Origin of the sequence: Balneola sp. (assembly GCA_002694685.1) — a bacterium.
Taxonomy (GTDB): domain Bacteria; phylum Bacteroidota; class Rhodothermia; order Balneolales; family Balneolaceae; genus Gracilimonas.
The window spans coordinates 461,371-898,689 of record NZMW01000001.1 but is presented as its reverse complement, the minus strand read 5'-3'; the positions used below and the strand labels follow the sequence as shown (position 1 = coordinate 898,689).

Genomic DNA, 437,319 nt, shown 5'->3' with positions numbered 1-437,319 from the left:
GATCCAAACTTTACAACGTCATCGGAGCTTATGGCCGCTCTTCCGCAGCAAGCCGAACTGCAGCAGAATTACCCGAATCCGTTTAACCCGACTACGGTTATTCGATACGGTGTTCCTCAAAGCAGTGAAGTGCGCCTCGAAGTATTCGATATGCTTGGTCGTAAAGTGGCTACACTGGTAAACAACGAGAAACAACGGGCCGGCTGGCACCAGGTGAATTTTGATGCCTCCCGTCTAGCTTCGGGCATGTATCTATACCGCATTGTGGCCGGGCAACACGTGCAAACCCGTAAGATGTTGCTGATTAAGTAATAGAAATCGAAGTCTGAAATTCTAAGTGAATTTTGGGGTACAACTTAAAGCACTCTCTTGATTTCAGGAGAGTGCTTTTTTATGGTCAAACAAACTAAAATTCTTACCAATACAGATTCAAGATTTGTAGATAAGTTGATCTAATTCAACCAAAGGAGCTCAGGAAGCTAAAACTTATCTTCGCGTATGTAAGTAACAAGCAAGGTGGTTTATGGCCATTTCTACGGTAGAAGCAATAAGTAGAAATTGGTTATTAAAGGAGACTGCCGAAGTCATACCCACAAAGGCGTTAAAAAAAACGCTAGTCACTCATTCATCCAACAATATTCAAGATATTTTCGAGTAACAGACTATAGCTTTTGACGTTCTTTTGTACGATTGCATGAGCATACTCATTAAGCTGACTTTCTTCTACAGCTGTAAGACTTTTACCTGAATAAATGATGACAGGGATATCTTTATAATCTTCGTTTTCTTTCAACCGTTGTATTACTTCTTTTCCGTCTGCATCAGGGAGATACATATCCAGAACAATACAATCAACAGCGTGAGATTCTATGGTTGAATATGCTTCTTCGGCAGATTCGGCGGTAATGCATTGATTGATTCTGAACCCTAAAAACTCTTTAAGAGCCATGTTATGGATGCTGCTGTCATCAACTAATAAAACAGTAGCGTCAAGCTTTTTGGTCGTTTTCTTAATGGGTTTCTTTTCTTCTTCATCAGATACGGATGGCTGGGTGATTTTAACTTTCCCCTTTTTAGCTTGTTTCGCTAATGCCTCAGTACCGTTTTGCGGAATTATTAATGTGAAAGTACTCCCTGCTTCAGGTTCACTTTCAAGCGTGATGGTACCTCCAAGTATTTCTGCAATCTCTTTAGAAATCGTTAGCCCTAAACCAGTTCCGCCAAATTGCTTTTCCGTAATGCTGTCGTCAGCCTGTACATAGCTTTTGAAAATTTGACTCTGTCTGCTTTTGGGGATACCTATTCCAGTATCTGATACTTCAAAAGCGATCAACTTATCGCTGGTTCCATTTTGCAAATGCTTTAGTTCTTTGTCAGGTTCAAAAATAGTTAAGTGTACGTGACCTTCTTTCGTAAACTTAAAGGCATTGGTAATAAGGTTATTTAGAACCTGATCCAGCCTGAGTCGATCCGTCTTAATAACATCCGAAATTTTTTCATCTACAGTACACTGGAAGCTGATTTTTTTTTCACTTGCAATCGGTTTGTAGAGTTGTTCTGTGCGTTTTTGAATATCATGCGCACTGAATTCCTCTACTTTTACAGCAACATTACCTGATTCAATTTTCGATAAATCCAGTACCTCGTTAAGAAGCTCCAGCATTGTATTTCCAGACTGATAAACAGCGTCCAAATACTCTAACTGATCTGTTTCAAGATTTCCTGCACGGTTATCTTTTAGCATTTTTGTGAGAAGCAGATTGGAACTAAGAATAGTCCTCATTTCATGGCTGAGATTCGCATAAAATTCGGATTTATATTTATTGTCGAGCTCAAGTTTCTTAGTTCTATTCTGTTGTTCCTGAATAATTGAAGCGTCTTTTATTTGACGGCTTATATCAAAACTTGTGCCAAGTAGTAATTGACGATGCTCTCGCTGGGTTATTTCTAAATGAATTTTGACCGGGTAGGTAGAGCCGTCTTTCCTCTTACGGTCGAACTGAAAGGCAACCGATTTTTCTTCTCCACGGTAAAGCGGAGAAACCGTTTCAAAAACAGTCTGTACATCATAGTCAGCGATAAGATTTTTGGCTGGTAGATTCTTAACCTCATCCTCTGAGTAACCAATATTTTTAAGCAGCGTGTCATTAGCATAGACCATTTTCAAAGACATTGGATCCATCAGAAAAATCTCATTATTTCCTTTGTCCAATGCCTGAGTAAAAACCTGATTTTTTGCGGCTTTATTGAAATGATTTCGATGCCTTTTCAGAGTTCGCATTTCCTTTGTTACAACAGGTATTAAGCGATCTAAATCATTCTTTAGCACATAGTCCTGAGCCCCTGATTTGAGAGCGTTATATAAAGTACTGCTCGAAATTTCGGTACCCGTTACAATCAATGGAGTAATGATGTTTGATTTGCCAATGATCTCTATAATACCATCCAGGTTCAAATCTTCATTGTCAAGGTCGGCTATAATAAGATCCCATTTGTGAGACTTAAGAAGTACGTCGAGGTTGTTATTGTTTACTTGTGAAAAGGGGACGATGATAAACTCAGAATCAGCCAGCTTTTCTTTTAGACCTTGATTAGAATCTTGTGTTCTCTCAATAAATAAAACTGAAATAAATTCTTTCATGTTACTCTCAAATCAAAAACATAAGCACTAAATATTTTTCCACTGTAGCCATTATAAAAAAAGAATTAGACGAAAGATATGTGTGAATTTAGCCCCGTTTTACTTTTTTGTATTCATTTTATTTATTGGAACAGTATTCTTTTAGTCAGAAAAAAAAGTTATCCACATTTATTACGAGAGATGTGAATAGAATTTTTAAGGTATTGTAGTGCATGGTTTTACATCGGCATAATGAGAGTTTCTAATTATTAAAAAATCTTAATTATTAAGTTTTTTTAATAATTAAGATTTACGATCTTCTATAGTGTTAAAAAATCTTAATAAAAAGATTTAACAACTTACAGATTAGCTGTTTAAGGATGACGTTGGCCATGGGGATGGATAAGAAACTCTTCCACTATAGATAGCTCAGTTACAATATTAACTATATAGGTACATATATATGAATTTAGCTGACGGTTTAAGAAGTGTAGAAAAGAAAGAGAATCAGGTTGTTGAGGACCTTGAGTCTTTGCTTTCACAAATTTTGAAAAAGGAAAAGCAAGAGGGGAAGAATAGGTTTGACAAACTGAGAGGAGTACACAAACTACAGAAAAGTATAGTTCGGCAGAACATGCATAACGCCATGTCACCAATCAGTGCAATTTCTGGATACCTGGAATTGATTAACCTTTCCCTCTCTCATGAACCGGACGTTAAACAAATAGAACATTATAGAAAACAGATAGAAGCGGGTATTGGGCAGGTGAACAAAATACTTGAGCAGCTGATGGAAATATATAGTGATGAGTCAGATTCTATTTCTGAAGAGTCCGAAGTATTATTAGATGTTGACCTGAATTGGGTTGTTCAAGAAGTCTGTAAGCAAATGCATTGTTCGGGACCTAATATTGGGTTTAATTTTTCTGCACAGCCACTTTATGTACGCACTGATCTGTTTATGACAAAGCTGATCATTTTTAACCTGATTAGTTATGTAGCGAAGTGTTCTTCAGGCAAAGATTCTATTGAATTGAAGACCAGCAAGAGTAACAACATGGCAGTTTTTTCACTGGAGTTTGAGGCATCAGAAAAAAAAGTGAATGAGTTGACAGAGATAATGTCAATGGAAATGAATGAGGGAAGCAAGGGGATAAATTCTTTTAATGAAGGGATCTTGACAAGCCGCACTCTTGTTCAACAGATAGATGGATTTCTTGATTTTCAATCTGAAAAAGATGAAAAACCTACCATAAGCTTACACATTCCGTTTTCTTGTTCTGAAAACTAAATGGCTAAAGCTGCATGTCTAGCAGTGTTCCTTTTGCGGTAAAGTCAGAACTGCCTTGGTAAAAATTATTACGCTTCTTCAGCAGTTTATCACTCAAAATGAAATCAGAAAGTTTTTCAGGGGAGATTTCGTGACTGTCTGATTTTACATATTCTGATCCAGAGCTCTGCGATATAAAAGAAACTCTCTTGCCGAAAAAGTCAGAAGAAAAATCCTTGGAAGAAGAGGGTTGGGTCTCATGCTTATCTTTAATCGAATAGTCAACTTCTTCATAAGAAGCAGTTTCAGCTGACTGATCTTTAACATTTGTCCCTAAATCTCTGTACGTCAAATATGCTTCTACAAGCCGAAAGCCATATGAAGTTTTGACTTCGGAATGCACAAATGACTGAAATGTGCTATTAATACCCATTAGATTACTTTAGACCCAAAACCTATACCATTTTATTTCATTGAATATATATAAATAAGAGAGTAGCCGAATGACTATTAGAAAACCCTAACTTTTTCTGATGTCAGTTGGAGTGACTTAGCCTTTCTATACGAAAACTCTACATCCCGCCAGTCAGTGTAGAAAAATATTAACCTTTTCTCTTAAGGAAATTCTCAAACACCCGATAACACGGAGAGTAGTGTTCTCAGATTCAGGTCTGTTGAATTCCAAAACTAGAAAACACTGAACAATACAGGTTAATTCTGGTTTCTGTAAAAGGCAGAAACTGGTTTATAGGAGCGAAAAATGAGTAAAATTAAGGCACTTGTTGTAGATGATTCAAAAATAATGAGGAGTCAGGTTAAACGGGCTCTTGATCAACTTCTAATAGCTGATTTTGAGTATGTGGAAGCTATGGATGGTGAAGATGCTCTGGAAAAGTTTGACGATGAAATCGAGATGCTTTTTGTGGATTGGAATATGCCCAAAATGACCGGGGTAGAGCTGGCAAGAGCAATCAGGGATAAAGGCTATGCCGATATTCCGATAATTATGGTTACCGCTGAAAAGTCCATGGGTAAAGTGGATAAAGCCCTGAATGAAGGCGGTGCGAATGAGTATATCACCAAGCCTTTTACAGCTGATAAAATGTCGAAAGCCATTAGCAGGTATATCGACGATGAAGGAAATGTTATTAAAGAAGAAGCAGAAGAAGAGAAGAAGAGTTTCTTCAGCAGCATTCTAAACGCTTAAGGAGAAACCATGATTGCAGAAACACTTAAGAAAGCGGATAAAATACCCGGTGAAATCGTCAAGATTGTTGAAGAATCGGTAATCAACACTTTTACCTCAATTTGTGGTGCAGAACCTAGCTGCATCGAGCTTGAGGATGAAAGTGGTCCACTAAACGGGATTATTGGAAATATCGCCGTTTTTAATTCTGATCATACTTTTTCTTTAATGATCGCTATCCCCAAAGAAACAGCCCTTAATATTTCAGAAGCTTTTCTGGGAATGGAACTGGCTTTTGAGAGCCATGATATGGGAGACTTGATTGCAGAAATCGCCAATATCCTGGCTGGTGAAGTAGCAGCAAATGTTGAGAAAGTTGGATTTCGGGGACAGTCATCCCTACCCACAGCAACACGTGGCAGCGACTTGACTCTTTTTATGCCCAATAAACCCCCTTCAGCAAAAATGAAATTTTCAAGTGCCTGTGGCGAATTTATGCTGAACATGGCACTAAGTGAATCCAGATAACGAATAGAACCATGAGCAACAAAGACCAACTTATCAAAGACCTTGAATCGATTATTAAGCTTCTTGCTGATGTTTGGCCTGCCGACCGTGAAAACGTGGCTCTGGCGGGTGCAAAGTTTGAAGAAGTAACTAATAACGTAGAGAATAACTTTGGTCAGTTTCAGAAACTGATTGACTTGTCCTGGCAGGGTATCAAGCATCTTTACGAAAAAGATGACTTTTTTATGATGGTGAAGTCTGCAACCATGCAGGCTATTAATACCATTCGTGAATATGTTATCGAAGATGGAGACATCAAGGTCGAAGAGTTTGAAAAAGCGTACGATGAGTTAGAGAAGTCTTTGAAAGGTGGTTCTGAATCTGCAGATACTGTTATTGAATTGGATGAGGAGAAGCAGGAAGAACTAAAAAAGAACGGGGAAGCGAAAAAGGCGGAGACGAAGAAGACTAAAACTGAAGAGGAATATTCGCTGAATGATTTAGCCGAATTCTTGATCGTACTGGATGAAGCTTCTGTGAATGGTAAAGATCTGCAAAAGCTTGATGCTATAGTATCCTATATCGTTAAACATTACGAGAGTGCTATTTCTGCTCCACTAAAGGAAGCAATGGCGGCTGTGGAAGCTAGCAATGGTGCTGAGGGCTGGCTAAAAATTGTATCCGATAAAACGGAAGAAGCTATCGAAATTGAGTCTCGGGAAGACTGGGATAATTCTGAAGAGGGCGTATCAGAAGAAGTTGAAAATGAAGCACAGGAAGAGATTGAGGAAAGCAATGATGAACCTGAGCTCTCAAAGGAAGTCTTTTATATCCCTGAAGATATAGAAATTGCGCTGGTTGGGGAGTTTATCACCGAGTGTTCTGAACTTATCGAAATGGCTGAAGGAGCTCTTCTCGACCTGGAGGAAAAACCAAGTGATGAAGAATTAATCAATACTGTTTTCCGTGCTTTTCATACCATTAAGGGTACTTCTGCATTTATGGGTCTCGATCCAATTTCGGAGTTTACCCATTTTGTTGAAACTCTGTTGAGTATGGTTCGTGATGGCGAACTGCCTTTTGATCGCGCATGTGCCGATATAAATTTTGAGTCGATAGACATCCTAAACCAAATGCTGGACGTGGTTGAATCGGCTGAAGGAGGAGATCCATTACATAAACCTGTACAGTACAATGGCATGATAAAAGTTCTGCATGCTATTTCTGAAGATGGAATAGAGCCAGCTAAAGCTCTGGAGAAGGTGCGGGGAGACGCGGCTGCAAACGGTCCAAAAACAAGTTCCGTACAGCCAGTTGTATCCGAGACAGATAATGTAGAAGATGAAAATGCAGTTGTCGAAAAGATAAGCAGTAAATCTGAGTCTGAGTCCTCAGTGCGCGTAAGTGTAAACCGACTAGATCGCCTAATTGATATGGTGGGAGAGCTTGTAATTGCTCATTCCGTAGTTGCTCAGGACAAAGCCATTCCTAAAGATTCTGATCTTCAGAAGAAAGTAAATCACGCTACAAAAATATTACGCGAGCTTCAGGATACAAGTTTGACCCTGCGAATGGTTCCGTTGAAAGCGACCTTCCACAAGATGAACCGACTGGTTAGAGATTTGTCAAGAAAAGCTGGAAAGCAGGTGAAATTTTCCACTTTCGGGGAAGACACAGAGATTGACCGGAATATGGTGGATGTAATTAATGAACCGCTCATTCACATGCTTAGAAATTCACTGGATCATGGTATTGAAGAGCCGGAACAGCGAACAAAGAACGGGAAAGACGCTACGGCAAACATCTCACTTTCAGCTTCTCAGGAAGGTGGAAAAGTGGTTATCGAAATTAAGGATGACGGTCGAGGTATCAATAAAGATAAGATCCTTAAAAAGGCTATCGAGAAAGGATTGGTAGATCCGGAGAAAAAGCTGTCAGAAAAAGAAATCTATAGCTTAATCTTTCTGCCGGGCTTTTCTTCCGCAGAGAAAGTTACTGATTTATCAGGTCGTGGTGTTGGAATGGATGTGGTTCGCCGATCCATTGAGCAGCTGCAGGGTAAGGTAGATGTTGAGTCGGTATTGGGTGAAGGGACAACCATCACCATAGAGCTGCCATTTACACTGGCCATAACTGACGGAATGTTGGTTCGGGTAGGAACGCAACGTTTCATCGTGCCGACCATCAATATAGACATGACTTTTCGTGCAGAGGAGCAAGACTTGTTCACTATGATGGGAGATTCAGAACAAGTCAATTTCAGGGGACACTCGGTTCCTGTAATCCGTTTGCATAAACAATTTGAGATTAATGGTGCTAAAGAAAGTCTGCTCGAAGGCACGTTGATGGTCATAAAAAATAACAATCGTCGGTATGCACTTTTAGTGGATGAAGTAATTGGTCAGCAGCAATTGGTGGGTAAATCCATACATATGCTTACTAAAATGTCTCATATATCGGGTGGTGCTATTCTTGGAGATGGAAGGGTAGGATTGATCCTTGATACTTCTGCACTAATGGATTCGGCCGCATAAAAGGGAAATATAGTAATGAAAGCATTCGCCCAGTTATCTAATTCAGTATCAACACCAAAGCTCACGATGGCTGATTTCCACCGAGTGCAGGAAATTATTTACGACTATTGTGGAATTTCGATAAATGAGGGAAAGGAAGCCTTGGTGCAAAGCCGGCTGATGAGGCGAATGCGGAAACTGGGGATCGGAAATTTTTCTCAATATCTAGACTTTATACAAAGGCCTGAATCAGGAGCTGAGTTTCTTTCTTTTGTGGATGTTTTGACCACGAATAAAACCAGCTTTTTTAGAGAATCACAGCATTTTGATTTTATCAATAAAGTGGTCATGCCTAAAATGGCAGGTCGCAATATAAAGTGGTGGTCTGCTGGCTGTTCAAGTGGTGAAGAACCCATAACTACAGCAATAACGATGTTAGAAGCGAAGCATAAGTCACCATGGTCTTCTGCAAAAATACTAGCTACCGATCTTTCGCAGGAAGTGCTTCATATTGCAAAAAATGGTGTATATCCAGGCTCGCGGATGAATGATATTCCGAATAGGCTTCAAGAAAAGTATTTCGGAGAAATAGAAAGGGATCAGTATCAGGTATCGCCTGAGGTTATGAATATGATCACCTATGGCCGGTTAAATCTACTTGCTGACTGGCCATTGAAAGGAAACTTTCAAGTGATCATGTGTAGGAATGTTATGATCTATTTTAACCGTGAGACCCAGCAAAAGGTAGTGGATAAATTTTACGACCAACTGGAGCCAGGCGGTTATCTATTCTTAGGACATTCAGAAAGTGTTTCCTCAAACAACAAAGGTTTCAAGAACATGGCCCCGGCTGTGTACCAAAAAATATGAGCACTAAATGAGAAAAGTAGTTGGCGTTAGCGACTTAAAGGTTTCAGAGAACGTGGGTGAAGTAATAATTACCTATGCACTTGGGAGTTGTCTCGGAATTACCGCTTATGATCCTGTAGCCCGGGTAGGGGGTATGGTACACGTGATGTTGCCCCTGGCAAAAGCAGATCCGGAGAAAGCTAAAACAAAACCGGCAATGTATGTGGATACTGGTTTGGCGTTACTTCTTAATGAGGTGTATAACCTCGGCGCCCAAAAGAAGAATCTTGAAATAACGGTAGCCGGCGGGTCAAGTATGAAGAAGAACGAAGAGGAGGACTATTTCAAAATTGGGAAGAGAAATTTTACCGTTTTAAGAAAGTTGCTCTGGAAAAATGGGTTTATCATCGCTAATCAATCTGTGGGAGGGGCTATTTCAAGAACTATGACACTTTCCATAGCCGATGGATTGGTAGAGATCAATAAGCAACCTATAAATAAGGCAAACCGCCCAGAAGGTGTACAGCTTAGCGGATCCTACAGACAAACAGCAACAGTATAGGAGAGTTGATATGAAAATAAATATCCTGATTGTAGATGATTGCCCCGTGATGCGGATGGTCATAAAACGAGCCATAAACCTTTGTGACTTTGACATAGGCGAAATTGAAGAAGCTGAAAATGGAAAAGAGGCTTTAAGAAAAATTGAAAAGAACACATTCAGTTTAGTCATTCTGGATTTAAACATGCCTGTGATGACAGGATCCGAGGTGTTGGCTCACATAAAGCTAAACCCGAGTATTAAGCGTATGCCAATACTTACTGTATCTGCAGAGAGCAATGGACCCCGTGTAGATATTGTGTCTGATCTAAGCTCAGACTTTTTACACAAGCCATTTTCGGTAGAAGCTTTACGAGACAAAATGCTAAAGTTATTAAAGAAAGATTCGATAACTATATCAGAAACAGGCTCGCAGTTAGTAATTAATAGTTATCTGTAAGCATTAAAAAATTGGTAACGCCGTAATGGAACATTCTTTTAAAAACATATTAGTGGTTGAGGCTAACCCAGCCGAGCGAATTAATACGATGGTGATGCTGAATAGAATTGAAACTGATATTCATGCCATCTACGAAGCTGAGCATGGAATTGAAGCCATTGACAAGCTGACTAGGTTCCCAATTGATTTAATTATAACCGGTATTGATATGCCGGTAATGAATGGCAAGGAAATGATAAATATCCTTCACAATCATTCGAAATATAGAAATATACCCGTCATCGTTATCACTGCCCTGAGTGATGAGCATCTGCGGAATATGGTGACATTTTTGGGCCACGGGTATATTCAAAAACCATTAAACAGGGATGCTTTAGAAGCAAAAATTTCCAACCTATACGGGGAAAATAATGAGTACTACTTATTCGGATAAAATCCACCAAATTGCAGTGAACACCTTTGAAATTACATGCTATATGTTCCCTCTGGAAGAATGGGAACTGGAGGATGGTGATTCTCTGGACAAGCCTGACGGTACTTCAAGATCGGTAGTTCATTTTGATGGAGCAGCCAAAGGCGGTATGGTCATTGATGCTTCCGGACATTTGATAGAGGCCATAGCCGCAAACATGCTTGGCGTTGACGCTGCATCCAAAGAAGAGAAAGAGGGTGCACTTTGTGAAATTGCCAATATTATTTGTGGGAATACAGTGCCTCTTTTTGCCAAAGATAATAACATCTGCTACATACGTCCGCCCCGGATGGCCAGTAAAGATGAAGATCTGGAGTCCACATTCAAGAACATGCGTCACGAAAAGTTGCAGGTACTCCTGGATGAAGGTGTTGCAGACATTTCTATTTATTATGATCCTGAGGAAGCATCATGATTAAAGTATTGATTGTTGATGATTCAGCCCTGGTTCGAAAACTGTTGACGGAAGAACTCAACAAGCAGAAAGATATTGAAGTGGTTGGTACAGCCATGGACCCATACATTGCCAGAGAAAAAATTATACAATTAAAGCCCGATGTACTCACTTTAGATCTCGAAATGCCCAGGATGGATGGACTTTCATTTCTATCTAAGTTAATGAAGCATTTTCCAATGCCTGTGGTTGTGGTAAGTTCACTAACGCCAAAGAACAGTACGAATGCACTTAATGCTTTAACATTAGGAGCAGTAGATGTAATCTGTAAACCGGGTTCAGCATATTCCACTCAAAATATATCAGAAGATATTGTGAAGGCGGTTCGTACTGCATCGGTGGCTTCCTTCAAAAACCATGAATATAAACCCGTTAATTTATCGGCTTCTAAAGAGACAAAAGGAGCCCATAAACAACGAAATGGTCTTCTTCATACCACCAACAAACTTATTGCAATAGGAGCCTCGACAGGAGGAACACGTGCACTGGAAGCTGTATTAACAGAGCTGCCTGAAAACCTGCCTGGCATTGTGATTGTACAGCATATGCCACCGGTGTTCACCAAAAGTTTTGCAGAAAGGTTGAATACCATTTGTCGATTGAGGGTTAGAGAAGCTGAAGACGGAGACTTGATTCAATCAGGACAGGCTTTAATAGCTCCCGGAAACTATCACTTGCTGGTTGAAAAAAGTGGGGCCAAATATTATACCCGAATTAAGCAAGGCCCACCCGTTCATCATCAGCGTCCAAGTGTCGATGTTATGTTCAATTCTGTAGCACGAGCAGCCGGGTTGAATGCCATGGGTGTAATATTAACGGGCATGGGAGCCGATGGAGCAAAAGGCATGCTCGCAATGCGTGAAGAAGGTTCATACACAATAGCACAGGATGAAGCGACCTCTGTAGTTTATGGAATGCCCAAAGAAGCAGCGAAACTGGGAGCGGCTGAAGATATACTTCCATTGCAGAGTATTTCAAACTCCATCATTCGTCATATGAAACAAAAAATAACACAACCCATTTCCTGAGGGACTTACAATGGCTATTAATATTCTTATTGTAGATGACAGCGCTGTAATGCGCAGCATGATCAAAAAAACCATCATGAATACCGGTGTCGAAATTGGTGAAGTTCATGAAGCGAGCAATGGTAAAGAGGGGCTCGAAGTTGTAGAAGATAACTGGCTTGACCTGCTTTTTATAGATGTGAACATGCCGGTTATGGACGGAATGGAAATGCTCGATCATATCCGAAAAAATCCAATCACTATGGATATGCCTGTACTTATTGTATCCACCGAAAGTAACAATGAGCGAATAAAAATTATTGACCAACAGTATGCCGGTTTTGTTCATAAACCGTTTACCCCTGAAGTACTGAGGGAGAAAATATTGTCGGTGCTTGCTGTAGCCCATTAAGGTAATGCCACCAGCTTCAATGTGAAGATTGTGTGAATTTTAAGTAATTGTTTTTTTTATTTTTATTTAAAAAATCGCTTAACTTTTCACTTCTTTTTTCCGATAACCTGTCTACACCAAGGCGGGTTTTTTTTTAGCCTAAAATCTAATATCAGTATTAGATTAATAGATTAAAGCTTGTCTTAAATAATCACATAAAAATACACTACTACTAACTGTCATAAGGGTTTCAAAATCAGCTTCTGTTTTATGCCGAATTATTGATTCACTGAGTGATAAACAAACTTGCAAATAGGTGAGACTATGAAGACAATGAATCAGCCTCCTGTAAACGGAAATAATAAAAAATGGACCATTGGTAAAAAGCTTACTACAGCTTTTACAAGTATAACACTCATAGCGTTAATACTTGGAGCATTGGCAGAATTTGGAGCAATTTCAAATCAGAAGTCAATTAACGCAATAGGTATTGTGAGACTTCCAAGTATCCAGGCTTTACAGGATATGAACTTAGCGATGGCTGAAATTAGAAGTAAAGAAGAGGCTCTTCAAAATGAAGCATTGTCAGTCCAGGATCGAAAAGAAGCGGTTGAAAGTGTTGACAATTATTGGAAACTGCTTCGTGAAGCTAAAGGTGTATACGAACCATTACCACAAACGGAACAAGAAGCTATTGACTGGAAGAGTTTTTTGCGTTCCTATGAGGAATGGATTGAAGATCAAGATCAGTACATGGTGCTGTCTAAACAATACCTTCAGGCAGACGCTGGCGAACATGAACGTATATTAGCAAGTTTACGAACTCAGTTTTTGAACCATAACCTGGAGTCGTACCGGGTTGCAAAAGAACAGCTACAAGGGTTAGTAGACCTTAATAAGAGAATTGCCGATACGGAAGTTGAGGAAGCAATAGCTGAGAATAACACTATAAGTATGTTGAGTATTATCGGCTTGGTTTTAGGAGTTATTATCGCTGGTTTGTTGAGTTATTTTATGACTCGCTCAATCAATAAATCTCTCCAAAACATCATCCAGCGGTTAAACAGTGGTTCTGAACAAGTAAATGCTTCTTCGGTACAGCTATCCGGAGCAAGTCAGGAACTTGCTGAAAGTGCCAGTGAGCAGGCAGCGAGTGTTCAGGAAACAACCTCTTCTCTTGAGGAAATGTCCTCCCAAATAAAATTAAATGCCGAAAATTCTGCTGAGGTAGAAGTGGCGATGGACGAATCTAAGCCTTTAGTTGAAAATGGAGTAGACGCCATGAAACGGATGACCAAAGCGATGAAGGAAATCAGCGAATCATCTAAAGAGACGTCTAAGATTATTAAAACGATTGATGATATTGCCTTCCAGACAAACCTGTTGGCTTTGAACGCGGCCGTGGAGGCAGCCCGAGCCGGGGAAGCCGGTAAAGGATTTGCAGTAGTTGCCGAGGAAGTTCGAAAACTGGCACAACGGAGTGCCGAAGCTGCCCAAAATACCTCTGAACTTATTCAAAAGTCACAAGTCAGTTCTGATCGCGGAAATCAGGTTTCAGCAGAAGTATCGGAAAACCTTGAGCGCATCGAAGAAAGCATTAATAATGTAAGTACGTTGATAGTAGAAATTTCAGCTGCATCGAAGGAACAGGCTGTAGGTATCCAGCAGATGAGTTCGGTGATGACTGAAATGGACAATGTAGTTCAGACAAATGCATCCTCTTCTGAAGAATCCGCCAGTGCAGCTGAGGAGCTTTCTTCACAAGCCGGCGAATTAAAGTATATTGTGAACGAGCTGGTAGAGATGGTTGGCGGGAGTCAATCGGATTCCTCATATGGAAGTGAAATACTCAAGGAAATTAGTAGTCAAGTTTCCTGGGGTATGAAAAAGAATAATTTGGAGAAACCGTCTTATAACGGAAATGGCCATAGTCACTCAGCACCAAAAGTAAAACCGAAGCAAAATGGTCATCAGCCAGAAGCAGTGAATGGCTTTGCCTATCATGATGATGACTTTAGTGATTTCTAAAGCAATCATTTATTCACAAAAAGCAGTGTGTGATATCGCACACTGCTTTTCTTATGGAATAAGTGATCGGAAAGAGTACTGTTTTTAGTTGGACTGGAAGATTTTCTTAACAAATTATAATTCTTGGTTAAGAAAAAAGAAAAGCCGCCGATAATATTATCAAATCGGCCTGAATGTGCTCGGGTTACCACAAGTAGAATAAAAAAACAGGAAATTCCAATGATCAATAAGACAATTCAAATTCTATATGTAGCTATCGTATTTGTAGCTCTTTCTTTCACTCAGGCATTAGCTAACGGTGAGAATATAATGGTTACAGCAGATTCAACAATTATATATGATATAGTAGATGAGATGCCGGAAATTGAAGGTGGTGTACAGGAAATTTATAAACACATTGATTACCCTCGGGGCGCTATGTCGGCCAAAGTACAAGGCAGGGTGTTTATAAAATTTGTTGTAGATGAAAATGGGGAAATAAAAGACCCTAAAATTATAAAAGATATTGGTGCGGGCTGTGGAGATGCAGCTGTGAAGGGCCTCAAAAAAGTGAAATTTTCCCCTGGAAAACTCAATGGAAAAGCGGTTAAGGTGTACTATACTTTACCGATAAACTTTCAGATTACTGAATAAAAATTCTTTTGACTAAGACATAACATCCCTAATAAATGGCCAAGGGCATTACTCTGATAAGGGTAATGCCTTTTTTTATTGCCTCAGAATATATGAGTATACGCTTCACCAGTAAGTCTGATCTCCTTATCCCAACTTGCATAAAAGCGCATTGAAACAGCTGTCAATAATTTGTGAAAATGGTGATTAAAAGTGCTTAAGAAATATTCCAATCAACCGATAAGTAAGTATCAACAATAACAACAGCCCTTTTCTGGCAATTGTGTTTTATGGTAATTGATTTACCATGAGAAAGATTCTAACTGCCCAAAAGGAAGCAAAAACTAAGATCAAAATGGAAGATACACTAGTTAAAGAAAAAGAGACCGAAGAGAACGGTCATGTGATAGCTGGCGGAAAATTTCTCAGCTTCTTTTTAGGCAAAGAGGAATACGCTATAGAAATATTGAAAGTTCAGGAAATAATAGGGCTTATGCCTATTACACCTGTCCCTAAAATGCCTGCTTATATACGGGGTGTTTTGAATTTGAGAGGTAAAATTGTGCCTGTAATGAATCTGCGTTCACGATTTGAATTACCTCTGGTTGAGGATACTGATGAGACCTGTGTAATAGTAGTACAGGAAGAAGATTATTTAATGGGTGTACTGGTCGATAAGGTGTCTGAAGTAGCTGACATCAAAGATGACCAGATTGAAGAAGTACCGTCATTTGGAGTAAAAGGAAAAAGTGAATATCTGGCCGGGATTGGCAAAATAAAAGAGTCTGTCAAAATGATCGTGGATATCCACAAAGTACTTTTTGATGTACCTGAAGAAGTTTTGGAAGCTAACGAACCCGCCGCGTAGCGCATAATCAAATTAAAAATTAAGGAAACAATAAAATGTCACAGATAAAAAATTACGCAAATAACATATTTCCCGGGAATGGGAATTCTGTTGGAAGTCAATGGGCAATAAGTAAAAGAATTGCTTTTTTGACAGGTTCAGCGGCTATAGTAACCTTGATACTAGGTGCGATCTCGATTTTTTCATTAAGTAAAATCAATGAGAATACGACCGCTATTTCAGAAGTCTACTTTAATGAGTGGGGAACGGCTGCTGCTTTTGAGACAGCTATTCGGAAAGCAGGTTACGAGCACCTTCAGTTTAACAAAAGTAATGACATTGCTTATATGGAGGCTGCGTTATCCCGGTTCGATAAAATATACAATGAGTACAATGAATTTGAGGAATATGCATCGGCATATGATTTACCGGTACTTGAAGAACAGATGCCTGGCCTTAAAGAACTCATAGAAGGCTATGAGCAGAATTTGAAAGATTATAGCGAAGCAACCTTAGCGCTGAATAGTAATACTGATCCAGCTGAACTTACGAAGGTAAGTAACAACCTATTTAGGTCTGAAAATGCTGCTAATGAAGCATATACCGAGTTGCTATCCCGATCTATTGAAATTAATGAAGCCGCTGAGAATGGTGCCCGTGAACTGGCTGACCAAACCATGGTAACAGTTGGTCGCTTTATGTGGATTATTAGTGTAGTAGCTATTGTTTCGGTAATTGGTGCATTGATCTTCGGGTTTCTTGTTGGTCGCTCAATTAGTACTGCACTTAAGAGTATTATTGATCGCTTAAAAAGCGGCTCTGACCAGGTTAACGCTTCTTCAAATCAGCTATCAGGTGCTAGCCAGCAGTTGGCCGAAAGTGCCAGTGAACAAGCGGCGAGTCTGCAGGAAACGACCTCTTCTCTTGAAGAAATGGCATCTCAGATTAAACAAACTGATGAGAACTCAAGCCAGGCAGAGATGGCCATGCAAGAGTCGAAGCCTTTGGTTGAAAATGGGGTTCGTGCTATGGAGCGTATGACCAAAGCGATGAATGAAATTAAAGATTCTTCGCAGGAAACATCGAAAATCATAAACACCATTGATGACATTGCATTCCAAACTAACCTATTGGCCCTGAATGCAGCGGTAGAAGCAGCCCGTGCCGGAGAGGCTGGGAAAGGGTTTGCTGTAGTAGCTGAGGAAGTACGAAACCTGGCTCAGCGTAGTGCAGAAGCAGCTCAAAACACCTCGGAGCTCATTCAGAAATCTCAGGCTAGCTCTGATCGTGGGTCTAGTGTGGCGGAAGAAGTGTCAGAAAATCTGAAAGAGATAGAGAAGAGTATTGCAAGTGTAAGCACATTGGTTGTCGAGATCTCAGCCGCTTCTAAAGAACAGGCGGTGGGTATTGAGCAAATGACTTCCGTGATGAGTGAAATGGATAATGTTGTACAAAGCAATGCGTCTTCATCAGAAGAGTCGGCTAGTGCAGCAGAAGAACTTTCTTCACAGTCCAGCGAGCTGAATAATATTATTGGAGAATTGGTTGCTTTAGTGGGGGGCGGAAGCTCAGCCAGTATCGGCAATGGATCCTTTATTCAAAATGGGAATAGCCGCTATGATGTAACAGAAGCTTTTAAATCCAGTTTTGTAAATGGTAACGGTAATGGAAGCCATCATAGCCAGAATGGAAATGGTAAAAGCAGCCACTCCAGAGTAAATGGAAGTAACGGAACAAATGGACATTCAGTCAAAAATGGTTCCTCAAAAAGAGTTGAAGCTCATGAATTGATTCCGTTTGAGGATGATGACTTCAGTGACTTCTAATCAACACACACAAATATGACTTGAACTTATAGGGGATCCAATAACTGGATCCTCTATTCAAGTACAAATAAAGAGGTCGATATGGAACGTATTCCAACAGATTTAGAAATACTTGAGGATATCTATTACAGATACTATGAAGAGTATAAAAAGTATGCGAAAGATGAACCTGATAGGATAGCACGCATTCGAGTTCCTGTGAATGTTAAGGAAATTGCTGAAGCATGCGGTGTTGAAGAAGACCTAATTTTTGGCCGGATGTTCTATCACTTCAATAAAAAGTACAGCTATAAAGATGAAAGAGGAGACATCATCACTTTCTTTATGTCTGACAAGTTTGAAGGATTGAGTGTGAATTATCCGCTTGTTTCATCAGTGATTGCCGACTTAAGCCTGGAGAGAAAAAGAATGATGCTATTCGTAACACTATCAGCAGTTGCAGTGCTACTGTCTGTAGTTTCGATTGGTATCGCCTTATTCCTTTAAACGATTTAGTAAAAAAGCAGTTTCTAACACAATACCAAGAAGGCTATGAAGATTAACATACTGATTGTTGAAGATGACCCTGCAATGCGTGTTATCCTTAGAAGTACCGTTAAAAATGCAGGACTTGAAATCGAAATTGGTGAAATATTTGAGGCTGAGAATGGCGATGAAGGCCTCAAAGTTCTGGAGAAGGAAAAAATAGGCCTTATGTTGGTCGATATTTATATGCCGGTAATGGATGGTTTGGAAATGCTGGATTATGCACGAGATAATCCGGATTGGTCTCATATACCGGCAATAGTTGTTTCATCAGAAAACAACGAAGATCGCATTGATGCTATTCTAAGACAAGGTATGGGGTTTGTTCACAAGCCTCTTACGCATTTGCTGCTAAAGGATAGGATCAAGGAGATGATTCAAAAGAAAATGATAAAAGAAGATTAAGGCTGGAAACTATTACCTGAATTGGCTTAAGTATGTACCCAGTATTATTACAGGCATGTATGAAAAGGGTATTTAATGAAATGATTATTCAGATACTTAAAGTCGCAACGTAGAGGAGTAAAGATTGTGAAAAATTCTTCGCCCAAAAAAAAGTCGCTTAAAGAACCAGGCCCTGTGTTCGAATTAAACTGGGATACAAAAGAGTCTCGAGATGCGAACCTGAAATTCATTTGCGGTAAGCTAAATGAAAATGTGGTTAGCAATACCGATCAGAATTCAGAAGAACCCGAGAACCAAAATGCAATAAGCGAGGGTGCCCACAAATCTGATACGGATAATATTCCCAAAAATGTGAACTATCTTTATCCTCATCCAAGCAATAAACTTAAAACGAAGCAGCACAGTAAAGAGTCCAAAAAAGGGCTTGATGGTATTAATAAAAGTATTGAGTACAGCTTTAGTTCGCCGTCTGGTTTGGAACAGGTCGGTGACCCTTACAAGAAATTCATAAAAGCTGTAGAGCTTAGTCCATCCATCGTGTTGATCGTGGATCGGCAGGGAATCATTGAATTTGCCAATACTAAATTTCTGGAAACCTCAGGTTATCTGTTAAACGAGGTTGTTGGAAAAGGGCTGGAATTATTTAAATCTGATTATTCCACCATCAATAAGTATAAAGAACTCCGTGATGCTGTTTTTAAAGGGGATAAGTGGGAGGGAGAACTGGTCAATAAAAAGAGAGACGGCGAATCGTTTATCTTTTCAGCATCTGTAAGTCCAGTAGAAAACGACTTTGGTTTTATCACAAACTTTGTAATTCTGGGTCAAGATGTAACTCCTTTTCGCGAAACGGAAATGAAGCTTAAATCTGCAGTTGAAGAGAAGACGGTATTATTATCTGAACTGCATCATCGTGTTAAAAATAACCTGGCTATTATCTCCGGGCTGATTCAGTTACAGGCATTTAACGAGCCTGACGAGGCCGTACAATCAAAGCTACTATCAAGTGTGGGCCGGGTTCAAACGATGGCTTCTATGCATGAACTGTTGTACGAGTCTGGAAGCTTTTCGAAAGTAGATTTTGGGCAAAACGTTGCGAAGATTGTCAACTCAATTGGCAAAATGTATTACGAAAAGAATAAGCAGATTACGGTAAATATGGATATTGAGCCCGTTAAGCTTAATATTAATCAAGCTCACCCATGCTCACTCATTTTAAATGAGGTGATTACAAATGCTTATAAGCATGCTTTCAACTCCATTGAGAAATCTGGAAGTGGAAAAATACATATTCAGATTTATACCCAAAAGAAGAGCATTTATATTTCGATTGTAGATAACGGGATTGGTTTACCCTGGGATCTAAAAGCAGATATCGAAAAGCAATCACTTCATCTTGGAAGTACATTGCTAAATACATTGGTAAGTCAGCTCAATGGATCTTACCAATACACTTCTGATAAATACGGAACAACCTTTACGTTAAATTTCAGCAGAGAAGACATTAGAGGAGCCGCAAACGCCGCTTTCGTATAACCAATCGTAAAGCAGTTGCTGGCTGGAAGATCATACAAACTAAGCTGATAATTGGATGCCAATTGTCAATATGTTAAGATCTTAAACACTTAAACACTTAAACACATGTATTGCCATCCGTGTTTTGAAGTTGAGCTGCCATTAAAACTCATCCATGTTCAACTTATATCAGAAAAAAGAAACTGAGGTTAGTCAGTTCCTTATGAAAGTGTGGGGTCAGAATTAGCTGAAGAATTACACGTTAATATCTTCAATTAAGTTTTGAAGCCTTTCTTTATAAACCGTGTACATGGTACCGGTATTTTTGTTATCGCTTACAACTTCATTGAGTTCTTTAAGGTGAGATTCAGCCGTTTCAATTTCCTGGACAAGATCCTGGAAAGTAGTTGAGAATGATTTCGCGTCATCGTTCATGCGTGCGACTTCTACCTTGCCAGTGATATGAATGAATCGAAGTACCAGCAGGAACCGCTCTATTTCTTTAACACCGTTTAGAAGCTCACGCAAATAAGCAGGCACTTTGCCAATGCCATCATGAATACTATCGAGGCGAGGAATGAAAGCATCATATAAAAGATCAGTAACTTTATCAGAGTTTATAAGCGACAGGTCTTTCTCGAGTTTTCGTTCTTCTAACTCTAACAGAAAATCAATGGTCATTTCTACCTGTAATTTTGCAGATATGATATCAAAATTGAGGCTTCCAATCAGAGCACTTAGCTCGTGAATATTCTGTTTCATATTGATGAGTCGTTTTTCCCCATCAACGGATTGCTCTCCCATCTTTTCAGCTACCACAGACAGGGATAAATCTTCCTGATCCAGCTTTGAAGATCCAATCTGAGCATTCAAAGAAAGCAGCATAATGGATCGGGCAAGTTTTAAGATATAATTAGAATGACCAACTAATGAGTTATGAATATTTTTGAGGTTTTCTAACGATAAAACCAGCTCATTCAACAATCGCTCTACTTTTACCAACACAGGAGGGATGACGTTCTTATCAAGATTATTATGAGTAGAAACAGAATTCTTATTTAAAGTCTCTTCACGGTTGGTCATTTCACTTTGAAGAGCATTCCACATAAACTCTTCGTAGTCATCAAAGCCTTCTTCTTGTAAAAGATTAAGTAAGTAGGCCTGAGCTTCATGCATGGCTAATTTCTTGTCACCCGAATCGCGCTCTTTTTTCTTCTCAAACTGAAGTGTTTTGGCATAACAATCTTTGACCTTTTCAAACAATTCACTGCCGGGTTTTAGCCTCACAGACAGATACCCGCTTTCACAAGGAAATGCTAAAGCCATTACCCAGTAATAGGAGCCATCTTTAGCCATATTCTTTACATAGGCAGCAACGGGTTTGTTGGCTTTCAGAAAATCCCAAAAAATATTAAAGACAGCACGCGGCATATCAGGATGCCGTACCAACTTATGCAGTTGGCCAATCACATCTTCTTGCTCATATTTGCTAATTCGTACAAATACTTCATTCGCAAAAGTGATATTTGATTTATGATCGGTAACCGAGAAGAATAGCTCCTCATATTTAAACGGACTTTCCTGATTAATAGGAATGGGCTTTTTTGCGTCCTTAATTTTTTTGACGGGTATCTCTTCAGTTATCATAATTCTTGTTGGTAATAGTTATGTGAATTGACTTGAGTAAAGCTATTTGTACTTATCGTCAATTTGCCGATGAACATAAGTTTTACTTTCCGGGAGGGATGGGAAAACAAAAAAAGCAGGTAAAATGTGACTTTCACCTGCTTTTAAATTCTTTGAACGGAAGTTTTTTCTAGTCAGGGAAGCAAATGCAAAATTGTACTCCTTTCCCCAGGTCGTTTTCTGAAAGAAAAATTATGCCATCAAACTGTTTTGTGTAAAGAAGCGCCAGTGTTAATCCAATACCCAGGTTATTTGCTGTGGTTGTGACAAATGGGTTAAACAGGTTTTTCGCTATTTCATCCTGTATAACTGCACCATTGGTGGTCACTGTAATGACCCTGTTAGATTCAGCTTTTATAGCAATTTCTTCACCTTTGGGAGTGTGGTCGATTCCATTTTGAACAAGGAGCGACAAAATCTGTTTCAGGTTTTTAGCACCACAGGCAAATTCAGTCTCTTGAGTTGAACTTGAATAAGTAATGCGCGTTCGAACGCCTTCAGCGTAAGTGGTTTTGATTTGGTCTACAATAGAACTCAACCCTGCAGACTGAGATTCCTTTTCATCAGCTTTTGTGGGAATATGATACAACACCTCAAGGTCATCCATCATATCATAAAGGTGATTCATGCCGTTTTCAATAGAGTCTATATACTTTTGTGGAGTATCACCCTCTATATGATCTTCCAGAAGTTCCAAGTAACCGGACATACCCGTTAGTGGGGAGCGAAATCGGTGGAGCATGACGGCAATCATATTTTTCCAAGATTCTAAAGTCTCCGTACCAGGAAAGTGTTTAGGTTCTTTGAACTCTACCAAAATGTAGCTGTTTTCTTCCCACTCAAAATTCTTTTCAGTAAGGGAAAACCAACGGGAGTTTAGAAAAGTTAATGGCAGTTCTGAAAAATCTTTAGCAACAACCTCAATAATATCATCAAAAGCTTCACCTACAAGTTTTGGGTTCTTGAAGTAAGTCCTAGCTGTTTCATTTGCATAACAAATTCGTCTGTTATGGCTGTCTAAAACTATAACAGGAGAGTTGATACTGTCTTTATGTAGCGCCTGGATGATCTTCATCAGTGAATGCTCTGGTATTTTACAATAGTAACCATCATGGGTATTAAAAGCATCTTCTTGGGTTACGTAATTTGTTGAACTGAGGTTAAGTTTCATGTAACTGTAAAATCTTACTTGGGTTAATGTGATAAAAAAATTATCAGCGCTTATCTGAACTTCTTAAGAAAAGAGATGCAGACGGAAAAATTTGCCTTCAAGCGGTCATTTCTACTCCCAACCATCTGTATAGTTCCTTCTAAATCGCTTTCTGCTTTCAATTTTTAAAGAAATTGAGTGATGGCATACCAATTGCTTTTAACGGAGCAAGTGATTTTGTAAACAAAAGAAAATTTTCAATGAACTTTATAGATAGTAATCACAGTAAAATGTTAGGTCAGGCGATGGATGCTTATTCACTTCGTCAGAAAATCACGGCCTCCAATATTGCCAATGCTGATACTCCCGGATATAAAAGGCATGAAGTTGTTTTTGAAGATGAACTTCAGCAGGCCCAGCAGATCAATGGAGTACGAGGCATGAAAGATGTATCCGGCTCCATTGTGAATACAGAGCAAAACGTTGTGCTCGAGGATGAAATGATAGAAATGGCTGATACACAAATCCGGGTGCAACTGGTTGCCCGATCCCTTCGCCATCATTTTAACCTTCTGAGATCTGGAATTACCGGAATTAACAGATAAAACTGAATCTTATGCTACCTGACAGACTTTCTTCAACTTTTCAAACAGCAGCGCAAGGTCTTGCTTTACAGCGCGAACGTATTGCGGTTGCTTCACAAAATATCGCTAATGCGCAAACATCAGCACCCAAAGGGTCTGATGCTGTTTATCGGCCAAAACGAGTGCAAACTTTAGGCCCGCAACAAGAACAATTTTTAGATGTGTTGTCGAACAGCGTTTCTTCACTGAACGTGACAAATCCACAGCACATGAGTACTGATTTAAACGGCCCGGGCTCTGGAGGAAAAAACATCGGNCTTGGCCCATCATTCCAAGTTGCGGAGCGGGAGAGTTTTAGATACGAATACGATCCCCAGCATCCAGATGCGGATGAAAATGGAATGGTTCAATATCCGGATATAGATATGGTTCGTGAAATGACCGAAATGGTTAGTGCCAACCGGTTATATGAGGCGAACCTAAGCAGCATTGAAGCAGAAAAAGAAATTATTAAACGAGCACTAGAGATTTAATCCATGAATAGCATCAATTCTATATACACCCAACAACAAACCGGACAGGTAAACCGAAGCAGCTCGTTGCGGGAAGCAGCGGGTTCAAACGATCTCCCGAAGCTGACTCAGGATGAATCTTCTTTGATTAAGGAGAAATTCACTTCTGATAAAGCGATGACACTTTACTCTGTAGATGGGAAAATGAATCAGCATCAGTTTTCGCGTGGCTCCAATATAGATACAAGAATTTAACGAACTCATAAGAATAGTAGATCATGGCAACACCAGTAGAACTTAGTGGCTTACAATTCCCCCAGGATATTGAGGTAAAGCCAAAGCATTACGAAATCGAAATTGATGGTATAGAAAACTCCTTTGCCGATATGCTCAGTGATGCTATCAGCGGAGTAGATAATACAATGAAAGCCTCTGAGCAGAATATGCAAGATTATATATCCGGAAAAACTGAAAACGTGCACGACGTCATGATCTCCATGCAAAAGGCCCAGTTGAGTTTCCAGATGATGATTGAAGTGCGGAACAAAGCGATCGAGACTTACAATGAAATTAGCAGAATGCAAATATAAAGGACCTGCATAAATGAATAATTATTTAGAAAGTTTTCAAGAATTTTTTGGTCCGTTAAGTAACGCACAGCGCGCAATGTTTGTGGGCTTGATGCTGGTGGTTCTTACCATTATTGGCGGGCTTTTTTACTGGTCTCAGCAAGAAGAAAAGGTATTGCTTTTTGGTTCTTTGCAGGCTGAAGTGGCCCAGGAAATTGTTACCGAACTTAACAATCGGGGCATTAACTATGAACTACAGGAAGGCGGTAAAGCAATCTATGTAGCAAGCGATAAAGTTCATGAGTTGCGTCTGGATCTTGCCCAAACAAGTGGCGGACTATCGGATGTAAAAGGCTATGAGCTTTTTGATACCAACGCGCTGGGTATGACCGACTTTATGCAGCAGGTTAACAAAAAGCGAGCTCTTGAAGGAGAATTAGCCCGTTCTATAAATAGCCTTGAACAGGTTGAATTTTCACGTATCCACTTGGTTCTCCCGGAGCGATCTCCTTTTGAAGAAACTTCTATTGAGGCTTCCGGTTCAGTTATTTTGAACTTGAAGAAGGGGCAAGCTCTAAAGCCAGAGCAGATTGAAGGAATTACAGCACTTATTGCAGGTTCGGTAGAAGGGCTTGAATCCGGAAATGTAACGGTACTGGATCAGGCCGGAAATCGCCTGACTGATGAGATCGATTATGACTCTGAATTTTCTTTTGGATCCACACAAATGCAGCTTCGCCAAAAGACAGAAGCTTATTTGACGGAACGTGGTCAGTCCATGCTTGACCGTGTATTAGGAGCCGGTAACAGCATCCTTAGAGTTTCGGTAGAACACGACTTCGACAGGCTTGTTAGAGAATCAGACTTAATTGACCCTGATAGCCGAACGATCATATCAGAAGAGAAAAGGGAAGAGACGAATAACGATGAGGTGATGGAGCCTATACCTGCAAACCAGCGAACAGTCAACCAACAGGCTGGCTCGGTTGTAGTGGCAAGTAATGATAATGGCTCGACCGTGCAAACCAGAAACTATGAGGTAAACCGAACTCGAGAAGTTTTTGAAAAGACACAAGGCGAGTTAAAGCTCGTTTCTGCCTCAGTGTTGATGAACTATAAGCAGCGAATCGATAAAAATGAAGATGGTGAGGACGTAGTAATAAGCGAGCCTTACTCAGAAGTTGAAGTAGAGGAATTCAAGGAAGTAGTTAAAGTCGCTTTGGGTATTCAGGACGACCGGGGCGATCAGCTTACAGTAAAACAGGTTGAATTTTTTGATAAGCATCCTATTGATGATGCCGATTTCTTCAGCGGTCAACCTGCACTGAAATTCGACATACTGCGATGGTCATTAATCGGTATCACCTTTATCGTGATCATTCTGTTGATCAATAGCATCAAGAAGAAAAACGGTGTTGATGGTATGAAGACTGTAAGCACGTTCGAAAGTGGTGACCAAATTGAAGGTACTCCTGAGAAAAATGCTCTGCCTGGGCAAAGTAGTGCCTCTAATCAACTAGATGGAGCTGGAACTGAGGGTGGAGAGCTGCCTGAGGGATCGGGAGAAAACAAACAGCTACCACAGAAGAAATACAACAAAGAAGAGATTGTGAACTTTGTGGAATTGAAACCAGCAGAAGCCGCACAAGTGATGCGGGCAATGATATCATCCGAAGAATAATAACCTAGAACTATGGCTGCGACAGCAATTAAGACAAAGAAACCCGGCGTTATTGAAGATATCTCAGATTTAACGGGTCCCCAGAAGGCGGCGGTATTTATCATGAGTATCGGAACCCGAACGGCTGCAAGTATGATGAAGTCGTTGAATGAAAAAGAAATCGAAAAGATAACGCTGGAATTAGCGAAGATTAAAGATGTAAAGAGTGAAATTGTAGATGCCATTCTACAGGAATTCTACACCTTGATGGAAGTGAAGGAGTATATGCTTAAAGGTGGTGTTGATGCTGCTAAAGATCTCTTATCGGAATTGGGAGACAGTGCAAATTCTGAGAAGATGTTGAAGCGGTTGAAGGCACAATCTGGTAGTTCGGTATTCGATGAATTCCAGCAGACAAAGATCACACAAATAGCATCCTTTATTCAAAACGAACACCCGCAGGTAGCTGCCCTGATTTTCTCACAACTCCATGTTGAAAAATCGGCTGAGATTTTAGGATACCTCAATAAAGAACTTCAAACCGAGATCGTGTACCGCCTAGCGAGTATGGATAAAATTTCCTCTGAAGTCATTGATGAAATTGAAGAAGTGATTCAGGAGCACATGGGCGGCATGGATACTATTGGAGACCGTGTTAAAAGCGGAACTAATATTGTGGCTCAGATTCTTAACGGATCTGATATCACCGTGGAGCGTCATGTTCTTGATAACATCAAGGAAAGAGACGAGCAGATGGCAAGCGATATTAAGGAGCAAATGTTCCTATTCGAAGATATCCTGCACTTCGACGACCGTACCGTTCAGCTTATCATCAACGAAATGGAGAAAGCCGATATGGTTATGGGACTTAAAGGAGTGGAAGAAGCACTGGCCAACAAATTCCTTAAAAACATGTCGAACCGAGCCGCAGATATGCTTCGAGAAGATATGGATGCACTTGGTCCTGTACCGCTGAAGGATGTGAAAGAAGCACAGCAGCGTATTATTAAGAAGATCAAAGAGCTGGAAGAAGACGGTCAGATTTCAACCCGTAAGATGGACGAAGAAGAGGTAGTTGAGTAAGCGATGAGAAATCAGAAGGTCTTACAAAACAATCAAATTAACTGGTTTGATGAAGGCAGTACCCGCCTGAATTACCAAATGATATTTAATGAGAATAACACACTAGAGGAAACCGATGAGTACCCCGAAGAATCAGCAGATGTTAATGAGTTACTTGATGAAAGAGATGCCAAGTGGAGAAGAAAAATCGAACAGGTTCGCGCTGAAGCTTACGCTGAAGGATTTGATACAGGCCGCGCTGAGGGCGTAGAAGAAGCTCGTTCTGAGTTTGATGTAAAGTTTGCTGCTATTCGCGAAGCACTTGATGCTGCTCAACTGGAATGGCAGAAACGTCAGGAATCATTAGAGCCGGGATTGATGGATTTGGTTTTTGAAATTTCGGAAGCCATTCTTGGAATTCCGGTCGAAAATCCAGCTATCCGTAAAACTCTGGATGAAAAAGTGGGATCTCTTCTTCAAAAAATGGATGAGCAATCTAAGCCCGTACTCAATGTTTCAGAAAGTGATATGGAATGGGCTAAAGAATTGAAAGAAGACTTTTCGAAAAGCCTGACGCTCAATATTCAGACTTCAGAAGAATGCCTGCCGGGTGAATTTATCCTCGAGTCTAATGAAGAAACCTTGGTGCATAGCTTCCAGGGACTGTTACAAGATTTTAGAAAAGAGCTAGCCCTTCCATCATGGAAATAACAACCCTACCCACTTTAGAAAACCACTACCGCTCTATTAAAACCAAGTTGAGTGGTGAATTCTCACGGGTAAAACGCTATGGAAAAGTCTCTACTATAATCGGGACTATTGTAGAATGCTCTGGTCTGGAGGCTTGTGTTGGTGAAGTTTACGGTATCCACACGGTGACGGGTAAAATAGTACAAGCAGAGGTGGTTGGCTTGAAAGAAGGCCGCACACTGCTAATGCCTTACGACAGGGTAGTGGGAATGAAAGCCGGCTGCAAAGTAGAATCGCTAGGTCAATCTTTGAACGTGCCGGTTGGTTTCGAAATGTTGGGTCGCGTAGTAGATACCAATGCGGAAGCAATTGACGGAAAAGGCCCTATTCGTGTAACCGGACAAATGCCCGTTCATAACGATCCTCCGGCGCCTTTAGATCGTGCACCTATTGATGATATTATGTTTACCGGAATTCGCGCTTTGGACGCCTTAAATACAGTAGGTACCGGGCAGCGAATTGGTCTGTTTGCGGGTTCGGGTGTGGGTAAATCAGTCTTAATGGGAATGATTGCCAAGCATTCTTCCGCTGACATTAATGTGATTGCTTTGATTGGTGAGCGTGGTCGTGAGGTTCAGGAATTTATTCATGACACTCTGGGTGAGGAAGGACTTGCCCGATCCATAGTTGTGGCTGCTACTTCCGACAGTGCAGCGATGAGCCGAGTAAAAGGAGCATTTACCGCTACCGCGATTGCAGAATATTTCCGCGACCAAGGAAAAAATGTCCTCTTGATGATGGATTCTGTTACCCGTGTTGCCATGGCTCAGAGAGAAATTGGGTTGGCATCGGGGGAACCACCAACAACCAAAGGGTACACTCCAAGTGTGTTCACCATCCTCCCAAAACTACTTGAAAGACCTGGTAAAACACACAAGGGAAGCATCACTGGATTGTACACGGTATTGGTAGATAATGACGATATGAACGAGCCAATTGCAGATGCTGTAAGATCGATTTTAGACGGTCATATCGTGCTTTCACGCCGTTTAGCCCATAAAAACCATTATCCGGCTATCGATATTTTGGAAAGTATTTCGAGGGTGATGACGAAGATTGTAACTAACGAACAGCGCCAAATTGCGATGAAAGCCCGGGAGCTTTTAGCTACCTATCGAGAGGCCGAAGATTTGATCAATATTGGAGCTTATGTGAAAGGCTCGAATCCAAAAATTGATGAATCCATAAAAAAACATCCGGGTTTGGAATCATTTTTGATACAGGACTTAAACGAAACGGATTTCAGTGATGATCTCTGGGAAACGCTAAAGAAAATTGTTGAATAAAAATCACGGAAGATATTTATGAAGTTCAAATTCTCTCTTGCACCAGTTCTTAAAGTTCGCGAGCACCAGGAAAAAATTCAGAAGCAGAAGCTGGCTGAACAGGTTTCAAAGAAGCAAAAGATCAGTGACTTGCAAAACGAAGTTCAGGGAAAGCTTAAGCAGTTCTTGAATGATTCTGAAGAGCAGACCGCAGCGTCTATCCATTTAATCCGCCAGCGATCTATGCACCTGGAACAAGTTCATCAAAAGATGGAGAAACTGAATAAAGAATTAGTTCAAGCTGATATCACGGTATCAGAAGAGCGTGAAAAGTTAGCCTCAGCACACAAGAAGCTGCATATCCTTGAGAAGGTAAAAGAATTTGAAAAAGGCTTGTTCTCTGAACAGGCTGCTAAAAATGAGCAGAAGTTCATGGATGAAATTGCAACCCAATCATTTAGCCGTTAACCAATGAATAAAGGATTAATCATAAAAATTGCCGGATTTATTGTAGTCCCCTTGATCATTATGGTCGTGGCCATGTTTTTCCTCTATCCATACATCAACAAAGAAACGTATCAGGATATAGTGGAGACGCAGGAAGAAAAACTGAATGCTGAATTCGATGCGATGACTTCACAAGCTTCCAGCGATATTGATACAATGACGGTAGTAGCTGATTCAATGGAAACGATGGATTCTTTGGTTGTAGCGGTTGATACCGTTGACTACAACTCACCAGAGTTCCTTAAGGAAGAAAACAAAAACCTTCATGCATTTATCGACTCCCTCATCATTCAGATACAAACTCTTAAAAAAGAAAAAGCAGAGATTGAAGAAGAGGAGCCAGAAGAAGTAGCTGGATTAACTTCGGAAGAATTTGCTCAGCGTATTAAAAGTCTATTGAATCTGGAAGAAGACGATTTAGCTCCAATACTTGATAAGATGACGAGCGAGCAACTGGTACGATTATATACAGGCGGCGGAACCATTCAGCGAGAGAAAATACTGAGATCTCTGAGTTCTGATAAAGCTGCAAAACTGATGACGGAGATTATGCTATGATAAAGCAGATGATGTCATCTTCAGAGAATAAGCAGGCTGGTTTGGGTGTAAATATCACCAAAGGAAATACAGCTGAGGATCAAAATGCGAAAGGGATTTTCGGTTCGATATTGAACTCTATTCAAGACTTTACTAAGAAAGAGGAAGACAGCAAAGACGCATTTGGTGAAGGTCTTTCTAAGGATGAACAGCAAAAAGAACAAGCAGTTGTTCAGGAAGCTGTAGTGAGCCAACAGGCCGAGCAAAAGAATGTTGGTCAGGAGATCAGTACTGATGCCCAAGAGAATCCTGAAGAAGCAGTTCTAGAGGAAGTAAATACTCAGCCTGCATTTTCCGATTCGGAAATGAAAAGTGAATCAGTTTCAAAAGAACCTATTGTAAAACAAGAAGAGATAGCTCAAGAGGGAAATAAGGTAGTTAAAACAGGGCTTGAAGGTGAAAAAAAAGCAGAGCAGGAACTCCAGGTAAAAAAATTACCTAACTATGAGGTCGGTTCTGATACTGCTAAAGAAGGGTTAAAGTCTGCAATAAAGACTGAAACCTCGAATCCTTCAAGTTCTGAATTACCTATTGAATCCGAATCAAAAGAGGTGTCAGGTTCCGTTAAGATCAAAAGCGAAATAGAGGTGCCAATTGAGGCTGAGGAATTGAAAAATCAGTCTGCACCAGCCAAAGCAAAGACTGAGATTCAGGAAGAGGTTTCAGCCGATGAAATCCTTGAAAAAGCTAAAGCAGCTGAGGCTGAAAGGACTTCTACCGAACAAAGAACAGTGGGTGATGTTCTTCAAAAAGACAATCAACCTAAGATAGAAAAACAGGTTGGGGAGCAGTCATTAAAAACAGAACAAGTCAGAAATGATCAGCCTTCAGGATCTAAAACAGATGTGCCTTTAGTGGGTAAAGTGATTTCTGAACAGGCCACTGAAGTGACAAAGAATATTGACGCTGTTCAAGAGATTCAAACCAAGAAGGTGGAAGAACTTCAGGAGAAAAAATTCCGACAAATTTATTCATTCTCTGCCAGACAAGAATTGAACACTGAAAGGCTTGAACTGGTGACAAATACTACACAGTCAGAACTCACCACGGCTTCTCTCTCGAGATTTGAAACAGCAGCGGATTTTCTGAATGCCAAAGTAAAAGGCAGTTCAGCGGGAATGCTTAGCGAAGAACAGGAACTGCTGATCAAGAATAATTTGAAAGAATCCACCGAACTTCCAGATCAAAAAGAAGCTTCGGCCATGCAGTTCATGAGGTTAGGTGAAATGCCTATTTCAAACTTTACCATTAAAAGATTAGTGATGCCCGGGTTGTCTCAGGCTGTACAGAAAACCGTTTCGGCTGGCAAAGCAATGCCTGAAACTTGGCAGAAACACAGTTTTGAGCTGGAAGATGGCAACAGTATTCAGCTATCGACACGGGAAGTAGATGGTGTGATTCAGGTGAAATTGGCTTCATCAAATGTAGAGCTTACCCGCCTGATGCAGCAATATGAAAAAGAAATTAAGGAGTATCTGCAGCAGGATTGTCAGATCGATGTAAACTTACAGTTTGATGGTGGAGAAGAAGGGCAGGAACTGGCAGGTTTCTTTGGTGATCCTTCATCATCCGGGAAAAAAGGAAATAGCAGTACAAGGGGTATGAATTCTATGATGAATTCCCCAAAAGACAATGAATCTAAGATACAGAAATCAGTCCGCCGGTTTGGGTATAACCAAATGGAATGGACAGCATAAAGGAACAAGACCATGGATGTAAATAACATAGCTTCACAAGCAAATGCAGCCTTTGGGCAGCAGAGCGTCTCAAAAAAGAGTCAGCTAGGTCAACAGGAATTTTTGCACTTGCTGGTAGCCCAGATGCGAAATCAGGATCCCATAAATCCTATGGATGGGGCGGAGTTTGCTTCACAGCTCGCTCAGTTCAACTCTGTGGAACAACTTATTGGAGTGAATGACGGGCTCAAAGTTCTGCAAAGCAGTCAGGACATGATGAGTGCCAGCCTTACAAATTCGATGGCGGCTTCATTGACGGGCAAGCAGGTTAAAGCACTGAGTAACCAAATTCATTTAGATGCCACCGGCAATTCTGAAATTCAGTTCGAGCTTAATAACTCAGCTGATAATGTAGAAGTAATTATTCGTGACGCGAGTGGATCAGAGGTCCGCCGCGAGTCTATCAAAGGTCTTTCAACCGGAGATCATAACTGGACGTGGGATGGAAAGAATTCAGCTGGCGACCGTATGGGCGAAGGTGAATATACAGTAGAAGTACAAGCAGCAAACGGCGATAATCCGGTAGGTTCTCTGGTGTTTATCGAAGGAATTGCGGATCGGGTACGGTACACCTCAGAAGGGGTTTATCTGTCGGTCAATAATGTAGAAATACCTATCGGAGATGTAGAAGAAGTAGGTACAGGGATTTTTTAAAACAACCATTTTAACAAAACAAAAAGGGCACAAAGTAGCACCGCCCGGCAGTACTAAAGGCTGCAATTTTTAAACAACAGGAGAAACTTATGTCATTAGTTAAATCTTTAAACTCAGGTGTCAGTGGTTTGAGAGCTTTTCAAACCAAAATGGACGTCATTGGTAACAACATTGCCAATGTTGAAACAGCAGGTTATAAATCATCATCAGTGACTTTTGCTGAAATGATGAGCGAGCGTTTAGGTCGTTCAGGCGGAGGCGGAGATAATGCACCTCAGCTTAGTAATCAGGTTGGTTTGGGAGTCCGTGTGTCTTCCATTAGCCGTGATTTTAGCCAAGGTGCTATGCAAAGTACCGGCCGTTCTACCGACCTTGCTATCGAAGGTGAAGGATACTTTATGGTTTCGGATGGCGGTGAGAATTTGATGACCCGTGCTGGAAACTTCGTTTTCAATAAGAATGGAAACCTGGTTGATCAAACTGGACGAAATGTACAGGGTTATATAGCTGACAGTGCCGGTAATATTTTAGGCGGGGGAACGGCTGAAAGCATCCGTATCGACTTTGAAAATGCACTGCCTCCAAAACAAACTGAGATGGTAACATTAGCAGGTAACTTGAATGCGAGTACAAGCACCAGCAAAGTACTTCAGTCTCAAAGTGGTTTCACAACAACCAGCGGAGATAATGCAAGTGCAAGCACCCCAATTAATGATTTAAGTCAAACCTTAACCGGTCTCGCAAACGGTGATGTGATTTCTTTTGACGTGACATTGAATGATGGCACTGCATCAACCATCACGCATACATACGCCGCTGGTGATACTTTGGGCGACATGGTTAACAGTTTCAACTCAGGTTTAACAGCTTCAGAGGGTGAACTAACACTTATTGATGGTGTGCTGAACCTTCGTTCTGCTGCTATGGGAGATAGCGAGCTGGATATTTCTGCAGTGTCTGTTACAGGGACCGGAGATATGAACTTTCCGGGAATGCAAATTTCACAAGAAGGGCAGACCAACAAACAAACAATGAGCACCACGGTTTATGATGACCTTGGGAAAGCTCATTCTCTGCTCCTCGAGTTTACTCAGTCAGGAACAAATGAGTGGCAGTATGACGCACGATTCCTGGACGGTGAGACCATCACAAATGGTGCAACAGGAACGGTACAGTTTGATGAACTTGGACAGCTTTCCTCCGGCGACTTACTGAACCTAACCTTTGAGCCAGGGCAGGGAGCAAGTACAACCAGCTTCTCCGTAGAACTTGGAGATTCCACAAATGGAACTCGATTTACTCAATATGCGGGATCAAACTCCGCCAAAGTAATCAGTCAGGATGGTTACACTCAGGGGCAGCTTATCGATGTTGCTATTGATGGTGCCGGTCAGGTTCAGGGAATCTATGACAACGGAAACAGTATGGTATTGGCTCAGTTGGCACTTGCTCAGGTTCAAAACCAAAACGGATTAGAAATGATTGGTGGCGGTATGTACAGAGCTACTTCAGCAGCAGGTGAAATGTTCGTGAACACAGCCGACAGCTTTGCTGGAACAGCAATTAATGCTGGTAACTTAGAAGGGTCAAACGTTGATCTTGCAAAAGAATTCACCAATATGATTACTTCTCAGCGAGCCTATCAGTCTAACGCACGAGTGATTACCACTTCAGACGAAATGTTAACTGAAGCTGTGAACCTCAAGCGATAATAGTAACTAGCAGCTAAAAACTACTTAATACATACATAGGTTAGTTAAGCCCTGTGCTCAGCAATTAAAAAAATTATTGTTGGGGCAGGGCTTTTTTTGCTTATGAAATTTCCAAAATGGTCGATACTAACTAATAACAGATGCTATACAACATCTGAACCAGTTCTGAATAAAAAATGGGGATATCCCCTTAAGAATTTTATTGATGTACCGATAAAGGAATTATGTTAGATCGCTCAACCATCATAGGATTTATTTTAGGCTTCACTCTCGTGATTGGATCAATCATGCTAGAGGGAAGTATACTCATCTTTCTAAGTTTCTCATCGCTGATGATTGTAGTTGGAGGGGCTATCTCAGCCACTATGATCAGTTTCAGTTTTGCGGATATCAAGATCAGTTTCTCTACCACAATGGACCTTATGAAAGTGAAATCGATTGACCTCCGTACCGATATGGAGCTCATTGGGATGTTTGCCCGGCGTGTGCGAACCGGTGGTTTGCTTATTCTGGATAATGATATTAGTCACCTCAAGGATCAGTATTTAAAAAATGGGCTGCAGTTAGCCGTTGATGGATTCAAGGATGAAAGTTTAGACAGTATTCTGACTGACGAGATAAAAGGCTGGGAACGTGAAGTTGAGATATCCATTGGTGTGCTTAACTCGATGTCCTCTTATGGCCCGGCTTTTGGGATGATCGGGACGATTGTGGGATTGGTATTGATGCTTCAAAATATTTCCGATCCGGAAACATTGGGAGCCGGGATGGCAGTAGCGCTGTTAACAACCCTCTACGGCAGTATGTTTTCAAATATGATTTTAGGACCACTGGCTGCCAAGCTGGACTATTTAAGTGAAATTGATCTGAACCGAAAACGGATGTTCAGAGTGGGGATTCTTTCAATTGTGGCGGGCGAAAATCCGCGCATCATGGAAAAGAAGATGCTGATTCATATTGATCCGCACAGCCGGGCTGAGTATGTGAAGCATCACGAGGAATTGAAAATCATTAAAACACGCGACGAGAAGTTCTACAAACTTTGGATCGAACAACAGGATAAAGAATGGGAAAATCTGACGGAAATTCTCAAGACTGGTTAGTCACGTACAGCGACCTGGTTACGCTGATTCTGACGTTTTTTGTGCTCCTGTATACGATGACTTCGGGAGTAGAGGAAAAAGCGTTCAATAGTTTTCTGCAGTATTTCCAGAACGACGCCGGCTTTTTACCCGAGGCTACGGCTATGACTGAAACCATCAATAACCAGGTAGATCCTGAAGAGATGCAGGAATTGGTAGAAGAACAGCTCGAACGGTGGCAATCTTTTGCTGACTTCCTCGAGGAGAACGATTTGACTGACGAGGTGGAGGTGAAAATGATTTCAGACGGGATAAAAATTACGCTGAGTGATTCCCTGACTTTTGAAAGTGGTTCTTCGGAACTGTTGCCCAATGCCAAAGACATTTTGAAACAGGTAGCAGGAATGATTGATAATAAAGTAGAAGAAATTGAGGTGCAGGGTCACACAGACAACGTGCCGATTGCCCGGGATTCCTACTACAAAACCAATTGGCATTTGGGGGCAGGGCGTTCAGTGTCAGTTGTTGAGTTTTTGCAGGAAAGTGCGAACGTAGATCCTCAGCGGTTTAAGGCAACTAGTTTTGGTGAATATCACCCTGTAGAAACCAACGAAACCGTGGAAGGAAGAAGAAAAAACCGAAGGGTAGAAATTTATTTACGGGACCTGATTATTCAGGATGATATTAACCCCATTCAGACATTAGAAGATGACGTTCCAACAACTAACAGCTCAACATTTTAAGATGTACCATCATGGCTGCAGATAAAAATAAAGACTCCAAAGAAGTAAAGCCCAAAAAGAAAAGAGCAGGTGGGCCAAAATTTCTGAAGATTGGAAAATATTTCCTTCTTCTTTTGGTTTTGGTTGGCCAGGGATTTCTCGCTTACCAAATTGTGGATAAATATTATCCCGATGTATATGCAAAAATGAATGAGAAAAGTCCGTCTGATTATGGGACTTATCTTATGGAAGAGCTCGTAGTAAATCCTGCTGAAACTTATGGTAAAAGATATTTATTAGTGGAAATAAGCCTTGAATTAGACGATAAGGACCATATTGCACTTCTTGAAAACAACATCATGAAGGTCAAGCAGGAGCTTATTGAGGCACTTTCATCCAGAACTGTTGGGCAACTTACTCAGGTTTCGGACCGGCAAGAAATAAGGAGAGAACTTTCCGGAGTAATTAATTCTTCCATCGGAGTCCGTTCGGTACGCAATTTGTATTTCACGAAATATGTAATGCAATGATCGTAAACCAAGAACGGAAATTTTTATGGAAGCGATGCTACCCAAGCCAAATTTGGGAAATGTTAAATATGTAGAATCGTACGACTTCAAACAACCGAAGCTGTTTAGTAAGGAGATAATGACTTCGCTCCATACTATTCATGATGTTTTCTCCAGAAACTTGGGGCGTATATTTTCTTCTTCACTTCGCTACAAAGTTGATGTATCTCTTCAGAAGGTTGATCAGCTTTCTTCAACCGAATTTATACAGGGAATAAAGAGCCCAAGTACTATTTACACACTATCGGTTGATAGCCTGGGCGGGGAGATAATTGTGGTATTACCTCCCGAGTTTTGTATTCACCTGATTACAAGGCAAAGTGGTGGAACCGACAGAGAAATATCAGAGAGAAGGGTTCTGACGGTTATTGAGGAAAAAATTATTTCCCGGATCATGTCAACGATCAATAATGAAATTACGATGGCATGGGAGCCTTACGTGGATATCAAAATTGATTCCAGTACTTATCAAAGCAAACCAGAGAACCTCCATCTCACCTCGGTTGACCCCAATATAGTTGTGAAGTTTTTGGTTGATCTGGGGGAAGAAAAACTGGAGTTGATGGTTTCATATTCGTACAGCTTCCTAAAAAAAGCTATGAACGACACCATTATGAGGAAAGGAATGAACTCTTCTAAAGAGCGCCTTTCCGAAGAAGAAATGGAAGCCTACCAACGCACCATCCGGAAGGCAAAAGTACTTATTCAGTCTTTGTTGGGGACAACAAGTTTGACACTGGATGAGATCATGAATTTGAAAGAGGGCGACACAATCCCTCTAAAACAAAAATCCGACAAACCTCTAGACGTACGCATTAACGGCGTAACTAAAATGGCGGCTTATCCCGGAGTGATCCAAGGGCGTCGTGCTGTCAAAATTTTTGAACTCCTCGAAGAAATTAACGAACAGGAACTGGTATAACTATGAAAAACTATCAAGAACAACTAACCAACTACCTCCCGGAAATAGAGAAGTATCTAACTTCTGTACTGCTGGAGGAAACCAAAATCGAGATTACTTCTTTTGAAACCGTTGAAACCGGGGCTTTTCTAGAAAGCATGGATAAAGACGATATCTTTATTCTTACAAGAGATGAAGTAAGTAACTCAGATGTGATTTGTATTCTGGATAAGCACTGGTTCGCGATCCTCTCGAGCATCATGCTGGGTATTGATGAAAGCTCCTTCAATGAAGTGACCAAAGATCTGTTAAAGAAATTTTCTTCAGAGCTTTCAACAACGCTTTCGAAGAAAATGACAGAAGACGGTTTTGAGCTGGATCTTCTGGAGATGGAGGTCTTAACGCTGAAGCATCTTGAGGAGAAATTAAGTCATACCGAATACTTCTTTGGACTAATGGAAGTTGAAGGCCTTTCTGATGACAAAATTAAAGCTGCGGCTCTTTTTGGAAACCCTGAAGCGGTTTTGGTTAAAGAAGAACCGGAAGAAGAAATTGAGGAGGAGGTTAAGGACGAGTCAGGCTTTGAGGAGAAAAACTCTGAGCAGATGGAAAAGATTGGTACTCCGCAAGAAGTAATTTCCGGGCGTTATATCGAATTTGAAGATTTTGACGAGACTACTCCTGCCATCAAAAACGGTGATGGCAACAGCATGGATTTGTTGAAAGACGTAGAAATGGATGTGTCTGTAGAACTCGGACGAATTGAATTGCCACTCGGAAAAGTACTACAACTGGCAAAAGGATCGGTTATTGAACTTGAGAAATTAGCCGGTGAGCCGGTTGATATCCTGGTAAATGGACAGCGTATTGCTCATGGAGAAGTAGTGGTTATTGACGAACACTTCGGCGTTCGAATTTCCAACCTGATTACAACCCGCCAACGCTTAGCTAAGCTGTCGTAATGGATTTGCAAAAAATTCTGTCTCAATCCACAAAAAAGCCACAGAACGTGCTCAAAATCGTTCTGTCGTTTTCGGTAGCCCTCTTGGTTATCTGGATGTTTCTAGTTTCACGAATGGAGTTTTCTACCCAGCAACAAGTGTCTAATCCGGAAGTGCAAGAACGTACCGAAGGGCTTAAAAAAAGCTTGTTGAAAGAAGAAGCAACACCCGTAGTTGCAGAGGGTGAACCCGCAGCTGAACCTGCAGTTTCAAAAGAAGAGGCAGATAGTCCGTTTCAAAATGCCTTTACAACCTTCATCGTGATGATGTCGCTTTTAGGGCTGGTTTGGTTTTGGTCGAAGAAAAAAGGATCTGCCGATGCTTCTGCTGAAAACTCCAGAGATATGGGAGAGCATATTTTAGGACATGGAGCTCAGCTTAAATTTGTAGAAGTCAATAATGAAGTGTGGGTTTTAGGGCTCACAGCCGGCTCTCTGAATCTGCTCCACCGTGTTGCTAAATCTGAATGGACCGAAACGAATGTAGATGAACTTCCTGAGATGAAGGCTGACTCAGCAGATTTCAAATCACTGTATAAAATGTTTAGGAACTGAGATGAAAAGCTTAAACTTGAAACGCATTTTTACGGTTAAAGTCATTCTTGTGATTCTAGGGATGTTCTTGCTGACCCCTTCAAAAGCTGAGGCAGCAGCGACACCGGCATTATCTATTTATAGCGTTACTGCTCCAATGTTCGTGCAGGCCATTCCCCAAATCGACCTTTCAGTAGGGGGCGGGAATGCCCAGGATGAGGATTTCACTCTTCCAATTCAGGCTTTAGTGCTGATTACAGTTCTGTCTTTCGGATCTGCTTTCATCACTATGATGACAAGTTTTACCCGGATTATCGTGGTCTTTTTCTTTTTGAGAATGGGGCTTGGAACTCAGCAATCACCCCCAAATCAGGTTTTGATTGGGCTGGCTTTATTTCTGACGATTTTCATCATGAAGCCGACTTTTGATAAGATAAATGAAGAAGCTATTCAGCCATACATCAATGAAGAGATGACTCAGTTTGAGGCACTAAGTGCAGCGGCCGTTCCTCTTAAAGAATTCATGATCCGCCAGACCTCAGATAATGACCTGCTTTATTTCATGGACATGGCAGAAATTCAAACAGTGGATGATGTCGAATCACTACCTCTGTACGTAGCTGTGCCTGCATATGTGCTGAGTGAACTCCGTATCGCTTTTCAAATTGGCTTTATGATTTACCTGCCTTTTATGGTGATTGATCTGGTAGTCGCTTCCATCTTGCTGGCTATGGGTATTATGTTTTTACCACCTGTAATGGTTTCACTGCCGTTCAAAATTCTTGTTTTCGTATTAACCGATGGCTGGTATCTGCTGGTCCAGTCGCTCGTTGAAAGTTTTAATTAGAAGAAAATGAATATAGATACCGCACTTTATTGGCTTCAGGAAATGTTAACAGCTGTGGTTGTTTTATGCTCACCACCCATGATAGGAGCACTATTTGTGGGTTTGGCAATAGCAATTTTTCAGGCAGCAACTTCCATTCAAGAAATGACCTTGAGTTATATCCCAAAAATGGTAGTAGTGGTTGTTGTTCTCTTTTTCTCTTTCGGGTTTATGCTTCAGTTTGCGGTCGATTTTATGCACCGTATTTTTGAATTCATCCCGTCTATCACCCAATAGAAAATCGCCCAGATTCATGGTAGCCAACCATCTAAAAGCCTGGAGGATACGTCATGGAAGCTGATCTTACGGTCGATATGATTCTATCCGTCTTTCTTGTATTTACACGGGTGGCTGCATTAATCATGACGGGACCATTTTTCAGTGCCGTAGCTTTCCCAAAGCAGGTTAAGCTGTTTTTTGCAATGGCGACCACCATTCTTCTTTTCTTCGCAATTCCGGCCGAAGGGGCTTTTGTTTCGGCGAGCGATGGGACCTTATTCATTTTTACTGCGATTATTTTAGAGGTGTTAGTCGGAGTAGCACTTGGATTAGTAGGACAACTCGTATTTGCCGGACTCGAAATGGCGGGAATGCTCATTAGTTTAAATACGGGCCTTAGTTTTGCCAATATGATCGACACCATGACTCAGCAACAAAATGCTGTATTGAGTAATCTTTTTAGCATGGTTGCTGTGCTTGTTTTTCTCTCTATTGATGGCGATAAAATCTACATAAGTGCGCTGGCACGCAGTTTTGAATTGATCCCGGTTAATGAAGCCCAAATTCATCTAGCCGGGCCATATATGCTCGAAATAGCCACATATCTGTTTACGATTGGTGTGCAAATTGCTTCACCTTTTATCATTGTTTTATTCCTGCTGGATGTATCACTGGCAATTTTTGCCCGAATTATGCCACAGGCAAACATGATGTTCATTGCTCTACCCATCAAATTCGGAGTAGGGATTGCACTACTTATGCTTGCTCTTCCATATTTGCCAACAGCCTTCGATATGATGTTCCAGCATCTCTTTGATTTTGTGGCTGAATTGATGGGCGTTATAGGGCCGGATCAGTTCTAAACTAAAAGGCTTTTTAAGAATTTAGGTTGTTAAGCCTGCAAATCAATATGCCCGCCTTTTTTATCATCTGATGTTTTTGGCTGCTTCGGCTCTTTTGCAGGGGAGTGAACTTTATACCCGGAAATAGACTGCGGGCTTAGCGTGACCTCATCTTCTACATCGATATGAAAAGGGGGATGGTCGTCTTTTCCTTGTCTGTCCTGACGTCCTTTCTTTTGCTTTTCTTCTGCTTCCTGTTTGTGTTTTAGGAGCTCCGGCAGCTTCGTAAATCGTGTTATTTTAGGCACGAGTGGCATAGTTATTACCGAAATATTAGTTGGTATTTCTATTATCGGTACAAAAATGCCAGAATTAAATTAGAATTTTCAGTGTGGGTTATGAAGGCAAAGGTTGCTAAGGTAGATTTGGTAAGCAATTCAGTGCAAAGACTCTTTACAGATGCACTCTTGATGATTAGTCATTCTGAATCATCCGCTGAACTAGATCTAGTATTTATTTCAGAATCTAGCATAAGCTATAAGCAAAGCGATTTTTCTTGTACTTATTATTGCTTGATGAAGCATAATCCTAAAGTCATTCTGAGGGTACTCTCGAAGAATCTTCACAAGCCGACTTCAAGTCCATTACTATTTCCCAAACTTGTAGACTCTTCACCGGTACACGCTGGATTACGAATTGCTAAATAAAGGTATGCTACTGGGGGAGGTGAGAAATTATTGCCAACTTTTCCAATCATCCCAGGTTACTTCCGAAGGATCTTTAAGAGAAATAATTGGCAAGCAGTAGATGACTTAAACTTTCCCGAATTCTTTGGGATCAAGATGACAATAAAGATATGCGTATATACTAAAAACTCTGGTATCAGCTGGCGTGAGCCATTTGTTCCTTATTGAGATCAGCCTTTAGCTGAAGCAGCAATTTCCCAACTATCTGCGAAATACGAGCTTCTGTAAGTTCCAGGAGCAAAGCGATTTCGCTCATCGTCATGTCTTCGTAATAATAAAGCATCAGGATGAGGCGATCTCGTTCTTTGAGCTGCCCGATTTTATGCTGTAGAGCTTGAGTTCGTTCTTTCTTCTCCAGGTTGGTATCGGGTGTTTCGCTATTGGGGTCTTCATGAAAATCATAGAAAGATCCGGAGCTTTCGTCATAAGCCGGACTATCAAGTGAAAGTACGTTCCGCTGCTGTACGTTTGATAACAGTTTGTAATAGTCATCTAAAGGCATAGCGAGCTCAGCTGCAATTTCTTCATCAGAAGGTTCGCGACCTAGTATCTGACTTTGCTGCTGTATGATTTCCTGAATCTGCCCGTAGTTTTTGCGTTGTTTACGTGGGAGCTGATCAATACTGCGAAGATAATCAACAATGCTTCCACGAATGCGGTAATAGGCAAAAGTATTGAATTGGATATTCCGGTCACAGTCGTAGGAATCCAAAGCCTGTAACAGCCCAATAATGCCTGCACTTTCCAGGTCTTCACGATGGGCGAGGGGTTGATCCGGCCTGCTCGTTTTTCCGATAATACTACGAATCAACGGAATAGACTTGCTTATAATCGAGTTTCTTAGCCCGTCTGCAGGGTTTTTGCAATATAATTCTACCAGTTCTTGAAGTGATTTATTCCCCATGACTAATTATCCTCCTTGGATTTTGAGTTTCCACTATTTGGAACAGTTACTCCTCCTGATTCTTCATTCTCCCGCAAAACATTCAGCAAGAAGATGGAAATGTACACCACAGAAAAAAGAATCATAAAAACCAGGATACTCCGATATAATGCCAGCTCAATGTTGACTCCGGATATCATCAGAAGCATGAAAAGAATAAGTGATATAACAGTTATTAGTCTTAGTAACATGGTTTTCTCCTTTATTAGTAAACAGTTTTTAAAGTGGCTTTTTCATCGCGTTGAGCATAAGCCATAATGTTTTGAGCAATAAACTCGAATTCTTTAAGTAACTCTGGTTCCGTCTCAAGATGGATCAATGGCTTTTGCTGTTGAACGGACTCCCGGATGCGATCGCTCGCAGGGATAAACCCAAGGTAATTGGTGTTCTTCTGTAAGAAATAGGTGAGTATGGTATTGAAACGCTCGTAGGTGTTTTCAGCCGTTTCTTCATTCTCAGCATAATTCACGATGCTGGCAAACCGATAAGCAGGGTCTATATTGAACACATATTTGCACAGCCGGTATACATCTGAAATAGCTGTAGGCTCATCAACCAAAACCAACACACCAACATCTGAAGTATCGAGTGCCCAAAGAGCCATATCGCCGGCTCCGGCAGGGGTGTCGATAATAATGAAGTCATGATCATCTTTGAGATAAGCTACTACCTGATCCAAAGCATCCATGAATAAATCAGTATCAAATCGATTTTGACCCGGTTCATTTGCTCCTGTTACCAGGGTGATTCCTGAAGAATAATACGGTAAATCATCAAGTCCGCAATTCCCCTGAATCCAATTACTTACCGTTGCGCTTACTGGTTCGTTCAGCAGGGTAGCACAATTGGCTAATCCGAGGTCAGCATCAAGCAGGGCAACTTTATAACCCAGCTGATTCAGCATAGTCGCAGTGTTAACACTGGCCATGCTTTTCCCGACGCCGCCTTTTCCGCTGATAACAGCAAATACAAATGGTTGTTCTAATGTGTTTGGCTTTTCCATAGTTCTAATTTTCTTGTAATACCTTTTGTGCAAACCACTGCGGGTTAAACTCATTTAAACTGTTCGACAACGAATTGCCTTTGCTCAAATATCTTGCGCTGCACCCCATTTGTTGAAGGAATGGAATAACAGGTCCCCATTTGGTTACCTCATCGAGATGCGTAATAGCCACATAATCGGGTTGAAGGGGATGGTGCGTTGCCGATGAATCACGGAAATAGAACCGGTTCATTGCGGCATTAACTACATAGTGAACTTCCAGAGGAGCCAATGGCGAAAGCATTTGGCGAACTTTCCAGAAGTCCCTGAATGAATTATTCTGTTCGATATCCAGCGATGGGGTATCAATAAATACATGGTCAAATTGGTTGAGCTCGTCAACTAGTTTCGTGACATCCAGGCTTGACTTCACTTCGAAATACGGAATCTCGCGCGAAGCACAGAAAGGCTTTAGGATGGTGAAGTACTCATCATTACTGTTCGTTGTTTTCTGAGGAAATACAGCGATTACGGCTACTCTCTTATCAAAGAGAAAGTCGGAGTGCTGGCTCAACTTCATGATTAGGCTGGTTTTTCCTGCACCCGATGGGCCGGCAAATAGCATAAACTTCTGTGGATCTTCGGTTGGTGCATCTCCAAGAGCTTTGCGGATAATACCTCCAAGCTTGGCCATAAAAAGATCGGTTTGATCATAAGGATCTATTCCCTTTTCAATAATTTCACTAAACCAACCTGCAATAACACTCGTGTTAATTCCCGTTTGTACCAGCTGTTGGAACGCGGGGTGAGAGGCATAGTCTAAATTCGCTGAAATAAGCGCTGAATCTAATAAAGCCTCAAGCTTATCAAAGCGTTTATGTAAGGCTTTAATTTCCCGCTCGTTCTGCCGCGCTGCTATTCCTTGTTGAACAGCAGGAGCCTGTGCTTTAGGTTTCGGTTTTGATGGCTTGAAATGGGTAATGAATTTGTTTCCAGAAGGCTTTTCTTCTTTCAATTCTTCCTGAATATGAGGAGACTTTTGTTCCTCATTTTTTTCTTTTGGTTTGAAAGATTTAGCGGGCCGAACCAGTGCACGGCTATAAATTAAGTCGGAAGGTTTTTCCGGCTCAGCATCTTTTATTTCCTCTGGTTGTTCTTCAACAGCAACATCCGATTCTACCGCACCATTGGTGAAACCGTTGGTATGGCCATTTGTATACCCATTGTGATGACCGTTACTGTATTCCTGTTGCTCTGCAAACTTACGCAGGGAATCGAGCTTATTCTTCTTTGCTTGTCCGCTAGATGGTAAAGCGGGTTCTGAGCTGCTTCTTTCAAATAAAACACCTTCCTCAGGAGCTTCCTTTTGTTTGGGTTGAGCCGGAGGGGTTTGCGGAGTGGAAGATTTCTTTCCATCCGAAAAAATTGTGATTTGAGCCTTTTTATCGGCTCCATCACCTTCTGAAGACTCAATCACCAAGAAATCATCCCCATACATTTGTTGGGCTGTTTTCTTAGCAGCTTCAATCGTTTTCCCAAAAATATTCTTCAGTATCATGCCAGTACGTGTTCTTCAGGTTGTGTTACCGGTTGCTCTAAATTGATCGGTGCCTGTTTCACTTTTTCCGTGTCTTCAATCTTTAGGCGGCCGTATGTTTTAAACTGTACGTCTTGACTAATGTCATTGTACGACAGCACATTTATATCTGGCAAAATTGGTGCCAAAAACTCAAACATAGTATAACGCAAGACCGGCGAAGTCAGTAAAATTGGGTCAAATCCTTGACGTATCATTCCATCAAAAGTGGTAGATGCGCTCTTATATAATTTCTCAATAGAGTCTGGTGTTAAACCCAAGGTGTTGCCGTTCAGTGTTCCTTGTTGGGCCTGGGATATAAGGTGTGACTCCAAACTCGAATCCATCATCACCACGGTAATTTCTTTCTCAGTATTAGTGAATTGTCGGGTGATGGTCTCAGCTAAAGCTGCCCGGCAGTATTCCGTAAGAACATCTGTGTTGGTAGTTTGATGGCAATGGTCAGCGAGGGTTTCGAGGATCGTAACTAAATCTTTGATAGGGACACGCTCACGCAGTAATCGCTTCAACACTTTTTGAATTTCACCGACTTTTAATCCATCTGGTATCAGCTCTTCAACAAGGGCAGGGGACTGCTCCTTAATGTTATCCACCAGTTTTTTCACCATTTGGCGGTCGACCAATTTATGAGCATTTTTCTTGAGGACTTCCATCAGGTGGGTAGTAATTACCGCTCCCGATTCAATTACTGAAAGGCCATATTTTTCCGCCTGAGACTTATTTTTTCCGCTCACCCAAATAGCATCCATTCCAAAAGTAGGATCTTTGGTTTCAATTCCCTGGATGTCGGGCTTAAAGTCGGCAGGTAAAAGCGTAAGGTGGTAGCCCGGGAGAAGTTCGCCTTCACCCTGCATAATCCCTCTCATTTTAATTGTATAGTGATTTGCATCAAGCTGTACGTTGTCTCGAATTCGAATAGAAGGGATGATGATTCCTAATTCAGAAGCAAGCTGTTTTCGGAGTGAAGTCATTCGGTCCAGTAAGTCACCCCCTTGTTCCGCTTCCACCATCGGGATAAGGCTGTAGCCAATTTCCAGCTCCAGAGTATCCATCAAGAGGTAGTTTTCAACCGGATCTTCAGCTTTACCTTCAATAGCTTTAGTTTCGGCTTTTTCCTCTTCAATACGTTCGGTTTCTTCCCGCTGGAAATTCTTATATCCCATGAAAAGGAAGAAGCCAGCTATAGACCAAAATGGTATGACTGGAAGTCCGGGAAGCATTCCCATGAAGAACACAAAAAAGGCACCGATAACTACAGTTTTGGGATTACCCAAAAGCTGGAATTTAAGCTCATCTCCCAAGTTTCCATCTGAAGCAGCACGGGAAACCATAATACCGGCAGCTGTTGAAATAAGAAGTCCCGGAATCTGAGAAACCAGTCCGTCACCAATCGTCATAAGGGTATATTTGGAGGCCGCTTCCCCGATTGGCATTCCTAACTGAACGGTTCCAATAATCAACCCGCCAATAATATTTATAAAAGTGATAAGAAGACCGGCAATTACATCCCCGCGGACAAACTTACTGGCACCATCCATCGCTCCGTAGAAATCAGCTTCTCTGGATATTTCCTCACGTTTCTTTTTTGCTTCTTCATCCGTTAAAAGTCCGGCGGCGAGGTCGGCATCAATCGACATCTGCTTACCGGGCATCGCATCCAAAGTAAATCGAGCGGCCACTTCAGCAATACGAGTAGCACCTTTGGTAATTACCACAAAGTTGATAATCACCAACACGGCAAAAATGATAATCCCAATTACAAAATTACCCTGAACTATAAACCCCCCGAACGATTCAATAATAGAACCAGCGTAACCTTCACTTAAAATGAGGCGGGTGGTTCCAACGTTCAGCGAAAGCCGGAAAAGGGTCAAAATCAAAAGCATTCCCGGGAATACCGCAAATTGCAAAGGCTTGAGGGCATAGAAAGCCACCAACATCACTATAAGGGAAAGCGAAACGTTGAGGGCAAGGAAGAAATCCATGAGTGCCGTTGGGAACGGAATAATCATGATCATCAGGATCATGATGATACTGGAGGAAATAAGGACGTCTGTTTGGAAAAAAGTTCCTTTTAAATGCTTTGCTGTTATTCCGCCAAAGGCCATGTTATCTATACTTTGTGTTTTGTTTTTAATTTGTAAACGTATGCCAGAATCTCTGCTACGGCACGATATAGGTCTGCAGGAATGGATTCGTCTTCCTCAGCCGTTGCAAAAAGTGCACGTGCCACAGGTACATTCTCTACAATTGGTATGCCATACTGCTTGGCGAGTTCTTTTATTCTTAAAGCACGGAGTCGCTGCCCCTTCACCATCACGACTGGAGCTCCGCCTTGTTCGGGGTCGTAGCGCAAGGCAACGGCATAGTGAGTAGGGTTGGTGACGACCACATCAGAAGACAAGACCGCGTGGTCCATTCGTTTTTGCTGGCGGAGTTTCATCCCAAATTTTCTTCGCTGACCTTTTACATGAGGATCACCCTCCATTTGTTTGTACTCATCTTTCACTTCCTGCTTAGTCATGCGTAAGTCTTTGTTATGCTGAAAGCGCTGGTACACGGCATCTGCAATAGAAAGGATGAGCAGGGCCGACATAATTCGGGTAACAAACATCAAGATGTAAGAGCCGGCTTCGCTCATGCTATAGTCGAGCGGAGTGATGATGAACGAAACGAAGTGATCCACGTCACTTCGAACAGTATAATACACGACAATACATACAATAAAGAGCTTGATGAATCCCTTGATTAGTTCTACTCCTCCTTTAGCCGAAAAAATCTTTTTGATTCCACTTATGGGATTCATTTTACTTCCTTTGAATTTGAGGGCTTCAAAAGAAAAAGCTCCCCCGGTTTGAAGCATATTTACCAAAACAGCAGCAACAAGAAGTACGGTCATCGTAGGCATGATCATTTCCATGCCCGCCCAAAGTGCATCTTTTAGGAAATTGATGGCTTGATCCTGATCTTCAAAACCCCGGCCTGCATTTCCTAAAAACAATTCAAACAATCTGGTAAGTCTATCCCCAATCATTCCGCTTACGCTTATGAACGATATAATAGCCGTAATCATCAGCGCAACGGAGGATACCTCCTTACTGATACTAACATTCCCTTCCTTCCTCGCATCTTCGAGGCGTTTCTGGGAGGGTTCCTCCGTTTTTTCCTGATCTGATTTATTATCTGCCATGGTCCCCGTATATCAAAAACGATACCACGAACAAACTTTCTAATAATGCAGCAATAGAGAGAGATTGATAGGGCAGAAAGGGTCAAAAAATTCTGTTTAACGGAAAACATTTCCAGCTAAGAGCAATGGTTGCTAAACACCAACTTTTCCATCATTAGGAAATTCTTTCTGTAGGGCAGGAAAATAGGTTTAGGGAGAATAGCGCTTCAATCAAAAAAATATAAAGCATCTGTAATACCCCTTTAAATAGGTGTAAAGGGACTTTATTAGCGTATTCAGCTTCACCCTAAAAAATTGAAAAAAGGAAGTGGCACAGAATTTGATAATCAGTCCGTGAGAATCGGCGGAACATGTTCAAACTGATTTTCGACCGTTTTATTGAATTCTTAAATAACGAACACAAATTAGTTAAACGGATGATTGACAGATTATACACACAGATGCAGGCCATGCAGGTTTTAAGCCGCTCCCAGGATATGACGGCTGATAACCTGGCCAACATCAACACACCGGGCTTTAAAGGGAATAAAGTTTTTTACCGCATGTTTCAGGAAAACGTGAACGGGAAGAATATTACAAGAAGTGTACCTATGCAGCAGGTGAATCTGGATCAGGGAATTTTAGAACCTACAGGGAATCAATTTGATCTCGGTATTAATGGAGAAGGATTTTTTGTGGTGGAGGAAGAAGGGCAAAAGTTTATGACCCGAGACGGACGTTTTCATCTCGATCCTGATGGATACCTGGTTAACAATACCGGAGGTAAAGTGATGGGCGATTCCGGCCCTATAAATCTTTCTGAATATATGCAGGCACAGGGTGAGTCAGGCGGGGCAGCTATGCTGGAGGTTTCAAAAGACGGGACCTTTCGCCTAAACAACAAGGTACAGGACATGCTGAAGGTTGTACGCGTTGAAGATCCTGCAGTACTGCAGCGAAAAGGTAATGCATACTTCTCAGTAGAAAATGAAGATCTGATGCTTGAAGAAGGCACCGGTATGGTGATGCAAGGATACTATGAAAAGGGGAATGTGAACCCTTTAACAGAAATGGTAGATATGATGAGAAACATGCAGGCTTTTGAAAGCCAGCAAAGAGCATTGAAGACAACAGACGAAATGCTTTCTCAGGTAACTACCAATTTGGGACGATTTTAATCAAAAACATTAGAAAACTACAGAAACATGTTTAGAGCATTAAGCACAGCTGCACTTGGAATGAGTGCTCAACAACGATCGGTCGATAACATTGCCAACAACCTGGCTAACGTTGGGACAACCGGTTTTAAGAGAAGCACTATCGCTTTTCAGGATTTGTTTTATGAGAATATCGCCGCTTCAAAACTGGGCGGTTCAGGGAATCGGGAATCGAATAGTGGTCCTTCCCTACAAATAGGGCATGGTTCGAGAGCCGTAGCCACTATCAGAAATTTTATGCAAGGTTCGGTTGCTGAAACAGGTAACGCCCTTGATTTAGCTGTGAGTGGATCTGGATTCTTTCAGGTAGAGTTACCGGATGGGAATATCGGTTATACGCGAGATGGAAACTTCAGTCGTGACTCAACAGGAATGTTGGTTAATAACTCAGGTTTACCGTTAGCCAGCCAAATTGAAATCCCAACAGATGCTGTTGCGATTGAGGTCTCCCAAGACGGGACCGTTACTGCACTAATGGCCGGAGATAATACTCAGGTAGAGCTTGGTCAAATTGAACTGGCTAAATTTGCTAATCCTGGTGGACTTGAAGCCCTGGGCGACAACCTATTTGCAGAAACAGATGCTTCTGGTATGGCTTTTTTCGGTGAGCCCGGAGCTGAAGGATTTGGAGTTGTTCGTCAGGGATATCTCGAGCAATCTAACGTAGATATTGTGACTGAGATGGTTCGCCTTATTGAAGCACAGCGAGCTTACGAAACGAATTCAAAAATGGTGCAAACGGCAGAAGATATGATGTCGGTCACCAATTCTATCAAACGATAATCAAGAAAGATTAGTAAAGAAGTGATATCGATACTCCTCATAGCTTTGTTATCCACCTTTTCGTCTGTGATACTGGCGTACTCCACAGAAAATGATGAAACCAAACAGGTCATCATTGAAAAGGCACAGGAATCAATAGAGTCCAAATATGACTCTGAGGAGTATCGGTTCACCCTTTCTGCACGGTGGATTCCCGGAAGTTTGCTCAAAACAAATTCATCAAACATTAAATCAGTAAAACTGGAAGGAGGCGTACAGCGCTACACCAACTTTGAGGTTTTATATCAGGAAGGAAGTCGATTGGAACAGGTTCAGGTTCAGCTAAAAGTTGATACCGAGCAAAAGCTTCCCGTGCTGAACCACCGCATGGTTCGTGGAGAAACTATCGAGGCTGAAGATTTAGATCAGCGCTGGGTTTCTGTGGATATGGGAAGGGAGCAGTTAGTAAACGAAGATTATATGCTGATTGGCAAAACCATCCGAAGAACATTAAATGCCGGACATCCAATCGAATACGACATTATCAGTTCACCTTACCTGGTAGAAGCTGGAGATGAGGTGGATTTGGTATTCAATGAGTTCGGAATCCAAATTGTACTTCGATGTGAATCAAGAAAAAGCGGTTCAATCGACGAAGAAATTCAAATTTATTGCAAAGAAACAAGAAAGAAATATCTGGGCAAAATTACAGGCCCGGGAGTAGCTCAATGGCAAAAAACGCATTAGTCCAACACTTTTTACCCGTGTTCCTGGGAATCACTTTTTTGTGTTCTGGGATGGCAACGGCTCAAAATTCACTCTACCGTGATGTAAAAGCAAAACGCATCGGAGATGTGATCACTGTGGTTCTACAGGAGAGTACTTCCGGAAGCTCAACTTCTGACAACAAGCAGTCTACGAGTTCTGATGGAATGGCATCGGGTTCAATGTCGGGTAGCTTTCTTCCTTTTGAGCCAACCTTTGGTTCAGGGGTGAATGTGAATTACGGGGCTGATCAGAAAAACTTGTCAAGTCAGCGGCAATTGCTGGAAGGTTATATCAGTGTGCAGATTGTGGAGGTTACCCAAAGCGGAGATTTGATGGTGGAGGGGAACCGAATGACAGAAGTAAATGGCGAGATCCACAAAATGTCGCTCTCTGGTATTGTTCGGCAAAATGATGTGGACAGTAAAAACCAGGTGCTTTCTTACCGTATTGCGAATGCCAATATCAGCTACCACAAAATGGGTGGACTACGAGATAAGAAAAAGGATCGTGGACTTCTTAAGAAAATAGTGTTTACCGGAATCACCGCAGCTATGAGTGCTTTCGTGATTATGAGAGAACTACAACGGCCTTAAACCAATAAAGAGAATAAAATGAACCCATTATCCTACAAAACACTAAAAATTACGCTGATTACTCTTTTGGCAGTCTTCTTGACCAGTGAGGTAACGAATGCCCAATCCAGGCTTTCTGACCTGGTGGAAATTCAGCATGCCGAGCGGAAGGAATTAATTGGATATGGATTGGTAACAGGTTTGGACAGAACCGGTGATCGGTCATCAAGCAGCCGTGGATCTGTATTTACGGTGCAATCCATTGCAAATATGCTGGAGAATTTCGGAATTACGGTAGATGCTGATCGCCTGCGAACCCGAAATGTGGCCGCGGTTATGGTTACAGCAACTGTCACTCCTTATCACGCAGCCGGAAGTGAGATCGACGTAACGGTTTCGTCACTGGGGGATGCAAGCAGTTTACAGGGAGGTGTCTTATTACAAACTCCGCTCTTTGATCCTGACAATCAGGAAGTGTTTGCCAAAGCTCAGGGGGCATTAATTGTAGGAGGAATTACGGCTGAAATTCCCGGCGCACGTCTTACCCAAAACCAAACGTTGACGGCTACTATCCCTAGCGGAGGGGTGGTAGAGCGAAATGAAGAGTTTAGTCTCAGCACCGAAGAACCTTTGGGTTTGGTGTTAAGAGAGCCAAATTATGCCAATGCCCGAAACATGGTGGAAGTCATAAACGAGACCTTTGACGAAGAGCTGGCCTCCATGTATCACCCAGGGCTGGTGAAAGTAGACTGGCCAGAAGCTTTCCGTGAGCGGGGATCCATGAACGTATTTACCAGCATTATTCTGGATCAGGAAATTGCGGTTGAAGCTCCTGCAAAAGTAGTTATTAATGAACGAACGGGAACCATTGTGGCCGGTGGTGAAGTGATCATCGATAACGCGATGATATCTCACGGCAACATTCAGGTTCGGACTCAGGTGAACCCATTGGTAAGTCAGCCACCTGCATTTAGCGGTGGTGAAACACAGGTACTTAATGTGCCTGAGGCTGGAATCAGTGAGCAGGTTGCCCAGACCATTATTCTGGATCCGGAGACCAATGTACAGCAACTGGCAGGATCACTAAATGCGCTGGGACTTAGTCCGCGGGATATCATTTCCATATTTCAAGCGCTTGACCGTGCCGGAGTGTTACGCGGCCGCTTAATTGTGATGTAAGAAATTCAAAATAGAAAAGAACAGCGAATCCATGAAAGTAGAAGATTCATTTTTAGATATGGCCCGCAACGAGGTTGGCAAGAAAAGAAGCCAAAACCTGGAGCGAGAAAAAGCGGCCACCGATTTTGAAGAGATATTTGCACAGCATCTGGTAAAAGAACTGACTAAAGATTCGTTTAAGATGTCCGATAACGGTAGCATGATGGGGCAATCAAACAACATATATCGCAGTTTTGTCACCGATGCACTTGCCAGTGAGCTTGCTGCACAACGAAAATTAGGGATGGCAGATTTGGTATCCAGATACTGGAATCAATCCTCTGAACCATCAGAAAAATAACGTATAACTCAGATACAAAAGCGATGTACAACATACAGGAACAGGCTTCATTACAACAAATTGCAGAATCAGTAGAACTGCTGGATAGCTGCTCGCAACAGATTATTAAAGTGATGGAGGACCAAATAGATGCCATTATAGGCTCTGATGCTGAAAAAATTGAACGGCTTTCAGAAGTACATGGAGATCTTTCCAAACAATTTAAAATCCATGAGCAAGAGTTTATTAAAGAGTTAACGTCAATCATTGGGACGTCAAAAAATCAGGAAAAAGTACGGTTGATAAGCCTGAAAATAATTTTTCCTGAGGCAGCTGAAAAAATCAGCGAATGGCATAGCAAGTTAACATCAAACACCTCTGAACTAAAACGAAAGCACGACCAAATTTTGCAGCTCTTGGAATTCGCTATGAAGCAGAACGCCCGCATGATGCATTCCATGTTTAGTGCTAGTAATGAGAAAAATACACACTATGTGGCTAATGGAACGCCTGCAGGAATCCCGGTAGGTGTAGCCATAAACCAGGAGATTTGACATGCGCTCACTGTTTGAAATTTCAAAAAGCGGATTAAAAAGTGCTGAACGCTCGTTATCAGTTACCGCCAATAATATTGTGAATGCTGATACTCCGGGATACTCACGCCAGCGGGTTGATAAGAATCCCATTGGAATGAATATGACGGGCTATAATACAGGACTGGGTGTAAATGTTTCTACGGTAAAAAGGCTCCGGAATGAGATGAATGATGTTCAGCTGAATGAGAAAAGACAGAATATGTCGTTCATGCAGAACAAAGCTCGCGTCTTCGAGCAGCTGGAAGCAAGCATGGCGTCGGATTCAGGAGCCGATTTAGACCTCAGTATAAGTTCGCTGTTAGATACTTTTTCTGAGCTCTCGACGGATCCTCAGGACATAAGTGTGCGAAATAGTTTGATAAGCGATGCCCGACAGCTTACGGTAAAGTTTGGCGACATCAACAGAAATATCAACCGTACTAGTGATTTAATCCTGGAATCGACGGAGAGCAGTATCGGGGCAGTAAACGGACTTCTGAAAGAAATACAGTCTTTGAATGAATCGATCTCTGAAGCTCAGGGAGCTGGAAACCAAGATAACTCCAGCATGGATTTGCGAGTCAAAAAGTTAGAACGCCTCTCGGAGCTGATCGACTTTGAAACACACCCAACTGATAACGGAAGGGTAGAACTCAGAATTGGCGGAGTTAAGATTCTAGATAACGAGAAAGCCGCAACGCTCAAAGCTGAAATCAATGACGTAGATAAAGTCTTTCAGCTTCGCTTGGAAAATGGAAAAACGGTGAAGCCAACGGGAGGCCAGCTGGGTGCAGAAATTGAGATGTATCAATCTGAAATTCCCGCTATAAAAGATCGCCTTGATACACTTGCAGCTACTATTATTGATGAATTCAATGCCATTCACTCTTCAGGTTTTGGGCTGAATGACGGAACTGCCAGAAATTTCTTCGATGTGACCAATAAAACAGCAGAAGGAATAAAACTCAATCAACAACTTATTGATGACCCAACGAATATTGCGGCTTCAAGTGTGGCTGGGGAAGCAGGAAATGGAGAAATAGCTACTCAAATAGCTGAACTAAGAAGTGGACAGCTCATTGGTGGGCGTAAACTTATCGACTACTCAGTAGATTTGATAAGCACGCCTGGTATTAAGCTGAGCAGCCTTAATTCACAGATAGAAGCAAGAGATTCTGAAATTCAGATGCTGGAAACCCAACAAGAACGCGAGGCCGGAGTCAACATTGACGAAGAGCTAAGCCTGATGATTCAATATCAAAACGCATATCAGGGAGCAGCCAAGGTGATGTCTGCAGCCCAAAATATGTACGACACCCTTATCGGAATTTTGAGGTAACTCATGAGAATTACACAAAAAACAATTTTCGGAAATTTTATGCGCGATGTTAATAAGAATCGCGGTGAAATGGCCAAGATCCAATCTGACCTATCAAGTGGAAGAACGGTTCGCGTACCATCGCAGGATCCTGTTTCTTTTCAGCGAAGCCGGGTGCTTGGTGAGGATATCCGGAAAGAAGAACAATTTCAGAGTAATATTGAAAGCGGACTACGCCAAAGTAGGTTAGCCCAGGATGCACTCGATGAGACTGTTGAACGGCTAATTGAAGTGAAGCAAGTAATTGTGCAGGGAGCTTCAAGTTCGATGGGGGCCAGTAACCGCGAGAATATGGCCGACCAGATTAGCGGAATCAGGGACAGCTTGATAAGCACACTTAATCTCAGTTATGGAGACCGTTACCTGTTTGCAGGTACCAACAGTGCACAAAAGCCTTTTGAACTAGATGCTACTCAACCAGGCGGCGTAGCTGATAACAGCAATGCTAAATCCCCGAAAGTACTAGCCGGCGATGGGGTGAGTATAGATATCAGTGTAACTGGCGCAGAAATGCGGAATACTCCGGAAGGTGACCTCTTTGAGATCTTAGGAAATGTTGAGCAAGCCCTTCGGAATAACGATATAGATGCTCTTAATGGAATGATCCCGGATGCCGACTCAGCTATCGAACACGTTACGGATGTAACTTCGAGGCTGGGAAATAACATCAACCGGATGGATTATATGTTTGAGCAGTACGAGGCCTCAAAAATCACCAAACAAGCAGATATAAGCGGCTTGGTAGATACCGATTATGCACAGGCGTTTTCAGATTTACAGCGTATTGAAGTCGCCTATGAATCGGCAATGGCTGTACATACCACCATGTTCAAAAATACACTGTTGGATTACCTGTAGGTAACTCAAGGTCATCCTCTATCATAACTTTTAGGAATTAATAGAATGGAATCAACTTCACCAACAATGGAAAACAATAAAGCCAAGTTTAAAGGCTGGATTGATCTGGTTGTATATCTGACGGACATTAAATATCTGAATAGAAAACAAATTGCTGAGTGGGAAACCATCTTCAATTCTGTGACGATAGCCTGTACAGAGGAAAAACCTCATGATATCTCAGAAAACATTCCATGGAGGTCTATAGCCAAAAACGAACAACGTTCTGATGTGTGGAATGAACTTCTGGACAGTTCTGAGAAAAACTGGGTGTTATTTGTGGAAGATGATGAAGTAATTCGTTTTAATGATTTCCCGGAAGAAGCAGTACATGAAAAGCAGTGGTCACCCGCGCTTATCATACACAGTCACAGTGAAAAATTGTATCAGCATTACCAAATTCGGTTGGTCCATAAAGCTGAAACACGTGTATTTGAAGGGAAGAACCTGCCCGATTGTACCCGGCATATTATCAACAATGGGATAGAGCTATCAAGTATGCCCATTTTGATTGAAAGGGGAGGAAGTCCCGTTATTGAAGTTGATCCATCTGATGAATTGACTATGCAGTCCTATTCACCACAGTTGTATTTAGTCCAAGGAGATCAATACTTTAAGCAAGGTAAATATGTGCATGCCTCAGCTCAATATCGTCAACTTCTGAAAACAAAAAGGCTATTGCCATTCGATCGCTTAGGTGCTGTTAATGGACTGGCGAGCTGCCTTGCAGAACAATATAAATGGCCACAAGCGCTAAGCTTGGTTCAAACGTCCATTGAAGCCGAACCTTTCCAAAGCCTTCCTTATTTAATTCAATTCAAGATCTATCAGCTTCAGAAAAACTGGCACGAAGCGTATCAATCCCTTAATAAATATTACGAGCGAATTGAACTCTATTCCCGTGCCAACTTTGATGTGAAGATCGGTGAAGAAGAAACATTGATGAATCTGGCTGACTTGGCTTTGAAAGCAGGACTTAGATCAGAAGCGTCAGGTTTTCTAAATGAGTTATTTACCATTAAGAATGGTGAAGTGGATCGAGCTTTTCTTCAAAAGTTATTTGTGCTATCGGTAGAGCTTTCTGATTACAATAAATCAGTATTTTTCTTTGATAAGATGTTTGATAAAGCACTGACCAAAGGAAGTATGGACGAACAAATGCGGGAAGAACTAAATGATTACATGGCGATGTTTATGCAGAAGGAGTGGTATGATTTCGCATACAACTTATATCGTGAACTCTACAACGAGCACCCTCATGATGATGAATACAGACGACGACTTATCGTAGCTTCTGTTAAAACAAACCGCGTTGAGCAAGCTCAAAAATTGGTGAGCAAAGTAGCTTAAAGCCTAAAAGGAATGTGGGCTAGTAGAGTGAAAGAACAGGTTTACTCTTCCTGTTCTTCTTCCAGGCTTTTAAGTTTATTGCGAATAGTACGGTCCGAAATGCCCAATAGCTTGGCTGCCTTCTTTTGGTTGCCTTGAGTATGATCCAAAGCTTTCTTGATCAGCTGAAGCTCCATTTCTTCAATCGACATGAGTGGAAGATCGGTAGCCAAAACTTCCTTGGTTAGATTTTCATCCACATTCGAAAACATCTCATTATCAATATGTTCCAGCGTAATCTCAGTATCTTCCTGAGCGAGGATAATTCCGCGGTGAATTTTATTATTTAATTCACGGACGTTACCTCGCCACTCTTGCTGCATCAGGTAATCCATGAGTTCTTTCGAGATCGCTTTAGATTCCAGATTATATTTCTTGGAATAGTAATCTACAAAGTGATTCACCAAGAGAGGGATGTCACCTCGCCGGTCTCTAAGCGGAGGAATCTCGATTGGAAATACATTCAACCGATAGTAAAGATCTTCCCGAAAGAGTTTCTCAGAAATAGCTTCCGCTATGTTCCGGTTTGAAGTTGCCAAAATTCGGACATCGGCTTTCACAGGTGTCTGGCTTCCAACACGGTAAAATTCATTTTCCTGCAAAACTCTGAGAAGCTTGGCCTGAACATTCATCTCAATTTCAGTGATTTCATCCAATAAAAGAGTACCCCCTTTAGCGGCATCAAATGCTCCTTCGCGATCTGATGTGGCTCCGGTAAAAGATCCTTCCAAATGACCAAAAAGTGTGCTTTCTACAAGTTCTGAAGGGAGGTTCGCACAGTTAATCTTAATGTAAGGGCCGTTATTGCGGTGACTGTTAGCATGAATTTCATGAGCAAAAACTTCTTTCCCGGTTCCACTTTCTCCCTGAATTAAAACAGGTGCTGCGTTTCGGGCTATTTGAGGTAAAATCCGCATTAATTTTTTTATCTGTGGATCATTACCAACAAACTTATTATCCGGCCGCTCGGAATTATCAACAGGACTTACCAGGTCTCCTTTTTTATCTTCGCGGGGTGAATGGGCTACAGATTTAGGCTTTTTATCGCGGTCTTCCGGTTCTGCATTGAAGTACCGGTTGATACGATAAAGAATCTCCTTACTTTTGAATGGCTTGGTGATATAATCAAAAGCGCCTTTATGGAGGGCACGTACAGCGTGATTGATATTCCCAAAACCAGTGATCATGATTACCCCAGTATCAGGATATTCATTTCGAACGATAGAGAGGACTTCATCCCCGGTCATCTCGTTCATTTTCACATCAGTGATAACCAGATCAACGGTGTTTTTTTTAAGGTATTCGGTAGCTTCAACGGGTGATTCAAAGGCCGAAACAGTAAACCCATTCTGGGTTAATATTTCCTCCATGAACCCCAAAAGCAGTTCATCATCGTCTACAACAAGAATTGTTTTACTCATAAATAATATTAGCTAGAAAATCTTAACGCTTATGATGAATAAGTTTTTTTAGAGAACCATATATAATAAAAAAGAGAGCCTGTAAGCTCTCTTAGTATATTCAATTTTGACGAAAGTAAATAAAGATAAGGGAAGTCTATTTGTCAATAATATTTTCTGCTATTTTTCCCCATACGTCTGAGTCGTTTAGCATTTTACCAATTTCTGTATTCGCGGCTGCTTCTGGAGATTCATTCTTGGCGGCCTCATATTCCTGAAGCTTGGCTTTATAAGCCTTTAATTTTCCGAAAGAAGACTGGTTTAATTTCTCCAGTTCAATCTGGGCAAAAAGCTGTTCACTTTTTTTGGCCCCTGAATTTTCCAAAGAAACTTTGTCTGTAAAGCTGTTGGATTCGTCAGCCCGAGAAATTTTAGAAGCACTTTGGCTGCTTTCCGAAGCATCAGTATTCCGGACCTGGCCGTTTACCTGATTACTATGATTGTTTAGTTTATTAATGTCCATGATATTATCCCTCTTTGTCGTCAAAAATTAAAAGTACGAAATGTCTGGATTTTTTAAAACACGATAGCTCTTCTCAACTTTGCGCTGTTTAACAGCTGTGCCTAAAATTTCCTTATGGTTATCCAGTACGTTTTGAAGTTTATTTTGGATGTTATCGTTGAGCTCAATAAAAGTGTTGAATAAGAATTTAAGCGAAATACGGTCTTCCTCGCTCATTGATTCTTTGGGGTTTGATTCTGTGATAATCCCCATTTTTTTAACCAAATCTTCTCTTTGATTAAGTTTTGTCCTAATGGCCTCAATAGACGGTTCAGGACAATCAATTTCATTAAGAATAATCTGACTACTATCGTTAAGCTGGATTATTATGTTATGAAGTGGGTTCATTGCACTAAAGTATTTTTAGTAAGAAGTCATGAAGTTCAGTACTTCATTATACTGAGCCTGTCCCTGCTCTAAAATCAGGTCGAGCTCATTAAATATCTGGCGCTGCTTCGCCTCATATTCTTCCAAGTACTGTCTTTCGGAAGCTATACGACGATCAAGCCGATCTATTTTTTGATCTAATCCATTCTCAATAGCAGATAAGATCCCATCTGATTCAGTGTATGATTCAGCCCGTGCTTTCATCATGGCAACTGGAGAATTTTCATTCGTGAAGAAATTAGCAATTTGATCTGGTCGCTCACTCAATGCTTTCTCGAGTTGGTCGCTATCATCAATCACCATTTTTCCGCTGTTCTCAAAAGTGATACCCATATCCGCAAAACTGGCTATTTCACCTTCCCCAACACCACCCAAAGAGAGGATGGCAGTTTGACGAAGGTTAATCGTTAGATTTCTTACGGATCTCATTCCCTGAAGGGGGCCTTTATTACCTGTATCGGGGTTAATGAAGGTACGCTCACGGATGGTTTCATTGAGCTCGTTGAAAGCATCAACAAAATCCTGAACGTTTGATTTTGCTGCATCTATATCTCTTTCAACCGTCATTTGTTCCTGCTCTCCGGTCGCTTTTTTCAGCGTGAAGGAGAGGCCATTAATGGCATCATCAACGGTGTTTTCACTCCGCTCAAAATTCACTCCATCAATGGTGAACTGAGCGTCTAATTCATTTTGGGGGGTTAAATGTGTAATCCCGCTTGTAATGTCAGCAAGTACTCCGGTTGCTCCGCTAAATTGAAGACGGTTATCATAGCCCGTGTTCAAGCTTTGAACTGAAAACTGGACATTTTCGCCATCAACATTAAACACACTCGCCTTGGCTTCATCTCCAAAAAGGGATTCAATTTGCTCAGCAAAAGTGGCTAATATTTCCTCATTGGTTTTATCGATGGTTCCGCCACTTCCGTCATCCTTTGTCGTTTCGACATTTATAGTTTCGGTTTTATCACCAATTGTGAGTGTGACCGATCCATTTCCAGCTGCCGCAAGCTCGTTAGTGCTTCCGTTTTGAAGGGTAGAGAGCGCGATATCGTTTTTGGCCAGCCGGTTTACCGTAATGTTGTAGTTTGAACTTCGGTCTAAACTTGAAGCTGAAGTAACTTCAACCACGGAATCATCTGTTGAACTCGTTTTGAAAGGTTCAAAAGATTTGTTGGTAGGGCTTTCCAGTTCCTTAATGATATTCTCAAAATCTGAAATGGCTTTACTTACCGTGCCTATCGCCGTTCTTGATTCTTTTTCATCCCGAACCTGGCTTTCCATCCGGAGCATTTTTTGCCCTTCAATATTTACAAGCTGCGTCACGAAACTTTCGTACGAACTTGTTTGACTCATTATGCTGGATATTGATGCCATAGCTTTACGCTAAAAAGGTTAATTAAGGTGTTAATTTGTTATTGTGAAGCCGAAAGGGCAGGTTGCTTATTATTGGCAACTTCTTCCCAGGTTTCTCTTAATGGTTCAAGGATCTCACGGATTTCACCGTACTTATCTTTACGGGCTAAATCCTGGCAATACCTATAGAGCTCAAAAAGCTGACTGGCTGGTTCATAATCAAAATTCAATCCATGGATGAGCTCTGATAATATGGCCTTAACCTTTGCCTGGTCTTCTCGGTAGGTTGCCTGAATGACCAAGTCGTACATCTTGACCACCAATCTCAGTGGTGAGGCATTTAATACGGCTTGTTTCTGGTAAACTAATTGTGGGTCTTGCATAATTTTGTCAATTAATGATGGTGACTCGAGGCAGTTATCGGCTCAGTTGCTCAAAAAGTTAAATTAAGAGTTTATAATATTTTTCAATCCGAGATCGAAAGCCTCAGAAGTTCACTGGGAGTTTGGCAACTACTATGCCAATACGGAGAATTGCTGAATTGCATCTAAAACGAAGGTTTATTCCGTAATAATGAGCAAAAGGGAGGAAAAAAATTCAAAAGCGGAAAATTTAGCCTTCCTATGGTGAGGCAAAGAATGGTATTGGTAGGAACTGGATAAGATTTTAGGGTTGGCACCATTTTTGGAAAAGCAGGGATGTTCAAATAAGTAAAAACGAATTTTCTGTTATGAAAGTAGAATTAGCCCGAGCTCAAAAAATCCTGGATCAGAGAAAACCCAATCCTGATGCTGTTATAAGACTGTTGCACCCATTATTAAAAAGAGAGTCAAAACATTGGCTGGTCTATTACTTCCTGGGGATTGCTCAGATGCAGAAAGAAAACTTTGAAAAGGCTATAAACTATTTTGATAAGTCAATAGCTGAAAATCCCGAGAATGTTCAAACCTATTTTCTGGTAGCAAAATGTTACTATGGTTTAAGAAACTTCGAACAAGCTGAGCGATATGCAAAAGGAGCAGTTCAGCTAAATCAAAAACTTCTTGAAATATGGATGTTTTTAGGAAGACTCTACTGGGATCAGGCCCTCCTTAATAAAGCAGTACAGTGTTATACCGTCGCTAATAAACTGGATCCAAAAAACTATGAGATTGCCTACAATATCGCACAGATCTACGCCGACCAGGGGGACTATAAAAAAGCGTTAGAGTTGTTTGATATCACTTTACAGATGCAACCTGATTTTATAGATGCCATCGTAAAAAAAGCACAGGTATATCAGGCAATTGCCGAACATGATAAAGCTGAGGAAGCTCTTCGTGAAGCATTAAAAATTGATCCTGAAAATTTGTTGGCGCAAAGTGTGCTGTCCTTATTATTTCGTGCAATGGGTAAGTATCAGGAGGCTATCGATTTGAATGAGGAACTTCTTGAGAAATATCCGAATGACGGAAATATCCGCGTGAACTATGCCTTATGCCTGGTTGAAACCGGGCAGTATGATGAGGCCGAAAAGAATTATTTCAAAGCACTTCAGGATACTCCCGAAACACAACAGGCGCTTTCAAATTATTTGATGGGCATTCACTACAATCCAAAACGATCTAAGCAGGATATTTTTATAGCCCACGCTATATGGGATCAATATTATGCTCCAAAAGAACGACCTGTACGGCCCATAGCAGCTAATAAGAATAAAGAGAAAACCCTGAAAGTGGGCTTTATTTCAGGAGGATTTAAAAAACATCCTGTAGGCTGGATGATAACCTCGGCACTGGAGCAACTTCCGTCAGATGAAATTGCCACATATGTATACACAACTGATAGCTACCATGATAGTTTAACCGAACGCATCCGTAAAGTATGTGCGAAATGGACTTCCGTTGTAGGGTACAGTGATGAAGTAGTTGCACAGATCATAAAGGACGATGAGATTGATATACTTGTGGAATTATCAGGACATTCTTCAGGTAACAGGCTCAAAACCATAGCGCTGGAACCTGCGCCAATATCTGTTAAATGGGTGGGGGGCTTATTCAACACCTCCGGACTAAAGTCGATGGATTACTTGTTGACGGATGCTAAGGAATCGCCGGAAGGGGAAGAAGCCTTTTATACCGAGAAACTGGTCAGAATGCCAGACGACTATGTGTGTTACACTCCTCCAAACTACGAGATTGAGGTTTCTCAACCACCGGCTTTAGAAAACGGATACATAACCTTTGGTTGCTTTAATAATCCCACTAAAATAAATACGGATTTGTTGGAGAAGTGGGCCCAAATACTTCACCAAGTACCTGAAAGCCGACTTTTCCTTAAAAGTAAACAGTACGATACCGCATTAGTTCGCAAGCGAGTGGTCGACTTCATGATTTCAAAAGGAATCGATGAGGAGCGTTTGGTTTTTGAAGGTTATTCGATGCACAAAGAACTTCTGGAAACCTACAAAAAAGTAGATATCGCTCTGGATCCGTGGCCATATTCAGGTGGTCTCACGACCATTGAAGCCCTCTGGATGGGCGTGCCTGTTATCACAAATTCAGGTCCCACTTTTGCAGGACGTCACTCAACTTCTCATTTAATAAACGCAGGATTTCCGGAATGGGTAACTGATAATTGGGAAGATTATATCGAGACAGCGGTTACACTTGCAGGTGATATTTCTGAGATCGGAACACTTAGAAAAGAGCTAAGAGCCCGGTTATTAGAATCTCCCGTTTGTAATGCACCTCGTTTTGGAAGACACCTTACAGAAGCTTTCCGCCAAATGTGGATACAGCGGGTTGAGGGATATGAAAAAGGTTTAGAAGAAGGGCAGTGGCAAGATCATATTCAGATAGAGATGAATTCAACAGAGGCGAAGACTGATACACAAGAGAGCAGCGGAGAAAATCCTCAGGAAAGAAAACCCAAAAATGGGATTTATGTTGAGAAGCCGCTGAATAACTTCAAAAATACACCTTCAGATGTAGTCGAGGCTGTAGTGAATTACCCAAACTACAATCACGGTGAGCCTATTAAAGTAGCGATTCCTAAATCAGAGATATTCCGCCTCAAAAACATCTTTGAGCAGCAAGAATATGCATTACCGCGTGGATTTCAATTGAATGAAAAAAGCGTAGTGGTTGATATAGGGGGTAATGTTGGATCGTTTTCCATGTATGCGCGTGAATGGAATGCAAAATGTCACATTTACAGCTTTGAGCCTAATCCACAGGTATTTCCACTGCTGGAGCATAATGCAAAATCATTAGGAAATATCAGCATCAATCAGGTAGCGCTTGGAAATAAAAATGGGTCTATTGACCTATATCAACATCCAAATAATACCGGACAGACTTCAACTTCATTACAAGTTAAAGATGCCAATAAGGTATCCGTACCAATGAGAAACAGTGGAGAAATGTTGGCTGAATATGGGATCAATAAAATTGATGTCCTCAAAATTGATACTGAAGGAGCTGAAGTAGCCATCCTGGCTGGCATGAAAGACCTTTTAATCAATACCGGAATTATCATGGTTGAATATCATAGCGAGCAGGATAGAAGGCAAATTGATGTGCTGCTTGCTGAATTCAGTGTTTATGCCTCAGAAGTATCAGCAAGTTGTCAGGTGGGAACGGTGAAGTATATCAACAATAGATTATTAAAATTTTAGAACAGGTGGAAAAGGCATTAGCGAAAGCACAAATATTACTGGATCAAGAGCACCCAAATCCTGATAAAGCTATCCAGATTTTGAAGCCACTTCTTGATGAAGGAGGGCACTGGTTAGCCTGGTATTTTATGGGAATTGCCCATATGCAGAAATCAGAGTTTGAGCAGGCAGTAAATTCTTTGGAAGAATCGATTTCCAGAGATGCTGAACATCCACAAACCTATTTAATGGCAGCAAGGTGTTATGCTGCTATGGCCGATTTTAAGCTTGCAGAGCGATATGGTAAAGCAGCTATACAGCTCGACCAAAACCTCCTTGATGGCTGGTTGTTGATGGGAGGAATCTATGAGCAGCTTAATGAACTTGATAAGGCGGTTCAATGCTATAGCATAGCGAATAAACTGGACCCCAAGGATCATGAGGTAGTATACAGCATTGCTAAGATTTATGAACTACAGGGAAAGAACAAACAAGCGCTTCATTTATATGAAATTATTCTGAGAATGAAGCCGGATTTCGCAGTAGCCCGGGAAAGAAAAGATGAACTCTATATCAATATTTCTTCTCAGAATGGAAATAATAAACCAAAGTTCATTCATCTCTGCTTTAACCATTTATATGCCAAATCACTTTCTGATTTGTTGAGTTTTGTGAATGAGGAATCAGATCAAAAGCACCTGTTGTATGTTGAAACTCATTGGGCCATAGAGCATTATCAGCCAGATTTTAGTAAAGATGAGCATGTTGCGTGGTTTAATCATAAAAATGATTTACAAAGCATTATCAATGCGTGCCTCGAACCCGATGTAGAAGCTGTTTTTGCACATGGTCTGTTTTACAGCTGGCAAAAGGAAATCATTACATCTATTGGTGCTCAAAAGCATATTGGGTGGATTATTTGGGGAGGGGATCTTTATAACCCTCTAAAGGTAAAGTCTCCAATTTATGATATTGTTGAACATGTGGACAGTATCTTGTCTTTGGTTCCGGGTGATGTTTCTGTATTCAGGGAAACATATGGTGAAAGACCTGCTTACAGATTTGGTTATCCTTACCCTGGACTTTACGGGGCTAAACCGGTTGTTCAGGAAAAGGCAGCCCGGCCAATTATCGTTGTTGGGAACTCGGGTGATTATTCAAACAATCATATTGATATCCTGGAAGTTCTGCGAAAGAAGAAAGACATATTCCAGTATGACATTCTATTACCGGTATCCTACAATTTGATTCCTGAATACGAGGAAGCCATTCTTCGGTGGGTGAAAGTAGCGGGGCTGACCGATATGGTGAAGCTTGAAAAAGAGTTCATCGACCCAGAAAAGTATCAGCAGCTAATAAGCAGCTCCAGCATGTTGATTACGGCTCACAACCGTCAGCAAGCGATTGGGAACAACTTGCTGTCCATTTACAGTGGCAATCCTACCATCCTTAAAAAATACATAGAGGTTAATGGCAGGAAGCAACTTAACCCGACTTGGAAAATGTTGTCTGACTATGGGCTGAACGTCTATAGTTTTGAAAAATTCAGAGATGCAAAAACAGTGACTTCGGTGAGCCAAAAATCTGAGAAAGAGATTTTAAGGCAGCAGCAGATTATTACGGATGAATTTGGGCTGCAGACGAGAGCAGAAGATTTGATAAAAGCTTCGAAGTCCATCCTGCAAGAAAAGCTTAAACCGGTAAACGCCTAGGCTCCACAATATGAAAATTGTAAAGAGTAATTCATCTAAACGATACCCTAATGTTGATGCTATTAATATCGAAATAGGAGAGGGAACCGTAATAGAAAAGTCTGCCGTTATCCGTGGTGTTAGCGGATCAGCCAGCCGTATTAAAATTGGAGATAACTGCTATATCGGTAAGAATGTGCAGATTATTTGTGATGATTTTGAACTCGGTGATTATTCTAAAATCCATCACGATACGAATGTGCATGGCTACAAACCTTGTAAAATTGGACATAATGCCTGGATCGGTCAGTATTCTATCATCGACAGTATTGGTGGCACTACCATTGGGAATAATTGTGGGATTGGAGCTCACTCTCAGTTATGGTCACACATCAAATATGGGGATACTCTTGAAGGATGTAGATTTCTGAGTGAAAACTCAATGGATATTGGTAACGATGTTTGGTTTGTAGGTCATTGTATTGTTTCTCCCATAAAAGCAGAAGATAAATCAATGGCGATGGTAGGTTCTGTGGTTACCAAGAATATGGAATACAACAAGATTTATGCAGGCTCTCCGGCGCGATCGCTTTCGGAAAAGATCGGCCCTCAGTTTCAGTTGGTTACAACTAAAGACAAGCTGAGCAGGATGAATCAGTATGTAAAGGAAGCAGGAGTTAATGCAGATCTGATTAAAGTGGTAGACAGAGTTAGTGAATTTAAACTGGACGACGAAGTAAGCTACTTCGATGTATGTTCCCGCAGGTACACCAAAAAACGATCTGCTGATGAAGTTAAATTCATGCAGTTTCTGCTTCCCGAAAAAGGAAAATTTATCCCTTATGAATAGTGATAGCTATCATATTCCTTTTAATAAACCCTTTATCACGGGGAACGAGCTTGAGTTTATTCAGGATGCCGTAGACTATGGAAAGATTTCTGGAAATGGAAAGTACACTCAGAAAATACATCGTTTTTTTGAACGGCAGTTTGGCTTCAATAAATGTTTATTGACTACTTCATGTACCGATGCCCTGGAAATGGCAGCAATCCTGCTTGAAATTGAACCGGGCGATGAAGTCATTATGCCATCCTATACGTTTGTATCTACCGCGAATGCTTTTGTGCTTCGCGGAGCTACTATCCGTTTTGTGGATTCCCGGCCAGACCATCCCGGAATAGATGAGGATAAAATTGAAGGGCTGGTGACTGAAAAAACCAAAGCCATTATTGTGGTCCATTACGCTGGCGTAGCATGTGATATGGGCAAAGTCATGGATGTTGCCAACCGTCATAATCTATTTGTGGTGGAAGATGCAGCTCAGGCAATTAATAGTTTCTATATAGATGAAGATGGGCTGAGTCACCCACTTGGATCAATTGGGCATTTAGGGGCCTTTTCTTTCCATGAGACCAAAAACATTATGGCTGGAGAGGGAGGGATGCTGGTTGTGAATGATGATCGCTTTGCCGAACGTGCTGAAATAATCTGGGAGAAAGGAACCAACCGTACCGCTTTTTTTAGGGGTGAAATTGATAAGTATGGCTGGGTGGATATTGGTTCTTCTTTTTTGCCCTCCGAATTGAACGCGGCCTTTTTATATGCACAGCTTGTGAACCTGATTCGAATTCAACAGAAACGAATGTGTATCTGGAATCGATATCAGAAGGGGTTGGAAAGTTTTTGTACCGAGTTTGGAATCAGGCAACCGGAAATCCCGGACTATGCAACCAACAACGGCCATATGTATTACTTGGTTTGCAAAGACGCTCCCCAACGCGACCATTTCATAGCTCACCTCAAGAAGAAAGGGATACTGAGTGTGTTCCATTATCAATCGCTTCATGATTCTCCATTTTTTGAGCGACAACATGATGGAAGACCTTTATTCCATTCCGATCAATACTCAGAAAACCTGGTTCGCCTACCTTTCTATTATGAGCTTTCAATTGAACATCAAGACCAAGTGATCGAAGCGATCCAAAGTTTTGGAGATGCAGAACAGATCTCAACAAAGAATTTAGTCTTGCATTTAGCTGCACCCACTTCCTCTCACTAAGCATAGTTCACGCAGTACATTTCTATGCTCTCAGAAATGAGGGATTCCTTTCTATAGAAGAAGAAATTATTTCAAGAAAATTTTAAAAAACGATGATTAGAGATTATGAGAGGCGTTTTTATTATGAATAAAAAAATTTAAGCTAAAATTTAAGAACGGGTTTTTTGCCACGATAACTTCACTAACCAAAGCAACACATAAGAAACTTTAACAAACCAAAAGGTGAATTATCATGGCAAGTTTTGGAGATTTAAACAGAGTTAATACCAATGTTCAGTCGTTGGACTCTCAGTTATCATTGAACCGAGTAAACCGTGACCTTGCAGACAGCCGTATGCGAATGTCTACCGGTCTTAAAATTAACAGAGCAGAAGACAACGCTGCTGGTTACTCGATCGCAACTAAATTAAAAAGTAGAACAGCCGGCCTTGAGCAAGGTTTGCAAAACGTAGGTGATGCCAAGTCTGTATTGGACATCGCAGAATCAAGTTTTGACACCATCATGGATGGTCTTGTTGAAATGAAAGGCCTTGCAACTCAGGCAGCTAACGATACGCTTGGCGACACTGAGCGTGGTTACATTGGCGACCAGATCAAAGCTCTTGGCGATGACATCAACGAAATCGCTAACCAGACTGTATTCCAGGATTTCGATCTATTGAACGGTGCAGATGGCGACATGTCCGGATCATTATCTCTTACTTTCCAAGTAGGCGAGCGTGCTTCTGATACGATCTCTACCGACATCGACGCGGTAAACGTAGGTACATTGTTTGCTTCTTCTGGTGATGCATCTCTCGGTGCTACAACAACCGCCGGTGGTGGTGTTGCAGCAGGTGGTGGTATTACTGCAACTGCAGCTACTACAAGTGGACAAGGTGCTCTTACTTTCTCAGCAAGTGCTACTTCTAATGACTTCCGTAGCTTCCTGAGCGCAGTTGACGGAGCTATCGACGAAATGTCTAACCGAGTGAACGACATCGGTATTACTCAGTCTTCTCTTTCTGTACGTGAAGAGACCCTTTCTGAGTCTATCAGTGCCAACGAATCTGCTAAGTCTCGTATCATGGATACCGACTTTGCGAAAGAACAAAGTAAATCTGTGAAACTTCAGATTTTACAACAGACAGCGACTTCATCCCTTGCTCAAGCTAACATGGGACCACAGTCCGTACTTGGATTCCTCGGATAATCCGAAATCCAGTAAATCGAATCTATTGATTCCAGCCCACTCCGGCTTAGTTGTCGGTGTGGGTTTTTTTATGCTGTTGGGTTTTGAATGATTTTCTGGACTCTATAAGTTCGAAGCTTTTCTGTAATCAGACATATTACGGCTCCACACAATACATCCACCTAGTTGTCATCCCTGTAGATGTTAGATAATTCGATGACAATTTTTTAGTTAACACATCTTAGTCATCCAGAATGATTACATAGTATTTTCTTAAGGAACTCAACAAGCGTTCGACCTCTTCTGTCTTCTCCTTCAACAAGGAGAAGGACGCGTTGATAAATTGTCTATACTTTAATTCGGTATAAATACTATTAATAGGCTCAGACAAGTCTCTCCTTGAGAAGGAGAGATTTAGAGAGGTCGGAGTATTGGGCTTGGAATATTTACGAGGCTTTGCAATGAATATTAACTCAAAAAAATGCAGTTCTTTTACTAAGCATTTGTGGGTACCGAAACATCACAAAATGTTGTCAACGAATTACATAACATGTACAATCCCGAGTCCATAGTAAAGAGCAAAGGGTGGAGTTATGTAACACGAGGGATCTCAAGAGCAGTACTACTTGGTAAGCTAGAACCTGAGCGAGATCCTTCGCGACAGAGGTTAGGTCCTCATCAAAAATCGCTTCGCTCAGGATGACAATATTAACTTCGTTGCGAAGGTCCATCTTAGCAACTCAGTTGGGGAAGCTTCAGCTTCCCATAGTTATAATTACCCAAAGCTCCGGTTACCCTACTTCTGGAAGCAGGAGCTTCTGAGAAGGGGTTACGCAGCCGGAGCTACGTAACTAGGCATAACCAAGAAATCTAGGAAATCCTGAAATCCTGAAAATCAAGGTTCCAAACTAATAAGAAGATGATTGGAAACTATTCACTTTTACCCTCGCTCTGAAGTAAGAATATTTTGGGACCTTTTCGCCTAAAAAGGGCCAGATATAAGGAGAGATGAAAATATTTCCATGCTTTAAATACACCTTTAAACACTATCAAACCTCGATTTTTAATTATTTCAAAAAAAATCAAAAAAAATTAAAGTAAAATTTAAGACCGCTATTTCGGGTACGATAACTGTATCAACCAAAGCAATGGAATCAATAAACAAAAATTAAAAAGGTGAATTATCATGGCAAGTTTTGGAGATTTAAACAGAGTTAATACCAATGTTCAGTCGTTAGACTCACAGTTATCACTGAACCGAGTAAACCGTGACCTTGCAGACAGCCGTATGCGTATGTCTACTGGTCTTAAAATTAACAAAGCAGAAGACAATGCTGCTGGTTACTCGATCGCAACTAAATTAAAAAGTAGAACAGCCGGCCTTGAGCAAGGTTTGCAAAACGTAGGAGATGCCAAGTCTGTACTTGACATCGCAGAATCAAGTTTTGACACTATCATGGATGGTCTTGTTGAAATGAAAGGTCTTGCAACTCAGGCAGCTAACGATACCCTTGGCGACACTGAGCGTGGTTACATTGGCGACCAGATCAAAGCCCTTGGCGATGACATCAACGAAATCGCTAACCAGACTGTATTCCAGGATTTTGATCTTTTGAATGGTGCTACTGATGATATGTCCGGATCTCTTTCCCTTACTTTCCAGGTAGGTGAGCGTGCTTCCGATACTATCTCTACCGACATCGAAGCGGTAAACGTAGGTACATTGTTTGCTTCAGCAGGTGACGCTTCTCTTGGTGCTACAACAACCGCCGGTGGTGGAGCAGCAGCAGGTGCAGCAATTTCAGCAACTGCAGCTACTACAAGTGGACAAGGTGCTCTTACTTTCGCTGCTACAGCTACTTCTTCTGACTTCCGTAGCTTCCTGAGCGCAGTTGACGGAGCTATCGACGAAATGTCTAACCGAGTAAATGACATCGGTATTACTCAGTCTTCTCTTTCTGTACGTGAAGAGACATTGTCTGAGTCTATAAGTGCGAACGAATCTGCTAAGTCTCGTATCATGGATACCGACTTTGCGAAAGAACAAAGTAAATCTGTGAAACTTCAGATTCTACAACAGACAGCGACTTCATCCCTTGCGCAAGCAAACATGGGACCACAGTCCGTACTTGGATTCCTCGGATAATCTGAAATCTAAAGAACCACATTTTAAATCCATATCGTCTGAAAGGGCGGTATGGATTTTTTGTTTAAAGCCTTTCTTTCAAAAGAATTGTATCGGGAATTTTTTTATTCTTATATTTAAGACAATTAACTCTTAAATAGAATATATGCTTTTATCTAAGTCTTGTGTATACGGTCTGAGAGCCAGTCTCTATCTTGCCTCAAGGAGGGAGGGGGACTATACTTCTATACGAGAGATGAGCGATGAACTGGAAATCTCTTTTCACTTTTTGACCAAGATCCTTCAACAGCTTACTGCCGATTCACTAATGGAATCCTACAAAGGACCTAATGGAGGCATTCGACTTTCAGCAAAAGGTGAACGAGCAACGCTGCTTGATGTCGTGATCGCTATTGATGGCCCCGGCCTATTTACCCAATGCGCACTTGGGTTACCAGGTTGTGGATCTGCGACACCCTGTCCGCTCCACGATAGCTGGTTAACCGTTAGAGAGTCAATTAAAGACATGTTAGAAAGAACCAATTTAAAGGAACTAGCCAGAGAGGGTAAAGCCAACAAGTTTCGCATCACGGCAGAAGGCTCTTTTTCCTGGCAGTAAAAAAATTTGAACTAATAAAAGATAAAATACTCTTAAATATGCTTAACAAAGAAACAGTATCCCAAAAAACAGTAGGGCAGATTGTTGCCGAAGATTACAGAGCTGCGCAAGTATTCAGGTCATATGGCCTCGATTTTTGCTGTGGTGGAAAAGTATCATTGGAATCTGCCTGTGCAAAAAAAGATCTCGACTTAGCTACCATCGAGAAAGACCTAAATGCTCTCGATTTTGATGCAGGATCAAACCATAACTACAATGATTGGTCGCTGGATTTTCTGGTGGATTATATCATAAACAATCATCACAGCTTTGTGCGGAAAATGTTGCCGGAAATTAGTTTCTACGCTGAAAAAGTAGCTCGCGTTCACGGTGAAAGAGATCCCGAACTACTCGATATTCTACAAAATGTAAATCTGCTGAGAAGTGAAATGCTTGGGCATCTTCAGAAGGAAGAGGAAGAGTTATTCCCACAAATAAAGGACCTGGTAGAGAATCAGAAGAAAGGCTCGGTGAAGGAAGCTATTGTTGAGGCTCTGGAAGATGAGCATGACAAAGCCGGTGGATTAATGGCCAAGATAGAAGAACTAACCAGAGGATTTAATCCGCCTGAAAATGCTTGTGCTTCTTACCGGGTTCTATTTCAAAACCTGGAAGGCTTTCAGCAAGACTTGCACAAACATGTACACTTGGAAAACAATATTCTCTTCCCAAAAGCCTTAGAGCTCGAAAAGCGTTTGAATTAGAAATTAGGGGGGTGACGATAAAGTCACCCCTTTCTTCATTCGGTCTTCACAAAAACAGGGTATTGTAGATTGGGGTTGATCGTTTACTTCTCCGCTAACATGCACTTAATAGAATCCTATGCAAAATTCTCTACACACTTTCTCCATTCCCGTAATGGGAACGGGGCACTCTATCGACTCGCCCATACGCGTTGCACCTTATGGTATAAATTCAGTCATTTCAATTGTTGACGATTTATTGATCGAGAGAGTCCGCAAACACTACGCAACCCTGTTTGAACTTCCATATGAGAATATCCCGAGGAATGCGGAAGACGGCAGAGCAAGAAGGATCACAGCATACCTTGACTTGGTACAAGAGATCGTGAATCAGAAATTTGAAGCGATCAAAAGTCAGCCTTTCTTCGAAAACAATGAGAAGTCGAAGTACTTTGAAATGCTTCCTAACACTTCTGATATCAAGAAAAAGTATCAGGATCTATTAACGATGAGTCCGGGGCAGAATCGGGAAGAACTAGCTTCAGAACTTAACAACAACATGAAGCCCGGCTCTATCGACGTTAACATTATGTCGAAAGTTGATGGTTTCAGTTTTCCGAATAGCGGACAGCCCATGACGGCAGAATATAGTGATGGAAGTGCGGCTCTTCGTGGTTTTGCAAACAGCGTGGTGTCCTCCAGCTTAATATTATCTGCGGGTTTTAACCCAAGGTTATACAATTATCTGGCAGAGTTTGGAGATTTTTATCGGGATGTGAAAGGCCAAATCAAAAAGAACATTATTTTAAAAGTAAGTGATTTCAGGTCGGCACTAATTCAGGGTAAATATCTTGCCAAAAAAGGTCTAGAAGTGTTCGAATACCGGGTTGAATCGGGCTTAAACTGTGGTGGCCATGCCTTTGCCTCCGATGGATATTTGCTGCCATCTCTTTTGAAAGAATTTCGGGAAAAAAAGGAAATGCTGAGTGCATCCATTCAACCTTTAATTGAAAAATTTTATGAAGAACAGCGAGAAGGTGGATTTAGTAAAGACTGGGAACCCAATCAGCCCCGAATAACTGTTCAGGGAGGGATTGGTACCAGCGGTGAAGCACAGCGGTTGCTCGAAGATTTTGGTATGCATGCCACCGGTTGGGGAAGCCCTTTCCTCATGGTTCCGGAAGCTACCACGGTAGATGATCCAACCATGAAGATTCTCCAGGAAGCTAAAGAAGAAGATCTGTATTTGTCGGGTGTGTCTCCGCTAGGTGTTCCATTTAACAATGTCCGGAACACTGGTTCTGCAAAATGGCATCAGGAACGTATAGAGAAAGGAAAGCCCGGTTCACAATGTCCAAAAGGGTTTTTGGAGTCAAATACCGAATTTACTGAGAATCCTATTTGTACGGCCTCAACCCAATATCAGCTGTTGAAGATTGAGCAGATAAATCATAGTGGAATCTCTGAGGAAAAGAAATCGAAGCAGCGGGAAAAAGTATTAGAAAAAGCCTGTTTGTGTGATCATTTAGGAAATGGAGCGTTAATCACCTTAGGTGTTTTGAAGCCAAATCGTGCGCCACAAGCTATTTGCCCCGGTCCAAATATTGCCTGGTTCAACAGGAAGTATAGTCTCCGGGAAATGGTAGATCATATTTATGGTAAGAGCGCTTCATTGGTACCAGAAGAGCGCCCCCATATGTTCGCGAAAGAGTTGGTGATGTATGTCGATTATTTTGAGGAGTTGGTGAATCAAAGTGAGAACCCTCAGGACGACTTCAAAAAGCTGAGACGCTTTAAGAAGAATCTTGAAGATGGAATGGAATATTGTCTCGAGATTGCGGAAGAAAAGGCCTATGAGTCTGAAAACTTGGCTTCAATCCCGAAAACGGTAAAAGAACAAAGCAAGCGTTTGACAAGCATATTTAATGCTTTAGAGGCATCAGCTATGGCTTTGACTTAATTACAAGGGCTTATTTATGCCATTAATAACCCGAATATTTCTTAAAACCGGATTACTATATTTTATTGGAGCTTTGTTAGTTGGGGTTGCTCTGCAGGTTGATTTCCTGGGCATCCCCAACCTTGTTCCTTTATTCTGGCACATGTTGATGCTGGGCTGGATTACCCAGATTATTTTTGGGGTTTCTTTGTGGATGTTTCCCGGCCGCATTAAGGAGGAAAGTTTCCAAAACCAAAAGTGGAGCTGGCTTACCTATATACTTTTGAATAGTGGATTGATTTTAAGGCTTATCTCTGAGCCTATGATCTTACAGTCCGAGGCCTATTTTTGGAAAGTACTGCTAACGATCTCAGCTGTTTTACAATTTGTGGCTGTTATCTGCTACGTAATTGAAATATGGCCTCGAGTGCTCTCTATAAAACAGCGACGAAAGAAGAAGAGGGCTAATAAGCTGACATGACACTTCCCTCTCGGTTACTCATAAAGTCTTCACTCATTTATTTACTGATCGGAGCTTTTTTGGGAATGATTTTACTTATCAATAAAGGGCTTAATTTTGAGCCTGCTATCTGGGTGTTCCTTCCAGTTCATATAGAATTGATGATTTTTGGCTGGATCATACAGTTTACTTTAGGTGTGGCATATTGGATGCTCCCTCGGTTTTTAGAAGGGGAGCCAAGAGGACAAACCTTCTTGGCCTACACCATGGTTTTTGTATTTAATCTGGGTATTTGGCTTTTAATTATAGCTGAATTGACGGATGTAAGCGACACACTTCGACTGTTAGCCCGAAGTCTGGAATTAGTGGGCGTACTTCTATTTGCCGGTCTTCACTGGAAAAGAGTCGTAACCTATAATAAAAAGGGAAAGCACTAAAGCTTATCGATCACCTTTTTGAGCATGTTCTGAACATCCGTAGCTACGTCGCCCAGATCATTATTTTGAATGGCTTGCATGGAAGCTACCGGGTCAACAGCAGAAACTTCTACCTCTCCATTTTCGTGCTCTTGAACAATCACATTACAGGGTAGCATTAAGCCAATATGACCTTCCGCTTGTAAAGCTTTATAAGCGTTAGGGGGATTGCAGGCACCTAGAATGCGGTATTTCCGGAAATCAACGTCCAGTTTCTTTTTTAATGTTTCTTTGATGTCGATTTCTGTTAATACGCCAAAGCCTTCTTCCTTTAATACGGCTGTTGTTTTTTCGATGGCATCATCAAAAGATAGATCTACTTTTTTACTGAAGTGATATGACATGTCAGTTCCTTATTTTGGTCCAAATTAGTTTAGTGTAGTGTAGCTATAACAACTTCTGGCTCCAATACGATCTCCGTTTTTACAGATCGGGAAATAAGACAAGCTTGGTCTGCCTTTTCTAAAATTCTAAGAGCTTTATCCTGCTGATCTTTGTCATTAATTACTAATGAGGGACGAAGAGTGATTTCAGACATCGCGAACTTTCCATCAACCCGGCTCATAACGCCAGTCGCCTTAATAGTAAGTTCTTCATATTCCAGTTTTGAATATTCCGCAATGGCCGCAAAAGTTGTCATAAAGCAACTGCTTATTGAAGAAACGAAAAGGTGTTCAGGAGACCAAATTCCTTCCACGCCACCGGGAAATTCAGGCGGTGTAGCCACTTCAATTTCTTCATCCAATTCTTCAGAACGGAGAATACCAATTCGTCCTTCTTTCCACTCTAAATCTACGTTATATAGATGTTCATCGGTGATCATAGCTGCTCCAGTTTTTGTTCAATAATTTGTTGTAACTGCGGCATTTGTACTACACCTGCTTGTTGCCATAGCACTTGTCCTTTATGGAAAAGTATTAGGTTGGGGATGCCCCGAACCTGATATCGAATAGCTACATCGGGATTTCGCTCCGTATCAATTTTGATGATGTTTATGGAATCGCCCATCTCTGATTTCAGCTTTTTTAAAATGGGTGGCATCATCTTGCAGGGAGCACACCAGTCGGCATAGAAATCCACAAGTACGGGAGTATCACCCTTTATAAGTTCAGAAAATGATTTCTTTTGTTTTTCAGTCTTGTCCATTGCGAATTATTTAACCTCTGTAAATTCTGGTTCTGATTCTTGATCGTCTGATTGATCAAAAGCATTGGTTGGTAGTCCACATGATTGGGATACCATGCATCCTTTGTTCGTCAAAGCTTGAAAGAAGAAAAATCCGCTAAACAATGCGGTTACGATTTCTTGGTCAATAATGGCCAGAGTGGCAAAGAAAATGGCAATACACAGAGCCACCCATCTCATTGTGTGCCAGTTGGTAAATAAAACTTGCTTAATCATTAAGTCTATATATCCTTTTTATGTGAAGGATATATAAAGCGTAACCAATCTATATTCCTGGAATTTGGACTAATAGAGTGGGATGGACATCGCTTAAGGTCTAACAAATCAAAAGAAAACCTCGAGCGAAGATCACTCTTCTTTAGTTACTCCTGCTACTTTTAAGGACAAGGTCAGCGTGAGTCCATAAGCAAGATGCATCAACAATCCGGCAAAAATCATCAGCCCTGGATACCATGTGTTGGAATAAAAAATACCGAAATCTTCACCTGCCGCCATCGATACAAAAGGGGAGATAATAAAACCTGCCGCAACAGTAATAATTACACCATAGATCAATCCCTGAATAATCCATTTGCCGGGAATTCTTTGCTGTAGAAAGGCTACCCAAATAAGTGCCAGCAATATTCCGCCTACATTGTAAGCAAGGTTTCCGAAAATGATATGATAGGGGTCGCCGGGCAGGGAATAATTAAAACTCGCCGTTAAAATATATCCGATATCTATTGCAGGGAATCCAACTCCCCCCAAAAGGAAGGCGATCATAGCCATCGCAAAGGTGGCAATAAAACCGGAAATAACAGTCCGAAAAAAGGTAGAAGAGCTCATATCAATCAGATTATTTAATTTTTCACTAATTACGGATTATACTAAAGTTTTACTTCTCACACTCTTTACAATTCAGTTTAGTACCTAACTTCAATTTGCGACCTTTTTCGGTAACAACCCACGGGCGTAGCTGCCAGGGAGGATCATGCCGTACATGCTGGGTGTGTCCGCATTCAAGTTCTGCAACCCAGTCATCTTTCTCGTCTTTATGGAATCCGGTAATAGCCTGCTTCATTGATGTATTGCTTTCATTTGTACTACTACAAGTATAAAAAATTATTTAAGACATCTTCATCTTAAATTCACAATACGCCTTTATTATTGAGCCAAAGGATATTTTATAAACAAATAAAAGACAAAATAGTCTTAAAACTTAAAATCAAAACTACACAATTATGAAAGTCTCAAAACTAATACTACCTATGGTGTTTGGTTTACTATTTAGTGGATTAGCAATAGCCCAAACGGCTGAATACACTTTGGATGGAAAAATATTTGGCATGCCAGAAGCAGAAGTATTCACGGAAGATTATGATGGTCCTCCCGTAGTTGGCGAATATGTTACCATGTTACCCAACTTGAAGCCTCTTGACTATGAAGGCAACAAACATCATGAAGTCCGCATAGATATTGTTGTTCAGGAAATAGAAGTAGCTGAAGGTGTTCGCTACCAAGCCTGGACATTTGGTGGGACCGTTCCCGGACCAGTGCTCCACGTAAAAGAAGGAGACCGAATTACCTTTTATATGAAGAACAGGTCGGACGAAGAAGTAACAATTACAGAGCCTAGTAAAGGAGGATCTCCTTTCATGAAGCAGGTTGCTGAAAACCCATACCAGAAAAATAAGCCGTCGATTATGCCTATGCCTCACTCCATGGATTTCCATGCAGGTACCGTTGCTAAGGATGACAAATGGAGAACTATAGGCCCTGGCGAAACCATTAAGTTTGACTGGGTTGCTAACTATCCCGGATCATACATTTACCACTGTGGAACCCCAAGTGTTTTAATGCACACATCTATGGGTCAGCACGGAATGGTGGTTGTAACACCAAAAGATGGCTATAACACCGGCTATGAAGTAGACCGCGAATATGTGATTGTTCAAAGTGAGTATTACCTGACAAAAGGACCGGGTGAATTATACACCTATGATTTTGATGCAGCTTTTAGCAACAATCCATCGCACGTTGTTTTTAACGGACACCAAACCATACTTCACGACCAGCCATTGAAAGCTAACGCCGGAGAAAGAGTACGCTTTCATGTAAGCAACAACGGTCCAAGCGGAACATCCAGCTTTCACGTAATTGGTGGAATTTTTGACCGTGTTTGGCTTGAAGGACATCCATTCAACGAAATGCGCGGAATGCAAACCGTACTTTTAGGTGCTTCAAATTCTGCAACAATAGACATGATTATTCCTGAAGAAGGAAAATACGTTCTTGTCGATCATGAGTTTGTTGATGCTGAAAAAGGTGCAACAGGAACGCTGAAAGCCGGTCCAAGAAAGAACTAGCAACCAAAAATGTGGAGGCTTTTTGACTAAGCCTCCACAATAATCATTAGGCACAAAATGATGAGATTCCTAAAGAACATAGTTACACTTTTAGTGCTGTTGATGATATGTGGCTCAAGCCTGCTTCCGGCACAAGATGTACCGCTAACAAAGAAGGTACTTGTTCCGGCGGGATCTTTTCATGCAGTACTCCCTGAAGTTGCGGGAGAACCCATCCAGGTTGATTCTTTTTATATGGATGAAACCGCAGTGACCAATGAGCAGTTTGCCGAATTTCTAAAAACCAATATAAACTGGAGGCGATCTGAAATCCCTCCGGTTTTTACTAATAAAGGATACCTGAGAGAATGGAAATCTGATCTGGATCCGGATTATGAAAATGTTGGAACGAACCGGCCTGTAACACGGGTCTCCTGGTTTGCAGCAAATGCATACTGTGATGCACAAGGTGGTCGGCTCCCCACACTTAATGAGTGGGAATATTCAGCTCAACTACTGGGGATTACCGATAAAGCGGCTATGGACAAATTCAGCAGTAGCTTAATAAGCTGGTATTCGGGAATTGATGCTCAAAACCTGGCCGAAGTAGGTACCACCGGTATTGTTACAACCAAAGGTGTAAAAGATCAATTTGGGTTAGTGATGGAATGGGTGGAAGATTTTAAACCCATTATAGCGGATGAACTTTCACTAGACTGTGGCACTATAGGACGTATGAATACCCTGAACAGCTTATACAATTATGCGGCTTCTATACGCTATATCACCCGAATGAGCTTCAATCCAAAAATTACAACAGGTATGGTAGGCTTTCGGTGTGCGTATGACAAACCAGTCGATACCTCCCAAAATCAAAACGAGGAATCATTATGAAATCGTTACGAATATATGCGCTCCAATTAATTATATGTATGCTTTTCTCTCAGAATATTTGGGCACAGCATGAGCATCAAGAACATCAGAAGTCAGCCTTAAAGGCGGGGGTGGTAACAGATCATTCTTTGTATCATTTGGAATCAAGCTTTACCAGCCATAGAAATGAGGAAATCAAACTTGCTGATTTTAAGGGTAAACCGGTGATTGTGGTTATGTTTTATGGAAATTGCACACAGGTTTGTCCCATTCTTATTAAAGATACCTGGCGTTTGTATGAGGCTGTGAATGAATCGATGAGAGAACAAGTACAAGTACTTGCTATTTCGTTCGACACAGAAAATGATAGTCCTGAAGTATTGAAAACATATGCTGATTATGAACAGCTCAATATCCCCGGATGGCATTTCCTGACGGGGAAAAACACTGATATTCGAAGTTTAGCCATGATGTTAGGAGTGAAGTATCAGCGACAAAGTGATGGTAATTTTGCTCATTCAAACCTGGTAACTGTATTGGATAAGAAAGGAGAAATCTCTACGAGGGTAGAAGGGCTAAATCAACCAATGATTGAAGCTGCTAAAGCAATTGAACAAATTATATCTGAACCCATTCAATAATGAAAATCAAAGGGTACATATTACTGGTGTTTGGGTTGATGACTGCTTCTCATGCATTCAGCTTTTCATCTGACACACTGAAGGTCCAGATTTTGGGAATAGGAGAAGACGCCAGATTCAGTCCGGTTGTTTTGCAGGTTCAACCCGGTGATGTAATCCTGTTTGAAGTTGTGGAAGGGTTACATACCGTAACTTCGTATCACCCTGACAATCGCCGTCCACTAAGGATTCCAACATCCGCACAATCCTTTGACTCTGGAATGTTAAATAAAGGAGATCGTTGGTTTTTGGAAATAAAAGAAGAGGGAGTGTACGATTACTTTTGTATTCCTCATGAACGATTGGGCCACGCCGGAAGAATTATTTCGGGGACCAGTACTTCTGCAGATTATGATGACTCACTTATACCGGTAGAGGTAGCGAAAACTTTAAAGTCCGGTGAAGTTACAGAAGCAGAATAAGTACTGAATCAGTCAGGCTGATTTCGTGTATTTAGAGCCCAATAATGCTTGATAATTTTCTTAAGTTATGGATGTTGAAACTATCATCATTGAGGTCAGAATTGCATCGTTTTTTAAAGAAGTTAATGCAGCGTTGGGAGGTAGAGAATTATTGGCAAGTTGGGCTCATCCTATTCATATTTGCCATTACCGGAAGCACAGCCCTTTACGTTAGGAAGTTTATTTTTCAGTTAATAGGTTTTTCAGAAAGCACTCCATTCTGGGAAGAAGCAGTTATGTGGGTACTTATTGTTTTCCCAGCTTATCAGGTTTTATTTCTCGTCTATGGGTTTTTACTGGGACAGTTTGATTTTGTATGGCGATTTGAAAAAAAGAATTTACTCAAGTTAAAGAAGCTATTTGTAAGGAATAATTAGTTCCTTTGCTCTTCCCAACTCATTTAAGACAATATCTCATAATAGCATGCCTGTTAATGCCAGCTATTGGTTATTGATAGTCATATTGAATTGAGCCGAAAATCGAGAATCTCCAAACAATTGAAATTCACAAGCCAAAAAATTCTATATTGGCTCAAATTAGGGTAAAAATTTGCGCAATATGAAATGCTTATTACTTCTTTCCTGCATGCTTATGGTTGGATTTGCAGCTTGTACAAACAAAAATATGAACAATAATAAGGCAAGTAATATGGAGATTTTTGGGAGCCTGGAGGGTGATCGGGAAGTACATTTGGTAACACTGGAAAACAGCAACGGACTTAAGGTAAAAATCACTAACTACGGTGGGATCGTGACTTCAATAATGACTCCAGATTCTGAGGGTGATTTTGATAACATCGTTTTGGGGTTTGACTCGTTGGATAAGTATCTGGCCGGGACTCCTTACTTTGGAGCAATAATTGGCAGGTATGGAAACAGAATAGGTGACGGTGCTTTTACTCTGAATGGTGAGTCTTATCAGTTGGATATTAATGATGGTGATAATCACTTACATGGTGGCGAAATAGGTTTTGATAAAGTGTTATGGACCATTGAAGAAGTGACGGAGAATTCTCTGGAGTTGTCATATTTAAGTGAAGATGGAGAAAGCGGGTATCCAGGTAACCTTCAGGTAAACGTTGTATATACCCTTACCCCTGAGAATGAACTGAGAATGGACTACACCGCCACCACCGATAAAGCAACACCGGTTAACTTAACCAACCATAGTTATTTCAATCTTTCAGGAAATCCAGAAACTCAAATTTTGGACCATGAGCTTACGATTAATGCCAATCAATACACACTGGTTGATAACGAGCTCATTCCAACCGGAGAAATAGCTGCCGTTGAGGGAACCCCTTTCGATTTTACCCAACCTTTCGAAATTGGAGCCAGAATTGATGAGGTAGAAGGTGGATATGATCACAACTATGTGATTAACGATGCAGACGGAACAATGAAATCTGTTGCCATCCTTTTCGATCCTCAAACAGGAAGAGAACTTGAGGTACTTACAGAGGAACCCGGAATTCAATTCTATTCAGGTAATTTCTTAGATGGCACTCTTACGGGGCCTGATGGCTCGAGTTTTATTCAGCACAGTGCTCTTTGTTTAGAAACACAGCATTTTCCTAATTCTCCTAATGAAGACAACTTTCCGTCAACCATTCTTCAACCCGGAGACACCTACCAAACATCGACTATTTATAAGTTCTCGGTTCGCAACTGAGGCTATAATAGTTAGAATTCTTTACCTCCAACATTTTCATCATGAAGAAATTATTTCTGCTTTTAGCACTTACTCTATTCCCACTGAGCGCACAGGTACTTGCACAGTCAACTATAATTGTAAATGTAGACCAAGCTGAACATACAATCAGCGAGCACATATATGGACAATTTGCAGAACATCTGGGTAGGGGAGTCTATGAAGGCATTTGGGTTGGCTTAGATTCAAATATTCCCAATACAGAGGGTTATCGCACGGATGTTTTAGAGGCCCTTCAAGAACTTCAAATCCCAAATATTCGCTGGCCCGGCGGTTGTTTTGCGGATGAATATGATTGGAGGGATGGAATCGGGCCACGCTCAGAGCGACCAAAGACTGTAAATACGCACTGGGGTATGGTGATTGATGATAACAGCTTCGGAACTCATGAATTTCTTCGCTTCACTGAGCTTATCAATGCTGAGCCATATATATCTGCTAATGTTGGAAGTGGTACGCCGGCCCAGATGCAAGACTGGCTTGAGTACATGACTTTTTCGGGAGACAGTGAGCTAGCAAATCTCCGCCGCATAAATGGCAGAGAAGAGCCCTGGGACATCAAGTTCTTTGGTATTGGAAATGAAAGCTGGGGGTGCGGAGGGAATATGACTGCAGATTACTATGCGGATCTTTACCGCCGCTACCAAACGTATGCTAAAAGCTTTAATGATACTCCATTATATAAAATTGCCAGTGGCATGTATGATGTTGAGTATGAATGGACGGAAACGGTAATGCGCGAGGCTGGAAATATGATGGACGCTATCTCTTTGCATTATTATACAATCCCGGGTGAGGGGTGGGCTGACAAGGGTCCTTCTAAAGATTTCGGAGAAGAAATGTATTACCGGGGACTCAAAGCAGCATCTCTGCTGGACGAGTTTATCACCAGACATTCTGATATTATGGATCAATACGATCCTGAAAAAAATGTAGCACTGGCCGTTGATGAATGGGGCGTTTGGACGAACCCGCTAGAGGGTACAAACCCAGGTTTTTTAGAGCAACAAAATTCTCTTAGGGATGCGCTGATAGCCTCTTTAAGTCTGGATATTATGAACGCGCATGCCGAAAGAGTGAAGCTTGCGAACATCGCCCAAACAGTAAATGTATTACAAGCTATGATTATTACCGATGGCGCTGATATGTTTCTAACTCCAACGTACCACGTATTCCACTTTTATAAAGTACATCAAAACTCAGTGTTACTGCCCATTCACATTCATGCAAAAAAATATGAAGGGCCGGGAGATAAGGAAGTTCAGGACAGGTTTGAGCTAGCAGATAGTGAACCCGGAGTGCCGGTTATAAGCGCAACGGCTTCCAGAGATAAGAACAGAGTAATGCATTTTACAGTCACCAACACTCATCCAAAAGAATCGAATGATGTTATCATAGAAATTCGCGGTGCAGAAGCAAACCGAATTGTATCCGGCTCAGGCAGGCTTTTAACAGCAAACTCAGTAGATGCGGTTAATACAGTTAATAATCCTCAACAAGTTGCCCCAGTTTCTTTTGAAAATGCAAGGTTAAGAGACGGAAAGCTAAGCTTAGAGATTCCGCCACATTCTATCGTGGTTATTAGTGTGGAATGACAGCAGGAAACAGATTATTATCCTTTTTCTTTTGAAGTGAATTATATTCTGCATATTAACTCAAAATTATTGGGTTAAAATGAAGTTTAGGAATAAAGTTTTTTATGAAGGAAGACTACTACAAAGATCATGACAAATTATTAGTTGCTCTGGATTGTATCATCTTTGGGTTCGATCGAAATGAACTGAAGTTGTTACTTATAAAGCGTGATTTCGAACCTGAGAAAGGAAAGTGGTCACTAATGGGAGGGTTTCTTAATAAAGATCAAAGTCTGGATGACGCAGCCGGGCAGATTCTAAATAACCTTACGGGCTTACAAAATATATATCTAGAACAATTATATGCCTTTGGAGATTTAAATAGGGAGCCGTTTGACCGAACCATTTCGGTAGCCTACTATGCTTTGATTGATATTCATGAACACGACAAAGAATTAGTAGAACAACATTCAGCCTCTTGGTTTTCTATACATGAAATTCCGGATTTAATCTTTGACCATGAGGATATGGTTGAAGCCGCCCTAAAGCGTTTGAGGTATAAAGCTTCTCATCAACCAGTAGGTTTTGAACTTCTACCCGAAAAATTCACGCTCCCGGAACTGCAGAACTTGTACGAGAGCATCTATGATACCAGGCTTGATAAGAGAAACTTCCGCCGAAGAATTCTGTCTATGGATGTCTTAATTAAGACAGATGAAAAACAAAAAAAGTACTCTAAAAAAGGGGCATTCTTTTACGAGTTTGACGAAAAGAAGTATTCAGAAAAAGTTACAGCAGGGGATCATTTGGTCTTCAAGCCGCTTACATCCTAGACGTTCAATTGATATTTAGCAGCAATTCACGAGTAACAATAACTTGATGTTGAAATCAAATTATTTGTGTGAAGTAAAAAAAGGTGTTAAAATAACACTTATAAACAATTCCTGAGTATTCAAGCTTAGAATGAGTGGTTCTAAGTTTAGCATTGGTTAAATAAAATTTAGGTGCAATGAGATATGTAATTGGTGTTGATTATGGTACCGATTCTGTACGCTCGGTTCTCGTTAATGAAAAAGGAGATGAAATAGCTGAAGCTGTGCATTATTACTCCAGATGGGAGAAAGGAAAATACTGTGATCCTGGCACAAATAGATTCAGACATCACCCTCTTGATTATCTGGAAGGTTTAGAAAGAACGCTAAAATCCGTTATAGCTTCGGTTTCTGAAGGGGAAGCTAAAAACATTAGAGGCATCTCAGTAGATAGTACAGGTTCTACTCCTGTAGCTGTAGACAAAACAGGAACTCCAATTTCTCTAAAAGAGGGATTTCAAGAGAATCCAAACGCGATGTTTATTCTCTGGAAAGATCACACCTCAATTAAAGAAGCCGGTGAAATCAATGCTTTATCCCGTTCTTGGGGCGGTATAGATTACACAAAATATGTGGGCGGTATATATTCTTCAGAATGGTTTTGGGCAAAAATTCTCCATGTATTAAGAGAGGACAAAGAAATACGAGAAGCCGCTTATTCCTGGGTTGAGTTATGTGATTGGATACCCTACGTATTGACCGGAGCCAATGATGTCCATGAAATGAAGAGGAGCAGATGCGCTGCAGGACATAAAGCAATGTGGCATGATGAATTTGGCGGTTTACCAAGTGAAGATTTTTTGGTCAAACTCGACCCTTTGCTTTCAGGATTGCGAGACAGATTGTATGAACACACCTACACTTCTGATAAAGCGGCGGGGACAATTTCAGAGGAATGGGCTAAAAAACTTGGACTTTCTGATGATGTAGTTATCGGTGTTGGAGCTTTTGATGCACACATGGGAGCTGTTGGGGGCAACATTGAGCCTTATCAACTGGTAAGGGTTATGGGAACCTCAACCTGTGACATGCTAGTGGCTCCGAAAGAGGAGGTAGGCTCTAATCTGGTAAGAGGCATCTGCGGTCAGGTTGACGGGTCAATTCTTCCAGAGATGGTTGGCTTGGAGGCAGGTCAGTCTGCCTTTGGAGATATATACGCTTGGTTTAAAGACCTGATTCTTGATCCATTCAAAGAAATTATTCAAGACTCACAAACATTATCCAGTGAGCAAAAAGAATCACTCATCGAAGAAGCAACGGACAAGCTAATCTCAAATCTATCGGCGGCGGCTGAGAAGATCGAGGACGTTGATACGGGGATCATTACTTTAGATTGGTTGAACGGTCGCAGAACTCCAGATGCTAATCAAATGCTTAAAGGGGCCATTGAAGGTCTTGATTTAGGTAGTAATGCCCCGAAAGTTTTTAAAGCCTTAGTCGAAGCTACATGCTTTGGTTCTAAAATGATTGTAGATCGTTTTATAAATGAAGGAATCCGAATTGAAGGTGTAATTGGGATGGGAGGAGTGGCTAAGAAATCACCGTTTGTGATGCAAACCCTAGCCAATGTTCTGAACATGCCGATCAGAGTTTCTAAATCTGAACAAACCTGTGCATTAGGAGCAGCAGTTTTTGCAGCCACAGCTTCCGGAATATTTTCAACCGTTGAAGAGGCAAAGGAAAATATGGCGAGCGGTTTTGAAACCGTGTACGAGCCAAATACCGAAAAAGTGGAAAGCTATAAGGCGATGTATGACCGCTACAAGTCATTTGGTGAAGTGATTGAAAAAAGGATTATGAATTAGGCTAGGGTAATTGACCATGAGCAAGTATAAAGATCTAAAACAGGAAGTGTACGAAGCCAATATGAGGCTCCCAGAGCTGGGTTTGGTGCTGTTTACCTTCGGGAATGCAAGCGCTGTTAACCGTAAGGATGAAGTATTTGCTATAAAACCTTCTGGTGTTCCTTATCAGGAACTGAAGCCGGAAGATATTGTGATTGTAGATTTTGACAACAATCTTGTTGAAGGAAACATGCGCCCATCATCAGATACAAAAACCCACGCCCTTCTTTATAAAACATGGGAGAAAATTGGTGGAATTGTACACACTCATTCTACTTACGGCACAGCCTGGGCCCAGAGCCAGCTGGATGTTCCAATTATGGGAACTACTCACGCAGATCATTTGACCCATGATATTCCTTGTGCGCCCCCGATGGCAGACGAAATGATTGAAGGTGATTATGAACACGAGACTGGAAATCAAATTATAGACCTATTCAAAAAGAGAAACCTTTCTTATGAAGAAGTGCCAATGGTACTTGTTGGGAATCACGCACCATTTACCTGGGGAAAAACAGTTGAAAAGGCCGTTTATAATAGTGCTGTGTTAGAAGAAGTAGCTAAAATGGCTTACCTGACTCTTCAGATTAATCCTGATGCACCTCGACTCAAAGACAGCTTAATTAAAAAGCATTATGAACGTAAACATGGTTCGGATTCATACTACGGACAGGATGAATAATTTAAAGATGTGAATGGGTTTTTGAGAGCATTACATAGTTGCCTCAGGTAACAGAATTTTTAAAACAAGCAGGGTTCGACAATGACTATAAATAAAGAAATCTGGTTTATTACAGGGAGTCAGCATCTATACGGAGAGGAAACCCTTAAACAAGTTGAAGCCCACTCCAAGAAAGTGGCAGATGGACTGGCTGCAGAGGTTAAAGCTCCCGCTAATATCATATTTAAATCGGTTTTAACAACTTCAGACGAAATTAAAAATATCTGTAGGGAGGCGAACGGCGATGACAACTGCATTGGACTTATTACCTGGATGCATACTTTTTCTCCAGCCAAAATGTGGATTAAAGGCCTTCGAATTTTAGATAAACCATTTGCACATCTTCACACCCAATTCAACAGAGATATCCCTTGGTCCGATATTGATATGGATTTCATGAACCTAAACCAATCCGCACATGGCGGACGAGAATTTGGGTTTATTAATGCTTTTATGGGGATTGACCGGAAAGTGATTGTTGGTCATTGGGAAGACCCTGATGTTATTAAAGATCTGGACACCTGGATCCGCGCTGCGATCGGTAAAGATGAGCTTCAGAACCTTAAAGTTGCTCGTTTTGGCGATAATATGAGAAATGTTGCTGTTACTGAAGGCAACAAAGTTTCAGCGGAAGTTCTTTTTGGATTAGATGTTAAAGGCTTTGGTGTCGGAGACTTGGTAGAATACGTGAATGCGGTACCTGAGGAAGACCTAGCCAAGCTTATTGATGTTTATAAGAGTAAGTATGCCATTACTGATTCCGACGCTTCTGATGAAGAATTTAGAAATGCTATCAAAGAAGCTGCTCGTATCGAATTGGGGATAAAATCTTTTTTAGATGAAGGAGGTTTCAAAGCTTTTACTACTACTTTCGAAGACCTCCACGGTCTCGCCCAGCTGCCGGGACTTGGTGTGCAGCGTTTAATGGAGCAGGGCTATGGATTTGCCGGGGAAGGAGATTGGAAGACTGCGGCTCTTGTTCGTGTAACTAAAGTTATGGCAGAGGGACTAGAAGGTGGTACATCTTTCATGGAAGATTACACCTACCACTTTAATCCGGAAAAACAGCAGGTTTTAGGAGCTCATATGCTCGAAATTTGTCCATCTATTGCAAGCGCAAAGCCTTCTTTAGAAGTTCACCCATTGGGAATTGGGGGAAAAGCAGATCCTGCGAGACTTGTTTTTACTGGTACGCCCGGCAAAGGACTAAACGTTGCACTAATGGACATGGGAAATCGTTACCGAATGGTTGTGAATACCGTTGAGGCAGTCGATACTCCCGAGTTGCCGAACTTACCTGTGGCTAGAGTGTTATGGAAACCACACCCGAATTTAAAAACTGCAGCTTCTACCTGGATTTTAGCCGGTGCAGCTCATCATACTTCATTCAGTCAGGCGTTAACGGTCGATCACATCCGTGATTTTGCTGAGATGATCGGTGTTGAGTGCTTAGTTATTGACGAAGATACAGACATTCACTCTTTTAAGAGAGAAGTACGATCTAATGAGGTTTACTATAGCAGTATGAAAGGACTTCGTTAAGTGGTTTTTTTGGCAGGCTCTGCTTAGTCCTTTAAAGGGATGCTGAAAGTTGGATTATCTGGACTAAATCAGTACTGGAGAGTAAATAAGTGAACAAACCAACAGAGATTGCAGCGTGCAAACCAACAGTCAAAGTGAGGTAAGTGAGTTTTCCCTGACCCATATTTTTTGACATATCTACTGCAGCTATATTAAATGCCGCAAACCATACAATTACGAAAACAAGAGCAATGCTTAAAAGGGAAGTAGCCCCGAAACCGGTTATATATAAAGTGAGCATTATGGTGGTCAGGATGAAGTCGATAAAGAACAGTCCGGCATAAAGGTTTATAGCTTGGCTGAAATGCTCAATATGCTTAGCAGGGATGTATAGCCATAAAAGGGCAATCACTTGTGTCAACAAGGCAATGACTATCCCAAGAAAGAAAAAGGATAAATAATTAAAACCTGTTATAGCCAAAATAGGCAGGTGATGAAAAAAGGCTTCTACTCCAACTTCAGTGAATAAAACCTTAGCTGAAATATAGGATACTATTCCTGCGAATAGGGCATGCTGCACCATGAGAAGTACCCCTCCTAAAGCCGCCCGTTCACGGTAGTGAAGAATATCATCAACAAAAAAACGATGTGCTAAAAAGTATCGTAACAGCATAGGACGAATGTAGGGCAGGAAACGAAGCTGAATGGATAGCCCCAGCCAAGAGAGCAATAGTATTAGCACCAGCCAATTGGGAAAAGGAGTGGGGTCTGGTTTGGCGTTCGGAAGTGCCAGTTGCCAATTATTAGTTTCCTTATACTCAACGATACTTTGCGAAAGCTCAGCATAGTTTTTAACAGCCTCAATCAGCCAATTACTGTTTACAAAGACTAATGAATTTCTTGAATTCATGAGTTCATCAAAGCGATATAGATCAGTCTCGGAAAAACTCAGGTGAGGTAAGTAAATAGCAAAGTGTTGCTCAGTATTATCTAAATAATACCACTTGTCAGTATTGAAGGCATAGAATGATATACTAGACATGCCAGCGAATGATGCCAGGAAAGGCTTAATAATTTCATCAAAACCTGGATGGGCTATTTGGCTGTTACTCAATAAACCAATGCCTCTGATATAAGTATTATTCTGGTACCTGTTTACATCGGAAGTTAGTTGTCTTAGAAGGGTATCTTTGTTTTCAGAAAGGTCGGAAACAGTTAAAAACTCGGGTTGGAGTCTGACGAAAACCGTAAATGAAGTACCTTCAAGCAAAGAAAGTATTTCATTATTTACAGGGTGGGAGAGTTCAATATACTCAACTCCGGAGCCTTTAAATAAATCTAACTCAGATTGAGCTTCCTCCAGCGTTTCCGGTTGGTCCCAAACAACACCTAAAGCTGGCTGTGCTACCGCCTGCATTGTTATTCCAAGCAGGAAAAAAATCAGTAGAGCTGTATTAAGATATGTTTTAATACCACCCACTTAGGCTACAACTTCCGCTCCGTAATATTCGGACAGAGTTGTTTTTCTGATGGAACGAGCAATTAATGTTGCTGAAGTTGTTTCTGTAACTTCTACTTCCACATAATCACCGGGCTCAAAATCCTTACGGTCAAATACTACCATTTTGTTGGTATCCGTTCGGCCGCTCATCTGTTCGTCTGACTTTTTACTGGTACCTTCAACTAAAACCAGATGCCGGCGACCCACTTCATCTTTATTTCGTTCTTCCTGAAGTTCACGCTGTTGAGTGATGATCTCAGTCAATCGGCGCTTTTTAACTTCCTCAGGTACATTATCTTCATACTTGCGGTGAGCAAGCGTTCGTTCCCGTTCAGAATAGGCAAACATATAGGCGAGGTCATATTCCACTTCAGCCATAAGAGACAAGGTCTGCTGATGCTCTTCTTCAGTCTCATCACAAAAACCGGTAATGATATCGGTAGAAAGAGAAACACCCGGAATAATGGACTTCATATTCTCGATCAGCTCCAAATATCCTTCCCGTGTATAAGGGCGTCGCATGCGTTCCAGCATGGTGTCGCTTCCAGCCTGAGCAGGGATGTGGATATAATTACAAAGGTTTGGTCGCTCTGCTATTAAGTGCAGTAAGTCGTTTGGAAAATCTTTGGGGTGGGGAGAGGAGAATCGGAAACGAATTTCAGGATCAACCTTACTTACCTCATCCATAAGCTTAGTGAATGTGTTCTCACCATCGAGGTAAGAATTCACATTTTGGCCTAGCAGGGTAATTTCTTTATAACCTTCGTCGCTAAGCTGCCGAACTTCCTTAAGGATCGATTCCATTGGGCGGCTTCTTTCCCGTCCACGTGTGAAGGGCACTACACAAAAAGCGCACATATTATCACATCCGCGCATGATAGATACAAAAGCGTTTACGCCATTACCGGTAGTTCTAACCGGAGCTATATCAGCATAAGTCTCTTCGAGTGAAAGGAGTACATTTACAGCTTTACGGCCGTCTTCAACTTCCTCAAGCAAACGTGGAATATCACGATAAGCATCAGGTCCGACTACAATATCAACCAAATGCTCTTGCTCAATTATACGATCTTTAATACGCTCAGCCATACAACCAAGCACACCTACCGTAAGCTCTCCATTTTCTTTTTTGATGGATCGCAATTCTTTAAGTCTGTTCCATACTCTGGTCTCCGCATTTTCACGAATTGAGCATGTGTTAACCAAAACTACGTCGGCACTTTCTGCTTCGTGAACCGGTTTCATGCCTTCTTCGAGCAAGATGGAATTCACGATTTCAGAATCCGCAAAGTTCATCTGGCAACCGTAGGTCTCTATGTAAAACTTCTTGTCTTTCACTACACTGAATTTTTTAATGAATTCGAAATATACAAATTATTGATCCGAAGGACTATCAGGCCACACATCGGGATGATCTCTCCAACTTGAAAGTAAGTCAAGATCGTCTCCATCTATGATTCCCTTTTCAACAGCTACGTTAACGAGTGTTTTATAGTCAGTGAGACTGTAAACAGGAACATTCGCATTCTCAAATCGCTGAGAAGCTTTGTCAAAATCATAGGTAAAGATTGATAGAACGGCTTCAACATTAGCGCCTACAAATTTCAGTGCTTCCACAACAGAAATAGCAGAACCGCCGGTCGAAATTAAATCTTCTATTATTACAGTTGATTCGTCTTTTTTAACACCGCCTTCAATTTGGTTGCCCATACCGTGGGCTTTTGCTTTTGCACGAACGTAAGCCATCGGCTTATTCAGATTTGCTGCAACCCATGCTGCGTGCGGAATTCCTGCTGTTGCTGTTCCCGTAATTACATCAACTTTTGAGAATTTTTCTTCTACAATTGCAGTGAATTCGTTCTCAATTTTATTTCTTATTTCCGGGAAGCGTAGCGTCAATCGGTTATCGCAATAAATCGGCGAATTCCATCCGGATGTCCATGTAAAAGGGTCATTGGGCCGTAAAACTACGGCATTAATTTCAAGCAAATGAGCAGCCAGCTCACGTGCAAATGAGGTATTGAGTATCATAAGTCTTTTAAATTCTGTTAGTGGTACCGCTGCGATGAGTGAGGTATCAGGCCATCCCTAATATTTTAGGCCAGCTAAAAATAAGGGTTTTTAAGCATATAAGCGCATATAATCCTGCCAATAAATCATCGGTTAAAATGCCCCAGCTCCCTTCTAAATTTTGGAGGCGTTTTATTCCTAAAGGCTTGAGAATATCAAAGAACCGAAAGAGCAGAAATCCGGCTGCCAGAATCCAAATATTGGTCATAATGATGTCTGTAAAAGAAATAGCAAAGAAGGTTAGAGCTTGGCCTGCCCATTCATCGCTTACCAGGCATCCGGGATCTTCTCCATATTTTTCTTCAAAAAAAGAGCCGACCCATAGTGTAATTGCAGATGAGAGTACTGCAAAAACCAGTAACAGTTCGTAAACCTGACTTTGAATGATAGCAAAGATGATGAGTAAAGCGACAAAACTGCCTGCAGTTCCGGGTGCCTTGGGAATGAGTCCGGAATAGAATCCCGTTCCTAAAAATCGTTTTAAAGCATTCACGATGGTTGCTGCTCTTTTTTGAAGAGTTCGCTATTCACCCAGATGTATTCAATGCCGGAGTAAACTGTAAGAGCAGTTACGAACATCATAACATAGAACAAAATACCCGAGTTAAAGAATAGGGCGGCTTGGTCTGCGAATTCTATATCAGCCTGTTTAAATACCCCAAGCAGGATGACGGCATACAAAAAGATCATCTGTACCATCGTTTTAAATTTAGCTGTAAACCGGGTTTTCAGGGGGATCTTTTTTCGCCCGGCATACAATCGCAAAGCAGTAATAAGCACATCTCTTATGACGATTGCAGCAACGGCCCACCATGGAAACTGAGAAGCATCTAAAAAAGGAAGGCAAAGAAAACCAGCAAAAGTGAGAAATTTATCGGCAAGCGGATCGATGAATACCCCAAAATCACTTTCCAGTTGATAGTAGCGGGCAATTTTGCCATCAAAGTAATCAGTAACGGCGGCAGTAGCGAAGACTGCGATACTAAGCGAACGCCAGATAAGTTCGTCCTGAACATACATAAACAGGAAAATGGGAGCCAGCACCATGCGTATGCTGCTCAGTATGTTGGGTAGGTTTTTCATGCGGTTTTAAAACTTCTTTTGTCAGCCAAACTTACTAACTAATTTATTCCATAACATGATTGAATTTATCTTAGCTATAATACCACAAAACAGTTGTGGAAATTGGACAGGCTAATACGGAATTTACGCCCCATGAAAGCACAGATCATCTCTATTGGCAACGAACTTCTTATTGGCGATACCATTAATACCAATGCCTCTTGGTTGGGGGAATTTTTAACAGGATTGGGTTTTACAGTCACCCAAGTTCACACCATTTCTGATGAACTTGAGCTAATTAAAAAAACGGTGAAAAATTCTCTTGAGGAATCTGATGTCGTTATATGTACCGGTGGTCTGGGCCCCACTCACGACGACATGACCAAGAAAGCTATGGTTGAGCTCTTTGATGTCGGCTACAAACTTGATCAGGAAACTCTGGATTATATTAAGTCTATTTTTGAGAAGCGGAATATTCCTTTTTCGAAATCGAATCATAGTCAGGCGGAAGTGCCTGAGAATTCGGAAGTATTGTTTAATAAAACGGGAACCGCCCCCGGGATGTGGTTTGATGTTGGAAGCTATCTCGCGGTTCTGCCCGGCGTGCCATACGAGATGAAGTATTTAATGAAGAAGAGGGTAGCTCCTAAACTGCGGGATGCGTTCGGCGATATTGGATATCTGTATTCACATTACATCAAAACTGCAGGGATTGGAGAAAGCACGCTTAGCGATCAGATCCTTGGAGATCTTTCCGGGTATTTCGAAAATGGAGTAAGCATGGCTTATCTGCCATCGCCTGGAGGTGTTACTTTTCGCCTGAATGGAAGTGGTGCAACGAAAGAGGAAGCCAAAGAAAATCTCCGGAATCTATCAAATATCATTCACCAAAAAGCCGGAAAATACATTTATGGAGAGGGTAAAGAGTTTAGTATCAGCGAGGCTGTAGGAGAACTGTTGAAGGAGAAGAGTTTGAGGATATCGGTTGCTGAAAGCTGCACAGGAGGATTAATCGCAAACACCTTCACCGATGTAGCTGGCAGCAGTGATTATTTTGACGGGGGAATTGTTTCTTATGCCGATCATGTGAAGGTAAATCAGCTGGGAGTTTTACAAAAGCACTTGGATACCGTTGGGGCCGTTAGCAAAGAGGTTGCGCTACAAATGGCTAAAGGTGTAGCTGAGAAATTGAATACTGAAATTGGGATTTCAACCACCGGAATTGCTGGTCCGGGAGGAGGAACTGAAGAAAAACCGGTAGGCACAGTTTGGATGGGTTTCTACCAAAAAGGCGGAGAGCATTTTGCCATAAAAGCGATGTTTACCAAAGATCGCCTCATCAATAAAGAAAGAACCAAGATGGTGCTTCTGGAAGTTACAAGGCGGATTCTGAAGGGCATTGAACCCATGCCTTATGATCTCAAAAAGCAGCTTCCTTGAAAAAATTCGTTGCACTCCATATCGGTTTTTTGCTGATGTCAGCTTCACTTTTTGCACAGGTTTCTGACTCTACGGCTGTTGATTCTGTCAACGTTGAAACGACTTCACCCGATTCCCTTCAAACAAAACCCAATGATTCATTAGCTCAAAAGAAAAAAGAAAAACCGAAACCTGAAGACGTTTCACCTTGGAGGGAATCCAATCCCGTGGGTTCTCATGTAATTACCAACGATAGTTTAATGCGTTGGCAGATTTGGCCAAACTGGGGCGATTTTCAGGCTTACCGCAACGATGTGATTTCATTTCGGCAAGGTACCAATGGTCGGGTAGATGCCTATCATATAAATGGGTACGAACCGCTTGAGCAGGAATTTGAGATGGAAGGAATCTCGCTCAATAATCCGATTACCGGCTTGGCCAACTTTAACCTCGTTCCCCACCGTAAAATTGGATTGGCCACAGAGAGCTATGGCGGTAACTACTATTCAGATATCAAGTTGAGAGATTATTATATCGTAAAACCCATCAGTTATTTGAATTATGATGAAGCCGGAGGAGCGTATCGAAACCTGGAATTTTTGGTATCGCAAAATTTTACCGAGCGGACAAACCTCGAACTTTCCTATTGGGATCGAAGAGGAGGGGGCTATTATCCAAACAGCAGTATAAACGGAAGTCAGGTTTTTGGGAAAGTGTATCATCATTTGAATGAACAGTTTCTGATTCGGGGAATGTATATGAGAAACCAGTTTACCAATGATGAACCTTTTGGTTATGTGGTTGGTGATCCGGTCACTTTCCCGTTCAGTGAATTTGGATCTGCTCCTCAAAGTTCGAACGGTAATTCTAAGCTCACCCGATGGGATTTAATTGGTGGAATTTATCATAGAAAAGATTCGTCATCGGTTGAAGATGCCGGACTAGAGCTATCTATTTCAAAAAATATGAAGAACCTGCGCTTCTCGGGGGATACCTTGGGATGGGATCTGCGAACTCTCAATGCCGATGTATTCAAGAGTTTTAATCTGGGTGGAATTTTACTTAGAGCAGAAGTAGGAGCACAAAACCATTCATTAGAAGGTGCTTCCACGCTAAGTGAAAGTTCCTGGTCAGAATTGAATGGAGAACTTTCTGCTTCCTATAATTTATTCAGAAGCAGCCGCATTTATGGAATAGCTAACATGGATAACAGAAATGATGGATCATTCGGTTATGATGTAACCGGAGGCTTAAAAGGAGAGCTTTTTGAAAGATTTACAGCGGGGGTAAGTGCATCAAGTTTTAGCCGTATTCCAACCATGCAGGCTATGTATTGGGAGTCTAAGAATTATACAGGAAATCCCGATTTGGAGAATGAGACAGGTATTTCTGCAGCCGGGAAAATCGATTTTAAGCTGACTCCGACTATCACCTTTGGAGCTTCCGGGAGATATAAAATCTCAGATAACTCCACGTTTCTATCACAGGATAGTTCGTTTATAAACAGTGGAAAAATTGACCACCTTGCCGGAACGGTATATGGTAGGTTTGAAAATCATCTTTTTGAAATAGAAAGTTCAGGCACGCTTCAGCAATTTAATTATGATGATCAAGATGCTCCATCTGCAGTGCTTAACCAGCAGGATCAAATTGTTTGGTTACGAAACTCAGCATTTGTGAAAGGGTATGTTTTTGATCGTGCTGCCTATCTGAAAATCGGAGTAAAAACCTTATTATCCCCATTGTATTATTCGGCACGAACATTCAATACCGAGTTAGGCTACTGGCAGGGAAATAGTACCTACCAAGAGCTTCCTTCGTTCTTTAGATTAGACGGGGAACTTTCCGCCCGTGTTCGGGGAATAATGGTTGTACTGAGATGGGAAAATGCCCTTGACGGATTAGGTCAGGCAGGGTACTTTGAGTCGGCCGGATTTCCAATGCCGCCAAGACGTTTAATTGTAGGAATAAGAGCACAATTCAGAAATTGATATGAGTTTAAAATACATTGTTCGAGAAGGATTTACCGGGATTAGACGAGCTAAACTTGCGGCTACTACTTCAATATTCTCTTTGTTTATAGCGGTGCTTTTATTGGGAATTTTAACCCGCATTGGGTTCAATGTCTACAGTCAGGCCATGTCGATCAAAGAATTGATTGAAGTAGAGGTGTTTTTGTTTGATGTGGATGAGCGAACAACCGATCAGATTCGCCAGGATTTAGAAGATGAGGAACTGGTTCAGGAAGTAACCTACATTTCAAAAGACAGTGCCTCTGCGGTAATGCGTAAAGAATTTGGGACAGGAGTTGAGGAATTAGCTGAATTAAACTTCTTGCCTGCATCATTCAGGCTCAGCGTGGATACTGATGCCGGCTCAGATAAAATTGAGACCTTGGTATCAAGACTTAGAAACCTCCGCGGCGTTGATGAAATTGAATATAATGCCGCTTTACTTAGGGTGATGGAATCAAACCTGAATACATTTTCACTGGTTGGGGGCGGACTTGGAATCCTGATACTTTTAGCCGCTTTGGTTCTTGTTTACAACACGATCCGACTTACCATTTATGCCAAGCGGGATTTGATCCGGGCTATGAAGCTGGTTGGCGCTACCAACAAATTTATCCGAAGTCCTTTTATAGTCGAAGGATTATTACAGGGACTAATTGCGGGCTCACTAGCAATACTCAGCGTTTTTGTGATTTTTGAATTTGCGATCCCGTTCTACCTGGCAGATCTTGGAACACTAAGCTGGCCATTTGGTCGCTGGTATTTTTTGGTAGGAGCAATGCTGCTGCTCTCAGTTTTGATGGGATGGTGGGGCAGCCGCTGGGCGGCACGCAGATTTATTCAGGAAACCTATATCTCAGGATAGAACCTTAGAAAGAATTCAGGATTCTTTGAGGTCAGCAGTCTTTTTATCTGTTTTCTGGCGCTCTTCACAAGCTTCTTTATTGCTGCAGGTTCCGAAGAAATGGAGAGAATGCCCGTCAATATCCATATCGTGAATTTCTGAAAGCATGCGCTGAATTTCACCAACTCTTGGGTCACAAAATTCAAGAACATGCCCACACTCTCTGCAAATAATATGATCGTGCTGTTGATAAGCATATGCACGCTCATAGTAATACTGACTTTTCCCAAACTGTTGGCGCTGAACCAAGCCACATTCAACCAGTAAATCCAGAGTATTGTAAACCGTTGCCCGAGAAACTCGAGTACCAGCTTCTTTCATTCGGAAGAAAATATCGTCGGCATCAAAGTGGCCATCGGCGGTATAGATTTCTTCCAAAACCATGAAACGCTCCGGTGTCTGGCGTTGGTTTCGCTCTTTTAGATAAGAACGAAAAATTTCCTTTACTAAATGTACGGTATCTTCTTGTGCTGGGTGTGCCATAGTATCTATTAAATTCCCTCCAAATATACGATTTGTAAACTTGCTTATGAAACTCATGCATTTGATTTCAAGAGTATTATATTTGAGGCGGAGTTACACAAGGAATAAAATAAAATCATATGCCTACTATAGTCCCTTTTGAAACACTCACAGAGTTGTTTCTAAACCTTTCGCAGAAATATAAAGGAGCAGGTAAAGCTCAATTTTATTATAAACCTAAGCCAGACGAAGCTTATCAGCCCATATACTGGGATCAGGTTACTGACGATGTGTATTCTATTGCGGCTTATTTAGTTGAGAAAGGGGTTGAGCGTGGTGACCGTGTAGGGATTTTAAGTGAAAACAGATATGAGTGGGCCGCTGTTGATCTGGCTATTCAGCTTGTTGGAGGGGTGAATGTCTCCCTTTATACCACACTTCCTTCCGGTCAGTGTGAATATATTTTGCAAGATTCCGGCGCTAAAATTTTCTTTGTATCCACCGGCCTTCAGCTCAAAAAAGCCGTCGAAGTTTTTGATAATTGTAAAGATCTGAAAGAAGTAATCGCTTTTGATGTTCCTAAGCTTGAGCATTTAATGGATGAGAATTATGTGAAGATGTTCGACGATATGCTGCTGGAGGGAGGGAAGCATCTTGAAGAGCATAAGGAGAGCATTAAGAAGCGTACAATGAAGATTGAGTCGGAAGATGTGGCCACTTTAATTTATACATCCGGAACTACAGGTAAGCCTAAAGGTGCGATGCTTACTCACCGAAATATTGTAAGCAACGTAAAAGCAGCAACCCAGCATATTTATTGGGACGACAAGGATCGCTTGCTTTCATTTCTGCCGCTTTGCCACTCATTTGAGCGCACAGCAGGCTATTATGCTATGATTTCTTCGGGTGTTGAAGTGTATTATGCCGAAAGTGTAGATACGGTTTCTAAAAATATGCCGGAAGCCAAACCTACCATCATGATTAGTGTACCTCGCCTTTTTGAGAAAATGTATAACCTAATTGTGAAAAGTGTAGAAGAAGGAAGTGACACCAAGAAGAAGATTTTCAATTGGGCGGTTGAAACCGGTCGTAAGTATTCTGAAGGCAAAAGAGGGTTTGTAACGCTCCAAAAGAAGATCGCCGATAAACTAGTCTTTGATAAGCTAAAGGAACGTACCGGTGGACATGTTCGGCTTTTTGTATCCGGTGGCGCTGCACTTCCTCCTGAAATTGATACGTTCTTCCAATGTGCCGGAATGAGCATCCTTCAGGGGTATGGACTTACCGAAACTTCTCCTGTAATGGCCGCTAACAAGCCCGGACAGGAAAAGGTTGGTGCAGTAGGGACAATCATTCCCGGCGTCACAGTAGCCATACAAGGACTTGAGAATGGAAAAATTATAGAGCAGATAAGCGGAGAAGATTACCCAACTAATAAAAGCTCCGAAGCAGGAGAGATCCTTTGTAAAGGCCCAAATGTAATGAAGGGTTACTGGAACAATGAGGATGCCACTAAAGAGATGATTGATGAAGATGGGTGGCTCCACACTGGAGACGTTGGGAAGTTTGATGAAGGATTCCTGAAAATCACCGATCGTATTAAACATATGATTGTGAATGCCGGCGGTAAAAACATTTACCCGGGACCAATCGAAGATTTATTCAAAACCAGTAAATGGATTGATCAAATTGTTGTAGTTGGAGAAGCTCAAAATTATATGGCCGCTATAATAGTGCCGGATTTTGAGGCTGTTGAAAAGTTCGCCAAACAAGAAGGCTTGAAGTTTAATGGAAACGAAGATCTTATTGAGCTTGATGAAGTGAAGAATATCTACAAGAAAGAGCTTCGGTCCTTCTCTAAAGAACTAGCTTCTCACGAGAAAATTAGAGACTTCAGGTTGGTAGCTAATGAATTTACCGTTGACACCGGAGAAATAACACCGACTCTTAAAGTGAAAAGAAGAGTGATTTCTGATAAATACGGTCACTTGATTGAAGACATATTCAGAGACGATAACGATTAATTATCGATCTCGTTAAAATTGGCATATGCTTAAAACCTGAGTTCGGATATCCTCTACTTTGTGTATCGGTAAGTAAGTTGTCACCCTGAACTTGATTCAGGGTCTGAGAAGAGTGACTTTCCGATACTGGGAAGTTTGTTCGCTAAAACCTCGTCCTTTTCAGGTGCTGAATCAATATTGAATCTACATCTACGTTCAGCACATGGTTAAGCATGGCAACCTGTTAGCTCTTCCAGCCATATCTGCCTTAGGATAACCTAAAAAGCTATACATACAGATGTGCCATTTGTAGGCTGATTGGTTTCAGCAATTGTTTTTTTAAATTGAACGCTCGTTTAAACTAAAACAGGCCTCCAAAAAGAAGCCTGTTTTTATTTAAAAAGATAAAATCGCTGGTTAGTTCTGGTCGTTCAGATTTCCAATTGAACTCGCATCAGCTTTCCCACTAGCCAGAGCTTCAAGTTTAGCTACAGCATCCCACAGCGTCATGGCTTCTTTTAGAGTGTTATCGAATACATCGTTAACGATAGGATAGAAGTACTGCATCCCCCAAACTTGTCGGGCAACTTCGGCCTTCATTCTACCTTCAATGAGGAATGCGACATCTTCGAAATGTCCTTCAGGTACAAACAGAGAATCATTTCTAAAGCTTGGGGAAGAAGCGGTGTCAGTTACAATCATCCCTCTTTCAACGAGCAGATTTTTAGCACCGTCTATATGCTCTTGATCCCAGGTGAAATTTTCTCTGAAGTTCTGGAAATCATCACCCCAACTTGCTCTGAAATCATCGCCTTGTTCATCTAGATAGTTTCTGACATAATCAAAAGCGACTCTTTCTCGAATTGAGAAATTGAATACATACGCAGATGTGGTCGTGTCGTTAGGGACGATATAATCGGGTACAATTCCACCACCGCCGTAAACAGTACGTCCGGCATCTGTGGTATATTTCAATGAGTCAGGTATATGATTTATAAATTCAGAAGCGTCATCCATTGCTTGATCACGTCGAAAAATTTCATAAGCGTACTCTTCGCCACCTTCTACAAATGGTTTCTGGATTAAACGTCCGGAAGGAGTGTAGTAGCGAGATATGGTTACCCGTACACTGCTTTTGTCAACCAGTTCATATTGTTGTTGGACCAAGCCTTTTCCAAAAGTTCGTTTACCGACAATTAAGCCACGATCATGATCCTGAACAGCTCCGCTAACAATTTCACTTGCTGAAGCGGCACCTTCATCAACAAGAATGATGACCGGCTGGTCTTTGAGTTCACCATCTTTACGAGAGAAATATTCCCCGTTAAAACGGCTGTTCTTACTTTTGGTTGAAACCAGTTCAGTTCCCTGCGGGAAAAACTCTTCAGCGATGGCAATGGCCTGACTCAGATATCCACCCGGATTTCCTCTTAAATCAAGAACCAGACGCTCCAGGCCTTTATCTTCAAGGTCGAGTACTGCCTGCATAAATTCATCATGCGTAGTAGCGGCAAAACGATTTATTTTGATATAGCCGGTTTGTTCATCCAGCATATAAGAAGTATCAATGGTATAAAGTGGAATATCGTCACGGGTAATAACAAAGTTGATTGGCTGTCTGACATTGGGTCGTTTTACTGTGACCTTAACTTTTGATCCTTTCTCACCACGCAGCCTGTTAACAACCATCTCGTTGGTAAAACCTATAGCTGTAGAATCTTCTATTTTAATTATGCGATCTCCGGAACGGATTCCAAGCTGGTCACTGGGACCACCCGATATTGCAGTTACAACTGTAATAGTATCTTTTATTACCTGAAACTGGACACCAATACCTTGAAATTTACCTGCGAATTCGGCCTGAATCTGCTCATTATCCTCAGGTTCAATATAGATTGAATGGGGATCTAAAGTTGAAAACATGCCTCTGATGGCTGACTCAGTCAGCTTAACCATGTTTTCATCAGGGCTGTTGTTTGAAACGTAGAGGTAAGCTTTCTCAAAATTGGTGAAAGAATCGCGAATGCTTCTAATATTTACTCCCTGAAAGGTAGTATCAATTGGAGTCCCATCGATTTGAAGAGTTGAATCTTCAATAGACTCCACCATTCTTTTGATACTGGCCCGGTACATCTTATTCAGATCAGGATCTTGAAAGTAATTAGCAATGATGCTTCTTTGCGCCTGATGATATTTAGTCAAATTTTTGGTGTCATCGTTATTTGACTGAAATACAGGGTCTACACCAGTGAATCTGAGAGTAGCTAGAATCAGAAATATTACAAGGTTGGGATACAAAAATTTCTTTAAGTGCATAAATATCATCTTACGTAAGTAGTGTTTTTACTAATAACCAATATTACGGCATATAGTTTCATCGCTAACGATTGTACTAAATAATGTAGTATAGTACAATTTCAAAGATATCGAACTGTAATATTAAGATGTTGAATACCAATATTAGTTATAACAAAAAAGTCAGACCAAATAAATGATCTGACTTTTTAAAATTTGTCACTTATAAAATGTAGTGACTCAAGTCTTTGTCTTTGACAATTCCAGCCAGTTGTTTATCAACGTAGGTTTTATCAATGGTGATTTCACCCGAGTTGATATCATCCGGAACGGCAAATAAAAGTTCATCAAACAGGGAAGACATGATGGTATGTAACCGTCGGGCTCCTATATTTTCAACAGATGAATTCACTTCAGCTGCAATCCGAGCAATTTCACGAATGGCATCCTCTTTAAACTCAATTTGAACGCCTTCAGTATCAAGCATTGCTATATACTGCTTGGTTAAGGCATTCTTTGGTTTAGAAAGAATATCAACGAAATCGTCTTCAGTCAGTGAGTTTAATTCAACTCTAATTGGAAAACGTCCCTGCAGTTCAGGAATTAAATCTGATGGTTTGGATACATGAAATGCACCTGAACCAATAAACAGAATGTGATCTGTTTTCACTATACCATGTTTGGTATTTACCGCGCTACCTTCAACAATAGGGAGGAGATCACGCTGCACACCTTGACGGCTTACATCAGGACCACCCTTTCCGCCACTTCCGGTAGAGGATTCGGCGATTTTGTCAATCTCATCAATAAAGACGATACCTTGTTTTTGAACGCGCTCAAGAGCTTCCTGAACAGCAGATTCATGGTCAATAAGCTTTTCAGCTTCTTCTTCAGTTAAAATCTCGCGGGCCTCTTTAATAGGAAGTTTACGCTTAGACTTTTTATTTCCTTTGCCGAGGTTGCCCAGCATATCCTGTAGATTGATGCCCATCTCCTCCATACCCTGAGGTCCAAAAACTTTCATCATTGGGTTTTTAGAAGAATTGACTTCAATTTCAATTTCACGTTCCTCAAGTTCTTCATTTCTGAGTTTCTCTCGGAATCGTTCGCGCGTGCGTTCGTTTAATTCAGAATCGCTTGCATTACCTGGATCAAAATCATCGCCATTACTGGAGCTGCTTTTAAAGCCGGCACCCGCCTTTTTAACGGGAGGGATGAGGATGTCTAAAATTCGTTCTTCAGCTTTATGAGCAGCTTTCTCTTTAACACGATCCTGCATTTCCTTTTTCACCATGCTTATGGCTACATCGGTCAGGTCACGGATCATGGATTCAACATCGCGGCCGACATACCCAACTTCGGTGAACTTGGATGCTTCCACTTTCATAAATGGAGCGTGAGCAAGTTTCGCTAAACGTCGGGCGATTTCGGTTTTACCGACACCAGTTGGTCCAATCAGTAAAATGTTATTTGGGATAATTTCATCTCTGATTTCCTCATCGGAATTCAGCCTTCTCCATCGGTTTCGAAGTGCGATGGATACAGATCTCTTTGCTGACTTTTGCCCGACAATATACTTGTCTAATGCAGCTACAATTTGCTGCGGGGTCAAATTCTTTTCTTCAATAGTTAGCATATCAGTCTTCAATTTCTAAAATCGTAATATTATGATTGGTGTAGATGTCGATGTCGGCTGCGATGTGCAGGGATTCTTCAACGATCTCACGGGCAGATAATTCTGGTGCGTGTTTTTTCATCGCTCTTGCCGCTGAAAGGGCATAGGAACCGCCACTTCCAATGGTTGCAACTTCATCGTCGGGTTCAATAACATCACCCTGGCCGGAGATCAACAATCCTTTCTCATTATTCATAACAACAAGCAGGGCTTCCAGCTTTTGGAGGAATTTATCTTTCCGCCATTCTTTGGCCAACTCAACTGCTGCGCGTTCCATATTTCCGTTATACTCATTCAGCTTCTCTTCATATTTCTCGAAAAGGGTGAATGCATCGGCGGTGGAACCGGCAAACCCGGCAAGAATTTTACCTTCATGGAGTTTGCGTACTTTTTTGACGGTGCTTTTCATGACCGTTTTATTCATAGTAGCCTGGCCGTCACTTCCAATGGCGGCTTTACCATTATGAATCACACCAACAACGGTAGTCGCATGTAAATCAGATAATTTCATAAAATAAATTTGTTCTTGATAGTTGATGGAAGAGGTACAAAAACCAAGCCAAGGGCCAAATAGAAGACTTGTTGGTAATTCGAACGGTTTATTCCGTTCGAATTGTCACTGTTACCTGACTATCTGCTTTAGCTGCTCTTCTCTTTTTTTGAGATATCAAGGTTTTCTTTGTTCCCTTTTCCGCTTTCAAGCTCAATTAATTCGCCTTCACGGTTAAGAACTTCCTCAATAGACTCATCCCTCATAACAATATCAGTGATGTCTATATCAGAACCTACAAGTGTTGCACGGAATTCATTCATGGAAACCGTCTCATCACCAATAAGAGATACTTTGATGCGGAATTTAGCCATCCACTTCAATTTTGTACTCATCAGACCTTTTGTCAGTACAGACTTGAGGTATGGATTCACATACAGGTCAACAGCTCGGTAGCTGGTGTTATGCTTGAATTTGCTCAACCAAGTTTCAAGGTCGGTTAGGATAGTGTCTTGAGTAACTACATTACCGGAGCCACCACAAACAGGGCAAACTTTTGATACGGAGTTAACCACACTTGGGCGAATTCGCTGGCGGGTAATTTGAACCAAGCCAAAATCACTCATTCCAATTACATTGGTCTTAGCCGGGTCTTTAACAAACTCTTTCTTGAGCTCGTCGTAGATTTTCTTACGGTTCTTGTCATCGCGCAAGTCAATAAAATCGACTACAATGATACCACCAATGTCTCTCAGCCTGAGTTGCTTGGCAATCTCACGAGCGGCTTCAAGGTTGGTTTTGAGGGAATTATCCTCTTGACGTTTTTTAGCGGCATAAGGCCCTGAGTTAACATCCACTACATACATAGCTTCAGTTTGTTCAAAAATCAGATATCCACCCGACTTCATTCTCACTCTTGGACTGAAGATGGAGTTCACGTCGTGAGCAACTTTCATGTAATCGAAAATATGCTCTTTCCCTTTATACAATTCCACATTTGGAACCATCTGAGGAGCTATTTGACTCACATATGATTTAATTTGACGATACATTTTCTGATCATCAATCAGTACGCGATCATAGTTTTTAGCAAATAAATCACGAATCAGGCTTTCCGTCATATTCAAATCACGGTACAAAAGAGAAGGGGGCTTGGCGTCTTCCAGTTTATCGACAATTTGCTCCCATTTCTTCAGAACGTTGCGAAGATCGTCCTCAAGAGCTTTTTTATCCTGCCCCTGAGCAACGGTTCGTACAATCACACCAAACCCATCGGGAACCATATTGTTAAGGATTCCTTTAAGGCGACGGCGTTCTTTATAATGGCCAATTTTCTTAGAAACCGCGATGTAATCACCCATAGGAATAAGAACGAGAAAACGCCCTGCAATGGTGATATCCGTTGAAATACGAGGGCCTTTAGAACCAATAGGCTCTTTAACGATCTGAACTAAAAGCTTTTGTCCGGTACGTAGAATTTTACCCGCGAGAACCTGCTTCTGTACGTTTGAAAGATTGTCCTTATTGGCAATGTCTTTTTTAGCGTGGCTAGGAATTGCGTTCTCACCATTTAGCTTGGTAACGTATTCATCCAAATGGTCGCCGGCATCCGAAAAGTGTAAAAAGGCGTCTTTAGGAGTACCCATATCGATGAAAGCGGCACGAATACCACTTAACACCTTATGAACACGGGCTACATAAATATTACCAACAGTACGCTGGTTTTCTTCCGTTTCTATGAATAGCTGCGCTAACTCGCTGTTTTCTAAAAGCGCAATTCGGGTTTGATTCCCCGAAGAGTGTATAATAATTTGATTTTTCATTGGTAAAATTCTTCCTATCCCGGAAGCCACTGCTACCCCTGCAAACGAACCATCGTATTAATTTACGTTGCAAATTGATTACGGTCTCATTATTGAGAGCGGGGTTTGAAGCAAGCGGACGAGCGGCTACTTCGGGAATAATATCTGTTAAAATTGTTTTATTAGGGGATTCCGTATCGGAATCAGAAAAGAGATTCTGGGTTAAGGCTGTAATTATTAAACCGCAGAAAAAGAAAAAATCGATGAAGGCATCGTTACAAAAGGTAATCAATGATGCCACCAAAGTTTGTTTTTGGTATGTATTCTGTGCGTTATGCAATCAAAAAATAGTTTAAAAAAGTTTGTTTAGGTCGATTTCTTCTGCGATCAATATAACTGTGAAAGGGGATTAATGTAAACGCTTTTTATTGATAACAGAAGATAAAGTAAAGGAGAAGATTATCCTTCCTCATCAACCCGCTTAATGGAAGCTCCGACAGCACTCAGTTTGTTTTCAAGAGATTCATATCCGCGATCTAAATGATAAATACGAAGTACATCGGTATGATTTTCCGCAACCATAGCCGCTAAAACCAAACTGACACTCGCACGGAGGTCGGTACTCATTACGGAAGCTCCGGTCAGTGGAGTCTTTCCTGAAATATGAACCGTATTCTTTTCTACCTCCAGCTCAGCACCTAAACGATTGAGTTCCGGGACATAGCTGAATCGATCAAAATAAACCGTATCGGTAACTTTAGATTCGCCCTCAGCTTGTGTCATCATCGTCGCCCATTGGGCTTGAAGGTCTGTTGGGAAGCCGGGGTAAATTTCAGTTTTAATGGAAACCGGTTTTAGCTTTTCGGGCGCCTTTACATGGATGGTCGTTCCGTCAACTTCAACAGAAGTACCGGTTTGCTTTAGCTTTTTCGTGAAGTTACCCAGTTGCTCAGGATTACATCCCGTGAGCGTTAACTCAGATCCGGGAAACATCGCTCCGGCAATCATAAAGGTTCCTAACTCAATTCTATCCGGATCGTTTGAGACTTCAATGCCTTGTAAAGAATCTACAGCTTTGATGGTCAACGTATCGGTTCCAATTCCTTCAATATCAGCACCCATCTTAGTTAGGAAATTGCAAAGCTGAACCACATCCGGCTCTTTAGCTGCATTATTGATGGTGAATTTCTTTGCTTTCAAAACAGAAGCCAATAATAGATTCACCGTTGCGCCAACACTACTGGGTTCAAGGGTAAAACTTCCGCCTTCAACTTTTTCATCGGCTTTGGCAATTACATAGCCTTTCTCAAGCTCGATGTTAATTCCCATGGCTTCCATGCCTTTTAGGTGAAGATCTACAGGACGGGGCCCCCATGCACATCCACCGGGAAGAGATACCTTCGCATAGCCATGTTTTCCAACCAAAGCTCCGAGCATGTAGAACGACGCACGCATCTTGCGAACTAAGTCGTAGGGTGCTTCGAGGTGATTGACGTTAGTAGGATCAATAATCAGGGTATTCTCATCTTCTTTGAAATCAACCTGAGCGCCAACAACACGAATCACATTGTTGAAGGTATAAATGTCTTTAAGCCGGGGAATGTTATTAATAGTGGATGCAGAATTTCCTAAAAGCGAAGCGGCCATGAGAGGCAAAGCGGCATTTTTTGAACCGCTGATTGGGATTGTTCCTTTGAGTGGGGTGCCGCCTTCAATAATAAATTTATCCAATGGTTTCGATCTCCAGTATGGGTGAATTTTTTTCTAATGATTGCCCGACTTCCGCCGAGATACTTGCGATGGTTCCGCTTATAGGTGCCTTTAGCTCATTTTCCGTTTTCATGGCTTCGAGGATGACGAGCGGTTGATCTTGTTCAACTTCATCGCCTTCAGCTACCATTATTTCCAGAATCTTACCGGGCATTGGGGCTTTCAGAATACCTTCAGCTGCAGCAGCTCCGGTTTTAAAGCCGAGTCGGTCGAGCAGGAGTTCTTGTTCATCTTTGACTTCAATAGAATGCCAAACGCCGTTCATTGAAAACTCAATGGCAGAACCTTCATAACTTACATTATCGATTTTGTAGGTTTTTGTTCCCGTTCTGAGAATGTGCCGGCCGTTCACAAACTCGAAGCTGTAGTTTCCTTCTTTGTCGCCGGACTTGAAGGTCCCGCTCTCAGGAGAAAGTTCAATATCATGCTCGTTTTCGCCTATAGTTGCCTGTAATTTCATTTTTGACTCTCCATATGTTTGATGCCAGATTTTGTGATTCGAAAGGTAGAATCTTTAACGTTGTCAGAATCGAAGGGATAACTTTTATTTTGGTTCGGCTCCTCCGGATTCACAGCTTCGATAAGCCGTGAATTCATCAGGTTGATAATATCATCCCGCAATTCACCATACTTAAGCTGAGTTTCGTCCTGAATGACGTCAAAAGGTTCAGGAAAAATAAGCCGGTCTAAAATTTTATGTTCGGAGGGGGTAAGTTTTCTCATACCCTTTGAAGATAGAACCGATGCTAAATTATCACAAATTATTAGATGCTAAATTTAATGAATTCCGAAAGCGCATACTTAGTCTGAAAAAACAAAAAGTTGATCTTCGAAAAGTGTCCCGCTGATTCTTATCTTGAATCATGTTCAAAGTTAAAAATACTATCCTTTCAAATGATATCGCTACCGCGAAGTTTGCGTGCGACCTTCCTCGTTGCAAAGGTGCCTGCTGTGTGGTGGGTGATGCCGGAGCTCCCGTTTCAAAAGAGGAAATTCCGGTACTTCATAAAGCCTATAAAAAGCTAAAAGGTGAATTACGCCCGGAAGCTATTGAGGTGGCTGAAAGGGATGGGGTAGTTGTTGGATCTCAGAAGGCGGGTTATGAAATTTCAACAGTTGAGAGCAACGAATGTATTTTTGTGAAATATAATGACGATGAAGTTGCTTACTGCGCTATTCAACAAGCTTACTTTGACGGAAGAATGAGTTGGGAAAAACCCATCAGCTGTCATCTATTTCCGGTTCGACTAAAGAGAATCGCCAATTTTGACTATGCGAACTTTGAATATGTTCCGAAACTATGTTCTGCTGCATGCGAAAAAGCAGAAAAGGAAAATACGTATTTGGCTGAGTTTTTAGAGAGACCATTGGTGCGCAGATACGGCGAAAAATGGTTCTCAAGTTTTATTGAAGCTTGTAAAGAGATTCGAAAAAAGGAAGGTCATGCTCCGTAACCAACAGAATTTAAATCAGAGGCAGCAGCAGAGTTTACAGCAAAAGCTATCTCCGCAACAGCTGCAGTATATCAAATTGCTGCAGCTGCCTACCATTGCCCTGGAGCAGCGTATCAAGGAAGAGATGGAGGCTAACCCTGTACTTGAGGAAGTTGACCCCGGTGAGGTCGAAATCGTAAGTCTTTCAGAAAGGGAAGAAGAGCCGAAGGAAGAAAGGGAAGAAGCCCTCGAGAGCCTGGAAGAGCATGAGGTTGACTGGGATGAATTTGAGACCAATACTGAGTACGACGGGGAAGAATTCAGTTCTACTTACAATCCGGATATGGATGAGTGGAGGGATTTGCCGAACCCTTATCAAGCTTCTTTTTTAGAAGAGATGGAGGAGCAAGTAGTATTTTTGAATCTTTCGGAAGAAGAGCAGCTCATCGCAGACCAGATTCTGGGGTCTTTGGATGAAGATGGATATTTCCGTCGGGAATTAGAAGCCGTTGTAGACAACATCGCTTTCAATAAAGGTATTCTTGTTGATGAGGAAATGGTGGATGATGTTCGGAAGCGGATTCAGCAGCTGGATCCAATCGGTATCGCTTCACAAGATTTAAGGGATTGTCTTTTGGTACAGCTAAAAGCTTCAGAAAAAGACTTACCGGGTAAAAACCTGGCAATTAAAATTGTAGATCAGGCCTGGAAGGCATTTGAGAAAAAGCACTTTTCGAAGCTGCTGCAAAAGTTCAACGTTGACCGTGAGAAATTGCAGGAAGCTTTTGAAGCCATCCGCCAAATGGATCCGCGTCCGGGTGCAGTGGCAAGCAGTATGGAAGAAACCCAGAATTACATAGAGCCGGATTTCGAAGTGTATTGGAGAGGTGCCGGTGAGGGTGAAAGTAAAAGAGGAGAGTTTGTGATTAATTTGAACCAGCGTAATGCTCCTTCGCTCCGCATATCCCCCGAGTACAAGCAGATGTGGGATGAAATTAAAGCTAAGAAGAAAAAGAATACGGACGCGGAAGCACATTCTTTCATGAAGAATAAAATTAACTCTGCTCAGTGGTTTATTGAATCCATTCGTCAGCGCCAAAACACCCTGATGAACATAATGAAGACCATAGTTGCTCTGCAGGAAGATTTCTTTAAGTATGGGGAAGGACTCAAGCCGATGATTCTTAAGGATGTTGCTGAACGAATTGGAATGGATATATCAACTGTTTCCCGAGTAGTTAATGGTAAGTATGTACAGACCCACTTTGGAGTCTATGAGCTAAAATATTTCTTTAATGAAGGTCTTGAAACTGAAAGTGGAGAAGAGGTTTCAAATCGTGAAGTGAAGAATTTCCTTGAAAAGCTTATTGATGGGGAAGACAAACAAAAGCCACTGAGTGATCAGCAGCTGACCGATTTGCTAAATGAAAAGGGATATAAAGTAGCGCGCAGAACGGTCAGTAAATATCGAGAGCAGTTGAATCAGCCTGTAGCCCGAATGAGAAAGCAGGTTATTTAATCTCTTCTAAATTGGCGGCTTAACTTGCTCCAGCAAATAGAGCACAGGTGATAAGTCATAACTGCTGTTCCTTAAATCATTAAACACCTGTTTAGCATTTTTCCAATCTTGAAACTCACCTGTAAGAAGATATACTGCCTCGTTTTCTCCCTCTGATATTTCCGTTTGTAAACCCATAAGGGAAGCTATACTCTGGGATAAATCTTCAGCGTCATTACGGTTCTCGAATTTTGCCAACTGAATTCTAAAATTAAATGAGTATGGCAGAATACTTTCTATGACGGGTTTTATAAAAATGCCCTCCGGTAAGCCTGACTTCTTAAACTCAGCCAGTTTCTCGGAAGCAGTGAAAGGACTTTGGTAAGGCCCAAGCATAACTTTATGGGAACCGTTATCTGTGGACGATATGCTTGCTAAGACAGTTAGGTTTGAAGTGATTTCTGAAATATATCTTTCTGCATTGCTTTTATTCTGAAACGCTGCCACCTGTATTTGATAACGAATAGGGTCGGGGCGAAGACCTGTATCTTCATAGCACTGATGAATCAAACCAATGGCGTCATCACCTGTGTAACTAGCAAGTTCTTTATGAATTTTGAGAGCATCTTCCAGGGAATTCCGAGGCTCAGATCTCACTGAAAACAAATTATTATTAAAGGTTATTTCGAATGAGTAGTTAGTTTTTCTTGAAGCGTCATTTGCAAGACTAAAGCTGTTGTTAAATGATTGAAATCCTCCAATCTGTACAGAATACCTGCAGTTATTATTGTCCGCAAGAACAGGAGAGATGGAACTAGTGGAATCGTGCTTGGGAACTGAAGCATAGTATAGCCTGATATCTACTCTGCGATTTAAGGCCTTGTTTCTTGGAATTGAATTTCCTGATGCATCTTCATTTGGAACCAGTGGCTTTGAATCAGCATAACCTGAAGCTTTGAGCCTGCCTTCTTCAATACCCATCCCCCTAAAGTATTTTACGACATTTGTGGCCCTAGTGGTTGAGAGCTCCCAATTAGACGGATAGGCAGAAGATGAAATAGGGGTGTTATCAGTGTGTCCTTCAACTTCTACATTAAAGTCATTAAAACGGTTGGACTTAATAGCAGAAATAACCCGGTCAAAAAGGGGTAAAGCACCTTGCTGTAGCGTAGCGCTCCCGGACCGGTAGAGATCATCACTGCTGAATCTAATCAGGAGGTCATTCAAATCACGGATTATTTCAATTTCACCACTTTTAAGATCACCAGACAAAGAGGCTTCAAGTTCACTTTGAATTTCTTCAATAGGAGTTGTAAGAAATTCTGTCTCCTGAACAGATGACTTAAATAATTGTGATACGGAAGTTAAGCTGGTAACGCTGGTAAACTCTGAAAGCGAGAGCAGAATAATTAAAAAGCCAAGAATAATAGTGATGATATCCAGGTAGCTTACCTGCCAGCTATTATCATCTTCAGTATCCAAAATTTCATTCGGATAAAGGGATTTATTATTCTGTGAAGGAGGCTGTTTACTCAAAGCAGGATGTTCAGGATTTAGAAGTTGAATTTTTGGCTGCTTCGATTCATGTGAGCCTGAAGTTTGTCGTATATCTGAAGAGATGTTTTTTGTTGTTCGATAAGTAGAATTCCTTCCAGAATAAGCTTTTCTCTAAAATACTGAAGAGAGGCAATGTTATTCATCTTCTTAGCCATTGGGTTAAAGATGAAGTTCCCAATTAAAATACCATAAAGCGTTGTCATTAAGGCGGCCGCTAATCCTGCTAATAAGGATTCAATCTCATTGAATCCTGACAAAATTACGATCAACCCAAACAGGGTGCCAAGCATACCAAAGACCGGAGCTGACTTACCCATGCTTGCTATGATTTCATTTATCTTTTGCTGCCGTATGTAGCTTTCTTCAATATTTGCCTCGCCAAGTTCGCGAAGTTCTTCCGACGAATAATTCGTGTCTAGCACAGAAAATAGATACCCTTCAAACTGACCTTCATATTCATTACTAAGTTCTGAGATAGCTCTGATTTTATTCTCTTGAATGCGTTTCTGCCAATCTAAGATATGTTTTACATCCTCATCAAGCAGCTCATTATCGATGTTACTGTAAGAAAAAAGGCGGAAACACTGCCTTACAGCCTTCATTACATTCCAAAAAGTAAAGCTGATGAATACAGAAGCTGAAATCCCTCCAAAAACGATAGCAAGGCTGGGTAAATTCAAAAACTCTAATCCTGAGGGAATAACATCATAGGTGGTAAAGCCGGTTATAATTAAAGCTCCCCACGCAAGAATTACAGCAGAGATACAAAAGCCTAAAATATTTAGAATAGATGTACGCATAGAATCAGCCTACCTAAAAATTTCGTTTAAAATCTGCATCAACCAAACCCTGATTTTGCAGTTCACTGGTTATGAAAGGTAATATGGGGATGGGAATATTCGCATCCATTTCTAATGCTTTTTTCCAGTTTTCAGTAAACTTCTCTTTGGATCCTAATCCCAGAAAAATATTCCCTTTTAGAGCATAAACGTCTGCTGTTTCTTTGATTGCCAAGGCTTTGTTAATAAGATAGAGTGCATTCTGGTACTGGGCCTGATGAAACTGCTGCTGGGCTAAAATGTAGTAGGTAGTTACTCCATTTGCTTTGGCCTGATAAGTCTTTTTTAATTCTTCTTTGTACAGCTCTTCAAGCTCTGCTTTCCTCTTATCTTCTTCGCTGTCCGTGTCAGCCACCTCACTGCTTTGTTGCTGAACCGCTTCCTGTTCAGGTTCCTCAACAGAAGCATCTTCACTTACTTTATTTGATGAGCTACAGGCAGAAAGCGCTACAAGCAGGCCGAAGAATAAAAAGATGTTGTATAGCTTCATCATCAATTTGAGTTTTGGTTAGTGAGGGTTTGTCTTATGGCCCTCATTATCGTTTTCTGCGCATGTTCGACTTGTTTTTCACTAAACTGCGGATTTTGTTCTAACTCAATCTGTAACAACTTTCTTTCCCTTGTAGGTCGGACTGAAAAAAGAGCATCAATAATATCCTGATCAAAACCTTTGGAGGCAGCCAACAGGGTAGCAGTATCTATGTTTTGTAAGGAATCCCTAAGTATGCTTTTGTCAATTTTGGGGATTTGCTCGACAGTAGTAAACTTATTTTGGAGAAAATTACCAACCGGAGATCCCATAGATATCAACTGCTCGATGTAAGATCTCTGGTCTTTAAGTGGGAGTCTTTGAAGTATAGGAAGAATGCTATCAGCGCCAATTTGCTGTTCTCTATTTATTTCTATGATATCGGTAGCTTTATCAAAAAGGTGGGTGGAGATATCCTTGTGTTGCTGATAAGAAAGCTGATTAAGGTTTGTCATACCCAGCATGATTTCTGCTGTTCTATCCTGGCTAAGTAAATCAAAGACATCAGATGCTTTTTCATTGGGAAGGTAATCCATGACCAATGCAGATGTATTCCTGTCTTCACCATTTAATAATGATACAACCTGATGGGAACTTAAATGTCTCAGGAATTTAAAAAGGTCAAGCTGACTGTGTTTTTCATTTGAAGAAGACGCTGCTCTCTTTGAGTATAAGGCTTGAATAAATTCCCCAGCAAGCTCTCTTTTTTCTTCCATGCTCATTGGCGATAGCTGTTCCAATTCCTGCTCTATCAGCTGGTATTTATCTGGATCTAATTCCTTCCTCAGTAGCTTCAGCATATGTTTATCGATACAGTCAACAATTTTGGCTGATCTTTTAGGACCATTCGATGGATCTTCTTCAAGCCAGTACTCAAATAATAAAGCGATTTCTTTAGGAGATTTGAAAAATGAATCTGCCAGCTCATCTAGTGTAGAAGATGTAGAGGTGTTATTTTTTGGCTCTGAAGTTTGCGTTTTATCAGGGCTGAAATCAGGGGTAGCTATCTCTCTTCTTATACTATCTCTTTCTGCCTGTCTTCTGTAAGAATCATCAGCATCGCTAGGTCCCTTAAAACGACTAAGCAACAATGTTATCGCAAAAAGTAGAAATAGGATAAAACCGGGCAAATACTGCTCTAATGACGCCATTAAGGTATCATTAGCAGGCTGGATAAGCTCGATCTTTTGACCTTCAGATTTAAAGCTGAAATCCGGCATCTTTAACTGATCAACAGTGACTAAGTCTCCTCTCGACTCATCCACTTTCGCGGCAATGCCTGCAATTAAAGACATGAATTCAATTTCTTGTTGGGTAAATGAGGAGTCAGCGTAAACCCGAATTCTAAGATTATTCAATCTGAGCATTCTCAGGATGTTCTCACTGATAATTTGTTCAGTTGAAGGTTCCCCAAGGCCGTTAGCCTGTAAATTCTCTTGTGGAAGGAAGGGGAGACCGGGCATTACCAGGTTTTGTTGACGCTCTCTGACAACCTGGTTCTGAGTGGTAGAGTACGTTTCTGTAATCATGTCAGCATTAACATTAACATCAACAAAGAACTTCTGCTGGTCAAAGTAGTTAGACATAATGCTAATGATTTGAGCATCGTACTTTTGCTCCAGAGATGCGATACGAAGCTCTAAAGATTCGGTCGTTCCTATCGAATTCCCCTGTGCTTGTACACCATGACTACCAAAGAAGAGGGTGGAAAAGAAAACGAGCAAAAAAATGAAATGACACAGCGAAGTACAGGAAAATCCGGTTCGTAATAATTTGATTTCCTTCCGCGGTAAATAGTAGAATCTATCGCGAATAAACTTCCCTAAAGCCATAAATAATATCTACTCTACAAGTTCAGTTGTGATCAATGTATCAAGCATTTCAATATCAGGAATATAGATATCAGGATTTAGACGTACAGCTAACTCCCAAAATTTTTCCGCTTGATCTCTTTCCCCAATCAGGTAATGTAAACTGCCTTTCAGGGCATATCCCTGGGCTGTCTCAAAAATTTCTAATGATTGCTCAACAAATGTTAGAGCTTTTTTAATTTCCTTATCGTAAAAAGCATTTTGTGCTTTTACAATAAGTCTAAGGGATTCATCCACACCTTCCGACAAAGATTTTTCAAAATTCAAAATCTCATCATTCGTTTTAATTTCTTCAGTAACTGCCTCAGCCGTTAGTGGAGCCTCAGCAGGAGGTTGATAGTCTTTTGGGACGAGTAAGAACTGAAGTCCTTCAATAAAGTCACCTTCTGGAATCGCTTCTACCTCAAACTCGATCTTCGCCGGGAGCGATTTGCTCTCCAGAATATTAAGCTGCGTGGAATCCACTTCAAGCACATATTCTCCCGGGGGTATCTCATACTCATAAAAACTACCGTCTGAGAACGATCGTAACTCTTTGTTGTAATCACCGTCTTTCTGCCTGACTAGAACTCTTAACCCTGCTACTCCTGTCTTTTTCCCATTGGCCAACTGCCGCTCTACAATCCCTTCCATAACTCCTGACATGTAGAAGGGTATTTCTACTTTTTTGAAACGGTTTGGATCGCTGATTAACCCAAACTTTTCGAATTCAGGAACCAACATTGGGTTCTTAATATTGGCCTTATTAATCTCCATGTTATAGTAGAAGTAAGGCTGCATCTGGGTGTAATAAAGTACTCCATTTTTGGTAGTACTTGTTGCACCTGACCTTTGTACGCGAACAGCATTTCCTTCAATACGGTCATCGCCTTCGTTGAAAGTACCATCACTATTATTATCAACAAAAAGTTGTACCGCAGTACCTGAGCGCCCAACTTGATCTCGGCTGGTAAAAATAAAATTATTGTAGTTGGAATCGTACCCTATAGAACCTCTTACATTTTGACTAAAATTATTGCTTCCACGGATGTTGCTAAATGTTGAACTTGATCGTGCCTTATTAAAATCAATCACTAAGCTAAAGCGGACCGTATTATACTCTCCTGTAAAATTTCTTCCCAATGAAAGTTGAAATCGACCTTGATCAAAAACGTTCTGGGAAATCAAAAATTCAGTTGACTCAAGCTGATTGAGAGTTGGTTGATAGCGCATTTGAGTTCTCAAAAAGACTCCTCTTAAATAGGAGGGGAGGTTCCTGTTTCTGGAAATATTATAAGTTGCTGAGCTTTCAACGTAAGCAGTATTAGATGGATTAAAGAGATCAATATCTCCAACAAAACGATCACTATAACCGAGCCGTATATTTAGTTTTCCAATTCTGGAGTTGGCATCAAATCGCACTGTTGTATTGTTTGTAGTGGGGCGAATTCGTGAAAAGGTAGATGCACGTACATTGAAGGGTAGACCCCAAAAATTAAATGGATAGAAGACACTCGCCACAAATCGTTTATCATCATTAGAGGGATTATAAATACTAAAACCACTGTTGAAATCAGTATAGTCAAAATTAATACTTGCTGAATTGGGGTAGATCACGCTGAGCAATCCCCTGTAATAAGCTTCACTGGCAGCTTCAAGGGTTAGAATATAATTTGAGGCGATACGTGACGAAAAGCTTGTTGTAAAAGTGGGTAGTGCATCATGGTAACCCTGATAATATTCTACACCGGCTTTAGCGGTTAGCCAGTCAGTGATACCATAAGCGCCATTTCCCTGTGCAGTGAAATCTTGTGAGGTTTCGCCAAAAATTGGATTATCAAGTCGTCCGGCATTTAGCGAATAATTAAAAACCCCTTCTGGCTGAAAAGTAAAAGGAACCTGAATACGATTGGAGCGTTCAATAATCTGTCCAGTAGGGCCATAAATTTTTAAATCAAGCTGAGAGGAACCATAGGTAATAGGAGTGAGAAAACGGTAATTTCCTAACTCATCCGCCTGTTGAAAGTCAACAAGAGCATTGTTCATATATAATTCTACTTCAGATTGAGGAATCGTTTCTCCCTGAACCACATACTCATCAAAAAGTCGGCGTGGCTCTATGGGCTCATTAGAAAGTCTGATTCCTGTATAAGTGTTTCTTGCAAAACCATCGGTAGTGGTTTGGCCTATGGTAAGATTTGTTAACCAAGATTGGTCTCGGTACCTATAGCTCCACCGCAAATTATCAGTAGCAAAATTACTATAGTCTTGCGAATAACTTCCAAATACCACTCCCTGAACATCTCCACCATATAGTTGCAACCCAATATTAGAATTGAAATTATATACATTTTGTACAGAAGAAACATTAGCGGATAGATTATAGTCCAGAAATCCACCATCTAAAAAAGGGCGTTGTCTACCGTATCTGAGATCATATTGTTCTTGTTGAAATCGATTTGCATCTGCAAGCTGTCGTCGTTGCTGTCTTATTGCTTGCTGAACAGCGGGTAGTTCTCGGTCGGTTTCCAGATTCAGCGTCAGGTTATTAAAGTCTATGGTGAAGTTGAGACCGAATGCTTCATACAATATATCGGCTCTTAAATAGGAGTCGATTTCCTTTATGAGATAATCATTAGCGTTTAATATGATGGTAGTTTCATCAAAGCTAATTTTGTTAGACTGGAGATTTATTTGGTAGGGAATTCGTTCGGTACCAAAGTATCCATCAATGGAAAGACCATTAACGGTATGGTCGATGTTGAAAAGAGAGAAGAGCTCAGAAACCGGAAGGTAAAATTCATCGTTTTTATAGTAGGAGATAACTACGGAATTTATAACTCCTCTGTGACGGAAATCGAGGTAGACTTCGAATTCATCAGAATTATTATCTTGCGCTTGTAGATTCTTTTCGGAAATCCCAAAACATAAAACAATAATTGTTATGATTGATATTGAAGATTTCCAAAAAATAGGCACCTTAAGGTATGATTACAGTGTTAGTTGATGTGACGGGTTGCATTTGGACAAGATCGCTTTGAGAAATATCGCTTCTCCGTGTTTCAAAATGAACCTGAATGGTGTATTCGCCAGAAGGTAATCCGGAAATATCCAAGGTTTCTTTTTGAGTGCCATCAAAATATAAGGTCGTTGATCGGAATCCCTGAGCCATGGTTTCTCCATTTTGATTTTTTAAAATAGTAGTAATAGAACCTAGAAAAGGAGAATTTCCCGTTCTTTGAAAATCTGTAAGTACAATTAATTGTTCACTGCCATCTCCCTGAAAAGAACTTCTTATACCATCTACTTTAATACCTGTAGTAACATCACCATTTTTATAAAACAAACCAGTAATTTGCTCAATATTAATCCCCACACTTGCCGTAACATTTTCATTTGATCCTATTTCAACAGGTGGACTTTCAGGTGTAGAATGAGTTTTGATTCTAGTCCAATATGTTCCGTCTTGTAAATCATTCGATGGAGTTAATCTAATCCTTACAACTTGTCTTTGACCTGATTGTAGAATAAAATTTCTAGGAAAAGCACGAACGTTATCAGCAATAGAATGAGTGCCTTTTAAATCCTCAGCACCTGATACATTTTGTCTTTCACCGTTTTCATCTGTAACTGCATATCCAAAGAAAAAGTCAACTGAGACCTCTTGAGGAGTATTCGAATTGTTGATAACCATATACGTCCCAAACCTTGTTTGATTATCTAAAAACATATTTGTGGGAGCGATAGTCACTTGAGCCTGAATTGAACAAGTAAATAGACTTCCAAATAGAAATAATGCCGTAATAAGTCGTTTCATAGTGTTTAGGTATTAAATCATGATGTTGTTGAAACTTAACTAAAAAGATTCAATTAGCTATGATCAATTATTGCACTTGCTCAATTTGGATATTTGATAAAAAAAAGCCACGAAGGAATTCTTCATGGCTTTTAAAATACTTTATACAGTTTTTTAATTGTAAGCAACCGTTAGAGTAATAGGAGTACCGCTGGTAGTTGAATAAGTACCTGCAGTAGCTATTGCATCAAGGGTACCACCAATTTCCACAAGTGCTGTACCTAGACCAGTTGTTCCACTTAATGTTACATTTGTACCTGACTGAGCTATTGTAGTTGAACCAACCATAACCTCAGGAGTAAAATCTACTGTATTAGTTCCATCAGACAATTGAACACCAGTATTATAGCTGATAGCAATGGAAACACCAGCATTACCTGTAACTGTAACAGAACCAGATGATGCATTAGTATTATTTGCTGGAGTTAAAGAAGTGTTTCCATTAGCTCCCTGTACTGCTTCAGTATTTTGTGTAATAACGCCGAATGTTACATTATTAACAGCGCTAAAAGCTAAGGTTGATTGAACTATTGCAGAGACTTGGACGTCTTGTTGGGCATAAGCACCGGCTGAAAAGACAGCGGCTATTGCAAGAACGGATAGAAGGTTTTTAAAAGTTTTCATAATCGTGAGATTGAGTTTTGTGTTTATTTAATTTCTGAGAGAAAATTATCGAAGTTTATTGAGTTGTCCAATTAGATAGTCTTAATTAAAACGTCTTAACTAATGGCTGAAACCTGTGTTGTTTCTGTTGTAGATGATTTATCAATTCTTGAAAATAATTAAATACAGGCAGTAGTTTATTTAATTTTCTTTAATAATTCATGTCTTTACAGTTACTACGCATTTAATTTGAAAGTAGATTGCTCCGTTCCGATTTCAATAGTGTGAAATGTCTGCGAGGAGAATTATTCTTTGGCTAAAGGCCAATAAATGCACGACGCAGCAGTCTGGTGAATGTGATTGGGGTTTAAAAAGAAGTCATCATTTGCGAGGAGGCGAGGTGCTGAATGTAAGTTTGGGAAGTATAACGACGCGGCAATCTCGAAGTGATAGCTACCAAGTGTAACAACGAGACTTTGGAGAATGAGAGAGTAGATTAACGAGATTGCTTCGGCGAATGAGTGTGCTGCTTTAGTTTGGGCATTTGGGCGCCTCGCAACGGGATGTTTTTTAAAAATACAGGCTTTATTAAATTACTGAATGGAATTAGATCAACGTTACTATGTATACATATTGACTAATAAGCGACACACCGTTCTTTATACCGGTAAAAGTTCTGATTTAGTTCGAAGAGTGTGGGAGCACAAGAATAAAGCAGTGAAAGGGTTTACAAAAAGATATAATATGAACAAGCTGGTCTATTTTGAAGAGTTTGGGTCAAGTGAAGAAGCTATATATAGGGAAAACCAAATTAAGGCCGGCTCCAGGCAAAAGAAGATTGAACTTATAGAGTCCATAAATCCGGATTGGAAAGATTTGTCCGAAGGATTTGAATATTAAAAACTACACTTCTGCGAGGAGAATATGTTGCCGAATGTAGGTTTGGATGAATAACGACCCGGCAATCTCGATGCCATGGCTATATAGTGCAACAACGAGTCTTTGGAGAATGAGAGAGTAGATCAACGAGATTGCTTCGGCGAAAGAGGGTAGTGTGCTTTAGTTTGGATATTTGGGCGCCTCGCAAAGGAGAGTTTTAAAAAAAGCAGTCATTTGCGAGGAGAGTGAGTTGTGGAATGTAGGTTTGGTTTGATTAACGACGCGGCAATCTCGAAGCCATGGCTGCCAAGTGTAACAACGAGACTTTGAAGAATGAGAGGGTGGATTAGCGAGATTGCTTCGGCGAAGGAGGGTAGTGTTGTAGTTTGAGTATTTGGACGCCTCGCAAAGGAGTTTCAGAAAATGGATTAGTCGTAATCCACACTAAGAACGATATCACCGGTGTAAACACCATTTGGGATGTTTCCAATTTCTATAGCCCCATAAACGTATAGATACATCTGTTTCCAGACATCATTTCTGCTTTCCAGAGCTGTGTATTCGTGAATGGAAATAAAGCCCCCATTTGACGGTACAGGATTAGAGTTATTTGCATTGTTAGTACCGGTATTGTTATAAGCCAAATTCAGCTCTAACGGGATATCAGAGTCAATTGCAGGATTATCATTTGACAATGCATTAGGGTAGTGCAGGTTTAAATAGACATTCTGGGTATGGAAGGCTTTGATGCTGAAAACACCCATATTTACATCCCCAAGCTGAATTTCAGTTCTACCCGAATTAGTTACTTGAGTACCAAAATTTAAATCTTGCTCTATAGTTGCACTAAGTTCGGGCTCAATTTTTAGCTGGAGGTTAATATACTGGGCATGAGCGATGGGCGACAGGCTTAAAGCAAAAAGAAATATGGAAACAAATCGCTTAGTCATAGCTAACCGTAATAGTAATTTCACCTGAGTAACTTCCGGCATCTACATTTCCAATATTCAGGGATCCATAAATGTATAAGTATGCAGTCTCATTATAAAGGGCGGGGTTATAACCTTCATAAACTGGAGTGGGAGGCGGTCCGGGTGGTCGGTTGCCGCGAGCCTCAATAGGAAACTGCGCTGAAGCTACATTAGAAGCAGTCTGCATTAAGATAGCTTCGTTAGTATTATTATTTCCTCTGTTGGCATAAGCAGCCTGAAGTGTAAAGGGAATGCAATTTGTATTACTGCCATTACAGGCAATATCGGTATCAAGGTATAAATAGTTATCAGCAGTTACATCTACAATCACATCCAGATATTTGACTCCTTCAATCATAAGTACCTTGGCATCAATAAGATCTATCGTTTTTAGTCCTTCATTCTGAATGACCATGCCAAAAGCCAAGTCTTCAGCTGGAATAAGTTCAGAAATACTTACACTGTACTTACTGCTGAAATCACCAAAATCTATTTCTTGTGCAGCAAGAGAGGGATTGAATACTGTCAGAAAACTAGTCACCATAAAAAATATAAAACACCCAAAGCCTTTCATTTGGAAAGGCTTGATCTCAGGGCAATTTCTATATTTGTTAATGATCATATGTAATCTATTTCAATCGTGAAATCTCCCTCATAATTTCCAGGAGGAGCATTTTCAATGTTTACTCTTCCGCCTACCCAAATATAATATCGACCTTCGTTGTTAAACCGAATATTACGATTATCGAGTTCTAATAATTCAGAAGTAGATTGATTCTCTTCCGAATTACCGGATATTTCGTAGGTAAAATTGAGAGTACCTTGTCCTTGAATCTGAGTGAGTTCAAGTTCTGGCAGGTAGTTAAGTCTGAATTCAGCATCGGGGGTTCCAACTGCAATCATGTAGCCGGCATTTAAGCTATTTACAGGATTGACATAAATTTCTCTTTGTCCTGGTTGTGCATTTCCAAACTGCATTGTATTCACAGTAATCAATTCTATGGACTGAATGACCTCAGCACTAACATTGATATTTGCAGTTATGCTGTTACTATCATCGATCTGGGCAAAAGCAGAAAAGCTTGAAACAATTATAAAGATTGCTATTAAAGAGTATTTCATAAATGAAATGTATAAACGGATGAAACCTAGATTGCTATGCATTAAAGTTCTTGCTTATCGCTTACTAATACCAGTTAATATATTTTAATTAGACTATTGTAACGGGCTGTACAAAGAGGAGAATACAAAATAAAACTCCTTTCCAACTATCAGTACGTAATAAGTTGAGTAGGAGATTTATAAAAAGCTAATAAAGACTAGAATTAAAACTATTCGTAGGTACTGAGGCGCTTGTAACGGTTCTGGCCTAAACGAGAAGCGGAGGCAAGCTGAGCATATTTCTCAGCTGTACAATCATACTGAATGTCTATAGTACCGCCAAGATCGATGTCCAGTCGTTCATTGGTATCATTAGCTTTTCCTACTAATACAGATCCATTAATTCGAGGTGTTCCACGTCCGGTCATATTGTAGGCATTTTCAAAGATGACTAAGCCATTAAACTTAAAATTACCGGCCACCGACAGTTCTCCCTCATACTCAAGTTCACCGCCACTTCGAACCACCATGATACCGAATCCTTCAGAGATGCCACCGGTAAGTTTGGCGTAATCTTCAACAAAAAATACACCGGGGTTATCAGCCGATCCCATGGTGCCTTTGTAGTTGCCTGATATCTTAATCACATCGCTAAGTTGAGAAAGCCTTGCCACTAAATCATCAACTGGCTCATAGGAAAGATTAGGATCTACGCCAATGGCTGTTGAGTCACTTTCCAAGTGATCTGAGTTATCTCCACCTGAGAGATATTCGAAAAGATTGTCCGCGCCGGTAATCTTATCTGCTGATTCATTATCCCGAACTGATACTGCCGGTTTAGACGGGCAGGTACCACTTGCGTCGTTTCCGGAGATAAGTGCACTGCCGCTTGCAGCGAAAGAAAAGTCATCAGCATCTACGGCGAAAGCCATGGCAGACTGAAATTCCGGCACAAAGTGCATGGCCGTTTTAACGTAGGATGTTACAATGTTGATTTCCTTACGATCGCCTGAATTTGGATCCTGATACCAGGAGGTTGCATTGATTTCAACAGTATCGCCTTCTAGTAATGAAAAAGTACCACCTGTAGAACCGGTAGATAGATCATAGAAAAGAGAGATGGAGTCACCGTCAATATCTTCAACCCAAGGGCTGTTCTTTTCTGGATGCCATGTTCCACCGCTTTCATTAATACGTTCCATCGCAAGCTGTGCGGCTGTAAATGCTTTGTTACGTATTTGAACTTCGTATGCGGAAGAAGCTGAATTTTGCACAATTCCTGTGCGTTGCCCTTGAATCCCTAGTTGGAGGATACCAAGTGCCATTACAGCTCCGATACTAATAATTAACATTGCTCGTCCCATAAATTCACCTAATTTGGTCTAAGATTGACTGGAGAAAATCGTTTTTGCCAGCTTGTTGTAATGTAGTTTTCATCATCAGAGTTTCTATAGCTCAGATCATAACTACTTTGAAGTTCCAGCTCGACCTCAATTTGTATAATATCATCAAAGTTTGAACTGCTTATTGGTGTAGCCATTGGCGTTGTAGAACCATACTCATCGTAGTAACGAATAGTGAAACTTGTAACTCCAACATTAATCTCAGTTTCATCTCCGTCAACTGTGCGTCTCAAAATATTGTCATTGGGATTTTTTGATCCAGGAGAAGGGAGGTCAGTATATTTCCAGGTAATTTGGTTTATAGTACCATCGTTATTTAAATCACTGTAAAAGGAAATCTCATCACTATCTGCAGTTACAAACTTGTTGGCAAGAACTGTTTTATTTTGATATCCGATTTTTGGAATGTCATTGACAATGATGTCCTGAATACTTCTGGAGTGTGTCTTTTTTATCAAAGTGGTAGTTACCTCCTGATTACTGAACCCCACGTTATAAGTAACCATGAGAATAGTAATGGAGAGAAAACCGGCAATGATGTAGCTGATAATAATTCCGAAATTCATATTAATCCGCGTAGTAGCTTCTTATAAAGCTAAAGTTGTAATTAGTGTTATCAGAATTCTGATTCTTCCTTAAAAAATCGGACTCCATGTTAACCGTGATTCTTTTTAAGGTAGACTTGTTGAATGACTTAGTGTAAGTCTCAAAATCACTTGTAACTACATATTCAACAACTACATTAACATCGTACTTTACGCCAGCGATACTAACAGTCTCAGAAAATCCATTAAAATCATCGAAATCATCAAATTGGGTTCTGCCTGCTTCGCCATCGGTTCCAAGGCTTGAGAATCCATTAGGAATGTAAACTGGAACCGTACTATTTCCAGTTGCGTCGTAAGTAGTGGCTTCATCGAAAGCCAATGCTCGAGATTCTTCAATGATATTCTGGGAGTAGGCAATTACCTGCTCTTCGAGCTGTCCCTCAACCATTGAATAATTGTTGACTTGAATAAACCGGTTGGCATTGAGAGCCATGGTAGAAACGATGGTCATAGCAAAGATGACATATAAAACTTCAGTGTAACCGCTCATAGATTTTGGTTTAATTTATTTTCAAAACAATATTATTAAAAACTTCTAACGTTAGGAAATTTTTAGACTGATTCTAACATTAGAATTCTGTTCTTGTACATACGAACATTGTTCTATGAGGGATTGGAAATCTTTTAAAAAAGTTTCAAATCAGGCTTTAAGATGAGGAGGGATAAAGCGGTTGGTCTTAATAAAAAAACTACCAGGCGAACGCGTTAAAATATAAAGGAGGGATTTCAGTTTCACCGGCACTAAGAGTGATCTTTCGGACCATGCTTTCTGTGTTTTTGTTGCCGTTTTCATCAACTATTTGAAAATTATATTCAAGAACTTGTCCCTGGTAGCGAGAACCAAACCTGATTTCAGCTGTGTAAATACTGTCGATTGGAGCTTCATCAAACATCTGGACTGAACGATTTACACCAAGAGGGTAGAAGTTACCTATAATAACCATCTTGTCCTGATTAGGAACAAACATGCTATCCTCTAAATTTGGCTTTAGATTTACATTAAAAATCACTGTTTGAGCCTGTGCGCCTAAAGTAAAAAATAGTGTAAATAGAAATAATGAGATTGTTTTCTTAGCCATATTAGTACTTATAGGTGTTCTTTTGAATTAGTTTTGTTGAGTCAGTTTAGAGAAAGTAAGTAGTATTAGCTCGAAGTTCTTTCTTTCCAATACACAATTGTGAAGATACTTTCTCTTGGAAACGATGGCGGTATTGTTTCTAGTAACCGTTCGTCATAAATATAGTTTTTGGAGAACCCTGAAGCTGTTCCGTAGCTATTAAAAGTTCCTACGGGTCCTCGGTTTTTCTGTATGATACCACCCAGGATATTTAACACTCCTCTGTTGCCTCCAGATGAATAATTTTCAACAGTAAATGCATTGTCTAAAGCCATGATAGACGCATGGATAGTTAAATCACTACTTCCGTTATCTTGATGTGCATACCTGTCAACAATTACATTTCCTTCACTTACCAATCCCATCAAATCATTTGAAACTACATCAGGATCTGCGGTTGGGTTTTGGTTGTAGTAGATATCACCCATTATTTCAATTTCCTGAGTAGCGTGAAGAGTAACCTGACCTTTTACTTCGCCCTTTACTTTTGCAATGCCGTTAACGCTAATTAAACCGTTGTAATCAGCTAGGTTGTATGACGTTTCACCTATTACAACCTCTACCCAATCACAGTCCCACCAGCCTTTCCATACGCATTCCTGTTGCCACTCAGTATCTGTTTCTTTTACATATCCTATATCATCAGCAACATAAAATTCCAGTTCAGCATCGCTATCAAAAGTGATGCCACCTGAAAGTGCTGCAGCCTTTAAATCATCAATTTGTTCTGGCCCCGGGAGGTTACGCGGCGTTGCCATATCAAAGTTCGCTGTTCCGTTAAATTGCGGAGTATCACTCCCGTGGCGTTCCTCTGAAGTGGCACCATCATAGTCTCCACTTTGACCAACCCAATCATTTGGGCTACTAACATCACCATTAAATGTGGGAGATCCCGCCATACTAAAGGTTCCGTTACTATGAATAGGACCAGTTAAAACATCGCCGGTGGAGAAGAATATTTGGGTATTGCTATTTGGAAGGCGTTCTTCGTTTGTGAAATAGGAAAATTTAGAGAATGAATCACGCTGCAAAAGAACCTCGATTTCAGATTCATAACCGCCATAATTACCTTCACTTACAATAAGTACCTTATATTGATCCCATTCTAGGACACTATTTTCGACAGTATCAAGCCCACTGGTACCCATGTTGTACATTCGTAAACTTCCTTCACCACTAAAATTTTCATCTGCATCAATACTGCCAGTCCACTCCATGTCCCGGAATAGATTTTGGATTGCATTATCAATCAGGCTTGTGGATATATTTTTTGCCTGTTGCTCATAATAGTACTCATTTGTTTCCTGAGGCAAGATTTCAGCTCTTCTGTTGTTAGAGTACTGTATTATTCCGGAAAGAATAACAAGTCCGCTCACTAATAATAACATTGCTCGACCCATAATAACTCCTTATTTGTTAGGTTTAATACCAGGGCTTATTAATATTTGTTGGATGAAAAACTCTATTCCACGCTGTTCTATGATATGTATCACTGATCCCAGAAGATGATTTTCTTGAGGAAGTAGGTTCAGCAGACTCCACAACTAATTTTACCTCAACGCTAAGATTCCTTTGTCTGATGGAAGATATGTCAGAAATCTCGGCTCCATCTTTGTCATAGTATTTCAGACTAAAAAAAGTGACTGGAAACCTAGCGTCTACTCCTGGGCCATCGTCTCTATACAGATAGAAATCATTGGGGTTAGATGTCGTGCTAACTTCATCAGCAGTGTTGATATACCAACGGATGTTACCGTCAGAAGTCTGGAATTCAATCTCATCATCTTCAGCAGTCATAATAGGATTGTCCATATCTACACTGGTGTCGTTATTGTAGCCAATCCTATTGATGTCGTAGGAAAGAATCTCAACCAGATTATCCATCTTCTGTTGATTAATGGTAGATAGGGTGGTTTCCTGAGTGCTTGAAGTAAGCCTCATGTTAAAGGCTAGGATAGAAAGCAACATTAAACCACCAATCACAAAACTTGTAATAATGCTCAAATTCATAGCTACACCTAATCCTTAAAGTAAGTTTTTATGTATTCCATTTGTACGGAAACAGCAGGGTTAGCATTCTCTGATTCAACTAAAATTGTAACTTTATATCTGTTTTGGTCAGAGGAATTTTCAATTTGTGTGGAAGAACGTGTAATCTCAAATGACTCAGAATATTCGTCGTCAAAGCCATATTCTATTGATTTTGTAATAACCTCGTCATTTCCACCATATAAATAATCGACACCATAAGGGTCAATCTCTTCTTCAGGGGCCCACCTAATATCATCAATCTCATCCTGAGCTATAGATATAGCTCTATATTCTAAGTCGGATCTGACTACTGTGTTAGAAGTAGATTGAAAACTTCTGGTAGTATTAATGGTGAGCATGGAAAAAATAACCATGGCTGCGCTAAGGAATAGGATATCGGAAATGTCGTTCATAACGATTCAGCTTTAAAGTTAAAAAAGCCATCACATACAAGAAGTATGAGAACATCGGTTGTTACAAAAAAAGTAGTTTTAGCTTTTTCTGTTATATAAATGAACGAATAATTAGAGGTTTTTTCGAATTAAATATTTCAAATGAAATACAGAAACTGGTAATGTGCCAAAAAAGCCTTTTTGGGCGTTAAATTAGATTATTTCTTAAAATAAAATAATGTTTATAGCGAGCTCATTTACAACTTAAGTAGATACTTTATCTTAAAAAGGGGCGAGTTAATTGAAAATGAGTTATTTAATGAGGACCATTTTATTCGTAATAACTTTCTGATTTGTTAAGATTCTGTAGAGATAAATACCACTTGCTAAATTTTTCCCGTCGAAAGGTATGGTATAGGAACCGGCCGGCATTCTTCCCGAAATGAGGGTTTGAACTTTTCGTCCGAGAATGTCAAATACCTCAAGGTTCATTTCTGACTCTTCAGATAAACCAAAAGATATAATGGTAGTTGGGTTGAAAGGATTTGGATAGTTCTGACTCAAATATACCTGTTCCGGTATGTTTGCTTCGATAGCTTCGGTAGTAATTCTTAATGTAAAGCGAGATTTTTTCTTCGTTTTTTTCTTGGCCGGACCGTTTAAAGGACTAGATTTAGCAAGTTTAGACTTTGAAGAATAATTAAAGGTATATTCTTCCTGTTCTCTGAGATTTATTTCTTCTCCGGTTTCATGATCAAGCAGTAGCACTAACCATTCTTCTGCCACATTTCTCAAACCTGGCCAGCTAAGGGTATAGCTTCCGATAGCAATCTCACCTTGTCGGTAAGCCTCAAAATGAAGAGGGATATTCTGCCGGTTCTTAAAGTCTGAAGGACGGTTGTTAATAACGAGTTCAGTTCCGTTCTCTAAAGTCGAATACAGCTCAATATGAGAGTCTGAAAAAGGAATTAAACGCAATGCGTCCTGAGTATCACGGCCTTCAGATCCTGACTTGCTTAACATCACATGTGTTACTTTAGAAAGTCCGTTTCCTTCCGCTTTAATTTCAACCACAGGAGGAGCATTTTCAAATTCTTGCTGCTCAGCTACATTCACTTTTCTTAGGAAATTACCGCCGGTTGTTTTAGCAGCATTTTTAACTTTCAAAACCGGGTTAGCATCATTTGCCTTCACCCAGAAGCCTTGGAAAGGAGGGATAATCCCGCTTCCCAACGAACCGGTAGATCCATTCCAGGTCAAAAACTCTCCATTGCCACTGTTTGCTGCAGGATCCCAAATGTAGATTGTGGACTCCATGTTAGTCTTTGTCCAGTTTGCGGCGTTATTCCAGTTTATGGCTGCGCCAAAAGGATTTCCGATAAAGTTCCAGCCTGAGTCTGCCTCAGGAGTGTAGGTTACCTGGAAGTCAACCTCAATGTCTCCAGAACCAAACTCTTGTCCTGCTACGTCCAGAGTATCAGGAAGGGGATCGTTATAAAGCGGATCAGCAGCAATATCTCCAAAGAAATACACCCAATAGCCACGACCGGCAACTACTGAATTGGTTGCGTTTGTTGGAGCTCTGAGGCGGTCATTATCGGTTGCTGGCAGGCCAAACCGGTTGGTATCATAATCTTCAAGATACCAAAGAACATTGGGCTGAAGAGTGTCACCTGGATTGGAACCTGTACTGTAAGTAGCCCCGGTGTAACCTTGGGTTAAGGTGCCATCCAAGAAATCTCCAAAAGTAGAATTTACAGGGGAAGAAAGCATTCGCCAACCTTGTACCCCGGAAATTTTTCGCTGAAAACGGATAACACCGGTGCCATAAACCTGATTATTAGCTATCAGATTTTTTCCACTTGGGATAAACAGTTCACCGTCTGTTAGTGTAAGCTGATCAGTAACGGTAAAGTTATCGGTCACAAAAACAGTATTAGGATTGTCCACTTCAAGATTGACAAATGACTGAGGGCTGTTGATGGTTTGATCAGCACCACCATTTAAAATTATATTTCCTAAGGTGATCGTAGGCAGGTCTAAATCACCTCCAATGGTTAAGGAATCAATATTACTGCCCAGCAACTCTCCATCACCAGAAACATTACCAGAGACAATAAAGTTAACACCACCTGAAACTGTTAACTCAGCGCTTGCTTCAATGGAAAGTGCAGCTATCTCGGTATCTGTTTGATCAACTACAGGGAATTCATTACCAACGGCAGGACTAGCCGGTATTAAAACTACCGATGCAGGTCCCGGAACGGAGTTTACATTCCAGTTGTCGGGGTCGTCATAATTAGATGCATCTACAACGGAACCCAACTGACTTTCCCAAATGTGGCTGAATGAGGCAAATTCGACTAAAGCATTGTCAGTGATTGCCGTGCTGTTCAAAGTACCCGTCACGGTTGCCGTAACGATGCTTGTAGAGGATGTTAAGGTTGCCGTGTAAGTACCGTTTGAATTATCTGTAACACTACCTATAGATCCCTGATCTGTACTTAAAACTACGGTTGCACCACCCGCTGTTTTATTATTACCAAAAGCATCTTTGGCCTGAACGGTAATGGTAGACGTACTTGCACCGTCGTTTAAGATTACCGTAGGGGAGGCAGTAATCGTTGAACTCCCAGCATCTACGGTACCAGAAGAAACTGAGAATGAGTTACTGACTCCGTTTTCAGATCCGGCTGAATTTGTAGCCGTTATGGTACAATTTCCGACGCTGGTGATACTCACTGTTAATGAAGAAAGTACTCCGGAACTGAAGTTTGAGGTTGTTCCCTGCCCGGTACCCATAGAACATGAAGAGGTAACGACTGTAGTACCAGAGAATGTAGTTACGGGGGTGCCGGAACCGTCAACAGCAGTAATTTTTATGTTGAAATTATTACCTGCAATTTTGGGACTTATATTTCCGGAAGGAACGCGCTCCACAGTGAAGCCTGTGAGTACGCCAGCATTGACAATACTGAAGGTAGAACTCACAGCGTCATCCAACCCAGAACTAGTTGCAGTCAGTTGTTTTGAGCCCACAGCATCAATTTGCAGGTCAGAGAAATCAGCTATACCCAAAGAGTTGGTCAGACGGGAGGTAGTCCCTGATAAAGATCCTGAGCCAGAAGTTAAAGCTATATCTACCGTTACCCCGGCCTGTTTTACGCTATTACCATACTGGTCGGTTAATTGAACACGTACAGCCGGGCTAATATTGGTGTTCACATTCGAGGTACCCGGTTGCTGAGTAATCACCAGGCTGTCAAGAACGCCGGGAACCATGGTTAAAGTCCCATAATTTGTTCCTCCACCTAACCCTGTGGTTCCTGTATTCACAATGTTTCCAGTATTTGGAAGGGTGGTAGTAGTGGGGCGAACTTCCAAGCCGCTAATATCGATTTCTCCGGGATTAGAAGTAGAGGCGGTATTTACCGTGAAAGTAACCTGAGAAGTGGTAATACTGGTAAATGAAGCAGCAAGAGTAGTAGTACCCCCATAAACTGCTGAAGTAACTACAGTAGGAGTGGCCCCGGTATTCCATTCAAAGCCGGTTGGAGCATCCAAAACAAAAGTTCCGCTAGCGGTTAGTTCGCCAGCAAAACCTTCCTTAATGATAGGCCCGGTTAGGGTTGTATAGGTAGTATTGGCATCGTCAGAAGAAATGTTTTCACCATTATCTGCTGGCGTAATCTTACGAATGGATAGGGTGTATTTCTCAGAAAGATAATCTTCTACATTTTCACGTTCTGCCTGTGAAAGCAACCTGCTGTAATAAATAAACTCAGCTACTTCTCCATCCCAGCTTTGGTTGTTTGTGTTAGGATCGTCTTTTCCGCCTTTTCCAACAATGGCTGTTGTAGCTCCAGATAAGGTTCCTGTAGGAGGAGGGCCAGCCGACGACGGGTTATTCAAAATACCGTCAATAAAAATGTCGTAAGTATTCCCACTTTGCCACTGGAAGCTGAAAATCTGTCCACTGGTAGATTGGATATCAGAAAAGCTTTCTAATTGATTGTCGGGGTCATTACCAAGAATACCGGTTTTAACTACATTCGTGAAAGAACCTCCGTTATTAGCACCTGACGCATCATACCTGAAAGTTAAACCCGCGTCTTCATTATTGGGTACCCGAGCGTTGAATAACCCTCTATCAGTATTTGTAAGATCAGATTTATAGACCATAAAGATGGTGAATTCAGATGATCCATTGATGTAATTTTCTCCATCAGAATCAACGAAATGATCTCCATTTCCAGCAAAGTTTATAGAAGGTTCGTTGTTTAGCGCAGTTGAACTGCTAACAAAAGTGGGGGCAGTTCCGGCATCGGCAACACCTACAAAATCATTGTTATTTCCACTTTGGTCTTCCCATGTAGTCACTACACTTCCGCTGGTTAATACTCCGGTATCAGCACGCAGCCAAACCTCAAGTCCACTTATGGCTTCAACCGCATTTACTTCAATGACCCGCTTTACAGTATCACTGGCAAGGTCTCCGTCATGAGCGACAAAACTGATTTCGCGTTCAGGACCAGTAGGAATGGTGGCAAAGTTTTTATACTCAACAGTTCGTAAAGCCGTCTGATAATCACTTAAAGAATTGGTTCCCTCAAGCTTTAAAATACCACTCGCATCATTGTAGGAGCCAGTAATACCAAAGATATCCGTGAATAAGAGAGAATCTTCTGAGGTCTTGAGGTTTTGCGTGATTAGAACAAATGCACTATCAAGCTGGGTGTTATCAGGGTCTGAAACTTCAATTGTTGAAGTAAGCTGAAGGGGAACATTGTCATAACTCAGCTCAGAAACTTCAAGGTTAGTTAAGATGGGTTGAGAATTTGTAGCAACTACGTCCAGACCTCTTGATTCTGTATTACTATTGCTTATACCATCATTCACCGTGAAGGAAATAGTACGAACAAGTTCTACCGGATCGGCACTGAGGTTTTCGTAGGTAACGGCTTCAAGTGCAGTTTGGTAATCAGCAAGGGATGCTGTTCCTGTTAGGGTTAGTATGCCAGTGGTAGAATTCCAGCTACCTGTGATTCCCAGTTGGTTAGGGAACCCAAGTTCATCTTCCCCTAAAAAGTAATTATTGGTGATGGCGATGGTGGCACTTTCCATATTCGTATTGTCAACATCTGAAATAGATACAGTAAAGGCTGCACTACCATCAACTGCTCCACTGCCCTCATTGTAGATCAAATCTGCACCAGCTATTCCCGAAAGAGAAGGAGTAGAGTTATTAGCGATTATATTGATATTTCGTGAAACGGTATTGCTTATATCATCCCAATCGAAAACCTCAAAATCAATTTGGCGAAGTGCTGTGGATGGACTTACGCCATTTGTGTTTTCATAAGTAACCGAGCGTAAAGCTGTTTGGTAATTAGCTTTTGTATCGGAGCCTGAAAGAGTGAGAATCCCAGTACCGGAATCATAGTTGCCTGTTATACTGCCAACTGGGGTAAAGGCCAGTACATCTTCAGACGACTCAAAGTTACTTGAAATAGATACTCTGGCACTGTCCAATACGGTATTATCACTATCAGCTACTGTGATAGAAGAAGTAATAAGAGTGGCCGCATCGCCTTCTGTAAAATCCAGGTTTGTCATTTCAATAGCAGCAAGCACCGGAGGCTCGTTGCACCATTTATCACAAAGAAAATCATACACGCTGGCCATTTGGCCACCGTTAAGGGCTGTATTCCAGGATACAAATTCACCGATAAAACCATCGAAATAATTAGTACCTCCAGGATTACCTGCAAAAGTAACAGGGTCTTTAGTACCATCTTCAGCTCCGATAACTGGTCCTCCACCATGAGTATTCATAGTTCCGGCTGTCCCGGCGCTTGATAATACGGTTCCGTCATTCAAACTAGCTTGCCAGGTGCCGGGACCGGCATCATGACTTGCTACAACGATATAACTTTCGTTGGGTTGAACAGATCCCAGATTAATAGACTGGTCATCTCCACCTGTACCGTTCCACTCGGCATTTACACTCCAAGCGTAGGCAAATGCTTCCCCATCTTTAACAGATATTTGGTATCCATTACTGCCTCCGCCTTGTTCATAAATAATTTGAAGACCGGCTGTAGAATTACCTGTTCGAAAGATAACTGCGAAAGACTTCTCTGTAAATGCACTGGTATTTAACAAGGCATCGTTACCTCTATCCAGCTGGTTTGTGGTTCCATTAAAAAATATCCCGCTTCTTTCCCCAAAATAGTTTGAATTAAAGGTAGGTTGCTCAGCACCAGTTCCTGAAAATGAAAGGTCGGTTCCGGAGCCTACAGCGTTATCAGAACGATCGCCCCATGTAGCTACGGCAGTCCCATCTCCTGGTTGATTGGCTGTTAGATCTCCATTCAAATCCTGCGCATCGAAATGAAAAACCGGATTGGATAAATCTGTTGAAAGATCCGTAAGAGTAGTAATGATATTGATGTCTCTGGTCTCGGTATTACTGTCATTGGAACCGTCATTTACAGTAATTGAAATTGTTCTTGTATTCTGATCTGGAGTAGAGGCTTCGGTATTCTCATAGGTAACCGAGCGCAGCGCAGTTTGGTAGTCGGCAAAAGAAGCGGACCCAGTTAGCGTTAAGATACCGGTACCCGAACTCCAGCTTCCGGTTATCCCATTTTGATCAACAAAGGCAAGCACATCCTCAGAAGCGTTATAATTGCCAGTGATTTCAACTTCGGCACTTGAAAGATTTGTAGTGTAAGGATGAGTTGCAGTGATAGAAGAAGTAATAAATACTGGTGAACCTCCGGCAAAGAAACTTTGTGGGGTTGATTCAATGTCAGCAAGTACAGGGGGATCGGGAATCTCAGAAATAAATGAACCCGGTGAGCCCTGATTATTAAATTCGGTTGCAATCCAGTCAGCAGAAAGAGCTACATTTGAAATCCTGACCTCATCCATCATACCATCAAACTGGTAGTCTCCACTGGAGAGGGTAAGGTTGTCACCGTTAGGGGTGAAGTTGAAGGCGGTGGCGTTGGTTACATCCTGAGCACCATCAATATAAATAGTTCGCCCATTTGTTGAGCTGTTGGTGAAGGTAACGTAATAGTCAGTGCCGTCGCTCAAGGCAGAGCCATCAAAAGCAGTTCCATCATCGTTAACCGTAATATTGTTGAAGTAGTAAACAGCATACGAACTGTTGTATGCACCTTTGGTTACCAAATCAGGGCCTACGGAATTGAGGTTGGAACCATTTACCCAAAAAGAGATCGTAATATCCCCGGTAATTTCAATAGACGGATCATCGGCAATAGTGATAATATCGGTTCCGCTTCCAGCATTAAAATCACGGCCATCTCCAATAACTCCTGTTGTTACAGAAGTTCCGCTGGTGGAACCATCGTTGCCGTTAGCAGTAGCATCGCTGAGGTCACTATCCAGATGCAATACCATCTGGTAGCCGGAGTTCCAGGTTGTATTTACAGATTGATCTGTGGTTTGGCTGGAATTTCCATAGTAGATAAAAAACTCAGTATCGGTTGTAGCATTAAGGGTAGGGAAGCGTACCCAAAAAAGAATTTCTCCGGTCGAAGCGTCATATGACTCAAGTTCATGATCTAAAACAGTGGAGCCGTCTGCAGAGGTAAAAGTGATATCATATCCATTGGGACTTTCCACATCACCGCCGTTACCGGTGCTTCGTAAATCTGCATCTGTAAGTGAGATGAGAACAGGGAAGTCGGTCAGGTCGGTAGCTCCACTGACTTGTGCATTATCGACTGCAAATTTCTTTCTAAATGTATAGCCTGAAACTTGTGCAAATAAAGCCTCAGAACTGATGATAGAAATCAACAGGATTAATAGCGCGATATGTGTGTATTTGATGATATTCACACGCGTGATTAGACTGATTTTGCATGGAATATAAAATTTGGTAAGCTAAACTAATGGTTCATTAGCTATTTCTAACTCACTGTAATATTAGTTTCTTAATAAAAATTAATGTTACAGAAATTTATTTAATCAAGGTGAGTTTTTGAGTGAACTCTTTGTCTCCGGCACGGAATATGGCAATGTAGATACCACTTGAAAATTGAGACGCATTCCAAGTTACTTTATGAAAACCGGCTTGATAATTTTCATTGGTTATAGTCGATACTTTCCGGCCAAGTATATCATAAACTTCAATAGATACTAACCCTTCCAAAGGGGTAGAAAACTCTAAAGTAGTAGAGGGGTTAAAGGGGTTTGGATAGTTTCTTTCAAGATTGTAGGAATCAGGAATACCATCCGCATCTTCACCGGGTTCAATCTTCAGGATAAATTGGGCTTTTTGAAGATTATCAGTGGAAGCCTCGTTTGTCAGTTTAAAATTTGAAATGCTGTTCCTTGTATTCAGAGTGTCTGAATGGTTAAGGTTTCGTTTTACTCGGTCTGACTTGCGTAAATCTAATGCTGATTTCTGCAGACTTTTCTTTTTTGAATTATCAATAAGTGAAAGCGTCCAGGATTCAGGCAAATTCTTCACACCTTTCCATGATAGTTCAGCAGGGCCGTTTATCGGAATACCATTTTCATAACCTCCTATATAAATCGGAATTTCGATTGGGATCCCAAAGTTCCTTGGCATGTTGTTAATGGAAACCTCAGTTCCATCACCCAGCATGGAGAAAAGTTCCAGATAGGTATTTTGCTCAAAAGGAAGGAGTCTTATCGCATCAAGATTATCTTTGCTAACCTTCCCGTCTAATGAAAAAGTGATAAAAGATCTTTTTGTTATCCCGGAGGACTCGAGAATAAGTTCAAGAGAGACTTCTTCCCTTTCTTTATAAAAAGTACCCCCGGTTGTTTTTGAGTTTTCGTTCACAGAAAGGGTAGGAGCCCCGTTGCCGTTAGCTTTTACCCAAAAACCTTGAAATGGTTTGATTGTACCGTCAGGTAACGTTCCCCCAATTCCATTCCAGTCCAAATACTCACCGGATGAGGGGTCCCAGATATAGATTACATTATCCATATTGGTTTTTGTCCAGTTTCCGTCATCCCAATCGATGGTAGCAGAATAAGGGTTACCTACAAGATTCCAACCTTCACCTCCATCAGATGTGTAAGTAATTGGGAAAGTGAAGTTGCCGCTTACTCCCTCATTCTCTTCTCCTTGAACGGAGATAGTATCTGGTAAAGGCTGATTGTATAAAGGGTCGGCAGCTATATCCCCAAAAAAGTAGATGTAGTGACCTAATCCGGCAGTAACTGTGGAACTGGTATCAGTAAGAGTTCTCCAGCGTTCATTATCGGTTGCCTGAAAAGGATTACCTGCGGCGTCCAAAGAATCACTCTCGTTATATGATTCCTCATAAAACAACACATTTGGCTGAAGAGTATCGCCGGGTTGAGTACCGGTAGCATAAAAGGCGCCGGAAAATCCCTGAGTAATAATTCCATCAATAAAGTCAGAATATTTGGTGCTCATGGGGGAAGAAATAACTTGCCAGCCCATGCTTCCGTTCGTAGCTCTAAGCATCCGAATATCTTCGGTATTCCCTTGTTTTACATTACTCGCGAAGCTGTAACCTGACCCTATAGTCAGCACTCCATTGGTAAGAAAAAGAGTATCCGTTACAGCCAGATCATTATTTACTTGTACACCGGCAACATTGTTTATGGTAAAGCTTTTGATCTCTTCAATACCATTAATTTCTTGAAGGCTGCTTCCATTGAGGGTTAAAGAAGTATTATTGAGAGTGAAGTTAGATCCGGTAATATCTCCACCAAACCTAAATGTTGAGTTATTTCCAACTAAATTACCATCAACGGTAATATCTCCAAGGGCAACTAATTCTGAGCCGGCACCCATAGTGAGGGTATTTCCTGTTTCAATAGATATTAGTGTGAAGGCTTCCAGATAACCATTGCCGTTTACATCATTCTGAACATTTAACGTATTCGCAGTAAAATCACCCGATAATGTTTGAGTGGAAGTCCCATTTAGATTTACGGTGGATGAACCTGAAATGAAATTAGCAATTTCAGAGTCACCCGCTAAATTTATAGTTCCATTATTACCAGAAAAGCTACCATCACCGGAAATTTCATTGTTAATGGTAATAGTTCTGCCCGAAAGCGTCACTGTAGCTCCAAGTTCAATACTTAAAAAATCGATTACAGGATCTTCTCCATCAATAATCGGATAATAGGTTTGACCAGATTCTATTAAGACTACCTGTCCCGTGGAAGGTAAGCTTCCCAGACTCCATCTTCCGGTGTTCCCCCAGTCAGACCGACCAGCAGGGTTCCCGCCGCTGTCTGAACCATCCCATATGTTGAACTGAGTTATTTCAACAACTTCATCATCGGTAATAGAAACAGCGTTAAGTGTTCCGGTAATGGTGGCGGTTTCAATGGAAGATGAGGCTGTTAAGGTAGCGGTATAAGTTCCATCAAGATTATCAGCAGGTTGATTTCCAGCGGTACCTCCATCTGCATCGCTTAAAGTACCAGCCGTAGTACTTAGTGTAACAGCATCACCGCCAGCGGTTAAGTTATTACCAAATTCATCTTTAAGCTGAACGGTAATTTGGGTTTGGTCAGCGCCGTCATTTTGAAGAAAGCTTTCACTAGATGTAATTGTAGATGTTGTTTCATCAGCAGAACCGGGGTTAATCGTAAAGCTATTGCTAGTTCCTGATTCTGTAGAAGCGGTTTTCCGTGCAGAGATTGTAGTAGAACCTACCGAAGTAAGAGTAACGGAGTGTGGGTCTAGGATACCGGATGTAAAAGAGGCGGTGGTGCCACTTCCTGAATCAAAAGTACCGGAGGAGGTGATTTGTACGGTCTCGTCAAAAGTTGTTACCGTATTATTAAATGCATCCTGGGCTGTTATTCGAAGATCAAAAGAAACGCCAGCTGTTTGTGTTGATATGCTGCCACCTCCGCTTATTTCTACTAAAAAGGTCGAAAGTTCGTCAAAGGTATAAACTATTTCTGGGTCTCCGCTTGTAATAGAAGATGCATTGACCGTTGCGCTAATATCAGCTGAACCTACATCGTTGGGGGCGGTTAGTGTGGCAGAATATGTACCATCCCCATTATCAGTGGTGGAGGAAAGAACACCCGTCCCGGTTCTTGAGATCACTACTGTCTCTCCACCTGAAGTTAAGTAGTTTCCAAATTCATCTTTAAGTTGAACGGTAATTATGGACTGACTTGAGCCATCTGCAATAAGTGTATCAGCGGAAACGGAAATCGTTGAGCTATCGGCATCTGCAGCGGCGGGATTAACAGTAAAGGTGTTGCTGCTACCTGATTCACTTCCAGCACTGTTGGTAGCGGTGATGGTTGTGTTATTACCGGAAAGTATCAGTTCAACATTATGTGGATCATAGACTCCATCAACAAAAGGGCCCACACTTGTAGTGGTGGTGGTTCCGGAGAACTCACTCGTTGTTGTTAAATCAACTGAACCTGTAAAATTGTCTCGGCCCATGTTACCGTCTAAAAGGTCACCAACACCATCTACAGCTTCAATACGTATGTCAAAATTATTTCCTGCAGTTTGAGTCCCTATTGCACCAGTTCCAGATATCTCAACTTCAAATCCGGCTAAAGAGCCTGCAGTTGCTACCGTAAAATTATTGCTGGGCTCTGACGCATCTAAGCCGGTAGCTTCAGCTGTAATATTTTTATTTCCAGTTTGATTAAAGGAGACGGTGCTAAAAGTTGCCTTACCAGTACCGTCGGTATTTGCAGTATTCCCACTAATATTTCCTGAGCCACTGTTAATCGATAAGGTTATTAGTGTGCCAGACTGAGCCACGTAGTTGCCATAACTATCAACAATTTGTACCTCAATTGGAGGTGTTAGATTATCATTGCGGTTAGCATTTGAAGGCTGAACCAGAAAAATAAGACTGTCTGCAGCAGCTGGACTCACAGATATGGTATTTGAAGAAATAGTCGCGAAACCTGAAGCAGCAAAATCTAAATCAATGGAATTGGCTACAAGGTGATTCAATCCAGAAAAAGTAGCTACTCCACTGCTTACTGTAGCTGTTGTTGTTCCCTGAAGGTCTCCCGAACCTGCACCACGACTAACTGATATCTCTGTGAAATTATCGCTTGTTATTACATTCGTGTAATCATCCCTTATTTCTATAACCGGTTGAGTTGAAAATGCTTGACCAGCAGTGGCTGTAGAGGAGGGTTGTGTAGATATCGCTAAGGTAGCGGCGTCTGATGGGGTTACCGAAATAGTTCCTGATGATGTAGGAGTAAGTCCTCCAAATGTGGCTTGTATATTTGCTGAGCCAACTAAATCCCCGGTAAAAGTAGCATTGCCGCCAGAAGCTGAAAGGTCTCCTGTTAATATTCCTCCGGAAATATTTTGTAGTGACCATGTTGAACTTTCATTTCTTTTGAAGTTATTAAACTGATCACGAACATTTGAGTAAACGGTGATAGAAGTCCCCGCTTCTACATTTTGGGCGCTTACAAGAGCTCCTCCAGAAGTAGGTAAAGTCTCAACACGGATCTTATTGTCCGCTCCCGCAACAGTAGAAACGGAGCCGTAATTATTGGTTCCTCCTGGTGCTGCACTTCCTGCATTCTGAATTTGGCCGGAAGAAAGAGGGGAGCCTTGGGAAGGTCGAAGTCTTATATTACCAAATTCTACACGGTGAGGGTTGTTGGGAGGTGATCCACCACTATTACCCGATACATCAAAAATAATTTCGGAGCTTGTTCTGCTATTAAGAGTTACCGTAACCCGATTTCCTTTAGGTTGTGTAACTGTTATTGTAGGAGCCGTACCGCCTGTATCCCAAATAAAACCGCTTGGTGCCTGTAACCTAATATTACCTGACTGTAACTGTCCGGGAGCAGTTTCCTGAATAATAGGGCCTGTTAATGTAGTCCATGTTCCCGTAGAAAAGTTATCAGCAGAAATACCTGTACCCCCGGTAGCAGGGGTTATCGTTTGGGCTACCATTTTTATAGGAGTTGTTAAAACCAAACATGCCAATAGCAGATATTTAAAGTTTTTCAACTTCATTATTCTTTTTTGCTGAAAATTTTTGAAACCTAAATAGTTGCTTTTTTTAGCTTCCTTAATGTCCTTAATTCAATATAATATTAAAAAACCTTAACAAGAAGAATATTAAGGCCTCTTATTTAATTACGATGTAGGGTACAGAGCAGATTGTAGAAAGGATTACTTAATCAGTGTCATCTTTTTGGTGACAATATTTTCCGGTGTTGCCAGTCTGTACAAATAAACGCCACTAGAATTGCCGGCTGCATTCCATGTATAAGTATGAGTTCCTGCAGGAAGCTCTTCACTGACGAGAGTTGTTACCTCTCGTCCAAGCATATCAAATATGGTAAGCTGAGTAAAGCTTTGAAGAGGAAGGTCAAACTGAATATTTGTAGTTGGGTTGAATGGATTGGGGTAATTTTGTTCAAGTGTAAAACTCTGTGGAAGGTCTGAGGCATCAGAGCCGGGATTAATTTTTAGTACAAATCGTGCCTTTGCACTACTGGTTTTACTGGTTACTTTTGCACGGTTTTGTGCATTACCATTTGGTGCAATCTTATTCTTGTTTCCATTATAATTGAAAGGGTAGATCCCTCCGTCAGTAACAGGAAATTCTTCCCCTGTTTTTTTATCGATGATACTTAAACTCCATCCATTGGGAATATGGTCGAAGTTCTTAAATGAAAGGTTGAGGGGTTTTGAAGTTGAGATTCCAGCTTCAAAGGATTCTACCATAATGGGGATCTCTATTGTACGGCCAAAATTGCGAGGCAAGTTGTTGATGGCGTATTTATCTCCATTCTCCGTTACAGAACTAAGCTCCAAATAATTAGTGATGCCCGGAATTGGCAAAAGGCGGTAAGCATCAGATTTATCCTTGCCTATTTTGGCATGCTCAGTAAACATAAAATGGGTAGAGACTTCATGTTTATCATCACCCAGTGATACAGAAAACGACGGATGTGCAGTGATTTTTTGGTTAGCTATCGTTTTGCCTACAAAAGTGCCACCCGTTGTTTTAGCAGTTTCTTCAACTTCAAGAGTGGGGGAAGTATCGTTAGCCTTAACCCAAAAACCTTGAAAAGGAGAAATCAAGCCATTTCCTAAATCTCCGGTAGTTCCATTCCATGTCAGGTATTGATTGCTGTCGTAGTCCCAGATATAAATGGTGTTGTCGATATTGGTTTTGGTCCAGCTGCCAGAATTGTCCCAGTTTATGGTTGCTGCATAGGGATTACCAATGAAATTCCACCCAGAATCAGCTGTGGTGGTGTAGGTTACTCCAAAGTCAACAGGCCCTTCATGTTCTTGTCCCTGAACCTCTAAGGTAGCTGGCAGGGGAAGTATGTCATTATAAAGAGGGTCCGCATCAATATCACCAAAAACATAGGTGAATAAACCCTGACCTGGGGTTAGCGAAGTAGCCGCACTTGCCGGAGCTCTCCATCTTTGATTATCGGTTCCTGGATAGTTTTCTAGGTAGTAAAGAACGTTAGGCTGCAACGTATCACCTGGATTTGATCCGGTACTGTAGTAAGCGCCGGTATAACCTTGGGTTACAATGCCGTCAAAAAAGTCATCGTAGTCAGAACTGATCGGAGAGGAAAAGAGTCTCCATCCCTGGGTTCCCGTAATGATTTGCCTCATTACTAAGTCGCCAGAGCCAATTGATTTTGTATTGGCAATAAGGTTGTTTCCGGATTCAATAATTAATGATCCATTGGTTAAGGAGAGGGTGCCATTCACTTGAAGGTTATTATCTAGCGTCACACCCGAGGCATTATTTATGGTAACATTGGCCGCGGTTGTTGGGAGACCAGTACCGGTAGCTTGTGCTGCTGAACCGTTATAAACATAAGAACCACCTGTTCCGAATGTTCGCGTTGTGGTTTGAATATTGCCTGTAGCTCCGGAAGCGCTGATTCCTCCCGGTGATCCAATCTGAATGGTTCCTGTAGTAAGCTGAAAGATTCCTGCCCCGGAAATAGTCTTAGTGCCGAGAGTAAGATTCCCCCCTGATCCAACCCGAAGTTCTGATCCACCGCTTACCTGTACCGAGGTTTGGTTGACAATTGATGTTGTACTGGAAATGGTAACTAAATCTCCATCCCCAACAATAATTGTAGCATTACTTGTACTTGAAGGATTTGTAGTAGCAGCCGGACCGGAATGACTTACTCTGGACCACGTACTGTTTGTAGCCCAGCTACCGGAGGTTCGGCTATAAAAAGTTATAGGGCCAAATTTTGTAAATCTCTTTTTGTGATTGTCTGAGAGTTCACCGCCGTCGGTACTTTCCATGGTTCCGCCAGGGTTCATGGTAATTTCATACTGAATATCTTCCGTGATAGTTGAAACGGTTAGTGTAACTACTGTACTGTCACCGCCGGTATTTAAAGAGGCATTACTTACTGTTAAGGTTGTTGCGGGGTTATTTACTCTGGCAATACTATAGTTTCCTGTTGTCTCAGCCGGACCTTGTAACATAGCCTTGTTAAAAGTTATAACTACAGTATTTAAATCTGTTGCCGTTGCCGAAACTGCAAAAGGGGAAGGGCTTTGGACGTTATCGGCACCTCCACCACCAACTTCACCTTGAACATCCAATTGATCGTCGCCCTCAACTATAACACCGCCATCTTCATCAACAATAAGATCTCCTTCAATGACTACGGTATTCTGAGTACCGCCATCTGTGTTAAAAACAGCCCCTGAGTCAACCTGAACATTATAAAAAGTAAGATCAGAACCAGAGTTTATGGTTTGAGTTGAATCACCGCTAAATACGACTGTACTAGAATCAGCCTCGAAATTACTTCCGTTTTGCACAGTGAAATCACCTTCCAGAGTGACGGTAGCACTACCGGCATTAACGGTACCTCCGGAGGTAAATGAAGCATCACCACCTACATTCAAGCTTCCTGAATTTAAGTCAATAGTTCCGCCACTACTCAAAGATGCATTCCCACCGATAGTGATCGACCCGTTATCAACCGACATATTACCATTACTAGTAAAAGCTGCATTTCCGGTAACAGTGACCTCGGCATCTTGAACGTTAAAGTAGCCGCCACTGCCAACATCCACATCAGAATTAATGTTAACAGTACCTGAGCCAAAATTGGCATAACCACTATTTCCAATGGAAGTAACATCGTTGAAATTAATGGTACCGGTATCCAAATTAATGATGCCGCCGCTTCGAACGGTTACTTCGCCATTGAAATTCGTAACCCCATCATTTCCATTGTAAGTTCCATTTACAGTGGTGCTGCCATAGATATTAGCAGTTCCATCCTGGGCATTAAATGTGTCACTGTTTGAGATATCAAAATCGCCTCGCACATTCAGAACTCCATTTCCAAGGTTAAATGTACCAATGATCTCCACATCAACGTCTTCCGAAATAGTACCGGCAGTAAAAGAACCATTTGTGATGTTAATTTCTGATTCTGCTGAATTCACATCAAAGTTGTTTTGTCCTCCTGATGTAGCCGTCATCTCAACATGCCCGTTGATGATATTTAATTTACCTGCACCATTAATTATTAGATCATCAGTTATGGTAAGCGTAGCATTGTTTCGAATTCGAAGCTGATCCCCTGGATTGCTGTACCACACATTTATGCTAACAGAGCGAACTGTCACATTGGAGGTTATTACCGGGTAGGGTGTAGTGTTCCCTCTCATACCCACAGTTTGCCCGGATGTTGGAACACCTGACGGATTCCAGTTTCCGGCGGTATGCCATGATGAATCAATCGCTCCAGTCCATATCTTATCCTGTGCACTCAGCGAAGTAGTTCCGCAGAGCACAAGAAAAAGAGTTAAGAAAAACGTTATTTGAAGCTTGATATTCATACTTATTATAAATGTAGACTAAAGTAAGCATATAAAGCTTCTTTAGTTCTTTAGAGAGCGATTATGAGCTATTTATAACCTACATTAAAAGGTCTTAACGTTATCTGGAAACACAAGGAAATAGAACTCCAAACTTAAACACAGATTGCATGTGCAAGCCATAAATTCGGTACAATTTTACTGCAGTCAGAACTGTAATAAGTCAATATTATTTTTTTATCGGTGTATTATGCAGTCTCTTAAGATTATCCTTAGGTTTAGCGAAAATTAATTCACAGTTTTTTATGAAAGGAATCATACTTGCGGGAGGAACCGGGTCCCGACTTTATCCCTTAACTAAGGTTACGAATAAACATCTTCTTCCGATTGGTGATAAACCGATGATTTATCATCCCATCGAAAAGTTAACGGAAGTTGGCATTCAGGAAATTTTAATTGTTACGGGGACAGACCACATGGGTGCTGTGGTAAATCTATTGGGTTCTGGTAAAGACTTTGGATGTCGGTTTACCTATAAAGTTCAGGATGAGGCGGGCGGAATTGCACAAGCCTTGGGGTTAGCTGAAAACTTCGCAGGCGATGAGCCGGTGGTCGTAATTTTGGGGGATAATATTTTTGAGCACTCACTCCAAAAAGCCGTAGATAATTATGACGGAAATGGCGCTCAAATCCTTATAAAGGAAGTACCAGATCCAAAGCGGTATGGAGTAGCTGAACTTGATGGAGAGAAAGTGTTGTCGGTGGAAGAGAAACCTAAACAGCCTAAATCCAACTTTGCAGTAACAGGCGTTTATTTTTATGATTCGAAAGTTTTTAACTGTATAAAAACATTGAAGCCCTCTGGCCGGGGAGAGTTGGAAATTACCGATGTCAATAACTACTACATTCAGCAGGGGGGAATGAAAAGTTCGGTTATGAAAGGATGGTGGACGGACGCTGGCACACCTGAATCATATAGAATAGCTAATGAATTAGTGCGGGGTTAGCAAATGCGGATTTTGATTACCGGAGGAAATGGGCAGCTTGGCAGAGAATGGGTGCAGTTTCTAAATAAGCAGGAAGTTGAATTTATTTCACTCCCTTCTTCAGATCTGGATATCACCAACCATGCTGATACCAATCGGGTGCTGAGCAATCTTAATCCTACCGTTATAATAAATTGTGCTGCCTACACAAAAGTGGATCAGGCTGAGGAAGAAAAGGAATTAGGCTTTAAAGTAAATGCAGACGCTGTTGAAAACCTGGCTGAGTATTGTGACTCCAACAAAATTAAATTAGTACACTTTTCCACAGACTATGTATTTCCCGGAACCGAAGGCGATATGGAAAACCTTGCTAAAGGGTATCCCGAAGAGTATAAGACCGATCCGACAAATGTATATGGCGCTTCAAAATTAGCAGGCGAAAAAGCTCTTGCTGATTCTGGTTGTGAATTTTTACTGATTAGAGTTTCGTGGCTATGTGGTAAGTATGGAAATAACTTTGTTAAAACGATGCTTAGGCTCGGCAAAGATAGAGACGAGCTTAGCGTGGTTAATGATCAATATGGCAGCCCGACTTTCACTAAGAATGTTGTTGAAAACTGCTGGCAGTTAATTAAACAAAAAGAAGAAGGGACGTTTCATGTTAGCTCTGCGGGTAAGTGCACTTGGTATGATTTTGCAGCCGAAATTTTTAAACAAACGGGTGTTGAAGTTAGCTTGAATCCGGTAGATAGCTCACAATTTCCAACAAAGGCAAAACGTCCGGCTTTTTCACTGCTAAGTACAGAAAAAATCACTAACATCTCAGGCGTTTCAATTATAGATTGGAAAGATGGGTTAAAATCATTGTTGGCAGAATTGGAGATATGAAAATTACAGAAACAAGAATACCTGCTGTAAAACTTATTGAACCTAAAGTTTTTGAAGACGATCGGGGCTACTTTTACGAATCTTACCGGGAATCAATCCTGAAAGAAGCAGGGATAACAGTAGATTTTGTACAGGATAACGTATCAAAATCTTATAAGGATGCTATCCGAGGACTTCATTATCAAATCGAAAATCCACAGGATAAATTGGTGCAATGTCTTGAAGGAACCATTCTGGATGTAGCGGTTGACCTTCGCCAGGATTCGCCTTCTTTTGGTAATTATGTGGCATTTAAGCTGTCAGATGTTAACAAGCAGATGCTATTTATCCCCAAAGGATTTGCACACGGTTTTTCGGTGCTTTCGGACGATGCCATCGTTTCCTATAAATGTTCAGATTATTACAATGCAGAAGGAGAGCGGGGAGTACGTTGGGACGACCCCTTAATCCGAGTTCACTGGGATGTTGCCCGACCTATACTTTCCGAAAAGGATCGTAAGTTGCCTTTATTTTCATCACTCAAAGAAGAAGACCTCTTTTAATATGCGCGTTATAGTCACAGGAGGAGCCGGGTTTATTGGTTCTAATTTAATTTTACGTTTAGCTGAAGCCCATCCCGAATGGGAAATTTATAACATTGATAAGCTTACCTATGCTTCGGATCAGTCTTATCTGAAGCCATTAAAAGATTCAGGTCAGTACTATTTTAAGAAGGTTGATTTAGTAAACAGGGATGAAGTGCATGATGTGGTTAATACTTTCAAACCGCAGGGAGTTTTTCACCTGGCGGCGGAATCTCATGTTGATAACTCAATTCAAGGTCCCGAGCCTTTCATACAGTCTAATATTGTGGGCACATTCAACATTTTGGAAGAATGCCGGCTGCTTTGGAAAGACGATGAAGAAGCGTGGAAGAATAACCGTTTTCTGCATGTTTCAACGGATGAAGTGTATGGTGAGCTCGAGGATGAGGGCTTTTTTACGGAAGAAACTCCATACGCACCAAATTCACCTTATTCCGCCTCAAAAGCGGGAAGTGATATGATTGTTCGAGCATATTATCACACATACGGCATGAACGTAGTAACCACCAATTGCTCTAACAACTACGGACCTCATCAACATGATGAGAAACTAATTCCCGTTGTAATTCGAAGCGCCATCAACCATGATAAAATTCCAGTTTATGGAAAAGGTGAGAATGTACGTGACTGGCTGTTTGTCCATAATCACTGTGATGCCCTAGATACTGCGTTTCTAAAAGGTGAAGCCGGTGAGACTTATACTATCGGCGGTAATAATGAGTGGAAGAATATAGAGCTGGTCCATAAAATCTGTAATATCTTAAATGAAGAAGTGGGTAATGGACCGGATGGCGATTACAAAAACCTGATTACCTTTGTAACGGATCGCTTAGGCCATGATTTCAGATATGCCATTGATGCCTCAAAAATTAAGAATGAATTAGGCTGGGAGCCTTCTCAAGACTTTGACGGAATGCTCCGCCAAACAATTTTGTGGTATGTTAGAAAGTATAATTCAAAATGAAGAACTAAAGATTAAAAATTAAGATGGAGCGAAGTGCTCATTTTTAATCTTTAATTTTAAATTTTTAATTCTAAAGAAAAAATAATGAGTGACAGAAATTATTGGCTAATGAAATCCGAACCGGATGCTTACAGCATTGATGACCTTGAACGCGATGGGGTAGAACCATGGGATGGCATTCGAAATTATGAAGCCCGAAATACTATGCGAGATGACATGAAAGTTGGGGATGGTGTCCTGTTTTATCATTCCAGAGTATCTCCCCCGGTCATTGTGGGCACAATGGAAGTTGCTAGTGAGCCCTATCCTGATCCCACCCAATTTGACCCCGACTCAAAATACTTTGATGACAAGAGTAGCGAAGAAGATCCGAGGTGGCAACTTGTTGATGTGAAGTTTGTTCAGAAGTTTGATGAACCGGTAACACGCACAGCTATGAAGAAAGAACTATCACTCGAAGAAATGGTAATTTTCAATCGGATTAGACTTTCGATTACCCCGGTAACAGAAGCCGAATGGAAAAAAATCCACGAAATGGCCGGCGCTGATATAAAGTAAACTGACCTTTTATAATGCTGAGATTAATTCATTTCTTGATCTCAGCATTACTTTCTTCAGGGAATGAATTTGTTTTACGCTCGTCTTCCAATTCTCTGAATTCTTTTATGGTTAATCCAAATCCAATCAAGAAAAGTATGGTTGTGAAGATTCCACAGAATAGTATAACTGTATTACTCATTTGGACTCCTGTAAATGTTCTTGATATAAATTCCGAAGCCTAATAGCGACGGAACCCAGATACCTACAAATATTCCTGCTTCAGGATTGGTGGTAAACCATAAGTAGATTGAAAGCAACATCGATAAGAATGCTGATCCCAGTATAAAATAGTCGGATAATTTCATTTAGTAGAATTAGTTCTGATTCGCTTAATAAATAAAAATTAAGGACTAATCATTCCGACAAATAATTCCGGAACTTTCAAAATGAAATGAAAGTTATGCCTGTACTAATCATAACTATAAAGGAGACGCTATGTTGGAACAACCAACCTTAACATTTGGCGAGTATACACTCGTCTATAACATGTTATCATTCGCGATTGCCTCGATGATATTTTCGGGTTTATTTTTTGTGCTTTCCCGCGATCGAGTAGCTCCTAAGTATAGAATTTCTTTAGTGGTCTCAACACTCGTAGTAGGTATTGCAGCATATCACTATTTAAGGATTTTCAATTCTTGGGAAGCCGCATACATGATAACCGACGCAGGTAATTATATCGCATCAGGTAAACCTTTCAATGACGCCTACCGATACATTGATTGGCTTTTAACAGTACCACTGCTAGTGGTAGAACTGGTATTAGTAATTGGTCTGGCTAAAGACAAACAAAGCAGTATGCTAACAAAATTAGTGATAGCTGCTTTTTTAATGATTCTTTTGGGCTACCCGGGAGAAATTTTAATGGATGACAGCTTATTCTCAATGCGAGGATTATGGGGTCTGTTAAGTACTATCCCATTCATTTACATAGTGTATGTATTGTGGGGTGAATTAGGAACCGCTATGGCAGATCAGACTGGTAAGGTTCAAATTCTTTTCAGAAATATCCGGTTGCTGTTGCTAGCTACTTGGGGTTTTTACCCAATTGTGTATATGGCACCATTTTTTGGATGGACTGGCGCTGAGTCAGAGATTGCTATCCAGGTTGGTTATTCCATTGCTGATGTATTAGCTAAAGCAGGTTACGGTGTAATGATTTATGCTATTGCACGAGCTAAATCTGAAGCTGAAGGCTATGAAGTAGGACAAAGCACAGTAAGTGCCTAGTTCTGATCATTCACAAAGAGAGCAATGACCCTGTCGTTTAAAAGCGGCAGGGTTTTTTTATGGACTTTATTCTTGGTGGAAGTTGCTATACATCTTTTCAACAACAAACATATGAGGGAGAGTAAGTACACTTATCAAAATGAAAAGAAGGGCTACAAGTAACTCCTCATTCCCGAATGCCTGCAGCATAAAATATAAAAAGATTAGACCAGCGTAGGAGATAACAGAGTACAGAAAGGTGCTTTTATAAAACCACATAAAAGAAACATTCTCACCAAACTTCTCTAAATAGTTTAGCATAGTTTTGGTATGATTAAAGGCATGCCAGCATCCAAAATAAACTGAGAATGCAAAAATTGGATCACAATAATAGAATAGAAAAGGCACAATGAGAGCGTCAATAGAAAATAAAGAGTAAAGGTTGTCCGGCTTTTTTAGGGTGGACAGTAACAGGTAACAAGCCGGATAGATGAGTGCCAATGTTGTGGAAAGAATATCAGGTGCTACTATCGGAAACAAAGCACCAGCGATGGAATAGCCCGTTACTTCTTCGATAATAGAAGAAGAGTAGTAAGGCTCACTGCTAAAAAGTATTAACCCGACAATTGTAATTCCGCGAGCATATAGCATAAGGTGCTTATGCCATCCCTCAAACGAAAAGCGTTCTGCATCAGCTTGTCCGAAATGGTAGAGTGTCATCAGCAGAAAAAACATAAAAGCTGCAAAAGGGGAAAACACCCAAAACAGTCCATACAAAAACATCACGCTCAAATACCCGGCGTAGAAGATAAATTGATTTCTAAAATTCTTGGGTCTATCAAAGGCTTTGAACGCAATTATATGATCTAAGGCACCATGGGGCATTCCAATCACGAGGATCACGAGTCCGAGTATCCAGAACCTTATTTCATAAATAATATCCGGGATTAAAAAGTTTATCAAAATAGAACCAACCCCAACAGCAATTTGATATTTAAGATGTGAGTTATGTGTTTTGCCCAAAAGAATCTTTATTTATGAATAGGTTCCAGAAAAACTTCAAACTTCTACAATCAGTTCCTTAGAGTAAGAGATGTTTAGCGCTGGGACTTTTTGATCTAATCGAAAAAAGAATAAGCTGAATTTATAAGTATGCGTAGCTTTCTTTAGTACTCTCTCCTTTATCAATTTTATCATACAGGGAATAGAGGTAAAGGATGATTACTCCAAATGCTACACCGGATACGAGTAATAGGATATTCGCCAAGCCATCCGTAGAAAAGGAGAGCCGGATAAGCACTGTAGTCACTACAAAACCCGTATTTCGAATGAGCAGGCTGTAACGATCGGTGTATCTGAATGAAGCCACTAAGATCAAGACGTCGACAATAATCAGGGCGACGAAAAATTCGTTGTAGAATATTTTGTTGAAATCTTTAACGGTATTGATCAATCCTAAACTGAGTTGATTGAGCTCAATAATCCAATGTGTAAAGCTATAGATGGATAGAAACAGAAATACAGGAATCAGTAGAATACAGAGTACTTTTTTATATACTATAAACCCCTCAATATTGGGCGTTACGGTATGACTCTTTCTGTTAACCAGTAGGTATCTAAATAAAAATATGAGGAAAAAGAGCACCACAAAACCGATGAGATCATACAAAAGCGGTAAGTTTTCACTACTTAACAGTTCGATATTCTGGAAATCCAAATAGGAGATGTCTTTAAAAATTCTGCGTATCAAGATTAAGGATACAATCTCATATTGCTTGGCAATTGACACTGAAAATGATCGAGGTAAGTAATAAATCAGCAGGTATACTTCATAAAAAAGTATAAAAGAAAAGGGTGTATAAAGCGCTGAAATTGGACTGGAAAGAAATCCCTGAAGTTGGCTATGAGCTGATATTACACCGCTCATATTTAAAAAAACAGCAATCAGATGAATACCAAATCCAATACTTGCGACATAAAGCGTACCGATCTCGATACGTTCTTTAATATCCTCATTGAAGAATTTTTCAAAAAGCAGCAGCACGAATTTTTTTGATATCATACCTTAACAACTTTAAAAACTTCTAAATTGTTCGTTGGTACATGAAGAAACGCAAATTACTCACTTATTTAGCCGTTGGTATACTAGTAGCTTATACGGGTATCTGTATCTATTTCTATCTGATCCAAAACACCATCATCTTCAGACCTTCTCAGCTAGATACTAACGAAAGCTATAGCTACAATTTTAAATTTGAGGAGCGCTGGTTCGAACCGGAAAAAGACGTTCGGATCCATGCCATCCATGCTTTTGCAGATTCATCCAGAGGGTTAGTGATTTATTTTCATGGTAACCGAGGCTCCAATCGAACAAACCCAACTAAAATCGAGCTGTTTCTAAATAACGGTTATGATGTCCTCTATCCGGATTATCGCGAATATGGTAAAAGTACAGGTGAGCTTTGGAATGAAGAAGACCTGGTTGGGGATATGGAGTTCATTTTTGATGAAATGGAATCCGAATATAGGGAAGAAGATATTGTGCTGATGGGCTATTCTCTGGGAACGGGGGTGGCAGCACAGGTTGCAGCAGCAAATGACCCAAAAATGCTGATTATGTGGACGCCATACTACAGCATGGTTGACATGAAAGATGCTCAGTTTAGTTTTCTGCCTGATTTCCTGGTTCGATATCCACTTCGTACCGACTTAGCTCTCCAACAAATAGAAGAACCGGTTTATATTTTTTATGCGGAAGAGGATGAAGTGCTTCCCGTCGAGCGCTCCATCAGACTCACCGATTTTTTAAAAGAAGGGGATGAACATTACGTGCTGGAGAATCAGCGCCACGGCTGGATTTACAGGAATTTTGAGCTGGTTGAAAAGATGAATGTGATTTTGAATAAGAATTAAAGTTTGAGGTGACAAAACCTGTCACTTATCATTAGTATCTTTCGAAACACAAAAGAAATTAAGAGTAAATTTTTTCATGGAATACATTTTAGCCATAGCAGGAATCATTATCGGGGGAATCGCGGGATATGCCATCGCGCATTTCAAATCTAAATCAGAAAGTTCACGGCTGGAGGAGCGAAATCAGAATCTGAGTGATCAGCTACAGGAAGCAGAGGCTGAGCTGGATAGCCTTCAGCAAAAGAAAGAAGAAGAGCTGGAGCAGGAGCGAAAGCGAGCCAATGAGCTGGATAAACAACTGGCTGAGCGAAACGCAGACTACCGGAATTTGCAGGAGCGACTGAGTGAGCAGAAGAAGGAACTTGGCGAAATGCAGGAACAACTGACAACACAGTTCGAAAACCTGGCCAACAAAATTCTGGAAGAGAAGTCCGAGAAATTCACCAAGCAAAACAAAGAGCAGATGGATCAGCTGCTGAATCCGCTGGGTGAAAAGCTTGAAGCTTTCAAGAAGAAAGTGGAAGAGACATACGATGATGAAAACCGCCAGCGTGCTACGCTAAAAGAACAGATCAAACAAATGGCAGAGCTCAATAAAACCATGAGTGAGGATGCCAAGAATCTGACCAAAGCACTTAAAGGAGATTCTAAAACGCAGGGGAATTGGGGAGAGGTGATTCTACAGCGAATTCTTGAGAAATCGGGTCTGCGTAAAGACGAGGAGTATTTTGTGGAGCAAAGTGTTACGATGGATGATGGTCGCCGTATTCGTCCCGATGTGGTTGTTCGCCTCCCGGATGAAAAGTTCCTGGTAATCGATTCCAAGGTCTCTCTTACAGCATACGAACAGTTTAGCTCAGCGGAAGATGAAGCCGATCAGGAACGAGCGTTGAAAGAACACATCAACTCTATCCGGACCCACGTGAAAGGGCTTAGCGAAAAGAATTATCAGCATATTCACGGCGACAGAAGTCCGGATTTTGTATTGCTGTTTATACCCATTGAACCAGCATTTGGCGCTGCTTTACAACACGATTCAAATCTTTACTACGAAGCTTTTGATAAAAATATCGTGATTGTAAGTCCATCTACATTACTTGCTACGCTTGCCACCATCGACAGTGTTTGGAAGCAGGAGTATCAAAATAAAAACGCTATGGAAATCGCTAAACGAGGCGGGGCTTTGTATGATAAGTTCGTGCTATTTGTGGAGAGCATGAATGATATCGGTCAGCGGATTCGCCAAACCCAAGACAGCTACGATGAAGCGATGGGAAGACTTTCTACGGGTGCCGGTAATCTAGTCCGTCAAGCCGAAATGATTCGAAAGCTTGGAGCTAAAACTTCCAAACAATTACCGGATGGGATGGAAGAAGATCAAGAGCTTATCGAGGATTAAAGCTTTAGCTCACCTGGATTGACGTCCTTCTCGCAACGAATGACAGATTTCAGATTATGAGGTCTATCATGGCTATCTATTTTATATAGTCATGCTGAGGGTACACCCGAAGCATCTTCACAAGGTTTTTCCATTTCTTCGTTTTGCAGATCCTTCGAGAGTACTCTCAGGATGACAAGGTCTTTTCAAAGAAACAAATTCTGCCAAATATGGTATCTGTACTTAAATACGATACATTTGGTTTATGGAAGAACAGCAGCAATTCAAATCAGTTGATTGGTTTAAATACACCAAGATTACCTTTGGGGTGATCTTAGGCTGGTCATTTTGGTTTTGCTTGTTGATCATTGCTCTTCGATGGATTAACCCGCCGGTTACCTCATTTATGCTCCAGCAGAATTGGAAAGAGTTGGAGCAAGAACGCTACAACCTCAGGGAGACATGGGTTCAGGGTGAAAAGCTTCCCGATTATATGAAACTGGCGGTTATAGCTTCAGAAGATCAGCGGTTTAGGCAACATTGGGGCTTAGATCTGGCTGCCATCGATAAAGCACTGGATGAGAAGAAGAGAACGGGAAGAATACGGGGAGCAAGTACCATTACCCAACAAGTGGCTAAGAACCTTTTCCTTTCCCCGGCGCAGACCTATTTAAGAAAAGGCATCGAAGCCGTGATTGCTGTTTTGCTGGAAGTTTTTTGGACCAAAGATCGCATTTTGGAGGTGTATCTAAATATCGCAGAATTTGGTCCGGCTAAGTACGGAATAGCAAGAGGAGCTGATTTCTATTACGGAAAAGCACCCGACGAATTGACTCCCAAAGAAGCGGCAAGAATGGCAACGGTGCTTCCAAACCCATGGCGGATAGAGCCGACTCCTGCATCTGAATATGTAGTTAAACGCAGTGAATGGATCTTGCGAAATATGCAGCAGTTAAGTGGAATCCGGTATCTGCCCAAACCGGAACCAAAGCCCGATACTACAGATACGCTTCAGCAGCAGCCCGTATTCCTGGATTCTCTTGAGTTAGTTAGCCTGCAAGATTCGATGGAGTTATATCTGGATTCGATCTTGATAGACCTGGAATTAGAAAATCTTGAAAATTAATGTACCAAGCATTTATATAATTACATTAACTGTCGATAAAAACACTTCAAAAGAGATTAATTTTTTAGGAATCAGTAATAATGCCAGCTATCGACTCTGCTGAAAAACAGCGTTTAGAAACTTTACTTGAATACGAAATTTTAGATACTGAAGAGTCCCGTGAATTTGACAATTTAGTGAAGCTTGCTGCCCAAATCTGTGAAGTACCAATAGCCAAGATTAATTTTTTGGATGACAAAAGAACATGGTCTAAGGCAAACTACGGCAATGATATAAAGGAATCTCCAAGGGAGATGAATTTTTGCCACACTACGATCAAGAATGATAAATTCATGGTGGTTGAAGATGCTACAAAAGACGAAAGGTTTAGGGAGTTTGAATTTGTAGCGAAGGACCCCAAAATTCGTTTTTATGCCGGGGTAAACATCAAAAAAAATAAACAAAACCTTGGTACTATTTGTGTACTTGGTATGGAACCTAAAACGCTCTCGGAAATGCAACTCAATGCATTGCACACGATAGCGAATGAAATTGAGGTTCGGTTAGAGCTCATAAAAAAGAATATTGAGTTAGAAACCACTTCCACATTTTTGAAGGCTTCCGTAGATCTAATGCTCATTATTGATCCGGAAACGTTGAAAATAAATAAGTGTATCGAAAACGGAGTTAAAATATTTTCATCACACTTAGATAGTAAAGACCAGGAAAAATCACTTACAGCGTTCCGAGGCTGGCCGCTAGTAGGTCAACTTCAGAAATATCACACGGAGGGAGTTGACGAATTTGAGACCGAGACTTCTTTGTTGTTGGACGATAAGGAGCTTCATTTAGAAATTAATGCCATAAAGAAAGACGGTAAATGGCTTATCACTGCAAAAGATATCACTGAGCGGGTTGAGGCGGAGATGGAGGTAATGAGGGAGAAATTATTTACCGAATCCATCATTAACTCTCTTCCTGTAAATTTCTTCATGTATGACGAAAATGGAGATTTTATCAGAAGGCGTGAAAGTAAATCTTCAGTAGATGGTTATCCTGACGACGAGTTCGCCAAAATGAGTCCGCTTGATTTTTTTAGTGGAGATGATGTAGAAAGGGTAGAAGAGTACATTAAAAAAACGATGAGTCAGGATGAGCCGCTGGGAGGCATTGAAGCCGATTTAATTCGGAAAGACGGAGAGAAAGAACCTCATTTATTCAACGCCGTATGTTTTAACAAAAACGGAAAGAAATACCTTGTTGGAACAAGCCAAAGCATTAAAGCTCAGCGAGACTATCAAAAGAAACTAGAGAAATTATTGACTGAGAAAGAAGTGCTGCTGGCTGAAGTTCATCACCGGGTAAAAAATAACCTGGCTGTTATTTCAGGATTTTTACAGATGCAGGAATTTATGACTGATAATGTACAGGCTAAATCAGTATTGCTCTCGAATCATATGCGTGTTAAGTCGATGGCATTGATTCATGAAGACCTGTATAAACTGGGAGATTTCGGTGGTATTAATTTCCAGGAGTATCTTAGTAATTTACTCGAATTTATTGATCAGAAGAAAAAATCTAAAGAGACAAATATAACTCTAAAGACGAATATTTCATTTCTGGAACTGAACCTTAATCAAGCGGTTCCACTGGCTTTAATTATCCATGAATTGGTCTCAAATGCATATGAATATGCTTTTCAGGGCAGAAAGAACGGGACGATAGAAATCGATCTCATTCAGCAGGGAGAAGAAGTCCATTTATTAATTCAGGATGATGGGGTTGGGCTTCCGGATGGGTTTGTATTGGAGAATAGTCCCACTTTGGGAGCTACCTTAGTACTCACTTATTCAGAACAAATTAAGTCAGAAATTAAAATTGAATCGCATCCCTTAAAAGGAACCAAATATGAGCTTATCTTTGAGAATAGAAAAGATCGCAAAGGCTCTTCAGCGAATATGATGGTTTAGAAATCTGGCTCAAGAAATGGGATCAATATTCAAACACATTCCAAGGTTGACCACTTGGCTTGGGAGCTTTGAAAATCATGAGTTCTTTTTTGGTGGGATGTTCGAGCTCTAATTTTACGGCACGTAACGCAATATCTTTCCCAAAGTTTTTATCAGGATTGCCGTACTTATGATCTCCCCAAAGTGGATTTCCTTCCTTGGCAAACTGCACCCTGATTTGGTGAGGACGCCCCGTAATCAAATCAACTTCAACCACACTAAACTTCTTGCTCTGCTTTATTGTGATGAAGTTTAGTCTCGACTCTTTCGCATTTCCCTTGGGTGATTTATAAGCTTTAACAGTGTTCGTGCGATTATCTTTATCCAGAAAATGGACATGCTCACCATAAACCGGAGACATCCCATGTACCAATGCCCAGTACGTCTTCTTCATGGTCCGTTTTCTTATTTGATAGGACAGTCGTGAAGCCGCTTTGGATGTTTTTGCCAACACCATCACACCGCTTACAGGTCGGTCGAGACGGTGGACTAAGCCCAGATAAACATTTCCGGGTTTGTTGTATTCCTTTTTGATGTAAGCCTTACAAAGATTCAGAACGTCAGGATCGCCGGTGTGATCTTCCTGAGAAAGAACTCCGGCCGGTTTATCAATCACCAACAGATGATTGTCTTCAAAAATAATGGGAATGTTGGGAGTAGTTTTTGTGGTATTCATAGACACCAAAACTAAGGATTCTTTCTCTCAATAGGCACTTAAATCAGCATAGTTTTGATAATAGACCTGACAAATGCGCTTTAGGGAGTTTTACTAAACCGGACAGCTATTGCTGCTTGTTACTAATGGGTAAAATCATGATTATGGCGTCACTAAATTTCCAGGCCCACAACTAATAATTGAAGTATGTATAACGAAAATGGAAAGCTGAATTATGACGTCTACGAATCAGAATTAGCTTCGCTGCAGGCTGAGTTAGTTAAGCTACAGTATTGGATTAAAGAGAAGGGCCTCAAGGTTTGTGTTGTTTTTGAAGGACGTGATGCCGCCGGAAAAGGAGGCGTTATAAAAAGAATTACTGAGCCATTGAATCCCAGAACTGTACGAGTTGTAGCCCTACAGAAGCCGACCGAAAAAGAACAAAATCAGTGGTATTTCCAACGGTATATAAGTCAGCTGCCAACAGATGGAGAAATGGTGCTATTCGACCGAAGCTGGTACAACCGGGCAGGTGTAGAGAAAGTGATGGGTTTTTGCAGTGAGGAAGAGTATCAGGAATTCCTGCACTCTTGCCCCAAGTTCGAAGAGATGATTATGCGATCCGGTATTATCCTCATTAAATACTGGTTTTCCATTAGTGATAAGGAACAAAAGAAACGTTTCATCGCAAGGAATGAAGACCCTATGAAGCGTTGGAAGTTAAGTCCAATGGATATTGAAGCCAGAACTCGCTGGGTCGATTATTCCCGGGCTAAAGACAAAATGTTCGAACACACTGATACCAAAAAATCACCCTGGTTTGTAGTAAATGCAGATATAAAACGTCATGCTCGCCTAAACTGTATTTCTCACTTGCTTGGCCAGATTGACTATGAAGATTTAACCCCTGACCCGATTGAGTTTCCAAAAGTGAGTAAGCATCCGGAATACGAACGACCGCCAATATCAGAAATGAACTGGGTGCCGGCTAAGTTTGGGGAGAACCCGATGGATGATGAACGTAGTTAGTTTTTTTCGACAAGCCATTAAAAATAAGTATACCCCGAACACGCTTCTCATGTTTTCATATCTTTATGATATATGAATGATTTCATCAGATCGGCTATTACAAACATCACGGGAACTTCTACCTTTACTGAAAAGGAAACCATCCAAGAATTGTGGAGCGGTTACGGGCAGATTAAGCGAATAGAGCTGGAGAATGCTCCGGCAAAAAATGTTGTCGCAAAGCATATACAGCTATCCGGAAATAATGAACACCCCCGTGGCTGGAATACCGATATTGGTCACCAGCGAAAGTTAAAATCCTATCAGGTGGAGACGACCTGGTACGAAACCTATAATTCACAAAGTAAAGCACGCCTGCCGCATTGCTTAGGAATTGAAACAGGGGAGGATGAAGTATTGATCGTACTGGAGGATCTCGATGAAGCCGGATATCCCTTACGAAAGCAGTCGGTCAGCTGGGAAGAAATTTCAAAATGCTTACAGTGGCTTGCCCAATTTCACGCTAGTTATCTCGGGCATAAGCCTGACGGACTTTGGGAAACCGGCACCTACTGGCACCTGGAAACACGGCCACAGGAATTAGCTGAACTGGATGATCAGGCATTAAAAGAAGCTGCTTCTAGTATTGATTCAAGATTAAATAACTGCACCTATAAAACATTTGTACACGGAGATGCCAAGCTGGCTAATTTCTGTTTTGCCGAAGATGGACAAGTTGCCGCTGTGGATTTTCAGTATGTGGGCGGCGGGTGTGGAATGAAAGACGTAGCCTATTTCATTGGAAGCTGCTTGAATGAAAATGAATGCGAGCGTTTAGAAGTACAAATTCTGGATACTTATTTCGGGTATTTACAGCATGAACTGGGAGAACCAAATGAGGGATTGGAACAGGAATGGCGTTCATTATATCGGGTAGCCTGGGCAGACTTTCATCGCTTTCTCAAAGGATGGAGTCCGGGTCACTGGAAGATTAATAGCTACAGCGAACGAATAACCAAAGAAGTAATCAACAATCTTTAGCAATGGATTTAATTCACCTAACTGATATCGCCATCAAAGCAGCTCTTGACGCGGGACAACACATCAAAAAGTATTTAGATGAGGAGATCGCCTTTGAAGAAAAAGAAGGAGGGGAAAGCTATGCTTCTCAGGTGGTAACTGCGATAGACAAAGAATGTGAAAATATCATACTGTCCCATCTGCTTCCAAAATGCGAAGAATTTAATATTGCACTGCTTACAGAAGAAACCGAAGATGATGGGAGTCGGTTTGAGAAAGATTATTTCTGGTGCATAGACCCTATTGACGGAACACTAAACTTTATAAATAAGGAACCTGGTTTCTCCGTTTCCATCGCGTTAATTGCAAAATATGGGACTCCATGCATAGGCGTAGTTTACGATCCGGTTACAGATACCTTATATCATGCTACAAAAGGAAATGGGGTATTTAAAAACAGATCTTCATGGCAAATAAAGAACAGTAACGACTATTTAACCTATGTAACGGATAAGAAACTAAAGGACACTCCTCGCTTACCAGAGTTAAAAGCTCTTATACAAAAGTATGTTGATGATCTTGAATTAAAAGAGTTCAAAGTCATGTCCGGTGGCGCTTCCGTGATGAATGGCATTCGGGTATTGGAAAACGGTCCGGCTTGTATGATTAAATATCCCAAAAAAGAAACCGGAGGCGGGAGCATTTGGGACTTTGCTGCTACGGCCTGCATCTTTCATGAATTAGGATTTCCTGCTACCAATTTTGAAGGTGAAAGATTAGACCTTAACAAAAAAGAAGGCACCTTTATGAATCACGAAGGAATTTTTTATGCGAATTTTAGTGGTTCATAGAAGTATTTTAATTTCAACTTAAAAAGATAGAACCGAGCCCATAAAAACCTGTAAAATGGGTTGGGAATTGGACTATTGAATCATCAAAAAACTATTATCTTTGAGGCATGAGTGATGATTCAAGTGCCGTAAGTTTAGAAGAAAAAGTAGCTAATTTACCTACTTCGCCAGGAGTCTATATCTACCGGGATAAAGGTGAATCGGTGTTGTATGTTGGGAAGGCTAAAAAGCTCAGAAACAGGGTTCGCTCTTACTTTCAGGATTCTCGTCCGCAAGATGGCCGTATTAGGACGATGGTTTCTAAGATCGATGATATTGAAGTTGTAGTCACCGATTCCGAGGCAGAAGCTCTCATTTTGGAGAATAATCTCATCAAACAATATCAGCCTCGATATAATATCATGTATCGGGATGATAAGTCTTACCCTTATATCTGTATCACCAAAGAGACGAAGCCGAGGGTGTTTCCAACCCGAACGGTAATTAAGGACGGGAGCAAATATTACGGTCCCTATGACAGCGTTGGTGCGATGAAGCGGATGCTGGAAACCATTCGTAAAGCTTTTGGGCTTTGTACCTGCGCAGTTTCCCAAAAGACCATCGACAAAACCCGGGGCGTTCCAAAGTGGCATTCCTGTTTTGATGATTACCTGGAAAACTGTTCCGGAGATTGGGATGATGAGGTGTATCAATCTACCATTTATAAAGTAGATCGTATGCTAAATGGTAAAACGGATCAGCTGATTCGTGAGCTAAAAGATGAAATGCAGATCGCTTCCGATGCTTTGGCTTATGAAGAAGCTGCTCAAATCCGAGATAGCCTTGAGGCCGTTCAGCACTACAGTAAGCGAATGAAGATGGTGGTTTCCCAAAAAGTAGACCGTGATGTATTTGCTATCCGAAAAGATGAGGAAATAGGTGAAGCTTGCGGAGTACTCTTCAAAATTCGTGAAGGTAAGATGATAGGCAAGTTTCATCGCTTCCTGAAGAACATTGAAGGATTGAGTATGGGTGAGATGCTGCAGTCGTTTGTTGAAGATTACTATACCGGACAGTACACAGCGGCCATTCCCGATGAAGTTTATCTAAGCCACGAAATAGAAGATGTTGAACCCCTTGAGCAATACCTGCATCAGGAAAAGGGCAAGATTGTACCAGTTCATGTACCACAAATTGGAGAGAAGAAGCAACTCATTAAAATGGCACAGTCAAATGCTAAACTTCATTTAAATGAGCGTGCCCTTGTGAAAGAGAAAGCCGAGCGAAACCGAATTCCTCACGCCGTTAAAGAGCTGAAAGAACACTTAAAGCTGGATCGGCTGCCTCGGCGAATCGAATGTTTTGATAACTCAAACTTACAGGGTTCTGACCCGGTTGCTTCTATGGTTTGTTTTGTGGATGCGAAACCGCGTAAGAGTTCCTACAAACGATTCAACATAAAAACGGTAGAAGGGCCGGATGACTTTGCGTCTATGAAAGAGATTTTGACCCGGCGCTATTCCCGTGTGCAAAAAGATGGAGAGCAGATTCCAGACTTAATCATAGTGGATGGTGGAAAAGGGCAGTTGAGTGCGTCAGTGGAAGCCTTAAAAGAGATCGACTTTTATGGAGAATGTGAAATTATCGGATTAGCTAAACGTCTTGAAGAAGTATTTCTTCCCGGGATGTCTGATCCTATTATGATTCCTAAAAAATCATCAGCTCTAAAATTACTTCAGCATGCCCGTGATGAGGCGCATCGTTTTGCTATCAATTTTCACCGTCAAAAAAGAAGTAAGAGAACCGTAAAAACGGAATTGTTAGATATAGATGGGGTAGGTAAAAAGACGGTACAAAAGCTACTTATGGAATTTGGATCCGTCAAGAAAATCAAGAAAGCCAAGAAAGAAGAATTGCAGCTCTCAATTGGAAAATCAATTGGTGAGAAAGTGTACAACTATTTCGCTGATTAACTCGTCTTAAGCCTGAAATGTGAATATTGGGTCACATTAACATGTTATATGATTAGCGTGCATAGCATATTAAAATAGGCACAGACCCGATGAGAAAGCATCAGGTCAGAAACGCTCTTTAATAGTAGATCGTTATTGAAACAAAAGGTCGGAGTTTCAGTTCATCTTCTGAGAGCATAACCCAAAATTAGGGTGTAATATTATGAAATTGATCAAAAGACACGTTGAGAAAACTAATTATAAAGAGCTTAAAGATCGTGAGCTTGTAAAGAAATTTAGAAAAAATGCAGATGAGTCGGCTTTTAATGAATTGATGAACCGCCATCAGCAAAAAATTTATTCCTATATATATAGCATGGTGATGAACCCAGAGATCACCAATGACTTGTTTCAAACTACGTTCACCAAAGTCATTACTAAAATGGATGACACCTACAATGAGCAAGGCAAATGGATTGCTTGGGTGATGCGTATTGCACATAATGCAACGATTGATTATCTAAGAAAACAAAAACGGTATATTGACGTTAGTGGATGGAGCGACGAAGATTCTAACACCGATTACTTTGACCGGATGGAAGATGAAAGCGTTGTGGATGCAGATGAGCAAATGGTTGAAACAGAAATGCGATCCAGCTTAATGAAACACATCGCCAAACTTCCGGAAGAGCAACGTTCGGTTGTTCTTTTAAGGCACTACTACGAAATGCCTTTTAAAGAAATTGCAGAATTAACCGATGTATCCATTAACACGGCTTTAGGCCGAATGCGATACGCGCTCATTAACCTTCGAAAACATTTTGAAGAAGAACGAGAAGAAGAGCTAAAACATGCACACAGATGAGAATAACGCTATCCGTTATCTGATGAAGGAGATGGATCCTTCTGAAGAAATGGAGTTTGAGAAGCAAATGCGGGAAGATGAAAATCTGTTGATTGAAGTTGAAAGTCTGAGAGCTACCCAAAAAAGGCTCTCAGCACTCTCAACTAAAAATCCTCCCCAAAATCTAACCAAAAAAATATCGGATGAAGCCAAACAGTTACAATCAGAAAAACTAAGATCTTCCAAAAACATCACCTTTTTCCTTAAGCGTGGCTTAGCCGCCGCGATACTTTTGGCAGCTTTCACCGGTGGTGGATATTATCTTTATTCAGGAGTAGATGTTTCCGATTCCGGGAATTCTACAAAAAGTCCGACAGAAGCTGTAGAACCATGGGTTGATAGAAATGAAGTGCTTCGATTTTCTGAGACTCAACAGGTAAGTCAAACCTCAGCAGTCGAGAACGATTTAACCCGAAGTTATGATAAACTGGAGTTAGTCAGCGATCCATCAGGGAATATAGGCGGTGGAAGTGGAATTATGCTCACCGGATCATCCAATTAAATTCAAGGCAGCCATCAGGTTGCCTTTTTAATGTGGAAAACTATTGCCGAATATGTGAATAAGTATTTTTGTATAGCAGTGCACCTCGCTTTATATTAGATTTTATCATAAAACTATATCAAGCTTAAAGCAGGTTTTTAATGGGAAAAGTCATTTCAATTGCCAATCAGAAAGGTGGAGTAGGTAAAACAACTACGGCAATTAATTTAGCCGCGAGTTTAGCGGCCGTAGAACATCCAACGCTTGTTATAGACATTGATCCCCAAAGCAACACTACCAGTGGGCTGGGCATTGATTCTAAAACCGTTACGAATTCGGTTTATGAGGTTATGATTGGGAGTACTGATATTGATGAGACTATTCGCAAGACGGAGCTCGACTTCCTCGATTTAGTTCCGGCGCATATCAACCTTGTTGGTGCTGAAATTGAAATGATTGATCGAGAAGAACGCGAGAGAATTCTGAAAAAGGCGATCGAAAGTGTTCGTGACAAATATGACTTTGTAATTATAGATTGTCCGCCTTCTCTTGGTTTATTAACTATTAATGCGCTTACAGCTTCAGACTCAATTGTAATTCCTGTACAGTGCGAATATTTTGCCCTTGAAGGATTAGGTCAGCTTTTGAATACTATTAAGATTGTTCGGCAACATTTGAATCCTGAGTTAGACATTGAAGGTGTACTTTTAACGATGTATGACACACGAACAAGACTTTCCAATCAGGTGGCTGATGAGGTTAAACGGTATTTTGATGACCGTGTATTCAAGTCTGTTATCTCCCGAAACGTAAGGTTAGCTGAAGCCCCAAGTTTTGGAAAACCTGCTCTGCTTTATGATTCTACGAGTGTGGGTTCTAAAAACTACCTCGCACTAGCTCGGGAAATCATCAAGAGAAATAAAAAAATGTTTAAGAACAGCCCGGTTCTTACTGATTAATACAGAAATTTAGATTATGGCTACCAAAAAAGTGTTAGGCCGTGGATTAGGCGCTTTCTTTCCTGAGTATCAGGAAGATGGCAAAGAAACGGATGCGAAGAGTGAAGGCGTAGAAAAGAATATTGTGAAGCCCGAAGACAGGGTGAATATCGTTCTCTTTGTTCCTGTTGATCATATCCGAAAAAACCCCCATCAACCCAGAAAAGAATTTGATGAGGAAAAACTGGAAGAGTTAGGTGCTTCCATAAAGGAACATGGGCTCATTCAACCTATTACCGTTCGATACATCGGGGAGAAACGGTTTGAACTCATTAGTGGTGAACGCCGGCTTAGAGCCGCCAAATTAGCTGGGCTAAAGGAAATACCCGCATTTATCCGCGAAGCCGATGATGAGCAAAGTATGGCTTTTGCGCTTATTGAAAACATCCAGCGGGAAGAGCTGAATCCACTGGAAGTGGCTTTAGGCTACAAAAGGCTTTTAGAAGAATTTGATTACACCCAAGCTGAAGTAGCTGATCGGGTGGGTAAAAACCGTACTACGGTTACCAATATGCTTAGGCTTTTGAATCTGCCTGATTTCATACAGTCTGCATTAAAGTCTAATCAAATTTCAATGGGTCATGCCCGCTCTTTGATTACGATTGAAGATGAGGAAGTTCAGCAAAAAATCCTCAATAAAGTAATTGATAAAGGGTTATCGGTTCGGCAAATAGAAGAAGCCGTTCGTGATATTATGAGTCCTTCAAAGTCAAAGAAGACCTCCAAGACTAAGAAAGAAAGTTCAAATCCTTTTTATGAAGAAATTTCTTCGCGATTACGACGTACATTCAGTACTAAAGTAAATGTACATCCCAAGAAGGAAGGTGGGGAAATAAAGATTGAATACTATTCGGATGATGACCTGGAACGAATTCTCAACATCTTTGACTCGATCGATTAGTCTGATTGTTCTTATCAGCTTTATAGTTGCAGTACAGGGTGTGGCGCAATCTTATAGTCAGTATCAAAAATTTGTTCCGCAAAATTATTCATTGAAACAGGAATTTGCAGATTCCGCATCAGGTCAAGGTCAATATCCGGAACCCAAAAAAGTGCTTCGACGCTCTCTGATTCTGCCAGGTTGGGGACAAGTAACAAATAAGCAGGCTTGGAAAGTACCAATTGTATACGGGTTATTAGGTGGTTTAACCTATTATAGTGTTTACCTGCATAAACAATATCATGATTACCGGGCAGCTTATTATAACTTAAATCCTGATACTCCTGATGATGGTAGATTTGGGCCAACACCGGGTTATATTTCTGCCGGTACAAGTTTAGAGTCACTTCGCCAAAACCGAAACTTTTTTAGAAATCGAAGAGATCTGGTTTATGTATTTATAGGTTTATCTTATGCATTGAATGCTATTGATGCTTATGTATATGCGCATTTAAGACCATTTGATGTATCAGATGATTTATCAATGAAAGCAACAATAAAGCCGGATGTTTTAGCAACTCGATTTGCTGATCCTGTTCCATCCATTTCACTATCCATTAAATTTTAAGAGACTATATATGAGTAAAGAGATCAGAGAATTTCCAAAACAAAATCAGAGTAACGGCTATGATCGTGATATTTGGAGCATCTTTAAGGTGATGGGTGAATTTGTTGAAGGCTATGACAAGCTTTTTCAAATAGGTCCTTGTATTTCCATTTTTGGTTCAGCCCGCACAACTCCGGATAATGAATATTATGAAAAAGCTATTGAGACGGCCGATAAAATAACCCGTAAAGGTTTTGGAGTTATAACTGGTGGCGGACCAGGAATTATGGAAGCAGCAAACAAAGGGGCTGAACAGGGTAACGGTAAGTCGGTAGGTCTTGGCATCAGTTTGCCTTTTGAGCAGGGGATCAATCAGCACGTAGACCCTGAATTATCCATCAACTTTAACTACTTTTTTGTGCGTAAGGTGATGTTTGTAAAATATGCACAGGGCTTTATCGTTTTCCCCGGCGGCTTTGGTACACTTGACGAGCTTTTTGAAAGTTTAACGCTGATCCAAACCCGTAAAATAGATGAAATACCTATAGTGCTATTTGGCAGTGAGTATTGGGCAGGTCTGGTTGACTGGATGGAAAGAACTATGAAAGAGTGGGGGACGATATCTGATAAAGACACGAAGCTATTTCATGTAACAGATTCTACTGACGAGGCTGTTGATATTATTTGCGACTTTTACAGCCAAAAAGAGCCAATGCCAAATTTTTAGTCTAATTTGGAACATGAAAGCGCTTTGCACAGTTTAAATAATACTAATTGTGTAAAAAGGTAGTTATAAATTTAATTTCAGTGTCATTTTTTATTAAATTCGGCGCTGCAACTAACGATCACAAACAACAAAGATATGAAGGTTTTAAAAAGAAGTTCGATTGCAATTGTTTTGGCTTTGATGGCGTCTACTGTTTTTGCTCAAACTAAAACAGATGCTATAAAAGCTTTTAATGCAGGATATGAAGAAGCTAAAGAGGGTAATTATGAGGCAGCAATCTCGTCTTACACCCAAGCACTGACTATAGGAAATCAGCTTGGCCCGGAAGGAGAGGATATTGTTAACAGAGCTAAGCAACAAATTCCTGCCGCATATTGGAATAAAGCCAAAGAGGTTTATACTCAATTTGCCAGTAACAAAACTCTGGATAATTTGGAGGCTACAATTAATAGTTTCCAAGATGCAGCTGAAGCAGGAGAAGAGTATGGTAATGATCAGGTTGCAGCTGCAGCAGGTGGTAACGTTTTAAAAATGATCTACCAGAAGTCAATCATTCTTTATAATAATGGAGATATGGAATTGGCGATGACAGCTGTTGACAGAGCTTTGAATAGAAATTCAAATTATGCGGCTGCTTATTATCACAAAGCAAAAATCGTTAAAAAGATGAATGATACCGACGATGACGGTATTATAGATCAGAATGTTGATGAACTATTAAACTGGTACGATCAAGCGATCCAAAAAGGTGAAGCTACAAATAACAGAGATGTTGTTGATAAAGCTCGTGAAGCAGCGCATGACGAATTGTTAGCTGTAGGAACAAGACAATCAGAGGAAGGTAATATTCAAGATGCTATTGCCACACTTACCCGAGCAATAGAATATGATGATGAATCAGCTGATGTATATTACCGTTTAGCAGAAGCCAGCAACAAAGCTAGTAATTATGATAAAGCTGTCGAATATGCTACAACCGCTCTTGATTATGAGAATGGTGGTAAAACTGACAAAGCTAAAATCTATTTTGAACTTGGTTATGCACACCAGACATTAGGTAACAAATCCGTTGCTTGTGACGCTTTCACTAATGCTCTATTTGGATCATTCAAATCTCCAGCTGAGCACAAAATGGAATACGAGCTAAAATGTGATTCAACAGCTCGATAAATGTAATGACTTTTAAAAGCCACATTGCTTATATCAATGTGGCTTTTTTTATGCGCAAAATTCTATCAAAATTTGAGCAAATTCTTATTGAAAGGTTTTTAAACATAATGCCTTTTCCTATCTTAAAGAATGCTCACAAATAATCACTTTTAAATTAAGATTAAATGCCTGCTTCCAAGCTAGATCAGCTCTGCGTAAATACAATTCGAACTCTGTCAATGGATGCCGTTGAAAAAGCTAACTCAGGACATCCAGGGATGCCTATGGGAATGGCTGATGTTGCCTATGTTTTATGGACAAAGTATTTAAAGCATAATCCGAAAAATCCTGCTTGGTTCGATCGTGATCGTTTCATTTTGTCTGCAGGACATGGGTCTATGCTACTCTATAGTTTACTTCATCTTACAGGCTACGATTTGAGCCTTGATGAGATCAAAAACTTCAGGCAAATGGGTAGTAAAACACCAGGTCATCCAGAATATGGGATGACACCGGGCATTGAAACTACTACGGGACCATTAGGTCAGGGTTTAGCAACTGGAGTAGGAATGGCGATGGCTGAGAATCACCTTGGCGCCAAGTTTAATATGGGCGGTCATTCTATTGTAGACCATTACACTTATGCCATAATTAGTGATGGAGATTTGATGGAGGGAGTTTCTCACGAAGCGGCTTCACTTGCAGGTCACCTTGGACTTGGTAAGTTGATTTACCTATACGATTCTAACAAGATTTCAATTGAAGGTTCTACGGATTTAGCTTTTACAGAAGATGTATCAAAGCGATTTGATGCCTATGATTGGCATGTAGTTGAGATCGATGGTCATGATCATGATCAAATTTCATCTGCTATTGAAGAAGCACAGAATGTAACAGATAAACCATCTTTAGTTGTCTGTAAGACAAAGATAGGATTTGGATCTCCAAACAAAGAGGGGAAAGAATCATCACATGGATCTCCTTTGGGTAGTGATGAGATCAAGCTCACAAAAGAAGCTTACGGATGGGATCCGGATAAATCTTTTTATATCCCTGATGAAGCTCTCGAAGTTTTTAGAAATTCTGTTACTGAAGGAGCTAAGGCTGAGGCAACATGGAAGAAAAAGTTTGATGCGTATTCAGCTGAATTTGAGGCAGAAGCTGAACAGTTTAGTAGTCGGATGAATCGAAAGATTCCTGAGAACCTGGAAAGTGCTTTGCCTGAATTTCCTGCTGATGAGAAGGGGATGGCTTCAAGAGCTGCATCCGGTAAAGTGATTAATGCCATCAAAGATGTTTTACCTGCTCTTTTCGGTGGGTCTGCAGATCTGGCTCCTAGTACAAAAACAGATATTGACGGGGAAGGAGAATATGGAAAAGAAACACCAGAAGGACGTACCATTCATTTTGGAGTACGTGAATTTGGAATGGCGGCAGCCGTAAACGGCATGGCTCTGCATGGCGGAGTTGTTCCATTTGGAGCTACATTCTTTGTGTTTACAGATTATCTGAGACCTGCATTGCGTTTAGCTGCTCTAATGAAGTCGCCATCTATTTTTGTTATGACTCATGATAGTATTGGACTGGGTGAAGACGGACCTACTCATCAGCCGATTGAGCATCTTTCAAGTATAAGATCAATGCCAAATGTATTGATTCTTCGTCCGGGAGATGCCAATGAAGTATCTCACGCCTGGAAAGCAGCAATTAATAATGCTTCCGGCCCATCCGTACTGGTATTGACGCGACAGAACATGCCAACTTTTGAAAGAACTGCAACCAATTCTGCTTCATTAGTTGAAAAAGGAGCTTACATCTTTTCTGATTCTGATAAAGAAACTCCGGATGCTATACTAATCGGAACTGGATCAGAGCTGCAGTTTGCTGTAGAAGCCAAGGCTAAGCTAGCTGGTAAAGGCATAGACGCACGAGTGGTGAGTATGCCTAGCTGGGAGTTGTTCGAGAAGCAAGACGCCTCATACAAAGAATCTGTACTTCCAAAAGCAGTTACAAACCGTGTGTCGGTCGAAGCCGGCTCTACTTTTGGCTGGGAACGTTATGTAGGTTTGGAAGGAACGGCAATAGGTGTGGATAGCTTCGGAGAGTCAGCGCCTTTTGAAGAATTATATGAGCATTTTGGCCTTACTACAGATGCTGTAGCAGAAGCTGCCTCTTAAGACAAATTCAGAACTTAAAAGAGTTATCAGTTGAGTCTATTTTTCTGGACGGTGTACACATGTAAATGTGACATCGTCTAGTGGACTCACAGATCCGATAAAAGCTTCAAGTGAAGACTGTACCTTGCCCACAATTGTTTTGGCATGAAGCGCACCGTAGATTTCCATTAAAGAATCGATTCGCTCTTCTCCATATTCCTCACCACGCTCATTACGGGATTCATTAAGTCCATCCGTGTAGAAAAGAACGGAATCACCCGGTTTAAAGTGAAATTTTTTGACTTCCATGTTTTGGTCTAGAAGCTTGGTCGAAGTCATTCCAAGAGCAAAGCCATTGGATTTTAGCCGGAAGGTATTGTCTCGCTCTTTGTTATAATAAACGGGGATATTGTGGCCTGCACGGATATATTCAAAATAATCTTCATCTTTAGGAAAGTAAGCGGCACAGCCGGTAACAAAGGTCTTATCCTTGCTATTACTTTTGATATAGTTATTTAATTGAAGGAATAATTCTTTTGGGGTGGGGTGATCTCTCTCCACGATAAGGTTAACCAGGGCTTGCAATCTCACCATATACAAAGCTGCGCTTAAGCCTTTACCGGATACGTCAGCAATAATCACATAAGTGCCTTGTTCAGTTTCAATTACATCGAGGTAATCACCGCCGACTTCTTTAGCGGTATGGGCAAAAGAATAGACTTCTAAGTTATCCTTGCTGAGGGAGGTTCCCGGAAGTAGACTGAGCTGAATTTCACGAGCCAGGTCTATTTCTTTTTGTACATCAGATTTTTCAAGCAACTCGATAAGTAAAAGCATAAACATGCTCAAAAAGCTAAAGGGGAGGAGTAAATCTCCAATTATGAAATACTGAATGATATCCAGAAAGTTCAAAATGTAGTAACTGACGAAGCTTATTGAACCCATTCCAAAAATAAGTCGGCGGGTAGGGTTCAGGCGTTGGGCAAGATCAGAGAAAAGCCGGAGCATTTTGATATGTCCCGGTAATTGCTGCCCTTGTTGCCGCTCAATGTCTTCGACGGCCTCTTTGTAAACCAGTTTTAGTCGTTCAGTATCTGCGGTCAGCTCTTTAGAGAATCTCTCCCGGCTCATTCCAGATACATAATCCTGATAGAATTTCTTTGTTCCGTAACCGGTTTGTGCTTCGTTTTTTAAACCCAATGCTATAACTGATCTAAATTCATATTTAGCGTTTGTTCGTAATAATAACCAAAAAGTTTAGCTTTGTCTCAGTTATTTGTGCGAACCGTACGGAACTAGAAAAAGTATCTTGTCAATGAAGAGTGTACTACTAAGAAAAAGGAGTAAAAGCTTCAGTTAGGGCACTTAAAGAGGCGCCCGCTATATTTGGGTTTTCTCCTAACGCCGCATTCAAGGTAACGAAGTGGGCAACTTCAACAGGGAAGATTTCTCCCATTCGCTGACGGGCACTTGGACTTTGAAGTTCTATCGTTGATTGCGCAAAGTAGGCTCTTGCTGCTTCCAACTCTAAAGTCATAGCAAGGCGAATAACATCAGATTCAGACGAGTTCTCATTCAAATTACTAACCAGTGGGTCAGGCCCAAAGTTAGAAAGCTCTACTTGCTGACCTTCGGCTTCCAGAATCAATTGGTTGAATATATTGAGATGTTCAGTGTGGTGATCTCGATAAAGAACAGCGCTATCAAGCACCGCCTGGGTACTTATGAGACCTGATTCAGCAGCTGCATTGTACGACTGTATTGCTACAGCTTCACGTTCTGCTGCTTCCATCAGAATTGCAACATCACCTGATACGTTTATGTCGTCATTTCCGGTACCTGTACTACATCCGGTGAGGGTTAATCCACCAGCCACTCCGATAACTGGAATAGCTTTAAGAAATCTTTTCCTATCCATTGTCATGTTTGGTTTACTGAATTTTCGTAAGGCTTTTGTCCGCCTAGAAAAAAGCACTCAAATAAAACCTTACTGCATACAATGACTGATCGAGGGGAGATTGGTCACTTATAGAGACCTTAGCGGTTACATTTCGTGCTAACTTATAGCCAACTACGGCTGATACCCTTGATACATCATCGTCCCATGATGATAAGGAAGCACTATCAGTTTCTGCTGTTAAAAAACTTAAATGTTCAACTCTTAGAGCAGCGTATGAACCGGGAAGGAAGGGGGGCTCATATTTAAAATCTACATTTACCCCGGCGTTTGTTGTTCTGTATTCTGCTAATTCACTACCATAAAAATTAAACTGCCCGCCTGTATAGCAAGGAACATTCCACCGACTGAAAATACCCTCTGCAATAATTTCAACAAAAGCGAAGGAGTATCGGACATCCAAGCCAACAAGAGCTTGTTTATACTGCTCAAAAGGATTGTCGGTCTGTAAAGCTGCGTTTCTTGGACTGCTTTGCATGAAGCCTCCATAACTAGCTGAAAGCCCAAGTTCCCAAAAGATGTTAGGGTTGTAAGTCAAGTGACTTTGAACCGCTGCATTATTTAGATTTGTGTAGTTTTGATCAGATGCTGGAGCTGCCATCGTTATGGCGGTTTGTAGCCTCAGCTTGTCATCCTTAATCGACCAATCCCACAAAGCACCTGTAGAATAGCCTCCAAAGTAGATGTTTGTCAGCCCGACATCGCCGGAAGTGTAGTTGCCCTGATCTCCGGCATTAGGCCAGAAACCTCGTTCATCAGAGATATTTATGAAATAGCTGTAATTGAGAGGAAGGTCTACGAATGTGCGGTCAATATTTAAACTCCGGCTAGAGTACTTACCAACGGGCGAAATAAAGCGGCCAAAACTCAGGGAATAGTTATTATCTGGTTTAGCCCACGTCAAATTTGCCAGTGTAAAGCGAGGCATACTTAGTTGTCCGGTTCCCCAGGTATCAGACTGAAGCCGAGCTTCAACAAAGAAAGATTCATTGATGGGAGCAAACATCAATAAATTAACTTGGGGAATAGAAATATGGGGATTCTTAAACTCTTGGTTTATGCCATTTGAAATGAATTTAGAATCTTCGCCTCCGGCAGTAAAGGCGACATCAATCGTACCATTCACCTGAACCTGTGCTACTAAAATAGCTGGTGCGAAAGCATAAAGAACAAAAATAATAAGGCCGAAATATTTACTCATAGTTTACCTCAACGATATCGATACGATTAGAAAATCCTTTTAGATCTTTGGCATTAACATCTTCCAAACTATGATAAGCAGCTAAATTGAAGGAATCGGCTAGTTTTTTTGTGATAAGTATTTGTCCAACTTTAGCTTCTGAACAGAGCCTTGCACAAAGGTTGACTTCAGAGCCAATTACAGTATAGTCAAGCCTCTCGTTAGCTCCCATATTCCCTAAAAGCATCGGTCCATGGTTTACTCCAACCCCAATTCCTTCGAAGTAGGAGTTAATACGTTTATTATTTCTAAAATCTCTTTGGATGCCGATAGCAGCGCTAATGGCCCGTTCTACAGCATCATCTCCACTGAATAACGCAATGACTGAATCACCTACAAATTTGTCAATAGATCCATTATTCTGAAGTACAATCTGTGACTGTGCTCCCAAAGTTTCATTCAGCATGTTTATAAATTCATCCGGTTTTGAACCCTCAATCTTTGAAGTGGACCCGCGGATATCGGTAAATAAAATGGCCAGATTTTGGGTAGTGGCATCTCCTAAACCAACAGTTTGGTCTGCATTGGTTTGAATCATTTGGAGTGTATGATCTCCTACGTATTTGGTAAGTGCAAAACGTTCTCTGAGTCCTATAATCATTTTATTAAAAGCACGCGTAAGCATCCCAATTTCATCTTTTGATTGGGTTTCAACAGATACATTGAGGTCTCCATCTTCCACCTTCAGCATTGCTTGGGTAAGCCGGTTTATGGGATTTGAAATAATACTTCCCAAAAATATCGCTATGGGAATAATGATGAAGAAACTAATAGCTGCAATAATGATAATGTTTCTCTGAATGCTTGAAAGGGCTTGAAATTCTCTCGAAATTGGAACCGTAGCTACATAATAAGCACGTTCTCCTATGCCAAGGGGACTTATAAATGAGAGCTGCTCTTCATCATTGATTTTAAATCGAAAGGGATCACTTATCGTACTCTTGGCAATCATAGAGTCAATTAACGCTCCGTTTTCTCGTGCTATCTGTTCGTATTCACTTTCTTCATAAATAGGACTCGAGGAGCCGATAATACTTTCATCCATGAAGAGTACGATATCGAGAGGAGTCTGCTGTTTTAACTGTTTTGCTTCAATGTCTTCGAGTACGGTACCAAGGGTCAGGGTGCCGATGATCCTATTGCCGGCATAAATTGGAACCGAAACAATTTGATATAAATTATCATCAACTTCCCACAAGAACGGCCATTCCGGCTCAAGATCGGGATAGTAACCGAGCATGGCTTGTTCTACCGTTATCACTTCAGATATATCCCGGCCCGCTCTATCGGGCTTATCTAGCCAAGCCAGAACCAATCCATCTTCATCAGTAACTACAAAAAGATCGGTTTTAGTGAAATTGGCAAACTCACCAACACTGTAAGCTACTGTAGCCGGATCTTCAGTTTGAACATTTCCTTTAAAAGTAGAATTCTCACCAATTAGGCTTGCCGACTCAGCAAGCCGGTCATACCTGAGTGCTTGCTGGTTCTTAAAAAAGCTTTGTAGCTGCTTAAAATCTAGCAGCACTTTTTGCTCAATAGTACTTGAAGAAATCTGATTTACTGCCACTAATACAACAAAGAGAACAGATATTGTAAGGCCCGACAACAACAGGAAGAGCTTGGTTTGTATGTTGAGGCCTTTAAACATTAGTTCATAAAATTAAGATCTACAGTGATATTAGTTTCACCATCGAGTGTAACTTCTTCTGAAGCTATTTCAAAGTTCGGGTTATATCCTCTGAGCTCATAGGTGCCTGCGGGGAGATCCTTTATCTCAAAAGTACCATCCTCACTTACTCGTTGAAAGTAGGGGGTGTCCAAACTCAATATTACAGCATTCATGGAGGAGTGAATATCACAGAAAAGCTGAATTTCACCCAGACCTTCAACTTTCCACTGGGTCTTGGGAATTTCTTTTGAATACACGTCGCCAGTTGGTCTTCGGCCAATGTTGAATTTTGCGCCCGGTGTCAGGCTAAATACATTATGATAGAAAGAGTCATTATTAATGAACTCAACTATAGATCCTACAATTACCGGAGTTACATGAGGAACAAAAGTAGCGTTCTCCTGATTAACCACAGAGGGTGTTTCAGAAGGTTCAGTTGACGACATTTCGTAGGAAGTAGGGTGAAGGCTGATTATGGTATTAAGTAGTGGGTTTGATTCTCCACTACCTGTAGAGCTGCTTGAACCTGAAGTTCTTCTATCTCGATAAGCGCTGCCCCGGAATGTACGCTGAGTATTGTTTGTGGGGGGAAGAGTGATGGTGCCCGATAGCGTACTCCCTTCATAGACTAAATTGAGCGATGTCGTAGAATCGGTATAATTTTCAACAGGTAAGGGCCCGACTGAGGTAAATAAAAAAGAAATTAAACCTACCACTAATATTCGTGCCATATCCTTGTATTAATTCATCACTAAATTTTGAAAAAAACTACTGAGTTTCAATAACAGCAGTATCAGCAGGTACACTTGCGGGATTAACTCTGTCATAGACAACCCAAGCATCCTTAAAGTACCGCTTTACAATATTGGAAAATGAGATGGCACGTTCTCGCTCGTGAAAATCACCAACGTGTACCCGATAATATGGAGTTCTGAAAAATGTATAGGTATCAGGTTGGTAACCGACAACTGTACTATCTGCCCAAACACGGAAATTAGCAGCCAATGTGTCTGCTGCAATCACACTTTGTCCGGAATAAATTTGAATCCTATAGCCTTCGTAAAGATCCCGTTCCACCTTTTCTTCAACTTTAACTCTATTGAAGGCTTCCGGAATTTTGTTATCACGATAAGTATAGGCATCCGATAACTGAGTACGTAAGCTTTCTAAACTCAGATTGGAAGGAAGGTTTTTAGATTCGGTCTGGAAGTTTTCTTTAGCCTCTTCTAAAGTCTCGTTAATGACCTGCTCGGAAGAAGAACAAGCTATTGCACCTGCAATTAATAAAAGTATGGTAAGATATTTCATGAATGTGTTTTAAAATCCAACGGGATGCCAGGTAGTTTTAGTTTCCTGGAAGTCGGTCAGTAAATATGGAGATTGTGCTTCCTCGGAGTACCAATCTTCAATAGGCTTTTTGATAATACGTTTCACATTTAGTGAAGCATTTTCATCAATCAGCTTTTTCATTTCCTTTGGAAGTTTATCAGTGTATAACATTGCATTTACATCCATATGAGTACTGAAATGTTCCGCTAATTCTTCACGTTTTCCGGAAAGAATGTTAACTACTCCACCGGGAACATCCGAGGAGTTTAAAACCTCAGCGAAGCTCATTGCAGGTAGCGGGTAATCTTCAGAGGCTAATATGATACACGTATTTCCACCAACAATAATAGGAGCTATTGTTGAGACTAATCCCAAAAGTGGACTTTTTTCTGGAGCGAATGCTGCAACCACACCGGTTGGCTCAAGCATACTAAAATTAAAGTGAGAACTAGCTACTGGATTTATTGAACCAAACACCTGCTGATACTTGTCAGCCCAGCCTGCGTAATAAATAAGTCGGTCTATAGAAGCGTTGATATCAGCTTCTGCTTCAGCTGTTTTAAAACCGATAGGACCCAATTCTCGCATAAACTGATCCCGTCGATCTTCCAGCATTTCAGCTATTCGATATAGAATTTGTCCACGATTATAGGCGCTTCGTGAACTCCATCCTCCAAAAGCACCGCGGGCAATTCTAACCGCATCCCGAAAATCCTTTCGGGAGCCTTGGCATACATTTGCGATTAAGTTTTTATCGCTATCAAATACTTTGTAGGTCCGTCCGGATTCACTTCTGGGGAAGTTACCGCCCACATACATTTTGTAAGTCTTTTTAACGTCAATTCTTTGGTCAGACATAATCGAAATTCTGTGCAGTTAAATTTTTGTGTAAGCAGCTAATCCGTGGAGACCGCCTTCGCGTCCCACACCACTTTCTTTGTAGCCGCCAAATGGTGAGGTTGGGTCGAACTTATTGTAGGTGTTAGCCCAGATAACTCCGGCCCTCATCTTGCTGCCCATTTTGAAAATCTTAGAGCCTTTATCCGTCCATACGCCACTAGCTAAACCATAAGGGGTATTGTTGGCTTTTTCGATACCTTCATCGGCTGTACGGAATGTTTGAACTGTTAACACAGGTCCAAAAATTTCTTCCTGAACTACGCGATTTGATTGTGATACGTTCGTGAAAAGAGTAGGGCGAATAAAATATCCATTTTCCGGGATATCACATTTACTTTGGTAGACATCTGCGCCTTCCTCAACACCCAATTCAAGATATTTATTTACGGTTTCAAACTGTTCTTTAGAATTGATGGCACCGATGTCGGTATTCTTGTCTAAAGGATCACCAACAATCAGCGTTTCCAGTCTATCTTTTAGCTTGGCGATAACTTTATCTGCCACACCTTCCTGTACCAATAATCGCGAACCGGCACAACAAACGTGACCTTGGTTAAAGTAGATGGCATTAATAATACCTTCCACAGCCTGATCAATAGGAGCGTCTTCAAAAACAACGAGGGCGCCTTTTCCACCCAATTCAAGAGTGTACTTTTTATCAGTTCCCGCGAGTGATTTTTGAATGATCTTTCCGACATTGGTAGAACCGGTGAAGGCTACTTTGTCAATATCTTTATGGTTAACAATCTCAGCACCTGTTTGACCGGCTCCGGTTACTATATTGATAACTCCGTCGGGAAGGCCACAATCCTTCACAAGTTCTGCAAACTTAAGAGCGGTCAGGGAGGTCGTTTCAGCTGGTTTTAATACAACGGTATTTCCGCAGGCGAGGGCAGGAGCTATTTTCCAAGCGAGCATCAATAAAGGAAAATTCCAAGGGATGATCTGTCCACATACTCCCAGTGGTTTCGGTTTTTTACCGGGGAAAGCATATTCCAGCTTGTCGGCCCAGCCGGCGTAATAAAAGAAGTAGGCTGCTACTAAAGGAATGTCAACATCGCGTGATTCCCGAATTGGCTTTCCGCCATCCATCGATTCAAGTACGGCAAACTCCCGAGCACGTTCCTGAAGCATACGTGCAATTCGGTAAAGATATTTCCCACGCTCTTTAGCTGAAATGCGCGACCATTCTCCTTCAAAAGCTTTTCGAGCCGCTTTTACGGCATTATCCACATCTTTTTGAGTGGCTTCTGCAAACTCAGTTATTTCTTCTTCCGTAGCGGGATTCGTACTCTTGAAATATCGGCCTTTAGAGGGCTTTACAAATTTCCCGCCAATAAAGAGATTATACTGCTCTTTAACTTCTACAAAGTCAGAACTTTGCGGGGCAGGAGCGTATTCCCAAACTGACTCGAAATCTAATTTTGAGTTAGGGGAGGTCGGTTTGTACGGTGCGTCTTTAGTTTCTGTGTTGTTAGACATAGGATATTTTTTTAATCAGCAGAAAAATAATCAAGTGATTGGTAATTGCCGGTATCTTGTTTCACGATCTGCATGAGCAAATCATTAGTCAAGGAACTGGCTCCAAATCTGAAATATTCGTTATTAAGCCAGGCAGCACCTAGTGTTTCTTTTACTATAACCAGATATTGGATAGCTTGTTTCGCAGTTCTTATTCCACCGGCTGGTTTCATGCCAATCATCTTGTCAGTTTCGTAATAAAAATCACGAATGGCTTCCAGCATTACCAAGGTTACAGGTTGTGTGGCTGCAGGACTCATTTTCCCGGTTGAGGTTTTTATAAAGTCAGCCCCGGCATGCATAGCTAAATCGCTGGCTTTGCGAACATTTTCATAAGTGTGAAGTTCGCCGGTTTCTAAAATCACTTTTAAATGAGCATCACCGCAGGCTTCTTTGACGGCTGCAATCTCATCGAAAACTAATTCGAAGTCACCTTTCAAAAAGGCACCACGGCTAATAACCATATCAATTTCATCAGCACCTTCAGAAACGGCAAACTTGGTATCTTCAAGTCGCATAGAAAGAGGAGCCTGTCCACTTGGGAAAGCTGTTGCCACACTCGCTACGTTGATATCTGTTCCTTTAAGTTCTTTCTTGGCAATACCAACCATACTTGGGTACACACATACCGCTGCAACAGTAGGCAGGTTTGGCATAGAAGGATGAGGTTGTTTTGCTTTCTTGCAAAGCTGGATGACTTTCCCTGGCGAATCTTTTCCTTCCAGGGTGGTCAGATCAATCATGCTCAAGGCGAGTTTTAAAGCCTGAACTTTTGATTCTTTCTTGATACTGCGTTTGTTCAACCTGGATACTCGTTCTTCAACTCCAACATTATCGATGGGTATCGTTTGGTTGAAATCAGGATATTTCATGCTACTGATTTTGTTCAATGATCTTTATGAGACAGAAGGTAAGAAATCTTGAGCAAAAGCTTGATCCTCTAAAAGTGATTATTCGGCATTTATTATTAGGAGAATTGTGCATGATTTATAAAATTAGTTAATTGACTGTGATTCATGGGGTAACAAGGAATCAGGTTTATTAAACACTAATTAAATAGGAAGGAAAAATGGAAATGTCTGCAATAAACTGGCTAGCTGTAGTGGCAGCCACGCTAGTTGGTTTTGGAATAGGTTTTGTATGGTACGGGCCTTTGTTTGGAAAGAAATGGATGGCCTTGGTGGGAATGACGGAAGAAGATGCTCAAAACGGAAACATGGGGAAAATCTTTGGTGTCACTTTCGTTCTGCAGTTTATAATGGCGTTTTGTCTGGCCATGTTTTTCTATGGTGATCCGACAGCAGCTGAACAGGTAACAGCGGGCACTGGGGCTTTCTATGGATTTTTAACAGGATTTGGATGGGTAGCTACAGCCATTGGTGTGAATGCCCTTTATGAGCAAAAGCCCTGGTCCTATATGTTTATTAACGGAGGCTTTTGGATTGTTGTATTTACGTTGATGGGTTTAATCCTTGGTGCTTGGAAGTAATTTTAGGCTTTAAGCAGTTAGACTTCAGCTTTCAGTAAAGATTAGATTATAATTACTGAAAGCTGATTTTATATCTATTCTTCAAAGTCGATAGGGTTTTTAGACTCTCTGAAAATTTCTGCTGCTTGAGCAAAACGGTTTGCAAGCCCAACCATTACAAGTCTGTCTCCGGGCTGGAGGGTAAAGTCTCCGGAAGGATTTCCGATATTCTTCTCTCCACGATTTACAGTGAGAACGGTAATCTCAAAATCATTTCTGAGCTTCAGGTCAGCCAAAGACTTTCCGGCTGCAAAAGATCCTTCCTTAACTACTACTGCGCGGGTATGAAGTCCTTCCTCATCTAGACCTTGCAATACCATTAAGTGTGCTTCCTGAATGCTTCCCCGCATAATCTCGTAGTCTTCCGCTCGTAATTCCCGAATATGCTGTTCAATTTCCTCGTTAGAGATCATGTATGCCTTTAAAACATTTGAAAATAGGCGGACGGTGGTCTCCATTTCTTCAGGAACTACGATATCGGCTCCAGCTTTTTCCAGGAAATCGGCTTCAGATAAATAGCGGGTTCTTACAATGATTTGGATGGTAGGGTTGAGGTAGTTTGCGAGCTTGATTATTCGTGGACTGATTGCCGGATCATTAATAGCGATCACACAAAGTTTGGCCTTCAGAACCTGAGCATGTTCTAAAATGTGAGTTCTGGAAGCATCACCATAAATAGCCGGAATGCCATTTCGATGCATTTCATTTACGGATTCTGGATTCATCTCAATCACAATAAACGGAATACCTGATTCTCTCAAAACCCGGGAAAGGTTTCGACCAGCCGGACCGTATCCAATGATGATTACATGATCTTCTAAATCCTCATGTCCTTCCTCTTCTTCAGTTTCTTTCTGCTTTTTTCCAATATGTTTGAGCGGCGTTTTGGCTAATAAATTCCCAATGTTTGGGCTGAAATGAAGAAAAAGAGGGGTGAGTAGCATTAGCAAAACGGAAACGGCAATAAAGGTTTGTGAACCCATTTCTCCAAAGCCGCCAGGAGTAAGACCTGCGACCCGTCCGGCTCTTTCCAGTACAAAAGAAAATTCCCCAATTTGAGCAAGTACAATACCTGAGGCAGCTGCAATTCGAATAGGGTAGCCAAGCGTTAATAAGCTTATAGAGCTCAAGATAAACTTCAATAATAAAACTCCGGCTGCTACTCCTAGTAGTAATAATGGATTTTCCAGTACAAACTGTAAATCGAGCAGCATTCCTACAGAAACAAAGAAAACGGCGTTAAAAATAGTTTTAAGGGGTAGAATTTCACTAATGGCATGGTCGCTGTAATGACTTTCACTAACAACTAAACCGGCAAGGAAAGCGCCGAGGGCAAGGCTGACATCCGCAAGGTTGGTAAGAGCTGCGGTTCCAAAACAGATAGCAATCACGGTAAGGAGGAAGAGTTCTTGTCGGCGGGTTTTGGCTACTTTGTCTAAAATCCAGGGGACTATTTTTCGGGCTAGCAAAACAACGACTATGATTAAAAGAATGGCCTTCCCAAGTACAACAAACAAGTCTGTAACTGATTCGCTTTGCCCTGATAAAATTGGGACCAGTAACACCATAGCGATGATGGCAAAATCCTGAAAAATAAGTACAGCCAAAGAAAGCCTGCCTACCGGGGTGTCGGTTTTTCCTTGTTCGCTGAAAAGTCCGAGAATAATAGCCGTAGAACTTAGAGCAACAAGGCAGCCGGTGTAGATTCCAACTTTCCAATCCACCCCGAAGTACATTAAAATACCGACTACAGCTCCGACACTAAGCAAAACTTGTAAGCCGCCACCTATAAAAATCGCATTTCGGATCCGTGAAAGTTTGTCTAAACTGAATTCAATCCCGATGGTAAACAGCAGAAGTATAATCCCGATTTCAGCCAGCATATCAACCAATTCCTGGTCTTGAACAATACCAAGGGCATTAGGGCCAATAATTACTCCGGCAATCAGGAAGCCGGCAATAGGAACCAGCTTAATTCTATAACAAATGTAGGCAATGAGAACGCTGACCATGAAAAGGGCAACGATTTCGTTTAAAAAGGGAAGACTAACAGCAAAGAGCATGTAGGCCTGGATAGTTTGGAGTGAGTGTGTTTGTTAAATGAGAAGCTTTCAGTAGTCAGCTTACAGCTATTAGCATTAAAACTGTAAGCAGAACTCTGAAAGTTAATTGCTATTCTTTGTACATATCGAACCAGCCCACAATGTAAGCTACTTTGCGGAAGAGGTTACTTGGTTTTCCAGCAATCCCATGACCGGAACCCTGAATGCGTACCATAGCAGCATCGACGTTTTGCAATTTTAAAGCGGCATAATATTGTTCCGTTTCACTCATCGGTGTTCTGTAATCCTGTTCACCGGTAAGCAACATGGTTGGTGTAGAAACATTTCCAACCAAAGAAATAGGAGAGCGTTCAAAGTATTGGTCCGGATCTTCCCAGGGCTTTTTGGTGAACCAATATTTGCTGTAGTAAGGACTTCCATCCGCTGTTAAGGCAAAACTAAACCAGTTGATCACGGGCTTTGCGACTACTGCTGCACTGAACCTGTCCGTTTTACCGATAGCCCATGCACTTAAAACTCCACCGCCGCTACCACCGGTTATAAATAGGTTGTCTTCATCGATATATCCTTGATCAACTACGTAATCTACGGCATCCATAAGATCGTCGTGGTCTTCACTTGGGTAATTGTGATTGATATAGGCCGCAAACTCTTCTCCATAGCTGGTACTTCCTCTTGGATTGGTATAAACAACTACATATCCACGGCTTGCCATGAACTGAAGTTCCGGAGTAAACCGGCTGCCATAGTTGGTATGCGGACCACCATGAATTTCTAAAATCATGGGGTATTTTTTGGTTGGATCGAAATCGGGTGGAGTTATAATCCAGCCCTGAACTTTGAAGTCATCCACGGATGATTCTACCCAAAACTCTTCAGTAGAGCCTACTTTAGTTGATGCAAAAAACTCACCGTTAAGATCAGTGAGCGTTCTATTCGCCATTTTGGTAGGGAAATGTCCCCCCGCTAATTCTGTAGGCCTTGTTGTTGTGATTGCCGAAAATGCAAACCGTCCGTTTTTGGATACAGAATAAGAACCACCACCGTAAGGTCGACCGGATGATGGACTTCCTAAGTTTTGAGCAATTGAAGTAATATCACCATCAAGGTTAATATTGCCCACTTTACTGTTTCCTTCTTCATCATACCTAAAGAAAAGGGACTTGCTGTTATTGGCCCAAGTGATAGAAGAAATACTTTCGTCAAAATCTTCAGAAATACTTCTTTGGTTAGAGCCATCGCGGTTCATGATGTAAAGTTCCCCTTGCTGATATCCAACAAATTCGTCTACATAGCCGGTATAGGCAATTAATTTACCGTCAGGAGAGATTTTTGGGTTTCCGTGCGGTCCTCGTTTGTCTGTGATCTGAGTTATTTCGCCGGATTCAATATTTATCTGATAAATCTGCTCGTTATTAGGATCGAGGTCTGCATCATCAGAACGATCAGAAGTAAACATGATGTGTTGCCCGTCAGGAGTCCAGGTTGCATCGTTGTAATCATAGTTTCCAGAGGTAATCTGTCGGGGGGCACCGCCTTCAGCTGAAATTAAAAATAGATGAGTATATCCGTCATCTACGTATCCGCCGCCATCTCTTCGGTAAACAGCTTTATCAATAACTACGGCTGATTTCTCCCATTTGGCTCCTTCGGGAGGAGAAGGCAGGTTAGCAATTCGAGATGATGAAGAAGCCGGAACAAATTTGGAGAACAAGATCCTGCTGCCATCCGGTGACCAACTTATGTTGCCGGGACTTTCAGTAAGGTTGGTGATGGAAGAGGTTGCACCGGAATCCATCCATCGAACAAAAATTTGGTTGGACCCTTCATTGCTGGAGGTATAAGCGATTCGATTGCCACTGGGTGACCAAGCCACATTTCCATAGTAATCGGTTCCTGAAGTAAGTGGGATATGGTTATCACCGGAAAAAGAGATGCTCCAAAGGTTCACAAACCGGCGGTCTGTCATCGCATCAAACTGATGGCGTTCGTAAATAACGGTTTTCCCATCCGGAGATATTGCCGGAGTACCAACCATCTGAAGGTCGAATAAATCCATATAGTCAAAATAGGATTCATCAACCTGGGCAGATGCTGAAATGGAGAAAATGAGAAGAAATATAAAGGATAAGATAGATTGGCGTCTTAAAAGCATGGCAGTCTTTGATTTAGTTGTCGGCAGAAAATAGGTGGTATAATTCAATTCTGAAAGAAGCTCACAAGTGTTTACAAATAGGTTTCGTCTGATTCCCCTTTAACCGGACCTACAATTTCTTTGGTAATCCAACCACCGTAGAAACCACCCGGCTGTGGTTTTACATGTTCGCCGTTTACATAGCAATCCATTTTAGATGGATAAAAAGCGAGGTAACTTTTAATTTTATAGAAATCCTGGAAAGGTTTTGGGTACGACCAAGCTCCTCGTTCGGCTTTTTCATTCTCTACCACAACATCCCAATAAGTAGCTTCTCCTTTCCATTCACATTTTGATTCGCCCACTGTTTTTTTCAGATATTTGATGTTTACATCAGTTGGAGGAACATAAAAAGTGGGGGGGCTTGCGGTTTCCAAAACACGAATGGCATTGGTGCTGTGAGCAATGATCTTGTTGGCAAATATAACCAGCACTTCTCTTTCATCAGGATCAAGCTTTGGTGGGCGAGGGTAATCCCAAACCGATTCTTGTCCTTCTTTGGGTTTGGCAGCAAATTTTGGGCGCTTTTGACCATGATACTCCCATTGTGATCGCCCCGATTGTGCCCAGCTTGGAAGTTTAGTCATAGGTAGAGAGTCCTTAATTCAGAATAACGATCGATAAATTTAGTACCGAAGCAAATGCAACCCACAGTATATAGGGAATTAACAGCCAACTCGCCCAGTATTTTATGGGCTTGAATTTCAAGAATGTGATTATAATAAGAATCAGCAGGCAAATGATTTCAGTAAAAGCCAGTGTTGGATTTTTGAGCCCAAAAAAGAGAAACGACCAAAGCCCGTTAAACAGTAATTGCAGCCCAAAGAATTGCAGGGCTTGCACTACTTCAGGCTTGTGAGTTCCGGCTTGCCAAACAGCAGCTGCAGAGATTCCCATTAAAGTGTAGAGCAGAGTCCAAACAGGACCAAATAACCAGTCAGGAGGGTTGAATGAGGGTTTATTGAGTGTAACGTACCACTCCGAGATCGCGGGGATTGTTACCGTACTGGCAGCGAGTCCGACAGCATTACAGATAAGAATCCCGAACAATATTTTTGCCCAAAAAGGTATTTTCATGGAATGCATTTAATTTATCGTCCAACATGGATAGATAAAAGGTGAATTCCTTAAAATAGTAAAAAATAGAAGTAGGTTTCAGCCGGTTACAAAGAAAAGAAGATTAGGCCGGTTAGTGAAATTACAAGCAAGGCTATTTTAACTTTGGTAACCCTACTTGAATAGTCGTTTTCCTGTTCTAAATAATCCTGAATTATTTGTTCTGAAATCATTGCTTTTCCTTTTTTACTAAAAGAGTGAAAAAAGCACTCGGTGTTACAAAAAAACCTACTCGAACGATCTATCGGGTAGGGTACCAGACATAATCGCCTGATTTATTTATGTAGCCGTAATTCTCTTCAATCTCATCTTCTACAGGAACATAGATGGTTACTCTGGCCAATCCGTTGTAGAATGGTTCAACCTCATCAAACTTTGCACTGGTAATTTGATTTCCAGATTTATCAATAAAGGTCCATTTGTTGTTGAGCATAACCGGAGCCCGTTCTTCTGAAAAGGTGCCGGCTTGTTGAAACTGCTCACTAATCACAAATTCACCGGACTTATTGATGTAGCCAAATGCGTTTGAGTTAGCGCGGGCCGGAGCGAGGCCGTCCCCAAAATCACCGACGCTTATAAAAGCAGGTGAGATAGAAACTTCACCATTATCACCAATAAAACCCCAGCGATCACTGATTTTAACCGCAGCCAATTGATTTGAAAACGGTCGGGCTTCAGCATATTTGAGATCTACAATGGTGTTCCCTGATTTATCGATGTATCCAAAGAGATCATCATCGCTAACCATAGCGCGGCCATTTCTAAACTGATTTTCTTCGATGTAATCAATGTCATCCGGGAGACCTACGGATTCAATTTTGTCTCCATTTTCATTGATGTAGTAATAGTTGGAATAATCTATGCTTCGTACAAAAGCTCGTCCATCAGAAAAGGCTGAAGCGGTTCTGAACATAGGATTGATGGCAAAATTGCCGGACTTATTGATATAACCCCATCTGCCATCGAACCGAACAGCTGCTTTGCCGCCCGAGAAATTATTTATGTCGCTGAAATTCCCTTCAATTTTGACCTCACCTTTGGAATCGATGTACTTCCAGCCCCAGGATTCACGAATAGCAGCCAGTCCCTCATGGAAAGGGCGAGCATTTTGGTAATCAGGTTCAAGTATCATCTCACCTTTTTGGTTGATATAGCCCCAGTCTCCATCTACCAAAACAGGGTAGAGTTTAACGGCTTCATCCTCATTCCCGGTTACGGAGTTGACGAGATCACAGGAAACAAAAAGTGTTGTAAAAGCTAACAGTAAAAGTAAACGTTTCATGATATTCTTAATTTATCTTGTTGGGTACCAAATGTATTCGCCTTTCTTGTTGATGTATCCATAACGAATGTTCTCATCGTTACCGAGCTGTACACGGGCAATTCCGTTGTTAAAGCTCTCGGCATCCTCGAAAGGGGTTGTAATGGAGATTAGCTTGCTATCTTTATTCAAGTAGAACCAGTCGTTACTCAAACGAATAGCAGCCATATTTTCAGAGAATGGTTTTACTTCAGCAAATTGAGGCTCTATCAAAATGTCTTCTTGTTTGTTGATGAAGCCGATATAGTCACCATCTCTGAACCAGGCCAAACCTTGAGAAAAGCGCCCCGCTTCTTCATATTTGGGAGTTATAGCAGGACTTCCGGATTTATCTATAAAACCCCATCCATCAGCAGTCTCAATAGGGGCCAGACCATCTACAAATTCACCAGCGGTAGAAAGTTGGAAAGTTGGGTTTATGGCTTCAGTTCCTTCATTATTGATATAGATCCAGCCATCAAAAGTCTCTACAGCAGCTAGTCCATTCGAAAAGGGGCGGGCGTCGCTATATTTAGGTTCCACGAGGGTACTTCCGTCAGCGTTGATGTAGCCCCAGAGTCCGTCAATTCGAACGGCTGCTTTGCCTTCAGAAATGGGTTGAGCAAAATCATATTGAGCTTCAATCACAAAAGTTCCGGTTTCATCTATAAAGCCATAGCCTTGACCAGGCAACTGAACCGGGGCTAAACCATCTTCAAAGTCTCCGGCACTCGTAAATTGTGTTTCAATTACCAGACGGGCAGGGTTAGCCTGTACATATCCCCACAGAGTTCCATTACGGACTGCGGCAAGTCCATCAGAAAGGTCCCGGGCCTGACCGAAGCGGGGCTCTAACACAATGTTTCCATCATTAGATATAAACCCCCAGCTTCCGTTGAGGAGAATTGGGTGAATCGTTTTGGACGATTTATTGTCGTCGTCGTTTCCAGTCACGGAATTAACAAGGTCACACCCTGTCATCAAAACAAAGCCAAACAGTACAATGAGTAACAGGGATAACGTTTTGGGTTTAACACGAAGCATTGAATAGGTCATTTTATCAACGTCATTTTTTTGGTTTGCACACCATTTGGGGTTTCCAATTTATACAGGTAGGTACCGCTCGATAGGTTTGAGGCGTCGAACTGAACGCTGTAGTCACCTGCCGATTTTTGTTCGTTCAGTATGGTTTTAATAAGGCTTCCTTTAACATCAAAAACCTGGAGTTTAACTTCGGCTGTTTTAGCCAGTGAAAAAGAAATGGTTGTGGTTGGGTTGAAAGGATTTGGATAGTTTTGTTCCAGCTTAAACGATTTAGGTGTTTGCTGAGACGGCTCATTGCTGGTAGCAGTAGCATCCACAAAGCCAAGATTTTGGAAACTACCATCAATAACTGAGTCTGTTTCATTATCTCCCAGACCGAACCAGTCATCTAAAATGGAAGTATAAACAGAGCGATAATCTGTACTGAAAACAGGATCGCCTGAATTATCAAGGCTGGTTAGGTCGGAGTGGTTTCCATATAAACCACCATTCACCGGACCAAAAACCATAACAGGGGCAGAAGAGCCGTGATCAGTTCCGTTTGAGGAGTTCTCGTCCAGTGTTCTTCCGAATTCGGAGAACGTCATGGTTAGAGCACGGTTATCAAGTCGGTCACTTTCTAAATCAGCATAAAAGGCGTTAACAGAATCAGCAATATCCGCTAATAAGTTTGCATGTCCGCCTTCTGGGCCACCCTGATTATTGTGGGTATCAAAACCACCCTTTGACACTAGGAAGAGTTTGGTATTTAGTCCTCCACGAATCAGCCGGGCTACAACAGATAAACTTTGAGCGAGGGATGAATTAGGATACTGCCCTAAATTGGTCGCATTATCTGCGGCGTTTTGGATGGACTCCAAATATTTAAAAGATGAGTTAGCGATTTTTCGTGCAAAGGAAAGAGAATCGCCGAAATCGTTTTGTGGGACATTGTCTTCATCATAAAAGCCACCTTGCTCCAGAAACTGGGTAAACTGACTAGCTCCTCCAAAAGTAACACCCAGGTTGCCAAATTCACTTTGGAAAAGGGTAGCAGAACCACCAATCCGAACACCGAGTGGGAACTCCGGTGGGTTAGCGATGAAGTCAGGATTGTCTTCAACTAAAAATCTTCCGGCCCAGCCGGTATTTTCAATATTATTACTTCCGCTTCCAGTAGTCCAAATATCCGTAGCGCGGGAATGGGAGCGATTGGTATTAGAGTAACCCACATTGTTGATGACAGCCATTCTTCCATCGCCCCAGAAAGATTCGAGGTTACTCATGGCAGGGTGCATTCCAATATCATCACTAAGTAATATCGAATCTTGTTTGCGGATTCCAATGGTCGGCCGTTTTTGATAATAAATATCGTTTTCAACCGGGATGATGGTATTCAATCCGTCATTACCGCCACTCAGCTGGATGAGCACAAGCACGCGGTCATTATCGGCACGGGATAAACGGTTAAAGAATTTAGAGCGGGCAAAAGTGCTTACCGGAGTACCACCCAAAAGCATGGATGAACCAATAGCTCCAAAACCAAGAGTGCTTAAAAAACTCCGTCGGCTCCAGCTCTGGTGATCATTTTGGTGAGCTTCTTTGTCTTCGAGACTGGCTCCCCGGCGATCGTGCGATAACTTTGGGTTATGATGATGATCTTTTTTACACATACTTCTTGACTGTTTCTTGAAATTAAATGAGCTGGTACGCAGGGAGTTGCTGGAGATAGGCTATGTATTGCCTGATCGATTCAGCAAAAGTCTCTTGATAGTATAAATTCCCATCCTGATCGCTGTTGGCAGTAAATTCGTACCAAGGGATGGTTCCCAAAAGGATCTTGGTAAGGTTGATTTTATGCTCCGGGAAATTGGCGAAGCCTGCTACATTATCACTGGGATGAAGGGCAGGGTTGCCGGCAAAGTCTTCATCTATTTTTCGAATACCGACCATTTCTAAAGGCAATGCGATTAGATGCTCAGCCAGATCTTCTGCCAGGGTGAATGGATTCGAAGGATCAGAAATCTTCTCGGCCAGCCTGATTGGGTTATAACTGCTTCCGGAGTTGTCATACCCATAAATAATATCGGTGAGGTTATCCCACCTTGAAGGCATTAAATTGGTATTCAGCCAAGCATAATGCCCGGGAGTTCCGTCTGAATAAGGAGGGTTATAACCGTCCCAACCAAATACCGTTTCCGGGCGAAGAAGCTCTTCGTTCAGTCCCTGCATTCTCAACCGGATATATTCTTTTAGTTGAGAAGTTGGAGTGATCTCAAGTTCCCTAAGGTAGCTTATAAAGATCTCGGTTGGGCTTTTAATCCGACTCCCATAAAATTGCTCTTCATAAAAATGAGCACTACTGAGAAGTTTCTTTAGTACTTCTGCAATATCAAAATCCTGAGCTATGCAATGATCTGCCAGGCTGGAGATGATGGCATCATTCGGTTTTGCCGAAACAAAAAACACATACAATTTTCGGCAAAGGAAATAGGCAACCTCTTGTTCTTTTTGTGTGAAGATGAGGTCTATTACAGAATCCAGGTCGTAATTACTTGCTACCCCAAAAATTGTCTTGCTGGAACTGTCAAATCGGGAATCATCAAAATACCCGCTTAAGGTAGCATCATTAACGCGCCAGCCGGTAACAGCTCGGGCTACTTCAGCTACATCATTTTCCGAGTAGTTATCATTTCCGTCTTTGTCCTGAGGCCCAAGCGTGAATAACTCCATCAACTCACGGGCAAAATCTTCATTCGGCTGCCCGTCGCGATTATTGTAATTATTTAAATAGTAGAGCATTGCCGAGTTCTTGCTCATAGTGGAGACGAACTCTCTGAAATTCCCAAAACTAAATTCATGAAGCAGCTTCCAGTATTTGTACATGTGGCTGGCGTAGCTGTTACTGGCTTTATCAGGGAGAGCATTCATATTGCTGTACGAAACGGCAAAGTGATTGCTCCAGAATAACATCATGCGCTCTTGGAGTCCGCCGTTGTACATTCCGTCCATCCATCGGAATTGAATATCGTACACATCCTGAACGTCTCCGGAATTACCTCCACTGAACCATTGAGGGTCATCAGGGATAGGGGTGCTAATGGCGTTGTCAATAATTGCTTCTGCAGCTGAGGTGGCAGAATCAAAACTGCGCGCATAATTAAGGTTATTAATCTTAAGCCCGATATGTGTTCGCCGGACCAGATGTGCAGCACGGGTTTTATCCCACGTTCCTGTGTAGGGCTCAAGTCCTGCTAATGAATTATTGTCGTTAGTCCTTGATGTAGGGAGGTTTACAGAGTCTTCCTTCACTTTTTCACTAATCATATGCTCCGAATTTTCGTCTCTTTTGTACCTATAAGAGATAGATGAAGTGTATTGTGTTACAAAATTCTCAATACTTTTTATAGGCGTCGAATTCAGGAATGTTCCTGCATAGAATCACTTTCTAATTTTTGGGAGTTATCGACGAATAAGGACGAGAGCTTAATTTTTATCATTAAGTATTTACTTAATGATGGATCTGTTTTGAAAATATTTTGTAAGGAATTCTTCTGAACTAACTCTTACATTGCAAACAAACAATAAAAAACAGGATACGTTATGAGTTCACTTAATAAAGCAATGCTGATTGGGAATCTGGGTCAAGATCCGGAAGTTCGCTACACACAATCGAACACAGCCGTGGCAACATTAAGCATCGCAACCAGCGAGCGCTACAAAGACAGCAACGGTGAGTATCAGGAGAAAACAGAATGGCACCGCGTAGTTGCGTGGGGTAGAACCGCAGAAATTTGCCAACAGTATTTAACCAAAGGTTCCAAGGTGTATATAGAAGGGCCTATTCAAACCCGGCAGTGGGAAGACAAAGATGGTCAGAAAAGATACACCACGGAAATTAAAGCGCTCCAGCTTACAATGTTAGACAGCCGCAGCAGTGGTGGCGGTAACCAGCAGATGGGTGGTGGGCAGCCTCAGCAAAACAGAGGAAACCAAAATCAGGGTAATCAAGGTAATCAGGGCGGCAATAAGCCTATGAGCAGTAATGTAGAACTGGACAGTAACTTTGATGATATGGACGACGATCTTCCGTTCTAAATACCTGCTTCTTATTATCATTTAAAACGACATGAGGATTTCTTGTGTCGTTTTTTTATTTATAGCTCAGGTTATGGTAAAATCTTTTATTTTAAGGATACGTCAAGCCTTCTTACATTCACTCAAACAATAACTTAATATAGGCATTGGATACAATCGAAGATCCTTTCAGTTTGGTTCAAGACTCTCTTCTCACAATTGGTGAAAGTTCTGTGGCACATGGATTAGATCCATTTGTTCTCGGTATACAACTTCTGGTCCTTTTTTTGGGATTAGCTTTTTCTGCGGTTTTCTCCGGTTCTGAGGTCGCTCTTTTTTCTCTTGCAAATCGGATGGAGGATTTAAAGCAAGACGAAACACCCGGTTCAGCTGACGATAGAATTATTAAGATGCTGGATAAACCCCGGCGCCTTTTGGCTACCATCCTTATAGGCAATACGTTTGCCAATATTATAGCCTCTGTGCTTGCTGCCGTAATTACTGGTGATATTGTTGCGGCTTATGGACTCTCAGAAGTGGTAGTCTATGCAATTGAAGTAATTGTATTGACCTTCATGATTTTAATTCTGAGTGAAATCACCCCAAAGATTATCGCTATTAATAATCCCCTCAAGGTTTCTCGTGGGAATAGCGCCTTTATCTACACCCTGTTTATTCTGCTTAAACCTTTCGCAAAATTGATAGCCGACAGCACAATTAGCCTTGAACGATACTTACCAAAACCTGCTAGTAAAATGACGCAGGAAGACATACGGACTATGGCAGAGGTAAGTGAACAAGAAGGCTCCATCAAAGAAGATGAACGTGAAATTATTGAAAATGTAATTGGCTTCGGAAATATCACTGTTCGTGAGATTATGACATCACGAGTGAACTTTGTAGCCGTTTCCCTTGAAGAATCCCTTCAGGACGTTTTAAAGAAAATTCGGGAAAACGGATTATCGAGAATGCCCCTCTATGATAATGATCTGGATAATATACAGGGTGTATTGTACGCTAAAGATGTACTTCCTTATTTGAACTCTAATGAAAAAGAGCCTTCACTAAATTGGAAGACTGTTTCTCGAAAAGCTTTGTTTATTCCTGCTACCAAAAAACTCGACGACTTGCTTAGAGACTTTCAGCAAGAGAAAACCCACATAGCTATTGTGGTTGATGAATATGGCGGTACGGAAGGTATTGTGACGATGGACGATATCCTTGAGGAAATTGTAGGTGACATAACCGATGACTCTGGAGATGAGGAAACACTGTTCACCCGATTCAAAAGTGGAATCTATATCTTTGATGCTAAGATTGACCTGGATGACATGGAAGAAATACTGGAATCGGATATCACTTCTGAAGAAGATGAATTTGAGACGCTTGGCGGTTTAATTTATCACCTGACTGAAAGTCTTCCGGTAGTTGGTGAGCGAATGACTTACAAGAATTTGGAACTGACGGTGCATTCTGTCAAAAATAACCGGATCAAAAAGGTTCGGGTGAAAGTTGAAAGCCCGAAAGAAGTAGAATCTTCCGAAGACAATTCATGAGTAACTTACCTTCCATCAGGGAACATGTAGATATTTCTTCCTACAATACCATGGGCATCGCTGCAAAAGCCCGGTATTTTGTTTCTGTTTCATCAACTGAAGAACTTAGATCTGTTATTGCTGATTCTGAGCTCAAAAATCTTGATAAGTTTGTATTGGGTGGAGGCAGTAACGTTCTTTTTGTGGATGATTTTGACGGGTTAATTATCCAGATGGATATGAAAGGAAAGAACGTTGTTGAGGAAAATGCAGATTCTATTTTATTAAAAATTGGAGCCGGGGAAAACTGGCACGAGCTGGTTATGTATTGCGTGGAAAAGGGATGGGGTGGAATTGAAAACCTATCTCTCATTCCAGGATCGGTAGGAGCCGCACCTATACAGAATATTGGGGCCTATGGCGTAGAGTTAGAAGAAGTATTTGAAGAACTAACCGCTGTACAGGTAGAAACGGGAGAAGAACGAATTTTTAGCAAGGCGGAATGTGCGTTCGGCTATAGGGATAGCATTTTTAAGAATAAGGAAAAAGGGAATTATATAATCACCCACTTAACCTTAAGACTTCAAAAATCACCTTCTGTTAATACATCATACCGAGCTCTTTCTGAAAAACTTGCAGAAGAAGGAATTACAAATCCTGGAATACAGGATATTAGCAAAGCGGTCATAGAGATCCGGCAAAGTAAACTTCCCGATCCTGCTGAAATTGGTAATACCGGAAGTTTTTTCAAGAATCCTGTATTGCCGAAGTCTGAGTTTGAAGAGCTTCAAAAAAATCATCCTGATATTCCGCATTATCCATCGGGAGAAGATGTCAAAGTTCCAGCAGCATGGCTTATCGATCAGTGTGGCTGGAAGGGGAAACGATTTGGCGACGCTGGTGTTCATAAAATGCAGGCGTTGGTTATTGTAAACTATGGAAACGCCACGGGTAATGATATTTGGAGCCTGGCTACCCGGATCCAGAAATCGGTAAAGGAAACATTTGGGGTTGCTTTAACTCCTGAAGTAAATATTGTGGGCTAAGATCCCTGTTTGGAAACATTTCACCCTATTTTCACTAAGATTTATTGAACTAACAGTTTTAAAATTATGAAAAGAATAAATATTCGGTCTTTTTCAATCACACTAATGCTGGCACTTGCTGTAATCGTAAGTGGCTGCGTTACTCTTGAGAAGAATCCTGTTTCGGGAAACAAACGTGCTTTCGGCTATAGCTGGGAAGAGGAAGTGAAATTAGGAAATCAGGCCGATAAAGAGATTGTGGCTCAATATGGCTTGTATCAAAATGAAGAGCTTTCGAACTATGTATCTGACTTAGGGCAGGCATTGTTAGAGGTTAGTCACCTTCGCCGTGAAGATACGCCGAAGCAGTTTCGGGAAACCGAGTTCACATTTCGCGTATTGGATAGCCCCGTTGTAAATGCCTTCGCGCTTCCGGGAGGCTATGTTTATGTAACTCGTGGCTTATTGGCTCACTTGAATAATGAAGCTCAGCTTGCTGTTGTTTTGGGACACGAAATTGGACACGTTGCCGCTCGTCATTCCTCACAAAGAGCCGTTGAGCAACAGGTGGGTCAGTTAGCAGTAATAGGTGGAGCTGTAATCGGCCAATCGCTGGGTTACGATGGAGGAAGTATCCTGCAATTAAGCAGTCAAACGGCTCAGCTTATGTTTTTGAAATACAGCCGTGATCATGAGCGCGAATCAGATGCCTTAGGGGTTGAATATTCAGCAATGAAAAACTATCAGGCAGCAGAAGGAGCAGAGTTCTTTAATTCATTGGAGCGAATTTCAAAAACCACAGGCGGTGGAGTTCCGACTCTGCTTTCCAGTCACCCGGATCCCGGTGAGCGAGAAAAAACCATTCCCGAGTTAGCTGAGAAATGGAAAGAAAAAGGATACGAGCAGACCATTCTTGATGACGAAGAATTTATGAGTATGATCGAAGGCATTATTTATGGAAACAACCCCCGTCAGGGTTTTGAAAGAGATGGAATGTTCTACCATCCGGATCTGAAATTTCAGTTTCCAGTGCCAGCCGGATTTCAAGTTTTTAACCAGCCATCTGCTGTAATTATGGTGAATGAGGAGCAAACGGCTATTAATCAGTTTACGATTGATTCAGAAAGTAACTCTCCGGAAAGTTCAGTTCAATCATTTTTAGGTCAGGAGGGCGTAACTACTCTAGACCAGGAGTCTTACTCTGTGAATGGAATGAATGGCTATCAGGCCTTTGCAACGGCTTTGTCACAAGATAGTACAGAGCTTATGATTCAGGTAACGGCGATCGAATTCCAGAATATGATTTATTCCTTCCTAAGCTACACCTCATCAGCACAATTTCCAGACTATGAAAGTAGGTTCGCTGAAATCCGGGAAGGTTTTTCTGAACTTAATGATGCATCAATTTTAGGAATCGATCCGGTTCGAATTAATTTAAAACCGGCCATTCGATCTGCTTCTTTTACAGACTTACTACCAGCTGATTTACCGATGGATATCACAGCTACAGATTTAGCTATCATCAATCAGGTTCAGCTGGATGAAATGATAGAAGAGGGTAGAGTGCTAAAGATTCCGGTTCAGCGATAAAAAGAAAGCCGGGCGCTTATAGCAGCAACCCGGCTTTAATTATCTCTATGAGATATTTTAGTCAGAAGTTAGAACGAAAGTCCGGCTAAGATATAGAGCTGCTCGGTGTCCGGATTAAAGATGACGGCTCCACTTAGCGGGATGGTAAAAGTGTCGGTGATGACGATGTCTTTGCCGGTGCTTACACCTAGATTGACCAAAGCGAATTCGCCATCTGAGCTATGCCATCCGTCTCCACCGCCTAAGAAAATACTGGCGTTACTAAATGCATAGCCTGCCTCAAAGTAGATGTCATCTCCCGCAGAACCACTTCCTGCAAATATGTAGTTAGCAGATAAGGAGAAGTCTTCGATTCCGTAGCCAACATTGAATTCGTAGGCATGGCTGTCGCCATCCAACCAAGGTCCGGATCCAGCAGCTCCGGGGTACCAGTAGTCAGTAACACCGAGGCTAAGTCCGAAGTCAAAGCTGTAGCCAGCGTATAGATCCATTTCCTGGAATCCATCATATCCTTGTGATCCCCAAGCTCCGATTGCGAAACCGCCGGAGCTGAATTCTACAGCGGGTTGTAATGATGGCCCTGAATAAGCAACTCCACGCCATACATACGTGCTGTAAAGATCAACTCCTGTGCTGACCTCCTGTGCTTCTGCTGTGTTGAAATTTGTCAGGCCAAAAGCTAAAGTCATGACCAGACCCAAAGCAAGGGTATTAATCAAATGCGATATTTTTTTTGATGTTTTCATAGTGATTTACTTCGATAAGGTTAATGAGTGAGTGTGAGTGAATCATTTTTTTCAAACTGAGTGAGAGCCTGAAAAAACGATGTAGTTTTAGTACCTGAAAAGTGAGTGAAGCTTTTCAGAGGTGATAAATAGTGGTGTATTTTTTGAGTTAGAAATTAGATTCTTCCTTACCCGGCATGCTATAAGTCCAGGTAAGGCAGAATCAAATAGAGTTGATGTTGTGACTTAGTCGGCAAATGCGCCTAACTCAGAAGTCTTAATAGGTGAGAAATCAGGATAGGCATGGTTTTTATGTTCTGATATATCTAGCCCGTCAGATTCGACTTCTTTAGAAACTCTGACACCTATGGTTGCTTTAATAATGCCAAATACAATCAGAGAGAAAACGAATGTAAATGCGGCGATAGATGCAGTACCGATAAGTTGGGTAAGGAAACTATAGTCAGAGGAGAAAATTCCAACGGCTAATGTTCCCCAGACACCACATACTCCGTGAACGGAAATAGCACCCACCGGGTCATCAATTCTAAGCTTATCAAACATCAGGATGGCTAGAACAACAAGTACTCCGGCGATAGATCCGATTAGTACAGCATCCGTCAGAGATACTACATCAGCTCCAGCAGTAATACCTACAAGTCCGGCAAGGATACCATTCAGAGCCATCGGCGCATCTAATGATTTCATTACAACTTGTGTGGTAACCATGGAGGCAAGTGCACCGGCACAGGCAGCTAAAGCGGTTGTCACAAATACGTATGAGACAGTTTCGGGATCGGCGCTTAAAACAGACCCGCCATTAAATCCAAACCATCCAAGGAAAAGTAAAAATACACCAATAGTAGCTAATGGAATGTTATGAGCAGGAATGCCATGTACTTTCCCATCTTTGTATTTACCTGTACGTGAACCTAAAAGAAGGACACAAGCGAGTCCAGCAAATCCACCTACTGCATGAACGAGCGTTGAACCGGCAAAATCATAGAATCCCATTTCTGATAACCAGCCACCACCCCAGTGCCAGCTTCCTGTAATAGGATAACTGATACCTATAAGGAGAACACCGAAAAGCATGAAAGAAGGAAGTTTAATTCTACCCGTTACACAACCTGAAACAATAGTAGCTGCAGTAGCCGCAAACATGGCCTGGAAAATAAAATCTGTCCATATGGTCATGTCCAAACCGTAAGCAGGGGTAAGCATTCCAATTGGATCTGAAGCGTCAAATCCAATGCCAAAGCCTCCAAAACCGAAGAAGCCGTTAAAGTCACCCGGGTACATAATTTGAAATCCAATAAAAGCATAAAGGATGATTCCAATGGTGAGGATGAAGACGTTTTTGTAGATGACGTTTACCGCATTCTTAGCTTGAGTAAGTCCACTTTCTACCGTGGCAAAGCCTAGATGCATCATCAATACCATAAAAGCAGCAATTAGAATCCAAAGGTTATCAACCATGAATTTGATATAATCCGTAGAAGCTTTGAACTCTTCTATAGTTGAGTATTCATTTCCATAAGCCTGGAAAGTTTCCTCTGTAACCTCTACCGATTCTTTGGCTGCATTAGCACCATCCGCCAGAGCAATAGCGGGATCTGCAAAAAGCAAAAATAGAGTGGTTAGTATTATTCCGTATCGTAACTTCATGTTATAAGTCTTTAAATTAATGTTGAGTGAGTGTGCAAGCTTAAAAGTTTCATCTAAAGCTTGGTTTAAAATAATTAGGCAAAACTAATAATCAAACATAATTTTTTAATCTTAAATAACAAATATCATTACTTAAATAACTTTAGCGCAGTACTTTATAAATTTAATTTTGGAAGCGATTCCATCTATTCTGAGCTTTCAGAAAAGCCCTTTCACTTTTTTAGGCAGAATCAGTCAAAAACCTGAAATAGAAAAGCATTATCTTATCAAACCAATTTTAATTTCAAAAAAACTATCGCATGATCGCTCGTTATTCCCGCAAAGAAATGTCAGATCTCTGGACGGACGAACAACAATTTCAAGCCTGGCTGGAGGTTGAATTAGCAGCCTGTTGGGCATGGGCCAAGCTCGGAAAAATCCCCATGGAGGATGTTGACAAACTCTACGAGAATGCCAGCTTTGATGTAGACCGTATTAAAGAAATTGAAGCCAAAACCCGGCATGATGTAGTAGCTTTTACACGAGCCGTTTCCGAGACATTGGGAGACGAAAAGAAATGGGTTCACTACGGGTTAACCTCAACTGATGTAGTTGATACCGCATGGGGTGTTCGCCTCAAGAAAGCCAATGTCATTCTACTGGAAGGCCTGGAGCGTATTGTTGATGTATTGGCTGAAAAAGCTAAAGCACACAAGTACACCGTAATGATGGGGCGAACTCATGGTATTCACGCCGAGCCAACTACTTTTGGTCTCAAATGTGCGCTTTGGTATGCGGAGATGAGTCGAAATCTTGAACGATTTAAAAGAGCAGCTGCAGATGTTGAGTTTGGAAAGCTCTCAGGATCAGTTGGAACCTTTGCCAATATCCCCCCGGAAGTTGAACATTTTACGTGTGAGAAATTAGGGCTTGAACCGGCTCCCATTTCAACCCAAACACTACAGCGGGATCGCCACGCATACTATTTGTCTACATTGGCACTGATTGGTTCTACGATGGAGAAAATGGCAGTGGAAGTTCGTCACCTTCAAAGAAGCGAGCTTCGGGAAGCCGAAGAAGCATTTAGAAAAGGGCAGAAGGGATCGTCCTCCATGCCGCATAAACGAAATCCAATCAGTTCCGAGAATATCTCAGGATGTGCAAGAGTGCTTCGCGGATATATGGTGACGGCTTACGAAAACATCCCTCTTTGGCATGAACGCGACATTTCTCACTCTTCTGCTGAACGAATTATCCTGCCTGATGCTACAACGCTGCTGGATTATATGCTGAACCGCTTTGCCGGAGTGATTGAAAATCTGGTTGTCTTTGAAGACAATATGGAATCCAACATCTGGAAAACACAAGGACTGGTATTCTCACAACGCCTCCTTCATAAACTCATTGATAAGGGAATGCCACGTGAGCAAGCCTACGATACGGTTCAGCCTCTGGCGATGAAGTCCTGGGAAGAGCAAGAGCTCTTCAAACCGATTGTTGAAGCGGATGAAAGTATCACTGAGACTTTAACTCAGGAAGAAATTGATGACGCCTTTGACTTAGATCATCACACCCGAAATGTGGATACCATTTTTGAGAGGGTGGGACTGAAGTAAATCAAAGCTGTGACTTATCCCAATATAGAGTCACAGATGTAATCGGGGATGATGCCGGAGGAGTTAATCCATAAGTCGGCATTTTCACCCCGGGTGTTTCCGGAAAGAACCAGCATGGTTTTCAGGCCAAACTTGTTGCCGCCTAAAATATCGGTGCTTAAGGTATCGCCAACCATCAGGATTTCTTCTTTCCCGTAAATAGTACCTGAGCTGTTCAAGTGCTCAAAAGCATAGGTAAACATTTGGGTATCAGGCTTACCGAAGTGGATGAATTTTTTATTCAGCATGCTTTCACAAAGTTTCGCGATTCCACCAGTTGCAACGGAAACGTCATTCTTAGAAACCGGATAGTATTTGTCTGAGTTAGCTACTATAACGGGAACGGTCTTTTTACGGAGGAAATTAACGGTGGTATCGATATCGGTGTTCCAGTCAAAGCCCTCATCATCTAAAAACACGAAGGCCGAAATATCATCCAGATCATCCAGGTCGATATCCCGCACAGCGATATGCTTCAAACCGGACTGTAGGATATATTCCGCAGAATTTTCCGTGCCGAGGTAGGCAATTTTGCCATCCTTTATTTTATGCTGAAGGAATTGCTTAGCCAGCATCCCCGAGGTAATGATTTCATCCTCATTTAAATCTTTTAAACCCAGCTGATCAAATACAACAGACTGCTGATGTTGGCTTCTGGAGGCATCGTTGGTAAGTACCCGAAAGGTGATGCCTTCCTCCCTTAAATAAGCAATAGTCTCGGCAACACCGTCAATAAGTCCTTTATGGTTTTTAAGCACACCATAAGAATCAAGGAATACGGCTTTGTAGTTTTTAACGATAGATCGGAATGAAGGTACTCTCATATTCATACTAGAGGTCCAGGGCTTTTAGTAAAGGTTCGGGATCAAATTTTTCATCAAGCTGAGGCAGGTATCTTTGGTAAGCTTCCTGCTGCAATTTGGTAGCAAAGATTTCATGGAAAAAATACTTCCCATATTTAACAACATAATTCAGAATAAAGAATCGATAAGCTTCTTTAAGGAAAAGAAGCTCTGTTTTTGTAAGCGGAAATTCTTTGTGATAAGCTTTTAAGAAGAGGATAAATCGCTCCTCCATCATTGGATCAATATCGTAGCTGAACACAGTTTTATCTCCCACATTAGATGAGATGCGGGCAAAGAAGTAGAAGTCAATCATGCGGGAGCTGATGCGGAACCAATCATAATCCCACCGGGAAAAGAGTTTGAAATCAGGCGTCACAGAGAAGTTGCCAATATTCCAGTCCACAAAAACGGGGATCGTATCGAGATCATTTGCATCCAGCTTAGCCACATTCTCAAGGAATAAATCACAGTGTTTGCGAATCTGATCGTGGTGCATTCGGTATTCGTGCTTTCCGTAATCACTATCTAAAATATCCAGTAAATGCTTTACATCAACTTCGAGTGTTTTAGAAGAAGGTGGGAGGGTATTTCGGATGGTGTGGCACGACTTATGAAACTTCGCAAATTGCTTTGCAAGCTTATTAATCTGAGTTTCATCAATCCGCTTGGGAAGCTTTCTTTTGATTTTAACCGGGCGATAGAAAACCACCCATGCATCAATAACTTCATCCTGATGACGATGCACAAACAAAGAATTCTCCTTGATCAGTGAACGAGCCAAAAAGTTCTCAAATGGATCCTGAAGGTTATTAGATAATGAGTTAATGATGGAATGATCTTCCACAAAATGCTCAAATTTCCCAAAATAGGAGAGCTTGGCAATTATGAAGTTTCCATCTTTAAAAGTAACCCGATACACGTGGTTGGTTGAAACTTTAGCACTGATATCGGTAATGGTTAGAATAGTCCTTGTGGGATCGTAAGCGCTCCAGGCTTCCTTCACAATCTCATTAAAATTAATAAAAGACATACAGTTGTTTAGTTAGATGATTTCAAAGTAGCGTTTTAATTCCCAGTCCGTCACTTTTTGGGCGAACTGTCTCCATTCCCACTCTCTTGTCTTTATAAAATGATCTGTGAATCCCTCTCCGAATAACTCTTTTGATAGATCAGAAGCTTTCATTTGTTGAGTTGCATCGGCCAGTGTTTTCGGAAGTTTTCGGGTTGATTGATTCTCGTATTCATTGCCCTGAGTCGGCTCGATATCCAGCGAAAGCTTATGTTTGATTCCGTACAACCCAGAAGCCAAACTTGCCGCCATTGATAGATATGGATTCGCATCAGCACCGGGTACTCGTGTTTCCAGCCTCATGGAATCCTCTGCATGATTGATAACACGAAGAGCTGTAGTCCGGTTTTCGACGCCCCAGCTCGCTGAGGTTGCCGCCCAGGAACCTTCTACCAATCGTTTATAACTATTTACGGTTGGTGCATACATCGGAAGGATATGCGGAAGGCAGTGAAGCTGACCGGCGATGTAATGTTCTAACAGTTCACTCATTTTATGATTTCCCTGCTCACCATAAAATAGATTCTTTTCTGACTTTTTATCCCAAAGACTCTGGTGAATATGTCCACTGCAGCCCGGAAGGTTGGTATTCCATTTTGCCATGAAGCTGGCAATAATTTCATGCCTGTACGCAATTTCTTTAACGCCTGATTTAAAAAGCACTGCCTGATCTGCGGCATCCATGATATCCGTATAGGCAATGCAGGCTTCGTAAACTCCATCTCCGGTTTCAGTATGTAGCCCCTCAATATGGACGCCAAATTGTGTGAGCAGATCAAAAAGCTCATCAAAGTATTCGTGATGCTGAGATGACCTCAATATAGAATACCCAAACATGCCGGGAGTCAGGGGAGTGGGATTAACTCCGCCTTTCTCTTTCAATGATTGGGGTGTTTCTTTGAAATTGAACCACTCAAATTCGTTAGAGAATTTGGGTTTGAATCCCATGTCTTCTGCTTGAGAAGTAATTCTTCTCAAAAGGCTTCGTGGGCAGACTTCCTTTAAGTCATCTGATTCCGAGAAATCACCCAGAAAAAATGGAAGATCGTTATTCCAGGGAATATGCCGTTGTGAGCTTAAATCAATGGTTGCCATGGAGTCGGGGAAGCCGGTGTGCCAGCCGGTGACTTCTGAGTTGTCGTACACCGCATCATTCATGTCCCAACCAAAAACCACATTACAGAATCCGAGTTTGTCCTCTGTAGCTTTTAGAAATTTATCTTTAGAGATCAGCTTACCACGGAGAATTCCATCTATATCTGTAATAGCCAGTTTAACTTTCTGGGCATCAGAATTTTTAAGGGAAGTAAGAGTGTCGCTGTTTTTAGACATGGCTGATGTTGATTAATTAACTCGGTCCAAATCTAACCAAAGCTTCAGACTTTTATAGGCTGAATTTTTATACTTAAAACTGATAGAACCGATGAGGTAGGTGGGTTCTCAAAACTTCTCTATAGTTTCTACAAATGCAACGCCAACAGAAGCACCCGGTCCCCATTCTCTAAGCAACTCTTGATTACATCTTTCTACTTCGATGGTCTTAACATTTTCGGGATATAGCTTTTCTTCGACGAATTGTAAAGTCACGATTCTACCATTAACTACGAATATAGGTTGTTGACCTCTATCAAAACCTTTCTTACAGCTTAGATTATCAACGGAGTATAACTTTTGCTTATCTGTAGTATCAGCGGGGGTTTTACAACCCGATAGGAGGAATAGAAAAGAGGCCGCTAAACATAAAACTGACAATATCAGTGAAGATCTCATAGATATAGAATTAAGCTACAAGCAATCAAGAGGAAGTTGAGTCCAGACTTTTAAATCTAAAACCAAAACTTATTGTCTCTGGATACAAGCTAATAACCATTGAGGAGTTTAAAAAAGCTACAAAAGCTTTTACATCAAACCGATTTTAATTTCCCGAATTATAAGCGAGAAAATCATTCACATCCAGCCAGTAGATAAAAGCATCAAACCAACGATTGCTTGTGCGATCTGGATTACCGAGACCAAAACCGTGACCACCATTCTGATAAAGATGAAATTCAACCGGTACGCCCGCATTATACCAGGATTCAATCACGCCGTTTTGCCCGTTATAAAGAAAGTCGTCGGTAGCAATTACGTTGAACATGGGTGGCGCATTTTTTGGCACTTCAACCGGACCCATGCCACCATAAATCGGACCAATAAAAGCAAGTTTCATGGACTTGGAATTAAGCGTTGAATGCATCGTTAGGCCAGCTCCCGCCGAAAAGCCAATCATACCAATTCGGTCAGTATCTACACCCCATTCATCGGCGCGATCCACAATCATGGCATAGGCTGCTTCAGCATCTTCTAATTGATTAGATAAATCCCATTGTGGGCGGCTGGGCAGTTCCTCTTCAGTATTTTCAGTTTCTTCAGAAGCTTCTGAAGGAGCAGGGCGTGGACCATTCATCCAGGAAGCAAATTCATCAAGAGATTCTACAGTGGGGCGGAGTCGATATTTAAGCACAAAGGCCGCAATTCCCTGTTCTGCAAGGGCCTCGGCAACTTCCCAACCTTCATTCCCCATCGATAACCACATGAAACCACCACCTGGAGCAACAATTACAGCTGTACCATTTGCTTTATCAGGATCGGGAAGAAAGGGGGTAAGCGTTGCTGTTGAAATATTTCGTGCCATAGGATCTCCCCACTGTCGGAACCAACTTTCTGGTGCGGGTTGGTTCTCTACACCGCCAGTTTTAAGGAGAATGGCATTCGGTTCATCAGGTGTTTCAAGCGGGTAGATGGTCCCGTCCTGAGCTAAGGCTGATGTTGAGATTAATAGTGAAGAGAGTGCAAAAAATATCAAAGATAAAAAGGTGGATGTTTTGATCAGATTCATATCAGCTCCATTCATTATTAAGCAATTGGTGGTTGGAAATTAAATTGTAAGGAAAATTAAGTGTAGTTGCTACACTATTTTGCAAAGCATTGAATTGCGGTAGCAATCAATTAAGACTTGAAGAAACCAATCACTTGTTTGGCTGAATTTAGTACTTGATCAAGGCTTTGCGCCAGCATTGATTAATGACCAAAAATCGACAAGGCCGATTCCAATAAGACGTCCTGGGTAGAGAAACACCTTAAAAAAGACTAGAAATCGATTGATGTCGTCGGTGTATTTAAAGGGATTATTTATAAAACCAAAGATGCCAATGTTTTGGGTTTCAGGGACAGGATTTAATCGGTAGGATGCGAATAAGTAAATGATAACAAGCACGGAATAGATACCAAAAGTACTCCAGCTAAAGCCGTTGTTCTCTGCCATGAAGTAGAAGGGGAGTATTACCGCAATTAATCCCGCCATACCTCCAGTGATAATAGATAAATGAGTTCGGTTTCTGCTGTTATAATGTGTCTCAACCGAGCCGGTTGGACCGGGATTATGACGTTCTAAGAGCCAACCGAATAATTCCATAAAAAGGCACTATTACTTTGTGAAGATATTTTAGTTGTAAAAAAATAAAGACCCGGTTCACAATGGCCGGGAACATTTAAATTTAATTAACCATGATATTTTATTATAAACAATCCTGTAAAAGTTATGATCATAATGCTCTATTACCCTCTACTTTACCCTCATTCCAAACAGAGAATTCGCCGTTGTAATAAACAGAGTATTTCCATCTTTGCCGCCAAAAGTAATTGATAAAGGACGTTCGGTAAGATTGATTCGGTTGATTTCATTCATATCCTTGTCGTACACAAAAATCTGTCCGTCCAGTACATACAGGTTTCCGTCGTTATCAATAGCTGTGTCGTACTGTCCGCGGGGGAGAACCTCTCTGAGATTCGATAGCTTGCCTTTTTCGCCCACATCCATTTTTACCGTTCGCATGGAAATTTCGTCCATGGCATAGATGGATTCCCCAGGAACTGCAGCAGCTAAGCTCGCCGTCCTGCCTATATCATATACCTCTTGTATATAAGTCATTCCATCAGGTGCGACAAAAGCCGAGTCAGGATAATAGACTGCGGCGTCATCAAAGGTGTAATGCCACCGACCGGAAGGGTAATAGGTTTTACTGAACTCTTTGATATCAGCTGTGGCAATTCTCGGCATAATCCTAAAGGTATTGTCCGGATCGTCGGGGTCGATTGAATAGGTATAGGAAGCCCAGCCGCTGTTTCCCCAGCTGCTGTAGGCCTCGTTATCATCCGGAAGTGTTTTCACCTGTTCCTGCTCCCCATTCACCAAATAACCAGGCTGGGGATCGTACCGGGCTACTACCAATAAATTATCTTCTGAATCGGTAGCCAGAGCAAAAGGCTGGAAAGGAAAATCAGCAAGCAGCGAAACCGTATTTGTTTCTGCCGACCATTTGTAGATTCGTCTCTTTTTGGTTTCACAAAAATAAATATTTCCTTCGCTGTCTGAGGTTATTCCCAGAGCAAAATCAAATCCTGAGGCCAGGCGATTTACTTCTCCAATCCGGAAATCTGAATCCAGATTAGGTTCTTCATTCCCTGTTATGGTTAACTTTGCAAAGTGCCACGGATAGGCGGCAAGTTCCTTGTTTACATCCCATACCGGAAACTCATTCACCCATAATTTCTGTGTGTAATTACGAAGGTTTCTGATCTCAATATCCCGGGAATTCCAGAGGCGCATGCCAAACCGTTTTGGAGTTTCAACCCGAATGGTTCGATACAACCACAGATTTCCAAAAAACAGATCGTGTGAGTTTGATATCTCAATTGAAATCGCATCAATGCCTTCTTTGTACTCTTCCTCAAATTGAAAAGCGTACATCTTCCAGTTTGAGACATGATCAAAACGAGCCTCGTTGCGGAGGTGATGCTCCAGAGACATCGCAAATATTCGTCCGGGAGTAGAAGTATTACTCACAAGCATTCCGCTTGCAGCGTAGCTGTTGGCGGTCCAGATATCTTTGAAAGTTCCGCCACCGTTATTGGTAATCCATAAACTCCAGAACTGATTGTCCCAGGCTTCATCCATCCCTTCTTCATAAACTGGACTTCCGGGAGCACTGATCCGCCGCTCAGACCTCCGATAACTTTCTGATGATGATGAGGGAGGAACCATAGTACCATGACCTCCCACAAATTTCACATCATTAACCAGTGAATTTTCGTTAGCCATCCATTTTAATCCAACAGCCCGATAATTATATCCACCTGTTGAAATGCCTATACCGTTCAACATATCATCACCACCTTCGTACGATTCTAACATAGGAACAGGAGCTCCGAATCCGCTAAATGCAGGTTCACTTTCTTTTATAATGAACTGAGTTGCCCACGGATGTAAACCTATCAATTTAGTTCCGGGAGCCATCTTTATGGTTTCGGTAATATGATACCAGCCTTGTGGAACATAAATGACTTTGTGCTTTTCAATGGCTTTTTTAAAAGCTTCAGTATCATCCGTTTTACCATCTCCGACCGCACCCAAATCTTTTATATTTACCCAGTTTTCCATAGGAGGGAGGGGCGGTATAGTTCGCTGAAGTTTAGTGGGGACTCTGTCCGAGGATACGATATCGGTTATCGTTTCAAATTCTGAATCTGAATTTAAATCGTCCATTACAAGACCATGGGTAAATTCTCTTACCGTGTAAGTATTATTTTCCCCTTTTATTTCCTCACCCGTATTTCTGAAGCGTGCAAATGTGGGGACATTTCGGGCATGTATATTCACCACATTAATCTGATTCGTGCTGTTATACTTCCCATTGATGAGTAATGCGGCATCACTCACATTTTCAAACAGGCTGTTTTCAATAAACAAACGGTCCGTTGAGCCTTCGCGCATCTCCAGACCTATGGGGACATTCTTTACATGCATATTCACTATTGTGAGGCCGGCATTATTTGTCTGAATAGCTGCCTTGCGCTGACCTTCAAAATAGGTATCCACCATCATCATGGGCCAGCTCGGGGAAGTTGCTCCGGATATGATTCCATACTCTCCACCCAATAAACGAACGTTTTCCATTTCATTTCCCACGTCAGAAATGCCCGCTTTACCTGATCCTATATTTATTATGGAATGACTTACAAATCCATGCTGGGCATAATGTGTTCGCAAGGCAACGGCGTTTGGGTTTCCTTCACCAATCCTGAGATTGATATTTGAAATGGCACTGTAAAAAGTACCCGGACTTGCATCGCTGGGTTTATTTTCGCTGGTAACCATATTGCTGGTGAACCAGATCATATACTTTTCTTCCGTGCTGTTCTCAGCCTGATATCCCGGGGCATTTTTCCCCAAAATGATTTCCGGACGGTTTTTTCCGTACCCGATAAGGCGCACTGCTTTAGGCACATAAATAGTTTTACTAATCAGGTAAGTACCTTCCGGTATAAACAGTATTCCGTAATTTTTCTCCTCCTTCACCTTATTAATGGCTTTTTGAAGTGCATCTGAGATATCCATTATTCCGTCTGCTTTAATACCGTAGTTTTGAGGAGTAAAATAATAGGCTTCGGAGTCAACTGGCCTTTGGGTATAAACCGACTCGGTGGTTGCAAGGTTATTGTTAAGAAGGGATACAAATCCGGCAATAATCAGATATATAGTTGGCAGCATTATAGAGTAGCTTGATGGGTTACTGTTTGGTGGAGGGTAAAGCCCCTGCTTTTAAACGGCGCGGGGATTATGATTTGGTTGAAGTAGCGAAATTAATTGCTTGCAAACAAGTTTCCATCGCACCCCGTCCGCGTCCGATTTAAAACGCATTGTTAGTGGGCTATTTGTATTTCTTTTCTAGATAATTCAATAAGAATTGTTGTAGCTCTCCATTTTTATCGTCACCGGCAAATATCTTCCCATCCGGTGTATTTACAACATTCAGATTATCTGTTAATAATCTCATTTGATTATTCTCAATATAGACCAATCTTGAAGAAACCAACTTATCTATGATTTCTTCTTTTATTAAATCATGACTTTGAATGTAATCTAAAAACTCCTCGTCATTTTCAATATCAATTGAACCTTGGCTACCCAATATTAACAGTATAACTTGTAAATTTGGGTTTATTTCAACTGGTTTCCATGGTGTAGAAGTGAGAGGTATCTCTAACTGATTTTTTGATAATTCGTGATAATAAATATCCCACCCGTGGAGATGTCCTTTTATTTTTTTATTAGTGCAAGCTAAAAATGGATGAGTTTGTTCAATACTGAAATCATCTCCAAAAATTTTAGAACTGATCCCAAATTTATATGATAATTTAGTCCAAATAATTTCAAGGAGGTTTTTAATAGGGTCACCAGTCGAAGAAGTTAGAACCTCCCAAAAAAATTTATTATCGCTAAATGGAATTCCAAAAGGCATTCCATTATTCTTAACAATACTTATGTTATTACAAATAATTAAATTAGGAAATGTTGCCGGGCTAAAACCAGATAAATAATTACCTTCATTAACTTGTTCATTTAGAAGGTTTTCAACCTTATTGATAAACCCATTTCTCAATTCATACTCATTCTTATAACCGAAATACCCAAATACTATTCTAGCCGGCAAGACAGCCTCTAACAATAATGTTGAATACGAAAGCTGTTCCTTAGCTGAATAATTATGAAGGTCCTCATAGTTGGGTGGTGGTTTAGAATTCAATAGCCTGAATGCATCGTAGAACATTTCTTTTTCGCCATCACTTAGTAATCTATCTTGTCTAAGTCTAAAAACGGAATGGAGGTTGTGGTGAGAATCAACAATGTCGTTAGCGTATAATTTTTTCTTTACTTGAATTACTGCTATGACTTGGGAGATGTGATACTTGTATTGGTTGGTAAAATTTATATGTTTTCCGTCTCCTGAAACCAACATACAGTCGATTTCATCACTTATGTTATTTTTTTCATTGTATATAAAGCTTTGACGAACAACCTTAAGATTTAAACCTTTAAAAACAGCTTGTTCTAAAAGTTCACTTGTTAATCCTTCAAAGATATTCCCAATTGTGGGTCGATGAGTAATGTCCGAATCATCCCTATTGATTTTTTCAAGTGAAACTTCTTTGAATTCATTTAGCAATTGAGCGATAGTTTCAATCATGCTACAAAATTTTAATAGAATAATGTTTGGTAATAAAATGCATTAGTTAAATAATGCCATACTTTTTGCATTGTCCTAAGACTTCGCTGTAAGACTTTGTCTTATCATCAGATACTGGAACTTTTTCTAGGTTTTCTTTTTGATTGATAAGCTGATTAATTGTTCTTTTTCTTCCGAAAATAAACCGTTCACAATTTTGTAGTTGTTGAAAGTTTGATGAAAGAGCCTCCATTTTTGCAAGAGTCCCCTTTTTAGTGTCTCTCGCTATATAGTTAACTCTACTAATATCTGATAGAGGCATTATATAAAGCAGAAAATCTTTATCAAGGGGAAGCATTAATACATTCTCGGGGTCAAAAGGGACAACAAATTCTTTGTGAGAACTTGATATTATTACGGGGTTATCACTTGTTAAGAAACTAGAATCTTGATCTGATAATTGAGTTACGAACAACCCTGATTTTTTTCTTACTTCATATAAACGATAAGCAACCTTTAATTGTGTAAGGACTTGTGACTCTCGGTTTCTTTGGAAATGTTCTTTTGTCAAGTCAGAAGCATTTTTCTCATGTATTGTTAAGTTTCTACCAAGAAAATTAAAACTATCTTTCCCTTCACTTTGACAAAGTTGTATTGCGTCTTCAAAAACCCTTTCAAGAAAGCTATTGAAAACACTAATCCATTTATAATTTCGATAGAGTAAAGTAATAACTGTCTTAATGATTAAGTCATTTTCATCATCTGTAATTTCCTTTTTGGTAGGATCGGTCAAAATGTTATAGACTTCGTCGTATTTTGCTTCTAATTCATAAGAGTAAAAGTTTTCGATGGCTTGTCTTTCTTCTTCAGTTTCACCAGTAAGCGTATATAAGTCATTTACTACACAAACCTGATTTACACTTGGAAAAATAATTTTGGAGGGATCCTCTTTGTTTAAAGCATTAATTTTATAATTCTTTTTACGCTTAATACCGAAATGCTTTAAGTAAACACGAGGCACAAAATGCTGCCTTACAGTTTCATTATTAGACATCTAAAAGTGATTTGTATATAAGCCCACTAACATAATATTATCCGAACAAGGGGTTTTTTAGGGCGCGGTGGATAAGATCCGGTGATCACTCTTCAAACTCATTATTCGGTGTTTCTTGGATGTTATCCGTCTGCTTAGTCGTATAAAGTCGCCGGATAAAATCATTCTTTTGTAAGGAATTACTCCTTAACGTTTTGCCAAGATAGAACCTTCACTAATAAAAACAAGAGCTAATCGGAGATTCCTGAATGGGTGAGCGTAACAGATATGGGATTGGAAGAAAAGTAGAGTTTGGTTATTGAAACCTCTTAACCAGTTCCCAGCGCTTGACCTTGCCGGTGTTAGTTTTTGGGAAGTCTTTCACGATCTTCAGCTCTCGGGGGATTTTAAAATCAGTGAGGGAGTCTTTGAGCTGATTCCGGATTTCAAGCAGGTCAGGAGTTTTGCCATTTTTGAGGGTGACTACCGCGGTTACTTTTTGGCCCCATTCTTCATCAGGCAAGCCAATAACCACAGCTTCTTCTATAGTGGAGAGCTTAGCCATGGCCTCCTCAACTTCGGTTGGGTTCACATTCTCACCACCGGTAATAATTAAATCTGACCTTCGGGATTCTATGAATAAATGCCCAAAGCCATTTATATGGCCAAAGTCACCGGTGTTAAACCAGCCGTCCTCATCAAAACGGCCTTCGTTTTCATCGCTGTCGTAATAGCCGTCAAAAATCTGAGGTCCGTGGAGCCAAAGTGCGCCCGACTGATTTTTACCCAGAACCTTTCCCTCATCATCCCGAATTTGCATTTTGTTAGGAGGGAAGGGCTTACCCACACTTTTCAGCGGCGTGTACATTCCGGAAGGAGCAAGGAGGGGATTAGCGATAATTTGGGCACAGGTTTCCGTCATGCCATAACTGGAAACAATGGGGATACCACGTTCAGCTGACTTCTTGAGAAGCGTTTCTGAGATAGGTCCGCCCCCCAGTAAAATTGATTTGAACTCGCGGTGCGTTTTAAAAAGCGGATCGTCTAAAAGTCGCTTGAGCATAGTGGGGACTAAAGAAGCTGCCTGAAATCGTTTATTCTCGCCCAGGAATTCTTTTACCATTTCCTCATGGAAATTTCCAAGCCTGTAAATAGCGGTGTCATAAATAACGGACCGTATGATAATCGAAATTCCGCCAATGTGATTAAGCGGGAGGCAAAGCAGCCAGAAGTGGTTGGGGTCGGGCTTAAAGTTCTGAGCTGAAGCTTTTGCTGCTGCCTTAATTTGGCGGCGTTTCAGAGGCACGATCTTAGGCTTGCTGGTGGTGCCTGAAGTAAAGAAGTATCCAAAAATTTGGGAATCGTCGATGGACTCAGGTTCAGGCAGATCAACGTTTCGCATGTCATAAGTAAAAGCATTCAGGAAAAAATTCTCATCCATCTTTATGACGTGGTCATCACCCAAACGCTGTCGGTTGGCAGTATCACAAAAAACCAGAACAGGTTTTAAAGCATCCAGATGATGTTGGAGCTCCTCATTCTTAATCTTGGGGTTGATGGGAATAAAGGGGATGCCAAGCCTCCAGCAGGCTGCGATTCCAAATATGAGCATATCGCTGGATTCCGAAATAAAGGCAACGGGCCATTTAATGGAATCGGCTTTTTTCTCAACAAGATCTTTAAAAAAAGCAGTAAAACGTTCTAAATCACTGTAGGTGTACATTCCATGCTGAGACGAAAGAAACACCTGGGGTGCTTCCTTTTTCCGAAACTCAAACATATGCAATCGCGATTTAAACATAGCTTAAAATACCTTCTTTAGTCCTTCCAAATCCAACTTAATTCCCAAACCGTTTTTTTTAGGGAATGATATAACTGGCTGATTGAGCCACTTTGCAGGGCTCACATCATGCCTGAACAAATTTCCGGTAGCTAAACCCTGAGCCCGAAACTTCCTTCCCAAGCCTGCAGCAAATGTGGCAATTACAGCTCTGCCAACAGCACTTTCTAACGAGGTAGTAAATATAGACTCAATATTATGAGTAACTGATGTCCGATTTGTTACGAATATATTATCAAATGTTCCCAATAGCATTGGTTTCAGTACGAAGAGGTCTGCTGCTTTTTTCTCTGATAGTTCCGTTGCCTGCTCTTTGTTCCTTATTGATTCATCTGCGGCAATAGGAATTTCACTGTTCTCTTTTACCATTGCTAATTCAGCTATTCTATCCTCAGCAACAGGTTGTTCGCAATACTCTATATCAAGTGCTTGTAAAGTTTTTAAATGCTTTATCGCTTCCTCTTGATTCCATGCCTGATTTGCATCGATCCGTATTTTTATGTCCGGAAATTGATTTCGTAGATCTTGCAAAAGGTTTAGTTCAGTTTCAAAATCATCGCCAACTTTAACTTTAAGGGTTTCAAATCCTTGCTCGATTAAAGACTTTGCTTTAGTTAGAGTTTTAGCCGTTTCGTTCAATGGAAGTGTAGCGTTTGCCGTAACACTTTCGGGGAAATCTTTGAACAAGTGATCTCCAAGAGAAATGCCTTTTTTCTTTGCCTCTAAATCGTGCAAAAGGGTGTCGAGCCCAAAACCCAGAGAAGGGAAGTGGTGAATCTGATCTAACATCTTGAGGGTTTCTGCTCCATTTCCATTGGCAATGGTTTCCTGCAGATGATTGCCGTTCATCTTCAAAACCTCAGTTACTTGTGCTAGCGTTTCGTTAGAAAAGCCAGGGAGAGGAGCTACTTCACCATAGGCTTCAACCTCTCCGTCATTGAATACAAGAATCAGCCCTTCCCGGTAAGCGAATTCCTTGCCGGCTGACCGGAAAGGTTGTTTGAAAGGAAGCCGATATTTGTAATAACTAAGCATTCATTCCATTCATTAAAATTCCTATGGAAAAGAGAATCCCGAAAATGACCATGTACTTGGCGGTTCGCTCCAGCATAGGGTTAAGATTCTTCTTGTCTTGCTCAGTCCAGATTTTATACACGTAATAACTTGCTATCGGCAGGGATAAATACGGAAGCATAATCCAGATATTATATCCCAACTGAACATAAAAGTGGGGAGGTATTGCAAAAGCTAAAACCACCATCAGGAGATATTCAAACTTGAGGGTGATTTCACCAAACAGAACGCCCAAAGTACGTTTGCCTGATTTCCTGTCCTGATCTACATCACGAAGATTATTCACCACTAAAATATTTACACAAAGTCCTCCAATCGCCAGGGAAGCCCAAAAAGAAGCTTCCGACCATTCGAGTGCATTAACGTAATAGGTGGTCATAACAGCTACAATCCCGAAAAATAGAAATACAAAAACATCACCCAAACCATTGTATCCAAGCGGGAAAGGACCTCCTGTATATAGAACTCCAAATATGAGTGATAAAACACCGATTGCTAATACAATCCAACCTGCGGCCCAAACCAGATATAGCCCAAAGATAAAAGCGAGTCCCATGGTGAGGATGGTGGCACTTTTCATTTGTTCGGGGGAAATAAGTCCGGCAGCGGTGGCTCGCCTGAAGCCTATACGTTCGTCGGTGTCAGAACCTTTTACAAAATCGAAGTAGTCATTCGCAAAATTAGTCCCAATCTGAATGAGCATAGCGCAAATTAAAGCAACGGAAGTGTTGGTCCAGTTAAGCAGTTCATTCTGATAAGCCAACGAAGCACCAACAAGTACAGGAACTACCGCAGCGGCTAATGTTTGGGGGCGAGCAGCTTCGACCCAAAGTGCAGATTTTGATTCTTTCACAGAGAATTTGTTAGTGATTTGGTGTGGATAACTTTGTTTGTAAAGATACGATTTTTAAGGGCGGCTTAAAAAGTGAAGTCAATGCATAAAGATTAAAAAATAAGTTAAGTGAGTACATCATTGGAAGCGGTTGCAGGTAAATAAATTAAGGTTAAGTGATAAAAATTCTATTTTATTTAATAGTTAATAAAAATTTGTCTAAATAAGTTGAGCTTTTTCTTAAAAGTACTTTATATTTGAGCTGTTTAACTTCAAACCACCAAACAACCTAAGATCGTATGGCGTATTCTAAACTCGAGTATATATGGCTTGATGGCTATGAACCAACTCAGCTTCTCAGAAGCAAAACAAAAGTCGTTCATGATTTCAGCGGTAAGCTGGAAGATTGTCCAATGTGGAACTTTGATGGAAGTTCTACCGAGCAGGCTACCGGCGGCTCATCTGACTGCTTGCTAAAACCTGTTGCTATTTTTCCTGATCCTGATCGTGAGCATAGCTTTCTGGTAATGACTGAAGTACTGAATGCTGACGGAACTCCACACGAGAGTAACGGCCGTGCCACCATTGATGATGACAGCGATGATTTCTGGTTCGGTTTTGAACAAGAGTATTTTTTAAATGACCCGGAAACAGGATTGCCATTGGGTTTTCCTGAAGGCGGATATCCTTCTCCACAGGGACCATACTACTGTGGCGTAGGTGGCTCACGAGCATTTGGACGAGATATTATTGAAGAGCATTTAGATCTTTGCCTCGAAGCAGGTCTTAATGTGGAAGGTATTAATGCTGAAGTAGCTGCCGGACAGTGGGAATTTCAAATTTTTGCCAAAGGTGCTCATAGTGCAGGCGACCAGATTTGGGTAGCAAGGTACCTTATTGAGCGAACAGCTGAAAAATATGGCATTATTGTTGACTGGCATCCTAAGCCACTTGGCGATACTGACTGGAACGGTTCTGGCATGCACGCTAACTTCTCAAATGGAAAAATGAGAGAAGAAGGCGGTGAGAAATACATGAAAGAAGTATGTGAAGCTTTCGGAAATTTCATCTCTGAGCACATTGAAGTTTATGGCGCTGATAACGATCAGCGATTGACCGGTAAGCATGAGACACAGTCTATTGACAAATTCAGCTACGGGGTTTCTGACCGCGGAGCTTCTATCCGAATTCCGGTAACAACTGTAGAAGATGGCTGGATTGGACGACTCGAAGATCGCCGTCCTGCTTCTAACGCAGATCCTTATAAAGTAGGAGCCCGAATTATTAAGACTGTGAACACAGCTTCATAACGAGAAATACAACCTATAATGGTTTTAAACCCTGTTTTCGAAAGGAAACAGGGTTTTTTTCTAATTGTTAATTTCCCCTTTTTCAAGCATATTATTCTCGGCCGTGAAAATATGTCGGTCATCAGAATAAAAAAATAGAGAGGGGTATATGTTTAAAAAAAGTACACTTTTTACTGTAGCTGGTATTTTTCTTCTTACCTTTTTTATCAGCGTAGCAGCGATAGCACAAAGCACACATCCGATAAAAGAAAAGCAAAAGAAGTCGGGATTAATCCATGAGAAATTAATCGATAAAAGATTTGCCGTTCCTTCATATATGAAATCAAAAGCTGATAATGACATCGGTGGATGGCTTGAGCAATATTATGATGGTGAAGAATGGATAGATCAATATCGTGCTGAATATGAATACAGTTCAGATCGTTTAGAAATCACACAGCACATATCTTATTTCGATGGTGAGGAGTGGGTTGAGGACGAAAGTACTACCATGACTTTTAATGCCGAAGGGTATCCGTTGAGTATTTCCTATTCACTTTTTGGGTCTTCCGTAACTCAGACTTTTCATTATTCTCCCGAAGGCAGGCTGGATTCAGCAAAGTATTCAGAAAATGAAGATGATGAGTTGATCTACCAAGAGAAAATTGAGCTGAATTACATAACACAGGATTCTATAGAAATCACAAATACCTTTGAAGAAGAAGGTGAAATCATCAGTGAAGTCGGGGGTTATTTCCTGAACAAAGACGGCAATTTTGTTGAACTATACTATGGAGAAGTATATGATGACCGGTACACTTATTCGGATGCTACCTTTGATGAATTTCTAAAATTAGCTTTTGATGAGTTCTTTTTCATAGACACTTATAACGATGAGTTTTACCACGAAACAAAGACCTGGATTCCTTACTTAAGAACCACCGGTACAAAAGAAAATGGGATGGTTACTGAGTTTTTGGAAGAATACTACAATGAAGATTTAGAAGATTGGGAGATTGAATATAATTCACTGATAACATATGATGAGGAAGACCGCGTAGACGCCGTTACCGAAGAATCCTACTTTGACGGGGAGTGGTTCATCGATTATCGAACAACCTATTCCTATGGAGCGGTGACCTCAGTGAAACCAAATGAGTTAGTGAGTGATTTTAATTTATCACAAAACTATCCCAATCCATTTAACCCAAGTACAAATATAAGCTACTCAATACCCTCAGCATCAAAGGTTGTGCTTGAGGTATATAATGTACTGGGCAGGAGGGTTGCAACGCTTGTTGAAGGTAATCTCAATGCAGGAACTCATACTACGAATTTCGATGCATCAAGCCTGCCAAGTGGTATTTATTACTACAAACTCCAAAGCGGAGATTTTGTGGAAGTAAGATCTATGACGTTGATTAAGTAGTATCAAATTTTAAGTATCACATTGAAAGCCTTGTCTCCTTAACGAGTCAGGGCTTTTATTTTGAAGTGACTTCTAAAGGCTTTTAGCTAACTTTGACCAGCCAACAAAAAACGGAATTGATTAAAGAATGAAAGAAATTAGCTGGAGTGATTTCGAGAAGGTTGAACTTAGAACCGGGACTATCATTGGGGTGAAGGAATTTCCTGAGGCTCATACTCCGGCTTATAAGTTAGAGATCGACTTTGGTAATGAGATAGGTGTTCGAAGTTCTTCAGCACAAATAACAGATTTATATAAACCGGATGACCTGAAAGGTAAGCAGGTGGTAGCCGTCGTTAATTTCCCGGCAAAACAAATAGGTCCCTTTATGTCAGAATGCCTTATTATGGGGTTCCCTGACGAAATGGGCAACGTCGTTCTAGCCGTTCCTGATAAAAAAGTACCAAACGGAATGAAACTTTTTTAGCTTATTTTGGTTTCATAAACTGATAAGCGACAACAATTTTCATCTATTTCAACTATTAGCATTTAATGAAGAGATTACTTTTTATAACTCTTTTTTTTCTGATTAACACCACTTCATTTGCCCAAGAGATTTCTTACCCCGAGAGAGAAAACGAGATATCTGTTTTTGAACTAATTGTTGAAGGAATTGACGAGGAGAGAGGTGAAATACGAATTGCTGTTTTCGATTCTGAAGAAGCCTACGCTGATAAAGAAGAACCGCTGCATGCCATTGTGTTACCTGTTGAAGAAAATAGAATTTCCTGGAAACAGGACAGTCTGCCTTATGGGAAATATGCGATAGCCGTCTATCACGATAAGAATGTGAACGGAGAATTGGATTCTAACTTACTGGGTATCCCAAAAGAGGCTTATGGCTTCTCTAATAATGCCCGTGGACGTTTTGGTCCGGCTTCCTGGAAAGACGCCCATTTCGAGATTACTTCCCAACAATACAGTATGACTATCACCATTAAATAAGTACTTTCGCTCGTCCCCGTTTGGCACATTTATATCTATAGTGATTTGAAACTATGCTCTACTGACAGCGTAATTCAGTTGACAAACTCAACCGATTATGTTTATGCAGCAGATTTTTAAATCCATCGCCATTGCCCTTCAAAATATTCGAGCCAATCCACTGCATACTTTTCTTTCAACACTCGGTATCATTATTGGTGTAGCCTCATTGGTCGCTATTCTTGCATTAGGAGATGGATTGGAGCAAACAGGAAGGGAGCAAATTGAAACTACGACTTCTATACAGATGATGTCGGTGACTCCGAAAAGCATTGATGTTGTAAACGGTGTAAGGGTGCCCAGAGATACCGTGTATGAGTTTGATATTGATGCAGCCAGACAAGTTGAAATTTTAGTTGAGCCATGGGGATTTGTTGAACTTTTAGACCAAAGCTCACGAATGGCTTCTTATAAGGATTCAGCCTTAGCCATCTATATTCAGGCCACACTCGAAAACGTGCCAGACTTCTCTGAGGCTGAAATTATTGGAAACTATTTCTCTGAATTTGATGTAGCTGAAGCATCCCAAAAAACAGTGTTAACCTTACCTCTTGCAGAAAGTTGGACAGATGATGCCAAATCTATGATTGGAGAGGTTATCAGCTTTGAGGGTAAATTATTTGAGGTAATTGGGATCTATAATGACGAATCCAGAGGGGCTCAGGCTATGATTCCAGTGAGTACCTATCTCAAGAATGTATCTGGAAGTCATCGCCCGAATCTGGCATTTAAAAGCCGGAATATTGAAGAATTGCCCGAAATGAGATCAGCTGTAGAAAATTGGCTGGATAAAAATTATGAAGAAGGCAGAGAGGCTTTTACCGTTTTTACTTATGAGGGAAGAGTAGAGCAGTTTCGGCAGGGTATTTTAGTTTTTAAGTTGGTGATGGGAGCGATAACAGGAATCTCTGTTTTAGTTGGAGGGATTGGGATTATGAATGTGCTGTTGATTTCAGTAACGGAACGCACTAAGGAAATCGGGATTCGAAAAGCGACCGGAGCTAGAAAAAAAGATATTGTGATGCAGTTTATATCAGAGTCGGTGACTATTCCTATTGTCGGATGTATTATAGGCTGGATTGTTGGAGTAATCGGAGTTTTTGGTTTGGTTGAACTAATAAACCATTTAACGGACCTAACATTTCAGGCAGGATTGAGCTTTGGGACTGTGTTTGTAGTTTTACTAATTGCTTTGCTTGTCGGAATTCTTTTTGGGACATATCCAGCGTGGAAAGCAGCAAATCTTACTCCTGTTGATGCTATTCGGCACGAATAATATATTATTGAACTCCAGCAACCCGTTGAAATTTTAGCATATCATACTCATTGATGACATTTATTCTACTGCTCACCAACCAAGTTTTGCTTCCACTGCTATTTGTGTTTTGGTTCTACCAAAATGAGCCTCAAAGTCGCTCCAATTTTATTCTGCAAACTCTTTTTACAGGATCACTGGTTGGCTTCGCGTGGATTATTGGACCTCAAGCCTGGACGAGCATTTATATAGGATTTAGTGTTTTGATCCTTTTTATAGCAGCTTTCATAAAAAGTCTCACTCAATTACCTCAAACATGGGAATTTAAGCTCGGCGATGGGTGGAAAAACATCGTGTTTACAGTGACTCAAATTCTTATCACTTTAGTTTTTTTACCTATCTGTGTGTGGGGATTAACTGGCTACTCAACCGAGAAGGAAGGTGTTGAGTTAGAGTTTCCTTTGCAAGATGGACTATATATTGTAGGTCACGGTGGCGACTCACCAATCATCAACTACCATAATGTAAGTAAGACACAAGCTTATGCTTTGGATGTTTCAAAGATAAATTCCGCAGGGATTAGAGCATGGGGTATTCATCCTGAAGAATTGGATAGATATGCTATTTTTGGAGAGAATCTATATAGTCCTTGTGATGGTCAAGTTTTAGATGTTACTAAAGGGAATCCTGATATGAACCCACCACAAAGAGGAGAAGGTCACCCGGCCGGAAACCATGTGGTTTTGGAATGTAATGAAGTTGAAGTTACCATGGCTCACTTCAAACAAAATAGCATTGTTGTAGACAGCGCAGAAAGGGTACAAAAGGGAGATTTATTAGGGAAAGTCGGAAATAGTGGAAATACTTCCGAACCTCATCTTCATATCCACGCGGTGAAAGACAGCGTAGGAATACCGATTCGATTTAAAAAAAGATTCCTTGTGAGAAACAGCTTGGTTTGGAACTAGAGCTAATCGGCTTTAGGTAACATCTCTAATCTCAGAATTTTTGCTAAATACCGACCGGGCAAAAGGGCAAAGGGGCAGAATTTTCAGGTTATTTTTCCGAGCAAATTCTACAGCTTCATATACTAATTTCTTGCCCAACCCTTGTCCGCGGGTTTCATCAGCCACATCGGTGTGATCAATAATGATTCGTTCAGCTCCTGCTTTGGAGTACGTCATTTCGGCTACCCGCTTACCTTCCATCTCTATGTAGAAAGTGCCTTTAGTTTCAGTGGTATCGTGTTTAATATCCATGATGTTAATTCTTATGAGGGAGATCGGTCAAATTTGTCCCAGTTGGGCTTACGTTTTTCGAGGAAGGCATTGCGACCTTCTTCAGCCTCGTCGGTCATATAAGCCAAACGAGTCGCTTCTCCGGCAAATACCTGCTGACCTACCATGCCATCGTCAATCGCGTTAAAGGCAAATTTAATCATTTTGATGGCAGTCGGGCTTTTCGCCAAAATTTCCTGGGCCCATTCATAAGCTGTTTCTTCCAACTCTTCATGCGGGACCACTCTGTTTACCATGCCCATTTCAAAAGCTTCTTGCGCTGAATAATTAGCTCCAAGGAAGAAAATTTCACGGGCACGTTTTTGCCCAACCTGCCGGGCGAGGAGGGCAGAACCAAATCCACCGTCAAAGCTGGCTACGTCGGCATCGGTTTGTTTGAAGATGGCGTGTTCTTTACTTGCGAGGGTGATATCACAAACCACATGGAGGCTATGTCCGCCACCAACCGCCCAGCCAGGAACAACTGCAATCACTACTTTCGGCATGAAACGAATAAGCCGCTGAACTTCTAGAATATTTAGTCTTGCGATTCCATCTTCCGCTTTATAGCCTGTCTTGGATCGAACATTTTGGTCCCCACCTGAGCAGAATGCCCACTTTCCATCTTTGGAAGAGGGACCTTCTCCACTAAGAAGAACCACACCAATGGTATTGTCCTCTTTAGCATCACTCAATGCTTCATAAAGCTCAAATACCGTTTTAGGACGAAAAGCATTTCGAATTTCCGGCCGGTTAAAGGCAATACGCGCCACGCCATTCGACTTTTTGTACGTGATGTCTTCGTATTCTTTTACCGTTTCCCAATTCATGGTGTAGTATTTTTTTGTATGAATGATTTGAGGTGTTCAACCAGGTTTTCAGGCTGATCCAAATGTACGCGGTGACCGGCTTCTTTCACAACCGCTAATTCTGAATTTCTGATTTCCTTTTTCATCTGCTGGTTAATGTGAAGAAACTTGGAATCTTTCTCTCCAACCAAAAGCTGAACAGGCATAGGCATTTCACCCAACCGGTTTCGAACACAAGGCATGGTTCCTGTTCCAAATCCTTGTAGACTGTTGGCCAGCCAAAAAGGATCCTGTTTTTGCTGAACTTCCTTGACCTGATTCAATAAACCTTCATCTGCAGAAGAAGTAGAAAACAAAGGCATTTCTGCCCATTCTTTTAGAAATCCTTCAAAGTTACCCATGATGGCATCAGAACGTCGGGCATCAAGTGCTTGACGGGCTTGGCGCTCAGTTTCTCCTTCAATACCAAAAGTGCCGCTTTCAAGAATCAAACCTTTAATTAAATCGGGTCGGAATAGAGCGAGTTGTAAAGACAGTCTTGCTCCCATGCTATACCCGTATAGGAATAGAGGAATTTTGAGTTGTTCTCCAATCAACTTAGCGAGATCGGCGATTTGTTCTTTGGTAGAAAAGCGGTAATGGAGTTCTGCTCCTTCAGTTTGCCCATGTCCCAATAAATCTATTGTTATGGGGTTGCAGAAAGCTACTAGTTCGGGAATAAGGTGTTCAAATTGGTTTCCGCTCCCCATGAAACCGTGCAACAAAACTAAAGAAGGCAAAGCTTTATTGTTCTGGTGAATTTCAACGTGATATGATATTCCCCGAACGCGAATGTCCATTAGTCGCTGTTCATCTTAAAGTTCCAAAGAGAGTGTCGTTCTTGCATCGATTCATCAGCACCGGTCATGCATTCCATAACGTGAACTCCATTTTTCTGTATGAGTTTCTCAAAGGTAGCAATAATTTGCTCCGGTCTTGAAACTAAAGTATGGTCGATACTGTGGGCGCGGCAAAGAGCAGCAACTTTAACTCGTTGAGGGGTTTCAAAATAGGTAGTGTATTTATCCTTGATCTGGTGCACCGGAAGCATCCTGAAAATAGTACCACCGCCGTTATTCAGCACAATAATTACCAGTGGGTGGTTAACTTCTTTCGCCATCAAAAGGGCATTAGAGTCATGCAAAAAGGCAATATCACCTACAAAGAGCACTCCCGCTTTGTCTGATGAAACACTGAGACCTATTGCTGTTGATGTAATTCCATCAATCCCAGCTGCACCCCGGTTAACATATATTTCTTTGCCATCAAATTCCCCGAAAAGAGACATATCCCGAACCGGGAAAGAGTTTGAAAGCATCGTAAATGTTTTTTTGGGAATGCTGTTCATAATCTTAGAAAACACGTACCCGTCGGTAATTGGAGCAGAAGGATGTAACTGTTCTTCCCTAAAAGTTTTAAAATCTTTCTCAGTTTTCTTCCACTTTTTTAGCCAGCCCTTATCGGCACCGCCGGTGACATCAGGAATATTCAAAGGTCCTTTCAGTATAATTTGTTTCTGGGAGGAAAGGCTGCCGTCCGTCCAGTGACTTTCATTCATGAAGCTGATTTGCATTACATCATCAAGCTTATCCAAATACTGGTTGACGGCTTTACTTACGGGCTGCTGCCCAAATCTTAATATCAGATCAGCGTCAAGTTCTTCCCAGTTATCCTGATTTCTTAAAAAACCATCAAACCCTTGAATAGTATGTCGGGATGTGGGAACCATAGATCCGGGTTCGGCTAAAATAGGAGCTTCTAGAATCCGGGCAAGGGGAGTAATAAATTCGAGCTGATCAGAAGTCGAAACAGGGCCGACAACAATTAATGGCTTTTCAGCTGAAATAATATCCGACCAGAAAGTTTCCCCGAGCTTCATTTTCCCGTTTTCGATCGAGTATTTGGGAGAAGGCCTCCTGGATTGTTTTTCGTTCTCAAACTCTACTTGCTTCAGATAGTCCTGGTCAGGCTCAAATGGCTTCGAGAAAGCGAAATTTAGATGTGAAACTCCTGCTTTCTCAATCGATATTTGAACGGCCTGAGATGCCGCTAGTTTTAGCCGCTTTTGGCTTCTTTCATGAGTGTCAGGTTCTCCAACTTCGTGAAAAAACACCGGGTAATTACCAAAAATCTTAAACTGATCAATAGTCTGTGAAGCGTTAACTCCACGATAGTAAGGAGGTCGGTCAGCACTTAATATAATGAGAGGTACTCCAGATTGTGATGCTTCAATTACAGCGGGAAAATAATTTGATAATGCTGTTCCTGAAGTACAAACCAGCACCGCTGGGTTTCCGGAAGCTTTGGCAATACCTATAGCCATAAAAGCAGCTGAGCGTTCGTCAATGGCAATATGCTTCTTGAAACCCGAGTGGGCAGAAAAAGCCAAGGTTAAAGCGGTTGAGCGGGAGCCCGGTGAGATTACTACATGTTTGATGCCTTCTTCAAATAGAGCCCGTACAAAAACCGTACTCCAGTTAAATGCAGCATTCTGTGGTTCATTTTCTTGCATGTTCCAACGCGGTTAACATCGGGATGAATTTTAAATTTGTTTCATCCCATTCTTTTTGAGGGTTTGAGTCCTCAACAATACCACATCCTGCGAAAAATCTCACCTCATTAGATTTAATTAATCCACTTCGTATAGCTACCACAAATTCCCCTTCACCGTTGGCATTAATCCAGCCAATTGGAGCTGCGTACCAGCCCCGGTCAAAGTGTTCGAGCTTACTGATGTATGGCATGGCTGCTTCCCGCGGATACCCGCCCACAGCAGGAGTAGGGTGAAGTTTTGATAGTACTTCGGTCCTGGAAACACCCTTTTTAATACGCGCATGTACAGGAGTATAGAGATGCTGAACATTAGATAGTTTCTTTACTCCAGGTGAAAGCGGATGATCAACTACATCAGAATAGCGTTCTAAGTTTTCTTCGATAGCGTCTAAAACAAAAGCGTGTTCACTCAAGTCTTTTTGGCTATGCAAAAGCTCATGTTCAAGCACCGCATCTTCAGAAGCTGTTTTTCCTCGTGAAATACTGCCTGCTAATCCCTCCGTCAAAACTTCACGGTCATGGAAAGAAGCGAGACGTTCGGGCGTGCTTCCAATAAAGCTAGAAGATCCATCCTGACTAATTAAAAAAGAATAACAGTCAGGATACTGGTTGCGAAGGTGGTTAAGAAGTCGGGTATCTGAAACCGGTTCCTGAAGCTGAACATTGAGCTCTCGGGCTAATACAATTTTTTTAAACTCTTCTGCCTTAATGAGATCGGTAGCTGTTTCTACTGAATGTACCCAGTTCGTGTATGCTTCAGAATCAACTCCGGGTGATTTCACTTTAGTATTGAGGGGTTTCTTTTCATCGACTTTATAGGAACCGGCATCACATATTCTGTCAAGATTATCGAGGGTAGTTACGTAAGAACGATAAATTTCTTCGTGTGTGGCAGATGGATCGATTTCTTTAGTGAGTGTCAATATTGTAAACTTTCCATCTTTAACTAACACCCATTCCGGTAAATTGAATGAGCCGGCTCCAAATTCACGCCACTCTTTGCCCACGTTGTGGTCAAAGAAGGAAAATCCACCCAAAAGATGGACAGAAGCCAAATGATGTTTGAGGTTAGAAATATGGTAAACTTGACGTAGCAGCTCTTTTCCATTGCTTGAAGCATTTCTGAAACGATCTGATCCGGTAGTTTGAATTCGTTTAATCGAGCCTGCCGCTGCTATTGCGAACTGATCTACAGGCTTTTCCCAGTAATATTGGAATGTGTCGTTTTTACCATATTGCTCTAAAACGGCAAGAGCATCAACAGTGGGTATTTGAATAGAGAAGGAGAGATACTTGTATTGTTCCGGATGCGTAGAGATATGATTAATGGCCTCAGAAAGGTCTAATTTAGACACTTGTTGCCTGAAGCACTCTTTGACATCATTTAAACCGGGATTCTTAAAGCACATGTAACTGCTGTGGTTTTGTTTTCAATATAAATTGAAAGTACGGAATTTTACAGCAATGTTAAACTAATTATCGTTCCTAATTTCTTATCTAGTAAATAAGAACAAAATAGAAGGGGGGAATGAAATTTAATTACTCAGCGTCGTCATCATCGCCAGTAGCATACGGATTGTAAATACCGTGTTCGGTAGGGTCGTACTCAGCAAGATGGAAGAAGTGGTTCCATGCAGCTTCGCTTTTGCCGTCTTTATCTACCCAGGTAGGATGGCTTTGTTTTATAAGACCGACAACTCGTTTGGCATAAGAAACACGTTCTTTAGTGTCTTCTATTCGTGGAAGAGCTGCAATCATTAAGTCGAGATTGTAGCCACAGTCAAAATCTTTAGGCTTCTGCTGGTCTATAAACATGAATTGATATAAGATTAGTTATTCTTACCAAAGGTAAATGTTAATCTAGTTACTTTAAAATGAAATATTCCAAAACTTAGGGATATTCCCAAGCCTCTGGGTGAATTATTTCTTAGTTTTGAGACTTAGTTTACAAATCATCAATACAATTAATTTCATGTATCATAATTCCATTCTGGAAGCGGTTGGGAATACACCGCTCATCAAGCTGAATCACGTTAATGGCAACTCAGAGGGTACACTTCTTGCTAAAGTAGAATATTTCAATCCCGGTCATAGTATCAAAGACCGCATTGCTATTAAAATGATTGATGATGCCGAAGAGAAAGGACTTTTAAAGCCCGGCGGAACTATAATTGAAGGAACATCCGGAAATACAGGGATGGGACTGGCACTGGTTGCAGTAACACGTGGGTACAAGTGTATTTTCACAACAACTGATAAGCAGAGTAAATCGAAAGTGGATTTACTAAAAGCTTTAGGTGCTGAAGTTATAGTATGCCCAACCAATGTTGAAGCTGATCACCCTGACAGTTATTACTCTGTTGCCAAAAGGTTGAGTAATGAAATAGAGAATTCCTACTATCCGAATCAGTACGATAACAAGAGTAACCTGGTGGCTCATTATGAAACAACGGGACCTGAAATTTGGGAACAAACGGAAGGGAAAGTCACACATTATGTAGCCGGAATGGGAACCGGAGGTACTATATCTGGAGTAGGTAAATATCTGAAAGAAAAGAATCCTGATATTAAAGTCATTGGCATAGATAGCTTCGGTTCGGTTTACAAAAAGTACTTTGAGACGGGTGAATTCGACAAGAATGAAATTAAGCCTTATATGACCGAAGGTATTGGAGAAGACATTATTCCGGGTACCATTGATTTTGACTATGTGGATGACGTCATCCAGGTGAATGATAAAGATTCTGCTTTAGTGACCCGCCGGCTTGCTCAAGAGGAAGGATTATTGATCGGTTGGTCTTGCGGCGCGGCAACCAAAGGTGCTTTAGATTACATAAAGGAGAATCCTTTAGGAAAGGATGACATAATGGTTATTATAATGCCAGACAGTGGAACCCGCTATATTCAAAAGGTTTATAATGATGAATGGATGAAAGAACAGGGTTTTCTGGATTAAGAATAGTACACACTACAAACTAAAATCAGCTTTAAGTTTAGACCAAAAATAGTATGGCTAAGAAAGATCAAACGATGAATCCGGGACAAATGGAAATCGAACTCAAGGAAGAAGAGGCTACTGGAACCTATTCCAACTTAGTTATGATCACTCATTCACCCTCTGAGTTTATATTGGATTTTATAGCAGTAATGCCCGGCGTTCCCAAAGCAAAAGTAGTTAAGAGAATGATTTTAACGCCCGATCATGCTAAGCGATTAGCTAATGCGCTAAATGATAATGTTGCCCGATACGAAAAAGAACACGGCGCCATCAGCTCAAATGATAAGGTTGATATGCACATGTACCGGGGCCCCCAGCCTGAAGCCTAAGAATTTTGAACAAGGAGCAAGGAACATTAAACCTTGAATGCAGAACGCTGAGAGTTCACTATTATCTGCAACTTCAAAACTTCGCGATTCCGAAACTCTGCAAATTCATAACTCGCTCCTGATAGGCTCTGAAATATAACAGCTTGCTCCGGACGCTCTTCGTCGGAGCGTTTTTTATTGTGGTTACTTCTTCGCTTCAAATAATAATCCCAATCCTACCAAAAAGAAGAAAATGTGGGGTAGGGTAGCGGCTAATTCAGGGGAGAGTGCTCCATAATGACCAAAGGGTTCTATTATTTTCATGAAGGCAAGATATAAGAAACTTATGGTTAGGCCAGCAGCAAGGTAGATGCCTTTACCGCCTCTGCGCCGCACACTTGCGAAAGCAAAGCCAACAATAATTACTACAATTATGGAGAAGGGATAAGCAAGCCTCCCATAAAATTGTACCTGCGGGATTTCAATTCCGCCGGCTCCGCTTCTCTCAATGGAAGCAATATAATCTACGGCTTCTTCATAGGTCAGCTGGTAGATGTCAGAGGAAGATCTGGCAAGGTCTCTGGGAAAAACATTAATTATGGTATCCTTTTCAACATAGTTTTTCTCAACATAGCCGATATCAGAAAAAATCCGCTCTTTCACGTTTTCAAGTCTCCAGCTTTGGGTTGAGTCAACCCATTCCATGCGGTTGGCATTCGTAGTTTTAACAATATTCTGGCCTTCAAATTGGACCATTCTTAACACGTAAGCGATCTGTTGATCTTTATCAAAATAATTGACTTCAAATTTCGTGTCAGCCGCAGGTTGCCGGTATATATTGCTTCTATCAATGCGTTCATTTTTACTTTGCAGGTACTCCTCTTCAAAAGCAATTCGGCCTGTATTGGCCTTTGGTATTACATATGCATCTAACAAACTTATACCAGTGGCACAAAGGGTAGCAAAAACAAGGTATGGAACTATTAATCTGTACAAACTTACGCCTGCAGCTTTAAGAGCCGTTATTTCCAGCCGATCAGACAGCTGTCCCGTCAAAAATAAACAGGCCACAAAGGCAGCGACGGGAAGAACGAGACGGGTCATTTCGGGAATATAGTTCAGGTAATAGTTTCTGAAAATCTCTCCCATCTGGGCACCTTGATCAGTAAAATCATCACTGTTTTCTGAGAAATCGATCATGATGAAGATGAAAATCAGCATCAACAAGACCACAGCTGTAATGGTGAGTAACCGCAAAAAGATATATCGATCGAAGTGTTTAATCACGCTTGGCAAAGAGTTTAGAAATTTGAATGCCGGTTGAAAGCTTGATAATCAAATATACACCAGCTAACGAGAGAACCACATTGAACGTCCACATCCCGATAAGTGGTGTTATAAAAAGTCGATCAGCTAGTTTTTCTCCCTGAATGAGTGACACCCAGTAAAAAGTTAGTACGACGGTACTTATGAGGGCTGCGAACCCAAAATTCCCTCTGCGCGTCATGATTCCAACAGGAGCACCAAATAGGATAAAAACCACACAAGCAAAAGGAATAGAAAGTTTTTTATGAATTTCAACGAGATAACGGGCAATGCGTTTTTCTCTCCATTCAATATTAGCGTTTACTGATTCCAGCTTGGTTCTGTATTCCTTCATTTGCCGGATAGATTCATTCACTAATGTGCGCTGTATCTCTGCTTTCTCAAAATAGTTGGTGACCATGTAGGGACTTTGAATAGACTGTATGTTACTCAAAGTATCAGGAAGCAATTTGTCATAATTAAAGAATGACTCTCGGCCCTGATATTTACTAGACGGAAACAGGAGCATGTTTTCGCTCATAAGTGATTGCTGATCGTCAATTTCATTGAACAAAGAGTCAACAACAGCCATCATAGCCCGGGAACTCATGGTGCGATCACTTCGATTTCTATCCTCCGGGTTTGACCTCATAAAAGAAAGGTTCGACAAATCGAGCGACATTATATGTTTCTTAAAGTGATTTCGCTCTATGATGTCATCAGACCGTCGTTTATTCCGAGTGAACTCCATGCTTGTGCCATTAATGAGGTGCAGTGTAAGCGCTTGCTCACCTTGGCTTACCAGTAACCCTTTATCTGCGACAATGTATGCCCGGTCTCGGGTTTTATCGGCTTTCTGAAATAATGTGATACTATAAAGGCTGTCAGTTTCACCATCTATTCGCTCCACAAGGAAGGTGTAGCCTTCAATGCCGTCGTAAAATATATTGGGTTTCAACTCAAAGCCGGGTTTCTTTAAACGGATATCAATAAAAAGGGATCGTGCTTTTTGATTCGCCTCAGGTAAAACATTATTTGAAAACCATGCTAATCCTATGAAGAGTAAAACGGAGGCAATCAGCACCGGACGAATTATTTTGAAGGGATTAATTCCTGATGCTCTCAAAGCGGTTAGTTCGTTGAGCTCCGAAAACTTTCCGTAAGCCATAAGTGTGGCTACAAGAACAGCCATGGGGGCAGCAAGTACAACCATGTAGGCTAAATTGGTTGCTATCAGTTCGGCAATAATAAGAATCGGAATGTCTTTACCAATCAGATTGTCGATATGAAGAATCAAAAACTGCATGAGCAGTAAAAACATCAGCGTAAAAAAACAGAAGAGAAAAGGGCTTAAATGCCGCTTTAACAAGTCTATTTGTAATTTATTTATGATTCTACTCAAAGTTTGCTCTTGCTTGGGTACTTTTCCATTTTGTCAGACGTAAATAATAGACATTTTCTATCTATAATTTAAAGGATGGATTGGCTTTTTAAACTTTCAAGATACTCAAATTAATAGTATTATCGTCCGCACCCATTCATCTACATACTAATTTTAAAAACCCATATTAGCCTATCGCACAACGCTACAGACAATAAGTAATAACCGAGTCAGTAAATAAAGCCGGTGCATTCTTTTTTTAAATTAGTTTATTACCTGCCATTCGCATGTTTAATGAATGGGTTACTGTTGATGGGTGTGTCTGCACAAGACACCAGCGATACCACAAAAACAGTTAGCGAGGCTGATAGTACCCTTGAAGGGGTGAAGTTCATCTACCGCCCACCTAAGGGACCGGTAAGCTTATCCCGAACGGTATCACCTGGGAAATTATACTATATAAATCTCTCTAAAGAACAATATGAGACCACCTGGGATTCTACTGACAACTATACCATAAGCCATAAAATTGATGGCATTGAAATTGATATTCCACAGGTTTTCAATTTTGACCAGTTTGTTCTTGAGAAAAAACGACAGCAAGAGCTTCAGATAAGAAAAACCCTTATCAACGATTATAAGGAGCAAGATCAGCAGGGGAAAGGGTTACTCGATTTTAGTCTGCAGATTCCGGGCGGGCAGTCTTCCGTATTTACAACAATTTTTGGAAAGCCGGAAGTAAATCTGCGTGTTAATGGATCGGCAAATATGAACGTAGGTGTTTCAATTCAAAACATTGATGACCCGACTATTGAGCCTGATCTGCAAAGACGTGTCGATCCCACCTTCAACCAAAACCTCCAGTTAAATATTCAGGGTACTATTGGCGATAAACTTACTATAGCCACAGACTGGGATACCGAGCGTGCATTTGATTTTCAAAACCGGTTGAGTATTGTTTATGAAGGATATGAGGATGAAATCATCAAGCGGATAGAAATGGGTAATGTATCCATGGAAACCGGTAACTCTCTGATACGTGGTGGTGCTTCTCTCTTCGGAATTAAATCGGTGGCCGAGCTAGGCTCACTTAGGCTAACATCAGTTGTCTCTCAACAAAAAGGGGAAAGTGATACTCAGACTATAACCGGCGGGTCACAAGAAACACAGTTTGCAATCCGGCCGGTTGAATATCAGAATAACCGTCACTTTTTCATCGACTTTTACAACCGGCAGACGTTTGAGCAGAATGTCTCTAACCCCCAGCAGCTAACTCAGGCTTATCAAATATCAGATTTGAGGGTTTGGATTTCAGAACCTCAGATTAATACTACAGATCCTGAAGCTGTACGTGCTGCCGCTTTTGTTGATTTAGGAGTTGTACAAAATGGCGGTCAGTATGGCCTTCCAAATCCTGATTTTGATATTATTTCAGAAGATTCCCTTTCACAAAACAGAAGTAATGTAAGTGCTTCAGCCGGGAATTTCGATGTAGCTGGTAATGACTTCTATAACGGATACTTTAGGCCTTTAACGGAAGGAGCAGATTATTCGATCAATAAAGCGCTTGGCTACATAAGCTTGAATCGAACTCTTAGTGCGGGAGCTTACTTAGCTGTCTCTTTTATACGCCAACCTGTTCAGGGAGAAGGAAACACACCCATTGAGGTAGGAGACATAGCTCCGCAGTCTTCTGGTCTCAGTTATTTCAAACTCGTCCGTACAAATAACCCAACTCCAGACTTGAAATCATGGCCGCTAACCATGAGAAATATTTACTCGCTGGGAGTTTCCAACTTAACACAAGAAGGGCTACAACTTGACGTCAAATTCACCAGTGGCAACGTCGATGATACAAACCTTCCTGGAAGAAATACTCCGCTTTTGCAAGATTTGGGACTGGATAGAACAAATACCGAAGGTGCTATTACACCGGATAACCTGGTTGACTTTTCCGGTATAGCCTTGGATGCGAGAAACGGGACCATTTTATTTCCATATTTAGAGCCTTTTGGCAACAGAATAACTGAGTTACTGGAGCAAACATCCGCTTCAGATTCTACTATTCAAGCTCTTTCCTTCACGGAGCTTTATAATGAAAAGCAAAACACAGCTGATCAAAGTACTTCTAAAAATACCCTATATAGAATTGAAGGTAGTTCTACAGGTGGTACATCTGGAAACTATACACTTGGATTTGGTATTGTAGAAGGGTCGGTGAAAGTATTTGCTGGAGGAACACAATTAACAGAAGGGGTAGATTACGAAGTTGATTACTCGTTTGGAAGCATCACAATATTGAGTGAACAATACCTTGCTTCAGGACAAGATATTCGTATCGAATTTGAAAAGAACCAGTTGAATGCCATTGGGCAGAAGAACTTTACGGGACTCCGTGCAGAATATGAGGTGAGTGACGATATCAACATTGGAGGAACCTACTTTAGGTTAAATGAACAGCCCCTTTCTGACAAAATCCGTATAGGTAATGAATCCATTAGTAACACGGTGTTGGGTTTGGATGCTAATGCAAGTTTTGATACGCCCTGGATAACCCGGTTTATTGATAAGATTCCACTTCTCCAAACAAAGGAAACTTCCAGTATTAGTGTGAGTGGGGAATTTGCTCAGTTAAGACCGGGTGTTTCTCAAACCAATGCTGTTCGTGATGCTATTGATAAGGGAGAGCTTTTTAATGATGAAGAAAACGGTCTGTCGTTCATCGATGATTTTGAGGGAACTGAGCTTAGCATTTCTTTTACCAGTCCAACGCGATGGAATTTAGCTGCTGCTCCGGCCGCTATCCCGGGATATGGGCCGGATCAGGGTTTCTTTCAAGATTCAGATATGTCATTGAATAGCTCCCTTGAATCTAAGATTGACCGCTCTGACTTAAGAGGGCAGTTCTCATGGTACAGTATTCCTAGAAATGCGGAGAGTATTCTAGCCGGTTCGAGCCGCAGGGAACCTGAAGCCGAGATTGTTCTCACTGAAGAAGTTTTCCCGGGGCGTGAAACGAATAATGCACAGGATCAGGTACTTACGCCGCTGGACATTTACTATAATCCATCTAACCGAGGCCCTTATAACTACAACTTTGATCTCAGGAACAAGCTTGAGAACGAGCCTGAGAATCAATGGGGTGGAATGACAGCGGCCTTGCCATCGGGACAGGAAGATTTAACCCAGAACAATATTGAGTTCATTGAATTTTGGGTGCAGCCTATTCTTCCGGGTGAAGCGGAGCCTACAGCTGAGGATATTGCTGCCTATGACGGGAAAATCTACATCGATATTGGAACCATTACCGAAGATGTAGTTCCAAACTTTGATCTGAATACGGAAGATGGGTTAGCCACGAACCTCGAAAATCTGGAGTTTGATACATTTCAGGAGAATCCAAGGTCTTACGTTCCTGCGAATCCGACCGCGCCTCAGGGTCAATTTTCAAATGATGACCGAGAGCTGGAGGATGTTGGATTTGATGGAGTGCCAAGTAACAATGGATTTGATGAGCAAAAAGTAGAGACCGCTTTGTTTAGTACGTTCCTCGATTCTATGCGGCAGTCATACGGAGAAGAAAGTGATGAATTTCAGTCTATTTTAGCTGACCCTTCTAACGATGATTATGTGTACTACAGGGAAAACAGCGTCCAGGATTTACCTATCCAGGAACGTTTCTATCGGGTAATGGGATACCACGAAGGGAATACACCAACCGCGGGTGGAGATGAGTCGGTAAGGGCTATCACAACACGTCCTGATACCGAAGGCTTAATAAGCCGTGCTAACATCGAGACCAATAATAATTACTACCAGTACGAGATCAATCTAAATCCGGCCGATTTCAACTCTCTCGAAATTGAAACCAATCCCGACCCTGATAACAGAACTTATATTGTAGATAAGGTTCCGAGTGATCGTCAATCGAACCGATGGCACTTAGTTAGAATACCGCTCAACGACTTTAAACGGAAAGTGGGAGATATTGATGGCTTCCAAAACATCAGTCATATCCGAATGTGGATGTCGGGTTACGAGAAACCATTCACTATGCGTTTTGCTACTTTTGAATTTATTGGTAGCCAGTGGCGTAAGGTGGAGAATATTGAGGAGAACGAGAATTTCACCGGAGAGTTTAAAGTATCAACCATCAATATTGAGGAAAATGCCAACCGTGAACCTGTTCCTTATCGCCAGCCTGACGGTTCCATTCGTGCCTTAAACAGAGGGGTTCAGGTTCAATCTTTAGCTAATGAGCAGTCCATTGTATTAGGGGTTGAGAACTTAGGTCCCGGAGAAATTCAGATGGTGAAGAAGGTGTACCCGGGCGGACTAAATCTTCTAAACTACTCCAACATGCGTATGTTTGTGCATGGTGAAGGTTATTACGATCAAACCAAAACAAATAACGGTCGGGCCAGTGCCGAGTTAGTAGTTCGTATGGGTACTGATCTGAACGCGAATTATTACGAGTATCGCCAGCCGGTTTCCCCCTCAGATCCTGAATTCCCATTCTCTGCATACAGCACTGAAGGCGGGGGAGAATTGGAAATTGATGCCGAGGAAGTGTGGCTATATGATCAGAACAGTATGAATATGGTTCTATCTGCTTTTAATCAGCTTAAACAAATAAGGGATCAGCAGGGTGTAAGTGATTTAACACAGCGGTTTGAGCAGCAGCTTTCAACCCTTTCCGTAGATGGTGAAGAAATAGCTGAAGGGGCAGTAGTGAGTATCAAAGGGAATCCATCATTAGGCCGGGTTTCTGAAATTGGAATGGGAATTTATAACCCTCATGATCCATCGGATATAAATTCCCCAGGTTCACCAAGTTTAAATGCGGAATTCTGGTTGAATGAGTTACGAGTGTCCGGTTTTGATAATGAGAAAGGCTGGAAAGCGAATGCAAATGCTAATTTTAAGTTTGCTGATTTTGCCACCTTCAATTCAAACTTCTCAAGAACCACAACGGGCTTTGGTGGCTTAGAATCACGGTTAGGTTCACGAAGTGTATCTGACCAGATTGGATATGACTTAAGCTCAACGGTTAACCTGCACAAGCTGATTCCTGACCGATATGGCTGGAACTTCCCTGTAACGGTTACCACGCGTAAGAATATTTCAACCCCTAAATTTTTACCCAATCAAGGGGATATTAGAACCGATGACTTTATTGACGCCACAAACAGTAATGATGAGCTGACGGAATCGGAAAAACAAGCACAGATAAATCAGCGCCTAAATGAAATAGAGACGGTAAGTGATAATTTCTCCGTTAACGTTTCAAATATATCCAAGCAGAATTCTGAAAGTAAATTAGCCCGATATACCATTGATAAAACCCGGCTGAGTTATGTCTATAACGAGGGGCATTCCAAGAACCCGGAAATCCAGTTTCAGGATGATTGGAACTATAGTTCATCCATTCAATATAATCTGGCGTTTAATAACGTGAAGCTATGGCAACCATTTGGATTCACAGAAGAAGTGCCGGTGGTTGGGGTACTGTCTAACCTACGTCTGGGCTATATGCCGACTTCAATAAACGCATCGGCAAACCTGAACCGTTCTTATAAAGAGACTCGCCGACGTGCAGAGTTGGACGATGATGGATTTGAAGAAATTCAACCTTTGCAGCAAAGTCAGACGTTTAATCAGCGATCCGGGTTTGGTTTTAACTATAATCTGACGCCATCTATTCCTATCTCATTCCGTACTAACACCAGCTATGATTTATCCACTGCGGGACGAGAAAACATCAATAAGACCGGGCTTGATGCCGATAGTAGTACCTACACGCTCACCCCAACATTTGAAGTATTAAATGGAATTATAACAGATACGCTTTCGGGAAGACGATCCAATTACGACGAAACCTATACGGCGAGCTGGCGACCTCAGTTTAATAAGCTCAAAGGTATGGAATGGTTTACTTATTCGGCTTCCTATGCAGGGGGATTTGGCTGGACAAACAGTCCGAGCGGTTCCGGATTAGGAGCAGGTGTATCCAACAGGTTCCGGTTAGACCATACCGTAAAACTTGGCATTGGAAGTTTGATTGACAAGATTGGATTCTTTCAGAGATTAGAAGAGGAGAATACCAAAGAAACTAAAGCAAGGAACCAGTCCAGCCCTTCAAACAGTGACGGGGAAGAAGCTGCACCAAGCCCCGATCTGGCTAAAGACGTTAGGTATCTTGGAAGGAAGGCTATTCTGGCCATTTTCAGTATGGAAAGTGTTGATATCACCTACAATCAAAATAAAACATCATCGCAGGCCGGATACAGCGGAGATTCACAGATATTTTATTCCTTAGCTGGTGAGGCTGACGGCAATTACTCGCCACCTTTAGGGTACAGACTCGGTATTGATGAGGAACTGCCTCGTTCGCAATTAATCCAGCAAAGTCCCTCGGGAAGTGCAATCACATTACCCAAGAATAACACGTATTCTGACAACATCACGATGGCTACCAAGCTCAACCTGTTTGAAAACTTCACGGTTGATTTAAGCTGGAATACAAAATGGGACGAGCGCGAAACCAACACCATTGCCTTGACTCCCGGTGGTGAATTTAACTCAACTATTTCATCAAGCGGAAATATCAGTTCTTCGGTATGGTCTTTCGGTAAAGGATATCGCGATTTATATGAACGACAGCTTCAAACAGCCTTTGATGATTTGAATGCAGAGGACGGTGTAATTAGTGATGAAGTTGAAGCAGGAGGTAACGGCGACGGTAGAATTGTACTGAACCGAAATACTCTTGAAGAAGATTTTAGGAGAGCTTATTTAGGATCTGGAACCGGCGCTATAGGGCAGAAGGGGTATACGCCTATTCCTAAGCCCAACTGGCGAGTTACGTGGTCTGGCGTGCAGGACTTGATTCCTTTTATCGGCGGGGCTATGCGGGCAGCTACACTGACTCACGGCTATACAGGAAGCTATAGACTGGGATGGAGCCTGAACACGCTTACGGGAATTCAGGACCCACAGGGACTAGGGGCGTTTAGCGTTATAGATCAAAAGGACTTATATGAACCAAATTCAATAAACGTAGAGCGTCGCTTTTCACCACTCATTCAGCTTAATGTTACCTGGGAATCTGACCTAAGAACACAAGTCAGCTTTGATAAAAGCAATACTACCAGTTTAGCTCTTTCCAGTAGAACGGTAACGGAAAGAGGGTCAAAAGGTCTGTCAGCAACTGTTAATTATACTTTCAAGAATGTCAGAATTCCTATTTTCCCGAAAATTAAAAACAATATTACCGTAGCTATAAACGGTGGTTTTGCCGACGATACTGAGAAGAAATTTTATCTGAATCAGGATGTGGATGAGGTTTTAAGTGATACAGATCTTATTCCGGAAGTCAATCAATATGATTTTACTGATCCCTTTGTTACCGGGCAGAATAGAATTAATGGCTCTTTGGTATTTGGGTACCGGTTCTCACAAACGGTAACCTCAAACTTTGAATATACATTGACTAAAGTAACACCTAAGTCATCTGCCTTCCCACCACGTACCAACCACGAAATTAGGTTCAACTTTAAGATTGCTATTCAGTCAAGATAAAATCAGTAATCACTTAAAAGAGATAGAGCTGCTTACTAAACCTGAGTTCGATTATACAAATTGAGAGTTCCTCTACTATGTGTATCGGCAAGTAAGTGGTCACCCTGAACTTGATTCAGGGTCTGAGAAGAGTGATTCTTTGATCCCGGTAAGCTTCTTTACTAACACCTCGTCCTTTTCAGAGGCTGAATCAATACTGAATCTACGTTCAGCACATGGTTCAGCATGACGACCTAGAAGTTTGACTCCCTTCGAATAAAAAAAACCTACTTGTGTGCCATTTATGGCTGAGTGATGACAGCAACTGTTTTTAAATCGAACTCAAGTGCTTACTTAATTTTCTTGTTTGCGGAATCGGAAGAAGCCAAACCCAATAACTGTAATTGAGAGGCAAAGAAGGGGAAGCCAATTCCCAAATCGTGTATAAAAAGTCTGGGTATGCAGGTTTTGAATGGTTCCGGTAAATCCGGTACGTACCCAGTAATCGGTTTTATGTTTGATAGTGCCATTAGGAGCAATAATCCCTGAAATTCCATTATTGGCGCTTCGTGCAACCCAGCGGTCAAACTCAATAGCACGGAGCCGAGCATAGGAAAAGTGTTGATAATGTCCGCTTGTGTTGCCCCACCAGCCGTCGTTAGTAATAATCGTTAAGAATGTGGCATCCTGTTGTACAAACTCACGAATCCAGGAGGGGTACACGGAATCATAGCAAACAAGGCCGCCAGTTCTGAAGCTCTCGGTGTCAATCATATCTACGGAGTTTCCTTTTCCGAAACCCGCAATTTCACCCCAGTTTACCCAACCAAAAACATCTAAGGTTGTGAGTGTAGGCAGAAAAGGTACACGTTCAACTATAGGCACCAGATTCGCTTTTTCGTAAGCTGAGATATTTCCATCAGCATCAACATACATGGTGGCATTGAAGATGTTGAATGGAGCGCCTTGGTAAAGTCCCCTGTAGAGCACATCAGTATCTTTAGGGTATGTTTTGAAGAGCCCGGTTCCAACCAGGAAATTCATATCCCAGGCCTTAGCAGAATCAGCAATTCTATCTGAAGTTGGGGAATCTAAAAAGATATATCCGTCGATGGCGTTTTCTGGCCAAATAATTAAATCGGTTGTTGGGGTGATGGTTCTTGATGTTAACGCGAAAAGGCTATCCATCACTTCCGGTAACCCGCTCATTCCACCGTAGGACTCATAAGAATCATGATTAGGTTGAATAATGGCAACTTCGGTAAGATTAGATTGACTTTCATCATTGGCGTCTTCAAAAAGTAAGAATGACCAAACGGGAAAAATGAGAAATACCGCCAAGGCTACATAGCGTATTTTTGGTTGATTATATCTCAGAACCTGATAAGCAAACGCAGAACTGAGGACTACCCAAAAGGTTATACCAATATGCCCTGTAAACGAAATGTACTGAATAACCCCAATCATATTTGACCAGGCATTACCGATAGAAAGCCAGGTCCACGATAAATCCCACTGGTGGTGGAGAAACTCATAGCCTACCCATGCGGAAGCCTGTAACAGTGCTATTAAGAGCGGAGATTTACTCTTCTGGGAAAAGAACTTGCCAAGGCATAGTGGGATCGTCATTAACACACTATTCGCGAGAATTGCGGCAATACCGGCGCCAAGGCTTGCCATCATCAACCAGTAGGTGCCAATCAAGTTCCAAACTACAAATCCGGCATAACTGTAGTAGGCCAGTTGTTTGTAAGAGTCACATTTTTGGGAAAGATGAAACAGCAGGATAAAAGCCGGAAAAGTTAAAAAAGAGAGATTGACGGGAGGGAAGCTCAATCCCAGTAAAATTCCCGCTGAGATAGACAGCACCCACTTATTTTCAAGCCATTCCTTCATCATTATTCTGAGTATCCTTTTCCTGAAATTACGACCACGATTTCACCTTTGATGGAATCCCTTTGCTCATACTCTGCCTTGAGTTCGGCTATGGTTCCTCTGGTTACTTCTTCAAACTTCTTAGTGAGCTCACGGGCTACAGCCGCCAGTCTTTCGGGCTCAAAATGTTCTTCAATTTCACCCAACAACTTTAGCAGCCTATTTGGACTTTCATAAATTATGATGGTCAGCTCTTCTTCCGAAAGTTGCCCCAATCTTTTCTGTCTTCCTTTCTTGTGGGGAAGAAAGCCTTCAAAGATGTACCGGTCACAAGGGAGTCCGCTGGCTACCACAGCAGTTGTAGCGGCGTCAGGTCCGGGTATTACACTAACAGTGTGGTTCCCGTTTTGAGCGGCGCGCACAGCCAAAAACCCCGGATCAGAAATACCCGGCATCCCGGCATCACTGATAAGTGCTACATCCTGATTAGCATCCAGAATATTCATCAGGTGCCCAACTTTTCGGTGTTCGTTGTGTTGGTGAAAAGAGAAGGTAGGCTTATCAATCTGAAACCTTTGGAGGAGGTGCCCGGAAGTTCGGGTGTCTTCGCAAGCGATGTAATCTACCGACTGTAAAACCTCAACTGCTCTGGGCGATAAATCCTGAAGGTTACCTATGGGAGTTGCTACTATAAAAAGTGTGGACACGCTTTCCTTTTGTTTGAACAATTATTTGATGAATCTAAATTACAAAGTCTGATGAATAATTGGAGACTGAATTTTGAGTTTGGAATTTCAGAGCAGGGTTGTATGTTTGTCTCATAAATTAAAAAATGAAGAATCATCTGGAAAAACGCATATGAATTTTAAACCAACAGGGTTAAACCACATTACTATTAGAGTTAACCGTATTGATGCCTCTAAGGAATTTTATGGAGATATCTTGGGACTTGAATTGGTGAGAACCATGGGCCAAAGTATGGCCGTTTATAGAATCGGTGAGAAAGATACGCTGGTAATTGTTGAAGCCGAAACCAGTTATGACCCTACTTCAAGAGATTTTAGAGTAGATCACTTCGGTTTTTATGTAGATGAGCCCAAGCAGGTTGATGAACTTGCCAAGTATTTCAGGGAGAAAGAAGTTACCATCATGAGTGGGCCTGCAAACCGTAAGAAAGGGCGATTTTTATTCGTTGCTGATCCTGACGGAAATATGATCGAGTACTTTTATGAAGAGGAAGAATGAGATAGAGAAGGAGCTGGACCAAAAAGAGTTTGAGAACGAGATTGGGCGAGATTTGGCCCAACAGTATCATCAGCTTAGCAACAAGGAAAAGCTGTTGGAAGGAAAGAATAAGTACGTAATTGGAGTTACGCACTTCTTTGTAACCATTGCCTTTTTTGAAGTTCTTTATTGGCTCATCAAGACACTAGTAAATGGTATAAGCCTAGGTTATACAGCTCCATTTTTTGAGCTTTTATTTCCATTCATACACTTTGTCTTTTTAATAATGGGGATTTATTCAGCTTATTCACTGAAATCACCAATTATATATATACTGAAGCTGACGCCAAACGGGTGGAGTTAAAGTCAGGAATAGGTTTGGAGAGCTTTCAATCTCAACGGTTTATATAGTATGATGTGCTAAGCAGAAATAAATGCTCGATTCCGCCATCACTAAAAATGTCCTGAGTTCGGTATTGGAAACCTGCTTCAAATTTTTGTTTTGAGTTGAAGTACCAGCCTAAGCCAATCGAAAATCTGTTTTCTGCATCAGCTTCATCTTTATTGAAGGCTGTCATCATCTCATCTTTTAGGATCAGGTACTTTTCTCCGGCGTCCAGTTTCTCGCCGTTTAAAGGGAAGTCATAGCTTAGCCGGTATCGCAGTCTGTTTTGATAGGAGCTGGACCGAATCCGTTGCTCAAGCCGAACTCGGTGTGCAAGTCTGCGATCTCCTAAGTAAGAGATAAACCCAATCTGCTCTAAAAACCGATGTTCATATTGATATCCATCTAAAAAGGGAGTGGAGAGCCTGTAATAGTAACCTCCTCCAATTTTAGTGCCTGCAGAAAGCCCGTATGAGAAAGACAACTGGGGTTCGATGTAATCAACAGCACCCTGATTGTCAAAATCCCGGGCAGAATTGAATATCGAGAGTTTTGCATTATACCCCATCCGGTCGGAAGTTTTCCATGAATAAGAAAGTTCGGGATTCCAGATAAGTTCTGCTTGCTGAGAAAAAACACATAATGGGGCTAACATTCCTGCAAGGAGGAATGCCCAAACTTTTGTTGAAAACATAAATTACCAAATGTTATCCAGGGAACGTCTCACAATTCTACGTTTCTGAATGAAATTACCGTTTACGTCAAACAGCAACTCAAAGGAACCAAGCTCATCTTTATTTTGTCCGTCAATTTCTATCTCATAGCGAATTGCTAAACGATCAGTTGAACCACTTTTTATGGCTCCAAGAATCGTATCATTGCTCTTCTGCTGATTCAAAAATTGGCGCTGAACTCTGGTAAATTTAAACTTCGAGTACTGCTTTTCTATTTCTTCTGTGATGGTGTTCCGTAAAGGTTCTGGGAGTTCATCAAACTCAATCAGTTGTTCTGCATCAATGAGCAGACCGGTCGAATCAAACTGGAAACTGTACAAGTGTCCTTCCCAATCAAACTTTACTTCATAGCTGATCTTTTTACCGTCTAATTGCCGGTAAAAATCTGCTTTTTTTTGCTCATTCCAAAATTCATTTAGAGCGGATAAAGCCAAGGCTGGCATATCTTTCTCGCTGATGGATTCTTCAACCTCATTTTTTGTGTCTTGGGCTACACATAGACGAGATGTGGTGAAGATAAGAGCAAGCAGAAGGAATAGTATTAGGTAATGTGTTTTCATACTAAAATATGGAAAACACGTATTACCTAATCTTTAACAGAGAATTAAATTAAGAATAACTCAAGTTGCCATTAATCAGGCAATTGCCTCTGGCACATGCTCAGGCTTCGCATTTTTGTAAGCTGGGCGGGGCTTCAATCCAAACAGCTCAAACATGTGCATGTCCTCTTCGAGCTCGTTGTTGTCGGTAGTGAGAAGTTTTTCTCCTGTGAAGATGGAATTCGCTCCGGCCATAAAGCAAAGCGCTTGTTCTTCGAAGTTCATTCGTACGCGTCCTGCTGAAAGACGAACCATAGATTCCGGCATCAGAATTCGGGCGGTGGCAATCATTCGAGCCATTTCCCAGGAAGGTACTTTCGGTTGATTTTCCATTGGCGTTCCTTCCACAGCGATTAGGGCATTTACAGGAACAGACTCAGGATGCTTGTCTAAATTTGAGAGGGTGTAGAGAAGTCCCATTCGGTCTTCATGGGTTTCACCCATACCAATAATTCCACCCGAGCAAACCGAGATGTCATTATCCTGTACTTTTTTAATAGTGTCCAGGCGATCGTCGTAGGAGCGGGTGGTAATTATCTTTTTGTAGAAATCTTCGCTGCTATCAAGGTTGTGGTTGTAGGCGTACAGACCAGCTTCTTTTAGTTTTTTAGCTTGGTCATCATCAAGCATACCGAGTGTGGCGCAAACTTCAAGACCCATGTCTGCGATATCAGAAACAACATCCAATACCTTATCAAAGTCTTTTGTTTTACGAGCGCTTCTCCAGGCTGCTCCCATGCAAAATCGAGTGCTTCCCGCTTCTTTAGCTCGTTCAGCTGATGCGAGAATCATTTCTTTAGGCATCATCTTTTGGGCGTTCACATCTGTGTCGTACCGGGCAGACTGAGGGCAGTAGGCGCAATCCTCAGAGCAACCACCTGTTTTAATAGAGAGTAACGTACACACCTGGACTTCTCCGGTTTCATGATGCTCCCTGTGAACAGTTTGGGCTCTATATATGAGCTCCATAAGGGGAGTGTTATAGATGTCAGAGATTTCTTCTTTGGTCCAGTCGTTACGTAATACAGCCATCTTGAGATAATTGATTAAAATATTTTGCCGAAATTAAAAGGAATCCCTTCAAAACCCAATTTAGATTGTGATAAATTTACAGGAGTGTTTTAGAAATTTTGTATCTACTCACTAAAGCATCCTAAAAAATTAAAATCAGCTATGCGCGAAGTACTTATTTCAGGTAAAACTTCTTTTAAAGTAGAAGTACCCTATAAATTGATCGAAACAGGTAAAAAAGGGAAGAAGCCACTTATTTTATACCTGCATGGATATAATCAAAACATTGAATATCTGGAAAAGAAAATGGATAAGATGTTGGATTTGAATGCTTATCACTTATTCATTCAGGGGCCATATCCAATTTATGATACTTCTAGAGAAGTCAATGTCTCAAAATGGGGAAGGGCCTGGTATTTGTATGATGGCAATCAGGGGCAGTTTATTAAATCGATGGAAGTTGCCTCCGAATTTATACAAGAGATCATTGATGGACTTGTAGATGTAATTGATATAAGCAGGCTTTGTGTGTTTGGCTATTCAATGGGTGGCTATTTAGGAGGGTATTTTGCATTCTCAAGATGGAAGCACGTAAATGAATTGATTGTTGTGGGAGGACGAATCAAAACGGAAGCTTTTGATGGAAAGAGAGAACAGGCGAATCATATTAAAGTTTTAGCCTTGCATGGAAAAACTGATACCAGCGTTTTTCCTGATCCTCAAGAAGAATGTATAGAGCTTTTGAAAAAAGAAGGTTTTGACGCTGAATTTAAGTTGTTAGATGCCGGTCACGAATTGTCAGATAAGTTCGTATCTGCCTCTAAGGGTTGGTTGAAGGCATTAGATTATGCTGAATGAAGTTCTTTTGGTTAGCTCTTTGATTCTAATGTTTGTTAAGTTATTTTAATCCAACTATTGAAAAGCAGTTCATAAATCATTACGATTCCGAAAACAAAGCTACAATAAAACCCCACGAAGGACATGAATATACTTGTAATTGAAGACGACCCGTCTGTTCGTACTTTAGTTAAAGCAGTGCTTGAGCATAATGGAAACTCTGTTTCTACTGCTGACAATGCCACTAATGGAGAGTCTAATGCTATAGGCGGTGATTTTGATATGATCATATTAGACCTTGGCCTTCCTGATGGCGATGGATATGAAGTTTGTAAGAATATCCGAGGTGCTAATGTGACTACACCTGTGCTAATCCTTTCTGGAGAACAAGAGACAGACGTAAAAGTTAAATGCCTGAAAGTGGGCGCGGATGATTATCTGACAAAGCCTTTTAATACTGAGGAATTGATTGCACGTATGGATGCAATCAAACGCCGTACCGAATCGGGTGGGGAGCAGCAGTTAATTTGTAAAGAGCTCAGAGTTGATTTACTAAAGCGTGAATTTTCTATCAACAGTGATAAAGTACAGCTCACAAATAATGAGTTTAACCTATTGGTTTATTTTCTGAAGAATAGAAACCGGGTGATTACACAAGAAGAGCTAGCCGAGAAAGTGTGGGATATTCATTTCGATACACAAACCAACTACATCAATGTGTACATTAGCTATCTGAGAAAGAAAATCAGAGAGCATACAGAAGTTGATTACATTGAGACCATTCGTAAAAAAGGATTTGTATTCCGCTGCGAATAATTTCACAAAGAATTGTAAAGCCTCGTTCATTAATTATATGTGCGAGGCTTTTTTTATGTTGAAGAATCTATGGATCCAAAAACTCAAAATAAGCTGACAGAACATTTACGGAAATTTGCGACAGAGTCTCGTTGGGAGAAAATCGAGGAGATTGTGCAGTTGCGAACACGCCATATTTCGGTAGTAGTAGAGGATATCTATCAGTCACATAATGCCAGTGCGGTACTACGCAGTTGTGATGGTTTTGGAATTCAGGATGTACACATCATAGAGAATCAGAATCAATTTGACGCATCAAATCAGGTAACCATTGGGGCCGATCAGTGGTTAACGCAGTTTAGATATAACGAGCCGAATACGGACAACACTGAAGCCTGTTTTAAATCATTAAAGGCAAAGGGATATAAAGTCATTGCAACCTCTCCTCATGAAAATGATTTAAACCTGAATGATTTGCCTATTGATAATAAAATGGCTCTGGTTTTTGGGACGGAATTGGACGGAATTAGTGACAGAGCTAAAGAACTAGCCGATGGATTTGTTAAAATCCCCATGGCTGGTTTCAGCGAAAGTTTCAATATTTCGGTCAGTGCCGCTATATGCCTTTATAATCTGACACGAAGGCTTAGAGACTCGGAAGTGAATTGGCGTCTGTCAGAAGCTGAAATGGCTAAGCTGAAGTACCTCTGGATAAAACAGTCCATTAAAGCAGGGGAGCAGCTCGAAAAAGCATTTCTTAAAGAGAATAAATGAAAAACAGTTATTTGGGTAACCGTTCCTCAATATCAGCTACGGCGTAGGCGAAAACAGCCATGGTAGCCACGCACTCGTTAAAGTCTTCCTTATCTAATTTATCCATAGTATCTGCATCGGTGTGGTGGTACCAAAAATATTTAGAACCATCAACAGATAAGCCCATACCCGGAACACCATCCCGCATCAGTGGACCAATATCTGCACCGCCACCGCCTTTAGAGACTTCGCCAGACTCAATAACAGAGAGAGTCTCTCCAATTTCAGAAAGAATTTCATAAGCTTCATCGCTACCTGAGAACCCAAAACCAATAGGGTCGAAAACACCCGCATCAGATTCCATGGCAAGCACATGATTTCCTAAAGATTTCTCTTCTTCTTTTACCCAGCGGTGATATTCCTCAGCTCCGCGCAAACCATTTTCTTCATTGGTCCATAAAACAACACGAATGGTTCTTTTTGGTTTGATGCCAAGCTCATTCATTAACCGTACTGCTTCCCAGGCGGCTACACATCCTCCTCCATCATCCATCACACCCTGACCAACATCCCAAGAGTCAATATGTCCGCCAAGTACTATAATCTCTTCCGGATATTCTGTGCCTTTAATTTCAGCAATAACGTTTCTGGATTCGAAATCAGGCAGTGTCTCAGCCTGAATATTCAGGTTAATCTCAATCGTCTCGCCACGATCATACAACCTCTGAATTAACATGGCGTCTTCAACGGTGATTGCAGCATGAGGTATTTTTGGAACCTCATCATCGTAGTACATGGTACCCGTATGTGGGGTCTTCATAGAATAAGGACCTATTGAACGAATTATACTCGCCACGGCCCCGTGTCTTGCCGCCTCAATAGCTCCGTTTACGCGATACTGAACCGTTCTTCCATACGATGTGAATTCAGCGTTATAGAGAACAATTTTACCTTTCACCTGGTCTTTTACCTTTTCCAGTTCCTCAAAACTTTTTACGACTATCACTTCCGCTGAAATGCCATCTTTCGGAGTAGCCACCGTGCCACCGAGACTAAGCATCGGTAAATCTTTTTCTCTGGGAGAGAGTAAAGTTGCTGATTCTTCGCCCCGAACCCAATGCGGAACCATTACTGGTTGTGTCCAAACTTTATCAAACCCATCATCTTCCATAGTTTCAACAATCCAGTCGATGGCGTCTTCCAGATTTTGGGAACCACTGAACCGAGGACCAAAGGTATCGGCCATGTACGTTAGTCGCTCCCAGGCAAGATCACTTCCCATAGCCTTATTAATGAGATCCTGAGCATGTTGCCGATGTTCTACAGTAAGAGCAGATTGTGCAGTGATTTCAGAAGAAATAGCGAGTAACAAGAATAGCAGTAAAGTGAAGATGCGTTTCATGAGATGTGATTGGTTTTGAAGTGCACCAAATAAAGGGAAAAGCAAACTTTGATGCCACAAAAAAAGCTCCTCAAAATGGAGGAGCTTGTTATAAGAAATCGATCAGCTTATTAATCCAAAGAGTTTGTATTGGTTTCTGAAATCTCTTTGAACATTGCATATTCTTCCGGAGAAGTGTCAGCAAAGAGGTAGTAGATAGGATCTACAGGCTCACCTTTGAAATGAATTTCGTAGTGGAGGTGAGGACCTTCGGAAAGTCCAGAGTCTCCGGCCATTCCAATTTGTTGTCCCCGTTCTACCTTGCTTCCTTTTCTAATACCCTTAGGTAAACCAGACAAATGAGCGTATAGAGTTTCGTATCCAAAGCCATGATCGACAATAACGATTAAACCAAGTGTGCTTTGCCGTCCCGCATATTTAATGGTGCCATTACCTGTAGTGAAAACGGGATCACCAATATCGGCGCGGAAATCAAGTCCGTTATGCCGGCGATTATATTTAAGGATTGGATGATATCGAACGCCATAACCACTTAGTAGAATACCGGAGGTTGGTTTGATGGCCGGAATATGGCTCATCTTTTCTTTATTGACGTTGTACTGACTTTTAATTTCTTCAAAGCTCAATTTCTGGATACCAATTCGTCGTTCCAGATTATCAACTTTAGAGGCGGTCCATTTTAATAGTTCAGATGTGGACTCGTTATAAACATCAAATTCATCGTAAGGGTCGGAACCACCAACACCAGCTTGCCGCTCATCATAAGAAATCTCTTCCATCCCCAGTACGGAGCGATATACTTCGTTGTCTTTCTTAGCGATTTCAGTGATTTGATCATCTAACTGGATAAGAGCTCCTCGGGTACTTTCAAGCTGTTCGTACAGGGCTTCATTCTCAGCTTGGAGGGCAAGTTCTGCAGGAGTGCCGATGTATGTAGAGAGGAGGATAATTCCTATGCCGGTAAGAACGACACCGGATAAAATCCATATAGAAAGATTGTAAACAACTTGCTCAACGCGATTGTACTCGATGGGTACAAAGTCGCAGTTTGTTTCGTCGTAGTAGTAATGATTTTTTATTGACATATACTAACCTTGTTCAAAAACTTGTCAAAGATAATGAGCTAAACAGCACATTCAAAGAGTAAGACAGAACTCTAATGTTACACATTATTCAATGTCCCCTTCAAAATATTCGATGGCGCGCTTGGGAGACATATCCCTTCCTTTTGTCTTTTCGCCAATGCTTGATTTAATACGTTCTTGGAATGCTTTTGCGGGATCATAGCCATAATGTTTCAATAAATAATTCATGGCAATAACCTCTGCAATTACAGTAATATTTTTTCCAGGAGTAATAGGTAAGTGGATAAGAGGAATGTCTAAGCCAAGCACATTTACTGAATCATGATCCAGTCCTGTGCGTTCGACCTCCCGAGTCTCATCCCAAAGCGTAAGCTCCAAGACAACTTCCAGTCTCTTTTGATAGCGAATGGCACGGATTCCAAACATAGACATTACGTCTACTATGCCAAGGCCGCGTATCTCCATGAAGTGTTTACTCATTTCGGTGGCAGATGACATCAGTACATTATTCTTTTTGGTAAGCATAACTACATCATCAGCTACTAAACGATGACCACGTTCAACAAGGTCGAGAGCAACTTCACTCTTGCCGATACCTGATTTTCCAGCAACCAAAATTCCAATTCCATAGACATCCATCATTGAACCATGCACCATGGTTTGAACGGCAAACTGATCCTCCAAAAAATCACGAAGGAGGTACATAAACCGGGTGGTTTCATATGGGGTGGAATAGACGGGAATCCCGGCTTCCTTAGCAGCATTTAGCAAGTGCTCCGGGAGTTGGTTTCCATCTGTTAAAAAAATCACCGGTATTTCGAACTGGGTGATATTCCGAAAAGACTCCAGTTGTTTATCAGTACCCATATTCCCCAAAAACTGGGTTTCTGTATTTCCAATAATCTGGATGCGTTGATAAGTAAATAAGTTGATATAACCCGCAAGGGCCAATCCCGGACGGTGTAAATCCGCCTCAACGACATAACGGTCGCCAGCGCAGTTATCTGAAACACATGCATCAATGTTGATGTGAACGCGTTCACGCAATCTGCTTACTAAATAGGAAACAGAAATATGATCTTTGCGCGGGATTGGGTCTTGTGGATTAAAAGGCATGTGCGTGATTAGTGGGTTGCGTGCATTTTCTCTTTGTATTTCTTCAACTGCCGGCTAATAACTTCTACGGCGCTATGTAAAGCCTGCTCATAAGTTGTAGCAGATTCTTTAGCTTTTAATATCTTTCTGGGTACTTTTACAATAAGCTCAGCCTGTTGAGGATTTTCATCGGCCGGGGTAGGCTGTAAAATAATATCGCACATTACAATACGGTCATAAAACTGCTCCAATTTTTCTACACTATCGCGACTGTATTGCTGTAGGTCTGCACTTGCTTCAAAGTGACGTGCTGTGAATGTGGTTTTCATTTTGAACTCCTTAATTAATAATGAATGTTATTTTACGTTTTCGCTCTTGGGTGAGCCTGCTCATATACATTCTTCAGTCTTTCCATACTGGTGTGTGTATACACTTGCGTTGCAGCAAGGTTAGCGTGGCCCAAAAATTCTTTAATGATTCGTATGTCTGCACCATTGTCTAACATATGTGTCGCAAAACTATGGCGCAATACGTGAGGACTTTTTTGTGTGACCTCACTCGTTTTTTTTAGATAATCTTCAACCATATAGCGGACAGCTCGATCATACATGCGCTGACCGCTTGCTGCAATAAACAAAGCTTTTCTGGCATCACTGTCCGTACGTTGTCCGTACAACTCTGTTCTTTTTGTTCTGAACTCTTTCAAAATAGTTACCACTGTTTTGCCCAGTGGAATAATCCGTTGTTTATTTCCTTTCCCGTGAACCGTAACCTGATTTTGGTTAAGGTCGATGTCGGTCAAGTTCAACCCGGTTAGTTCGCTGAGACGCATCCCGGTTGCATAAAATAATTCAAGGATGGCTCGATCCTGTAATCCTCTAACCGTTTCTGTGTCCACGGCTTCCATCATTCTGGTGATATCTTCAACCGTGGCCGTTTTAGGTAAGGTCTGTTCCTTTTTGGGTACCACCAAAAGGTGAGCCGGATTTTTATCAATATGTCCACGCTTAAAACAGTACTTAAAGAAAGAACGCAGTGCGGCAACCTTTCGTGCGATAGATGTTTTAGCAAGACCTTGTTCGGATAAGTCGCCCAGCCAAAGCCTTATACTTAATCTTGTGATAAGAGATATATCAACCTGTTCTGGCTTTTGCTCGTTTACTTTAGCCGTGAAATCAAGAAAAGAGGAGAGGTCATTTTCATAAGAAATGATAGTATGTTCTGAAGCATTTCGTTCTACTCTAAGGTATTTCAGGTATTTGCTGATCAATGCTTTCATACATCCTAAATATGTCTATCAATGAGCAAAAATGAAAACGAATATTTTCGAATTCGGGATTAATTTTATTCAGACTTCACGCCCTTTCCAGGTTGCCTTTTTTCCGGTGAAATGATCCCATAGACAACGTATACCTAATACTTCATACCAAAGGATGGTTAAAGGTTGAAGCAGGCTTACAAAAGGATTCCAGCCAAACCTATAATCCATCAGCCAGCGCTGTATCAGGAATACACCTATGAGAGCAGCAGATAAGGTTTGAACAAATGAATTTCCAATGAAAAGAAAGATGACCGGAAGTATAAATGTGATGACTTGCATAGTCGCCATGAAAAGAAAGAGCGGTACATTTCGGCCAAAGCCAACAAAGAAGTTTTTTCGGAGTCCCTCGAAAATATCAGAATGATTTTGATACATCCGGCAGTTTACGGTGTCGACTCCATCATACATGGTAATTGACAGCCCGTTCCGCTTTATTGTTTTAGAGAGCTCAACATCTTCCACAATTTCTTGTTTCACGGAAGTATGTCCATCAATGGTTTCATAAGCGTTTTTTGTGAAGGCTATAAACTGTCCACATGCAGCTGCGAACTGAGGAGCCATCTTTTTTCTAAGATTCTGGGGCAACCATTTTGGGCTCTGCTCAACATATTTCGCAGGGAGGAGAGAATAGAGTCCATAATAAATCATGGGGATAATCAACTTTTCCCAAAAGGTTTCTACAGCTTGCTTGGGCCAAACGGTAATGGCATTTGAGTTTTGTAGGGCATGGATAGCCTTGCTGATCGCATGCTCTTCTAACCAAACATCGGCATCAATAAAAACTAAATACTCCCCACTGGCGTGTTTGCTTAGCTGATGGCAGGCCCATGGCTTTCCAAGCCATTCATCAGGCTTAGGCTTGCCTTTGAGGTGGTGCAGGTTGTTGATGATTCCTGAAAGCTCTTCCAGAATTTCTGTAGTTCCATCTGTTGAGTTATCATCCAGCACCAAAACTTCAAAATTGGGGTAATCTTGTTTAAGGGCATAAGTCACACACTGATCTATGACAGCCTCCTCGTTACGAGCCGGAATGCAAATACTGACCAATGGCGTTGCTTTTTCGGAAGTAAAATGTGGTTGATCAGACAGTGATTTAAACTCAAACCAATTCCTTGTAAATACAAAAAGAGTGAATCCAATGTAGCTGGCTGCTATGTAAAGAAAGATTTCCATGAACGAAAGTTAGTAAACAGAGCGTTGCCGTTCACCAACACGATTAGTTTATTTGAGTATGAATATATCTACAGATGAAAGGCACATAACTCCAGATTTCAAAAAGTCGTTCGGTGGCTATGAGTGGTGGTACTTTGATGGATTAAGTGCTGATGGAAACTTTGGTTATGTGATCATCTTCTATGAACATAATCCATTCTCAACGAGATACATTAACGACTTAGAGGCAGAAAAAGCCCTACAGGACGCATATCCCGCTATAAGCGTTTCTCTCTACAAAAATGGAAAGACCATCTACTACAGCTTTCTGGAATTTGATGAAGGGGAATTTTCCTGGGATAACAATAAACCTGAATTGAAGGTCGGTAACGATACTGTGCAGTACTCAGGTAAAGGGAATGAGTTCGAGTTCAATATAAAGCTAGATCAGAAGTTAGCATCTGGTCATTCTATAAAAGGAGAGATCAAAGGGCAGGGGAACAGAACAAAGCCGGATCTAATCACTTCCGAAAGTACAGACCGGCATATCTGGAATTTGATACAGCCACGAACTGATGTTTCTGTTTTTTTTGATGTGGATGGTATCCATGGGGAAGAGGAGTTTCGTTTTGAAGGTTCGGGATACCATGATCATAATACCGGGCATGAACCAATGAAAGAAAGTTTCCGGGATTGGTATTGGGGAAGGTACCATTTTGAAGACTTCACCTTTGTCTATTACCTCATGCAAAAGCACGAGCAAACTCAGTTTGAGGGATGGATGATAGACCGTGCAAATCAAAAGGTGATGGAGCATTTTAAAGAGGCAGATCTCGACTATTTTACGAGAAATTGGTTTGGCTTGAATTCTGCCCGGAAAATAGATTTAAAAGCAGGACAAGTATCAGTAAATATTCAATGTAAATCTAAAATAGATGATGGCCCTTTCTATCAGCGTTTCTTGGGTAATTCAATAATTAAGTACAACAGTCAAGTTCATGCAGCACATGGTATTTCAGAGTTTATATATCCCGAAAATATATACTCAAGAGTGTACTGGCCTCTGGTGCATATGCGACTCAGGTATATGGATGAGCAGCCACATTGGGTGCAAAAATCAAGGCTGATGTACCCGTGGACATGGTAACCTTAATTATTTAGGCTAAAATTGAGCTTCAAAGCCCTCTTCAGAGATTCCAGCTACAGCTCTTGTTTGGGTGTTAATTTGCTGAATATCTTCTTCAAATAATTTTGTTAATTCATTCCTGCTTAGTGATTTATCATGATTAACTGATTCTCCTATTGATAAATATAGCTCCGGTTTACTGCCATTCATGAAGTGGGCGTAAATATGAATGGGTACAAAGTCGACTTGCTCGGTTTTGGTGTAAATCCAGGCGAGCCCGTCTTTGAAATTTGGAGCTGATTCGGAGGGTGGAGTTATAGATCCTTCCGGGTAAATGAACAAAGATGAGTTGTCTCTTTCCATAGACTCAACCGCATAACGCAAAGAAGAAATAGAGGCTTTAGGATCTTCAAGGTTAATTGAAAAAGCTCCGATTTTACTGAAGAATGTATACTGTCTCATCTGTTTATCTTCCATCAAAGCCCGGGCTTTTTGCTTGAAGAAATTGCGATTCAGATAAAGCGGAATCAAGCCATCCCACCAAAGATTATGGTTTAAGAAATAAACCGTCTTGGAAGCCGAAGTGGGGTGATATCCCTGTTTCACCCATATTTGATTAAAACGTCTCTTTAGCGACCAGCGGGTATATTGGTCAAAAAACCAGATGAAAAAGCGAGATTCGTCGGCAGGTATGATATTCAATGCTTTCTTTTTTTGGTGATAATAGGGTGTTGTGCCTTATCTTTCAATCATGAAGAAGCACAGAGACCAATCGATCGTTCAAATAACGGATCCTAAGATAGAAGAATATGCACGTAAGATGACCACGCAGGAGTCTGAAAGCATAAAAGCTCTTGTTACGTCATCTAGTGAGGAATTAGAGTATATCGACATGCTGAGTGGAAATTTAGTAGGTCAGTTATTAAAAATGCTCGTGCGTATTAGTGGAGCTAAGCGAGTTTTGGAGATTGGTACATTTACGGGGTATTCAGCTCTGATGATTGCAGAAGCTTTGCCGGAGGGAGGGGAAGTCATTACTCTGGAAATGAATTTGTTGTATCAGGAGCTGGCTGAGGAGCATTTCAAGCGTTTTGATAAGGATCAGAAAATTAAATTACTAAAAGGTAACGCCCAGGATTTGGTAACTGAACTTGATGGAGAGTTTGATTTAGTATTCATGGATGCAGACAAGCTTAGCTACTCACTTTATTTTGAAAAGGTGTTGCCATTACTTAAGACAGGCGGGTTAATAGTGGTCGATAATGTATTGTGGGATGGCTTTGTCTTGGAGCCTAAGGACCATAAATCAATAGCATTGGATGCTTTCAATAAAGAAATAGCCTCAGATGAGCGGGTTGAACAGTTGATGCTTCCGATACGGGATGGAGTTACAATCATTCAAAAAAAATAGTGTGGGAACAATTCTTATTAGTGGGTTGAGAGCTAATTTTTTTTTATTGTGTGCCTAATAAGAGAGAGTTAATTGCGTTTAGCTTTTCACATATCTAAATCAATAAAATCGGGATAATGAGAAAATTCACCTTACTCATCAGCTGCTTTCTATTCACACTGATTGCACTTTTGATAACTGAGCCGGTCTTTGCACAGCAAGAAGTAAATACCTACCGCGTCGTAACGAAAGATGGAAATACTTTTATTGGGACTATTGTTTCTGAAAACGCTGAGGAAATAGTTTTGGACACTGAAAATCTTGGGGAAATCACCATACAGCGGAATAGAATTAGAAGCATGGAAGTCATTGATCCCAAGCATTTGAAGGAAGATGGTGATTACTGGTTTGAGAATCCCCATAGCACCCGCTATTTGTTTAGTACGAATGCAATCGGGTTGAAAAAAGGGGAAGGTTATTATCAGAATACCTGGGTTTTCTTCAATAACGTGAACTATGGTTTAACGAATAAATTCTCAATGGGAGCAGGTGTTATTCCGACATTTTTGTTTGGGACCGGAGCTACTCCGTTTTGGTTAATGCCTAAGGTTTCAATTCCTATAGCGAGTGATAAACTTCATGTTGCGGCCGGGGGGCTTTTTGGGACGGTTGTTGGAGAGGATGATTCCGGTTTTGGAATGGCTTATGGAGTGGTTACAGCCGGAAACCGGGACAATAACGTGTCTTTAGGAATTGGCTACGGCTATGCTGATGGAAATTGGTCTGATATCCCACTGATAAACCTAAACGGGATGTATAGGATTAATAAAAAACTCTACTTGATATCCGAAAATTACTTTGTCTCGTCTGGTGGTGAAACTGTAGGTTTATTGTCAGGATCTTTACGATGGGCGCCCGAGAACTTTGCTGTAGATTTTGGTTTAATCCGGCCATTTGTTGTTGGAGAAAGCATAGGCGGTGGATTTATTGGCGTGCCTTGGCTGGGAGTTGCAATACCCTTTGGTAAATAAAACCCAACTATTCTTAAATCTGGACAGTAAAGATGCTAGCTATATGCAGAACGAGCAGATGTAAATATCTGCTCGAGGCGGCATAACCATTCTTTGATTCATTCATTAGAGCGGTCTTTTTACAACTTCCTGAACCATTGCAGAAAAGGGAAGGGCATTGGTAATAGCTCTCCATCAGCAGCAACGGCTGCAAAACCAATTTGGAATGCTTTTTCCGGACTTGAGTGTAATCTTATTGCAGGGATTATCAATGCGGCCACCTCACTGTCTTCTGTTACTACAAAAGAGTCAAAAACCAAGCTTACACGCTCACTCACTCTATTAATGCCTGCCAGTGAAAACAGTGGCGACCCGCCGGAGCTTCCGGGTCCAAAGACGGCTCCATAACCAAGCGATAAGGATACATTCTTTTCGATACTTCCATAAGTGAAAGAGCCAAATGGAACCGCAATACCGTATTCAGGAGAAGCCCATGACCCTGTTCCCAATAGAGTTCCTACAGCTACACCTATTTTCTTATCATTAACGAGACTGTACTTTGCAGAGCCAACAATTGGTGAGCCAAACCAAGTGGTCATTAGTCCAACTCCAAAATTATCACTTACTCCAAATTGAATATCAGGGCCATATAAATTCCAAATAATGTAGTTATCACCCTTTGAGACGGCCTGGGCGTTCGTTGTTATATAATAACGAGTTGAGAAAGGACTGCTGGTTTTAAGTGAACCATCTTCATTTACCTCATCAGTACTTAGCTCTCTGATTTCTTTGATTTCGTGCTTTGGAATAGCAATTTCGCCAAGCTCCTTGGTGAGCAGCACTACTTCACGGGAATCCTGAGAGAGTATTTGCCCAATATATCTTGAACCGTCATTCTTAATTACCAGATATGTTGTGGTGTCAGTGTCTGTTTGAGCATTGATTTTATCTGTGAATCCAATCAGAAGTATTAGTGAAAGAAAGGCAACCCATAGTTTTGAAGATTTCATATTGTTTCCCTGATTAATTTGTTTGTACCGACTCAATAGACAGTATTTAGACTGCTGAATTTATTAACAGTAAATAAAACGGCGCATAAATGTCTTAAATTGTATGGTTAATAAAAATAGTCAGTTTATATTATTTCATGAGTAGTAGAGAGTTAAAGGTATTGATAATTGGGAAAGTCTGGCCGGAACCTGCTTCATCGGCAGCTGGCTCGAGAATGATTGAGCTTATCGATTTTTTCCAATCTGAGGGTTATGATATCACTTTTGCTGCTGCAGCCTCAAACAAAGAATTTTCTGTTGAGCTAAATGAGTTAGGTATTCAATCAGCTCAGATTAAGCTAAACAATTCCTCTTTTGATCATTTTGTAATTGAGCTAAATCCGGATATCGTTTTGTTTGATCGTTTTATGACCGAAGAACAATTTGGATGGCGCGTTACTGAATGTTGCCCGAATGCGTTAAAGATTTTGGATACCGAAGATCTCCACTGCCTAAGACTAGCCCGACAGCAAGCATGGAAAGAAGGGAGGGAGTTCAATCAATCAGATTTGTTTAACGATACGGCTAAGCGTGAAATTGCAAGTATTCTTCGATGCGACCTCTCGCTGATAATTTCGGAGTACGAAATGAAGTTACTTAAAGAAGTTTTTCGGATTGATGAACGCTTACTTTTGCACCTTCCATTCATGTTAGATAATATTAATGAGAATACTGTAAGAAACTGGACACCAATTGATAAACGTAATCACTTTATATCTATTGGTAACTTCTTACACGAACCCAATTGGAATGCCGTATTGTATTTGAAGGAAGAGATATGGCCTTTAATAAGGAAGGAAATCCCTGAAGCTGAACTGCACATTTATGGAGCCTATTCTTCTCAAAAAGTGGAGCAACTGCATAATCCAAAGCAAGGGTTTTTAGTAAAGGGGAGGGCAGAAGACGCAAAAGAGGTGGTAGGTAATTCGAGAGTTCTTTTAGCACCTTTGCGGTTCGGTGCCGGACTGAAAGGGAAGCTGATCGAAGCAATGCAGTGTGGCACGCCGAGTGTAACAACATCAATTGGAGCTGAGTCAATGCACGGTGACCTGACCTGGCCGGGTTTTATAGAAGACGATCCCAATCTGTTTGCTGAAAAAGCAATTGAGCTGTATCTGGATGACACAAAGTTGTTAGCAGCTCAAGAGAATGGTATCCAAATTATTAACCAGAGGTACAACAAAATGGTTTGGAGAAAGCACTTCAAGAAAGGAATTGATCAAGTTTTAGATAAACTTCAAAGCCATCGGCAACAGAACTTTATGGGATCTATCTTACAATACCATATGGCTGCAAGTACCAAGTTTATGAGCAAATGGATTGAGGAGAAGAACAGGATTACAGATTAGTAGGATGTGGGGATTTCACAGATAGCAAATATTCACTTTATGAATATTCTAAAAAAATCCCATCATCCTTAAATCCTCAAAATCTGTGATCAGTACAGCTCATATTCCAGTAAGCGGGCATCTATGGTAGAGTTATAAAACTCAATGCGTTGATTGGTTCGCAATCCTATTTTCTTGGCGAGATCGAAATTTCCGGTAAATACATATCCCCACCAACCGGTAGCCTCTTGTTTGAAATAATCACCGATTCCTTCATACACCGGCTCAAGATCTTTCTCGTTTCCAATACGATCTCCGTAAGGAGGGTTCAGCATAATTACGCCCGGATCTCCTTCGGGAATCTCGGTTTCGCTGAAATCACACTTTTTCACTTCAATAAGATGGTCTAAGCCGGCAGTTCGGGCATTTTTACGAGTAGCATCAACCGCTCTTACATCATAATCAGTAGCAATGATGCGTCCTTCAAAGTCTTTGTTAGCCTTATTCTTTAAATCTGACCTTAAATCGTTCCAGCGCTCTTCATCAAAGCCAAGTATATGCTTGATACCATAATTAGGCCTTAGCAAGCCTGGAGCTTTATTCAGAGCTTGTAGCGCGGCTTCAATAGCGATAGTCCCACTACCACACATCGGATTTATAAAATGATTTCCCGGTTTCCACTTACTCGCTAAAATCATAGATGCTGCGAGTGTTTCCTGCATTGGGGCTGTGCTGGTTTCAGTCCGGTAACCACGGCGCGAAATGGATTCTCCGGAAGTATCTAAATAAATCTGTGCTCTGTCATTCTTCCAAAACACAAAAACAACACTTTTATTCAGATTAGGTCCTGAATCAGGGCGGGTACCTGTTTTGTTTCTGATACGATCCACAATCGCATCTTTTACCTTCATATTGGCGAACTGGGTGTTGGTCACCGTTTTATTATTGATGAAGGAAGTAACACTTACATATCCATGCCGATCGATATAATCTTCCCATGGGATCTTCATCAGCTCATCATAAAGCTGATCTCCATTCTGCGGTCTGCAATCTTTGAGACGATAATGAACGCGATGTGCGGTTCTAAGGCTCAGATTCAACATCATGCAGTCATTCAGCGTGCCTTCGGTCTCAATCCCTGCGTGACGTACTTTGTGAATCGGAAATCCGAGATTAGTAAGCTCATCTTTAAGGTAAGGGGTGATGCGCTTTGGGCAGGTTATGGAAATGGTGCTTTTTTGAGAAAAATCGGCCATGGAAAAGGAATTTAGGTGTTTACTACTTGTCGTCCAGAGCGCTTAGAAGTTTTTACCGAATTAAGATGCAAAACGGAAAGGATCTCAAGGTTTAAAATTACTTGATTATTTAATTTTGAGATCCCTCGTGGTCAAACTCAGAAACCTTATCTGAATTAGTTCACTCGGGATGACAAAAGTAGAGGAAAATATTTCTTTATAAAAAAAATGGAGTCTCCCTTGCGAAAGACTCCATGTAATTTGATAGAAGGTCGGGATCAGTTTACGATCTCAACAAGCTCAATATCAAAAGTCAGGTCTTTACCTGCCAGAGGATGGTTTGCATCAATCGTGATGTTTTCCTCTTCTACTTTTGTAATCTGAACCGGAACGGGTTGTCCGTTTGGTTGATTTAATTGAAGTTGCATACCTACTTGTGGCTCAACATCTTCAGGAAGCTGGTCTTTTTCAATTGATAGCTCCAGATCTTCTCTTCGGTCGCCATAAGCATCGGCAGATTCAATATTGGCTGTGGTTTTATCTCCAACTGCTAAACCAACAACAGCCTTTTCAAAACCTGGGATCAATTTGCCTTCGCCCAATGTTACTTCAAGAGGGTCTCGGGATTCAGATGTGTCAAACACAGATCCGTCTTCTAATTTTCCAGTGTAATGGACTTTTACGGTGTCACCGTCTTTTACTTTAGACAAAATAAATAAGTTATTTTTAGTTTATAGTGATTAACTGCTTTAAGATAAGGATCTTTGAGTACAATTGACGGTAATGGAGACAGGTTTTAATGATTGAAACAATTAGTAATATCAATGAGGCCCTTTCAGAGGCTAAGGTAATAGCCATGATTGGCTGCTCACCGGATATGTATCGCACAAGTAACTACGCAGCAAAATTCCTGCAGGAGAAAGGCTACAGGGTGATTCCTGTAAATCCCAAAGCCGAGGAAATCTTTGGAGAGAAATGCTACAATAGCATAAATGATATCCCTGAAGACGTCCAAATAGATATGGTGAATGTGTTCCGAAACTCAGAATATGCAGCAGATGCTGTACAAGAAGTCGCTGACTGGAAAGAGAAGACGAGCCAAAACCCAATAGTGTGGACCCAGTTAGATGTATCATCACCGGAAGCCGAACAGATCGCAGAAGAAAATCAACTCCCTTACGTCCGCAACAAATGCATTATGGTAGAGTGGGATAGGTATTTTAAGTGATATGGTGATATGGTGGGAATTAGCTACCGTATTTTCTGTGATTTGATATCATACTTTGAAGTAGCCTGGCTATGGATGTGAGCATGATTATCCGTGTTTGAGCAGTTTCTTCACCTATGATATGTCTACTCTTGAAATACCAATCCCGTGCTTCTCTTGCTGAACCGAGTGCAATTTCACAAAACCGAGCCTTTTCCTTATTTGATAGCCTCGAATAACCCTCTACTATATTTGCACTTATAGATCCAACTGACCTATATAACTGATCTGCTAGGGCAAACCTTTTTTCAGCAATAATTGAGCTGGAATCTTTCCAACAGGCATCTGATAGAAAAAGGCCAAATCTATAAGCTTCGATTTTCCAGACTATATCATTCGTGATTTCTTTTGGAACTTTATTCTCCCACTCCTTAAATGTCATTTCTCAATATTAATTCTCATTTAAAGAGTAAGAGCAAATCGAGAAGAGATCCTTACAATATTTTCAAAAAAATCACCATATATAACCGCTTCACCGAATCACTTCATATTCACAAACTGGAGAGGAACACCCATATCTTTGGATTTCAGATGTTTGATAACAGCCTGTAAATCATCAATTTTCTTTCCATCAACGCGAACCTGATCGTCTTGGATGGCTGGATTTACCTTTGCTTTCAGGCTCTTAATCTCTTTCACGATTTTCTTAGCGGTTTCCCGGTCAATTCCTTCTTTCATCGCTATATCCATTTTTAGATGCCCCTGTGAAGTGCCCTGAGGATCGCCAAAATCCAGCACTTTTGGGCTAACTCCTCTCTTAATGAAATTCTTAATCAGCATATCTTTAACTGCTTCCATTTTCATGCTTTCAGCAGCCACTAAATGTATTCTATTTTCTTTGCTGTGAAATTCTACTTCGGTATGGAGTCCACGAAAGTCGTAGCGGGTACTAATTTCTTTTAGGGTGTTGTTGATGGCGTTATCAACTTCCTGTGTGTTAACTTTATTTACGATATCAAATGAGGCCATGGGAATTCAAAATTATTGATTCAAAATTTAAAATAGATTGGAACTGGTTGGTTAGCTGGAAATATCTTACTGTCAACTGTCAATCAATCTCTTCATACTCGTCAAATTCGTCTTTCTCGAGCTTTTCGGCAATCTTTTTTGAGAGCATTTTTTCAACGAACAATTCATCTTCATCAGGAATCATCGTTTTGAAGCTACGGATTTCATCATTCAGCTTATACTCAATTTCAATAATACCTTCGGAAAACCAGGAGTAGGTAAGGAAGTCATCCCAACTAATCTTTCGATCCAGAAGTACAAGCCCCTTTTTGCGTAACTCGGGTACTAAACGGATGGTAAAACTATAGGCTCCGATTGCGATAATTGATAGTCCGGAAGTGATACGGATCGGGGTGATGGGTAAATCCGAAAAAAGAGCCGTTCGTTGCAGTCCAAACAGGATCAAGCCAATCGTTACGATATTGGGGAAGATATCTGTCCAGAATGAGCGGTTCACATAAGTAATCTCGCCATAATTACTTTTCTGATTAAACTGTTGAATAGCGGCTCCCAGAAAAAATCCAAAGGAAGAGGCATACACATTTGCCATGAAGGCTCCCGCAACAGCCTCCGGAAAATATCCGATTCTATGGAGGAATTGGAGAATCAAAAAAACAATTAAAACACCCAAAAGGGTATAGGAAAGCTTTCTTGGGTTGATTTGATCAAGATATAAAAGGCGTTTATAACCGAGCCAACTACTTATTGATGCTACTACAAATGCTGATACAACTATCCAGAGCATTGATTAATTTTGGTTAGATTTTTAACACTGAAAAATAGGTTTTGATGGACGCAACTACAACGCCAACGGGCATCGAAGTTAGCAATAAAGAACAGGTTCTGGAAATATCATGGGAAGACGGACATACTTCTGTGTTTCCTTTGTATGGTCTGCGAAAAAACTGCCCTTGTGTAATGTGCCGGGGTGGACATGGAAGTATGGGAGATTTTGAACCGGAAGCTTTTCATGAAGAGAATCCTCCGAGGATCGAGATCCGAAATATCGAACAGGTAGGAAATCACGCTATTCAGATTACGTGGGGAGACGGGCATAACAGTGGAATGTACCAGTGGCAGACTCTTAGGCGGCTGGATCCTAAAGACCATGAATAAGTTTTTACGGATGGTTAAATATTTTATTTAGAATGCATCTAAATAAACCTTAGTTTTGGGTTGCTAACTAAAAAACTCACAAATCTATTTATTTATGAAATCGTCATTTCTATCGCTTGTAATTCTTGCGATGATTTTTGTTTCTTGTTCTACACAGGAAGAAGTAAACGTATATTCAGCCCGCCATTATGATACTGATCAGGCTTTGTATGCTGAATTCACCGAACAAACCGGAATAGAGGTAAACCTTATTGAAGGTGGTTCCGATGAACTTATCGAGCGTGTGAAAAGTGAAGGACTTAATTCCCCGGCTGATATCTTGATTACCGTAGATGCGGGTCGACTTTGGAGAGCTGAAGAAGCTGATATTCTTCAACCTTTTGAATCTGAAACCTTAGCAGAACGAATTCCATCTTCTTTCCGTCACCCAGAGGGCTTATGGATCGGTCTTTCAAAACGTGTTCGTGGGATTGTCGCAAATCCGGAGACCGTAGAGAACTATGAAGAACTCACGTATGAAGATTTAGCCGATCCTCGTTTTGAAGGCCGTGTTTGTATCCGTTCTTCCAATAATATCTATAATCAGTCACTGGTTGCTTCTATGATTGAGACCATCGGAGCTGAGGCTACGGAAGAATGGGCAGAAGGAATGGTTGCAAACTTTGCCCGTGACCCACAAGGCGGAGATCGCGACCAGATTCGCGGTGTTGCTGCCGGTGTTTGTGATGTAGCCGTTGCCAATCACTATTACCTGGCGGTTATGATTACCGGAAATGACGAGGCGGATAAAGAAGCTGCTTCGAAAGTAGAATTTGTATTTCCGAATCAGGGAGAAGATGGTAGAGGAGCTCACATCAACATCAGTGGAGCCGGAATTCTGGAAAACTCTCCTAACAAAGAAAACGCGATTAAATTTCTGGAATACTTAACCACTCCGGAAGCACAAGAGTATTTCATCGGTGGAAATAATGAATATCCAATCAACGATGATGCTGAGCTTGCTGAAGTTTTAGAGAGCTTTGGTGAGTTTAAGAGCGACGCTGTAAACGTATCTGCTCTGGGAAGAAATAACCCGGAAGCCATTCAAATTATGGACCGAGCCGGCTGGAAATAAACCGGCTGCGGAATAATGAATATTGAATAAGGAACATTGAATGTTGAAGTAAAGAGCTTCGATATTTGGTGTTCCTTTTTTTGCATCAGGTCTGAAGACCTTCGCTTGTTTATGACAGAATTTGATACTCGTTACGGTGCTCAGAAGCGGTGCTCAGAAGCGGTGCTCTGGAACCAGTATTACTAGTATTAATTCGGGTCAATAATAATGGTTCATAGCCGGATTCAATTTCAATAATATATGAGCAAAGGTCTTCAGACCTGCAGCTGCTTTATGTTTTGAAGAAACTACTGCGTTTCTGATTTCCGGGATTTAGCAATGGTTCGGCTGATGATGATAACCGGAATAATCCCTACTAGAACAATCATCAATGCCGCTCCGGCGGATTCTGCCAGTCGTTCATCAGAGGCATATCTATATACCTGGACGGCAAGCGTGTCGAAGTTAAAGGGGCGCACGATAAGAGTGGCAGGCAATTCCTTCATCACATCTACAAACACCAGTAAACCGGCAGTGAGAAGTCCTCCCGACATCATTGGGATGTGAATCCTTCTTAATACTTTGCCGAAGGTGTAACCCATTCCTCTGGCGGCTTCATCCATGTTTGGGGTGATTTTTTCCATGCTGGCTTCAACGCCTCCAAATGAAACTGAAAGAAAGCGAACCAGGTAGGCGAAAACCATGGCAAACATGGTTCCACTTAGAAGAAGTCCGGTTGAAAACCCTAGTTTATCTCTAAAAAAGGCGTCTATGGTATTATCAAAGAGGCCAAATGGAATTAAAACGCCAACTGCTATAACGGATCCGGGAATAGCATATCCCAAAGAACTGATTCGATTGAACAGTTTTACAGATTTGGTTGGATTAAGTCGAGCTGAATAAGCCATCACCAAAGCCAGTGTCACTGCCAGTATTCCTGTGATTGCTGAGACCGTAAATGAGTTGAGAGCTAATTCCAGAAATTTGAAATCCAGATAATTCAGATTGGAAAAAAACATCTCCAGTAATAAAATCACGGGGAGTATAAAGCCTAATAAAACGGGCAGAAAACAAGCTGTAAATGCTGTCCAGGCTTTCAAGCCGCCTAAATCAAAACGGTTGAGTCTTTTAAAGCGTGCAGAGTTGGATTTTTCATCACTGATTCTATTTCGGGACCACCGCTCTAAAATCAATAGAACAACAATAAAGGATAAAAGGAAAGCGGCAAGCTGAGCTGCTGCTGGACGTTCACCCAACCCAAACCAAGTTCGATAAATACCGGTAGTAAACGTTTGCACACCAAAATACTGAACTGTCCCGAAGTCGTTAAGGGTCTCCATGAGGGCGAGGGCAAGTCCTGCCGCTATACCCGGGCGGGCTACAGGTAAAGCCACTCTAAAAAAGCTTTGCCAGGTAGAATATCCCATTATCCGGCTGGCTTCAAGCAGATTGGTTGATTGAGATAGAAAAGAAGATCTCGCCAACATATACACATATGGATAGAAAGAGAGTGACATGATCAAAATAGCACCCTCGATAGACCTGATGTTAGGAAACGAATAAGTATCTATGCCTAAGCCAAAGAGATTTCTGATGGTGGTTTGAAAGGGCCCGGTAATATCCAGAAAATCGGTATAGATGTAAGCCATTAAATAGGCCGGAATTGCAAAAGGGAGGATAGAAGCCCATTCAAAAAAGCGCCGCCCCGGAAACTCACACATGGTAATAAGCCAGGCAGAAGAAACCCCAACCAATATCACCCCAAAAGTTACACCAGAAATTAAAAGCAGTGAGTTTTGGATGTAGTCACTAAGCACTGTTTCAGCAAGGTGACTCCAAATTTCTCCTGCAGGAGTAAAAATTGAGAATACGACCGTGAGTATTGGAATCGAAATCAGCAGTGCAATAGCCATGCTGAATAGCGTCCATTTGGGAGATTTTTGCTGGATTTTTTTGGAATCCGGCCGCAGATTTTGAATGGTCGTATGTAGCGATTTAAGCATGGTTTAAGATACGCTTATCTCAGCTTTTATCAGACGAAATTCCAAATTCATTTTTGAGTGCAGATTGAGCTGCATGGTAGCCACACATCCCATGAACGCCACCGCCCGGCGGGGTGGAAGAAGAACAAATGTACATTCCGTCTACCGGCATCTTATAAGGGTTCCACTTCAAAACTGGCCGACCAAAGAGTTGTTTGAAATACTGTGCACCACTATTGATATCACCGCCGATGTAGTTCGAATTATATTGCTCAAAACCCTGTGCGGTAATAGTATTCTTGCTGATAATGGTATCTTTGAAACCGGGAGCAAATCGCTCTATCTGATTTTCAATGACCTCGGTTCTGTCTTCTTTGGAGTCGTTAGGAACGTGGCAATAAGCCCAAAGGGTGTGCTTTCCTTCTGGGGCACGAGTGCCGTCAAATAGACTAGGCTGAGAAAGTAAAACATACGGTTTGTCGTGATGTTTACCTTTCCAAATAACGTCTTCACCTTCTGCCACTTCATCAAAAGTGCCACCAAGATGAAGAGTGCCGGCTTTTCTGCATTCCTCATTGGTCCATGGAACCGGTTCAGATAATGCCCAATCTACCTTACAGGCACCGGGCCCGTATTCAAAGGCATCGAGTTTCTCTTTGTATTTTTTTGGAATCCGATCACCGGCAATATTAGAAATTTGTTGAGGGGTCAAATCAAATAAAACTGTTTTTGCGGAAGGTATATCATCCAAAGAATCTACTTCATGATCTGTTTGGATAATCCCGCCATTTGCTTTCAGAAGCTCAGCCAAAGCATTTGTTATGGAAGCAGTACCGCCTTTGGCGATGGGCCACCCAACTGAGTGAGCTGAACTTCCTAAAACCAATCCAAATGAAGCGCTAAAAGCATTGGTGAGTGGCATGATACTGTGCGCCGCACAACCTGCAAACAACGCTTTAGCCTTTTCTGTCTTGAATAATGAATTTGTTAAATGCTTAGCAGAATACCGGCCATACCAACCAAACCGAGCCATCAATAGCGGATGCTTAGGTAGGCGCAGAGTTCCGAAAACATCCTTAGAGAGGTAATCCCAATGGTCAACAAACTCTCCATAAAGGCGTTTGTAGGCACGGCCATCTACTCCAAGACCATCCGCAGTTTTTTCAATTGATCGATGAGCGATGGCTGCACCTCCATGATCAAGAGGGTGGGCATAGGGAATTTCAGGGTGAATGAACTCTAGCCCATACTTATCTAATCCAAGAGAGTTTAAGTAAGGCGATCCTGCCGTTGTTGGAACTACAGCTGCACAGACATCATGCAGAAAACCCGGTTCCGTTAGTTCCTGTGTTCGGGTTCCGCCACCAATGGTCGGTTTAGCTTCTAATACTATGACTTTTAAACCCTCTTGAGATAGACGAACAGCTGCACTTAGTCCATTAGGACCTGAACCGATAACTACTGCGTCATATTGTGGGTTTGAGTCTGGCAATATTCTATTGTTGAGACCTTTCTTCGGCTAGTTTTAGAGCTTCATAGGCATTGATAATTCCGCCGGTAGAAGATAGTTGAGAAAAAGGAATGCCTTCCTGAGTTCCGGGCTTATAAACAACTTGATCAACTTTGGTTACCGTTTCTAAAATAATGCTCTTAACCTCAGTTGCAGATAGTTCAGGGTAATAAGACATAATTAAAGCTGCGACACCCGCAACTACCGGTGAAGCCATGCTTGTCCCGCTTTCCATTTTATATTCGTTATTGGGATAAGTAGAATAGACATCTACGCCCGGAGCAAAAATATCTACGTTTTCTTTGCCGTAGTTACTGAAACTAGCTACCAGCATGGAATCAGATTGCCAGGAAGAAGCTCCAACACGGAGGTAATTGGTCGCAAATCCACCGTCATCATAGTAACGGGTTGGGTATGAGTCAGTAGAATCAACATTTTCACTTCCATTTCCTGAACCTGAAATCATAAGTACCCCTACGCTATCGGCATAGCGAATCGCATCATCTACATAAAATTTTCGAGGGGAGTAGCCTTTTCCGAAACTCATGTTAATCACACGGGCTCCATTTTCTGCAGCGTAGCGAATAGCATTAGCTACATCTTTATCTCGTTCATCGCCGTCAGGGACGGTACGAAGAATCATAAGCTCGATATCAGCAATACCGGTGGCGCCAAGGTTGTTATCTCTGATGGCCCCAACAATTCCTGCAACGTGTGTTCCATGATCGCTGGTGGGACCGATTACATCATTATTTCCATAAAAACGGTTTCTGAGATCGTCATAATCATCGCCGACAATATCTCTTGGGTTGAAATCCGGATTTAATCCATAATTAGCTAAGCCCTGAAGGTGCTCGTAATATTCCTGAAGTTCACTGATATCAGACTCAGTAGCACCGTTATTCAAAAGGTAGCTCATGATTTGTTTGGCCTGTTGCATTTGCTGAGTATCACCTTCTGAAATTTGCAGGTCTTCGGTAGATACGGAATCGATGTTTGAGACATTCAGTGTTTGTTTGGCAAACAAAATAGCTTGTGCTGACTGCCCAACCTGATTTAGGTTCCTGTTATTCTGTTCTACTCTTCTGTTATAGGCTTCTTCTATTTCCTGATAATATTCGTATTCCTCCAGGTTCTCTTCCGAAACTGAATCTTTACTCATACCCATATACTTATTGCTCAGCTTGGAATAGAGACGGGTGAGCTCATAGGTGTCTTTATTAACGTGCGAGCCATCCGGGCCCCCAATGAAGTTCCAGCCATAAACATCATCTACGTAACCATTTCCATCATCGTCGGTTCTGTTTCCGGGGATTTCATCTTCATTCACCCAAACATTGGCTTCCAGATCCTCATGTTCGATATCTGTACCCGAATCAATGATAGCTACAATTACCTTTTCTCCAGGAGCCTTATCGGCTAATAGCTCTGCATAAGCTTTTTCTACACCGGTACCATAATAAGGCGTGGAATTGGCAGGAGTGAGATGCCAGGTTTCAGCAGCGGAAACAGCTTCTACTTCAGTCTCCGAATTCACCTCTGATTCAGTGTTTTCGGAAGTTGTTGTTTCTGTGGTTAAAGTAGATTTAGTTCCGGCACAGCTGATTGAAAAAAGTACCAGAAAAAGAAGGGTGAAGAGCTTCGAAAAGTGATTCATAAAAAAGTATCAGGTTATTTTATTTTGATAAATACCAACGTTTAAATGTTCTGTTTCATTCTATGTAGAACAATATCTGCAGCAACAGTTGAACCAATAATAACGGTTAAAACAACAAGACTGGCAACCGGCTCCCAAATAATAAAGCCCCCAAAAGTACCGAGAACGGCTCCTAAATACTGAATGTACTGGAGCTGATCATTACTGGCATTTTTGATGAGTTTTTCAAGCTTCTTTTCGTCGTATTGCCGCAGATTGTCTTCTACAAGCGCATGTACATCAAGCTGGTTGATAAGTTTGTACAAAAGATTAGTCACCAGCTCTTCAATTACAGCGCCATGCTCATCCAGTTTGTCCGGGAGTTCATCCAAAAAGACATCCATCTTATTCAATCCATTCTCAATGCCGGTTGGGAGTTTAATAAGAGCACTTTCAACTAAATCCTGCATCTCTTGACCTTTTAAAAAACTGTAGGCTTTGAGGGCAACTTTCTCGAATGAATTTTCATCGATGGCGTCATCAATTTGGCGGATAAGTTTTTGGGCTATAGAGGATCTTACTTCAGGATCTGCAATCATCTCATCCACATAGCTAACGACCAACGCCTTAAGGTTTTCCCTGAATTCCGGGTCATCGATAATATTCTTTACGTAAACGGTAGCCTTCTCCCGATACTTTGCAATAGCTCCGGATTCCTGAATCTTATGTTTTATTATTTCAGGATTGATAAGGTCTTCAGAAACTGCGCTTGCTAAACGATAGGCAATCCGGTCTTTCTGTGCGGGAATAAGTCCCTGACCTAATATTGGCCGTCGGTGGGTGGGACGAAAGAGCATAGTGATAGCCAGCCAGTTCGTCAAAAAACCAATCAGGCCACTTATGCTAATTATGCGAAGTAGTCCTTCAAAGGAAAAGGAGAGATCAAACAGAGTAGCCGACATTCCATTAAAGTCCCAAAAGAAAGAAACCCCAAATACGGCTAATAAAATATAGGGAACTATAAACAGCAAGTTCATTAACCAGCGATGTTCACTTACTTTCTTGGGAGGGATGCTTTGTTCCGATATGGTTTCCGGAACAGAAGAATGTTTATCTACTTGTGTACGAATTAGATCCCAAAGCTGGGTTCCGTATTGTTTACTCCGCTCTTTAATGATATTTGAATTTTCTTCTTTGTCCATCCGCTTTTTTTGTGAATGCTGTACGAAGAAACACCCTATTTGTTAGCTGCTTCTGCCAATGCTAAATATTTATTCTCGAGCTTGGTCATCGCTGCTTTTTCTTTATCTGATGTGTCTTCATATCCTGCAAGATGAAGGAGGCCGTGAATAAAAATTCGTTGAAATTCACGCTCCACAGGTTCTTTAAACTCAGCTGATTGTTCTATAATACGAGGAGCACAGCAGTACAGGGTTCCTTCAATGGCCGACTGATCATCTGATTCTTGCCCGTCATCATACCGAAATGAAATAATGTCGGTTACATAATACCGGTCGAGATGTTCTTTATTAATACGAACAATTTCTTCTTCACTCACAAAAACAATTTCAACAAGAGTAAAACTTATGCTTTCCTGGTCTGAGATCATGTTAAGAATTGACTCAGCCTTCTTTTGCCGAAGCGGAACTTTTACTTCACTCTCATTAAAAATTTGAAGGGGAGAAGGAGTTTCATTGCTCAAATCATAGACCTTTAAAAGGTGAAGTCGTCATCCATAGACTCTGTCAGAGAAAGGGCAATACCGCACATCATCAAGTCTTCAGGGAGTTGAGTGAAATCGCCACTAAGTATGGAATTATCTACGTTGGCATACAGGCTACACCCTGCTGTTTTTTCAACAATCAGGCCAGATGTTTTAGATCCTGACTTCCCGAAAAAGGTAACTTGCTGAAGCATTTCACTAGCCACAAAAGCAGTGCAGTTGTGGAGTTGAAGAAAGGTATTGTAGGCATACACCGATACCATGTTCATTTGCTCTTCATTGACGTCAAGCCCAAGGTGAATTTCCAGAGCCAATTTGCGGGGCTCTTCCTCATTTTTCACTTCGAAACGGAATACATCATTCCCAAGTGGTTTTGGAGTTGTTCCAAGGACTTTTCCTATGGCGTCAATATTTTCTTTAGTAAACTGATGAATCATAAGTAATAAATTAGTGTGCCCAAATATACGGCACCAGACAATAAGTTTAAAAGAAAGACTTAATTGAGTCCATATCTGCTAATTTCTTGTTCACTGGCTTCTTTTGTATCCGGCATAGGAGGGAAACTAGATCCCATTGCTGCGTTAACTTCAGTTGCGAGTGCTTGAGCTTCCTCTGTATTGCCACTTTGGAAGTAAGCATATTGAACCAGCACTAACGACTGCCTTGCTGTACGCACTTCAGTCAGATACTGCTGAGCATCATTATTAAGTTTCTGCAGCTGCGGACGAATTTCACGCTGAGTTCGAATATCACCACGTGCTTTTGCAGTTTCTAATTCCTGATTCAGACTGTTGAATTCAGCTTCGATATTGGAAAAACGGTTTAAGTTTTTGTTCAGCATTTCAACTAAACCAGACTTGCTTGAGTTTGCAAGACGGAATGCGTCTTCTTCGAGGCCAACCTGAGCATATCGTACCGAATAAAGAAGTTTCAGTGATGTGTTAGTTTCTGAAGCTCTGAATGGAATTTTTTCTTCACCCCATTTTAACCAGTAACGAGCACTATCAACTTGTCCATCTTTCTGATACTGCTTGGCAAGTGCCATGAAGTTAAATCGGTAGTTGCTTAGCATTCTGCGAATGTTTTCATCCATATATAAATCAGGATTATTCCACTCACGGAACTGGAACTTTTCAAGACGATCTGTATAGATGTCGGTATCTATATAACCGTCCTGGCTGGCTCCAAAGTCTTTAGGAATCACGCGGTAGGCTTTACCTTCAGTACGGAAATAGTCCTGAAGATTAAGCTGACTCTGACTAGAGACCGTATTCGCAAAGTATACAGGGCGTAACCAGTTATTGGTGCGAAGTATATCAAGGATCAAACGGTCTTGAACCTGTAGATAATAAATTCGCTGACCTTGCTGATTTTGACCATAGAAACGTCCATTCACAGTCCATGAAATAGAGTCATCAAGTGAATCTACCGGCATTTCAAAATCAACACCTTTCTGTAGGATCGGGAGGGAAGTATCGGGCTTAACTCCGATTGCTTCTTTGTAGCTCATGTCTTCAGAGAATGCTTTTTTAAGCATGTCTTTATCTACGGGGATTTCAATGTCCTGAGGTTGCCACTGACTGATCCCTGAAGTAACTCGTTCCACTTCATCATCTGATAGTGAAATAGGAAGAGGTGCAGACTCATGTGACCATTGGTCACGGAGCTGCTTGATATACCAGTCTGTGTTTAACAGACTCAGACAAACAATTCGAACGTCAGTTCTTATTCCCTCCACTTCCTGAGCATACCAAAGAGGGAAGGTGTCATTATCACCATTGGTAAAGAGGATAGCATTTGGCGCCACTGACTCAAGTAAATTTCTCGCATAATCAGGTGCTACATATCGCTCGCTGCGGTCGTGGTCATCCCAATTTTGATAACCCATCCATACAGGTGAAGCCAACAGACATAAAGCCACAGTTGCATAGCCTATAAATTTATTATTGGCATATTCTTTAATCATCTCGATGATTCCAGTGACCCCCAGCCCAAGCCAAATTGCAAAGGCAAAGAAGGAGCCCACATAGGCATAATCACGCTCCCTGGGTTGATAGGGTGGTTGATTAAGGAACACAATAATGGCCAGACCGGTGACTATAAAGAGTGCGAGTATGGCTGAAGCTCGTTTCCAGTCGGAGGTGAAATGGAAAATCATTCCAAAAAGACCAAGTATGAATGGTATAAAGAAATAGGCATTACTGGCGGGGTTGTCTGGGTACTGAGGCTCCTGAATGCCGGACCTCCAGCCGGCATCTTGGATATCAGCTTCCCTTCCAATGAAATTCCAGTTGAAATACCGGATATACATATGGTTTACCTGATAATCCCAAAAGTAATCCCAGTCAGAATCGTACTGCGCATAATATTCTAGGTGATTTGGTGCAGGTGAATAACGGCGCGGAAAAAACTCTTCATTGTTGCGATCAATCTGACCGGTTTGCTCGTTGAAATTATTTCCTTTTAAAATGGGAGTAGCACCATACTGTTCCCTTTTCAGATAACTGATAAAAGCTTCTACCGTCTCAGGGTCATTTTCATCAATGGGAGGATCTGCAATAGAGCGGATCATAATTACTGAGTACGAAGAGAACCCAATCAAGATCATAGCGTAACTGATGGCAACGATATTGGCGATGCGCTTTTTGTTTTTATGGGTATAGTAAATAGCATAGGCAACGGTGGCCATAAAGAGGAAGATGAACGTAAGCGGTCCGATAAGTCCATAAGTAGCATCATCTACGCTGTTAGCGATGGTGGGTATACTTTGGATGGTAAATGGATATACCGTGAAGAAGGCTATGACTGAACCGACTCCCATCAACAAAAACGATTTCCACTCAAATTCTTTAAGCTTGAAGTACACTATGAGTGCTACAAAGAAGAGGGCCAGCAAATTCAGCAAGTGAACTCCAATAGCTATACCGAACATGTAGGCAATCAAAACCAGCCACCTTTCATTATAAGGCTTATCGTAATTTTCAGCCCATTTTAATGCCATCCAAACTACAATAGAGGTGAAGAACATCGACATGGCATACACTTCGGCCTCAACTGCACTAAACCAAAAGGTGTCGGTAACCATAAAGCTAAGTGCGCCAACCAAAGCACCGCCATACATCCCGATTTTATCCATGATATCCATTTCATCAGGATCGCCTTTCCATTCGCGTACAAGTCGTACCACAATCAGATATAAAAACATCACCGTTAATGCAGAACTCAGCGCACTTATAAAGTTGATGCTAAGGGCAATGTATTCAGTAGGCATGAACATTGAGAAGATGCGACCGACTATAGAATAAAAAGGTGCTCCCGGCGGGTGATTAACCTGAAGGCCATGTGCTACAGCTATAAACTCACCGGCATCCCAAAAACTGGCCGTAGGCGCGAGTGTTAGCGTATAAATGACAAGTGAAACAATAAAGGTAAAGAGAGCGAGGTACTTGTTGGTTGTTTTATGGTCTGAAAACATGAAATCTTGTTTAACTGCTCAAAAAAGTTTGGATATTCGTGGATAACATTTTATGATAGGCTCGCAATTATAAGCACAGCCTAATACTAATCAAAATCTAAGATACATAAGAATTTAAACTTCTCGCAGCTAAAACGGGAAAGTTCGAATGGTATTTTAAACTTTAAAACATCTTTATGTCGGCAAATTCAAAACAACGTTTTTCTTCTAAGCTAGGTATGATATTAAGTGTACTTGGTATTGCAGTTGGGACGGGTAATATTTGGAGATTTCCAAGAATCGCAGCTCAAAACGGAGGAGAAGAAGGAGCAGGAGCTTTTCTGTTTGCCTGGGCTTGTTTTCTAATCCTCTGGTCTATACCTCTTATTATCGCTGAATATGGAATGGGACGTAATGGCCGGAAAGGGGTTGTAGGTTCTTTTGTTGAATTAATCGGAAAGAAAAAAGGCTGGCTTGGTGGTTTTGTGGCATTTGTTGCCACCGCTATTATGTTTTACTACAGTGTGGTTGCCAGCTGGTGTGTCTATTATCTAATCACATCCATTACCTCAGCTTTACCCGCAGACCTGCAGCAGGCTAATATGATATGGGAAGGCTTTCAGGGATCTAACTTCCCAATAATAGGTCACGCTTTTGTGATGGGGGTCGGAGGCTTTATTGTAATTAAAGGAATCTCCTCTATTGAAAAAGTGAATAAGGTTCTGATTCCATCATTACTCTTGGTTCTTGTAGTATCACTTATTAAAGCACTTTCGCTGGAGAACAGTGGATTAGGTCTGGAATATTTGTTTACCCCAGACTGGGCAACGTTGAAGAAACCTGAAATCTGGCTGGAAGCTCTAACCCAGAACGCCTGGGACACTGGAGCAGCGTGGGGTTTGATTCTTACTTATGCGGCTTACATGCGAAAATCTGATGACGTGACCATTAGTGCTTTTCAGACGGGTATTGGAAATAACATCGTTTCTCTGGTATCAGCGATGATCATTTTCTCGACGGTATTTGGGACTTTAAGCCCACAAATGGGAAGTGGAGAGATATTGGAGGTTATGAAAACTTCAGGCCCTGCCTCTACAGGTTTAACCTTTATCTGGATGCCGCAGCTGTTTGCTAAAATGGGAGGAGGCGGCATCTTTGCTATTCTATTCTTTCTTGGTCTAACGTTTGCAGCCTTTAGCTCATTGATATCTATGATTGAAATGGCGGTTAAAGTATTTGTAGATATGGGAACCGACCGTAAGAAGGCCACATTTATTATATGTGGAGCCGGTTTTGGGTTTGGAATTCCATCAGCATTAAATCTCACTTTCTTTGCCAATCAGGATTTCGTTTGGGGAGTAGGATTGATGGTTTCAGGTGCCCTGATCTCTTATGCAGTTATTAAATATGGAACTACCAAATTCCGGGAAGAACTTATCAATACCGAAGAACGCTCAGCTACTTTAGGCCCTTGGTGGGAAATTATCATCAAGTATGTAGTGCCTATCGAAGTGGTTACTCTTTTAGGATGGTGGATGTATCTGTCAGCAACCTCATACGCTCCGGATACGTGGTACAACCCGTTGAGTGCATTTTCTGTAGCAACAGTACTGTTACAATGGGCGCTTGCTGTAGCTCTTGTATGGTTCTTTAGAAAGCGATTGATGTCGAGCAAGGAAGCTGATACCGTAGATTTCTAAAATAGAATTAAAAAAAAAGCCCCGACTTCTAATCGGGGCTTTTTCAATTAATTGCTTTGTTGTGATTCGTCCTGATTCTTGTTTCTCATCTTGTCAATAACAATAGGGACAAGGAAAAATGAGAAAGCAATAATTACGACGATCACAGAAAATAGATCGATTTCCATTTTGATAGATTATTTGGTGAAATAGAATCCCATCTTGGTCAGAACTGAAGTTCTCAACTTAACGGGTGATGTATCTTTTGGGGCCATCCGAAGAATCCGGAAAGCCAATCAAAATGGACTATAAGTGAGAGTGGAAGGGAAAGATAAGCGTTCTGATGGTTTGGCTACCATGAATCAAATCAGAAAAACCCAGATAACTTAAGCTGGGTGTCGTTAAATCTGAATCATTCAGAAAATAAGTGAAGCTGTATTCACGAGTCTCTTCTTCTGTGCTAGATTCAAGAAGATGTTCTCTTAGTTGAGTGCTGCTTTCGGCAGTGTTGGAATCAGAAAAAAGAACCCCCTGACTTTCCGGACCAAAAGGATTTTCACTACCTCCTAAAACGGCTTCAATTTCAGCTGAATGAGTTTTTTGTACAGCCTCAGCCGAAAGATTGAAGCTACTGCTTGAGACAAGCAGTAGAAGGAAAGTAAATATGGAGAGTTTCAATTTCATTAACTCAAAGATACAAAGAACTCGCTCTACTTTATAGCAGCAACGGGTGTACACATAAGTATGCTATCCAGAATAATAACTAGCTAATCATAAATAACAAGCAGTTTAGAATTATAGGCTCATTTCGGTAAGTATTTGTTCTATCTCATTCTTAAGAATTGGATTAAAAGGCCGATAATTATCCTAAGGTTTAAGAAGTCATAACTCAGCAAACAGGTTGAATAAAAATGAATGTTCTGTTGTGACAGCTATGGCCTTTTAAAATCAACTATACAGTAAGAATAGGTTAAAGCATTATGATTAAAGTGCTTATTGTTGATGATTCAGAAATTGACCGAAAACTTATTTCCTATGCACTAAATAAGGAAACAGGAATTGAGGTGGTGGGGACTGCCGAAAATCCCTATGTGGCCAAAGACCTTATCAAGCTTTTGAAGCCGGATGTCATCACTCTGGATTTACATATGCCCAGAATGGATGGATTGACTTTTCTGGCTAAGATCATGGAGCTGAATCCTTATCCGGTAATCATTGTCAGTTCTTATACTCCCAAGAATAGTTCCTATGCTCTTAAAGCGCTTCGTATGGGAGCCCTGGATACGATTTCAAAGCCGGGACTCGAGTATGACGTCAAAGAGTTTTCTAAAAGACTGATCCAAACCGTACGTGTGGCTTCAACGGCCAGAATACAGTCACCCAATATTAACAGAACAGTTAATAAAGTCTCAACAAAGGTAAGTAATGCAGGCAATAAAATTATTGCTATCGGTTCTTCAACTGGTGGGACCAGGGCGCTTGAATTTTTACTGAATGAGTTGCCTGCAGGTCTACCAGGAATTGTGATTGTACAGCACCTTCCAGAGTCTTTCACTAAAAGTTTTGCAGACAGGCTAAATAAAAATTCTGTATTAAATATAAGCGAAGCGACTGATAACGTAGAAATAAAACCCGGTTCAGTTCATATAGCAAAAGGTAACAAGCATATGGTTGTTCAGAAAAGGGGCGAGAAAAGCTATATAAGAGTGACTGGTGGAGAGAAAATTCATTATCACCGCCCCAGTGTTGATGTTCTGTTTAATTCAGTGGCTGAAGAATTCGGACCTATGGCAACGGGAGTAATATTGACAGGAATGGGCTCAGATGGAGCAAAGGGTTTACTGAAGATGAGAGAAAAAGGAGCCTATACTATTGGACAGGATGAGACATCAAGTGTAGTATATGGGATGCCAAAAGTAGCATATGAACTTGGTGCGGTTAGTAATCAATTACCTTTGGAAGAAATTCCTGACAAGATTATTGAAGCCGTAAGTAGTCCAAAAAGCAGCTCATTAAAAACTGCTTTAAGCCAAGATCTAAATTAACATTATATAAGAAGTACTGTAATGAACTATCTCGAAAACGAATTACGGAATCTAGTAAGGAAGGACGATAAGATCTTTGATTTTCTTCAGGAATCGTCCCTTGATGGACTTTGGTACTGGGATTTAACAAACCCTGAAGAAGAATGGATGAATAATACTTTTTGGGAAAGACTGGGTTATGACCCGGATAAAATGCCTCATAAATCGAGCGCTTGGATGGATATCATCAATCCTGAAGACCTTGAAGTCGCCAAGCAAAAAGTTGCCGAGCATATAGAATATCCTGATAGGCCATATGACCAAATTACCCGGTATACTCATGCTGATGGGCATACCGTATGGATCCGTTGTCGCGGTATGATTATGAGGGAAAAAGATGGAACGCCCATACGCATGCTGGGGGCACATACTGATATAACAGCGGTTAAAAAGAAGGAAAAGATACTTGAGAGATGTAACACAGCGGCGAATATTGGGTACTGGGAAATCAACATAGAAAAGAATCAGGTTACATTTAGTAACATGATGAAGCAGATTCTAGGGCTGCCTGCATCAAATGCTCCACACCGTAAAGGTCCTATTGCCTATTTCCATAATGAAAAAGAACGCTCTAAGGTAGAAGATGCCTTCGCTACTGCCAGAGAACTAAAGTCTGAGCAACAAAGAGAAGCATTGATCATGACTGAGAGTGGAACAGAGAAGTGGGTCGAGATTCTGATTATACCTGAATTTCGGGCAGACACTTACACCAAAGTATTTGGAACACTTCAGGACATAGATGAGAGGGTCAGGGCGTCTATGAAGATTGACGAGCTACTCAAAAAAACAGAAAAGCAAAATGACCGCCTGATGAATTTTGCCCATACAATTTCTCATAACCTTAGATCGCAAGTAGGCGGTGTGAGTTCTCTTGTTGAGCTCATGGAGATGGAAAACTCGAGTATTGTTGAAGATGAATTATTCAAATATTTAAAACTAGCCTCAAAAAAGCTTTCTGAAACGGTAGTACACTTGAGTGAAATTGCTGTTGGTGACGAATTCAATGAAGAAGATTATGTACCTCTTAATCTACGATCACTTATAGAGAGCTGTGTAGACAGTATCGTAACTTTTGAAGAACTCAATTCCATTGAAATTCAAAATCAGGTTCCAAATGATTTCATTATTTATGGAATAGAGGGATACGTTGAAAGCATTTTGCACAATCTCATCACTAACGCAATAAAGTATCGGGATGCTGAAAAGTCACCATTTGTGAAGATTAGTGCTGGTAAAAAAGGAAATCAGAACATCTGGTTCGCTATAGAGGATAACGGATTAGGCATAGATCTAAATAAGCACGGAAGAAAACTTTTTGGCCTGCATACTACTTTTCATGAACATGAAGACTCATCGGGTGTAGGGCTGTTTGTTACAAAGAACCAGGTCCTTGCCATGGATGGTGATGTAGAAGTAGAAAGTGAACCGGGGGTTGGATCTACTTTCAAGGTGATATTGCCACAACGTGAGACCAAGGCAGCTGCAAAAAGCTAAGTGTAGACCATTTCCGTTTCTTTAATAGGTATCCAAACTTCTTTATGAGCCTCCGGGAAGTAATCTTCCTGCATAAATCAGCGATCTTCATATTGTTTAGGAGGAAGCGAGGCAATGAAACTAAGACAAGTATCAAGCCAATTTTTTAAATCGGAGTCGTCACTTAATCCATCAGGAGAGACATAAATCATACCCTTCATAGCTTTTCCGGTAAAATCCATTTCTTTAGCATGAGGTTTTGATAAACATGCTTCATATTGATTTGGGCCAACTCGAGCCATTAGCTGATTTTTAACAATGCCAAAAGCCATATGTCCGGCAACCATAAAGCAAAGTCCGCCAAACATGTTCTTTTCAACTACATCCGTTCTTTCTGAAATCTGCTCACGTATTCTATGAGCCAGACCTTCATCGTAAGCCATTTTTGTAATTAGGTTGTTTAGCTGAATTAGCGTAATTATTGAATTATAAACAAGAGGGTAATTTATAGCTTCATTTGCCAATATCCGACATCCCGCCATTCTCCAAATTTGAATCCCACTTCCTTAAAGTGTGCGACTTTTTCCATCCCAAACTTCTCATGCAACGCAATACTGGCGTTATTCGGAAGCGTGATTCCACCGATAACAAGATGTATATCAAGTTTTTGAAGCTCTGTAAATAACGCTTGATACAATTTGGTGCCCCAGCCTTGGCCTTGTGAAGATTGATCTATATAAACGGAAATCTCTACAGAATAGCGATAAGCAGAACGCTCTTTCCATTTGGTTGCGTAGGCATACCCGATGAGCTTGCGACCTTTTTCTGCCACTAGCCATGGAAGCCCCTCCGATTTAACCTTATGAATTCGATGATCAAGTTCTTTTTCGCTGATTTCCTGTTCTTCGAAAGAGACCGTAGTCTCGCGGATGTAGTAGTTATAAATATCTATGATAGAAGAGAGATCAGTGTCTTGGACAGGACGTATCATAAATAGAAGAGCTAATTCCGGTTTAGTAGCCAAACATGTTCTTTTGCGGAGATTCCACCCAAAAAAGAAGGCAGATGTTTAGTAGTCAAATGATTCACCTTATAGCTGTTGCTGTAGTGCTCATGAATCTCATCTTCCGAAATAGAAAAGGGCGGACCACTAGCAAGCTCCTGATCATATTCGAAGGATAGAATAAGTTGTGGAGCTTTATGAGTGATATTCAGTAAGTGAACCGAGTATTGTTTGCGCATTTCATAGGGAAGGGCTACCAATGCAGCGCGATCATAAATAGCATCAATCTCACCGAGCATTTCTTTTGTTAAATCAAAAACATCACCAACAAAGATATCGATATTATTGGCTGTGTAGTGTTTAAGTTTATCATCAATTTTGATGTTTGGTTCCAGCTCTAATTCTTCAAACAATTGCAGAACGGCCATTTCATTTAGTTCAACTCCGGCAACTCGATATCCCTCAGAAAGTAGCCACCCGATATCCAGAGTTTTTCCACAAAGAGGAAGAAAGATTCGCTGACCTTTATCCAGAGAAAGCTTATCAGCATACTGAATCAAGAGAGGATGGGGAATGGGATTATGAAAACCAATTTGATTGTTTTTCCATTTTTGATGCCAAAAATCAGGGTTCATTCTATTGCTTGCTTTCTCGATGATAATTTATCGTTCATTGAATCCTTTTCCGGCAAAGATCTTAGGGGTGCATCGTTCAATTCTATCTATCCGGGTTTTAGATTGTTTGGCTCCCGAAAAGTGGAGAATGTAACCGCGTTGGCGTCCTGGTGTGAGGGCATTAAAAGCTTTATTGAAATCAGGGTCTTCATGCAGCTTTTCTTGTAACTCTACCGGCATATCAAATTCTGAGGTTTTTTTATACTCTACAGTCAAACCGGCTTTCTCTACGTCTATAGCCCTTTGTATGTACTCTCTTATTAGTGATTCTTGGTCAATAATTTCCTGCAGATCAGTAAAACGCAGATGTCTCCCTGCCTGCATGTTTTTTGTAGGTTGAATGAGATTATTCTCAGGGTCTTCTATCAATACTCCCTTAAAGAAGGAAAGGGCACAGTAGTCTTTAAAGGCACTTAGAATAATAACATTTGCTCCTTCGTAGGTATAGCAAGGCTGATACCATTTAATCTCCTCAGTAAGGTCAGATTCCAGAAGATACTGCCTGAGCTGGCGGAGTTCTTTTGGCCAGTTTTTGGCCTTGTCTAAAAATTCATCAACTTGTGGATTCATGACAATTGTTGAGTGGGTTTTCCTTTCTAACTAATGCCTAAAAAATAGTAAATCACCTAGTTCTTACTCACCTTTTCTTTGTTAGAAGCATCCAAAGCAGTTCCAACTCCAATTCCAATCGCTATACCAAGTCCCAGCCAAAGACCTAAATTATCGAGAACTACCCCAAGAGCAACTCCAATTGAAATGCCTAACGCAATACCAATATTGGTATAATTTTTTTTACCCTTTGAGTTTCGACTCATAATGGAAATTAAATTTAGGAGATGGATTCTGATAGATAAAATTTATAAGACTAAATAAGTGTCTAATTCATTACCGATCGGAATTAAAGTTTTTACTTTTTCTTATCCAAATGATACCGAAGTGCCATTTGTAAACAAATTCTGAGCTCCTTCTCTGGGAGTGGGGCATCTGCAGGTAAAAGTATAGCTCGGTTACCTTCAAAATTCAGTTCATCACGAAACATCGTTCGGTAGCTTTCAATAAGCGATGTATTGCAGCTTACGTACACTCCAATCTGTTCAGGATTTTTCTCTTTCCAGTCAATACGAACGGTGGTTCCACTTTTAGGACGTTTGGTTAGATAAGCCGGCTCGCTCCACTTCAGGGTTTCTTCGAGCTCACCCACACCTTCGGTTTGGTCAGCCACTTCATAAATAAGTTCCCGAAGCCGATCCATCTTCGGCCTAATATGATCCGGATAACCGCTGAATTTTTCTTTAACCCCGCTATGTTCAATTTCATGCATAAATATAACTCAGAACTCAAATCTCATTACTCAATACTCAATACTCAATACTCAAAACTAATCAACCCCAAATTCAAATTCCTTAGGCGGTTCCACTCCTTTTAGATGCTCCACAAAGTAATCCCATCGCTTCCGCATCATGTAATCTTCACCATAATAACCATGCCCGCGATTAGGAAACATAATCATATCAAAATCTTTATTGGCTTCAATAAGAGCATTCACAACTAACAGCGTGTTGTAAGGAGGGACGTTGGTGTCCAAAGTGCCATGCGTGATAAGCAGCTTGCCTTGTAAGCTATCTGCCACTAGTTGGTTGGCTTGGTTGTCGTAGTTGGTGGATTGATCGTCTGTAGCGCCGTCTATGTTGGTGGCTTTCAGTAATCCCTGCCATTTCTCTCCCCAAGGGTCAGCATAGTTTCTGTTATCGTGATTTCCTGCACCCGATACAGCCACATCATAAAATTCAGGATAAGCAAAAAGTGCACGGGTAGAAGCAAAGCCACCGCCGGAGTGACCAAAAATTCCAACTCGGTCTATATCCATCCAGGAGTGGCGTTCGCCAAGCTGTTTGATGGTGGTGATTTGGTCGGGAAGACCGTTGTCGCCCATGTTGCCGTAGTAAAACTCATGAAATGACTTAGATCGTCCCGGTGTGCCCATAGCATCAACTTCAACCACGATAAAGCCAAGTTCTGCCAGTGCTTGTTTATCAGATCTGGAGGCGCGGAAAGAACGGCTGCCAACGCTGCCAGATTGGGGGCCCGGATATAGGTAATTCAATACGGGGTAAGAGCTGGAGGAGCTGAAGTTCGAAGGCTTATACATCAATCCATATAAATCAGTCTCGCCATCACGTGCCTTCACGGAAAAGGGAACAGGAGGCACCCAACCATTTGCCTGCAATTTGGAGATGTCGGCGGTAGCAAGATTGACAAGTTCTTCACCATTATGATCTCTGATTACCGAAACGGGAGGAGTGGTTGGTGTAGAATAGGTATCTACGAAATAGCTCCCTGATTCGTCCATTTCTATCTCATGATTTGCCTCTTCTGGAGTGAGTAACTGTAGTTCCGAACCATCAAAATTGATGCGATAAAAATATTCAAAATAGGGATCGCCTTCTTCGCGGTTAGCTCCGGTAAAGTATATAACCCGATTCTCTTCATCTATATGCCGAACCTGATGGACAGCCCAATTTCCGGAGGTTATTTGGTTTTTTAGTTTTCCGGTTTGAAGGTCATACAGATATAAATGTCCCCAGTTATCCCGCTCAGAAAACCAGATGACTTCATTGCTTTCATTCAGTACATGCCAATTGATCAAATCATTACCGGATTCAAAAAACGTATCTGTTCCTTCCTTCAGCACAGAACGAACACGTCCGGTATTTGGATCAGCTGTTTGAAGATGAACATCCTGATGATCCCGGGAGACGGAAGCAAAAGCCAGCGTGTTGCTGTCATCACTCCATTCATTATCCAAAAAATTACCGCCCCAACCAGCTATATGATCAGTGATTGTTGAACGCTGTGGATCGGGATCTTTTCTAAGCCTGACCACACGAGGTGAAGGCTCAAGATTAATAACAACCCGGTGTATTCTGAAAATCAGACTGTCTCCCGGAAGGGGATATTTCCATGCCTGTAAGTTTGGATGTCCTACCTTTGTGGAAGCCAGATACATTTCACCAACACCGCGAGCATCCTGTTGAAAAGTAGATATTCGTTTTGAATCGGGAGACCACAGCAAAACCGGTCCGTCTCTTTTCACCCAGCCGGCATTATTGGTTGCATAGCCAAAGTCTTCCTGACCATCGGTAGTTAGTTGAGTCACTTGCCCGGTTTCCAGATTTCGCATGTAGAGGTTATAGTCCTCAATGAATACGGCTTTTTTACCATCAGGAGAAACTGATTCATTCCAATTGGGCCGTTCTGTTTCCCCGGTGACTTCGCAGTTGTAGTTTGATAACCCACAGCGATAATCATCACCGGCGGAAGAGAAGGTAATGGCTGAACCTTCATCACTAAACTCAAAGCTTCGGAATGGGAGTTCTAGAGGGGTTACTTCCTCATCCATCATTCCGGAAAGAACATCAGCCAGGCGCTCGTGATCAAAAGCTCGCTCTGCAGTTCCCTCGGCGGGATGAGCAATCATAATTTCTGTTCCTTCTTCCAAAGAATGGCGATAAACTAATCGCTGGTCCTCGAGCCACTCTTCCCCGGAAATGTTACCATAAACCAGAGAGTTGGTATGACTGGATAGAAATTTTTCAGCTCTTTTATAATCTTCTTCTGTTACTTTTTCGGAATACATTTTGCAACCCGAAGAAATTATAAGAAGAGATATGATAGCAAATACTACAGATGAGGAACGTTGAGAAAACAAGTGCATTCGAAAGGTGATTTAATTTTTTGAAGTATTGCGAATATAGAGAATCATCATAATTCTTCAAGTAAAAGGTTGTAGGGTAAAGAGGAGGATACACTAAATTTGTTTCAAGGAAAGCTGTTTTAAGAAATCATTTAAAAAAGAGTTTCTTAAGAAGGAAAGCCTGTCTATGTTAACCGCGATGAAATTTTTACGATCAATATTAGATTTCTATATACAGAGCAGTATCCATGTTGGGCTTGCTGTGATGTCGATAGCCGTGCTTTCTGTTATGCAGCTTGGCTTTGTACCCGAGCCGACTTTATTGCTGTTTATATGGCTGGGAACCATATGCGGTTATAATTTTGTGAAGTATGCCGGTATCTCCAATCGGCATCATCTTCAGAAGACCAATAACATTCTGCTCATTCGCCTTTTTTCGGTTTGCTGCTTTGCCGGCTTTTTGTATTTCGGTCAATTTTTGCCGTCAGAGGTTTGGTACACTTCTGGTTTTTTTGGAGCATTAACGGGACTCTATGCGATTCCATTTCTCTGGAAAAGAAACCTCAGAAGCATAAAAGGACTCAAAATATTTATAATCGCGACCGTTTGGGTGGGAATGGCAGTGGTAGTTCCGCTTCAATATCATCATATGGGCTTTGGAGAACGTACACTTTATCAAATGGCCGAGATATTTTTGTTTGTAGTGATGTTAATGCTTCCATTTGAAATCCGGGACTTGAAATATGATGAGCCGGAGCTTGCAACCATTCCACAAGTTCTTGGAGTAAAGAAGACCAAGTGGCTGGGTACTTTTTTAGCCGTTGTTTTAGCCGTGATAATTCTATCTCAGCAATACGTGTACGAAAACTACCTGCCCGTTAACCTGACAGTAGTTGCCGTTGCGCTACTTTTTGTCTGGTTAAGCAGTAAAAATCAGGGTAATTATTATGCTTCGTTTTGGGTAGAAGGCATACCTATAGCGTGGCTAATTGCTTATCTGTATACTTAGTTTTAACTGTCTCTGAGCTTAAGCTTTGCCACAGCCTCAATGTGGTAAGTCTGTGGAAACATATCTACAGGCTGCACTTCTTCAATTTCGTAGACCTTGTTAAGTTCTTTCAAATCACGAGCCATAGTTGAACTGTTACAGCTTACATAGACGATGCGCGGGACTTTCAACTCGGATAGCCTTTCAACTACATCAGGGTGCATTCCGGCACGGGGAGGATCTGTAATAAGGACATTTGGAGCCCCGTATTTATCCACCATTTCCTGCGTAAATACGTCTTTCATATCGCCTTTAATGAAAGAGACATTATCAACCTTGTTCTCTTTAGCGTTGAATTTGGCATTTTCTACGGCCACATCAACAAGCTCAATGCCAAGAACGCTTTTAGCCGGTTTGCTCATGAATAAGCTTAACGTGCCGACCCCACAGTACAAGTCGTACACCACATCGCCTTCTTTCAGTTCAGCATAGTCGCGGGCAATCTCATAAAGATTTTCAGCCTGTGCAGTATTAGTCTGGAAGAAAGCATTAGGGTGTATTTTGAAGGTGAATTCACCGATTTCATCAACAATGAAACCGGGGCCATATAATACTTTTTCAATTCGCCCAACGGCAGTAGGACTTTTGGTGTCGTTCACATTATTCACCACGGTTGTGATGAATGGAAATTCCTCAAGCAACGCATCAGTCATCTTTTTCATGACTTCCTGATCGTCTTGATAGGTGACCAGATTCACCATAAAATCATCGGTATGATGAGAATTACGAATCATAACGTGGCGCATGAAGCCTGTATTCTCAAAAGTATCATAAGGCTCAATTCCTTCTTTGATGCAGTAATTGCGCACAAAATCGAGAATTTCATAAGACTCCTTTACCTGAAGATGGCACTCTTTGATATTCAGAATTTTATCAAATCGCCCCGGCGCGTGGAGGCCTGCTGCAAAGGCAGAGTCATCTACATATTCATCCCGCCGGACTTCTTCTTCAGTAAGCCACCTGCGAGAACAGATGCTGTACTCCATCTTATTGCGATAATAAAATTCTTGGTCTGCACCAACGCCTTCCTTAACAATACTGCCGTCAAGTCCACCAATTCGTTCAATATGATCACGAACCTGCTGACTTTTAAACTCTAGTTGTTTAGAGTAGGGAATATGCTGCCAGCTGCATCCGCCACATACTTTAGCATGTTGGCACTTTGGGTCGATACGATGGGCGCTTGGTTCCAGCAGCTCGAGAAGTTTAGCTTCCCGGTAATTCTTTTTCTTTTTGACGATCCGAGCTTTCACTTTGTCACCAGGGGTGGTTCCCGGTACAAAAACTGCGAGCCCGTCAACTTTTGCTAAACCTTTCCCTTTAAATGCCGCTTCAATTATATCTAATTCTACTTCCTGACCTTTTTTAAGCGACATATTTATACTTTTTCTTCTCTGTTAGCTTCGTAATACGTTTGAAATTGAATGTTAAGAGCGAGTTGTTCACTCGAAACTTCGGCTAGTTTTTTTGAGGTAGTCTCAAGCTGGCGTAGTGCAATATTGGTAAGTGTCTGAAGAAACTTAACTGCAATTTGTGGATGACGGTCTCTTAAAACCTCAAAATCAGGTTTGAAAAACCCCATCAAGTCACAATCCGTAACACATTTAGCTGATGACTTTCTGCGAAGATTGTACCCGATAGACAAAGCTCCAAAACTATCAGGGGACTCCAAAGTAAGCTGAGAAATGATATCTTCCGTAGTGTTTTCATCGGGAGTACCAATGGTAAGCTCTATGGTTCCATTCTCAATAAAATACATGCCTGTTCCGGGATCGTTTTTATAGAATACAAACTCACCCTCTTTATAGCTTCTGCGGTGGCAAAGCTGCAAAAACTCGTACCGCTCGGCTGGGTTTAGATTTGCCAGGAACTTCGATTTGAAGACGATGTTCGACTGATCTTTAAGTCGTTTTACTTTATCAAACATGACATGCAATTAAGGTTAAAAGGAGTGACCAATACCAAAGCTGAAATATAGTTGCTTATTATTTAACCAACCAGCTTGAAGGTCGTGCAGGCGGAAGGTAAAATCAAACCGAACTACCACATATTCCCAATCTAATCGGAGGCCGGGTCCGCTGCCCACAGCAACTTGGTTATAAAAATTATCAAAACGAAAACGTCCTCTTTCCAGCCTATCCTGATTGTTTTGGTCACGGAAATCATTTTCAGGACCATACCAAACATTTCCGGCGTCCATATATAAGGCAGCCATCCAGTTAGCTCCTAAAAAATCCCGAATAAAAGTTTGCCTGATTTCAGTAAAAGCTGCGAGTTTAATTTCACCACCGGGTATGTTAACATTGTCTGTGGAAATATCACCCGGACCTAACTGAAAAGGAGCCCAGCCACGAATGTCATTACTTCCTCCGGCAAAAAACCTTCGGTTAAGTGGAATTGAAGTGGAGCCCCCATAAGGTTGAGCAAATCCGCCAAATAACCTCCACGCAAAAACACCAGAATTTGAAATAGGATAGTATCTGCGATAATCGGCCGAAAGTTTAATAAATCGACTGTAGCTAAGGTTGTTTTCACTGAGTCCAAACAGAGAAGGTAGATTTCCTTCCAGAGTATCAGGAGTTGATAAATAGTTATCAATGGCATAGGGAATGTTCCCGCCAATGGAGAAGGAGTACTCACTGAAATAGCCTCTATTGCGCTTGATGAGGTCTGTATTCTGGCTACGGAATGTGTAACGAACAATAGAGGAGACCTGAGGATTGAAGTCCTCCAAAATTCGTTGAAGCTCAAATGCGTCTACAATAGTCCCGTCTTGCAGGGTATCGGTTCCAAACTCATTTCTAAGATTTCGGATGTAGGAATCTGAGGGGTTTGTATCAACCAGATCCAGCTCAATCAAATCAAGGAAACTTGAAAATTTCTGGGTGTGATTAACTTCATACCGCATATTAAATCCAACGTCAGAGTTAATATCGAAAAGTAGTTGATCAGATCTGCTGTATGATAACAAGTATCTCGTAACACCACTGGTAAAGCCCGGGCGGTTGTCAAGAGATCGGAAGGGGAAGTTAAGCCGTGGCACCGAATACTCAGTTCGCAACTCGTAGCTTCTGAATACGGAGGATTGAGTTGCGGTCGTATCAATTTCTTCCAGAACGGCCGGACTCACAAACTCAAAGCTTGCATTGGCTCCAATAACGAGATTCTCTGCATTTCCGAACACGTTATTATTGTTGTAGTCAACACCAAAACCGGTACCATAGCCATACCTCTTCATCCCAAATAGTTCAGTGGATATACTATGTTTGGTCAGCGTTTGAAGATCAAAATAAACAGGAATTTCTTCTCTGGAATAATCGGCAATTGCCTGATTCTCATTTTGCCCAAATCGTTGTATATAAAGCATTCCAAGGTTCTGAAACTCGTTAATAGTTTCTAAATACAAGGAGTGATTATAGACAGACCCCGGTTTGAAAAGCAGCTGGCTCGATAGCAGATTGAAGGTAGACTGCGTTCCAGGTTCTTTAGCCAAGTAAATGGAATTGGAAGAATCTGTGGTAAAGGGTTTTCCGGAAAGGGTATCACGCTGTGTGAAATTTACTGGAGGCTCTTCATCACTTAGCTGAACCCTAATATCTCCAAACCTATAAATATCGCCTGGAGTTACCCGATACCGGATGTCTAATGCATTAGCGGCTGAGGAGTCCGTTTTTACTAAGGCAATTACTGAATCTCTTTGAACAGAAGCATATCCATTATTCTTTAAAAAAGTAATTATTCGCTGTTGTTCGTTACTTAATTCTTGAGAATTATACTGACGATTTACGGTATAGGTCGTGTCATTGATTCTTCCTCTGGTAAGAATGCTCTCCTCGAGAAAATTAATTTTCTTTTGAGGGTTTCTGAAGTCAGGCATTCCTTTGTAGGAAATAGTGTTTATGGTATAAGCATCACCCTCATCAATGATAAAAGATACTTCAATCTTATCGGTACGGTATTCTACAATAGTGGTGTCTACCTGTACATCCAGAAAACCCAACGATTCATAATAAAGTGCAATGCGCTCCATATCGTTAGCCACGGTTTGTTTATTGAGGTAAGTGGGTTCTTCCCCAAATCGACCGTTGGAGATATTCCACATGTAGTACCAGGGAGTGAAGCGGGGGATCCCTAATAATTCCCTATTCGTTCGTGTTCTTACTAAGGTCGTGAGTGTTCGATCCTTAACATTGGCATTGCCGGAAAAGCGAATGCGTCGAACTACATCTTCCGTGTTTGAATTGTCAGAAGTCTGCTGTGCATAAATATCGGTTGGGTAAATAATTCCCACCCATGTAAAAGCACATAGTAAAAAGGTGACTTTAAGTAGGCTATAGATATTTTCAAACAAGATAATACAGAAAAGCGGCCATTCCTTATTCTGAAACAACCGGGCCTCTGCTGATGGTTTATAGATTATACGTCGTCGTAGTCAAAACCTTCATCTTCCTCATTATGGAAGAAATCCTCTTTTCGGATATAATCCGGCCAGATATCTTCAATTCCTTCGTAAGTAGGTTCTTCGCCTTGTTCAATTTCTTCAAGTTCTTCAAGGTTCACAATAACCTGAGTAGGCAGGCCATTGCGCTCTGCCCATTCAATAAGTTCCTCCCGGGTAGCCGGGAATGGGGCATCATCTAAAGCTGCGGCTAATTCAACGGTCCAAATCATAGTTAAGTAATTATTTTAAAATGAATGAGTGTAATAAACGAATGTGTTGAACAAACACAAGTGAATAAATAAAATTTTTGTTCCAAATTCGTGCCGAAAATATTGTTATCTTCGCACAAATACATCAACTAAATCCTAAGAGGATTATTTTATGTTTAATAGTTTAGGCGCCCCTGAAATTCTCATAATTGCTATCGTAATACTTGTATTATTCGGTGCAAAAAGAATTCCCGAACTGGCTCGTGGATTAGGGCAAGGTATTAAAGAATTCCGCCAGGCTTCCAAAGATATTAAGAAAGAAATTGAAGACAGTTCTCGTGACATCAACGATGCTGCCAATCACGAAGAAACCTCATCTAAAAGTAAGTAAATCAATAAATTGGATTACATGACTATTTCAGAGACTCGAGAAAAAGTCTTATCAGGAGAACTAAAACTTCGCGAAATTGTAGAACAGTATATCAAAGAAATTGAAGTCCAAAATTCGGAGATAAATGCTTTCGTAGCTACCGATTTTGAAGCGTCTTTAACCCGTGCCGAGGAGATCCAAAAAAAGATCGATAATGGCACCGCCGGGAAGCTTGCCGGTGTGGTTATGGGTATAAAAGATGTAATTTCTGAGCGAGGGAAGAAGGTAACTTGTGCGTCAAAGATACTTGAGAACTTTGAAAGTGTGTATGATGCCACGGTTATCGAACGACTTCACTCCGAAGATGCCATCCTAATTGGCCGTCTTAACATGGATGAATTTGCCATGGGCTCAACCAATGAGTACAGCAATTTTGGTCCGGTGAAGAATCCACGAAACACTAGTAAAGTGCCCGGTGGTTCTTCAGGAGGAAGTGCTGCCGCTGTGGCTTCAGGAATGGCTATGACTACACTCGGCTCTGATACCGGAGGCTCCATTCGCCAGCCGGCTTCTTACTGCGGTGTTGTGGGATTGAAACCAACATACGGACGAGTTTCTCGCTATGGTTTGGTAGCATATGCATCTTCATTTGACTGTATTGGACCACTTGCTCACTCAGCCGAAGATGCTGCAAGGGTGCTTGACGTGATTGCAGGATTTGATGAGCGTGATAACACTTCTTCACATCGCGAAAAGGATGATTATATAGCCGCAGTTCAAAATCCCGATAAGAAAATTAAGATTGGCGTTCCTGAAGAGTTTTTTGGTGAAGGACTTGATGCTGAAATTAAAGAGGGTATCGAGAATGTCTTAAACAAACTGGAAGCTGATGGAGCGGAACTGGTTCCGATTCACTTACCACATACCAAGTACGGAATTGCTACTTACTATATTCTTGCTACAGCAGAGGCATCCAGTAATTTAGCTCGGTTTGACGGTATCCGTTATGGCCACCGTGCTGATAAAGATGAAATGCTTGACGGCCTGAAGAAAGAAGAAAAAGCACTTAAAGAGGCTTTTGAAATAGCGGAAGGCGAAGAGAAAATCGAACTTCAGCAGAAATTGGCTAAGCTGGATTCCCCTTTAGTACGTCTCTATAAGAAGTCTCGTACTGAAGGATTTGGAACCGAAGTAAAACGGCGGATTATGTTAGGGACTTATGTATTGAGTGCCGGGTATTATGACGCCTACTATGGCAAAGCACAGAAAGTTCGCCGCCTCATTCAAAATGATTATAAAGAAGCCTTTAAAGAAGTGGACGTGGTAGTTACCCCAACTGCACCCACAACGGCTTTTGATATTGGAGCCAAGGTTGATGATCCGGTTCAAATGTATCTGAACGATGTTTATACAATTACGGCAAATCTTGCTGGGATTTGTGGCATTAGCGTACCTGCGGGCACCCATAGCAACGGACTTCCATATGGAATTCAATTTATGGGAGATAGCTTTCAGGAAGCTAAAATTCTGAATGCAGCCCGGTTGGTAGAACTTCAATCCGAATAAATTTTATTCTTTATGAACAGGCTTAAAGGCAAAACGGCAATTGTAACAGGAGCTACAGCAGGAATCGGTTACAAAACAGCTGAGTTGCTTGCTGAACAGGGCGTGCACTTGGCCCTGACAGGACGCAGAGAGAATCGTCTTCAAGAGATTAAGAAAGAATTTGAAGCAGCGTACTCTGTAAATGTTCAGATTGCTTCCTTTGATGTACAAGATCCTACAGCTTGCGAAGATTTTGTGGAGTCATTATCCGGATCTGTAGATATCTTGATAAATAATGCAGGACTAGCAAAAGGTACTGATCCGGTATTTGACGCCGACCTAGATGACTGGAACACCATGATTGATACCAATGTGAAAGGATTGTTGTATCTGTCTCGTTTGATTATTCCGCAAATGAAAGAGCGTAATACCGGGCATATCATTAATATTGGCTCAACAGCGGGACATGAATCTTATGCAGGGGGAGTTGTTTACTCAGCAACAAAACATGCGGTGAAGGCGGTTACCGAATCAACCAAGAAAGACCTCCATGGCACGAATGTTCGTGTAAGTATGGTTTCCCCGGGTTTGGTAGAAACTGAATTCAGTGAAGTCCGGTTTGATGGGGATAAGGAAAAGGCGGCAAGTGTTTATAAAGGTCTTGATCCCCTCGTAGCCCAGGATATCGCCGAAATTATTGTGTTCGTTGCAAACCGGCCTGCCCACGTGAATATTATGGATACAATTATTTATCCTGTTGCTCAATCCTCAGCCACTATGGTATATCGAAATGAATAAATGGTTTTTAGTTGCTCTGCTTTTTCTCTTTTTTGGATGTTCAAATTCAGATAACCCCGGACTTAAGTTTTCAGAAAAGGGAAGAGAGGTTCCGAGTTTTAATTCTGACTCAGCTTATCACTTTGTACAGCAGCAAGTAGATTTTGGGCCCCGTGTTCCTAATTCTGAAGCCCATAAAGAAGCGATGAACTTTTTTAAGGAAAAGTTGCAGAGCTATGCAGGAAATAATGCTGTTTTTGTTCAGGAATTTAATGCAGAAGGTTATGATGAAGATCTGGAGCTTGGAAATGTAATTGCAGCATTTAATCTGACTTCTCCTGACCGGATCATGCTAAGTGCACATTGGGATAGCCGTCCTCGGGCTGATATGGATTCAACCCGAAAAGATGAAGGTATTCTTGGCGCTGATGATGGAGGTAGCGGAGTAGCTGTTTTATTAGAATTGGCAAGAATGTTTCGTGACAACCCACCACCAATTGGTGTTGACATTGTTTTGTTTGATGGGGAGGACTATGGCGAGTCGGGAAGCTTAGAGAAATACTTTTTAGGATCTCGGTATTGGTCTAACAATCCTCCGGTACCCGGCTACAGTCCGCGTTTTGGGATTTTGCTTGATATGGTTGGCGCAGAAGGGGCTAAATTTCCCAAAGAACAATACTCTGTTCGATATGCCCCGAACCTAGTGGATGAAGTTTGGAATATTGCAGAAGAGAAAGGTTATGATAATTACTTTTTAAATGAACAGGGAGCCGCAGTTTCAGACGACCATGTTATTGTGAATGAACAAGCCAAAATTCCCATTATTAATATCATAAACCATAGTCGCACTGAGCGTGGAGGCACGGCATTTGCACCCCACTGGCATACTCACGGCGATAATATGGATATAATCAGCCGGGAAACTATGCAAGCTGTTGGCGATGTTGTGGCTGAACTCATTTATAATCGATTATAATGGAATATGTTGAGCTTCGAATATCCCTTAAGGATGATTTTCATGAACTGCTGATTGCCGAGCTGTTTGATCTTGATTTTGAAGGTTTTGAGCAGGAAGATGATCTGTTGGTAGCCACTATCCCTACCCAACGATTTGATGATACCAAGAGGGAAGACATTGAGAAAATGTTGATGAAGTTTGGCGGTGAATCCTCCGTCTTAAGTGAGAAGATCATTCCCGATCAGAATTGGAATGAGACGTGGGAGAAAACTATACAGCCTCAAATAATCGGTGAATTTTACATTCACCCAACTTGGTCAGCTTCCATCCCGGATACAGCAGACAAAATCGAATTGATGATTGATCCCAAAATGGCTTTTGGAACCGGTTATCATGCCACAACAAGGGTTATGCTAGAATGGCTTCCTGAAGTTATTGAGGAAGGAGATAAGGTACTGGATGCCGGAACGGGGACAGGTATTCTTGCTATTGCAGCTTTGAAATTGGGAGCTAAATCAGCTTTTGGTTTTGATATTGATGAGTGGAGCGAAACCAATGCTCATGAAAATATTCTGTTGAATGAAGTTGAGAATTTTGATGTGAAACTTGGCTCAACAGAAGTCATTCCGGAAGGAGAGAAGTACGATGTGATTTTAGCTAACATCAATCGAAATGCATTGATTGATTTAGTTCCGGTTCTCCTGACATTTCTTAACGAAGGCGGAAAGCTACTACTATCAGGACTCCTTGAGGAAGATGAGCCTGTTATATTAAAACAGGATTCCCTGCAGAAGTTAAATCATAAAGGCACCCATCAACACAAAGAATGGATTGCAATACTATTTGAATCATGAAAGCAGCCATCGATATAGGTACAAATACGGTTTTACTCCTGGTTGCTGAATACGAGAACGGGGTGATCAAGAATGTTCATGAAGAACACCGAATTCCCCGGCTAGGCAAAGGTGTTGATGCGGATAAGAATATTAATCAAGCTGCAACTGACCGTGTCATTGATGCACTTTCGGCCTATAAAAAAATATTAGATGCCGACTTCCCAAAGGTTGAAGAAGTTATAGTAACAGCTACAAGTGCTGTGCGTGATGCAAACAACAGAGACGACTTCATTGCCGAGATAAAGGAAGCCACAGGTTTTGAAGTACGACTCCTTTCGGGAAAAGAAGAAGCCGAATGTACCGCAGCCGGAGCCTTATCTGTTTTGCCGGATATTGAGAATCAAGAAACGCTGATTTTGGATATTGGCGGAGGGAGTACTGAAGTAGCCCAGTTTAAGGATGGAAAAGTTATAGACGGTCATTCTTTTGATATGGGCTCTGTTCGTTTTACAGAACGTTTTATGTCCGATAATCCTCCATCTGCTTTAGAAATCTCGGAATGCCGTGAACAAGTTAAGGAGTTTTTCGAAAGCCGGTTGTTTGAAACCGGAGCAGACTGTAAAGCAGTTGGTGTTGCAGGAACGGTTACTACATTAGCAGCAATGGTTTTAGATCTCACAACGTATCAACCGGAAAAATTAAATGGATATACATTGCTGCCGGATCACGTGAATAGTTTTATTGATGAATTTAAAAAACATACTCACCAGGAAATGTTGGCTCGAAATCCTGTGTACTTGCAGGGGAGAGAAGATATATTCCTAGCCGGCATGCTTATCCTGGAAGGATTCATTAATCAATTTCAGCTAAAAGAAATTGTAGTGTCAACGGGTGGAATTCGCCACGGAGCTATTATTACCCTATAAAAAAAGCACCATCTCTTTAGAAATGATGCTTAGTTCCTAATTCAGGAATCCACTTTATTCACCGACAGCAAAGCGAAGCCCAAAACCAATATTCAGTTGTTCGAATCCACCGATATCATACTTTATCTCTGCGAATAGCTTAGCAAAGTCGAGAGCATACTCTCCACCAGTACCAATATTAATTCCCACTTCACTGTCAGAGGTGTTGTTCCCTCCGCCGTCAACACTCACACGGGCAATATTTAACCCAGCTAGAGCATAAGCCATTAACCCTTTTTCTGAATCTTTATAGTAGAAATAGTTTCCATTTACATTAAACTCTAAAAAGTTTGACGTAACCGTAGTAGAACTCCCAAAAAAGTTAAAAGTTTGTTTGTCAGGCAAGTATAGGCCTAAATCTGTGGTGACTCTAATATCTTCATTGATTTGATAGGAGCCATCTAGTCGTAAACCCGGTTGTTCAACTTCAGTACCAAACATAAGTCCAGCACCTACTTGAATTCCTCCGTAAGAATTCTCGGTTTCTTGTGCATAGGTGTAATTTGTCAAAGACAATGAAATAAGTATAGCCGTTATTAATAAGATGATTTTTTTCATAGGATTGATTTTTATGATGGTTGTTTTACTCAAAAAAGATGGTCTTCATCAGTATATGCGGGATAGAGAACAAAAAAGGGTCAAAAAAGATATTTTCATTTGTCTCAGGCTTTGTATTTTAAGGGCTGAATAATATTCGATATGTCTGAAGAAAAGTCTGAAATTAAAAATAATTCACCGCGCGAAAATGCGTCCGCAAGTAGTCTCGAAGACGACAAATTTGTGACGGAGGCATTAGCCGGAAAGGAAAAATCGTACAAGAAATTAGTCGATAAGTATCAGAAACCACTGTACTTCCATATTAGGAAAATGATTAAGGAAGTAGAACTGGTTGAAGACTTGGTACAGGAAGTCTTTATGAAAGCTTTTCATAATTTGTCTTCCTACAGCAATGAATATGCATTCTCAACCTGGCTGTATAGAATCGCTACAAACCACACGATCGATTATCTCCGCAAGAAGAAACTGAAGACGCTTTCTATCAACGAACCATATAAAACCAAAGACGGGGATATGGAAATTCAGCTGCCGGATGAAAGCTTTTCAACCGACAGTCCGGTCATCAAAAAGGAGAGGAAGGCTATTGTTCAGCATGCCATTGAAAATCTTCCGGAGAAATATAAAGCTGTGATTGAAATGCGGCATATGGAAGAAAAGTCATATCAGGAAATTGCGGACGTTTTAGATCTTCCATTGGGTACTGTGAAAGCTCATATTTTTCGGGCAAGAGAGCTGCTCTACAAAGCTTTAATTGATAAAAGAGATAAGTTTTAAAAGTTTTTTGACCGGATTTTGATAGTTTTTACGCATTAGATGAAAAATTAAACATAAACATTAAATGCAGAGAGATGAAGCAATCAAGAATCATTAAATTATTATCAGGAATATTAATCATATCGCTAGTCACTATTTCATGTAGTGATGATCCGGCCTCTTCAAATGAAGATCCACCGCAGTTACCTGAGTTTCAGACCGCAGAACCAGATATTTCCTATTTTCAGAATAATACTCCTCAAAACAGCAATTCAACCTATTACGAAGCCTATTATTATGGATTAGGTCTGAGTAGTTTTGCTACTTTAATACAGGGATATACCGGGTTTTTTGCACAGGCTAACTCTGAAGACGTAGACTTTAAAGACGGTAAGTGGACCTGGGAGTACAGCTTTTCAGCACAAGGTCAATCCGGTTCAGTAAAACTAATAGCGGAAGAAAACGGAAATTCTATCAATTGGGAAATGCTTTGGTCTTTCGACGATGGGCAGGGTAATTCTTATACAGATTATAGGATTATCGAAGGAAGCATAGCAAAAGATGGGGATTCCGGAAGCTGGACCTTTAACTCCCTCGACCCTGATTCAGGAGAAGAAGAGCCGGTGCTGATAACGGAATGGAGTAGTTCAGGAGATGATAATCTTGAAACCCAGTCAGATTTCTACACCGACGGAACTCTGGAAAGCACCTACACATATTCTCAGAACGACAATGAGTTCATGATTACACTTTCCAATGAATCAGAGCAAGAAGATTTCGTAGTCTTTTGGGATGATGAAGCCATGACAGGCTACCTTCAGGAAGAATCTGATCCTACTTCCAGAAGATGCTGGGATAGTAATTTCGAAGATGTGCTTTGTGCAACGGTAGGTTACTAAGAGAAGATTTACTGTTCTAAATAATTGTAAAAGCCGACTAATTAGTCGGCTTTTTTATTTTGCAAGTTATTGGAGACAATTGAAACGGTGGATTTGAACTTATCATACTTGGCCCGTCGAATTGCACTCCCTTCAAAAGTCTCATCATATTGTTTGGGTGTAAGGTTTTTCCAGAAGTCTAAGTCACGATCTACTACATATTCTCTTGGATGTAAATCCTCAAACTGAGCGATTACCGATTTACTATTCCAGGGACAAACATCCTGACAGATATCACACCCATAGATCCAGTTTTCAATGTTGGTTTGATATTGCTTATCAATTTCTTCCTTTAGCTCGATGGTTAGGTAAGAGATGCATTTGGTCGCATCCACACGATAAGGCTCGTAAATGGCATCTGTAGGGCAGGCATCAATACAATTGGTGCAAGAGCCGCAGTGATCGGTTACGGGAGCATCGTAGCTTAATTCGGCATCAATAATCATCTCCCCGATAAAAAAGAAAGAACCGATGTTTTTATTAAGCAGGTTTGAATTCTTCCCAATCCAGCCAAGCCCAGCTCGCTGTGCCCATACTTTATCTAACACCGGAGCGGAGTCGACGAATATTCTTCCTTCAAGTCCACCCAAAAGTTCTTCTGTAAAATTGAATAATTTCTTCAGCTTTTTCTTAAGGACTTTGTGATAATCCCTGCCGTGCGCGTACTTGGCAATCAGAGGCTCATTCTTAACTCCAATTTGCTTGTCGTGAGAGGGGTGATAATAGCTTGCTAAAACAGAAACCACCGTTTTTGAACCGGGAACAAGGAGGGTAGGATCCACTCTTTTTTCAAAGTGATTTTCCATCCAACTCATAGAGCCGTTCTTATTTTGGGTAAGCCATTCATCCAGGCGGCGGGCTTCATCAGGCAGATGTTGGGCTTGGGCAAAACCACAGGCATCGAATCCTAACTGAAGAGCTTGGGATCTGATTCTTTCTGTGAACTTTTGTTGTTGAAGCATTCCGAATTAAGATTTATCCGGAACCAGTTTTTCCCCTTTCCAGATTAAGTTTTGAGTCTTGCCATCAACCATTCTAACGGTTCGTGCCCGGTACTTTTTGACAACTGCATAATCATGAGTGACCATCAGGACGGCCATTCCACGGTTGTTAATACTTCTCAGCAGCTCCATAATTTCTTTGGTGGCTTTGGGATCAAGGTTTCCCGTAGGCTCATCCGCCAATAATATGCGTGGTTCATTTGCTAAAGCTCGTGCAATAACGACACGTTGTTGCTCCCCGCCGGAAAGGTCTCTTGGCATATGTTTTCTGCGGTGACTAAGGCCAACCATTGTTAAAACTTCCAGCACTCTTTGTTTGATAAACTTTGGCTTCTCTCCGGTAACCTGAAGGGCAAAAGCTACATTGTCGTGAACATTACGGTCGGGCAAAAGTTGGAAATCCTGAAAAACGATACCAAGCCGCCGGCGAAGCATGGGGACTTCACGTTCTGATATTTTGTTAACCGGATACTCAGTTACACGAACAACACCCGTATCTGGTACAACATCTCTATATAACAATTTCAGAAAGGTGCTTTTTCCAACCCCGGTTGGACCAATTAAGTATGCAAACTCACCGTTGTGAAGCTTGAAGTTTACATCGTCTAAAACCCTGTTATGGTCAAATCTCAGGGTTACATTCTTAAGTTCAATTACTGCTGTTTCTGACATCTAAGTACCATCGTTACTCGTGTGCTGTTATCGTCTGCATCTACTAAATCAAAGCCCTCATATTTGGCTACCTGATGATAGGATGTTTGTTCCAAAATTGACAGCATTTCCTTTAAAGGATAAATGCGTTGTTTGTGAATCTCATGATAGCTCTCCAATACGGTTTTACCGTCTTTAGCCATCTTATCAATTTCGAATTCATTAAAATGAAAATTCTCGCCCGGTTCGTAGCGGCTTTCTCTGAAATAGCGATAATTCTGGAAGCTGCCTTCTTCATTATTGAGATAATCTACTGCTTCAAGAGAGTTTTGCGGAGTTGAGAAATCGAAAATTAGCAATCCCCCCGGATTTAGAATATCCCAGCAACCGGCCAGCATTTTTAGAATGTCCTCTTTAGAATGGAGGTAATTCACACTGTCGAAAACAGAAAATATGATATCGTAGGTTTGAGTGCTCTCGATTCGGGTAAAGTCCAGTGTATGAAATTGGATATCGGCTTCTTGTTCAGCAGCTTTCTGGCGGGCTTTCTCAACCATAGCTGCAGATTGGTCAGTGGCGGTGATGTTGTATTCATCAAAAGAAGCTAAGTGCAGGGAAATGGCTCCGGTTCCGCAGGCTAACTCTAAAACATCCAGAGGGTCGGGGTGGTGTGTTTGGATGACTTCATCGATAAAATCGGCCCACATCTCATAATCCACATCTTGCATGAGAGTGTCATATAAATGAGCCAAGACGGAATAAATTTCTGTCTGTTCAGTTTTCACGAATTCGTTTGTTTGCAAGTTCAACAGCCAACGTAAAGGCTTCATTAAATGAGGATGGATTGGCGACGCCTTTTCCCGCTATATCAAAAGCAGTGCCATGATCCGGTGAAGTGCGGATGATAGGGAGTCCGGCAGTAAAGTTCACCCCTTTGCCAAAAGAAAGAAGTTTAAAAGGAGCCAGTCCCTGATCATGATACATTGCTAAAATAGCATCATGTTCGTTGTGAAGCTGTTGCCCGAAAAAACCATCTGCCGGGTACGGACCATGAATCACAACATCACTCCGATTGGCTTTAATTTCCTTGAGAAGGGGTGAGATGGTTTCAATTTCCTCAGTGCCAATCACACCTCCATCTCCAGCATGGGGATTTAAACCAAGTACTGCAATTTTTGGCTTACTGATGCCAAAATCCCTAATCAAACTATCAGCCAAAAGTTCAAGTTTCGTTTGTATTAGCTCCCCAGTAATTGTTTGGGCAACCTTGCGGATAGGGGTATGAGCCGTTACCAGGGCAACTCGAAGGTTTCCACTTACCAACATCATTAAGACGGACTCTGTATTAGTTTGCTCTGCAAGAAATTCAGTATGTCCCGGAATTTTATATCCGGCCAGGTTTATAGCTTCTTTCGAAATGGGGGCCGTTACCATTGCATCAGATGAGTTTGAAATACAAAGCTCAATACATTTTTCAATGGATTTCATTGCTACCAAACCGCTTTGAGCTGTAAGAACACCGGGAGTGCTTTCAAGCTGATCAGTTTCAATTTCCAGAATATTTATAGCGCCATCTTTTATGTCGGAGCTGTCAGTGGTTAGATGAAAGTTGATGGGAGTAGATAATAACTCTGAAGCTTCCTGAAGAACTTGCTTAGGGCACGCTACTATGGGTGTAGACTTGTCTAAGTCTTTCTGAGCGAGACTTTTTAAAATGATTTCAGGACCAATTCCATTGAAATCACCAACAGAAATTGCGATACGTGGTATTCTTTGTGTACTCATTGCACCTGTAAATTACAGCTAATTGAAAGCAATAAACAGAATTAACGAGTAGCAACTAAAACGAAATCCCCAAAGCCTGTACTTGCTTCAAATACAAAGGTACGGCTAGGATATTTCCATACTTCCAGCGTTTTACCACTTTCAGGAAATCTGCGTTCTTTATCTGATGGAGGGCCGTATTTGATGTACACTTCACCCTGATCACTTTCATGACCTAATGGGTTTTCCTGGCTTCCAAATTCTTTAAAGGCATAGTCGATACGGCGGTAATATTCAGCCATTAATTCATTGTAGACTGTCTTGGGAGTGGGATCTTTGCTATCCCAAAACTCTCTGAATTTTTCTTCTCTTTTCCTGTCGTTGCCTTCATTTAGTTTCTCAACTTCTTTCTCCGGAATTATATAATGAAGGTTGCTAATGGCTACATCAAGGTTGTAGAGACTTGCAGGCATATCCGGCCAGTAGGAACGGAAGAATTTTCTGGCTACAGGATTTTCATCGCCTTTCTTGCTTACAGATAAAAAGTAGGAGTCATTTTCTAAAGTACTTCCTGGAATATTGATGACTGCATAGGTGTAATCATTATTCCCTTGAGTCAACTGAAGAGTTGGCCGGTCTTTATTGATTAATTTCACGATAGAATTGGTAAAAATATTCTCCGTTTTTAAATCAGATGAAAAGATATTGTTACCCGAAGTAGTGTCTTTTCTGGAAGTTCTTGCTCGATTGACTTTAACCTGGTATTCGTCTGATTCTGAATACTTAGGCAGGCGAACAAGAACAATAAAGTCATCACCAAAAGGAACATTATCTTCCATATTCAATAATTCCAGCTGATTGTTATTTCTGGACCTGATGAAGATGATCTCGCCTGTTTCTTTGGTTGAAAGGTCAGGGATGCTAATTCCTTGTCTGGTCGTGTTTCTCTCATTTACTTCCTGCATCATTGCAAGCTGTAAGATGTAGTTATAGTTACCTGGCGCCAGTTGAGAGGTTAGATATCCGGAAGCATATTGTTTAGCAGATTGAGTTTGATCAAAATTCGATGCAAATAGGGTGTCCGTCCAGACATCTCTGGATACCGAATTTGCTGAAGGTTCGCCTCTTCGCTTTAGTTTGCCTTCAAAAATCTCATTGCTTAACCGAATAGTTGAATAAAATTCAGATCCCTCGGGAGCATCCAGATTATTATTTAAGGGCAATTTCTTAAATGGAATAAAATCATTATTGAATCTGAAGACGAAGGCAAGGGTTGAATTTCCATTCTCACCGGGAAGAATAATATCATCTATAAATATTGTAGGGCTTTGCGATCTCATTACCAGCTGGCGATAAGATACTCTTTGCGCAAAAATTGAGGTGGAAATTCCAATAAAAAGAAATAATACTATTAACCGCTTGCTCATGAAAGTCGCTTTTTTGAATGAATTAGGTAAATATCGGGGTTTACTCATTAAATATAATCCCTATTTTCAACGCAGCATTCGAATCAACATTATACAAACAATAAAGATAATAGAACATGAGCAGTGAATCCGGAAGCGCTACCAAGCATTGGTTACATAAAATAATTGAAGAATTTGGAGAACAGGAAGGTGAAATAAAGCTCGGAGGCGGTCAAAAGAGAATTGACAAAGAACACGGCAAAGGAAAATTAACTGCTCGTGAGCGAATCGAGACTCTCACTGATAAAGGCTCACGATTTTATGAACTGGGGCTTTGGGCTGGTTATGAGATGTATGAGGAACAAGGCGGATGTCCTTCCGGTGGTGTTGTCACTGGAATTGGAGAAGTAAGTGGGCGAAAATGTATGATCGTTGCCAACGATGCGACGGTTAAGGCAGGAGCCTGGTTTCCAATAACGGCGAAGAAAAATTTACGCGCTCAGGAAATTGCCATCGAAAACCACATTCCTTTAATCTATCTGGTAGACTCTGCAGGAGTTTTTCTGCCAATGCAGGATGAGATCTTTCCTGACAAAGATCACTTTGGACGCATGTTTAGGAATAATGCCATCATTTCCGCAAAAGGAATCCCGCAAATCGCGGCCATTATGGGAAGCTGTGTGGCCGGTGGCGCTTACTTACCCATTATGAGTGACGAAGCTCTGATTGTTGATGGAACAGGAAGTGTCTTTTTAGCCGGAAGCTATTTAGTGAAGGCGGCTATTGGTGAAGAAGTGGATAATGAAACACTGGGTGGAGCATCAACTCACACAGAAATTTCTGGAGTTACTGATTATAAAGTAGAAGATGATCAAGAATGCCTTTCTACCATCAGAGATTTGGTTGATAAGTTCGGGCCCTTTGAAACGGCAGGATTCAATAGATCTGAAAGTAAAGAGCCTGAACGTCCAGCAAGTGACGTTTTTGAGATTTTACCTGAGGCTCGGACAAGTCCTTATGATATGAATGAGCTTCTCAAGTGTATTATTGATGAGGATAGCTTCACAGAATTCAAGAAAGGATTTGGGCAAACTATTATTACTGGTTTTGCTCGCATTGACGGATGGTCGGTAGGAATTGTCGCTAACCAACGTACGGTGAGTCGTACCAAAAAAGGAGAAATGCAGATTGGGGGAGTGATCTATTCTGACAGTGCAGACAAAGCTGCCCGATTTATTATGAATTGTAACCAGAAGAAGATCCCGTTAATCTTTTTCCAGGATGTATCCGGATTTATGATTGGCAAACGAAGTGAGCATGGAGGTATCATAAAAGATGGTGCCAAAATGGTTAATGCGATGAGCAATAGCACCGTACCTAAAATCACTATTGTTGTGGGTAACAGCTATGGAGCAGGTAACTATGCCATGTGTGGGCGAGCTTATGATCCGCGATTCATGTATGCCTGGCCAACAGCTAATATTGCCGTGATGAGCGGTGCTTCGGCTTCGAAAACCCTGATGCAAATTCAAGTAGCTGCCATGAAGAAAAAAGGAAAAGAAGTCAGCGAAGAGGATCAGGAAAAGATCATGAAGAAAATTAGTGACCGCTACGATAAGCAAACAGACGTTCGGTATGCAGCTTCTCGTTTATGGGTTGATGGTATCATAAATCCACTGGAAACACGTGAGCGGATTTCGAGTGCGATTGAATGTGCAAACCTGAACCCCAACATCGAAGAGTTTAAGACCGGAGTGATGCAGACCTAAAATATCTGCTTTCTTATGATTTATGGGAATCTTATGGGTTCCCGGACACGTACCACAGTAAGAATTCAAATCGCTAAAAACTCTCAGATTGTACTACGACCTGCACAAACAAAATAATTTAGTATTTCTGGGAGTGGAAGCGAGCTTCACACTTATTGATTTTCTGCTGTTTTTTGCGAGCTTCTTATTGGGATTCGTATTCGCTCTATTCTTTTTGATCTTCGCAATTGCTGTTTTGATTAAGATATTTTCGAGGTATGAATTTGAATTCAATACCGATGACTACACTATCTCAAAGTACTACCGCTTTTTCAGTTATTTTCGTTTTAGAATGAGGACAATTGGTTTTGAGGAAGTAGAAGAGTTTTTGTTTTCAGATCATGATTCCGGAGAGGCACTTTTCAGTAAAGGAATGGAAAGGAAAGATTGGTTTACCCTTGATATTATGATGGATAACGGATACATGAGGTTGGTGAAATCAGAGAGGGACGAATTGGATCAACTCTTTGAATTATTTCAATTACTCGAAGATAGGCTGGATCTGTATTTTAAATTCAAAATGGACTTCGAATAAACCAGCCCAAAGCGTAATAAGAGTTTCTTTTGTGCAACCACGGATATATGTTCCAATAAGATGATTACACACACCCAAGCTATTATTTTACGGGCTATAGATTACCAGGAATCCAGCAAAATCTTAACAGTTTTGTCTGCAGAACATGGTAAGATTGCCCTTATTGCAAAGGGGGCTAAAAAGCCAAAAAACAAGCTGGCTGGTATTCTTGAAATTGGAGCAGTTCTGGATGTGGTTTATTATTATAAACAGACCAGAGGTGTACAGACCTTAACAGAAGCTTCTATCCATTATAGCACCAATAACTTCAGAAAAGATTTCGAAAGAGCCGCTGTCCTATATGCAACGCTTGAGATTGTTTCCCAGTTAGTGCACGAGCATGAAGTTAATGACGCCGTTTTTGAATTCACGCTAAACTTTATAGAGTGGTTAGGTGATGCTGAAGAAACTTACCCTTCAGTTTTTGCGTACGTGCAGCTGCGTTTGGCAGAAATTTCAGGTATTGGATTAATCAGCGGATTAACCGAGATTCCAAAGATTGCTTATTTAAACGTTTCCAGTGGAAATATTTCGGAACAGTCGGAAGAAGAATTGTCTTACAAACTAACAGAGGCACAAACTCGTTTTCTGATTTTAGGAATGTCCACTAAGAGTAAAAATATATTTAAAGTAGGATTAGAGAATGCTGAGCTCAAGCAACTTGTTCATCATTTAGATGTCTATTTTAAATATCATATTGATGGATATCAGGAAAGAAGGTCGGACGCTATTTTTGAACAGATGCTATAGGTAATTTTATGAAGAGAAAAGATTTAGTACTTACTGCAATTTTGCTAATCATGATTGGCATAACGGCTGGCACGCTTATCGCGTTATATACAATCAATGAAGAGCTTGCTCCATTGGCTGAAGTCAGAACCACAGAAATCACCCGAAGTGAATCACCATTTATAACTGACGAAGAATTAGAAGGAGCTGATGCACGGTTTTTGTTTAAAAAAATAGCCGAAGAAGTTACCCCTACTGTAGTTTATATCGAAGCTATTGTACCCATCGACGATGCCATTCCTAATAATGGCCAAGAATTTGATGAGGAAGAGGGAGAAAGTATTTGGGATCGTTTAATGCCAAGGCGTGCCCGAACGGTTGGGTCAGGAGTGTTGATTACGGGTGATGGTTATATCCTTACGAATTACCACGTTATTGAAGGTGCTGTTGAAAAGGGATTAAGAGTTGTTCTGAATGATAAAAGGGAGTATCCCGCGAAAGTGGTAGGTATCGACTCGAGTACTGATCTGGCTGTTATTAAAATCAATGGAGAAGATCTTCCTAAAGTAACTATTGGCGATTCAGAATCACTGGATGTTGGAGAATGGGTATTAGCTATTGGAAATCCTTTCAGGCTTCGCTCTACGGTTACCGCAGGTATAGTAAGTGCCTTAAGCAGGGATGTGCAAATCATTGATGACCAGATGAGAATTGAAAGCTTTATTCAAACAGATGCAGCCATTAATAAAGGAAATAGTGGCGGAGCTTTGGTAAATACCAGCGGACAGTTGATAGGTGTTAATACGGCTATAGCGTCTCAAACAGGTTCTTATCAAGGCTATGGGTTTGCAGTTCCGAGTAATCTGGCTATTAAAGTAGCGCGAGATTTGATTGAACATGGTCAGGTACAACGTGCACTGCTTGGGGTTTCAATTGCTGGGGTTGACTATGACAGAGCTCTGGAAAAAGGTATGAAAACTGTTCGGGGAGTTGAGATTTTAAGTGCATCAACGGACGGAGCCGCAGCGGAAGCAGGAATTGAACCCGGTGATGTGGTGCTCAGCGTAAATGGAAAAGAAGTGTATGAGGCCAATCAACTTCAGCAGCAGGTGGCGGTTATGCGCCCGGGTGAAGTAGTTAAGTTAAACATTCTTAGAAATGGGAAGGAGCTACAGAAAAACGTCACTTTGAAACTTCTTGAGACGGAACCCATTCCTGAAATCTCCGCTAATGAAGAACCGATTGAAACAATGGAAATTCCTGAAGGAGATAATGGCGGGGTGATGTATCAGGAATTTGATTTAGGCTTCCGCATTATGGCATTGGCTACAGCAGAAAATCCTGAGAAGTTTGACTTAATTGTTGATCAGGTCTATAAATATTCAGAGGCCTGGAATCGGGGTTTAAGAGAAGATCAGCAAATAATGAAAATAGAAGAAGAAAAGGTTGAAGATCTCTCAACTTTAGAAGAACTTATCGGCCGAAATCTAAATGATAAAGGAACGGTCACCCTCGAGATTATCAACAAGGATAATGCAAAAGGGTTTATCGAATTAAAAAGGAATTGAATGTCCAACAAAGTTAGGAATCTGCTCTTCATACTCTTATTTGCAGGAATTTTTACTGCCTGTTCATCTTCACAAAAATCTACCTCAGGTGATACTGGCGATGTAAGTTCTATCTATCCAGCCTGGTATTCACCATCTGGATTTAGCTCTGATTCCGCCTCATTCCATGGATTTGCAACCGCAATTTCCTCTGATTCAACCATCGCAATTGCTAATGCAGAACTTCAGGCTAGAGCCAATCTTGAAAGTGCCATTGCCGAGAAATTGGAAGAAGTACGAATATCCCTCGAGGAAGATGGTAACTCAGTTGCTACCAGAACTGATTTCATTCTTGCTCTCAGAAACGCACACAATGCGGTACAAGAAGCTGCAATAGAAGAAGAGGGAGAAGCAAGGTCTAAAGCAGGGTACTTTACGGGCTACTCAAAAGTATCCATCACCAAAAGTGAATTGAAGACTCTCTTAGAATCTGGATTTACTGGAAAAACCAGCTATTGGAATGCACTAAGTTCTTCAGCAGCTTTTACACAGGAAATGAATTGATTTTTGCTTATCGGTACCTGAAGACGAGCTCTAATTAGACTACAATCTTTATTTACAAAATTTAGATCAGCTCCGCTTTTATAATAGCTAATTAATTCAGTTATTTCGGCACCTTAACCCATAATCAGTACAGGTGCTATGAGAAAACACATTCTTTTGTTGGCGTTGCTGTTTTCGGGCTTTAGTCTTCAGGCAATACAAGCCCAGACTACACCCGCACACGCGCTTAAAAATATTACTATTCATAATGCTGATGGTTCAGTTACCGAATCCGCTACTATTGTTTGGCGAGATGGAGTGATTGAGGCTGTCGGAAGAAACGTAACGATACCTTTTGATGCATTTGAGATAGATGGCGGAGATAGTCTCCACGTATATCCCGGATTCATTGACGGCTTTTCTACTTGGGGAAGCCCAGAACCACCAAGGAATCTTCCGGAACTCGATAATCCAGGAGATCCCCCTTACGACCGCGCAGGAATTCAACCTGAACGCAAACCTTCGGTTCTATTAACGGAAGACAAGTCCTTTGAAGCTGGAATGAAAGCAGGATTTACATCTGCGGCCCTTTATCCAAATGGATACATGCTCCCGGGTCAGGTCGAGGTTTTTTACCTTGCCCCAGCAATTGAAAGTATAGGTCTGCTAAAAGAAAATTTAGCATTAGCCGGTTCTTTTGAAGAAGCGCCAGGCGGTTGGGGAAATGGAGCATATCCTTCCACAATGATGGGGGTGATGGCACAATTCCGACAAGTTATGTTTGATGCCACTGCTCTTCAGCAACACATGAAGTATTACACTCAGAATCCTGAAATGCCTGCTCCTAAGCGCGATCAGGTTTTGGAAGCAATGTTTCCTTTAGTAAATAAAACAACTCCGCTTTATTTCGAAGTTGATACGAAAGAACACATCGAGCGTTTACTGAAACTTCAGGATGAATTCGGTTTTAATGCTGTAATTGTCTCCGGTAAAGAAGCCTATGCAAAATCAGCTGAGCTTAAGAGACGCAATATTCCGGTTTTGGCAAGTATAGATTTTACTGAAGCTCCAGACTGGTACACAAAAATGAAAAAAGCAGAAGAATCTGACAAAGAAGAGGAAGAGTCTGCTGAAGAGATGGAAGAAATTTCGGAAGAAGAGCAGTCTTATCGTGATAAGCGATTGGAAGCCTGGAAAGCTGAAGTCACCAACATTAAGAAGTTGATGGACGCTGGTGTTTCAGTTGGTTATGCCTCTGCAGGACTTGAACTTAAAGATCTCTCTAAAAAACTGGAGATCCTGCTTGATGAAGGAGGGCTTTCAGAATCAGATGCTGTAAAACTTATGACTTCAAATACAGCTTCAATACTTGGGTTAGGCAATACCTTGGGAACTCTTACAAAAGGTAAAAATGCCAGCTTTACTGTGTTTGACAAAGCGATGTCTGAAGACAAAGCAAAAGTGCTGCACAGTATTTCAAACGGAACTATTCATGAATTTGAGGGAAACTAAGATGAAGAAACTAATTATACTTTTTGTTTTCGTCGCCTTTGGATTCAATGCTGAAGCTCAGGAAAAAGGCTCAGTACTTATCCAAAATGCAACGGTTATAAGCATAACAGATGGTGATCTCGAAGACACTGATGTGTTGATCAGAGACGGTGTTATCCAGGAAATTGGAAAAGACCTTAGAGCACCCCGCGGCGTGGAAACTATAGACGCTACCGGTAAATACCTGATGCCCGGCATTATTGATGCTCATTCTCACCTAAACGGTGTAGATATTAATGAAGGAAGAAATGTGGTTACTGCTGAAGTTACCATGGAAGAGTCGGTAGATCCCAATGAAGTGGGAATTTATCACGCGCTTGCAGGAGGCGCTACAACCATTCACTTAATGCACGGCTCTGCCAATGTAATTGGTGGACAGGGTGAGACACTTAAGCTTCGCTACGGTGCAACACAAGAAGGTATGAAGTTTGAGGATGCCCCTCGTACCATCAAATTTGCGCTAGGCGAAAACCCGACTCGGGTACATGGTCAGGGCAACGGTGTTCAGCCAAGAACCCGAATGGGTGTTGAGCAAGTAATTCGTGGTCACTTTGATGAAGCACTTGATTACAAACGTAAACGAGAAGCTTACCTCAGTGCAAAAGAACAATATGACAGAAGAGGGCGCGGAACGCCACCGGTACCAGTTGCCGAAAACCTTCGGTTTGAAGTTCTAAACGACATTATTGAGGGTGAGATACTTGTTCACTGTCACTCTTACCGTTCAGATGAAATACTAATGCTGATGCGTGTTTTTAAAGACTACGGTGTTGAAAACTACACTTTCCAGCATGCGAATGAAGCTTTTAAAGTAGCTCCCGAGTTAGCTAAGAACGGAGCTCACACTTCTGTTTTCTCTGATTGGTGGGCCTATAAGTTTGAGGTGTATTACTCAACCGCTTATAACGCTTCTATTTTGAATGCTAATGGCGTTATCAATTCGATCAACAGTGATAATAATCAGCTACTGCGTACGCTTAATCATGAAGCTTCTAAAGTAGTTCGATATGGAAACACTTCAGTAAATGATGCGCTTAAAATGATCACGCTTCACCCAGCCATTCAACTTGGTATTGACGATCGGGTAGGCAGTATTGAAGAAGGCAAAGACGGTGATGTTGTAGTTTGGAGTGGACATCCATTCAGTATCTACAGCAAAGCTGAAATGACCTTTGTAGACGGGACAAAGTATTTCGATCTGGAAAATGATTCCGATGACATGCGTATCCAAGTCAATCCGGGCACCGACTTCGAGGATGGTTCAAACTATCGGGAAATCGTTTCAAGTCGAGATGAAGATGCCTGCATGCAAGATGCATTCATTTTATTTCAAAACTAAACAGGAGACAGAATCATGAAGAAACTCAATATTTTTGTTTTTATAGCTGCTCTGCTGTTTGGTTTAACGGCCACAGCCGATGCACAGATTACAGAGAAACCTGAATTTGGTAAATTTGCCATTACAGGAGCTACCATTCATACCGTAACCAACGGAACAATTGAAGGTGGGGTCATTCTTATCGACGGGAAAAAGATAGTCCAAGTCGGTCAGAATGCTAAAATCACTCCAGACTACAAACAAATAGATGCTACGGGTAAACACGTTTATCCAGGATTTATTGACAGCTGGACTGCTTTAGGCCTGGTAGAAGTATCAGCTGTGGCAGTAACGGTTGATAATCGCGAGTTAGGTCAGTTCAATCCACATATGTTTGCCTTTACAGCTTTCAACCCACACAGTGCTTCTGTACCGGTGACCAGGGTTAGTGGAGTTACAACTGTGCTATCTCATCCAAGCTCAGGCACAATTGCTGGTAAAGCTGCTGTTATGGACCTTTGGGGATATTCTCCGGATTCCATGGCTGTTAAAAAGAGTGGAGCTTTGGTAATGTCTCTGCCTTCATCAGCAGGAGGAGGATGGTGGGACGACCGTTCTGAAAAAGAGATCAAAGAACAATATGATCGGGAAATTAAAGCAATCAATGATTTCATTGACAAGGCTCATTTCTATGATCAAATGATGAATGCCTACGAAGCCAATCCATCAGGCAAAACAAAGCCAGATTTCGATCCAAGAATGGATGCTATGCGTGAAGTTCTTTCCGGAGATGTTCCGGTTGTAATTTCAGTGAATCGTGAGCAAGCCATTTTGGACGCTATTGAATGGACAAAATCTCATGAGAACATGAACTTCGTATTTGCGGGAGTAGAAGAAGGATGGAGAGTTGCTGAAGAGATTGCTGAGGCAGGGATTCCGGTTCTTACAACTACATTATACACACCTGCACGGGATTATGATAACTACCGAAGACCGTACGAAAACCCGGGTCTCATGGCAGCTGCTGGCGTTAAAGTAGCTATCGTTTCTGACGATACCGAAAACTCCAGGAACGCTCCGTTTGAGGCTGGATATGCCGCAGCGTATGGTCTTGGAAAGGAAGAAGCCATTAAGGCACTTACTATTAATCCGGCCGAGATATTCGGTGTAGATGATATGATCGGTTCTCTGGAAGTCGGAAAGCAGGCTAACCTGTTTATCTCCGATGGTGATCCGCTTGAGCCAATGACTAATATTGAGCATGTGTTCATCAAAGGATATAAAATCCCGATGACAAGCCGTCACACTCAGCTTTACGATGAGTTTTTAGATCGTGATGCTGTAAACGAGTAGAACTCAATAGATTTAATGTTTTAAAAGCCCGCTTTTTTAAGTGGGCTTTTTTTATACCTGAACTTTTTACCAGCAGGATGTTTTAATATCCGTTGGGATATTTATTTTAATTTGAAGTTTAGGGTAAGAAGTTAGAGATTCTTTGAAGGGCATTTGTATTAACATATGAGATGTAAATGAAGTTGTTGATTAGTCTTGGGGTACTTATTTGGGGTTGTACTGTGGTAGCACATGCCCAACAAAGAATGCCCGCCATGAGTCTGGGTGATATAAGGAAGCAAATCCAAGAAGTAGAGCAACCTGAAGAGAAACTCAGAAAGTATGTAGAAATGGGGAATAGGTACCTTAGGAATACCCCCGATTCACTTTTTAAAATGGTTGATGATATTTATGCTCTGGAGGGAATAGAGGATGATCAGAAATTGGCTTTTTCTTCTCTGTTGAAGGCTAATGCTTGGCGGATTCTTAACGCCGATTCTACAATTTATTATGCTGAAAAGGCTTCTATTTCACTAAAGAGCATCAGGGAGCATAACTCCTACTTGGCAATGGAGAACCTGAAAGCATCACAGTATGAACGCCAAAACTCCTATATAAAAGCTGAGTCTTTGTATTTAAATGCCATTAATTACAGACTTGAGCTTGGCGAAAAGTCAGAGTTTCCTATTCATTTTTTATACGCTAACCTTGGAAATCTTTATGTACGAGTAGGGGCTCATGATTTAGCCATCGACATGTTTGAAAAGTTCATGGAGTTCGAAGATAATCCAGGTTCAAGATGCAACATAATGGCAAAATTAGGAGCGAGCTTTATAGAACTCCAGCAGTACACAAAAGCCATAGAAACGCTCAGCCCTTGTTTGGAGATAGAAAACCTCCCGCCACCAATTAAGGCTATCACTTATACAAATTTAAGCCAAATGTATAAGCTCACTGGAGATACATTACAGTCACTAGAGCTTATGGAAAGAGGGGCTTCTGTAAGCAGTCAGTATCGTATTCCAAATTTGGCGAATAGTCACCTGGTTCGGCTAGGAAAGTTTTATTTAGACTTAGATAGACTGGAAGAAGCTGATTCGATGGCTACAAAAATCAAGAACCCGGTCTTACCTTATTCAAGGCCAAATGAAGAAATAACAAAGTATGAGTTTTTATCGGCTGTAGAACTCAAGAAGAAGAATTACTCTGAAAGTTTGGAGTATGCAGAAAAAGCGATTGATTTAGCTAACCAGCATAACCTTAACTTGATACTACAGGAAATCTACGCCCTGAAGTCTGACGCTTTAGCGGGATTAGGACGAATGGATGAGGCTCTGAAAGCTGAAAGACAGCAAAGAATCCGGGATGAAGAAAAATTTAAATCTGAAAAAGAGAAGAGACTTTCCATGATGACAGTGCGGTATCAATTGCAGAATAAAGAGGATGCGTTGAATACAGCCAATCTTGAAATACAGAACATCAGGCTAAGAAATATGGCCATCATCATTTGTATGATATTGACAGCAGGGTATATCCTTTACAGGTATCGGGTGTATTATTTATTAAAAGAAGAACGGACAAGGAATCAAATTGCTAGAGATCTTCATGACGATTTAAGCGGTACCCTTAGCAGTATCAGCTTCTTTAGTGAAGCTGCACAAAGGGTTAGAAAAGACCCCAATGAATCTCAACGGTTTTTAGAGGTAATCACCAAAAGTGCTGTCGAAGCCAAAGAGAAGATTAATGATATCATTTGGGCTATCGATCCATCTAAAGACGATTGGTCTATATTTCTAAAGAAGTGTAAACGTTTTGCAGCAGATGTTTTAGATAGCAACGATATAACCTACTCTATGAATATTGATGATAGCTTTAGCTTTCCAGTAAAGCTCGAGGTCAGGCAAAATTTATGGCTCATTTTCAAAGAATGTGTTACGAATTTAAGTAAGCATTCAAGAGCTACAGAAGTTGAAATTACGCTGACGGAAGAAGGCGATGTAGTTTATATGAAAATAATAGACAATGGGGTAGGTTTTGATCCTGATAAAATCAAGAATGGGAATGGAATAAAGAATATCAGATATCGAGCCGAACAAATTGACGGTGAAGTTGAACTTATCACTGATGAAGGAGCCGGGACTACGTGGTCTTTTACCTTCAATGTATCCTGAGTTATTCATTTATAATTGAAAAATGAAGAGAATACTACCTATTTAGGTGGTTGTTTTCTCAGAAGCTTTTTCTATATATCATTAAAAATTACTGATGATCAATATTGTAATCATAGAAGACAACAAGTATATGAGGGAAGGATGGAAAACCATTCTTGATTTCGAGCCCGACCTATGCGTGATAGCTGATTATGAAAGTTGCGAAGATGCATTTGAAGATACTCAGCTGCAGAAAGCAAATGTGGTCCTTTTGGATATACAGTTACCCGGTATTCTGGGTACAGAAGGAGTAAAGATTATTAGAAAGAAGCACCCTGATATTACCGTGATGATGGTTACCATTCACGATGATGACGAGCGAATCTTTAAAGCTCTTAAAAACGGTGCTATTGGATATCTTTCAAAGAAAGTATCCCCTGAAGAGCTAATTGATGCCGTACACGTAGCGAATGAAGGAGGCTCTCCCATGAGTCCAAATATTGCCCGTAAGGTTATTAATTCATTTCATGGTGATAAGTCAGGGATCGAGCTTTCAGAAGCAGAGACGGACATTTTAAAACTTTTAGCTGAAGGCTCTTCTTATAAAGGGATATCTAAAGAAGTGTTCCTTTCGGTAGATGGTGTAAGGTACCACATAAGAAATATCTACAATAAACTAGAGGTAAGTAACAAAAGTGAAGCTGTTGCTAAAGCTTTGCGATATAAGCTTATTTGATTTTTCTGGAATTGGTCATCTGGAAAGAGCTTTTAAATACTGCATAAGTATGCAGTGTTTGGTAGAAAAAAAATATCGATACTAAGAAAGTATCAAAGTATAAATCAGGTTTGGGTTTTTTGGGGTACAGATTACCAAATCGATTTTATACATCTATACTAACCTAAAGAACTGCTAAAAGCCTGTCATTGAATATGACAGGCTTTTTTATTTCGCTTATCTATTAGTTAGCAATGAGAGCCTTTTGTGCTATGCTTCTTTAAAACTTCTATGACTAAAGAAGGCTCAACGGGAAGGCAAGTAAAGGAAAACATATAGCTTAACAATTAAAGTTCAAGCCTTAGATAAACTAAGGTCCTCAAATAAGAGAAGTTATCTTACTGTTGCAGAGATATTATTGTGACTATTAGAAAAGCAGATCCCTTAATAGGGGGAATAGGGGAATAAAAGTAAAACTCATTCATTATTTCTTAGTCTTAATATTATTTAAGACAGGATAGTTGTGAAGTTCAGGCCATTAAAAAAGGGGCTGCCAAAAGACAGCCCCCTTAAAGGTTGTTACTAAGTTAAGTTAACTTTACTTAATCAGCATTAGTTTTTTGGTTTGTACGAAATCTCCGGCAACTATTCGGTAGATGTACATTCCACTAGCGAGGTTTGCAGCATCGAACTGGACTTTATAAGTACCAGCGCTCTTCTGATCATTCACGAGTGTCATTACTTCTTGCCCAAGAGCGTTATAGACCTTCATGGTTACTTCGCTTGCTTCGGGAATACCGTACTGAATAGTTGTCGATGGGTTGAATGGATTCGGATAGTTCTGATCTAAATGGAACTCTTCAGGAATCACACTTTCACCTTCGTTAGATGTTACGGTCGGATCGATACCTACAGAGAAGGATACAGCATTTGCCTGGTTAAGGGCCATATCTGAAATGCCACCTTCGTAATAGTTCTCAATCTCGAAGTCATCTTTTCGACATACAGTTTCGCATTCATTCAGAGAATCTTCATCAAAGACAAAGTCTCCATTATGAACAACGAATTCATATCCGGAAACATCCAGCTCCTGATTGAATACTACCTCAAACATAATTCCCAAGGAATCGGCAGTGCTACCCTCATCTACAATGAAGTCACCTTCACTGTACTGCTTGAAGTAGCGCTTGAAGACGTCCTGAGAATAATGCCAGGTTCCAGTAGTTGTGTCGTAAACTCCGAATCTAACATCCGGCTCTACTAAATACACATCTACAAAGATCTCATCTAATGAAACGCCAGATCCAGGCTGATCTCCAGCCATCGCATCGGTTACATTGAAGGAGAGGGTATTCTTATGACCTGACTCAATCATATCCACAAACTGTACAGCACCTTGTGAAATAACTGGTTTCTTCTTATCCACAATGAAATCGTAAGTAACGTCTAATCGGTTACCATTTTCATTGGTGATTACGAAGCGAACGGTGTGTAACCCTTCATTCAGGTTCAAGTCTTCAATTGAATTATCAACTACGATTTTCCAACCATTCTGGAAGCCATCAGCAGAATATGTATCTGCACTAACAACTGAACCGTCAACTATTACCCAGTAATCATCAAAGCTATTCACTTTGTCATCAGTTACCGTGATTGATAGTTCATGATCTTCGTTAACATAAGGCTTATCAGCAGCCATTAGGGAAGTATTAACAACCGAAATAGAACCCGGATTGTTTACAACCGCACCTTCAAGTACTAGAGCAAACCTCTGTGTATTTGATGGCAGATTCTCCATACTGAAATGAACCATGTTATTCTCGGTATCGACTTCTTTTTCAAGAATATCCAAGAATACTATTTCGGTATCATTCAGTTCAGAATAACCCACACATAACTGTGCTAATTCGTCTTCAATAGATCCATCCTCATTTAAATCCATAACATCGTTAGGATCATATGTAATAGAGAAGTTTACCCTTCTTCCATCACGTACATCTCCTTTAAATGCGCGGAGGTAATAAGCAGTACCTATTTGTCCGTATTGAGCTTCGCTGTCATGTGTAAAGAATAAGCTTGAAGGATCTTCCTCAATAATGAGGTTAGCATTGTTTTCAAGGGTATTCTCGGTAATGTTAAGTTCGAAGTTACCGTTTGGTGAGGTAACAGAACCGCCATTCTGAGCAGCAACACGATTCACTTCAAGCATTTGGCGAGTCATAATGGTTTCGCCATTAGGCATGACCGTGGTGACATAAGCGTAAAACTTACCACCGGCTGTGATGTCAACACTTCCATCAAGATCGATAGCATCTCCATCATCAAGGAATCCAAGATAGTTGCCATCTATGGACTCAAGTGGGGAAGTGATACCGAAGTTGGTAGAGTAATCATAATCAGCCCATCTTGGATACATAGCATATTCTAAACTGTTTAGAGTAGAAAATGGGTTCTCGTCCGCAAGAAGGAAGAGGCTGATGTTATCGTTGGTGTTAATTGGAGCAATTTCAACTCGGATGTCATTGATATCTCCTCGTTCTCTGTAAAGAGATAAGTCAATGTCAGTGGTTGTGACCGGGGTGAAGGTACCCTGCATTTGAGTTACTTCAGGTCCGGCTTTTGCTCTTACATCATTGCTTTCTGCATGATTAATTACAAGTGTAGTAGAGTTTTGATACTCTGACTCGTAAAGCTCTTCAGATTCACCGGCTGTCAATCTGAAAGTCAGGTCACCCAGTGGCAACTGGAAATCTTCTAGATTCATCATGTCATATTTATAAGCATCGTATCCATTAGAAGTGAAGTAATCGAAGTCATCATCTTCAATGTAAGAAACTTGCTCATAGGTGGTTCCACCATCGGCAGAAACTTCCAGAATAACACTTCGGGTATATGGAGTAGCCTGGATGTATATATCACCATGCTCGTCACTCATACCTGTAATGTGTGCTCTTGGTCCAACAGTAGCAAATTCTACAGTACCTGCATTAGATCGGTTTCCATATGAATCAACTAGATATAGGGTTAGTTCATAAACAGCACCTTGATCTAAAGCATCAACATCAAGTGCGTATTCTGCACCTTCACCTTCCATTGTAGCAATGGTCTGATCTTGTTCAGATCGGAAGTTATCAGAATCACCAGGTTCTCTGGCGGCTTTTCTTCGAATATCGAGAACAGCTCTGTCAAAGTTATTCTCTTCTTCATCCAGTTCGAAACCAATGTTAACCGTTCCGCTCCAAACGTTAAAGTCACTAAAGTCTTGAGCTGCCCAATTATCTGAGTTGACAGGAGAGGAGGGATGCTCAATAGACATTCCGTTTACGGCGATTGTCCCGGTAGCTGGAATATCATCGTAGTAGACCGTAATGGTAGCTACTTCAGATGGATCATCCATATTACCGCTGATATTCTGGTAGATACCTGCAGAGTCAAAACCAACAGCACGGAAAGTGAATACACCTTCAACATTATCTATGTCAAATAAGGTTTCAAGAGTGGTTTCGTCAACTGTAGTTGAGAAAATACCATCACTTGATTCAGTAACTACAGAATCAAGTAATACCCATGAGGTATCTGCATCTTCTTCAACTGTAGGGTTGGTTGCTACAAACATACCTTCAAATAAAGTTCCGTATGCGTCTCCGTTATTGGCCGCATAAAGCTCAATATCTTCAGAACCGTGAAGGGTCGTATCAGGTTGTGCAAGAATAGCCACGCGCTCTGTGGTTCCGTTATGAGTGTTATCAAAACGGACGGCGTAGGCACTATCTTCTACTTCTACAAGATCACCGTCAAAGCGATCGTACTGATAGCCATATGTTCTTGTTCGGATTAAGTATTTCCCGTCATCATATTCTGCAGTTGGCAGACCATAAATAGGATTTGCTTGTACAGAGTCGTAAGGAAACACCATTATTTGAGTAAATGCAGTTGTATCCGTGTCAGTGTACGTTGCATACTCCAGGGCCACACTATCGATTAACTCTACTGTACTGTTTACAGTAAGTTCGAGCTCGAGAGTATCCCTTACAAGTTCTTCGGAAAAGTCATCATCAAGACCAATCCAAGGCAACTCGTTGTTGAAAATTTGAATGCTTCCTACATCAGGAGTTCCGATGTAATTTTCATTTTCATTTCCAAATACATCAGTGAAGTTAACCGTTAAATCGCCACCGCCAGGTGTAAGATTGATAGTTTCGTCACCATCATTATCTGGTATTTCAAACTCAACAGTATATGTGTCTGTTGTTTGAGCTGTGATAACACCGACGAGGGTTTCGCCGTCATACTCCAATTCAAACTCAGCTCCGTCATCTGCAATGTCATCTGCATAATGAGTAAACTCAAGAGTGAGAGTTTCACCTGCGTTAATAGGAGGGTAGTTACCATCAGCGTTATCAGCCAGAATATCTATTCCATTAACTTCGGAAAGGATATAATCAGCAGAAACGTTGTCCACATTAACCGGGAAGTACATTGGCATGCTTTCGTTACCGAGGTTATCGGTAGATGTTACGCGAAATACAACGGTTCCATCAAACAACTCATCAGTGGCATCGTCATCATAATCTTCCGAATCGAATGAGAACCGGAAAGGATAATCTTCTAATGTAGTGAGGTTAAAGAAATTTGTAGTAGAGTCAATTATCACACGTTGAACATCCACATCTAACTCATTTAAATCATCATCATCAGAATTAAACTGAATTCTGGTGTTATCTCCTGTAACATAATCTGTTCCACCAAAGTCAATAGCATCAAGCAGATCAATAGTTAAGCTTGGTGCGGTAGTATCGTAGAATACAGGGTTTACTCTGGTATCGAAAGTTGAGTTATCAGCATTAGTGACAACTGCACCTACATAATACATTCCGCCATCAGTTAGCCCAAGGCTAGCAGGAGTATCAAAAACACCATTTAAATCCGCATCATCTAAAGTATAAGTGGTATCAGGGCTACTAAGATCTGCATTTGCTGACAGATAAATAGTGGCTCCGGTATACTCACCTTCTTTATTTGGAGTCAACTGAACAGTAATATCATCATTGAATGCAGTGTGTGGATAAGGCTGCATCAGATAGTAATCATCTGTGTTAAAGTCAGCGATATCGATATTATCAGTATCAGTAGCTGAGTTACCAGCTGCATCAGTTACCTCGAGTGAGATATTACCGTTACTTTGTGTATTAGGTTTGAGATTCACGTTAAATACAAAGCTTGTATCTCCAACTACGGTAAGTCTTCCTGCATCTTCGTGTTCCTCAATAGTACCGGAAAAACTCTCTCCGAAAAGTGTGAGATCGAAGTTGTAGTCATCCCTTAAACTGTCTGCACTTAGATATGTGTCCCGAACATCATAAATAAGAGTGTTGGTACCCGTGTTCGCATTTGGAATAACATCTTCCGTAGGATCTGCACCATCAATAGTCAGTAATTCTACAGTGGGAGCAGTATTGTCATTGACAAGTGGTGTTAGTTGAGTTTCAGTCTCATTTCCTGCTCCATCAGTTATATCAACATCGATGGTTGGGTTAGTTGGTGAGTCAGGGACATATTCTGTGAAATCAACCAAGAAAATGAAGGTATAATCTAAAGAATCATTCCTTGTAGTATCAATCAGAGCTCCTGAATTAAAGTGGTCTGTTATCGATCCGGAGGCAGTAAAAGTAGTATCAAGCCCATCAAATACAGATAACTCTATTTCAAAATCATCATTCGAATAGTCGATAAAATCATCTTGGATTTGAACACTAAGGGTGTCACCACCAATTCTAGGTTCATTGCTAACATAATTGATTAACTGTGTTGATGCAGCAACTGGGTTGTCGTCATCAATATATACATCAACGTAAATTTCTCCGTTAAGTACAGAGGCATTATTTGGATCGTTGTCATCATCCACATATGCTCGCGCTCTTATTGTATAGAAATTAGATGTATTCGGTGCAAAAGTACCCTCGTAGGTATTTTCTATTGCTAATCCGGTAGTTGAAAAAGATTCATCGGAAGCAAATGCAGGTGTAAAAGCACCATCCGCATCAGTCCCTTTTTGATAAATTTGAACGAAATTGAGTGTATCGCCTTGAGCGAATACATCAACCTCTATATAATCCAAGCTGTCTGTTAAAACAGAAGGATCTATATCAAATTGAAACACCGATGTATTAGTGCCCAAAATTTGAGCCGAATCTGGTGCGACAAATGTGTCGTCAAATACTCCATCCTGAGAATACGCGTACTGCGTTCCCAAAAAGAGCATAATTATTGCATACAGAAATGGTAGAAATCTAGATCTCATGATTACCCCTTTGTATTATTTTATGTTTTATTTGTACCTGTCCAAATGTTTTTAAAACCCCGTAACAAGTGGAAGGCGTCGATTAAATAACAATTTATTATGTAAGGTTCACTACCTGACTATGTAGTTTAATGATTACATAATGTTGCAATGTGTAAATCTTAACTAATTGAGTCAAGTTAAATTTGTAAGCGCTTTTCTGGTTCTCTAACAACCAAAAAAGGGTGCTTGCTAGAAAGAGTAGTGAAAAATAGGTTCTTGCATTCGCTTGACTTACTACCAATTTAAAGCGTACTTCAACCGCATAATCATGTATTGAATGTTCTTGCAAATTTCATGACACTTAATTCAACCCAAACAATAGATTGAACCAATGAAAATTGATTTATTTAATAAACTAGATACAGATATAGAGATCGGGGCGGTCAGTAGCTTGAGTTCTAAATTCAAGTTTAAAAACCTAAAGAAAAAAACACATGGTGATTTTCAAGACAAAGACAAATATGTTGCTTTTAGAGTACCAAATGGTCAGGGTTTTGAACTAAGTTGTAACACAAATCTCATCTTTCGATTCATTCAATGCATTCCCAAAGATCCTGATAATGATTTTAAGGATACCTATATATTTCAGGTTACTAACTTTCAATTAAGTAAAAATAATAAGGAAGTTTTGGACAGTCATGATGTGGATGTAGACCCACCACAATCAGGTAGACCATAAGGAGAAAAATAACCGGAAATAAGTAGCAACGGTTACTTTTTATGAAAGCACTTCTATCTGTTTTTACAATGTTCCTTTTATTCCCTCTTTTTACTACGGCACAAGGGTTTAAAGAGGGATTGCCAAATATTCGAAACTATGCCCCGGAAGAATATGATGGGCATAGTCAGAATTGGGCATTTGCTGAAGATTCAAATGGAGTGCTGTACTTTTCAAACCTTCAGAACGTCATTCGGTATGACGGGGTAAACTGGAAAAAAATCAGTATTCCCAATGGGCGATCTTACTCAATTAGTGCTACCAGCTCCGGCAAAGTATTTGTTGGTGGTACGGATGAGTTTGGATACTTAGGTAAACCAACATCAGCCGGTGAAGCAACCACTGAGTATTTCTCACTTAGAAATCTGGTGCCGGATTCTCTGGATATTGGTCGAATCTTTGATCTAGCTTCTCAGGGTGACAATCTTTACTTCCAATCCGGATCAGTGTTAATTACTTATGACGGTGATTCTCTTCAAACAATCAAACCCAATGTCTGGTTTTCGTCTATCCATACCAGAGCCAATCGTGTTTTTGTACGGGATGCCTTAGAGGGTATAAAAGAATTAAAAGGCAATACTCTTAGCCTCGTTCCCGGTGGAGAATACTTCGCTGAAAGAAGTTTTTTTGGGTTCTTTGAAATTGGGGATTCTGACTTCTACTGCAGTAGCTCAAAATGCTTTGTTTATGATGGGCAAAACTTTGAACCCTTTCATACAGAGGCTGATCAGTATTTTGAAGATAACTTTCTAGATGAAGCCATCGCCCTTCAGGACAGTACAATTGCTATTGCTACCCGAACAGGTGGGGTTGTACATCTTAGTGCAGAGGGAGAAATATTAAATATTATTGATACTGAAAGTGGTCTAATTAGCAATACCGTTTATGGAGTCTATGAAGATAGAAATGGTAGTGTTTGGGCGGCTACAGTGGCTGGGATTTCAAGAATTGATTTTGGACTTCCATTAAGAAGTTTCGATGAGAGAATGGGTATTGAAGGCTCTATGTATGATATTTTGAAATTTAACAACTCTTTCTTCATTTCTTCATCGGAAGGCATGTATCAATTTGATCAGAAAGGTATAGTTGAGAAGACAGAGTTTAGTGCAAGTTGTGGACAGATAAAAGAGATAGAAAATGCGCTATATGTTGTTTGTGGTGAGAACCTTTACAAAAAGTCTTTAGATGGGTACCAAGAAATTGTAAATAAAGATGTGTTAAAATTCGATAAGCTTAGTGATAAAGATGTTTTTGTATTAGCGTATGAAGGGGGAATATGGATTGGAAAAGAAACAGGAAATAGCATTGAGCCGATCTATGAAATTGATGCAGATGTTTCTATACCGGTTTCTGTTTATGTAGATGACCTTAACCAAATTTGGGTTGGAAGTACAACTTCGGGATTGACTAAAGTTGTGCTGGAATGGGAGGGTGATCAAGTTATTAGCCATAAAGTTGATTCATTTTTTCTGGACATAGAGAATGGTGAAGATGATCGGAGAATTCACGTAACTGATTTAAATGGTGCTCCTGCTTTTTTAACCTGGGGTAAGGGTATACAAACTTTAGATCCTGAAACTGGAGAATTTGTTCAGGATAAGCGATATGGAGAATTTTTTTCGGATACCACAAACCAATTTTTCTGGGCAGAAGAGGACGTTGATGGAGATATATGGTTTAGGGCTGCAGGAGAGTATCAAGGAGCTTTGTTACAACCTGATGGGACTTATAAGATGTATGAAGCAGCTCTCAAGTTAATTGATAAACCCCAGAGTAATGGAATTTATGCAGACGGAACTGGAGTTATTTGGTATGTAACCGGAGACGGGTTAGTTAGCTTTAAAAAGAACGACAGGTTTGATTCCTTGGAAAAAGATCATCTTCAAATAAATGAAGTGTTAGTACGCAACGACTCTTTGATTAATGGAGGGAGTGAAACTGAGAAGCCTGTTCTTAGATACAGTGAAAATGAACTCCGGTTTACCTATGCTGCCGCTTCTTACTTTAAAGCGGAGGATACCGAATATAGATTTAGACTAGAAGGGTTTGATCAAACGTGGTCTAATTGGACCTCTGAAACGCAAAAAGACTATACCAATATTCCTGAAGGAGAATACAGTTTTAAAGTACAGGCACGTAATATTTTTGATGTTGTGAGTGAATCGGAGTCCTTCTCCTTTGAAGTATTACCCCCATGGTATCGAACATGGTGGGCGTATTTACTCTATACTTTCGGGGTTGCCGGGTTTTTATATATGCTTTATAAAATCAGGATTAACCAAATTATGAGGGTTCAGCGTATTCGAAACAATATTGCCAGCGACCTTCATGATGAGGTTAGTGCCACCCTGAGCAGTATCAGCTATTTTGCACAAGCTATAAAAAGTGATTCTGTCACCAAGGACAAAAATCGGTTCGTGGATCTTATTGCCAACAGTGCGGGAGATGCCAAAGAGAAGATCTCAGATATTGTATGGGCAATTAACCCTGAACATGATGACTGGCAGGGATTCTTATCTAAATGCCGGCGATTTGCTTCCGACCTTTTAGAAAGCAAAGAAATAGAATACAGTCTTAAAATTGATGAATACATTCCGGGAAAACTGGATATGCAGTTTCGCCAGCACCTCTGGCTGATTTTTAAGGAAATGGTAACCAATGCAGTTCGTCATTCTGATGCAAAGAACCTGGATGTGATCCTGAAAAATGAACAAGGAACACTTAAGCTTGTTGTACAAGATGATGGGCAGGGAATGGATGTCGATAAAGTGAAAAAAGGAAACGGATTGGTTAATATTCAAAAAAGAGTAGATCAGATTAAGGGTGAGATCTCCTTAAAAACTTCGGAAGGTTTTGGAACACGCTGGATTCTGAAAGTCCCTTTGTAGTAAGACCACATAGGTATGTAGTGGGATTCGTAGCATTACATCCTATATTTGAAACAGGGAAAACATTAATACAAATAAGCTTACCGTGATAAAAGTTGGAATAATTGAAGACAATGAATACATGCGAGAGGGATGGGAAACGTTTATTGATCATGAAAAAGACTTAACGGTTATAGGAACTTTTGGATCGTGTGAAGAGGCCTTTGAATCTGAACAAATCAATAAGATTGATTTGGCAATTATGGATATTGGCTTGCCTGGAATGACAGGCATCGAGGGTGTAAAATACATGCGGGAGCATCATCCCGATGTTAACATTATAATGGCTACTGTACATGACGATGATGACCACATCTTTGACGCGCTAAAAGCAGGAGCTGTTGGCTACCTGATGAAAAAAGTTACTCCTGATGAACTAGTACACGCTATTCGTGATGCCCAAAACGGAGGCTCACCCATTACACCTAATATAGCACGGAAGGTTATTGCTACTTTCCAAAGAGCCGCAGATTTAGAAGAAGAACTTTCCGATAGAGAGCTCCAGATTTTAGAACAGCTTGCAACAGGCCGATCATATGCTGCAATAGGGAAGAAGATATTTTTATCGGTTGATGGAGTTCGCCACCATATCCGCAATATCTATCAAAAACTGGAAGTTCATTCACGCTCTGAAGCAATTGCAAAAGGCATCAGCAAAAAGTTAATTAATCCTGGTACGAATTAGAATAAGAAGCTATTTCTTAGGTATTCAGGCTGTTTAAATTCAGTTATTTTCTCAAAACCACATCATCATGCGGTTATTAAACGCCACAGTTTTTTTATGTTGAATCAGTTAGTCCTTCCAAGACATAACTAACCTAATAGATTAAACCCTGCTTTTTGAAAAAGGCGGGGTTTTTTTATTTCACATGCAGTGAAAATATCCCGATATTCAACGCGAATTTCAGATGTATCAACCACGCAGCTTTTATGAAAGAATTTATTCGTATTGCATCGGGACAAGGTTTTTGGGGTGATCTTCCCAACGCCCCCGTCAATCAAGCTAAAAAAGGACCTATTGATTATTTAGTAATGGATTACCTGGCTGAGGTAACCATGTCCATCATGCAAAAACAGCGCATGCGAAACCCTGAGTGGGGGTATGCAAGAGATTTTGTAAACGTGGTTGAACAGGTTTTACCTGAAATTAAGAATGACGGTATTAAAGTTATTAGCAATGCCGGCGGGGTAAATCCTTTAGCTTGTAAAGATGAAATTCTTAAAATCGCCAAAGAGAAAGGCTATACAGGTTTAAAAGTTGCAGTAGTTGACGGTGATGATATCCTCAGTAATATTGATGAACTAATTGCTGATGGGCACACTTTGAAGAACATGGATGATGACCGTCCAATTTCAGAAGTGAAAGAAGACTTGCTCAGTGCTAACGTCTACTTTGGATGTCAGCCCATTGTAAAGGCTCTTAAGGAAGGAGCTGATGTAATTATTACGGGAAGGGTAACAGATACGGGTCTCACTCTTGCTCCAATGATTCACGAATTTGGATGGGAAGCCAATGATTTTGACAAGATGGCAATTGGAACTATTGCAGGACATATCATAGAATGTGGAGCTCAGGTATCAGGTGGTAATTTCACAGATTGGGAAAAAGTAGAAGACTTCACCGATATCGGGTTTCCAATAATTGAAGCGTACCCGAGCGGAGACTTTTTTGTAACCAAGCACGAGAACACCGGCGGACTTGTTAGCGAGATGACCGTAAAGGAACAGCTTTTGTATGAAATCGGGAATCCGGCCGAATACATCACACCCGATGTGATTGCTGATTTCACTTCTGTTAAGGTAGAAGAGACTGGGAAGAATCGCGTTAAGATAACCGGCATCAAAGGGCATCCCGATACTCCGACCTATAAAGTATCAGCAAGCTACAATGATGGCTATAAGCTATCCTCCACGTTAGTTTACTGTTGGCCTGACGCTCTAAAGAAAGCAATTAAAGGCGCCGAAATACTTGAGAAAAGGGCAGAGGCACTCGGCTTATCATTTACAGAATTCAATAAAGAGTATATTGGCTTTAATGGAAATAGCGAAGAACCGATAACTAAAGAAGCTCTTGATACAGAGTATGATGAAATTCAGATGAGGGTATCGGTTTCTGGGCAAAGCAAAAATGATTTAAATCGCTTTGGGATGGAGATTGCACCTCTTATCTTAACTGGCCCGAGTGGTGTCACCGGTTTTGCCGGAGGGCGGCCAAAAGCCAGCGATGTTGTAGCATATTGGCCGGCACTTTTGGATAAGAAAGCCGTTACGCCAAGAGTTACAGTTTTTGAAATTGAATAAAGATAACCGTTGAATCCATATTCGGTTCAACACAATTAGATAAAGATGAAAATTGCGGTAATAGGAGCAGGAATCTCAGGATTAACAGCAGGACGAGAGTTAGCTAATGCCGGCCATGAAGTGGTGGTATATGAAAAAAGTGGTGGCTACGGCGGACGCTTAGCCACACGATATGCCGGTAAGAATAACCAGGAAAAGTTAGACCACGGAGTTTCATTCTTTACTGCAGAATCACAAGAATTTAAGGGTCTTGTTAGTGAATTATCTTCGAAAGGGATTTTAACAGCATGGGAAGGAAATTATGCTCATAGAGATGAAGAAGGGGAAATAACCTTCCGAGACAACGAATCCCCATATTATTATGCGCCCAAAGGGATGAATACCATCGGTAAATATCTGGGGCGTAATCTTGATATTCACCTCAAAGAAAAGGTAGGTGGGTTAACGCATATCGGCGAAAACAGACGCAAAAAGAAAAGCTGGATGTTGAACTTCCCAACAGCATTGACAGAAAGTGCAGATGCAGTCATTATCTCAGCACCAGCTCGTCAGGCTTATGCACTGTTGAACACTACAATAGATGAAATCGAAACACTGAAATTGGTTCGAGAAATTGATGAAGTGGTCTATGAGTCACAATTTTCACTGCTTGCCGGGTTTGATGGTACTGAAATGCCTGACTGGAATGCACTTGAATGCGAAGATGATATCATTCAGTTTATTTCAAACGAATCAACAAAAAGAGAGAATGGTAATGCTCATTCATTGGTCATTCATACCACCTCAGAATTTGCTAAAAAACATATCAACAGCGACCGTGTAAAGGTAGAAGAGATCATCATTGATCGACTCACTGAGATCTTGGGAGGCTGGGTAGCATTGGCCGACTGGAAACAACTTCACTTTTGGAGATACAGCCGAGCAGTAAACCCGCTTCCTCACGATTTTATGGAAATTAAAGGAAACGACACAGCGCTAGCCTTGGTTGGTGGATATATGAATGGTAACACCGTTGAATCGGCTTACCTATCCGGGCTGAAACTCGGAAGACATTGGGTCGAGCAATACGCTGATTAGTTTGGAAGGATTAAACAATTAAAGCCATAAAACCGGATTAGGTTTGGGTGCTGTAAAAGAACTGAATAAGTATTTAAAAAAGTACAAGAGCACGATGATATTCGGAGCTCTGTTTTTGACGGCATCTAATTTTTTCCTGGTTTGGATTCCCGTTCTTATCCGCCGAACTATGGATCAGGTTGAAGCGCTTGGGGAAGAAGGCTTCGAAGTTCCGTCAAGTATCGTAGAAACCTTATTCTCTACAGAAGCTTCACAAATACTGGCTACCAATTCCTTAATTCTGATTGGGACTGTGATGCTTTACGGTATTCTGCTCTTTGCTACCCGTCAGACTCTTATCGTTACTTCTCGAAAGGTAGAGTTTGATATCAGGAATGATATTGTTAAAAAGCTGATGAACTTACCTCAACGTTATTTTGCGGAAAATTCATCCGGAGAAACGTATGTAAGGGCAACGGAAGATGTGGGTAAGGTGAGAGATTATTATGGTCCGGTTATCATGTATAGCATCAATACTATCACAAGAGCCGGATTTGTACTTACAATGATGTTTCTGGTGAATCCTGAGCTTACCCTGTGGGCACTTATACCGCTTCCTCTAATTTCTGTATTCGCTTACTGGATTACCGGATATATTCATGATCACTCTACTATCATTCAGGAGCAATACTCGGTGTTAGCCGGTCGGGCTAAAGAGACTTTTTCAGCTATTCGACTTATCAAAGCTTATAACCGTATTGAGCATGAGCAACAGCGGTTTGAAGAACAAAGCGAAAGCTATCGCAAGAAGAAGCTTCGTCTGGACATGATTGAATCCCTTTTCCATCCTGCACTTAATTTCCTGATCGGCGCCTCTCTATTAATTGTGATTTGGAAAGGCGGAGAGATGGTTATTGAAGGAACCATAACGATAGGTAATATTGCTGAATTCCTCATTTATGTAGCTTATCTAACCTGGCCTGTTGCTGCTCTGGGTTACACCACGAATCGTTTTCAGCGTTCTTTAGCATCTTGGAACCGTATTCAGGAACTGATGGAAGAACCGATTGAAATCAAGAATACTGAAGATAAAATTGACGAGGAAGTTAAAGGTCATCTGGAATTCAAAAATGTAGGGTTCAAATATCCGGGTATGGATGAAATGGTTCTTAAGAACTTGAGTTTTGAAGTGAAGTCCGGTGAAAATATTGCCATTGTAGGCAGAACTGGCTCCGGAAAAACCAGCCTCGTTCAGCTCATCCCAAGATTATTTGATCCTGTAGAGGGAGAAGTTCTTTTGGATGGTGAGAATATAAAAAGTTGGTCTTTAGCTAGTTTAAGGAATGCCATTGGCTTTGTGCCACAAGAAACTTTCCTATTCTCTGACACCATAGGTGATAACATTGCTTTTGGAGCTACAGACGCCTCAGAAGTGGAGATTGAGACCGCTGCAGAAAAAGCACAGGTAAAAGATAATATTTTGGATTTTGAGAAAAAATTTAAGACTATGCTTGGCGAGCGGGGCATAACATTATCGGGTGGCCAAAAGCAGAGGACAGCCATCGCAAGAGCTTTGATTAAAGACCCCAAAATCTTAATATTTGATGATTCACTGAGTGCAGTCGATACAAAAACAGAAGAAGCGATACTAAAGCACCTCAGGCAAGAGTTAAACGGAAGGACGACTATTATGATTAGTCACCGGATTTCTACAATCAAAGATGCGGATAAAATTTATTACCTGGAAGATGGACAAATTGTAGAATCAGGAACACACGAGAAATTGTTGGCGAACGAAGGCAGATATACTGCTATGTACAACAAGCAAATACTAGAACAAGAATTGGCAGAAATATAAAAATTCATCGGGGCCATTTGTATGAAAGCAAAGCCCCGGCAAAATCATACATTACGGGAGAAAAACAATGATTGTAGTACCTTTAGGAGTAGCATCGGCAACCCCAACAGCCGTAAGGCATTTACCCTCAGTAGCGCTATGGAGAGAAGGCAGTGTATTCCTCTTCGATTGTGGTGAAAACTCACAAATGCGCATGTTGCAAGCCGGTATCAAAAGATCAAAAATTGAAGCAATTTTTATTTCACATTTTGATGTTGATCACTTTTCAGGATTATTGGGCCTGCTAGCCACGCTTCAATTACAAAGAAGAGATAAGCCACTTGCAATTATAGGTCCGAAAGGCATCAAAGAATATGTTGAATGGAATCTAAAGTTCTCTAAGATAGATCCTGTTTACGAGATCAATTTCCATGAAATTGAAGAAGATATTGAAGAAGAACGGGTCTTTGATGCAGAAGAATATTACGTGGAAGCACGTCCATTAAATCACACTAAGTTTTGTGTTGGATTTCGCTTTCAGGAGAAAGATCGTCCCGGAAAAGTCGACGCCGATAAGGCTAAGAAGATGGGCGTCTCAAAGGATGAGCAGTATAAAGAGCTCAAAGATGGAAACGACGTTACTCTTGAGGATGGAACCGTTGTAAAATCTCAAGATATTGTTGGGCATCCACGACCAGGTGATAGTTTTGCCTATGTAACTGATACTGAATACGCGCCCAATGCTGTTAAACTGGCAATGAATACTAATATCCTTTATCACGAAGCAACTTTTGGTAAAGATTTAGACGACAAGGCTAGTGAAACCGGGCATTCATCCACTGCAGATGCGGCACGTGTAGCTACAGAAGCTCAGACAAAATTATTGGTGATTGGTCATTTTTCTGCTCGATATACCAACGCCCATGATTTATTGAAGGAAGCTCGGGAAGGTTTTTACCCTGCCTGGCTAGCAAATGAACTTCGACCGATCTTTACAGATCCAACTCACGAGCGTGGAATTATTACACCTAAAGTTGAGATTACAGAGCTGGATAATAAATCCGGTGGTGGTAAAAGCAACTATAAAGGGCGTAAGAACCACAAAAGTGGAGGGAAGAAAAATTTCCGAAGCCGAAAAGGTGGAAGTTCAAGCCGTAGCCGAAGTAGCTCACGAGACAGCCGCAGTGGTAGTTCACGGGATAGCCGAGGAAGCAGCGGATCAAGTCGCTCAGGAAGCAACAGTGGGAAAAGCGGAAATTATAAACGCAAAACATATGGAAGCAGCACCTACAGCTCCAACATTAAGAGCAAGAAAGATGACTCCGATTCATCCTCAAGTTCACCTAGAAAGATCACTCCAAGATCTTCTTATGATGACTTCGACAGATTTTAATTAAACTTACTTGTGAGTAAAAAACAAAACTCAGAAGCCGTCGATAGCACTCTCATTCGGCGGCTTTATTTTTTCCTAAAACCCTACCGATGGTATGTATTATTAGCCATCGCTCTAACGCTTTCTGCGTCATACCTGGGGACTATCCGCCCTAAACTGACTCAAATTGCAGTTGATGAGTACATTGCCACGGATGATTTTGAAGGGCTCTGGTGGATTATTACGCTACTCGGAGGGGCTTTGCTCGGGGAATTTATACTATTGGTTTTCAATACCTATATCACCCGCTGGTTTGGTCAAAATTCTTTGTATTCACTCAGGAATACCGTATTCAAAAAGATTCAAACCCTGAATGTTCAGTTCTTTGATAAGAACCCAATTGGTCGCCTAATCACCCGTACAACCAGTGATATTGAAGCACTCAGTGAGCTTCTATCAGATGGGGTGGTAACCATTATTGGAGATTTATTTAGGATCATATTTATCCTGTATTTCATGTTTAGCATGAATTGGGAGTTAACGCTGGTTACGCTGACGGTTCTGCCAATTCTGTTTTACGCTACTTTTTGGTTCAAAGCTAAAGTCAGGGTTACTTTTCTTGAAGTCAGAGACAAAATCTCCCAGCTCAATTCATTCGTTCAGGAGCATATTAATGGGATGGATGTAGTTCAGCTGTTTAACAGGGAAGAAAAGCAGCGAGAGAAATTCGAGAAAATTAATGCCGGTCACCGCGATGCGTATATCGAAACCATTTTCTACTTCGCCATTTTTTGGCCGATTGTTGAAGTAACGGCTAGTTTGGCTATGGCTCTTATTGTTTGGTATGGTGGAGCCAGGGCGCTCATGGATGGGGTCACTTTTGGTGTATTACTGGCTTTTATTCAATACGCACGCCAGTTTTTCCGTCCAATCCAAGGGCTCTCCGAAAAGTTCAATACGCTCCAGTCGGCATTGGCATCTTCAGAACGAATATTTAATGTGTTAGATACAGAAACTGATGTTGAGGAGACTAAATCACCTAAGACAATTGAAAACCCGCAGGGTAAAATTGAGTTCAGGAATGTCTGGTTTAAATATAATGATGAAGAAAGCTGGGTATTAAAAGATGTTTCCTTTACAGCTGAACCCGGAGATGATATTGCCATTGTAGGAGCTACCGGTGCTGGTAAAACTACCATCATTAACTTGTTGATGAGATTCTACGATATCCAAAAAGGAACCATATTTTTAGATGGCACAGATATCAGAGACCTAACGCTGAGTGACCTACGTTCACACTTCGGTCTTGTGCTTCAGGATAATGCACTATTCTCCGGTTCTATATTTGAAAACATTACTCTTGGTCACCCTGAAATAACCCGTGAACAAGTAAGAGAGGCAGCGCATAAAGTTGAAGCTCACCGTTTCATCGAAAAATTGCCAGACGCTTACGATTACGTTCTTCAGGAGCGAGGAGCGTCACTTTCTATGGGCCAACGCCAACTAATTTGTTTTGTGAGAGCTTTAGTCTATGACCCTGAAATTTTGATCTTAGATGAAGCAACCTCAAGTGTTGATTCCGAGACTGAGGCATTGGTAACAGAATCGAGTAAACTCATGATGGAAGGAAGAACATCCGTTGTAGTTGCACACCGGCTTTCAACCATTCAGCATGCAGATCGAATTTTGGTAATGCATAAAGGAGAAATAAGGGAGTCAGGAAGTCATCAGGAACTTATATCTCAGGACGTTGGAATTTACAAGAAGCTCTATGAGCTACAGTATAAAGATCAACTGGTAGCCGAATAGTATTCTACAAACAAACCATTTATTTTGGTTGGGATGTTAACCTCAAAAGTAATCGTATGAACTCTTTATTTAATAAGTGTGCCCTTTTATCAATGGTATTTTTAGTAGGACTTACCTTGAATGCTTTTAGTCAGGATACAGCAAATATGAAACCGGAAGACACTGAATTTTACGAACCTGTTCCACCGAAAGTAACACCGGCTGAAAACCATTTTCTTAAACCACCATCAGACGCGACGGTACTTTTTGATGGTTCTGACTTAAGCCAGTGGAAATCAATGAATGATGGTGGGGAAGTGAAATGGAAAGTTGAAGACGGGCACATGACCGTTGTACCCGGAACAGGAGCCATCCTTAGTAAAGATACATTTGGTAGCGTACAGCTCTATGTAGAGTGGCGTTCTCCAATGAATATGGAGCACAAAGGTCAGGATCGTGGCAATAGCGGAATTTTTCTTCAAAACAGATACGAACTTCAAGTACTGGATGCCTGGGAAAACCCAACCTATGTAAACGGCATGGCTGGAAGTATTTATAAACAATCTGTTCCTTTAGTAAATCCGGCAAAAAAACCGGGAGAGTGGCAGTCTTACAATATCTCTTATACAGCACCCGAGTTTAATGAAGACGGTTCTGTGAAAACTTCAGCCCGAATGACGGTAGTTTGGAATGGGGTAGTAGTTCAAAATAATACAGAGATAAAAGGACCTACCGTTTATATCGGATTGCCTGAATACTCAGCACATGGAAAGGCTCCTATACGACTGCAAGATCACAATTCTGAGGTCAGTTATCGGAATATCTGGATTCGAAGTTTAGACCGCTTTGAATAAGGAGAACCAAATTTGGAGCCTCTGTTTTTTAAAATTGTTAGTTGATTAAAACACACCAAATTTTAGTAATCGAATTTGTATTTTCAGAGTAACTAAACAGGAGATATTATGGCTGCATCAAACAAAAAATCGATCTCGAAAAAAGATATTGAAGACACAATCTATGACACAACTGAAGCTCTTCAAAGTAAGGCTGAAGATACATACGACGTACTTTTAGACAGATTAAAGTATGAGCGTGATGGATTAGAGCGTGAATTAAAGCATGAATACAGAAATGCCCGTCGCTATGTACGCGCTCACCCTGAGCAAGGGTTGGGAATTGCTTTTGTAGCGGGCTTATTTGTAGGAGCACTCATTTCCAGAATTGGAAAATAAAAGAACTTAAGTACACAGATGGCTATTAATACAGATCACCTTAATGAACTCTATGAGCGTGTGGACGCGCTCAGGGGGTACCTTTGACTACGAAAAACGAAAAGTCCGAATAATAGAACTTACCGAACAGACTCAGAATCCGGAATTTTGGAATGACCCTGATAAAGCTCAGTCAATTATGAAAGAGCTTAATCATGAGAAGAGCCTTGTTGAAGGTTGGGATAACCTGAATGACCTTCGCGATAGCATCAACGTTTACCTCGAGTTTCAGGAGATGGGCGAAGATGTTGAAAGCGACATCCAAACTGAGTATACAAAACTCGAGAAAGCGCTGGATGAAATGGAGCTCCGCAATATGCTTAGTGGTCCGGATGACCACCGCGATGCTATTGTAACCTTTAATCCGGGAGCCGGAGGAACAGAAAGTCAGGATTGGGGAGAAATGCTCTATCGCATGCACACCCGCTGGGCTGAGAAAGCCGGTTTTAAAATATCTGTAATTGATTATCAGGATGGAGATGTTGCCGGACTCAAAAGTGCTACTATCGAAGTTCAGGGTGATAATGCATATGGCTTTTTGAAAGCAGAAAGCGGGGTTCACCGTCTTGTGCGTGTTTCGCCATTTGATAGCAATGCCCGACGTCATACCTCATTTTGTTCAGTTTTTGTAGCTCCTTTAATTGATGATACGATTGAAGTAAATATCAACGAGAGTGAAGTTGAGCTTCAACGTTTTCACTCCAGTGGAGCCGGTGGACAGAACGTAAACAAAGTTGAAACTGGAGTTCGGTTGATTTGGGAAGGAGAGCTTTCTGATGGCTCTACACAAAAGGTTGTTGCTGAATGTCAGCAGGAGCGTTCTCAACTTCAGAATCGCGAAAAGGCCATGGTATTGCTTAAGTCGCGCATATACGAGCTGGAGAAGGAAATTCAGGAAGCAGAAAAAGCTAAGCTTGAAGGCTCAAAAAGCAAAAACGAATGGGGTTCTCAAATCCGGAGCTACGTATTTGACGACCAGCGCGTTAAAGATCACCGTACCAACTATGAAACCAGCGATGTGGGTGGAGTGATGGACGGTGATCTGGATGAATTCATTAAAGCTTATCTCTTACAGGATGCCGAAGTATAGCTACGATTTTCTTGTGATTGGCAGTGGTATTGCCGGGCTCACTTTCGCATTGAAAGCGGCCCAACATGGAAATGTAGCGCTTGTAACAAAAAAAGAGATCATGGAAGCCAATACGGCTTATGCTCAGGGCGGTATTGCGGGCGTACTTACCAAGCACGATTCCTTCGACAAGCATATTGCTGATACCCTTGAAGCTGGAGCGGGTTTATGCAATCAGGATGCGGTGGAGCTTGTAGTTAAAGAAGGTCCAAGGCTTATACAGGAACTGATTGATTATGGCGTTCAATTCACCAAAAAAAACGGGGAATTAGATTTAGGACGTGAAGGCGGTCATTCCGAAAACCGCATAGTTCATGCTGCCGATGCTACCGGATTTGAGATTGAATCCGTAATGGTGAACCAAGTTCGAAACCATCCAAACATTGAGATTTTTGAACACCACTTTGCCATGGAGCTTTTAACGGAGCATCATCTAGGACAAAAAGTGAAAAACCTGGATAAAATTCACTGTTTTGGAGCCTATGTATTAGACGAAAAAGGGGATGAAGTAAAACGAATGCTTGCAAAGGTAACTGTTTTGGCTTCTGGAGGAGCCGGGGAAGTTTACCTTCACACCACAAATCCACCGGTTGCTACGGGAGATGGGATTGCGATGGCTTATCGGGCAAAAGCTCGAGTTGAAAATATGGAGTTTGTTCAATTTCACCCCACCAGTTTAGCGATTCCTGAAGCAGGTTCTTTTTTGATTTCAGAAGCCGTACGTGGCTTTGGAGGGATTCTAAGGAATACTGCCGGTGAAGCCTTTATGGAGAAGTATGACGAACGTAAAGAGCTGGCACCTCGTGATATTGTTGCTCGCGCTATTGATGATCAGCTTAAAAAGCGCGGGGACGATTACGTGTTTCTGGACGTGACTCACCTTGATGCAGAAGCCATCATTGAAGAATTTCCGACTATTTATGAAACCTGCCTAAAATACGGACTGGATATTACCGTAAATCAGATTCCAGTAGTTCCAGCCACACACTACACTTGTGGTGGAATTGCCACTGATTTAAATGGTCAGACCACTATAGATCGCCTTTTTGCCTGTGGTGAAACGGCTTGTACCGGACTACATGGGGCAAATCGATTGGCTTCAAACAGCTTGTTAGAATCACTTGTCTTTGCTGACCAGGCGTATAAAAAGTCCATTCAATTAATGGATCAATTTCACCTAAATGATGATATCCCTGAGTGGGATGAGAGCGGGACGGCTAATACGGAAGAGTGGGTCTTGATCTCTCACAATCGGCAAGAGTTACGTAGTGTGATGTCTAACTATGTAGGTATAGTTCGAAGTGATTTGAGATTAGAAAGAGCTCAGCGCAGAACAGAGTTGCTTTTCGAAGAAACCGAAGATTTCTATTTTAGAACCAAGGTAAGCGTTCCACTTTGTGAATTGCGGAATCTGGTTTGCGTTGGTCATTTGATTGTGCGTTCAGCTATGCAGAGAAAAGAAAGCAGGGGGCTGCATTTTAATACGGATTATCCCAACCTATCTGATGAAAAAGTTACAACGGTAATTTAGTATGATTAAAGTAGGCATCACCGGCGGAATTGGTTCCGGCAAAACAACTTTCTGCAAAGAATGGGAAAAGCTAGGTGCTTACGTTTTGTATGCTGATGACTTCGCAAAACAGCTTATGCAGGAAGACCCTAAACTTCAGCAAAAAATAACGAAGGTATTTGGGGATGAATCCTATGACTCTGAAGGGAATCTGAATCGGCCCTATCTGGCTAAAGAGGCCTTCGAAAAAGGAAGAGTAGAAGAGTTAAATGAACTGGTTCATCCTGTACTTTGGGAACGCGCTGAAGAACTTGCTAATAAGAAAGAGCAAGAAGGAGTAGAAGTATTTGCCAAAGAAGCAGCGATACTACTTCAAAACGGTCGCCCAAAGGATTTGGACTTTGTTATAATTGTGATGGCTGATCAGGAACAGCGAATAGAGCGGACGGTAGAACGAGATCAATCGGGCAGAGAACAAGTAGTAGGGCGAGTGGAGAAGCAGCCAGATTTCCAGTCCCTGACCCATTTAGCTGATTTTATAGTACTCAATAATGGAACCCTTGAGGAGTTGAAAAGCAAAGCTCATGAGATATTTGATAAGCTCGTGCAGGCTAAGTGATTAGAATCTTAAAATGATGAAGATTTTGTTAGAAAAACATTATTATCTTTCAGAAAAGCGCTTCCAAAAATAACTCAGCATTTATGCCTAATACAAAGGAATCAAGATTGGTAACCTTAGAAGAATACATCATTCAGTCCCAAAATAGGTTCCCTGGAGCTACAGGAGAACTTTCGCAGCTGCTTAGGGATATTGGCCTTGCCGCCAAGATTATCTCGCGTGAAGTAAACAAGGCAGGTATTACGAATATCTTAGGATATGATGGCTCAACAAATATACATGGTGAATCAGTAAAGAAGCTGGATCTTTTTGCAGACCAACAGCTTATTTCGGCTTTGGACCGATCGCTCATTACCTGTATGGTTATCTCTGAAGAAAATGATGGAGTTGTCAAGTTAGGAAGTAAAGGCGGGAAGTATATTGTTTACCTGGATCCTTTAGATGGGTCTTCAAATATAGATGTGAATGTTTCTATTGGGAGCATTTTTTCAGTCTATATGAGAGAAGCACGGTTCGATCCAACCGTAAGAGAAGATGATGCTCTCCAACCCGGTGTTCGGCAGGTAGCAGCGGGCTATGTATTGTATGGTTCAAGTACTACTCTGGCCTACACAACTGGACTCGGTGTTTCCATTTTTACTCTTGACCCGAGCATTGGCGAATTTATTTTGAGTGATCGCGGTATAAAAATGCCGGAACACGGACCCATTTATAGTATTAATGAGGGAAGCTACAATTCATGGGATTTAGGGCTTAAAAAGTATATTAAGTATTGTCAGGAAGAAGATGCTGATTCCGAACGACCATATTCAGCTCGTTATATCGGTTCTATGGTAGCGGATATTCACCGAACGTTGATAAAAGGGGGAATCTTTATATATCCTCACAGCAAGAAGTATCCAAACGGTAAACTTCGCCTTATGTACGAATGTAATCCGCTTAGTTTTATCATTGAACAAGCAGGGGGAATGGCAACGGATGGACAAACTCGAATTATGGATCTTCAGCCGAAGTCTATTCATCAGCAAACACCGATCTACATTGGCTCGAAGCAAAATGTCAGGAAAGTGATGGATTTCCTTGAAGAGTATGCTGCTGTAGAACAGTAGCAGTCTGTTTATAATATTCTTACTATTAGCTTACTTCTAATTCAGAACTGACCTATGAGAATAATTGCTATTCAAAAAGAAGCAGAGGGACTTTCTAAACGGGATTTTGTGCCTCACTTGAGAGATGAGGCTCAAAAAGGCTGGGATCTTTATAAAGAAGGTATAATTCGAGAGATGTACTTTCGTGACGACAAACCGGAAGCTGTTTTAATTTTGGAATGTGAAAATGTAGAAGAAGCCGAAGAAAAACTGGCTTCACTACCGCTTGTACAAAAGGGCTTAATCAGCTTCGAACTCATTCCACTTCGCCCATATCACGGGTACGAACGCTTGTTTGTTTAAGTAATTTAGGTCTCTTCTAATAAATACTCTGGCTTTAAAAGTTAGCTGACATTATTGGCATGATTGCTAAATGTATACTAAATTGAACTTAGTATTTAAAATAGTTTTCGGGTATAAGTTTAAAAAGGTGAGGGTATAAAGTGGGTATATTCAAGAAGTATGACGTGGCGCTAATACTTTTCTTATTAGTCATTCCAATAAAAGGGTTTAGTCAGTTTTCAGCAGGGGATGGAACTGAAAATGCTCCCTACCAAATCAGTAATGCTGCACAGCTTGATTCAACTAGATATTTTTTAGAAGACCATTTTATTTTAACAGAAGACATTGATCTGGATGTGGCTCCATTTAATACCGGCGAAGGATGGGAACCCATTGGATTCTTGGGAGAGAATTCAATACGCTTTGGTGGCAGCTTTGACGGTAATGGCTATACTATTAGTGGTTTGTACATCAATAAACCTAATTCAAGATCAGTTGGGCTATTTGGATACACTTCGTCTGCTTCTTTTACGAAAGTAGTTCTTCTCAATATAAATGTGATTGGTAATGAGCATGTAGGGGGTTTAGTAGGTTTCGCAGACTTTACTTCAATTGATTCTTCAAGTATTGACGGTGCAGTTAAGGGTAATCAAAACATTGGGGGCTTAGTTGGCTCTTTAATTAATAGAACTTCAATCATAAGTAATAGCTCTTTTGAGGGTGAAGTAATAGGAAATAATCGAACAGGTGGGATTGCAGGGTCACTTAGTAGTAATACAACCTTAGCAAGTAGCTTTGCCACTGGAAAAGTAGATGGTATTGAGTATACAGGAGGTCTCGTAGGTTATACCAGCCAAGCAATTATAAGTAATAGTAATCATTCTGAAGGAGCCATAATAGGAACTGGTAGTGATACTGGTGGGTTGATAGGATTTAATAGCAGAACAACAATTATAGAAAGTTTTGTAACCAGCAAGGTCACAGGAATTGAATATACAGGGGGCTTAGTTGGAAGGACTAGTGGATTTGATGAAGAAACTTCAAAGATTATTAGTAGTTATGCAACTGGGGAAGTAACAGGACAACAAAAGACTGGAGGGCTGGTTGGGTATAATACGAGTGGCTTTGTGATTGATAGTAGTTATTACTCAGGAACTGTAACTGGAGAAGAAGCTACCGGGGGACTTGTTGGGTGGAACGAAGATTCTTTCATTTATAATAGCAATGCAAAAGGGGCTATAACTGGCGTAAACCCTGAAAATGGATTAGGAATTTTGACCGGTGGTTTAGTAGGAGATAATACTAATTCTACTATCCATAATAGTTTCGCAGAATCGGTAGTTACTGGCTATGACTTCACAGGAGCGATTGTTGTTGGCGAAAGTTTAACAGGTGGATTAACCGGCAGGAGCGCTTTTATGTCGGTAATTGATAGCAGTTATTTTTCAGGTAATGTAAATGGATCAGGACTTACTGGAGGATTAGTGGGTAGTAATTATGAATCAACTATTTTAAATAGCAGTGCTAATTCAGAAATTATTGGGAGAAATGAAAGTGGAGGCTTGGTAGGAAAAAGTGAAAATTCAACTATTGAGAGAAGTAGTTCAACTGGTTCCGTAAACGCTGAAGCTATACATACAGGAGGTTTGATTGGCTTTGCTAAAAATACTTTTATAACACAAAGTTATTCTTCCTCTTCTGTAGAAAGTGATGATGAAAGAATTGGTGGTTTCATTGGTTATAGTGATAATTCAACTATAACAAACAGTTATTCTGTAGGTTCTATTTTTGGGAATTCAGGGGTTGGTGGATTCATTGGGGAGAATACAAATTCATCTATTGTGAATTCCTATTCAGCATCTCCATTAGTAGGTAAAGATTCTTTTGGTGGATTTATCGGAGTTTTTAATTCAGGTGAAATTGAATCAAGCTACTGGAATGTAGATGTAAGTACTCTTATTGGTATACCTAATGATGATGTTATTGGTTTAACTGGATTAACTTCTTTGGAGATGAGCCAAGATTCATCTTTTAAGGACTGGGATTTTATGGAGATTTGGAATCTCGATGAAGGGACATTTCCATGGCTAAAGAATAATCCACAGGATCCATTGCCCGTAGCTCAAAATGGTAACGGCTTATTTGCTGGCGGGTTAGGCACACCAGATAATCCTTGGCAAATTGCAACTGCTTCTCAGTTAGATTCTATTCGATTATTTCTCAATAAGCATTTTGTTCTTGTAGGCGATATCGAGCTTGATCAGAAGCCATATAACTCTGGGGAAGGCTGGAAACCTATTGGAGATGAATCTAATCCAATTTCTTCAAGATTTACTGGTAGTTTTGACGGTAGTGGTTTTAAAATAAGCGGCTTATTTATTAATCGACCAGATTCAAATCAAATAGGTTTTTTTGGATTTAGTCGTGAAGCTAATTTTAAAAGAATAGTACTTGATGGAGTAACTATAATTGGTAACCGATATGCTGGAGGGTTGGCTGGTACTGTGAGTGGAGGCTCAATTATTGAGGTGTATATTTCTGGCAGTATAAGTGGCGATGAAGTCGTAGGCGGATTAGTAGGTGAGATAGGAGATTCCACAGTTGTAAGTCAAAGCCATTCAGTTGATGTAAAAATTGAGGGTAGTACTTATATAGGAGGGTTGGTAGGATATGCAAACGAAGGAGCTATCATTAAACTTAGTTCCTCAAAGGGTGAAGTAATTGGAACTGAAAGTGGTATTGGAGGTCTTCTTGGGCAGTTAGATTATGGAAGCAGGATATCTGAAAGTTTTTCAAATGGTAAAGTAACTGGTCAGATACAAGTTGGGGGATTGGTTGGATCTAATAGGGGGGGATTGATTACTAATAACTATAGTAGGAGTACAGTCAGCACAAACAATAATGGGCAAGATATTGGCGGATTTGTAGGTTATAACGCCACATTTACATTTACAAATGAAATAGCAGAAATAACCAATAATTACTACAGTGGAAGAATAACTAATGAATCTAATAATGCTAAAAGTTTTTTAGGGGAATTCGTATCAGGAATATTAAAATCAAATTATTGGAATATTGACTCGACTAGTATCAGTTTAGGAGCAAATGGATATAGTGGTTCAGGAATTAAAGGATTAACGACTAGTGAGATGCTAGATGAAGCCTCTTTTACTGATTGGGATTTTGATAATATTTGGGTTATGGAAGGAAATACATTTCCTAGTTTAAGAAATAACCCGCCAGTGTTATCAATAGATAGTGTATCTGTCTCTGTAGATGAGGGAATAGAACCAATTACAGATTTTGAGCTCATGCAAAACTACCCGAATCCTTTTAACCCAACTACGAATATTAGTTTTCTAGTACCAGAAACTGGGGTTGTAAATCTTACCGTTTATAATCTTTTAGGTCAAAAAGTAGCTACTCTTGTCAGTAAAAAAATGCCGGTTGGCAGGCATACAATTAGTTTTGATGCCTCGAGATTAAGTAGTGGTATTTACATTTATAAGCTTAAGCAATATGATAAGATTGGTATCAAAAAAATGATATTAATTAAATGATCCCGCTACGCCCATATCACGGGTACGAGCGCTTATTTGCATAGTAGGGTGTTATTCGACGAGTTGTAAAGAGCCGAAAATTCCCGCATCTATCCAGCCACGATTTTTGTCTTCACCTTCAATCACTTCAGAACCAATGAAGTTCTCACGAATTTGGCTGTTATCATTATCGCAGTAAGCAACTGCAAATCCCATTTGTTTGCCACTAGATAGTTTAACCGGTGTGTTTTCCTGATCTCTCACAAAAGTATCATCATATACTTTGATGGCAACTTCCCACGTGTAGGTTGTACCTACGGCGCCATATTTTACCTCTACATGGTCGTTGAAATAATGCGGGTTTCGGTCGGTGCCGAGGTCGAACACATCATAATTAGTGTCTATATGGTAAGCAAAGGCATTATAGTTATACTGGTGATCACCACCTGATAAGTCCTCATCTACGAAAACTTCCAAAATATCATCGTTCCAATATTGATCGGTGCCTTCATACATTTCAACAAGGGCATCATCGGTAATTTCAGCCATCAGATACAAAAAATCATCATCCCAGCTAATTTTGAAGCGACCTGAGAAGTCATCCTCGGAATAGGGTTCGCCCAGCCAGCGCTGATCAATGTCATTCCATTCTGCTTCGTCCCAGGCTTTTTCATCTGCAACACCGTCAATAGTAATTGATGTGGTTTTGTAAGCTACATAATCCGTATCAGGTCGTTCGCGCTCAGGTCCATCTTCAATTTTATTGTTACTGGTTTGGCTGCTACACGCTCCACAAATGAGTGCGATAGACAGCATAGTAAGAGTAAGTCGGGTCATTTTAATCTTATTTAAGAAGTAACATCTTCTTTGTTTGAGTGATAACACCATCAACTTTTAGGGTATAGAAATAGACTCCGGATGGAAGGTTTAAGGCATCAAAAGTTGTCTCATGTGCTGAAGCACTCATTGATCGATTTACCAGGCTTGCCACTTGCTTGCCTAATGTATTTGAAACTTCAATTTCTACAAATCCCGGGCTCTTTAGTACAAATGGGATATTTGTGGTAGGATTGAAGGGATTTGGATAATTCTGGGACAATCTAAAATCCGTTGCAATTGATTCAGTTTCTTCAGCAGAAGTACTCATTCCCGGGAAGGTCACTTCATATAACTGGGTAGTTCTGTTTGCGTTGAGCCAGCTATCATTACCAAATTCAAGTACATAAATTTTATTTCCAATGATTTCTGCGTCAATAGGATTTAGAAAACCTTGAATCAAGTTTTTTACCTGTACTTCATAGTTGTCACCGCTTTCATTTTTAGTGAGTTCCAGATGAATCAGGTTTCCACCAATGTAATCCATGCGATCAATCAGGAAGGCTCCACCGGTAGTACTTGAAAATCCCATAATGAAAGCATCACCTTTATACTCGCCACCCATATTCCCATCAACGTCGAATACTAATCCCGAGGGTGAAAGGTGAGATACAAAAGTTGTGAGAACGGTATCCTGATCACTGGCATCCTTGATTTGTCCATCGGCAGCATCTCTATAATTATCTACGTCTGGTCCGGTATTTACTACTGCTGAAGCAAATGTAACTCCTTCAGGAGGAGCCGGGTAGTCTGGGTCGTTATAAAAGAAGCCACCGTTTGCAGCGGTTGAATTTGGATCAACAAAGGGATCATTTTCCCAATCATATCCATCAAATTGCATAGGGGTTTCATTGCCGCCTATAACCCATGGAAAACCATAATGCTCACCTTCCCTTAGCCAGTTCAGTTCTTCAGGATCATCCCGGTCCCCGGCATTTTCACCACCAAAAAGATTGCCTTCAGCATCAAAAGCTAGTGTGAAACTATTACGGGTTCCTTCAGCATGGATGTATCCATTTGAACGAAGGAATTCGATATCATTTTCTAAAACTAACCCCGAAGCATCTGCCGGGACCTTAAGTATCTTAGCGGTCAGAGGTGCTTCTCGTAAACCCGGATATCTTCCATCCACATCATGCACTTCACCGTGATCCGTTCTGGATCCACTGTTTATATATAAAGTTGACTGATCAGGGCTTATGACAATCGCATTGGCAATGTGATCAAAAGCGGTGTTACTAAGAGGGTAGGGTTCTGTCTCGGCTACTTTAGTCCAGGTCCAGCTACCATCTGTGTTTACGCCTTTCATAATAACAGCTGTATTGGTGAAGTCTCCATTATTCCGGCTATTGCCGACCAGGTATATTTCCCCTTCATCGGATATATCCATCCCTTGTACGTCACCAAGTCCGTGATCGCCACTTCCTTGCTGGTAGGTATTTGTACCGGCATCGATATCTATAAAGGAAAGCACTCCATTCTGGCGGATCATGTAGAGATTGCCGTCAGCTTTATTATATGAAATCCGGGTTGGGGAAGACGGTAATTCCAGTATGGGTCTAATGGAGACGTCCTCTGTTAATAATGCCGGACTTGAAGTAGATTGGAAATAAGCATGTGCACTCGGGTTTATTCCCAGAGTTAAAATGCTGAGACTAAGCGTGAGAAATATTTTCATCATCGTGATTTTTTTTAGAATGAATTAACCACGAAATAAAACAAAGGTAAAGTGAGAAGATTTTTCACGAAACCCTTTTCTCGTTAAAACCGGATACGCATTCCTTCCTGAATATCATTAGAAACACAATAGCCACCGTTGGTTTCTACCACAAATTTTGCAGGTTTTCCGGAAGGGAGCTGACCACTGTCAAAAGGGGTAGTACTTTGATGAATACGAACAATGGTACTATCGGCACTTACAAAAATGATATCGAGGGGGAGCGGAGTATTTGCCATGTAGAAACTTCTTGGGGACTCATCTGGAAATATAAACAGCATACCTGCATCCATAGGCATTTCATTTACGTCCATCAGTCCTTGATTTCGTTCATCCGGATCATTTGCTAAAGCAGCTCGTATGGTTGATATCTCTTCACCATCAGTAGAGATGAAGGTTACTTGTTCTGTGAATTCCAATTCTCGTCCTTGCTTTGGGGCATCGGCTTCATTTTTCTTCTCGCTTCCGCATGCTGAAATAAATAGGAGGAGAGCGAAGGCTAAATAAATAGATAAGTGACTTTGGAACTTCATGAAGGCTTTTTATTGGTTAATAATAATGACAAAGAGTGAATCCGATTAGCAGACAGCCGAGAAATTAACTCCAAAAAGTATGAATGCAAAAAATGAATGTAGCTTCAATCTGTTTGTTTCATTGAAATTTAGACGAAATAAAGCTACCTTTGGTGAGCAGTGAGCGTCGGAAGGCACTCGCTTTTTTTTGTTTCAGAATTTGATAGAAATGCAGATTGATATAATCAAAAATATTAAGGATTTAGCGGAACCTCTTGCCGAGGAGCACAATTTGTTTGTTGTGGATATTGAATTAAAAACCCACGGTGGACAAACAGAAGTCTGGGTACTTCTTGACAGTGAGGAAGGTGGAGTTAGTCTCGATAGCTGTGCTGAAATAAGCAAAGAATTGGGATTTTTAACAGAAGCTCATGACTTATTTGATAAAAAATATCGACTGAATGTTTCTTCACCCGGACTTAGCCGTCCGCTGAGTGACAGAAGGCAGTACGCTAAGAATGAAGGCCGTGTTGCTACTATTAAATTCAAAAATAACGACGGTGAGTATATAAAGATTGAAGGAGTCATCACCGGCATAGAAGACGATGTTGTAGCTATTACCGATAAAGAGGAAGTTGAAACTAAGATTCCTTTTGACAATATCGTTGAAACTAAAATGATCCCCGTAATTTAATTACATACACTAATGCAGAACGAATTATCAAAACAGATTATCTCCTCCTTTGCAGAGATTGCACATGAGAAAGGCATCGACCGAGATATGCTTCTTTCCATTTTGGAAGATGTATTCAGGACTATGATCCGAAAAAAATATGAGTCCGATGAGTCATTTGAGGTAATCTTAAATGCTGACCGTGGAGAAATCCAGCTTTTGCATGTACAGGAAGTTGTTCCTGCTGATGAGATTACGGATGAAGTTGCCGAGATTACTTTGGAGGACGCTCAAAAAGTAGATCCTGATATTGAGCTTTATGATGAGCTGGCTCAGGAAATTCAAATTACAGACTTTGGCCGACGTGCAGTTACGATGGCTCGTCAGCAACTGGCTCAGCGTATTCGCGAAATCGAGAAAGATAATATTTACGAAGATTACACCGACCGTGTTGGTGAGATTATACTTGGGGATGTATACCAGGTTCGTCAAAACAAAGACATTCTTGTTAATCACAACGGTGTTGAACTTTTGCTTCCTAAAAGTGAGCAGATTTATAAAGATCGTTACCGCAAAGGGGATACCATTCGCGCTGTTGTAACCGGCGTACATATGAGAAATGGTAATCCAACGGTTATTATTTCCAGAACTTCAGAGTTGTTTCTTGAGCGACTATTTGAAAATGAAATCCCGGAAGTATTTGACGGGATTATTGAATTAGTACGTATTGCACGTGCTCCGGGTGATCGCTCTAAAGTTGCTGTTTTATCTCACGATGAGCGTGTTGATCCCGTTGGAGCTTGTGTTGGTATGAAAGGAATTCGAATTCATGCCATCGTCCGCGAGCTTCAAAACGAAAATATTGATGTAATTAATTTTACTCCGGATAAATTTGAGTTTATCAAAAGAGCCCTTCAGCCTGCTGAGGTATTAAAAGTAGAGTTGAATGAAGAAACCAAGCATGCAAATGTATTGGTTCCGGCTGACGAAGTATCGAAAGCAATTGGTAAGGGTGGAGTTAATATCCGCCTTGCGTCCAAGCTAGCTGAAGTAGAAATTGATGTATATCGTGAGGTTGAAGCCGAAGACGATATCGATATCGACGAGTTTGAAGTTGATTTCGGTGCCGATGTTATTCAACAACTCCATGATATAGGCTGCGACACCGCACGAGCAGTCCTCGAATTAGATGCGGAAGAATTAGTAAGCAGAACGAACGAAGAAATAGATATCGAGCTTGCTGAGAAAATTATGAGTGTTATTGCCTACGAATTCGAAGACGAGGCTTAAGTCGGCAATTCCACTTAAAAATTCTTAGTTTAACAAGCTCACATTTAAAAATTATATATGTCGTCTAAAAGACCTAAACCATTATTTAAAGTTGCATCCGAATTTAACGTATCTACACAGAGTATTGTAGACACTTTAGCTGAGGATGGCTTTGACGCTGCCAATCGGCCAAACTTCAAAATTACACCCGAAATGTACGAGGTGTTAGATGGAGTATATGGCGAAGATAAGGCTAAAAGTGCCGATCATGAGAAAGCTCGTGAGGAGTACGAAAGCCGTCGAAGTCAAATGATGAACCAACGCAATGATAGCGTGACTCTGGATAATGTGCTGGAGCCTATCGAAGACGAGGGTGGTTTAGAACCGGAAGATGACGTTGCTGACCTGGAACCTCAGGATGAGGAAGAGTCTTCAAGTAAGAAAAAAGAAAGTGCTGAGGATTTAAGCCTTGAGCCTCTTGATGACGAAGAACTGGCTGAAAAGGAAGAAGCAAAAGCCAAAGAAGAAGAAAAGGCTAAGAAAGAAGCTGAAGCTAAGGCTAAAGAAGAAAAAGAAGCTGCACAGAAAAAAGCCAAAGAAGAGAAAGAGGCTAAGAAAAAGAAAGAAGAAGAGGAAGCAGCTGAAGAAGACAAGGTAGAAGAAGACGATGATGAGGATGAAGTTGATGATGACGAATCTGAAGACCTCGAAGATGAAGAAGAAGATGAGGAGGATGACGAGTCTGAAAACGATGATGAAGATGAAACTAAAGATGAAGACTCTGACGATGATGATGAAAAGGATGAAGACGGAAAGATTATCCGTGGGTCAGCTGGTAAGTTAAAGGGTACCAAGGTATTAGGAAAAGCATCTTTCACTACAGAGAAGAAGCCTCGTAAGAAAAGAAAACGTAGAAAAGACAGAAAAGATGACAGCAGTTCTTCATCTTCCAAGTCTAAAAAGTCTGATTCTGATACCAGCTCTAAAAAACGCAAGAAGCGTAAGAAGAAAAAAGAGATTGACGAGACCGATGTAGATAAAATGATGCGCGAAACCATGAAGAAGATGCAGTCTTCTAAAACGGTGGGTAGTAAGCGTCAAAAACGTCGTCGAGAAAGAAAGGAGGAGCGCGAGGAGGAAATGCAAAAGCAGGCGGAACTCGAGGAGCTCGAATCAGATGTTATCGAGACCACAGAGTTTATTACTGCAAACGAGCTTGCTGATCTACTGGATGTTGGCGTAAACGATATTATTTCAGTCTGTATGTCTATTGGGTTGATGATTACAATCAACCAACGACTTGATGCAGGTACTATTGAATTGGTAGCTGAAGAGTATGGTAAGGAAGTCGAGTTCATCGAGGCTGAAGAGATGGATGAGGAACTTACTATTCCTGAAGATGCTGAAGAAGATCTTCAAGACCGTGCTCCTATTATTACGGTAATGGGTCACGTTGATCATGGTAAAACCTCATTGCTTGATTACATTCGTGAAGAAAAAGTAGCAGCAGGTGAGGCCGGTGGTATTACCCAGCACGTTGGTGCATATCAGGTAGTACACAATGATAATAACATTACATTCCTGGATACTCCGGGTCACGAGGCCTTTACCGCTATGCGTTCTCGTGGTGCTCAGGCAACTGATATTGTGATTTTGGTTGTAGCAGCTGATGACTCAGTGATGCCGCAAACTATTGAGGCTATAAATCACGCCAAAGCAGCTGGTGTACCAATTGTAGTAGCTATCAACAAAATTGATAAAGAGGGAGTAAATCCTGACAAAATTAAGACACAGCTTTCTGAGCATGATGTTATTGTTGAGGAATACGGTGGAAATGTTCAGTATGCGGAAGTTTCTGCACACACAGGACAAGGCATCGAAGACCTCCTCGAAAAACTGTTAATCGAAGCTGAACTGCTTGAACTTAAAGCAAATCCGGATCGTCGTGCGGATGGCGTTGTGCTTGAAGCCCGATTGGACAAAGGAAAAGGTATTGTATCAAACATCCTTGTTCAGGGTGGTACTCTTAAAGTTGGTGATCCATTTGTTGCAGGCCCATGTTTTGGCCGTGTACGAGCTATGGAGAACGAACATGGAGAACGAATTAAAGAAGCGGGCCCATCAACACCTGTACAGCTTATGGGTTTTGATGACATGCCTCAAGCCGGTGACAAACTGATTGTAGCTGAAGATGAAAAAACAGCTAAAGAGATTGCAAGTGAACGTATGCAGATACGTCGTGAGCAAGCCATGCGCTCAACCAAGCACATGACACTTGATGATATTTCACGCCGACTTGCTCTTGGTGAAGTTTCAGAACTGAACGTTATTGTTAAAGCTGATGTGGATGGTTCCATTGAGGCACTTTCCGGATCACTCCAGAAACTAAGTACCGACGAAGTAGCTGTAAATATTATTCATACCGGAGCGGGTGCAATATCCGAATCGGATGTATTGCTTGCTTCTGCTTCTGATGCAATCATTATTGGTTTCCAGGTTCGACCTACACAACAAGCTCGTAAGCTTGCGGAAGATGAGGAAATTGATATCCGACTCTTCAGCGTTATTTATGATGCAGTTGATGAAGTTCGTGATGCCCTTGAAGGTCTGTTATCACCTGAAATTAAAGAGCAGATGATGGGTGTAGTTGATGTTCGCGAGATCTTCAAAGTATCTAAAGTTGGTACTATCGCAGGTTGTTATGTGACCGAAGGTAAGATTGAACGAAACAACCCGATCCGCTTGGTTCGTGATGGAGTTGTAATTTATGATGGTGAAATTGATGCCCTCAAGCGCTTCAAAGACGATGTGAAAGAAGTAGCTAGCGGTTACGAATGTGGTATTAGTATCCAGGGATACAACGATATCAAAGTTGGTGACCAGATTGAGAGTTACAAAATCACCGAGCAGAAAAGAACTCTGGAAGATTCAGCTTGATAATCACATCTTTAGCCGGCTCATAGAAAAGCTTGCTGCATAAGAGATTTAATTTATAGATATCCAATATTATGGGTTTCAGACCAGAACGGTTAGGCGCAGTCATTAAAAAAGACTTGGGCCAAATCCTTCAAAAATCATATCAACCAAGTGGCACATTTGTAACTGTTACAAATGTGAGACTTACCGATGACTTGTCGATAGCTAAGGTATACCTAAGCGTTTTTTCACCGGGTAGGGATGAAAAAGTGGTATATGAATTTATTGATGAGCATATAGCAGAAATCCGTTATGATCTGGCTTCCAAAATAAAGAATCAGGTTCGTAAAATACCTGAGCTTCATTTTTACCAAGACGATACTGCTGAGTACGTCAATAAAATGGAGCAGCTTCTCAGTAAAGTTGATATCCCAGACGAAGATCCTGATACACCTACTGAAGATTAATCATGGCCATTGCGCTTCCTTTGGATGAAATCCCTGTATTCGGTAAGAATAACTTGCCCGATAAGGACACAGATCTACAAGCAGGCGCTATTTTCCTTATTGACAAACCTTTGGAATGGTCTAGCTTTGATGTCGTTAAATTTCTTCGCAAAAGGATCCGTGTTAAAAAAGTTGGACACGCTGGAACACTTGATCCTCTAGCGACTGGTATGCTGATTTTATGTTGTGGGAAAGCCACCAAATCTATCTCAATGATTCAGGACTTACCCAAAGTTTATACCAGTGAAGTTACCTTCGGCAAAGCTACAACTACTTATGACGCTGAAGGCGAGGTTACAGAAGAAGCTGATTGGGGTCACATCACAGAAGAAAAAATAAAACAAGTACTTGACGATGAGTTCACCGGAACGGTAGAACAAATCCCTCCGATGTATTCAGCATTAAAATATGGGGGGAAGAAACTGTATGAACTTGCCCGAAAGGGAGAAGAAGTTGTACGCCTTCCACGACAGATCACTTTTCATAAGCATGAGATTCTTGAGTTTAATCCTCCCAAACTCACTCTCAGAGTAACTTGCAGCAAGGGAACGTATATCCGCTCACTAGCTCGGGATTTAGGAGAAGCACTAGGCTCAAAAGGCTATTTGAGTGGTTTGGAACGAACGGCAATAGGACATTTTTTAGTTGAAGACTCGCTAACTCCCCACGAAATGGGTGATCGATTGAAAGAGATATGGCAGAACTAATTGAATTAGAAAATATTAAGCATGAACCCAATACGGTAGTTACGGTTGGGACTTTTGACGGTGTGCATCAAGGTCATCGGGCTTTGATGGAGACGGTGGTGAACAAAGCCAAAGCTCGTGAGGCTCGCAGTGTTGTAGTTACTTTTGACCCTCATCCCAGAGAGATAATTAATCCCGGAAAAGAGGGAATTAAACTGCTTACTACATTAAAAGAACGAGCAGAGATTTTAGAAGACTTGGGCATCGATATTTTGCTTGTCATTCCCTTTGATAGAGATTTTTCTCTACTAAGTTCTGAGGAATTTGTCCGTGATGTCATTTATGATAAAGTAGGGGTTTCTGAGTTTGTGATTGGGTATGATCATCACTTTGGTAGAGATCGTGAGGGAACGATCGAAACGATTGAGAAGCTTGGTAAAGAACTGAATTTTGAGGCCTATGTAGTTTCAAAGCAAGAGATGGGAGAGGTGACGATAAGCAGTACAGTTATCCGTAATACACTTGCAGAAGAGGGTAATGTCAAACAAGCTGCTGAATATTTGAACCGGCGTTATTTGCTGAATGGCATTGTGATTCATGGAGACGAACGGGGAAGAACCATTGGGTACCCGACTGCTAATCTAAAGCCTGAACATGAGAATAAAGTCATTCCTAAGAATGGGGTTTATGCAGTGAAGGTCAGAGTTGGTGATAAATGGTTTGGCGGGATGATGAACATCGGTATTCGTCCTACGTTTGGAGAACTAATCCGAACGCTGGAAGTCAATATCTTTGAGTTTGACCGGGAAATCTATGGCAAAACCATCCAAGTCCGATTTGTAGACCGAATTCGGGATGAGGTTAAGTTTGATGGGGTGGAAGAACTAAAGGCACAGCTGGATTCCGATAAGCAAAAGAGTTTGGAATTGCTGAGCTAGAATATTCTAGGTAAGTATTTACTCCCATTTTCTGGCTTGTTGTTTTAATCGCAATTCACCGGAATTGATCATCTTTTGTAACCGCTTGTTGCGGCTTGGTGACTTACTTGTTAAATGCCAATCCCCACAATACTCACACCTATATACGTTTTGAGGACCTTGGTCAGGAGGGAAGTTTCTGTCTACATGACTCTCAATTAGCGCCGCTTCAGCTGCTAATTTAGTGGGATACTGATTTTTCCCTGTTGAACAACTCATATTTATTTTGGTGGAATTTTAAGTACTCGTTCTCGAAACATCACTTCTTATCTTTGGTAAATCCAATATTGATAAATTTTTCGATGCTTATTGATGATTATTCATATAACGAGGTTAAAATGAAGAAACCGAAGCTAACTTCAAAGGAATACAAACCATGATTCCAGATAAGAAATTTCTGAATGGGAAAGCTAAATTGAAAGTCGGAAATTTTTGGTTTATTGAATCAAATAAAGGCTAAGCTCGTAGCTCCTTTACTAAACCATTCCATTTTTTGTTTGAAGCATCATGGAGGTTCCAAACCTTAATTAATCCTATCACAATGAGATTACTTATCACCATTCTTTTTTTAAGCCTTTCAACAGCCGCCTTTTCTCAACAATATATAGTAGATGAACTCGCCTCCGACATGGAAAGGAATAAAGCGATGTCGCTTTCATATATAGAAGCTATGCCGGCCGATAAATTTGATTTCAAGCCCAGCGATGATGTGCGGACTTTTGCTCAACAGTATCTTCACGTTGCCCAGGGACTTATTGGGTTGTCGTCGAACGGAACAGGAGCAACTCCAATTTTTCAGGGTGAGAATCTTGAAGCCACGGAAGCCTATCACACCAAAGAGGAAGTGGTTCGTATTGTAACCGAAAGTTATGATTTTGCTATCAATAGCATAAAAGAAATGGATCCTGAAACCTTAACAGAAGTAGTTCAAAGAGGTCAATTTGAAGTTACCAGAAGAGGATGGGTTCATAAGGCATTGGAACACAACACGCACCACAAAGGACAAACCACCATTTATCTAAGAATGAATGGGATTTCACCGCCACAGTATCAATTATTTTAATAACCGTGCTTTGTGTATCTATTTCTGATAATAAGTGAACTAAGATATAAGGCAGGGTGTATTTCCGGGTGTATATGGAAAACGCCCTCCTTTCTTTTTTCTCCCAAGATGACGGCGTTTCCATAGGAGTTGCTTAAGCTCCATTTTGTATATAGGAAATTATCGAATTTCCAGGTGTATTGGATACCTGATAATTCAATTTTGGCTCCGGACCGAAAAAAATTATAACGGATTTGACCGATCTCTATCTTTTGCTGAAGATCAATGATATTCATCCGGGGTTTCAAAAACCCTTCGCCTTCAAAAACAAAGTTGTCATCGAATAAGGAAGCTTTGATGGATCGGTTTGTACTTCTATCATTGATGACTCCGACCATTTGTCCATTTTCAAATATACTGTAGTTTAAACTAAAGGCGTCTTTAGTCCAGTGCAGTAGCCGAGTTTCACTCTTTGTTTTTTTACTTGGGTTTTCTAACATCCTTTAAGTTTATCTGATTCGAGGGGTAAAATAACCCATTGTAAATCAAAAGACCTTATTAAGTAGTAGGAGAGGGTTGAGAAAGTAAAACAAATCGTGGATCAGATATTGTCCATTAAGCTAAAAACCATTATCTTTAGAAACTATAAATCGATTTATATAAGTACTAATTAAACCATTGCAATGAGCATAACCGCAGAAGAAAAGAAAGAAATCTTTAAGAAGTTTGGAAAAAGTGAAACCGATACGGGTTCCACGGAAGGACAAATCGCCCTTCTAACCAAAAGAATCAATGACCTCACTGAGCATTTAAAAGATAACAAATTGGATCACGCATCTCGCCGTGGACTTTTGAAAATGGTTGGTAAAAGAAGAAGGTTGCTGAACTACCTCATGAAAAACGATATCGAGAAGTACAGAGAACTTATCAAAGAACTCGGTATCCGTAAGTAAGTTTTATTCGTATAAAAGGCTCCGTTGTGGAGCCTTTTTCAATTTATCCTACCTCTAATTTCTTATCTGTTGTTGGTGGGATTACGCAAATCAATAAAGACAAAGAAGACAAATGAAAGAAGAAATAAGAAGTGTAGAATTTGCACCAGGAAAGGTGCTTACCGTAGAAACAGGCCGGATTGCCAAGCAAGCCGATGGCGCTGTAGTAGTTCGAATGGGAGATACCCAGGTACTTTGTACCGCTGTAAGTGCTAAGCAAGCTAAACCGGGACAGAACTTTTTCCCCTTAGTTGTTGACCACAGAGAAAGTTTTTCAGCCGGTGGACGTTTCCCCGGTGGATTCATGAAACGTGAAGGTCGTCCTTCTGAAAAAGAAGTACTTTCAAGCCGGTTAATTGACCGTAGTTTACGTCCATTGTTTCCAAAAGGATATTTATGTGAAACCCAAATCATCTCAAGCGTGCTTTCTTCAGATGGAGAAAACGACGGTGATGTTTTAGGTGGATTTGGTGCTTCTGCTGCTCTGCATATCTCAGATGTACCTTTCGACGGCCCGATGGCTGAAGTTAGAGTTGGCCGTATTGATGGCGAATATGTTATCAACCCAACACTTACAGAACTTGAAGAAAGCGACATCGACATGATTGTTGGTGGTACTGCTGATTCTGTACTGATGATGGAAGGCGAGATGGATGAAATCTCAGAAGACGAAATGCTTGGAGCAATCAAAGCAGCTCATGCTTCTATTATTACTCTATGTGAATTTCAGGAAGAACTTCGTGAAGAGTACGGAAATGAGAAAAGAGAATTTGTTGCTGAAACAAATCCTGAAGAAATTGAAAATAAAGTTCGCGAATTAGCTACTGATAAGATTAAGGAAGTAGTAAATATCGGACTCAATAAAGAAGATTACTCTGCAAAACTTCAGGAAGCCAAAGACAGCGTTATTGCTGAACTGGAAGAAGAGTTTGCAGACGATATGGATACCGTTAAAGACATCCTTGGTAATGTTGAGAAAGAAGAACTTCGCAACATGGTTCTTGAGAAAAAACGTCGTATTGACGGTCGTTCTCCTGAAGACATCCGCGATATCTGGACACAGGTTAACTACCTTGCACGTACTCACGGATCTGCACTCTTCACACGTGGAGAAACTCAGGCATTGGTATCAGTAACATTGGGTACTAAAAAAGATGCTCAATCTGTAGATACGCTGTTTGACGAAGAAGAGAAGAAATTTTATCTACACTACAACTTCCCTCCATATTCTGTAGGTGAAGCTGGATTCCTAAGAGGTCCTGGACGACGTGAAATCGGTCATGGTCACCTTGCAGAGCGTGCGCTTAGAATGATGATGCCATCATTTGACGACTTCGGATATGTAATCCGTGTTATTTCTGACATTACAGAATCGAACGGTTCATCATCTATGGCTTCCGTTTGCGGTGGTTCAATGGCGCTTATGAGTGCTGGTGTGCCTCTCAAGAAGCCGGTTGCAGGTATTGCAATGGGAATGATTGTTGGAGATGGCAACTCAGTTGTTCTTTCTGATATCCGTGGCGAAGAAGATTTCATGGGAGACATGGACTTTAAAACAGCGGGTACTTCTGACGGTATCACCGCTTGCCAGATGGATATGAAAGTAAAAGGTATTTCTTTCGACGTAATGGAAGAAGCTCTTAAGCAGGCTCATACAGGCCGAATGCATATTCTTGGAAAAATGGCTGAAACCATTTCTACTCCAAGTGAAACTCTTTCTGAATTTGCCCCGCAGTTTATCAATATGACCATTGACGGTGATATGATTGGCGCAGTTATTGGGCCAGGTGGTAAAGTAATTCAGACTCTTCAAAAAGAAACAGATACTGAAATCTGGATCGAAGAAGATGACGAAGGTAAAGGCAAAATCACTATTTCTGCTGATAGCCTCGACAAAGCAAAAGATGCTGAAGACAGAATTAAAGCCATTACAGGTCAGCTTGAAGAAGGCGCGACTTATAAAGGTACTGTCAAAACCATCAAAGACTTTGGTGCTTTCGTAGAGATTGCTCCGGGACGAGATGGACTCCTTCATATTTCTGAAATTGATCACAAGCATGTTAAAGACGTAACAAACTACATGAGTGTGGGCGATGAGATTGAAGTTAAGCTCCTCAAAATTGAGCCGGGCAATAAGCTTCGATTATCCAGAAAAGCATTGTTGGAAAACGACGAAGAAGAGTAAGTCTTTGCCAACAAACCTCATTATATTTGCTCCGCACGTTAATCGATATGTGCGGAGCTTTTTTATTTAAATAAGAAAATTAAAGGGCCACGAAAACTCGAAAACAGAAAACCTTATTTATTGTTTTTTGTGATTTAGTGGCGATAAAATTATGCAGAATTTGAAAGAAATTGATTTTGTGACCAAGAGTACGCTGCCAAACGGACTTCGAATTGTAACGGAGAAAATTGAATCCGTTAAGAGTGTTTCTGTTGGTATTTGGGTGAAAACCGGTGGCCGACATGAAACGCCAAAGCAGGCTGGAATTACCCATTTCCTGGAACACATGCTTTTCAAAGGAACCGATAAGCGTTCTTCTTTTGACATTGCCTTAAGCATGGAAGCAGTTGGTGGCTACCTCAACGCCTTTACGTCTTCAGAATACACCTGCTATTATTCACGATGCTTGAATACTCAGCTCGACCGTGCACTGGATGTTCTTTCAGATATGGTCCTGAACCCTTCATTTCCAGAAGAGGAAATAGAGAAAGAGAAGAAAGTAGTTATTGAAGAGATGAAAATGTATCGCGACTCCCCGGATGATTACCTGTTTGAGGAATTCAATTCCAAGATTTTTGAAGGGCATGAGCTAGGACGTCCGGTTCTTGGGTTTGAAGAGACCGTTTCTAATTTTTCCCGCCAGGATCTTTATGACTACATGAGAGACCGCTATTATCCTGGCAACTTGCTGGTTTCTGTAGCCGGAAACGTAGACCATGATCGTGTAGTGAAATTGGTTACCGAGTATTTTGAAAAGCTGGAAGCCAAAGATCATAATAAAGAAAAACAACCACTTCCGGACTTCAAGAATGAAGACATTTCTCTAACCAAAGCCATTGAGCAAACCCACTACATCTATGGCCGAAGGGGACTGAATTTTGATCATGAAGACAAGTATCTGCTTTTGATGGCTAACACCATTTTAGGAGGTGGGATGAGCTCTCGCCTTCACCAGAACGTCCGTGAGAAATATGGTTACTGCTATTCTATCCAAACCTTTAATCAATCCTATACGGATACCGGTTTATGGGGAATTTATGTAGGAACTGATAAAGAATATGTAGATCACGTTCGCGAACTCATCAAAAAAGAGCTGAAGCAAATGCAGGACGAACCGGTTCCGGAAAAAGAACTGGCCGAAGCTAAGTCGCAACTCAAAGGAAAACTGTTGTTATCTCAGGAAAGCACCAGTAACCGTATGACTCGATTAGCTAAGAGCGAACTATATTTTGGCCGATTTGTTACCTTGGATGAACTGGTTGAAAACATCGATTCGGTAACTGCCGAAGAAATTCAACGATTCGTGAAAGACTTCTTTACTGAAGAAGATTTCATGGAGGCGATCTTATTACCGGAATAATTATTTTCCTATAAAGTCATCCTGAGCTTACCTGCGAAGGATCTTTGTTTATACTACTTGGTAAATTGAAATAACAAAGATTCTTCGGAAGTTGCCTCCAAATGACAAAAGAGACATTTAACATTTAGCATTTAATAATTCAAAATTTCCAATGACCTACATCAAAAAACTCGCAGATCACGTAGATAAAGAAGTAACCCTGAAAGGCTGGGTATATAATTTCCGAAGCAGTGGAAGTTTAGTTTTTATCGAGATGAGAGACGGAACCGGAATCACTCAATGTGTGGTTGCAAAAGATGATGTCTCGGAATATGTATGGGAAGCTGCTACTTCATTAAAGCAAGAGAGTTCTCTGGAAATTACCGGGACCGTTAAAGCAGATGATCGCAGTATTGGCGGTCATGAAATTCATGTATCTAATGTAGTAGTTCACCAGGTTGCGGAAGACTATCCGATCACACCAAAAGAACACGGCGTGGAATTTTTGATGAACAACCGCCACCTTTGGTTACGCAGCCAGAAGCAGTGGGCGGCAATGCGGGTTCGGAATGAGATTATTTTTGCAATACACACCTTTTTTCAAGGGCGTGATTTTGTACAAATGGATTCTCCCATCTTTACCGGAAATGCAGCAGAAGGGAGTACCACACTTTTCGAAACCGATTACTTTGAAGAGAAAGCATACCTCGCACAAACTGGTCAATTGTATGGAGAAGCCATGGCGATGGCTCATGGATTGATTTATACTTTTGGCCCAACGTTTAGAGCCGAAAAATCCAAAACCCGTCGTCACTTGACTGAATTCTGGATGATAGAGCCTGAAATGGCTTATTATGATCTGGACATGAATATGGATCTCGCCGAAGATATGATCAAGGCTATTGTTTCTACCGTACTGGAGAAGAGAAAAGATGAGCTCGAGATTTTAGAGCGGGATATTTCATCTCTGGAGAAAACAGCTAATCAGCCATTTGAACGAATGACTTATGATGAAGCTGTTAAGATGTTGAAAAGTGATGAGACCGCTAATATGTTGGACGAGATGGCTGAGTCTCGCAGACAAGAACAAGTAGATCTCGAGAAAGAGTGGGAAGAGATTAAGAAAGAACACGGTTCAGCTAAGAAATGGCGTAAGGCACAAATTGATCAGCGTATAAAAGAAATTTCTGCTCGGATTGATCAGATTGAAGAAGATCTTCGAAATATTCCAAGCTGGAAAGAATCAGCTAAAAACTTTGAATGGGGTAATGACCTCGGTGGCAGTGACGAAACCGTACTGATGATGCAGTATGATGTACCATTGATTGTGACACACTGGCCTGCTGAAATCAAAGCGTTCTATATGAAACGTGATGAAACCGAAAAGTACGCTCTGGGAATGGATGTTCTTGCGCCTGAAGGATATGGTGAAATCATTGGTGGAAGTCAGCGTGAGGACGATCTGGAATTGATGGAAGAACGTATCAAAGAAGAGGGACTGGATAAGGAAGTATTTGAGTGGTATTTGGATTTACGCCGCTTTGGCAGCGTTCCTCACTCTGGATATGGTCTTGGGCTTGAGCGTACCGTAGCATGGCTTTGTGGCTTATCTCATGTACGTGAGACCGTGCCTTTCCCAAGAATGATGGGAAGATTGAAGCCATGACGACTGGCATTCTGAATTAACAACACCCTGGAAATCGGAACGTGTAGTTGTTGCTTTTTGAGAAACGGGAGCTAAATTCGGCAGTATGAAGACTTGTACTAAGAACTGAGCTCTCGTTATTGCTTTAGAAAAATTAAGGCTGTGAAACTACAGGGTAACTCGATCTGCAGTTCATGAAGCGTCAGCCTAACTATTCAGAGGAGCTAATTCGGTTCTAATTTTCCAGGTAAGAATATACTTTGGTAAGATTAGTAGCCATCTCAGGATTCTTCTTAAGGTCGGTTTCCAACTGTTCGGGAATGATTTCTACAGCAATAGTTTGGACATCTCCCTCATAAAACTGAATTAGCAAGATATCACCAATGACTACGGCAAATTCTTTTTGTTCTTTCAGTATCCTTATCAATTTATCTGCTGCTTGCTGAAGCTGGCTGTCGTTGTCAGAATCGCCTTTATGTAAAAGAGCAGTTTCGAGAGCTCCTTTTCCTTTCTCAAACAGTTGCTTTATTTCTTCTTCTGAATCTGTGCTTTTTCGTACATAGGTAAATTTTTGAAAGAACGGACTAAAGCTCGGTTCGTCAAAAATCTCCAAATTGAACCCTAATACTTCAATGAAAGCTCCACCGGTTTTCTTAAGCTCAGCAGCCAATTCATTACTAACTTGAGATTCAGTAACCGTTATTAAGACATCTTTTGTGTATCGCGATTCTGGTGTTTTTTCAGGTTCTGCCTTTTTCGGATCGTTATTGGAATCAGATATGACTTCTGAAGCTTGTTCCAATGCTTCCTTCATTTGTGGTTTCTGAGGCTTTTTTGAAAGTTTAGCATTGAGTACATCTACATCGTGGCCAACACTGAGGATACCAACCAAAGCAGCATTCTCTTCAACAGAAATATCTTTTGAGTACAAAAAGCCATCAACGAAGGCGGTACTTTGTATGGCGATTTTATTGAGAATTCTGAGCTCCCCGGTAAATCTTCCAGCCATAAGAGCCTCACTGGCTATGGCCTTTCCAGTAATACGGCCCGTTTCGGTGAGGATTAGCTTTCCTTTAGTCTCGATGTCTCCATCTACCATTCCGGCAATCCGTATATCCGAATCGGTTTTAATATCGGCAGTAACCCGAGTACCCTGAGCAATGCTTGTCACCGTTTTCGCTGCGTTAATTGATTCATCCACAAGTTTAGGATTTGTATTGTGCCTCTTATGAGAGCTAAAAATATCCATTGTTAGGCAATATCTATACTATTAATTCTAATTATCACAGAAAAGTTGGTACTCTGAATATAGAATTAATAATTAGCTTTCTTTTGATGCTTTTTTCTGAGGCTCACTTTTATGAGTAGGGTTTATTTGAACGTCAGGACCAACCTTAAATGCTCCCTTTACCCGAGCGCCATTTTCAATGGTGAGTTTTTTAGTGAAGATTTGTCCATCAACTTTTGCAGTAGAACGTAGGATTAACTTCTCATCAGCCCGAACGTCTCCGGTAACTTTTCCTGAAATGTCAGCATTGGGTGAATGAATAGAACCATTTATTGTGCCTGTCTCGGAGAGCATTACCTTTTTCTTAGATTCAATCTCTCCACTTATGGAGCCAGCAATCCGAACATCATCTTCACAGTAAAGATTGGCTGTAATCTGTGTCGATTCTGTTATATAGGTTATTGAAGGAGCGTGCTTGTTGCTTGTTTGATGGTTAGCATTAGATGATCTTATCATGGGAGATTTTTTTCTTTTAAGCATAGTGTAAAGTCGAACTATATCTTTAAGAAATTGTTCCCCCGATTTAAGGTTGTTTTTCTCGAAGCCACCAGGCAAATAAAGAGAATACGATTTCAACGGCTGTAACAATAGGTTGGCTTGGATCTTCAAATCCATATAAAAATATTCCCAGTAAACGAGCTAACCCCGCAGAAAGGAAAATGAAGGTATAGGCTGTTAAGGCAATTTTAAATCGTTCTTTGTTTAATCCCGCCCAGATAAAGAAGAGGGCCATTCCAAACTCTAGTCCGCCATAAAATGCGGTGACTTCAACCAATGCATTTGGGCTGTGATGAGTAAAACCAACAATCTCGCCGAGAGTTGTGGGGCTGAATAAAAAAGTAAGTGCATATACCAGCAAAACGACGCCACTGAAAATGAGAAAATATTTGGGTGCTTTTTCCATGTCTATCTTTGAAAAGGGTTTTTCCAGAAAGTAGTTTTAATTCTTTAAAGATTCCCATTTCATTCGTCCGTTCATTCCTTATCTTTGCCACCGATGGCACGAAAACCAAATAGCAATCAGATTTATCAGCAGGTAGTAGGGGAGCTGAATTCCGGCAACCTCAAACCGATTTACTATCTCTTTGGGGAGGAAGATTTTTATCTGGATCAGCTGCTGGATCGGTTTTCGACTATTATTCCACCTGATCAAAAAGATTTTAATTTTGATCTGCTGTATGGACAAGAGGTGACACCTGCTCAATCCTTGTCTATTGCACGAAGCTTCCCAATGATGGCGGAAAGGCGGGTCTTGATTATTCGAAACTTCCTTCAGCTTAATAAAGGTGGAAGTGAAGACGGTTCTCCAGCCGGACATATCAACGATTTTATTTCCTATACCGAAAATCCCAATCCATCAACCTTGCTGGTTTGCTTTGATACCAAAAAGCCAGCTGGGAACACGAACATTGGAAAAGCGCTCAAGAAATCTAAGAATGTAGGATTTTATGAATTTGAACGCATGGCTGATTATCTGATCCCGGATTGGGTGATTGATTGGGTTCGAAGCCATCATTCCAAAGAAATTGAGCCGGCAGCAGCCCAGTTGCTATCTCAGTTTGTGGGCAACAACTTGCAGTTACTGTCCACTGAAATAGATAAAGTGTGCACTTTTGTGGACACTTCTAATACCGTTTCAGAAGCCGATGTAAAAAAAATAATCGGCTCATATCGCGAATTTACGGCCATAGAGCTCAAAGAGGCCATTGTTAAGCGAAATATGAAACAAGCGCTATATATCTCGGAACAGATGTTGCAACACACTAAATCAGACACGGGAGAATTAATTCGTCTCGTGGGGTTCTTTAACAGTGTGTTTGTAAATGTCTGGCAGATTTTGAGGCTCTCCGAAAAGGGGTTTGCTAAAAATCAGATCCAGAGCGAGTTAGGGATCGGCAGCAGCTGGTACTTTAACAAACTCTGGGAAGATGCCTCAAACTTTCGCTACAGCGAAATGCCCCGGATATTTGAAGCCTTGCTGGATGCAGATCGCTCCATTAAAGGGTTCAGCACACTAGACTCCACTTCGATTTTATTCTTCCTGGTCAAGCGAATCATCGGGTAGTATCGATTCGCGCTTAGAAAGAATCGAAACTAAATTTGTGGAGTTTAATTATGAAAGCGTTTCAAGCGACATCAGTCAAGAACTATGATGACGAAGATTTAATGGAGTATTTCCAGAATGGTATCGAGTTGGCTTTTAATGAATTAGTATATCGCTATCAGGATCGCCTCCATAACTTTCTATATCGCTACACGCACAACCACCAGGATTGCGAAGATCTGGTACAAGAAACTTTTCTAAGAGTACATAAGAGCAAGCATTCCTACGAGCGCATCGCCAAATTTTCAACATGGATGTACACCATTGCGCTGAACCTTGCCAAGAGTTTATACAAAAAGAAGCAACGCATGTATAAAGTGTCGATTCATAAAGATGAGTCTGACCCCGATGATAGAGAGCTTCTCCTGGAGGATGCTAATATCCTTCAGGATGATGCTCTTCATGAGAAATTATGCATGGAGCAGTTAGAAAAAGCATTAATGGAGTTACCAGAAGATTTCCGTGAAGTTATTATTCTTCGCGATCTGCAACAGCTTTCTTACGACGAAATTTCTGACATCACCGACATCCCAATGGGAACTGTGAAGTCCAGAATTAACCGCGGACGTGCCCAAATTCAGGCATTGATAAAAGATTATGTGCAGCTGGGAACAAATGCTGCATGAATGAATTAAAGGGGAGTGAAGGATAACTTAGCAAACTCCCCTTTATGAAAAATTTTATAGACAAAGAATATCACCCGGTAATAGAAGATTTCATCTCCGATTACGTTGATGAAAATATGGGCTCGGTTGAGAGAGAGACTTTCGAAGAAGTGCTGGTTCACGATGATGATCTCCGTGAGCTGGCATTTTCTGCGAAAGAAGGAAAAAGGCTGATGGCCCAGTTTCGGGAAATCAAAGCTAAAAAAGATTTTACCGAGCGATTATTAAAACAGATTCGCAATTAAAAGCTCAGGGATATACTTACTCCCGGGGCTTTTTCTTTTGGGAAATAAGTTGGAGCAATAGTGAATGAAGGCCTGTCATTCTCACCATTATATTCACGTACATTTTCAACAGATTTGTAGAAGTCGTGTCCCCAGCTATAAATAACAAGTCCGGCACCGCTTATCATCAATGCTTTGGGCCAAAAGCTAATATTATGGCTATCTCTTGAAGAATGAGGTTCAAATATAGAATTGAAAAATTCTAAATAAGTTCCTAAAGCTATCAAGCCAAGACCACCCGCTCGGGTGCTAATACCTTTGATGACAGACTCTGTGTTCTCGGCATACATATTTCCAGCCGACGGTCCTATAAGTATCCCTCCTGAAATTAAGAGGAATCCAACATCATATGCTTCTGCTTTCATTAGGAGGGAACCCGTTAGAATACCGGCAGCAGGCACGGCAAGAGTTAGCGCTTTGGCTGTTTTTTCACTTTTTGGTTTGAAATCTATTTGTTCTGGTTTAGTAAGGGGATTGTATTGTGCAATTGCTAAACAAGGCAACATAATCACCAAAAAAAATAGGGTGGTAACTCTCTTCATATTAACAGCTTGATTGTTACTGTTTACCCTAAAAATAATAAATCTGAATTTAGAATCTACTCAACAAAAAAGATGAGTAATGAAAGTCTCCCTAAAATGGCTTTTCTTTGAGGCAATCATTCATTTAATCACTAGCATTGGCTTCAGGATCAAAAAAAGTTATTTACGCTGCCTTAATTGGTAACGGACTTATTTCCATTACAAAATTCATAGCCGCTTTTTTAACCGGAAGCTCGGCGATGATGTCAGAAGGTATTCATTCGGTTGTAGATACCGGGAACCAAATACTGCTTTTAATGGGGTTGAAGAAAGCAGAGAAACCTGCAGATAAACAGTTTCCTTTTGGTCATGGCAAAGAGGTTTACTTCTGGAGCTTTGTCGTGGCTATCATCATCTTTGGGGTGGGGGCGGGGATTTCTATTTATGAAGGTATTCACAGCTTATCTGATCCAAACGAGATTACAAACCCAAATATTAACTACATCGTGTTGGTTCTGGCTATGATTTTCGAAGCTTTTGCCTGGTATTTTGCCTGGAAAGAGTTTAAAAAATCCAAAGGGGACAGAAGCTATTATGAGGCGGTTCGAAAAGAAAAAGACCCTACCACTTTTGTGGTTTTATTTGAGGATTCAGCAGCCATGCTTGGTTTAGTAGTTGCTTTTATTGGAGTGTTTTTAACACAGGTGACCGGGATTCTTATTTTTGATGGCATTGCTTCTATTGTTATTGGAATTATTTTGGGAGGTACCGCAATTTGGCTGGCTCACGAAACCAAAGGCTTACTGATTGGGGAAAGTGCGGACGAAAAAATTATCCAGGGTATTCAGGAATTAGGAGAAAGCATGGATTCCATTCAAAGCATAAAAGAAGTGCTTACGCTTCATATGGGCCCTCAGTATATATTAGTAACCATTAGTGCAGACTTCAGCTCAACCTTGAACTCAGACGAAATTGAAACTGATACCGCAACGCTTTCAAGCCAAATCAAAAGTGTATATCCGAGAGTGAAGAGGGTTTTTATCGAAGCTGAGGCGAAATAGCTAAAGACCTATCAATACAACTGTTTCATAAATAATGAATCGATTATGTTTGTTTCATAAATACTGAAGCAATTTGATTTGTGTTACTTTAGCTGAAACGAGTAAAAATCACACCAAAACAATAAAGAAAAGCACAATTTGCACGCACATAGCGTAGAAGGAGTAGTTATAGTATTTGTACTTACTTTCAGCTATGGCGGATATTTCATAAATCTGATACAAGAGATCGTCTTCGAGCTCCTGATCTGAAGTCTCTTTGAAACTCTTTGCATATTCATTCCTATCTCCCTTGAAAAGGATATCCTTGTGATAAATGAGTGTTGGCGAATTCTTTGATTTAGTAACCCTTGGTTTTATGGTTAAAGAAGCAAAGGTTAGAAAAGCCATGAAAGAGATGATAAAAAGGATTTTAAATACGTCCAGATTATCCAGGATCGCGGAGTCACGAAGTATAAAGGTCGCGGAGATACTACTTACTAAAAACAGATACCTGATTTTATAATCAGCAAGCTTGATTAGCTCTTGGGTATGGGAGAAAATATGCCAGCTATACGCCAGTCGGTCAATTTTGCTTTCGGATTCCATAAACACAGGTTGGTTAGTACTGAAGTAATATATCTAATTTCTCTACAAGTTTAGACTGAGCCATAAATCCCTCTTCTAATCCTTTATCATGAGGAATGGGGGTGTCTAAGGAAGCGCACCGCATGACGGGCCCGTCCAGCCATTCAAAACATTCCTCATTAATAAAAGCTGAAATCTCACTGAGTGGACCTAAAGTAATAGAAGGTTCCTGTAGCAATAACACCTTTCCGGTTTTCTGAACAGTATTTTTTACAGCCTCTTTATCAAAAGGGAGAAGTGTACGGAGGTCTAAGATTTCTATAGAGATTCCTTTTTGCTCATACTCATCTACTATTTCCACCGCCCACTGTACGCCAAGGCCGTAAGTTATGATCGAGATATCCTGACCTTCATTTCTGACTTTGGCTTTTCCTAAAGGCTCATAGGTTGCTTTATCGGGAATCGTCGCCCGGAGGCTTCTGTAGAGTTTTTTGTGTTCAAAAAAGAGTACCGGATTTGGATCGTGCAAGGAACTGTAGAGTAGATTTTGGGCATCTTCAACGGTTCCCGGAACCACCACTTTCAGTCCGGGTATTTGCATAAACCAGCCTTCCACAGATTGTGAATGATAGGGGCCGGCTCCAACTCCGCCACCATGGGGAGACCGGATGGTGATATTAAGAGGTGGAGACCAACGGTAATGTGTCTTGGCAATATTATTAACGATTTGGTTAAAACCGCAGGAAATGAAATCGGCAAACTGCATTTCAACGACAGGCTTAAATCCTTCCAGAGCCAAACCCATCGCTGCACCGAGCACTCCAGATTCAATAATAGGAGTATTACGAATTCGTTCTTTCCCAAACTGCTCCAGAAATCCTTCGGTAATTTTAAAAACTCCACCGTATTCAGCGATATCCTGACCCATTATCAAGAAAGAATCATCCTCCTCAAAAGCTTGCTTTAAAGTGGATTGAATAACATCTACGAACCTTTTTTCAGAGAAACTTCCATTTGAATGGTTAGGTAAATTAGGTTCTTGTTGTGAATAAACCTCTTTTAGCTCTTTCGCTTCATCAAAAACAGGGTCGGCAGCTTTAATGGCTTTATCCAGATCTTTTCGAAAGGATTGATCAATTTCTTTGGTCATTTTCTTGATTGCTTCCTCATCGGCATAACCTTCATCCTTAAGAAATACTTCAAACCGTAATAAAGGATCTTTCTCTGCCCAGTTTTCAAAAAGTACATCAGGAACATAATGGGTTCCGGAAGCTTCTTCATGGCCACGCATACGAAAAGTTTTAGCTTCAATAAGTACAGGTTCCCCTTTGAGAGCGAGTTTTCTTGCTTTCTCAATAGTTTCCATCACTTCAAAAATATCGTTGCCATCAATATGAAACCCATGCATTCCATAGCCTTTAGCTCTATCGGATAGCTTTTCGCACTTGAACTGCTCACTAGTAGGAGTTGAGAGTCCATAGCCGTTATTCTCAATGACAAATACGACTGGTAATTCCCAGACAGCTGCAAGGTTTAACGCTTCGTGAAAATCACCTTCACTAGTAGCTCCATCCCCACAGAAAGAGAAGGCCACGGAATCTTCACCTTTTAGTTTCTTGGCGAGGGCGAGACCGTCGGCAACGGGCATCATAGCGGCGAGGTGGGAAACCATACCTACGATTTTATGTTCCATCACCCCAAAATGAAAAGACCGATCGCGACCACCGGTAAACCCCTCTGCTTTTCCAAAAAGCTGACAGAAAAGAGGGTAGAGAGGCACTTTCCGAGTTGTAAATACACCTAAGTTGCGGTGCATTGGTAAAATATAATCTTCGGGTTTAGCTGATAATGTAACTCCAACACCTACAGCTTCTTGGCCAATTCCTGAGAACCATTTACTAATTTTATTCTGGCGCAATAACTTAAGCATTCGCTCTTCGATACGGCGAGGGAGCAATAGATTTCTATAAATATGAAGTGCTTTTTTCTTAGAAATTTTTTTTGAAGTAGATATCATAGTTTTTATAAAAATCTGTATCTTTTAATGCTTTAAAGAAAAGAAGTATTAAGGCTTTCCCAAAGCCAAGTATACGTTTTCGCTCTTTATTTCAAAAGCACAACTCACTGTACTTTTAACTTTAGACCTTTATGAAGATTGGAAGCACTTGGCCGACAAATTTTAGTAGAATTTTACGATTGCGAAAGCTCAAAAATAAATGATGTAGAATACATCGAAGAATCCATGCTAAGCGGAACTAAAGCCGCGAATGCAACCATTATATCTCACAACTTTCACAAGTTCAGCCCTTATGGTGTAAGTGGGATGGTAGTAATTGCCGAATCTCACGTTGCCATTCACACCTGGCCGGAGTACAATTATGCTGCGGTTGATATTTTTACTTGTGGTGATACAATTGATCCCTGGGTGATTCAGGAATATTTAAAAGAGGCTTTCAATTCTCAGAATGTGAGCAGCATGGAAATGAAACGCGGTTTATTTAGAGTGCCTAAGGGTGAAAAACTGCTTTTCAAACCAACTGTAAACGTACAAGACTACTGACTGACTCATGGATATATCTCAAAAAACTAACGGTTTGAACCTCCAAATGGTGAAAACCCCAAATTTATACTGTCTTGTTTCCGGAGCTGCTGAAGGAAATACACGACTCAATGCTTTTGACAATGCTTTACTTGAAGCAGGTGTAGGCGATACCAACCTCATGCGAATGAGCAGTATCTGTCCTCCTGGAGCACAAGAAGTATCAAGAGACGAAATCACTTTGCCAAAAGGAGGATTGATTCCGCTGGCTTATGCGACTATCGATTCCCAAACACCACAGATGTGGATTGCTTCGGCTATTGCTATTGGTATCCCTGAAGACCCTTCTGAGCCGGGTGTAATCATGGAATTTGAAGACCATACCCGCTTAGAGTATGTAGAAAATATCGTTGAGCAGATGGTTGTAGATGCCTTTGAATACCGTAACCGAAAGCTCAAAGAGATCAAGAAAGTCGGTGTTGAACACCAGGTAGAAAAATGTGGCTCCACTTTCGCCGCTGCCGTTCTTTGGTATAAGTAGATTTGAGATTATAGACATTAGACATAAGATTTTAACTCTTAGTCTTATTTAACTCCTCTATTTTAATACCAGTCATCTTTTATCTAAAATCTATCATCCTATGTCTATTCAATACAACGAATTTTATCACGAGAATACCGGCTTAACGGTAGGACTTAAGAAACTCCTTTTTTCTGAACAAACGGACTACCAGCTGGTGGAAGTATATGAGACCGACACTTGGGGTAACTTAATGACTATCGACGGAATGGTCATGCTGTCGGAAAAAGATGAGTTTGTGTATCATGAGATGTTGGCCCACCCCGTGATGTTTGCACATCCGAATCCAGAAAAGGTGCTTATTATTGGTGGTGGTGACGGAGGAACAGCTCGGGAAGTGCTGAAGCATTCTTCGGTAAAGCATGTAGATATGGTTGAAATTGACGAAGCGGTTGTTCGAGCATCCAAAGAATTTCTACCTGAAGTAGGAGCTTGGGATGATGAGCGACTACATGTTTTGTTTGAAGATGGCATTGCCTTTGTAAAAGCAGCCAAGGCGGAATATGATGTCGTTATTATTGATGGGTCTGATCCTGTTGGTCCGGCTGAAGGATTATTTGAAAAGGATTTCTTTCAATTCTGTTTTGATGCTTTGAAAGAAGACGGTGTGCTTTCTGCACAGACTGAATCACCATGGGTTCAGGAATACCATAAGAGTATCAAAAAGGTATTTGATGCTTTAAGTGATGTATTTACTGAATCCGATATGTATCTGGGCTACATACCCTTATATCCCGCCGGAATGTGGTCATTTGCCTATGCTTCTAAAGGAATTAAAGTTCAGTCCGAGGAAGTTTTAACAAGAGTAGAAGAGGGCTTGTCTGACTTTGGGGATGACTTGAAATACTACAACAAAGCCACTCATAATGGTTCTTTTGCTTTGCCTAATTTTGTGGCTGATATTATTGATTAATCTGTAGAACTCGTTGCGAAGGTCCTCCTTCGCAATGCATTCAGGAAGCTCTAGCTTCCTGTTCTCTAAATATAATACCGAGTCTGTTCAGGGGAGGGTTCAGTCATTTCGCGGCGAATGCCCGAAATCTGGATCTTTGTAAGGCTAAAGCTTTCTATCTAAAGGCTAGATCAAGATTCCCGCCTCCGGGGGAATTACTTAAGCACTGCGAGATCATTAATCCAATACTAAAATTAGTGTGCAAATCTCGCGTTCTATTCTCTGCACAAGTTTTAAAAAGAGTGTAGATTTAGCATATGTTATTAAAATTCGGCTTTTCGATTTTATTGATGCTGTTGCCGCTTTTGATGGCTGCTCAAAATCAGTCCGCGGCTTTTCGGTTGATTGAAGGTGGGGAGGAAATCTCGGCTCCGGATAGCTTGGCAACTCAATTATATAAGAACCCTGCTCAGATTGAACAAAGGCTTCTGAAGTGGCTTTCTTCGGAGGGATATCTTGCGGCTGAAGTGATGTCGATATCGGATTCTACTGCTCAGATTTCAAGAGGCTGCCCATTTGTGCTTTCGAAGATGGCGGTGACGTACACCGGACAGCTTGATTCCTCCATGGTCATTCAACCCGATATTCGATTTACAGATCAGACTTTGAGAGGAGAGATTAATCAGCTAATGATTCAGCTGGAAGATTTTGGGTTTCCGTTTGCTAAGGCGGAGATTAGGGAACTTGCTCCGGATGCTGAAAGATGTTCTGTCACCATAGATTTGGAAGTGAAAACCGGAAAAAAGATTTCCGAATCTGATATTTATTTTTCGGGAGCCAAGGCGAATGACCAAAGCTATTTGCGAAAGATGGCTCGATTTAGATCATCCGAAACAGTTACTCCGGGTTATCTTCGTTTTCTGCGGGCAAATCTGAACGCAAGCGGATTATTTAATTCAGTGGAACCGGGGCGGGTTTTTCTACGCAACGGCGAGCCGGTTATTATTTTTGAGGTGCAGGAGCGTTCGCTTAATCAGTTCGATGGATTGCTCGGTTATGTGCCTGATGCCACCGGAAACGGCCAAATTGTGGGCGATGTGGAGCTTTCACTATGGAATGTGCTGACGCAGGGTAACGGCTTCGATTTTCGTTACCAGCGATTGCGGCCGGAAACGAGTCAGCTGAATCTGGGCGCCTCACAGGACTGGATCGGAGATATCCCGATTGGTATTTCTGCCGGATTCCAACTCTACCAAAATGATACAACCTATCAATCCAGAGATTTTGATCTGGATGGATATTATCTACTGAATACGGGATTGAAGCTGATTGGGGGCGTGGGTTTCCAAAGTACAACCTCCGGGAATAACCTCCCGATGGTGATTGAACCAGATGGACAAAAACGCACGGCCCGACTTGGTTTCGAATACACGAACCTCGATCGCTACGATGCTCCAACTTCCGGAAGCTCCGTACGACTCATGCTCGGTATTGCCAATAAAGACTTAGCGGACGATTCCAGCACCACCTTCACACAAAACATCCTGGAATTCACCGCTAGAAATTACATTCCCATTTTTGAGAAAAGCGTGATTGCTACTTCGATGCACGGCTTTTTGTTGGAATCCGATAAGGTAACCACCAATGACTTAATTCGGTTTGGAGGAGCTAATTCCTTCCGTGGATACGCCGAACAACAGTTCCGGGCCGGAACCATGCTTTGGGGAGATGTGGAGTATCGCTTCTTACTCAACCGACAGTCATATTTATTCGGTTTCGGAGCAGTGGGAGGCTTTGAAAGACCCAAGCTACTAACCGAGCCCAATAACGACTTCCGAATAACAAACAAATACCTATTCTCCACCGGATTCGGCCTTAGCTACCAAACCCAAATCGGTCGATTGAAATTTACTTATGCGATTTCTCCTGAAGAATCTGTTGGAAATGGGAAAGTACATTTTGGGATAAGGACGGAGTTGTGAGTTTCACAGCTTGTCATCCTGAGTGCGTAGTAAAATGCAAAGGCTGATGTTGTTGAACACGAAGGATCTCAACGTTTAAGACATTTCGCTAATTTGAAACTTGAGACCCTTCGCGTAAAACACCCCAAACCTAATCAACCCGCTACGTGCTCAGGGTGACAATTGAGTATGGCAGTGGAAGTCTGGTTCTTCATACTATTCAGCAACATTCGCCCAATCCACGTCATCGGTGTTCTATCACACAATTCTTAACAAGGCGTTATAACAAGTTGCTCTGTGCGGTTACAACCGTTATATTCGATACGAATTTATTGAATGCTTATAAAGAAAGACCGAGGGATGGGCCCGTTGACGTCTTGGCAACCACTTCTGAAAAGGGGCAGGTGCCAAATCCCACTAAACACATAAAACGTTATGTGCTTAGAATGATAAGCGAGCTAATCACTCACGCTCTTTCTGCATAAGCTAATCCAACATTGAAAGAGTGACTATACACCAAGCATTACAAGAACGCATTCTGATTCTAGACGGAGCCATGGGAACCATGATTCAGCGTCATACCCTGGAGGAAGAAGATTTCAGAGGCGAACAGTTTAAAGACCATAAAGACGATCTGAAGGGAAATAACGATCTCCTGAGCCTGACTCGTCCCGATCTCATTCAATCCATCCACGAAGAATACCTGGCTGCCGGAGCCGATATCGTGGAAACCAATACCTTTAGCGGTACTAGCATTGCTCAGGCCGATTACAAGCTTGAGCATATTGTGTATGAGCTAAACCGGAAGTCCGCTGAGATTGCCAAGAAAGCCACGAAGAAATTCACCGAACAAAATCCGGATCGACCACGATTTGTTGCCGGATCGATGGGCCCAACCAATAGGACAGCGTCCATTTCCCCAGAAGTTACCGATCCTGCCTACCGAGCCGTTACTTTTGATGAACTCGCTGAGGCTTACAAAGAACAAGCGAAAGGTCTGATGGATGGCGGTGCAGACTTACTCCTCATAGAAACGATTTTCGATACATTGAATGCTAAAGCGGCACTCTTTGCCATTCAGGAACTGTTTGATGAAAGGGGAGAGAAGTTGCCTATCATGGTTTCGGGAACGATTACGGATGCTTCTGGACGAACGCTATCAGGTCAAATCGTAGAAGCCTTTTTGATTTCAGTTTCACATGCACCCATTCTCAGTGTTGGCTTTAATTGTGCATTGGGAGCAAAGCAGTTACAGCCGTATTTACAGAATCTGGCTGATAAGTCGGACTTCTTTGTCAGCGCCTATCCCAACGCCGGATTGCCGAACGAGTTTGGAGAATATGATCAAGACCCAGAATTGATGGGGCAGGAAGTGGAGAGGTATCTGGAAGAAAACTTGGTGAATATCCTTGGCGGTTGTTGTGGGACTACTCCCGCACATATTTCAAAAATGGCCGAATTGGCCCAGAATTATGAACCACGTAAAAAAGCAGTAGCGGTAGCCTAACTATGCATTCATTGAAAGAAAAGATTCAAAACTTACAGTACTACTTCGAACCCCATCTGACGACTGAACCTATGCTTGGTGAGATGAATGAAGGACAAGAGTCGTCCGATGGATTTATAAGCGAGGGCCCGTGGATAGAATTCGTCGGACGGACTTTTAGCCGTCAGACGATGAGATGGAATCTAAATTTTTGTTGTATATAAATGAAATCACTTCCCCTCACACTAAGCGGACTTGAGCCGCTCATCATTACAAAGGATTCAAATTTTGTCAACGTTGGAGAACGCACAAACGTAACGGGTTCAAAGCGTTTCCTTAATTACATCAAGAATAAGGAATATGATAATGCACTGAAAGTAGCGCTGGATCAGGTTGAGGGCGGAGCTCAGATTCTGGATGTCAATATGGACGAAGGGATGTTGGATAGCGCCGAGGAAATGACGCACTTCCTGAACCTCATCGCCTCCGATCCTGATATCGCTAAAATTCCCATTATGGTTGATTCTTCAAAGTGGGAAGTCATTCTGGCCGGATTAAAATGCATGCAAGGGAAAGGCGTTGTGAATTCCATCAGCCTAAAGGATGGCGAAGAAGAATTTCTGCGGCGAGCTAAAATCATACGTCGTTTTGGAGCAGCTGTCATTTGTATGGCTTTTGATGAAGATGGTCAGGCCGACACCTTGCCCCGGCGAAAAGAGATTTGTGGTAGGGCGTATAAGATTCTCACCGAAGAAGCCGGGTTTGATCCCTCAGATATCATTTTAGATCCCAACATCTTTCCGGTTGCAACAGGAATGGATGAGCATAAGAAAAATGCTCTGGACTTCTTTAATGCCGCCAAATGGATTAGGGAGAATTTACCCGGAGCACATATCATCGGTGGAGTAAGTAACGTCTCTTTCTCCTTTAGGGGAAATAATCGTGTTCGGGAGGCTATTCACTCTGCTTTTCTATATCACGGAATTCAGCACGGCATGGATATGGGGATTGTGAATCCGACGCAGTTAGAAGTGTATGATGATATCCCTGAGGACCTGCTGTTGAGAGTAGAAGATGTGCTCTTTGATCGCAGGGATGATGCTACCGAGCGGCTACTGGAAATAGCGGAAGAGTTTAAAGGCGAATCTTCGTCCGTCAAGCAGAAGAAAGATGATGAGTGGCGTAAGAAGCCAGTGGAAGAACGGCTTAGTCATGCGCTGGTAAAAGGAATTAATGAGTTTGCGGAAGAAGATGCGGAAGAAGCTCGGGTAAAATATGGAAGTCCGCTCGAGGTGATTGAAGGTCCGCTGATGGACGGAATGAATGTGGTTGGTGATCTCTTTGGGGCAGGAAAGATGTTTTTGCCTCAGGTCGTGAAAAGCGCCCGGGTGATGAAGCAGGCTGTGGCTTATCTCACTCCATATCTTGAAGAAGAAAAAGCTCGAAATAAAGACACCAGCGAACAGCCCAAGATTTTGCTTGCCACCGTAAAGGGTGATGTACATGATATTGGGAAAAACATCGTCAGCGTGGTACTGGCCTGTAATAATTATAATGTGGTTGATTTAGGAGTGATGGTTCCTGCGGACAAAATCCTTGATAAAGCCGAAGAGCATAATGTGGATGCTATTGGGTTGAGTGGATTGATCACGCCGTCTCTGGATGAAATGATTCATGTAGCACGCGAAATGAAGAAGAGAAAGATGGATCTGCCGCTCTTGATTGGGGGAGCAACTACATCACGTCTTCACACAGCTGTTAAAATTGATCCCGAGTATGATGGCTCCATTATTCATGTGCTGGATGCCTCACGAGCAGTTTCTATTGCAGGGGATGTGATCAGTAAGCAGCGCAGGGAAGGCGTGAGGCTTGAAGTGAAGAAAGAGTATGAGGGACTTCGGGAGCAGCATGAAAACCGACAGAACCGAAAGCAGCTGTTGAGCTATGAAGATGCGCAACAGAATAAAACGGATATCGACTGGTCAGGATATGAACCACCTAAGCCGACCTTCCTCGGAGAAAAAATATTTGATGATTACCCGATCTCAGAGCTTAGAAATTACATTGATTGGTCGCCCTTTTTCCGGACCTGGATGCTCACGGGGAAATACCCGGATATTCTGGATGATGAGGAAGTAGGAGAGCAGGCACAGTCTCTTTTTGATGATGCTCAGGAACTTCTGGATCGTATTGTAGAGGAGGATTTATTGAAAGAAAAGGCAGTTGTAGGTTTTTATCCTGCAGTCGCTTACGGTAATGATATAAAAGTATTCGAAGATGAGAATCGATCCAAAGAGAAAACTGAATTTCACTTTTTACGACAGCAAACGAAGAAGCGAAAAGGGCAGCCGAATTCCTGCCTTTCAGATTATATTGCTCCAAAGGAAACCGGAATTACGGACTACATTGGATTTTTTGCGGTAACTGCCGGATTGGGAATTGAGCCTATCATCGACGAATACAAAAAGGCGAATGATGACTACAATGTGATCTTGGTAAAAGCAGTAGCTGATCGACTTGCTGAAGCATTTGCCGAACGGATGCACGAGCGTGTTCGAAAAGAATTTTGGGGCTATTCGGATGAGGAGAATTTCAGCAATGAAGAATTAATCGCGGAGTCTTATTCAGGAATTCGACCTGCACCGGGATATCCGGCCTGTCCCGATCATACCGAAAAACGCATTTTATTTGATCTGTTAGATGTAGAGAAAAACGCTGAAATCGAGCTTACCGAGTCATTTGCAATGTATCCGGCGTCATCGGTCAGTGGAATATATTTTTCTCATCCTGAGTCTCGGTATTTCCGTGTTGGTAATATTGGGGAAGATCAGGTCGCCGACTACACCCAACGAAAATTATTAACGAAAGAGGAAGTGGAAAGATGGCTTTCTCCTAATTTAGACTATGATCCAAGGAAGTAAGTAATGAAAGTAACTGAGCATATTGAAAAAGCGAATGGCGATACGCTGTTCTCATTTGAAGTTTTACCGCCGCTGAAAGGGCAAAATATTCGGTCTCTGTTTGATCACATGGATCCGCTGATGGAGTTCAATCCGCCTTTTGTAGACGTTACCTACCACCGAGAGGAGTTTGTATACAAGAAACGCGACAACGGCCTTCTGGAGCGGAAAACGGTACGTAAGCGACCAGGCACCGTAGGTATTTGTGCCGCCATTCAGAATCACTACAAAGTGGATGCGGTTCCTCATATCATCTGTGGTGGCTTTTCAAGAGAGGATACTGAAAATGCCCTGATTGACCTCAACTTCCTTGGCATTGATAATGTGCTGTTGATTCAGGGCGACACTCGAAAGCCCGAGCGTGAATTCAAGCCCGAGCCTGATGGACATGCCTATGCTTCGGACCTGATTGAACAGGTCGTGGACTTGAATAATGGGATTTATATCGATGAAGACCTCGAAAACGCCAAACCCTCAGATTTTTGCATCGGTGTAGCGGGCTATCCCGAAAAGCATTATGCTGCTCCCAATATGCAAACCGACATGAAGTATCTGAAGCTGAAGCAGGACAAAGGTGGGCATTACATCGTTACACAGATGTTTTTTGATAATCAGTGCTACTTAGATTTTGTGAAGCAGTGCCGTGAAGCTGGTATAACACTTCCCATTATTCCGGGTTTAAAACCCATCACATCTCAAAAACAGCTCACGATTTTGCCACAGCTTTTCCATGTGGATTTGCCGATGGAGTTATCAAAAGCGGTAGAGGAGTGTAATTCGAAAGAAGAAGTGGTTCAGGTGGGGATTGAATGGACTATTCAGCAATCCAAAGAGCTGATGGAATTTGGGGTTCCCAGTCTGCACTATTACTCGATGGGGAAATCAGCTTCGGTGTATGAGGTGGCTAAGGAGTTATTTTGATCGCAGATTGCCAGATGGCACTGATTTCACAGATTACGTTCTTGCTGGTTCAGTTAGTTTTTTCTATTCTTATTGGAGAGGCTTTTAGGAGAGAATATTGATTATAGCTTTGATGGATTCAAGTAAACAAGCATGGGTTTTAACCCTGCGATATTTATTGAAGGATCATGTAGACAAATCAATGAGCTTCAATTTCCTGATCTAAGCACTTTTCTATAAAGCGATGGATGTTTCCCATCTGTTTGTGTCCCAGCTTTTGTCCGAAGTAAGCAACCAGATACAGGCTCAAAAATAGGAATACTAAAACAGGGACAAACCAAAGGATGCCTGCCGAATTTCCCAGACTCCAAAGTGATAAGCCTACCATCAGAATAATCATAGTTGCAAATCCGATAGCGGAGTAGAAGAATACAAACATGGTCCATACCGACGGTTTCGGGCCATATAAACCTCTAATTAGGTTTCCATCCTCATTTTCTTCAACGGTGATGGTGAGTTGGGGTGACCAAAAATGCTGATCTTCTAAAGGAGGATAAATGGTAGCATAACCTCGGGTGGTTTTCCCTTCACAGCTTGCGTCTTCAGATTTTAATAAGCTTCTAATTCGCTGATTAATATCATCGGTGCTTAATGATGTTGGTACCTTAATACGAGGCCGGATTCTCCGAAAATGAAGTTGGTCATCCATGGAATTTTATCGAAATAATTCTCAGGTTATCAGTGGATTCATTACAAAGAATAGCCTTTACGATATTCCCGGCCCAACATAGCATTTGCAGCTTCATCGTCTTTAAATTGCTCAGTTTCGGGATTCCAATTCAATGGTCTTCGAAGTTCATAAGCGATATTCGCTATATTACAGATGGATGCCGTCCGGTGGCCAATTTCAATGTCAGCTATTGGTTTCGTTCTGTTTTTGATTGCATCAAACCAGTCCTGGTAATGATTATCACTAAGGAAAAGTTTGGTTTCGTCAGCACCAAGCTTGTGGTCGACCAAGCTCATATTTGAAGGCTCCAGAAACTCCCGGCTAATATCTAAGGATCCTTCTGATCCAATAAATCGCACAGCATTTCCTCGGCCAAAGTCTTCATGAGTAACTTCAATGCCATTTTCATAGATAAATTTTAGTCCACGTTGTGCATTCTCTTCTGAAGGCGGAATGAACTCAACCGGGCCGCTGTCGTCCATACCTAAAGCCCACTGTACGATGTCAAACATATGAGCCCCCCAGTCGGTGACACCACCGCCGCCAAATTCTTTAAAACTTCTCCATCGGGGATAATTATCCCATGGATAGGGAGGGGCCACTTCATTATTGTAGACTACAAAAGGGGAAGGCCCAATCCATTCATCCCAATTAAGGCTTTCAGGAACAGCTTGTTTTGGAAGGTCATAAGCTCGGGGAGGTCCGCCTACATTTACTTTAACTTCTTTGATTTCTCCTAAATATCCATTTCGAACCAATTCGGATGCTTTTGCGAAAATATCCCAAGACCGCTGCATGCTTCCTGTTTGTGCAACCCGGTCGTTTCTTCTTGTGGCTTCCACCATAGCCCGGCCTTCCTCAACAGTTAGTGACAAGGGTTTTTCACAATACAAGTCTTTTCCAGCATTGAGAGCTGCAATGGCAGGAATGGCGTGCCAATGATCAGGTGTACAAACGATGACGGCGTCAAGATCGTCATGGGCAATAAGTTCTTTATAGTCTTTATACGCTGTGCACCCGGTATAATCCGTTTGCTCTCCGGCGTCTGCATATTTCCTCTCAACCCATTCTTTAAATTTGGTTCGCTTTATAGAGTCAACATCACAGCAAGCTACAAACTGAGCTTCCGGTAAACTAAAAAACGGATTGGCTAAAATGGTGCTTTGTTTTCCGGTACCAATAAAGCCAATGGTGATTTTATCACTTGGAGCAGTGTAGCCGGTTCCACCCAGAACAAATCTTGGAACAATACTAAAGGAAGCAAAACCCAATGCCGATTTTTTAAGAAAATCCTTTCGTGAAAGGTTTGCTGATTTAGCAGATTTCTTGTTTTCCTTCTTTTGCCCCATGATGACTCCATTTGTTTTTGATAACCAAAGAAAGTGAGAAAATCTGAGGGGTTTTCAAAAAGTGAATAAGACTAATTAAATCCACTCCTGATCTTCAATAGCTACAGTTCCATCGGTTTGGATTGAACCGGTATGGGTTGTGGATTTGGGCTCCACGAGCATCACCCAGCATTCTTCTTTTGCAATGGGGAAATGCTCAACACCAGCTGGAACAATATGCATTTCACCTTCTTTCAATAGGATATCTTTATTATCCCTGAATTTAAGTATCAGTTCACCCTTAACGATGTAGAAAAGTTCGTCTTCGTTTTCATGGCTGTGCCAAACAAATTCACCTTTTAGCTTAGCGAGCTTTACATACTGATCATTAAGTTCTCCAACTATTTTCGGAGTCCAGTACTCATCAAAAAGATTGAATTTTTCTTTTATGTTGACCGGTATAATCACTTCAAAATTTGCTTAAGGGTGGTATTGAAGTTTTTCTCAATAACTGGTTTAAATTCTGTTCCGGTAAGCATCTCGAATAATTCTGAATATCGCTGAAAAACTTCCATGCGAAATTCGTCCGGGAGGTCAGGAAGGGTTTGTCCGTCTAAGCCTTGGAAATCGTTTTCCATCAACCATTCACGCAGAAACTCTTTGGAAAGCTGTTTTTGTCCTTCACCCTTGGCTTGCCGTTCTTCATATCCTTCTAAATAAAAATAGCGGGAAGAATCGGTGGTGTGTACTTCATCAATAAGGGTCAGTTCACCCTTGAAGACTCCAAACTCATATTTGGTATCAACAAGAATCAGTCCTTGTTCGGCAGCGACTTGTGTTCCTCGTTCAAAGAGTTTGAATGCTACCTCTTTAATTTCATTCCAAAGATCAGGTGATACGATTTTCCGGGATAATATTTCCTCTTCAGAAATATCCTCGTCATGACCTTCCATCGCTTTTGTGGCAGGAGTGAGGATGGGTTTGGGAAATTTATCGTGTTCTTTTAAACCATCGGGAAGTTTTACTCCGCATAGTTCTCTTTTTCCAGATTTATACACCCGCCAGGCGTGTCCAGTCAAATAGCCACGTATGACTACCTCAATTGGAACAGGATCACATTTTTTGGCAATAGTTACGTTGGGATGTGGAATATCAATGATATGAGTAGCAACAATGTCTTTCACCTTATCGAAAGAAAATGCAGCCAGCTGATTTAAAATCTGTCCTTTAAAAGGAATAGCTTGCTTCATGATGTAATCAAAGGCTGAAATGCGATCAGTTACAACAATGCCAAGTGTATCGTTATCCAGATCATAAACTTCACGGACCTTTCCTTTGTAGGGATCGGGGAGACCAGGGACGTTGGTATCAGTAATACAGTTATCTAGTGCTTCTCGGGTGGAAAAATCAGAATTCAACTTACTTAGCCTTTTTATTTTCTGTAGAACCTCGTTTTACCAATACTGGATTTATAGTCGTTTGATAAAGTTCGTCATCCGGTTTGGTGATAATTTCTGCGAGTCGTTTTGTAGCCTGTACACCAATAGTGTACATCTTTTGGTCGATGGTAGTAAGTTCGAGATACTTACTCAGTTTGATGTTGTCATATCCCATGATGGCAATATCATCAGGCACCTTCAACCCCAATTTTGAGAGTGCATAGATAGCACCAACGGCTTGGGTATCATTAGAGCAAAAAATAGCGTCAGGGAATTTTCCTTGTTTGTCGAATTTGTAGATCGCTTCGAAGCCTGACTCTTCTGTAAAACCACCATGTTTGGTAGAGTCACCACTCATGAAAAGAGACTTGTCGACCTTCATTTTGTAGTTTTTTAAAGCATCTGTATATCCTTTCAGTCTTTGCTGAGAAGCCCTTGAGTCAATTACACTGGTAATCATCCCTAAATTCTCAAAGCCTTGCTTCACCAAGTGCTCACCGGCTAAATAGCCGCCTTGGTAATCATTCAGCATAAAATAATTGTAGGAGGGATGTTGAGCATTTACTAGCACAGCCGGAGTTTGGGTAGCCTGAATAAGTTTATGCACCTTATCACTCACATCAATAGAAAGCAGGATAACCGCATCGGCAGTGCCGCGGTCAAAAAAGTTTTGGACGGCTTCCTCGGGTTGTTTTGATCCGGTATTATACATGATAATATCAAGATCCATTTTCTTGATTTCATCTTTAACACCTTTCAGAACTTCATTAAAATATGGAGTTGTGAAAGAGGGAACAGCAATGGCAAGCATTTGAGGCTCTTTACTTGCAAGCTTTCGGGCGCTAACCTGTGGCCGGAAATTAAGTTCATCAATAGCCTTTTCGACCTTCTCTTTTGTTGCTTTAGAAACATTTTCCGATCCGTTCAGTACGCGTGAAACAGTTGAGATAGCCACTTCTGCTCGTTTGGCAACCTCATAAATCGTTACTTTCTTATTCATTACGCCTCAATTATTTAGCATTCCTTGATAATAGTGTTAAAAATATAACACTATTAGATTAACTCAATATAATCAAATTCAAGTTTTTAGTATAAACATCTTCTTTTCAAAATGTTATAGGAGAAAACTGATTATTCTCAAAAGTTCTTGGGAACTTTTTTAAAAAAAATAAGGCTATAGCAATGAGAAATACATTTATATATGCTTACAAATATACTCCGATTTCCATATTACGTTTTTCGCCCTTTATACGAGCGGACTTCTTTTCATCGATCTGTGATTGATGATCTGAATGACGACGACTTGAAGGGAGCTTATTCTCATTGCCGAGGTATTACCCGAAAGCATGCTAAGACTTTCTATATGGCTACTCGATTTCTCCCTAACGAAAAACAACGTGGAATTTTCGCCATATATGGATTGTGCCGTTATCTCGACGATTTAGTTGATGAAGCTGAAGACCTTATTATAGAACAAAAAATTACGGTCGATCAGGTTGAAGAGAAACTTGAGATGTTTAAGCAGCGTCTCATAGATGTATATGAAGGCAGAATTGTTGACGATCCCATTCTTACAGCTTTTTCCGATACCCTGAAACAGTACAAAATTTCTATGGAGCTTCCTTTCCTGCTAATGGAAGGAGTGAAGATGGACTTGGTTAAAAGCAGATTCGAAAACTTCGACGAGATTTATGACTATTCGTATAAAGTTGCTTCAGTGGTTGGGTTAATGACTAGCGAGGTTTTTGGCTACACGAATAATAACGCTCTTCAATACGCCGTGGATTTAGGAATTGCCATGCAGCTCACTAATATTTTAAGAGATGTAGGAGAAGATTTACGCCGTGGCAGAATATATCTTCCTCAAGAAGATCTTAAAAGGTTTGACGTTTCAGAGGAAGAGCTATTCAACTACACCTTAGACGATAAGTTTTCTGAGTTGATGAAATTTCAAATTAATCGTACTCGGGAATACTACGAGAAAGCAGATAAAGGGATTTGCTTGCTATCGAGTGATAGTCGTTTACCTGTGTACCTTGCAAGACACAATTACAGCAGAATTCTTGATAAAATTGAAGAGAACAATTACAACGTTTTCGATCATAGGGCATACCTGAATTACACTGAAAAACTTTCGATTCTGCCCCGTGCTTACCTAGATATGAAAACAGACAGTTAAAATCTGGTTTTTGCTTGGAGAATCTTGCTTTAAAGTCCTATCATTGACTATAACTAAAAAAGGATTTTATGGGAGATATTAAGAAAGTATTAGTAGCCAATCGTGGTGAAATCGCACTTCGGGTTATTCACACCTGCAAAGAGTTAGGAATTAAAACAGTAGCCGTTTATTCTCGGCCTGACGCACATTCACCCCACGTACTTCATGCTGATGAATCTGTATTTATTGGGGAAGCTGCTTCGTCAGAAAGTTATCTGGTCATCGATAAAATTGTTGATGCCGTTAAGCAAACGGGTGCCGATGCGGTACATCCCGGATACGGATTTCTGAGTGAGAACGCGTCTTTTGCCGAGCGGTGCAAGAAAGAGAATATCATTTTTATAGGTCCGGAACCCAAAGCTATTACGCTGATGGGCGATAAGACCGAGGCCCGAAAGCTAATGGCTAAGGCGGAAATTCCAACTCCTCCAGGCATTAAGAATGAGCTCAAAGATATTGAAGAAGCTCGAAGGGTTGCTGATGATATCGGCTATCCGATTTTGGTAAAAGCCGCCGCCGGTGGTGGTGGAAAAGGGATGCGCATCGTCCACAAAAAAGAAGAGTTTGAGGCGAGCATCAAAGCGGCGAAATCGGAAGCCAGAAATGCTTTTGGCGATGACCGAATCTATATAGAGAAATATTTGGAAGAACCTCGGCATGTGGAATTTCAAATCATGGCTGATACTCACGGGAATGTGCTACATGTGTACGATCGGGAATGCTCGGTACAACGCCGGCATCAAAAAGTAATTGAAGAAGCGCCTTGCGCACTCCTGACCGATGAATTACGAGCTGAAATGGCAAAAGCTGCGATCAAAGCCGCTGAAGCTTGTGATTATGTAGGAGCCGGAACCATTGAGTTCCTTGTCGACAAACACATGAACTTCTATTTCCTGGAGATGAATACCCGACTTCAGGTTGAACACCCCGTTACAGAAATGATTACGGGCGTGGACTTGGTTGCTCTGCAGATTTTAGTAGCAGAAGGAAAAGAGCTTCCGTTCAAACAAGAAGATTTGAAAATAAATGGGCATGCGATCGAATGTCGTATTTATGCTGAAGATCCTGCTGATAATTTTCTGCCAAGTACAGGATTGCTTAAAAAGCACAGGGTGCCAACTGGTTCCGGAATTAGAGTGGATGCCGGAGTGGAGGAAGGACAGCAGATTACGATCAATTATGATCCTATGATCTCAAAGCTGAGTGTTCATGGACCGACTCGGGAAATTGCACGCAAACGCATGCTTCGTGCGCTAGACGAATATGAAATTGCCGGTTGTAGAACCACCATTCCTTTTTGTGAATTTACACTTAATCACCCGGCCTTTATTGAAGCGAAATACGATACTCATTTCGTCCCGGATCACTTCACCCCTGAAAAAATGCAGCCCAACTTACCAATAGAAGATGTGGTTTTAGCTGCCTCTGTACTAAAAAATGCGAATGACGGTGAAACGTCAGAGCCGGTACTGGCCGGAGAGGGTACGGAAAGAAGTCAGTGGTGGAAAAACCGCAGAGGGTAAATCATATTGGAATCAGGTTCTAAAAAAAAAGAATTATTCTCTCAGCTTGAAAAGTTAGCCACGGAAGGCCGAAATCCTAATACCCGAGAAATTGATCTTGCCTCTGCCGGAGAAATTGCACGGCTTATAAATCTTGAGGATCAAAAAGTAGCACTTCAGGTAGAAAAAAAGCTGGATGTTATCGCTGATGTGATAGATTTAGTTTCGGATGCCTTTCAGGTCGGTGGTCGTCTGCTTTATTTTGGAGCGGGTACCAGTGGTAGGTTAGGGGTTTTGGATGCAGCTGAATGTCCGCCAACATTTGGAACACCCCCAGAACAGGTGGAGGGTTTTATTGCCGGTGGTAAAGAAGCGATGTTTGTTGCTCAGGAAGGAGCGGAAGATTCAGAAGAAACAGGAAGAGCAGCTATTGAAGAAGCGATGGTTGCTACTCCGGATGTAGTTTGTGGTTTAGCAGCTAGCGGTCGCACACCATATGTACATGGAGCGCTCAAAGAAGCCAGAATAAGAGGATGCAAAACCATTCTTGTAACCACCGTTCCTGCTAAGCAGATTGAACTAGATGTTGATTACCTGATTGATGTACCGGTAGGTGCAGAGGTGGTTATGGGAAGTACTCGCATGAAAAGCGGAACGGCTCAAAAAATGGTATTAAATATGATTACAACAGGGGCTATGATTCGGCAGGGTAAAATCTACGAAAATGTTATGGTTGATTTAATGCTTACCAATGAGAAACTGGTTGAACGAGCCAAACGAATTTTGATGATTTTTTCAGATATTGATTATGACCGTGCTGAAGAATTACTAAATAAAGCAGGCGGACATGTTAAAACAGCGTTGGTGATGGCTCTTGGAGATGTAACAAAATCCGATGCTTCCAGGTTACTTAAAAAGCATAATGGCTTTGTTCGTAAAGCACTTTTAAGTTTTGATAAATAATGATGAGACGACTTTTCAGTATTTTTGTATTCGGCTATTTTTCAGTGCTGTTCCTTATTTTCTTTGTAATAATATCATTGGTTTTTATAGTGACTTTTCCATTCGATAGATACCGAAAGGCGCCCAATTTCACCTTATCTATAATGGCAAGGTTTATGATGAAGGCTAGTCCTTGGTGGAAAATGACGTTCATGAACGTAGATAAATACGATCCATCAGAACCAACTATTTTTGTGTGCAATCATCAGAGCTTTTTGGATATGGCTTTTATATATCATCTGCCCTGGAAAATGAAATGGGTTTCCAAGAAGAGTCTCACCTACATTCCGGTGATGGGCTGGCTGGTTTGGCTTACCGGACATTTAACCATAGATCGATCAAGCAAAACAGCTCTCAAAAAACTGGACAATTTAGTTGAACCCCTAAAAGATTTGGTTCCTGTTATGATCTTCCCGGAAGGAACTCGCACAATGGATGGGCAACTCAAACCGTTTAAGAACGGGCCATTCCTTCTTTCCCTTGAATACGGGTTTAAGTTACAGCCAATGGTAATTGATGGGAGTTTTGAAGCAATGCCATCCGGTTCTTCAAACCTAAACCCTAAAGCAGATTTCAAACTAAAAGTATTAGACGCTATTGACCCCGCAGATTTTGACGATATGATGTCGCTAAAAAATCATACCCGGGAAGTAATGCAGGAACAACTAAAAGAATTAAAGCATACTTGATCGACAGAATCCGTGATATTTACTACGGCGAGCTTGAGCATGAACATCGCTTCATGATGTCATTGATATGCGCACAATTAATTATTCTCATCATTATAAAAAGCTGGCCAGCTACGGAGATACCAACCTCTAAAGTACTTGACAGCTTCGCCGAAGAAGTGACTTATGTCGAGAATGCCATTATCACTAAACAAACATCAGCTCCCGCAGCGCCTCCACGTCCTCGCGTTCCGGTTCCGGTTCCTAACGATCAGGTTATTGAAGAAGAAATCGAGTTTCCTGAATTTGATGATTTAATCTCGAAGTTTGATGCGGAAGGGGAAGAGGGTTTTTCAGAAGCGGAGGGAGAAGGGGAGTTTGTTGGAAGTCCTGAACGCCCGCCGGGTTTAGTCCGTATTGTTGAACCCACTGTTCCTGAAGCTGCCAAAAGAGCGGATATAAAGGTTAGGGTGCTTGTTACGTTTTTGGTGGGCACAAAAGGGGAGGTCGAAGATTTTTATATTTCTGAAATCAGGCTTTATAATGAAGATGGTTCTTTCGAAAAAGTAAATGAAGTTGGTTATGGTATTATGGACGCCGTACTTCAGGCCGCAGCAAAGTGGAAATTTATTGCTGCAACCGACAATGGGAGACCCGTTAAAACCTATGTTGAAAATAGTTTTAATATTGGCTTCTAAATTCTTTGATATAGGATATAATTAACTCTATCTTAGGCGCCCTTCGACGGGCTATCATCTATTAAAAAACGGAGAGGTGCCAGAGCGGTCGAACGGGCTCGCCTGGAAAGCGAGTGTGCCCCTTACGGGGTACCGAGGGTTCGAATCCCTCCCTCTCCGCCATTTTTTTGCTTTTCTTAGTTTCACTCCATTCCGTACTCCCAAAAAATCAGTATATTTTTTTATGCAAAAAATTGATACTTCCAATATTGAAAATTGGCCTGGAAAGGTGATTCTTGGGGTTGTTGAAATAGAGGAGGGCTATTCCATTAAAATTTTATCTGCTAGAGAAAAAGAGGAATACGCCGGATTCTCTAACGACAAAAGAAAGGCTGAATACTTGTCTGCCAGACATCTCTTCCATTCGCTTGCTGAAAGTTTGAATGATGAAGGCTTAGAAAAACGAGTAGAACTGCATAAAGAAGATTCAGGCAAACCTTTTGCCAAGTTTGGTGAGGAAATCATTTACACAAGTTTTTCTCATTCACCTTCAAAAGTTTTTTGTGCGATTTCTGATACATTTGATATCGGGCTGGATGTTGAACTCTCAAACCGGGAAGTCAATGATGCAGTCGTGAATAGAATCTTAAATGATGAGGAACACCATTTGGCCGAGGAAGAGGAACCCATCCGGCTTTGGACTATCAAAGAAGCAGCGGTGAAATGCCTTGGGACAGGTCTTCGGACAAACCTTGATGACCTCACAATTCAAAAAAATGAAAAAAACCGCTTTTCTGTAAGATTTAACAATGATAAAATGTTTGAAATTTGTAGTTTCAGACAAACAGATCATCAGATAGCATTAGCTTATCAAAGCAAAAATAGTTGATCAATATTACAAGAGCTCGGAAATGCCGTTTCTTAACGCAAGTTGGAAAGGTATCTCCGGGCTTTTTTAATTTAATGAATATCAGATTAGCACTATGGATGTACCAAGCCTGACACAGAAAGAAATTCAAGGGCACATAAAAAATGCGAAGCATTTAAGTACAAATTCGGAATATGTCCGAATGCTCTTTGTCCCCAATATTATTGATGCAGATAATTTCGGTGAGCTTTGCACGACCTATAAAACCGTCGTAGATCAAAAGTTCGATACCGTTGTTGTAATTGAGTCTTATACAGGTCATTTACAGAAGAAATTAGCGATGCCATCAAACGATGTTTTTGAAACACGTTTTGGAGAAGTGCCTGTAAATGATTTTTTGAGGAATGAATTTTGTGATGAAGAGGATGACTTCTTTATTGCGGATGAGGGCTATAGCAAAGACATGAGTCTCTACACACAGCTGCCTGTACTTCAGTCCTGTTTTAATGATTTTGATGTGGTAAGCCTTCAAATTGGGGACTATGACCCTGCTATCATCCGTGAACTTGCTTTCACTTTAGATGAACTGCTGTTAAACAAAAACGCACTTATTGTGTACTGTTGTGATGTGCCTGCGGGAAGCCCCGAAGAACTCGAAAAGCTGCGATCATTAGTTGTAAACAATAATGAATCCGGTTTGATGCATTATCTCAATAGCAATGAGAAAACCGTAAATGGAGCCCGTGCTTTCATGAGTGGTATTCTGGTTGCCCGGTCCTGGGGATATGATGTTGAGTTTCTGGATCATATTGAGTCTGCTTCCAATATTTGTGGGTATGCAAAACGTACCGAAACTCAAATGGTCTGATAATGAGTAAACCCCGCATTTCTATTATAGGTTTGGGAAGAGTGGGAACGGCATTACTTCATGTTTTTAATGAAAAAGGCTACCCGGTTATTTCGGTATACAATCACTCTGAGATTGAAGAAGGTTTTAAAAAACAGTATCCCAATACTTTATTCTCAGTTGGTCAGCCAAAAGACCTGGATAATCTGGGCGACCTCATTTTTATTTCTGTTTCTGATGATGCAATCTCGAGCATTGCAGAAGAGTTAGCAGATCAGTTTCCTAAATTAAGGAGAAAAGTTGTACATCTATCAGGCACTCATTCTTCTCAAATTTTAAACCCGATAAAAAAGAATGGTGCAAATGTAGCTTCATTTCATCCCATGCAGGCAATCACACCGAAAACTAAATCTTTTGAGGGAACCTGGTTTGATATGGAAGGGGATAAAGTATTATTGGAGGAACTGGAAAATATCAGTCACGATCTTAAGGCTAAAACTTTTCGAGTGGATGCTGATGCAAAACCGTTACTTCATGCTTCGGCTGTCGTGGCTTCAAATTATTTAGTGGTTTTGAGTGATATGGTTGCTAAAATATCTGCTGAGGCAAATATCCCGGAAGCTACTGCTCTAAACGCACTCAAGCCGCTTATGGAAAATACAATTGAGAACATCAACACCTTGGGTGTAACAGATGCACTAACCGGACCTATTGCCCGGGGCGATTTAGAAACGGTTAAACAACATCTCAAGAGTTTGGATAGTGCTCCTGAAGTCCTTTCTTTATATAAGACATTGGGAATTGAAGCCGTCAAAATAGCGGAAAGAAAAAGTGGTTCTTCTCAATCATTGCAGGAAATAAAAAAGTTATTGTCTTGAGCTCTAAATCAGCAAATGATTTTTACACTCGTGTTTATGATGTGGTTTCACAAATTCCTTTAGGAAAAGTGACTTCTTATGGAGCTATAGCAGGCTACCTTGGGGTTGAATCAGGAGCCCGAATGGTAGGTTATGCTATGAATAACTACCGTAGCTATAATTTGGAATATGAATTACCTGCGCACCGTGTACTTAATAGATTGGGACAATTAACAGGCCGAGCTCATTTCGAAGGAGATACCATGCGGGAACGCTTGCTTCAAGAAGGCGTAGATTTTAAAGAAGAGTACACCGTTGATATAGAGAAGCATTTTTGGAATCCTTCTGAACATTTAGATTAAAATTATGAAAACATTTTTGGTCTTTGTTTTAATTTTGATGTTTGGAATAACTACTCCCGGAGATAAAATACTGGTTAATGCTACAGCTGACCAAATCGTAGAGAAAATAGCCGAGTTTAAGAATGAGAAACCGGTATTGGTGAATTTTTGGGCTACCTGGTGTGCTCCATGTATCGAAGAATTTCCCTTCTTAATGAAATTGAACAAAGAGTATGAGGGCCAATTCAAGCTTATTTTTGTATCGGGTGATTTTGAAGAAGCGAGAGAAGATGCGGTAGCTTTCCTGAAAAAACAGGGCGTCGATTTTGAGACCTACTTTAAAGTCGGTAAAGACAATGACTTTATTACCACAATTTCTAACGAATGGACAGGTGCACTTCCATTCACCATTGTGTATAATAAGAAAGGCGAAGTTTCAGCTGCATGGGAAGGAAAAGCTGAGTTTGAGACTTTTGAATCAGAATTGTTAAACGTGATAAATGAGGACTAAGCCATGAAAAAATCAAATAAACTGATATTGAGTTTGTCAGCAGTTATGATTTTAGCTGCATTCACACAAATTACTACTGTTGATGTCCTAAAGATTGGCGACAAAGCACCACAAACTAATTTAGAAGTTGAAGACACTTCAGGCCGTACCTTAACACTTGCTGGCGTTGCGGATGATAATGGATTATTGGTGTTGTTTACGTGCAATACTTGTCCTTGGGTGGCTAAATGGGAAGACCGCTATAATGGTTTAGCTGACTTGGCAGGGGTAAATAATATTGGAATGATTGCTTTGAATCCAAATGAAAGGATCCGTGACCGCGGTGAATCGATGGAGGACATGAAGCGGCGGGCACAAAAGCAGGGTTATTCATTTCCATACGCTCTGGATGAAGACCACAAATTGGCGGATGCCTTTGGCGCAACGCGCACACCCGAAATCTTTCTTTTCGATTCTAATATGAAACTCGTTTATCACGGCGCAATTGATGATAATGCCAATGATGCTAGTACTGTTGAAGCTACATACGCTGAGGATGCAATTAGAGAGCTTGTAGCTGGTTCAGGGATCAGTCAGCAAGAAACTAAGTCACTTGGCTGTACCATAAAGCGAACCAAGTAATTTTAGTAAAAAACCCGTAATTTTAAGCCACGCCACAACGTGGCTTTTTTTATTGAATGAAGATGCTACTGAGATAGTATCGCAATATTAGACTATACAATGCCTACTTGGACGCTAAATACTGAATTTAAATTTGATGCCGCTCACTTTATTGATGGTTATGATGGTAAGTGCGGTAGAATGCATGGTCATTCATACCGGGTAAAGATGACTGCAAAATCAAATAAACTGAATCCATCCCAATATCTTGATACCCCTGATATGGTATGTGATTTTAAAGAATTGAAATGGGCTGCAAAAGATTCTGAAAAAGGCGGTTTTGATCATGGCTTTCTTAACGAGTTAATGCCTGAGAATACAACCGCAGAACGAATAGCTGAGTTTATCCATAAAGAAACAAAAGAACGCATTCCGGGAGATATTGAACTCACCGTAACCGTTTGGGAAACAGAAACCAGTTGGGTAGAATACACAGATAAAGATGTTTAAAGTAGATAAAGAAGCAGAATTAGTAACCAGTAACAAAGACTATATGGATGTTGAGTATCCGATAGTTGAGCATTTCTATACTATACAAGGGGAAGGAGCTCATACTGGCCGAGCATCATACTTTATCCGCACAGCCGGTTGTGATGTTAATTGTTGGTGGTGTGATGTGAAAGAAAGCTGGGAAGAAGAAGGGCATCCCAAAATGTCGGTCCGGCAATTAGTTGAAGAGGCAAAAAAAAGCAAAGCACCATTTACCGTTATAACGGGAGGGGAGCCTTTATTACACGATCTTTTGCCTTTAACGTTAGGCTTGAAGTCGGCGGGTCTCAAAGTTCATATAGAAACAAGTGGCTCTTCACCCTTGTCAGGTCAGCTTGACTGGATTACTCTTTCACCTAAAAGATTTAAGAAGCCAACTGAAGAAGTTTTCAACTATGTGGACGAATTAAAAGTAGTTGTTTTAACCAACAAGGATTTGAAATGGGCTGAAAAAAATGCCGAAAAATGTCCTGAAGGCACGGAATTATTACTTCAGCCTGAATGGGAAACTCCCGAGTCCATAGAATTAATTGTGGACTATGTTAAGAAAAACCCGGAATGGGGAATTAGCCTGCAAACGCACAAATTTCTTAAAGTCCCATAATGAGCTTCAAAGATTCCTCTGTTATTATTACCGGTGGCAGTAAAGGTATCGGTCTGTCAATTGCAGAAGTATTTGCTAAAAACACAGAGCGCCATCTTGTATTAATAGCTCGAAGTAAAAATGATTTAAAAGAAGCGAAAGAAATTTGCCTTACAGCTGGTGCAAAAGATGTGACTATTATTTCTGCTGATATTACCAACTCCGAAGAGATATCTAGTATCGACTTTTCCGCTTTTAATCCCGGGATTCTCATTAACAATGCAGGTTCCTTTCTCTATAAGATACTAAGAGATACGAGTCCAGAAGAATTTGAATCTCAATTTCAGGTTAATGCTTTAGGGGCATTTAATTTAACCCAAACACTCTTGCCAGTCCTAACTGCACAGGATAGGGCATTGATTGTAAACATAAGCTCTGTAGGAGCTGTTAAGGGGTTGGGAGGTAGTGGTGCCTATTCAATGAGCAAGCATGCTCTTTTGGGCTATACAAGGTCCCTTAGAAAAGAACTTATGAATACCAATGTTGCTGTTTCAGCCATAAACCTTGGTCAAACATTTTCAACATCCTGGGATGATGTGGATATTGATGAACAAAAATTGATTGATCCTGAAGATGTAGGGAAGGTTATACTGGCTTTATCTGAACTGAGTAAAAGAACCGTAGCCGAGGAAATTACGATGATGCCCCAGGGTGGAGAAGTAAATCCGATGTAATTAAAGAAGACTAACCATCCGAATAGAAAAATCATACGTACCTTAGTAAAGAAAGTGTTTTTTGGTATTTGAGAATGTTTTATCTTTTTCTACAAATATTAAGATTTTTTAATTAAGTTAGATTTGTAACAATTGAAAAAGACAAAACTCTTGTGTCCGAAACAATCAATAAACACTAAATATTTTCTAATTTACTTTGATGCAGTTATTAGTAAAATTAGCATCAGAAATTAAAAAACAGTTTAACAAACAAAACAAACAATACAATAGGAGATCATCATGGGTCAACAACAATTACTTCTCGTAATACTCGTAACAATCATCGTAGGTATCGCGACGGTTGTGGCTATTAACACATTTGGTACTGCTGCAGACCAAGCTAACATTGACGCTGTTCGAAACGATATGGCATCTATGGCTGCTTCTGCTCAGTCTTACTACATGAAACCAACTATGCTTGGTGGTGGTGGTAGAACTTTTACAGGAATTGGATTCCAAAACTTAGCATTCCCAGCTAACGGTATTTCTGCTGACAGTACCGTTGCTCAGAACGAAAATGGATTCTATGAGTTAACAACTGTTAACCCACAATCAATTATTATCACTGCACATCCTGCAAGTTCTGAGGATTACGTGCCAGGTACAGTTGATGCAGACGGAGTTCTTACTGTAGGTACAGATGCTGCTGCTGCAGACCAGTTAACAGGTACAATTACTCCTGATAACTATACTCCAGACAACTAATCCAATTAGTTGAGATAAAATAAAAAAGCCTCAACATTATGTTGGGGCTTTTTTATTTTACCAATATTCATAATTGTAAACGAATATGGGACAGCAACAATTACTTCTCTTGATTGTAACAATGATAATCATAGGTATTGCAACAATAACTGCAATCAATACCTTAGAGAGCAGCCAAGTACAAGCTAATCATGAATCAATCAAACAAAAAATGATTGAAGCGGCCAATTATGCACAATCCTATCATCGGAAAAGTGATATGTTTGGTGGAGGAAATGGGTCATTTGTTTCTATTACTTTAGAAGAACTAAACCTGACTGCTGATCATACATTGGGGCAATTTAGCATATCTGATGAAAGCGCAGAGTCTTTTACTCTAACAGCAATACCGGCTGCAGGAGATGAAATAGATATTGTTGCTACTATTTATAAAGATGACATTCAGATAACTGACGTTCCAAAAGAATAACATATTCTATCAGTTACAGTTATTTGTAAATGAGATTTTTAACTCTTTTCTCTTTCTCAATCACTTCGGTATAAGCTACAAGTAACTTCCTATCTACAATTTCCAGTTCCGGAAAACCAGCCTGCCTTTCACTTGAAATACCTTCTTCTACAATATGTGTTTCTAGTAATTTCCCAGATTTTGTAAAGCTCGCAATTTTTAAATGACCGTTTGGTTTTTCTGCAGACAACCAACTAGCCCATATTTTGTCATCAGATACTTCAACATCAACACGGCCAATAGGTCCTTTAGTGTCCAAGAGTATAGCTTCTGAAAATGTTTTTCCATCATCATTTGAGACTGAAAGTTTGACGGCTGGTTCTTCATTTGCTCCAGTGAACCAAGCGATGGCTACAGTACCATCTTCAGAATCGACAGAAGGACCATTTACAGGGCAGGCAGCGATTTTCCAGTTATCGGAATGAATAGGCTTGGGTTCACTCCAAACACCATCTTTAAATTTAGTGTAATTAATGTCTCTGATCTCCTCGTTTGTCCTGTCACGGTAAACAAGCATATAACCGTCGTTAGTTTTGGTTAAGGATGTACTGCAGCAGTCGCATACGCTATCGTCAATTAGATATTTGTGAAGGATAGAGCCGTTCTTATGAATTACAGCTCCCCTTAGCGTCATTGCTTTTTCAATGTTTGAATACTCATTATGATCTCTATTTTCTGTTTCCCTTCCATCAAGCCAAACAGCAAGAAAGGTGGAATCTGACATTGGGATCATGCTCGCAAAACCGTGCTCAGTGGGTGTTTCGTCCTCATGTGGCTTAATTGGAGAAGCCCAGTCTCCATTTTGGTAAGTACTGATATTTACATCATAAGAGTAAGTGCCTCCAGTTTTCTTATTTAACCAATGGGCAGCAAAGGGAGCTCCGTCTCTTGCAATAATAGAGGGATAATCTGCCCAGTTTAAGAACCAGGTAGAATCTTTGGCAATCACCTTGGGGTCACTCCAAAAAGAATCTTCAAAGGTTGAATACTTGAGCTCTGCCAGATTTCCTTTCTCTTCAACCCAGCTCATGAATACAGTGCCGGATTCATCAATAAAAAGTCGTGGAAGTGAGCTGTTTTCTCCAGCTGGTGACTCAATCTGAGTAAAAGTTGCTACTTCCTTTTCACTGCAACCGATTATAAATAGAAGCGCAACACTAAGAATCTTGTATAATTTCATTTTGATGGGTGTATAGTTTAAGGGCTAAATAGACACCTAAGGTGTGTAGAAATATGGTGATGATAAAGTACCATAAAGGTTCTGTAGAATAGGAATTGAATATTTCAAAACCGCGCCAGAACATTAGCATGATCCAAAAAGTTAAAGCATGGTAAAAGCTATTCTGATCAATTATGGTCAAAATAAGCATAGTCAGTAGCCACGTACTTATTAAAACTGATAAAAGAATAATGACCACCCAGTCAACACCGGGCAAACTTGATACTCCAAAGAATTGGAATTCAATTCTGTGATAAAATGTAATTACAACTCGGGCAAATCCTTCTAAGAAAAGGATGCCTAAAAAGCCTGCTAAAAGAGTTACTACAGATTTCATTGAACGGATTTTTGATAGCGATTGTATGAACTTTGAGGTCACGAACCAAATACTTTAATGACCAATGACCAATGACCAATGACCAATGACCAATGACCAATGACCAAATTCCAAATCTAACATCTCACTACTAAAAACTAACGAATATGCCTGAAGGACCAGAAATTTGGAGAGCTGCAGATAAAATTGGAGAAGCTATATCCGGTAAAGAAATTGAAGACCTTTTTTTTGCGTTTGAGGAGCTTAAGCCTTTTAAAGAAAGTTTGGTTGGGCTAAAGGTAAACTCGGTTACACCCAGAGGTAAGGCCATTATTACGTCTTTTGAGAATAACCTGAATCTTTATTCACACAATCAGCTATATGGTAAATGGATAATTCAGAATCGGGGTAATGTGCCCAAGAATAATCGCTCACTCAGGGTCGCGATCCACACGAAGGATAAATCTGCTTTCTTGTATTCAGCTTCTGAGATTGAAATATTGAAAGATAATGAGGTAGAAGGCCACTCTTATATAGAAAAATTAGGTCCGGATGTTGTTCACCCAAAAACAACATTTGAAGAGGTTTTAGAACGATACAAAAGCGATACTTTCAATAACAGAAAACTCTCAACTTTACTTTTGGATCAGGGTTTTTTGAGCGGAGTTGGGAATTATCTGCGGAGTGAAATTTTATTTGCTTCAAAAGTTGACCCGGAATTCAGGCCAAAAGATTGCACTGAGTCTCAAATAGAAGCTTTAGCGAACAACTCAATCTATTTGTCAAGGCGATCTTATGAGACAGGAGGTTTAACAACTCCTGATGATTTGGTTAAGGTTCTTAAGGAAGAGGGAGCCTCCAGGAGACAATACAGACACTATGTATACGGTCGGGAAGGTAAACCATGTTATAAATGTGGACGGGAAATTCAGGTTATAAAGACGGGTGGGCGTAAAGTTTATTTTTGTGAAACAGAGCAGAAATAACTCCAATAAATAGTTGATTTCAGTATGAAAAATTGCTTCTAAACTTTGTATGTTTGGGCAAGCATAAAACTAAGTCAAAGATCATGAAAAAAGTATTAACTATAGCCCTCGTTTTATTAACATCTTTACCTGTATTAGCCCAAGAAACAGAAGTAGTTCGTCTTTCAGAGCCGATTCAAACTACAGAGAACTACGAAGTTTTTGGAAGTGAAGTAATTGAGTGGAATGAAGCACAATCTTTAGTAAGTATTATCAAGAGTGGCGATGAATTTGAAGGAAAAGAAGTTACACTCGAAACTGAAGTAGCTCAAGTTTGCCAGAAGAAAGGATGTTTTTTTGTAGCTAATCAAGATGGGTATTCTGCTCGCATTACATTTAAAGACTATGGCTTTTTTATTCCCACTGATTCTCAAGGGAAAACGGTCAAATTGGTTGGTACTTTTACTGTTACAGAACTCACAGAAGAGAAGGCTAAACACTATGCTGAAGATGCCGGTGAGGACGCTGAAACAATTACAGGTCCTCAGAAAGAGTATTCAATTGTAGCTACTTCAGTATTGGTTCCAAAATCATAATTTTCAATTACAGACTATAAAATTTATTCATGCCAGAGAACGATTTTTTAAAAGCAGAAGCGACTATTCATTCTACAAAACAGCTCATGGAATCTCCGGAAGTGGAGTCTATAGCAAAAAATGTTATAGAAAAATATAAGATGGAATTTGGTCCTGCAGAGATTGGGTACTTCTTGGTCTATCCAAATTTATCGAAACAAAGAGCTGCGAAATGCATCAAGGCGAACAGAGAAGTAAAGCACTATTCGGGAAATGACTACCTGATTGAGATATCCGGAGAGCTTTGGGATATGCTTGATAATGACACAAAAGAGATGATGCTATATCATGAGCTTTTGCATGTAGATCCTACATTTAAGTCTAAAACTCAGGAATGGAAAATGACAATCAGAAAGCCAGATTTTGCTGACTTTTATACCATTAATGATAAGTTTGGCAATGAGTGGTACAAAACCATTCAGGCGACTGCATCTTCGCTTTATGACTTAGATCCCCGACAGGAGAGTAAGGTAAAGCTGTAGGTGTAAGGTTTTAGGTTCAAGGTGTTAGTTATATAAAATCTAACACCTAAAACCTCGCTACTAAAAACCTAATTAACTTCGTAGCCTTCTTTTTCCAGGATTTTCTTTATTCGACTCACATGATCTCCCTGGATTTCTATCGTTTTTCCTTTGATCGTTCCGCCGGTTCCCAATTGTGTTTTGAGTTTCTTTTCTAAATCTTCAATCACCTGGGGGTTATGTGTGATTCCTCTGATGACAGAAACTTGTTTGCCTCTGCGTCCGGCAGTTTCCATTTTTACGCTTACTTTCATTTTATACTTTAGTTTTTTTCCAATTTCCGCGTCGGAACAATATAAAGCCTATTACACCCAAAAGTGATTCGGCTATTACTATAGAGTAAAAAACGCCTTCTTCGTTCCATTCTAATGTTATTGCAAGAAAATAGGCGAGCGGAATTTCAACCAACCAAAAACATATAAAATTAATAAGGGTAGGGGTTTTGGTATCTCCGGCTCCATTAAAAGCTTGAATGATTACCATTCCAAAAGCATACGCTAGGTATCCGTAGCTCATAATTCTTAGGCATCGGGCACCGATATCTACAATAGCTGGATCGTTTGTAAAAATTTGGACAAGGTTTTCTGCGAAAATCATAAAAACAACGCCCACTGAACCCAGGAAAACCATATTAATGAGAGCGGAAATCCAGGTTGATTTCTCAGCTCTTTCAGGTTGCCCGGCTCCAAGATTTTGTCCCACGAGAGTTGAAGCTGCATTACTCATGCCCCAAGATGGAAGAATAGAGAAGATCAAGATTCTGATGGCAATAGTATATCCTGCAAGTGCAACGCTTCCAAATTCAGCAATAATGCGTACCAAAGCGATCCAGCTGGCTGTGGCAATCAAAAATTGGCTGATTCCTCCAATGGATATACGCACCATTTTTTTCAGGATGTCGGTTTGAATGACAAGGTGCTCTTTCAATATTCTAATTCGACCTTTATCATCTGCAAGTCGGTAAAATTGATAACCAACCCCAATCCCACGGCCAATGGTAGTTGCGATCGCGGCTCCGGCAATTCCTAGTTCAGGGAATGGGCCTAACCCAAAAATCAGTATGGGATCCAGCACAATATTTATTCCATTAGCAATCCATAAAACACGCATTGCGATGGCTGCATCTCCGGCTCCTCGAAATACAGAATTGATTACAAATAGAAACATAATAACGATGTTTCCACCTAGCATAATGGCCGTGTAGGACGATAGCTCTTCTATGATAAGGGCGTTGGCTCCCATAAGGCCAAGAATGCCTTTAGAGAAGAATATGCCAGTGATAGCGATTGGAATAGAAATAACAATACATACGAAAATCGCTTGTACTGCTGCTCTTGAGGCGGCTTCTTTATTCTTTTCGCCAATTCGGCGTGAAATGATAGCGGTTGTAGCCATACTAAAGCCGATGCCGACAGCATAAACGAGGGTTAGTACAGACTCGGTTATTCCAACAGCTGCTACAGCATCTGCACCAAGCTTAGAAACAAAAAAGATATCAACAACAGCGAAGATGGATTCCATGAACATCTCCAATACCATGGGGATGGATAGAATCAATATCGCACGGCCTATGCTGCCTTTAGTGAAGTCGAGTTCTGTTCCTGCTAACGATGCCTTAATATCACCCCATAAAGTGGTAGAAGAAGAGGGAGGGTGATGTTTATCAGTCATATATCAGTTTGGGCGGGAAGAAAGGAAGTTGGAACCATGCACATGCAGGTTCTGAACTTTCCATGCAAGCTTTTCAATTAAAGAAGAAGGAGATTTAAACAAAACTACTGCGTCGGCTGTTCGCTGAGCCATACGGTCAAGTTGGTCTAGATCCTTAAACTCCATAACAACAGGTGCTTTAACCTTCTTTACATTACGAAGGAAGTACTTCTCTTGAGGAGAGGCATATTTAACAATCGATGAACTAAAACCGGTATATACTCCATTGAGCTGTTCCGCATTTCTAAAAACAACCAAAGGGGCATCATCACTTATAGCAGCAAAGCACTCATCAAGATTTTTATAGCTTTCTTCTTCATAGGGAGTAACAATTTCAGCTAAATCAATTTCGACTGCTTCTCCGATTACTTCACGCTTGAGTTCATCAATGGATGCTTCTCTGTTGGTAGTAAAAGCACCTGCATATACAATAAGAGAATGTTGTGAAGAGTCCATGTTTCTAAACTTCTTCATAAACTCTTTGTAGTTCAAACTGTTGTATTCAAACGTGTTGTCTTTGTTCATTGCTGACTGTCTAAATCTTGTTTTTGAATGAGCCTTAAGGTAGGCTTTACATTAATTGTAAGAAAGGTTGAAAATAAAAAAGTCTGCCTAAATGTATAAGCAGACTTTATAAACATCAGAATGGTAATCGTATTTAGTTTGCAGCTTTTCTACGAGTACCTGAAATACCGGAATAAGTAGTTTCTTCGCCAGATGGTGCTGTAATTGAGATCTGAAGAGTTAAATCAGCTGCATCGTTAGATTCATCATCCGTATCTCGAATAGAGAACGAAAACTCTGTAGCTCCGGGACCAGGGAATAATCGGTTTCCTAGTGTGAAGTCAGTGTCACCTGTGACTTCAATACCTTCACCACCTGAGATACTGAACTCGGTGCCAGCTGGCATTGGGTTTCCGTTAACGTCAGTTACAGTGTATGAAAAAGAAGCACCACCGTTAGGACCTAAGTCAAATGTGGTTGGGCTTGCTGAAATAATAGCGTTGGAAGAAGTAAATAATACAATGACTTCCTTCTCAATTTCCTGATTATTGCCATTAATTGTCGTTGCTGTGACAGTAGCGTAGCCATCTCTTCCACCACTTCCAGGTACCGCATCAGAAGGGCGGGGATCACCAGAAATTAAATCTACAGTAAGTTGTCCGTCATTGTCCGTATTTCCTTGTCCTGAACCCTGAATAATTCCACCGGTGGTAGTAAAGTAAACAGCCGTTCCAGGTTTTACAGGGTTCCCAAATTCATCTCCTAAAATAACGGTCAAAGCGTTTCGGTTCCCATTTATTGACCAACCTTCAAAGTTGTAATTGTCTGCAGCAATACTGAAATGATCAAGGTCAGGAAACCCACCATGTATAGTAATGGCAACAGGTCTTGATCGAATAGTTAGTCCAATATCCTCGCGAACTATTTCGGCCTGAATTTGAACTACCCCTGCAAGATTTCCACTGTATAGGTTTGATGTAGCTGTTCCGTTGGCATTTGTAGTAGCAGTTGCAGGAGTGATGCCTTCACCACCGCCAGGTCCTGAAATAATAGAAAATTCTACTTCCTCAGAATTATTCAAATCAAGGCTTCTTCCAGAAGAGTCCTGAACTTGAAAAGTAAAACTTGTATTAACAATTCCTCCGGTCTCAGCGATGTTGATAGTTTCTTCAGTTATCCCTGAAAGTATAATAGCAGCAGCTCCGGCTGATGGACCACTAACGCCACCGCCACCATCATCTCCGCCTCCGTCATCAACTCCACCGTCACTATCGGGTACTAACTCGAAATCGAAATTTGTAATGTTATCGCCAGAAGCGATTTGAAGACTTCTTGATTGTGAAGAGTAATTTGTAGCTGCTGCAGAAATAGAAACATCAGTTAATTCTGAAACCTCAATATTACCAAACGAATATTGACCTACAGAGTCTGATCTCGTAAATCGACTACTTAACTCTTGAGGACTGGTGATTTGAACAGTAGCATTCGAGATAGAGTTGCCGGTCTGAGCATCAGTTACAGCGCCCTGGATCACAACAATTTCATCTTCATTGTTAACACAACCGATTGTTAATAGAATTGCCGTAAACAGAAGTAGAGATATTTTTCGCATAGTTTTTCTTTTTATAGAGAACTAAGTGGATACTAAGTTACAATAAAATTCATGTCAAGTCTGAAATTACTAAAAAGATACTGCATATAGATAGACAGTTCCTATTAGCAAATATTTAGAGAGCTATACTGGTGAAGGCTCTGGTTCGGTTGAAGATTTAGTATTTAAGTCAGGTTCCGGAACATGTTTCCATACCACATAAGCCATAATCAATATCATAATGGTACCCATAAAGGTATTGCTGGCATAACCACTTTCCACATAAAAAGGGCCTGCAACTGAACCACCGATTCCATAGCCTACCTGGCCAATAGCAACTAACAAGCTCATTAAAGAACCCCTGTTATCAGATTTTATAAGCTGAGTTGATAATGCTTGGAATGGACTTATACGCATCGCTATGAGTACCATAGTTAAGAAAAAGATCACGTAAGCTATCCAAAACTCAGTGACTACATAAGTAGTTAATGCCATAACAACGGAAAGCCCAATGCAGGATATGATGATGATTTTCTTTCTGCCGATGCGGTCTGAAATTTTACCGGCTATGGGACCTGTAATTACATTTGCGATTCCTCCAACAAAAAAGAGAGTAGCAATAGCTTTTCCGCTTACTCCAAAAGTATCCTCAAGCCATGTAGGCAGATATACGACATATACTGAAATACTCAAAAACATGACGACGTATGCAAATGCCACTGCTCTGACTTCAGCTCGTTTTAATAACTCGTAATATTTATCTAAAGAACCTTTAAACGTAACTTTACCTTTAGAAAGCTCTACGTTAGGTTGAGGTACTTTAAACAATATGAGAACAAAGGTGAGGGACATTATCACGCCAAATAGAACAAAAGGAATTCTGAACCCGAATAACTCTGCCAATAAAGTACCCATGGGAATTCCTAAAATTTGGCCCATGGCAATACCGCTCATAATCCATCCATTTGCCCATCCTCGCTTTTCATAAGGGAAATAATCTCCAACATAGGCAACAGCTGCTCCACTCAAAACACCGCCAGCCATTCCGGCAAGAGCTCTAACTACAAGAAGTCCAACAAATGTGTCTACAAAAGCGTGCAAGGAAAGGAAAAATGAAATTCCTCCTGTACCGATTAAAAGTATTTTGCGGCGACCAATTTTGTCTGAAAGAGGGCCCATAATTATTGCAAATAGTCCCACCATTACAGCATATACAGTAACTAGATTACCAAGTATTTCTAAGGGGGTTCCAAGCTGTTCGCTTATTCTTGGAAGAATAGGAGAGATGATCATGACCTGACTACTTGCTGCAAATACAAGTAGCCATAAAGCAAAGATGATTATATAGGGGTTGCCGTCTTGTTCTTTTGTCATTCCATAATTTTAAATCAAGATATACTCACTATTTATAAAAAGCAGTAAATATTTTATTATCTGTTTTTTCAAAAAACCCTCAGGAATCAACCTAAAACAAATGTTCTATTGTAGTTTTATATTCTTGAAAATTGATGAAGTATTTTAGCAGGCATTATTCTCATTTCTAAAAAAAAAGTAGTTTATTGTAACATTAATAATTACCAATCATCATTTATAGGCAACCCAATTTAATTTAGGTTTCGTACATTAGTAGGGCAATTACTGGTAAGTATGAGTTTTATCATAATCAAGCTCCAACTTTAAGTTCTGTAAATAGAAGAATAGGATCATGGCACAGTTCAGGCTAAAAGCGGTATCACAAAAAGGAAAAATTGTACAAACTGAATTTGAAGCTGAAAACAAAAAGGAAGCTCAAGTCAAAGTTGATCGACTCTCAAAGACTAACGGATTAAAAATAAAATCTGTTGATGAGAAGAAGATGTTCATGTACAAGGTTCAGCGGCCTGGTAAATCAGTAGTTACTGGAGAACAAGAAGCCTACAGTAAAGAGGAACTTGAAAAAGCATTAGTAAAGCTCGGGTACACGGTTAAAAGCATAAATAAGAAGCTCTTTGATTTTAAGGGCAGTGTACCGCAACAAGAGGTAGTTACATTTATTCGCCTTTCTGCTGACTTACTCAACCAACAGCTTCCCTATGATGAAATTCTGAATCTTCTTTACGAAGACACGCAGAATAAACGAATGAAAGAGGTAATTAAAACCATTCAGAAAGACCTTAAGGATGGTAAGGAAGGTTCGGAAGTGTATGGCAAGCATGAAGATGTATTTGGTAAGTTTGCCGCATACATGCTTAGTGTGGCTTCAACATCGGGTAACATGGCACTGGTTTTTGAAAGTACTGCCAAGTTCATGGAGCGTGATGCTGAATTTAAAAAGAATATGCGACGAGCCTTAATGATGCCGGCAGTTACTGTTCTTGCCGTTATCGGTGTTGTTTTATTCTACGTAGGGTATATTTTCCCCGCTACAGCTGAACTATTCCTGGAAATGGACATTACTCTTCCTCCAATGACAGCCGCAACACTTGATTTAAGTTATTGGCTTAGAGATAATTGGATTATGATACTGCTCTCGTTTATTATTCCGATAGTTACCTTTATCTGGTATATAAAAACCCCTCAGGGGCAGTTAATGAAGGATAAATACATAATTCATATTCCGGTAATCGGAGACCTTTTACACAAAACCAGTATTGAAATTTTTGCTAGGGTATTCTTTACACTATACAGTGGCTCTGGCCAAAATATCGAAGTGATTAAAGTGGCAGCAGAAGCTTGCCGAAATAAGTATATGGAAAAGCAGATTAAAGAAGTTGCTATCCGGAAGATGTTGAAAGATGGTGCGGGTTTAATAGAATCTATGGAAGCAACCGGGGTGTTTACAATAACTGCTATTAGTAGATTTAGGTTAGGTGCCGAATCTGGAGCTTTACGTGAGAACGCTAAACAGCTTGCTGAGTATTATGAAATTCAGACTACATATAAAATGCAGTCTGTTATTGATGTGATCAATTTATTCATAAATATGTTTATAATGGTTGCATTGATTGCGATAACTGTTGTTTCTTCTGAGTCTGCAGTAATTCAGCCGAACAAAGGTGTTTAAAAGGTTAAATGGGAAAAATTAATATCCGAAGACATATTGGTGATATCCTTGTAAACAAAGGGATAGTCACTGAAGAGCAGTTACAGAAAGGATTGTCCATTCTCTCTGAAGAACCGAAGGAAAGTAATCGGCGACTCGGGCAAATATTATCTCAGGATTTGGGGCTGAACCGGCACCTGATCATGAAGGAAATTGCTAACATCTATGCCTTTAGGGAGGTTTTGAGAGATATAGAGGAGATTCCTGAAGAAGTATTGGAACACATTAAAGAGAATGTAGAAGAACTCCCCAAAGAAATTGTTGATGAACTGGTTCATCACAAAGCACTTCCATACCAGAAGAGTAAAAGTTCTATAACTATTGCTGCGGCTGATCCCTCTGATCCGAATATTCAAAGTATTCTGAACAAGATTAATTTTAAGCAGACCGAATTGGTTTATTGCCAGTACGAGACAATTGAAACCATTTTGTCTAGTGTTTATGAACAGAAAAATGAGTTTCTGGATCTGCTCGAAGAAATAGATTATGAAGAACCTGATTTAGAAAAAGGTCAGGAAGAGATTGATGAGGAAGAGATTGATGCTGAAATTAATCAAAGTATGCTCAACTCTTTGGTTGAGGGTATGTTGGTTGAATCTGTTCGGCAGGGCGTAAGTGATATGCATATTGTACCAAGTTCACCTACAACCACAGACATCAGATTTAGGGTTGATGGTAAGCTTGCATTATGGTATCAACAAAAGAATGTTAAGCCTGAGGCTATTTCTGCTGTTATAAAGGATAAGACCAGAAATGTTGATCGTTTTGAAAGAGATGCCTCACAGGATGGTTTTATTCAGCGACAAATTGATGGGATAGGTATCCGGTATCGTGTTTCTATTATGCCAATTGTAGGTAAGCAATACGACCGGAAGTTCGAGTCTATCGTAATCCGGGTTCTGGATGATCGTAATGTTATTAGAGACCTTGATAAACTAGGGCTTCAAAAACAAGCTAAAGAAAATTTTGTCAAATCAATCCAAAAGCCTTCCGGAATCGTAATTATTACGGGTCCTACAGGTAGTGGTAAATCGACTACCTTGGTTGCTGCTTTATACTATGTTATTGATCCTACAAAAAACGTGCTAACGGTTGAGGAACCGGTGGAATACATTATTGAAGGGGCAAGACAGTTAAAAATCAGTAATCATATGAGTTTTGACCAATCTATTAGGGGGATTTTGCGTCATGACCCTGATATTGTTTTGGTAGGTGAGATGAGGGATTTAAAGACTGCTGAAATTGCGATTAAATTGGCAAATACCGGTCACTTAACTTTTTCCACACTTCACACTAATGACGCGCCAAGTGCTATTTCCCGTTTGTTCAAAATGGGAGTGGAGCCGTTTCTTATTGCCAATGCTGTGAACTTAGTTGTTGCTCAGCGTCTTATTAGAAGGTTGTGCAGTAATTGTAAGGAGGTGTATACACCTCATCCAGAATCAGCAAAAGGGATTGGGTTTACCGACAAAGAAATAGAAGAATCTACCTTTTATAAAGCAGTTGGTTGTGAAAAATGTAACCAAACTGGTTTTAAAGGACGAGCCGGTATCCACGAAGCACTTTATTTTTCCAAAGAAATTAAACAGATGATTTTAGACGCTGGTGGCGATATTGATGAAGGAGCCATTAAAGACTTAGCAATGTCGCAAGGTATGCTTACATTGCGTGGGTCTGGCAGGGAACGCATAAAAGAGGGTGTTTCTACTATCGAAGAAATCGTTGCAGCAACCATTGAAGATTAAAAGCGGAAAACTTGAAATTAAATATTAACTTAATGCATATTGCAAGTACTGCCAGCATCAACCATTACAGGGGTTTAGTATGAGTACCGAGATGTCAAATTCCGGCGATGAACTAATGACTGATTACATAAAAAAGTTTTTAAAAGAACCACCGTTACTTTTAAAAAACTTTCACTATGAGGATGTCTTAGAGTTTTTGCAGTTAGGAAAAGAAGAAAGATTTCTTTCAGATGAAATTGTCCTAAACGAGTCTGAATATGTTAACTCTGCATATCTTGTTGCAGAAGGCAAAGTATGTATATGGAAGGATAACATACAGTTGGCCACCTTAGGTGAAGGGAATTTTTTAGGGGAAACATTTCTCTTTAGTAAGAATAACAGAATGGCAAAAGTCACATCAGAAGGCGATTGTGTGCTTTTAAGGTACGAACGGTACGAAGCCTTGAATTTTTTCAGGAAAAAACCTGAAAAGTTGTTCAATATATTTACAAAGAATATCATCGAAATACAGCAGCGTAAAATCAGTAACATGAATGTTCAGTTACTAAATCTTAAAAAACGGTTATTAAACGATACAAACTGGTAAAACCCATACGGATATAAAATTATTTGAAGGTTAATTTCATCCTGATTTAGGCTAGAGATTAATTTATTTTAATTTTTTCGTAACAAAGATGTGTCTGGGTTATCCTGATATTTGTCATCACAATCTTATTTGGCTTTATATGGAGGCGGCAACAACAAATTTGAATAAATTATCTAAACTGGTAAAGCCAGTAATAGATAAAATCCCAAGTACTTCTCGAGGTATTGATCGCCATATCCACATCGGTGAAGTAGTTGAAAGCCTCAAAGAGGAACACAGAAAAGGACTTTCTGAAATATTGGATTCTTATCTCAAAAGGATGGAGAAGAATGAAGCTTCTGATATTGACCTCGGAGGACCTGGATGTGATGGAAGAATCTGGTATCGAATCTTTGGAGATAAAAAACCTGCCCGGGAACCAGAGAACTTAACGCTGGACGAAACAAATGTGCTGCTTCATAATGCCATTCTCCCCACACAAAGAAAGAGACTGGTAAAAGACAAAAACCTTGATTTCTCCTATTCAATATCTTTAGGCAATGGAGAATCGCAGCGATTTAGAGCTGATATGTATTTTGATCTTGAGCATTTAGCACTAAACATGCGTAAGATTGATAATACGATCCGTCCTTTTAAAAAATTAGGAGCCCATACTGAAGTTGCCAAAGCATTGAGTCTTAAATACTATAAGTATGGACTAACTCTCATTACTGGAATTACGGGTTCTGGTAAATCATCTACTCTTGATACAATCATTGATGCCAACAACAGAACGGTTGATTCTCATATAGTTATTATTGCATCGCCAGTTGAACTTATTCATACACCCATTAAATCGGTAGTTCGTCATAGGGAAGTTGGACGAGATGTTGAGTCATTTAAAGAGGGTGCTGTTCAGGCTCTTCGTCAGGATCCGGATATTATTGTTATTGGTGAGCTTCGTGATCCTGAAACGATTTTAACTGCTTTGGAAATTACCGATTCAGGACATAAAACATTTGGAACTCTTCACACTTCCTCTGCAATGGAGAGTATTGAACGTATATTGGGTGAAGTTCCAACTGAGGAGCAGAACCGAGTCAGAACACGACTCGCAGATGTATTGACTTGTGTAATTAGTCAGAAACTAGTCCCCAGCCTTGATGGCCGCCGTGTGATGGCCAAAGAAGTTTTATTGGTTAATGCCTCTGTTAAAGCTGCCATCAGAAACAACAACGTTGGTGAGATATACCAGATGTTGATGGAAGGAAGCGAGAAAGGTATGAATACCATGGAGCAGGATTTAAAGAGGCTATATACTGATGGCGTTATATCTAAAGAGAATGCATTGAATCACGCTAATAACAAAACCAAAATGGTTCAACTACTAAGCGAAATTAATTACTAGTTTCTATTTATATGGTTGGAAATAAAACTTTTACAGGCATAGTTGTTGATGAGGATTACCTAAAGGTTGCCAGGATTGAAGTTTCTGGCAAAAAGGTGACTTTATTGAGTCTGGATAAAGTACGTCTGGTCGAAAGTCTCAAAAAGAAGACTAAGAACACTCCTAAGGAAGAAGAAGTTGGCGACGTATTTGATACTTTAGATGACAGCCTGGACGATGAAGATGCTATTTTCGGTCTAGATGAAGGGGATGAGGAGGAAGAAGAGGTTGAACTGGATCTTGAGAATTTTGAAGATGATCTTGATGATTTAGATTTTGATGATCTTGAGAGTTCTGAAGAAATCGTTGATACTGACATGATCGACGAAACTGAAGCTGCTGCTTCTAATGAACTTCTAATTTATAATCTACTAACCCAGGTAGATAGCAAAAGAGCTGATGTAGGGATTAGTATTCCTGCGGGACAGACAATATTCCAGATTTTAAAAGACGTTGACTTCTCTGAAACAAAGAAGAAAGATCTTCAGGTAATAGTTGACGATCGTCTCGAAGCTTTACACGGGGTCTCAAAAGCGGAAGATTACTATTCATACTCAGTTCGCGATGATGGAGCGTTACTATTAACATCCATTGATGATGAACCCGATTTGTTGAAACTTTTAGATCGGAGCCGGGATATTTACAGGGGGAAATTATTCATTCAAGAAATTCTCCCGGATGAAATAATTTTACTTTCCCTAATTCGCGCTAATTATGAGTTAGAGGCTAACAGCATTACCGGAGTTGTACAGTTTGGTGAGAAAACAAGCCGGATTCTATTTCTAAAAGGAAGTCAGCTTTGGATTGTTTCACCAATCATTACTGAAGGGATTAAAAACCCAAAATTCCTAAATACTATTTTCAGTAAAATTCTTTTCCAGCTTGATACAGGTGAAGTGCCTAATCTTGATCGCTTGATCATTTGTAATAATTCTTTAGGAGATGCGGCCGTAGAATTTTTTGAGGAGAGATTTCAGGATGTGGATGTAGCCGAGTTTAGTTATTCCGATGATTTCCTCGATACCGGTGAGATTAAGCCAGACTCAATTCCATCATTTACTACTGCTATAGGGGCAGCCTGGTCAGCTTCAGGGTTTAGAAAAGAAGTATTTCCGAATATTTCATTTCTTCCTAATTATGTAATAGACCGCCAAAAGATTTTTAAACTGCAGTGGCATGGTTTTTTATTATTACTTCTGATTTTGCTGACCCCCATTATTTCAAACCATTTCTATACTCAGTACGCTACGGATATTGACCGATTAGAGAATGAAGTGAATACTCTTGACTCACAAATTCGCTCATTGGAACCAACGGTTCAAAGGTACAACCAGATTAGTGCCGAACTTGAACAAATTCAGTCAAAATTATCTTTGCTCAGCGAGCTCAACCAAGGGACGTTGAGGTGGTCAAAAAACTTAGGCCTTCTTAACAGCGGATTTGATGATGTAAATTCAGTTTGGCTTACCTCTATGAATCAGGTTGGAGAAGGTGATATTGAGATAAGTGGATATGCTATATATAAAAGCAGGATTCCTCAAATAGCTGATTTATTTGAGAATGCTACACTCCTAAATGTAACTGAGGATATAATTAGAGATCAAGAAGTATATGACTTCAGGTATATTATTAGAGACTTTTTTGAAGATGAAAATATATATACACCTGAAAGTGTTCAGGGAATTGAAGATTTAATACAGCAATAGGAGAACATTGTCGTACGCGGTCAGAAATACAATCATTCTTTTAGTAACATTAACACTCTTTGTAGGTGCCGCTTTCACCTATGTTAAGTTTTTTCAATTATCTGAACTTGAAGATTTGCAGACAGCAATTACGGAAAAGCAAAAAGATTTCAACAGTAAAAAAGCTACCAGCGATGCATTTCCTGAACTAAATCAGACCTATCAGCGGGCTCTTGTAATAGTAGATAATGCCGATAAGTCACTGTTTAAGTCACCAGATCCAGATGATGTTTATGACTATCTAAACTATATAAGTAATAGCAGTACCTCTTCGAAAGTGTATTTTGATTTTGTATTTATGGACTCTACCCGACAGGATCAATATGGTATTTTAAGAGCTGATATTAACGGATATGGTAACTACGAGAATGTTGTTAATTTCATAAATAAGATTGAGAATAGTCAGTTGCTTAACAAAGTGACGGGTCTTTCTTTGACTCCTCCGGGAGGAAGCGCAGTTGAAGAGTTAAGAGATATAACCTTTGGTTTCACATTGGAAAGCTATTACGAGCGAATATCGATACAGGAAGGTCTTCAGCGTACAGATCAGCTTGTTTTGGATGAAAATGTGTCAACTTATAATCCCTTTTTTCCTTTAATACGTACCGTTATAGAGCCTAATGAAGATAATCTGGTCAATATTGAACAAAGCAGGCTTATCGGATTAACAGGATCAAGAATATTTATAGTTGATCAGGGTGGGAATGTGAATTCACTCAGAAAAGGAGATAATGTTTATCTCGGAAAATTAGAATCTATAGACCTCAATAGTAAATCCGCTACTTTTAATCTAAACAAAGGTGGCATCACCGAATTGGTTACCTTGGAGATAGAGCGATGAAACCCATGAAAGAAAAATTATTTAAAATAGGTTTATTATCCCTTTTACTTTTTGGCTTGGTAAGCACAATAACACCAGGTCAGGTAAATGCGCAACAGGTTGTGGACCCTTTTAGGGAATACACCAACCCCGATGAGATTGTTACTTTTAATAAGAGTACAACTTATAATGAAGCTATTGAGATCATAAATACCTTCGCACAAGAGTATGAAAACAAATTTATCGTCGATAATTCCGGCTATAGCGGTACAATAGGTGTTAATCTGCCGGCTATGCACTGGAAAGATGCTCTTCAGTACATCATGAGATTTAATGATCTTGAAGTGACCGAGAATGATGACTTTTATGAGATTACTGTCGCCGCTCCAGAAACCAATAGAACTGTAGCTAGTACCCAAAGTGGTGGAAACACCAGTACCGGAGGTGGTGGTCAAGAACAAGCAGCTACTACTCAAACGCGTGAAATTAGAATTAACGCAACCTTCTTTGAGGGAAACAAAAGAGCACTTCAGGAAATTGGTATTGATTGGTCAACATTAACAAGTGATGTACCTGCTTCGCTTTCAGATTTTGTTGGATCTGAAGGAAGTGAATCATTACCGGCAAACAACTTTAATGATCAATTTGTATCGGTCAACTCCTATAATGCAGCAAGTGTATCACAAAATGCTTTTAACGCACTGGTTAATTTTGGTGAATTTGGACCTGGCATAAGCGTTCAAGCTTTGTTTAGTGCATTTGAAGCTGATAACCTTGGTAAAGTTTTAGCTACCCCATCTATTAAAGTTGTTGATGGAGAAGAAGGTAATATCCAGGTCGGTCAAGATTTCTCAATCAAGCAGAGAGACATCGCAGGTAACGTAACTGATAACTTCATAAGTACAGGTACCATACTGAATGTGACTCCGGAAATAATCACTTATGGGGATACATCTTTTATCTATCTAAACTTAGAAGTTGAACGTTCTACTGTTCAGCCTGATGTTGTAAGTACTATTGTAAACAAACAGGAAGCAACGACCTCTGCCATACTATTGGATGGTGAAGCAACTTATGTCGCCGGCCTTTACAGAACAGAAGAATCAGCTGTGAGAAGAGGAGTACCGATCCTTAAAGATCTCCCAGGATGGTTCTTTGGTCTCAGGTATTTATTCGGATATAATTCTAATGATTATTCTGAAAGTGAATTGATCATTATTTTACAGGCAGAATTGATTCAACCTGTATCAGAACGTCTTTCTCAACGCAAGCTTACACAAAGAGAAGTACTGAATGGCACCCGTGATAATATGAGGACAAACTTAGATCGCGTATTTGAGATGGAAGAGTTTACTGAGCCATTGGTTGATGATATTGAAGAGGAAGAAATGCCTATAGAAGAAGAATCTGATACTTTAGCAACTAACAATCAGGAGATGAGACCTGATACGGTATATATTGAAAGAGAACCTGAGCTAACTGAGGATCAAAAAGAAGTAGCTGAAGATCTTAGCATGCCTGTTGATCGTCCTGAACTCATGGTTGTGGTTCCAAAAGCTTTCAACCTTGATGAATACCTTGAGTATCAACAGAATGAGCAAAATGTTGAGACAATGACTGAGGAAACATCTGAGATGAAATATTTTGTTATTGGAGGATCTTTCCTTGTGCCCAGAAATGCAGAGAATTTTAAAACATCACTTAATGAGGAAGGGTACAATACCCAGATCTTGTTTCACCCAGAAACCAGATTCAATTATGTAGCTTACGAAGGTTTTTCTGATTTCCAAGCTGCAGTAGATAGGACAAGAGAAATTCGCGGTTCAATTAACAACGAAGCCTGGCTATTTACAATGAGAAACGGAGATGAGGAGGAATAACTACCTCGTTTCTAAGAGTGGGATTTTAGATACTCAATTGATACCCGGTTAAAAGCACCGGGGCGCTCCACATTACATACATGCCCACAATTCTCGATCACTTTGAGTGTAGAGTTATTGTGTTTGTTCACGATCTGTTTAACTGGAGGGAGAAACATATGGTCTTCACTTCCCATCACATAGAGCATCGGAGACTGCACTTCCTTTTCTTTGAAGTAACGCAATAGAGGGTTTACCTCATTGGTAAGCTTAAACCACCTTAAAAACTCTTTTTGATAGAGTTTCTTAGCTTCTCTGATAAATAAATTTCGGGATTTAGCATGTCTCTTCCGCGGCATAATGATCCAGGCAAAAAGACGATAAAGCCACATGTAAGGAATAAATCTTTTGAACATGTGTCCCATAAATACTAAAATTCTCGAACGTACATTAAGTCGGGTAATAGCTCCACATAAGATTGAGGATTTAACCCGGTCAGGTGCAATTTCAGCGATAGTCCGAATAATTATGGTTCCTAAAGACACACCTATAAAATGTGCTTTTTGAATTTTCAGATGATCCAAAACCTCGATGATATCTTTGCTGATAAATTCAAAAGAATAGTTTTCTTCATAGTATTTCTGAAGTAAGTCTTTAGATTTACCATGACCTCGCAGATCGACCATTAAAACATTGAAATGCTTCTTGAAATCCCGAAGTTGGTTAAACCAAATAGATGAGCTTCCACCTGCGCCATGAATAAACACGACCCAATCTCTCTTTTCTGAAGATTTATATTCCTTGTAATAAAGCATAAATAAGGGTACAAATAATTATCAACTTAGTAAATATGCTAATAGGTGATTAAACAAAATATACTAGAACCAGTGCATATACAATTTCAAAACTATTTCTCTTTTCATTTAGTTTAGGGAATAAGAAAATAAGGGTTAAAGAAAACCTTTTTTTCAGATAGAAATTGTTAATTTCTGCCCATGGAATTAATACGTGTTTTCATAAAACTAGCCGGCTTTATCATCGCAACCCTATTTTTTTATTCGCTGATAATGCTCTGCCTTATATTTTCATTTCTTGGGGTGAATTATGAAAAACTCAGAGGCTATTTACTTAGGACGTGGGGTAAGACTTGCTGCAGAATATTTGGAATGGAGCTGAAAATAAAAAATCCAGCCCCTGAACCGCCATTTTTATTGGTTTCAAATCACCTGAGCTATATCGATGTGTTTGTTCTGTTTTCTCAGCTTAGATGCCTGTTTGTTGCCAAAAGCGATGTTAAATCGTGGCCTTTATTCGGATTCATTATCCGAACCAGTGGAATTCTTTTTATTGATCGAGAACGAAAAAGAGATGTAACACGAGTGAATAAGCTTATTTCAAAAAATATCAACAACAATCAGGGTATTATACTTTTTCCTGAAGGGACGACCAGTCCGGGTTTCGATATCCTGCCTTTTCGAAGTTCACTACTGGAATATCCGGCATCTCAAAATATGCCTGTCTCATATGCTGCTATTTCTTATGAAACTGGAGAAGGAGCTGTACCTGCTTATCAGTCTATTTGCTGGTGGGATGAAACACCCTTTTCTACTCATTTTCTAAATTTTCTCAAACTAAAAAAATGCACCGCTACAATAAATTTTGGGACTCAAACTATTTTAGATAGTGACCGTAAATCGTTAGCTATGAAACTTAACAAAGCACTTGAATCTGAGTTTGATGAAGTTATTTCGGAAGAACGTTTTCTTAGCAAACATTCTGAATTTGTATCAGTACTTTCCTGAAAATATTTAATTGCTAGTGTGTGAATCTGTTAAAGCCTTTACTGCTATTATTGCTGCCTCTGTTGGTATTTAAGGCTGTTCCTGAAACTCCTGCTAAAGAAGGCATTGACAAATTTAGTTATTCAATAGTATCCCAAGATACTTTATCGAATTCTTTGTTTGAACCGCAAGTCCCCGATTCAAATCAGATTAGTAAAGACAGTCTGGAAAAGCTGGTTCCATATCTTAACAGAGTTGAAAAACGCTCCGGAAATGAACTTTTAGTTGTCTATATGTTGCTGATCATACTTTCTACTTTACTAAGTGAGGATTTAGCATGTATCGCTGCAGGATTGATGGTCGCTAATGGTTTAATCGCTTTCTGGCCTGCAGCTATTGCCGCCGTTGCTGGAATATTTATGGGTGACTTCTCTCTTTATTTCGCTGGGCGATTACTCGGTAATTCTATATTTACAATTCCACCTTTCAAATGGTTAGTGAAAAAAGAAAATGTGTACAGTGCTGAAGCTTGGTTTGAGAAGAAGGGACCCGTAATACTTGTACTAAGCCGATTTATTCCAGGAAGCAGATTTCCTGTTTATATGAGTGCAGGGATTTTAAAGACTAGCTTCTGGAAGTTTTTGATATACTTTGGGCTCACTGCATTGTTATGGACGCCCACCTTTGTTTGGTTCTCGGTATTCGCCGGAAGTGAACTGCTCATGTTTTATGAAAGCTATGAGGATTATGCGCTTTGGATAATTTTAGGGGTGTTTGTCTTTTTGATCGTATTCTTGCGCTATCTCATTCCTATTATGAAAACCAAGTTTAAGATCTGAGTTTTAAGTACTCATTAGCCGTTCTTTTAATTCCTCAAAATCATTACCAAATGCGATCGACTTCTTTTCTTTACTCTTAAATTCTAAAACTGGGGTTAACGGTTCATCGATTTCATTCTCAACTGTTTCCTTGAATTTATAAGGATGAGCTGTTTCCAGGAAAATACCTGTTCCACTATTTTTATCTAGGTATTTCTGCAATCCCAGGAAACCAACTGCTCCGTGCGGATCTAAGATGTAACCTGATTTTTCATATACTGATTTGATAGCTTTTCTGGTTTCATCGTCAGTAAAAGAATAGCCTGTTATTGATTCAGTCATTTGCTTATGAGAGCCTGAAAATAAATCCAGCATACGTGCAAAATTACTTGGATCGCCAACATCCATGGCGTTAGAAATGGTCTCAGTACTTGTTTTAGCAGAATACTTTGAGGTTTTCAGATACTCCGGTACGGTGTCATTTATATTAGAGCAGGCCAGAAAATGATTAATTTTCAGACCCATTCTTTGAGCGATAAGTCCGGCAGATAAATTACCGTAGTTTCCGCTAGGAACTGAAATGACTACTTCATTCCTTTTTTCTTGGGGAAGTTGACCAAGACTATAGAAGTAATAAATACTCTGTGGCAGTAACCGTGCAATGTTGATGGAGTTGGCTGAAGTCAGGTTCGCCTTTTCTGTAAGCTCCTCATCAAGAAAAGCTTGTTTTACCATCTTTTGGCAGTCATCAAAAGAACCATCTACTTCAAGCGCAGTAATATTCTTGCCTAAAGTTGTCATTTGCTGTTCCTGGAAATCACTGATTTTCCCCGAAGGATATAAGATAATGACTTCGATATTAGGGACTTCGTAGAATCCCTGAGCAACAGCACTTCCTGTATCGCCGGAGGTAGCTACCAAAACTGTCAGCTTTTGATCAGTCTCTTTGGTGAAATGACTTAGGCTGCGAGCCAGGAATCGTGCTCCTACATCCTTAAAAGCAAAAGTAGGTCCGTGGTATAGCTCAAGCGAGTAAAGGTTCTCAGAGACTTCAATCAAAGGAATATCAAAGTTCAGAGTTTCTTCTACAATATTGGATAGGACATCTTTAGGAATTTCATCACTAACAAACTGTTTCAGTACTTTAAAACCAATTTCCGATAACGTATGGTTTTCTAAATTCTTGAAAAATGAAGAGGGTAGAGCTGAGATCTTCTCAGGCATATAAAGCCCATTATCATCAGGTAATCCTTTGAAAATGGCTTCTTGAAAATTAGCGAGGGGTGATTTTCTATTGGTGCTGTAATACTTCATCTCAGAACCTCAGCACCTTTAGTATTTATTCCGGAAACGTGTACGAAACTTTCGAGCCCTATGCTTTTGTAAAGTTCCTCATATGATTGTGCTACTTTCTGAGCATTCTCTTCACCTCTGCACAAAGCAAAAATTGATGGACCTGAACCCGATATACTGCAGCCCAAAGCTCCCGTTCTTAAAGCCGACTCTTTTGCTTTTTGAAAAGAGGGTATTAACATTCCACGAATGGGTTCTGCGATTACATCCTGTAAAGAGCGCCCTATGAGTTCATAGTCTGCTTTGGCCAAGCCGCTAACCAAGCCTCCAATATTTCCCCATTGCGTGATAGCATCTTTGAGCTCAATCTGTTTACGGAGCATTTTCTTTGCGTCCGCAGTTTTAATTTCAATTTGCGGGTGAACTACTGTGGCGTACAAATTGCCCGGATAATCTAGAGTGACAACATCCAACGGTTCATAACTCCTGATCAAAATAAATCCACCCAGAAGGGAAGGAGCTACGTTATCAGCGTGAGGAATGCCGGAGGCAATTCGTTCACCTTCCATTGCAAAGGGTACAAGTTCTTTACTTTCAAAAGGATTGCCAAGTAATTCATTAAGCCCAAATACCGCTGCTGCTGAACTTGATGCACTTGATCCCAATCCACTTCCGGGCTTAACTTTTTTGGTCAACTCAAACTCAAACCCGAAGTCTGGTTTTGAATCTAAATGTTCTATTAAAGCCTGTGCGGCTACAGTAAGGACATTTTCTTTTGGGTTTTTTGAGAGGGTTTCAGAACCATGAATAGCTGAAATCACTAGTCCGGGTTCTTTGGTTTTACGAATAATGAGCTCGTCTCCAATATCGCGGAGAGCAAAACCCATTACGTCAAATCCACACGCTACGTTGGCAACAGTTGCAGGAGCAAATACTTTTATTGATTCCATATCAAGCGGATGCGATTTTCATGATGTCTGCGAAGATACCTGAAGCTGTAACAGCCGCTCCGGCTCCGGCTCCTTTAACAACAAGGGGTTGTTCACTATATCGATTGGTGTAGAATAGAACAATGTTATCCTTGCCTCCCAAATTAAAGAAAGGGTGGTCAGAAGCAAACATTTCTAATCCAGTCTCAGCTTTACCGTCTTTAAAAGTGGCAACATACTTGAGGCGTTTTCCATCTGCATGAGCATTAGTATATAGTCTTTGAAATACCTTTTCATGTTCGTCCAATTTTTGGTAGAAATCGTCAAGGCTATCAACTTCCATACATTCCTCGGGGACAAAGCTATTGTTTGTGATATCGTCCAGTTCGAGTTCAAACCCACTTTCCCGGGCAAGAATAAGAATCTTCCGCATTACATCAACACCGCTGAGGTCTAATCGAGGATCAGGTTCAGTAAACCCTGCTGCCTTCGCTTCTTTAACTACTTCACTAAACTTTGTGGAGCCGTTGTAGTTATTGAAGATAAAGTTCAATGTACCGGAAAGGACCGCCTGAATTGTATGGATTTCATCACCGCTTTTAACCAAATCATTCAGGGTAGAAATAACGGGAAGTCCGGCTCCAACATTGGTTTCAAATAAAAACTTCGATTTATACTTCAGTGCGGCATTAGTCAGCTGCTTGTAGTTTTGATAAGATGATGAACAAGCTACTTTGTTTGGAGTCACCACAGAGATACTGCTTTCAAGCACATCTTGATAGAGTCCGGCTATTTCTTCTGATGCGGTTGAATCAATAAAGACGCTATTTCTAAGATTAAGCTCATTCATTTTTTCAATGAAAAGAGAAGTATTCATTGATTCGGACTTATTCTCCAAAAGCTGCTCCCAGCTGTCTAAATCAATGCCTTCCTCATCAAAATACATTTGCCGGGAATTGGCCAGTCCAGTAATCAAAACATCAAGATTATGCTTTTTAGTCAGGTATTCCTGCTGTGCTTTCACCTGTTCAATAAAGACTTTACCGACATTCCCTACGCCAATCATAAACAGGTTAAGTTTTCGGCGGTCGGAAAGGAAGAAACTCTCGTGAATACTGTTTAAAGATTTTTTGAGATCTTTTTTAGCGATCACCACAGAAATATTCAGCTCAGTTGATCCCTGTGCAATTGCCCGCACATTTACCCCATTGTGACTTAGCGTATCAAAAAGCTTGGCACTTACACCTACTTGCTTCTTCATGCGAGAACCGACTAAAGCAATAATCGAAAGGTCTGTTTCTACATCAAGTGGGTTTATTTTATGAGTTTCTATCTCATAGGAAAACTCCTCTGATATGGCTTTTTGGGCTTTTTCGACATCATCTAAAGCAATACCAACTGTAATGGAATGTTCTGAGGAAGCCTGTGTGATCATAATCACATTTACCTGCTGCCGGCTTAACGAGCCAAACAGACGGTATGAGATATTGGGTACTGCAATCATACCTGAACCGGTGAGTGTGCACAAAGCAATTTCCTGAATGCATGAAGTTCCCTTGACAACCTGACCTTCATCGGAACCATCTTTTGAAATCAGGGTACCGGGATTTTCAGGGTCGAACGTATTTTTGATATGAACCGGAATTTCCGAATCCAGAACAGGTTGAATGGTTGGCGGGTAAATGACCTTGGCTCCAAAATGGGAAAGTTCCATGGCTTCTTCGTAGGAGAGATGCTCAATAGGGTGAGCAGTTGGAACAAGTCGCGGATCTGAAGTCATCATTCCGTTTACATCGGTCCAGATCTGTAATTCCTTGGCATCCACAGCTGCAGCTATTAATGCGGCAGAGTAGTCGGATCCTCCGCGTCCTAAAGTGGTTGTAAATCCATCTTCTTTGGATGAAGCCACAAATCCGGCACAAATGGAAACCGGAGAAGAAGCATCTAGCTGTTTCTTTATCTCGGTGTACGTTAAAGTGGTATCTACTGCAGCCTTACCAAATTTGTTATCAGTTCTAATCAACTTCCTAGCATCCAAAAGTTGAACGTCCAGACCCGAACTATTTAAATAATCGGTGATAATTCCTGCTGATAAAATTTCGCCATAGCTTAGAATATGATCGAATGAGCGAGGGGAGAGTTCCCGGATCAAAAACACTCCACGGCAGATATCCTCCAAATCATTGAGTAATAGCTTGGTTTGGGTAAGTGTAGAGCTTCGCTCCTGAACGGAAAGCAAATCATTACATAGTTCAAGATGTCTTGTTTCGATAGATTTTAAGATTTCTCTATAACCCTCGTCACCTTTAGAAGCTAAGAGTGCACATTCCTGAAGCTGGTTGGTGATTCCTCCCAGTGCAGAAACGACGACAGCTACTTTATCCGACTCTGACTGAGAACGAATGATATGCTGGACTTTTTTTAGGTTTTCAGCAGTGGCTACAGATGTTCCACCAAATTTCAATACTAACATAATGAGTGATACTTAGATTAATGACTTTAAAGCTGTTAGATGTTGGCGCAATGCCAAGTGGCGATATGAGATGAGCACCCCCTAAGGGGTTGTAATAATCGTGATTGTAGTAGCGGAAGAAACCATAGACATAGCAGTGCTCAAAGCCATTGAAAGAGCTTGGTAATAAGTGCTATTTGTATGATTTAATACCATGGGTTTAGTCTATTTTATTTAGGCTTTAAAGTAAACCCTAACTATAAAAAAGAGTCTAAGTGATTATAAATTAAATAGAAGCATTGCCTTGGTAGCGCTTTTAATTTGTAGTGATTTTATTTGTGAAGTAAAAAAATTATAGAGATTGGGTATAAAATCAATTCAATAAAAAAGCCCGACTCTTCTCAGAACCGGGCCGGTACTTTTGGTACCCTAAAGAAACTATACAGATTCTATAATGGAATTCAGGGTTTTGCTTGGACGCATGAAATCAAACACGAGCTCACGGTCTGGCCAGTAGTAACCATTGATGTCTTGCGGAGATCCTTGCGCATCAATCAATTCCTTGTTGATCGCATCTTCATTCTCAGCAAGTTTCTGAGCAACGGATTTAAACCGCTCGGCCAGCTCAGCATCTTTATCCTGATCAGCAAGCGCTTCTGCCCAATACATAGCCAGGTAGAAGTGACTTCCACGATTGTCATGCTCATTCACTTTACGTGAAGGAGATTTATCATTTTGAAGATATTTAGAAGTAGCAGTATCTAAGGTTTCTCCAAGGATCTTAGCTCGTTCGTTATCGAATGTTTTACCAAGGTGATCTAAGGAAACAGCCAGAGCGAGAAATTCACCCAAAGAATCCCAGCGTAAGTGACCTTCATCCAGAAACTGCTGAATATGCTTTGGAGCAGATCCTCCAGCACCGGTTTCAAATAACCCACCGCCGTTCATTAATGGAACAATAGAAAGCATCTTTGCGCTGGTTCCAACTTCAAGGATGGGGAAGAGGTCAGTGAGATAATCGCGCAGTACGTTTCCGGTTACAGAAATGGTGTCTTTACCATCTTTAATTCGATCTAAAGAAAAGCGCATTGCTTTTACCGGCGACATGATATGAATTTCTAGTCCGTCCGTATCAAACTCAGGCAAGTAAGTATTTACTTTTTTGATGAGTTCGGCGTCGTGCTCTCTGTTTTCATCTAACCAAAAGACGGCAGGATCACCGGTTTCACGAGCTCTGCGAACAGCAAGTCCAACCCAGTCTTTAATGGGAGCGTCTTTTGTTTGGCACATTCTCCGAATGTCACCTTCTTCAACAGGATGCTCTACAACGGTTTTTCCTGCCTTATTAACCACTCGTACAGAACCATTTCCTGGAACTTCGAATGTTTTGTCGTGTGAGCCATATTCTTCGGCCTTCTTAGCCATCAGTCCAACATTAGGAACACTTCCCATTGTAGTAGGATCAAAAGCTCCATGCTCTTTGCAAAAGTCGATGACTTCCTGATAAATTCCTGCGTAACTGCTTTCCGGAATTACAGCCTTGGTGTCTTGAGTTTCATCGTTCTTATTCCACATTTGTCCGGAAGTTCGGATCATGGCCGGCATGGAAGCATCAATAATAACATCACTTGGTACATGCAGATTAGTGATTCCTTTATGGGAATTTACCATGGCTAAGTCAGGGCCATTTTCGTAACACTTCTGAATATCTGCTTTGATCTCAGCTTGTTTGTCATCAGGAAGATCTTTGATTTTAGCTTCCAGATCACCAAAACCATTATTGGGATCAACTCCAATTTCAGAAAGCGTTTCTCCATGCTTTTCAAACACGTCTTTAAAATAAACTCTTACAGCATGACCAAAAATAATCGGGTCAGAAACCTTCATCATGGTTGCTTTCATGTGCAGAGAAAATAGAACGCCTTTGTCTTTTGCATCTTGAATTTCATTCTCGAGGAAACTGATTAACGCTTTTTTACTCAATGCTGCTGCATCAATAACTTCACCAGAAAGAAGAGGAGTGCTTTCTTTTAAAACCTGAACATTTCCATCCGTATCAACGAATTCAATTTTTACATCATCGGCATCTGAAAGAGTGACCGATTTCTCAGAATGAGCAAAGTCATGATCGTCCATAGTAGATACATGTGATTGAGAATCTGACGACCATTCACCCATGGAGTGAGGATTGTTGCGAGCGAACTCTTTTACAGCTTTTGGTGCTCTACGGTCGCTGTTTCCTTCACGCAGGACAGGATTTACAGCACTACCTTTTGCTTTTCCGTATCGAGATTGAATCTCTTCTTCTATATCATTTTTCGGTTCTTCAGGGTAGTCAGGAATTTTATATCCTTTTTCCTGGAGTTCTTTGATAGCTGAAACTAATTGAGGTACTGAGGCACTGATATTAGGAAGCTTCATAATGTTGGCTTCCGGTCTTTTGGCTAATTCACCAAGCTCAGCTAAATCATCCGAGACTTTCTGCTCATCCGTTAAATAGTCAGGAAAGGTGGCAAGAATACGTCCGGCCAGAGAGATGTCTTTGGTCTCAACATTTACCCCTGCAGCTTTTGTGTAAGCTTCTACAATGGGTAAAAACGAGTGTGTGGCTAGGTAAGGACCTTCATCAGTTATGGTATAAAAAATCTTGGCTTTATCAGTGCTCATTTTTTAAGTAAGTGCTTAGTGTTTATTGATTTCAGTTATATAATGTGAAGTTCGACAAAATGATTTCCGAAGGAAAATAATTGGGCTTGGAGTTTACAAATTTTAGACTCAAAAGGATATTGTGGATATCAGAGCAAGATTAACTGTTTAAGATTCGATTTTTCCGTCTCTTATTCAGTATATTAGATAAGATATGTTAGCCACTAGCGTTAGCCATCCAAAGCCAATAAAATTGAGGTGTTGTTATGATCCGACCAATGTTCGGCTTCCGGCCAAAGCCCAAAAAATTCGATTACCCCTTTCGATATTACGATCCTGAAAAGGACGAAAGGGAAAAACGCCGTAAGCGTATAAAATTTGAATCACACACCCGACGTCGGCCGGCTCAATTTTCCCGAGTTGTTTTCTTTGCGGCCTGCCTCGCACTTGTTGTATATTTACTTTCACTTTAAAAGAACTACAGACTTACATTGAGCGATACCCGGATCAGCGATTCCATTATACATCAGCTTCCCCCAGAAATAAGTAATAAAATTGCGGCAGGAGAGGTCATTCAGCGCCCAGCCTCTGTAGTTAAAGAACTCATAGACAATGCTGTAGATGCCGGTGCAGATGAGCTTAGAATCCTTATTCAGAATGCAGGGCGGACACTAATACAGGTTTCTGATAACGGCTGTGGAATGAGCAAGGAAGACCTTCCACTCTGTTTTGAACGTCACGCTACATCCAAAATTAATACGGTTGACGACCTTTTTAAAATCCGTACGCTGGGTTTTAGGGGTGAAGCCATGGCTTCCATAGCTTCGGTTTCTCAGGTTACGGTTAAGACGAAAAGAGCTGAAGACGAAAACGGCTGGGAATTTGAAGTTTGGGGTGGTGAAGAACGAGAGATCAAACCTACGGCAACCGATAATGGAACTACCATAGCCGTTCGTAATTTATTTTTTAATGTACCTGCCCGCCGGCAGTTTTTAAAGACCGATGTTACCGAGCTTCGCCATATTATCCGAACCGTTCAATATGCGGCAATAGCCAGTACAGATGTTGCTTTTTACATCGAAGCTGATGGGGATGTGATTTATGATTTACCAGTTCAGGACCTGAAAGACCGGGTCACACAAATTTTTGGCAGTTCTTATAAAGCGAGTTTGATTGAGTTTGCTGAAGAAACCAGCTACGTTAAAATTCATGGATTCGCTTCTGACCCTAAATTGGCTAAAAAGAGCAGGGGAGAACAGTTCCTTTTTGTGAATGGGCGTCCTTTTCAACACAGGTATCTGACTCACGTTATTTTGAGTTTATATGATGCGTGGACCCGTAATAATGAATATCCGTTCTATGCTCTTTTCTTTGATATTGACCCTGCTAAGGTAGATGTAAACGTTCACCCCGCTAAGATGGAAGTCAAGTTCGAAGATGAGCGAAGTGTGATTCAATTGGCACGTTCAGTAGTGAACCGGGCATTGAACAAGCACTTTCAGGTTCCAAATATTGAACAGAATGACGATCCTTTTTTAAGTGATGATTCCTCGAAGGGATTTGGTTCCGGTTTTAGTTTTAACACTCAGAATAGCCGGCAATCTGGAAGCGGTGATTTTCAAATTCCTTCCCGAATTAATAACCGCTCTTCAAATATTCAGGGTAAGGGGGATGAATTTGGTGAGCAGCTATACGGAAGAGGGTCATCAATACAACAACCAAATTATACTGGAGCCGGTAATTTTGAACCTTCAGAAGAAGAGCAAAAGAAAGTCACCCAGGATAAAGGGTTTTGGCAGCTTCATAATTCTTATATCCTGACGCAAACACGTACAGGGCTTACTGTTATTGACCAGCATTTGGCCCATAAACGCATCATCTTTGAAAAAGCGATAAACGCCACCGAGGAAGCTCTGCCAAGTACTCAACAGCTATTATTTGCTCAAACACTGGAGATGTCTGCTTCTGATTATACACTTCTGAAAGAACTTCATTCTATCATTCAAAGAATGGGATTTTCAGTTCAGCTTTTGAGCGGAAATACCGCCATGATAAACGGCGTACCTGCTGATATCGAAATTGGTAATGAAGAGGAGGTGTTGATTTCGATGCTTCATCAATATCAGGAATTAGGGCAGAAGGTGAAGCTGGAAGCTCGTGAGAAATTGGCAATCGCATTTGCTGCTAAAGCTGCTATTCCCCGGGGAAAGAAACTCACCGAGCAGGAGATGGAAGGATTAGTTGATCAGCTTTTCGCCTGTGAACAACCGTATATGGATCCTCTCAAGAAGCCTACGATAAGCTACATTCCACTGGACGAGATTCAGGCGCGGTTTAGATAGTAATAGTCATCTCCTTTACCTAGTTTATTGTCTAATACCTCCCGAATAATCTATATCTAGCCATACTGACAATAATATCTACTTTAGCGAAGCATGGAATGCTTTCTTAGTCAAATTTTGATGCAAATCCTGTAGTGCTCAATGTAACTACCCCAATCATTTTGTGGCAAAGATTCTTCGGGAGTACCCTCAGAATGACTTTTTTATTATGTTTTTGATATGGCAGCCTATACTTATATCGTAACTAACCCAGGCAGAAAGGTACTTTACGTTGGAGTAACCAATGATCTGCGAAGGCGGATCGTGGAACATTATTTAGAAAGGGGATCGCAAAAGTCATTTGCTGGCAGGTATTATTGCTTTAATTTAATCTGGTATGATTCTTTTCCTTCAATGCATGAAGCTATTCAGGCTGAAAAGAGAATAAAGGGCAAGAAAAGAAAGTGGAAAGAAGATTTGGTTAGCCAAATAAACCCAAGTTGGAATTTTTTAAATAAAGAAGTGCTAGGAGAATGGCCTCCAAATAAAACTCAACCTCCTAAGTCATCCTGAGCATACCTGCGAAGGATCTTTCCTTTTGCTTAGCATATGAGTTTTAAAGGTGATTTTTGACTTCTTCTACGTCCTTATTTTAATCATATCTTATCCATACTGTAATTCGGTTCTTGGATAAATTCCTTATACTTATCTCTTTCTTAAGATCACAAGATCATCTACATGAACATTCTGGCGGTTGAACCATTTTACAGCGGCTCGCATAAAGCTTTTCTTAAAGGACTCGAAAAGCATTCCAGCCATAATATCATTCCCATAAAGCTCAATTATAAAGGCTGGAAATGGAGGATGCATGGGGATTCTGTATCACTTGCTGAAATGACAAATAAAGTAGATGAGGAGATAGATTTACTGCTTACGAGCAGCATGACAAACCTTCCGGCCTTTATGGCGCTTACAAATCCGAGGTTTGCTCATACACCCACCATCATGTATATGCATGATAATCAGTTCACCAGACCTATTCCAGAAGGAGAGAAGAGGGATTTGACTTACTGCTACATCAACTATCTGAGTATGCTGGTGGCTGACAAGCTTTTATTCTCTTCCCAATTTCACTTAGATGATTTGTTAGAAAACTTGCCTAATTTTCTCGACAATTTCCCTGATGCTAATAAGTATAATACCGTAAATAGGATTGCAGAAAAAAGCATTGTAATGCACCCCGGTCTGGATCTTAAAGGATTTGATAAACAACCGGATACCAGAAGTCAGAACGAGAACCCGGTTATTGTCTGGAACCAGCGCTGGCAGTTTGATCGTAATCCGGCCATGTTTTTTCGGGTACTGAATCGACTCAATGATATTGATCTTAAATTTGATCTGATTTTGGCGGGAGATACTCAGCACGAAAAGCCTGAAGAGTTTGAAAAAGCCTGGCAACGCTTTGGACAGCAGATTACTCATTTTGGATATGTTGATGACAAAGAGAACTACAGCAAGCTATTGCATTCTGGAGATATCGTAGTGTCTACAGCCAGCTATGAGTTTTTCTGTGTAGCCATCATGGAGGCGATATATTGTGGATGTCACCCATTGGTGCCCAACAGTTTACACTATCCTGAACTGATTCCAAAAAGCTTGCATAATCCTTTACTTCATGCTCCGGTTTTGTATGATAACGAGGACGATCTCTTCCATCACCTTAAAGAATTGTTGACTGGTAAGACCAAATCTCTTCCCAAGAATTCACTTCAAAATATTAACAAGCATCTGGATTGGACGAAGCGCATCAAAGATTTTGACGATTTATTTGAAGAAATGATATAATCTCCTGACTTACTTCGCTGAGATTTACTATAATCAGCAAATTGGATTTAAGTTAATACGGGATTGCAATGCGAAAAGTGAATGGATTTTTAGTTCTACTGTTCTCACTAATAATGGTAAGTCAAGCCAATGCTCAGCTTCAGGGCACTGACTTGTTAAATGAGCCAACAGATATTTCACCGGAATTCACCAATTTCAAAAACACCTATTATCTGGCTGATGAACTTGCTTCCTTTGATCCGGAGACAGCTTCAGGAACCATTAGATATAACAGATATGAGTATTCAACCCGGATGGCATTTAACAATATGCTTGCCGGCCTTAATGCCGTAGATGCCAATGAATTTCCGGGCACTGAGTATGCTGCAAGCCCTGAACTCCCTTTTTCAATCGAATTTATTTCTGATCGTACAATTCGGTTAAAGGCTACTTCGGGTCCTCAGTTTACCGACCATGAATCTTTGATGTTGTTAAACGGTACAGCTCCAACGAATAGGGAAGCATGGTCTTATTCCAAAACCTCAGAAGGTCACGTTTATGCCAGTGAGCATGGAAAAGTGGTTATAACAGAAAGCCCCTGGCATGTTTATATCTATGATGAAAATGACAAATTATTGACCAGTACGGTACACAGAACAGATGTGACCAATACATTTACCCCGGTTTTACCTTTTTCTTATGTTCGCAAAGCGGATGATTATTCTCGCCAAATGGCTGCTGTGATGTCGCTCTCACCGGGTGAGAAGATTTTTGGATTTGGAGAGTCTTTCACTCAATTCAATAAGCGGGGAGAGAAAGTTGTGCTTTGGGTTGATGATGGAAACGGAACTCAAAATGAAACCATGTATAAGCCGGTTCCATTTTATATGAGTAGCCGGGGATATGGAGTTTTCATGCATCACTCAACGCCTATTACTGTAGATGTTGGGAAATATTACAATCCAGTTAACTCGATGATGATTGGCGATGACGAACTGGATTTATTCTTTTTCTTAGGTGAACCAAAAGACATTTTAGATGAATACACTGAGTTGACCGGCAAGGCTCCGATGCCTCCGCTTTGGTCGTTTGGCTTTTGGATGAGCCGGATCACCTACTTTTCTGAAGCGGATGGAAGGGAAGTAATCAAAAAGCTTCGAGACTATGAAATTCCAGCTGATGTGCTTCATTTTGATACCGGTTGGTTTGGGGTTGATTGGAGAAGTGATTATAAATTCCCCAAAGACCGTTTTCCAAATCCAGAAAAAATGATCAGCGATTTTAAAGACGACGGATTTCATATATCCCTTTGGCAGCTTCCTTACTTCACGCCCAAAAACACGCTATTCCCAGAGATTGTAGAAAATGGATACGCTGTAAGAGATCAAAAAGGGAATCTGCCTTACGAGGATGCAGTCCTTGATTTCTCGAACCCTGAAGCTGTGAAGTGGTATCAGGATAAACTGGAACCACTACTCAAGATGGGAGTGGGAGCGATTAAAGTAGATTTCGGAGAAGCCGCTCCAGAAAATGGTATTTACGATTCTAACCGTACGGGATGGTACGAGCATAACCTTTACCCACTGCGTTATAATAAAGCGGTTGCCAATATTACGAAAGAAGTTCATGGCAATGGCTTTATATGGGCTCGAAGTACCTGGGCAGGAAGTCATAGGTATCCTGTGCACTGGGGCGGTGATCCGGCTACAACCAACACAGCTATGTCTGCAACATTACGAGGCGGACTTTCAATTGGCTTGACCGGATTCACCTTTTGGAGCCACGATATTGGCGGTTTTGTAACGGCAACACCTGAAGACCTTTATCGCCGTTGGACTCCTTTTGGAATGTTGACCTCTCACGTACGGTCTCATGGAAATCCACCTACTGAACCGTGGGAATATAGCGACGAGTTTTTGGAAGGATTTCGGAAGGCAGATAACATGAGGTATAAACTAATGCCTTACCTCTATTCCCAAGCCAAGCATAGCTCAGAACGTGGCTTGCCGATGCTAAGGGCCTTATTTGTTGAATATCCTGATGATCCCGGATCGTGGCTGATTGATGATCAATATCTTTTTGGGTCTGATATGCTGGTAGCTCCGTTGTTTGAAAATGTGGAACAGCGGGATGTTTATTTGCCACCCGGCACATGGATTGACTATCAAACCGGGAAAGCGTACAAAGGCGGCTGGCATTCCATTGAGGCGGGAGAGATTCCGATTATTGCTTTGGTGAAATCAGGTTCAGTGATTCCTCATATCAAGCTTGCTCAATCCACTGAGTTTATGGACTGGTCTGAAATTGAGCTCAAAGTTTATTCTGTTGATGACATGGATGCATCAGGATATATATTTGTACCTGAAGGTGATGAACTCCAAGAAATTACCCTTACCTCCAGAAATGGAAGCTTCCGGCTGACGGATAGTCCATATGGGGATAAAGTCAGCTTTAAAATTACAAAAGCTAATTAAAAAGGAGCGTCTTCGTCAGGAGCAGGGCTGTGTGGCATAGGTGGAGGTCCGTCATTTCCACCTGAAGGCCCGCCATTATTTCCACTTCCACCACCATCAGTTAAAAAGGGATCTTCTTTATCGGCGGAAGTTAGGTTTTCGAAACGGGCATAGTCTTTCACGAAGTACATCATTTTGCTTCCAACAGGTCCGTTACGCTGCTTTCCGATAATAATTTCGGCAATACCGGCAGTTGACTGGCCTTCGGCTGTTGTAGTAATACCATAATATTCCGGTCGGTAAAGAAACATAACGATATCAGCATCCTGCTCGATAGAACCTGATTCACGGAGGTCACTAAGTTGAGGTCGCTTGTCTCCGCCACGCTGTTCCACAGCTCGCGAAAGCTGTGAAAGGGCGATAACCGGAACATCGAGTTCTTTAGCGAGCCCTTTCAAACCACGAGAGATAGAAGCGATTTCCTGCTCACGGCTGCCAATATCCTTAGCACTTGACTGCATCAGCTGCAGGTAATCAATTACGATAAGTCCAATGTTCTTTTCACTTTTCAGCCGTCGACATTTGGTTCTCAACTCCATCAAACTAATACCGGGAGTATCATCGATATAGATTTCAGCACTAAAAAGGCGACTGGCGGCATCAATCAGTTTACGGAAGTCATCGTCCTTAAGGGTACCTTTACGAGCTTCATCAGCACGGACACGAGCTTCCATAGTCAGTAATCGCTGAACTAAGGATTGGTTCGACATCTCAAGACTAAAAAGTGCGATAGGTGTTCTGAGATTCTCATCAGGATGCATGGCAGCATTTCTCGCAGCAGTCAAAACAAAAGCCGTTTTACCCATCGAAGGCCGGGCAGCGATAATAACTAAATCACCTTTTTGCCAACCGGCGGTCATATCATCAACAGAAAGTCCAGAAGGCACACCCGTAATTCCATAATCTTTACCGCGAAGGTCTTCGAGGTAGGAAAGTGTGTCTTTCAAAAGTTTCTCAACAGGAACAGCTGAACTTCGGCTCTTTTGATTTGAAAGATCGAAAATACGCTGCTCAGCTGTATCTAACACATCGTAAGCATCACTGGTGGTATCATAAGAATCTTTAATTACATCATTACAGCTAAGAATAAGGTTTCTCTTAATCGCCTTCTCAATGATGATTTGTGAGTGATACTCGATATTGGCTGAAGAACTAACTGAACGGGTTAAATCGGAGAGATAAGTTGGGCCTCCGCATACATCCAGCAGGTTATTATCTTTGAGTTCGTTTTCAACAGTAAGCAGATCTAAGGGATTGTCACGCTCATATAAATTTGATAGCGTTTCAAAAATATGGCGATTTGCTGTTTTGTAGAAATCGGTTGGCTTCAGCATCTGAAGGGCGATGGTAGCAGCTCCATGTTCAATCAACATGGCTCCTAATACGGCTTCTTCAACCTCTACAGCCTGTGGAGGCACACGTCCGCCTTGCTCCAGGACTTTGTCGTCATTCTTATAATTATTACCGTATTTAGAACCGTTGCCTTTTGCCATGAGTAAAAGTAAAAACTTGATATGCTGAGAAAGTGGGACAACGAAAATAGGTATAAATTGACACCATATGGGAATTCTTTTTCAACAAATTTAGCACACAATTATCCACATGCTGTTGTTCTGTATTTCAGAGTCTGTAGGGCAGCTAATCAGAGGAAAGTCTGGAGTAAATTTCAATATCTATGAAGCGATCGTTTTTAATTTCAGCATGCCGGATAGTACCTTCGTGAGAAAAATCCATTTTTTGAAGGGCCTTTTTGCAATTAGTATTATGGCTTTCTACTTGCCCTTCGATGCGATGGAGGTTCAGTTCTTTAAAACCAAAGTCTAAAATTTTTGGGATAGCTTCTCCCATAAAACCATTCCCCCAGTATTCAGGAAGCAACCAAAAACCGAATTCTGCTTTCCGGTGTTTTTTAACTAAATCGTTTAGTCCTCCGGCTCCAATAAACTTCCCGGTATCTTTTATACAAATTGCCCACCACACTCCGGTCTCATTTTCTTTGTTATCCGCAAACCACTTCATCTGTTCTTTTGCCGAGTCTTTTGACTCAAAACTGATACCATAGTATTTGATGATATCAGGGTTTGAAAGACCTTTATAGACATGATCTAAGTCATCTGGAGTGAAGGGTCGCAGAATCAACCTTTCGGTTCTTAGCTTTGGAATAGAAAAACTCATGGATTTACCAATTCATCATAACGTTTACGGAGTTTCTGAACATCTTCCCACGTTGGGCGCTTATACTTTTGATTGTAAAGAAGAGCAGCTGGATGATAGGTCACCATAAGCTCCCTTCCATGGAACTCGTGGAACTGATCTCTCAGGTTGCCGAGAGAGGTTTCTTTATCAAGCAATGTGGTTGCTGAAATCCGTCCCACACACAAAATGATTTTTGGGTCTATGATTTCAATTTGGCGTAGGAGGTAGGGAAGACTTCGTTCTCTTTCTTCCGGTTCAGGATCTCGATTATCCGGTGGTCGGTGCTTTAGGATATTGGCGATGTATATATCCTCGCGGTTGAAGTCAATCGCTCCCATAATTTTATCCAGAAGTTGCCCGGCCTGACCTACAAAAGGCTCGCCTTGCTGATCTTCATTATAACCGGGTGCTTCGCCAATAATCATCAAATCGGCATTGGGATTGCCAACTCCAAATACCAGGTTTGTATCTTCAAGATCTGTTTTGAGTTCTTCAGCCTCTTCACATAAAGCCCGTAATTCATCCAGTGTGGTACAATTTGCTATTTTCTGAGCCGATGTCAACTGCGGTTCAGATTCTTTCTCAGGTGTTTTAATAGCTTCAGCCTTGGTTTCGGCTAAATTTTCAGAACTCTCCTGATAATCGGTTTTAGGTTCTTCGGCTTGAGGTATTGTATTCTCGATTTTCATATCCAGCTTCACCGAAAAATCTCCATACATATCCCGTTGCTGTTTCAGGAATGTTGATGCTCGTTCTACAAATTCTTTAGGATCGTTCATGAATTGAATCTTAAGCAAATAATTGATTATTAATATAAGAAAAAGAAGCTCTTTTGGAGTCCCATTACCAAAGCTTATCCAGTAAGGCATAAAGCGTAACTCCAGCAGCTACAGATACATTCAGTGAATGTTTGTGTCCAAATTGTGGGATGGCTACAAACTCATCAATCAGGTGAAGAATGTCTTCATCTATTCCTGTGACTTCATTCCCTAAAACCAGACAAATTTTATCAGAAGAAGAGATATCTAAATCAGGAAGAGGTGTGCTGTTGGTGGTTTGTTCAAGACCTACTATATAATATCCGTCTTCTTTTAAAAAAGTTAAAGCCTCGGTTCCGGTTTCATAGTGTGACCATTCAACAAATTCTTCAGCGCCGATGGCTGTCTTGTTGATTTCATCCCTCGGAGGAGTCGCAGAATATCCTGAAAGAATAACTTCAGAGATTCCAAAAGCATCAGCTGACCGAAAAATAGAACCCACATTATGTAGGCTGCGGATGTTATGAACCAATACTTTTACCGAACTCAGTTTTGCGGGTGCTTCTCTGGCTAAATTTTCTTCAAGTATTTCTTTAGTGGTCAGTTTATTCACAGATTCCTTGGGCTTCAGCAGGTTATAGGGTTTTAGATAAGAGTGGATAAAAAATCCTCATTCCAATCATTGATTACGTAAATTTGGATCAACTCGATCAAATCTAAAATATCATTGTTCAGGGATCATTTCATTAATTCATGAAAGAAAAAAGAAGCGCGGCACTCATCTTTATTTTTATTACAGTTTTGGTGGATGTCATTGGGCTAGGTATCATCATTCCTGTGATGCCGGCTCTCATTATGGAGCTCACGGGTGGCGGACTGAGCGAAGCGTCTCTTTATGCCGGATGGATTACCTTTGTTTA

General features: G+C 41.0%; 395 protein-coding genes, 1 tRNA gene, 3 pseudogenes and 1 riboswitch (1 of these 400 only partly in view). Of the genes and pseudogenes, 226 read left to right on the top strand and 173 right to left on the bottom strand.

Features of this window, described 5'->3' with window-relative positions; all coding sequences use genetic code 11:
• Window positions 1-30 precede the first annotated feature (30 nt).
• Window positions 31-312: a hypothetical protein gene (locus CL667_03950; protein ID MAL16844.1), complete on the top strand. Its 282-nt coding sequence runs from the start codon at window positions 31-33 to the stop codon at window positions 310-312.
• A 313-nt stretch (window positions 313-625) separates the two neighbouring features.
• On the opposite strand, the gene CL667_03945 is transcribed toward CL667_03950, so the two are convergent.
• Window positions 626-2,641: a hypothetical protein gene (locus tag CL667_03945; protein ID MAL16843.1), complete on the bottom strand. Its 2,016-nt coding sequence runs from the start codon at window positions 2,639-2,641 to the stop codon at window positions 626-628.
• Between the two features lie 442 nt (window positions 2,642-3,083).
• Between CL667_03945 and CL667_03940 the strand changes: the two genes are divergently transcribed.
• Window positions 3,084-3,911 carry a hypothetical protein gene (locus CL667_03940; protein MAL16842.1) on the top strand — a complete coding sequence of 276 codons (828 nt, stop codon included), beginning with the start codon at window positions 3,084-3,086 and terminating at the stop codon, window positions 3,909-3,911.
• A 4-nt stretch (window positions 3,912-3,915) separates the two neighbouring features.
• On the opposite strand, the gene CL667_03935 is transcribed toward CL667_03940, so the two are convergent.
• Window positions 3,916-4,323 (bottom strand): hypothetical protein, encoded by a 408-nt coding sequence (locus tag CL667_03935; protein ID MAL16841.1) that lies wholly within the window; start codon window positions 4,321-4,323, stop codon window positions 3,916-3,918.
• A 336-nt stretch (window positions 4,324-4,659) separates the two neighbouring features.
• Between CL667_03935 and CL667_03930 the strand changes: the two genes are divergently transcribed.
• From CL667_03930 to CL667_03850, 17 genes are all read left to right on the top strand, one after another.
• Window positions 4,660-5,097 carry a two-component system response regulator gene (locus tag CL667_03930; GenBank protein MAL16840.1) on the top strand — a complete coding sequence of 146 codons (438 nt, stop codon included), beginning with the start codon at window positions 4,660-4,662 and terminating at the stop codon, window positions 5,095-5,097.
• Between the two features lie 9 nt (window positions 5,098-5,106).
• The gene (locus tag CL667_03925; GenBank protein MAL16839.1) at window positions 5,107-5,604 is read left to right on the top strand and encodes a hypothetical protein; all 498 of its coding nucleotides are present in this window, start codon (window positions 5,107-5,109) and stop codon (window positions 5,602-5,604) included.
• 11 nt (window positions 5,605-5,615) lie between these two features.
• Window positions 5,616-8,117, top strand: coding sequence for a hypothetical protein (locus CL667_03920; protein ID MAL16838.1), 2,502 nt, complete (start codon window positions 5,616-5,618; stop codon window positions 8,115-8,117).
• 15 nt (window positions 8,118-8,132) lie between these two features.
• Window positions 8,133-8,966, top strand: coding sequence for a chemotaxis protein CheR (locus CL667_03915; protein MAL16837.1), 834 nt, complete (start codon window positions 8,133-8,135; stop codon window positions 8,964-8,966).
• Between the two features lie 7 nt (window positions 8,967-8,973).
• Window positions 8,974-9,507 carry a chemotaxis protein CheD gene (locus CL667_03910; protein MAL16836.1) on the top strand — a complete coding sequence of 178 codons (534 nt, stop codon included), beginning with the start codon at window positions 8,974-8,976 and terminating at the stop codon, window positions 9,505-9,507.
• Window positions 9,508-9,517: 10 nt separating this feature from the next.
• Window positions 9,518-9,946 carry a two-component system response regulator gene (locus tag CL667_03905; GenBank protein MAL16835.1) on the top strand — a complete coding sequence of 143 codons (429 nt, stop codon included), beginning with the start codon at window positions 9,518-9,520 and terminating at the stop codon, window positions 9,944-9,946.
• Window positions 9,947-9,971: 25 nt separating this feature from the next.
• On the top strand, window positions 9,972-10,379 hold the full coding sequence (locus CL667_03900; protein MAL16834.1) for a hypothetical protein: 408 nt from the start codon (window positions 9,972-9,974) through the stop codon (window positions 10,377-10,379).
• On the top strand, window positions 10,357-10,833 hold the full coding sequence (locus CL667_03895) for a hypothetical protein (protein MAL16833.1): 477 nt from the start codon (window positions 10,357-10,359) through the stop codon (window positions 10,831-10,833). Before CL667_03900 ends, CL667_03895 begins: the two co-directional genes overlap by 23 nt.
• Window positions 10,830-11,900, top strand: a complete 1,071-nt coding sequence (locus tag CL667_03890) for a chemotaxis response regulator protein-glutamate methylesterase (GenBank protein MAL16832.1) — start codon at window positions 10,830-10,832, stop codon at window positions 11,898-11,900. Before CL667_03895 ends, CL667_03890 begins: the two co-directional genes overlap by 4 nt.
• 10 nt (window positions 11,901-11,910) lie before the next feature.
• The gene (locus CL667_03885) at window positions 11,911-12,291 is read left to right on the top strand and encodes a two-component system response regulator (protein ID MAL16831.1); all 381 of its coding nucleotides are present in this window, start codon (window positions 11,911-11,913) and stop codon (window positions 12,289-12,291) included.
• Window positions 12,292-12,594: 303 nt separating this feature from the next.
• The gene (locus tag CL667_03880; protein MAL16830.1) at window positions 12,595-14,298 is read left to right on the top strand and encodes a hypothetical protein; all 1,704 of its coding nucleotides are present in this window, start codon (window positions 12,595-12,597) and stop codon (window positions 14,296-14,298) included.
• Window positions 14,299-14,517: 219 nt separating this feature from the next.
• Window positions 14,518-14,931, top strand: a complete 414-nt coding sequence (locus CL667_03875; protein ID MAL16829.1) for a hypothetical protein — start codon at window positions 14,518-14,520, stop codon at window positions 14,929-14,931.
• A 334-nt stretch (window positions 14,932-15,265) separates the two neighbouring features.
• Window positions 15,266-15,778 carry a chemotaxis protein CheW gene (locus CL667_03870; GenBank protein MAL16828.1) on the top strand — a complete coding sequence of 171 codons (513 nt, stop codon included), beginning with the start codon at window positions 15,266-15,268 and terminating at the stop codon, window positions 15,776-15,778.
• A 35-nt stretch (window positions 15,779-15,813) separates the two neighbouring features.
• Complete coding sequence (locus tag CL667_03865) at window positions 15,814-17,583, top strand: hypothetical protein (GenBank protein MAL16827.1); 1,770 nt, start codon at window positions 15,814-15,816, stop codon at window positions 17,581-17,583.
• Between the two features lie 81 nt (window positions 17,584-17,664).
• Window positions 17,665-18,069 carry a hypothetical protein gene (locus CL667_03860; GenBank protein MAL16826.1) on the top strand — a complete coding sequence of 135 codons (405 nt, stop codon included), beginning with the start codon at window positions 17,665-17,667 and terminating at the stop codon, window positions 18,067-18,069.
• A 45-nt stretch (window positions 18,070-18,114) separates the two neighbouring features.
• Window positions 18,115-18,513, top strand: coding sequence for a two-component system response regulator (locus tag CL667_03855; GenBank protein ID MAL16825.1), 399 nt, complete (start codon window positions 18,115-18,117; stop codon window positions 18,511-18,513).
• A gap of 126 nt (window positions 18,514-18,639) precedes the next feature.
• Window positions 18,640-20,049 (top strand): hypothetical protein, encoded by a 1,410-nt coding sequence (locus tag CL667_03850; protein ID MAL16824.1) that lies wholly within the window; start codon window positions 18,640-18,642, stop codon window positions 20,047-20,049.
• A gap of 234 nt (window positions 20,050-20,283) precedes the next feature.
• Here CL667_03850 and CL667_03845 read toward each other — a convergent pair whose 3' ends face one another.
• Window positions 20,284-21,675, bottom strand: coding sequence for a hypothetical protein (locus CL667_03845; protein MAL16823.1), 1,392 nt, complete (start codon window positions 21,673-21,675; stop codon window positions 20,284-20,286).
• 169 nt (window positions 21,676-21,844) lie between these two features.
• The gene (locus CL667_03840) at window positions 21,845-22,885 is read right to left on the bottom strand and encodes a hypothetical protein (GenBank protein MAL16822.1); all 1,041 of its coding nucleotides are present in this window, start codon (window positions 22,883-22,885) and stop codon (window positions 21,845-21,847) included.
• Between the two features lie 239 nt (window positions 22,886-23,124).
• Here CL667_03840 and CL667_03835 point away from each other — a divergent pair, with 239 nt between their 5' ends.
• The 22 genes from CL667_03835 to fliR all read left to right on the top strand — a co-directional run bounded on the left by CL667_03835 (window position 23,125) and on the right by fliR (window position 41,248).
• The gene (locus CL667_03835; GenBank protein ID MAL16821.1) at window positions 23,125-23,469 is read left to right on the top strand and encodes a flagellar biosynthesis protein FlgB; all 345 of its coding nucleotides are present in this window, start codon (window positions 23,125-23,127) and stop codon (window positions 23,467-23,469) included.
• Window positions 23,470-23,480: 11 nt separating this feature from the next.
• A complete protein-coding gene (locus tag CL667_03830) occupies window positions 23,481-23,981 on the top strand; it encodes a flagellar basal body rod protein FlgC (GenBank protein MAL16820.1) in 501 nt (166 codons plus the stop codon).
• Window positions 23,982-23,984: 3 nt separating this feature from the next.
• Window positions 23,985-24,215: a hypothetical protein gene (locus CL667_03825; GenBank protein MAL16819.1), complete on the top strand. Its 231-nt coding sequence runs from the start codon at window positions 23,985-23,987 to the stop codon at window positions 24,213-24,215.
• Window positions 24,216-24,238: 23 nt separating this feature from the next.
• Window positions 24,239-24,550 carry a flagellar hook-basal body complex protein FliE gene (locus CL667_03820; GenBank protein MAL16818.1) on the top strand — a complete coding sequence of 104 codons (312 nt, stop codon included), beginning with the start codon at window positions 24,239-24,241 and terminating at the stop codon, window positions 24,548-24,550.
• 13 nt (window positions 24,551-24,563) lie between these two features.
• Entirely contained in the window at window positions 24,564-26,210 is a 1,647-nt protein-coding gene (gene fliF / locus CL667_03815) for a flagellar M-ring protein FliF (GenBank protein MAL16817.1), read from the top strand.
• 12 nt (window positions 26,211-26,222) lie between these two features.
• Window positions 26,223-27,272 (top strand): flagellar motor switch protein FliG, encoded by a 1,050-nt coding sequence (fliG, locus tag CL667_03810; GenBank protein ID MAL16816.1) that lies wholly within the window; start codon window positions 26,223-26,225, stop codon window positions 27,270-27,272.
• Window positions 27,273-27,275: 3 nt separating this feature from the next.
• Window positions 27,276-27,962, top strand: a complete 687-nt coding sequence (locus CL667_03805; GenBank protein ID MAL16815.1) for a hypothetical protein — start codon at window positions 27,276-27,278, stop codon at window positions 27,960-27,962.
• Window positions 27,953-29,287 (top strand): hypothetical protein, encoded by a 1,335-nt coding sequence (locus CL667_03800; GenBank protein MAL16814.1) that lies wholly within the window; start codon window positions 27,953-27,955, stop codon window positions 29,285-29,287. The genes CL667_03805 and CL667_03800 overlap by 10 nt, the downstream gene beginning before the upstream one ends.
• 18 nt (window positions 29,288-29,305) lie before the next feature.
• Entirely contained in the window at window positions 29,306-29,734 is a 429-nt protein-coding gene (fliJ, locus tag CL667_03795) for a flagellar export protein FliJ (GenBank protein ID MAL16813.1), read from the top strand.
• A gap of 3 nt (window positions 29,735-29,737) precedes the next feature.
• On the top strand, window positions 29,738-30,331 hold the full coding sequence (locus CL667_03790) for a hypothetical protein (protein ID MAL16812.1): 594 nt from the start codon (window positions 29,738-29,740) through the stop codon (window positions 30,329-30,331).
• Complete coding sequence (locus CL667_03785; protein MAL16811.1) at window positions 30,328-32,067, top strand: hypothetical protein; 1,740 nt, start codon at window positions 30,328-30,330, stop codon at window positions 32,065-32,067. The genes CL667_03790 and CL667_03785 overlap by 4 nt, the downstream gene beginning before the upstream one ends.
• Before the next feature lie 12 nt (window positions 32,068-32,079).
• Window positions 32,080-32,760 (top strand): hypothetical protein, encoded by a 681-nt coding sequence (locus CL667_03780; GenBank protein MAL16810.1) that lies wholly within the window; start codon window positions 32,080-32,082, stop codon window positions 32,758-32,760.
• An 89-nt stretch (window positions 32,761-32,849) separates the two neighbouring features.
• A complete protein-coding gene (locus tag CL667_03775) occupies window positions 32,850-34,472 on the top strand; it encodes a hypothetical protein (protein ID MAL16809.1) in 1,623 nt (540 codons plus the stop codon).
• Between the two features lie 224 nt (window positions 34,473-34,696).
• Complete coding sequence (locus CL667_03770; GenBank protein ID MAL16808.1) at window positions 34,697-35,575, top strand: motility protein A; 879 nt, start codon at window positions 34,697-34,699, stop codon at window positions 35,573-35,575.
• Window positions 35,539-36,297: a hypothetical protein gene (locus CL667_03765; protein MAL16807.1), complete on the top strand. Its 759-nt coding sequence runs from the start codon at window positions 35,539-35,541 to the stop codon at window positions 36,295-36,297. Before CL667_03770 ends, CL667_03765 begins: the two co-directional genes overlap by 37 nt.
• Before the next feature lie 11 nt (window positions 36,298-36,308).
• Complete coding sequence (locus tag CL667_03760; protein MAL16806.1) at window positions 36,309-36,806, top strand: hypothetical protein; 498 nt, start codon at window positions 36,309-36,311, stop codon at window positions 36,804-36,806.
• 25 nt (window positions 36,807-36,831) lie between these two features.
• Complete coding sequence (locus CL667_03755) at window positions 36,832-37,767, top strand: hypothetical protein (GenBank protein MAL16805.1); 936 nt, start codon at window positions 36,832-36,834, stop codon at window positions 37,765-37,767.
• Window positions 37,768-37,769: 2 nt separating this feature from the next.
• Window positions 37,770-38,708 carry a flagellar motor switch protein FliN gene (gene fliN, locus CL667_03750; protein ID MAL16804.1) on the top strand — a complete coding sequence of 313 codons (939 nt, stop codon included), beginning with the start codon at window positions 37,770-37,772 and terminating at the stop codon, window positions 38,706-38,708.
• Window positions 38,708-39,301: a hypothetical protein gene (locus tag CL667_03745; GenBank protein MAL16803.1), complete on the top strand. Its 594-nt coding sequence runs from the start codon at window positions 38,708-38,710 to the stop codon at window positions 39,299-39,301. Before fliN ends, CL667_03745 begins: the two co-directional genes overlap by 1 nt.
• Window position 39,302: 1 nt before the next feature.
• Window positions 39,303-40,127 (top strand): flagellar biosynthetic protein FliP, encoded by an 825-nt coding sequence (fliP, locus tag CL667_03740; GenBank protein MAL16802.1) that lies wholly within the window; start codon window positions 39,303-39,305, stop codon window positions 40,125-40,127.
• A gap of 6 nt (window positions 40,128-40,133) precedes the next feature.
• Window positions 40,134-40,403, top strand: a complete 270-nt coding sequence (fliQ, locus tag CL667_03735; GenBank protein MAL16801.1) for a flagellar biosynthetic protein FliQ — start codon at window positions 40,134-40,136, stop codon at window positions 40,401-40,403.
• Between the two features lie 53 nt (window positions 40,404-40,456).
• Window positions 40,457-41,248 (top strand): flagellar biosynthetic protein FliR, encoded by a 792-nt coding sequence (gene fliR, locus CL667_03730; protein MAL16800.1) that lies wholly within the window; start codon window positions 40,457-40,459, stop codon window positions 41,246-41,248.
• Between the two features lie 29 nt (window positions 41,249-41,277).
• On the opposite strand, the gene CL667_03725 is transcribed toward fliR, so the two are convergent.
• The 7 genes from CL667_03725 to flhB form a co-directional block, all read right to left on the bottom strand.
• On the bottom strand, window positions 41,278-41,544 hold the full coding sequence (locus CL667_03725) for a hypothetical protein (protein MAL16799.1): 267 nt from the start codon (window positions 41,542-41,544) through the stop codon (window positions 41,278-41,280).
• A 565-nt stretch (window positions 41,545-42,109) separates the two neighbouring features.
• Window positions 42,110-42,877 (bottom strand): FliA/WhiG family RNA polymerase sigma factor, encoded by a 768-nt coding sequence (locus tag CL667_03720; GenBank protein ID MAL16798.1) that lies wholly within the window; start codon window positions 42,875-42,877, stop codon window positions 42,110-42,112.
• Window positions 42,878-42,879: 2 nt separating this feature from the next.
• Window positions 42,880-43,065 (bottom strand): hypothetical protein, encoded by a 186-nt coding sequence (locus CL667_03715; GenBank protein MAL16797.1) that lies wholly within the window; start codon window positions 43,063-43,065, stop codon window positions 42,880-42,882.
• A 56-nt stretch (window positions 43,066-43,121) separates the two neighbouring features.
• A complete protein-coding gene (locus CL667_03710) occupies window positions 43,122-43,973 on the bottom strand; it encodes a cobyrinic acid a,c-diamide synthase (GenBank protein ID MAL16796.1) in 852 nt (283 codons plus the stop codon).
• Window positions 43,924-45,456 carry a hypothetical protein gene (locus tag CL667_03705; protein ID MAL16795.1) on the bottom strand — a complete coding sequence of 511 codons (1,533 nt, stop codon included), beginning with the start codon at window positions 45,454-45,456 and terminating at the stop codon, window positions 43,924-43,926. Before CL667_03705 ends, CL667_03710 begins: the two co-directional genes overlap by 50 nt.
• Window positions 45,453-47,603: a flagellar biosynthesis protein FlhA gene (flhA, locus tag CL667_03700; GenBank protein MAL16794.1), complete on the bottom strand. Its 2,151-nt coding sequence runs from the start codon at window positions 47,601-47,603 to the stop codon at window positions 45,453-45,455. The genes CL667_03705 and flhA overlap by 4 nt, the downstream gene beginning before the upstream one ends.
• Window positions 47,604-47,608: 5 nt before the next feature.
• Window positions 47,609-48,685, bottom strand: coding sequence for a flagellar biosynthesis protein FlhB (gene flhB, locus CL667_03695; protein ID MAL16793.1), 1,077 nt, complete (start codon window positions 48,683-48,685; stop codon window positions 47,609-47,611).
• Window positions 48,686-49,035: 350 nt separating this feature from the next.
• Between flhB and CL667_03690 the strand changes: the two genes are divergently transcribed.
• From CL667_03690 to CL667_03645, 10 genes are all read left to right on the top strand, one after another.
• Window positions 49,036-49,842 carry a hypothetical protein gene (locus CL667_03690; GenBank protein ID MAL16792.1) on the top strand — a complete coding sequence of 269 codons (807 nt, stop codon included), beginning with the start codon at window positions 49,036-49,038 and terminating at the stop codon, window positions 49,840-49,842.
• Between the two features lie 27 nt (window positions 49,843-49,869).
• Complete coding sequence (gene flgG, locus CL667_03685) at window positions 49,870-50,664, top strand: flagellar basal-body rod protein FlgG (GenBank protein MAL16791.1); 795 nt, start codon at window positions 49,870-49,872, stop codon at window positions 50,662-50,664.
• Window positions 50,665-50,673: 9 nt separating this feature from the next.
• On the top strand, window positions 50,674-51,390 hold the full coding sequence (gene flgA, locus CL667_03680; protein ID MAL16790.1) for a flagella basal body P-ring formation protein FlgA: 717 nt from the start codon (window positions 50,674-50,676) through the stop codon (window positions 51,388-51,390).
• Window positions 51,372-52,004, top strand: coding sequence for a hypothetical protein (locus tag CL667_03675; protein ID MAL16789.1), 633 nt, complete (start codon window positions 51,372-51,374; stop codon window positions 52,002-52,004). The genes flgA and CL667_03675 overlap by 19 nt, the downstream gene beginning before the upstream one ends.
• 18 nt (window positions 52,005-52,022) lie before the next feature.
• Window positions 52,023-53,162 carry a flagellar biosynthesis protein FlgI gene (locus tag CL667_03670; protein MAL16788.1) on the top strand — a complete coding sequence of 380 codons (1,140 nt, stop codon included), beginning with the start codon at window positions 52,023-52,025 and terminating at the stop codon, window positions 53,160-53,162.
• 31 nt (window positions 53,163-53,193) lie between these two features.
• Window positions 53,194-53,502 carry a hypothetical protein gene (locus CL667_03665; GenBank protein MAL16787.1) on the top strand — a complete coding sequence of 103 codons (309 nt, stop codon included), beginning with the start codon at window positions 53,194-53,196 and terminating at the stop codon, window positions 53,500-53,502.
• A 23-nt stretch (window positions 53,503-53,525) separates the two neighbouring features.
• Window positions 53,526-54,035, top strand: coding sequence for a hypothetical protein (locus CL667_03660; GenBank protein ID MAL16786.1), 510 nt, complete (start codon window positions 53,526-53,528; stop codon window positions 54,033-54,035).
• Between the two features lies 1 nt (window position 54,036).
• On the top strand, window positions 54,037-55,395 hold the full coding sequence (gene flgK / locus CL667_03655; protein ID MAL16785.1) for a flagellar hook-associated protein FlgK: 1,359 nt from the start codon (window positions 54,037-54,039) through the stop codon (window positions 55,393-55,395).
• Between the two features lie 3 nt (window positions 55,396-55,398).
• On the top strand, window positions 55,399-56,292 hold the full coding sequence (locus CL667_03650) for a hypothetical protein (protein MAL16784.1): 894 nt from the start codon (window positions 55,399-55,401) through the stop codon (window positions 56,290-56,292).
• A 66-nt stretch (window positions 56,293-56,358) separates the two neighbouring features.
• The gene (locus tag CL667_03645) at window positions 56,359-57,681 is read left to right on the top strand and encodes a hypothetical protein (protein MAL16783.1); all 1,323 of its coding nucleotides are present in this window, start codon (window positions 56,359-56,361) and stop codon (window positions 57,679-57,681) included.
• Window positions 57,682-57,722: 41 nt separating this feature from the next.
• Here CL667_03645 and CL667_03640 read toward each other — a convergent pair whose 3' ends face one another.
• The 5 genes from CL667_03640 to CL667_03620 all read right to left on the bottom strand — a co-directional run bounded on the left by CL667_03640 (window position 57,723) and on the right by CL667_03620 (window position 61,805).
• Window positions 57,723-59,141 carry a sigma-54-dependent Fis family transcriptional regulator gene (locus CL667_03640; protein MAL16782.1) on the bottom strand — a complete coding sequence of 473 codons (1,419 nt, stop codon included), beginning with the start codon at window positions 59,139-59,141 and terminating at the stop codon, window positions 57,723-57,725.
• A 136-nt stretch (window positions 59,142-59,277) separates the two neighbouring features.
• Entirely contained in the window at window positions 59,278-59,643 is a 366-nt protein-coding gene (locus CL667_03635) for a hypothetical protein (GenBank protein MAL16781.1), read from the bottom strand.
• 27 nt (window positions 59,644-59,670) lie between these two features.
• Window positions 59,671-60,030 (bottom strand): hypothetical protein, encoded by a 360-nt coding sequence (locus CL667_03630; protein MAL16780.1) that lies wholly within the window; start codon window positions 60,028-60,030, stop codon window positions 59,671-59,673.
• Window positions 60,031-60,045: 15 nt separating this feature from the next.
• Entirely contained in the window at window positions 60,046-61,443 is a 1,398-nt protein-coding gene (locus CL667_03625; protein MAL16779.1) for a hypothetical protein, read from the bottom strand.
• A 38-nt stretch (window positions 61,444-61,481) separates the two neighbouring features.
• Window positions 61,482-61,805: a flagellar biosynthesis protein FliS gene (locus tag CL667_03620; protein ID MAL16778.1), complete on the bottom strand. Its 324-nt coding sequence runs from the start codon at window positions 61,803-61,805 to the stop codon at window positions 61,482-61,484.
• Between the two features lie 347 nt (window positions 61,806-62,152).
• Between CL667_03620 and CL667_03615 the strand changes: the two genes are divergently transcribed.
• The 11 genes from CL667_03615 to CL667_03565 all read left to right on the top strand — a co-directional run bounded on the left by CL667_03615 (window position 62,153) and on the right by CL667_03565 (window position 76,283).
• Window positions 62,153-65,080 carry a hypothetical protein gene (locus CL667_03615; protein ID MAL16777.1) on the top strand — a complete coding sequence of 976 codons (2,928 nt, stop codon included), beginning with the start codon at window positions 62,153-62,155 and terminating at the stop codon, window positions 65,078-65,080.
• A gap of 5 nt (window positions 65,081-65,085) precedes the next feature.
• Window positions 65,086-66,771 carry a hypothetical protein gene (locus CL667_03610; protein MAL16776.1) on the top strand — a complete coding sequence of 562 codons (1,686 nt, stop codon included), beginning with the start codon at window positions 65,086-65,088 and terminating at the stop codon, window positions 66,769-66,771.
• 10 nt (window positions 66,772-66,781) lie between these two features.
• Entirely contained in the window at window positions 66,782-67,600 is an 819-nt protein-coding gene (locus CL667_03605) for a hypothetical protein (GenBank protein MAL16775.1), read from the top strand.
• A complete protein-coding gene (locus CL667_03600) occupies window positions 67,593-68,810 on the top strand; it encodes a dTDP-4-amino-4,6-dideoxygalactose transaminase (GenBank protein ID MAL16774.1) in 1,218 nt (405 codons plus the stop codon). The genes CL667_03605 and CL667_03600 overlap by 8 nt, the downstream gene beginning before the upstream one ends.
• A gap of 232 nt (window positions 68,811-69,042) precedes the next feature.
• A complete protein-coding gene (locus CL667_03595; protein ID MAL16773.1) occupies window positions 69,043-70,002 on the top strand; it encodes a flagellin in 960 nt (319 codons plus the stop codon).
• Window positions 70,003-71,167: 1,165 nt separating this feature from the next.
• Window positions 71,168-72,127, top strand: coding sequence for a flagellin (locus CL667_03590; protein MAL16772.1), 960 nt, complete (start codon window positions 71,168-71,170; stop codon window positions 72,125-72,127).
• Between the two features lie 145 nt (window positions 72,128-72,272).
• The gene (locus CL667_03585) at window positions 72,273-72,725 is read left to right on the top strand and encodes a transcriptional regulator (GenBank protein MAL16771.1); all 453 of its coding nucleotides are present in this window, start codon (window positions 72,273-72,275) and stop codon (window positions 72,723-72,725) included.
• A gap of 38 nt (window positions 72,726-72,763) precedes the next feature.
• Complete coding sequence (gene ric, locus CL667_03580) at window positions 72,764-73,468, top strand: iron-sulfur cluster repair di-iron protein (GenBank protein MAL16770.1); 705 nt, start codon at window positions 72,764-72,766, stop codon at window positions 73,466-73,468.
• A gap of 118 nt (window positions 73,469-73,586) precedes the next feature.
• The gene (locus tag CL667_03575; GenBank protein ID MAL16769.1) at window positions 73,587-75,407 is read left to right on the top strand and encodes a hypothetical protein; all 1,821 of its coding nucleotides are present in this window, start codon (window positions 73,587-73,589) and stop codon (window positions 75,405-75,407) included.
• 16 nt (window positions 75,408-75,423) lie between these two features.
• Window positions 75,424-75,867 (top strand): hypothetical protein, encoded by a 444-nt coding sequence (locus CL667_03570; GenBank protein MAL16768.1) that lies wholly within the window; start codon window positions 75,424-75,426, stop codon window positions 75,865-75,867.
• A complete protein-coding gene (locus tag CL667_03565) occupies window positions 75,864-76,283 on the top strand; it encodes a hypothetical protein (GenBank protein MAL16767.1) in 420 nt (139 codons plus the stop codon). Before CL667_03570 ends, CL667_03565 begins: the two co-directional genes overlap by 4 nt.
• On the opposite strand, the gene CL667_03560 is transcribed toward CL667_03565, so the two are convergent.
• From CL667_03560 to CL667_03535, 6 genes are all read right to left on the bottom strand, one after another.
• Complete coding sequence (locus CL667_03560; GenBank protein MAL16766.1) at window positions 76,280-76,666, bottom strand: hypothetical protein; 387 nt, start codon at window positions 76,664-76,666, stop codon at window positions 76,280-76,282. The two genes, CL667_03565 and CL667_03560, sit on opposite strands and share 4 nt — an antisense overlap.
• Window positions 76,667-76,695: 29 nt before the next feature.
• Window positions 76,696-77,145 (bottom strand): osmotically inducible protein OsmC, encoded by a 450-nt coding sequence (locus CL667_03555; GenBank protein MAL16765.1) that lies wholly within the window; start codon window positions 77,143-77,145, stop codon window positions 76,696-76,698.
• Entirely contained in the window at window positions 77,142-77,468 is a 327-nt protein-coding gene (gene trxA, locus CL667_03550; GenBank protein ID MAL16764.1) for a thioredoxin, read from the bottom strand. Before trxA ends, CL667_03555 begins: the two co-directional genes overlap by 4 nt.
• 6 nt (window positions 77,469-77,474) lie before the next feature.
• Window positions 77,475-77,732, bottom strand: coding sequence for a hypothetical protein (locus CL667_03545; protein MAL16763.1), 258 nt, complete (start codon window positions 77,730-77,732; stop codon window positions 77,475-77,477).
• A gap of 123 nt (window positions 77,733-77,855) precedes the next feature.
• Entirely contained in the window at window positions 77,856-78,332 is a 477-nt protein-coding gene (locus CL667_03540) for a hypothetical protein (GenBank protein MAL16762.1), read from the bottom strand.
• A gap of 49 nt (window positions 78,333-78,381) precedes the next feature.
• A complete protein-coding gene (locus CL667_03535) occupies window positions 78,382-78,567 on the bottom strand; it encodes a GNAT family acetyltransferase (protein ID MAL16761.1) in 186 nt (61 codons plus the stop codon).
• Window positions 78,568-78,727: 160 nt separating this feature from the next.
• Here CL667_03535 and CL667_03530 point away from each other — a divergent pair, with 160 nt between their 5' ends.
• The 11 genes from CL667_03530 (at window position 78,728) to CL667_03480 (ending at window position 90,108) form a co-directional block, all read left to right on the top strand.
• Window positions 78,728-79,852 carry a nitrite reductase gene (locus tag CL667_03530; GenBank protein MAL16760.1) on the top strand — a complete coding sequence of 375 codons (1,125 nt, stop codon included), beginning with the start codon at window positions 78,728-78,730 and terminating at the stop codon, window positions 79,850-79,852.
• Between the two features lie 57 nt (window positions 79,853-79,909).
• On the top strand, window positions 79,910-80,725 hold the full coding sequence (locus tag CL667_03525) for a hypothetical protein (protein MAL16759.1): 816 nt from the start codon (window positions 79,910-79,912) through the stop codon (window positions 80,723-80,725).
• The gene (locus tag CL667_03520) at window positions 80,722-81,345 is read left to right on the top strand and encodes a hypothetical protein (GenBank protein MAL16758.1); all 624 of its coding nucleotides are present in this window, start codon (window positions 80,722-80,724) and stop codon (window positions 81,343-81,345) included. Before CL667_03525 ends, CL667_03520 begins: the two co-directional genes overlap by 4 nt.
• Entirely contained in the window at window positions 81,345-81,806 is a 462-nt protein-coding gene (locus CL667_03515) for a hypothetical protein (GenBank protein MAL16757.1), read from the top strand. Before CL667_03520 ends, CL667_03515 begins: the two co-directional genes overlap by 1 nt.
• A 71-nt stretch (window positions 81,807-81,877) precedes the next feature.
• Window positions 81,878-82,222, top strand: a complete 345-nt coding sequence (locus tag CL667_03510; GenBank protein MAL16756.1) for a hypothetical protein — start codon at window positions 81,878-81,880, stop codon at window positions 82,220-82,222.
• Between the two features lie 181 nt (window positions 82,223-82,403).
• The gene (locus tag CL667_03505; GenBank protein ID MAL16755.1) at window positions 82,404-83,516 is read left to right on the top strand and encodes a galactose-1-epimerase; all 1,113 of its coding nucleotides are present in this window, start codon (window positions 82,404-82,406) and stop codon (window positions 83,514-83,516) included.
• Window positions 83,517-83,557: 41 nt separating this feature from the next.
• Window positions 83,558-85,150 carry an alpha-N-arabinofuranosidase gene (locus CL667_03500; GenBank protein ID MAL16754.1) on the top strand — a complete coding sequence of 531 codons (1,593 nt, stop codon included), beginning with the start codon at window positions 83,558-83,560 and terminating at the stop codon, window positions 85,148-85,150.
• A 104-nt stretch (window positions 85,151-85,254) separates the two neighbouring features.
• A complete protein-coding gene (locus CL667_03495) occupies window positions 85,255-85,962 on the top strand; it encodes a DNA mismatch repair protein MutT (GenBank protein MAL16753.1) in 708 nt (235 codons plus the stop codon).
• 176 nt (window positions 85,963-86,138) lie between these two features.
• A complete protein-coding gene (locus tag CL667_03490; protein MAL16752.1) occupies window positions 86,139-87,806 on the top strand; it encodes a ribulokinase in 1,668 nt (555 codons plus the stop codon).
• 16 nt (window positions 87,807-87,822) lie between these two features.
• On the top strand, window positions 87,823-88,527 hold the full coding sequence (gene araD / locus CL667_03485; GenBank protein ID MAL16751.1) for an L-ribulose-5-phosphate 4-epimerase: 705 nt from the start codon (window positions 87,823-87,825) through the stop codon (window positions 88,525-88,527).
• An 81-nt stretch (window positions 88,528-88,608) separates the two neighbouring features.
• Window positions 88,609-90,108, top strand: a complete 1,500-nt coding sequence (locus tag CL667_03480) for an L-arabinose isomerase (protein ID MAL16750.1) — start codon at window positions 88,609-88,611, stop codon at window positions 90,106-90,108.
• Between the two features lie 31 nt (window positions 90,109-90,139).
• Here CL667_03480 and CL667_03475 read toward each other — a convergent pair whose 3' ends face one another.
• The 5 genes from CL667_03475 to CL667_03455 are packed head-to-tail and all read right to left on the bottom strand — an operon-like array spanning window position 90,140 to window position 94,741.
• A complete protein-coding gene (locus CL667_03475; GenBank protein ID MAL16749.1) occupies window positions 90,140-91,567 on the bottom strand; it encodes a hypothetical protein in 1,428 nt (475 codons plus the stop codon).
• On the bottom strand, window positions 91,568-92,944 hold the full coding sequence (locus tag CL667_03470; protein MAL16748.1) for a tRNA (N6-isopentenyl adenosine(37)-C2)-methylthiotransferase MiaB: 1,377 nt from the start codon (window positions 92,942-92,944) through the stop codon (window positions 91,568-91,570).
• Between the two features lie 18 nt (window positions 92,945-92,962).
• Window positions 92,963-93,619: an orotate phosphoribosyltransferase gene (locus CL667_03465; protein ID MAL16747.1), complete on the bottom strand. Its 657-nt coding sequence runs from the start codon at window positions 93,617-93,619 to the stop codon at window positions 92,963-92,965.
• Window positions 93,620-93,665: 46 nt separating this feature from the next.
• Entirely contained in the window at window positions 93,666-94,151 is a 486-nt protein-coding gene (locus CL667_03460) for a phosphatidylglycerophosphatase A (GenBank protein ID MAL16746.1), read from the bottom strand.
• Window positions 94,148-94,741, bottom strand: coding sequence for a hypothetical protein (locus tag CL667_03455; GenBank protein MAL16745.1), 594 nt, complete (start codon window positions 94,739-94,741; stop codon window positions 94,148-94,150). Before CL667_03455 ends, CL667_03460 begins: the two co-directional genes overlap by 4 nt.
• Before the next feature lie 114 nt (window positions 94,742-94,855).
• Here CL667_03455 and CL667_03450 point away from each other — a divergent pair, with 114 nt between their 5' ends.
• The 3 genes from CL667_03450 to CL667_03440 are packed head-to-tail and all read left to right on the top strand — an operon-like array spanning window position 94,856 to window position 99,016.
• Window positions 94,856-96,160, top strand: a complete 1,305-nt coding sequence (locus tag CL667_03450; GenBank protein MAL16744.1) for a competence/damage-inducible protein A — start codon at window positions 94,856-94,858, stop codon at window positions 96,158-96,160.
• A complete protein-coding gene (locus CL667_03445; GenBank protein MAL16743.1) occupies window positions 96,157-98,130 on the top strand; it encodes a hypothetical protein in 1,974 nt (657 codons plus the stop codon). Before CL667_03450 ends, CL667_03445 begins: the two co-directional genes overlap by 4 nt.
• Before the next feature lies 1 nt (window position 98,131).
• On the top strand, window positions 98,132-99,016 hold the full coding sequence (locus tag CL667_03440) for an ABC transporter permease (protein ID MAL16742.1): 885 nt from the start codon (window positions 98,132-98,134) through the stop codon (window positions 99,014-99,016).
• A gap of 15 nt (window positions 99,017-99,031) precedes the next feature.
• Here CL667_03440 and CL667_03435 read toward each other — a convergent pair whose 3' ends face one another.
• Window positions 99,032-99,538, bottom strand: a complete 507-nt coding sequence (locus tag CL667_03435) for a transcriptional repressor (protein MAL16741.1) — start codon at window positions 99,536-99,538, stop codon at window positions 99,032-99,034.
• Between the two features lie 119 nt (window positions 99,539-99,657).
• Between CL667_03435 and CL667_03430 the strand changes: the two genes are divergently transcribed.
• The gene (locus tag CL667_03430) at window positions 99,658-101,541 is read left to right on the top strand and encodes a long-chain fatty acid--CoA ligase (GenBank protein MAL16740.1); all 1,884 of its coding nucleotides are present in this window, start codon (window positions 99,658-99,660) and stop codon (window positions 101,539-101,541) included.
• Window positions 101,542-101,937: 396 nt separating this feature from the next.
• Here CL667_03430 and CL667_03425 read toward each other — a convergent pair whose 3' ends face one another.
• The 4 genes and pseudogenes from CL667_03425 to CL667_03410 form a co-directional block, all read right to left on the bottom strand.
• The gene (locus CL667_03425) at window positions 101,938-103,845 is read right to left on the bottom strand and encodes a hypothetical protein (GenBank protein MAL16739.1); all 1,908 of its coding nucleotides are present in this window, start codon (window positions 103,843-103,845) and stop codon (window positions 101,938-101,940) included.
• A 193-nt stretch (window positions 103,846-104,038) separates the two neighbouring features.
• Window positions 104,039-105,451 carry an HslU--HslV peptidase ATPase subunit gene (gene hslU / locus CL667_03420; protein MAL16738.1) on the bottom strand — a complete coding sequence of 471 codons (1,413 nt, stop codon included), beginning with the start codon at window positions 105,449-105,451 and terminating at the stop codon, window positions 104,039-104,041.
• A gap of 1 nt (window position 105,452) precedes the next feature.
• Window positions 105,453-106,001: an HslU--HslV peptidase proteolytic subunit gene (locus CL667_03415; protein ID MAL16737.1), complete on the bottom strand. Its 549-nt coding sequence runs from the start codon at window positions 105,999-106,001 to the stop codon at window positions 105,453-105,455.
• Between the two features lie 131 nt (window positions 106,002-106,132).
• Window positions 106,133-107,803, bottom strand: a pseudogene (locus CL667_03410) (ribonuclease E/G).
• A 74-nt stretch (window positions 107,804-107,877) separates the two neighbouring features.
• Here CL667_03410 and CL667_03405 point away from each other — a divergent pair.
• Window positions 107,878-108,138, top strand: coding sequence for a hypothetical protein (locus CL667_03405; GenBank protein ID MAL16736.1), 261 nt, complete (start codon window positions 107,878-107,880; stop codon window positions 108,136-108,138).
• 103 nt (window positions 108,139-108,241) lie between these two features.
• Here the strand turns inward: CL667_03405 and murA are convergent, their stop codons facing one another.
• From murA to CL667_03390, 3 genes are read right to left on the bottom strand one after another with little or no spacing between them, the layout of a single operon-like run.
• Entirely contained in the window at window positions 108,242-109,513 is a 1,272-nt protein-coding gene (gene murA / locus CL667_03400) for a UDP-N-acetylglucosamine 1-carboxyvinyltransferase (GenBank protein ID MAL16735.1), read from the bottom strand.
• Complete coding sequence (locus CL667_03395) at window positions 109,506-110,012, bottom strand: acetyl-CoA carboxylase biotin carboxyl carrier protein subunit (GenBank protein ID MAL16734.1); 507 nt, start codon at window positions 110,010-110,012, stop codon at window positions 109,506-109,508. The genes murA and CL667_03395 overlap by 8 nt, the downstream gene beginning before the upstream one ends.
• The gene (locus tag CL667_03390) at window positions 110,009-110,275 is read right to left on the bottom strand and encodes a hypothetical protein (protein ID MAL16733.1); all 267 of its coding nucleotides are present in this window, start codon (window positions 110,273-110,275) and stop codon (window positions 110,009-110,011) included. The genes CL667_03395 and CL667_03390 overlap by 4 nt, the downstream gene beginning before the upstream one ends.
• A 140-nt stretch (window positions 110,276-110,415) precedes the next feature.
• On the opposite strand from CL667_03390, the gene CL667_03385 reads away from it, so the two are divergent.
• Together CL667_03385 and rpoN are read left to right on the top strand one after the other, a co-directional pair.
• Window positions 110,416-111,006: a hypothetical protein gene (locus CL667_03385; protein MAL16732.1), complete on the top strand. Its 591-nt coding sequence runs from the start codon at window positions 110,416-110,418 to the stop codon at window positions 111,004-111,006.
• Window positions 110,996-112,504: an RNA polymerase sigma-54 factor gene (rpoN, locus tag CL667_03380; GenBank protein MAL16731.1), complete on the top strand. Its 1,509-nt coding sequence runs from the start codon at window positions 110,996-110,998 to the stop codon at window positions 112,502-112,504. Before CL667_03385 ends, rpoN begins: the two co-directional genes overlap by 11 nt.
• Before the next feature lie 6 nt (window positions 112,505-112,510).
• Here the strand turns inward: rpoN and CL667_03375 are convergent, their stop codons facing one another.
• The 7 genes from CL667_03375 to CL667_03345 all read right to left on the bottom strand — a co-directional run bounded on the left by CL667_03375 (window position 112,511) and on the right by CL667_03345 (window position 121,738).
• Complete coding sequence (locus CL667_03375; protein MAL16730.1) at window positions 112,511-114,019, bottom strand: hypothetical protein; 1,509 nt, start codon at window positions 114,017-114,019, stop codon at window positions 112,511-112,513.
• Window positions 114,020-114,036: 17 nt separating this feature from the next.
• Window positions 114,037-114,840: a hypothetical protein gene (locus tag CL667_03370; protein ID MAL16729.1), complete on the bottom strand. Its 804-nt coding sequence runs from the start codon at window positions 114,838-114,840 to the stop codon at window positions 114,037-114,039.
• A 13-nt stretch (window positions 114,841-114,853) separates the two neighbouring features.
• Window positions 114,854-115,372 (bottom strand): hypothetical protein, encoded by a 519-nt coding sequence (locus tag CL667_03365; protein MAL16728.1) that lies wholly within the window; start codon window positions 115,370-115,372, stop codon window positions 114,854-114,856.
• Window positions 115,372-117,240: a hypothetical protein gene (locus CL667_03360; GenBank protein ID MAL16727.1), complete on the bottom strand. Its 1,869-nt coding sequence runs from the start codon at window positions 117,238-117,240 to the stop codon at window positions 115,372-115,374. Before CL667_03360 ends, CL667_03365 begins: the two co-directional genes overlap by 1 nt.
• 9 nt (window positions 117,241-117,249) lie before the next feature.
• Window positions 117,250-120,231: a hypothetical protein gene (locus tag CL667_03355; GenBank protein MAL16726.1), complete on the bottom strand. Its 2,982-nt coding sequence runs from the start codon at window positions 120,229-120,231 to the stop codon at window positions 117,250-117,252.
• Window positions 120,232-120,238: 7 nt separating this feature from the next.
• Window positions 120,239-120,952 (bottom strand): hypothetical protein, encoded by a 714-nt coding sequence (locus CL667_03350; protein ID MAL16725.1) that lies wholly within the window; start codon window positions 120,950-120,952, stop codon window positions 120,239-120,241.
• A 276-nt stretch (window positions 120,953-121,228) separates the two neighbouring features.
• On the bottom strand, window positions 121,229-121,738 hold the full coding sequence (locus CL667_03345) for a hypothetical protein (protein MAL16724.1): 510 nt from the start codon (window positions 121,736-121,738) through the stop codon (window positions 121,229-121,231).
• Window positions 121,739-122,317: 579 nt separating this feature from the next.
• On the opposite strand from CL667_03345, the gene CL667_03340 reads away from it, so the two are divergent.
• Window positions 122,318-122,617 (top strand): excinuclease ABC subunit C, encoded by a 300-nt coding sequence (locus CL667_03340; protein MAL16723.1) that lies wholly within the window; start codon window positions 122,318-122,320, stop codon window positions 122,615-122,617.
• 407 nt (window positions 122,618-123,024) lie between these two features.
• On the opposite strand, the gene CL667_03335 is transcribed toward CL667_03340, so the two are convergent.
• The 13 genes and pseudogenes from CL667_03335 to CL667_03275 form a co-directional block, all read right to left on the bottom strand.
• Window positions 123,025-123,546: a hypothetical protein gene (locus tag CL667_03335; GenBank protein MAL16722.1), complete on the bottom strand. Its 522-nt coding sequence runs from the start codon at window positions 123,544-123,546 to the stop codon at window positions 123,025-123,027.
• Window positions 123,539-124,123: pseudogene (locus CL667_03330) on the bottom strand (hypothetical protein). The gene CL667_03335 and the pseudogene CL667_03330 overlap by 8 nt, the downstream one beginning before the upstream one ends.
• A 62-nt stretch (window positions 124,124-124,185) precedes the next feature.
• Complete coding sequence (locus tag CL667_03325) at window positions 124,186-124,689, bottom strand: hypothetical protein (GenBank protein MAL16721.1); 504 nt, start codon at window positions 124,687-124,689, stop codon at window positions 124,186-124,188.
• Between the two features lie 209 nt (window positions 124,690-124,898).
• Window positions 124,899-126,032 carry a hypothetical protein gene (locus tag CL667_03320; GenBank protein MAL16720.1) on the bottom strand — a complete coding sequence of 378 codons (1,134 nt, stop codon included), beginning with the start codon at window positions 126,030-126,032 and terminating at the stop codon, window positions 124,899-124,901.
• 8 nt (window positions 126,033-126,040) lie between these two features.
• Complete coding sequence (locus CL667_03315) at window positions 126,041-126,637, bottom strand: hypothetical protein (GenBank protein MAL16719.1); 597 nt, start codon at window positions 126,635-126,637, stop codon at window positions 126,041-126,043.
• Window position 126,638: 1 nt separating this feature from the next.
• A complete protein-coding gene (locus CL667_03310; GenBank protein ID MAL16718.1) occupies window positions 126,639-127,169 on the bottom strand; it encodes a hypothetical protein in 531 nt (176 codons plus the stop codon).
• Window positions 127,170-127,368: 199 nt separating this feature from the next.
• On the bottom strand, window positions 127,369-127,758 hold the full coding sequence (locus CL667_03305) for a hypothetical protein (protein ID MAL16717.1): 390 nt from the start codon (window positions 127,756-127,758) through the stop codon (window positions 127,369-127,371).
• A gap of 65 nt (window positions 127,759-127,823) precedes the next feature.
• The gene (locus CL667_03300; protein MAL16716.1) at window positions 127,824-129,197 is read right to left on the bottom strand and encodes a hypothetical protein; all 1,374 of its coding nucleotides are present in this window, start codon (window positions 129,195-129,197) and stop codon (window positions 127,824-127,826) included.
• A 22-nt stretch (window positions 129,198-129,219) separates the two neighbouring features.
• Window positions 129,220-129,807 carry a hypothetical protein gene (locus tag CL667_03295; GenBank protein MAL16715.1) on the bottom strand — a complete coding sequence of 196 codons (588 nt, stop codon included), beginning with the start codon at window positions 129,805-129,807 and terminating at the stop codon, window positions 129,220-129,222.
• An 8-nt stretch (window positions 129,808-129,815) separates the two neighbouring features.
• Entirely contained in the window at window positions 129,816-130,241 is a 426-nt protein-coding gene (locus CL667_03290) for a hypothetical protein (protein MAL16714.1), read from the bottom strand.
• A 291-nt stretch (window positions 130,242-130,532) separates the two neighbouring features.
• Window positions 130,533-138,092: a hypothetical protein gene (locus CL667_03285; protein MAL16713.1), complete on the bottom strand. Its 7,560-nt coding sequence runs from the start codon at window positions 138,090-138,092 to the stop codon at window positions 130,533-130,535.
• Between the two features lie 121 nt (window positions 138,093-138,213).
• A complete protein-coding gene (locus CL667_03280; protein MAL16712.1) occupies window positions 138,214-143,244 on the bottom strand; it encodes a hypothetical protein in 5,031 nt (1,676 codons plus the stop codon).
• A 159-nt stretch (window positions 143,245-143,403) separates the two neighbouring features.
• On the bottom strand, window positions 143,404-147,087 hold the full coding sequence (locus CL667_03275; protein ID MAL16711.1) for a hypothetical protein: 3,684 nt from the start codon (window positions 147,085-147,087) through the stop codon (window positions 143,404-143,406).
• A 284-nt stretch (window positions 147,088-147,371) separates the two neighbouring features.
• Between CL667_03275 and CL667_03270 the strand changes: the two genes are divergently transcribed.
• The 6 genes from CL667_03270 to CL667_03245 all read left to right on the top strand — a co-directional run bounded on the left by CL667_03270 (window position 147,372) and on the right by CL667_03245 (window position 152,318).
• Window positions 147,372-148,073: a spore coat protein gene (locus tag CL667_03270; GenBank protein MAL16710.1), complete on the top strand. Its 702-nt coding sequence runs from the start codon at window positions 147,372-147,374 to the stop codon at window positions 148,071-148,073.
• 3 nt (window positions 148,074-148,076) lie between these two features.
• Window positions 148,077-148,940, top strand: a complete 864-nt coding sequence (gene rfbD, locus CL667_03265) for a dTDP-4-dehydrorhamnose reductase (protein MAL16709.1) — start codon at window positions 148,077-148,079, stop codon at window positions 148,938-148,940.
• The gene (rfbC, locus tag CL667_03260; protein ID MAL16708.1) at window positions 148,937-149,482 is read left to right on the top strand and encodes a dTDP-4-dehydrorhamnose 3,5-epimerase; all 546 of its coding nucleotides are present in this window, start codon (window positions 148,937-148,939) and stop codon (window positions 149,480-149,482) included. Before rfbD ends, rfbC begins: the two co-directional genes overlap by 4 nt.
• A gap of 1 nt (window position 149,483) precedes the next feature.
• Window positions 149,484-150,488 carry a dTDP-glucose 4,6-dehydratase gene (rfbB, locus tag CL667_03255; GenBank protein ID MAL16707.1) on the top strand — a complete coding sequence of 335 codons (1,005 nt, stop codon included), beginning with the start codon at window positions 149,484-149,486 and terminating at the stop codon, window positions 150,486-150,488.
• Window positions 150,489-150,596: 108 nt separating this feature from the next.
• Window positions 150,597-151,046 carry an EVE domain-containing protein gene (locus CL667_03250; GenBank protein MAL16706.1) on the top strand — a complete coding sequence of 150 codons (450 nt, stop codon included), beginning with the start codon at window positions 150,597-150,599 and terminating at the stop codon, window positions 151,044-151,046.
• Between the two features lie 477 nt (window positions 151,047-151,523).
• On the top strand, window positions 151,524-152,318 hold the full coding sequence (locus CL667_03245) for a xanthorhodopsin (protein ID MAL16705.1): 795 nt from the start codon (window positions 151,524-151,526) through the stop codon (window positions 152,316-152,318).
• A 66-nt stretch (window positions 152,319-152,384) separates the two neighbouring features.
• Here the strand turns inward: CL667_03245 and CL667_03240 are convergent, their stop codons facing one another.
• Both CL667_03240 and CL667_03235 read right to left on the bottom strand, forming a co-directional pair.
• Window positions 152,385-153,320, bottom strand: a complete 936-nt coding sequence (locus CL667_03240) for a hypothetical protein (protein ID MAL16704.1) — start codon at window positions 153,318-153,320, stop codon at window positions 152,385-152,387.
• Between the two features lie 121 nt (window positions 153,321-153,441).
• Window positions 153,442-154,359 (bottom strand): hypothetical protein, encoded by a 918-nt coding sequence (locus CL667_03235; GenBank protein MAL16703.1) that lies wholly within the window; start codon window positions 154,357-154,359, stop codon window positions 153,442-153,444.
• A gap of 41 nt (window positions 154,360-154,400) precedes the next feature.
• Between CL667_03235 and CL667_03230 the strand changes: the two genes are divergently transcribed.
• The 4 genes from CL667_03230 to CL667_03215 all read left to right on the top strand — a co-directional run bounded on the left by CL667_03230 (window position 154,401) and on the right by CL667_03215 (window position 159,663).
• The gene (locus CL667_03230; GenBank protein ID MAL16702.1) at window positions 154,401-155,210 is read left to right on the top strand and encodes a hypothetical protein; all 810 of its coding nucleotides are present in this window, start codon (window positions 154,401-154,403) and stop codon (window positions 155,208-155,210) included.
• Window positions 155,211-155,286: 76 nt separating this feature from the next.
• On the top strand, window positions 155,287-156,609 hold the full coding sequence (locus CL667_03225; GenBank protein ID MAL16701.1) for a DNA recombination protein RmuC: 1,323 nt from the start codon (window positions 155,287-155,289) through the stop codon (window positions 156,607-156,609).
• A gap of 244 nt (window positions 156,610-156,853) precedes the next feature.
• Entirely contained in the window at window positions 156,854-157,714 is an 861-nt protein-coding gene (locus CL667_03220; protein MAL16700.1) for a monofunctional biosynthetic peptidoglycan transglycosylase, read from the top strand.
• A gap of 80 nt (window positions 157,715-157,794) precedes the next feature.
• Window positions 157,795-159,663, top strand: coding sequence for a hypothetical protein (locus CL667_03215; protein ID MAL16699.1), 1,869 nt, complete (start codon window positions 157,795-157,797; stop codon window positions 159,661-159,663).
• A gap of 22 nt (window positions 159,664-159,685) precedes the next feature.
• On the opposite strand, the gene CL667_03210 is transcribed toward CL667_03215, so the two are convergent.
• The gene (locus CL667_03210; protein MAL16698.1) at window positions 159,686-160,378 is read right to left on the bottom strand and encodes an RNA pseudouridine synthase; all 693 of its coding nucleotides are present in this window, start codon (window positions 160,376-160,378) and stop codon (window positions 159,686-159,688) included.
• Window positions 160,379-160,564: 186 nt separating this feature from the next.
• Between CL667_03210 and ppk2 the strand changes: the two genes are divergently transcribed.
• The 12 genes from ppk2 (at window position 160,565) to tkt (ending at window position 173,090) form a co-directional block, all read left to right on the top strand.
• Window positions 160,565-161,386 carry a polyphosphate kinase 2 gene (ppk2, locus tag CL667_03205; protein ID MAL16697.1) on the top strand — a complete coding sequence of 274 codons (822 nt, stop codon included), beginning with the start codon at window positions 160,565-160,567 and terminating at the stop codon, window positions 161,384-161,386.
• A gap of 72 nt (window positions 161,387-161,458) precedes the next feature.
• Window positions 161,459-162,406, top strand: a complete 948-nt coding sequence (locus tag CL667_03200) for a choline kinase (GenBank protein ID MAL16696.1) — start codon at window positions 161,459-161,461, stop codon at window positions 162,404-162,406.
• Between the two features lie 2 nt (window positions 162,407-162,408).
• Window positions 162,409-163,236 carry an inositol monophosphatase gene (locus tag CL667_03195; GenBank protein MAL16695.1) on the top strand — a complete coding sequence of 276 codons (828 nt, stop codon included), beginning with the start codon at window positions 162,409-162,411 and terminating at the stop codon, window positions 163,234-163,236.
• Between the two features lie 107 nt (window positions 163,237-163,343).
• Window positions 163,344-165,188 (top strand): excinuclease ABC subunit C, encoded by a 1,845-nt coding sequence (locus CL667_03190; GenBank protein MAL16694.1) that lies wholly within the window; start codon window positions 163,344-163,346, stop codon window positions 165,186-165,188.
• A 202-nt stretch (window positions 165,189-165,390) separates the two neighbouring features.
• Window positions 165,391-166,032, top strand: a complete 642-nt coding sequence (locus CL667_03185; GenBank protein MAL16693.1) for a hypothetical protein — start codon at window positions 165,391-165,393, stop codon at window positions 166,030-166,032.
• Window positions 166,019-166,573, top strand: coding sequence for a hypothetical protein (locus tag CL667_03180; GenBank protein ID MAL16692.1), 555 nt, complete (start codon window positions 166,019-166,021; stop codon window positions 166,571-166,573). The genes CL667_03185 and CL667_03180 overlap by 14 nt, the downstream gene beginning before the upstream one ends.
• Window positions 166,574-166,713: 140 nt before the next feature.
• Complete coding sequence (locus CL667_03175) at window positions 166,714-167,511, top strand: chromosome partitioning protein ParA (protein ID MAL16691.1); 798 nt, start codon at window positions 166,714-166,716, stop codon at window positions 167,509-167,511.
• A 16-nt stretch (window positions 167,512-167,527) separates the two neighbouring features.
• Entirely contained in the window at window positions 167,528-168,451 is a 924-nt protein-coding gene (locus CL667_03170; protein ID MAL16690.1) for a hypothetical protein, read from the top strand.
• A gap of 40 nt (window positions 168,452-168,491) precedes the next feature.
• Window positions 168,492-169,058: a hypothetical protein gene (locus CL667_03165; GenBank protein MAL16689.1), complete on the top strand. Its 567-nt coding sequence runs from the start codon at window positions 168,492-168,494 to the stop codon at window positions 169,056-169,058.
• A gap of 10 nt (window positions 169,059-169,068) precedes the next feature.
• Entirely contained in the window at window positions 169,069-169,764 is a 696-nt protein-coding gene (locus CL667_03160; GenBank protein ID MAL16688.1) for a TIGR00730 family Rossman fold protein, read from the top strand.
• 135 nt (window positions 169,765-169,899) lie between these two features.
• Window positions 169,900-170,934 (top strand): hypothetical protein, encoded by a 1,035-nt coding sequence (locus tag CL667_03155; GenBank protein MAL16687.1) that lies wholly within the window; start codon window positions 169,900-169,902, stop codon window positions 170,932-170,934.
• 164 nt (window positions 170,935-171,098) lie between these two features.
• Entirely contained in the window at window positions 171,099-173,090 is a 1,992-nt protein-coding gene (tkt, locus tag CL667_03150; protein ID MAL16686.1) for a transketolase, read from the top strand.
• Window positions 173,091-173,126: 36 nt separating this feature from the next.
• Here the strand turns inward: tkt and CL667_03145 are convergent, their stop codons facing one another.
• The 9 genes from CL667_03145 to deoC all read right to left on the bottom strand — a co-directional run bounded on the left by CL667_03145 (window position 173,127) and on the right by deoC (window position 182,560).
• Window positions 173,127-174,269 (bottom strand): hypothetical protein, encoded by a 1,143-nt coding sequence (locus CL667_03145; protein MAL16685.1) that lies wholly within the window; start codon window positions 174,267-174,269, stop codon window positions 173,127-173,129.
• Window positions 174,270-174,399: 130 nt separating this feature from the next.
• Window positions 174,400-174,993, bottom strand: a complete 594-nt coding sequence (locus CL667_03140; GenBank protein MAL16684.1) for a hypothetical protein — start codon at window positions 174,991-174,993, stop codon at window positions 174,400-174,402.
• A 37-nt stretch (window positions 174,994-175,030) separates the two neighbouring features.
• Window positions 175,031-176,227, bottom strand: a complete 1,197-nt coding sequence (locus tag CL667_03135; GenBank protein ID MAL16683.1) for a hypothetical protein — start codon at window positions 176,225-176,227, stop codon at window positions 175,031-175,033.
• Window positions 176,220-177,917, bottom strand: coding sequence for a hypothetical protein (locus CL667_03130; protein MAL16682.1), 1,698 nt, complete (start codon window positions 177,915-177,917; stop codon window positions 176,220-176,222). Before CL667_03130 ends, CL667_03135 begins: the two co-directional genes overlap by 8 nt.
• Window positions 177,917-178,669: a hypothetical protein gene (locus CL667_03125; protein ID MAL16681.1), complete on the bottom strand. Its 753-nt coding sequence runs from the start codon at window positions 178,667-178,669 to the stop codon at window positions 177,917-177,919. The genes CL667_03130 and CL667_03125 overlap by 1 nt, the downstream gene beginning before the upstream one ends.
• 37 nt (window positions 178,670-178,706) lie before the next feature.
• Window positions 178,707-179,246, bottom strand: a complete 540-nt coding sequence (locus CL667_03120) for a hypothetical protein (protein MAL16680.1) — start codon at window positions 179,244-179,246, stop codon at window positions 178,707-178,709.
• Window positions 179,247-179,255: 9 nt separating this feature from the next.
• Window positions 179,256-180,125, bottom strand: a complete 870-nt coding sequence (locus CL667_03115) for an aldehyde dehydrogenase (GenBank protein ID MAL16679.1) — start codon at window positions 180,123-180,125, stop codon at window positions 179,256-179,258.
• 18 nt (window positions 180,126-180,143) lie between these two features.
• Entirely contained in the window at window positions 180,144-181,649 is a 1,506-nt protein-coding gene (locus tag CL667_03110) for a betaine-aldehyde dehydrogenase (GenBank protein MAL16678.1), read from the bottom strand.
• A gap of 11 nt (window positions 181,650-181,660) precedes the next feature.
• Window positions 181,661-182,560 (bottom strand): deoxyribose-phosphate aldolase, encoded by a 900-nt coding sequence (gene deoC, locus CL667_03105; protein MAL16677.1) that lies wholly within the window; start codon window positions 182,558-182,560, stop codon window positions 181,661-181,663.
• A gap of 197 nt (window positions 182,561-182,757) precedes the next feature.
• On the opposite strand from deoC, the gene CL667_03100 reads away from it, so the two are divergent.
• Window positions 182,758-183,177: a hypothetical protein gene (locus tag CL667_03100; GenBank protein MAL16676.1), complete on the top strand. Its 420-nt coding sequence runs from the start codon at window positions 182,758-182,760 to the stop codon at window positions 183,175-183,177.
• Between the two features lie 74 nt (window positions 183,178-183,251).
• On the opposite strand, the gene CL667_03095 is transcribed toward CL667_03100, so the two are convergent.
• From CL667_03095 to CL667_03060, 8 genes are all read right to left on the bottom strand, one after another.
• The gene (locus CL667_03095) at window positions 183,252-185,279 is read right to left on the bottom strand and encodes a sodium:proton exchanger (GenBank protein ID MAL16675.1); all 2,028 of its coding nucleotides are present in this window, start codon (window positions 185,277-185,279) and stop codon (window positions 183,252-183,254) included.
• A gap of 109 nt (window positions 185,280-185,388) precedes the next feature.
• Window positions 185,389-187,434, bottom strand: coding sequence for a peptidase S9 family protein (locus tag CL667_03090; protein MAL16674.1), 2,046 nt, complete (start codon window positions 187,432-187,434; stop codon window positions 185,389-185,391).
• 71 nt (window positions 187,435-187,505) lie between these two features.
• Window positions 187,506-188,060 carry a hypothetical protein gene (locus CL667_03085; GenBank protein MAL16673.1) on the bottom strand — a complete coding sequence of 185 codons (555 nt, stop codon included), beginning with the start codon at window positions 188,058-188,060 and terminating at the stop codon, window positions 187,506-187,508.
• Between the two features lie 13 nt (window positions 188,061-188,073).
• Window positions 188,074-188,550 (bottom strand): sensory protein TspO, encoded by a 477-nt coding sequence (locus CL667_03080; GenBank protein MAL16672.1) that lies wholly within the window; start codon window positions 188,548-188,550, stop codon window positions 188,074-188,076.
• A 280-nt stretch (window positions 188,551-188,830) separates the two neighbouring features.
• Window positions 188,831-189,871: a hypothetical protein gene (locus CL667_03075; GenBank protein ID MAL16671.1), complete on the bottom strand. Its 1,041-nt coding sequence runs from the start codon at window positions 189,869-189,871 to the stop codon at window positions 188,831-188,833.
• Between the two features lie 12 nt (window positions 189,872-189,883).
• The gene (locus CL667_03070; GenBank protein MAL16670.1) at window positions 189,884-190,945 is read right to left on the bottom strand and encodes a hypothetical protein; all 1,062 of its coding nucleotides are present in this window, start codon (window positions 190,943-190,945) and stop codon (window positions 189,884-189,886) included.
• Window positions 190,942-192,585 (bottom strand): hypothetical protein, encoded by a 1,644-nt coding sequence (locus tag CL667_03065; GenBank protein ID MAL16669.1) that lies wholly within the window; start codon window positions 192,583-192,585, stop codon window positions 190,942-190,944. Before CL667_03065 ends, CL667_03070 begins: the two co-directional genes overlap by 4 nt.
• A gap of 22 nt (window positions 192,586-192,607) precedes the next feature.
• Window positions 192,608-194,239: a hypothetical protein gene (locus CL667_03060; protein ID MAL16668.1), complete on the bottom strand. Its 1,632-nt coding sequence runs from the start codon at window positions 194,237-194,239 to the stop codon at window positions 192,608-192,610.
• 276 nt (window positions 194,240-194,515) lie between these two features.
• Here CL667_03060 and CL667_03055 point away from each other — a divergent pair, with 276 nt between their 5' ends.
• The 4 genes from CL667_03055 (at window position 194,516) to CL667_03040 (ending at window position 199,139) form a co-directional block, all read left to right on the top strand.
• The gene (locus CL667_03055) at window positions 194,516-195,010 is read left to right on the top strand and encodes a single-stranded DNA-binding protein (protein MAL16667.1); all 495 of its coding nucleotides are present in this window, start codon (window positions 194,516-194,518) and stop codon (window positions 195,008-195,010) included.
• Window positions 195,011-195,156: 146 nt separating this feature from the next.
• The gene (locus CL667_03050) at window positions 195,157-196,545 is read left to right on the top strand and encodes a hypothetical protein (protein ID MAL16666.1); all 1,389 of its coding nucleotides are present in this window, start codon (window positions 195,157-195,159) and stop codon (window positions 196,543-196,545) included.
• Window positions 196,542-197,570 (top strand): UDP-N-acetylenolpyruvoylglucosamine reductase, encoded by a 1,029-nt coding sequence (locus CL667_03045; GenBank protein ID MAL16665.1) that lies wholly within the window; start codon window positions 196,542-196,544, stop codon window positions 197,568-197,570. Before CL667_03050 ends, CL667_03045 begins: the two co-directional genes overlap by 4 nt.
• A gap of 66 nt (window positions 197,571-197,636) precedes the next feature.
• Entirely contained in the window at window positions 197,637-199,139 is a 1,503-nt protein-coding gene (locus CL667_03040) for a peptidase M48 (protein ID MAL16664.1), read from the top strand.
• A 68-nt stretch (window positions 199,140-199,207) separates the two neighbouring features.
• On the opposite strand, the gene CL667_03035 is transcribed toward CL667_03040, so the two are convergent.
• Window positions 199,208-199,885 carry a hypothetical protein gene (locus CL667_03035; protein MAL16663.1) on the bottom strand — a complete coding sequence of 226 codons (678 nt, stop codon included), beginning with the start codon at window positions 199,883-199,885 and terminating at the stop codon, window positions 199,208-199,210.
• Window positions 199,886-200,110: 225 nt separating this feature from the next.
• Complete coding sequence (locus tag CL667_03030; protein ID MAL16662.1) at window positions 200,111-201,532, bottom strand: ammonium transporter; 1,422 nt, start codon at window positions 201,530-201,532, stop codon at window positions 200,111-200,113.
• 299 nt (window positions 201,533-201,831) lie between these two features.
• Here CL667_03030 and CL667_03025 point away from each other — a divergent pair, with 299 nt between their 5' ends.
• Window positions 201,832-203,127, top strand: a complete 1,296-nt coding sequence (locus CL667_03025) for an adenylosuccinate lyase (protein MAL16661.1) — start codon at window positions 201,832-201,834, stop codon at window positions 203,125-203,127.
• Between the two features lie 14 nt (window positions 203,128-203,141).
• Here CL667_03025 and CL667_03020 read toward each other — a convergent pair whose 3' ends face one another.
• The 12 genes from CL667_03020 to CL667_02965 form a co-directional block, all read right to left on the bottom strand.
• Window positions 203,142-203,990 (bottom strand): TIGR01459 family HAD-type hydrolase, encoded by an 849-nt coding sequence (locus tag CL667_03020; protein MAL16660.1) that lies wholly within the window; start codon window positions 203,988-203,990, stop codon window positions 203,142-203,144.
• Window positions 203,991-203,997: 7 nt separating this feature from the next.
• Window positions 203,998-205,041 (bottom strand): hypothetical protein, encoded by a 1,044-nt coding sequence (locus tag CL667_03015; GenBank protein MAL16659.1) that lies wholly within the window; start codon window positions 205,039-205,041, stop codon window positions 203,998-204,000.
• A 12-nt stretch (window positions 205,042-205,053) separates the two neighbouring features.
• Window positions 205,054-206,412 carry a glutamine synthetase gene (locus CL667_03010; GenBank protein ID MAL16658.1) on the bottom strand — a complete coding sequence of 453 codons (1,359 nt, stop codon included), beginning with the start codon at window positions 206,410-206,412 and terminating at the stop codon, window positions 205,054-205,056.
• Between the two features lie 108 nt (window positions 206,413-206,520).
• Window positions 206,521-206,832, bottom strand: coding sequence for a hypothetical protein (locus CL667_03005; protein ID MAL16657.1), 312 nt, complete (start codon window positions 206,830-206,832; stop codon window positions 206,521-206,523).
• Between the two features lie 163 nt (window positions 206,833-206,995).
• Entirely contained in the window at window positions 206,996-207,958 is a 963-nt protein-coding gene (locus CL667_03000; GenBank protein ID MAL16656.1) for an esterase, read from the bottom strand.
• A 159-nt stretch (window positions 207,959-208,117) separates the two neighbouring features.
• Window positions 208,118-208,534 carry a hypothetical protein gene (locus CL667_02995; GenBank protein ID MAL16655.1) on the bottom strand — a complete coding sequence of 139 codons (417 nt, stop codon included), beginning with the start codon at window positions 208,532-208,534 and terminating at the stop codon, window positions 208,118-208,120.
• Between the two features lie 150 nt (window positions 208,535-208,684).
• Complete coding sequence (locus CL667_02990) at window positions 208,685-211,669, bottom strand: gluconolaconase (protein ID MAL16654.1); 2,985 nt, start codon at window positions 211,667-211,669, stop codon at window positions 208,685-208,687.
• A 160-nt stretch (window positions 211,670-211,829) separates the two neighbouring features.
• Window positions 211,830-213,146, bottom strand: a complete 1,317-nt coding sequence (locus CL667_02985; protein MAL16653.1) for a hypothetical protein — start codon at window positions 213,144-213,146, stop codon at window positions 211,830-211,832.
• A 46-nt stretch (window positions 213,147-213,192) separates the two neighbouring features.
• Window positions 213,193-214,179, bottom strand: a complete 987-nt coding sequence (locus CL667_02980) for a hypothetical protein (GenBank protein ID MAL16652.1) — start codon at window positions 214,177-214,179, stop codon at window positions 213,193-213,195.
• Window positions 214,180-214,474: 295 nt separating this feature from the next.
• Window positions 214,475-215,959, bottom strand: coding sequence for a hypothetical protein (locus tag CL667_02975; protein ID MAL16651.1), 1,485 nt, complete (start codon window positions 215,957-215,959; stop codon window positions 214,475-214,477).
• 3 nt (window positions 215,960-215,962) lie between these two features.
• Complete coding sequence (menC, locus tag CL667_02970) at window positions 215,963-217,033, bottom strand: o-succinylbenzoate synthase (protein ID MAL16650.1); 1,071 nt, start codon at window positions 217,031-217,033, stop codon at window positions 215,963-215,965.
• Window positions 217,026-217,925, bottom strand: a complete 900-nt coding sequence (locus tag CL667_02965; protein MAL16649.1) for a 1,4-dihydroxy-2-naphthoate octaprenyltransferase — start codon at window positions 217,923-217,925, stop codon at window positions 217,026-217,028. Before CL667_02965 ends, menC begins: the two co-directional genes overlap by 8 nt.
• A gap of 278 nt (window positions 217,926-218,203) precedes the next feature.
• On the opposite strand from CL667_02965, the gene CL667_02960 reads away from it, so the two are divergent.
• The 6 genes from CL667_02960 to CL667_02935 all read left to right on the top strand — a co-directional run bounded on the left by CL667_02960 (window position 218,204) and on the right by CL667_02935 (window position 223,868).
• Complete coding sequence (locus tag CL667_02960) at window positions 218,204-219,214, top strand: glutamine synthetase (GenBank protein ID MAL16648.1); 1,011 nt, start codon at window positions 218,204-218,206, stop codon at window positions 219,212-219,214.
• 148 nt (window positions 219,215-219,362) lie between these two features.
• Complete coding sequence (locus tag CL667_02955) at window positions 219,363-220,622, top strand: hypothetical protein (protein MAL16647.1); 1,260 nt, start codon at window positions 219,363-219,365, stop codon at window positions 220,620-220,622.
• Window positions 220,623-220,749: 127 nt separating this feature from the next.
• Entirely contained in the window at window positions 220,750-221,088 is a 339-nt protein-coding gene (locus CL667_02950; GenBank protein MAL16646.1) for a tRNA-binding protein, read from the top strand.
• Between the two features lie 65 nt (window positions 221,089-221,153).
• A complete protein-coding gene (locus CL667_02945) occupies window positions 221,154-221,606 on the top strand; it encodes a hypothetical protein (protein ID MAL16645.1) in 453 nt (150 codons plus the stop codon).
• 97 nt (window positions 221,607-221,703) lie between these two features.
• A complete protein-coding gene (locus CL667_02940) occupies window positions 221,704-222,921 on the top strand; it encodes a macrolide ABC transporter permease (GenBank protein MAL16644.1) in 1,218 nt (405 codons plus the stop codon).
• Window positions 222,922-222,974: 53 nt separating this feature from the next.
• Entirely contained in the window at window positions 222,975-223,868 is an 894-nt protein-coding gene (locus CL667_02935; protein MAL16643.1) for a peptidase M23, read from the top strand.
• Window positions 223,869-223,880: 12 nt separating this feature from the next.
• Here the strand turns inward: CL667_02935 and CL667_02930 are convergent, their stop codons facing one another.
• From CL667_02930 to CL667_02905, 6 genes are all read right to left on the bottom strand, one after another.
• Window positions 223,881-224,159: a GNAT family N-acetyltransferase gene (locus CL667_02930; protein ID MAL16642.1), complete on the bottom strand. Its 279-nt coding sequence runs from the start codon at window positions 224,157-224,159 to the stop codon at window positions 223,881-223,883.
• An 11-nt stretch (window positions 224,160-224,170) separates the two neighbouring features.
• Window positions 224,171-225,007, bottom strand: a complete 837-nt coding sequence (locus tag CL667_02925) for a 1,4-dihydroxy-2-naphthoyl-CoA synthase (GenBank protein ID MAL16641.1) — start codon at window positions 225,005-225,007, stop codon at window positions 224,171-224,173.
• On the bottom strand, window positions 225,004-225,825 hold the full coding sequence (gene menH, locus CL667_02920) for a 2-succinyl-6-hydroxy-2,4-cyclohexadiene-1-carboxylate synthase (GenBank protein ID MAL16640.1): 822 nt from the start codon (window positions 225,823-225,825) through the stop codon (window positions 225,004-225,006). The genes CL667_02925 and menH overlap by 4 nt, the downstream gene beginning before the upstream one ends.
• The gene (locus tag CL667_02915) at window positions 225,825-227,537 is read right to left on the bottom strand and encodes a 2-succinyl-5-enolpyruvyl-6-hydroxy-3-cyclohexene-1-carboxylic-acid synthase (GenBank protein MAL16639.1); all 1,713 of its coding nucleotides are present in this window, start codon (window positions 227,535-227,537) and stop codon (window positions 225,825-225,827) included. Before CL667_02915 ends, menH begins: the two co-directional genes overlap by 1 nt.
• Window positions 227,524-228,987: an isochorismate synthase gene (locus tag CL667_02910; protein MAL16638.1), complete on the bottom strand. Its 1,464-nt coding sequence runs from the start codon at window positions 228,985-228,987 to the stop codon at window positions 227,524-227,526. The genes CL667_02915 and CL667_02910 overlap by 14 nt, the downstream gene beginning before the upstream one ends.
• 130 nt (window positions 228,988-229,117) lie before the next feature.
• On the bottom strand, window positions 229,118-229,393 hold the full coding sequence (locus CL667_02905; protein ID MAL16637.1) for a DUF4290 domain-containing protein: 276 nt from the start codon (window positions 229,391-229,393) through the stop codon (window positions 229,118-229,120).
• A 157-nt stretch (window positions 229,394-229,550) separates the two neighbouring features.
• Between CL667_02905 and CL667_02900 the strand changes: the two genes are divergently transcribed.
• On the top strand, window positions 229,551-230,534 hold the full coding sequence (locus CL667_02900; protein MAL16636.1) for a cystathionine beta-synthase: 984 nt from the start codon (window positions 229,551-229,553) through the stop codon (window positions 230,532-230,534).
• Window positions 230,535-230,587: 53 nt separating this feature from the next.
• Entirely contained in the window at window positions 230,588-230,905 is a 318-nt protein-coding gene (locus CL667_02895; protein MAL16635.1) for a hypothetical protein, read from the top strand.
• A gap of 183 nt (window positions 230,906-231,088) precedes the next feature.
• Here the strand turns inward: CL667_02895 and CL667_02890 are convergent, their stop codons facing one another.
• On the bottom strand, window positions 231,089-232,171 hold the full coding sequence (locus tag CL667_02890) for a hypothetical protein (protein MAL16634.1): 1,083 nt from the start codon (window positions 232,169-232,171) through the stop codon (window positions 231,089-231,091).
• Window positions 232,164-233,591 (bottom strand): hypothetical protein, encoded by a 1,428-nt coding sequence (locus CL667_02885; protein MAL16633.1) that lies wholly within the window; start codon window positions 233,589-233,591, stop codon window positions 232,164-232,166. The genes CL667_02890 and CL667_02885 overlap by 8 nt, the downstream gene beginning before the upstream one ends.
• A gap of 273 nt (window positions 233,592-233,864) precedes the next feature.
• Between CL667_02885 and sprA the strand changes: the two genes are divergently transcribed.
• Window positions 233,865-241,151: a cell surface protein SprA gene (gene sprA / locus CL667_02880; GenBank protein ID MAL16632.1), complete on the top strand. Its 7,287-nt coding sequence runs from the start codon at window positions 233,865-233,867 to the stop codon at window positions 241,149-241,151.
• A gap of 333 nt (window positions 241,152-241,484) precedes the next feature.
• Here the strand turns inward: sprA and lnt are convergent, their stop codons facing one another.
• Window positions 241,485-243,026 carry an apolipoprotein N-acyltransferase gene (gene lnt / locus CL667_02875; GenBank protein MAL16631.1) on the bottom strand — a complete coding sequence of 514 codons (1,542 nt, stop codon included), beginning with the start codon at window positions 243,024-243,026 and terminating at the stop codon, window positions 241,485-241,487.
• A 2-nt stretch (window positions 243,027-243,028) separates the two neighbouring features.
• Entirely contained in the window at window positions 243,029-243,712 is a 684-nt protein-coding gene (gene rsmI / locus CL667_02870) for a 16S rRNA (cytidine(1402)-2'-O)-methyltransferase (protein ID MAL16630.1), read from the bottom strand.
• Window positions 243,713-243,863: 151 nt separating this feature from the next.
• On the opposite strand from rsmI, the gene CL667_02865 reads away from it, so the two are divergent.
• Window positions 243,864-244,250, top strand: coding sequence for a glyoxalase/bleomycin resistance/dioxygenase family protein (locus CL667_02865; GenBank protein ID MAL16629.1), 387 nt, complete (start codon window positions 243,864-243,866; stop codon window positions 244,248-244,250).
• A complete protein-coding gene (locus CL667_02860) occupies window positions 244,234-244,593 on the top strand; it encodes a hypothetical protein (protein ID MAL16628.1) in 360 nt (119 codons plus the stop codon). Before CL667_02865 ends, CL667_02860 begins: the two co-directional genes overlap by 17 nt.
• 31 nt (window positions 244,594-244,624) lie before the next feature.
• Here the strand turns inward: CL667_02860 and CL667_02855 are convergent, their stop codons facing one another.
• The 3 genes from CL667_02855 to bioB form a co-directional block, all read right to left on the bottom strand.
• Window positions 244,625-245,308, bottom strand: coding sequence for a hypothetical protein (locus CL667_02855; GenBank protein ID MAL16627.1), 684 nt, complete (start codon window positions 245,306-245,308; stop codon window positions 244,625-244,627).
• A gap of 3 nt (window positions 245,309-245,311) precedes the next feature.
• Window positions 245,312-245,908 (bottom strand): hypothetical protein, encoded by a 597-nt coding sequence (locus CL667_02850; protein ID MAL16626.1) that lies wholly within the window; start codon window positions 245,906-245,908, stop codon window positions 245,312-245,314.
• Between the two features lie 75 nt (window positions 245,909-245,983).
• Window positions 245,984-246,979 carry a biotin synthase BioB gene (bioB, locus tag CL667_02845; GenBank protein ID MAL16625.1) on the bottom strand — a complete coding sequence of 332 codons (996 nt, stop codon included), beginning with the start codon at window positions 246,977-246,979 and terminating at the stop codon, window positions 245,984-245,986.
• 141 nt (window positions 246,980-247,120) lie between these two features.
• Here bioB and CL667_02840 point away from each other — a divergent pair, with 141 nt between their 5' ends.
• The 3 genes from CL667_02840 to CL667_02830 all read left to right on the top strand — a co-directional run bounded on the left by CL667_02840 (window position 247,121) and on the right by CL667_02830 (window position 249,364).
• Window positions 247,121-247,816, top strand: a complete 696-nt coding sequence (locus tag CL667_02840) for a hypothetical protein (GenBank protein ID MAL16624.1) — start codon at window positions 247,121-247,123, stop codon at window positions 247,814-247,816.
• 123 nt (window positions 247,817-247,939) lie between these two features.
• Window positions 247,940-248,611 carry a DNA-binding response regulator gene (locus CL667_02835; GenBank protein MAL16623.1) on the top strand — a complete coding sequence of 224 codons (672 nt, stop codon included), beginning with the start codon at window positions 247,940-247,942 and terminating at the stop codon, window positions 248,609-248,611.
• A 69-nt stretch (window positions 248,612-248,680) separates the two neighbouring features.
• Window positions 248,681-249,364: an rRNA methyltransferase gene (locus CL667_02830; GenBank protein MAL16622.1), complete on the top strand. Its 684-nt coding sequence runs from the start codon at window positions 248,681-248,683 to the stop codon at window positions 249,362-249,364.
• A 7-nt stretch (window positions 249,365-249,371) separates the two neighbouring features.
• Here CL667_02830 and CL667_02825 read toward each other — a convergent pair whose 3' ends face one another.
• The 6 genes from CL667_02825 to CL667_02800 form a co-directional block, all read right to left on the bottom strand.
• Window positions 249,372-250,745, bottom strand: coding sequence for a carboxypeptidase (locus tag CL667_02825; protein ID MAL16621.1), 1,374 nt, complete (start codon window positions 250,743-250,745; stop codon window positions 249,372-249,374).
• A gap of 110 nt (window positions 250,746-250,855) precedes the next feature.
• Window positions 250,856-251,830 carry a hypothetical protein gene (locus CL667_02820; GenBank protein MAL16620.1) on the bottom strand — a complete coding sequence of 325 codons (975 nt, stop codon included), beginning with the start codon at window positions 251,828-251,830 and terminating at the stop codon, window positions 250,856-250,858.
• Between the two features lie 84 nt (window positions 251,831-251,914).
• On the bottom strand, window positions 251,915-252,946 hold the full coding sequence (locus tag CL667_02815; GenBank protein MAL16619.1) for an HPr kinase/phosphorylase: 1,032 nt from the start codon (window positions 252,944-252,946) through the stop codon (window positions 251,915-251,917).
• A gap of 8 nt (window positions 252,947-252,954) precedes the next feature.
• Entirely contained in the window at window positions 252,955-253,254 is a 300-nt protein-coding gene (raiA, locus tag CL667_02810; GenBank protein ID MAL16618.1) for a ribosomal subunit interface protein, read from the bottom strand.
• A gap of 32 nt (window positions 253,255-253,286) precedes the next feature.
• Window positions 253,287-254,204, bottom strand: a complete 918-nt coding sequence (locus CL667_02805) for a tyrosine recombinase XerC (protein ID MAL16617.1) — start codon at window positions 254,202-254,204, stop codon at window positions 253,287-253,289.
• A 69-nt stretch (window positions 254,205-254,273) separates the two neighbouring features.
• The gene (locus CL667_02800; GenBank protein ID MAL16616.1) at window positions 254,274-255,419 is read right to left on the bottom strand and encodes a hypothetical protein; all 1,146 of its coding nucleotides are present in this window, start codon (window positions 255,417-255,419) and stop codon (window positions 254,274-254,276) included.
• Between the two features lie 58 nt (window positions 255,420-255,477).
• Between CL667_02800 and CL667_02795 the strand changes: the two genes are divergently transcribed.
• Complete coding sequence (locus CL667_02795; GenBank protein ID MAL16615.1) at window positions 255,478-256,545, top strand: hypothetical protein; 1,068 nt, start codon at window positions 255,478-255,480, stop codon at window positions 256,543-256,545.
• Between the two features lie 15 nt (window positions 256,546-256,560).
• Here CL667_02795 and CL667_02790 read toward each other — a convergent pair whose 3' ends face one another.
• Complete coding sequence (locus CL667_02790) at window positions 256,561-257,226, bottom strand: hypothetical protein (protein MAL16614.1); 666 nt, start codon at window positions 257,224-257,226, stop codon at window positions 256,561-256,563.
• A 49-nt stretch (window positions 257,227-257,275) separates the two neighbouring features.
• Here CL667_02790 and CL667_02785 point away from each other — a divergent pair, with 49 nt between their 5' ends.
• Entirely contained in the window at window positions 257,276-257,935 is a 660-nt protein-coding gene (locus tag CL667_02785; GenBank protein ID MAL16613.1) for a hypothetical protein, read from the top strand.
• Between the two features lie 338 nt (window positions 257,936-258,273).
• Window positions 258,274-258,945, top strand: a complete 672-nt coding sequence (locus CL667_02780) for a hypothetical protein (protein ID MAL16612.1) — start codon at window positions 258,274-258,276, stop codon at window positions 258,943-258,945.
• A gap of 119 nt (window positions 258,946-259,064) precedes the next feature.
• Here CL667_02780 and CL667_02775 read toward each other — a convergent pair whose 3' ends face one another.
• The gene (locus tag CL667_02775; protein ID MAL16611.1) at window positions 259,065-259,934 is read right to left on the bottom strand and encodes a hypothetical protein; all 870 of its coding nucleotides are present in this window, start codon (window positions 259,932-259,934) and stop codon (window positions 259,065-259,067) included.
• A 137-nt stretch (window positions 259,935-260,071) separates the two neighbouring features.
• Between CL667_02775 and CL667_02770 the strand changes: the two genes are divergently transcribed.
• A complete protein-coding gene (locus CL667_02770; GenBank protein ID MAL16610.1) occupies window positions 260,072-261,322 on the top strand; it encodes a glycosyltransferase in 1,251 nt (416 codons plus the stop codon).
• Between the two features lie 89 nt (window positions 261,323-261,411).
• Here CL667_02770 and CL667_02765 read toward each other — a convergent pair whose 3' ends face one another.
• Together CL667_02765 and CL667_02760 are read right to left on the bottom strand one after the other, a co-directional pair.
• The gene (locus CL667_02765) at window positions 261,412-262,557 is read right to left on the bottom strand and encodes an RNA methyltransferase (GenBank protein MAL16609.1); all 1,146 of its coding nucleotides are present in this window, start codon (window positions 262,555-262,557) and stop codon (window positions 261,412-261,414) included.
• 257 nt (window positions 262,558-262,814) lie between these two features.
• Entirely contained in the window at window positions 262,815-263,246 is a 432-nt protein-coding gene (locus CL667_02760) for a peptidylprolyl isomerase (GenBank protein ID MAL16608.1), read from the bottom strand.
• Between the two features lie 89 nt (window positions 263,247-263,335).
• Between CL667_02760 and CL667_02755 the strand changes: the two genes are divergently transcribed.
• Window positions 263,336-263,764 carry a CoA-binding protein gene (locus CL667_02755; protein MAL16607.1) on the top strand — a complete coding sequence of 143 codons (429 nt, stop codon included), beginning with the start codon at window positions 263,336-263,338 and terminating at the stop codon, window positions 263,762-263,764.
• A gap of 19 nt (window positions 263,765-263,783) precedes the next feature.
• On the opposite strand, the gene CL667_02750 is transcribed toward CL667_02755, so the two are convergent.
• From CL667_02750 to CL667_02740, 3 genes are all read right to left on the bottom strand, one after another.
• Window positions 263,784-264,185: a four helix bundle protein gene (locus CL667_02750; protein ID MAL16606.1), complete on the bottom strand. Its 402-nt coding sequence runs from the start codon at window positions 264,183-264,185 to the stop codon at window positions 263,784-263,786.
• A 98-nt stretch (window positions 264,186-264,283) separates the two neighbouring features.
• Window positions 264,284-264,772, bottom strand: coding sequence for a YajQ family cyclic di-GMP-binding protein (locus tag CL667_02745; GenBank protein ID MAL16605.1), 489 nt, complete (start codon window positions 264,770-264,772; stop codon window positions 264,284-264,286).
• Window positions 264,773-264,851: 79 nt separating this feature from the next.
• Window positions 264,852-265,556, bottom strand: coding sequence for a hypothetical protein (locus CL667_02740; GenBank protein MAL16604.1), 705 nt, complete (start codon window positions 265,554-265,556; stop codon window positions 264,852-264,854).
• A gap of 44 nt (window positions 265,557-265,600) precedes the next feature.
• Here CL667_02740 and CL667_02735 point away from each other — a divergent pair, with 44 nt between their 5' ends.
• Window positions 265,601-265,927: a hypothetical protein gene (locus CL667_02735; protein MAL16603.1), complete on the top strand. Its 327-nt coding sequence runs from the start codon at window positions 265,601-265,603 to the stop codon at window positions 265,925-265,927.
• 94 nt (window positions 265,928-266,021) lie between these two features.
• The gene (locus CL667_02730) at window positions 266,022-267,041 is read left to right on the top strand and encodes a Fe(3+) ABC transporter substrate-binding protein (protein ID MAL16602.1); all 1,020 of its coding nucleotides are present in this window, start codon (window positions 266,022-266,024) and stop codon (window positions 267,039-267,041) included.
• A 287-nt stretch (window positions 267,042-267,328) separates the two neighbouring features.
• On the opposite strand, the gene CL667_02725 is transcribed toward CL667_02730, so the two are convergent.
• The 7 genes from CL667_02725 to CL667_02695 form a co-directional block, all read right to left on the bottom strand.
• Window positions 267,329-268,933: an iron ABC transporter permease gene (locus CL667_02725; protein ID MAL16601.1), complete on the bottom strand. Its 1,605-nt coding sequence runs from the start codon at window positions 268,931-268,933 to the stop codon at window positions 267,329-267,331.
• Between the two features lie 109 nt (window positions 268,934-269,042).
• Window positions 269,043-270,494, bottom strand: a complete 1,452-nt coding sequence (locus tag CL667_02720; protein ID MAL16600.1) for an FAD-dependent oxidoreductase — start codon at window positions 270,492-270,494, stop codon at window positions 269,043-269,045.
• Between the two features lie 4 nt (window positions 270,495-270,498).
• Window positions 270,499-272,169, bottom strand: a complete 1,671-nt coding sequence (locus tag CL667_02715) for a peptidase S8 (protein ID MAL16599.1) — start codon at window positions 272,167-272,169, stop codon at window positions 270,499-270,501.
• Window positions 272,170-272,210: 41 nt separating this feature from the next.
• Window positions 272,211-273,350, bottom strand: coding sequence for a DUF445 domain-containing protein (locus CL667_02710; GenBank protein ID MAL16598.1), 1,140 nt, complete (start codon window positions 273,348-273,350; stop codon window positions 272,211-272,213).
• Window positions 273,351-273,385: 35 nt separating this feature from the next.
• Complete coding sequence (ybeY, locus tag CL667_02705) at window positions 273,386-273,757, bottom strand: rRNA maturation RNase YbeY (protein MAL16597.1); 372 nt, start codon at window positions 273,755-273,757, stop codon at window positions 273,386-273,388.
• 104 nt (window positions 273,758-273,861) lie between these two features.
• Complete coding sequence (locus CL667_02700) at window positions 273,862-274,308, bottom strand: hypothetical protein (GenBank protein ID MAL16596.1); 447 nt, start codon at window positions 274,306-274,308, stop codon at window positions 273,862-273,864.
• Window positions 274,309-274,367: 59 nt separating this feature from the next.
• The gene (locus tag CL667_02695; protein MAL16595.1) at window positions 274,368-277,346 is read right to left on the bottom strand and encodes a membrane protein; all 2,979 of its coding nucleotides are present in this window, start codon (window positions 277,344-277,346) and stop codon (window positions 274,368-274,370) included.
• 176 nt (window positions 277,347-277,522) lie between these two features.
• On the opposite strand from CL667_02695, the gene CL667_02690 reads away from it, so the two are divergent.
• Window positions 277,523-279,025 (top strand): sodium-dependent transporter, encoded by a 1,503-nt coding sequence (locus tag CL667_02690; protein MAL16594.1) that lies wholly within the window; start codon window positions 277,523-277,525, stop codon window positions 279,023-279,025.
• Between the two features lie 285 nt (window positions 279,026-279,310).
• On the opposite strand, the gene CL667_02685 is transcribed toward CL667_02690, so the two are convergent.
• Window positions 279,311-279,688, bottom strand: coding sequence for a hypothetical protein (locus CL667_02685; GenBank protein ID MAL16593.1), 378 nt, complete (start codon window positions 279,686-279,688; stop codon window positions 279,311-279,313).
• A gap of 296 nt (window positions 279,689-279,984) precedes the next feature.
• Between CL667_02685 and CL667_02680 the strand changes: the two genes are divergently transcribed.
• Both CL667_02680 and CL667_02675 read left to right on the top strand, forming a co-directional pair.
• Entirely contained in the window at window positions 279,985-281,049 is a 1,065-nt protein-coding gene (locus CL667_02680) for a chemotaxis response regulator protein-glutamate methylesterase (protein MAL16592.1), read from the top strand.
• Between the two features lie 21 nt (window positions 281,050-281,070).
• Window positions 281,071-282,582 carry a hypothetical protein gene (locus CL667_02675; GenBank protein ID MAL16591.1) on the top strand — a complete coding sequence of 504 codons (1,512 nt, stop codon included), beginning with the start codon at window positions 281,071-281,073 and terminating at the stop codon, window positions 282,580-282,582.
• Between the two features lie 77 nt (window positions 282,583-282,659).
• Here the strand turns inward: CL667_02675 and CL667_02670 are convergent, their stop codons facing one another.
• The 7 genes from CL667_02670 to CL667_02640 all read right to left on the bottom strand — a co-directional run bounded on the left by CL667_02670 (window position 282,660) and on the right by CL667_02640 (window position 287,953).
• A complete protein-coding gene (locus CL667_02670; protein MAL16590.1) occupies window positions 282,660-283,004 on the bottom strand; it encodes an RNA methyltransferase in 345 nt (114 codons plus the stop codon).
• Between the two features lie 62 nt (window positions 283,005-283,066).
• Window positions 283,067-283,552 (bottom strand): phosphinothricin acetyltransferase, encoded by a 486-nt coding sequence (locus CL667_02665; protein ID MAL16589.1) that lies wholly within the window; start codon window positions 283,550-283,552, stop codon window positions 283,067-283,069.
• Window positions 283,553-283,563: 11 nt separating this feature from the next.
• Entirely contained in the window at window positions 283,564-284,199 is a 636-nt protein-coding gene (gene tmpT / locus CL667_02660; protein MAL16588.1) for a thiopurine S-methyltransferase, read from the bottom strand.
• A gap of 27 nt (window positions 284,200-284,226) precedes the next feature.
• Entirely contained in the window at window positions 284,227-284,808 is a 582-nt protein-coding gene (locus CL667_02655) for a hypothetical protein (protein MAL16587.1), read from the bottom strand.
• Window positions 284,809-284,864: 56 nt separating this feature from the next.
• The gene (locus tag CL667_02650; GenBank protein MAL16586.1) at window positions 284,865-285,053 is read right to left on the bottom strand and encodes a hypothetical protein; all 189 of its coding nucleotides are present in this window, start codon (window positions 285,051-285,053) and stop codon (window positions 284,865-284,867) included.
• A 92-nt stretch (window positions 285,054-285,145) separates the two neighbouring features.
• Window positions 285,146-285,559 carry a hypothetical protein gene (locus tag CL667_02645; GenBank protein ID MAL16585.1) on the bottom strand — a complete coding sequence of 138 codons (414 nt, stop codon included), beginning with the start codon at window positions 285,557-285,559 and terminating at the stop codon, window positions 285,146-285,148.
• A 57-nt stretch (window positions 285,560-285,616) separates the two neighbouring features.
• Complete coding sequence (locus CL667_02640) at window positions 285,617-287,953, bottom strand: S9 family peptidase (protein MAL16584.1); 2,337 nt, start codon at window positions 287,951-287,953, stop codon at window positions 285,617-285,619.
• A gap of 166 nt (window positions 287,954-288,119) precedes the next feature.
• Between CL667_02640 and CL667_02635 the strand changes: the two genes are divergently transcribed.
• Window positions 288,120-288,941, top strand: coding sequence for a hypothetical protein (locus CL667_02635; GenBank protein ID MAL16583.1), 822 nt, complete (start codon window positions 288,120-288,122; stop codon window positions 288,939-288,941).
• A 2-nt stretch (window positions 288,942-288,943) separates the two neighbouring features.
• On the opposite strand, the gene CL667_02630 is transcribed toward CL667_02635, so the two are convergent.
• The 4 genes from CL667_02630 to CL667_02615 all read right to left on the bottom strand — a co-directional run bounded on the left by CL667_02630 (window position 288,944) and on the right by CL667_02615 (window position 293,651).
• Window positions 288,944-290,356 (bottom strand): 23S rRNA (uracil(1939)-C(5))-methyltransferase RlmD, encoded by a 1,413-nt coding sequence (locus tag CL667_02630; protein MAL16582.1) that lies wholly within the window; start codon window positions 290,354-290,356, stop codon window positions 288,944-288,946.
• A 2-nt stretch (window positions 290,357-290,358) separates the two neighbouring features.
• Entirely contained in the window at window positions 290,359-290,907 is a 549-nt protein-coding gene (locus CL667_02625) for a hypothetical protein (GenBank protein ID MAL16581.1), read from the bottom strand.
• Window positions 290,908-290,922: 15 nt separating this feature from the next.
• Window positions 290,923-293,265: an outer membrane protein assembly factor gene (locus CL667_02620; protein ID MAL16580.1), complete on the bottom strand. Its 2,343-nt coding sequence runs from the start codon at window positions 293,263-293,265 to the stop codon at window positions 290,923-290,925.
• Window positions 293,266-293,396: 131 nt separating this feature from the next.
• The gene (locus CL667_02615; GenBank protein MAL16579.1) at window positions 293,397-293,651 is read right to left on the bottom strand and encodes a hypothetical protein; all 255 of its coding nucleotides are present in this window, start codon (window positions 293,649-293,651) and stop codon (window positions 293,397-293,399) included.
• Between the two features lie 151 nt (window positions 293,652-293,802).
• Between CL667_02615 and CL667_02610 the strand changes: the two genes are divergently transcribed.
• The 6 genes from CL667_02610 to CL667_02585 are packed head-to-tail and all read left to right on the top strand — an operon-like array spanning window position 293,803 to window position 299,042.
• Window positions 293,803-294,021, top strand: a complete 219-nt coding sequence (locus CL667_02610) for a twin-arginine translocase TatA/TatE family subunit (GenBank protein ID MAL16578.1) — start codon at window positions 293,803-293,805, stop codon at window positions 294,019-294,021.
• Window positions 294,022-294,030: 9 nt separating this feature from the next.
• Window positions 294,031-295,566, top strand: coding sequence for an Asp-tRNA(Asn)/Glu-tRNA(Gln) amidotransferase GatCAB subunit A (locus CL667_02605; protein MAL16577.1), 1,536 nt, complete (start codon window positions 294,031-294,033; stop codon window positions 295,564-295,566).
• A 12-nt stretch (window positions 295,567-295,578) separates the two neighbouring features.
• Window positions 295,579-296,343 (top strand): NAD(P)-dependent oxidoreductase, encoded by a 765-nt coding sequence (locus CL667_02600; protein ID MAL16576.1) that lies wholly within the window; start codon window positions 295,579-295,581, stop codon window positions 296,341-296,343.
• Window positions 296,336-297,298, top strand: coding sequence for a hypothetical protein (locus tag CL667_02595; GenBank protein MAL16575.1), 963 nt, complete (start codon window positions 296,336-296,338; stop codon window positions 297,296-297,298). Before CL667_02600 ends, CL667_02595 begins: the two co-directional genes overlap by 8 nt.
• Window positions 297,298-298,134, top strand: a complete 837-nt coding sequence (locus tag CL667_02590) for a 50S ribosomal protein L11 methyltransferase (protein MAL16574.1) — start codon at window positions 297,298-297,300, stop codon at window positions 298,132-298,134. The genes CL667_02595 and CL667_02590 overlap by 1 nt, the downstream gene beginning before the upstream one ends.
• Window positions 298,131-299,042 carry a hypothetical protein gene (locus CL667_02585; protein ID MAL16573.1) on the top strand — a complete coding sequence of 304 codons (912 nt, stop codon included), beginning with the start codon at window positions 298,131-298,133 and terminating at the stop codon, window positions 299,040-299,042. The genes CL667_02590 and CL667_02585 overlap by 4 nt, the downstream gene beginning before the upstream one ends.
• Before the next feature lie 54 nt (window positions 299,043-299,096).
• On the opposite strand, the gene CL667_02580 is transcribed toward CL667_02585, so the two are convergent.
• Window positions 299,097-299,639 (bottom strand): hypothetical protein, encoded by a 543-nt coding sequence (locus CL667_02580; protein MAL16572.1) that lies wholly within the window; start codon window positions 299,637-299,639, stop codon window positions 299,097-299,099.
• A 141-nt stretch (window positions 299,640-299,780) separates the two neighbouring features.
• Between CL667_02580 and CL667_02575 the strand changes: the two genes are divergently transcribed.
• Together CL667_02575 and CL667_02570 are read left to right on the top strand one after the other, a co-directional pair.
• Window positions 299,781-300,413, top strand: a complete 633-nt coding sequence (locus tag CL667_02575) for an RNA polymerase subunit sigma-24 (protein ID MAL16571.1) — start codon at window positions 299,781-299,783, stop codon at window positions 300,411-300,413.
• 74 nt (window positions 300,414-300,487) lie between these two features.
• Window positions 300,488-301,291: a hypothetical protein gene (locus tag CL667_02570; GenBank protein MAL16570.1), complete on the top strand. Its 804-nt coding sequence runs from the start codon at window positions 300,488-300,490 to the stop codon at window positions 301,289-301,291.
• 41 nt (window positions 301,292-301,332) lie between these two features.
• Here CL667_02570 and queG read toward each other — a convergent pair whose 3' ends face one another.
• The 5 genes from queG to CL667_02545 are packed head-to-tail and all read right to left on the bottom strand — an operon-like array spanning window position 301,333 to window position 306,221.
• A complete protein-coding gene (queG, locus tag CL667_02565; protein ID MAL16569.1) occupies window positions 301,333-302,292 on the bottom strand; it encodes a tRNA epoxyqueuosine(34) reductase QueG in 960 nt (319 codons plus the stop codon).
• A gap of 6 nt (window positions 302,293-302,298) precedes the next feature.
• Window positions 302,299-303,003: a cell division ATP-binding protein FtsE gene (gene ftsE, locus CL667_02560; GenBank protein ID MAL16568.1), complete on the bottom strand. Its 705-nt coding sequence runs from the start codon at window positions 303,001-303,003 to the stop codon at window positions 302,299-302,301.
• A complete protein-coding gene (locus CL667_02555) occupies window positions 302,985-303,767 on the bottom strand; it encodes an SAM-dependent methyltransferase (protein ID MAL16567.1) in 783 nt (260 codons plus the stop codon). The genes ftsE and CL667_02555 overlap by 19 nt, the downstream gene beginning before the upstream one ends.
• Entirely contained in the window at window positions 303,757-304,767 is a 1,011-nt protein-coding gene (pdxA, locus tag CL667_02550) for a 4-hydroxythreonine-4-phosphate dehydrogenase PdxA (GenBank protein ID MAL16566.1), read from the bottom strand. The genes CL667_02555 and pdxA overlap by 11 nt, the downstream gene beginning before the upstream one ends.
• Window positions 304,768-304,808: 41 nt before the next feature.
• Window positions 304,809-306,221 carry a hypothetical protein gene (locus tag CL667_02545; protein ID MAL16565.1) on the bottom strand — a complete coding sequence of 471 codons (1,413 nt, stop codon included), beginning with the start codon at window positions 306,219-306,221 and terminating at the stop codon, window positions 304,809-304,811.
• A gap of 68 nt (window positions 306,222-306,289) precedes the next feature.
• Here CL667_02545 and CL667_02540 point away from each other — a divergent pair, with 68 nt between their 5' ends.
• The 10 genes from CL667_02540 (at window position 306,290) to CL667_02495 (ending at window position 318,440) form a co-directional block, all read left to right on the top strand.
• Window positions 306,290-307,921: a methylcrotonoyl-CoA carboxylase gene (locus tag CL667_02540; GenBank protein ID MAL16564.1), complete on the top strand. Its 1,632-nt coding sequence runs from the start codon at window positions 306,290-306,292 to the stop codon at window positions 307,919-307,921.
• Window positions 307,922-308,054: 133 nt separating this feature from the next.
• Window positions 308,055-308,495, top strand: coding sequence for a hypothetical protein (locus CL667_02535; protein MAL16563.1), 441 nt, complete (start codon window positions 308,055-308,057; stop codon window positions 308,493-308,495).
• A 60-nt stretch (window positions 308,496-308,555) separates the two neighbouring features.
• On the top strand, window positions 308,556-309,284 hold the full coding sequence (recO, locus tag CL667_02530; GenBank protein ID MAL16562.1) for a DNA repair protein RecO: 729 nt from the start codon (window positions 308,556-308,558) through the stop codon (window positions 309,282-309,284).
• Window positions 309,285-309,292: 8 nt separating this feature from the next.
• Window positions 309,293-310,831 (top strand): hypothetical protein, encoded by a 1,539-nt coding sequence (locus CL667_02525; GenBank protein ID MAL16561.1) that lies wholly within the window; start codon window positions 309,293-309,295, stop codon window positions 310,829-310,831.
• Window positions 310,832-311,374: a hypothetical protein gene (locus tag CL667_02520; protein MAL16560.1), complete on the top strand. Its 543-nt coding sequence runs from the start codon at window positions 310,832-310,834 to the stop codon at window positions 311,372-311,374. It abuts the gene before it with no gap.
• 138 nt (window positions 311,375-311,512) lie between these two features.
• Window positions 311,513-312,865, top strand: coding sequence for a hypothetical protein (locus CL667_02515; GenBank protein MAL16559.1), 1,353 nt, complete (start codon window positions 311,513-311,515; stop codon window positions 312,863-312,865).
• 1 nt (window position 312,866) lies between these two features.
• Complete coding sequence (locus CL667_02510) at window positions 312,867-314,243, top strand: amidohydrolase (protein ID MAL16558.1); 1,377 nt, start codon at window positions 312,867-312,869, stop codon at window positions 314,241-314,243.
• 15 nt (window positions 314,244-314,258) lie between these two features.
• Window positions 314,259-315,575, top strand: coding sequence for an amidohydrolase (locus CL667_02505; protein ID MAL16557.1), 1,317 nt, complete (start codon window positions 314,259-314,261; stop codon window positions 315,573-315,575).
• Between the two features lie 176 nt (window positions 315,576-315,751).
• The gene (locus CL667_02500; GenBank protein ID MAL16556.1) at window positions 315,752-317,725 is read left to right on the top strand and encodes a hypothetical protein; all 1,974 of its coding nucleotides are present in this window, start codon (window positions 315,752-315,754) and stop codon (window positions 317,723-317,725) included.
• 94 nt (window positions 317,726-317,819) lie between these two features.
• Window positions 317,820-318,440, top strand: coding sequence for a DNA-binding response regulator (locus CL667_02495; GenBank protein ID MAL16555.1), 621 nt, complete (start codon window positions 317,820-317,822; stop codon window positions 318,438-318,440).
• 577 nt (window positions 318,441-319,017) lie between these two features.
• On the opposite strand, the gene CL667_02490 is transcribed toward CL667_02495, so the two are convergent.
• The gene (locus CL667_02490; GenBank protein ID MAL16554.1) at window positions 319,018-324,720 is read right to left on the bottom strand and encodes a hypothetical protein; all 5,703 of its coding nucleotides are present in this window, start codon (window positions 324,718-324,720) and stop codon (window positions 319,018-319,020) included.
• A gap of 373 nt (window positions 324,721-325,093) precedes the next feature.
• On the opposite strand from CL667_02490, the gene CL667_02485 reads away from it, so the two are divergent.
• The 16 genes from CL667_02485 (at window position 325,094) to CL667_02410 (ending at window position 346,280) form a co-directional block, all read left to right on the top strand.
• Window positions 325,094-325,441 (top strand): hypothetical protein, encoded by a 348-nt coding sequence (locus CL667_02485; GenBank protein ID MAL16553.1) that lies wholly within the window; start codon window positions 325,094-325,096, stop codon window positions 325,439-325,441.
• 41 nt (window positions 325,442-325,482) lie between these two features.
• Complete coding sequence (locus CL667_02480; protein MAL16552.1) at window positions 325,483-328,368, top strand: hypothetical protein; 2,886 nt, start codon at window positions 325,483-325,485, stop codon at window positions 328,366-328,368.
• A 64-nt stretch (window positions 328,369-328,432) separates the two neighbouring features.
• Window positions 328,433-329,092, top strand: a complete 660-nt coding sequence (locus CL667_02475) for a DNA-binding response regulator (protein MAL16551.1) — start codon at window positions 328,433-328,435, stop codon at window positions 329,090-329,092.
• Between the two features lie 245 nt (window positions 329,093-329,337).
• The gene (locus CL667_02470; protein MAL16550.1) at window positions 329,338-330,708 is read left to right on the top strand and encodes an ATPase; all 1,371 of its coding nucleotides are present in this window, start codon (window positions 329,338-329,340) and stop codon (window positions 330,706-330,708) included.
• Between the two features lie 45 nt (window positions 330,709-330,753).
• Window positions 330,754-331,785 (top strand): hypothetical protein, encoded by a 1,032-nt coding sequence (locus CL667_02465; GenBank protein ID MAL16549.1) that lies wholly within the window; start codon window positions 330,754-330,756, stop codon window positions 331,783-331,785.
• Between the two features lie 94 nt (window positions 331,786-331,879).
• Window positions 331,880-333,622, top strand: coding sequence for a hypothetical protein (locus CL667_02460; protein ID MAL16548.1), 1,743 nt, complete (start codon window positions 331,880-331,882; stop codon window positions 333,620-333,622).
• Between the two features lie 67 nt (window positions 333,623-333,689).
• Window positions 333,690-334,994, top strand: coding sequence for a ribonuclease Z (locus CL667_02455; GenBank protein MAL16547.1), 1,305 nt, complete (start codon window positions 333,690-333,692; stop codon window positions 334,992-334,994).
• Window positions 334,995-335,006: 12 nt separating this feature from the next.
• Window positions 335,007-336,782, top strand: coding sequence for an antibiotic ABC transporter ATP-binding protein (locus CL667_02450; GenBank protein MAL16546.1), 1,776 nt, complete (start codon window positions 335,007-335,009; stop codon window positions 336,780-336,782).
• 56 nt (window positions 336,783-336,838) lie between these two features.
• Window positions 336,839-337,615 (top strand): hypothetical protein, encoded by a 777-nt coding sequence (locus CL667_02445; GenBank protein ID MAL16545.1) that lies wholly within the window; start codon window positions 336,839-336,841, stop codon window positions 337,613-337,615.
• 108 nt (window positions 337,616-337,723) lie between these two features.
• On the top strand, window positions 337,724-337,993 hold the full coding sequence (locus tag CL667_02440; GenBank protein MAL16544.1) for a hypothetical protein: 270 nt from the start codon (window positions 337,724-337,726) through the stop codon (window positions 337,991-337,993).
• A 43-nt stretch (window positions 337,994-338,036) separates the two neighbouring features.
• On the top strand, window positions 338,037-339,122 hold the full coding sequence (locus CL667_02435) for a peptide chain release factor 2 (protein ID MAL16543.1): 1,086 nt from the start codon (window positions 338,037-338,039) through the stop codon (window positions 339,120-339,122).
• Window positions 339,109-340,692: an L-aspartate oxidase gene (locus CL667_02430; GenBank protein ID MAL16542.1), complete on the top strand. Its 1,584-nt coding sequence runs from the start codon at window positions 339,109-339,111 to the stop codon at window positions 340,690-340,692. The genes CL667_02435 and CL667_02430 overlap by 14 nt, the downstream gene beginning before the upstream one ends.
• Window position 340,693: 1 nt before the next feature.
• Entirely contained in the window at window positions 340,694-341,290 is a 597-nt protein-coding gene (locus CL667_02425; GenBank protein MAL16541.1) for a dephospho-CoA kinase, read from the top strand.
• A gap of 83 nt (window positions 341,291-341,373) precedes the next feature.
• Window positions 341,374-342,399, top strand: a complete 1,026-nt coding sequence (locus tag CL667_02420) for a class 1 fructose-bisphosphatase (protein MAL16540.1) — start codon at window positions 341,374-341,376, stop codon at window positions 342,397-342,399.
• A 54-nt stretch (window positions 342,400-342,453) separates the two neighbouring features.
• Window positions 342,454-342,741, top strand: a complete 288-nt coding sequence (locus CL667_02415; GenBank protein ID MAL16539.1) for a superoxide dismutase — start codon at window positions 342,454-342,456, stop codon at window positions 342,739-342,741.
• A 164-nt stretch (window positions 342,742-342,905) separates the two neighbouring features.
• Window positions 342,906-346,280, top strand: coding sequence for a hypothetical protein (locus CL667_02410; protein ID MAL16538.1), 3,375 nt, complete (start codon window positions 342,906-342,908; stop codon window positions 346,278-346,280).
• 51 nt (window positions 346,281-346,331) lie between these two features.
• Here the strand turns inward: CL667_02410 and CL667_02405 are convergent, their stop codons facing one another.
• From CL667_02405 to CL667_02395, 3 genes are all read right to left on the bottom strand, one after another.
• A complete protein-coding gene (locus CL667_02405) occupies window positions 346,332-347,147 on the bottom strand; it encodes a sugar-binding protein (GenBank protein ID MAL16537.1) in 816 nt (271 codons plus the stop codon).
• The gene (locus tag CL667_02400) at window positions 347,104-348,816 is read right to left on the bottom strand and encodes a hypothetical protein (protein ID MAL16536.1); all 1,713 of its coding nucleotides are present in this window, start codon (window positions 348,814-348,816) and stop codon (window positions 347,104-347,106) included. The genes CL667_02405 and CL667_02400 overlap by 44 nt, the downstream gene beginning before the upstream one ends.
• 80 nt (window positions 348,817-348,896) lie before the next feature.
• Entirely contained in the window at window positions 348,897-349,385 is a 489-nt protein-coding gene (locus tag CL667_02395) for a hypothetical protein (GenBank protein ID MAL16535.1), read from the bottom strand.
• 202 nt (window positions 349,386-349,587) lie between these two features.
• On the opposite strand from CL667_02395, the gene CL667_02390 reads away from it, so the two are divergent.
• The 6 genes from CL667_02390 (at window position 349,588) to CL667_02365 (ending at window position 356,352) form a co-directional block, all read left to right on the top strand.
• Window positions 349,588-350,058 carry a ribosome maturation factor gene (locus CL667_02390; protein MAL16534.1) on the top strand — a complete coding sequence of 157 codons (471 nt, stop codon included), beginning with the start codon at window positions 349,588-349,590 and terminating at the stop codon, window positions 350,056-350,058.
• A 12-nt stretch (window positions 350,059-350,070) separates the two neighbouring features.
• Complete coding sequence (locus CL667_02385; protein ID MAL16533.1) at window positions 350,071-351,327, top strand: transcription termination/antitermination protein NusA; 1,257 nt, start codon at window positions 350,071-350,073, stop codon at window positions 351,325-351,327.
• 57 nt (window positions 351,328-351,384) lie between these two features.
• A complete protein-coding gene (locus CL667_02380) occupies window positions 351,385-354,243 on the top strand; it encodes a translation initiation factor IF-2 (GenBank protein ID MAL16532.1) in 2,859 nt (952 codons plus the stop codon).
• A gap of 71 nt (window positions 354,244-354,314) precedes the next feature.
• Window positions 354,315-354,689, top strand: a complete 375-nt coding sequence (rbfA, locus tag CL667_02375) for a ribosome-binding factor A (GenBank protein ID MAL16531.1) — start codon at window positions 354,315-354,317, stop codon at window positions 354,687-354,689.
• Window positions 354,690-354,691: 2 nt separating this feature from the next.
• Entirely contained in the window at window positions 354,692-355,435 is a 744-nt protein-coding gene (truB, locus tag CL667_02370) for a tRNA pseudouridine(55) synthase TruB (GenBank protein MAL16530.1), read from the top strand.
• A complete protein-coding gene (locus tag CL667_02365) occupies window positions 355,423-356,352 on the top strand; it encodes a bifunctional riboflavin kinase/FMN adenylyltransferase (GenBank protein MAL16529.1) in 930 nt (309 codons plus the stop codon). Before truB ends, CL667_02365 begins: the two co-directional genes overlap by 13 nt.
• 18 nt (window positions 356,353-356,370) lie before the next feature.
• On the opposite strand, the gene CL667_02360 is transcribed toward CL667_02365, so the two are convergent.
• Window positions 356,371-356,610: a hypothetical protein gene (locus CL667_02360; GenBank protein ID MAL16528.1), complete on the bottom strand. Its 240-nt coding sequence runs from the start codon at window positions 356,608-356,610 to the stop codon at window positions 356,371-356,373.
• Between the two features lie 274 nt (window positions 356,611-356,884).
• Here CL667_02360 and CL667_02355 point away from each other — a divergent pair, with 274 nt between their 5' ends.
• Complete coding sequence (locus tag CL667_02355; GenBank protein MAL16527.1) at window positions 356,885-357,454, top strand: damage-inducible protein DinB; 570 nt, start codon at window positions 356,885-356,887, stop codon at window positions 357,452-357,454.
• Here the strand turns inward: CL667_02355 and CL667_02350 are convergent.
• Window positions 357,451-357,933, bottom strand: coding sequence for a hypothetical protein (locus tag CL667_02350; GenBank protein ID MAL16526.1), 483 nt, complete (start codon window positions 357,931-357,933; stop codon window positions 357,451-357,453). The two genes, CL667_02355 and CL667_02350, sit on opposite strands and share 4 nt — an antisense overlap.
• Before the next feature lie 183 nt (window positions 357,934-358,116).
• Here CL667_02350 and CL667_02345 point away from each other — a divergent pair, with 183 nt between their 5' ends.
• The 4 genes from CL667_02345 to CL667_02330 all read left to right on the top strand — a co-directional run bounded on the left by CL667_02345 (window position 358,117) and on the right by CL667_02330 (window position 363,654).
• On the top strand, window positions 358,117-358,386 hold the full coding sequence (locus CL667_02345) for a 30S ribosomal protein S15 (GenBank protein ID MAL16525.1): 270 nt from the start codon (window positions 358,117-358,119) through the stop codon (window positions 358,384-358,386).
• Window positions 358,387-358,498: 112 nt separating this feature from the next.
• Window positions 358,499-360,610 (top strand): polyribonucleotide nucleotidyltransferase, encoded by a 2,112-nt coding sequence (gene pnp, locus CL667_02340; protein ID MAL16524.1) that lies wholly within the window; start codon window positions 358,499-358,501, stop codon window positions 360,608-360,610.
• A gap of 151 nt (window positions 360,611-360,761) precedes the next feature.
• Window positions 360,762-362,009: a peptidase M16 gene (locus tag CL667_02335; GenBank protein MAL16523.1), complete on the top strand. Its 1,248-nt coding sequence runs from the start codon at window positions 360,762-360,764 to the stop codon at window positions 362,007-362,009.
• A gap of 151 nt (window positions 362,010-362,160) precedes the next feature.
• Window positions 362,161-363,654 carry an asparagine--tRNA ligase gene (locus CL667_02330; protein MAL16522.1) on the top strand — a complete coding sequence of 498 codons (1,494 nt, stop codon included), beginning with the start codon at window positions 362,161-362,163 and terminating at the stop codon, window positions 363,652-363,654.
• A 214-nt stretch (window positions 363,655-363,868) separates the two neighbouring features.
• Here the strand turns inward: CL667_02330 and CL667_02325 are convergent, their stop codons facing one another.
• From CL667_02325 to CL667_02315, 3 genes are all read right to left on the bottom strand, one after another.
• Window positions 363,869-364,882, bottom strand: coding sequence for a hypothetical protein (locus tag CL667_02325; protein ID MAL16521.1), 1,014 nt, complete (start codon window positions 364,880-364,882; stop codon window positions 363,869-363,871).
• Between the two features lie 72 nt (window positions 364,883-364,954).
• Window positions 364,955-365,536: a hypothetical protein gene (locus CL667_02320; protein ID MAL16520.1), complete on the bottom strand. Its 582-nt coding sequence runs from the start codon at window positions 365,534-365,536 to the stop codon at window positions 364,955-364,957.
• Entirely contained in the window at window positions 365,445-365,825 is a 381-nt protein-coding gene (locus CL667_02315; protein ID MAL16519.1) for a hypothetical protein, read from the bottom strand. The genes CL667_02320 and CL667_02315 overlap by 92 nt, the downstream gene beginning before the upstream one ends.
• Before the next feature lie 93 nt (window positions 365,826-365,918).
• On the opposite strand from CL667_02315, the gene holA reads away from it, so the two are divergent.
• Genes holA through CL667_02300 form a run of 3 tightly spaced genes read left to right on the top strand, consistent with a single transcriptional unit; the run spans window position 365,919 to window position 367,935 of the window.
• The gene (gene holA, locus CL667_02310) at window positions 365,919-366,986 is read left to right on the top strand and encodes a DNA polymerase III subunit delta (protein MAL16518.1); all 1,068 of its coding nucleotides are present in this window, start codon (window positions 365,919-365,921) and stop codon (window positions 366,984-366,986) included.
• Window positions 366,987-367,036: 50 nt separating this feature from the next.
• Window positions 367,037-367,651 (top strand): RNA polymerase subunit sigma-24, encoded by a 615-nt coding sequence (locus CL667_02305; GenBank protein MAL16517.1) that lies wholly within the window; start codon window positions 367,037-367,039, stop codon window positions 367,649-367,651.
• A gap of 44 nt (window positions 367,652-367,695) precedes the next feature.
• Complete coding sequence (locus CL667_02300; GenBank protein MAL16516.1) at window positions 367,696-367,935, top strand: hypothetical protein; 240 nt, start codon at window positions 367,696-367,698, stop codon at window positions 367,933-367,935.
• Here the strand turns inward: CL667_02300 and CL667_02295 are convergent.
• Window positions 367,932-368,516, bottom strand: coding sequence for a hypothetical protein (locus tag CL667_02295; GenBank protein MAL16515.1), 585 nt, complete (start codon window positions 368,514-368,516; stop codon window positions 367,932-367,934). The two genes, CL667_02300 and CL667_02295, sit on opposite strands and share 4 nt — an antisense overlap.
• A 137-nt stretch (window positions 368,517-368,653) precedes the next feature.
• On the opposite strand from CL667_02295, the gene CL667_02290 reads away from it, so the two are divergent.
• A complete protein-coding gene (locus CL667_02290) occupies window positions 368,654-369,556 on the top strand; it encodes a cation transporter (protein ID MAL16514.1) in 903 nt (300 codons plus the stop codon).
• Between the two features lie 108 nt (window positions 369,557-369,664).
• Here CL667_02290 and CL667_02285 read toward each other — a convergent pair whose 3' ends face one another.
• Complete coding sequence (locus CL667_02285) at window positions 369,665-370,141, bottom strand: hypothetical protein (protein ID MAL16513.1); 477 nt, start codon at window positions 370,139-370,141, stop codon at window positions 369,665-369,667.
• A 13-nt stretch (window positions 370,142-370,154) separates the two neighbouring features.
• Window positions 370,155-372,137, bottom strand: coding sequence for a dehydrogenase (locus tag CL667_02280; GenBank protein MAL16512.1), 1,983 nt, complete (start codon window positions 372,135-372,137; stop codon window positions 370,155-370,157).
• A 138-nt stretch (window positions 372,138-372,275) separates the two neighbouring features.
• Here CL667_02280 and CL667_02275 point away from each other — a divergent pair, with 138 nt between their 5' ends.
• The 8 genes from CL667_02275 (at window position 372,276) to CL667_02240 (ending at window position 381,459) form a co-directional block, all read left to right on the top strand.
• Window positions 372,276-372,680 (top strand): S-adenosylmethionine decarboxylase proenzyme, encoded by a 405-nt coding sequence (locus tag CL667_02275; protein ID MAL16511.1) that lies wholly within the window; start codon window positions 372,276-372,278, stop codon window positions 372,678-372,680.
• A 46-nt stretch (window positions 372,681-372,726) separates the two neighbouring features.
• The gene (locus CL667_02270; protein ID MAL16510.1) at window positions 372,727-373,200 is read left to right on the top strand and encodes an arginine decarboxylase, pyruvoyl-dependent; all 474 of its coding nucleotides are present in this window, start codon (window positions 372,727-372,729) and stop codon (window positions 373,198-373,200) included.
• Between the two features lie 100 nt (window positions 373,201-373,300).
• Window positions 373,301-374,152 (top strand): spermidine synthase, encoded by an 852-nt coding sequence (locus tag CL667_02265; protein MAL16509.1) that lies wholly within the window; start codon window positions 373,301-373,303, stop codon window positions 374,150-374,152.
• 296 nt (window positions 374,153-374,448) lie between these two features.
• Complete coding sequence (locus CL667_02260) at window positions 374,449-376,113, top strand: hypothetical protein (GenBank protein ID MAL16508.1); 1,665 nt, start codon at window positions 374,449-374,451, stop codon at window positions 376,111-376,113.
• A gap of 316 nt (window positions 376,114-376,429) precedes the next feature.
• Window positions 376,430-376,548: riboswitch (SAM riboswitch) on the top strand.
• A gap of 40 nt (window positions 376,549-376,588) precedes the next feature.
• Window positions 376,589-377,599, top strand: a complete 1,011-nt coding sequence (locus CL667_02255) for a 5-methyltetrahydrofolate--homocysteine methyltransferase (GenBank protein ID MAL16507.1) — start codon at window positions 376,589-376,591, stop codon at window positions 377,597-377,599.
• Window positions 377,600-377,601: 2 nt separating this feature from the next.
• Window positions 377,602-377,802 (top strand): hypothetical protein, encoded by a 201-nt coding sequence (locus tag CL667_02250; protein ID MAL16506.1) that lies wholly within the window; start codon window positions 377,602-377,604, stop codon window positions 377,800-377,802.
• Window positions 377,803-380,499, top strand: a complete 2,697-nt coding sequence (locus tag CL667_02245) for a methionine synthase (GenBank protein MAL16505.1) — start codon at window positions 377,803-377,805, stop codon at window positions 380,497-380,499.
• Window positions 380,500-380,502: 3 nt separating this feature from the next.
• On the top strand, window positions 380,503-381,459 hold the full coding sequence (locus CL667_02240; GenBank protein MAL16504.1) for a methylenetetrahydrofolate reductase [NAD(P)H]: 957 nt from the start codon (window positions 380,503-380,505) through the stop codon (window positions 381,457-381,459).
• A gap of 178 nt (window positions 381,460-381,637) precedes the next feature.
• On the opposite strand, the gene CL667_02235 is transcribed toward CL667_02240, so the two are convergent.
• The 5 genes from CL667_02235 to CL667_02215 form a co-directional block, all read right to left on the bottom strand.
• The gene (locus tag CL667_02235) at window positions 381,638-382,147 is read right to left on the bottom strand and encodes a hypothetical protein (GenBank protein MAL16503.1); all 510 of its coding nucleotides are present in this window, start codon (window positions 382,145-382,147) and stop codon (window positions 381,638-381,640) included.
• Window positions 382,148-382,188: 41 nt separating this feature from the next.
• On the bottom strand, window positions 382,189-383,517 hold the full coding sequence (locus tag CL667_02230) for an oxidoreductase (protein MAL16502.1): 1,329 nt from the start codon (window positions 383,515-383,517) through the stop codon (window positions 382,189-382,191).
• Between the two features lie 75 nt (window positions 383,518-383,592).
• A complete protein-coding gene (locus CL667_02225) occupies window positions 383,593-383,961 on the bottom strand; it encodes a mannose-6-phosphate isomerase (protein ID MAL16501.1) in 369 nt (122 codons plus the stop codon).
• On the bottom strand, window positions 383,961-384,914 hold the full coding sequence (locus CL667_02220) for a phosphoribosylaminoimidazolesuccinocarboxamide synthase (GenBank protein MAL16500.1): 954 nt from the start codon (window positions 384,912-384,914) through the stop codon (window positions 383,961-383,963). Before CL667_02220 ends, CL667_02225 begins: the two co-directional genes overlap by 1 nt.
• A gap of 1 nt (window position 384,915) precedes the next feature.
• A complete protein-coding gene (locus CL667_02215; GenBank protein ID MAL16499.1) occupies window positions 384,916-385,935 on the bottom strand; it encodes a LacI family transcriptional regulator in 1,020 nt (339 codons plus the stop codon).
• A gap of 201 nt (window positions 385,936-386,136) precedes the next feature.
• On the opposite strand from CL667_02215, the gene CL667_02210 reads away from it, so the two are divergent.
• From CL667_02210 to CL667_02130, 17 genes and pseudogenes are all read left to right on the top strand, one after another.
• On the top strand, window positions 386,137-387,114 hold the full coding sequence (locus tag CL667_02210) for a squalene synthase (GenBank protein MAL16498.1): 978 nt from the start codon (window positions 386,137-386,139) through the stop codon (window positions 387,112-387,114).
• Between the two features lie 68 nt (window positions 387,115-387,182).
• Window positions 387,183-388,676, top strand: coding sequence for an acetyl-CoA carboxylase biotin carboxylase subunit (accC, locus tag CL667_02205; protein MAL16497.1), 1,494 nt, complete (start codon window positions 387,183-387,185; stop codon window positions 388,674-388,676).
• 6 nt (window positions 388,677-388,682) lie between these two features.
• Window positions 388,683-389,618 (top strand): N-acetylmuramic acid 6-phosphate etherase, encoded by a 936-nt coding sequence (gene murQ / locus CL667_02200; protein MAL16496.1) that lies wholly within the window; start codon window positions 388,683-388,685, stop codon window positions 389,616-389,618.
• Window positions 389,618-390,346, top strand: a complete 729-nt coding sequence (locus CL667_02195; protein ID MAL16495.1) for a 1-acyl-sn-glycerol-3-phosphate acyltransferase — start codon at window positions 389,618-389,620, stop codon at window positions 390,344-390,346. The genes murQ and CL667_02195 overlap by 1 nt, the downstream gene beginning before the upstream one ends.
• Entirely contained in the window at window positions 390,343-391,023 is a 681-nt protein-coding gene (locus CL667_02190) for a hypothetical protein (GenBank protein MAL16494.1), read from the top strand. Before CL667_02195 ends, CL667_02190 begins: the two co-directional genes overlap by 4 nt.
• A 70-nt stretch (window positions 391,024-391,093) precedes the next feature.
• Window positions 391,094-391,185, top strand: a tRNA-Ser gene (locus CL667_02185).
• 61 nt (window positions 391,186-391,246) lie between these two features.
• A complete protein-coding gene (locus CL667_02180; protein MAL16493.1) occupies window positions 391,247-391,891 on the top strand; it encodes a hypothetical protein in 645 nt (214 codons plus the stop codon).
• A gap of 94 nt (window positions 391,892-391,985) precedes the next feature.
• A complete protein-coding gene (gene amrB, locus CL667_02175) occupies window positions 391,986-392,738 on the top strand; it encodes an AmmeMemoRadiSam system protein B (GenBank protein MAL16492.1) in 753 nt (250 codons plus the stop codon).
• A gap of 2 nt (window positions 392,739-392,740) precedes the next feature.
• On the top strand, window positions 392,741-393,595 hold the full coding sequence (locus CL667_02170; protein ID MAL16491.1) for a hypothetical protein: 855 nt from the start codon (window positions 392,741-392,743) through the stop codon (window positions 393,593-393,595).
• The gene (locus CL667_02165) at window positions 393,592-393,936 is read left to right on the top strand and encodes a 6-O-methylguanine DNA methyltransferase (GenBank protein MAL16490.1); all 345 of its coding nucleotides are present in this window, start codon (window positions 393,592-393,594) and stop codon (window positions 393,934-393,936) included. Before CL667_02170 ends, CL667_02165 begins: the two co-directional genes overlap by 4 nt.
• A 4-nt stretch (window positions 393,937-393,940) precedes the next feature.
• Window positions 393,941-394,426, top strand: a complete 486-nt coding sequence (locus CL667_02160; protein MAL16489.1) for an alkyl hydroperoxide reductase — start codon at window positions 393,941-393,943, stop codon at window positions 394,424-394,426.
• Between the two features lie 3 nt (window positions 394,427-394,429).
• Complete coding sequence (locus CL667_02155) at window positions 394,430-395,047, top strand: thioredoxin family protein (protein MAL16488.1); 618 nt, start codon at window positions 394,430-394,432, stop codon at window positions 395,045-395,047.
• 99 nt (window positions 395,048-395,146) lie between these two features.
• A complete protein-coding gene (locus CL667_02150; GenBank protein MAL16487.1) occupies window positions 395,147-395,536 on the top strand; it encodes a 6-pyruvoyl tetrahydrobiopterin synthase in 390 nt (129 codons plus the stop codon).
• A complete protein-coding gene (locus CL667_02145) occupies window positions 395,529-396,179 on the top strand; it encodes a 7-carboxy-7-deazaguanine synthase QueE (GenBank protein ID MAL16486.1) in 651 nt (216 codons plus the stop codon). Before CL667_02150 ends, CL667_02145 begins: the two co-directional genes overlap by 8 nt.
• Window positions 396,179-396,892, top strand: a complete 714-nt coding sequence (locus CL667_02140; GenBank protein MAL16485.1) for an SDR family oxidoreductase — start codon at window positions 396,179-396,181, stop codon at window positions 396,890-396,892. The genes CL667_02145 and CL667_02140 overlap by 1 nt, the downstream gene beginning before the upstream one ends.
• Window positions 396,893-397,171: 279 nt before the next feature.
• Window positions 397,172-397,567: pseudogene (locus CL667_02135) on the top strand (hypothetical protein).
• A 154-nt stretch (window positions 397,568-397,721) separates the two neighbouring features.
• Entirely contained in the window at window positions 397,722-398,105 is a 384-nt protein-coding gene (locus CL667_02130) for a hypothetical protein (GenBank protein MAL16484.1), read from the top strand.
• Window positions 398,106-398,124: 19 nt separating this feature from the next.
• Here the strand turns inward: CL667_02130 and CL667_02125 are convergent, their stop codons facing one another.
• Entirely contained in the window at window positions 398,125-399,324 is a 1,200-nt protein-coding gene (locus CL667_02125; GenBank protein MAL16483.1) for a hypothetical protein, read from the bottom strand.
• Window positions 399,302-399,700, bottom strand: coding sequence for a hypothetical protein (locus CL667_02120; GenBank protein MAL16482.1), 399 nt, complete (start codon window positions 399,698-399,700; stop codon window positions 399,302-399,304). The genes CL667_02125 and CL667_02120 overlap by 23 nt, the downstream gene beginning before the upstream one ends.
• Before the next feature lie 146 nt (window positions 399,701-399,846).
• Between CL667_02120 and CL667_02115 the strand changes: the two genes are divergently transcribed.
• The 3 genes from CL667_02115 to CL667_02105 all read left to right on the top strand — a co-directional run bounded on the left by CL667_02115 (window position 399,847) and on the right by CL667_02105 (window position 401,761).
• Window positions 399,847-400,665, top strand: coding sequence for an endonuclease VIII (locus tag CL667_02115; protein ID MAL16481.1), 819 nt, complete (start codon window positions 399,847-399,849; stop codon window positions 400,663-400,665).
• A gap of 83 nt (window positions 400,666-400,748) precedes the next feature.
• Window positions 400,749-401,240, top strand: coding sequence for a DUF4920 domain-containing protein (locus tag CL667_02110; protein ID MAL16480.1), 492 nt, complete (start codon window positions 400,749-400,751; stop codon window positions 401,238-401,240).
• 29 nt (window positions 401,241-401,269) lie between these two features.
• The gene (locus CL667_02105; GenBank protein MAL16479.1) at window positions 401,270-401,761 is read left to right on the top strand and encodes a hypothetical protein; all 492 of its coding nucleotides are present in this window, start codon (window positions 401,270-401,272) and stop codon (window positions 401,759-401,761) included.
• Between the two features lie 68 nt (window positions 401,762-401,829).
• On the opposite strand, the gene CL667_02100 is transcribed toward CL667_02105, so the two are convergent.
• The 5 genes from CL667_02100 to CL667_02080 form a co-directional block, all read right to left on the bottom strand.
• Window positions 401,830-402,054, bottom strand: coding sequence for a translation initiation factor (locus CL667_02100; protein ID MAL16478.1), 225 nt, complete (start codon window positions 402,052-402,054; stop codon window positions 401,830-401,832).
• A 1-nt stretch (window position 402,055) separates the two neighbouring features.
• Window positions 402,056-403,471, bottom strand: coding sequence for an MATE family efflux transporter (locus CL667_02095; protein MAL16477.1), 1,416 nt, complete (start codon window positions 403,469-403,471; stop codon window positions 402,056-402,058).
• A 3-nt stretch (window positions 403,472-403,474) separates the two neighbouring features.
• A complete protein-coding gene (locus CL667_02090; GenBank protein MAL16476.1) occupies window positions 403,475-404,035 on the bottom strand; it encodes a hypothetical protein in 561 nt (186 codons plus the stop codon).
• 133 nt (window positions 404,036-404,168) lie between these two features.
• Window positions 404,169-405,626 carry a hypothetical protein gene (locus CL667_02085; GenBank protein ID MAL16475.1) on the bottom strand — a complete coding sequence of 486 codons (1,458 nt, stop codon included), beginning with the start codon at window positions 405,624-405,626 and terminating at the stop codon, window positions 404,169-404,171.
• A 123-nt stretch (window positions 405,627-405,749) separates the two neighbouring features.
• Window positions 405,750-406,979: an MFS transporter gene (locus CL667_02080; protein MAL16474.1), complete on the bottom strand. Its 1,230-nt coding sequence runs from the start codon at window positions 406,977-406,979 to the stop codon at window positions 405,750-405,752.
• 331 nt (window positions 406,980-407,310) lie between these two features.
• On the opposite strand from CL667_02080, the gene CL667_02075 reads away from it, so the two are divergent.
• From CL667_02075 to CL667_02045, 7 genes are all read left to right on the top strand, one after another.
• Complete coding sequence (locus CL667_02075) at window positions 407,311-408,648, top strand: type II secretion system protein (protein MAL16473.1); 1,338 nt, start codon at window positions 407,311-407,313, stop codon at window positions 408,646-408,648.
• 8 nt (window positions 408,649-408,656) lie between these two features.
• A complete protein-coding gene (locus tag CL667_02070) occupies window positions 408,657-410,432 on the top strand; it encodes a pilus assembly protein PilB (GenBank protein ID MAL16472.1) in 1,776 nt (591 codons plus the stop codon).
• Between the two features lie 79 nt (window positions 410,433-410,511).
• Window positions 410,512-411,018 carry a hypothetical protein gene (locus CL667_02065; protein MAL16471.1) on the top strand — a complete coding sequence of 169 codons (507 nt, stop codon included), beginning with the start codon at window positions 410,512-410,514 and terminating at the stop codon, window positions 411,016-411,018.
• Window positions 411,019-411,157: 139 nt separating this feature from the next.
• Window positions 411,158-412,405, top strand: a complete 1,248-nt coding sequence (locus CL667_02060) for a twitching motility protein PilT (protein MAL16470.1) — start codon at window positions 411,158-411,160, stop codon at window positions 412,403-412,405.
• Between the two features lie 11 nt (window positions 412,406-412,416).
• Window positions 412,417-414,150: a hypothetical protein gene (locus tag CL667_02055; GenBank protein ID MAL16469.1), complete on the top strand. Its 1,734-nt coding sequence runs from the start codon at window positions 412,417-412,419 to the stop codon at window positions 414,148-414,150.
• A 7-nt stretch (window positions 414,151-414,157) separates the two neighbouring features.
• Window positions 414,158-415,030 carry a hypothetical protein gene (locus CL667_02050; protein ID MAL16468.1) on the top strand — a complete coding sequence of 291 codons (873 nt, stop codon included), beginning with the start codon at window positions 414,158-414,160 and terminating at the stop codon, window positions 415,028-415,030.
• Window positions 415,027-416,889: a hypothetical protein gene (locus tag CL667_02045; GenBank protein ID MAL16467.1), complete on the top strand. Its 1,863-nt coding sequence runs from the start codon at window positions 415,027-415,029 to the stop codon at window positions 416,887-416,889. The genes CL667_02050 and CL667_02045 overlap by 4 nt, the downstream gene beginning before the upstream one ends.
• Window positions 416,890-416,900: 11 nt before the next feature.
• On the opposite strand, the gene CL667_02040 is transcribed toward CL667_02045, so the two are convergent.
• Entirely contained in the window at window positions 416,901-417,683 is a 783-nt protein-coding gene (locus CL667_02040; protein ID MAL16466.1) for a 2-succinyl-6-hydroxy-2,4-cyclohexadiene-1-carboxylate synthase, read from the bottom strand.
• A gap of 180 nt (window positions 417,684-417,863) precedes the next feature.
• Between CL667_02040 and CL667_02035 the strand changes: the two genes are divergently transcribed.
• Together CL667_02035 and CL667_02030 are read left to right on the top strand one after the other, a co-directional pair.
• The gene (locus CL667_02035; protein ID MAL16465.1) at window positions 417,864-418,670 is read left to right on the top strand and encodes a hypothetical protein; all 807 of its coding nucleotides are present in this window, start codon (window positions 417,864-417,866) and stop codon (window positions 418,668-418,670) included.
• 50 nt (window positions 418,671-418,720) lie between these two features.
• Window positions 418,721-419,488, top strand: a complete 768-nt coding sequence (locus tag CL667_02030; protein MAL16464.1) for a hypothetical protein — start codon at window positions 418,721-418,723, stop codon at window positions 419,486-419,488.
• A gap of 3 nt (window positions 419,489-419,491) precedes the next feature.
• Here CL667_02030 and CL667_02025 read toward each other — a convergent pair whose 3' ends face one another.
• The 4 genes from CL667_02025 to CL667_02010 form a co-directional block, all read right to left on the bottom strand.
• Window positions 419,492-420,781 carry a threonine synthase gene (locus tag CL667_02025; GenBank protein MAL16463.1) on the bottom strand — a complete coding sequence of 430 codons (1,290 nt, stop codon included), beginning with the start codon at window positions 420,779-420,781 and terminating at the stop codon, window positions 419,492-419,494.
• Entirely contained in the window at window positions 420,778-421,710 is a 933-nt protein-coding gene (locus tag CL667_02020) for a homoserine kinase (GenBank protein MAL16462.1), read from the bottom strand. The genes CL667_02025 and CL667_02020 overlap by 4 nt, the downstream gene beginning before the upstream one ends.
• A 1-nt stretch (window position 421,711) precedes the next feature.
• A complete protein-coding gene (locus tag CL667_02015; GenBank protein MAL16461.1) occupies window positions 421,712-424,162 on the bottom strand; it encodes a bifunctional aspartate kinase/homoserine dehydrogenase I in 2,451 nt (816 codons plus the stop codon).
• Window positions 424,163-424,579: 417 nt separating this feature from the next.
• Window positions 424,580-426,808: an isocitrate dehydrogenase (NADP(+)) gene (locus tag CL667_02010; protein MAL16460.1), complete on the bottom strand. Its 2,229-nt coding sequence runs from the start codon at window positions 426,806-426,808 to the stop codon at window positions 424,580-424,582.
• A gap of 245 nt (window positions 426,809-427,053) precedes the next feature.
• On the opposite strand from CL667_02010, the gene CL667_02005 reads away from it, so the two are divergent.
• The 5 genes from CL667_02005 (at window position 427,054) to CL667_01985 (ending at window position 433,406) form a co-directional block, all read left to right on the top strand.
• Complete coding sequence (locus CL667_02005; protein MAL16459.1) at window positions 427,054-427,260, top strand: hypothetical protein; 207 nt, start codon at window positions 427,054-427,056, stop codon at window positions 427,258-427,260.
• A gap of 18 nt (window positions 427,261-427,278) precedes the next feature.
• A complete protein-coding gene (locus CL667_02000) occupies window positions 427,279-429,129 on the top strand; it encodes a DNA mismatch repair protein MutL (protein ID MAL16458.1) in 1,851 nt (616 codons plus the stop codon).
• A 219-nt stretch (window positions 429,130-429,348) separates the two neighbouring features.
• Complete coding sequence (locus tag CL667_01995) at window positions 429,349-429,681, top strand: endonuclease (protein ID MAL16457.1); 333 nt, start codon at window positions 429,349-429,351, stop codon at window positions 429,679-429,681.
• A 165-nt stretch (window positions 429,682-429,846) separates the two neighbouring features.
• Complete coding sequence (locus CL667_01990) at window positions 429,847-430,953, top strand: glycosyl transferase family 1 (protein MAL16456.1); 1,107 nt, start codon at window positions 429,847-429,849, stop codon at window positions 430,951-430,953.
• 68 nt (window positions 430,954-431,021) lie between these two features.
• On the top strand, window positions 431,022-433,406 hold the full coding sequence (locus tag CL667_01985; GenBank protein MAL16455.1) for an alpha-xylosidase: 2,385 nt from the start codon (window positions 431,022-431,024) through the stop codon (window positions 433,404-433,406).
• Here CL667_01985 and CL667_01980 read toward each other — a convergent pair.
• From CL667_01980 to CL667_01965, 4 genes are all read right to left on the bottom strand, one after another.
• Entirely contained in the window at window positions 433,403-434,938 is a 1,536-nt protein-coding gene (locus CL667_01980) for a replicative DNA helicase (protein ID MAL16454.1), read from the bottom strand. The two genes, CL667_01985 and CL667_01980, sit on opposite strands and share 4 nt — an antisense overlap.
• Window positions 434,939-435,083: 145 nt before the next feature.
• Window positions 435,084-435,620, bottom strand: coding sequence for a GNAT family N-acetyltransferase (locus CL667_01975; GenBank protein ID MAL16453.1), 537 nt, complete (start codon window positions 435,618-435,620; stop codon window positions 435,084-435,086).
• A complete protein-coding gene (locus CL667_01970; GenBank protein ID MAL16452.1) occupies window positions 435,617-436,420 on the bottom strand; it encodes a uracil-DNA glycosylase in 804 nt (267 codons plus the stop codon). The genes CL667_01975 and CL667_01970 overlap by 4 nt, the downstream gene beginning before the upstream one ends.
• 64 nt (window positions 436,421-436,484) lie before the next feature.
• The gene (locus CL667_01965) at window positions 436,485-437,012 is read right to left on the bottom strand and encodes an RNA methyltransferase (GenBank protein ID MAL16451.1); all 528 of its coding nucleotides are present in this window, start codon (window positions 437,010-437,012) and stop codon (window positions 436,485-436,487) included.
• A 140-nt stretch (window positions 437,013-437,152) separates the two neighbouring features.
• Here CL667_01965 and CL667_01960 point away from each other — a divergent pair, with 140 nt between their 5' ends.
• Window positions 437,153-437,319, top strand: the start of a protein-coding gene (locus CL667_01960) for a tetracycline resistance MFS efflux pump (GenBank protein ID MAL16450.1). The gene runs 1,069 nt beyond the window's last position; only the first 167 of its 1,236 coding nucleotides appear in the window; it begins with the start codon at window positions 437,153-437,155; its stop codon lies off the right edge, out of view.

Bases quoted from the DNA above. Each gene is read 5' to 3' on its own strand.
- CL667_02140 (MAL16485.1), top strand. From the start codon at position 396,179: ATGAGCTTCAAAGATTCCTCTGTTATTATTACCGGTGGCAGTAAAGGT.
- CL667_03895 (MAL16833.1), top strand. From the start codon at position 10,357: ATGAGTACTACTTATTCGGATAAAATCCACCAAATTGCAGTGAACACC.
- CL667_03875 (MAL16829.1), top strand. From the start codon at position 14,518: ATGATCAATAAGACAATTCAAATTCTATATGTAGCTATCGTATTTGTA.
- CL667_03020 (MAL16660.1), bottom strand. From the start codon at position 203,990: ATGAGAGTACCTTCATTCCGATCTATCGTTAAAAACTACAAAGCCGTA.
- CL667_03415 (MAL16737.1), bottom strand. From the start codon at position 106,001: ATGAAATTATCTGATTTACATGCGACTACCGTTGTTGGTGTGATTCAT.
- CL667_03190 (MAL16694.1), top strand. From the start codon at position 163,344: ATGAGTGATGATTCAAGTGCCGTAAGTTTAGAAGAAAAAGTAGCTAAT.
- CL667_03575 (MAL16769.1), top strand. From the start codon at position 73,587: ATGCAAAATTCTCTACACACTTTCTCCATTCCCGTAATGGGAACGGGG.
- CL667_02215 (MAL16499.1), bottom strand. From the start codon at position 385,935: ATGAATAAGAAAGTAACGATTTATGAGGTTGCCAAACGAGCAGAAGTG.
- CL667_02610 (MAL16578.1), top strand. From the start codon at position 293,803: ATGTTTAATAGTTTAGGCGCCCCTGAAATTCTCATAATTGCTATCGTA.
- CL667_03520 (MAL16758.1), top strand. From the start codon at position 80,722: ATGAAATCGTTACGAATATATGCGCTCCAATTAATTATATGTATGCTT.
- CL667_03230 (MAL16702.1), top strand. From the start codon at position 154,401: ATGAAGAAACGCAAATTACTCACTTATTTAGCCGTTGGTATACTAGTA.
- fliJ (MAL16813.1), top strand. From the start codon at position 29,306: ATGAAGTTCAAATTCTCTCTTGCACCAGTTCTTAAAGTTCGCGAGCAC.
- CL667_02515 (MAL16559.1), top strand. From the start codon at position 311,513: ATGAGAAAACACATTCTTTTGTTGGCGTTGCTGTTTTCGGGCTTTAGT.
- CL667_02805 (MAL16617.1), bottom strand. From the start codon at position 254,204: ATGAAAGCATTGATCAGCAAATACCTGAAATACCTTAGAGTAGAACGA.
- CL667_03140 (MAL16684.1), bottom strand. From the start codon at position 174,993: ATGACAATGGATAGGAAAAGATTTCTTAAAGCTATTCCAGTTATCGGA.
- CL667_02545 (MAL16565.1), bottom strand. From the start codon at position 306,221: ATGAGTAAACCCCGATATTTACCTAATTCATTCAAAAAAGCGACTTTC.
- CL667_03090 (MAL16674.1), bottom strand. From the start codon at position 187,434: ATGCTTTTAAGACGCCAATCTATCTTATCCTTTATATTTCTTCTCATT.
- CL667_02350 (MAL16526.1), bottom strand. From the start codon at position 357,933: ATGTTAGAAAACCCAAGTAAAAAAACAAAGAGTGAAACTCGGCTACTG.
- CL667_02365 (MAL16529.1), top strand. From the start codon at position 355,423: ATGGCAGAACTAATTGAATTAGAAAATATTAAGCATGAACCCAATACG.
- CL667_03455 (MAL16745.1), bottom strand. From the start codon at position 94,741: ATGAAAAACCTACCCAACATACTGAGCAGCATACGCATGGTGCTGGCT.
- CL667_03120 (MAL16680.1), bottom strand. From the start codon at position 179,246: ATGAAATATCTTACCATACTTTTATTAATTGCAGGTGCAATAGCTTGT.
- CL667_02125 (MAL16483.1), bottom strand. From the start codon at position 399,324: ATGAAATTATACAAGATTCTTAGTGTTGCGCTTCTATTTATAATCGGT.
- CL667_02995 (MAL16655.1), bottom strand. From the start codon at position 208,534: ATGGAATTATTCGGTTGGCTCTTAGAACGTCATAATCCCGGTCCAACC.
- CL667_03365 (MAL16728.1), bottom strand. From the start codon at position 115,372: ATGATGAAGCTATACAACATCTTTTTATTCTTCGGCCTGCTTGTAGCG.
- CL667_02700 (MAL16596.1), bottom strand. From the start codon at position 274,308: ATGATTCATCAGTTTACTAAAGAAAATATTGACGCCATAGGAAAAGTC.
- CL667_03035 (MAL16663.1), bottom strand. From the start codon at position 199,885: ATGAAAACATCAAAAAAAATATCGCATTTGATTAATACCCTTGCTTTG.
- CL667_02065 (MAL16471.1), top strand. From the start codon at position 410,512: ATGAGTACCGAGATGTCAAATTCCGGCGATGAACTAATGACTGATTAC.
- CL667_03060 (MAL16668.1), bottom strand. From the start codon at position 194,239: ATGATTAGTGAAAAAGTGAAGGAAGACTCTGTAAACCTCCCTACATCA.
- CL667_02295 (MAL16515.1), bottom strand. From the start codon at position 368,516: ATGAAGAGAGTTACCACCCTATTTTTTTTGGTGATTATGTTGCCTTGT.
- CL667_03180 (MAL16692.1), top strand. From the start codon at position 166,019: ATGCACACAGATGAGAATAACGCTATCCGTTATCTGATGAAGGAGATG.
- fliN (MAL16804.1), top strand. From the start codon at position 37,770: ATGAAAAACTATCAAGAACAACTAACCAACTACCTCCCGGAAATAGAG.
- CL667_02035 (MAL16465.1), top strand. From the start codon at position 417,864: ATGGAATTAATACGTGTTTTCATAAAACTAGCCGGCTTTATCATCGCA.
- CL667_02230 (MAL16502.1), bottom strand. From the start codon at position 383,517: ATGGGGCAAAAGAAGGAAAACAAGAAATCTGCTAAATCAGCAAACCTT.
- CL667_02960 (MAL16648.1), top strand. From the start codon at position 218,204: ATGGCGTATTCTAAACTCGAGTATATATGGCTTGATGGCTATGAACCA.
- CL667_03615 (MAL16777.1), top strand. From the start codon at position 62,153: ATGAAAGTAGAATTAGCCCGAGCTCAAAAAATCCTGGATCAGAGAAAA.
- CL667_03820 (MAL16818.1), top strand. From the start codon at position 24,239: ATGGCAACACCAGTAGAACTTAGTGGCTTACAATTCCCCCAGGATATT.
- CL667_02900 (MAL16636.1), top strand. From the start codon at position 229,551: ATGTATCATAATTCCATTCTGGAAGCGGTTGGGAATACACCGCTCATC.
- CL667_03555 (MAL16765.1), bottom strand. From the start codon at position 77,145: ATGATCACCGATGAACATCTATATAACGTAGATTTAGAGTGGAAAGAA.
- CL667_03225 (MAL16701.1), top strand. From the start codon at position 155,287: ATGGAATACATTTTAGCCATAGCAGGAATCATTATCGGGGGAATCGCG.
- CL667_02075 (MAL16473.1), top strand. From the start codon at position 407,311: ATGGCACAGTTCAGGCTAAAAGCGGTATCACAAAAAGGAAAAATTGTA.
- CL667_02680 (MAL16592.1), top strand. From the start codon at position 279,985: ATGATTAAAGTGCTTATTGTTGATGATTCAGAAATTGACCGAAAACTT.
- CL667_03905 (MAL16835.1), top strand. From the start codon at position 9,518: ATGAAAATAAATATCCTGATTGTAGATGATTGCCCCGTGATGCGGATG.
- CL667_02635 (MAL16583.1), top strand. From the start codon at position 288,120: ATGTTAACCGCGATGAAATTTTTACGATCAATATTAGATTTCTATATA.
- rfbB (MAL16707.1), top strand. From the start codon at position 149,484: ATGCGCGTTATAGTCACAGGAGGAGCCGGGTTTATTGGTTCTAATTTA.
- truB (MAL16530.1), top strand. From the start codon at position 354,692: ATGGCCATTGCGCTTCCTTTGGATGAAATCCCTGTATTCGGTAAGAAT.
- CL667_02860 (MAL16628.1), top strand. From the start codon at position 244,234: ATGAAGAGGAAGAATGAGATAGAGAAGGAGCTGGACCAAAAAGAGTTT.
- CL667_03805 (MAL16815.1), top strand. From the start codon at position 27,276: ATGAGAAATCAGAAGGTCTTACAAAACAATCAAATTAACTGGTTTGAT.
- fliF (MAL16817.1), top strand. From the start codon at position 24,564: ATGAATAATTATTTAGAAAGTTTTCAAGAATTTTTTGGTCCGTTAAGT.
- CL667_03675 (MAL16789.1), top strand. From the start codon at position 51,372: ATGGCAAAAAACGCATTAGTCCAACACTTTTTACCCGTGTTCCTGGGA.
- CL667_02795 (MAL16615.1), top strand. From the start codon at position 255,478: ATGAATATATCTACAGATGAAAGGCACATAACTCCAGATTTCAAAAAG.
- CL667_03510 (MAL16756.1), top strand. From the start codon at position 81,878: ATGTTGAAACTATCATCATTGAGGTCAGAATTGCATCGTTTTTTAAAG.
- rpoN (MAL16731.1), top strand. From the start codon at position 110,996: ATGCTCCGTAACCAACAGAATTTAAATCAGAGGCAGCAGCAGAGTTTA.
- CL667_03080 (MAL16672.1), bottom strand. From the start codon at position 188,550: ATGAAAATACCTTTTTGGGCAAAAATATTGTTCGGGATTCTTATCTGT.
- CL667_02945 (MAL16645.1), top strand. From the start codon at position 221,154: ATGAAGAGATTACTTTTTATAACTCTTTTTTTTCTGATTAACACCACT.
- CL667_02525 (MAL16561.1), top strand. From the start codon at position 309,293: ATGAAGAGAAAAGATTTAGTACTTACTGCAATTTTGCTAATCATGATT.
- CL667_03010 (MAL16658.1), bottom strand. From the start codon at position 206,412: ATGTCTAAAAACAGCGACACTCTTACTTCCCTTAAAAATTCTGATGCC.
- CL667_03390 (MAL16733.1), bottom strand. From the start codon at position 110,275: ATGAGAAAACTTACCCCCTCCGAACATAAAATTTTAGACCGGCTTATT.
- menC (MAL16650.1), bottom strand. From the start codon at position 217,033: ATGCTTAGTTATTACAAATATCGGCTTCCTTTCAAACAACCTTTCCGG.
- CL667_02485 (MAL16553.1), top strand. From the start codon at position 325,094: ATGAAAATTGATTTATTTAATAAACTAGATACAGATATAGAGATCGGG.
- CL667_03910 (MAL16836.1), top strand. From the start codon at position 8,974: ATGAGAAAAGTAGTTGGCGTTAGCGACTTAAAGGTTTCAGAGAACGTG.
- CL667_03765 (MAL16807.1), top strand. From the start codon at position 35,539: ATGGGAAAATCTGACGGAAATTCTCAAGACTGGTTAGTCACGTACAGC.
- CL667_02315 (MAL16519.1), bottom strand. From the start codon at position 365,825: ATGGAAAAAGCACCCAAATATTTTCTCATTTTCAGTGGCGTCGTTTTG.
- CL667_02665 (MAL16589.1), bottom strand. From the start codon at position 283,552: ATGATACGTCCTGTCCAAGACACTGATCTCTCTTCTATCATAGATATT.
- CL667_03210 (MAL16698.1), bottom strand. From the start codon at position 160,378: ATGAATACCACAAAAACTACTCCCAACATTCCCATTATTTTTGAAGAC.
- CL667_02285 (MAL16513.1), bottom strand. From the start codon at position 370,141: ATGGAATCCGAAAGCAAAATTGACCGACTGGCGTATAGCTGGCATATT.
- CL667_02090 (MAL16476.1), bottom strand. From the start codon at position 404,035: ATGAACAAAGACAACACGTTTGAATACAACAGTTTGAACTACAAAGAG.
- CL667_03570 (MAL16768.1), top strand. From the start codon at position 75,424: ATGCCATTAATAACCCGAATATTTCTTAAAACCGGATTACTATATTTT.
- CL667_03025 (MAL16661.1), top strand. From the start codon at position 201,832: ATGATCGCTCGTTATTCCCGCAAAGAAATGTCAGATCTCTGGACGGAC.
- CL667_02010 (MAL16460.1), bottom strand. From the start codon at position 426,808: ATGAGCACTGATAAAGCCAAGATTTTTTATACCATAACTGATGAAGGT.
- pdxA (MAL16566.1), bottom strand. From the start codon at position 304,767: ATGAGTACACAAAGAATACCACGTATCGCAATTTCTGTTGGTGATTTC.
- CL667_02750 (MAL16606.1), bottom strand. From the start codon at position 264,185: ATGACATTTAAGGAGTGGGAGAATAAAGTTCCAAAAGAAATCACGAAT.
- queG (MAL16569.1), bottom strand. From the start codon at position 302,292: ATGCTTCAACAACAAAAGTTCACAGAAAGAATCAGATCCCAAGCTCTT.
- CL667_02985 (MAL16653.1), bottom strand. From the start codon at position 213,146: ATGATTGAAACTATCGCTCAATTGCTAAATGAATTCAAAGAAGTTTCA.
- CL667_03125 (MAL16681.1), bottom strand. From the start codon at position 178,669: ATGGCACGAATATTAGTGGTAGGTTTAATTTCTTTTTTATTTACCTCA.
- CL667_02015 (MAL16461.1), bottom strand. From the start codon at position 424,162: ATGTTAGTATTGAAATTTGGTGGAACATCTGTAGCCACTGCTGAAAAC.
- CL667_03395 (MAL16734.1), bottom strand. From the start codon at position 110,012: ATGAAATTACAGGCAACTATAGGCGAAAACGAGCATGATATTGAACTT.
- CL667_03590 (MAL16772.1), top strand. From the start codon at position 71,168: ATGGCAAGTTTTGGAGATTTAAACAGAGTTAATACCAATGTTCAGTCG.
- CL667_02725 (MAL16601.1), bottom strand. From the start codon at position 268,933: ATGGCTATTGCACTGCTGATTTCGATTCCAATACTCACGGTCGTATTC.
- flhA (MAL16794.1), bottom strand. From the start codon at position 47,603: ATGGCCTTTGGCGGAATAACAGCAAAGCATTTAAAAGGAACTTTTTTC.
- CL667_02120 (MAL16482.1), bottom strand. From the start codon at position 399,700: ATGAAATCTGTAGTAACTCTTTTAGCAGGCTTTTTAGGCATCCTTTTC.
- rfbC (MAL16708.1), top strand. From the start codon at position 148,937: ATGAAAATTACAGAAACAAGAATACCTGCTGTAAAACTTATTGAACCT.
- CL667_02155 (MAL16488.1), top strand. From the start codon at position 394,430: ATGAAAAAATCAAATAAACTGATATTGAGTTTGTCAGCAGTTATGATT.
- CL667_03065 (MAL16669.1), bottom strand. From the start codon at position 192,585: ATGTGTAAAAAAGATCATCATCATAACCCAAAGTTATCGCACGATCGC.
- CL667_03720 (MAL16798.1), bottom strand. From the start codon at position 42,877: ATGGGGAATAAATCACTTCAAGAACTGGTAGAATTATATTGCAAAAAC.
- CL667_03560 (MAL16766.1), bottom strand. From the start codon at position 76,666: ATGTCATATCACTTCAGTAAAAAAGTAGATCTATCTTTTGATGATGCC.
- CL667_03860 (MAL16826.1), top strand. From the start codon at position 17,665: ATGGAACGTATTCCAACAGATTTAGAAATACTTGAGGATATCTATTAC.
- CL667_02865 (MAL16629.1), top strand. From the start codon at position 243,864: ATGAATTTTAAACCAACAGGGTTAAACCACATTACTATTAGAGTTAAC.
- CL667_02145 (MAL16486.1), top strand. From the start codon at position 395,529: ATGTTTAAAGTAGATAAAGAAGCAGAATTAGTAACCAGTAACAAAGAC.
- flgK (MAL16785.1), top strand. From the start codon at position 54,037: ATGCGCTCACTGTTTGAAATTTCAAAAAGCGGATTAAAAAGTGCTGAA.
- CL667_02425 (MAL16541.1), top strand. From the start codon at position 340,694: ATGATTAAAGTAGGCATCACCGGCGGAATTGGTTCCGGCAAAACAACT.
- fliP (MAL16802.1), top strand. From the start codon at position 39,303: ATGAAAAGCTTAAACTTGAAACGCATTTTTACGGTTAAAGTCATTCTT.
- CL667_02655 (MAL16587.1), bottom strand. From the start codon at position 284,808: ATGAATCCACAAGTTGATGAATTTTTAGACAAGGCCAAAAACTGGCCA.
- CL667_03690 (MAL16792.1), top strand. From the start codon at position 49,036: ATGTTCAAACTGATTTTCGACCGTTTTATTGAATTCTTAAATAACGAA.
- CL667_03665 (MAL16787.1), top strand. From the start codon at position 53,194: ATGAAAGTAGAAGATTCATTTTTAGATATGGCCCGCAACGAGGTTGGC.
- ric (MAL16770.1), top strand. From the start codon at position 72,764: ATGCTTAACAAAGAAACAGTATCCCAAAAAACAGTAGGGCAGATTGTT.
- CL667_03175 (MAL16691.1), top strand. From the start codon at position 166,714: ATGGGAAAAGTCATTTCAATTGCCAATCAGAAAGGTGGAGTAGGTAAA.
- CL667_03825 (MAL16819.1), top strand. From the start codon at position 23,985: ATGAATAGCATCAATTCTATATACACCCAACAACAAACCGGACAGGTA.
- CL667_02280 (MAL16512.1), bottom strand. From the start codon at position 372,137: ATGATATCTACTTCAAAAAAAATTTCTAAGAAAAAAGCACTTCATATT.
- flgG (MAL16791.1), top strand. From the start codon at position 49,870: ATGTTTAGAGCATTAAGCACAGCTGCACTTGGAATGAGTGCTCAACAA.
- CL667_03440 (MAL16742.1), top strand. From the start codon at position 98,132: ATGAGTTTAAAATACATTGTTCGAGAAGGATTTACCGGGATTAGACGA.
- ppk2 (MAL16697.1), top strand. From the start codon at position 160,565: ATGTATAACGAAAATGGAAAGCTGAATTATGACGTCTACGAATCAGAA.
- CL667_02575 (MAL16571.1), top strand. From the start codon at position 299,781: ATGTCTGAAGAAAAGTCTGAAATTAAAAATAATTCACCGCGCGAAAAT.
- CL667_02490 (MAL16554.1), bottom strand. From the start codon at position 324,720: ATGAGATCTAGATTTCTACCATTTCTGTATGCAATAATTATGCTCTTT.
- CL667_02060 (MAL16470.1), top strand. From the start codon at position 411,158: ATGGAGGCGGCAACAACAAATTTGAATAAATTATCTAAACTGGTAAAG.
- CL667_03660 (MAL16786.1), top strand. From the start codon at position 53,526: ATGTACAACATACAGGAACAGGCTTCATTACAACAAATTGCAGAATCA.
- CL667_02400 (MAL16536.1), bottom strand. From the start codon at position 348,816: ATGATGAAAATATTTCTCACGCTTAGTCTCAGCATTTTAACTCTGGGA.
- flhB (MAL16793.1), bottom strand. From the start codon at position 48,685: ATGGCAGATAATAAATCAGATCAGGAAAAAACGGAGGAACCCTCCCAG.
- CL667_03430 (MAL16740.1), top strand. From the start codon at position 99,658: ATGCCTACTATAGTCCCTTTTGAAACACTCACAGAGTTGTTTCTAAAC.
- menH (MAL16640.1), bottom strand. From the start codon at position 225,825: ATGGACATTCGCGTTCGGGGAATATCATATCACGTTGAAATTCACCAG.
- CL667_02360 (MAL16528.1), bottom strand. From the start codon at position 356,610: ATGAGTTGTTCAACAGGGAAAAATCAGTATCCCACTAAATTAGCAGCT.
- CL667_03490 (MAL16752.1), top strand. From the start codon at position 86,139: ATGAGATATGTAATTGGTGTTGATTATGGTACCGATTCTGTACGCTCG.
- CL667_02495 (MAL16555.1), top strand. From the start codon at position 317,820: ATGATCAATATTGTAATCATAGAAGACAACAAGTATATGAGGGAAGGA.
- CL667_03195 (MAL16695.1), top strand. From the start codon at position 162,409: ATGGATTTAATTCACCTAACTGATATCGCCATCAAAGCAGCTCTTGAC.
- CL667_02640 (MAL16584.1), bottom strand. From the start codon at position 287,953: ATGCACTTGTTTTCTCAACGTTCCTCATCTGTAGTATTTGCTATCATA.
- CL667_03095 (MAL16675.1), bottom strand. From the start codon at position 185,279: ATGCTCTTTGCTGTTAGTCTTCCCTTTTTAAACGAAATCGTTGCCCTT.
- CL667_02715 (MAL16599.1), bottom strand. From the start codon at position 272,169: ATGAATCACTTTTCGAAGCTCTTCACCCTTCTTTTTCTGGTACTTTTT.
- CL667_02265 (MAL16509.1), top strand. From the start codon at position 373,301: ATGTCTATTCAATACAACGAATTTTATCACGAGAATACCGGCTTAACG.
- CL667_03760 (MAL16806.1), top strand. From the start codon at position 36,309: ATGGCTGCAGATAAAAATAAAGACTCCAAAGAAGTAAAGCCCAAAAAG.
- deoC (MAL16677.1), bottom strand. From the start codon at position 182,560: ATGAAATATCCTGATTTCAACCAAACGATACCCATCGATAATGTTGGA.
- CL667_02115 (MAL16481.1), top strand. From the start codon at position 399,847: ATGCCTGAAGGACCAGAAATTTGGAGAGCTGCAGATAAAATTGGAGAA.
- CL667_03500 (MAL16754.1), top strand. From the start codon at position 83,558: ATGAAGAAATTATTTCTGCTTTTAGCACTTACTCTATTCCCACTGAGC.
- CL667_02905 (MAL16637.1), bottom strand. From the start codon at position 229,393: ATGTTTATAGACCAGCAGAAGCCTAAAGATTTTGACTGTGGCTACAAT.
- CL667_03325 (MAL16721.1), bottom strand. From the start codon at position 124,689: ATGAAATACTCTTTAATAGCAATCTTTATAATTGTTTCAAGCTTTTCT.
- CL667_02460 (MAL16548.1), top strand. From the start codon at position 331,880: ATGATATTCGGAGCTCTGTTTTTGACGGCATCTAATTTTTTCCTGGTT.
- CL667_03670 (MAL16788.1), top strand. From the start codon at position 52,023: ATGAACCCATTATCCTACAAAACACTAAAAATTACGCTGATTACTCTT.
- CL667_02820 (MAL16620.1), bottom strand. From the start codon at position 251,830: ATGTCAATAAAAAATCATTACTACTACGACGAAACAAACTGCGACTTT.
- CL667_03800 (MAL16814.1), top strand. From the start codon at position 27,953: ATGGAAATAACAACCCTACCCACTTTAGAAAACCACTACCGCTCTATT.
- CL667_02245 (MAL16505.1), top strand. From the start codon at position 377,803: ATGAAATCACTTCCCCTCACACTAAGCGGACTTGAGCCGCTCATCATT.
- CL667_03935 (MAL16841.1), bottom strand. From the start codon at position 4,323: ATGGGTATTAATAGCACATTTCAGTCATTTGTGCATTCCGAAGTCAAA.
- CL667_02325 (MAL16521.1), bottom strand. From the start codon at position 364,882: ATGGATATTTTTAGCTCTCATAAGAGGCACAATACAAATCCTAAACTT.
- CL667_03785 (MAL16811.1), top strand. From the start codon at position 30,328: ATGATAAAGCAGATGATGTCATCTTCAGAGAATAAGCAGGCTGGTTTG.
- CL667_02735 (MAL16603.1), top strand. From the start codon at position 265,601: ATGGACGCAACTACAACGCCAACGGGCATCGAAGTTAGCAATAAAGAA.
- CL667_03000 (MAL16656.1), bottom strand. From the start codon at position 207,958: ATGAATCTGATCAAAACATCCACCTTTTTATCTTTGATATTTTTTGCA.
- CL667_02335 (MAL16523.1), top strand. From the start codon at position 360,762: ATGCAGAATTTGAAAGAAATTGATTTTGTGACCAAGAGTACGCTGCCA.
- CL667_03270 (MAL16710.1), top strand. From the start codon at position 147,372: ATGAAAGGAATCATACTTGCGGGAGGAACCGGGTCCCGACTTTATCCC.
- CL667_02825 (MAL16621.1), bottom strand. From the start codon at position 250,745: ATGAAACGCATCTTCACTTTACTGCTATTCTTGTTACTCGCTATTTCT.
- CL667_03840 (MAL16822.1), bottom strand. From the start codon at position 22,885: ATGAAACTTAACCTCAGTTCAACAAATTACGTAACCCAAGAAGATGCT.
- CL667_03585 (MAL16771.1), top strand. From the start codon at position 72,273: ATGCTTTTATCTAAGTCTTGTGTATACGGTCTGAGAGCCAGTCTCTAT.
- CL667_03865 (MAL16827.1), top strand. From the start codon at position 15,814: ATGTCACAGATAAAAAATTACGCAAATAACATATTTCCCGGGAATGGG.
- CL667_02975 (MAL16651.1), bottom strand. From the start codon at position 215,959: ATGTTTAAATCGCGATTGCATATGTTTGAGTTTCGGAAAAAGGAAGCA.
- CL667_03745 (MAL16803.1), top strand. From the start codon at position 38,708: ATGGATTTGCAAAAAATTCTGTCTCAATCCACAAAAAAGCCACAGAAC.
- ftsE (MAL16568.1), bottom strand. From the start codon at position 303,003: ATGTCAGAAACAGCAGTAATTGAACTTAAGAATGTAACCCTGAGATTT.
- CL667_03645 (MAL16783.1), top strand. From the start codon at position 56,359: ATGGAAAACAATAAAGCCAAGTTTAAAGGCTGGATTGATCTGGTTGTA.
- CL667_02415 (MAL16539.1), top strand. From the start codon at position 342,454: ATGAGAATAATTGCTATTCAAAAAGAAGCAGAGGGACTTTCTAAACGG.
- CL667_03640 (MAL16782.1), bottom strand. From the start codon at position 59,141: ATGAGTAAAACAATTCTTGTTGTAGACGATGATGAACTGCTTTTGGGG.
- CL667_03115 (MAL16679.1), bottom strand. From the start codon at position 180,125: ATGTCTGACCAAAGAATTGACGTTAAAAAGACTTACAAAATGTATGTG.
- CL667_02940 (MAL16644.1), top strand. From the start codon at position 221,704: ATGTTTATGCAGCAGATTTTTAAATCCATCGCCATTGCCCTTCAAAAT.
- CL667_02320 (MAL16520.1), bottom strand. From the start codon at position 365,536: ATGGATTTGAAGATCCAAGCCAACCTATTGTTACAGCCGTTGAAATCG.
- CL667_03320 (MAL16720.1), bottom strand. From the start codon at position 126,032: ATGGGACGAGCAATGTTAATTATTAGTATCGGAGCTGTAATGGCACTT.
- CL667_03945 (MAL16843.1), bottom strand. From the start codon at position 2,641: ATGAAAGAATTTATTTCAGTTTTATTTATTGAGAGAACACAAGATTCT.
- CL667_03370 (MAL16729.1), bottom strand. From the start codon at position 114,840: ATGCGTACATCTATTCTAAATATTTTAGGCTTTTGTATCTCTGCTGTA.
- CL667_02830 (MAL16622.1), top strand. From the start codon at position 248,681: ATGGATCCAAAAACTCAAAATAAGCTGACAGAACATTTACGGAAATTT.
- CL667_02430 (MAL16542.1), top strand. From the start codon at position 339,109: ATGCCGAAGTATAGCTACGATTTTCTTGTGATTGGCAGTGGTATTGCC.
- CL667_02440 (MAL16544.1), top strand. From the start codon at position 337,724: ATGGCTGCATCAAACAAAAAATCGATCTCGAAAAAAGATATTGAAGAC.
- CL667_03345 (MAL16724.1), bottom strand. From the start codon at position 121,738: ATGAAAACTTTTAAAAACCTTCTATCCGTTCTTGCAATAGCCGCTGTC.
- lnt (MAL16631.1), bottom strand. From the start codon at position 243,026: ATGAAGGAATGGCTTGAAAATAAGTGGGTGCTGTCTATCTCAGCGGGA.
- raiA (MAL16618.1), bottom strand. From the start codon at position 253,254: ATGAAAACCACATTCACAGCACGTCACTTTGAAGCAAGTGCAGACCTA.
- CL667_02645 (MAL16585.1), bottom strand. From the start codon at position 285,559: ATGCATGAAATTGAACATAGCGGGGTTAAAGAAAAATTCAGCGGTTAT.
- CL667_02455 (MAL16547.1), top strand. From the start codon at position 333,690: ATGATTGTAGTACCTTTAGGAGTAGCATCGGCAACCCCAACAGCCGTA.
- CL667_03775 (MAL16809.1), top strand. From the start codon at position 32,850: ATGTCATTAGTTAAATCTTTAAACTCAGGTGTCAGTGGTTTGAGAGCT.
- CL667_03465 (MAL16747.1), bottom strand. From the start codon at position 93,619: ATGATACTCAATACCTCATTTGCACGTGAGCTGGCTGCTCATTTGCTT.
- CL667_03755 (MAL16805.1), top strand. From the start codon at position 36,832: ATGGAAGCGATGCTACCCAAGCCAAATTTGGGAAATGTTAAATATGTA.
- amrB (MAL16492.1), top strand. From the start codon at position 391,986: ATGGATGTACCAAGCCTGACACAGAAAGAAATTCAAGGGCACATAAAA.
- CL667_01995 (MAL16457.1), top strand. From the start codon at position 429,349: ATGGCAGCCTATACTTATATCGTAACTAACCCAGGCAGAAAGGTACTT.
- CL667_03045 (MAL16665.1), top strand. From the start codon at position 196,542: ATGAGTAACTTACCTTCCATCAGGGAACATGTAGATATTTCTTCCTAC.
- CL667_03530 (MAL16760.1), top strand. From the start codon at position 78,728: ATGAAAGTCTCAAAACTAATACTACCTATGGTGTTTGGTTTACTATTT.
- accC (MAL16497.1), top strand. From the start codon at position 387,183: ATGGGAGATATTAAGAAAGTATTAGTAGCCAATCGTGGTGAAATCGCA.
- CL667_02585 (MAL16573.1), top strand. From the start codon at position 298,131: ATGAAAGCAGCCATCGATATAGGTACAAATACGGTTTTACTCCTGGTT.
- CL667_02685 (MAL16593.1), bottom strand. From the start codon at position 279,688: ATGAAATTGAAACTCTCCATATTTACTTTCCTTCTACTGCTTGTCTCA.
- CL667_03155 (MAL16687.1), top strand. From the start codon at position 169,900: ATGAAGGTTTTAAAAAGAAGTTCGATTGCAATTGTTTTGGCTTTGATG.
- CL667_02395 (MAL16535.1), bottom strand. From the start codon at position 349,385: ATGAAGTTCCAAAGTCACTTATCTATTTATTTAGCCTTCGCTCTCCTC.
- CL667_02765 (MAL16609.1), bottom strand. From the start codon at position 262,557: ATGGCCGATTTTTCTCAAAAAAGCACCATTTCCATAACCTGCCCAAAG.
- CL667_03030 (MAL16662.1), bottom strand. From the start codon at position 201,532: ATGAAGTTACGATACGGAATAATACTAACCACTCTATTTTTGCTTTTT.
- CL667_02930 (MAL16642.1), bottom strand. From the start codon at position 224,159: ATGGATATTAAACACGATACCACTGAAACTAAAGGCACTTTCTACATA.
- holA (MAL16518.1), top strand. From the start codon at position 365,919: ATGGCACGAAAACCAAATAGCAATCAGATTTATCAGCAGGTAGTAGGG.
- CL667_02100 (MAL16478.1), bottom strand. From the start codon at position 402,054: ATGAAAGTAAGCGTAAAAATGGAAACTGCCGGACGCAGAGGCAAACAA.
- CL667_02780 (MAL16612.1), top strand. From the start codon at position 258,274: ATGGAAGTCATTGATCCCAAGCATTTGAAGGAAGATGGTGATTACTGG.
- CL667_03515 (MAL16757.1), top strand. From the start codon at position 81,345: ATGAAAATCAAAGGGTACATATTACTGGTGTTTGGGTTGATGACTGCT.
- rfbD (MAL16709.1), top strand. From the start codon at position 148,077: ATGCGGATTTTGATTACCGGAGGAAATGGGCAGCTTGGCAGAGAATGG.
- CL667_02345 (MAL16525.1), top strand. From the start codon at position 358,117: ATGAGCATAACCGCAGAAGAAAAGAAAGAAATCTTTAAGAAGTTTGGA.
- CL667_03650 (MAL16784.1), top strand. From the start codon at position 55,399: ATGAGAATTACACAAAAAACAATTTTCGGAAATTTTATGCGCGATGTT.
- CL667_02730 (MAL16602.1), top strand. From the start codon at position 266,022: ATGAAATCGTCATTTCTATCGCTTGTAATTCTTGCGATGATTTTTGTT.
- CL667_02580 (MAL16572.1), bottom strand. From the start codon at position 299,639: ATGAAAAAAATCATCTTATTAATAACGGCTATACTTATTTCATTGTCT.
- CL667_03360 (MAL16727.1), bottom strand. From the start codon at position 117,240: ATGGCTTTAGGGAAGTTTATTCGCGATAGATTCTACTATTTACCGCGG.
- CL667_03915 (MAL16837.1), top strand. From the start codon at position 8,133: ATGAAAGCATTCGCCCAGTTATCTAATTCAGTATCAACACCAAAGCTC.
- CL667_03880 (MAL16830.1), top strand. From the start codon at position 12,595: ATGAAGACAATGAATCAGCCTCCTGTAAACGGAAATAATAAAAAATGG.
- CL667_03620 (MAL16778.1), bottom strand. From the start codon at position 61,805: ATGCAAGACCCACAATTAGTTTACCAGAAACAAGCCGTATTAAATGCC.
- CL667_03780 (MAL16810.1), top strand. From the start codon at position 32,080: ATGGATGTAAATAACATAGCTTCACAAGCAAATGCAGCCTTTGGGCAG.
- CL667_02675 (MAL16591.1), top strand. From the start codon at position 281,071: ATGAACTATCTCGAAAACGAATTACGGAATCTAGTAAGGAAGGACGAT.
- CL667_03790 (MAL16812.1), top strand. From the start codon at position 29,738: ATGAATAAAGGATTAATCATAAAAATTGCCGGATTTATTGTAGTCCCC.
- CL667_03235 (MAL16703.1), bottom strand. From the start codon at position 154,359: ATGATATCAAAAAAATTCGTGCTGCTGCTTTTTGAAAAATTCTTCAAT.
- CL667_03215 (MAL16699.1), top strand. From the start codon at position 157,795: ATGCCAGCTATCGACTCTGCTGAAAAACAGCGTTTAGAAACTTTACTT.
- CL667_02305 (MAL16517.1), top strand. From the start codon at position 367,037: ATGAAAGCGTTTCAAGCGACATCAGTCAAGAACTATGATGACGAAGAT.
- CL667_03290 (MAL16714.1), bottom strand. From the start codon at position 130,241: ATGAACGACATTTCCGATATCCTATTCCTTAGCGCAGCCATGGTTATT.
- CL667_02955 (MAL16647.1), top strand. From the start codon at position 219,363: ATGTTTAAAAAAAGTACACTTTTTACTGTAGCTGGTATTTTTCTTCTT.
- CL667_03595 (MAL16773.1), top strand. From the start codon at position 69,043: ATGGCAAGTTTTGGAGATTTAAACAGAGTTAATACCAATGTTCAGTCG.
- CL667_02600 (MAL16576.1), top strand. From the start codon at position 295,579: ATGAACAGGCTTAAAGGCAAAACGGCAATTGTAACAGGAGCTACAGCA.
- CL667_03900 (MAL16834.1), top strand. From the start codon at position 9,972: ATGGAACATTCTTTTAAAAACATATTAGTGGTTGAGGCTAACCCAGCC.
- CL667_03525 (MAL16759.1), top strand. From the start codon at position 79,910: ATGATGAGATTCCTAAAGAACATAGTTACACTTTTAGTGCTGTTGATG.
- CL667_03135 (MAL16683.1), bottom strand. From the start codon at position 176,227: ATGAGTAAATATTTCGGCCTTATTATTTTTGTTCTTTATGCTTTCGCA.
- CL667_03770 (MAL16808.1), top strand. From the start codon at position 34,697: ATGTTAGATCGCTCAACCATCATAGGATTTATTTTAGGCTTCACTCTC.
- CL667_01985 (MAL16455.1), top strand. From the start codon at position 431,022: ATGCGAAAAGTGAATGGATTTTTAGTTCTACTGTTCTCACTAATAATG.
- CL667_03315 (MAL16719.1), bottom strand. From the start codon at position 126,637: ATGAATTTCGGAATTATTATCAGCTACATCATTGCCGGTTTTCTCTCC.
- CL667_02775 (MAL16611.1), bottom strand. From the start codon at position 259,934: ATGAAATCTTCAAAACTATGGGTTGCCTTTCTTTCACTAATACTTCTG.
- CL667_02045 (MAL16467.1), top strand. From the start codon at position 415,027: ATGAAACCCATGAAAGAAAAATTATTTAAAATAGGTTTATTATCCCTT.
- CL667_03435 (MAL16741.1), bottom strand. From the start codon at position 99,538: ATGGCACACCCAGCACAAGAAGATACCGTACATTTAGTAAAGGAAATT.
- CL667_02915 (MAL16639.1), bottom strand. From the start codon at position 227,537: ATGCAAGAAAATGAACCACAGAATGCTGCATTTAACTGGAGTACGGTT.
- CL667_02005 (MAL16459.1), top strand. From the start codon at position 427,054: ATGATCCGACCAATGTTCGGCTTCCGGCCAAAGCCCAAAAAATTCGAT.
- CL667_02595 (MAL16575.1), top strand. From the start codon at position 296,336: ATGAATAAATGGTTTTTAGTTGCTCTGCTTTTTCTCTTTTTTGGATGT.
- CL667_02785 (MAL16613.1), top strand. From the start codon at position 257,276: ATGAAGAAGCACAGAGACCAATCGATCGTTCAAATAACGGATCCTAAG.
- CL667_03605 (MAL16775.1), top strand. From the start codon at position 66,782: ATGAAAATTGTAAAGAGTAATTCATCTAAACGATACCCTAATGTTGAT.
- CL667_02770 (MAL16610.1), top strand. From the start codon at position 260,072: ATGAGTAGTAGAGAGTTAAAGGTATTGATAATTGGGAAAGTCTGGCCG.
- CL667_03710 (MAL16796.1), bottom strand. From the start codon at position 43,973: ATGAGTTTAACCCGCAGTGGTTTGCACAAAAGGTATTACAAGAAAATT.
- CL667_03385 (MAL16732.1), top strand. From the start codon at position 110,416: ATGTTCAAAGTTAAAAATACTATCCTTTCAAATGATATCGCTACCGCG.
- araD (MAL16751.1), top strand. From the start codon at position 87,823: ATGAGCAAGTATAAAGATCTAAAACAGGAAGTGTACGAAGCCAATATG.
- CL667_02500 (MAL16556.1), top strand. From the start codon at position 315,752: ATGAAGTTGTTGATTAGTCTTGGGGTACTTATTTGGGGTTGTACTGTG.
- CL667_03950 (MAL16844.1), top strand. From the start codon at position 31: ATGGCCGCTCTTCCGCAGCAAGCCGAACTGCAGCAGAATTACCCGAAT.
- CL667_02855 (MAL16627.1), bottom strand. From the start codon at position 245,308: ATGTTTTCAACAAAAGTTTGGGCATTCCTCCTTGCAGGAATGTTAGCC.
- CL667_03835 (MAL16821.1), top strand. From the start codon at position 23,125: ATGAACTTTATAGATAGTAATCACAGTAAAATGTTAGGTCAGGCGATG.
- CL667_03220 (MAL16700.1), top strand. From the start codon at position 156,854: ATGGAAGAACAGCAGCAATTCAAATCAGTTGATTGGTTTAAATACACC.
- pnp (MAL16524.1), top strand. From the start codon at position 358,499: ATGAAAGAAGAAATAAGAAGTGTAGAATTTGCACCAGGAAAGGTGCTT.
- CL667_03170 (MAL16690.1), top strand. From the start codon at position 167,528: ATGGCTACCAAAAAAGTGTTAGGCCGTGGATTAGGCGCTTTCTTTCCT.
- CL667_01980 (MAL16454.1), bottom strand. From the start codon at position 434,938: ATGGCAAAAGGCAACGGTTCTAAATACGGTAATAATTATAAGAATGAC.
- bioB (MAL16625.1), bottom strand. From the start codon at position 246,979: ATGGCTGTATTACGTAACGACTGGACCAAAGAAGAAATCTCTGACATC.
- CL667_03635 (MAL16781.1), bottom strand. From the start codon at position 59,643: ATGGACATTAATAAACTAAACAATCATAGTAATCAGGTAAACGGCCAG.
- CL667_02260 (MAL16508.1), top strand. From the start codon at position 374,449: ATGTTATTAAAATTCGGCTTTTCGATTTTATTGATGCTGTTGCCGCTT.
- CL667_02540 (MAL16564.1), top strand. From the start codon at position 306,290: ATGAGCAGTGAATCCGGAAGCGCTACCAAGCATTGGTTACATAAAATA.
- CL667_02055 (MAL16469.1), top strand. From the start codon at position 412,417: ATGGTTGGAAATAAAACTTTTACAGGCATAGTTGTTGATGAGGATTAC.
- CL667_02835 (MAL16623.1), top strand. From the start codon at position 247,940: ATGAATATACTTGTAATTGAAGACGACCCGTCTGTTCGTACTTTAGTT.
- CL667_02235 (MAL16503.1), bottom strand. From the start codon at position 382,147: ATGGATGACCAACTTCATTTTCGGAGAATCCGGCCTCGTATTAAGGTA.
- CL667_02850 (MAL16626.1), bottom strand. From the start codon at position 245,908: ATGAAAACACATTACCTAATACTATTCCTTCTGCTTGCTCTTATCTTC.
- CL667_03845 (MAL16823.1), bottom strand. From the start codon at position 21,675: ATGATAACTGAAGAGATACCCGTCAAAAAAATTAAGGACGCAAAAAAG.
- CL667_02815 (MAL16619.1), bottom strand. From the start codon at position 252,946: ATGCCTTTTAATCCACAAGACCCAATCCCGCGCAAAGATCATATTTCT.
- CL667_02695 (MAL16595.1), bottom strand. From the start codon at position 277,346: ATGTTTTCAGACCATAAAACAACCAACAAGTACCTCGCTCTCTTTACC.
- CL667_02710 (MAL16598.1), bottom strand. From the start codon at position 273,350: ATGGACAAAGAAGAAAATTCAAATATCATTAAAGAGCGGAGTAAACAA.
- CL667_02405 (MAL16537.1), bottom strand. From the start codon at position 347,147: ATGGTGTTATCACTCAAACAAAGAAGATGTTACTTCTTAAATAAGATT.
- CL667_03295 (MAL16715.1), bottom strand. From the start codon at position 129,807: ATGAATTTGAGCATTATTACAAGTTTTGTGATTGGTGGTTTAATGTTG.
- CL667_03630 (MAL16780.1), bottom strand. From the start codon at position 60,030: ATGAACCCACTTCATAACATAATAATCCAGCTTAACGATAGTAGTCAG.
- CL667_02160 (MAL16489.1), top strand. From the start codon at position 393,941: ATGAAAACATTTTTGGTCTTTGTTTTAATTTTGATGTTTGGAATAACT.
- CL667_03340 (MAL16723.1), top strand. From the start codon at position 122,318: ATGGAATTAGATCAACGTTACTATGTATACATATTGACTAATAAGCGA.
- CL667_03130 (MAL16682.1), bottom strand. From the start codon at position 177,917: ATGTTTAAAGGCCTCAACATACAAACCAAGCTCTTCCTGTTGTTGTCG.
- CL667_03540 (MAL16762.1), bottom strand. From the start codon at position 78,332: ATGAGCTCTTCTACCTTTTTTCGGACTGTTATTTCCGGTTTTATTGCC.
- CL667_01990 (MAL16456.1), top strand. From the start codon at position 429,847: ATGAACATTCTGGCGGTTGAACCATTTTACAGCGGCTCGCATAAAGCT.
- trxA (MAL16764.1), bottom strand. From the start codon at position 77,468: ATGGACAAGACTGAAAAACAAAAGAAATCATTTTCTGAACTTATAAAG.
- CL667_02380 (MAL16532.1), top strand. From the start codon at position 351,385: ATGTCGTCTAAAAGACCTAAACCATTATTTAAAGTTGCATCCGAATTT.
- CL667_02445 (MAL16545.1), top strand. From the start codon at position 336,839: ATGAACTCTTTATTTAATAAGTGTGCCCTTTTATCAATGGTATTTTTA.
- CL667_03110 (MAL16678.1), bottom strand. From the start codon at position 181,649: ATGTCTAACAACACAGAAACTAAAGACGCACCGTACAAACCGACCTCC.
- CL667_02980 (MAL16652.1), bottom strand. From the start codon at position 214,179: ATGTCTAATAATGAAACTGTAAGGCAGCATTTTGTGCCTCGTGTTTAC.
- CL667_02990 (MAL16654.1), bottom strand. From the start codon at position 211,669: ATGCTGCCAACTATATATCTGATTATTGCCGGATTTGTATCCCTTCTT.
- CL667_02950 (MAL16646.1), top strand. From the start codon at position 220,750: ATGAAAGAAATTAGCTGGAGTGATTTCGAGAAGGTTGAACTTAGAACC.
- CL667_02250 (MAL16506.1), top strand. From the start codon at position 377,602: ATGCATTCATTGAAAGAAAAGATTCAAAACTTACAGTACTACTTCGAA.
- CL667_03870 (MAL16828.1), top strand. From the start codon at position 15,266: ATGGAAGATACACTAGTTAAAGAAAAAGAGACCGAAGAGAACGGTCAT.
- CL667_03350 (MAL16725.1), bottom strand. From the start codon at position 120,952: ATGGTTATCAACAATTCGAATACTCCTCAAGAGGTCTCAGTTGACTTT.
- ybeY (MAL16597.1), bottom strand. From the start codon at position 273,757: ATGATCTCAGACCAGGAAAGCATAAGTTTTACTCTTGTTGAAATTGTT.
- CL667_02195 (MAL16495.1), top strand. From the start codon at position 389,618: ATGATGAGACGACTTTTCAGTATTTTTGTATTCGGCTATTTTTCAGTG.
- CL667_02180 (MAL16493.1), top strand. From the start codon at position 391,247: ATGCAAAAAATTGATACTTCCAATATTGAAAATTGGCCTGGAAAGGTG.
- CL667_03075 (MAL16671.1), bottom strand. From the start codon at position 189,871: ATGAAACGTTTACTTTTACTGTTAGCTTTTACAACACTTTTTGTTTCC.
- CL667_02130 (MAL16484.1), top strand. From the start codon at position 397,722: ATGGGACAGCAACAATTACTTCTCTTGATTGTAACAATGATAATCATA.
- CL667_03705 (MAL16795.1), bottom strand. From the start codon at position 45,456: ATGATACTGAAGAATATTTTTGGGAAAACGATTGAAGCTGCTAAGAAA.
- CL667_02170 (MAL16491.1), top strand. From the start codon at position 392,741: ATGAGTAAACCCCGCATTTCTATTATAGGTTTGGGAAGAGTGGGAACG.
- CL667_02020 (MAL16462.1), bottom strand. From the start codon at position 421,710: ATGGAATCAATAAAAGTATTTGCTCCTGCAACTGTTGCCAACGTAGCG.
- CL667_02095 (MAL16477.1), bottom strand. From the start codon at position 403,471: ATGACTGATAAACATCACCCTCCCTCTTCTTCTACCACTTTATGGGGT.
- CL667_02110 (MAL16480.1), top strand. From the start codon at position 400,749: ATGAAAAAAGTATTAACTATAGCCCTCGTTTTATTAACATCTTTACCT.
- CL667_02910 (MAL16638.1), bottom strand. From the start codon at position 228,987: ATGTGCTTTAAGAATCCCGGTTTAAATGATGTCAAAGAGTGCTTCAGG.
- CL667_03890 (MAL16832.1), top strand. From the start codon at position 10,830: ATGATTAAAGTATTGATTGTTGATGATTCAGCCCTGGTTCGAAAACTG.
- CL667_02935 (MAL16643.1), top strand. From the start codon at position 222,975: ATGACATTTATTCTACTGCTCACCAACCAAGTTTTGCTTCCACTGCTA.
- CL667_02080 (MAL16474.1), bottom strand. From the start codon at position 406,979: ATGACAAAAGAACAAGACGGCAACCCCTATATAATCATCTTTGCTTTA.
- CL667_02520 (MAL16560.1), top strand. From the start codon at position 310,832: ATGTCCAACAAAGTTAGGAATCTGCTCTTCATACTCTTATTTGCAGGA.
- CL667_03310 (MAL16718.1), bottom strand. From the start codon at position 127,169: ATGAGCGGTTACACTGAAGTTTTATATGTCATCTTTGCTATGACCATC.
- CL667_02300 (MAL16516.1), top strand. From the start codon at position 367,696: ATGAAAAATTTTATAGACAAAGAATATCACCCGGTAATAGAAGATTTC.
- CL667_03480 (MAL16750.1), top strand. From the start codon at position 88,609: ATGACTATAAATAAAGAAATCTGGTTTATTACAGGGAGTCAGCATCTA.
- CL667_03245 (MAL16705.1), top strand. From the start codon at position 151,524: ATGTTGGAACAACCAACCTTAACATTTGGCGAGTATACACTCGTCTAT.
- CL667_02505 (MAL16557.1), top strand. From the start codon at position 314,259: ATGAAGAAACTCAATATTTTTGTTTTTATAGCTGCTCTGCTGTTTGGT.
- CL667_02085 (MAL16475.1), bottom strand. From the start codon at position 405,626: ATGCGAAAAATATCTCTACTTCTGTTTACGGCAATTCTATTAACAATC.
- CL667_02745 (MAL16605.1), bottom strand. From the start codon at position 264,772: ATGGCCTCATTTGATATCGTAAATAAAGTTAACACACAGGAAGTTGAT.
- fliR (MAL16800.1), top strand. From the start codon at position 40,457: ATGGAAGCTGATCTTACGGTCGATATGATTCTATCCGTCTTTCTTGTA.
- CL667_03185 (MAL16693.1), top strand. From the start codon at position 165,391: ATGAAATTGATCAAAAGACACGTTGAGAAAACTAATTATAAAGAGCTT.
- CL667_03425 (MAL16739.1), bottom strand. From the start codon at position 103,845: ATGATATTTATGCACTTAAAGAAATTTTTGTATCCCAACCTTGTAATA.
- CL667_03200 (MAL16696.1), top strand. From the start codon at position 161,459: ATGAATGATTTCATCAGATCGGCTATTACAAACATCACGGGAACTTCT.
- CL667_02570 (MAL16570.1), top strand. From the start codon at position 300,488: ATGAAGCAATCAAGAATCATTAAATTATTATCAGGAATATTAATCATA.
- CL667_03505 (MAL16755.1), top strand. From the start codon at position 82,404: ATGAAATGCTTATTACTTCTTTCCTGCATGCTTATGGTTGGATTTGCA.
- CL667_02840 (MAL16624.1), top strand. From the start codon at position 247,121: ATGCGCGAAGTACTTATTTCAGGTAAAACTTCTTTTAAAGTAGAAGTA.
- CL667_02480 (MAL16552.1), top strand. From the start codon at position 325,483: ATGAAAGCACTTCTATCTGTTTTTACAATGTTCCTTTTATTCCCTCTT.
- CL667_03885 (MAL16831.1), top strand. From the start codon at position 11,911: ATGGCTATTAATATTCTTATTGTAGATGACAGCGCTGTAATGCGCAGC.
- CL667_02670 (MAL16590.1), bottom strand. From the start codon at position 283,004: ATGGCTTACGATGAAGGTCTGGCTCATAGAATACGTGAGCAGATTTCA.
- CL667_03300 (MAL16716.1), bottom strand. From the start codon at position 129,197: ATGGGTCGAGCAATGTTATTATTAGTGAGCGGACTTGTTATTCTTTCC.
- CL667_01970 (MAL16452.1), bottom strand. From the start codon at position 436,420: ATGAACGATCCTAAAGAATTTGTAGAACGAGCATCAACATTCCTGAAA.
- hslU (MAL16738.1), bottom strand. From the start codon at position 105,451: ATGCTAACTATTGAAGAAAAGAATTTGACCCCGCAGCAAATTGTAGCT.
- CL667_02210 (MAL16498.1), top strand. From the start codon at position 386,137: ATGCTTACAAATATACTCCGATTTCCATATTACGTTTTTCGCCCTTTA.
- CL667_03085 (MAL16673.1), bottom strand. From the start codon at position 188,060: ATGACTAAACTTCCAAGCTGGGCACAATCGGGGCGATCACAATGGGAG.
- CL667_02925 (MAL16641.1), bottom strand. From the start codon at position 225,007: ATGAATTGGGAAACGGTAAAAGAATACGAAGACATCACGTACAAAAAG.
- CL667_03600 (MAL16774.1), top strand. From the start codon at position 67,593: ATGAATAGTGATAGCTATCATATTCCTTTTAATAAACCCTTTATCACG.
- CL667_02895 (MAL16635.1), top strand. From the start codon at position 230,588: ATGGCTAAGAAAGATCAAACGATGAATCCGGGACAAATGGAAATCGAA.
- CL667_03160 (MAL16688.1), top strand. From the start codon at position 169,069: ATGAGTAAAGAGATCAGAGAATTTCCAAAACAAAATCAGAGTAACGGC.
- CL667_02025 (MAL16463.1), bottom strand. From the start codon at position 420,781: ATGAAGTATTACAGCACCAATAGAAAATCACCCCTCGCTAATTTTCAA.
- CL667_02800 (MAL16616.1), bottom strand. From the start codon at position 255,419: ATGGAAATCTTTCTTTACATAGCAGCCAGCTACATTGGATTCACTCTT.
- CL667_02755 (MAL16607.1), top strand. From the start codon at position 263,336: ATGATTGAAACAATTAGTAATATCAATGAGGCCCTTTCAGAGGCTAAG.
- CL667_02435 (MAL16543.1), top strand. From the start codon at position 338,037: ATGAACTCTATGAGCGTGTGGACGCGCTCAGGGGGTACCTTTGACTAC.
- CL667_02420 (MAL16540.1), top strand. From the start codon at position 341,374: ATGCCTAATACAAAGGAATCAAGATTGGTAACCTTAGAAGAATACATC.
- CL667_03100 (MAL16676.1), top strand. From the start codon at position 182,758: ATGGAAATGTCTGCAATAAACTGGCTAGCTGTAGTGGCAGCCACGCTA.
- CL667_03625 (MAL16779.1), bottom strand. From the start codon at position 61,443: ATGGCATCAATATCCAGCATAATGAGTCAAACAAGTTCGTACGAAAGT.
- CL667_03070 (MAL16670.1), bottom strand. From the start codon at position 190,945: ATGACCTATTCAATGCTTCGTGTTAAACCCAAAACGTTATCCCTGTTA.
- CL667_02070 (MAL16472.1), top strand. From the start codon at position 408,657: ATGGGAAAAATTAATATCCGAAGACATATTGGTGATATCCTTGTAAAC.
- CL667_03855 (MAL16825.1), top strand. From the start codon at position 18,115: ATGAAGATTAACATACTGATTGTTGAAGATGACCCTGCAATGCGTGTT.
- CL667_03565 (MAL16767.1), top strand. From the start codon at position 75,864: ATGACACTTCCCTCTCGGTTACTCATAAAGTCTTCACTCATTTATTTA.
- CL667_02105 (MAL16479.1), top strand. From the start codon at position 401,270: ATGCCAGAGAACGATTTTTTAAAAGCAGAAGCGACTATTCATTCTACA.
- CL667_03920 (MAL16838.1), top strand. From the start codon at position 5,616: ATGAGCAACAAAGACCAACTTATCAAAGACCTTGAATCGATTATTAAG.
- tkt (MAL16686.1), top strand. From the start codon at position 171,099: ATGCCTGCTTCCAAGCTAGATCAGCTCTGCGTAAATACAATTCGAACT.
- CL667_02510 (MAL16558.1), top strand. From the start codon at position 312,867: ATGAAGAAACTAATTATACTTTTTGTTTTCGTCGCCTTTGGATTCAAT.
- CL667_03535 (MAL16761.1), bottom strand. From the start codon at position 78,567: ATGAAGCAGGCTATTACCGGATTCCATAAAGACGAGAAAGATGACTGG.
- CL667_02465 (MAL16549.1), top strand. From the start codon at position 330,754: ATGAAAATTGCGGTAATAGGAGCAGGAATCTCAGGATTAACAGCAGGA.
- sprA (MAL16632.1), top strand. From the start codon at position 233,865: ATGAATGGGTTACTGTTGATGGGTGTGTCTGCACAAGACACCAGCGAT.
- rbfA (MAL16531.1), top strand. From the start codon at position 354,315: ATGGGTTTCAGACCAGAACGGTTAGGCGCAGTCATTAAAAAAGACTTG.
- CL667_02385 (MAL16533.1), top strand. From the start codon at position 350,071: ATGCAGAACGAATTATCAAAACAGATTATCTCCTCCTTTGCAGAGATT.
- CL667_02625 (MAL16581.1), bottom strand. From the start codon at position 290,907: ATGTTTGATAAAGTAAAACGACTTAAAGATCAGTCGAACATCGTCTTC.
- tmpT (MAL16588.1), bottom strand. From the start codon at position 284,199: ATGAACCCTGATTTTTGGCATCAAAAATGGAAAAACAATCAAATTGGT.
- CL667_03305 (MAL16717.1), bottom strand. From the start codon at position 127,758: ATGGCTAAGAAAACAATCTCATTATTTCTATTTACACTATTTTTTACT.
- CL667_03055 (MAL16667.1), top strand. From the start codon at position 194,516: ATGAGTTCACTTAATAAAGCAATGCTGATTGGGAATCTGGGTCAAGAT.
- CL667_03925 (MAL16839.1), top strand. From the start codon at position 5,107: ATGATTGCAGAAACACTTAAGAAAGCGGATAAAATACCCGGTGAAATC.
- CL667_02040 (MAL16466.1), bottom strand. From the start codon at position 417,683: ATGCTTTATTACAAGGAATATAAATCTTCAGAAAAGAGAGATTGGGTC.
- CL667_02615 (MAL16579.1), bottom strand. From the start codon at position 293,651: ATGATTTGGACCGTTGAATTAGCCGCAGCTTTAGATGATGCCCCATTC.
- fliG (MAL16816.1), top strand. From the start codon at position 26,223: ATGGCTGCGACAGCAATTAAGACAAAGAAACCCGGCGTTATTGAAGAT.
- CL667_03250 (MAL16706.1), top strand. From the start codon at position 150,597: ATGAAATCCGAACCGGATGCTTACAGCATTGATGACCTTGAACGCGAT.
- CL667_02630 (MAL16582.1), bottom strand. From the start codon at position 290,356: ATGTCGCTTAAAAAAGGTCAGGAAGTAGAATTAGATATAATTGAAGCG.
- CL667_02590 (MAL16574.1), top strand. From the start codon at position 297,298: ATGGAATATGTTGAGCTTCGAATATCCCTTAAGGATGATTTTCATGAA.
- CL667_03715 (MAL16797.1), bottom strand. From the start codon at position 43,065: ATGCTTCTGATGATATCCGGAGTCAACATTGAGCTGGCATTATATCGG.
- CL667_03040 (MAL16664.1), top strand. From the start codon at position 197,637: ATGAAAAGAATAAATATTCGGTCTTTTTCAATCACACTAATGCTGGCA.
- CL667_03335 (MAL16722.1), bottom strand. From the start codon at position 123,546: ATGACTAAGCGATTTGTTTCCATATTTCTTTTTGCTTTAAGCCTGTCG.
- CL667_02240 (MAL16504.1), top strand. From the start codon at position 380,503: ATGAAAGTAACTGAGCATATTGAAAAAGCGAATGGCGATACGCTGTTC.
- CL667_02470 (MAL16550.1), top strand. From the start codon at position 329,338: ATGAAAGAATTTATTCGTATTGCATCGGGACAAGGTTTTTGGGGTGAT.
- CL667_02690 (MAL16594.1), top strand. From the start codon at position 277,523: ATGTCGGCAAATTCAAAACAACGTTTTTCTTCTAAGCTAGGTATGATA.
- fliQ (MAL16801.1), top strand. From the start codon at position 40,134: ATGAATATAGATACCGCACTTTATTGGCTTCAGGAAATGTTAACAGCT.
- CL667_03280 (MAL16712.1), bottom strand. From the start codon at position 143,244: ATGAAGTTGAAAAACTTTAAATATCTGCTATTGGCATGTTTGGTTTTA.
- CL667_03275 (MAL16711.1), bottom strand. From the start codon at position 147,087: ATGAATATCAAGCTTCAAATAACGTTTTTCTTAACTCTTTTTCTTGTG.
- CL667_02150 (MAL16487.1), top strand. From the start codon at position 395,147: ATGCCTACTTGGACGCTAAATACTGAATTTAAATTTGATGCCGCTCAC.
- CL667_02650 (MAL16586.1), bottom strand. From the start codon at position 285,053: ATGAGTCGAAACTCAAAGGGTAAAAAAAATTATACCAATATTGGTATT.
- recO (MAL16562.1), top strand. From the start codon at position 308,556: ATGATTACACACACCCAAGCTATTATTTTACGGGCTATAGATTACCAG.
- CL667_03940 (MAL16842.1), top strand. From the start codon at position 3,084: ATGAATTTAGCTGACGGTTTAAGAAGTGTAGAAAAGAAAGAGAATCAG.
- CL667_02330 (MAL16522.1), top strand. From the start codon at position 362,161: ATGACCTACATCAAAAAACTCGCAGATCACGTAGATAAAGAAGTAACC.
- CL667_01975 (MAL16453.1), bottom strand. From the start codon at position 435,620: ATGAGTTTTTCTATTCCAAAGCTAAGAACCGAAAGGTTGATTCTGCGA.
- CL667_03495 (MAL16753.1), top strand. From the start codon at position 85,255: ATGAAGGAAGACTACTACAAAGATCATGACAAATTATTAGTTGCTCTG.
- CL667_02270 (MAL16510.1), top strand. From the start codon at position 372,727: ATGGTGAAAACCCCAAATTTATACTGTCTTGTTTCCGGAGCTGCTGAA.
- CL667_03725 (MAL16799.1), bottom strand. From the start codon at position 41,544: ATGCCACTCGTGCCTAAAATAACACGATTTACGAAGCTGCCGGAGCTC.
- CL667_03015 (MAL16659.1), bottom strand. From the start codon at position 205,041: ATGTCTTTTATTAATTTTAATGAGATTGTGAAGGAAGCCTGGAGCGCT.
- CL667_02740 (MAL16604.1), bottom strand. From the start codon at position 265,556: ATGCTCTGGATAGTTGTATCAGCATTTGTAGTAGCATCAATAAGTAGT.